This is a genomic window from Shinella kummerowiae, assembly GCF_009827055.1.
Taxonomy (GTDB): Bacteria; Pseudomonadota; Alphaproteobacteria; order Rhizobiales; family Rhizobiaceae; genus Shinella; species Shinella kummerowiae.
Map to the genome: position 1 here is coordinate 1 of NZ_WUMK01000006.1, position 447,499 is coordinate 447,499.

The window sequence follows — 447,499 nt, forward strand, 5'->3', positions numbered from 1 at the left end:
ACACCTCCGTTGCCCGATGCGGCATAGGCGTAGACTTGGGCCTTGCAGATTGCCCCGCGAGGCCGACTGGCCTATAGGCGTTCGAACAGACGCGGTGCGGACGAGCGCCGCATTCCCGCTTCGCAATTCGGAGGAACGGACGTGGCGCAGGACAAACAGCCGGTTAGCAAGGTGACGGTCGAGAAGCGGATCGACGGGAAGTATTTTTTCGCGCTCACCTTCCGCGGCGTCACCTATCCCGTGAAAGGGCCGTTCGCCAATCCGATGCAGGCAGCCGCCGCAGGACAGGCGACGCTCAAGGCGCTTGAAGCGCGGGCCGGCGGGCCCTCCAGGGCGTGAAGCCGGCGCCCTCGCCTTCCCCCCATTGGCACTGTCATATTTTTCAGATGCGCATGCCGTAAAGGCATGCGACAAAGGCCGGCTTGGACGTGCGGTGCGCCCGGGCTCGCTTGCGCAACTTCCGCAAACGCAACGGTTCCTGCGTTCGAAGCTGCGTCGAAACAAAGGGATGGGGTGTTTCCGCGCTTCGATGAAAAGCGGACGTCCCCCAAAAGATGCGGAACGGCAGCATGGCGCGTGACTCCACCTCCTTCTCTTTCGTCGCCTCGACGGCGCCTGAAGCGCAGGAAGCGCGCAACGAGCTGATCGCCATCTATGGCAATGCCGACCCCGAAGAGGCCGATGTCATCGTGGCGCTTGGCGGCGATGGCTTCATGTTGCAGACGCTGCACACGACGATGAACACCGGCAAGCGGGTTTACGGCATGAACCGCGGCTCCATCGGCTTTCTGATGAACCGCTATGATACGAAGGATTTGCCGGCGCGCATCGAGGGGGCGGTGGAAAATGCCTTCCGGCCACTGGAAATGGTGACGAGCGATGCCAGCGGCCTGGAGCGCCGCGCGCTGGCGATCAACGAGGTCTATCTGTTCCGCCAGTCCTACCAGGCGGCAAAGCTGCGGGTGAGCGTCGATGACCGGGTGCGGCTGGAGGAATTGATCTGCGACGGCCTGCTGCTCGCGACGCCGGCTGGCTCGACGGCCTATAATCTGTCCGCCCATGGCCCGATCCTGCCGCTGGAGGCGCCGTTGCTGGCCCTCACCCCCGTCAGCGCCTTCCGCCCCCGGCGCTGGCGCGGCGCGCTGCTGCCGAACAAGGTGACGGTGACGATCGAGGTGCTGGAAGCGGAAAAACGGCCGGTCAACGCGGTGGCCGACAATACCGAGGTCAAATCCGTCACCGCGGTGCGTATCGCCGAATCGGCCAGCCTTTCAGCGCTCATCCTGTCCGACCCCGATCATTCGTGGTCCGACCGGATTCTTGCCGAACAATTCGATTACTGAGACTGCTACCCCAACCCGGGACAGGAGTTTTGCCATGCACCGGCACACACTTGCCGCCGTCCTTGCCCTGTTTTTCATCCCTGCAGCGCCCGCCTGGGCCGAAGGCGAGCCGCCGGTGTCGGAGACCGTCACCTTTGTGGTGAGCACCGGCTTCTGGGAAGAACCGCTCGACGATGCGGCGGCAGAAGGCGCCGGGACTGCCAAGCCGGAGACCGCCGAAACGGCGCAGCCGGCCGCCATGCGGCGGGGATACTACAAGCTTGTCGCCGTGCGCCAGCCGGACGGCACAGCGCAGATCCACCTCCAGCAGATCGAGGCGACCGCCGCCGGCCCGAAAATCGCCTCCTCGACCGTGCTCGAAGAGTTTTCGGCGATGAAGCCCTATGTCACGGATATCCGACCGGAAAACTCATCGGGCATCACCGCGCAGCCGGGCCTCTTCGCGACGGTTTACCTGAAGACCGACCCGAAGGCCGCCGAGCCGGAAAGCTGGACGGTGCTGATCGATGATCTCGGCGAGATCAAGGTCGAGCGCGCCACCAATTGAAAACGGGCGCCGAAGCGCCCGTTCCGAAATTCAGGGATTTGCAGTCTTCAGTTCAGATCGTCCGTCACCGCATCGGCGCCGCCGTTGACGCGGTGGGCGAGTGCTGCTTCCATGAACTCGTTGAGTTCGCCGTCAAGAACATCGGACGGCGCCGTGCTTTCGACGCCGGTGCGCAGGTCCTTGACCAGCTGGTAGGGCTGCAGCACGTAGGAGCGGATCTGGTGGCCCCAACCGATATCCGACTTGGAGGCGGCTTCGGCATTGGCAGCCTCTTCGCGCTTCTTCAGTTCGGCTTCGTAGAGGCGGGCGCGCAGCATGTCCCACGCCTTGGCGCGGTTCTTGTGCTGCGAGCGCTCCTGCTGGCAGGCGACGACGATACCGGACGGGATGTGCGTGATGCGCACGGCCGAATCGGTCGTGTTGACGTGCTGGCCGCCGGCGCCCGACGAACGGTAGGTGTCGATGCGGCAATCGCTCTCGTTGATCTCGATGTTGATCGAGTCGTCGATGACCGGGTAGACCCAGATCGACGAGAACGAGGTGTGGCGGCGCGCATTGCTATCATAGGGCGAGATGCGGACGAGGCGGTGCACGCCCGATTCCGTCTTCAGCCAGCCATAGGCATTGTGGCCCTTGACGAGCAGGGTCGCGGACTTGATGCCCGCTTCTTCGCCGTCATGGATTTCCAGCAGCTCCACCTTGTAGCCCGAACGCTCGGCCCAGCGCGTGTACATGCGCAAAAGCATGTTCGCCCAGTCCTGGCTTTCCGTGCCGCCGGCACCGGAATGCACTTCGAGATAGGTGTCGTTGCCGTCGGCCTCGCCGGACAGCATGGCCTCGACCTGCTTGCGGGCAGCCTCCGTGCGAACGGCCTTCAGGGCGTCTTCGGCTTCCTTGACGATCGACGCATCGCCCTCTTCCTCACCGAGTTCGATGAGTTCGATATTGTCCTTGAGCTGCTGCTCGATGGCCTTCACGCCGTTGATGCCCTCATCCAGCTGCTGGCGCTCGCGCATCAGCTTCTGGGCTTCCTGGGCATCGTTCCAGAGGTTGGGATCCTCTGCCTTGTTGTTCAACCAGTCCAGTCGTCTTACCGCCTGATCCCAGTCAAAGATGCCTCCTCAGCAGGCTTATGGCCTGCTTGATTTCGTCGACAATATTCTCGATTTCCGCGCGCATATCCGCTTTCTTCGATGCTTTGGTTTCGGTGGCCCCGAAATAGAGAGGGCGGGCGCGGATGTAAAGCCCCGCGCCCGCCCTCGAACTGGATCATCCCTGGATCAGAACAGGCCGCCGCTGCCGCCGGTGACCGCCTGGTTCGCCTGTGGCGAGCTCTTCAGGATCTCTTCAGGGCTGGCGAATTCCTCGCCGCCGATGACGGAGAAGACGTCGGCCGGGCCGGTGCCGGGCTTGAAGGCTTCCATGATCGTGTCCGGATCGCCTTCATTCGCCTGCATGCCGGTCTTGCGGTTGACGGCGATGAACTGCATGCCCTCAGGCACGATGAACTTCGTCGGCCTGGTGCCGTCCAGCGCGGCCTGCATGAATTCGTTGAAGATCGGCGCGGAAAGCGAGCCACCGGTCGCGCCGCGGCCGAGCGGCGCCGGGCTGTCGAAGCCGATATAGAGACCGGCGACGAGATCCGGCGTGTAGCCGACGAACCAGGCGTCCTTCTCGTCGTTGGTCGTGCCGGTCTTGCCGGCCGTCGGGCGATCGAGCTTGATCTTGCCGGCGGCGGTGCCGCGCGTGACGACGCCTTCCATCATCGAGGTGATCTGGTAGGCGGTCATCGGGTCGAGCACCTGCTCGCGGTTGTCGACCAGCGTCGGCTCGTCCTGGTTTTCCCAGTCGTTGGCGTTGCAGTTCTCGCAGGTGCGCTCTTCATGACGGAAGATCGTCTTGCCGTAGCGGTCCTGGATGCGGTCGATCAGCGAAGGCTTGATCTGCTTGCCGCCATTGGCGAGCACGGCATAGGCGGAGACCATGCGCAGCACGGTCGTCTCGCCGGAACCGAGCGACATGGCGAGCACCGGCAGCATCTTGTCATAGATGCCGAAGCGTTCGGCATATTCGGCGACGAGGTTCATGCCCATGTCGTTGGCAAGGCGCACCGTCATCAGGTTGCGCGAGCGCTCGATGCCGAGACGCAGCGTCGACGGACCAGCGGAACCGCCGCCGTAGTTCTGCGGGCGCCAGACCTGGCCGCCGGCGACGATCTCGATCGGCGCGTCCATGATGACGGATGCCGGCGTATAGCCGTTGTCGAGGGCGGCTGCGTAGACGAAGGGCTTGAAGGACGAACCCGGCTGGCGCATCGCCTGCGTCGCGCGGTTGAATTCCGACTGACCATAGGAGAAGCCGCCGACCATGGCGAGCACGCGGCCGGTATGCGGGTCCATGGCGACGAGACCGCCCTGCACCTTCGGCGGCTGGCGCAGGCGGTAGGTGCCGCCTTCCATCGGTTCGACATAGACGACGTCGCCAGCGGTGAAGACGCCGGCCGGCGATTTCGCCGTCTTGCGGTCACCCTTGGCCGACCGATAGGCCCATTTCATGTTCTCGGCCTCGATACGACCGGTCACGCGTTCCTCGACGACCTTGCCGGAGGCTTCCTTGCTCGGCTGCAGGCCGATATCGGCGCCGCCGTCATCGGCGGAAAGCACCACGGCGAGCTTCCATTCCGGCACGTCGGAGAATGCGGCGATCTTGGCGAGTTCCACGCCCCAGTCGCCACCAGCCTCGATCGTCTTGATCGGGCCGTGGAAGCCGCGGCGCTCGTCATAGCTGAGCAGACCCTTCTGGAGCGTCTTGCGGGCGGCAACCTGGATGCGCGGGTCGAGAGAGGTACGGACCGACAGGCCGCCTTCATAGAGCGCGTTGTCGCCGTAGCGTTCGATGATCTGCCGGCGGACCTCTTCGGAGAAATATTCCGAGGCGAACAGATAGGAGCCGCGGTGGCGCGGCGTTACGCCGAGCGGCTGGGTTTTCGCTTCCGCACCGTCGCTCTGGGTGACGTAGCCGTTCTCGACCATGCGGTCGATGACCCAGTTGCGGCGCTCGATGGCGGCCTCGGTGCGGCGGAAAGGATGATAGTTCGAGGGGCCTTTCGGCAGCGCGGCAAGATAGGCGGTCTCGGCGACCGTCAGCTCGGTGACGGACTTGTCGAAATAGGTGAGCGCCGCGCCGGCGATGCCGTAGGAATTCAGGCCGAAGAAGATCTCGTTGAGATAGAGTTCGAGAATGCGGTCCTTCGAATAGGCCTGCTCGATGCGGAAGGAAAGGATCGCTTCCTTGACCTTGCGGTCGATCGTCTGGTCGGACGAAAGCAGGAAGTTCTTGGCGACCTGCTGGGTGATGGTCGATGCACCCACCGGACGGCGGCCGGAGCCCATGTTCTGCACGTTGACCACGATGGCGCGGAACAGGCCCGTCACGTCGACGCCGGGATGCTGATAAAAGTTCTTGTCTTCCGCCGAGAGGAAGGCGGCCTTCACGCGATCCGGGATCGCCTGGATCGGCAGGTAGAGGCGCCGCTCGCGGGCATATTCGGCCATCAGCGCGCCGTTGCCGGCATGCATGCGCGTCGTCACCGGCGGCGCGTAGCTGTTCAAGACCTCATAATCGGGAAGATCCTTGGTGACACTTCCGAGATAGAGCGCAACCGCGCCCGCCACGCCGAGAAAGAACACGGCGCCAATCCCGAAGAAATATCCAATCAGTCTGATCATGAGCCAGTTACCGATGCCTTATGTCTTATAATTTCATCAGGCAGACCCGCTGCCCGGCCTTGCGCCACCGCAACGCAATGCGCCACGGCACCTCTCCGATAGAAGACGAGTCGCCCCCATTTTCTCGCTTCCGTCTAGCGATCGGAATGTGAGGAAAATAGGGCTTACAGCATGCATACGGCCTTCACCACCACACAATGGCGGCGGCTGTCACTTTTCCGGCACAGCAAGACTAGCACGTTCGCGGGCTGCGCGCCGCTTCTATCGTCCGAGACGCTTAACCGCCATTCGCGACGACGGTCGAGCGATACTGTTCGACGGCCTTGGCGACGAGGCCGGCCACCTTCTTCTGCCAGGCCGGGTCGATCAGCAATTGCTCGTCGTCCTTGTTCGACATGAAGCCGAGCTCGAGCAGGATCGACGGCACGTCCGGCGCGGTCAGAACACGGAAGCCGGCGTGCCGATGGGGATTGTTGATCAGCATCACCTCATTCTTGAAGGTGCTGACGATGCTCTGGGCAAGATTGATCGAGAAGGCCTGCGTCTCGCGCCGCGTCAGGTCGAGCAGGATGTCAGCCACTTCGGCCGGCTCGTCGACGAAGGAAATGCCGGCGATCTGGTCGGAGAGGTTTTCACGTTCGGCAAGGCTCGCGGCGAGGCTGTCGGAGGCCTTGTCGGAAATGGTGTAGACCGTCGCCCCGCGCGTATCCTTCTGTTTCAAGGTATCGGCGTGAATGGAGATCAACAGGTTCGCGCCCTCGCTGCGGGCCAATTGCACGCGCTGCGACAGCGATAGGAACTCATCCTTTTGGCGCGTCAGGAAGGCGCGCGTGTCGGGCAATTTGTTCAAGGCATCGGCAAGCTGCTGGGCGAAGGCGAGCGTGACGTGCTTCTCCTCCGTCTTGGTCACGCCACCGCGCGCGCCATTGTCGATCCCGCCGTGACCGGCATCGACGGCAATGACGAAGGGGCCGTCCGCCCGGCTGCCGGGCAGCATGACAGGCGTCTGCCCGGTGCTGGCCGGAACGGACGCCTCTTGCCAGCTCTGCTTTTCCATCTGGCCCTGGAAGACCTGGTCGGTGACGATCGCCGCATCGATGACGAGCCGGTAGCTTGTAGCCCCCTGCTCTTCCTGCACCTCGGCAAGGACAACGCCGACGGGACGCGATGCGGTCAACACGATGCGCGAGCGGCCGGCGGCCATGGTGCCGTAGCGGATCTCGGAAAAGATGCCGCGCGCTTCCAGGTCTTCGGCCTTGATGCCGAAATCGGTTTCCGGCAGGTCGATCAGAACGCGATAGGGATTGGCGACGTAGTGGACCTTGAATTCGGGTTTGCGATCGAAATCGATGATCAGCCGGGTGCGGGCATCGTCACCGGCGATGCGGGCGGAGAAGGCGAGCAACGGTGCGGCCGACGCGGATACGGCTAAGGCCGGCGTGACGATCGCAATCGAGAGCACGGCGGCGATCGCGACGGTGACGGCGCGGAGAAAATATTCGGTCAGGAGGCGTAGCTCTACCACTGGCAGTCCGTTCAAACGCGTGGAACCCGCGCAATGCGGTGCAGAACAAGCCTCATAGATGCCCTCATAGGGTTAACCAAAGCTTGCAATCTCGTGCATCCGCCGCGAAGACGCAGGCATAGCGGCAAATCGATCAAGATTATGACGCTTTTGGCTTTTCCCTTGCCATTGTGACATATCCGCCATAAAAGCAAAATCAGGGATAAAGCTTAGACGGGATAGAATCGCTTTGAGCAGGCAGCCACCCTTCGGGACTTGGCGCCGAACCGGGCCTTCATCCTCCGTCATACCTCTTTTTCCCGTCCGAACAGATCGCGTAAACCGGCGGTGGCCGGAACAGTCAAGGTGGATTTCCACCAACCGCCCTTCCCCAAGGGCAATTTCATCGGACCTTAAAGGTCTATGGCACTGGCATTCTCGTTGGACGTTGATGTTGTCACAGCGGCTTTTTTCAGAGGGTAACAGGCACCGGGACGCTCGCGTACCGACCGCCCTCCGTCCGCTTACTCCTCACCGGGGCCTAACGGGAACTTACATATTCGGCGCATCCCTCTCCTCCCCCGGCACTTCCTTCACAGGAAACAGCTCGCCGCCAGGATTGTGTGTGCGCCGAGGAGCACAATCTACATGGCAGAGAAAATGCTTATCGACGCGTCTCACGCTGAGGAGACGCGCGTCGTTGTCGTACGCGGAAACCGCATAGAAGAATTCGACTTCGAATCCGAACACAAGAAGCAGATCCGCGGCAATATCTACCTTGCCAAGGTCACGCGCGTTGAACCGTCGCTTCAGGCGGCATTCGTTGATTATGGCGGCAACCGCCACGGCTTCCTGGCCTTCGCCGAAATCCACCCGGATTATTACCAGATTCCGCTTGCCGATCGTCAGGCGCTCCTGAGGGCCGAGGCCGAAGAGCACCGCCGCGACGACGAGATCGAGCAGATCGAGACCGGAACCGACCTCTCCGACGACAGCGAGCCGACGGTGGAAGCCGTTGCAACTGCCGTCGAAGAGGCGCCGGCAGTCGAAGCCGCACCGGAGGCTGAGGCCGAAGTCGTCGAGGCGGCCGCCGCTCTCGCCGAAGAAGCCCCCGCCGAAAAGCCCAAGAAGCCGCGCCGCACGCGCAAGGCGAAGGCAAAGACCGAGGATGCGCCGGCAGAAGAAGAGGCCGCCGCTCCCGCTGAGACCAGCGACGACGAAACGCCCGGTGGCGCGATGGCCATGGCCGTCGATACCGACGAAATCTCCGAGCCGAGCGAGCGCAAGCGCGGCCGCCGTCGCCGCGATGACGACGACGATGATGACGATCATCACGGCGAAGAAAAGGAAGTCATCGAATCCGTCGGCGCCGAAGACGCCATGGAAGAGGTGCCGGATCGCGTGAGCCGCAAGCCGCGCAAGCAGTACCGCATCCAGGAAGTCATCAAGCGCCGGCAGATCCTGCTCGTGCAGGTCGCCAAGGAAGAGCGCGGCAACAAGGGTGCAGCGCTCACCACCTATCTGTCGCTTGCCGGCCGCTACTCGGTTCTCATGCCGAACACGGCGCGTGGCGGCGGCATTTCCCGCAAGATCACCGCACTTCAGGACCGCAAGCGCCTGAAGGAAATCGCCCGCAGCCTCGAAGTTCCGCAGGGCATGGGCGTCATCCTGCGCACGGCCGGCGCCAACCGCACCAAGGTCGAGGTCAAGCGCGACTTCGAATACCTGATGCGCCTGTGGGAGAACGTCCGCACGCTGACGCTCGCCTCCACCGCGCCCTGCCTCGTCTACGAGGAAGGCTCGCTCATCAAGCGCTCGATCCGCGACCTTTATAACAAGGATATCAGCGAGATCGTCGTTGCCGGCGAGGAAGGCTATCGCGAAGCCAAGGGCTTCATGAAGATGCTGATGCCGAGCCACGCGAAGGTCGTCCAGCCTTACCGCGACGTGCATCCGATCTTCTCGCGCTCGGGCATCGAAGCCCAGCTCGACCGCATGCTGCAGCCGCAGGTGACGCTGAAGTCCGGTGGCTACATCATCATCAACCAGACCGAGGCGCTCGTCTCGATCGACGTCAACTCGGGCCGCTCGACGCGCGAACACTCCATCGAGGAGACCGCGCTCCAGACGAACCTGGAAGCCGCCGAAGAAGTGGCGCGCCAGCTTCGCCTGCGCGACCTTGCCGGCCTTGTCGTCATCGACTTCATCGACATGGAGGAGAAGCGCAACAACCGCTCCGTCGAGAAGCGCCTGAAGGATCACCTCAAGAACGACCGCGCACGCATCCAGGTCGGCCGCATCTCGCATTTCGGCCTGCTCGAAATGTCGCGCCAGCGCATCCGCGCATCCGTTCTCGAATCGACCATGCAGACCTGCCCGCACTGCAACGGCACGGGCCATGTTCGCTCGCAGTCGTCGGTGGCCCTGCATGTGCTGCGCGGCATCGAGGAATATCTCCTCAAGAACACGACGCACAACATCGCAGTCCGCACGACGCCGGATATCGCGCTCTACCTGCTCAACCACAAGCGTGGCACGATCATCGATTACGAGACCCGCTTCGGCGTCCAGATCATCATCGAGGCTGACGCGCATGTCGGCGCGCAGCACTTTGCGATCGACCGTGGCGAGGCCGTCGAAAACCCGGTGAAGATCGAGCAGATCCTGCATTTCGAGCCGGAACCCGAAGACGACGACATCGTCATCGAGGACGAGATCGACGAGGAAGAAGAAGAGGAAGCACGTCCGGCTGCCGCTACTGCACCGGCTGCCCAGTCCTCTTCGTCGGCCGCTGCCGACGAGAACAACCGCAAGCGCAAGCGCCGTCGTCGCCGTCGCGGTCGTCGTGACGGGGCCGAAGGCACCGATACCGCATCCTTCGGCGGCGAACAGGCCGGCGACGAGGATGACCTCGATGACGACGAGGCCGATGGCGAAGGCGAAGAGGCTGCGGATGCAGCGCAGGCCCCCGCCGAGGAAACCGCCGAGCAGCGTCGCAAGCGCCGCCGCCGTGGCAAGCGTGGCGGTCGTCGCAACCGTCCCGAGGACGGCGCGCTCGAAGCCGGTGCTGAAGGCACGGACGGCGATGATGCCGAAGGCGATACGGACGAAGCCGATGCGGGCGCGGTAGAGACCGTCGAAGTGGACGTCGCCGAGGTTGCTGTCGTTGCAGAGGAAGCGCCGGTTGAGGCCGTGGCCGAAGAGGCGCCGGCCAAGCCGAAGCGCGCTCGCCGCAGCCGTGCCAAGGCCGCGGAAGAAGCCGTCGTCGACGATGCTGCCCGCAGCGAAATCGAAGCGCAGCCGGCAGCGGCTACGGTCGAGGCCGCCATTGAGGAAGCAACGCCGGCAGAACCGGAAGTCGTGACGGCATCGGCCGATCTCGAAGAGCCGGCCAAGCCTGCCCGCGCCAACCGCGACCTGTCCAAGATCGCCTCCGAGCCCGTGGTGAAATCCTCCACGACGAAGGAAGCCGCACCGGAAGACGACGCGGACAAGCCCAAGAAGGGCGGCTGGTGGCAGCGCCGCGGCTTCTTCTAAGAAGCACAGATCCCTGAAACATCCGAAGGCCCGGCATCGTCCGGGCCTTTTTCTTGGTTGGCAGGAAACGGGTGGCTCACCGATTGCCCTTCTGCGACACCCGCGGTCGTCAGAAACCAGCAAGGGAGACACCCATGACCCGTCTTACCAACAAGGTCGCCATCATCACCGGCGCAAGCTCCGGCATCGGCCGCGCCGCTGCACTTCTCTTTGCCCGGCAGGGTGCCAAGATCGTGCTTTCGGCGCGCGGGGAGAAGCGGCTTGAGGCCGTCGCCGGTGAAATCCGCGCGGCCGGCGGCGCGGCTGTCGCCGTCGCGGGCGATGTCAGCGAAGAGGCACATCACCAGGCGCTGGTCGAGGCCGCGACGGCCGAATTCGGCGGCGTCGATATTGCCTTCAACAATGCCGGCACCACGGGACCTGTCGGCCCCTTGCCCGCGCTTTCGATAGCGGATTGGCAAAGCGTGCTCGACGTCAACCTGACCAGCGGCTTTCTCGCCGCCAAGTACCAGCTGCCGGCCCTCGAAGCCCGCGGCGGTGGCGCACTCGTCTTCACCTCCACCTTCGTCGGCTATACGGCGGGCTTTCCGGGGCTGGCTGCCTATGCCGCGTCGAAGTCCGGCCTGGTCGGCCTCGTGCAGGTGCTCGCCTCCGAATACGGTCCGAAGGGCATTCGGGTGAATGCGTTGCTGCCGGGTGCTACCGATACGCCGATGGGACGGGATGTCGCCAACACGCCGGAAGCGCGCCAGTTCGTTGCCAGGCTCAATGCCTTCAAGCGGATCGCCGAGCCGGAGGAGATTGCCGAAGCGGCGCTCTTTCTCTGCTCGGACGCCTCCAGCTTCACAACCGGCACGGCCATGCTCGTGGACGGCGGCGTCTCGATCAACCGCGTCTGAGAAACCGAGTCAGATGCCTGCGGGATTGATTCCGCTTCCGGCCGCAAGGCTTTGAAACGGAATCGCTTTCAGGATCAGGCGAGCCAGCGTGCGAGGCGGTCGACCGCCTCGCTCATCTCGTCGAAGGAACCGGCATAGGAGAAGCGCATCGTGTGGTGGCCGTCCTTCGGATCGAAGTCGATGCCCGGCGTGGCCGCGACATCGGTCTCGGCCAGCATGCGGCGGGCGAAGGCCATGCTGTCATTGGTGAAGCGGCTGACATCGACATACGCGTAGAAGGCGCCATCCATCGGCGAGGCGATGGAGAAGCCAAGCTCCGGCAGGCGCTTGACGAGGAAGTCGCGGTTCACGCGGTAGGCGTCGCGGTAGACGTTCAACTCCGCCTCCGCGCCAAGGGCGGCTTCGGCCGCGATCTGCGACAGTTCCGGCGCGGAAATGTAGAGGCTCTGGGCAATACACTCCACCGGCCGCACAAGCGCCTCCGGCAGCACCATCCAGCCGATGCGCCATCCGGTCATGCAATAATATTTCGAGAACGAATTGATGATGACGGCCTCGTTGCCGAACTCCAGCGCCGTCGCCTCTTCGCCGACGAAGGTGAGGCCGTGGTAGATCTCATCCGAGATGAAGGCGATGCCGTTGTCCCGGCAATAGGCCGAGAGCGCCGCGAGATTGGCACGGCCGGTCACGGTGCCGGTCGGGTTGGCGGGGCTTGCGAGCAGCACGCCATCGATGCGTCCGGCGGCCTGCAGTGCCTCCGGCGTCAGCGTGAAGCCGTTTTCGGCACTGACCTCGATTTCCACCGTCTCGATGCCAAGCGCCGCCAGGATGTTGCGGTAGGCCGGGTAACCCGGGCGGGCGATGGCGACGCGGTCGCCGGCATCGAACAGCGCGAGGAAGGCGAGGTTGAAGCCGGCCGAGGAGCCCGTCGTGATGGCGATACGGCCGGGATCGACGGACACGCCGTGATGGTTTCGGTAAAAATCCGCAATGGCGAGGCGAAGCGACAGCAGGCCGAGCGCATCCGTATAGCCGATGCGGCCGATCTCCAGCGCCTTGCGCGCGGCCTCGCGGGCAGCTTCCGGCGCCGGGTGTACCGGCTGGCCGACGGCCATGGAAATCACCGGCCGGCCGGCGGCGCGCTGCTTCGTCGCCTCGGCGAGCACGTCCATGGCGTGAAAGGGTTCGACGGCGCCGCGCCTGGAGAGTTTCATGAGCTTCCGTTCCGTTTCGAAGTCGTCGTCTGTGTGCCGCAAGATGCCGGTCTTCACAATCCTGCGAGGGCCGAAAATCCGCCGCTTTTACCCTATCGTTTGCGCGCGGGCGACCATAGAGTCGTTGAAAGCACCCGCGTCCGCATTGACGCGCGGGTGCCGCCAATGGCACTTCAGCGGCGCATCACGACGAGGACAGGACAGACATGACATTCAAGACGAAGCTTGCGGCCACCATCGCTCTCACACTCGCGGTCGCAGCGCCTCTCCCGGCCCTCGCCCTCGACGACGCGCAGAAGAAGGAAATCGGCGACTTCATTAAAGAGTATCTCGTCGAGAACCCGGAAATCCTGGTCGAAGTCCAGGAAGCCTTGCAGAAGAAGCAGGAAGCGCAGCAGCAGGCCAAGGCGCAAAGCGCGATCACCGACAACGAGAAGGCCATCTTCTCCTCGCCCTACGATATCGCGCTCGGCAATCCGAAGGGCGATGTGACGATCGTCGAGTTCTTCGATTACAATTGCGGCTACTGCAAGCGCGCGCTCTCCGACATGGACGACATCCTGAAGGAGGACAAGAACCTCCGCTTCGTGCTGAAGGAACTGCCGATCCTCGGCCCCGATTCGCTCGCCGCCCACAAGGTAAGTGCGGCCGTGCGTGATCTTTCGCCGGAGAAGTACGGCGAATTCCACCGCACGCTTTTAGGCGGGGAAGGCCGCGCGACGGAGGAAAGCGCCATTGCACTTGCCGCCAGCATGGGCCTTGCCGAAGCCGACATCCGCAAGACCATGGCCGACAAGCCGCACGACGACGCCGTGCGCGAAGCCTATTCGCTGGCCAACGACCTCGGCATCACCGGCACGCCCTCCTATGTCCTCGGCCAGGAGATGATCTTCGGCGCCGTCGGTGCAGACGATCTGCGCGAAAAAATCGCCAATGTGCGCGCCTGCGGCAAGGCGACCTGCTGAGAACGGCCACCGTCCTGCCATGCTGACCGTGTTCAGCCTGCGCTGCTTGTGGACATCGCCCCTTTCGACCGGGAAAGCCCCTGCCCTTGGGGCTTTCCCTGCGGGAACCGCCGGTCTATAGGTAATCCTCTATCCAGCATGCGGAATTACGAATGGCTTCACCCCTTTTTGTGCTCAACGGCCCCAACCTGAATGCACTCGGCAAGCGCGAGCCCGGTATCTATGGCGGCCAGACGCTCGCCGATATCGAGGCGCTCTGCAAGGCCGAGGGCGAAAAGCTGGGTTTCGCCGTCGATTTCCGCCAATCCAACCATGAAGGCGACCTGGTCGACTGGATCCACGAGGCTGGCGACACCGCCGTCGGCATCGCCATCAACGCCGGCGCCTACACCCACACCTCGATCGCCCTGCATGACGCCATTCGCGCCATCAAAATCCCGGTGGTCGAACTACACCTTTCCAACGTGCATGCCCGCGAGGAATTCCGCCACAAGTCGATGATCGCGCCCGCCGTAAAGGGCGTCATCTGCGGTTTTGGCGCGCAGAGTTATATCCTTGCGCTCCATGCGCTCTCGTCCATCACGACATAAGAAAAACCAGAGGCTCACTTCCATGGCTGACAAGAAACACGGCATCGATCAGGGTCTGATCCGCGATCTCGCCAACATTCTCAACGAGACCGACCTGACCGAGATCGAAGTGGAGCAGGACGACTTGCGCATCCGCGTCTCGCGCGCCGGCACGCCGCAATACGTCCAGGCCCCGATCGCAGCGCCGGCCTACGCCGCACCGGCAGCGGTTGCCGCCACCGCTGCGGTCGCTGCAGCGCCGGCCGATGCCCGCAACAACAAGAATGCCGTCACGGCCCCGATGGTCGGCACGGCCTACCTTTCGCCGGCTCCCGGTGCGCGCGCCTTCATCGAAGTCGGCGCGACGGTCAAGGAAGGCCAGACCATCCTCATCATCGAAGCCATGAAGACGATGAACCAGATCCCGGCGCCGCGCTCGGGCAAGGTCACCGAAATCCTCGTGCAGGATGCAAGCCCGGTCGAATATGGCGAACCGCTGATCGTCATCGAATAAGGCGGCCCCCATGATCTCCAAAGTCCTCATTGCCAACCGCGGCGAAATCGCCCTTCGGGTTCTTCGGGCCTGCAAGGAGCTGGGCATCGCCACGGTTGCCGTGCATTCGACGGCGGATGCCGACGCGATGCATGTCCGCCTTGCCGACGAAAGCGTGTGCATCGGCCCGCCGCCGTCGCGTGAAAGCTATCTGAACATCCACCAGATCGTCGCCGCCTGCGAGATCACCGGCGCCGACGCCGTGCATCCGGGCTACGGCTTCCTGTCGGAAAATGCCAAGTTCGCCGAAATCCTCGACGCGCACGGCATCACCTTCATCGGCCCGACGGCCGAGCACATCCGCATCATGGGTGACAAGATCACCGCCAAGCAGACGGCACAGGAACTCGGTATCCCCGTCGTTCCGGGTTCCGACGGCGAAGTGAAGCCGGAGAACGCGCTCGAAGTCGCCCGCCAGATCGGCTTCCCTGTGCTCATCAAGGCAACCGCCGGCGGCGGCGGCCGCGGCATGAAGGTCGCCAAGACCGAGGCCGACCTCGACGAGGCCGTCTCGACCGCCCGCGCCGAGGCACTTGCCGCCTTCGGCAACGACGCCGTCTACTTGGAAAAGTATCTCGGCAAGCCGCGCCACATCGAGATCCAGGTTGTCGGCGACGGCATGGGCAATGCGGTGCATCTGGGTGAACGCGACTGCTCGCTGCAGCGCCGTCACCAGAAGGTCTGGGAAGAGGCCAACTCGCCTGCCCTCAATGTCGAACAGCGCATGAAGATCGGCCAGATCTGCGCCGACGCCATGAAGAAGCTGAAATATCGCGGCGCCGGCACGGTCGAGTTCCTCTACGAGAACGGCGAGTTCTATTTCATCGAAATGAACACGCGTCTCCAGGTGGAGCACCCGATCACCGAAGCGATTACCGGCATCGACCTCGTGCACGAGCAGATCCGCGTCGCTTCCGGCGCTGGCCTCTCGGTCGAGCAGGACGACATCGTCTTTTCCGGCCATGCGATCGAGTGCCGCATCAATGCGGAGGACCCGCGCACCTTCGTCCCGTCGCCGGGCACGATCACGCATTTCCACGCACCGGGCGGACTTGGCGTGCGCGTCGATTCGGGCGTCTATCAGGGCTACAAGATCCCGCCCTATTACGACAGCCTGATCGGCAAGCTCATCGTGCACGGCCGCACCCGTGTCGAATGCATGATGCGCCTGCGCCGCGTGCTGGACGAGTTCGTCATCGACGGCATCAAGACGACGCTGCCGCTGTTCCAGGACCTGATCGGCAACCAGGACATCGCCAACGGCGATTATGACATCCATTGGCTGGAGAACTATCTGGCCGACAGCACCGACGCCTAGGGGGCGTCGGTCGATGGCAGGGCGTCGCAGCCGTCACCCGGAAATCACGCCGGAACTGTTGCTGCGCGCCTATTCCATCGGACTTTTCCCAATGGCCGATTCGGCAGACGACCCGGAGCTGTTCTGGGTCGAGCCGGACATGCGGGGCGTCATTCCGCTGGATGATTTTCACGTCTCGCGCAGCCTCGCGAAAACCATCCGCAAAAGCCCCTTCGATATCCGCTTCGACAGTGCCTTCGATGCCGTGCTGGCCGCCTGCGCGGAAGCAGCACCTGACCGCCCCTCCACCTGGATCAACGCAAAGATCAAATCGCTCTACGGCACCCTACACCGCATGGGCCATGCGCATTCGGTCGAGGCCTGGGAGGGCGACCAACTCGTCGGCGGGCTCTACGGGGTTTCGCTGGGAGCCGCGTTCTTCGGCGAAAGCATGTTTTCGCGACGCACGGACGCCTCGAAGATCTGTCTCGTACATCTGGTGGAACGGCTCAAGGACCGCGGCTTCCGCCTGCTCGACACACAGTTCACCACCGAGCACCTGAAAACGTTCGGTGCGATCGACGTGCCGAAGATCGAATACGAGGACATGCTGACCAACGCACTGGCGTCACCGCATTTGCCGTTTTGAAAAGCCCCTCATCCGCCTGCCGGCACCTTCTCCCCGCAAGCGGGGCGAAGGGACGGATGCTGGCTTTTCCCGCAATGGCAACGGCAGAGAAATGGAAAACGCTGCCGCACATCTCCTTCTCCCCGCGTGCGGGGAGAAGGTGGCCGGCAGGCCGGATGAGGGGCAATGCGGCTGGAAAGGCTTACTTGTCTTCCGGCGGCGGGACTTCGGACTTCGCCTTGCACTCGACGAGCCAGACGTCATAGACAGGGTGCTCGACGGCGTTGAGGCCGGGGCTGTCGGCGAACATCCAGCCGGTGAAGATACGGCGGATCTTGCGGTCGAGCGTGATCTCGTCGACCTCGACGAAGGTCGTAACCTTCTGCGTCTCGGTGTCATCGCGGCTGTAACAGACTTTCGGCGTCACCTGCAGCGCGCCAAATTGTACCGTCTCACCGATATAGACGTCGAAATTGGTAATGCGGCCGGTGATCTTGTCGATGCCGGAGAACACCGCAACCGGGTTTTCGATGCGTGCCGCCTTCGCCACCGGCGCCAGTGCGACACTTGCGGCCGCTGCTGCAAGCGCAACGGCGACGAACCGCCGACCGGCGTTTGCCCGTGAAAACCAGACTGTCATTGATTGCCGTCTCCTGCGATCCGTTCCGGCGTTCGCCGGTCGCTTGGAGCTACCGGCGAATTGTGGCCAAATCGGTATCAGTTGCCCGGCGTCCAGGCGTCATAGTCGCCGGTCACGCGCGGACGCTCGCCAGCAACGGCGATCGAGCCCGGCGGGCGGTAAGCCTGCGCGGTGCCGGTGCCGTTCGGACGGTGTGCCACCTGCCATTCGCGCGGCGTGTATTCTTCGTCAGCCGGCGAAACATCCGTGCGATGGTGCATCCAGCCGTGCCAGCCCGGCGGGATGGCGGAAGCTTCGGCATAGCCGTTATAGATCACCCAGCGGCGCGTGCGGCCTTCCGAATCCTTGGCAGTGCCCTGATAATAGACATTGCCCAACTCGTCCTGGCCGACCTTTTTGCCAAAGCGCCAGGTGTGAAAGCGGGTGCCGATCGTCTGACCGTTCCACCAGGTGAAAATCTGCTTGAGAAGGTTCATGGGCTGGCGTCCTTGGCAGGGCCATGCCGGAAGCGCGGCCCGAGACTGATAGTTCTACCCCGCTCATGGCGGGTGGTATTCTTCCGCTTATGGCGCGGTGAGGCCTGAATGTCCAGCGATTCCCGCGCGTTCGCACATGGCTTTTCGCCGCATTCAGCCGCCGAGCGGCTTCTCGTAGACATGCAGCGGCACGCCGGAAACATCATCCGCCGTGTGCTTTGCCTCGCCGACCTTGACGAAGCCATGTGCCGCATAAAAAGCCACCGCCGCGTCATTGCGCGGATCGACTTCGAGGATCATCGCATTGGCATCGGGAAAGCAGGTTTCCAGCTCGGCGAACATGTCGCGGCCGATGCCCTGACGCTGGTAACGCGGCAGCACATAGAGCTGGTGGAGCAGCACGGTCTTCGGCCGCTCCTTCGACATGGCCGCATAGCCCATGCCGGCCAGTTCCTTGCCGTTATCGGCGACGACGAATTCGGCCTCCTTGCGCTCCAGGCGGGCCTTCAACGCCGGCACGGCATGCCAGCGGGCGGTGATCTCGCTCACCTTGTCGGCACCGTAGAGCACGTCATAGGTGGCGTGCCACGTCTCGGCCAGAAGTGCGCTGACCTTCGCCAGATCCTGCGCGGAAGCCGTGCGGACGAAAAACATGGACGCTCCCCTCTGCCTTGAAGCAATTCCGGACGGAAAAACCGCTTCACAGTTTTCCTGGAATTGCTTCAGTCCTCGATGCCGAGCTTGGCCTTGACGAGGGCCTGTACGGCCTGCGGATTGGCCTTGCCGCCCGTAGCCTTCATCACCTGGCCGACGAACCAGCCGGCAAGTGTCGGCTTGGCCAGCACCTTGGCGACCTGGTCGGGGTTGGCGGCGATGATTTCGTCGACGGCCTTTTCGATGGCGCCGGTGTCCGTCACCTGCTTCATGCCGCGCGATTCGACGAGTTCTGCGGGGTTACCGCCTTCGTTCCAGACGATCTCGAACAGGTCCTTGGCGATCTTGCCGGAGATGGTGCCGTCCTTGATGAGATCGATGATGCCGCCGAGCTGATCGGGCGAAACCGGAGTCTCTTCAATGGCTTTGCCGTCCTTGTTCAAGGCACCCAAGAGGTCGTTGATGACCCAGTTGGCGGCAATCTTGCCGTCGCGGCCGGCGGCCACGGCCTCGTAATAATCGGCAATCGCCTTTTCGGAGACGAGCACCGAGGCGTCGTAGACCGACAGGCCGAGATCCTTGACGAAGCGGATCTTCTTGTCGTCGGGCAGTTCCGGCAGGTCGGCCAGCAGCTTGCCGACGAACTCGTTGTCGAATTCCAGCGGCAGCAGGTCCGGATCGGGGAAATAACGATAGTCGTGCGCGTCTTCCTTCGAGCGCATGGAGCGCGTCTCGCCCTTGCCGGGGTCGAACAGACGGGTTTCCTGATCGATCGAGCCGCCATCCTCCAGAATGCCGATCTGGCGGCGGGCTTCGTATTCGATCGCCTGGCCCATAAAGCGGATGGAGTTGACGTTCTTGATCTCGCAACGCGTGCCGAAACCTTCGCCCGGACGGCGCACGGAGACGTTGACGTCGGCGCGCATGGAGCCTTCGTCCATGTTGCCGTCGCAGGTGCCAAGATAACGCACGATGGAGCGCAGCTTCGTCATATAGGCCTTGGCCTCGTCCGACGAGCGCATATCCGGCTTGGAGACGATCTCCATCAGCGCGACGCCCGAACGGTTGAGGTCGACATAGGACATGGTCGGATGCTGGTCGTGCATCGACTTGCCGGCGTCCTGCTCGAGGTGAAGGCGCTCGATGCCGATCTCGATATCTTCAAAATTGCCCTGGCGATCCGGGCCGAGCGAGATGACGATCTTGCCTTCGCCGACGATCGGATCCTTGAACTGCGAAATCTGGTAGCCCTGCGGCAGGTCCGGATAGAAGTAGTTCTTGCGGTCGAAGATCGAGCGATGGTTGATCTGCGCCTTCAGACCCAGACCGGTGCGCACCGCCTGCTTGACGCACTCCTCGTTGATCACGGGCAGCATGCCTGGCATGGCGGCATCGACGAGCGAAACGTTGGCATTCGGCGCCTTGCCGAATTCCGTGGAGGCACCGGAGAACAGTTTCGAATTGGAAAGGACCTGCGCGTGCACCTCCAGGCCGATGATGACTTCCCAATCGCCGGTGGCGCCGGGGATGAAGCGTTTCGGATCGGGGGTACGGACGTCGACGAGGGTCATTTTCGGCTCTTGCTGTGCTGTCTTCGGTTGCTGTCTCGGTAGAACATATGGGCAGGCGGCGCAAGGTTTTCAGCGGGTGCGTCGCCCGGTCATTAGCCAAGTCGCAAGGATGACCGGCTAAAATCGGGCGATGAACACGACGACAACGCTTCTGATCATTTTCCTCCTCTTCAACGCCGTGACGTTCTGCCTCTTCTGGTGGGACAAGGACGCGGCGCGGGATGGCGGCTGGCGCGTTTCCGAAGCGCGATTGCTGCAATTCGCTTTTCTTGGCGGCAGCCTCGGTGCCGTCGCCGCGCAACGTCTGCTGCGGCACAAAACTCGCAAGGAACCGTTTCGCACGCACCTGATGGCGATCCTGATTCTGCACGTGGTTCTGGCCCCCGCGGCACTGATCTTCGGCCCTCCCCTATACCGCTTGCTGCACGCCGGCTGACGGTCATCCGGCCAGCCCGTGTTGACACACGGCATGATTCGTAACTATTATTGTTACATGAAAAGAAACAGCCGACTCTCCGCCGTACTTCACGCACTCATGCATATGGCCGAGCGCGAGGCGCCGATGACCTCGGACGATCTCGCGCTCTGCCTCGACACCAACGCCGTCGTCGTGCGGCGCACCATGGCCGGGCTTCGCGATGCCGGCATCGTGCAATCCGGCCGCGGCCATGGCGGCGGCTGGCATTTCGCGAAGCCGCTTGCCGATATTTCGCTGCTCGACATCTACAACGCGCTCGGTGAACCAATCGTCTTCCAGATCGGCCCAGCGACCGAAATGCCGGGCTGTGTGGTCGAACAATCCGTCAACCGGGTGATCGGCGATGCGCTGAAGGATGCGGAGGCAATCCTGATGGCGCGCTTTGCCGGCACGACATTGGCCGATCTCGCCGCCGATTTTCGGGTGGCGGCGAAACACTGCCGGGCCGATACCGGCTAACGGCCGCCAATTCCCAAGACCAGCATCGAACGACCGGCAGCCGCCGGGCGAACGATGCCGCACGTTCCAGAGAAAGGATCCACCATGACCGAAGATGCCATCATCATCGGTGGGGGCTTTGCCGGCCTCTCCGCCGCCCTGCAGCTCGCCCGCGCCCGCCGCCGCATCACCATTCTGGACACCGGCCTGCCGCGCAACCGCTTCGCCGCCCACTCGCACGGTTTCCTCGCGCAGGACGGCCGGCCGGGCGGCGATATCCTCGCCGACGCGCGCCGGCAACTTGCCGCCTACGAGACCGTCACGTTCCGGGATCTGCCGGCTGAGCGGCTGGAGGGCGAGCGGGATGCGTTTTCCGTTGTCACCGGCGATGGCGGGCGCATCGATGCGCGGCGTATCCTCCTCGCCACCGGCTTCGAGGATCAGTTGCCGGCCATTCCGGGCCTTGCGGAACGCTGGGGCAAGACGGTGCTGCATTGCCCCTATTGCCACGGCTACGAGGTTGGCGGCGGGCCGATCGGCGTGCTGGCGCGCACCGCCGAGGCCGCGCGCTTTGCGGCCGTCGTGGCGGACTGGGGCAATGTCACGCTCTTCACCAATGCGGTGCCGGAACCGGACGAGACAGACCTCGCGGTGCTTGAGGCACGCAATGTCAAACTCCGCCCCGGCCGCGTCACCGCCATCACGGACGGCCCCGGCGGCTTGCTTTCGGTCGAAACCGGTCCCGGCATCCCGACACTGGTCAAGGCGCTCTTTGTTGCTCCCGAGGCGCGGGTGCGCAGCAGCATCCCCGATGACCTCGACCTGACGCGGAAGGAAACGCCCATCGGCAACATCCTCCACACCGACGACACCGGCCAGACCTCCCTGCCCGGCCTCTATGCCGCCGGTGACATCGCGCTTGGCGCGGCAAACATATCGCTCGCCTCCGCCAATGGCGTGAAGACCGCCGTCTTCCTGCACCACTCGCTGATCTGGCCAACACATTGACCTTTGCGGACGTCCTCGGATAAGAGGAGGGCGTCCGCATATGGAGTTTTGATGTCCAACTCGTCTGAGACCTGCTGAGGACCCTGCCCGCTCAACAATGCGCGCAGGGTCGGAAAAACGATGCACCCTGCCACCCCATGGGTGGCGGAACGTTTTTTCGCGTTCATTCGAACGCCGGACGGATCTTTCAAGACAATGGACATTTCCCGCGCCGAACAGCGCATTCTCCACCTGCTCGCCCAGGGCGGCAGGATCGACATTGAAAAAGACGACGACCGCAAGATCATCACCGTCGCCTGCATCACGCGGGACGGCTGGCGGGCTGGCGGCCTCGATCTCGCGCTTTTCCGAAAACTGAAGCGCCGACGCTGCATCGCATCGTCCGGCGGCAGGCCCTATCGCATCACGCAACGGGGGCTGGTGCTGGTGCGATCGCAGCAGGACAACCAGTGAAGAACGGGAGGCGTGGCGAGAGCCGCGCCTCCCTTTCATGCCGCTTCCTTAAAACCCGCCCGGCCCATAACCGATCGGCGCATCGGCAACCAGTTGCCGGCGCAGGCCGACTGATTCCACATCGCGGTCGAGACGCTCCGAATAGTCGATCGAAAGCCAGTTCACCGAATAGCCGTGTTTCTGGAAGAATCCGACGGCGGCCGTGTTGCGCGCGTGGGTCTGGAGACGTGCCGCCTCGAAGCCGGCCTTGACGATCTCCTCTTCCATGGCGGCAAGCAAGGCGGCGCCAAGGCCCCTCTTCTGCTGGGGAGGATCGACCCAGAGATCGCTGATCTCGTCATCCAGCGCCTCACGCGACGCCCAACCGGCCAGGACACCCTCGGCCTCGACGACACTCACCCGCAACCACTTTTCCGTCAGAAACTGCTGGAAGGCGTTGCGGGCATGCTCGCTTCGAACCTGAAGATCGGCGACGCCGACGACAGCCTGTCCCCAGGCCCTGACGCCGATCGCAATCAGCTCAGGCACATCGTCCTCGCGGGCATTGCGAACAGTGATCATACGGGCGCCCCTTCCTGCGCCATGAAAGCACTGCGCACGCGACTTGGCGAGGGAGACGAAAGGCTATCCACGGAGATGATGGGGGCGACTTGCCACCCTTGAGGCGCCATGGCTCTCCACCGTCTTCCTCGGGTCGGGCCGGAGGGTGACGGAGGGAATGGAGCGGGCCTTTCCAAAACGAAACCGCCCGGCCTTGTGGGCCGGGCGATCCCTTACTTGTCGCGGAGCTGGACGAGGTCGTTCATCAGACCCGCCGTCCCGTTGTGGATGGTCAGGCGCTCCACCTTGCCGGCGATGGCTTCGAGAGCCTCTAGCTCCTTCAGCCGCAGCATCACCGGGTTCTCCGCCATCACCTTTGCCGTGTTGAGCAGCGAACGCGTGGCGTTCGTTTCCTCGCGGCGGCGGATGACGTTGGCTTCGGCCTGCTTTTCCGCGGCGACGACCTGGTTGAGGATATCGCGCATCTCGCCCGGCAGGATCACGTCCTTGAGCTCGATGGCCGAAACCTCGACACCGATCGCCGCCATGTCGGCGCGCACCTTCTCGGCGGCCTCCGCGTTGACCGTCACCTTGCGTTCAAGGATCTGGTCGAGCGTCAGCGTGCCGAGCGTCTGGCGGAAGGCGAACTGCAATGCCCGGTACAGGGCATCGGAGAAATCCTTCACGTCGGACACCGCCTTCAGCGGGTCGACCACGCGGTATTCGGCCGCGATGTTCACCCGGATCGTCACCTTGTCACGGGTGAGCAACTCCTGGCCCGTCACGTCGAGCGACTGGCGCTTCAGGTCGACCACACGCACCTGGATCGTCTTGCCGACGTTCCAGAAGGCATGCATGCCCGGCTCCAGCATGCGCTGGTGCGTGCCGTCGACGAAGAGCAGACCGACCTGACCATCGTTGACGAGGAAGGCCGTCGTCAGCTCCGTGCGGCGGGCCCGCGTCAACCGACGCATCAGCTCCGGGTCGATGTCGAGCCGGTTCGTGAGGTCGACGCGCGTCTCGGTCCACGGGCCGGCCGCGTTCCAGACGACGAGCTTCTGGTTCGGCGCGAGCACCGCATGCAACTCGCCGTCGCGCTCGACCACCGCCACCTCGCGGCTGCCGGTCCGGAAGACCGTCAGTTCGCGCGCCGCCACCTCCGGGAGCCTGTCGAACAACGGCTTCTCGTAGGCCGAGGCAAAGGCCGGCCGGTTCACGTCGTGGCGCTCCACCTCGAGCATGCCGCGGCGATTCGGCAGGGTGTGTTCACCCGGTCCGAAAATGCCGAGCACCTCTCCCCTGTAGAGGGCGAGCACCCGTTCGTTTGCCTTCACGAGGACGCGCTGGCGCCCCAAAATCATATCGAGAAACATCGTCATTGGTCTTGCTCCTTCGGGTCATACGCTACGTCACGAACCGATCTTCCTTTCGTTTCTGGTTTCGACTGCCACCGGCGAAGGATTTCCCCTGCCAGTTCCCTTGAAACCCCTGATCGCCCGGGGAACCTGCGGGCGGGGCATGCAAATAGTGATCCGAGAACCGGATGACGGCCATCGGCGGCGGGTTTTCGGGAGAGGACCTTGCGGCCTTTCGGCGGGCTCGGGAACACTGGGCTCCCTTGCTGGCCTGAAGGCAGCTTGGCCGTCACCGGCAACCGGACCGCAAACGTCCGGCGTCGGGCTTTCCGGGTTTCCCCGGTCCGCCGTCCGCAGTCCGGTCCCCGGACCGGATATCGAGACAGCTTGGAAGGCTGTTTGGAGAAGGATTCGAACCTTCCACAGTCAGATTAACAGTCTGATGCTCTACCACTGAGCTATCCAATGGAGCAGACAACGGGAATCGAACCCGCGACCTCCGGAGAAAATGTCCGGTGCTCTACCGCTGAGCTAGGTCCGCAAACCGGTCTTTCTGGTGCGGCATCCGTACACGACGACGGCAGGGCCGCCTCGCGCGGGAGGAGCGGAAAACTCCATCCGTTGACATCCGCACTGGCTGAACGACCGGGAGGGCGCGTTTATTCTCAACTTATGCGGGGATCAAGCGGAAAAGGTGCGGACACGCCTCACGTAGCGGCATGTGTTGCCGTGACGACACGATCTCCGTGCTGGCTTGATAGCGGAGCCACCCCCTCATCCGACCCTTCGGGCCACCTTCTCCCCGGTGGGGAGAAGGAGAAACGAGATGTTTGCGATCCTCCCCTTCTCCCCAGCGGGGAGAAGGTGCCGGCAGGCGGATGAGGGGGATGCTTGCCAGAATCGATCGACGTTACCTGCCCCTTACCACCACTTGTTCGGCGTGAAGCGGCCAGCGGCCTTTTCGATGACATGCGCGGTCTTGAAGAGGATTTCCTCCTCGAAGGGCTTGCCGATGAGCTGGAGGCTGAGCGGCAGGCCCTTGTGGTCGAGGCCGGCGGGAACGGACAGGCCCGGCAGGCCCGCCATGTTCACGGTGACGGTAAAGATGTCCTGGAGATACATCTTGACCGGATCGGACGCGAGATCCTCGTCGGCAATGCCGAAGGCGGACGATGGCGTGGCGGGTGTCAGGATCGCATCGACGCCGGCATTGAAGGCGAGTTCAAAGTCGCGCTTGATCAGCGTGCGAACCTTCTGCGCCTGGAGGTAATAGGCGTCGTAATAGCCGGCCGACAGCACGTAGGTGCCGATCATGATGCGGCGCTTGACTTCCGTACCGAAGCCCGCGGCGCGGGTCTTCTCGTACATGTCAACGATGTCCTTGCCATCGACACGCAGGCCGTAGCGCACGCCATCGTAGCGGGCGAGGTTCGACGAGGCTTCGGCCGGCGCGACGATGTAGTAGGCCGGCAGCGCGTATTTCGTGTGCGGCAGCGAGATATCGACGATCTCGGCACCGGCGTCCTTCAGCCAGGCAATGCCCTGCTGCCAGAGCGCTTCGATCTCTTCCGGCATGCCGTCCACGCGGTACTCGCGCGGGATGCCGATGCGCATGCCCTTCAGCGACTGGCCGAGCGAGGCTTCGTAATCCGGCACCGGCAGATCGACGGACGTCGTGTCCTTGGAGTCGACGCTGGCCATCGACTTCAGAAGAATTGCGGCGTCGCGCACGTCACGGGCGATCGGGCCGGCCTGGTCGAGCGACGACGCGAAGGCGGCGATGCCCCAGCGCGAGCAACGGCCGTAAGTGGGCTTGATGCCGACGGTGCCGGTGAAGGCGGCGGGCTGGCGGATCGAGCCACCGGTATCCGTCGCAGTGGCGCCGGCGCACAGGAACGCGGCAACGGCCGCGGCCGAACCGCCGGAGGAGCCGCCCGGCACGAGGTCGAGGTTGGAGCCCGTGGCGCGCCACGGGTTCTTGACCGGGCCGTAATAGGAACTCTCGTTGGAGGAGCCCATGGCGAACTCGTCCATGTTGAGCTTGCCGAGCATGACCGCGCCGGCGTCCCACAGGTTCTGCGTGACGGTCGATTCGTATTTCGGCTTGAAGCCATCGAGGATGTGGCTGCAGGCCTGCGTGTGTATGCCTTCGGTGGCAAACAGGTCCTTGATGCCGAGCGGAATGCCCTCAAGAGCACCGGCCTTGCGGGCGGCGATGCGGCCATCCGAGGCCTTCGCCATGTCGCGCGCCTTTTCCGGCGTCACGGCGACATAGGCGTTGAGCGCCCCGTTCGCCGCATCGATCGCGCCGAGATAGGCATCCGTCAGTTCGACGGCGGTGATCTCCTTGGCGCCCAGCTTTTCGCGGGCTTCGGCAATGGTCAGGCGGGTCAGATCGGTCATGGTGCGGTCACTTCGGGTCAGGCAGCGAGAAGCTGCTTTTGGTAAAAGACGGAAAACGGTGAATCCGGGTAGTCGAGCACGGGTCCGCAGCGGGAAAAGCCCGCCTTCTCGTAGATCGCCCAGGCCGCCGGGTGCTGGTCGCCGGTTTCGAGCACGAGCGTTTCCAGCCCCTCCCGTTCGGCAACGCCCTGGATCTCGCCGAGAATGCGCCGGCCGATGCCCTGCCCCTGCCAGGCCGGCCGGGTGAACATGCGCTTCACCTCGCCCACCGTCTCGGAATGGCGTTTCAGCGCGCCGCAGCCGACCACGGTGTCGCCGTCGCGGGCAATCCACACAGTGACGGTCGGCTCGGCCATCTGCTCGACGGTGAGGTGATAACAGGCCTCCGGCGGCGAGAGCGCGAGCAGGACCGTGTTCAGCTCCGCAATCAGCGTGCGAACCTCATCCTGCAACGGGCTTTCGACGGCGATAGTGACGGCCAAGGATTACTCCACAACCTTCGGAACCTGGAAGAAATTGCGGTCGGACGCCGGCGCATTGGCGACGATGTCCTCGGCCTTGCTGCCGTCATTGACGAGGTCATCGCGCTTGCGCATCACCATCGGCGTGACGGACGTCATCGGCTCGACGCCGTCGACATTCACTTCGGAAAGCTGCTCGACGAAGCCGAGGATGCCGTTCAGTTCGCCGGTCATGCGGCTTGCCTCTTCCTCGCTGACGGCGATGCGGGCAAGGCGCGCGACGCGCTTCACGGTGGCTAGATCTACGGACATGGGTGGTCTCCGATAGGAAATTTCCTACTCGCTATACTGACCAAGCCCAAGGGGCGCAACGGGGGAATGGCCCCTTCCACGCCCCTCGCCCCGTTTTCCGGCACTCAGCGCGACACGGCGTTGCCGACGCCCGGCACCTCGATCTTCGACGGCGCACCATCCATCGCCTGCACGAAAAGATCCGCCGTCTGGTCGATGATGCCGAATGAACCGTAATGGCAGGGGATGACGGTATCGAACTTGAAGAAGCGTTGGCAGGCAAGGGCAGCGACGGCACCGCCCATGGTGAAACGATCACCGATCGGCACGAGGCCGATTTCCGGCTGGTGCAGTTCGTGGATCAGCGCCATGTCGGAGAAGATATCCGTGTCGCCCATATGGTAGAGCGTCGGGTCCTCCTCGAAATGCAGGACGAGACCATTGGCACTGCCGAGTGAATGGGAGACACCGTCTTCGGTGATCTGCGCGGAGGAGTGCAGCGCGTTGACGAAGGTCGTCGAAAAGCCGTCGAAATGCACGGTGCCGCCCGTGTTGCCCATATCGACCTTTTCCACGCCCTTGGCGCCGAGCCAGGCAGCGAGGTCGGCATTGGCCAGCACGGTTGCGCCGGTTTCGCTGGCGATCTTGATCGTATCGCCGACATGGTCGCCGTGGCCGTGGGTGAGGAGAATGTGCGTGAGGCCGGCGACGGCATCCTTGCGGGTCGATTCGTCGAAGGCCGGATTGCCAGTGAAGAACGGATCGATGAGGATTCGAGCCTTGGCGGTTTCGATCCGGAAGGCCGAATGGCCGAGCCAGGTGATCTTCATGACGTTTCTCCTGTTATGAGTCGCTTCGCAATATAGAAGCGGTGAATGACGTTTCCATCCATCTCGAGATCGTTATAAGCGTGGCGACAGAGATGGAGCAACGCCCGGCAACCCGCCGATGACGCGTCATCCACGCAAGGAGCCGCCATGAGCGACGACGATTACATCTATGACGAAGCCACCGGCGAATGGCGCCCGGCCTCCGAGATCGCAGCCGCGAAAGCCGCGCAGAACGTGGTGCGCGATGCCAGCGGCACCGTGCTTTCCGATGGCGATTCGGTCGTGCTCATCAAGGACCTGAAGGTGAAGGGTGCCGGCCAGACGCTGAAGCAGGGCACGGTGATCAAGACGATCCGCCTCACCGACAACCCGGAAGAGATCGACTGCCGGCACGATGCCATCAAGGGCCTGGTGCTGCGCACGGAATTCGTCCGCAAACGCTGAGAAGGGTTTTCCATGGCAACGCTGACACTGGAAGAACTGTCGGAAATCCTCGCCCCCGGCCAGCCGGTTGCCGGCCTCGACCTCGGCACGAAGACCATCGGCCTGTCGGTTTCCGATCTCGGCCGGCGGCTGGCCACACCCCGGCCGGTGCTGAAGCGCGTGAAGTTCACGCAGGATGCGGAACTGCTGCTGGCCTTCGCGGCGAAGGAAAAGGTCGTCGCCTTCGTCATTGGCCTGCCGGTGAACATGGATGGCAGCGCCGGTCCGCGCGTCCAGGCGACACGCGCTTTCGTGCGCTCGATGAGCGAGAAGACCGACATTCCTTTCGTCTTCTGGGACGAACGGCTGTCGACGGTGGCGGCGGAACGCACGCTGATCGAGATGGATGTGTCGCGCAAGAAGCGGGCCGAGCGCATCGACTCGGCGGCCGCCTCTTTCATTCTTCAGGGCGCGCTGGACAGGCTTTCGTCTCTCGCCAGAACGGCCGGCGACGACTGACGGCGGGCCTGCCACCAGGCAAGGATCTGCTTGCGGCGGCGGAATGCGATGATGCCGAGCACCAGGAAACTGTCGACGATGATGGCGCGCAGCACGAGCGGCGGCAGGTCTTCCGGCGGAATGCCGAGGATGTGGCCATAGATCTGGAACACCAGATCATGCGCATCGCGCGTCAGCATGAAGAAGCCGAAGCTCATGTCGTAATAGGAAAGCCCGTACCAGCTGCCGAGCAGCGCGATCGGGCCGGCCCAGAGAATCAGGAACCACTTCATGCGGTCCTCCTCTTCATTGCGAGCAGGTCACCGGCCGCGAAGATCATCTCGCTCACCGCCACGCTGCCGACAAGCACGAGCAACGGCACGGCGATATCCACCGCCACAAAGCAAAATAGGGTCGTCATGACCGAAATCCGGGCCGTTCTGGCCATATCCAGCACTCGCTCGCATGGTTAACACCAAGTGAATGGCACCTTCCCCCGTTAACCCTCTTTGCGCAACGTAAACCCTTCATTAAGGTTAATTTCCACATGGCCGCCGGTGGAGCCTGCCCTTGCCATGCCTGCCAATGCGTGGAATGAGCAGCGATCCTTTCCAGCCGATCCGGTATCATGCTCACCATCTTCGAAAGCATCCTCCCCGTGTTCCTGCTCGTCGTGCTGGGAACGCTGCTCAAGCGCTGGCGGCTGATCGATCGCGACATGTGGAACGGGCTCGAACAGCTTGGTTTCTTCGTTCTGTTTCCCTGCCTTCTGTTCACGACGCTTGCCAAGGCGGAGTTTTCCGGCATTGCCGCAGGCGATATCGCGATCGGCTCCATCGGCTCTGTTACCTTCATCGCGCTGCTATTGGCGTTGGCCTGGCCCCTCTTTCGGCTCGCCGGCGTTTCGGGTGCGTCGTTTACGTCCGTCTTCCAGACCTCGACGCGCTGGAATGCCTTCATCGCGCTGGCGATCGGCGAAAAGCTCTATGGCGCGCATAGCCTCGCGCTCGTCGCGCTCGTGGCGACGCTGATCATCATCCCCCTCAATTTCTACAATATTGCCGTCCTTGTCTGGTTCGGCGGCGGCACGCGGAGCCTCAAGACCTTTGCGTATAAAATCGTCACCAACCCCATGATCATCGGCTCGGTTCTCGGCGTCGCGGTTAACCTCATGGGTATCCGGATCTATGATCCGCTGATGCAGGCGACCGAGCTTGTCGCGGACGCCTCGCTCAGCCTCGGCCTCATCATGGTCGGCGCCGGGTTGAAGCTTGCCGATGCCTTGCGGCCCCGGCCGCTTGCGGTGCTGCCCGTGGTCATGAAACTTGTCTTCATGCCGCTGGTAATGACGGGGGCCGCCTATGCGCTCGGCATGCGCGGCGAACCGCTGTTGACCATCGCCATGGGCGCCAGCGTGCCGACGGCGATGAACGGCTATGTGCTGGCCAAGCAGATGGGGGGCGATGCGCCGCTTTACGCCGCCGTGGCGACGCTCCAGACCATCGCGTCGTTCTTCACCATCCCGATGGTGCTGGCGGCAACGGCCTATCTCGCAGGCGGATAAAGCAGGTCGACGATATAGGCCGAATCGAAGCGCGAATCGAGCATGCCGTAGGTCGAGCGCCAGCCGGAGGCGAGGCGCGTTTCCAGGAAGGCATCCGCCACGCGGCCGGCACCGGCGCGGTAGAGTTCGGCAGCCGCAGCGGCCAGCGCCAATTGCTCGACGAGCATGCGGGCGGCGCCCTCGTCCCGCTCGCAGAGCGACAGGGCGGCACGCAGCACGTCCACCGTCTTCTTCCCGGCCGGACCGAGATCGCGGGCAAGGCCGGCGAAGAGCATTTCGAACAGGTCCCTGCCCCGGCTGATCACGCGCATGAGATCGAGCGCCATGACATTGCCCGAGCCCTCCCAGATCGCGTTGACCGGTGCCTCGCGGTAATGCCGGGCGATCGGACGCTCCTCGACATAGCCGCTGCCGCCGATGCACTCCATCGCCTCATAGATCAGCGCCGGCGCGATCTTGCAGCACCAGTATTTGGTGACCGGCGTCATGATACGGGCATAAGCGGCGTCTTCGGCACTGTCGCGCGCCCTGTCGAAGGCCTCCGCCAGGCGGAAGGAAAGTGCCGTGGCACCCGCGACGTCGAGCGCCATGTCGGCGAGCACGCGCGTCATGATCGGCTGGGCGACGAGCGGTTTGCCGAAGACGCTGCGACCGCGCGTATGGTGCACCGCCTCGGCCAGCGAAGCGCGCATCATGCCCGACGAGGCCAGCGCGCAATCCAGCCGCGTCAGCGTCACCATGTCGAGGATGGTGCGCACACCCGCATCCGGTTTGCCGAGCAGGAAACCGAACGTATCGGAGAACTCGACTTCCGACGACGCATTCGAGCGGTTGCCGATCTTGTCCTTGAGGCGCTGGAAACGCAGGCCGTTGGAGACGCCGTCCTCCAGCAGGCGCGGCACGAGGAAGCAGCCGATGCCCTCGCGGGTCTGCGCCAGCATGACGAAACCGTCGCTCATCGGCGCGGACATGAACCATTTGTGGCCCGTCAGCCGGTAGATGCCCTCGCCGACGCGCTCGGCCGACGACGTGTTGGCGCGCACATCCGTGCCACCCTGCTTTTCCGTCATGCCCATGCCGATGGTGACGGCGCTCTTCTGCATGGCGGGCTTGTTGGTCGAATCATATTTGCGCGACAGGATTTTCAGGCCCCATTCGCGCTGCACCTGCGGCGAGGCGGAAAGCGCCGCAACCGAGGCGCTCGTCATCGTCAGCGGGCAGAGATGGCCGCATTCGAGCTGCGCGGTGAGATAGAAGCGCACGGCGCGCGCCTTGTGCGCCCTGCCCTGCTCGTCGGCCACGTTCTCCCACAGCGAGGAGTGCAGGCCGGTCGCCATGGAGCGGCGCATCAGCGCGTGCCAGGCCGGATGGAAATCGACGACGTCGAGCCGCTCGCCACGCGGACCGTGGGTGCGCAACTGCGGTACGCCGACATTCGCCATGCGGGCGAGTTCCTGCGCCTCCGGCGAGGTCACGTAGCGGCCAATCGCATCGAACTCGTCGCGCAGGCCCTTCGGCATCGCGTCGGTGGCGTCGACCAGCAACGGGTCGGAGCGATAGGCATTGATGCCCGACCAGAGCGGCGGCTGGTTGAGATCGGCAAATTTCTGTTCGGTGTCGCGAGTCATGAGCGGGTTCTAGCTTAAGTCGCGGGCGGGCGAAACGGGGCGTTCGGCCCTGCGGCACCGTTGCAAGCACAAAAGCGTGGGAATGCTCGAATGCCCGGCCGCTTCGCCTTGCGGCAGTGGAACCGACGCTCTATAGACCCCGCGTATCCAACGACAGTTGAGGCGGAGTTTTATGGACTTCTTTCCGCATCGCCACCTTCTCGGCATCAAGGGTCTGACCGAGCAGGACATCACGCTTCTGCTCGACCGCGCCGACGAGGCGGTGAAAATCTCCCGCCAGCGGGAAAAGAAAACGTCGACGCTGCGCGGCCTGACGCAGATCAATCTGTTCTTCGAAGCTTCGACCCGCACGCAATCCTCCTTCGAGCTTGCCGGCAAGCGGCTGGGCGCCGACGTGATGAATATGTCGGTCAGCAATTCATCCGTGAAAAAAGGCGAAACGCTGATCGACACGGCGATGACGCTGAACGCCATGCATCCGGATGTGCTGGTGGTGCGCCACTCCTCCGCCGGTGCGGCGGCCCTTCTGGCGCAAAAGGTCTCCTGTTCGGTGGTCAATGCCGGTGATGGCCAGCACGAGCACCCGACGCAGGCGCTTCTCGACGCGCTGACCATCCGCCGCGCCAAGGGCAAGCTTTCACGCATCATCGTGGCGATCTGCGGCGACGTGCTGCATTCGCGCGTCGCGCGATCGAACATCCTGCTGCTCAACGCCATGGGTGCGCGCGTGCGCGTCGTCGCTCCGGCAACGCTTTTGCCCTCGGGCATCGCCGACATGGGCTGCGAAGTCTATCATTCCATGGCGGAAGGCCTGAAGGATGCGGATGTCGTGATGATGCTGCGCCTGCAGCGCGAGCGTATGTCTGGCGCCTTCGTGCCGTCGGTGCGCGAATACTTCCACTATTACGGCCTCGATGCTGAAAAGCTGAAGGCCGCTAAGGAGGATGCACTTGTCATGCATCCGGGTCCGATGAACCGCGGCGTCGAGATCGCCTCGGACATCGCCGACGGGCCGCAGAGCGTCATCGAGCAGCAGGTCGAGATGGGCGTCGCCGTCCGCATGGCCGTGATGGAAACGCTTCTCCTTTCGCAGAACCAGGGACCCCGCGCATGACCCGCACGACCGTCCTCAAGAACCTTCGCATCCTCGACCCGTCGCGCAACATCGACGAAAACGGCTCGATCGTCATCGAGAACGGCCGGATCGCCGCCATCGGCAGTGGTGCGCAGAACCAGGGCGCGCCGGAAGGTGCTGCCGTCGTCGACGGTCGCGGCCTGATCGCCGCTCCCGGCCTCGTCGATGCGCGTGTCTTCGTCGGCGAACCCGGCGGCGAACACCGCGAGACGATCGAATCCGCCTCCCGCGCCGCCGCCGCCGGTGGTGTCACGACCTTCATCACCATGCCGGACACCGATCCCGTCATCGACGATATCGCGCTGGTCGAATTCGTGCTGAAGAACGCCCGCGACAAGGCAATCGTCAACATCCACCCGGCCGCGGCGCTCACCAAGGGGCTGCACGGCGAGGAGATGACCGAGTTCGGCCTGCTCCAGGCCGCCGGCGCCGTCGCCTTCACCAATGGCCGCAACCCGATGCACAATGCGCAGGTGCTGCGCCGGGCGCTCACCTATGCGCGCGAATTCGGCAGCGTCATCGCGCTCGAGACCCGCGACAAACATCTCGGTGCCGGCGGCGTGATGAACGAGGGCCTGCTGGCCAGCTGGCTCGGACTGTCCGGCAGCCCGCGCGAGGCCGAACTGATCCCGCTCGAACGGGATCTGCGCATTGCCGGCCTGACGCGCGGAAAATACCATGCGGCGCAGATTTCGGTGCCGGAATCGGCCGAGGCCGTGAAGAGCGCCCGCGAGCGCGGCGCGAACGTCACCTCCGGCATCTCGATCAACCACCTGACGCTGAACGAGAACGACATCGGCGAGTATCGCACCTTCTTCAAGCTTTCCCCGCCGCTGCGCGGCGAGGACGACCGCAAGGCGATGGTCGATGCGCTTGCCAAGGGCGATATCGATATCATCGTCTCCTCGCATGACCCGCAGGATGTCGACACCAAGCGCCTGCCTTTTGCTGATGCGGCGGATGGCGCGATCGGGCTTGAGACCATGCTGGCCGCGGCCCTCCGGCTGCATCACAGCGGTGAAGTGCCGCTGATGCGGCTGATCGATGCCATGTCGACACGTCCGGCAAAGATTTTCGGACTCGACGCCGGCACGCTGGCACCGGGTGCGCGCGCCGATATCGTCATCATCGATCCCGACGAGCCCTGGCTTGCCACCAAGGATCACTTCGTTTCACGCTCGAAGAACACGCCCTTCGAAGATGCCCGCTTTACGGGACGCGCGGTTAGCACCTATGTTGCCGGCGAACGGGTGCATTCGCTGGCCTGATACATTCCGGGGCGGAAGGGACGCCGCCCCGCATCGGTCCTGCCGGCATCCGCTGCCATGAAATCTCGGGGGAGAACCACGTGTCCGATATCTTTACCTGGCAGCTCGGCACGGTGCCGACGCTTGCCGCCCTCGCCTTCGGCTATCTTCTCGGCTCCATCCCCTTCGGCCTGATCCTTACCTGTATGGCGGGGCTCGGCGACGTGCGCCAGATCGGCTCCGGTAACATTGGCGCGACCAACGTGTTGCGTACCGGCAACAAGAAGCTTGCCGCGGCAACCCTGCTGCTCGATGCCTTGAAGGGTACCGCCGCCGCCGCCATCGCCTCGCGCTGGGGCCTCGATGCGGGCATCGCCGCCGGCTTTGCGGCCTTCATGGGCCACCTCTTCCCGGTCTGGCTCGGCTTCAAGGGTGGCAAGGGTGTTGCGACCTATGTCGGCCTGCTGCTCGGGCTCGCGCCCGTCATGCTCGCCGTGTTTGCGGCAGTGTGGATCGGCCTCGCCTATCTGACCCGCTATTCCTCGCTTTCGGCCCTGGTTGCAACTGCGGTATCGCCGGTTGTATTGTGGTTTCTCGGTCACGAGAAGGTGGCGCTGCTGTTCCTCGTCCTGACCGTCATCACCTGGTGGAAACACCGCGCCAATATCAGCCGGCTGATGAACGGCACCGAGAGCAAGATCGGCAGCAAGGGATAGCCATGGACGACCGCAGCGCAGGGGCACGGGGAATTGCGCTGACGGAAAGACAGAGGATCGCCTGGCTGCGGCTGATCCGCAGCGACAATGTCGGGCCGGTCACCTTCCGCGACCTTATCAATCATTTCGGCAGCGCCGAGACGGCGCTGGAGATGCTGCCGGAACTCTCGCGCCGCGGCGGCGCGTCGCGCGCCATCCGCGTGGCCAGCAAAGCCGAGGTCGAACGCGAGCTGGAGATTGCCGATCGGCACGGGGCAACCTTCGTCGGGATCGGTGAGCCGGATTACCCGCCGCTGCTGCGCCAGATTGCCGGTGCGCCGCCGCTACTTGCGGTCAAAGGCAACCGTAAGGTCGCGACGGCACCGGCCGTTGGCATTGTCGGCGCGCGCAACGCCTCGATCTCCGGCATGAAATTCGCCGGCATGCTGGCGCGGGAGATCGGCCGTGTGGGCTATACGATCGTCTCGGGCCTTGCCCGCGGCATCGATACCGCCGCCCACCGCGCAAGCCTCGACACCGGCACCGTCGCTGCCATGGCCGGCGGCCTCGACAAACCCTATCCGCCGGAAAACATCGGACTGCTCGACGAACTCACGGCCGGCGCCGGTCTTGCGGTGAGTGAAATGCCGTTTGGCTGGGAGCCCCGCGCGCGAGACTTTCCCCGCCGCAACCGGCTGATTGCCGGCATGTCGCTCGGTCTCGTCGTGGTGGAGGCGGCGGTGCGCTCCGGCTCGCTGATCACGGCGCGCAATGCGGCCGACTTCGGCCGGCTGGTGTTTGCGGTGCCCGGCTCGCCGCTCGATCCGCGCTGCGAGGGCACGAACGGCCTGCTCAAGGACGGCGCGACGATCATCACCACGCCGGAGGATGTGCTGGAAGGTCTGCGGCCGCTCTCGGAACCGGATCTCTTCACGCAGCAGCCGGGCGCCGGTGAGCCTGTGGATGATGGATCGCCTAGCTTGAGGCTTCCGCCGAGCGATGGCGAGCGGGAGCGCATTGCGGAGGCCTTGAGCCAGGTGCCGGCCGAGATCGACGAAATCATCCGGCATACCGGCGTCGGGGCATCGACCGTCTACCTTGTCCTTCTAGAACTTGATCTTGCCGGCCGCCTTGAGCGGCATGCCGATGGCCGGGTCTCGATGGCCGCGAATTGACATCGGCCGCAAGCCGGCGAGGATGTCTCCGGCTTCGACATAGGCCATCTCGATCATGTAGCGCAGCATGTCGGCGCCTTCGTTGTTGGCGACGGTGCGCAGTTCGCCCAGCATCTGGCGAATGTAGGCGATGTTTTCTTCTGCCGTATGCGGCGGAAGGGGGGCTCGGGCTGGTTTCTGGTTCATGGCTTGTCCGTTGCGTCCATGAGGAGAATCACCATTAGGTTGCAATTCCTACACCTAGAAGACGATACAACGAATATTTAGAATTGCAACAACCGAATGAGCTACTATTGGTTGCATTGCGTTGTATCCTACTAATTTCCGTCCCACCTCTTGACCCGAACGCTTTCACTGTTCATGTCGAAGCACGACTTTTTGGCGCAATGCGCCCGTTTCGCCGCACTTCCAAGCGTGCGGTGCCCGATACCAGAGAAATGAAGATGACAGTTGTAGTTGTGGAATCGCCTGCGAAGGCCAAGACGATCAACAAGTATCTTGGCCCTGGCTATACCGTGCTCGCCTCCTTCGGCCATGTGCGCGACCTGCCCGCCAAGGACGGCTCCGTGCGCCCGGACGAGGACTTCGAAATGTCCTGGGAAGTGGACAGTGCCTCGGCCAAGCGCATGAAGGACATTGCCGACGCGGTGAAAGCCTCCGACGGCCTCATCCTCGCGACCGACCCGGATCGTGAAGGGGAAGCGATCTCCTGGCATGTGCTCGACGTACTCAAGAAGAAGAAGGTGCTGGGCGACAAGCCGGTCAAGCGCGTCGTCTTCAACGCCATCACCAAGGCCGCCGTGCTCGACGCGATGCGCAACCCGCGCGACATCGACACGCCGCTGGTCGACGCCTATCTCGCCCGCCGCGCGCTCGACTATCTGGTCGGCTTCAATCTGTCGCCGGTGCTCTGGCGCAAGCTGCCGGGCGCACGCTCGGCCGGCCGCGTGCAATCGGTGGCGCTTCGCCTGGTCTGTGACCGGGAATCCGAGATCGAGCGTTTCGTATCGGAAGAGTACTGGAACCTCTCCGCCCTGCTGAAGACACCGCGCGGCGACGAGTTCGAGGCCCGCCTCGTGTCCGCCGAAGGCAAGCGCCTGCAGGCGCGGTCGATCGGCAACGGCGAAGAGGCGAATACTCTCAAGGCGCTGCTGGACGGGGCCGCCTATCGCGTCGAAAGCGTCGAAGCCAAGCCGACCCGGCGCAATCCGGGCCCGCCGTTCACGACCTCCACCCTGCAGCAGGCTGCATCGTCCAAGCTCGGCTTCTCGGCGTCGCGCACCATGCAGGTCGCGCAGAAGCTCTATGAAGGCATCGACATCGGCGGCGAGACGGTCGGTCTCATCACCTATATGCGTACCGACGGCGTCCAGATGGCGCCGGAAGCCATCGATGCTGCCCGGCGCGCCGTCGCCAGCCAGTTCGGCGAGCGCTATGTGCCGGAAAAGGCCCGCTTCTATTCCACCAAGGCGAAGAACGCCCAGGAAGCGCACGAGGCGATCCGCCCGACCTCCTTCGATCGCACGCCCGACCAGGTGAAGCGTTTCCTCGACCCCGACCAGTTGCGGCTCTATGACCTCATCTGGAAGCGCGGCATCGCCAGCCAGATGGCGTCCGCCGAAATCGAGCGCACGACGGTCGAGATCGAGGCCGACAATGGCGGCCGCAAGGCCGGGCTGCGCGCCACCGGCTCGGTCATCCGTTTCGACGGCTTCATCGCCGCCTATACCGACCAGAAGGAAGACGGCGAGCAGTCGGACGACGGTGACGAGGACGGCCGCTTGCCGGAGATCAACGCCCAGGAGACGGTCGCCAAGCAGAAGGTGAACGCCACCCAGCACTTCACCGAACCGCCGCCGCGCTACTCCGAAGCGACGCTGATCAAGAAGATGGAAGAGCTCGGCATCGGCCGGCCGTCGACCTATGCCGCGACGCTCGCCACGCTGCGCGACCGCGAATATATCCTCATCGACAAGCGCAAGCTGATCCCGGAAACCAAGGGCCGCCTGGTCACCGCCTTCCTGGAAAGCTTCTTCACCCGTTATGTCGAATATGACTTCACGGCCGATCTCGAGGAAAAGCTCGACAAGATCTCAGCCGGCGAACTCGACTGGAAGCAGGTTCTCCGCGACTTCTGGAAGGACTTCTTCGCCCAGATCGAGGACACCAAGGAACTGCGCGTCACCAACGTGCTCGACGCGCTCAACGAGGAACTGGCCCCGCTCGTCTTCCCGAAGCGCGAGGACGGCAGCGATCCGCGCATCTGCCAGGTCTGCGGCACGGGAAAACTCTCGCTGAAACTCGGCAAGTTCGGCGCATTCGTCGGCTGCTCGAACTATCCGGACTGCAACTTCACCCGCCAGCTGTCCGCCGATAACGGTTCGGATGCGGAGGCGAGCGCCTCCAACGAACCGCAGAGTCTCGGCAAGGACCCGCATACCGGCGAAGAGATCACGCTGCGCTCCGGCCGTTTCGGGCCTTACGTGCAGCGTGGCGATGGCAAGGAAGCCAAGCGTTCGAGCCTGCCCAAGGGGTGGACGCCGGCGAGCATAGACCACGAGAAGGCGCTCGCCCTGCTCTCGCTGCCGCGCGATATCGGCCAGCATCCGGAGAGCGGCAAGATGATTTCCGCCGGCCTCGGCCGCTATGGCCCGTTCCTGCTGCACGACGGTGGTTATGCCAACCTGGAGACCGTCGAGGACGTGTTCTCGATCGGCCTCAACCGCGCCGTGACCGTCATCGCCGACAAGGCGTCGAAGGGTCCGGGCGGGCGTTCGCGCGGCACACCGGCGGCGCTGAAGACGCTGGGCGATCATCCGGATGGCGGCCCCATCACCGTGCGGGACGGCAAGTACGGTCCCTATGTGAACTGGGGCAAGGTCAATGCCACCCTGCCGAAGGGCAAGGCGGCCGACAGTGTCACGATGGAAGAGGCGCTCGTGCTGATCGCCGACAAGGCCGGCAAGACGCCAGCCAAGGGCAAGGCCAAGGCCGCCAAGACCACGAAGGCGAAGTCCGACGGTGCCAAGGCCGCCAAGCCGAAGGCAAAGGCGGCGGCGAAGCCCAAGACCGCATCCAAGGCAAAGAAGGCCTGACGACATGACCAGGGACCCACGCAGCCGGGCAGGACAATCCAAGCGGCCTGGCCGCGCGGGCCGTGACGTGCCGCCGACAGACACGATCCCGATCATCCACGGCGCCATCCCGCCGCGTGACGTGCTGCTGCGCTTCATCGCGGATCATCCGGAACAGGCGTCGAAGCGCGAGATCGCCAAGGCCTTCGGGCTGAAGGGCGAGGCGCGGGTGGAGCTAAAGGCACTGCTCAAATCCTTCGAGGAAGACGGGCTGCTGGAAAAGCGCCGCAAATCGCTCGTGCGGCCCGGCGCCCTGCCCCCCGTCGTCGTGCTCGACATCACCACGCGCGATGTGGACGGCGAGTTGATCGGTCGCCCGGCGGAATGGCTGGACGATGCGGGTGTCGCACCCGCCGTGCTGATCCGCCAGTCGGGCGGTGCGCGCAAGAACAAGGCGCCGGTTGGCGGCCTCGGCGATCGTGTACTCGCCAAGATCTTTCCGGCGAAGGAGCGTGGCGGTCCGGCCTATACGGCGCGGATCATCAAGGTTCTCGACAAGAAGAAGAATTCCGGCATGGGCGTGTTCCGCGTCCTGGCGGGCGGCGGCGGGCGCATCATGCCGATCGACCGTCGCGGCGAGGAAATGGACGTCGATACCGAGTTCACGGCCGGCGCCAAGGACGGCGACCTGGTGGAGATCGACGTCGTGCGCATGGGCCGTTTCGGCCTGCCGCGCGCGCAGATCAAGAGCGTGATCGGCTCGGTCGCCTCGGAAAAGGCGATCTCGATGATCGCCATCCACGCCCACGGCATCCCGCACATCTTCCCCGATGCCGTCATCCGCGAGGCGGAGACGGCCGGTCCTGCGACCATGTCGCACCGCGAGGACTGGCGCAGCCTGCCCCTCATAACCATCGACCCGGCCGACGCCAAGGACCATGACGACGCGGTCCATGCCGAGCCGGACCCGTCGCCGGACAATCCGGGCGGCGTCATCGTCACCGTCGCCATTGCCGACGTCAGCTATTATGTGCGCCCGAAATCGGCGCTCGACCGCGAGGCGCTGAAGCGCGGCAATTCAGTCTATTTCCCCGACCGCGTCGTGCCCATGCTGCCGGAGCGCATCTCCAACGACCTCTGCTCGCTGAAGGAAGGCGTCGACCGCCCGGCCCTTGCCGTGCGCATGGTCTTCTCCCACGAGGGCCGCAAGGCGACCCACACCTTCCACCGCATCATGATGAAGAGTGCGGCCAAGCTTTCCTACCAGCAGGCGCAGGCGGCGATCGACGGCGCGCCGGACGACAAGACCGGACCGATCCTCGAAACGATCCTGAAGCCGCTGTGGGAGGCCTATCGCATCATGACGGTCGGCCGGAACCGCCGGCAACCGCTCGAACTCGACATGCCCGAGCGCAAGATCCTGCTGAAAGACGACGGCACCGTCGATCGGGTCTTCGTGCCGCCGCGGCTCGATGCGCACAAGCTCATCGAAGAGATGATGATCCAGGCGAACGTCGCTGCCGCCGAGACGCTGGAGAAGAAGAAGCAGGTCCTGATCTACCGCGTGCACGATGCGCCGTCGCTCGCCAAGCAGGAGACGTTGCGCGAGTTCCTTCAGACGCTCGACATTTCGCTCGTCAAGGGCGGCAGCATGCGCTCCAACCATTTCAACGGCGTGCTTGCCAAAGCGGTCGACAAGCCGTTCCAGCAGATGGTCAACGAGATGGTGCTGCGCTCGCAGAGCCAGGCGATCTACAGCCCGGAAAATATCGGCCATTTCGGCCTGAACCTGATGAAGTATGCCCATTTCACCTCGCCGATCCGCCGCTATGCGGACCTGATCGTGCATCGGGCGCTGGTGGGCTCGCTCGGGTTCGGCGAAGGCGGCATCACGCCGGACGAGGAAGCGGTGCTCGACGACATCGCCGCCGAAATCTCGACCTTCGAGCGCCGCGCCATGGCGGCCGAGCGCGACACGGTCGATCGACTGATCGCCCATCACCTCGCCGGCCGCGTCGGCGAAGAATTCGACGGCCGGGTTTCCGGCGTCACCAAGGCGGGACTATTTGTCACCCTGCCGGAGTATGGCGCCGACGGGTTCGTGCCTATATCTATGCTGGGACGCGATTACTTTATCTATGACGAGGCCCATCAGGCGCTGTCGGGTGAAAAAACCGGACTGGGCTACCGCCTCGGGGATACGGTGCGCGTGAGGCTCGCGGAAGCGGTGCCGCTCGCCGGTTCGCTCCGGTTCGACATGTTGAGCGAGGGACGCAAGATGCCGACGGCCGTGCGCTCCTTCCACAAGTCGGGCCGGCGCAAGGGCAGCGAACCACGGCGCCAGCCGGGGACCCGCCCTCCCCGCGGGAGACGTTGAGCAGTTCCGGCAAAAGTGCGCAGCGGTTATGCGTTCGGAATTGCGTCGATACAGATGGCCGGCAGAGACCGCCGGCAGGAAGGACTTGATCATGCAGGCGAACGAGACCAGCGGCAGTACGCTGCATTTTGGTGACACGGCAACGGCCACGCCCGCTGAACGCCCGCTCGGCCGCGCCATCAAGCGCGGCATGCTGAACAGCTGCCCGGCCTGCGGCACCGGCCGCCTCTTCCGCGCGTTCCTCAAGCCGGTCGAAAGCTGTGCCGCCTGCGGCCAGGACTATACGCACCAGCGCGCCGACGACCTGCCGCCCTATCTCGTCATCACCATCGTCGGCCACATCGTGGTCGGTGGCTACATGGCGACGGACCTCGTGTGGTCGCTCACCACCTGGCAGCACCTCGCAATCTGGACGCCCATCGCACTCATCATGTCGATCCTGATGATGCAGCCGGTGAAAGGCGGCGTCATCGGCCTGCAATGGGCGATGAAAATGCACGGCTTCAACGACAAGCCCGTCGATGCGGATGCGGACGTCGTGCCCGCCTACGGCGACCGAACCGCATGACGGCTGTCCGGCCCGTCGACGCAGCCTCCATCCTGCTTCTCGACCGGTCGGGCGGGCATGTTCGCGTGCTCGTCGGCCGGCGCAGCAGCAAACATGCCTTCATGCCGGACGTCTATGTCTTCCCCGGCGGCCGTCGCGATGCGGGCGACCGCCTCGTTGCCGTTTCGAACCCGCTGAACCCGCTTGCCAATGAGCGGCTCGCCCTGCGCGTCGGCACGCGATGTTCGAATTCACGGCTACGCGCACTTGGTGTTGCAGCACTGCGCGAACTCTACGAAGAAGCCGGCATCGCGGTCGGCGCGCAGCTTGGTGAACGGCCCGAGGGCGCGCTGCCGTTCCGGCCGGACCTCTCGAACCTGCGGTTCCTTGCCCGCGCCATCACGCCGACGGGCATGGTGCGGCGGTTCGATACGCGATTCTTCACGCTCTTCACCGACGAGGCCGATGTCGACCCGGCCGGCGCCACGGCGAGCCACGAACTCGAAGACCTGCGCTGGGTCGATATTTTTGATCATAAGGGCATCGAGATGCCCGACATAACCGTATTGATCCTTGAAGAGCTTCAAAAAAGCATTCAGGAAGACAAGTCTCTACCCTTCGGAAGAGCCGCGCCGTTGTATCGCAACCAGCGTGGACGCTTCCTGCGGGACCTTCTTTGAGGATCGATCGCATATGACGCAGCCGCAATCCGGCACCTCCGGCCCGGTGGAGCACATTCACTGGCGATCCCTTATTGCTGCTATCGCCGCCATCTCCGCAGTCGGCATCGCCATCGGCCTCGGACTTCCGCTGCTCTCCATCATCATGGAAAAGCGCGGCATTTCCTCGACGCTCATCGGCATCAACTCCGCCATGGCCGGCATTGCCGCCATGGCCGCGGCGCCCTTCACCACCCGGCTTGCGCACGCCTGGGGCACGTCGACGACGATGCTGCTGGCGATCCTGCTCTCCGCCATCAGTGGCCTCGGCTTCTACTACATCGAAAACTTCTGGCTGTGGTTCCCGCTGCGCCTGGTCTTCCACGGCGCGATCACCACGCTGTTCATCCTGTCCGAATTCTGGATCAATGCCGCCGCCCCGCCGCGGCGGCGCGGGCTAGTGCTCGGCATCTACGCGACCGTGCTGTCGCTCGGTTTCGCCATGGGGCCCCTGCTCTTCTCGCTTCTCGGCAGCGACGGCGTGTTGCCCTTTGCCGCCGGCGCCGGCATCATCCTGCTTGCCGCGATCCCGATCTACATCGCCCGTGGGGAAAGCCCGGTCATCGACGAGAAGCCGGAACTGCATTTCATGCGCTACGTGCTTCTCGTGCCGACGGCGACCGCGGCCGTGTTCATCTTCGGCGCGGTGGAAGTGGGCGGGCTCTCGCTCTTTCCGATCTACGGCATTCGCGCGGGCTTCACGGAGCCGCAGGCGGCGTTGCTGCTCACCATCATGGGGATCGGCAATATGGCGTTCCAAATCCCGCTGGGCATGCTTTCCGATCGCATGAAGGATCGCCGCAGCCTGCTGACGATCATGGCGGTTATCGGCCTTGTCGGCGCACTGTCGCTGCCGCTTGTCTCACAGAACTGGCTGTTGATGGCCATGGTGCTCCTGGTATGGGGCGGCTGCGTCGCCGGCCTCTACACCGTGGGGCTCAGCCATCTCGGCTCGCGACTCGTCGGCGCGGACCTTGCCGCCGCAAACGCCGCCTTCATCTTCTGTTACGCGGTTGGCACGGTCGTCGGCCCGCAGGCGATCGGCGCGGCGATGGACGTCTCCGGCAATGACGGTTTTGCCTGGGTTATTGCCGCCTTCTTCGGCTTTTACCTCGCTCTTTCGCTGGGTCGGATCGTTTTCCGACCGAAACGGGGTTGACTTTTCGGGCGCGATTTGTAGTTTCCGCCCAGATTTAAGCCGCAGAGCAGACTGGCTGTCCGCGGCTTCGTTTTTTTGTAAAGGCAGGACGACCATGGCCAAGGCTACCACCATCAAGATCAAGCTGCTGTCGACGGCCGACACTGGTTTCTTCTACGTTACCACGAAGAACAGCCGTACGATGACCGACAAGATGACCAAGACGAAGTACGACCCGGTCGTCCGCAAGCACGTCGAGTTCAAGGAAACCAAGATCAAGTAATCTTGGGGACCGATCAGGTTCGCAAAGGCGCTGGACGGAAACGTCCGGCGCCTTTTCTTTTGCGCAAAACGGCGCAAACTTTAAGGGACCACCGAATCAAAAACGCCGCCCCCTGAACGGGAGCGGCGTTGAATTGGGGGTCGGTCAGACACGACGACGGCACGAGGATTCCGTATTTGTCGTAGCTGACCGACCGACCCCACGACCCAGGAGATGCGGCGGACCTAGCATCATGGGGTAACCGGTTGTGCGGCCTTGTTTGCCGCCTATGAGTTGAGCATCGCGCGAAAGCGAAAAAAAATCAACGAATTCTTAACGCTCCGGCGACGCGGTGTTGTCTCATAGTTAACCGCGATGGTTGTGATTGTCCCGTCAAGCATCACTTACGTCATGGATCACGACAATGATGGTCGACGTTACGTCAACCTTGAAGCGAATGCCTTGCAACCCAGGCAAACACCATGGCGTCAGACGAGTAAATTTCGCGAAGCACAACCCATTGATAAGGCTCGCCAAAAGAAAATAGTGCTATTTATGGGCAAATTTCGCGCCATGTTCCGGTATCCGCAACAGGCAGAGCGCCCGCTTCGATCTTGAGAGCATTTTCCGGCAACCGTCCGAATTTAAAGGCAAACACCCAGGATGCGAACGTGCCTGTGGACAAGTCTTAGGCAGAGCCGGGGAAACGGGCGATTCAGGCCGCGGCGGCCACGACGCGGTTCCGCCCGGAACGCTTCGCCTCGTACATGGCCGCATCGGCCCGCTTGAGCAAGGCCTCCGGCGTATCGCCCGCCGGCAGTGCCGAGGCGAGGCCGAGCGAGGCCGTTACGGGCAGGAAGACGTCCGTGCCAGGAATGCGGAACGGCTCCCGCTCGACGATCGTACGGAGCCGCTCGGCGACACCTGCCGCCATCTCGGCAGACGTATCCGGCATCACCAGAACGAATTCCTCCCCGCCGTAGCGGCAGGCAAGGTCGGCGCCGCGCACGGCGGAACGGACGCGGTTGGCGAATTCGCGCAGCACGGCGTCACCGGCATCGTGCCCGTAGGTATCGTTGACCAGTTTGAAGCGGTCGATATCGGTGATGCACACCGACAGCGGACGGCCGCGCGCCGTGGCGCGGTCGATCAGGAGCTTCATATGCGTATCGAGGTAGCGGCGGTTGTGCAGGCCGGTCAGGCCGTCCGTCACGGCAAGTTCGATGGTCTGGCGCACGCTGGCGCGCAGACGGTCGTTGCAGCGCTTGCGGCGGATCTGCGTGAGGCTGCGGGCAATCAGTTCATTCGGGTCGATCGGCCGCATCAGATAGTCCGTCACGCCGAGATCGAGCGCGCGCACCACCAGTTCGTCATCGCCCTGCTCGGCGACCAGCAGGATCGGCAGGAAGCGCGTGCGCTCCAGCGAGCGGAGCTGTGAGCACAGGCGCAACGGATCGTACGAATCGAAATTGGCGTTGACGATCACCAGCTCGAAATTGCTTTCAGCCGCCTGGAAGAGTGCGGCCTGCGGATCCGAAATGGAGGTCACGTCGGCAATGGGCTTCAGGGCACGGGCAATGCGCTCCTGCGAACTGGCGCGCCCGTCGACGAGGAGAACGTCGCCCGGCTCGTCGCCCAGCGAATCGTCCAGCCCCTCTTCCATGGAAATGGCGCGCGCAGTGGCCGCACGCATGCGCAGCTCGTCCGTCAGCGTCTTCAGACGCACGAGACTTTTCACCCGTGACATGAGCTGGAGGTCGTTGACCGGCTTGGTCAGAAAATCGTCGGCGCCGGCTTTCAGGCCGCGGACGCGGTCGGACGGCTGGTCGAGCGCCGTCACCATGACGACGGGAATATGGGCGGTGCGCGGGTTGGCCTTCAGGCGCTCGCAGACCTGGAAACCGTCGATACCCGGCATCATGATGTCGAGCAGGATGAGATCGACCTGCGTGCGTTCGCACATCGCCAGCGCGTCGTAGCCGTTATCGGCCGTCAGCACGTCGAAATATTCCGCAAGCAACCGCGCTTCGAGCAGCTTCACGTTTGCGGGGATATCATCAACGACGAGAATGCGTGCTGTCATTGGCCGGCCTCACGCGTCGCCGAGATAGGTTTTGATGGTTTCGATGAATTTCGGCACCGAAATCGGCTTGGACACATAGGCCTCGCAGCCGCCCTGGCGGATACGCTCCTCGTCGCCCTTCATGGCGAAGGCCGTGACGGCAATCACCGGAATGACGTGCAGCTCGTCGTCTTCCTTCAGCCACTTGGTGACCTCAAGGCCGGAAACCTCCGGAAGCTGAATGTCCATCAGGATCAGGTCAGGCCGGTATTTGCGCGCGAGATCAAGGGCTTCCATACCATTCCTGGTCTGGATCGTGGTATATCCGGATGCCTCGATGAGGTCCCGGAAGAGCTTCATGTTCAGCTCGTTGTCCTCGACAATCATCACCTGTTTGGGCATCGTGCGTCCCTGTTCCTCTCGTCGGCCTTGCAACCTTTTGGGAGATCGATAAGTTGCGGCAAAGCCGAAATCGCCCAGCCCGACTGCGAGCACGTTAGCGTCACTTGGTTGATTAAAAGGTAAATTTCCCGAGGAAGAACGATGAAAAGCCAAAAAGATACAGCCGCGACGGAAGACGCGGAGGCTACCGCCGTCACTATCCTCGGCTGGCTTGCTGGGGAGCCCGAATTGCTCTCGCGTTTCCTGGCCCTGACCGGCGTCGCTCCTGCCGAAGTTCGCAACGCGGTGAACGATCCAGCCTTTCTCGCCGGCATCGTCGATTTCCTGATGGAGCACGAGCCGACATTGTTGGCATTCAGCGCAGCGACGGGTGTGCAACCGGAAGCGGTCGTGCGGGCCCATGCGATCCTTTCGGGCCCGTATGGCAGCAACGATTTCTGACCACCCGGCCTGAAAAGGCCGGCATGCGTATGCTTGTGCGTTGTCATGCATTCAGCCTCGGCGACTGTTGAGACTCGTAGATTTAAGCAGTAATGTCGCGATGTTCAATATTTGTTCCCGACCATGAGCACCGCGACCATGCATTTTCCGGGCTTCTGCCGCGACTGCCTTGCCGGGCAGCCCGCTGGCCTGCGCCGATGCCGGGCCTGCGGCAGTCCGCGTCTCGTCTACCATGACGAGCTCTACGACCTGACGCTCGCCCATATCGATTGCGACGCCTTCTATGCGTCGATCGAGAAACGCGACAATGCGGAGCTTGCAGACAAGCCCGTCATCATCGGCGGCGGCAAACGGGGCGTCGTCTCGACGGCCTGTTATATCGCGCGCATCCATGGGGTTCGCTCCGCCATGCCGATGTTCAAGGCGCTGGAAGCCTGCCCCCAAGCCGTCGTCGTCCGGCCGGACATGGAAAAATACGTGCGCGTCGGTCGCGAGATCCGCACGATGATGCAGGAACTGACACCGCTCGTGCAGCCGCTTTCCATCGACGAGGCGTTCCTGGAACTGAGAGGCACCGAGCGTCTGCACCACGATCCCCCTGCCCGCGTGCTCGCGAGATTCGCCCAGCGCGTCGAGAAGGAGGTCGGCATCACCATTTCGATCGGCCTTTCCTACTGCAAATTTCTCGCCAAGGTCGCCTCCGACCTCAACAAGCCGCGCGGCTTTTCCGTCATCGGCGAGGCCGAGGCCTTGGACTTCCTGCGTGACAAACCGGTGCGCCTGATCTGGGGCGTCGGAAAGGCCTTTGCGGAGACGCTGGAGCGCGATGGCATCCGTACCGTCGGCCAACTCCAGACCATGGAGGAAACCGACCTGATGCGCCGCTACGGCGTGATGGGCAAGCGCCTCTTCAACCTCTCCCGCGGCCAGGACGACCGCGAGGTCCATATCAACGACCCGGCGAAAAGCGTTTCGGCGGAAACCACCTTCTTCGACGACATTTCGGGGTATGACGCGTTGGTGACGCATCTGCGCCACCTCAGCGAGAAGGTCGCCGCGCGGCTGCGCAAATCCGGCATTGCCGGCCATACCGTCGTGCTCAAGCTGAAAACCGCCGATTTCAAGAGCCGGACACGCAACCGCAAGCTTGAAGACCCGACCATGCTCGCCGACAAGATCTTCCGCACCGGCATGGAGCTCCTGCGCAAGGAAACCGACGGCACGAAATACCGCCTGATCGGCATCGGCGTCAGCGACCTCGCCGATCCCGGCCGCGCCGACCCGCCCGATCTCGTCGACCCCGCCGCCACGCGCCGCGCGGCGGCAGAAGCCGCGATGAACACGCTGCGCGACAAATTCGGCAAGGCGAGCGTGGAGACCGGCTATACGTTCGGCAAATCGCGGGCAGAACGTTTTCACGAAAAGTTGACCCTCAAATCCGCCGGAAACCCCGACACCCCCACCGAATAAATCCCCGGTATCCGGCGTTACTGCCTGCACTGGGATGGCACAGATCGGGGGATCAGGGCGGTGCATCAAGCCTTCCTTAAACCGGATGCCCTACGCTTCCCGACGGTTTGTATTGCGTACGGATGGGTCACATGAAGTTTCGTATCGCCGCTGGCATGAGTATTCTGGGTCTGATGCTGAGCTGCGGCACCGCGCTTGGCGGCACGCTCGAAGGCCCGCTCCAGATCATCGTGTCGAAGGACCTGCAGGAGCTGAAGATCTATGATGGCGGCGTGGTGATCGCCACCTCGCGCGTTTCCACCGGCAAGGCCGGCCATTCGACGCCGACCGGCATCTTCTCCATCATCGAGAAGAAACGCTCGCATTTCTCCAATCTCTATGACAGCGCGCCGATGCCTTTCATGCAGCGGCTGACATGGTCCGGCATTGCGCTGCACGCGTCCAACAGCGTGCCCTCCTACCCGGCCTCGCATGGCTGCGTGCGCCTGCCGAACGCCTTCGCCAAGACGCTCTTCAGCACCACGCGGCGCGGTGGCCATGTTCTGATCACCGACCGCGAGATCGTGCCGCAGCGCATCGTGCACGCCGCCCTGTTCAAGCCTGTCGTCGTCCTGCCGGATACGCCGCTGCTGTCGCAGGCGGACCTGCGCCCCGCCTTGATCGAAGCCGGCGACAAGAGCGTCGAGGTCGCCATGACCGATCCGAAACCGGAGGTTCTGACCCCGGTCATCGAGCGGACGGAACGGGACCCGGTCCGCATTCTCATCACCCGCCGCGGCGATCGCGACATGATGCGGGATCTGCAGGGCTTGTTGACATCGCTCGGCTATGATGCCGGCGTGCCGGACGGACTGCACGGCAAACAGACGGTGGCCGCCATCCGTGCCTTCCAGCTTACGGAAGGCCTCACGGACGGCGGCACCGTCACGCCGGAGCTCATCGCCGCCATCTATGCCAAGGCCGGCAAGGGCACGCCGCCGAACGGCCAGATCCTTGTGCGCCAGAAATTCAAGCCCCTGCTGGAGGCGCCCATCACCATCCGCAATCCCGAGATCGCGCTCGGCACGCATTTCCTCATCGCCCGCGCGGTCGATGCCGACAAGGGCACGGCGGAGTGGTACGGCGTGAGCATGGATAACCAGCTCCCGAAGGCAACCCTGAAGCGCCTCGGCATCGCGACGGAAGCGGACGCGTCCGCACCGGATGCGCTGACCAGGACACTCGACCGCCTCGATATCCCGGACGACACACGCATGCGCATCTCGGACCTGATGGGCGAAGGCGTCTCCCTGTCCATCTCCGACACCGATCTTGGCGGAGAGACAGGCGACGGCACCGACTTCATCACCGTGACGCGGAAGGTTCAGAAGGCGGAGGCCTCGGCCGTTCAGGGCGGCAAGAAGACGAAGAAAAAGAAGTCCTCGTCCATCACGCGCGTGAACTGACGGGTGGAGACCTCCGGCTTCCCGCGCGACCATCGGTCTGTAAGAACACGGGACGGCGCGCACCATCGCCGCTGAGACAGGCGGGGGCTGGGTTTTGTGCGCGACGCCTCTTACGCGGGACGCGCCAGGAGGCCCGTCACCAGCGCCTGGAACGCCTCGACGGCCTTCGGCAGAACCTCTTTTGGATGCTCACTGGCGGCGATCCACAGTGCGGCATTGAGGGCAGCACTGCTCAAAAGCCGGGCGGCTGCTTCCGCATCGACCGGTTTGAGGATGCGTTGAGCGATGAGCCGCTCTACGGTTGCCTGCGTTGCCTGCAAACAGTTGCTCTGGCTTGGCCATCGTGCGGGATCGCCCAGAACCGCCGGTCCATCGAGCAGGACGATGCGCTGGACTTCGGGATCGAGCGCCATCTCGATATAGGCGGTGCCTTCCGCCAATAGGCCCTGCCAGTCGTCCTGCGCGCCGGCGCCAACGGCTTTCGCGCGCATCGCCATTTCGGAATCGATCTGATTGACAACAGCGGCCAGCAATCCGCGCTTGTCACCGAAATTATGGTAGAGAGCGCCGCGGGTGAGGCCGACCGCAGCGGTCAGGTCGTCCATGGAAGCGGCGGAATAGCCCCTTTCGGCAAAAGCCTTTCGGGCAGCCGCGATCAGCTTGACCCGATTTTCCTCCATCATTTCAATGCGTCGGTTCGCCATCTCATCCCCAATTTCATATACGGCGCGTATATCAACTTGACATACGGCGCGCATACACCCAATTTCATATACGCACCGTATATGAAAAGCCACTGCTTGTTAAGCGACGGCTGGCGCATCGGGCGCCGTTCAACACTGACGAAGAGAGATCAAGATGACAAAGCGCGACGCCGTTTTCCCGGCAAACAGGCACGCCCTCTACGAAGCGCACGGATATTCGCCCGCCATTCGCTCCGGCGACCTTCTGTTCGTGTCCGGACAGGTCGGCAGCCGTCCCGATGGAACGCCTGAACCGGATTTCGAAAAGCAGGTCCGACTGGCCTTCGAGAACCTCGAGGCCACGCTTGCGGCGGCGGGCGGCACCTTCGACGATATCGTCGATGTGACGTCGTTTCATACCGATCCGGCGAACCAGTTCGGCACCATCATGACCGTCAAGCAGGAGGTTTTCAGCGAGAAACCCTATCCGAACTGGACCGCTGTTGGCGTAACCTGGCTCTCCGGGTTTGATTTCGAGATCAAGGTCATCGCGCGCATCCCTGCCGAACGATAGGACGTGAAACAAAAAACCGGCCGCTCGACGAGAGCGGCCGGTTTCGTGTGGTGGCTGCTTCTGCCGCCGCGCCTTTTAGACCAATTCCACGTCGAGCACGCCGGGCGTCGAGCGCATGGCGGCGGCGATTTCGGCGGAGATGCGGAAGCGGTCGTTCAACTCCACCTCGATTTCGCGCTGGCCGTTTTCCTTGATGACGATGAAGGAAACGAGGCCGTCACCCTTGGTGTTGAGGTGCGCGGCGATGGAGCGCAGCGGACCGGAATCGCGAACGTAGACACGCAGCGCCTTCTGCGTCTGGAGCGATTCTTCCTCCAGCGAACGCAGCGTCTGGATGCGCAGGCCGATGCCTTCCGGGCGCTCTTCCGCCTGCACCGTCATGACCAGCGATTTGCCAGCCTCCAGCAGGTCGCGGTACTGGTTCAGCATTTCCGAAAACAGCACCGCCTCGAACTGGCCGGACGAATCCGAAAAGGCGACGATGCCCATCTTGTTGCCGGTGCGCGTCTTGCGCTCCTGCTTCGACGTCACCGTGCCGGCCAGACGGCCGGCGGTGGCGCCGCGCTTCACCGCCACGGCGAAATCGGCAAACGTCTGCACGCGCATCTTCGAGAGGATGGGTGCATAGGTATCGAGCGGGTGGGCGGACAGGAAGAAACCGAGCACCTGGAATTCGCGGTGCAGCTTTTCAGAGGCGAGCCAGGGCGTATAGGACGGCAGCGTGATGACCTCCGGCCCGGTTGCCGCCCCCATGCCGAAAATATCGCCCTGTCCGCTCGTCTTGTTCTCCTGCGCGCGCTGGGCGGCCCCCAGCAGTCGGTCGAGGCCGGCGATCATGGCGGCACGGTCATGGCCGAAACAATCGAAGGCGCCGGCGATGATCAGGCTTTCGAAGACGCGGCGATTGACGAATTTCGGATCGATGCGCGTGCAGAAATCCTCGAGGCTCTTGAACGGCGCATCGCCGCGGACCTGGACGATATGCTGCACCGCCGCTTCGCCCACACCCTTGATAGCGGCGAGCGCGTAGTAGATGCGGTTCTCGCCGGTTTCGAAATGCGCGAACGAGGTCTGAACGGAGGGCGGGATGACCGCAATGCCGAGGCGGCCGGCATCCTGCCGGAAATCGTTCAGCTTGTCCGTGTTGGACATATCGTAGGTCATCGACGCGGCGAGGAACTCGACCGGGTAATGCGCCTTCAGATAGGCCGTCTGGTAGGAGACGATGGCATAGGCGGCGGCGTGCGACTTGTTGAAGCCATAGTTGGCGAACTTGGCAAGCAGATCGAAGATCAGGTCGGACTGCGGCTTCGACACGCCGTTCTTGACGGCGCCGTCGACGAAGCGGGCGCGCTGCTTGTCCATCTCCTCCTTGATCTTCTTGCCCATGGCGCGACGCAGCAGGTCGGCTTCGCCGAGCGAATAGCCCGACAGGACCTGGGCGATCTGCATCACCTGTTCCTGGTAGACGATAACGCCCTGCGTTTCCTTCAGCAGGTGGTCGATCGACGGATGGATCGACTCGATCTCCTCCTCGCCGTGTTTACGGGCATTGTAGACCGGGATGTTCTCCATCGGGCCCGGGCGGTAGAGCGCCACCAGCGCGATGATGTCCTCGATGCAGTCCGGCCGCATGCCGATTAGCGCCTTGCGCATGCCGGCACTTTCCACCTGGAACACGCCGACCGTCTCGCCGCGCGACAGCATCTCGTAGGTCAGTTGATCATCGAGCGGCAGGCTTTCGAGCTTCACCTCGATGCCGCGCTTGCGAATGAAATCGACCGCGGTCTTCAGAACCGTCAGCGTCTTGAGGCCGAGGAAGTCGAATTTTACGAGCCCCGCCTGCTCCACCCATTTCATGTTGAACTGGGTGACCGGCATGTCGGAGCGCGGGTCGCGGTACATCGGCACCAGCTTCGAGAGCGGCCGGTCACCGATCACAATGCCGGCAGCGTGGGTCGAGGCGTGGCGGTAAAGGCCTTCGATCTTCTGGGCGATATCGAGCAGGCGTCCGACGACCGGCTCTTTTTCCGCCTCCTCCTGAAGCTTCGGCTCCTCCTCGATCGCCTTGGAGAGCGGCGTCGGATTGGCGGGGTTGTTCGGCACGAGCTTGCAGATCTTGTCGACCTGGCCATAGGGCATTTCCAGCACGCGGCCGACGTCGCGCAAGGCGGCGCGCGCCTGCAACGAACCGAAGGTGATGATCTGCGCCACCTGCTCGCGGCCGTATTTCTGCTGCACGTAACGGATCACCTCTTCGCGGCGATCCTGGCAGAAGTCGATGTCGAAGTCGGGCATCGAGACGCGTTCCGGGTTGAGGAAACGTTCGAAAAGCAGAGAGAAGCGCAGCGGGTCCACATCGGTGATGGTCAGCGCATAGGCAACGAGCGAGCCTGCACCCGAGCCACGGCCGGGGCCGACGGGAATGTTCTGTTGCTTGGCCCATTTGATGAAGTCGGCAACTATCAGGAAGTAGCCGGGAAACTTCATGCGCTCGATGACGCTGAGTTCGAAATCCAGCCGTTCCCGATAGTCCTGCTCGGTATAACCGGGCGTCAGGCCGAGCAGCGCCATGCGGCTCTCGAGGCCTTCCACGGACTGGCGGCGAAGTTCTGCCGATTCGGCACGCTCCGCTTCCTCCGGATCATCCGTCGCCCCGGTGAAGCGCGGCAGGATGGGGTTGCGTGTCTTCAGCACGAAAGAGCAGCGTTTCGCGATCTCGACCGTGTTCTCCAGGGCCTCGGGCAGATCGGCAAAGAGCTTGGCCATGTCCTTGCGGCTCTTGAGGTAGTGGTCGGGCGACAGGCGGAAGCGGTTGTCGTCCGACACCATCGCATTGTGCGCCACCGCCATCAGCGCATCGTGGGCGTCATAATCGTCCGGTGCGGGAAAGAACGGTTCGTTGGTCGCGACCAGCGGCACATCCTGCGCATAGGCCAGCTCGACCATGCGCCGTTCATGCTGCTTGTCATAACGCCCGTGGCGCTGCAATTCGATATAAAGACGGTCGCCGAACACCCGTTTCAGCGCGTCCAGTCGCGCACGCGCCACGGTGGGCTGCCCGGCCAGGAAAGCCGTGTCGATCGGCCCGCCGCGCGCGCCGGTGAGCGCAATCAACCCCTCGGCGCCTTCCTCCTCCAGCCAGCTATAGGCGATGCGGACCGACTGGTTGCCTTCGCCGCCGAGATAGGCACGGCTGACAAGATCGACAAGACGAACATAACCGGCATCGGTCGCGGCCAGGAGAACGATTGACGGCAGCTTCTGAAGTTGCGCCTGCCCGCCGCGGCGTTCGCCTTCACCCTCGTCTTCCATGTCGATCGACAGCTGACAGCCGATCAACGGCTGGATGCCGTCGCCGACCGCCTTCTGCGAAAATTCCAGCGCGGCGAACAGGTTGTTCGTGTCGGTGATGGCGATAGCCGGCTGCTGGTCCGACGTCGCCTTGCCGATGATCTTCTTGATCGGCAAGGCGCCTTCCAGCAGCGAAAAGGCGGAATGGACGCGCAGATGCACGAATTGCGGTGTCTGCGCGGTTGCTCCGCTCTCCGTCTTTGGGGCTTCACTCGCCATCGGCTTCTTCCTTCAAATCAAGGAAAGAAGCTTAAACGGATTCGCACCCGTCCCGTCCAGACGGTTCTTTGTGTTGCACCCGGTTTCCTTAACGATGGACCGGTGTTCACGCGACAAACGGCGAAATGTCAGATTCCAAAGAGGATGACGGAGAAGCTGGCGACGAACATGGCCATGGAGGCGAATGCAGCAAGGTCACGAAAGAAATCGGTCATTGTGGCTCCCTTTCCTTTTATGTTTCTAGTTTGTTCTATTCTTGTTCTCATGTCAACAGCTTTCCACAGCCCCACTGGACCGGCGTTCGCCAGCGCAATAAGGTCGCCTCAACCAATGGAGGAACTGAAATGAAGTCGTTGATTGCCGCGCTCATGCTGTCGGCTGCCCTGCCCGCCTTTTCATCCGCCGCGGATTTTCCGGCAGACCGCATCATCGCCATGGCAAGCGGCGACTGGAACAAGGACGGCACGCCGGATCTTGCCCTGGTGGCAACGCCGGGAGACGATAGCGGGGATGACAACGGGCTCTATGTCTACGTTGCCAAACCGGAGGAGAACCGGCTGACGCTTGCTTTGTCCCTACCCAACACGATCTGGGGCAACATGACCATGTACGGCCAGGAGCCGGAGCTGACGCCTCTCGCCAACGGCTCCTTCACGCTGACGACGAAAAACGATTCAATCGGCCGTGATCGCTGGCGGCAGTCGCTGACCATCGCCTATCGCAATTTCGATTTCATCGTCGCGGGCTACACCTACTCGTCCTACGACACGCTCAATCCGGATGGCGGAAGCGAATGCGACCTCAACGTGCTGACCGGCAAGGGCAAGGCCGGCCACGGCGCCGTCGCCGGCCAGGCACAATTCGTGCTGCTGAAGGACTGGAAGGACGAGATCGCCCGCAACATCTGCGGGCTCGACAACTAAGGTCTGCGCCTCTCGTGCGCGCGCTTGTCAGGCAAGCTCGCGCACGAGCCCATCCTCGATCGTCACGCGACGGTCCATCAGGCCGGCAAGCTCGTGATTGTGGGTGGCGATGAGCGCCGCGAGACCCGACTGGCGCGCGAGTGCCTCGAGCGCCTCGAAGACGTAGCCGGCGGTTTCCGGATCAAGGTTCCCGGTCGGCTCGTCGGCGAGCAACAGCAGCGGCGCATTGGCGACGGCACGGGCAATCGCCACGCGCTGCTGTTCGCCGCCGGACAGTTCCGACGGGCGATGGTCGGCCCGGTGGCCGATGCGCATGTAGTCGAGCAACTGGGCGGCGCGTTCGCGCGCCTCCGCCCGGGAGAGGCCGCCGATCAGCTGCGGCATCATGATATTTTCCAGCGCGGTGAATTCCGGCAGCAGGTGATGGAACTGGTAGACGAAGCCGATCTCGTTGCGGCGGATCGTCGTGCGCTGGTCGTCGGACAGCGTCGCGCAGGAATGGCCGTTGACGAGGACCTCGCCGGCATCCGGCTTTTCGAGCAGGCCCGCAATGTGCAGGAGGGTCGACTTGCCGGTCCCTGACGGCGCGACAAGGGCCACCGTCTCGCCGCTCTTCAGCGCGAAATCCGCGCCCTTGAGGATCGTCAGCAGGGTTTCGCCCTGGCCGTAGTGCCGTTCGATGCCCTTGAGTTCCAAAGCGAGGCGCGCATTCATGGCGTTCTTGTTCCTATTCGTACCGCAGGGCCTGGACCGGATCGAGCTTGGAGGCACGCCAGGCGGGGAAGATCGTCGCAAGGAACGAGAGTACCAGCGCCATGAGGATGACCGAAACCGTCTCGCCGACATTCATGTCGGCCGGAAGCTGGCTCAGGAAATAGAGTTCCGGGTTGAACAGCGTCGTGCCGGAAATCCACGAGAAGAACTGGCGGATTGACTCGACGTTCAAGCACACGATGACACCGAGCAACACGCCGGCGAAGGTGCCGACCGTGCCGATCGCAGCCCCCGTCATGAAGAAGATGCGCATCACCGCGCCGGACGTGGCGCCCATGGTGCGCAGGATCGCGATGTCGCTGCCCTTGTCCTTCACCAGCATGATGAGGCCGGAAATGATGTTGAGCGCCGCGACGAGCACGATCAGCGTCAGGATCATGAACATGACATTGCGCTCGACCTGCAAGGCCGAGAAGAAGGTCTGGTTGCGCTGGCGCCAGTCGGTGATGAATATCTGCCGTTCGGCGGCCGCCTCGATCGGCTGGCGCAGAGCGTCGACGGCGTCCGGATTGGACACGAACAGCTCGATCGACTGCACGACGCCTTCGGAGTTGAAGTAAAGCTGCGCCTCGTCCAGCGGCATGTAGATGATCGACGAGTCATATTCCGACATGCCGATCTCGAAGACGGCGGAGACCGTGTAGGTTTTCACGCGCGGATTGACGCCGAGCGGCGTCACGTCGCCTTCGGGCGCAACCAGCGTGATCTGCCCACCGGCGCTGAGGCCAAGCTGCTCGGCCATGCGCGAACCGATCGCCACGCCGCCGCCGGCCGCGAAACCGACGAGGTCACCTTCCTTGAAGTGATCCGAAACCGCCTTCATCTTCGCAAGATCGTCGGCGCGGATGCCGCGCACCAGCGCGCCCGTGCCGCCGCCGGCCGTGCCCTGGGCCAGCGTCTGGCCCTCGACAAGCGGGATCGCCATGGTGACGCCCGGAATGGCGGAAAGCCGCTCGGAGAGCTTGGCAAAGTCGTTCAGCGGCGTATCGATCGGCTGGACGATCATGTGGCCGTTGATGCCGAGGATGCGCGAGATCAGTTCCGTGCGAAAGCCGTTCATGACAGCCATGACGATGATCAGCGTGGCAACCCCCAGCATGATGCCGATGAAGGAGAAGCCGGCGATGACCGAGATGAAAGCTTCCTTGCGCCGGGAGCGCAGGTAGCGCCAGGCGACCATCCGCTCGAACGCGGAGAACGGGCGGTTCTTCTTGTAGGCCTGCACTTCGGTTGCAGATGCACCGCTCACTGCGTCAGCCATGGTCCCCTCCCGTTGCCCCGGCGCGCCGCATCAGTTGCCGGACGTCAGGCGGTTGATGGCCGCCTCGATGGTCAGCGTCTCGCGTTCACCGGTCTTGCGATCCTTGATCTCGACTTCGCCGGCGGCAACGCCGCGTGGGCCGGCGATGATCTGCACCGGCGCACCGATGAGATCGGCCGTCGCGAACTTGGCGCCGGCACGCTCGTCCTTGTCGTCGTACAGCACGTCGATGCCGGCTTTCGAGAGCGCAGCGTAGATCGTTTCGCAGGCGGCGTCGCAGGCCGCATCACCCGACTTCATGTTGATGACGATCGCCTCGAAGGGGGCGACGGCCTTCGGCCAGATGATGCCGTTCTCGTCATGCGAGGCTTCGATGATCGCCGGCACGAGGCGCGTCGGGCCGATGCCGTAGGAGCCCATATGCACCGTGTGCTCCTTGCCATCCGGGCCCTGAACCTTGGCGCCCATGGCTTCGGAGTATTTCGTGCCGAAATAGAAGATATGGCCGACCTCGATGCCGCGGGCCGACAGGCGTTCGCTTTCCGGGATCGCCTCGAAGGCGGGCGCGTCGTGCATTTCCGAGGTCGCGGCATAGCGCGAGGTCCATTTGTCGAAAATGCCCTTCAGGCCTGCGGCGTCGTCGAAGTTGGTGTCCAGGCCGGGAATGTCAAAGTTCAAAAAGTCCTTGTGGCAGAAGACTTCTGACTCGCCCGTATCGGCCAGGATGATGAACTCGTGGCTGAGATCGCCACCGATCGGGCCGGTATCGGCGCGCATCGGAATAGCGCGCAGGCCCATGCGCGTGAAGGTGCGCAGGTAGGCGGCGAACATACGGTTATAGGCATGCACGGCGCCTTCGCGGTTCAGGTCGAAGGAATAGGCGTCCTTCATCAGGAACTCGCGCGAGCGCATGGTGCCGAAGCGCGGACGGATCTCGTCGCGGAATTTCAGCTGGATATGGTAGAGGTTGAGCGGCAGGTCCTTGTAGGACTTCACGTAGGACCGGAAGACGTCCGTGATCATTTCCTCGTTGGTGGGACCATAGAGCATCGGACGCTCCTGGCGGTCCTTGATGCGCAGCATCTCCTTGCCATAGGCGTCGTAACGACCGCTCTCCTGCCAGAGTTCGGCGGACTGCAAGGTCGGCATCAAGAGCTCGATGGCGCCGGCGCGGTTCTGCTCCTCGCGGATGATCGCATTCACCTTGTCCAGGACGCGTTTGCCGAGCGGCAACCAGGTGTAGATACCCTGGGACTGCTGCTTGACCATGCCGGCACGCAGCATCAGCCGGTGCGAGACGATCTCGGCCTCTTTGGGGTTTTCCTTGAGGATGGGCAGGAAGAAGCGTGAAAGGCGCATATCGGTTTCCAGCGGGACTGATCCGCCCTATTCGGGGAATCGGGCAAAATGACGTTGATTTTCACGCGTTCATAAACGCTTCGCCGCAGGAAGGAAACCCGGCACGCCGAGTGGGGATGCCGGGCCGAAGCAGTGCCGGCCGGCGCAGACCACTCCGAGAAATGTGGCGGAAAAATGGGGGCGTCAATAACAGAAATTGCGTGCGGCTTGTCAACGGAAAAATTTTATTCCACTGTAGCAAAAATGCAAAAAAAGCGGATGACAACGCCTAAGCTTTGGGCTAGTTTCAGGTCACAAAACAGGCAGGAAGTACAAATTCCTGCCATTTCGCGGTCAAGTCTTGGGAGGATCAGATCTTAGGCGCGCGTAGACGCTGCCACCGCACAACGGATAGAGATCACGCGATACCTGTAAAACAAGGCTTTCAGCCTTGTTTTTTTTTGCCTTTTCCCCAGTCGACTTTCGCTTTATCAATTTCTCGCCGCGCGTCCATGCGTCAAAGACGCACAGCGACATCCGCTGCGACACTCCGCCTCAGGCAAGGTGAACAAACCCGCGCCAGTTTGCATGACTCAAGGGCAATCAAGGGCCGCTGGCGGGCTTTTTCCGACACAATATGACAGCCGAGAAACGGAAGACTATTCCGCACGACGTCAAAGACAGGGAATGGCTTGCTTTCGCGAGGTGAACGGACGTTAACCTATGTGGCGGCCGCCTATTTGAAATTCGGCATGAATTGCGGGATGGAGTCGATGCCGTAGCCGAGGCGCACCGACACGACGTACCAACAGCCGTAGATGATGGCGGAGACGAGCGTGGTTATGAGCATCACCCGGCCACCACGGAATCGCACCGGCGCGCTTTCCACCGTACCGGGCACAACCTCATGTGCCTCGCCTTGGGTCTTCATCCCGAAGGGCAGTACGGCAAAAAGCGTCAACCACCAGACGATGAAATAGACGGCGAAAAAGGAAAACCACTGCATGGACGAGCCCTCGTGCGACAGGCGGTCTTTTACGCCGGTCGCGGGTGAAGTTCAAATGGCCGAAGGGCGGCGTGCTGTCACACCTCTTCGAGTTCGACCAAAGTGCCTAGAAAATCCTTGGGGTGGAGAAAGAGCACCGGCTTGCCATGCGCGCCCGTCTTCGGATTGCCATCGCCAAGCACGCGCGCGCCGCTTGCCACCAGCCGGTCGCGGACGGCGAGAATGTCGTCCACCTCGTAGCAGATATGATGCATGCCGCCGGCGGGCGATTTTTCGAGAAAGGCGGCGATGGGGGAAGCCGCGCCCAGCGGCTCAAGCAATTCCACCTTGGTGTTCGGCAGTTCGACGAAGACGACCGTCACGCCATGCTCCGGCAAGGCCTGCGGTGCGGACACCGTAGCGCCCAGCGTGTCGCGATAGGTCGCGGTGGCGGTGGCAAGATCCGGCACGGCGATGGCGATGTGATTGACCTTACCGAGCATGGCTGTCTCCTCTTGTGGGCCATCGTTGGGACAAGCCCCTCGCCCGCCTGCCGGCCCCTTCTCCCCGCAAGCGGGGCGAAGGGGATGTCGTACCGTCGTCCCGGAAAGCCCGTACGAGGCAAGAGGTCGCCTCAATCCCCTCTCCCCGTTTACGGGGAGAAGGTCGCGGCAGCGGGATGAGGGGCTGGCGCTTGCCCGGGTCAGACTTTCGTCAGGAAGACCGTGACCACTGGCTTCTTGCCCCAGATCTCGTTTGCCGTCGAGCGCACGGCGCGGCGCACGGATTCTCGCACCATCTCCAGATCCTTGCGACGGGCGCGCGGGATGCTTTCGACGGCGCCGAGCACGGCGTCATAGAGCGTGTCGCCCATATCCTCGCCCTCGTCATCGAACTGCGGCAGGCCGAAGGGCTCGACCTCAGGATCGCCCATGAAGTCGAAACGGCTGTCGAGCAGGATGCTGACGGCGACATGGCCGACGAAGGCGAGCTTGCGGCGATCGCCGATGCCCATTTCCTCATAGTCGCCGATCAGGTTGCCGTCCTTGAAGATACGGCCGAAGGGGGCGTGGTCCACGACCTCGGGCTCGCCCGGCGCGAGCTTGAGGACATCGCCATTGCGCACGCGCGGCACGTTGGCGACACCGGACTGTTCGGCAAGCTCGGCATGCGCCGTCAGGTGCACCGCCTCGCCATGCACCGGCACGACCATCGCGGGGCGCGTCCAGCTATACATCTGCTGCAGTTCCGTCCGGCGCGGATGGCCGGAAACGTGCACCAGCGCCTCGCTATCGGTAATGACGTTGATGCCCTGTTCGACCAGGCCGTTCTTGATGTCGTTGATCGCCTTCTCGTTGCCCGGAATGGCACGCGAGGAGAAGATGATCGTATCGCCATCCGTGAAGGCGACATTGCGCATCTCATCGCGGGCGATCTTGGCGAGCGCCGCGCGCGGCTCACCCTGACTGCCCGTCAGGATGACGACGACCTTGTCGCGCGGGATGTAACCGAACTCGTCTTCCGCAATGAACGGCTTCAGGCCTTCCATCAGGCCGATATCTCGGGCGACCTCGGTCACGCGCTTCATGGAACTGCCGAGCAGCAGCACCTCGCGCCCGGCGGCTTCCGCAGCCTGGGCGATCGAACGGATACGACCGACATTCGAGGAGAAGGTGGTGATGCCCACCCTGCCCTCGGCGGCTTCGATGATTTTGGTGAGGCTTTCGGAGACTTCGCGCTCCGAGGGCGAGACGCCGTCGCGCAACGCGTTCGTGCTGTCGCAGATCAGCGCTAGCACGCCCTCGTCGCCGAGTTTGCGGAAGCGCGCTTCGTCGGTCAGCGGCCCGAGCGACGGATCGAGGTCGATCTTCCAGTCGCCGGTATGGATGACGGTGCCGAGCGGCGTCTTGATCGCCAGCGACATCGGCTCGGGGATGGAGTGGTTGACGCCGACCGCCTCGATTTCGAAAGGGCCGACATTGATGCGGTCGCCCTGCTTGAAGATCGTCACCGGGATTTCGGTGCGGCTGCGCTCGTAGTTGCGCTTGGCTTCCAGCATGCCCGCCGTGAAGGGCGAGGCATAGACCGGGACGTTGAGGCCCGGCCAGAGATCGTTCAGCGCGCCATAATGGTCTTCGTGGGCATGAGTGATGATGATGCCCTTGAGCTTTTCACGCTCCTTGGCGAGAAAACGGATATCGGGCAGCACCAGGTCGACGCCCGGCAGGTCCGGCCCCGGAAAGGTGACGCCGCAATCGACCATGATCCACTGGCGGTTCTCCTTCGGGCCGTAGCCGTAGAGCGCGAGGTTCATGCCGATTTCGCCGACGCCGCCAAGCGGCAGGAATACCAGTTCGTCTTGTTTTGCCATCGGCTTCAAAAAGTCCTATCCAAAAAATACGTCGCCGGCCGCGATCAGTCGCGTGCCGCCGTCATCCGTCTCCAGTTTCAGGAGACCTGTATCATCAATTCCGGAAAAGCGCCCGGAAATAGAACGGTCGGGAAGGTTGACCGTTATGTTTTCGCCAATGCCGCCAGCCACCTGTTTCCAGCGTTCCATGATGGCGGAAATACCGTGGCCGCCGTCCCACAGCGCAAGGGTTTCGGCCATGGACTGGAAGAGATAGGCGAAAAGTTCGTCAGGGGAAGCGAAGGCGCCGAATTCACGCAACGTCGCGACGGGATAGAGCGGCGCATCCGGCGCCACCGACACGTTGATGCCGATACCGATCACCAGGCCATGCCGACCGTCGGGCAGCGTCTCGCCTTCGATCAGGATGCCGCAGACCTTGCGGCGATCCACCAGGATGTCGTTCGGCCATTTGATCACGACCTCGGCGGCATCGAGCGGCATGATGCGGCTCACCGCGTCCTGCACGGCGACTGCGACGGCGAGCGGCAGGGAGCCAAGCCGATCCATCGGTGCCGGATCGGTCAGGAGCAGCGAGGCGTAGAGATTGCCGGGCTCGGAGAACCAGGCGCGACCGCGCCGCCCACGCCCGCCCGTCTGCCGTTCCGCGGTGATCCAGAGACCGGAAAGCGCGCCCTTTCGGGCGCGCTCCAGGCATTCCGTATTGGTCGAGCCCACATCGCTGAGCGCCTCGTGCCGGAAGTCATCGAGCGACATCCGGCGCGGGTGACTGGGCCCGCTCAAAAGAAGGTCCGTGCCGCAGCTTCGGCCGCGTTGCCGATCGGGCCACCGATCAGCACGTAACCGAGGACGAACAGGCCGGACAGGCCGAAGACCAGCTTCAGTTCGCCGGCGGTGCGGGCAAATTCGCCCGTCGCCTCATCGAACCACATCACCTTGATGATGCGCAGATAGTAGTAGGCGCCGACGACAGAGGCGAGCACACCGATGATGGCGAGCGCGTAGAGGTGCGCCTCGATCGCCGCCATGAAGACGAAATACTTGGCGAAGAAACCCGCCATCGGCGGAATGCCGGCAAGCGAGAACATCAGGATCGTCAGCACGGTGGCCATGAAGGGGTTGGTCGAGGAGAGGCCCGACAGATCATCGATGTTCTCGACATTGCCGCCTTCCTTGCGACGCATGGCGAGGATGCAGGCAAAGGTGCCGAGCGTCATCACCATGTAGATCAGCATATAGAGTGCCACGCCACGCACGCCGGCCATGGAGCCGGAAGCGAGGCCGACAAGCGCGTAGCCCATGTGACCGATCGAGGAATAGGCCATCAGGCGCTTGATGTTGCGCTGGCCGATCGCGGCGAACGAGCCAAGCAGCATGGAGGCGATCGAGATGAACACGACAACCTGCTGCCAGTCGGCGACGACCGGCTGGAAGGCTTCGATGACGATGCGCACCAGCATGGCCATGGCAGCGACCTTCGGCGCGGCCGCGAAGAAGGCCGTGACGGGGGTCGGCGCACCTTCATAAACGTCCGGCGTCCACATGTGGAAGGGCACGGCCGAGATCTTGAAGGCGAGACCGGCGAGGATGAACACCAGGCCGAAGACGAGGCCGAGCGAACGGCCTTCCGCCGTCAAGGCGGCGGCGATTTCCTGGAAACCGATCTGGCCGGTGAAACCGTAGACCAGCGACATGCCGTAGAGCAGCATGCCCGAGGAAAGTGCGCCGAGCACGAAGTATTTCAGGCCAGCTTCCGTGGAGCGCAGGCTGTCGCGGTTGATCGCGGCGACGACGTAAAGCGCCAGCGACTGCAGTTCCAGCGCGAGATAGAGCGACAGCAGGCTGTTGGCCGAGATCATCAACAGCATGCCGAGCGTCGAAAGCACGATGAGGACGGGGAACTCGAAGCGGTCGAGCTGTTCCGAGCGGGCGTGGCCGACGGTCATCACCATGGCGGTGATGGAACCGATCAGCGCCAGCACCTTCATGAACTTGGCGAAGGCATCGGAAACGAAGGCGCCGCCATAGGCCTGGCCCTCGCCGGTGGCAAGCACCAGCCAGAGGCCGGAGATGATGAGCAGCGCGACGGCAAGGCCGGTCACAGTCGTACCCGAGCGCTCGCCGGAAAACACACCGACCATCAACAGGGCGAGCGCACCGACGGCAAGAATGATCTCCGGGATCGAGAGCTGAAGGCTGGCGAGGATTGTATCAGCAGTCATGTCTTGGGTCCCGTCGTCAGTTCGCCGTCAGCGCAACGGATTGCGCCGCCTGCAGAGCCGCGGAGTAGTTATTGAGCAGCGCGTCGACCGAAGCCGCCGTCGCATCGAACACCGGCGCCGGATAGACGCCGTAGAAGATCGTGAGGATCACGAGCGGATAGAGCAGCAGCTTCTCGCGCATATCCAGATCGAGCAGCGACTTCAGGCTTTCCTTCTCGAGCGCACCGAAGATCACCCGGCGGTAGAGCCAGAGCGCGTAGGAGGCCGAGAGGATGACGCCGGTGGTGGCAAAGAGTGCCACCCAGGTGTTGGCGCGGAAGATGCCGATCAGCGTCATGAACTCGCCGACGAAACCCGACGTGCCGGGAAGGCCGACGTTTGCCATGGTGAAGATCATGAAGGCGACGGCATATTTCGGCATGTTGTTGACGAGGCCGCCATAGGCCGCGATCTCGCGGGTATGCAGCCGGTCATAGACGACGCCGACGCAGAGGAAGAGCGCGCCGGAGACGATGCCGTGCGAAAGCATCTGGAAGATAGCGCCCTGGAGACCCTGCGCGTTCGCCGCGAAGATACCCATGGTCACATAGCCCATGTGGGCGACCGACGAGTAGGCGATCAGCTTCTTGATGTCGTCCTGCATCAGCGCCACCAGCGAGGTGTAGATGATGGCGATGACCGACAGCGCGAAGACGAAGGGCGCGAAATAGTCGGAAGCGAGCGGGAACATGGCGAGCGAGAAACGGATGAAGCCGTAGCCGCCGAGCTTCAGGAGCACGCCTGCCAGGATGACCGAACCCGCCGTCGGCGCCTGCACGTGTGCATCCGGAAGCCAGGTGTGGACCGGCCACATCGGCATCTTCACCGCGAAGGAAGCGAAGAAGGCGAGCCACAGCCAGGTCTGCATATGCGGCGGGAAGCTGTAGGCGAGCAGTTCGGTGATGTCGGTCGTGCCGGCCTGCCAATACATCGCCATGATGGCGAGCAGCATCAGCACCGAGCCGAGCAGCGTGTAGAGGAAGAACTTGTAGGAGGCGTAGACGCGATCCTTGCCGCCCCAGACACCGATGATGATGAACATCGGAATAAGGCCGGCTTCGAAGAACACGTAGAACAGCACGATATCGAGCGACACGAAGACGCCGACCATGAACACTTCCAGCAACAGGAAGGCGATCATGTATTCGCGCAGGCGCTTCTCGACCGAATGCCAGCTTGCGAGCACGCAGAACGGCATCAGGAAGGTCGAGAGAATGACGAACAGCATGGAGATGCCGTCGACGCCGAGATGGTACGAAATACCGGTGCCGAGCCACTCGGCCTTCTCGACCATCTGGAAGCCGGGATTGGCGTTGTCGAAACCGATCCAGATGAAGAGCGAGAGAACGAAGGTGAAGACCGTCGTCAGCAGCGACACGTTCAGGATGTTGCGCCGGCCATACGGGCTGTCTTCCCGCGTCAGCAGCAGAAGCGCCACGCCGACGAGCGGGAGGAAGGTGACCGCTGAAAGAATGGGCCAATCGGTCATCAGAGGGAGCTCCCGAGCATCATCCAGGTAACGAGTGCTGCAATACCCAGCAGCATCGCGAATGCGTAGTGATAAAGGTAACCGGTCTGGAGGCGCACGACGCGATCCGTGACGTCCAGCACGCGGGCGGCGATGCCGTTCGGGCCGAGACCGTCGATGACGGAACCGTCACCCTTCTTCCAGAGGAACTTGCCGATCCGCATGGCGGGGCGGACGAAGAGGAAGTCGTACAGCTCGTCGAAGTACCACTTGTTGAGCAGGAACTGGTAGAGACCGCGGTGCTGCTCGGCGAGGTACTTCGGCGTTTCCGGCGAGCGGATGTACATGTACCAGGCGGTGACGAAGCCCAGTGCCATGGCCGCGAACGGGCTCCACTTCACCCACTTCGGAACGTGATGGTATTCGTTCACGAGGTCATTGCCCGGCAGCGTGAAGAGTGCGCCCTGCCAGAATTCGGCGTAGTGGTGGCCGTAGAAATACTCGACGAAGATCACGCCTGCGACGACCGCGCCTGCGGCGAGCAGGTAGAGCGGGATCAGCATGACGGCCGGCGATTCATGCACGTGGTGCATGACATCGGCGGACGCGCGCGGCTTGCCGAAGAACGTCATGAAGGCCAGACGCCAGGAATAGAAGCTGGTGAAGAGCGCAGCGATGACCAAGAGCACGAAGGCGAAACCGGCGACCGGGCTGTGCGAGGCGAAGGCGGATTCGATAATCGCGTCCTTCGAGAAGAAGCCGGCGAAACCGATGACCGTGCCCGGGATGCCGACGCCTGTCAGCGCCAGCGTGCCGATCGTCATCATCCAGAAGGTGATCGGGATGTGCTTGCGCAGGCCACCCATGTAACGCATGTCCTGCTCGCCATCGACGGCGTGGATGACCGAACCGGCGCCAAGGAACAAGAGCGCCTTGAAGAAGGCGTGCGTGAAGAGGTGGAAGATCGCCGCGCCATAGGCGCCGATGCCGAGTGCCACGAACATGTAGCCGAGCTGCGAGCAGGTCGAGTAGGCGATGACGCGCTTGATGTCGTTCTGCACGAGGCCGACCGTCGCCGCGAAGAAGGCGGTGATGGCGCCGACGAGCGTCACGACCATCAGAGCGGTGTGCGACAGTTCGAACAGCGGCGACATGCGGGCGACGAGGAAGACGCCGGCGGTGACCATGGTCGCCGCGTGGATGAGGGCCGAAACCGGGGTCGGGCCTTCCATCGCGTCCGGCAGCCAGGTGTGCAGCAGGAACTGCGCCGACTTGCCCATCGCGCCCATGAAGAGCAGCAGGCAGGTGGCGGTCAGCGCATGCGACTTGTCGAGCGTCATGCCGAAGAGGTTGATGACGGGTTCGGCAGCGTCCGCAGCGCCTTCAGCCGGCAGGTAGGTCGCGGCGGTGGCGAAGATCGTCTCGAGGTTGATCGAGCCGAACAGCACGAACACGGCGGAAATGCCCAGAATAAAACCGAAGTCACCGACGCGGTTGACGATGAAGGCCTTCATGGCGGCGGCACAGGCCGACGGCTTCTTGTACCAGAAGCCGATCAGCAGGTAGGACGCCAGGCCCACGCCTTCCCAGCCGAAGAACATCTGCAGCAGATTGTCCGACGTCACCAGCATGAGCATGGCGAAGGTGAAGAGCGACAGGTAGGCGAAGAAGCGCGGCCGATGCGGATCGTGGTGCATGTAGCCGATCGAATAGACGTGCACGAGCGTCGAGACCGAGTTCACCACGACGAGCATCACGGCTGTCAGCGTATCGACGCGGAACGCCCATTCGACATCGAGGCCGCCGGACTGGATCCAGCGCAGCACACTGACCTTGACCATCTCCGTCTCGCCCATGGCGACATCGAAGAAGACGACCCACGACAGGGCTGCCGCCAGGATCATGAAGCCGGAGGTAACATATTCGGACGCCTTGGCGCCGATGGCATTGCCGCCGATGCCGGCGATCAGGAAGCCGGTCAAAGGAAGGAAGACGATTGCCTTGATGATGGTATCCATGACCCGATCAGCCCTTCATCATATTGACGTCTTCGACGGCGATCGAACCGCGGTTGCGGTAGAAGACGACGAGAATTGCAAGACCGATGGCCGCTTCCGCAGCCGCGACGGTCAGAATGAACAGCGCGAAGACCTGGCCGACGATATCGTTCAGGAAGGCCGAGAACGCGACCATGTTGATGTTGACCGCAAGCAGGATGAGCTCGATCGACATCAGGATGACGATGACGTTCTTCCGGTTCAGGAAGATGCCGAAGACGCCGAGGGTGAACAGGATGGCGCTGACGGTGAGATAGTGGGAAATACCGATTTCCATGATGCTTTTCCTTGGGTCCCGCTGCCTCAGATGCCCTGACCGGGCTTCACCTTGACGACCTCGACGGCGGTTTCCGGCGTGCGGGCAACCTGCTGCGAGATATTCTGGCGCTTGATATGTGGCTTGTGGCGCAGCGTCAGCACGATCGCACCGATCATTGCGACGAGCAGCACGAGGCCGGCGATCTGGAAGAAGTAGACGTAGTGCGTGTAGAGCACGTCGCCGAGGGCCGCGGTGTTTTCGCGCTGGGCGACCGGCGGGATCGGCATCGAGATGTTGCTGGCGATCTCCGGCGAGAACGTCGAGCCACCAACGACGATGACCAACTCGGCCGCAAGGATGAGGCCGATCAGCGCGCCGACCGGGGCATATTCAAGCGCGCCGGAGCGCAGCTCCGCAAAATCGATGTCGAGCATCATGACGACGAAGAGGAAGAGAACCGCAACCGCGCCGACATAGACGACCAGCAGGATCATCGCCAGGAACTCGGCGCCCGTCAGCAGGAACAGGCCCGCCGAATTGAAGAAGGTGAGGATCAGGAACAGCACGGAGTAAACCGGATTCCTGGACGCGATCACCATGAAGGCGGACGCCACCGCCACGAAGGCGAACAGATAGAAGAATAGAGCCTGCAGACCCATTTTGGTGCCTTTTCGTCTTCCCCGGAGAAGATCCCCTCCCCCGTCGAAGCCTGACGAACCGTCTCGTCAGGCACTTACATTCATTATGCCTTTCCGCCCGATATCAGCGGTAAGGCGAGTCCATCGCGATGTTGCGGGCGATTTCCCGCTCCCAGCGATCGCCGTTTTCGAGCAGCTTCTGCTTGTCGTAGTAGAGCTCCTCGCGCGTCTCGGTCGCGAACTCGAAGTTCGGGCCTTCGACGATGGCGTCGACCGGGCAGGCTTCCTGGCAGAAACCGCAATAGATGCACTTCACCATGTCGATATCGTAACGCACCGTGCGGCGCGTGCCGTCGTTGCGGCGCGGACCCGCCTCGATGGTGATGGCCTGAGCGGGACAGATCGCCTCGCACAGCTTGCAGGCGATGCAGCGCTCTTCACCGTTCGGATAACGGCGCAGCGCATGCTCGCCGCGGAAGCGCGGGGAGACCGGGCCCTTTTCGAAGGGATAGTTCACCGTCGCCTTGGGACGGAAGAAGTAACGCATCGACAGGAAGAACGCGCCGACGAATTCCTTGAGGAACAGCGAATTGACGGCTTGGGAGAGACTAGCCATTTCAAGCTCCAATGCTGCTGAGGTGGGGCGCGGTCCTCATGCGGACCAGCCCGTCAGCTTCAGCACGAATGCAACGATAACGACCATGGCGAGCGAGATCGGAAGGAAGACCTTCCAGCCGAGACGCATGAGCTGGTCGTAGCGGTAGCGCGGCACGAAGGCCTTCACCATCGCGAACATGAAGAAGACGAAACATGCCTTCAGGACGAACCAGACGATGCCGGGAACCCAGTTCAGGAACCAGACGTCGACCGGAGGCAGCCAGCCGCCGAGGAAGAGGATGGTCGTCAGCGCGCACATCAGGCAGATGGCCGCATATTCGCCGAGCATGAACATCATGTACGGGGTGGAGCCGTACTCGACCATGAAGCCGGCGACGAGTTCGGATTCCGCTTCCGGCAGGTCGAAGGGCGGGCGGTTCGTTTCGGCGAGCGCCGAGATGAAGAACACCACGAACATCGGGAACAGCGCCAGCCAGTGCCAGTCGAGGAACGAACCCGGCAGGCCGATCATCGTGCCGACGCCGTCGCGCTGCGAGTTGACGATATCCGTCAGGTTCAGCGAACCGACGCAGAGGAGAACGGTGACGATGACGAAGCCGATCGACACTTCGTAGGACACCATCTGTGCCGCGGAACGCAGCGCGCCGAGGAACGGGTACTTCGAGTTCGAAGCCCAACCGCCCATGATGATGCCGTACACTTCAAGCGAGGAGATCGCGAAGATGTAGAGGATGCCGACATTGATGTTGGCGATGACCCAGCCATCGTTGAGCGGCACGACCGCCCAGGTGGCGAGTGCCAGCGTCACCGAGACGAGCGGCGCCAGAAGGAAGATCACCTTGTTGGCGGTCGCCGGGATCACCGGCTCCTTGAAGACGAACTTCAGGAGGTCGGCGAAGGACTGGAACAGGCCCCAGGGACCGACGACGTTCGGGCCACGGCGCAACTGCACAGCCGCCCAGATCTTGCGGTCGGCGAGAAGCACGTAGGCGATGAAGACCAGCAGCGCGACCAAGAGCAGCAGCGACTGCGCCACCATGATCAGGCCGGGCCAAACGTAGGTCGAAATGAAAGCGTCCATACCGTCTTATTCCTTCGCGCTCATTCCGCCGCGGCTTTGAAATTGTTGCGGGCAAGCGCCGAGCACTCGGCCATGACCGCGGAGGCGCGCGCTATCGGGTTCGTCAAATAGAAGTCTTTGATCGGAGACGCAAACCCGGAATTCGCCATCGTCCCGCCTTTTTTCGCAAGTGCGGAAAGATCGGCGATTTCGCCAGCCGCAATCTCGTCGATCTGGGCGAAATGCGGGTGCGCCGCATAGAGCTTCGCGCGCAGCTGCACGAGCGAATCGAACGGCAGCTTCTTGCCCAGCACATCGGAGAGAGCACGCAGGATCGCCCAGTCTTCGCGGGCATCGCCCGGTGCGAAGCCGGCGCGGCTGCCCATCTGGACGCGGCCTTCGGTGTTGACCCAGGTGCCCGACTTTTCGGTATAGGCGGCACCCGGCAGGATGACGTCGGCGACATGCGCCGCATTGTCGCCGTGCGAGCCGATATAGACCGTGAAGGCGCTCTTCTTCGAGAAATCCATCTCGTCGGCGCCGAGCAGGAAGAGCACGTCGGTGCCATCAAGCATGTCGGCTGCCGCCTTGCCGCCCTCGCCCGGCACGAAGCCGAGGTCGAGGCCGCCGACGCGCGAGGCTGCGGTGTGCAGAACGGCAAGACCGTTCCAGTCCGCCTTCACCGCACCGACTTTTTCCGCCAGCGCGGTGACGGCCGAGAGAACCGCCAGACCATCGGCACGCGACAGCGCGCCCTGGCCGATGATGATCATCGGACGCGCGGCCTTCTTCAGCTTGGCGGCGAACTTGACCGAACCGTCGATCAGGCCGGAGAGCGTATCCGTGCCGGCGCCGAGATATTCGTAGCCGTAGCGCAGTTCGCCCTGTTCGCCGATCACGCCGATCGGGAAGTTGTCCATGCGCCAGCGCTTGCGGATGCGGGCGTTCAGCACCGCAGCTTCGAGGCGTGGGTTGGAGCCGACGATCAACAGGGCGTCGGCCTGCTCGATGCCTTCGATGGTCGGGTTGAACAGGTAGCTGGCGCGGCCGAGCGACGGATCGAGCGCCGAACCGTCCTGACGGCAATCAATGCTCTTGGAACCGAGCGATGCCATCAGTTCGCGCAGCGCGAACATTTCCTCGACGGAGGCGAGATCGCCGGCGATCGCGCCGATGCGGTCACCGGAGGTAGCGGCGACGGCGGCCTTGATGGCGCCGAAGGCGTCCGCCCAGGTGGCCGGCTGGAGACGTCCATCCTTGCGGACATACGGACGGTCGAGGCGCTGGGTCTTCAGGCCATCCCAGATGAAGCGGGTCTTGTCGGAGATCCACTCTTCGTTGATCTCTTCATTGACGCGCGGAAGGATGCGCATGACTTCGCGGCCACGCGTATCGACGCGGATCGCCGAGCCGAGGGCATCCATGACGTCGATCGATTCGGTCTTGTTCAGTTCCCACGGACGGGCCGTGAAGGCGAAGGGCTTGGAGGTGAGCGCGCCGACCGGGCAGAGGTCGACCACGTTGCCCTGAAGCTCGGAGGTCATCGCCTGTTCGAGATAGGTGGTGATCTCGGCATCCTCGCCGCGGCCGATCAGGCCAAGCTCGGTGATGCCGGCCACTTCCGTCGTGAAGCGAACGCAACGCGTGCAGTGAATGCAGCGGTTCATGATCGTCTTGACGAGCGGGCCGATATACTTGTCCTCGACCGCGCGCTTGTTTTCGGCGTAGCGCGACGAGTCGATGCCGAAGGCCATCGCCTGGTCCTGCAGGTCGCATTCGCCGCCCTGGTCGCAGATCGGGCAATCCAGCGGATGGTTGATGAGCAGGAACTCCATCACGCCTTCGCGCGCCTTCTTGACCATCGGCGTGGTCGTGAAGACTTCCGGCGCTTCGCCGTTCGGGCCGGGACGGAGGTCGCGCACGCCCATGGCGCAGGAGGCCGCCGGCTTCGGCGGGCCGCCCTTCACCTCGACGAGACACATGCGGCAGTTGCCGGCAACCGACAGCCGCTCGTGGAAACAGAAGCGCGGAACCTCGGCGCCCGCCTCCTCACACGCCTGAAGCAGCGTGAAGTGATCCGGGACTTCGATTTCTTTTCCGTCGACTTTCAGCTTTGCCATATCTGCTTTCCCGCTTTTGACGTGGAACCCCGCGTCTCGCCAGCGCCATTCTCTCCGGCCTTCGTTCCGGGCCCTTGCCCGGCCCTTCGGCCTTTGTTCTCAACTCACCGGTCCCGGTGGAGCCTCAGCCCCTGCCCTTCGCCAGCGCCTTTGCCTGCTCCACCCAGCCGTCGCGGACGATACGCCGCCCACCAAAACCGAGTTCGGCTTCAATCCGCGCCACATCCTCAGCCTTCAAGGCCGCGATGTCGGCATAACGCCGGATGCCCATGCCGTTCAGCACCTGCTCCAGCTTCGGCCCGATGCCCGAAATCGCCTTCAGGTCATCGGCCTTGGCGGTTCTCGCGGCCGGTGCCTTGCGCACCGGCTTTGCTTCCACCACCTTCGGCGTCGCGCGTCTCTCGCGCGCCACCTTTATCGTCTCTTCAGCGGCCGGCACTTGTGCCTTCACCACCGGTTCCGGCGAAACCACCGCCAGCACCGGCTTGGCCTCGACGGGCGCCGCCTTGGCGGTAACCTCGGCCGCCTCGTCAAGCGCCACCTTGGCCCGCGCCGTCGCGTCCTGCATCAGGCCCAGCATCATCCCGGCCATCTGGCCCGCAATGCCGAAACCGATCGCCGTGGTTGCCGCCATCGCCGCGACGGGATCAGCCATCAGCGGCATGCCCGGCATCGGCTTCAGCCACGGCGCCAGACCGAACGGGTCGTCGCCGGCGGCTGTTGCCGGCGGGACTTGGGTGGAATTTGCATCCTGTCCTGCCGGCTTCATCATCGCCTTACTCCGCTGCTTCCAGCACCGCGCCATGGTCCATGGCGTTGGCCGTGTATTGGTCGATCCGCGCCTCGATTTCAGGGCGGAAGTTGCGAATGAGGCCCTGGATTGGCCAGGCAGCCGCATCACCGAGCGCGCAGATCGTGTGACCTTCGATCTGCTTGGTGACGTCGAACAGCATGTCGATTTCACGCTTCTGGGCGTTGCCGGTCACCATGCGCTGCATGACGCGCATCATCCAGCCGGTGCCTTCGCGGCACGGCGTGCACTGGCCGCAGCTCTCGTGCTTGAAGAAGGCCGAGATGCGCCAGATCGCCTTGATGATGTCCGTCGAGCGATCCATGATGATCATGCCGCCGGTGCCGAAGGAGGACTTCACGTCGCGCAGACCGTCGAAGTCCAGCGTGACGTTCATCATGTCCTCGGCCTTGACGACCGGGCAGGACGCGCCGCCGGGGATGACGGCGAGAAGATTGTCCCAGCCGCCGCGAATGCCGCCGCCGTGCTTTTCGACCATCTCCTTGAAGGAGATGCCCATGGCCTCTTCGACGGTGCAGGGCTTGTTGACGTGGCCGGACATCATGAAGAGCTTGGTGCCGACATTGTTCGGGCGGCCGAACGAGGAGAACCAGGCGGCGCCACGGCGCAGGATCGTCGGCGTGACGGCGATCGATTCGACGTTGTTGACCGTCGTCGGGCAGCCGTAGAGGCCCATGTTTGCCGGGAATGGCGGCTTCAGGCGCGGCTGCCCCTTCTTGCCTTCGAGGCTTTCGAGCAGCGCGGTTTCTTCGCCGCAGATGTAAGCGCCGGCGCCGTGATGGACATAGATGTCGATATCGTAGCCGAGCTTGTTGTTCTTGCCGAGGAGACCGGCATCATAACACTCGTCGATCGCCGCCTGCAGCGCCTCGCGCTCGCGGATGAACTCGCCGCGCACGTAGATATAGGCCGCATTGGCGCCCATGGCGAAGGACGCGATCACGCAGCCTTCGATCAGCGTGTGCGGATCGTGGCGCAGGATATCGCGGTCCTTGCAGGTGCCGGGCTCGGATTCGTCGGCGTTGACGACGAGATAGTGCGGACGGCCGTCGGATTCCTTCGGCATGAAGGACCACTTGAGACCCGTCGGGAAGCCGGCGCCGCCGCGGCCGCGCAGGCCCGACGCCTTGACCTCGTTGACGATCCAGTCGCGACCCTTTTCGAGCAGCTGCTTCGTGCCGTCCCAATGACCCCGGGCCATGGCGCCTTTCAGCGACTTGTCCTTGGTGCCGTAGATATTGGTAAAGATACGATCCTGGTCCTTAAGCATGGTTCTTACCCGCCATTTTCCGTGGCATTGGCAGCGCCGAAAACGCGCCGCGCAATGAATTGAAATGCTACGCCGCCGGCCACCGCGCTGCCCGCCGCCTTCAGCAGCAGCAGCGCTACGGCGCCCATGTCGGCCGCCTGTAGACCGTCCTTGAACGCCGTCTGCTCGCCGACTTCCACGCCCAGAACCTCGGAAGGCGCCAGGAATGTTGAATAGACAAAGTAGCCGAACCCGACAAGCGCGCCCGCCAGATAGGCCGGCGACTTGAAGGGATTGGTGCGGACGGCATGAAGGTCGTCCAGCGATTTGCGAAACTTGTTGGCCACCCAATAGAAGAACAGGCCGGCCAGCAGGGAGGTCAGCACGACGCGCACGGGATCCGTCCGGCCGCTCATCACCACGTTGAAGTAGGCCGCAAACAGTGCCATGCCGACGCCGACGGCCTTCGGCCAGTGCTTTTCGATGAAGACGACCGTCGGGCTGGCCTCGCGCGGCTCATCGCCGCGCACCATGACCCGGCTGCGCTCACCTGATACCTGATGAGGGCTGGCGGCCTGCGGCAGACGTGCGGACGCCATCGGGGTTTTTGCCCTAACAGTGCTCTCCACGCCTTTTTTGCCGAACGCTGCCATCCGTTGCTTCCTGCTTTACCGCGGCTTCTTGCCGAACACGCGGATGTATTCCGCTTCGCCGCCCTTGGCGAGCGCCTTGGCCTGCTTGACCCAGTCGTCGCGCTCGATGCGGCCCTTGAAATTCAGATAGCTGTCGACCCATTCGCGCTCCGCCTTCTTCCACCCGGCGACTTGCGCGAAGGTGAAAATGCCGAGTTCGTGCAGGATGCCGGCGATCTTCGGGCCGACGCCGGAGATAAGCTCCAGGTCGTCCGGGGTCGCGGGACGGGCGATGCCGGCCGGACGGTTCTTGTCTTCCAGCGACGGCTTTGCGACCAGAGCGGCCGGCTGCTTTGCTGCCGTATCGCCGCCTTCGGCGCGCGTATCGCCCTTCGCCTTGGCATTGGCGGCCGCTTCAGCCTTGGCCGTGACCGGCGTCTTAAGCTTCGGATCGGTTTCGTCTGCGTCGGTTTTTGCCCGCGCGGCGTTCGACGGAGGGACGCTGACGCTGTCCTCGTCGGCCTTCTTGGCGCGGGTCGGTGCCTTCTTGGCAACCGGCTCCGGCTCGTTGAGGCTGGTAAGGCCACCAATCGGAGCGGAGAAGATGCGGTCGACCTGCGGGCCGGGCTCGACGGTCGAGCCCTTGCCGGCGTCGAAACGGTCGATGATGTGCTCGAGCTGCGTCGGCGTCAGATCCTCGAAGCTGTCCTTGAAGATCATGACCATCGGCGCGTTGACGCAGGCGCCCTGACACTCGACCTCTTCCCAGGACAGCGTACCGCTCTCGTTGAGGTGGAAGGGCTGCGCATGGATGCGCTTCTTGCAGACGTTGATCAGGTCTTCCGCGCCGCGCAGCATGCAGGGCGTGGTGCCGCAGACCTGGACATGGGCGCGCGTGCCGACAGGCAGCAGCTGGAATTGCGTGTAGAAGGTCGCGACCTCGAGCACGCGGATATAGGCCATGTCGAGCATGTCGGCGACGGATTCAATCGCCGCCTTGGTGACCCAGCCGTCCTGCTCCTGTGCGCGCATAAGAAGCGGGATGACCGCCGACTGCTGGCGACCCTTCGGGTACTTGTTGATGGTTGCCTTGGCCCAGGTCGCATTCTCCTTGGAGAAGGCGAAGCTTGCGGGCTGGACATTGTCTTCGGCTAGTCGACGAACGGACATTCTGTAACGCCTTGTGTCAGTTAATCAGTCGGCACTGCGTGTCCGTCGTGTTGACGAACTCGCAGGCATAGGCCGACTTGTCATTCTGCATGAAGATGACGTAGCGGCTGCCGTTCGGCGCCGCCGCCTTGATCTGGTAGCCCTGGCTCGCCAGTTCGCCCATGGTGGACGACACGATCGGCGGCTCCTCCGCCTGCTGCGCGTGGGCGGCAGCGGCGGTCACAAGCACGGCGGCGATGGCAAGGGCCAGTTTCGGCATCAACGGTCAACCTCTCCGAACACGATGTCGAGGGAGCCGAGGATTGCCGAGACGTCGGCGAGCTGGTGGCCGCGACAGATGAAATCCATCGCCTGGAGATGGGCATAACCCGGGGCGCGGATCTTGCAGCGGTAGGGCTTGTTGGTGCCGTCGGCGACGACATAGACGCCGAACTCGCCCTTCGGCGCTTCCACGGCCGCATACACTTCACCGGCAGGCACATGGTAGCCTTCGGTGTAGAGCTTGAAGTGGTGGATCAGCCCTTCCATCGAGCGCTTCATCTGCCCGCGCTTCGGCGGAACCATCTTGCCGTCGATCGAGGAGACCGGACCGACCTTGGCGTCGCCGAGCAGACGGTCGACGCACTGGCGCATGATTTTCGCCGATTCGCGCATTTCGATCATGCGGATGACGTAACGGTCGTAGCAGTCGCCGTTCTTGCCGATCGGAATGTCGAAGTCGAGATCCGAATAGCACTCATAAGGCTGCGAGCGGCGCAGGTCCCAGGCAGCGCCCGAACCGCGCACCATGACGCCCGAGAAGCCCCAGGCCCAGCAATCTTCCAGCTTCACCACGCCGATATCGACGTTGCGCTGCTTGAAGATGCGGTTGCCGGTCAAGAGTTCGTCGATATCGTCGACGGTCTTCAGGAACGGGTCGATCCACTTGCCGATGTCTTCCACCAGCTCGTGCGGCAGATCCTGGTGCACGCCACCCGGGCGGATATAGGCGGAGTGCATGCGCGCGCCACAGGCCCGCTCATAGAACACCATCAGCTTTTCGCGCTCTTCAAAACCCCAGAGCGGCGGCGTCAGCGCGCCGACGTCCATGGCCTGGGTCGTGACGTTGAGCAAGTGCGACAGGATGCGGCCGATTTCCGAATAGAGCACGCGGATCAGCTGTCCGCGGATCGGTACTTCCGTCGCCGTCAGCTTTTCGACGGCGAGCGCGAAGGCGTGTTCCTGGTTCATCGGCGCCACGTAGTCGAGGCGGTCGAAATAGGGCACGGCCTGGAGATAGGTCTTCGTCTCGATCAGCTTCTCGGTGCCGCGATGCAGCAGGCCGATATGTGGATCGACGCGCTCGACGATTTCGCCGTCCAGTTCCAGAACCAGACGAAGAACCCCGTGCGCCGCAGGATGCTGCGGGCCGAAGTTGATGTTGAAATTGCGAACGTTGTGCTCGTTCATGCCGCTTGCTCCAGAGGCCGGCGCCCTAGCGGGTCGCCCGACCCAAAATCAGTTCTGCTTCGCCTTCTCGTCGCCCGGCAGCACGTAGTCCGTGCCTTCCCAGGGAGAGAGGAAGTCGAAGTTGCGGAATTCCTGCTTCAGTTCGACAGGCTCATACACGACGCGCTTGACCTCGTCGTCATAACGCACTTCCACGAAGCCGGTCGTCGGGAAGTCCTTGCGCAGCGGATGCCCCTCGAAACCGTAGTCGGTGAGGATGCGGCGCAGGTCCGGGTGACCCGTGAAAAGGATGCCGTACATGTCGTAGGCTTCGCGCTCGAACCAGTCGGCACCCGGATAGACCGGAAACGCCGACGGGACAGGTGCGTCTTCGCCGGTCGCGACCTTGATGCGGATGCGCTGGTTCTGGCGCGGCGACAGCAGGTGATAGACCACGTCGAAGCGCTCGGCGCGCGCCGGCCAGTCGACACCGCAGATATCGATGAGATTGACAAAACCGCACTGCACGTCGTCGCGCAGGAAGGTCAGAAGATCGAGGATGCGCGCACCGTCCGTCTTCAGGGTGAGTTCGCCATAGGCGATATCGGCGGATGCGACGAGTCTGCCAGCCGCTTCGCCAATGTAGGAGGAGAGCTCCTGGAGGGCTTCGCTCATATGTAAAGTCCCCTGCCCTTAACGCTCGATCGTACCGGTCCGGCGGATCTTCTTCTGCAGCAGGAGCACACCGTAAAGGAGCGCTTCCGCCGTGGGAGGACAGCCTGGTACATAGATGTCGACCGGCACCACGCGGTCACAGCCGCGCACTACCGAATAGGAATAGTGATAGTAGCCGCCGCCATTGGCGCAGGAGCCCATCGATATGACGTAACGCGGTTCCGGCATCTGGTCGTAGACCTTGCGGAGCGCGGGCGCCATCTTGTTGGTCAGCGTGCCGGCGACGATCATGACGTCGGACTGGCGCGGAGAGGCGCGCGGCGCGAAGCCGAAGCGCTCGACGTCGTAACGCGGCATGGAAAGCTGCATCATCTCGACCGCGCAGCAGGCGAGACCGAAGGTCATCCACATCAGCGAGCCGGTACGGGCCCAGGTGATCAGCTCATCGGTCGAGGTGACGAGGAAACCCTTGTCGGCGAGTTCGTTGTTGATCTCGCCGAAATAGGCATCATTGCTGCCGATGGGCTTGCCGGTCGAGGGATCGATGATCCCCTTCGGCTGCTGGGCAACAAGCGTGTTGCTGGTATGGGCTACTCCCATTCGAGTGCTCCCTTCTTCCATTCGTAGATAAAGCCGATGGTCAGGACACCGAGGAAGACCATCATCGACCAGAAGCCGAACCAGCCCATGTCGCCGAAGGAAACGGCCCAGGGAAAGAGGAAGGCCACTTCAAGATCGAAGATGATGAAGAGGATCGACACCAGATAGAAGCGGATGTCGAATTTCATGCGCGCATCATCGAATGCGTTGAAGCCGCATTCGTACGCGGAGAGCTTTTCCGAATCCGGCGCCTTGTATGCGACGGCAAACGGCGCGACCAGCAGTGCAATGCCGATCACGAGCGCGATACCGATGAAGATGGCGATCGGAATATAGGAACCGAGAAGTTCAGTCATTGGCGTCCATCCTGCCTGCTAACGGCGCCGGAGAGACGCCTGTTGGTCCAAGACCTGCAAGCCGAAAAAGTATGTTGCAACGCCAAAGTGGTTAGCGCAGTGAGCGTCCCTGCGCAAGGCTTTGTCCGGCTTTCGCCGCAATCATTGTGTTCTTTTCGCGGTCATGCGGAAAGGCCGGCAGCAAAGCCATTTAAATCGTTACGATTTCAGGACGAGCCGAATGCAGGACGTTTCGCCGCAGCGGAAAAGTGCGGCGCCGACAAGCGCTCACGCGCCCTCGCCCGCAAGCCTTGCGATCGACTGACGGACGGGCAAAACCGCCACACATCACCGCCTCGCCGCGCAAGGCTGCCTTGACTGCACGGCGATAGAATCAATCAAGTCGACGACGGAAAATCCGGAACCGAAAGCAGGCTTCGCAACGCAAAAAACAAGAAGCACACCGTGCGCGCCTTGAAGCACCACACGAATAAACATCGATAACGATCTGGAGAGAAAGAAATGGCGCGAGTGACGGGGCTCGAACCCGCGACCTCCGGCGTGACAGGCCGGCACTCTAACCGACTGAGCTACACCCGCGCATATTTCATGACCTTGCGGCCCCGAATGATCGTCCGGCCTTTCGAGTGGCGCGAGTGACGGGGCTCGAACCCGCGACCTCCGGCGTGACAGGCCGGCACTCTAACCGACTGAGCTACACCCGCATCCTCGAAAGCAACCGGATGACGAAGCATCCGTCCCGAGCGGCCTGCGCCGTTCGATGAGCGGCTAACTAAGGGGTTCGCCTGTGGGTGTCAAGCAGCTTTCAAGACAAAAGAATGACGCATGGCGAAATGTTTCCACAGCCTGCCGCATCTCCATGGGGTCATTCAAAAAAATGCAAAAACTTTGCGATAGCCTCTTGCGGATTGATCCGGTTCCGCATAGATCACGGCCACCAACGCGGCGGGCGATTAGCTCAGTTGGTAGAGCGCCTCGTTTACACCGAGGATGTCGGCGGTTCGAGTCCGTCATCGCCCACCATTCATTTCCGTACAAAGCCCTGTCTACGCAGGGCTTTTTGCTTTTCTGGCGTCATTTGCCCTCCATCCACGGCCTTTTCGCACCGCCAGAACTCCGTGGCCGGGCATCCATGATGCATGGCGCAGCCGAAATCCCGCCGGAAAAGAGCGCGCGGCGCACTATCGGCCGAAAGCCATACCGATTTCTTGGTCTGATCCCGCAATGCCGACCCAGAATTTGGGGAACTCAAGCCTCCAGCGCCCCTGTTTGACGCGGGCAGCCTGCCGTACCGGATCGGGGCGGGTCGTGAGACCCGCCAATGTTTACGATGGAATCGCCGTGTCTTCTGGCTACATCGCCGCCGAGCTCTCCGCGCGATCGGCGATCCGCTCATAGAGCCGCCGAGCGGGCTTGCATGTCGGGGCAAATCGCGGGACTGCCAGACGGATCAAGGCCTTCAGATGTTCGCGTCCGCCATAACTGACGGTTGGTGCGAAAGGAATCATCGCAGGCTGCGGATCGTCCGGATAGAGGCGGGCATAGTCTGCGAAATTCGCGAATATTTCGTGATTGCCATCCTTGAGCAGCAACGACTCGGCTGCGACCCCTTCAGCGAATATGCCCTCGTGCGCCTCGAAGGCGATATGAAAGTAGTCGAGCGTTTCGACACCGTCCGGCACCGCTTGCGTGATGGAGGTTCCGTTGACGAGATCGGCCGCCTGGATCAGCACGCCGTCGATATACAGTGCATGGCCCCGCGAGACATAGAGATCCTGGTGCGGCGATTTTTCGTCTAGGGCATGACGCGCGATGCGAATGGGCATCGCGTTCTTGCTCCAGTGACGGCCAGTCCGCCTGAAGCTGTGATATCCGATCCATTTGACGGGTTTCGCCTCGCCATCCACCGTTTCGACCAGATCGCCGATGCGAAGGTTTTCGACGCGGATTGCCCCGGTTACCGTCTTGATCGAGGTCCCGGCCAGGAAGCACAAACCGCCGCCTTCGCCTCCACCGCCACCGCCCTTTTTCCACCATTTGGTTCCCAATGCCTGGGCGGCCGAGGGAAGCAGGGTTGCAGCCAGGGAGCCTATCGCGACAAGACGGGCGCTCGTGGCAACCGACAAGCCCAGGAAGTGACGCCTCGCTCGATTAATCCGCATATCAGGCTTCCGATCTACCGACATGGCTTCCTCCTGCTGCCGTTGGCTGCCGTATGTGAAGGATTAAATAGAGCGTAGTTTGCTCAAATTGGCGATTGAGACGAATTGTGAGTAGCGCTGTAGCCCCATGCAAAAACCGGTGCAGATGGTCGCCTGAAAGGGGGAGACCATTGGCAGAGCCTAGGGCAGATGGCGTAAAGTGACGCTGCTCCTAATCCCTGAGACGTAGACCTTCATCACCGGTCGCATCACCATAAACCCTTATGCGTTCGTGAACGGCTTCTTATATAGGTTTGCAGGATGCTCTTGTCCCGACTTGAGCGACATGATGCGGCTCGAGGCACGCCGGCTTGACTTTTTCGGGCGGATGCCGAGTGCTGGCGCCATGAAAAACCCTTGTCCACGCACCGGCGCGACGCCCGTTTTCGAAACGCCGCTTTCACTGGAAAGCGGAGCATGACGACTGGTTTTTGCCACCCGTGCCACTGGTCGCGCCGCAGCCGTCGCCTTGCCCTTCTGACACTTGCGGTGATCGGATTGGTAACGGCCCTAGCCCAGTTCCCCGCTTGGTCGCTCGCGGATCTGCGCGCCTTCGATTATCTCTCCACCATCGACGATCCCCGCCCGCCGGCCGATAGCCCGATCGTCGTGGCGATCGACGAGCCGTCGCTCGCCGATATCAATGCGCAGTGGCCCTGGCCGCGCGACCTGCACGCCCGGCTCGTCGAAAGCCTGCGCAGGGCCGGAGCCAGGGCGATTGGCCTCGACATCATCTTCGCGGAGCCCTCCAACCCGGCTTCCGACGACGCGCTTGCCAAGGCGCTCGGGCCGGACGTCGTGCTTGCGGGCGACGAAAGCCTGATCGTCACGCCGCAGGCCGACCAGCTTTTGCGCACCACGCCGCTGCCGGCCTTCACCGAAGCGGGAGCGGTGACGGGCATTGCGTCCATTGCGCTCGGCGGCGATGGGGTTTTCCGTGATTTGCCGAGCTATGACGATGGCTTCGCGATGGCGCTCGCCCGCATTGTCGGGAAAGCAACGGTGCCGCCTTCCGGAAAGCTGCTGCAATCCTTCGGTCCCTCGCGCAGCTATCCAACGGTGTCCTACTATCAGGCGCTCGATCCAGAAAACATGCTGCCGAAGGACACGTTCAAGGGGCGCGTGGTCATCGTCGGCCTGAGCCTGCAGAACGCGCCGGCGCTCAATTCCGGCGGGGCAGACGCCTTTGCCACATCCTACACCGTTCATACCGGCCAACTGGTGCCGGGCGCGGAAATCCAGGCAACGATTTTCGACAATCTGACGTCGGATGTCGCCATAACGCGCGCCGGCGTGCCGGTCGCCATCGGTGCCGTTGCCCTTGCAGCCCTACTTGCCGCCGCCATCGTGCGCACCGCGACCCGCTGGCAGACCATCGCGCTTGGTCTTTTTGCGGTGGTGGCGATCGGCCTTGCCAGCTTTGCGCTCGTTCGCGTGGCGAATGTCTTCGTTTCGCCGATCGGCCCGACGATCGCCCTTCTGCTCGTCGCCGCCGGCCAGACTGCGCTCGACTATGCGGAAGAACGGAGGCGGCGGCGCGAAATCGTGCGCGCCTTCTCGCAATACCTCTCCCCCGCCCTTGTCGAGCGTCTGGCGCGCGATCCATCACAGTTGAAACTCGGCGGCGAGCGGCGCACGCTTTCGATCCTGTTCTGCGACGTGCGCGGCTTTACCACCATCGCCGAGGCCTTGAAGGACGACCCGGAGCAGTTGACGGCCCTGATCAACCGGCTGCTGACGCCGCTCTCCGACATCGTGCTGAAACATGGCGGCACGATCGACAAATATATCGGCGACTGCCTGATGGCCTTCTGGAACGCGCCGCTCGACGACCCGCGACACGCCCACCATGCCGTCGCCGCCGCGCTCGACATGCTGGACGCCATGGCGGCGCTGAATGCCGAACTGCACTCGGAGGCGCGCAGAAACGGCACCGTCTACCATCCGCTGCGAATCGGCATCGGCATCAACACGGGGGATTGCGTGGTTGGCAATATGGGCTCGCTGCAACGGTTCGACTATTCCGTGCTGGGCGACGCGGTGAACCTTGCCTCCCGCCTCGAGGGTGCGTCGAAACTGTATGGCGTGCCGCTCTTGATCGGCGAGCAGACGGCGACGTTTGCCGAGGCGGACTTCGCGGTGCTGGAACTGGACCGCATCACGGTGAAAGGCCGCACGACGGCCGCGCCCGTCTACACCGTCGTGCGCAGCCTGCCGGAAGAGGTGAAGGCGCTGCACGCCCGGCTCGTCGCAGACAAATATGCCGGTGATCTCACGGCAGATGACATGCGCTTCGACAGGTTGGCGGAGGCCGCTCCGGCGCTGGTGCCCTATTATCAGACCGTGCGGTCCGGCCACGCCACCGCCGGCGCTTGAATTTCACTTCGGATGAGTCGGCGCGAATTCGGCGACGAGTTCGTGTTTTTCGCCGGGATAGGTCAGCCGGACGTGGGTGATGTAGACGCCGCCGCTCCAGGTGCGGCGTTCGACGACGAGACAGGGCGTGCCCGGGGCGATCGCCAGGAAACCGGCGGTGCGGCTATCGGCACCGACCGCGCGGATGCGGTGCTCGGCGGCGCTCCAGGGAACGCGGCTCATCAGCCAGGCACCGGGGGCGATAGCGTCGAACGATTCGTCCCTCACCTCGGGCACCGCGGCGAGGTTGATCAGACGATCCTCCAGGCAGAATGGCTGGGCGCCCGCAAAATGCAGCGCGGAAATCTCCGCCAGCCGCGCCGATTCGCCAAGCTCCATGAGACGCCGGTCGGCCGCCTTGGCGGGGCGATCGAGACGCGTGCGGCGCTCGTAGCGATAGGGCAGACCGAGCGATTCGACCTCCAGGCGGATGTCGTGGATTTCCAGCACCGCGGACTGGGCATGCGGGTGGGTGACGTAGCTACCGGATTTGCGGCGGCGCTCGATCAGGCCGCGCTTGACGAGGTCCGTGATCGCCTTGTTCACCGTCATACGCGAGCACTGGTACTGCTCGGTAAGCTCGTACTCGAAGGGAATGCGGTGGCCGGGCGGCCATTCGCCCGACAGAATCTTGCCCTCCACCTCTTCGAGGATGCGGCGATGCAGCGAGGGCTCCCTCGTGTCGGGGCGCGTCTTGTCCTCTTCGGTGGAAATGGTCGCCTCCGCTGCTGCCGGGCGCAGAATCGCCCGGGCGTCAAAATGTCATAGGAAAGGCCGGAAGGCCTTTCAATACGTCCTCAGGCTTCGGCGAGCGCGCGCATGGCCCTGGTGAAGCGTTGGCCGATCGCCTCACGCGCCACATGGCGTCCGCCCTCGACCTGCTTGTGTCCGTTCACCCAGACACAATCGACCTCGGCGCCGTTGGCAAAGATCCAGCCGTCGAGCAGCATGTCGCCGGCAAGGTCGAGGCCATGGCGGGCCTTGACGCTGACGAAGTCCGCAGCGCGCCCCTTCACAAGCCCGGCTTCGACGCCGAGCGCCGCGGCACCGCCGGCAACCGCGCCGTCGAACAGGGCCCGGCCCGTCGAACCACCGGGGGCGGCCAGCACGTTGCGGGCGCGGTGGGCGAGACGCTCGGAATATTCGAGCTGGCGCAGCTCGTCCGGCAGGCCGATCAGCACGTTGGAATCCGAACCGACGCCGAATCGACCGCCGGCGCCAAAGAACTCCGCCGGGAACGTGCCGTCGCCGAGATTGGCTTCGGTAATCGGGCACAGGCCGGCAATGGCGCCGGCTTCGGCCATGCCCCGCGTCTCGGCATCCGTCATGTGCGTTGCATGAATGAAGCACCAGCGGCCATCGACCGCCTGATTGTCGAGCAGCCATTCCACCGGGCGGCGGCCAGACCAGGCGATGCTATCCTCCACTTCCTTCACCTGCTCGGCGATGTGGATGTGGATCGGCTTGTCGCCGGCCATGGCGACGACGGATATCAGTTCATCCGGCGTCACGGCACGCAGGCTGTGCGGGGCGACGCCGGTGATGCCGTCCGGCAGGGTGTCCGTCAGCGCGCGGCAGCGCTCCAGCAGGGCCGCGTAGGAGTCCCGATCGTTGATGAAGCGGCGCTGGCCCTCGCCCGGCGCGGTGCCGCCGAAGCCGGCATGCGCGTAGAACACCGGCAGCAATGTCAGGGCAATGCCGGTCTCGGAGGCGGCCGACGCAATGCGGACGGCCATCTCGGCGATGTCGGCATAGTGCCCGCCGTCCTTGTCGTGGTGCAGATAGTGGAACTCCCCGACGCGGGTGAAGCCGGCTTCTAGCATTTCGACATAAAGCTGGGCGGCGACGGCCTCGACATCGTCCGGCGTCATGGAGAGCGCGAAACGGTACATGACGTTGCGCCAGCTCCAGAAGCTGTCGCTGCCGGGGCCGCGCGTTTCGGCAAGCCCCGCCATGCCGCGCTGAAAGGCGTGGCTGTGCAGGTTCGGCATGCCGGCGACGATTGTATCGTGGCGTTCATCACCCGCTGCGGCGGCAACCCCCGCGTCCAGCCTGACAATGCGGCCGGCTTCCACGCCGATGCGCACGTCTTTCGCCCAACCGCCCGCGAGCAGCGCCTGCCTTGCATGAATAGTGGCCATCGCCTGTCTTCCTCTCCCGTTTGACGCCCGAACGAAAATTGGCTCTTGCGTCCTTCGTTATTATGTATATACATTAACTCCATCACAGGGAAGAGGCAATTACGATGACGGCAACGGAAAAGGACACGGCCCGCGTCTGGCGCAATGCCCGGCTTGCGACGCTTCAGGAGAGCCTTCCCGGTCTCGGCATCATCGAAGATGGCGCCCTTGCCGTGCACGACGGCCGCATCGTTTTTGTCGGTCCGCAGGTCGATCTGCCGGCCGAGTTCTCCAATGCGGAAACCATCGATTGCGAAGGCCGCTGGATCACGCCGGGCCTCATCGACTGTCACACCCATCTCGTCCATGCCGGCGACCGCGCTCATGAATTCGAGCTTCGCCTTGCCGGCGCCTCCTATGAGGAGATCGCGCGGGCCGGCGGCGGCATCGTCTCGTCCGTCAAGGCGCTGCGCGCCGCCAGCGAAGACGATCTCGTGCGCCAGACCCTGCCCCGCCTCGATGCGCTGATCGCCGAGGGCGTGACGACCGTGGAGCTGAAATCCGGCTACGGTCTCGACGCGGAAAACGAACTGAAGTCGCTGCGTGCCGCCCGCCGCGTCGGCGAAGAGCGCGACGTCACCGTGCGCACCACCTTCCTCGGCGCCCATGCGCTGCCGCCGGAAATGAACGGCAACAAGACCGCCTATGTCGACAAGGTCGTGAACGAGATGCTTCCGGCCATCGCGGCCGAGGGGCTTGCCGATGCCGTCGACGGCTTCTGCGAGGGCATTGCCTTCTCGACCGACGAGATGACAAGGGTCTTCGACGCTGCCAAGGCGCATGGCCTGCCGGTAAAACTGCATGCCGACCAGCTTTCCAATCTGCATGGCGCAGCCCTCGCCGCCTCTTATGGCGCGTTGTCGGCCGATCACCTCGAATATACCGACGATGCCGGCGCGGCCGCCATGGCCAAGGCCGGCACCGTCGCCGTCATCCTGCCCGGCGCCTTCTACTTCATTCGTGAGACGAAGAAGCCGCCGGTCGATCTCTTCCGCAAGCACGGCGTGAAAATGGCCGTTGCCACCGATAGCAATCCCGGCACCTCGCCGCTCACCTCTCTGCTCCTGACCATGAACATGGCGGCAACCCTCTTCGGCATGACCGTCGAGGAATGCATTGCCGGCACGACGCGCGAAGCTGCGCGCGCGCTGGGCCTGGTCGATGAAGTGGGGACGCTCGAAGCCGGAAAATGGGCCGATTTTGTCCTCTGGGACATCGGCCGGCCGGCGGAACTGGTCTATCGCATGGGCTTCAACCCCATGTTTGCCCGGATCCGTAGCGGACATTAGTCGCTCTTTGCGCAGCGCCAGGCTGCATCGGGAAATGAACCATGACGATCACGCTCCACCCGGGCTCCGTGCCCCTGAAAACCCTTGAAACCATCTACTGGAGCGGAGAGGCTGCGAAGCTCGACGCGTCCTTCGACGCCGGCATCCAGAAAGCCGCCGCCCGCATCGCGGAAATCGCCGCCGGCGACGAGCCGGTCTACGGTATCAACACCGGTTTCGGCAAACTCGCCTCGATCAAGATCGCCGCCGCCGACGTGGCCACGCTCCAGCGCAACCTCATCCTCTCGCATTGCTGCGGCGTCGGCAAACCGCTCGCCGAAAACATCGTGCGCCTGATCATGGCGCTGAAGCTGATCTCGCTCGGCCGCGGTGCCTCCGGCGTGCGCATCGAGATCGTGCGCCTCCTCGAGGCCATGCAGGCGAAGGGCGTCATCCCGGTCATCCCGGAACAGGGTTCTGTTGGCGCTTCCGGCGACCTCGCACCGCTCGCCCATATGACGGCCGTGATGCTCGGTGAAGGCGAGGCCTTCTATGCCGGTGAACGGCTGCGCGGCGGTGACGCGCTCGCCAAGGCTGGCCTTGCGCCCGTCGTGCTCGCCGCCAAGGAGGGCCTTGCGCTCATCAACGGCACGCAGGTTTCGACCGCCCTCGCACTTGCCGGTCTCTTCCGCGCCCATCGTGCCGCACAGGCAGCCCTTGCCACCGGCGCGCTGTCCACCGATGCCGCCATGGGGTCTTCCGCGCCCTTCCATCCGGATATCCACACGCTGCGCGGCCACAAGGGCCAGATCGATGCAGCCGCATCGCTGCGCGCCCTGCTTGCCGGTTCCGTCATTCGCGAGAGCCACATCACCGGCGACGAGCGTGTGCAGGATCCCTATTGCATCCGCTGCCAGCCGCAGGTGGACGGCGCCTGCCTCGATCTGCTGCGCTCGGCCGCCCGCACGCTGGAAATCGAAGCCAATGCCGTGACCGACAACCCGCTCGTCCTGTCGGACAACAGTGTCGTGTCCGGCGGCAACTTCCATGCCGAGCCCGTCGCCTTCGCTGCCGACCAGATCGCCATTGCGGTCTGCGAAATCGGTGCGATCTCCCAGCGCCGCATCGCGCTGCTCGTCGATCCCGCCCTGTCCTTCGGCCTGCCGGCCTTCCTCGCCAAGAAGCCGGGCCTCAACTCCGGCCTGATGATCGCGGAAGTCACCTCGGCGGCGCTGATGAGCGAGAACAAGCAGATGGCGCACCCGGCCTCGGTCGATTCGACGCCGACCTCCGCCAACCAGGAAGACCATGTTTCCATGGCCTGCCACGGTGCGCGCCGCCTGCTGCGCATGACGGAAAACCTCTCCGCCATCATCGGCATCGAGGCGCTGACGGCCGCCCAGGGCATCGAGTTCCGCGCGCCGCTGACCACCAGCCCGGAGCTGCAGAAGGTCGTGGCAGCGCTGCGCACCGTGGTGGCGACGCTCGAAGAAGACCGCTACATGGCGCCGGATCTTGCCGCCGCCAGCACCTTCGTCTCCTCGGGCGCGCTCGCCGCTTCCGTGACGAAGGGCATCTTGCCGGTGCTGGAGGTCTAAGATGGCGCTGTTCGAACTCCACCAGGGCACCTCGCCCGTCATCCTCGCTTTCCCGCATACCGGCACGGATGTCCCCGCCGATATCTGGGAGCGCCTCAACGACAACGGCCGCATCCTCGCGGACACCGACTGGCACATCGAGCGTCTCTATGACGGTCTGCTGCCGAACGTGACGACGGTGCGTGCCACGTTCCACCGCTACGTCATCGATGCCAACCGTGATCCGGCCGGCGTCAGCCTCTATCCCGGGCAGAACACCACCGGCCTCGTGCCGGAAACGGATTTCGACGGCAAGCCGATCTGGAAGGATGGTGCGGCACCGACCGAGGCGGACATCGCCTATCGGCTGGCCAATTTCCACGCGCCCTATCACGCGGCCCTTGCCGCCGAGATCGAGCGGGTGAAGGCGATCCACGGCGTGGCGATCCTCTACGATTGCCACTCGATCCGCTCGCTGATCCCCTTCCTGTTCGAAGGCCGGCTGCCGGATTTCAACGTCGGCACCGACATGGGCCGCACTTGCGACAAGGCGATCGAAACGGCGACGTTCGAGGCCTGCGCCGCAGCAGAAGGCAATACCAGCATTCTCAACGGCCGCTTCAAGGGCGGCTGGACGACCCGCCACTACGGCAAGCCGGAAACCGGCGTGCACGCCATCCAGATGGAACTCGCGCAGGTGAGCCATCTTGCGACGGAGGTCCCGCCCTTCGCCCTCGACGAGGAGAAGGCCGCGCGGCTGCGCATTCCTTTGAAAGACATCCTGAACCGTCTCGAGGCGCTCGCCTCCACCCTTCCACGCTGATCCGGGAGAACCAGCCAATGACCGACAATCCCCGCCACAACATCCGCGAAATCCGCGCCGCCACAGGCACCGAGCTCACCGCCAAGAGCTGGATGACCGAAGCGCCGCTGCGCATGCTGATGAACAATCTCGATCCTGACGTTGCGGAAAACCCGCATGAACTGGTCGTCTATGGCGGCATCGGCCGCGCCGCCCGCACCTGGGCCGATTTCGACAAGATCGTCGCCTCGCTGCGCGATCTCGAAGAAAACGAGACGCTGATCGTGCAGTCCGGCAAGCCCGTCGGCATCTTCCGTACGCACAAGGATGCGCCGCGCGTCCTGATCGCCAACTCCAACCTGGTGCCGCATTGGGCGACCTGGGACCACTTCAACGAGCTGGATAAGAAGGGCCTTGCCATGTACGGCCAGATGACGGCCGGCTCGTGGATCTATATCGGCAGCCAGGGCATCGTTCAGGGCACCTACGAGACCTTCGTCGAAGCCGGCCGCCAGCATTATAACGGCGACCTCAAGGGCAAGTGGGTTCTGACCGGCGGTCTCGGTGGCATGGGCGGCGCCCAGCCGCTCGCCGCCGTCATGGCCGGCGCCTCCTGCCTTGCCGTCGAATGCAACCCCGACTCGATCGATTTCCGCCTGCGCACCCGTTACATCGACGAAAAGGCCGAAACGCTCGACGAGGCGCTCGCCATGATCGACCGCTGGACCAAGGCCGGTGAAGCCAAGTCCGTCGGCCTGCTCGGCAACGCCGCCGAGATCCTGCCGGAAATGGTCCGCCGCGGTATCCGCCCCGACATGGTGACCGACCAGACGTCGGCGCACGACCCGATCAACGGCTACCTGCCGAAGGGTTGGACGATGGCGCAGTGGAAGGAAAAACGCGAAAGCGACCCGAAGGCCGTCGAAAAGGCCGCCCGCGCCTCGATGCGCGAGCATGTCGAAGCGATGATCGCCTTCCAGGACATGGGCATCCCGACCTTCGACTACGGCAACAACATCCGCCAGGTCGCCAAGGAAGAGGGCCTCGAAAACGCCTTCGCCTTCCCCGGCTTCGTGCCGGCCTATATCCGCCCGCTGTTCTGCCGCGGCATCGGTCCGTTCCGCTGGGCGGCCCTCTCCGGCGATCCGGAAGACATCCGCAAGACCGACGCCAAGGTCAAGGAACTGCTGCCCGACAACAAGCACCTGCACAACTGGCTCGACATGGCTGCCGAGCGCATCGCCTTCCAGGGCCTGCCGGCGCGCATCTGCTGGGTCGGCCTCGGTGATCGTCACCGCCTCGGCCTCGCCTTCAACGAGATGGTCAAGAACGGCGAACTGAGCGCGCCGATCGTCATCGGCCGCGACCATCTCGACTCGGGCTCCGTCGCCTCGCCGAACCGCGAGACGGAATCGATGCAGGACGGTTCGGACGCCGTGTCCGACTGGCCGCTGCTCAACGCGCTGCTCAACACCGCCTCGGGCGCGACCTGGGTGTCGCTCCACCACGGCGGCGGCGTCGGCATGGGCTTCTCGCAGCATTCGGGCGTCGTCATCTGCGCCGACGGCACGGATGCGGCAGCCGAGCGCCTCGGCCGCGTGCTGTGGAACGACCCGGCAACGGGCGTCATGCGCCACGCCGATGCCGGCTACGACATCGCGCTCGATTGCGCCAAGGACAAGGGCCTGCGCCTGCCGGGCATTCTCGGCAACTGATCAAACCACAAGGGGCGGCACGATGTGTCGCCCCTTTCTATTCGTGCATTCGGGAGGAGGTTCCCATGACAGACATCACCAGCCAGCAGGGTGGCTCGCGCGCCGGCGCGGGCCTCAAGCTCGTTCTTTTCAGCGTCATCGGCATTTTTCTGTTCTTCGTGCCGGTCACGATCGCCGAAAAATCGACGATCCTGCTCGACCACGCCGCAACGGCGCTCGCCACGCAACTGCGGCCGATCGCCGTCACCTTCATCATGTTGCTGATCGCCTATGGCGCGCTTTCGCCGTTCATCCGCGGCACGTGGAAGAAAAACGTCACCGAGACGATCTTCTCGCTGCTGCGTGTGCTCGGTCTCGTGCTTTCCGGCATGTATCTCGCCGGCATCGGCCCGGAAAGCTTCTTTGCGCCGGACATGCTGCCCTTCCTGTTCGACAAGCTCGTGCTTTCCGTCGGCCTGATCGTGCCGATCGGTGCCCTGGCGCTTGCCTTCCTCATCGGCTACGGCCTGCTGGAATTCACCGGCGTGCTGGTGCAGCCGGTCATGCGGCCGATCTGGCGCACGCCCGGCTGGTCAGCAATCGATGCTGTCGCCTCCTTTGTCGGCAGCTATTCGCTGGCGCTTCTGATCACCGACCGCGTCTTCAAGGAAGGCAAGTACACGGTGCGCGAGGCGGTCATCATCGCGACCGGCTTCTCGACCGTTTCCGCCACCTTCATGATCATCGTCGCCAAGACGCTCGGCCTGATGGGCAACTGGAACCTCTATTTCTGGACGACCTTCGTCGTCACCTTCGTGGTGTCGGCGATCACCGCGCGCCTCTGGCCGATTGCCGGCAAGGACCATCCCGCCGACCGCGATCAGCCGCTACCGGCTGGAAAATCGCGCATCCAGACGGCGATCGATGTGGGCCTCGACCAGGCACAGGCCGCGCCGGCGCTCCTTTCCCTGCTGCGCGACACGTTCCTTGACGGCCTGCGCATGGCGTCGCTGATCCTGCCCAGCATCATGGCCGTCGGCCTGCTCGGCCTGCTTGCCGCCAAGTACACGCCGCTTTTCGACATTCTCGGCCTGACGCTCTATCCGTTCACCTGGATTGCGCAGTTCGCCGATCCGATGCTTGCCGCAAAGTCGCTGGCCTCGGGCCTTGCCGAAATGTTCCTGCCTGCCATCCTGCTGAAGGATGCCGACATCGTGCTGAAATTCGTCGCCGCCGTCGTCTCGGTCAGCCAGGTCCTGTTCCTGTCGGCCTCTATCCCCTGCGTGCTGGCAACCTCAATCCCGCTGTCCTTCCGTGACCTGATCGTCATCTGGTACATCCGCACGGCGCTCAGCATCCTCGTTACGGCACCGATCGCCTGGCTCGCTGTTTCGATGGGCTGGCTTGCCTGATGGCGCGGCTCTACCGCAACAGCGACCATCGCCGCATGCCGTGGAAGAACGGCGGCGGCGAGACGGTCGAGGTGGTCGTTCATCCGGAAGGCGCCGGTCTTGCGGATTTCGGCTGGCGCGTCAGCATGGCGACGGTGGCGAGCGATGGCCCGTTCTCCGTCTTCCCCGGCATCGACCGCACGCTGGCGGTGCTGTCGGGGGACGGCATGGCGCTGTCCATCGAAGCGCTTGGCGAGCAGCTGCTGAAACCGGAGACCACACCCCTCGCCTTCCCGGCCGACGCACCCACCACGGCGCGCCTGACGGGTGGGCCGATCACCGACCTCAACGTGATGACGCGGCGGGGTGTCTTTCAGCACACGCTCGTCCATCATGTCGCGACTGGCTCCGAGGCCCTGCCGGCATCGCCCGGCGAGCGTCTGCTGCTGGCGCTGGCACCGCTCGGCGTCTCTACCGCCGAGGGTCTCGTCGGTCTCCAGCCGCTCGATGCCCTCGTGCTCGATGGCGGAGAGACGGCGGAGGTTCTGCCTGTCGGGGAGCAGGCCGCCTTCTATCTGGTAGAAATCTCGCCAGCCTGAGCCCTGGGCAGAAGCGATTTCCTTGTCCGCGCTTCAGCGGAGTGCTACCTCCCGGCACATCAATTTGCCGGGAGACATTTTCATGAGACATCGCACATTCGGCCGCACGGGTTTCACCACCACGGATATCGGCTTCGGCGCCTGGCAGATCGGCGGCGCCTGGGGTGACGTCACCGAGGCTGATGGCCGTGCCGCCCTCAATGCCGCGCTCGACGCCGGCATGACCTTCATCGACACCGCTGACGTCTATGGCGACGGTCGCTCGGAAAAGATCATCGCCGACGTTCTCAAGGACCGTGGCGGCCAGCGCCCGATGGTGGCGACCAAGGCCGGCCGCAGGCTTTCGCCGCATGTGGCCGACGGCTACAGCAAACAAAACCTGGAAGGCTTCATCGATCGCAGCCTGACGAATCTCGGCGTCGAATGCCTCGACCTCGTGCAGCTTCACTGCCCGCCGGTGGAGGTCTACTACCGGCCGGAGGTCTTCCATGCACTGGAAGAGATCAAGGCTGCCGGCAAGATCGCCAACTATGGCGTCAGCGTCGAGAAGGTCGAGGAAGCGCTGAAGGCGATCGAATATCCAGGCGTCGTCAGCGTGCAGATCATCTACAACATCTTCCGCCAGCGCCCGGCGCAGCTGTTCTTCCAGGAGGCGGCCCGTCGGAATGTCGCGGTCATCGCCCGCGTGCCGCTGGCCAGTGGTCTGCTTTCCGGCAAGATCACCCAAAACACCGCCTTCGCGGCCGACGACCACCGCAACTTCAACCGCCACGGCGAATCCTTCGACGTCGGCGAGACCTTTGCCGGCGTGCCCTTCGAAACGGGGCTTCAGGCCGTGGAGGAGATCCGCGCGCTGGTGCCGACCGGCGCCACCATGGCGGCCTTCGCGCTGCGCTGGATCCTGATGGCGGACGCCGTCAGCGTCGTCATTCCGGGCGCCCGCAATGCCGAGCAGGCGAAAGCCAATGCCGCCGCCGCCAGCCTTCCGGCTATTCCCCAGGACGTGATGGAAGCGACGCGCGAGGTCTATTCCCGCCTCGTCGCGCCGCATGTGCACGACCGCTGGTAAGACACGCCGATCACGCTGCGTGCATAAATTGAAATGATAGCGAACATCATGGCTATCTATTTCGTTTATGCACGCGCACGCGCTACCGTTCCCCTCGGTCACAATCAGAACAGGGGAACGACCATGAAAAGAATGTTTGCCGCACTGGTTCTCGCAGGCTCTACCCTACTTTCCACCGCGACCTTTGCCGAAACGCTGAAGATCGGCACGGAGGGCGCCTATCCGCCCTTCAACTTCCAGGATTCCGCCGGCAAGCTCGGCGGCTTCGACGTAGAGATCGGCCTGGCGCTCTGCGAAAAGATGAAGGCCGACTGCGAAGTGGTCGCGCAGGATTGGGACGGCATCATTCCCGGCCTGATCGCCAAGAAGTACGACATGATCATCGCGTCGATGTTCATCACCGAAGAGCGTAAGAAGCAGGTCAACTTCACCGACCCCTACTATCTCGCCGCCATGACGCATGCCGCACCGAAGGGGGCCGGCATTACCGACTTCACAAAGGAAGGCATGAAAGGCAAGACGATCGGCGCCCAGTCCGGCACGACGCAGGCTGACTATGCCGCAGCCATCTACACGGAGTCCGAGATCAAGCTCTACCCGACACAGGACGAAGTGAACCTCGACATGGTGAACGGCCGGCTCGACCTGCAGGTGGGTGACATGATCCCGCTGCTCGATTGGGTCACCAAGAACGACGATGGCAAGGCCTGCTGCGAACTGATCGGCGAGCCCATCACCGACCCGAAATTCGTCGGCGAAGGCGTCGGCATCGCGGTGCGCCAGGAAGACAACGACCTGCGTGAAAAGCTGAATGCCGCGCTGAAGGCCATCCGCGAGGACGGCACCTACAAGAAGATCAACGACAAGTACTTCTCCATCGATATCTATACGATGAAGTAGGATCCGCGGGGCGGCTTCGGCCGCCCCTTTTTTCGTTTGAGGCATCAAGGACCGCGCTGCGTATCCCCAACAGGTTTTGGTCCGTGATAAGCGGTCGAAGGGGCCAGTTCACTCGGATCGTTTTCGATCGGGCTGACGAGAAACGGAAATGGGTCGAATGCCCGCCGGGGCCGGAACTCCATGCGGGCTTCGACGCCCGCTGCCAAAAGCTCATCGACATAGGCCCCCGCGAGTCCGCTGGTGCTAAACCGTTCCCACATATGGTATTTCCCCTTCTTTCAGGGTGCCCAATGCGCTGGAAACGAAATTGGTTCCGCCAAAAAAACCACCGGCCGATCACATTTTTCGCAGTCTCGGACCGCCTCCCCTTGCCTCTCATTGAGCTGCCATTCTAACTACACGCATGCCGATAAATCGCCTCGAACGCTTTGCGCACAACCTCGACTGGAACCTGCTGCGCACCTTCGTGGTCGTGGTCGAGGAAGGCTCGATCACGCGGGCGGCGAACCGGCTGCTGCTGCAACAGCCCGCCGTCAGCATGGCGCTGAAGCGGCTGGAGCAATCGGTCGGTCACCGGCTGATCGACCGCAGCCCCGGCCGCTTCGAACTGACGGAGGCCGGTGAGCGGCTGCACGCCCTCTGCCATGACATTTTCTCGGCCATCGTGCGGCTGCCCGAGGCGATGGAGCCCTCCGGCGAGGACATTGCCGGGCACATCACGCTGCATGCCGTCAGCCATGCCCTCAACCCTGCCTGGGACCGGGCGATCGCGGATTTCTTCCGGCTGCATCCGCGCGTCACCGTCGGCGTCACGATTGAGACGACGACAGACGTCATCCGCGCGGTGGAGCGGGGTGTCGCGACACTCGGCCTTTCCGATGGCATCATTCCGGAGGGGCTGGACAAGGTGCCGTTCTGCTACGAGCGCTACGCGCTCTATTGCGGCCGGGGGCACCGACTGTTCGGCGTGCTGGATGCCCGGCTGGAGGACCTGCGTGGCGAACCCTATGTCAGCTTTCTCGCCGACGTGCTCGGCGGGCCGCATATGGGGCCGGTGACGGCGGTGCGCGCCGTCGGCTCCTTCGGCCAGCAGGTGCGGGCACTTGCCTTCAACGTAGAGGAGGTGTTGCGGCTGGTCGTTGCCAATGCCGGCATCGGCATGCTGCCGGCGCATCTCACAGGGGCGGCCCTGACGGCCGGTGAATTGTGGCAGCTGCCACCCTACGAGGACCTGCCGATCACCGAAACGTTCCGCATCACCAATCCCGGCTCGGCGCTCAATCCCGCCGAGCGCGCGTTCCTGGCGCACATGGCCGATGTGCCGCCGTGGCGCTGGGGCGAGCCACATCAATCCGGCTGATATCGGCCTTCATCTCTATAAATTTGAAGAATGCTGAAAGCTTTCGTACGCCTTTGCTAACCCTATGGAGGCGGCCATGCAGACGTTCGACATCGCAATCATCGGCGGCGGCATCGCCGGCATTTCGCTCGCCTATTTCCTCAGCCCGCACCGCTCCGTCGTCGTGCTGGAGCGGGAACCGGCGCTCGGCTATCACAGCACGGGTCGCTCTGCCGCCGAATTCACGCTGCGTGACAACGCGCCCCTCGTGAACGCGCTCGCCCGCGCCAGCCATGCCTTCCTGGCCACGCCGCCCGAAGGCTTCGCAACCGTACCGCTTCTCATCCCACGCGGCAGCATCCTCCTCGGCACCCATGGCAAGGAGGCGCTGGTGCACGAGCGTTTCGAGCAGGCCAAGGCGCTCGGCGTTGCCGTGGAATGGCTCGACGAGGCCGCATTGCTTGCCCGCGCGCCCATTCTGAACCCCGCCTACGCCGCCGCGGCCTATTTCGATCCCGATTACTGGGACATCGAGGTCGATGCCCTGCTGCAGGCCTATGCCCGCCATGCCCGGCGTCACGGCGCGCTCATCCTGGAAAACCGCCAGCTTGCCGCCGCCCGGCGCGTCGGCGAGAAATGGCTGATCGAGACCAACGAGGAGACGATTGCCGCCGGCGTGCTGGTCAATGCGGCAGGCGGCTGGGCGGACATGGTGGCAAGCCTCGCCGGCGTCGCCCCCGTGGGCATCGTGCCACACCGGCGCACCGCCATCACCGTCGACCTGCCAGAGGGCGTGGATGCCGGCCACCTGCCGGAAATCAACGAGATCGAGGAAATCTTCTACTTCAAGCCGGAAGGCGGCCGCCTGCTCGCCTCGCCGGCCGATGCGACGCCCTGCGAGCCGGCGGACGTGCAGCCGGAAGAACTCGATATCGCCTATGCCGCCCACTATGTGGAAGAAGCGACGACGCTCAGCGTACGCCGCGTGTTCAAGAGCTGGGCCGGCATGCGCAGTTTTTCCGCCGATCGCCTGCCCGTCATCGGCCCGGCACGGGACGAGCCGAGCTTCTTCTGGCTCGCCGGCCAGGGCGGCTATGGCATCCTGACATCGCCAGCACTTGGCAGCCTCGCCTCGGCCCTTCTCGCCGGCAGCCCCGTGCCGGAGCCGCTCGTCTGCGAGGGCATCGGGGCCGACACCTTCAGCCCCGCACGCTTCTCCTGAAACGAAACGGGCGCCTCAAGGGCGCCCGTTCTGTTTTCAAGCTTCCGTCGCCGGTGTCCCCGGCGTTGCGGTGGCCACGGCGCGATCCTTCCAATAACGGTTGAGGAAGAGCAGGATCGGACCGCCGATATAGATCGACGAGGTCGTCGCGACGATGACGCCGAACAGCATCGGCCAGGCGAACGGCTTTACTGTATCGCCACCCCAGATCGCCATCGGCAGCAGCGAGATCGCCACGGCAACGGAGGTGAAGATGCATCGCATGACCACCTGGTTGATCGACAGGTCGATGAGGTCGGAGAACGGCATCGACTTGTATTTGCGCATGTTCTCTCGCATGCGGTCGTACACCACCACCTTGTCGTTGACCGAATAGCCGATCAGCGTCAGCACGGCGGCGATGGCCGTCAGGTTGAAGTCGATCTGCATCAGCGAGAAGAAACCGATCATCTTGGTGATGTCCAGGATCAGCGTCGCAATGGCGCCCACGGCGAAGTGCCATTCGAAGCGCCACCAGATGTAGATCAGGATGGCCAGCATGCCGAGGCCGACGGCCAGGAAGCCGGAACGCGCCAGTTCCGTGCTGACCGTCGGGCCGACCACTTCCGTGCGCTCGATGCTCGCGTCCGGGATGACTTCGGCAACGGTGTCGCGAACCTTCTGAAGGGCTGCGGTCTGCACCTCTTCCCCACCCGGCTGGCGCTGGACGCGCACGAGCACGGACGTGCCCTGGCCGAATTCCTGTAGCGCCACTTCGCCGAGGTTCAGGCCTTCCAGCTTTTCGCGCAGCGGCGCCAGGTTGATCGCCGTCTTGGACGCCGCCTCCACCTGGATACCACCGACGAAGTCGATGCCGTAGTTGAGGCCCGGCGTGAAGAACAGGATGACCGAGCTTGTCGAGATGAAGGCCGACATGGCGATGGCGATATAGCGGCCGCGCATGAAGGAGAAAGTCGGAATGCTCCAGACTTGGCCGAAGATCGAATGGATGTCGATCTTCTTCATCTTGCGACGCAGGACCACCTCGCGCATCAGGAAGCGCACGAAGGTGATCGAGGTGAACATCGAGATCGCAAGGCCGATGATCATGGTGATGGCGAAGCCGCGAACCGGGCCCGAGCCGAACATGAAGAGCAGGATCATGCCGACCATGGTCGTCATGTTGCCGTCGACGATGGTCGCATAGGCCTTGTTGAAGCCGACATCGAGCGCCTTGATGGCGCTGGCCCCCGCCGCCGTCTCTTCACGGATACGGGCGTTGATGAGGATGTTGGCGTCCACCGCCATGCCGATGCCGAGGATGATACCGGCGATACCGGGCAAGGTGAGCGTGGAGCCGAGGATGCCGAGCAGGCCGATCGTCAGGATCGTGTGCAGCACGAGGCCGAGATTGGCGATGAGGCCCCAGGAACCGTAGAGCACCTGCATCATCACCACGACGGCGAGCAGGCCGGCGAAGCCCGTATAGAGACCCATGCGGATCGAGTCCGAACCGAGGTTCGGGCCGACGGTGCGTTCTTCGATGATGGTGAGCGGTGCCGGCAGCGCGCCGGAACGCAGCAGCGCCGAAAGCACGGTCGCTTCCTGCGGGTTGAAGTTGCCGGAAATCTGGCCCTGGCCGCCGATGATCGGCTCACGGATGACGGGAGCCGTCAGCACCTTGCCGTCGAGAACGATAGCGAAGGGTTTTCCGACATTGGCCTGGGTGATTTCCGCAAACTGCCGCGCGCCGGTCGAATCGAAGCTGAACGAGACGATCGGTTCGTTCGTGCGCTGGTCGAAGCCGGCCTTGGCATCGGAAAGACGGTCGCCCGAGATGGCGACACGCTCTTCGACGGCGTATTTGCCGGGGTCGTTGGCGCCGGGCAGGATCATCACGCCGCGCGGGGCGACGCTGTTCGGATCCACCGACTGGTCGACCATGTGGAAGCTCATCTGCGCGGTCGAACCGAGCAACTGGCGCAGGCGCGTCGGATCCTGGAGACCCGGCAGCTGCACGAGGATGCGGTCGCCGCCCACACGCTGGATCAGCGGTTCGGCCACGCCGACCTGGTCGACGCGGCGGCGGATGATTTCAAGGCTCTGCTCGACGGCAGCCGACATGCGTTCGTTGATGCCGGCCTCCGTCAGCGTGACGTTGATCACGAGGTCGCTGGTCGCGACGTCGATATCGGAGGAGCCGCCGCCGAAGCCGAGCGTGGAGGTCGGCGTCGCGAGCTTGCGCACTTCCGGCAGCACCTTGTCGAGTGCCGCCTGATCGGGGAGCGTCACCGTCAGCGTCGTGCCGGCAAGGCGCGCCGCCGAGGCGCGTTCGCCGGCCGTGCGCAGGATGGCGCGCGTGTCGTTGAGCAGCGAATCCATGCGCGCCTTGCGCAGCGCTGCGGAATCAACCTCGAGCACGAGGTGCGAACCGCCCTTCAGGTCGAGACCGAGGGTGACAGGGTTGGCGGGCAGATAACGCCCGTATTTCGCCTGCTGCTCAGGCGTCAGCACGTTGGGCACCGCCGCGAGCATCCCGAAGAGGATGATGACGGCGGAGATAAACAATGCCCATTTGGAGGTTTTCATGGGTTGTTCCACTTAACTGCCGGACAGGCGCGACAGGTTTGCCGGCGCCGTCCGTGGGATCGGAATTTCTGTTCGATGGCGCGGCGCCGAAGCGCCACAAGGCCTCAGGCGGCAAGAGCCGGAGGCGCACGGCTGCGGAAGGATGCCGGACCGGAGCGCCCCGGAGCAGCATCGTCAACGGCAGAAAAAGCCTCGTCCAAGGCGATTTCAAAGGGGTAAAGCAGCGTGCCGGCACCCGCGACAAGCGCCTTGCCGCCAGCATCGCCTTCCGGCAGGCCGGCCTTTGCCTTGGCGATTCGCCGCTCGGCATGGCCGCTTGCCGGGAACCACAGGTCGTCGGCGGCAGACAGCGGTGACGGCGCAACGCCGCCCTCGGCGGCCGTACGGTCGGGGTGGTCGGCTGTGCGCGTCGTATCCGGCAGGGAGAATTGCGACAGGAACAGGGTAACGAGCAGCACGAGGAAGCCGACGGGTGCAAAACCCCGCTCCCACATGCTCGCCTCTTTCCCGGTCCTCATCATCATGCCTGTCCGTTTTGCGAAGGCGGAACACCACGCGAAGCAGGCTTCGCGGCGGTGCAGATGGTGCGCCAAGAACCACTTACCGCCCGGCGAGTCAAGTTCCGGGCGTCAACGCCTGCCTGAGAAACCAAACGTTTCAGCCCTCACAATTCATGCAGCGTGACGTCCGGGCAGGCTTCCAGCGCCAGATCGCGCAAATGCTGGTGGTGTGTCAGGTAGATCACCTGGCCACCCTTCGCCATATCGCCCATCACGCGCAGCGCATTGAGGGCACGGCGATCGTCGAAGGTCTCCATGATGTCATCGGCGATGAAGGGCGCGATCTCCCGGCTGGCAGCGATCTCGTGATAGCCGGCCACGCGCAGTGCCAGATAGAGCTGGAAGCGCGTGCCCTTGGAAAGGTCCTTGGCGAGTTTCGAGCCGCCGGAGGCGGCATTGACGACGAGAAACTCGCCGTCCTTCTCCAGCACCGTCGAAAGGCCGGCATATTCGCCGCCGGTGATGTCACGGAACGTTTTCGAGGCCCGCTCCATCATGGCGCTGCGGTGGCGCTCGCGGTAGAGCCGCAACGCCTGCTCCGCCGCCAGGATGCCGGCGCGCGTCGCCAGATACCGCCGCGACTTTTCCGCAAGCTCGATCAGCGCCGTGCGCCGTCGCTCCTCCAGCGCCGCCGCCTCGTCGCTGCCGGCGACCCGCGACAGAGCTTCCTGTGCCCGTGCCCGTGCCAGATGCTGCTCCTCCACCGCGCGGTCGAGGCCTTCCAGCCGCGTCGAGAGGTCCGCCCTCTCCCCCGCCAGCTGATCGTCGTCAACCGCCGAAAGCAGCGCTTCGGCCTCCTCGACCGTTTCGGTGCGCATCTGCTGCACCAGATCGCGCGCCGCATCCTCGATGCGACCGAGAACATCGTCCCGCTTGCGATAGGCCTCGAGCAGGAGATCGGCCTCGGCAAGGCTGTCGCAGCCGAGGAAGGCGAAGATTTCCGCAAGCCGCGACGTCAGGACGGCGCGGCGCTCGTCCAGCGCCCTCTCCTCTTCTTCAAGCCTTGCCAATACCTTGTCGATCGCCTCGCCGCGCTCGTGGACGGTTTTGGCGGCGGCAAGCCGTTGGCCAAGGCCCGCAACGGTAGACAGCGGGTCTTCCGCCTGGAACGGCTCGGAAAGCCGTTCGGCAAGCCGACGGGCATGGTTGCCGTAGTCCTGCTGGTCACGGCGCATTCCGGCGATGCGATGGTCGAACTCACGCCGCCGCTCAACATTCTGGGCAAGCGTTTGCAAGGTCGGAAGAAGCGCCGCCAGACGCTCCGGCTCGGCAGGCGCCGTCTCTGTTGCAAGCCAGGTGCCGGCGATCGCGTTGTCCCAGGCCTCCTGCCACGCCGCGAGTGCCGAAGCAGCCTCCTCCGCCGCCTTCCGGCGCGTTTCCAGATCGGCTTTTGCGCGCGCCAGATGCTCAACCGCGGCAAGGCGCTGTGCACGCGCGGCCTTCAAAGCCTCCAAACGGTCTTCAGCAAGGAACAGGACTTCGTCGACGGCTACGTCTTGCTGAGGGGCGCTACCAAGGAGAGTATGGAACCGGGCACGCAAGGCGCGCGCCTCCGTCTCGACCAGATCAACCTGGATCTCCTGCTGCGCGAGGCTGCCGTGTTTTTCCAGCGTCACCGACCGTTGCTCGAGCCAGGCGCTCATCTGCGCGAGCGGCGTTTCGCCAGGCAGGCCCATAGAGCTGGCGAGCGAAGACACCTCGGCGTCGATTTCCGCGCTCACCTGCTCCAGCCGCGTGGCTTCGGCGCCAAACGTCCGCAGCCGGGCCGCACCCTCTGCTGCGGTGCGTTCGAGAACGCGCAGCTCCGAAAGGCGATCGGCATTGCGCAGGCGCGCATCCCTGGCGCGGTCATCCTCACGCATGGCGTGCTCGAAGGTCGCCGCAGAATCGCTGTCAAGGACGGCGAGATGCCTTTGCCAAACGGTCTCTCGTATCGCCCGAAGCTGGTCCGCACGCTCCTCTCCCGTCGCACCGGTCGTTTGCTGCAGGGCCTCGAGCGTCGCCGTGGCGGACTTTATGTCCAGTTCCAGCGCCGTGACCTGCTCCTGTTGGCGATGCAAGGCCTCGGCGGCCGCATTGGACCTCTTGCGCAATGTTTCCAGCTCCGCCGCCCCGGGGACGGCAAGCCCCTCCAGCGCCGCTGCCGTGCCGGACCAGGGTGCGAGGCGTGCCATCGCGCTGTCCGCCTCCTGCCGCGCAAGAGCGACAAGACGGCGGACTTCGCGCAGGCGTGCCGGGAGATCGCCGGAACGGGCGGCGCGCAGGGCCGCGCCGAGCGTGGACAGAAGCGCGTCGTCGCGGCCCGCATCCTCGTCCGAAACGGCGCCCGCCTTGCTGCCGGTCGCAGTCAATGACTTTTCCGCTTCGGCGCGCTCCCGAAGGGCCGCTTCGGAGCGTTCGACTAGCGCCGTTCGCCGCGACAGGAGGGTTGCGAGCTTTTCGCCCAGGCCGGGTGGCAGCAGGGTTTCCGCAGGATCGGCATCCGGCGAAAGGCCGAGCGCGGCAATGCCCGCGCCGATCGTCGCAACGACGCGGTCGCGCTCCGCCTCGCGGGAGGACAGGTCCATCGCCGCGGTCCGGAAGCGGGCTTCGAGAGCAGAGCCGGCAAGCGCCGCAATGTCCGCCTCCGCCGCAAGCGCGGCATCGTCCTCGGAAAGTGCTGCACGCTCCTCGACATGGCGCTCACGCTCGGCTTCGACCCGCGCGGCCCGCGCCGCGATCTCGGCCTCCTCGCGCGCCAGTTCACCCGAAAGCGCGCGCCAGGCCATTGGCGGGGAATCGCCGAGATCGAAGGCCCCGAGTTCCGTCCGCAGGGCGCGCAGGCGCCGGAGATAGGGCAGCGCGGAAAGGCTGCGCTCCACCAGCGCCAAGGCGGCGCGCATGCGGGAGCGGGCGGCGGTCACCTCCTCGTGCCGCTGGGCGGCGGCGTCGCGGTCGCGCACCAGAATGCCGTAGTCGCGGGCGGCCACGTCGAGCGTCTTGCGTTCCGCGGCCAGCGCCTCGATCTCCGCCTTCAGCGCCGAGAGGCCGTGTTTACGCCCGGACGGGCGATAGAATTCGTCGGCTTCCAGCTTCAGCGCGGCAAGTCCCGAGGCCATGTCGGATAGGCCGGAGCTCGCCGAAAACAGCATCGAGCCGAGTTCACCCTCGCTCTTCAGGATGTCTTCACCGCCCTTTTCGATGCTCTCGTCGTCCAGCGAGAACATCGTGCGGTAGGCGTTGCGGTCCATGCCGCCGAGCACGGAGGCGAAAAGCGTGTCCGGCAACGGCCGGTCATCGACGGAAACGAGCGAGGCCTGATTGCGTTTCAGGCGATAGGCGTCGTGGTGTTCGCCGCCGATGGAAAGCCGGCCGCCGACGCGCATCAGTGAATAGGGGTGTAGAAAGCCGTAGGCACTCGATTTCTCGATACCGAAGAGCAGGTCGAGATAGGCGGAGAACAGGGTGGATTTGCCGGCCTCGTTGGGGCCGTGCACGAGGTGGAAATCCGGTTTTCCCGGCCGCACCGGGCCGAAATCGAGACTGCGATCGGTGAATTTTCCATAGCGGACGAGGTCGAGGCGATCGAGGCGCATGGCGTCTACGTCCTCTCGCCGTCGCCGCCGAGGCGGGCAAGCACGGCATCGGAACCCTGAAGGGCGAGGTCGGAGAGCAACGCCTCCTCCGCCGTTTCATCCGCCGCCAACAGGCTGCGCGCCTCCTTCGGCAGTTGGCGCAGGAGGTCGCTCACGGTCTCGCGCAGTTCCTCGCGAAAGGCATGGCTCTGCACCACATCCTCATGCATCAGCCGCGAAAGCTCGGTGACCGGCCCGGCATCGGCACTGCTGGCCGCCAGCGGCAGGGAAACGGCCAGTTCCACCGCCTCGATCCAGCAGTCGCCAAGCGAGGCGGCGAGGTTCTGCAATTCGCCGAGCAACAGATCCTCGTCGCGGCGCAGGCGCCAGGCAAGCGGCGTGGCGCCGGTCAGGATGAGCCGCGCAACGAGATGCGCGCCGGCGGCGGCCTCCCTCGCCCGCGCCAGAACGGTTTCGGCACGGTCAAGCATGCCGCGCCAGTCGTCGATGCCGGCAAGATCGAGCGTCAACCGCTCGAACATTGCGACGGCAACGCCATGCTCCTCGCAGGTGATCGTGCCATCCTCCGCGACGGTCGCGAGCGTCACGCCTTTCGCGCCGCCCTCGTTGATGTCGCGCCCTTGCGGATTGCCGGGCATGACGATCCACGGCTTTTCCAGATGCACCCGTCGCTGGTGGATATGGCCGAGCGCCCAGTAGTCGAAACCATGCGCGGCGAGGTCCGTAATGCTCGTGGGCGCATAGGGATCATGGCTGCTCGCACCGGCGAGGCTCGTGTGCATGAGGCCGATATTGACGGCGTCCGCCACCGGTCCGCGATAGGTCGGCAGCAGCGAGGTGGGCGCGTGCGGCTGGGCGAAGCTGACGCCGTGCATGTGAATTTCCCGACCGTTGCCGAGCGCACCCGCTTTCACCGGTTTGCCGCGTCCGTCGAAGACATGCACGTTCGCTGGGAAGGTCAGTTCGCGGGTGATCTGCGACTGCGCATCGTGGTTGCCGCGAATGAGAAAGACGCGGATGCCGGCCGTCTCCAGCCGGCGCATCTGCCCCATCAGGAAGAGCGCCGTCGCCATCGAGGTCTGCGAACCGTCATAGAGGTCGCCGGCGACGATGACGGCATCCACCGCTTGCGCAATGGCGAGGTCGACGATGCGTTCCAGCGCCTTGCGCGTCGCGCCGCGCACGAGATCGCCGAGCTCGGCATTGCGCAGGGCGAGCGAGGTGAGTGGCGAATCGAGATGCAGGTCTGCGGTGTGAATGAAGCGGAAAGGCATGGCCGGACAATCGCCTCAGCCCTCCCGCCGGTCAATGCTTGCAGCAACGTCGGCCGGGTTATGCAGGAAAGAAATCAATCCGCCCTGAAAAGGCCGGAGAAGGCATAGGAAAAACGCCCTTTGCCTGACCGTTCGCATTTACACGCATCGTTCAATATCTATGATCAAATTATCCGGAAAACTTCACAATCATTTGACATGGTCCCTCATAATACCTATATTTCCCCTCATGAGTAGCACGATAGAAATCTCCCAGGGCATGTTCAAACTCTACCATCAGGTCAGCCGCCTGGTGAATGAGTGCATGATGGACGAAGGTGTATCGCTCGCCCGCAGCAAGTTCCTGCTTCTTCTGGAATGTCAGGGCCCGCAGCGGTCGACGGATATTGCCTGTGCGCTTGGTTTCGCCCCTCGCACGGTGACGGAAGCGATCGATGGTCTCGAGCGTGACAAGCTGGTCAAGCGCGAGCCGGACCCGAAGGACCGTCGCGCCAAGATCGTCTCGATTACGGATACCGGCCGGACGGTGATCTCCGCCGCCCAGCAGCCGCAGCACAAAATGATCGAGGCCATCTTCAACGCCCTCACCGAGGAACAGAAGCAGCAGCTGAAGGACATCATCGGCTGTCTCAGCGAGAAGACCGACGCGCTGCAGCGGGAAAGAGACAAGGCGGAGGGCGGAGCCGAAGCGGCACCCGCTCGTTCCTTGCAAGCCGTCGGCTAAGCCCGCCGACCTCACGAATGACAAAAGGCCGGGATCTCGCGATCCCGGCCTTTTCATTTTGGCATTCCGCCAGGCACCGCGCCTCCCCCCAAGAGGAAGAGGCGCCGCGCTTTGGTATTACATCGCGTTCATCGGGCCGATGCCGAAGAACAGCGTCTCGCCGGACGAGTCGTCGACGCCGTCATTGTCGGTCACGATGAAGCCGTTGCCAGCAGCATCGACGGTGAAGCCTTCGACCTTGTCGACGACGAAGCCGTTGGTGGCACCCTTCAGCTCGGGAATGAGGTCACGGACCTCTTCCTTCTTGACGACCGGCAGGTCGCCGCCCAGCTTGGCCGGCTTCAGGTCGGCAAGCGCCACGCGGTAGAGCTTCTTCAGCTTGGCGGCCTGGCCGATCAGGTTGTCACGCTCGATGATGTAGGCGTAGTCGCCGCTCGCGGTGATTTCGGAAAGGCCGACCCAGCCGCTTTCGGTCTTTTCGAGCGGATAGCGCACAGCGCCCCATTCTTCCGACGACGGCTTGTAGGAGACGAGCTTCACAAAGCCCTTCTCGTCATCGCCCCATTCGCGCTGCACGGCCATCCAGAGAACCTGGTCATCGCCTTCGCCGACGCTGGTGATGCCTTCGAAGCCAAAGCGCTTCTCGCCGGCACGCAACTCGGCGGGAATGGCGATTTCCTTCTCGATCTCACCCTTCTTGTTCACGTGGATGATGGCGTGGCTGTAGAGCTTGTCGGCGTCGCCTTCATTGGCAAGCCAGAAGCCGCCCTCGCCGTCCGGCGTCAGGCCTTCGCTGTCGAGCTTCTGCGCGGCCGCACCGTTGCGCGTGATGCGCAGGGCATCGACGATCTTCGCCGGCTTCGCGGTAGCGTCGATCGTGAAGATCGTCGGCTGCGAGGCGTAGAAGGAATCGTTGACGGCATAGAGCATGCCCGGCTTGTCCTTGACCGGAGCAAGGCCCGAAAGCGCGCCGAAGCCGATCAGCTCGCCGTCCTTCTCGGTGGAGACGATCTGCGGATAGGCGGCTTCGCCTTCCGCGCGCTCGTAGATCATGACGTGCGAACGGGCGCCGCCATCTTTGACAAGATCGGTTTCGTTGGCGGTCACGAAGAGGTTGCGGCTCGGAATGGCGACGGCGCCTTCCGGACCGACGCCCGACGGCAGGAGCTGGAGAAGCTCAGGCTCGGCACCGGTATCCTTGTAGACGCCGACGATGGATGCACGCTCGGCAAGCACGAAGAACAGGTTGTCGTCGCCGAACTTGGCGGCTTCCAGGCCTTCCGGCTCGACGCCCTTCTTGTTGCGCTTGTCCGGGTAGTGGCCGATCTTGGCGATCTCGCGCTCGAAGCCGGCGCCGTTCTCGTACAGGACCTTGCCGGTCTTGTCGAAGATCGTGAAGCCGCGCGCGCCGCCCTTCCAGTCGCCTTCATTGGCCACGACGAAACGGTTGTCGTCCAGCCACTTCACGGCGTCCGGCTCGCGGGCGACGTCCTTCATCTCGCCGGTGAACTTCAGCGCACCGTCCTTCTTGGTGTCGATGCCTTCGAGGCTGACGCTGCCGGCCGAGAAGTGGCTCTTCACGTCGCCGGTCTTGCCGTTAATGATGACGATGTAATTGTTTTCCTGGAGCGTTAGCGCGATCTCGTCCTGGCCGTTGAAGGCGACGAATTCCGGCTCCGGATCGTCACCTGCGACGTCGGCAAGGCCGGTCAGCGTGACATGCTTGATCGAACCGCAATCGACGACGCCATCCTTGACGGACAGCAGAACCAGGTCACCGGCCGGCATCTGCGGGATGTCGCCGTCATTGACCTCTTCGTCGCGCTCGTTCTCGATGGCGATCGCGGCAATCGTCTTGTCCTTGTTGAGGGCAATCGAGTCCGGCTGGCCGCCGAGGTCGCAAGTCGTGTCGGTGGCCTTCGACGCCACGTCGACCTGGGCAAGGATGCCCGACGGCTTGACGAAGCTTTCGCGGGTGTTGATGGCGACGAGCGCCTTGCCACCGGCGAACGTTACCGATGTCGGCTCACCTTCGAAGGCGACGGTGCCGGCGGCCTTCGGGGCCTTCGCATCGGTGATGTCGATGAAGCCGATCGCCTTGTTCGGGCTGTCGGAATAGACCAGCGTGTTGCCATCCTCGGACGCAGCAATGATTTCCGACGAGGTGGGCGTTGCCTTGTCCTTGCCTTCCGGCAGGTTGTCGGCAACGGCGAAGGATGCAATGCGATTGAATACAGGTTCGGCGCTGGCGGCAGGAGCAACCGATGCGGCGAGAACCGCGGCCAGGGCAGCGGTGAGGGAACGGGTTTTCATGAAAGCCTCCGGGATCCGGTAAAAAGGAACCCGGCGGTTCTGAGGCTTTCGTGTTACAGGCCGATGACAATTCGGCGACACGCACAGGCCCTTGCCCGCAAATAAAAGGGGGCCCGGACGAACCGGACCCCGACCCTGAAATTCAGGATTGGCGGCGGAGTGGGTAACCGCCCTCCCCCACAGCATCACAGATGACACTGCAGGCTTTGAAAGCTGCACGCATCCTCAAGCCGAACGGGCCGAAGGACGGATGGCAGCAATAACGGATCAGCCGTTGACGGCGTCCTTCAGACCCTTGCCGGCCGAGAACTTCGGCACGTTGCGGGCCGGGATCTCGATCTCGGCGCCAGTCGAAAGGTTGCGGCCCTTCGAAGCTTCACGGCGCGATACGGAGAAATTGCCGAAACCGACGAGACGAACGTCGCCGCCGCTCTTGAGTTCGCCCTGGATCGTCTCGAAAATGGCGTCGACAGCAGATGCTGCGTCCGTCTTCGACAGGCCCGACTTCTCAGCGACCGAGGATACGAGTTCATTCTTGTTCATGTTTCCACCCCTTTCTTACGGTTTGAAACGACTCATACAAGTCGGGGGCAGAATACGCATCGGCTTTCGCCCCGCAAGAAAATTTCGTCGCAATCCCCTGAGAATCCGGGGTTTACACACGTTTTTCAACGAAAAAGACCGGCACGACGGCCGGTCTTTTCCAGTTTCACTCCAAAACGCCGAGTTGTTTAGCCGGCATTAAGGCTCAATGCGCGATCGCGCCGTTGGCATCTTCGGTCGATTCGACCGCCGGAACCTTGGCCGCTTCGGCGGTTCCGTCCCACTCGATCGGCTCGGGCCTGCGCACGAGCGCGTGCTTGATGACCTCGCCCATGCGCGAGACGGGGACGATCTCCATGCTGTTCTTCACGTTGTCCGGAATGTCCGCCAGGTCCTTGGCGTTTTCTTCCGGGATCAGCACCTTCTTGATGCCGCCGCGAAGCGCTGCAAGCAGCTTTTCCTTCAGGCCGCCGATCGGCAGCACCCGGCCGCGCAGCGTCACTTCACCGGTCATCGCCACATCCTTCGAGACCGGGATGCCGGTCATGATGGAGACGATGGCGGTCGCCATGGCGATACCAGCCGACGGGCCGTCCTTCGGCGTCGCACCTTCGGGAAGGTGGACGTGGATGTCCGTCTTGTCGAAGCGCGGCGGTTCGATGCCGAAATCGACGGCGCGCGAGCGGACATAGGAGGCCGCCGCGGAAATCGATTCCTTCATCACGTCCTTCAGGTTGCCGGTCACCGTCATGCGGCCCTTGCCACCCGGCAGGCTGACGCCTTCGATCGTCAGCAGCACGCCGCCGACTTCCGTCCAGGCAAGACCGGTGACGACACCGACCTGATCCTCGCCCTCGGCTTCGCCGTGGCGGTAGCGCGGAACGCCGAGGAAGTCGTGGATGTTCTCCGCCGTGACCTCGACCTTCTTCGACTTGCCCTTGATGATCTCGGTGACCGCCTTGCGGGCGACCTTCATCAATTCACGCTCGAGGTTACGCACGCCCGCCTCGCGGGTGTACTGCTGGACGACCGCCATCAGCGCGCCATCGGTGACCGAAAACTCCTTCGGCTGCAGCGCGTGGTCGCGGATCGCCTTCGGCAGCAGGTGCCGCTTGGCGATTTCCAGTTTTTCCTCTTCCGTGTAGCCGGCAATGCGGATCAATTCCATGCGGTCCATCAGGGGCGCCGGAATGTTCAGCGTGTTTGCCGTCGTCACGAACATGACGTTGGACAGGTCGTATTCGACTTCCAGGTAGTGATCCATGAAGGTCGAGTTCTGTTCCGGATCGAGCACCTCGAGCAGGGCCGACGACGGATCGCCGCGGAAATCCATGCCCATCTTGTCGATTTCGTCGAGCAGGAAGAGCGGGTTGGACTTCTTCGCCTTCTTCATCGACTGGATGACCTTGCCGGGCATCGAGCCGATATAGGTGCGGCGGTGACCGCGGATCTCGGCCTCATCGCGCACGCCGCCGAGCGCCATGCGGATATATTCGCGGCCGGTCGCCTTGGCGATCGACTTGGCGAGCGAGGTCTTGCCGACGCCCGGAGGACCGACGAGGCACAGGATCGGCCCCTTGATCTTGGTCGAGCGCGCCTGCACGGCGAGATATTCGACGATGCGCTCCTTGACCTTGTCGAGGCCGAAATGGTCCTCGTCGAGAATCTTTTCCGCAGCGTTGAGGTCGGTCTTGATCTTCGACTTCTTGCCCCACGGAATGCCGGTCAGCCAGTCGAGATAGTTGCGCACGACGGTGGCTTCCGCCGACATCGGGCTCATCTGGCGCAGCTTCTTCATCTCGGCATCCGCCTTCTCGCGGGCCTCCTTGGAGAGCTTGGCCTTGGCAATCTTCTCTTCCAGTTCGGCCATCTCGTCGCGGCCGTCCTCGCCGTCGCCGAGTTCCTTCTGGATCGCCTTCATCTGTTCGTTCAGGTAGTATTCGCGCTGGGTCTTTTCCATCTGGCGCTTGACGCGCGAGCGGATGCGCTTCTCGACCTGCAGAACCGAGATTTCGCCTTCCATGAAGCCGAGCGCCTTTTCAAGCCGCAGCTTGACGCTCGTCGTCTCGAGCATTTCCTGCTTCTCGACGATCTTGATGGACAGGTGCGAGGCGACGGTATCGGCGAGCTTCGAGTAGTCCTCGATCTGGCTTGCGGCACCGACGACTTCCGGCGAAATCTTCTTGTTGAGCTTCACATAGTTCTCGAACTCGGAGACGACGGAGCGCGACAGCGCCTCGATCTCGACCGGGTCCTCTTCAGGCTCGACCAGCACATGTGCCAGCGCCTCGTAGAACTCCTCGCGTTCGGTGTAGCCGTCGATCTCGGCACGCGCGCGGCCTTCGACCAGCACCTTGACGGTGCCGTCGGGCAGCTTCAGCAGCTGGAGAACATTGGCGACGGTGCCGATACGATAGATGGCGTCGGTTTCCGGGTCGTCGTCGGAAGCGTTGATCTGGGTTGCAAGCATGATCTGCTTGTCGGTGCCCATGACTTCCTCGAGCGCGCGGATCGACTTCTCGCGGCCAACGAACAGCGGAACGATCATGTGCGGGAACACCACGATGTCGCGCAGGGGCAGGACCGGGAAGGCCGTGGAATCGTGCGGCGCAGACGTCTTTTTGGTCATGTCATTTCCTTTCAAACGTCCCGTTTCCGGGAACCGGTCCTGTCGGCGCTAAAAGCGTAACGGGCCGGCGATCTTTTCCATCCACAAGTGGCGTGCGGTTAACACTTTTTCAAGCCCGGCAACGGAGTGCCCCACCCCGTGTCGGGCCAGACGAACCAACGGAAGGAAGTGTAGTCTTCCGCGCTGTTGCGGAACTTGCGGCCTTCCCCCGGCATGCCGCCGGAGCATACGCAAAACAGAATCGAAGTCTTCCATCTTCGCCCGTCACGCGTCGTTTCGCAACGTCTTACATACATGGCAGGATCGGCATCATGCCCTGCCCGCCCGCCAGCGGCCAGTCACGAAAGGTCGTGAGTTGACTGCAAACGAAAAGACCCGCCGGGGCGGGTCCTTCCTGAAGCGATAGGTGCGGCACGATCAGGCCGAGACGTTGGCCTTCTCGCCGGAACGCTCCGAATAGATGTAAAGCGGACGGGCAGAGCCCTTGACCACTTCATCCGAAATGACGACTTCGCGAACGCCTTCGAGCGTCGGAAGCTCGAACATCGTGTCGAGCAGGATTTTCTCCATGATCGAGCGCAGGCCGCGCGCGCCGGTCTTGCGGATGATGGCACGCTTGGCGATTTCGCGCAGCGCGTCCTCGTGGAAGGTCAGTTCCACGTCTTCCATCTCGAACAGGCGCTGGTACTGCTTGATCAGCGCGTTCTTCGGCTCGGACAGGATCTGGATCAGCGCGTCCTCGTCGAGGTCCTCGAGCGTCGCCAGAACCGGCAGACGGCCGATGAATTCCGGGATGAGGCCGAACTTCACCAGATCTTCCGGCTCCAGTTCGCGCAGCACTTCGCCGACGCGGCGATCTTCCGGCGAACGAACCTGTGCGCCGAAGCCGATCGAGGTCTTTTCGCCGCGCGCCGAGATGATCTTGTCGAGGCCGGCGAAGGCGCCGCCGCAGATGAACAGGATGTTCGTCGTGTCGACCTGCAGGAATTCCTGCTGCGGATGCTTGCGGCCACCCTGCGGCGGAACCGAGGCAACCGTGCCTTCCATGATCTTCAGCAGCGCCTGCTGCACGCCCTCGCCCGATACGTCACGGGTGATGGACGGGTTGTCGGACTTGCGCGAGATCTTGTCGACTTCGTCGATATAGACGATGCCGCGCTGCGCACGCTCGACATTGTAGTCGGCCGCCTGCAGCAGCTTCAGGATGATGTTTTCGACATCTTCGCCGACGTAACCGGCTTCGGTCAGCGTCGTGGCGTCGGCCATGGTGAAGGGCACGTCGATGATGCGGGCGAGGGTCTGGGCAAGATAGGTCTTGCCGCAGCCGGTCGGGCCGACCAACATGATGTTCGACTTTGCCAGTTCCACATCCGAACCCTTGGCGGAATGCGCCAGGCGCTTGTAGTGGTTGTGCACCGCGACCGACAGGATGCGCTTCGCCTGCTGCTGGCCGATGACATATTCGTCGAGGACTTTGATGATGTCCTGGGGCGTGGGAACGCCGTCGCGGGACTTGACCATCGAGGTCTTGTTCTCTTCGCGGATGATGTCCATGCACAATTCGACGCATTCATCGCAGATGAACACGGTCGGTCCGGCGATGAGTTTGCGGACTTCGTGCTGGCTCTTTCCGCAGAAAGAGCAATACAGGGTATTCTTGGAGTCGCCGCCGTTGCTGCCGCTGACCTTGCTCATATCACTTTCCTTCCAGCACGCCGCTCATCTCCCGGAAGATGGCCGGACCACTCAAACCGCCCTTACAGGTGGCGCTTGCGCGCCCTTCAAAGGCTCCAGGGGCACTGACCGGACCGGGATCAGGCCCGTCAACCGGTCGCAACGCATTCCCCGCTTAAACACCAAATGCTAGGCTGTCACAAATCAACATAGCATTAACGGCCAATATTACCGGCTTTATGGCGCTGATAAAGCCCCGCGATCATTACAAATCACACGATTGCGTTCATTCGCGCTTTAAGCCAAGATCAGCGCGCGCCTTGCGCGTCAACTTGGCCGCAACCAAACCGTGACTTTCTCTTAAATAGTCACACAAGGCCGCGTCGTCCACTGATTCGCCCGTTTGCCGCTGAATCCACTTCATGCCACGCGAGGCGAGATAGGGTGCCGGGCGGCATCCCGGCTGCTCGCGCAGAATATCGAACGCCAGCTCGGACACCTTGAAGGTGACCCCGAGCAGCTCGCCCTCGTTCCATCCGGCGACGGCGAAAACCTTGTCGCCGACCTTCCAGACATGCGCCCCGCCCCATTGCACGACATGCGACGTGGCAGGGAGCGAAGCGCAGAAGGCGTTGTATTCGTCGAGCGTCATGGCATCCCGTGGCGTGAACCGTTGCGTAGCATCGAACCGCGATGCTTACGCCCCTTCCACGCCCTCGATCGCCTCGCGACTCGTGATGACGCGGTCCACCAGACCCCAGTCCTTCGCCTCGTCCGCGCTCATGAAGTGGTCACGGTCGAGCGTCTGCTCGACTTCCTCATAGGTGCGGCCGCAATGCTTGACGTAAACCTCGTTCAGCTTGCGCTTCATTTTGAGGATGTCGCGGGCATGGCGCTCGATGTCCGATGCCTGACCCTGGAAACCGCCGGAGGGCTGGTGCACCATGATGCGGGCGTTCGGCGTGGCGAAGCGCATGTCCTTGTGGCCCGCGGCGAGCAGCAGAGAGCCCATCGATGCGGCCTGGCCGATGCACAGCGTCGACACGGCCGGCTTGATGAACTGCATCGTGTCGTAGATCGCCATGCCCGACGTCACGACGCCGCCCGGCGAGTTGATGTAAAGCGCGATTTCCTTCTTCGGGTTTTCGGCCTCGAGGAAAAGAAGCTGCGCGCAGACGAGTGTCGCGATGTGATCTTCGACGGGACCCGTCAGGAAGATGATACGTTCCTTGAGGAGACGCGAATAAATGTCGTAGGAACGCTCGCCGCGGTTGGTCTGCTCGACGACCATCGGCACCAGAGCCATGGCGGTATCTACGGGATTTCTCATATCAATCCTTCATCGGTGTGGCCCTGAACCCCTTCGCCAAGCGTTGGGAATCAGCAAGTTTCATCTTCCCTACATAGAGTGTCAGGGTAGCGGACTTCAAGACGGGGGCGCGTTTTGCAGCGCTCTATGCCAGAATGCGGTTAACCGGCGCGACGGGGAGCGATGATTTCCACAACCGAGCCGTCGGCAGGGTAAAGAAAGCGTGAATTCCACCCTCCCCCCTATCTGCCGTTTTCGAATGCTCACACTATATCTCCCCCATCGGAGGCAGCCATGACGAAACGAACTCTCGCAGCCCTCGGGCTTGTTTTCCTGACCGCGACGGGCGCTTCGGCCCAACAGGCCTCGGACACCGTCGCACCCGAGCGCGCCACCGGCCTCGCCGTCGCCAAGGTGGTGACGGCGAAGACGCATATGGTGGCGGCCGCCCATCCGCTCGCGGCGGCGGCCGGCGAAAAGATCCTTGCCGACGGCGGCAGCGCGATCGACGCCATGATTGCCGTCCAGACCGTGCTCGGCCTCGTCGAGCCGCAATCCTCCGGCCTCGGCGGCGGTGCGTTCCTCGTCTACTACGACGCCGGCACGAAACGCATCACCACGCTGGACGGCCGCGAGACCGCTCCGATGGAGGCGACACCGAAACTCTTCCTGGATGAGACGGGCCAGCCCCTCAAATTCTTCGACGCCGTCGTCGGCGGGCGCTCGGTCGGCACGCCCGGCACCGTCATGCTGATGCAGGAGGCGCACAACCGCTGGGGCCGCAAGGACTGGAAAAGTCTCTTCGCACCGGCGGAAACCCTCGCCCGCGACGGCTTTGCCGTCTCGCCGCGCCTTGCCACGCTGATCGCCACGGAAGGCGACAAGCTGAAGGCCTTCGAGGCGACGAGCACCTATTTCTTCGGCGCCGACGGCGCGCCGTTGAAAGCCGGCACCCTTCTCAAGAACCCCGCTTATGCCGAGACGCTGTCGACAATCGCGGCGGGCGGCGCGCCGGCGTTCTATACCGGACCGATTGCCGATGCGATCGTCGATACGGTGCGCATGTCCGGCAAGAATGCCGGCGTGCTCTCGCTCGCCGACCTCGCCAATTACCGCGTCGAGGAGCGGCGCCCGGTCTGCATCGATTATCGCGCACTCGAGGTCTGCGGCATGGGGCCGCCCTCCTCCGGTGCGGTCGCCATCGGCCAGATGCTCGGCATGCTGGAGAATTTCGACCTGAAGGCGCTCGGCAAGGACAATCCGGAAAGCTGGCGACTGATCGGCGACGCCCAGCGCCTGGCCTTCGCCGACCGTGAACGCTACCTTGCCGACACGGATTTCGTGCCCATCCCGGTCAAGGGGCTCCTCGATAAGACCTATCTCGGCGAGCGGGCCAAACTGCTCGACGGCGACAAGGCACTCGGCAACGACGCGGTGACATCAGGCAAACCGGAATGGGACCACGCCTTCAACTTCGGCCGCGGCGCGGCGATCGAACTGCCCTCCACCAGCCATTTCGTCATTGTCGATAAAGACGGCAATGTCGTCTCGATGACCACGACGATCGAAAACGGTTTTGGCTCACGGCTGATGACCGGCGGCTTCCTGCTCAACAACGAACTGACCGACTTCTCCTTCAAGACCCACGACGACGGCATGCCCGTCGCCAACCGCGTCGAGCCGGGAAAGCGCCCGCGCTCCTCCATGTCGCCGACGATCGTGATGAAGGATGGCAAGCCGCTGCTCGCCATTGGCTCACCCGGCGGCAGCCAGATCATCGGCTATGTCGCGCAAGCGCTGATCGCCCATATCGACTGGGGCATGGATGTCGGCGAGATCGTCGCCATGCCACACCTCATCAACCGTTTCGGACCCTACGATCTCGAAGCCGGTACCGGCGCCGAAAAGCTCGCAGAGCCGCTGAAGGCCCTCGGCTACGAGGTGAAGATGGGCGAGATGAATTCGGGCCTGCATGCCATCGCGCTTTCCGCGGACGGCCTGAAGGGCGCTGCCGATCCGCGGCGAGAGGGTGTCGCCGTCGGGAAATGACACGGCTGTTGAGCATGAGACCGCCGCGCTTTCATGGCGCGGCGAAATCCGCTAGGTCATCTCCATGACGACGACAGATTTCCCCTTCCTTTCCATCGATGCCGCCAGCCGCCGCGTCTCTCTCGACGGCCGCAATCCCGATTTCTACCGCGACCCGAACCCGGTCTATGCGGCGCTGCACGCGCACTGTCCCACCTTCTGGTGGGAAGAGCAGAAGATGTGGTATTTCACGGGGTATGACCATGTGAACGGCCTGCTGCGCGACCGCCGCTTCGGCCGGCAGATTCTGCATGTTGCGACGCGCGAGGAACTCGGCATGCCCGAGCCGCAGGCGCATCTTGCGCATTTCGACGCGGCGGAGGCGTGGTCGCTGCTGGAGCTGGAGCCGCCGGAGCACACGCGGCTGCGCACCCTCGTCAATCGCGCCTTCGTCTCGCGCATGATCGACCGGCTGACGCCGGAAATCACCGAGCTCTGCCACCAGGCGATCGACCGGTTCGAGAAGGACGGTCAGGTGGAGCTGCTGTCCGCCTTCGCCGATATCCTGCCGGTGACGATGATCGCCCGTATGATCGGCATTCCGGACGAGATGGGGCCGCAACTGCTAAAATGGTCGCATGCCTATGTACGCATGTACATGTTCGGCCGCACGAAAGAGGACGAACTGAACGCCGACAAGGCGGCGCAGGAATTTTCCGATTATGTGCGCAGCGTGATCGCCAAACGCCGGGCAGAACCGCGCGACGACCTGCTCTCGCACATGGTGCACACCGAGCACCGCGGCCAGCTCCTCACCGAGGATGAACTGATCTCGACGACCATCGTGCTGCTCAATGCCGGACACGAGGCGACGGTGCACCAGATCGGCAACGCCGTTCGCACCATCCTCGAAAACAAGGCCGATCCGGCTTTGCTCTTTGCCGACGAAAAAGCGACAGAACGCACCGTGGAGGAATGCCTGCGCATTTCCGCGCCGGTGCATATCTTCGATCGTTTTGCGCTGGAGGACGTCGAACTCGATGGCATCCAGTTCCGGCGCGGCGACAAGGTGGCGATGATCCTCGCCGCCGCCAATCTCGATCCGAAGAAGTTTTCCGATCCTCTCGCTTTCAAGCCGGATCGTAACGAAGGCGCCAACCTCTCCTTCGGTGCCGGCATCCATTTCTGCATCGGCGCGCCGCTCGCCCGGCTGGAGCTCAACATCGCCCTGCCGATCCTCTTCCAGCGCCTGCCGGGGCTGAAGATCGCGAAAAAGCCCGTGGTAAAGGATGTCTACCATTTCCACGGGCTCGAGGCGCTCGACCTGACCTGGTGAGGCTCAGGCGGCTGTGTAGCGCACGGCCGGCTTGTTGCGGGAAATGTTGGGGCCAAGAGAAAACCGCGTGGCTTCCAGCTTTTCCCAGTCGGCTTTTTCTGGCAGCGAAGGAATGGTGACGAGTTCCCCCTGATCGAGCCCCGCCAAGGCAGCATCGACGAGATCGTTGACATCCATGACATGGTTCTGGTCGAGGTTGTCGATCGAGCCCCCTGCCCGGTCAAAGATTTCGGTGCGCGTCAGGCCCGGCAACACGGCCTGGAGGCGTACGCCGGTGCCGTCCAGTTCACGGGCAAGGGACTGGGTAAAGGCGAGCACGAAGGCTTTCGTACCGCTATAGGCTCCGTTGAACAGCTCCGGGACGATGGCGACCGCCGAGGCGATGTTGACGATCGTGCCCTTGCCACGCGCAGCAAAGGCCTGCGCAGCCGCCACGGCAAGACGGTTTGCCGCCGTCACGTTGAGTGCGATCATCGTGTCGAGATAGTCGATGTCGTCGGCCAGCAGCGCCCCTTTCGGGCCGATACCCGCATTGTTGACGAGCAGGGTGATCGCAGCGTCCTCGCGGATGCGCTTTTCAACGATGCGGACATCGGCGGATGCCGAGAGATCGGCGCGCATGACGGCGACGGCGATGCCGTATTGCTCCTGCAGTTTACCCGCGAGTGCCGAAAGTCGTGCTTCGTCGCGGGCGACGAGCACGAGATCATAGCCGCGGCGGGCAAGCCGATCGGCATAGGTGGCGCCGATGCCGGCCGATGCGCCGGTGACGAGGGCGGTTCCAAGGTTTGCAGTGCGGGTCATGTCAGGTCTCCGATTTGAATTTAGTGGTATATGCCACTATATGGGCAAGACCCTTTTCGTCTTGCAAGTGGCGCGCATGATTTTTATCGAAGACTGAAAGCGAGGTGAGAGATGAGCGAAACCGACGGCGTCTGGCAACACTGCGCGAACAGCGCGATCCGCCGCGCCGCGCGGCAGCTTGGCCAACTTTATGACGATGTCATCGCGCCAAGCGGCCTCAAGGGCACGCAGTTTTCCCTGCTGTCGCAGATCGCCTTTTACGGCACGAACGGTACACCTTTGAAACCATTGGCAGAAGCGCTGGTAATGGACCTGTCGGCGCTCGGCCACACGCTGAAGCCGCTGACCCGCGACGGGTTGGTCGAACTCATTCCGGACGACACCGACAGACGTGTCCGGCGGGCACGGCTGACGGCGCTCGGCGTCAGGAAGCAGGAAGAGGCGCTGGCGCTCTGGCGCGAGGCGCAGGGCCGGTTCGATACGGTATTCGGTGCCGAACGCTCGGCCGAAATGCGCAGCCTGCTCGGATTCATTTCATCGCCCGATTTTGCAAAAGCCTTTCGGGCGACGAAACCGAAACCCGGGGCTTAAAGACGAATAACGTAATCCTTGCGAGTCGTTTCAACGACTTCCCAGCTTCCCTTGAAGCCGGGTCTCAGGATCAGGCGGTCGCCGGCCTTGAGGACAAAGACCTCGCCCTCGTCGGAAGTGACGATCGAGTGGCCTTCGAGGATGTGGAAATACTCCCACTCGTCGTACTGGATGCGCCATTTGCCGGGCGTCGATTGCCAGATGCCGGAATAGATGCCGCCCTCGGCCTCCTCGATGTTCCAGCTGGTAAAGACCGGATCACCGGAAATCAGCCGGTCTGCGGCCGGCTTGCCCACTTCGGGTTCGATGCCGGCGACGTCGAAAGGTTGCGCCTTGCTCATGCTGCGTCTGCTCCATCAAAAGGAAAAACGGGCGGCCGCGATAGGCCGCCCCGAAAGGATCAGGCCTTGGCCAGCGCCTGTTCGATATCGGCGATGATATCGGCGACGTCTTCGATGCCGATCGACAGCCGCACGACATCCGGGCCGGCACCGGCCGCCACCTGCTGCGCTTCGGTGAGCTGGCGATGGGTTGTGGAGGCCGGATGGATGACCAGCGAGCGCGTGTCGCCGATATTCGCCAGGTGCGACAGCATTTCCAGGCCTTCGACGAAGCGCTTGCCCGTTTCGTACCCGCCCTTCAGACCAAAGGTGAAGACGGCGCCCGCCCCCTTCGGCGAATAGCGCTGCTGCTGGGCATGGTTCGGGTCGTCTTCGAGGCCGGCATAGGTGACCCAGGAGATCTTGTCATGCGCCTTGAGCCACTTGGCGACGGCGAGCGCATTGTCGCAATGGCGCTGCATCCTGAGCGGCAGCGTCTCGATACCGGTCAAGATCTGGAAGGCATTGAAGGGCGAGATGGCAGGGCCGAAATCGCGCAGGCCAAGGACGCGGCAGGCGATGGCGAAGGCGAAATTGCCGAAGGTCGCATGCAGCACCATGCCGGCATATTCCGGCCGAGGCTCGGACAGTGCCGGGTATTTGCCGGACGCCGTCCAATCGAATGTGCCGCCATCGACGATGACGCCGCCCATGGAGTTGCCATGACCGCCCATGAACTTCGTCAGCGAATGCACGACGATATCGGCACCGTGCTCCAGCGGACGCACGAGATAGGGCGTCGCCATCGTGTTGTCGACGATGAGCGGCAGGCCATGGCGGTGCGCGACGTCAGCAATGCCGGCGATATCGACGAAGGTGCCGCCAGGATTGGCCAGGCTCTCGATGAAGATCGCCTTGGTCTTGTCGTCGATCTGGCTTTCGAAGGACGAAAGATCGCCGGTATCGGCCCAGCGCACCTGCCAGTCGAAGCTCTTGAAGGCATTACCGAACTGGTTGATCGAGCCGCCATAGAGCTGGCGGGCCGAGATGAAATTGTCGCCCGGGCGCATGATCGTGTGGAAGACGAGAAGCTGCGCGGCATGGCCGGAGGCGACGGCAAGTGCTGCCGTGCCGCCTTCCAGCGCCGCGACCCGCTCTTCGAGCACGGCCTGCGTCGGGTTCATGATGCGCGTATAGATATTGCCGAAGGCCTGCAGGCCGAACAGCGAGGCGGCATGATCCGTATCGTTGAAAACGAAGCTGGTGGTCTGATAGATCGGCGTGGCGCGCGCGCCGGTCGTCGGGTCCGGCTGCGCGCCGGCATGGATGGCGAGCGTGGAAAATCCGGGTTTGTTCTTCGTCATGAAATGGCCTCCCTGGCTAAAGTCGAGGCACTATTTCAGAGCGGTAAGAGCCGGTCAAAGAAAGATTTTCTGGAAAACCAAGGCAGCGACAATCCGCCTTGCGCACCGGAAAAATCTCACGCGACGAGGCGCGGATACTCGATGGCCGGGCAGCGATCCATCACCACCTTGACGCCGGCCGCTTCCGCCGTTGCGGCGGCCGCATCGTGGCGCACCGAGAGCTGTCCCCATATCGCCTTTGGCAGCGGGTTGAGCGCCAGCGCCTCCTCGACGACCGACGGCAGGGCGTCGGCCGCACGGAAAACGTCGATCATGTCGATCGGCTCGACGATATCGGCAAGGCGGGCGACGACGGGCTGGCCGAGGATTTCCTTGCCGGCCTGGCCGGGATTGACCGGAATGACGCGGTAACCCTTGCGCAGCAGGAAAGCCATGACGCGATGGCTGGGCCGCTCCGGGTTCGGCGATGCGCCGACGAGAGCGATGACCTTCGTAGAACGCAGGATGTCGGCGATATAGTAGTCCGGATAGGAATCGTGGTTCATGGTGCTTTCCCGTTTCTCCGGGGAGAATTGGGGCAACGCAACTTGAAGTCAATGTTTGACGGCCGTCAGGATGCCTTGAGCATCAAGACCGGATATTCCGTCACCGGGCAGCGATCCATGACGACCTGAAGGCCGGCGGCTTCCGCGCGGGCGGCAGCGGCATCGTCACGCACGGTGAACTGGCCCCAGAGCACGGACGGCAGGGGGCGAAGGGCGAGAACCTCGTCGACCACCGCATCCAGCTGGTTCGCAGCCCGGAAAACATCGACCATGTCGATCGGTTCGGGGATATCGGCGAGATGGGCATAGACGGTCTGGCCGAGGATGGTTTTGCCGGCATGGCCCGGATTGACCGGAATGACGTGGTAGCCCTTGCCGAGCAGGAACCCCATCACGCCGTGGCTCGGTCGCCCGTCGTTCGGCGATGCGCCGAGCATGGCGATCGTGTGAACCGATTTCAGGATGTGGCGGATGTAGCTGTCGGCATAGTGATCGTGGTTCATCGCTGCCTCCTCCGGCGTTCGCGACCGTCTCTCACTCGTCTGCAAGTCGCATTCTAGCGCAAAATCTTAAAGAAGACGACCGTGTTTGAACGTGCTGCCCCGGAGAACCTGTTCCGTTTCGGATCAGTCATCACGGAATTTGCCGCGCACATCACGAAATTTGCTGGAAATCCCGATTGCAAAACCCAGCCTTTGGGCAGATGAAGGGCGCTTCCTCCGCCCGTGCCTTCCCCCTCGAGGTTCCAGATTGCCGCTAGACGTTCTCTTTCTCGTGCTGTTCGGCGCGGCCTTGCATGCGACCTGGAATGCGCTCGTCAAATCCGGCACAGACAAGTCGCTCGATGCCGCGATGGTCTCGCTTGGCGGCGGCATGGTGGGCCTCGCCTTCCTTGCCTTCGTGCCCCTGCCCCATCCGGATTCCTGGCCGTTCATCCTGACGTCGGCCGTCCTCCAGTTCGCCTATTTCCAGCTCGTCGCCGCGGCCTATCGGGCCGGCGACATCGGTCTCGTCTATCCGCTGATGCGCGGTGCCGCACCGTTGCTGGTCGCCACCACGAGCGGTTTCATTCTTGGTGAACATCTCACGCCCACCGCGATGGCCGGCGTCCTGGTCATCTCCGCCGGCGTGCTGACGCTGGCCTTCGAATCCCGGCACGGCAGCCGGCGCGCCATCGTCTACGCGCTGGCGAACGCCGCCGTCATCGCCACCTATACCTTCGTGGACGGCGCGGGCGCGCGCGTCTCCGGCAACGCCGTGTCCTATACGCTGTGGATGTCACTGCTGCCGCCCGTCCTGCTTTTCGGCTGGGCAATCCTTCGGCGCGGCAGCCGCCCGGTCTGGAACCATGTCCGTCACAACTGGGCACGTGGCCTGTTCGGCGGCGCCGGTTCCATCGCCTCCTATGGCCTCGCGCTCTGGGCGATGACAAAGGCGCCCGTCGCGACCGTCGCGGCGCTGCGCGAAACCGCCATCCTCTTCGCCCTCCTCATCTCGGTCTTCATTCTCAAGGAGAAGGCCAGCATCTGGCGCTACATCGCCGGTGCGGTGATTGCGGCGGGCGTGCTGGTGCTGAAGCTGGCGTGAGCGTCACGCCGCGGTCTGCGCAGGCAGGACCTCACGTATGATCTTTTCACCGCTTTCGCGCTGGGCAACCGCTAGATCGTAAGCACCCTGCAATCCAAGCCAGAATTGCGGATCGTTTCCGAAGTAGCGCCCCAAACGAAGTGCGGTGTCCGCTGAAATTCCACGTTTTCCATTCAGGACTTCCGACACTCGCCCGGAATTGATCCGCAGCGCAAGCGCAAGCGCATTGCCACTCATTTGCCGCGCCTCCAGTTCTTCCTTCAAGATCGAACCGGGATGAACTTCAAACATCCGTCTTCTCCTTCAATGATAGTCGACGATCTCGACGTCGTAGGCATCGCCGTTCTCGAACAGAAAACAGAGGCGCCACGGGCCGTTGATCGTCATTGCCCATTGGCCTTTGCGGTTGCCGCTCAATTTGTGAAGGCCGATCGAACGCAGCGGCGAAATGTCATCCAGACTTCGTGCCGCATTGAGAACATTCAGACGCGCCATCGCCTTGGCGGCGTCAAGTCCGGAAAATCTGGATTTTCCCGTTTCCAAGAACTGTCGCGTTGCCGTATCCGCAATGGACTTGATCATCGGGTGAGCATACTCCGCTTCCCGGAGTACATCCAGCGGAAAACCTCACGGCTTTTTCCACTCCGGCATGCGCTTGTCGAGAAAGGCGCCGATGCCCTCCTGCGCGTCGTCGGCGAACATGTTGTCCACCATGGTGGCGACGGCGACGTCGTAGGCATCCGCCAGCGGCAGACCGGCCTGGGCGCGCATCGCGGCCTTGCCGATGCGCAACGCCTGCGGCGACTTCGAGGCGATGACGGCGGCGTATTTGTCGACGACCTGGCGGAGATATTGCTGCGGCACGATACGATTGACGAGGCCGAAATCCTTCGCGGTCGAGGCGTCGATGGTCTCGCCGGTGAGCAGCATCTCCATCGCCTGCTTGGGATGGGCGGCGCGGGTGACGGCAACCATCGGCGTCGAGCAGAACAGGCCGATATTGACGCCCGGCGTGCAAAAGGTCGAGGTATCGGTGCAGATGGCGAGGTCGCAGCTGGCGACGAGCTGGCAGCCGGCCGCGGTCGCAAGGCCGTCGATCTCCGCCACGACGGGCTGCGGCAGTGCGGCGATTTTCAGCATGAGGTCCGCCGCCATGCGCATGGTTTTCTCGAAGAAGGCGCGGCCGCCATCCGCGTCGCTGCGGCGTGCGGTCATCTCCTTGAGGTCGTGGCCGGCGGAAAAGACCTTTCCCGTCGAGGCAAGCACGACGATGCGAATGGCCTCGTCGGCGGCCACGGCGTCCAGCGCATCAGCCAGCGCCTCCATGACGGCAATGGAGAGGGCGTTGGCGGGCGGGTTGTTGAGCGTTATCCGCAGGATCGGCTCGTAGCGTTCGACCCGCAACAGCCCCGCCGGCTCCTCTTTCCTGAACGACACCACATCCGCCATGACCGGCCTCCTTCATTGCTTTCGTCCCACGGTCCTACGCTTGGCCACAGGCGGTTTCAAGCCAGGCAGCATAGACTTTGAGGGGGCTTGCCGCCGCCGCCAAATCGGTCTGTAAACGCTGGCGACAGGAGATGAGATATTATGGACCTGAAACCGATCATGGACGCGCAAGCGCTCAATCGCTTCCTTGAAACCGATTTTCCGCAAACTCACACCGACGGCAAGGTCTTCGACGTCACGATGGTCAGCCCCGGCATGGTCGTCATGCAGCTTGTTCCAAACGAGCGCCACCTGCGTCCCGGCGGCACGGTTTCCGGCCCCACGCTGTTCGCGCTTGCCGATGTGGCGGCCTATTGCGTGGTACTCGCCCATATCGGCCCGGTGGCGCTGGCCGTCACCACCAATCTCAATATCAATTTCCTGCGCAAGCCGAAGCCTGGCCCCCTCTCCTGCACGTGCCGGCTTCTGAAGCTCGGCAAGCGGCTGGCGGTGATAGACGCGTCTATTTTCGATGAAGACGGCGGCAATCTGGTGGCCCACGCCACCGCGACCTATTCAATTCCGCCGCGATAATATGTGGTATTAAAATACCACTTTCGTAACGCATTGTTTTTGCTAATCTATCTTTAGCACCAACCAAGCGGCATCCCTTGACGCCCAATCGGCTCTCGCTTATAAGCCGCTCCAGATCGCGGTCCTCAGGGGCCGCGTTCGATTTTTGGTATCCGCAAGGGGCCAAACCAAGCAACAAGAAGCGCCCAGGGCCGCAAGGCTTCGGGACCCTAAAGAAAGAGTTACTCCCATGGCAACCTTCGTACAGAAGCCCGCCGAGGTAGAGAAGCAGTGGATCCTCATCGACGCCGAAGGCCTCGTTGTCGGTCGCCTCGCTACCCTCATTGCAAACCGCCTGCGCGGCAAGCACAAGGCAACCTTCACGCCCCACGTCGACGACGGTGACAACATCATCGTTATCAACGCCGACAAGGTCGTCTTCACCGGCAAGAAGTACTCCGACAAGACGTACTACTGGCACACCGGTTACCCGGGTGGCATCAAGGAGCGTACGGCTCGCCAGATCATCGAAGGCCGCTTCCCGGAGCGCGTTCTCGAGAAGGCTGTTGAGCGCATGGTTCCGCGCGGCCCGCTCGGCCGTCGCCAGATGAAGAACCTGCGCGTCTACGCCGGCGCCAACCACCCGCATGAAGCCCAGCAGCCCGTCACCCTCGACGTCGCCAAGCTGAACAGCAAGAACACAAGGAGCGCCTGATAATGGCCGACCTCTCCTCGCTCAAGGACCTCGGCGTCGCTGCCGCAGCTCCCGCTGCCTCCGCCCCGGTTCACGTCAAGAAGGTTGACGCCCAGGGCCGTTCCTACGCCACCGGCAAGCGCAAGGACGCCGTTGCCCGCGTGTGGGTCAAGCCGGGTTCCGGCAAGATCACCGTCAACGGCAAGTCGTTCGAAGCTTACTTCGCCCGTCCGGTTCTGCAGATGATCCTGCAGCAGCCGATCATCGCGGCTGCCCGTGATGGCCAGTTCGACATCGACGCCACCGTCGCTGGCGGCGGTCTGTCCGGCCAGGCCGGTGCCGTTCGTCACGGCATCTCCAAGGCACTGACCTACTTCGAGCCGGGCCTGCGCTCGGTCCTCAAGAAGGGCGGCTTCCTGACCCGCGATTCGCGCGTCGTCGAACGCAAGAAGTACGGCCGTGCAAAGGCACGCCGTTCGTTCCAGTTCTCCAAGCGTTAATCGCTCGGAAGACTTGTTCTTCAGGAAAGGCCGGGGTTCGCCCCGGCCTTTTCGTTTTCAGGCTCGGCTTTTTCGGCTTGTGGCGTGCTGAAGAGGGCAACAGCTGCCGCCACGCCGACGAGTTGCAGAACCGCTCCGATCCATTCGGCCGCCTGCGGCCACCGCGCTTCGAACAGAAAGCCGTAGGCAAGGCCGAATACGGTTTCCGCCACGATGAGCTGCGCGGCGAGTGCAAGCGGCAATCGGCCGGATGCGACCACCCAGCAGAACGTCGCGATCCATGAGCCCGCGACACCCATGACCAGCGCCCAGCCTAGAAAATTGGCCATTTCAGCCCCGGCGACAGCCTGTGCCGAAAAGGAGGTCAGCGGCAGGAGCGCCATGCTGCCGATCGCCGCCCCGATGCCCTGCACCCCCGTCCAGTGCACGCCGTCCGGCGCATCCGGCGCGTGCATCACCGCAGCATTGGCAAGACCGTAGACGATCCAGATCGCAAGCCCGGCCGTTGCAGCCAGGACGCCGAGCAGCAAGGATCCCCGCCCTTCCGGACCGGCTGCCTCGATGACCGAGAGGTTGACGATCGCCACGCCGGCGGTGATCAGCACGAGCGGCGGGGCGAGCGTGCGCCACGGGACGGACCGGTCCCGCCAGTTGGCGATCAACGCCAGCAGCACCGGCATGGTACCGATGACGAGCGGCGGAACAGCGGCGCCCGCCAGCCTGACCGCGAAGGCAACCGCGACAAAATATCCGACATAACCGGCGCCACCGAGAAGCAGCCCGATCAGCCAAAGGCGGACGCTAAGACCGCGGGGGCGAAAGCGCGGATGCAGCATGAGCAGCACGGACACCAGACCGAATATCCCGTATCGCGCGACGGTCAGGTCCCAAGTGGAAAACGGATCGACGATGCGCGGGGCAATGAATGTCAGCCCCCACAACGCGCATGTTGCAAGGCCGGCTAGAATACCAATCAGCATGGGTCCCTCCTGGAATGCACGATCATGAGGGGTGAGATGGCTGATTTCCATGGATAAGCAGAGGTGGAACGGCTATATTGCCACCATGTCTGGCCCCAAACGCCCCCATCACCTTCAAAATGAAAACTCGACAATCGACGCCGTCGATTCCCGCATATTGGCGGTGCTCGATGCGGATTCGCGTCTGTCGATGAGTGAACTCGCGCGTCTCGTCGGCATGTCTGCGCCAGCCGTATCGGAGCGTGTGCGGCGGCTGGAAGCTGGCGGCGTCATCCGCGCCTTCACGCTCGACGTGGATGCGCGCGCCCTCGGTTATCAGATACGGGCTTTGGTGCGCATCCGGCCGTTACCGGGCAAGTTGCATGTGGTGGAGCGGCTGATCCAGGACACCCCGCAATTCATCGAATGCGACAAGATCACCGGGGACGACCCCTTTCTCGCCCGCCTCGTCGTGCATTCGATCGAGGAAATGGACGATGTCCTCGAGGCGCTTTCCGACCATGCCGTCACCAGCACCGCCGTCATCAAGGGAACATCGGTCGCAAGGCGCCTGCCGCCCCTCTAGGAAGAGGCGTCCTTAACACCGGCGCCCTCTTTCTTTTCAGCAGCGGGGCTTGCCGTCGCGCCGGCATTTTGCTGAAACAGAGCAACCTTTCCAGAGGGATGTCAGAAACCGGGAGCCTCATCGTGGCCAACAAGACGATCGATCATGCCATCACCGCCAAGACGCTGAAGAGCGCCGCCTCGGACCCCACCCATGCGGGCATTCTGTCCTTCATGCGCCGGCGCTACACGAAGATCTTGAAGGATGTCGACGCGGTCGTCTGGGGCATTCCCTTCGATGCCGCGACCTCAAACCGCCCCGGCACGCGATTCGGACCGCAGGCGATCCGTCGTGCCTCGGCGATCATGGACAACGACCCGCAGTACCCCTTCGAGCGCGACCTTTTCGAAGACATGGCCGTGATCGATTACGGCGATTGCCTGCTCGACTACGGCAATCACCAGAAGACGCCGGCGACGATCGAGCGCGAGGCGAAGAAGATCCTGAAATCCGGCGCCTATATGCTGACGCTCGGCGGCGACCATTTCATCACGCTGCCGCTGTTGCGCGCGCATGCGGAAAAATACGGCCCCCTCTCGCTCGTCCAGTTCGATGCCCACCAGGACACCTGGGCGGACGAAAAAGGCCGCATCGACCACGGCTCCTTCGTCGGCACCGCCGTGCGCGAGGGCCTGATCGATGCCGAGACGTCGATCCAGATCGGCATCCGCACCCACGCGCCGGAAGATTGCGGCATCCGCATCCTCTATGGCTACGACGTCGAAGAGATGAGCGCCGCCGACATTGCCGACGCGATCGTCCACCATGTCGGCGACAGGGCGACCTATCTCACCTTCGATATCGACTGCCTCGACCCTGCCTTTGCACCCGGCACCGGCACGCCGGTCTCCGGCGGCCCCTCGAGCGCCCGCATCCTTTCGGTCCTGCGCAAGCTCGGCGCGCTCAACATCGTCGGCTCCGACGTCGTCGAGGTGGCCCCCGCTTACGACCACGCCGACATCACCGCCATCGCCGCCTCCAACATCGCCATGTACATGCTGGGCCTTCACGCCGAGACACTGGCGGAGCGGCGCTGACGACGCGGCATTGAATGCGACGGTTCAAGCGTCTATATCGGGCCGCGAAATCTCTTTTTCGCACGTCCAGACGCAAAACCGTCGCACAGTTTTGCTGGAATGCTTGAAGCTCTGACAGGATTGGATTGCAGATGAAACCGAAGATCTTCATCGATGGCGAACACGGCACAACGGGTCTGCAGATCCGCACGCGCATGGCCGGCCGCAGCGATGTCGAGCTGCTCTCCATCCCGGAAGCCGAGCGTCGCAACGCGACGATGCGCGAAGACATGCTCAACAGCGCCGACGTCGCCATCCTCTGCCTGCCGGACGATGCGGCGAAGGAAGCCGTGGCCATGGTTTCCGGCAACAATTCCGTTCGCATCATCGACACCTCGACGGCGCACCGCGTCGACCCGAACTGGGCCTATGGCTTCGCCGAGATGGATCGCGACCAGCCGAAGAAGATCGCGGATGCGCGTTGCGTCGCCAATCCGGGCTGCTACCCGACCGGCGCGATCGGTCTCCTGCGCCCGCTGCGGCTTGCCGGGATCCTGCCGGAAGACTATCCAGTCACGGTGAACGCCGTTTCCGGCTATACCGGCGGCGGCAAGCAGATGATCGCGCAGATGGAAGATGCCGGGCATCCGGAACACATCGCCTCGCCGCATTTCCTCTACGGCCTGCCGCTCAAGCATAAGCATGTGCCGGAAATGCAGGTGCATGGCATGCTGTCGCGCGCGCCGCTCTTCTCACCCTCCGTCGGCAAGTTCGCCCAGGGCATGATCGTGCAGGTCCCGCTCTATCTGGCGGACCTCAACGACCACGCCTCGCTCGGCTCCATCCATGAGGCGCTCGCCGACCATTATGCCGGCCAGGACATCGTCGAGGTGGTGGACCTGAAGGAAAGCGCTGCCCTTCCCCGCGTCAACGCCGTGGAACTCGCCGATACCGATCGCATGAAGCTCTACGTCTTCGGCACCGCGGGTGCGCCGCACGTCAACCTCGTCGCCCTGCTCGACAATCTCGGCAAGGGTGCGTCGGGTGCGGCCGTGCAGAACATGGACCTGATGCTGAAGGGATGACGAACGGATTCCCGGCCTTCCCCGCCGCGTGGCGCATCGAAAGTGCCGGCCTTATCGCCGACACCCCTGCCGGCATAGTCTATGACGCGACGCTCGCCGACGGCGCGCGCGCGATCGTCAAACATCTGAAACCGAAGGTCCTGGAAGACAGCTTACGCGGTGCAGACTTCCTGGATTGGCGCGATGGTACCGGCTGCGTCAGGCTCCTTGCCCGCACCGACGACATGCTATTGATGGAACATGCCGGCACGACGACGCTGCGGGACCATATGCTTTCGCACGGCGACACGGACGCGACGCGCATCGCCGCCGAAGTGCTGCTGGACTATCATCGCCCTTCCGACACCCCGCCGCCGGCAAGCCTGCTGTCGCTGCCGCGCTATTTCGCCAGCCTGTTCGACAAGGCCGAGCGGGATCGCCGCGCGGGCGTCGACGGTCCGTATTCTGAGGCGGCGGCCATCGCCGATGCGCTGATCGCCGACCAGCGGGACATCAAGCCCCTGCACGGCGACCTGCACCACGAGAACATCGTGTCCGGCCCGCGCGGCTGGCTCATCATCGACCCGGCGGGACTGATCGGCGACCCAGCGCTCGACGTCGCCAACATGTTCTCCAACCCACTCGACCGTTTCGACCTCACCCGTAACGAGGAGAGGATCGCATCGATGGCGGATATCTTCGCCGAAACGCTCGGCCGTGATGTTCGCACCATACTGCGCTACGGCTTCGCCTATGGCTGCCTGTCAGCCGCCTGGCATGACGAAGACGCAAACGAAGGAGATCGCGACGACGAACTTGCCGTTGCCGCTGCGGTCCGCAACGTCCTCATGCAGGCCTGATCGCGATCAGTCGTCCGCCATGTCGCGCGGATATTCTCCATAAAACCCGCGCCAATGCGCCATGGCAAAACCGAGCACGATCAGCGCTCCGCCCTGGTGGGCGAGCGCCCAGCCGAGCGGCACCTGCCAGATCAGCGTCAGGATGCCGATCGTCGCCTGAAGACAGACGAGACCGAAGAGCACGAGGGCGCGGCGGGCATGGGGCGTTTCGGGGGCAGCGCGCAGCGATGAGATCATGTGGATGACGACCAGCGCGAAGAGCACGTAGGCGCCGATGCGGTGAACGAACTGCACGGTCTTCGGGTTTTCGAAGAGATTGATCCACCAGGGCTGCTGCACGAAGAGCCCGCCCGGCACCACGGCGCCGTCCATGAGCGGCCAGGTGTTGTAGGTGAGACCTGCGTCGAGGCCGGCGACGAGCGCGCCGAGATAGATCTGGAAGATCGCCATGCAGGCGATGATGCCGGCCATGCGCTGCGACGTCGCCGTCGGAGCCGCATCGTCACTGTGCGGCGAGAGCGCGCGCATCAGCCACACCGTCCAGGCAAAGATCAGACAGGCGATGGTGAGGTGGGTGGCAAGCCGGTACTGGCTGACGGAAACCCGATCCGCGAGACCGGAAGAGACCATCCACCAGCCGATGAAGCCCTGGAAACCGCCGAGCGCCAGAAGGCCGACCAGCGGCCAGCGCAATCTCTTCTCGATGCGGCCGGTCAGCCAGAAGAAGGCGAGCGGCACGGCGAAGACGAAGCCGATGGAGCGCGCGATCAGCCGGTGTGCCCATTCCCACCAGAAGATCGTCTTGAACTCCTCGACGGTCATGTCCTTGTTGATCTGCTCGTATTGCGGAATGCGCTTGTAGAGGTCGAACTCCTCCTGCCATTCCGCGGCGCTGAGCGGGGGGATGGCGCCATGGATCGGCTTCCATTCGGTGATGGAAAGGCCGGATTCGGTGAGCCGCGTCGCGCCGCCGACGAGCACCAGCACGAACAGCGTGAACAGCACGAAGCCCAGCCACCGGCGCACCTGCCGGCGATTGCGGTCGGTCATGTCCGTTTCGTTGTGGCTGCGATATGCGGTCGCGGTGGTGGCGCTCATGATGGCTGCTCCTGTTCTTGGCGTTGATTTGCCTGACCAGCCCGTGCAAAACAAGGCCCGAAGCTTTGCGGCATGCCGTCGCGCCCTTGCTCGCATGATCGAATTGAAAGACCGCCAATGCCCCCTCGCCTGCGAAAACTGATCGGCACCGTGCTGATCATCATCCTCGTCCTCCTCTACGCGCTGGTCGCAACCACCGTCGCCGTCGCCACGCTGGGACAATCGCCCTGGTACATCCACCTTCTCTATTTCACGGTCACCGGCGTGCTGTGGATTCTGCCGGCTATGTTCATCATCAAGTGGATGGAAAAGCCCGGCAAGCCGCGCGACGAATAAGCGCCGTTACAGCGGGGCAAGATGCGCCGCGAGGCCGGATGGATACAGCTCCACCCCTTCCGGCAAGGCCTGCGGCATGAACCAGCGCGCCGTCCAGACCGAGCGGTCGTGTTCGACAAGCGTGATTTCCGAGCGCCGGTAGAGGCTTTCGTCGAGCAGGCGGATGTTGGCTGCGAAGATGAATTCGTGACCCCGCGCGCCCTCGTGCCAGAACAGGTTTTCGAAGGTCCTCCAGGATCCCTCGATTGCGATGCCGCAGCCGAATTCCTCCTGGAATTCCCGCGCCAGCGCCTCTTCCCGCGTCTCACCGAATTCGATGGTGCCGCCGGGCGGGCGAATCCCCTTCACGGTGCCGTCGTCGCGCGTCACTTCCGCCGCCAGCAGGCGGTCCTGGTGCCAGGCAAGGCCTAATACCTTCGCGTGGATTTTCTGCGGTGGCCGCCATGTCTGCATGTCTGTCTCCCATCCCCTCGGCTTTTGTCGGATTTCGTTATGAAATCGCTAACCGATCCGGTTGATTTCCCCGGAGCGGTCCGGCGGGACCGGTGGATTTAAACTCTTTTCGCAAGCCTAGTCCCTATGATGTTCTTGCGGCGATGCGGCCGCTGGCCAGAGGCATAAGGGTCGAGCCATGGGAGCGATGCAACTCAATTTCCAGATCATGCCGTCCGAGCGCGAGCTTGCGGCACGGTATCTGGGATCGATTGAGGGCGACGAACGGGCTCCCAACGTCGTGCCGCTGTCCATCCGCCTGCATGACCGCATGGAACCGCTGGAGGCCCGCTGGCGGGCCCTTGAATCCGAAAACAATCTCTCGCTTCACCAGAGCTACGACTGGTGCCGTGCCTGGGCGGACACCCATGCCTGCAAGCTGCTGATCGTCGAGGGTGTTTCCGGCGGAAAGACGCATCTCATCCTGCCACTGGAAATCGTGCGCCATGGGCCCGTGCGCACCGCGCGTTTCCTCGCAACGCCCTTCAGCAATATCAATACGGGCCTCTATAGCGAAGAATTCCGTTTTCTGGCGGCTCCGCCGCGGCTGCGTCAGGCCTTCGAGCATGCGCGCACCCAGTTTGCCCGTTATTTCGACCTCTTCCTCCTGGAAAAGGTGCCGCTCGACTGGCGCGGCGAGACGAACTCCTTTGCCGACCTGCCATCGGTCTTGAACCAGAATGCCGCCTTCCAGCTCGAACTGTTCGACAGTTTCGAGCGCACGCTGGCGCAGGTGAACGCCAAGCGCCGCCGCAAGAAATTCCGCAACTCCGAACGCCGCCTCGAGGCGCATGGCGGTTACGAGCACGTCGTCGCCCACACGCCCGAAGAGGGGCACCGCCTGCTGGAAACCTTCTTCCAGCAGAAGGCGGCCCGTTTCGATGCGATGGGCCTGCCGGATGTCTTTCGCGACGAGGAAACGCGCAACTTCTTCCGCAAGCTGATCGCGGTCGAGAGCGGCCCGGAAACCTATCCGCTCCAGCTTCACGCGGTGCGCCTCAAAGGCACGCATGAGGGGCATGTCGTGGCGATCGCCGGCCTCTCGCGCAAGGGCGATCACGTGATCTGCCAGTTCGGCTCGATCGACGAGAGCATCGCCGCCGATGCCAGCCCCGGCGAATTCCTGTTCTATCTGGCGATCCGCAAGCTGTGCGGCGAAGGCGTCCGCCTCTTCGATTTCGGCATCGGCGACCAAGCGTACAAGCGCTCCTGGTGCACGATCGAGACGCCGCAGCACGACCTGCTCTGGCCGACGACGGTGGCCGGCAGCATTGTTGCCGCCCTGCACCGGGCAAAGTCCGGGGCAAAACGCCTCATCAAGCAGAACCCGCAGGCCTACGCCTTCCTGCAGCGTATCCGTTCCTGCAAGACGGAGTTCGTCCGCACCGCCGAGGACGCGGACTGAACCGTCAGGCCGCGCGGCGGCGGGGACGGCGGGGCGGTTCGGCTCCCTCGCCCGTCATCAGCACGATCTCGCTGTAGCCGGCTTCGCCAAAGGCGCTGATCAGGTCGACGATCTCGTCTTCATCTGCACCCGGAATGGAGAGGATGATGTCGGTCTCCTCCCCCCGTGTCAGGCGACGCACGCCTTCTACTTCGGCCGGGCCGCACTCGACAATCACCGTGTCATAGGCGTCGGCAAGCGAATCGATCACCATGGCCAGCCGGTCGATGCCGCGCATCGCACGTTTGATGTTGGCATTGCCGCGCGGAATGACATGCGCGCTGGAGAGCCGATCGCCATGGATGATGTCACCGAAGGCGGCATCGCCGACGAGAAGGTCCGTGATACCAGGCACATGGGTCGATTGCGCCATCAGACGTGTCGGGCAGGCCGAACCGGTCAGGTCGATCAGAAGCGTCTTGCGATGGTCTTCGGCAATCCGGCGGGCCAGCATGACCGTCGCCGTCGAGCCGCGGTCGCCGGACGGCGAGACGGAAATCGCAACGGAAACATTGTTCTCGATCATGTGCCGGGCAACCGCCGCGACCGAAAAATCGCCTTCGTCTTCGAAGGCGGGCATATCAATCAGGGAAGGACGCATGCTCTGCTCCTCTTCTTCCGCATCGTCGTCCTCTTCCGGACCGATGTCCGACAGGAGGGATTTTGCCGGGGCGTGGATGTCTTTGATGGCGCCGAGGTCCTGCTGTGCCAGCGGCGCCCGCTTGACGACGGGTTCGACGACGAGGGGCTCGGCTTCATCTTCGTCGATCTCCTCCTCCTCGCGCCGACGCGCGCCAACGGCCGGCGCACCGACCGGCTTCAGGGCGCGGCCGCTGAACAGTTCGGCAAGCAGGACCGCGATGGCACTGAGGGAAAAGCCCACGACACCGCCGACAATGGTGATCGGCACGACCTTCGGGAAGGCGGCTTCCGTCGGGATCGCGGCAGCGGAGATGATGCGGGCATCGGCCGGCGTCGAGCCGCTGTCGGTGCGCGACGTCGCCTCGCGGTAGCGGGCGAGGTAGGTTTCGAGGAGCTGGCGTTGCGCCGTTGCCTCGCGCTCCAGCGCCTTGAGGCCGACTTCGTCCTCGCCGGCGCGCGCGCTGTCCGCCTTCAGCGTGTTGAGCTGCTGGACAAGCTGGGCTTCGCGCAGCCGCGCCGTGTTGGCCTCGTTTTCAAGGCTGGCCAGGATTTTCTGGGTTTCCGCCTTTATCTGCGTGCGAATACCGGTGAGCTGCGAACGCAGCCCCTTGAGGCGCGGATGTCCATCGAGCAGCGACGTCGAAAGATCGGAAATCTGGCCCTGGATCTGCGCTTCGCTTTCCTTGAGCCGCTGGATCATCTGCGAGCCGACGACATCGGCCAGCGTGTCCGGTGCGCCGCCGCTCTTCAGCACGGCGCGCACGCTTTCGGCCCGCGCCTCCGCATTGGCACGCTCGCCGCGCACGCGGGCGACTTCGGTCGAGATGTCCGTCAATTGCCGCACGGCAAACGTGCTGTTCTCCCCTGTCGGCAGAAGATCGGATTGCGAGCGGTACTCGGCGACCTTCTGTTCGGCTTCGCGCACCTTTTCGCGCAGGTTGGCGATTTCCGGCTCCAGCCAGCGTGTCGCCTCGGAATTGGTGTCCAGCTTGGCGCCGCTCTGCAGCGACAGGAAGACCTTCGCCATCTCGTTCGGGATCGCCGCCGCAAGGCGCGGATCCTTCGAGCTGAACTCGATCGCCACCACGCGCGAGCGTTCCACCTGATAGACGGTCAGCTTTTCGGAAAACTCCTTCAGCACGCGGTCTTCCGGCGCGAGATCGAGCGGGTTGCTCTTGAGGCCGAAGAGCACGAGCAGGTCGGAGACAGCCGATGGCTGCGCGGTCGGATCGAATTCCTCCAGCTCGGACAGCTTCAGGTTCCGAGCGACCTGCTTGATGAGATCGGCGGATTTCAGGATCTGTACCTGGCTGGCAATGCCAAGTTCGTCGAAGGGCGGTTGTTCCCGGGCCTGCGTGCGGTCCGTACCGGTCGTGAAGGCGGGTTCGCGCGTTTCGATGAGGAGCCGTGCTTCGCTCTTGAATTTGGGCGCAATCAGGCTCGCACCGGCGAAGGCCAGCCCCGCACAGGCCACGGTCGCCAAGAGCACGCGCATGCGGTTACGCCAGATCGCGCCGAAAAGACCGCCAAGGTCGATATCGACATCCTGCTGGCTTCCCTGAACGCCTGACATATCCCTACTCCAAACACGACGATTTGCCCGCACCGTAAACAAACATGGTAACCTAAGCGTTAACTACCATTGATTGCACGCAGATCGATTAACGCGCGTCGCACGAAAAAATCTGCGATTCCGCGCCTACCCGCCCGTATCCTTTACCAGCCATTAACCCTAACGGATCGATAACGAAGGCCAGACTTCTGATTTCCGGGATTGGGAAAGCGAATGGCGTTCGCAACGATCAACAAGGGCATGCTGCTCGCGCTGGCACTCATCGTGCCGGCCGTTTCGAGCTGCAGCGGTTACCGCCCTGCCCCCAAGGCCTTCCACGAGGCAACCATCCAGCCCTATCGCCTCGACAGCGGCGACCGCTTGCGCGTCACCGTGTTCGAGCAGACGGGCCTTAGCAACACCTATACGATCGATCAGGCCGGCTACGTCGCCTTCCCGCTTATCGGTGCGGTGCCGGCGCGCGGCCAGACGATCCAGGAGCTGGAAAGCATCATCGCGGCGAAACTCCGCCAGGGCTATCTGCGCGATCCCGACGTCTCCATCGAGGTCGACCGCTACCGCTCCATCTACATGATGGGCGAAGTCGGCCAGGCCGGGCAGTACAGCTATGTCGCGGGCATGACGATCCAGAACGCCATCGCGGTTGCCGGCGGCTTCTCGCCACGCGCCAACCAGCGCGATGTCGATGTCACGCGCAAAATTAACGGAAAGATCATCACGGGCCGTGTATCGATTTCCGATCCGGTCCTGGCCGGCGATACGATTTATGTCCGCGAACGGCTGTTCTGAGAAACATGACGGACGATCGTCCACTGCGCATCATTCATTGTTTCCGGTCGCCGATTGGCGGGATCTTCCGCCATGTGCGCGATCTGGCCGAGTTTCATGCGAAGGCCGGCCATGACGTGGGCATCGTCTGCGACAGCCTCACCGGAGGCTCGTTCGAGGATTCGCTGTTCGATGAAATCCGCCCCTATCTGTCGCTCGGCCTCGTTCGCGTGCCGATCAGCCGCGCCGTCAGTCCGCGCGATATCGGCGCTTTCTGGAAATCCTATCGTGAAATAAAAAGTTTGCAGCCGGATGTCCTGCACGGGCACGGCGCCAAGGGTGGCGCCATTGCCCGTCTCATCGGCTCAGCCCTGCGGGTGAACAGGTATTGCGTAGCCCGCCTCTATTCGCCGCACGGCGGCAGCCTGCACTATGATCGAAAGACCACGACCGGTTTCTCGATCCTCGCCGCGGAACGCATGCTCGAAAGGTTGGGCGATGCGCTCGTCTTCGTCTGCGATTTCGAGCGTGATGCCTATCTTACCCGCGTGGGCAAGCCACGCATTCGCGCCGAACGCATCTATAACGGCATCCACGACCGGGACTTCGAGACCGTCTATTCCCGGGAGGACGCGGTCGACTTCCTCTATATCGGCATGCTGCGCGACCTGAAGGGGCCGGACGTCTTCGTCGACGCCTTCGCCCGCACCGAGCGCCTCGTCGGCCGCCCGCTCTCCGCTCTGATGATCGGTGACGGGCCGGACAAGGAAAAATACCAGAAGATGATGCTGCGCTGGGGGCTTGGCCGCCGGATCGGCCTGCTGCCCGCCATGAAGGCGCATGATGCCTTCGCACTGACCCGCAACGTCGTGGTGCCGTCGCGCGCCGAGGCGATGCCCTATATCGTTCTGGAGGCGCTTGCCGCCCGCAAGCCCGTTATCGCCAGCCGCGTCGGCGGCATTCCGGAAGTGCTTGGACCAAACAGCATCGCCCTTGCCGAGCCCGGCGATGCGGACGCGCTTGCCAGGGTCATGGTCAACGCCGTCAGCGATCCCGGATGGTTCGCCAAGGTGATGCCGGAGTCCACCGCCTTCAAGCAGACGTTTTCCGCTTCGGTTATGTCGACGTCCCTGCTGCGCCTCTATCGCGATATTCTCGCCACGCAGAGTGGCGGAAATCGGCACGCTTCCTGATCCGACAACTTCCGCTGCGTAAACGTTTCTTAGGGGCTTCGTGCTATCTCCGGTGCAAAGCCTCTGCAGGTGCGTGCCATGAACCATGTCGACAAGCCCGACTCCTTCGACCCCGAAGCTCTGAGACGAAAAGTCTCCGAAATCCGCACGATCACGCCCAGCGCGCCATCGGAGGACTACGACGGCGGCAAAACGGTCGATCTCAACCCGCTCGCCCAGAAAATCGCGCAGCAGTTTCGTGCCGACACCTATTCGCCGAGCATGATCATCGGTTTGCTGCGCCTCTTCGAATTCCTGACGCTGCTGGCGATCGGCTACGGCATCCACCTCCTCTATGTCAGCACCCCCGGCATGGGCGTGACCATTTTCTACCTTTCCGTGCTCGTTGGCGGCGCGGCCATCGGCGTCCTGCTGCTCCAGCTCGCCGATGCGTATCAGGTGCCGGCCCTGCGCTCGCCCTGGCGCATGACGCCAAGGATCCTCGCAGCCTGGGCGATCGCCTTCGGCGCCATGGCAATCGTCGTGTTCTTCTTCAAATCCGGCGAGGAATATTCCCGCGTCTGGTTCGCGTCGTGGTTTGCCACCGGCGCGGTCTACCTCGTCATCGAGCGGCAGGTGATCGCCTATTCGATCCGCCGCTGGGCCCGCAACGGCACGATGGAGCGGCGCGCCGTCATCGTCGGCGGCGGCGAGCCCGCCAAGGAACTCATCCGCACGCTCGAACAGCAGCCGGAAAACGATATCCGCATCTGCGGCATCTTCGATGATCGTGACGAACGCCGTTCCCCCTCCATCGTCGCCGGCTATCCGAAGCTCGGCACCGTCGCCGAACTCGTCGAGTTCGCCCGGCTTGCCCGCATCGACATGCTCATCATCTCGCTGCCGCTTTCGGCGGAGGCGCGCATCCTGGCGCTGCTCAAGAAACTCTGGGTGCTGCCGGTCGATATTCGCCTTGCCGCGCACGCCAAGGGCCTGCGCTTCCGGCCGCGCAGCTATTCGCAGGTCGGCAGCCTGCCGATGCTCGATATCTTCGACAAGCCGATCGCCGACTGGGACAATGTCGCCAAGCGCATCTTCGATGTCTTCTTCAGCGTGGTCGCACTCCTGCTGCTCTGGCCGGTGCTGATCGGCGCGGCACTTGCGGTGAAGTTCACCTCGCCCGGCCCGATCATCTTCAAGCAGAAGCGCCACGGCTTCAACAACGAGATCATCGAGGTCTACAAGTTCCGCTCGATGTTCACCAACATGTCCGACCCGACCGCCAAGGCCGCGGTGACGAAGGGCGATCCGCGCGTGACCCCCGTCGGCCGCTTCCTGCGCAAATCCTCGATTGACGAACTGCCGCAGCTCTTCAACGTGCTGAAGGGCGAGCTTTCCCTCGTCGGTCCCCGCCCGCACGCCATCCAGGCCCAGTCGCACGACCGCAAATATGTCGACGTCGTCGAGGGCTATTTCGCCCGCCATCGCGTCAAGCCCGGCGTCACTGGCTGGGCGCAGATCAACGGCTGGCGCGGCGAGATCGACCATGACGACAAGATCCGCTTCCGCACCGAATTCGACCTGTACTACATCGAGAACTGGTCACTCTGGCTGGATCTGAAAATCCTGTTCCTGACGCCCTTCCGCCTGCTCAATACGGAAAACGCGTATTGAGCGACACGGCGCTCCCCTATGCCCCGCCGTTCCGGCCGCATCTTGCGGCCGTCGGCATTATCGGCTCGTTGCTGGTGGCCGCCGGCGTCTTCCTGTCGGGCTTCGTCATCAGCGAACCGGCACCTTACGAAGTCTTCATGGCCGGCCTCATCGGCCTCTGGGCGATCATCGGCCTGCGCATCTCGCGGGGCATTGCGCCGCTTTTGGTGCTCATCGTGCTTTTCAATGTCGGCGGCATGCTGTCGCTCACCGTGCTGGACGATTTCTCCGTCGGGCCGATGTACATTGCCGTCTCGCTGTTCCTCGCCTTGTCCAGCGTGTTCTTCGCCGCCATCATCGAGGCCAAGCCGGCGCGGCTCGAGCTCATTTTCCGCGCCTGGGTGGCGAGCGCGCTCATCACCTCTCTTCTCGGCATTCTCGGTTATTTCCACGCCTTTCCCGGTGCGGAAGCCTTCACGCTCTACGACCGTGCCAAGGGCGCCTTCCAGGATCCGAACGTCTTCGGCCCGTTTCTCGTCGCCCCCTCGCTCTACCTGATGCACGGGCTGCTTGCCGGCCGTATTCTCGGCGCGCCGCTGAAGGTCATCGGCGTGCTCATCCTCGCACTCGGCCTGTTCCTGTCCTTCTCGCGCGCCGCCTGGGCACTCTACCTGTTTTCGGTGGTGGCCCTCGTCTTCGTCATGCTGCTCAAGGAGCGCACCGGCGCGTTCCGGCTGAAGATCCTCGTGCTCAGCCTGTCGGCTGCCGCCATCCTGATCCTCGCGCTGATCGTCGCGCTGCAATTCGACAAGGTGGCCGACCTGTTCTCCAGCCGAACACAGTTGGTGCAGGAGTATGACGGCGGGCATCTCGGCCGCTTCGAGCGTCACCGCATCGGCTTCCTGATGGCCATGGAAAAACCCTTCGGCATCGGCCCCATGGTGTTCAGCACGATCTTCCCGGAAGACGAACACAATATCTGGCTGAAATCGCTGACGAGCTACGGCTGGCTCGGCTTTGCCTGCTATCTCACCCTCATCATCTGGACGCTGCTCGCCGGTTTCAAGGCGCTGCTGCGCGACCGGCCCTGGCAGCCCTTCCTGATGATCTCCCTCATCACCCTTGTCGGCCATACCGCGATCGGCTTCGTCATCGACACGGATCACTGGCGCCACTTCTATCTCTTGCTGGGCATCGTCTGGGGCTGCATCGCACTCGAACGGCGCCACAACCGGCAGACCGCATCGGGCCGCACCCCATCATGACCCCCTCCCCGGACAAGACCCCACGGCATATGCGTCTGCTTCAGGTGCTGGAACCGAGCGGTGGCGGCTCGGGCCGGCATTTCATCGATCTGTGCCGGGGCATGAAGGCGCGCGGCCACGACGTGCATGCCGTCTATTCGCCGGTGCGCGCGGAAAGCCGTTTCGTCGAAGAGCTGTCCTCTCTCGATCTGAAGGGTGTGCACGTAGTCGCCATGGCCCGTTCCCCCGGCCCCTCGGACCTGCCCGCCTGGCGGGCGCTGCGCGCGGTCATCCGCAAGGAGGGCCCCTTCGATGTCATTCACGGGCATAGCTCCAAGGCGGGCGCCCTTTCGCGCCTGCGCCTTCCCGGCCACCATGTGCCCCGCGTGTACACCCCACACGCCTTCCGCACGATGGATCCCGGTCTCGGCACATTCGGCCAGAAGATCTATGGCGCGATCGAAAAGCTGCTCGCCCGCGGCTTCACCGAACGGCTGATCTGCGTTTCCGCCGATGAATATGCGCATGCGCGCGCCCTCGGCATGCCGCGTAACAAACTGTCGATCGTCGTCAATGGCGTCGAAACACCGCCGGCGGATTCGCGCGCAACGGTGCGCGAAGCACTCGCCATTCCCCCGGATGCCCTGCTGTACGGTTTTGTCGGCCGGCTCTGTCACCAGAAGGCGCCGGAACGCTTGCTTGCGGCCTTCCAGCGCGTCGCGGAACGCCTCCCCAACGCCCATCTCGTAATGATCGGCACCGGCGAGATGCAGGACGCCGTCAACCGCCAGATCGAGGCCGGCGGCCATGCAGGCCGCATCCATCTCACCACTCACTTCACCGGCCCGCAGGCCATGGCGGCGATCGACGTGCTTGTCATGCCAAGCCGTTACGAGGCGATGTCCTATGTCATGCTGGAAGCTGCGGCGGCGGGAAAACCGATGGTGCTCACCGATGTCGGCGGCGCCTCCATGGTGCTGAAGGATGGCGTCAACGGCGTGCTTGTCGAAAACGACGACGATCCGAAGCGCCTCGCCGACGCCATGATCCGCCTGAGCGACCCCTCGCGCCTCGCCCGTCACACCGCCGCCGCCTGTGCCCGCAGTGGTGACTACAGCCTGGAACGCATGATCGGCGAGACGGAAGCGATCTATCGCGCCCTGGTCGCCTGACGCCAAAGGTCGCCCCTCCTCCCGGAGAGACGGCCTTGAAGAATAACAGCCGTTTTAGCGCCTGATCGCTCGTGCCAGGGCAATCAGGATGCAGGCACCGATAAAGCCCGCGACGAGATAACCGAGCCAGCCGCCGAGCGAAACACCGATCAGCCCGAGCAGAAGATTGGCCACGGCCGCGCCGACAATGCCGAGAACAATATTCATCAGCACGCCCATATTGCTCTTCATGAACATTTCGGCGAGCCAGCCGGCAATACCGCCGACAATGATGGCTGCGATCCAGCCGATACCTGCGTCTTCCATGCGCGTCTCCTCAAGCTCCTGACAGACCGGCAAAGGCCGGCGGCAGGTAAACGTGAAAACACGCGCAAAGTTCCAATTGAACTTGCGAATATACTTTGGAACAGGGAGGAGAATTGGTCGGAATGGCGGGATTCGAACCCACGACCCCTTGACCCCCAGTCAAGTGCGCTACCGGGCTGCGCTACATTCCGGACCGCCGAAACCCCTATAGTCTCAAGGTTTTCGATGCAAGCCCAAAAATCGAGGGAAGGATCAAAAGTGGAGAATTGTCAGTCGGCGGAACCTTTACGCACAGGAACTCACACGGAAAATACCACGGACAGTTCCAATGGATTTCGCTCTGAGCCTGCGTTCGGCGCAGGCGCGAACGAGCGTATCACCTTGCATCGTCACGAATAGCGACGTCGCCTTGCGCCAATGACGAGCGTTCAACCTGTCGCGGGCAACCCTCCTCGCAATCAGGGTTCGTATGTCCGTCGCGTGTCACTTTCTTTTCACATCCGTACCGGAATCGCCGAATCAGACCTTCCCGCGCATTAGACGAAAGTCGTAGGATTGCCCGGCTCGTTTGTCATTTGCGAGCACTCCCCCGCGTCACGGAGAGCCAAGCGTGACGCCTGTTTGCCCCGCCATCGTGCGGGGCTTTTTCTTCTTTTGCGACGGCTAGGTGCGTTGACTCTTCGCAAAAACAGAACATAATAAGAACAAATACGGCCGAATTTCCTTGTTCCTCGAGCTCAAAGACGACTGTGTCCCCACAGGAGAATGCTGACGTGCGACCGCTTCCCGAGTATGAAGCGCCGGCAGAGCCGGTCGAAAATGAGGGGGATGCCGTACGCGCCGCCCTTGCCTGGCATGACGGAGATGCACAGGCGACGATCGCGACGCTGCTTGCCGATTGCGCCCACCTTCGGCGCCAGCTCGATCTGACCCGGGCGGCGATGGGCCATGGCTTCGTGCGGGGCTGGGAGCCAACGCCGCTGCGCGACTGATGGAGGACCGTGCGCGAAGAGAGGGCTTCCGTTCGGCAAGGAGGCAAAAGCCGACGCGCTTTCCATATTCGCAGATGGCACCGGACGCGGGCTAGTGGGCGATGACTGCAGGGGAGTTCCCAGCCGGCGGCCTATAGCCACCCCGCCGACAGGCTCAACGCACCTGGTCGAGCAGGCGCTTGCACTCCAGAAGGTCGTAGAGCGCCTCCTGGAGCAGTGCGCGATCTTCCTTGCCGACGCTGGTCTTGCCGATCGAGATTTCCGGCGGATCGTCCGTGCCGCCAACGAAGGAGAAGAAGCGGCGGCTGGCCGGGGCCTTGGCGCGGCCGACGATCTGGTCTTCGTCGCTGCCCGCCTTGGGCGGCGCCGGATCCTCATGATTTGCCGCGGCCAGCGCCTCGACGGTGGCGAGGTCGCCGCTGGCGATCGCCGCCACGAACTTGTTGCCGTTGACCTTCAGCAGCTTCTGCACGCCCTTGATCGTATAGCCATGGTCATAGAGCAGGTGGCGGATGCCCTTCAGGAGATCCACGTCTTCCGGGCGGTAATAGCGACGCCCGCCGCCACGCTTCATCGGCTTGATCTGGACGAAGCGCGTCTCCCAGAAGCGCAGCACATGCTGCGGCAGGTCGAGATCGTCGGCGACTTCGCTGATGGTACGGAAAGCGTCCGGACTCTTGTCCATTCTATCCTCGATGAAAGTTCAAGGCGGCAGCATACGATAACCGCCACCGATTCGTATTCATTTCAGCGAGTTGTCGGACGATATTCAAGTTTCAAATTGCTGATGGAGCAGCAATGGCGCAAAAATCGCTCAGGAAGCGGGCGAAGCCGGCTTCTGTTTCGCCTTCCGCGAGAGGTGTGACTTCAGCACCCGCTGCTTCAGCACGTTCGATGCCTTGAAGGTCATCACGCGGCGCGGCGAGATCGGCACTTCCTCGCCGGTCTTCGGATTGCGGCCGATGCGTTCGTTCTTGTCGCGCACCTGGAAGGTGGCGAAGGAGGAAAGCTTGACGCTCTCGCCCCGGACGATGGCGTTGCAGATCTCGTCAATGACGGTTTCAACAAGCTCTGCGGATTCGGTCCTGGAAAGGCCGACCTTCCGGAAAACCGATTCGGCCAAATCTGCGCGTGTCACCGTCTTGCCGCTCATCGTCCCTCACCAATTTCTTATTGAAAGCGCATGGTTAAGTGGTGGGAGACTATTGCCCTTCCCCCGCGCGGTCAAGCGGCCCTGAGAGCCAACCCAGACCGTTCCGCCCCCCATCCCGCCGTAATTATCCCACAAGCGCGCAAGACGGCGGCGGGGCCAGGCCGCCCTCTCGTCAGGAGCGTTCAGACGCGGGAGATTCTACCAGCGCAGAAGGACCGCGCCCCAGGTGAAGCCGCCACCCATGGCTTCCAGCAGAACGATATCGCCTTCCTTGATTCGCCCGTCACGCGCCGCAGTGGCCAGCGCAAGCGGGATGGAGGCGGCGGAGGTGTTGCCATGCAGATCGACGGTGACGACGACCTTTTCGAGCGGAATGCCAAGCTTCTTGGCCGAACCGTCGATAATGCGCTTGTTGGCCTGATGCGGCACCAGCCAATCGATGTCCTCGGCGGTGAAGCCGGTCGCATCGAAGGCGGAGACGACCACATCGGTGATCATGCCGACGGCGTGTTTGAAGACCTCTCGGCCCTCCATGCGCAGATGGCCGACCGTGCCCGTCGTGGATGGACCGCCATCGACATAGAGTTTTTCGCGATGCGCGCCGTCCGAACGAAGCTGCGTCGTCAGCACGCCACGGTCCGCAACGGTGCCCTTGCCCTCCTGGGCTTCCAGCACGATGGCGCCCGCGCCGTCGCCGAACAGCACGCAGGTCGTGCGGTCCGTCCAGTCGAGGATGCGCGAGAAGGTCTCGGCACCGATGACGAGCACACGCTTGGCAAGGCCACCGCGAATATAGGCATCCGCCGTCGTCACGGCATAAACGAAGCCGGAGCAGACGGCCTGCACGTCGAAGGCAAAGCCGTGGTGCATGCCGAGACGGTTCTGGATGTTAACGGCGGTCGCCGGGAACGTGTTGTCCGGTGTCGAGGTCGCAACGATGATCAGGTCGATGTCTGCGGCCGTCAGGCCGGCCTTGTCGAGCGCGTCGCGTGCCGCCGCCTCACCGAGCGAGGCGGTCGTTTCGCCCTCGCCGGCAATGTAGCGCTGGCGAATGCCGGTCCGTTGCACGATCCATTCGTCGGACGTGTCGACCATGCTTTCCAGTTCGGCATTGGTGAGTACCCGCTTCGGAAGCGCCGTTCCGAAACCGCGGACCACTGATCGGATCATTCTATACCTCGTCCGTCATGCCCTGAGCGGCGCCCTCGACGGGGCGGCCGGCATGATACTTCTGCAAATCGTTTTCGATCTTTTCCTTGAGGCCGTTGCGGACCATGTCGTAACCGACATCCACCGCCGCCGCGAACCCTTCGGCATCCGTGCCGCCATGGCTCTTGATGACGATGCCGTTGAGGCCGAGGAAGACGCCGCCGTTCACCTTGCGCGGATCCATCTTCTCGCGCACGCGGTCGAACGCGCTCTTGGCCAGGATATAGCCCAGCTTGGCAAGCCAGGTGCGTGTCATGGCCGCCCGCAGATATTCCGCGATCTGCCGCGCCGTGCCTTCGGCCGCCTTGAGCGCAATATTGCCGGCAAAACCTTCCGTGACCACCACGTCCACCGTGCCGCGACCGATATCGTCGCCTTCGACAAAGCCATAATAGTCAATCGTGTCGAAATTGGCCTCGCGGATGAGCTGGCCGGCGGCCTTGACCTCTTCCTGGCCCTTGATTTCCTCTACACCGACATTCAGCAGGCCGAGCGTCGGCTTGTCGATCTCGAACAGCGCGCGCGCCATCGCGCCGCCCATCAGCGCGAAGTCGAAGAGCTGATTGGCGTCGGCGCCGATCGTCGCGCCGATGTCGAGCACGATGCTCTCCCCTTTCAGGGTCGGCCAGATGCCGGCGATCGCCGGGCGTTCGATATTGGCCATCATGCGCAGGCAGAATTTCGACATCGCCATCAGCGCGCCGGTATTGCCGGCGGAAACGGCCACGTCGGCGCTGTTCTTCGCCACCGCGTCGATCGCCTGCCACATGGAGGACTTGCCGCGGCCGCGGCGCAGCGCCTGGCTTGGCTTTTCGTCCATGGCGACGGCGACGTCGCAATGATGGAAGGTGCTTGCAGCCTTCAGCTTCGGGTGCTGCGCCAGAAGCGGTTCGCATTCGGCAGCATTGCCGAAAAGCAGAAAGCGGATGTCGGGATGGCGCTCGAGAGCCTTGGCTGCGCCAGAGATCGCGACTTTCGGACCGAAATCGCCTCCCATGACATCGATGGAAATTCTGACCACGCGTGTCTTGCCTTAATTCTTGTTTTCCAGCGGCGGAAAAGCCACCGTGGCCGAATTCGGCCAAAATACCGCTTTTCGCGGGGTGCACAACTGAATTATCGGACGCTTACGAACCGGTTCAGTCTTTTTTCCAGTCCTTCAGAACGGCAAAAGGCGACGGTTTTTTGTCGTCCTCGTCCGTGCTTTCGATATGGCCCGAAAAGGCGACATCGGCCCGGCGCGGATAGGGATCGAGCGCGAGCGCCACATGTTCGGCGGCGACCACGCCCGCATCGATCGTATCGCCGGTGAAGATTTCCGGCGCATCGGGACCTTCGGGATCAAGCAGCATTTCGCCGCTCTCCGTCGAAATCGCAGGCCGGGCGAGTTTGGAGCCCTCCGGCACGAAGACGATCTCGACCGCCTCGTCGATATGGGCCGGGACCGGGTCGAGCGTGACGACGCAAGCCTGCACGACATCCGCCGTGACTTGGCCCTTGAGGCGCACACCATCGCGCTTCCAGCGCTGCAACGTAAACGTCGCGGAGAGCGCCTTCACCTCCAGCACCGACCAGAGTTTTGCCAGCCCAGCCCTTTCCTCCGCGTCGGCGCTGATCGTCACCTCGACCGGATTGGCCGAAATGCGCCCCACCTTGACCGCATAGGAGAACGGAATGTCGTCATCGTTTTTCATCGTCCTGCCTTCCCTGCCCTTAGGCAGTGCGTCCGTCGCGACCGGGTTCCGCTATTGTGAGCGCGCCGATCCCGATATTGTCTTCGCCGACGGCAGTCATCGCCGCCTCGGCCGCAAAGAGATAGCCGGCAAGCCCGTCCATGGTGGGGGCAGCCTCGCCCCCTTCCGGATAGATATTGCGTCGAAGTGCTGCCGCCAAGGCTTCGCGATCATTGGAATCGAGCGCCACGGCATAGGATTCGAGCCGGCCGTAGAACATGCCGGCAAATTTCTTCATGCGCTTCGGCACGCCGACGTCACCCACGCCAAGCTCGCGAATCGAATGATCGACATCCTCGAAGAAGGCATCGACGATCTCTTGTGCAATCTCCTGGCCCGACGTGCCGCTTTTGCGGGTGCGCCGGAAGTACAGGATCAAGATCGCCGAGAGCATCTCGAAGCGACCCATCACCGTGTCCGGAACATCAAGCACTTCATAGAGATAGGGATGCCGCGCCGCTTTCGTCAGCGTCGCATACTGCTTTTCGACGATACGCCGGTTGCCGTTTTTTTTGCCGAACAGGCCGAAAATCATCATAAAGCCTAGTTTTGCCCGATTCAAACCATGGTGCCGTCGCAAGTCATGTTGCATGACGGTCGAAGCTGGTTTACCGAAGCAGGCATGAATTGCAATGGCTTCGCGGCCATCACAGTCCTGGGGATGTCGTTGAAGAGAGATGCTCTGAACATGAAACTGTTGCGTAGCGCCGCCATTGCCGTCACCCTCTCCGCGACCGTTCTGACCGCCTGCCAAGGACCGAGCGAGGTTCTGCATCAGGGTTATGTCGTCGACCAGGAAACGCTGGCGCTGGCTCCGGTCGGTTCGTCGCGCGAGCAGGTTCTGCTTTCCCTCGGCTCGCCGTCTGCGACCGCGACCTTCGACAACGAAGTCTTCTATTACGTTTCGCAGACGCGCAAGCGCGCTGCAGCCTTCCTGAAGCCGAAGATTATCGACCAGAGCGTGCTGGCCGTCTATTTCGACAAGGAAGGTGTGGTCGAGCGTCTCGCGCACTACACGCTGAAGGACGGCCGGGTCTTCGACATGATCAGCCGTGTCACGCCGACCGGTGGCCGGGAACTCACCTTCCTCGGGCAGCTGCTGCGCGGCGGTGGCGCCAACCCCGCATCGGCGCTGCAGAACGTTTTTGGCAACACACCACAGTAGGCCGCATCAATATTGCTGCATAAAAAACCGCGGGGATCGCTCCCCGCGGTTTCTTTTTGGCCAGCCTTCCGATCAGGCAAGGATGGCGAGCAACAAGAGTGCCACGATGTTGGTGATCTTGATGGCCGGGTTCACCGCCGGGCCTGCCGTGTCCTTGTAGGGATCGCCGACGGTATCGCCGGTGACGGATGCCTTGTGGGCGTCCGATCCCTTCATGTGACGCTGGCCGTCCTTGTCGACGAAGCCGTCTTCAAAGCTCTTCTTGGCATTGTCCCACGCACCGCCGCCGGAAGTCATGGAAATCGCCACGAAGAGGCCGTTGACGATGACGCCGAGCAGCGATGCGCCGAGCGCCGCGAAGGCCGAGGCCTTCGAACCGGAAATCAGCAGCACGCCGAAATAGACGACGAGCGGTGCCAGGACCGGCAGCAGCGACGGAACGATCATTTCGCGGATCGCCGCCTTGGTGAGGAGGTCAACCGCACGGCCGTAATCCGGCCGCTCCGTGCCCGCCATGATACCGGGCTTGTCGCGGAACTGCCTGCGCACCTCTTCCACGATGGCCCCTGCCGCGCGGCCGACGGCCGTCATGGCGATGCCGCCGAACAGATACGGGATGAGGCCGCCGAAGATGAGACCGGCGACGACATAGGGATTGGACAGGTCGAAGGAGACCGGCCCCATATCCGCGAAATAGGGATATTTGTCCCCGTTTGCCGCGAAGTAGGCGAGGTCGTTCGAATAGGCAGCAAACAGCACCAGCGCGCCGAGGCCGGCCGAACCGATCGCATAGCCCTTGGTGACCGCCTTGGTCGTGTTGCCGACGGCATCGAGCGCGTCGGTCGATTTGCGCACTTCCGGCGGCAGGTGCGACATTTCGGCGATGCCGCCGGCATTGTCGGTAACCGGACCGAAGGCGTCGAGCGCGACGATCATGCCGGCAATGCCGAGCATGCCGGTGACGGCGATGCCGGTGCCGAACAGGCCGGCAAGCTGGTAGGTCGCGATGATGCCACCGACGATGACGATGGCCGGCAGCGCGGTCGATTCCAGCGAAACGGCAAGGCCCTGGATGACGTTGGTGCCGTGGCCGGTGACGGAGGCTTGGGCGATCGAGTTCACCGGGCGCTTGTTGGTGCCGGTGTAATACTCGGTGATCACCACGATGAGCGCGGTGACGACGAGGCCGAGCAGGCCGCAGATGAACAGGTTCGTGCCCGTGATCTCCTTGCCTGCCACGGTGCCGACGACACCCCAGCCGATGGTGAGCGACGTCGCGGCCCCGAGGCCGACGATCGACAATGCGCCCGTGACAATGAGGCCGCGGTAGAGGGCGCCCATGATCGAGGCGTTCGAGCCGAGCTTCACGAAGAAGGTACCGATGATCGAGGTGATGATGCAGGCACCGCAGATGGCCAGCGGATAGATCATCGCGCTTGCAAGAACCGGCGTGCCGGCAAAGAAGATCGCCGCAAGGACCATGGTGGCGACGACGGTCACCGCATAGGTCTCGAACAGGTCGGCGGCCATGCCGGCGCAGTCGCCGACATTGTCGCCGACATTGTCGGCGATGGTTGCGGGGTTGCGCGGGTCGTCTTCCGGAATGCCGGCTTCGACCTTGCCGACGAGGTCCCCGCCGACATCCGCACCCTTGGTAAAGATACCGCCGCCGAGACGGGCGAAGATGGAAATCAGTGAAGCGCCGAAGCCGAGCGCGACGAGCGAATCAATGACCTCACGCGCGGCCGGATCCAGACCGAGAACGCCGGTGAGATACCAGTAGTAAATCGAAACACCCAACAGAGCGAGACCGGCCACCAGCATGCCGGTGATCGCGCCCGACTTGAAGGCGATGTCGAGGCCGGAGGACAGGCTGACGGACGAGGCCTGCGCGGTGCGCACATTGGCGCGGACGGAGACGTGCATGCCGATGAAGCCGGCGGCACCCGAAAGCACGGCGCCGATCAGGAAACCGACGGCAGCCGTTGCGGAAAGCAGAAGCCAGGTGCCGATGAAGACGACGCCCCCGACAATGGCAATGGTCTTGTATTGCCGGGTGAGATAGGCCTGCGCCCCTTCCCGGATATAACCTGCAATTTCCTGCATGCGGGCATTCCCCTGATCGGCGGCAAGCACCGACCTCGTCGCCCAGATGGCATAAACCACCGAGAGCAACCCGCATGCGATAACGCCAAGCAATATGGTCATTTCGCTCTGTCCTCCTTGAAGACCACAGGGTCCTCTCCCCGCAGCCGAATACGCGCCCGCTCCCGTTTGCCTCCTCACAAGGCGGGGGCCGGCGCGGGGCCAGAGTGCGTTTGCGAATCGGCTGCGTCAAGCCGCCGCACTGCGGCAAGCTGTGCTGAGCGCTGGATTTTTCGGCGTCGACCGGTGGCGGCTCAGGCCGTGGCGCGGCGGGCGCGCAAAATAAGAAGAAGAACGAGGATGAGGCTCACCCCGGTGATCGGCCAGAACATCAGGTTGATCGCCTGCCAGCCATAGGCGTTGAACACCTTGCCGGAGGAGAAGGAGGCGAGCGCCACCGCGCCGAAGAGCACGATATCGTGAAAACCCTGCACCTTGTCGGCCTCGTGCGGCCGGTAGCTGGAGGCGACGATCGCGGTGGCTCCGATGAAGCCGAGGTTCCATCCAAGGCCGAGCAGGATCAGCGCACCCCAGAAGTTCCACAACTCGATGCCGGCATGGGCAACGCCCGCGCAGGCCATGAGAATGACGAGGCCCGCAGCCACCACCTTTTCCGTACCGAAACGCTGGATCAGGATGCCGGTGAAGAAGCTCGGCGCGAACATGGCAAGCACATGCCACTGAATGCCGAGGGTGGCGAGTTCCGGCGAGAAGCCGCAGCCGATGACCATGGCGAGCGGTGCGCCCGTCATCATGAAGGTCATCAGCGCGTAGGAGGAAATGCCGCAGAACATGCCCGTCAGGAAACGCTGGGTCAGCACGATTTCCTTCAGCGGCCGCGCAACCTGGCCGCTTGCGGTGGCGGCGGCCTTGTGGTCGGGCAGGCGCAGGAACAGGAAGAGCGGAATGGCGGCAAGGCAAAGCGGCAGCAGCGCCACGAAGGCGCCGGCAAACAGCACCGGCTCGAACAGGTCCTTGGTGAAGATGACGACCTGTGGGCCGAGTACCGCCGAAATCACACCGCCGGCCAGAATCCAGGAAATGGCGCGCGGCTTGTAGAACGACGGCGACGCATCGGCGGCGGCAAAGCGGATTTTTTGCGCAAAACCGCCCGAAATGCCGATGAACACAAAGCCGAACGCAAAGAGCCAAAAATCGCCGCGGAAAAGCGCGATGGCGGCGATGAGCCCACCGGAGGCCCCCAGCAGCGCGCCGACGATGAAGCCATGGGTCCGGCCGAGCAGACGCGCAGCGATAGCGACGAGGACAGCCCCGAGCGCGACACCGATATTGAAGCCGGTCAGCGGGGCGGTGGCGAGGGATTTGTCCTCGCCGAGCAGATTGTAGCCGGCAAGGCCGCCGATCGAAAAGGCAATGGGGCCGGCCGAGGCGAGCAATGCCTGTGCAAATGTCAGCAGGAACACGTTGCGGCGCGCGGCCGAAAGTTCCCGTTCAAGACCTTCGACCGTACCCGTGCTCATGCCATTCCACCAATCTACTTGCGGACATCCGTCCGGACCTGCTTGGCGATGCGGTCGAGTACCGCGTTCACCAGCTTCGGTTCCTCGTCTTCGAAGAACGCCTTGGCGATCTCGACATATTCCGTGACGATCACGGCGATCGGCACGTCCTTGCGTTCTTTCAGTTCGAACGTGCCGGCTCGCAGGATGGCGCGCACGGTGGAGTCGACCCGCGACAGCGCCCAGTCGTCCTGAAGCGCCGCGCCGATCATCGGGTCGAGCAGGCGCTGATCGCGCACGACACCCGAGACGATCGAGCGGAACCACGAGGCGTCCGCCTTGAGATAGGTGTCCCCGTCGAGTTCCTGGCCGAGGCGGTGCGCCTCGTATTCCGCCACGACCTCGAGCACACCAGCGCCGCCGACATCCATCTGATAGAGCGCCTGCACGGCGGCAAGGCGCGCCGCGCCGCGCTGGTTGGCCGGCTTGACCGGTTGCTGGTCTTTGTCCGTCGTCACTGTTCGCCGCCCAGTTTCTTCTTCAGGTCGATCATGGTGAGTGCCGCGCGGGCGGCAAAACCGCCCTTGTCACCCTCCGAACGGCGCGCACGCGCCCAGGCCTGCGCGTCGTTCTCGACGGTCAGGATGCCGTTGCCGATCGGCAGGCTCTCGCTGACGGCGAGGTCCATCAGCGCGCGGCTGGATTCGTTGGCGACGATGTCGAAATGATAGGTCTCGCCACGGATGACCATGCCGAGTGCGACGAAGCCGTCATACCAGGTGCCGCCGTTTTCCGCACCATCGAGCGCCATGGCGACGGCTGCGGGGATTTCTAGCGCGCCCATGACGGTCACGATATCGTAGGTGGCGCCGGCGGCGTCGAGCGCATGTTTGGCGCCGTCGAGCATCGCATCGGCCATGTCATCGTAGAAGCGGGCTTCGACGATGAGGAGATGGGGATTATCGGTGTCGGCCATAAATCACCTGAAAAATTGGAAGCAAGCCACGCATCTGCGGGCAGAGGCGGCGGTCAAACCACGCCCGACGGTGCTTGGCAAGCATTTTCCGCCCCGCATTGCGATTTCAGCCCCCGGCAGAGGCCCGCCGCATGAAACGGGATTGACATATCGGAACAAAATGAGAACGATATGTCAACCCCGGCACGAGGAAATTGCAATGAGCGAACAGCAATCCCCAATCGTCAACATTGCCCGACTGAAACTCGAACACTGGAGCCAGGGCACGCTCTATGAATCCCGCGACACATCCTTCGGCGCCCTTCTCGGCCTCAAGGACCTCGGCATCGGTTATGGCGAGGTGCCGCCGGGCAAATCGGGCTGCCCTTTCCACAACCACCACGTCGAAGACGAGCTTTTCATCATCCTCGAGGGTCACGGGACCTATCGCTTCGGCACGGAGCGGCATCTCGTCGGCCCCGGCGACGTCCTTGGTGCACCCGCCGGCGGCACGGAAACCGCGCATCAGATCATCAACACCGGCACGGTCCCGCTCAAATATCTCTCGATCTCCTCGATGGCGGCCACTGAGATTTGCGGATATCCCGATTCCGGCAAATTCCTTGCCAAGACGAGGATCGCGACGGGGGGCAGGACGGCGTTCAGCACCATGGGCCGCATGGGTGAGGACATCGACTACTGGGAGGGCGAACCCGGCGCGTAGAGCCGGTCACGCCGCCAGCGAAACGCGGTTCCGGCCGTTGCGCTTGGAAATATAGAGCGCCTTGTCGGCATTGCTCAGCAGGGAATCGAAGCTCGCGCAATCCTCACCACCCATGGCGATGCCGGCGCTGACGGTGCAGGTGATCGAGCGGCCGCCGATGGGAATGAGCTTTGCTGCGAAATCCATGCGGACGCGTTCGGCGATGCGCTGGGCGCGTTCCGGCATGGTGCGGTCGAGCACGACGATGAACTCCTCGCCACCGAGACGGGCGGCGCAGGCGGCCGTGCCACAGACGTCCCGCAGAACCTCGGCGAAAACCTTCAGCACCGCGTCGCCCGCCGCATGCCCGTGGCGGTCGTTGACCGACTTGAAACTGTCGAGGTCGAAGGCGATGGCCGCGGTGTGTGGCTTGACCGGTTCATCGCCATAGGTGTCGAAGAGGGCGCGGCGGTTCAGCAGGCCCGTCAGCGCATCGGTCATGGCGGCGCGCTGGTGGTTGCCGGCCACGCGCCACTGGTTGAGGGCGAGCGACATAGCGCCGATGCCGGTAATGCCCATGATCGCGGCAATCAGGTTGAGATTTTCCGCCCAGTTCTCCGGCGCGTGTCCCATCACCCACTGCCCGTCATGGATCAGCACGCCTGCGCAAAGCAGGAATGAAACAGCCGTCAGCAGGTAGAGCATGACGATGCCGGTCAGCGGCAGCGGCGCCTCCGCGCGGCCCTGCCAATATTCGCGCGCCGTCGCAACGAGGCATCCCGCCAACAGCAGATTGAGCGCGATAAAACCGACACCGTCGTAACCTGAAGCCAGCGGCGGCAATGCAATGGCAGAGCATGCCAGAAACACCGCGGCAATACGCTGGCGCCCGCTCTTGCCGGAGCGGAACCGGTAGGCGGCACCGTAGATGAAGGCGAATCCAAGGAACTGCAGGACGAAAGCGAGGCACGCAACGGCGACGATCGGATGCTCGACATAGACGCTGTAGACGATGACGGCCGGCACGATGAAGCCGATTCCGATCGACCAGGACAGAAGAAAACGCTCGACGCGCGCCGACATCCACGACGCAAAGAGCGTCGCCGACAGGCAGAAGCCTGCAAGGCCGATCGCCAACAAAAGAGTGTGGTAGTGAGGCGCCATGCGGCAACGGTCTCCAGCGATCCGATGCGCGCACCCTAGGGAGGCAGAGGTATCGATATCGTTACCGCAACCGTTGGGTTTTTATCGACGACCGTCCCTCTTCATGACAACGCCCGTATCTGTCACGCCGACGTCACGCCTTGGCTGTGGGAAACTCGGCAAGCCGGGCTGCATAGCGCGCCATCGTGTCGACCTCGAAGTTGACGAAGTCGCCGGCCTTGCGCTCGCCCCAGGTGGTCACTTCCAGGGTGTGACGGATCAAAAGCACGTCGAAGACGGCGCCGTCGACCGCATTGACGGTGAGCGAGGTGCCGTCCAGCGCGACCGAGCCCTTTGGCGCCACGAAGCGCTCCAGACCTTCCGGCGCGCGGATGCGGTAACGGGTCGCATCGCCCTCTGCCTCGACGGAGAGGATTTCCGCCTTGCCGTCGACATGACCGGAGACGATGTGGCCGCCCAGTTCGTCACCGATCTTGAGCGAACGCTCCAGATTGATCTTCGTGCCGGCCTTCCAGCCGGCGATCGTCGTCAGCCGCAGCGCCTCTTCCCAGGCTTCCACCTCGAACCAGCGGGCATTCGCCCCCTCTTCCGGCAAGGCGGTGACGGTGAGGCAGGTGCCGGAATGGGCAATCGACGCGCCCATGTCGATGGTGGCCGGGTCATAGTTGGTGCGCACGCGAAGGCGGACGCCTTCGTTCATGGGCTCGACCTTTTCGACCGTTCCGATATCCGTGACAATGCCGGTAAACATCACTCGTCTCTTTCGTAATCGTGCAAAACATCCGCACCATAGCGGGCCGTGTGGCGGAGCGAAAACCCGTCCGGCATCCGCCCGGACACACATGGGGATGCAACCCCGTCTTTGCCAATGGTGCCAGCGCCGCTAGACAGCAGGATGCGGTCGACGAGACCGGCATCGAGAAAGGATCGCGCCGCCCGCGCGCCGCCTTCGACGAGCAGCGAGGAAATGCCGCGCGTCGCAAGCGCCGGCAGCAGCGCATCGAGCCGGCGCGGATCGCAGATCAGCACCTCGACGCCGAGCGCCTCCAGCGCTGCATGACGGCCATCAAGCGCCGGATCGTCCAGGCTCTCCTTCGACGTCACGACAATGACCGGCACGACGCGGGCGGTGCTGGCAAGCTTCGAGGCGGGCGGCAGTTCCAGGCGCGGATCGAGCACGATACGGACGGGCGAGCGCGCTTCCAGCCCGGGCAGACGGCAGGTCAGTTCCGGGTCGTCGGCAAGCGCCGTGCCGATGCCGATCAGGATGGCATCCGTCTCGGCGCGCAGGATATGGACTTGTCCGCGCGATACCGGCCCGGTGATGGCCACCTGCCCTGCCCCCAGCCGTCCGAGCATGCCATCGGCCGAAACGGCAAGTTTCAGAGTCACATAGGGCTGCTTCCTCGTCTGGCGATTCAAGTAGGCGGCAAGTGCCGCACGGCCTTCGGCCTCCAGCACGCCGGTCTCGACAGAAATACCGGCATCGCGCAGCATCGAAAGCCCCCTGCCCGCCACCCGCTCATCCGGGTCGGTGACCGAGACGACGACGCGCGCGACGCCCGAAGCGATCAGCGCATCGGCGCAGGGCGGCGTCTTGCCGTGATGGGAGCAGGGTTCGAGCGTGACATAGGCTGTTGCACCGCGCGCAGCCTCACCGGCTTCGGCAAGCGCCTGCGTTTCCGCATGCGGTCGGCCGCCCGGTGCTGTCACGGCGGAGCCGAGGATCACGCCGTCCTTGACGATGAGGCAGGCGACGGAGGGATTGGTGGAGGTCAGCCCGAGATTGCGGCGGCAGAGGCGGATTGCCGCTGCCATGAAGCGTTCATCTTCGGCCAGGCCGGACATCTAGCCGTCCGCGCCCGGATCGCGGGCAATCTTGGCGGCGACTTCCGAGAGGATCTTCTCGAAATCGTCGACATGGGAGAAGTCGCGATAAACCGAGGCGTAGCGCACGAAGCCCACGTCATCGAGCGCTTTCAGGGCTTCCAGCACCTGGAGGCCGATTTCCTCGGACGAGATTTCGGTCTCGCCGGAGCTTTCCAGGCGCCGGACGATGCCCGAGACCGCGCGTTCGATGCGGTCCCGGTCGACGGGCCGCTTGCGAAGCGCGATCTCGAAGGATTTCACGAGCTTGTTGCGGTCGAAGGGGGCCTTGCGGCCCGTCTTCTTGGCAACCATCAGCTCGCGCAGCTGCACCCGTTCGAAGGTCGTGAACCGACCGCCGCAATCCGGGCAGATGCGCCGGCGGCGAATGGCGGCCCCGTCCTCTGCGGGACGGGAATCCTTCACCTGCGTATCTTCCGAGCCGCAATAGGGGCAGCGCATGAACTCTCCTTGTTTCTACGCAGTTCCGGACGGAAAACCGCGCGACACTTTTCTTGGAACTGCTGCCTTACATGTAGGAGTACATCGGAAAGCGGTTCGTCAGAGCGACGACCTTTTCCCGAACGGCAGCTTCAACGCCCGCATTGCCCTCGTCGGAATTGGCGACCTTCAGGCCGTCGAGAACTTCGACGATCAGGTTGCCGATTTCCTTGAACTCGGCTTCCTTGAAGCCGCGGGTCGTGCCGGCCGGCGTGCCGAGGCGGACACCGGAGGTGACGAACGGCTTTTCAGGGTCGAACGGGATGCCGTTCTTGTTGCAGGTGACATAGGCGCGACCAAGCGCTGCTTCCGCCCGCTTGCCGGTGGCGTTCTTCTTGCGAAGGTCGACCAGCATCAGGTGGTTGTCGGTGCCGCCGGAAACGATGTCGAGACCGCCGGCCTTCAGCGTTTCGGCCAGCGTCTTGGCGTTCTTGACGATCTGCGCGGCGTATTCCTTGAATTCCGGCTGCAGCGCCTCGCCGAAGGCCACGGCCTTGGCGGCGATGATGTGCATCAGCGGACCGCCCTGCAGGCCCGGGAAGACGGCCGAGTTGATCTTCTTGGCGATATCCTCGTCGTTCGTCAGAACGACGCCACCACGCGGGCCGCGCAGCGACTTGTGCGTCGTGGTCGTCGCAACATGGCAGTGCGGGAACGGCGACGGATGCTGGCCACCGGCGACGAGGCCGGCGATGTGGGCCATGTCGACCATCAGGTAGGCGCCGACTTCATCGGCGATCTCGCGGAAACGCTTCCAGTCCCAGATACGGGAATAGGCGGTGCCGCCGGCGATGATGAGCTTGGGCTTGTTCTTGCGCGCCTTTTCGGCAACGTCGTCCATGTCGAGAAGGTGGTCGCCTTCACGCACGCCGTAGGACACGACGTTGAACCATTTGCCGGACATGTTGACCGGCGAACCGTGCGTCAGGTGGCCACCCGAATTGAGGTCGAGGCCCATGAAGGTGTCGCCCGGCTGCAGCAGCGCGAGGAAGACGGCCTGGTTCATCTGCGAACCGGAGTTCGGCTGGACGTTGGCGAAGTCGACGCCGAACAGCTTTTTCGCACGCTCGATGGCAAGCTCTTCGGCAATGTCGACGAACTGGCAGCCGCCATAATAGCGCTTGCCCGGATAACCTTCGGCATACTTGTTCGTCATGATCGAGCCCTGGGCTTCGAGCACGGCGCGCGAAACGATGTTTTCCGAGGCGATCAGTTCGATCTCGTGGCGCTGGCGACCGAGTTCCTTCTGGATCGAGCCGAAAATGTCCGGGTCGGTATCGGCAAGGGAACGCGTGAAGAAAACGTCGGTGGCGGAAGACTGGCTCATCCTCGAGGCTCCTTAAGGGTGGGTGGCACGGTGTTTATCGTCCTCGCATGGCAAGGGCAATATCCGCTCCACGGTTTGCGCCATTTCCACGCGCCTTATGCGATAAAAACGACAAGCGGCAAAAAGCCGAAACGACAAAGGCCCCGCATTCCCGTGGAACGCGAGGCCTTTGAAAAAATCAGACGATTTGCCTTATTGCGGCAGAAGGTCGCTGTCGACGGCCTGGCCGCCTTCCTGGTTGTAGCCGGTCTGGAGGGCAAGCTCGGTTGCGCCGTCCTTCTGGTAGATATCGTCGCGGAACTGCACGACGCGGTCCTTGGCCGACCAGGCGGTGACGTAGGTGAAGAAGACCGGCACTTCCTCGGCAAGCTTGATCGGCGTGTTGACGCCGCCCTTGATCGTCGCTTCCATCTGCGAACGCGACCAGCCCGGGGTTTCCTTGAGCAGCCAGACCGAGAGGTCGCGCACGTTCTGCACGCGCACGCAGCCCGACGATTCGAAACGCATCAGCTTGTTGAACAGGCCCTGCTGCGGCGTGTCGTGCATGTAGACCTGATGCTCGTTGTGGAAGTTGATCTTCGTCGATGACATCGCGTTGATCTTGCCCGGATCCTGGCGGAACATCAGGTTCGGTGCCTTTTCGGCATTCCAGTCGACCGTTTCCGGCGACACTTCGCCGCCCGAACCGTCGAACAGGCGGATGGAGTTGCGCGAAAGATAGGTCGGATCCTTGCGCATCAGCGGCATGATGTCCTTCTGGATGATCGAGCGCGGCGCGGTCCAGTAAGGGTTCAGGATCACTTCGTAGATCTTGGAGTTCAGCACCGGCGACTGGCGGTCGATCTTGCCGACGATGGCGGTGTGGCGCGAGGCGACGCGGCCGTTCTCGACAGCCTCGATATAGGCGGCCGGGATATTGACCACGACATAGCGGCGGCCAAGGTCGCCGGACATGGCCTGAAGGCGCACGAGATTCGTCTGGAGCTGGCCGAGGCGAACGACGGCGGTCACGTTGAGGGCCTTCTGCGTATATTCGCCGACGGCACCGTCGGCCGGCAGGCCGTGACGCGCCTGGAAGCGCTTGACGGCGCCATCCACGTAGGAATCGAAGGCGCCATTGGTGCCGGCGGAGCGCGGCAGGTCGCCGGAAATGATCAGGCGCTGGCGCAGCTGCTGGACGGCAGGGTCGGCGACGCCCATTTCAAGCTTCTGCTGCGTATTGACCATCGGCCAGCCGCCGTTGGAGACGATGTTCTGGTAGTCGGCGATCGCCTGCTGGAGATAACCGGAGCTGCCGGAACCGAAAATCGGGTTGTTGGAGACGACGGCAGTGGCGGTACGCGAGGCCTCGGCGTCGAACTGGTCGTCCCAGTTGCCGCGGCGCGGCGCATTGAGGATTTCGTCGAGCGCTGTCTGGGCGAGCGCGGGGCCGGCCACGGCGGCGGCACCGAAGGTTGCGGCGGAGCGCAGGAAGGCGCGGCGCGAGAACACATCAAATCCGGTTTTGCGAGACATTTATCCTACCATCTCCTGAGCGCCGCAAAGGGCGACGAGGTGCACGCGGCACATCGACCAAAGGTCCATACCCGATGCAGCTATCACGAACAGGGTTAACAAACGCAAACCGGACCTGCCTGCCGCGCATACCTTAAGCCCCATGCTCGGGTGTCACAGCAATATGGCCAATTCGTGTCTCGGGGCTTTTCGCACAGTCCACGCGGAGCGGCGGGAGACGAATCGAAAAGCCGGACGCGCAGGGAACGCGGCCGGCTTTTAAGGGCGGAGGTCGAGAAACGGGCCTGGAATTACAGGCGGTAAAGGATCGAGTCGTTCCAGAAGCGATCGAGGCGCTGGAGCAGCTTGTTCATCTGGTTGAACTCGCCCTCGCCGATGCCGCCGACCTTCTGGATCGAGCCGGTATGGCGCTCATAGAGCTTGGCGACGGTTTCCGCGATTTCCTGGCCGCTTTCCGTCAGGCTGATGCGGACCGAACGACGGTCGATGCGCGAGCGCTGGTGGTTGATGAAACCGAGGTCGACCAGCTTCTTGACGTTGTAGGAGACGTTCGAGCCGAGATAGTAGCCGCGCGAGCGAAGTTCGCCGGCGGTGAGTTCGGAATTGCCGATGTTGAAAAGGAGCAGCGCCTGGACGGCGTTGACGTCGGAGCGACCGGCGCGGTCGAACTCGTCCTTGATGACGTCGAGCAGACGACGGTGCAGACGCTCGACGAGGTGGAGGGATTCCAGATAGAGGTTGCGGATCGCGTCTTCCTGCGGGTCGACGACGGGGGCCTGCTGCGGCTTCATCTTGGTGTTCATGGTTACTGCCTCACTGTTTTGTTTGGCGGTGTGGTTTGTTTTCCCGCCTTGAGTGAGAACCTAACGAATGCATCTAAAATTCTACTTAAACCGCAGGCTTAACAGCGCCTTACCGGAAGGCGAACCTGTCTCAGGGTGAATCAGGTCTTACCGTGCGGGCCTGCCGGCGCCGCTGAAGGAAGAGCGCCGCCTGGAAAAGAACGAAGACGATGGCCACCGCGCCATGTGCAAAAACAAGCAGCCGGTCGATGCCGAAAATCGACGGATAGACCTCATGCATGGCGACCTCGGTCGCTGCCGCCAGCAGCCAGATCACCGGCCCCCAGGAGACGAGAAGCCAGAGGCCGACGGCGGCCACGGGGAAAAGCACGGCAAGCGCCGTATAGGCTGCCTTCCACGCCGGCGGCAACAGATCGAACCGCCCCTGCCCGTTGAAAGAGAAGCCCGTCAGCATCGCCCAGTATTGCAGCGCGAACCACAGCGAGCCCACCGCCACCAGGCGCAGGAACAGCATGAACAGCGTTTCGGTCAGGCTCGGTCTGGGGCCCTTGGCAGAATCAGCAACCATGGCCCGGACACTAAGGGCAAGGCCGACCGGCATAAAGCCCGCCCGTGCATTTAGCTGCCGAACGGGAACATATGCTTTTGCACATATGCCGCAGGCCTCGCCTCCCCTGGCGATTTGATTGCCGGACCCGGCATGATAAGGAGGCGTCAATCGGATCGTGCAGAGGAAAAGGCAACATGACCGGCAGAACCATTGTCGACGACATCACCGGCAGCCGCCGCATGCGGCGCAACCGGAAGGCCGACTGGACGCGTCGCCTCGTGCAGGAAAACCGCCTGACGGCCGACGATCTCATCTGGCCGGTCTTCGTCGTGCCGGGCACGAACGTGGTCGATCCGGTCGCTGCCATGCCGGGCGTCAACCGCATGAGCGTGGACAAGCTGGTCGAAGCGGCGAAAGAGGCCGCCGACCTCGGCATTCCCGCACTTGCCACCTTCCCGAATATCGAGATGTCGCTGCGCGACGAGACCGGCTCCCACTGTCTTGCCGCCGACAACCTCATCAATGAAGCCACGCGCGCCATCAAGAAGGCCGTGCCGAACATAGGCGTGATCACCGATGTCGCGCTCGATCCCTTCACCAGCCACGGCCATGACGGCGTGCTGCGCGGCGATGTCATCGTCAATGACGAGACGGTCGAACTGGTCGCCAGGGCGGCCGTCATCCAGGCCGATGCCGGCTCCGACATCATCTCGCCCTCGGAAATGATGGACGGCCGCGTCGGTGCGATCCGTCGCGCCCTCGACGAGGCCGGGCACCAGAATGTCGGCATCATGTCCTATGCGACGAAGTTCGCCTCCGCCTTCTACGGCCCCTATCGCGATGCGATCGGCACCGGCGGCCTGCTGAAGGGCGACAAGAAGACCTATTACATCGATCCCGCCAACGGCACCGAGGCGATGCGTGACGCCGCACTCGACGTCGAGGAAGGCGCGGACATGCTGATGGTCAAGCCCGGCCTGCCCTATCTCGACATCTGCTGGCGCATGAAAGAGGCCTTCAGCCTGCCGGTCTTCGCCTATCAGGTCTCGGGCGAATACAGCCAGATCAAGGCCGCCGCGATGAACGGCTGGATCGATGGCGAGCGCGTCATGCTCGAAACCCTGCTCGCCTTCAAACGGGCGGGCTGTGATGGGGTTCTGACGTATTTTGCGATGGATGTCGCACGGCATCTGGCGAAAAAGGCCTGAACGGACAGTATCGGCCGCAACGCCGCAGCCGTTGTTTTCCACCGAAGCATCCCCATATCAGAGGCATGTTCCATTCGGGAGACAACGAGATGAGTGCCGATTTCAACGAAACGCGGGTTCCGACGACGGACTGGCAGGCCTATCGTGGCGTGCTGTCGCGCCGTATCTTCGCGTTTCTGATCGACTATGCGATCGTCGCACTGCTCTGGATTCCGGCCGCTGTCGTGGTCTTCTTCCTCGGCATCCTGACGCTCGGCCTCGGTTTCTTCTTGTATCCCGCGCTTTTCGCCATCGTCGCCATGCTCTATTTCGGCCTGACCATGGGTGGCCCCAGCCAGGCGAGCGCCGGCATGAACGTCATGGGTCTTGCGCTGGCCCGCGTCGATGGTCGCCCCGTGGATTTCCTGACGGCGATCGTGCACCTCGTGCTCTTCTGGATCGGCAATGCGCTGCTGACGCCGTTCGTCGTGCTCGTCGGCCTGTTCACCGATCGTGGCCGCCTGTTGCACGACCTGCTGCTCGGCACCGTGGTGGTTCGCCGCGACCGTTATTGACAACAGCCAAAACGGACGGGCGAAATCCTCCAGTTGACCTTTTTTTGATCTAGGCCATGGTATTGGCATGGAAGTGTCACAGACGGAGTCGCCTCACGGCCCATGAATACGCAGGCAACATCCTCTCCGCAGTTCTATCTCACCGCGCCGGCGGCTTGCCCCTATCTGCCGCAGGAGATGGAAAGGAAGGTGTTTACCCATCTGGTGGGCGAGCGCGCGCCGGAGCTGAACGATCTTCTCACCCAGGGCGGTTTTCGCCGCTCGCAGAACATCGCCTACCGCCCGGCCTGCGAGACGTGCCGCGCCTGCATCTCCGTGCGCATCCTCGTCAACGAGTTCAAACCGCGCCGTTCCATGCGCCGGGTGCTCGCGACAAATGCCGATCTCATCGCCTACGAATATCCGGCCGAGCCGTCGAGCGAGCAGTATTCCCTCTTCCGCCACTATCTCGATGCCCGTCACCAGAAGGGCGGCATGTCGGACATGTCGGTGCTCGACTACGCGATGATGGTGGAAGACACCCACGTCAACACGAAGATCATCGAATACCGCCTGCGCGAGGAAGGCTCCGGCCTGCACGAACGACCGCAGGGTGAGCTGCTGGCCGTGGCGCTCACCGACCGCATGGGCGACGGGCTGTCGATGGTCTATTCCTTCTACAATCCGGAGCGCACCGACCGCTCGTTCGGCACCTTCATGATCCTCGACCATATTCGTCGCGCCAAGGCGTTGGGCCTGCCGCACGTCTATCTCGGCTATTGGGTCAAGGGTTCGCGCAAAATGGACTACAAAACAAAGTTTTTGCCGCAGGAACACCTGATGCCGCGCGGTTGGGAGCGCTATGATGGGGAAGAAAGCGAAACCCAGCCGTAGAATCGACCCCCGCCTTGTCCCAGACGAATGATCCCGCCCTTCACCGCAAGGGCCTTCTCATCACCGCCATCGGCGGCCTCGCCCTCTCCTTCGACATCCCGCTGATCCGCTCCGCCCATGGCGAGGTCTGGTCGGTGCTCGCCACCCGCAGCATAGCCACCTTCGTGACGGCGCTCGCCGCCTGGGCCGTCATCCGTTTTGCGCTCGGCAAGCGCGTGACGCTGATCCCCGGCCCTGTCGGTGTGCTGGCCGGGATTCTCTACGGCGTCGTGTCGCTGACCTACATGCTGGCGGTGTTCAACACGACGACCGCGAACGTCGTGTTCATCCTCGCCTTCACCTCGATGTTCGCGGCGATCCTCTCCTGGATCTTCCTCGGCGAGCGGCCGTCGAACGCCACCTTCGCCACCATGGCGGCGATGGTCGCAGGTGTCGCGCTGATCGTGCAGGACGGGCTTGCCAGCGGCAACATCTTCGGCGACGCCATGGCGGCCTGCACGGCTTTTCTGCTTGCATCCGCCATCACGCTCAGCCGAAAGAGCGGCCGGGACATGGGCTTCGTGCCGCTCATCACGGCGATCTTCCCGGGCATTGCCGCGCTGATCCTGCTGCCCAACACCGGTTTCCAGGTCGCCTCCCCCGGCTTCATCCTGTTCAACGGGCTCATCATGATCCCGCTCGCCTTCTGGTGCCTGGCGACGGGTCCGCGCTACCTGTCGGCGCCGGAAGTCGGCATGTTCTACCTGCTCGAAACGGTGCTCGCCCCCATCTGGGTCTGGATCGCCTTTGCCGAGACACCCACCACGCAAACACTCATTGGCGGCTCCATCCTCATCCTCGCGCTGCTTGCCCATTCCTTCTGGCAAATGCGCTCGAAAGCCCGCGCCGCCAGGGAAAGCAACGCGGCGGCCGAGTTTCCGTTTACGGGGTGAAATGATAGAATCTCTCAAGCAGCCAGAGCGCGCACGGAGCTTCGAACCATTATGACGCAAAAAGACGAAAAGCGAGATGAACCGCCGCCTTGCGACGAAGATATGGCGAGACAGTTGCAAGCGGCCCGTTTGGGGGCGCAGAAGTACAAAGAGGCACTTCGGGAACTCGCAAAAGGCTGACGACGCGCTTCCTGCGCGACGTCAGCATCCCCTATTCCGGCTGATCAGCCGCCGAATTTGCCGCTCCGCGGAAAGCCCTTCGGCACGGTGCGGCCGGCCGTCGCGCGGTCGGCGAGCCATTCGGCGAGCTCGTCCTTGGTGCGCACGAAGTTGCGGCCGGCGCTGTCGTCCCAGGTGAGGCCGTCGGCGAGCGCGAAGCAGCGCAGGTCGGATATGCCGCCGTCCTTGTAGCGCTGCAGGCGCACGCCCTTGCCGCGCGACATTTCCGGCAGTTGCGCGAGCGGGAAGACGAGCATCTTGCGGTTCTCGCCAACGACCGCGACGTGATCGCCGCGCACCGGCACCACGAGCTTCGCCTCGTCGGGCATGCCGACATTCATCACCTGCTTGCCCTTGCGGGTATTGGCGACCATGTCGGTTTCCGAAACGATGAATCCGTTGCCGGCCTGCGAGGCGATGACGACCTTGCGCGACGCGTCGTGCACGAAAGCGGTCAGCACGGCCTGGTCGTTTTCCATGTCGACCATGATGCGCAGCGGCTCGCCATGGCCGCGGCCACCCGGCAGCTTGTCCGCGCCGAGGGTGAAGACCTTGCCGCCCGTCGTGACGATCAGCACCTTGTCCGTCGTCTGCGCCGGGAAGGCCACCTTGAGCGCATCGCCTTCCTTGAACTGGAGGCCGGACGTATCGGTCATATGGCCCTTCAGCGCGCGGATCCAGCCCTTCTCCGAGATGACGACCGTCACCGGCTCCTTCTCGATCATGGCCTGCTGGATCGCCTCGACATCGGCTTCCGGCGCGCTTGCGAACTGCGTGCGGCGGCGGCCGAGCTCGGTCGCCTTGGCGAACTTCTTGCGGACCTCGCCGATTTCCCAGGCGACGGTCTGCCACTGTTTCTCGTCGGAAGCGAGCAGCGCCTCGATCTCCGCTTTCTCCTTCGACAGGGTGTCGAATTCGGTGCGGATCTCGAATTCCTCCAGCTTGCGCAAGGAGCGCAGGCGCATGTTGAGGATGGCTTCAGCCTGAACATCCGTCAGCGAGAAGGTCTCCATCAGGGAGACCTTCGGCTCATCTTCCTCGCGGATGATGCGGATCACCTCGTCGAGGTTGAGATAGGCGACGAGATAGCCGCCGAGGATTTCGAGCCGGCGGTCGATCGCAGCGAGCCGGTGGCGCGAGCGGCGCTGGAGCACCTCGCGCCGGTGGGCGAGCCACTCGACCAGCACGTCCCTCAGACCCATGACACGCGGCACGCGGCCCATGGACAGCACGTTCATGTTGAGGGGAATACGGTTTTCCAGCTCCGAAAGCTTGAACAGCGATTCCATCAGGATCGTCGGATCGACGGTGCGGCTCTTCGGCACCAGCACGATGCGCACATCTTCGGCCGATTCGTCCCTGATATCCTCGAGCAGCGGCAGCTTGCGGGCAATCAGCAGCTCGGCGATCTTCTCGATCAGCCGCGACTTCTGCACCTGATAGGGAATTTCGGTGACGACGATCTGATAGCCGCCGCGCCCGAGATCCTCGGTCTGCCATTTGGCGCGCACGCGGAAACCGCCGCGCCCTGTCCGGTAGGCCTCAAGGATGCTCTCGCGGCTGTCGATGATGATGCCGCCGGTCGGCAGGTCCGGGCCCTGCACGAATTCGACGAGCTTTTCCACCGGCGCGTCAGGTTGACGGATCAGATGCAGCGCCGCGTCGCAGAGTTCATGCGCATTGTGCGAGGGAATGGACGTCGCCATGCCGACGGCGATGCCGGACGACCCGTTCGCCAGCAGATTCGGGAAGGCGCCCGGCAGGACGACCGGCTCTTCGTCCTCTTCGTTGTAGGTCGGACGGAAATCGACGGCGTCCTGGTCAATGCCTTCGAGCAGCAGCGTCGCGACATCCGTCATGCGCGCTTCGGTGTATCGGTAGGCGGCCGCATTATCGCCATCGATGTTGCCGAAATTGCCCTGGCCGTCGACGATCGGGTAGCGCTGCGAAAAATCCTGAGCGAGGCGCACCAGCGCATCGTAGACCGACTGGTCGCCGTGCGGGTGGAACTTACCGATGACGTCGCCGACGATACGGGCGCACTTCTTGAAGGAGGAATTGGACCGCAGGCCCATTTCACTCATCGCGTGGATGATGCGCCGATGCACCGGCTTCAGACCGTCGCGGACATCCGGCAGCGCGCGTTGGGTGATGGTCGACAGCGCATAGGCAAGGTAGCGCTCTTCCAGCGCCGCCTTGAGGTCGACCGGCAGGATGTTGTCGTCTCCGCCATCCGGCGGCAAAGTGTTTTGTCCCATGCCACTTGACTAACGGCCCAACCGATTCGCGGCAAGGAATCCGGGCGATCCAGCTGTGGATAGCAGTTTGTAAAGCCTGCCGCGAAAATACCGTCCGGGATCGAGAATTCCATGGAAAGTTACTCCGACCCGAATATAGTCGCCGCACCGCACGTCTATGAGCGGTAAACGGCAAGGCAGCCGTCCAAAAATCCAGAAAGAGAGCCAATTCATGATGCGCACCTCCCATTTCCGCACTCTCCTCGCCGGCGCCGCGCTCGCCACCCTGGCAAGCCCTGCATTCGCCCTCGATGGCGCGGATCTGCTGGCCAAGCTGAATGCCACCTATGCCACGAGCGGCGTCACCGTCAGCTCGTCGAACGTCGCCGTCGACGGCTCGACCGTCACCCTCGAAGGCACCGAGATGAAGGCGACCGGTGCCGAAGCGCCGATCAAGCTCGGCACCGTCACCATGGACGGCGTCGAGGAAGATGGCAAAGGCGGCTACACGATCGAAACCATCGCCTTCCAGGACATCAACACAACGGAAGGCGACACATCGGTCTCCGCCAAGGATATCGCGCTGAATGGCGTCGCCATTCCCGGCACGGTCGTTTCCGGCACGCTCGACTCGCTGGTGATGTACGAATCGGCCACCGCCGGCCCGGTCAGCGTCACCGCCAAGGGCAAGGAAGTCTTCTCCATGTCCGGCATGGAGGCGAACATCACGCGCATGGACGCCGATGCCGGCCTCGAATTCGACGCGACCGTGTCCGACCTCAAGGCCGACCTGACTGCCGTCGAGGACCCGAAGACCAAGGACGCGCTGACCAAGCTCAACATGCAGACGCTGGAAGGCAAGGTTTCCATGTCCGGCAGCTGGGAACTGGCGAGCGGCAAGATGGCCGTCGATGAATATGCCTTCGACTTCAAGGATGTCGGCCGGCTCAACATCGGGCTGGAAATCTCCGGCTACACGCTCGACTTCGTGAAGGGCATCCAGGAAGCCATGAAGGCCGCCGAAGCCAACCCGAACAAGGAAGAAGCCAACGCTGCTATGGGCATGTCCATGATGGGCCTCGTCCAGCAGTTGACCTTCAATAGCGCCACGATTTCCTACGAGGACGCCTCGATCACCAAGAAGCTGCTCGACTATGCCGGTGGCGAACAGGGTGTCACGGGCGACCAGATGGCCCAGTCGCTGAAGGGTCTGGTTCCGATCATGATCGCCCAGCTCAACATGCCTGACCTGCAGAACCAGATCTCGGCCGCCGTCAACACCTATCTCGACGACCCGAAGAGCCTGACGATCAGCGCCGAGCCGAAGGAACCCGTTCCGTTCCCGATGATCATGGGCGCCGCCATGGGCGCACCGCAGACCATCCCGCAGGTGCTGGGCGTCACCGTCACGGCAAACGACGAGATGTAAGCCGTTCGGCAATTTGCCTGAAAAGAAAGCCCGGAGCGTCGCTCCGGGCTTTCTGCTTTTGAGGTGACGCTCGTCAGCGGGCGTCTGCCGCCTCCGGTACCGGCGCCGACCACTCGACGCGGCGCGTCGCATACATGGTGGCCGCGATGGTGACGAAGGAAATCAGCGCGCCAGCGAGCAGTGCATATTCGTCCTCCCGGAGCACGAGATACATCACGCCATAGGCGGACAGCAGCACGGCACCGAGCGACAGCCCGTTCTTGCGGCTCCCCGTCGCGCTGCCGAGATAAGCTGCGATCAACAGCGTCGTAGCAAGGGCGGCGACGATGTAGGCAATGGTGAAGCCGGTATGTTCCGCCAGTGCCAGCAGCAGCACGTAGAAGACGATCAGCGCCAGGCCCGTCAGCACATACTGGATCCAGTGCACCATGCGGCCGCCCTTCAGCTCGACGACGAAGACGGCGAGGAAGACGAGCGAGATGAAGCCGATCGAGTATTTCAGCGTGCGGGAGATGACCTGGTAGAACTGGACTGGCTCGACGAGGTTGATCGACATCATGCTTCCCGACAGCGGCAGCGTCGAACCGGCCGCGACCCGGTCGATGCCGCGGGCGAGATAGGGGATCGTCCACTTGGCGGAGAAATCCGTGGCCGTGATCGTCTTGTGCTCCGGCAGGAAGAGACCTTCGAAGCCCGGATGTGGCCAATTGGCCTTCGCCGCGAAACTCGTCGTCTGGCCGGCCGGTGCCACGGCAAAGCTGCGCGAGCCGTTGAGCGACAGGGCGATCTCGAAGGCAAAGCCGCGTTCGACGAGCGGCCGTTCGATCGGCCGGTGCACGCCGGCGCTGGACCGCGGTGTGGCATAGCCATCGGTACCGGCAACGGTCATGGCGGAAATCTGCCGCATGCCCGGATCGAACGGCCGCACGGCACCATTGTCGATCTTCACGCCGGCATCGGAGCGGATGCCGGTAATGTCGTTGATGTTGAGCACGAGGATGGCGCGGTCGAGCTGCGGCGTGCCGGCGAATTGTGCGAGATCCTCAAGGATGTTGCTGCCGAAGCGGCCCTTCAGCGCCAGCGCACCATTGTAGACCGGCAGCGCATAGATCGACAGCCGGCGCTCCTCTGCCTTCAGATCCGCGGTGACGTCCAGCGTTTCCGGCATGACGAGCGCCCATTCGGTCGTCTGCTCGACGATCGTGCGTCCATCCACTTCGCGGCTGCGCTGCACCTCGAAGGGTACGGCAAGATAAGGCCCATTGATCGCCTGTTCGCCGCCCCAGCCGTTGGCGATGCGGCGCGACACATCCGTTGCCCTTTGCGCGCGCTCCTCCGTCAGGCCCCAGACGAGCAGCAGCGGAACGAGCAGCGCCACCGAGATGATGCCGATCATGATGAACTTGACACCGGGCGAGCGCAGGAAGGCGGCGACGTTGCCACGCGTCTCCTGGCCGCGGGTCTCTGGATAGTGGAAATGCCGGGATGAGGTGGCGGCGATGGGATCGCCCGATTCCGTCTCTGTCATTGAAAGTCCCTCCAGTCTTTGAAACGCCATTGTAAGGCAGCTTCACGCTAGGGGTGCATTTCGACTGATTGCGCGCGGAATTGGGATCGACTGGCGGCGAATTCACGGCTTTGTGGCGTCTTTTCGCAAAAGCCGACGCTTGCGGCTGAACCCGACGCGACGCGCCGGGTTCTCGCCATGTCTGTGCGGACTATTCCAGAACCTGGACGACCGTGCGGGTCTGCGGGTTCACGATGACCCGGCGTTCGTTGACGACGGTGTAGGCATAGTCATTGTAACCATCAACCGGGTGAACTTCCACGGTGTCGGGGATGACCTTGCCGATCAGCACATCACCCTCATAGGCGACGGACGGAACCTGCTGCTCCAGCACATAGGTGCGGACTTCACCCGGCACGACCACGGTCGATTCGGTCATGACCGGATCGGTTTCCTCGACGATGACCGTGCTCTGGGCATAGGCGGCGGTGGACAGCGTCATGAGGGCTGCCGTGGCAAGGATGATTTTGTTTCGCATGTTCATTCTCCTCTGCTTGACGGGAAGAGAACGGCCGGACCGGGCAAGTGTTCCGACGGGCGGAAACCAAGTGGCTTCCGCCCGGTCGGGCGATCAGTCCTTTTTCTGCGTCGGCACGACGCGCAACGCCAGTTCGCGCAGCTGCGCCGGCGTCGCCGGGCTCGGCGCATTCATCAGCAGATCCTGCGCCTGCTGGTTCATCGGGAAGATCGAAATCTCGCGCAGGTTCTTTGCGCCGACGAGCAGCATGACGACACGGTCGATACCGAAAGCGCAACCGCCGTGCGGCGGCGCACCGTACTGGAACGCGCGGTAGAGGCCGCCAAAACGCTCTTCCACGTCCGCCTGGCTGAGGCCGACCTTCTCGAACGCCTTGACCATCAGGTCCGGCGACTGGTTACGGATCGAGCCCGAGGCGATTTCGAAGCCGTTGCAGACCGCGTCGTACTGGTAGGCCTTGAGGTCCAGCGGGTCCTTGCTGTCGAACGCCTCGATGCCGCCCTGCGGCATGGAGAAGGGGTTGTGCGCGAAGTCGATCTTCTTTTCGTCTTCGTTGTATTCGTAGAACGGGAAGTCGACGATCCAGCAGAAGTCGTAACGATCGCGATCGACGAGGTTCAGCTCCTCGCCGGCGCGGGTGCGGGCTTCGCCGGCGAACTTGTAGAACTTTGCCGGATCGCCGGCGACGAAGAAGCAGGCATCGCCGTCATCGAGGCCGAGCTGCGTGCGGATGGCTTCCGTGCGCTCCTCGCCGATGTTTTTCGCCAGCGGGCCGGCGCCCTCGATCTTGTCGGCTTCCTTGCGCCAGAAGATATAGCCGAGGCCCGGCTGGCCCTGGCTCTGCGCCCAGGCGTTCATGCGGTCGCAGAAGGCGCGCGAGCCGCCGGTCCGGGCAGGGATCGCCCAGACCTGCACCTTCGGGTTCGATGCGATCATGTTGGCGAAGACCTTGAAGCCGGAGCCGGCAAAATGGTCCGTCACCGCTTCCATGACGATCGGGTTGCGCAGGTCCGGCTTGTCGGAGCCGTATTTGCGGATCGCCTCGTCATAGGGAATGCGCGGCCAGTTCTTCGTCACCGGCTTGCCTTCGGCAAACTCCTCGAAGACGGCCGTCATCATCGGCTCCATCGTGTCCCAGACGTCTTCCTGGGTAACGAAGCTCATCTCGACGTCGAGCTGGTAGAATTCGCCCGGCAGGCGGTCGGCGCGCGGGTCCTCGTCGCGGAAGCACGGCGCGATCTGGAAGTAACGGTCGAAACCCGCAACCATCAGCAGCTGCTTGTACTGCTGCGGTGCCTGCGGCAGCGCGAAGAACTTGCCTTCATGGATGCGCGACGGCACGAGGAAGTCGCGCGCACCCTCCGGCGAGGAGGCGGTCAAGATCGGCGTCGTGTATTCGGCAAAACCCGCCTCGCCCATGCCCTTGCGCATGGAGGAGATGATCTGCGTACGCTTGACGATGTTCTTGTGCAGCGTCTCGCGGCGCAGGTCGAGGAAGCGGTACTTGAGGCGCACGTCTTCCGGGTAATCCGGCTCGCCGAACACCGGCAGCGGCAATTCCTTGGCGGCCGAAAGCACTTCGATTTCCAGCGCGTAAAGCTCGATCTCGCCGGTCGGCATGGTCTTGTTGACGGTCTCCTCGGTGCGCGCCTTGACGCGACCGTCGATGCGGATCACCCATTCGCCACGCACCGTCTCGGCCATCTTGAAGGCCGGGCTGTCCGGATCGGCGACGACCTGGGTGATGCCGTAGTGGTCACGCAGGTCGATGAAGAGCACGCCGCCATGATCTCGAACGCGGTGAACCCAGCCGGAAAGGCGGACAGTGCCGCCGACATCGGACTTGCGGAGAGCGGCGCAGGTGTGGCTGCGGTAAGGGTGCATCGTGGTATCCTGAAATGCTGAAAGGCCGCGCGAGAAGAACCCGGCGCAGCGACCAAGAAAAATCGGGCGGAAAAGCGCATGGTAGGGCCGATTTGTCAAGGCTTGGCGGCTTTGGGCAGGTAGCCCTCTGCCGTGTCTTTCGGATCATCCGGCAAGACACGGCAGAGGTGCCGCGAAATCTACAGCCGAATGTTCACGGCCTAGAAAGTAGCCTGTGGCAAACCACGTCGACATTCACGCCATACTCGCCGCTAGGTAAAAGCATCATCTCATGAGACATTTGGACGCCAACGCGCTTCGCCAATCCAACGGCTATGTTGGAGAAAAAAGAACGGCCGGCATTGTGGCACGCCATTTCCTCGTACTCAAAAAAAGCGTCGACAGTGATGGCGCCGATTTCGTCCTTGGCCTCCCCATACAGTCGGTCGAACACGAGAGGGAAAGGGCGAAGGGCATTCCGACCTTCGCGGTCGTTCAGGCGAAATTCTTCGAACGCGGCACGACTGTCTACGTCAACCCATCGTACGCAATCGATGATGGTGGAGCGCGGTCGAATTTCTTTCTGTTCCTCCACACGGACGACGAGCACGGCGAACACATCAAATATTTTCTGACGGCGGAGGAGGTCATCAGCCTTCCGACCGGTGAGAACGGACTAAAACGGTTCTCACTCACCGCCGAGAACGATAGGAGCGAGTTTCGAGAGCGAACCATTGAACAGATCATCACGCTCATGCACAGCGGCATGGAAGCGTACCATGACCGTTGCACGACCGAGTACTTCGAAAAGGTCACCCTGCCGCTGCGTATGAGGTCAAGTTCCAACGCACGGGAGCTCCGTACCGAGTACCTTCTCATGCGGATTTCCCTGCCATGCACACCTATTCGCCCGGAAGACGACGACGAACGTGTGGTCTTTGCGCGTTCAGCCAACAACTCCGTCACCCGCCCGCTAGATGCGCGCTGGGATCTCTTTCAAACCACGGGCACGTGGAATTGGGGTGGCAAGGGAGAAGGCTCGAAATTGCTGGCGATGAGCATTCTTGCTCACTATCTTGGTTGGGACGCTGCGCCCACCCACGAGCAGCAGATGGCCTTCCTTTTGAAGGTCGTTGCAAAGCTCGACAAAGATCGCGACCACGTCGTCATCGGCGAACAAATTGAGGCCGCTCTTTCAGGCCTGATCTGACGCTCACGGAGAGGAGGCCTGCTGGCATACCTACCTTTTCCATTTGCCCCCTCCCATTCCAAAAATCCTCCGCCATAGTGCCGGCATGTCCACGATTCGCCCCCTGATTCCCCTTCTCGTCACCGCCGGCATTCTTATCGGGGGCAATGGCCTTCAGGGCACGTTCATTGCGCTGCGCGCCTCGCAGGAGGGGTTTTCGACCTCCGTCATCGGCTTTGTCGGGGCGGGCTACAGCATCGGCTTTGCGATCGGCTGCATCTATGTGACGCGGGTGCTGCGGGCGATCGGGCATATCAGGACGTTTTCGGCCATGGCGGCGATCGCCTCGGCATCGGCCATTGCCATGGTGCTGGTGATCGATCCGATCTTCTGGCTCGTGATGCGGCTTGTCGCCGGCATCTGTTTTGCGAGCCTGTTTGCCACCGTCGAGAGCTGGCTGAACGCCTCCGTCACCAATGCCAACCGGGCGCGCACGCTCTCCGTCTACCGTCTCGTCGACCTCGGCTCGGTGACGGCGGCGCAATATCTCATTCCGGGCATCGGCATCGGCGGCTTCGAGCTGTTTGCCATCGTCGCCATGGCGCTGTCGCTCTCGCTCGTGCCGATTTCGCTGGCCGACCGCTCCAGCCCGACCGTGCCGGAGGCGATCCGCTTCGACGTCAAGAAACTCTGGAACATCTCGCCGCTCGCGACCGTCGGCTGCATCGTCGTCGGGCTCACCAATGCCTCCTTCCGCAATCTCGGGCCGATCTATGCCCATGATATCGGGCTTTCCGTCACGGCGATCGCGAGTTTCATGAGTGCCGGCATCGTCGGCGGCGTCGTGCTGCAATATCCGCTCGGCATCTATTCCGACCGACTGGACCGGCGGCTGATCATCCTGCTTGCGACCCTCGGCTCGGCCTTCGCAGCACTCTACCTGGCGTTTTTCGCCGGCGGCGACGAGGTGAAGAACCTGATCGGCATCTTCGTCTTCGGCGCCTTCGCCATGCCGCTCTATTCGCTCTGCTCGGCGCATGCCAACGATCATGCGGGCGAAGGCGAACATGCGCTGGTTTCCGCCGGCATGCTGTTCTTCTGGTCGTGCGGGGCGATCATCGGCCCGCTCTTCGCCTCGGTGCTGCTGCAGTTCTTCGGGCCGCAGGCGCTTTTCCTCTATACGGCCGTCATCCTCGTCGCCTTCATGGGCTATACGGCGCTGCGCATGAGCGCGCGGCCGGCGGTGCCCACCGGGGCGCGGCACAGCCGTTTCCGCAATCTGCTGCGCACCTCCTTCTTCTTCAACAAGCTTGCCGCATCGGAAAAGGACCGCAACGGCAAGCCCTGAACTGCGGCAATCTGGTCAAGGGCCGGTTATTGCTGAGCCTTGCCGTCAGGTTTAGAAGCGGATGATGCACCGGAGGGACGCCATGCTGAATCGCCGCACGCTGATGAAGGGCGCACTCGTCGCCGGAGCCTATGCCGGAGGCATCGGCCTTGCAGGCCGCATCAACGGGCCGGCAAAGGCGCAGGCGGCAACGACGCTCGTCGCCCGAAGCAGTGAGGCGATGATCACCGACAAGGGGCCGACGAAGGGAATCATGACCTATGGCGAGGGCGAGATGCCGCCGGTGCTGCGCATGCGGCGCGGCGCGGCCTTTTCGCTGCGCCTCGACAACAGGCTCGACGAACCGACGACCGTGCACTGGCATGGCCTGCGCATCGACAACAGGATGGACGGCGTGCCCTTCCTGACGCAGCCCTATGTCTATGGCGGCGACAGCTTCGATTATGCCTTCACGCCGCCCGATGCCGGCACCTTCTGGTATCACCCCCATTGCAACACGCTGGAACAGATCGGCCGCGGCCTGACCGGCGTGATCGTCGTGGAAGATCCTGATGATCCCGTCTTCGATGCCGAAATCGTGCTCAACCTGCGCGACTGGCGGCTCGGCGGCGACGGACAGTTCATCGCCCAGTTCAAGCCGCGCGATGCCGCCCGCGCCGGCACGTTCGGCACCGTGCGCACCGCCAACTGGCGGCAATCGCCGCAATATGACGCGCCGGCCGGCGGGTTGATGCGCCTGCGGCTTGCGGCGACGGACGTCACGCGCATCCTCGCGCTTTCGGTCGAAGGCGCCGAGGCACAGGTCATCGCGCTCGACGGCAATCCGGTGGCGGACCGGTTTGTGCTCGATCACCTGATGATCGGCCCCGGCCAGCGCCTCGACCTCGCCTTGCGCATGCCCGACACGGAGGGCGCCATCGCGACGTTGAAGGACCTGCGCGGCACCAAGCCCGCCACACTCGCAACGTTCCGCGCGGTCGGCGCCTCATTGAAGCGCAACATCGGCGACCTGCCGGCACTTGCCGCCAATCCCCTGCCCGAGCCGGACCTGGCGGCGGCGACCGAAATCCCCTTCATCCTCAGCGCCTCGGCGGAGGAACGGCCGAAGGACGGCATCTGCGGCTCGCTCGGCTATAATTTCTGGGCCATCAACAAGGTGCCGTGGGCGGACGATACGGGCGACCCGACCGCGCCGCTCGCCGAGATGAAGACCGGCCGGACCTATATCTTCAATGTCGAGAACCCGACGCCGCAGGTGCATCCCCTCCACCTGCATGGCCTGGCCTTCCGCCCGCTCACCTCGAACAAGCAGCCGATCCGCCCACATTTTTCCGATACCTATCTCATCCTGCCGGACGAAAAGGTGCAACTTGCGCTCGTTGCCGACAATCCGGGCGACTGGGTGTTCCACTGCCACATCATCGAACACCAGAAGACCGGCATGACGAGCTATGTGCGCGTAACCTGACGTTTTACCGGGCAAGTTTTCGATTGTGGCAAAACCGTGGAACGTCTAAAGCTGCCCGATCCAAAATTCGAGAAAAGTCCGCCCGAGCCCATGCAGATCATCGAGACCACCGCAGCCCTCGCCGAAGCCTGTGAGACACTCGCCCGTTCCGAGTATCTGACGATCGATACGGAATTCCTGCGGGAGACGACCTTCTGGCCGGAACTCTGCCTGGTTCAGCTTGCCGGCCCGGAACTCGAGGTCATCGTCGATCCGCTCGCCAAGGGCCTCGACCTGGCACCGTTCTTCGAACTGATGGCCAACACGGCAGTGCTGAAGGTCTTCCACGCCGCCCGGCAGGACATCGAAATCATCTTCAACCGCGGCAATCTCATTCCGCACCCGATCTTCGACACCCAGGTCGCCGCCATGGTGTGCGGCTTCGGCGACAGCGTCTCCTATGACCAGCTCGTGCAGAAGATCAAGGGCGTGCATATCGACAAGTCCTCGCGCTTCACCGACTGGAGCCGCCGGCCGCTGACCGACAAGCAGCTCGAATATGCGCTGGCCGACGTGACGCACCTGCGCGATGTCTATCTGACCCTCAAGCAAAAACTGGAACAGGCCGGCCGCTCGCTGTGGCTGACCGAGGAAATGGCGGTTCTCGAATCGCGCGAGACCTACGACCTGCATCCGGACGACGCCTGGAGGCGGCTCAAGATGCGCGTCAAGAAGCCGATCGAGCTTGCCGTGCTGCAGAAGGTCGCCGCCTGGCGTGAACGCGAGGCGCGCGCCCGCAACGTGCCGCGCTCGCGCATCCTGAAGGACGATACGATCTACGAAATCGCCCAGCAGCAGCCCGTCGATGCCGAGGCGCTCGGCCGCCTACGCACCATCCCGAAGGGGTGGGAACGCTCGCAATCGGGCGGTGCGCTTCTGGAGGCGATCGGCGAGGCGCTGGCCATCCCCAAGGCCGACCTGCCGCGCCTGCCCCGCCAGAACCATGTGCCGGAGGGTGCCGCCGCCGCCAGCGAAATGCTGAAAGTGCTGCTGAAGATCGTTTCCGAGCGGGAGGGCGTCGCCGCCAAGATCATCGCCAACACCGACGATCTCGAAAAGATCGCCGTCGAGGGCGAATCCGCCGATGTCGCGGCCCTGCATGGCTGGCGCCGGGAGCTTTTCGGCGACACCGCCCTCAACCTGATCGGTGGCAAGGTGGCGCTCCGCTTCGTCGACAAGAAGATCGAAGCGGTGGAGCTGTAAGAGGGCCGAGGCTCTCGGCCCTCTCGGGAAACCTTTTCTCAGAGGATGAAATCACCCACCTTGAGAGCGACGCTGGCGTCGAGGATGATGGAGAAATCCCTGACGCCATCGCCGTTGATATCGCCCTGGATGATGGTGTCACCCGAGGAAAGCTGGTAGCGCAGCTGGCCTGCCTTGTCGCTGAAGGCCGCGGTGCCGATGAAGGTGAAGGCCTGCTCGCCGCTCACGAGCGAGTTGGCATCCATGCCCGAGACGTCGATCCTGTCCTTCTCCGTCTGGCTGAAGTCGAGAATCTTGTCGCCATGAGCGGCCGTCTTAGTATCGAAAACGAAGGTATCGGCGGCGGTGCCGCCCTTGAAGATATTGGCCACATCATTGGCGATGAATGTGTCCTTGCCCTTGCCGCCCGTTGCATTCTCGAAATTGGAGATAACAAACTCGCCGTGTGTGCCCTCGACGGTGCGCCGGCCGTTCAGATCGATGGTCACCCCTATGGTGAACGCCGAGAAGTCGACGGTGTCGGAATCCTTGGCACCCGGCAGATCGTCGGATATGCCATTGCCACCATGCAGGACCGCGCCCTGCGAGTTGGCGCTGATTTTGATGATATCCGCATCCTGCCCCATGTGGATGAAGTGAGCGCCACCCGCCCCAAGCGAAACGACGTCATTGCCGCGCCCGGTATAGGCAGATCCGACCCAGGCATTTTCGGTGGTCGTCAGTCGGTCGTTGCCCCGGCCGAGGTCCATGCTGCCGACTTCACCGTTGCCGACCACGGTCACCGTGTCGTCACCCCGGTTCAGACCAATATAGCTCGCCCAGTAGCCGATGGTCACCTTCTGGGAGGCGCCGCTGCCAACCAGCGTCTCCACTTCGGCATTCTTCAGGACGATTGTGCTCGTCGCGCTGGTGCCGAGCGCAATATGGCTGATGTAGACGCGGTCGCTATCGCCAACGCCGGTTGTTGCATCGGTGATGTTCACGCTGGCGTTCCCGGCGAAGCGCAGCACGTCCGCACCCCATGACTTGCTGCTGAGCGTCAGATTTACCGTGCGCAGCGGCGCGTCGGTGGGCGCCCATATCGACAACATGTCCAGCCATCGGCCAGACCACGTATAAGTGTCACTTCCGACCGTAAATGCCGTCGATCCGTTCAGCGTCCTGCTGATGTTCGAAGTAATGGTGCTCACGTTCAAGTCCCCCTTGTCCCGATGGTTCAAGACCGCACCGGAGGCCCTCTGCCCCGGGTCTGGTTCTGAAAGTCTGATCAGGGCACCGGAGCAATTCGCGGCTGCGTGCATGAGCAGAACAGTCAGCCTGTCCCGCTGCCCGTCCACTCGTGTTCACGAACAATAAGTCGCGTTGGCTCCCCCGGCGCCCCTATATTCCATCGTCGATTGAACAAGCTTTTTCTAAAAAATCAAGTTCATTCCATCGCCTCGCCAAACTCAAGCGTGCAATTTTGCCCCCTTGGTGATGCGATCGACGGTCTTCTTGTCGGCGTGCAGTGCGATGCCGACGATCTTGGCGTCGCTTGGGCCGCAGGCGGCGAAGACGGCACGGTTGGCGGCGTCATGGCCGGTGGAAAACATCTCTTCGATGTAGACGGCGGCCGGGACCTCGCGCTCCAGGGCACGTGCGTGGATTTTCGACAGGGTCGCACCGTCGGACGCGAGCACGATGATCGGCTGGACGCTCAAGGCATTATAGACATTGCCCGCAGCATCGCGGTAGGCTTCGCCGATCAGCTCCGGCTTCTGGCCAATGATGCCGCTCGACAGGAAAGCGGTGACATTCAACTTCTGCCAGACCTCCAGATCCTCACGCAGGATGACGGCGAACTTGGTATCGAACATGCAGGTATACTCCCGAAAAAAGGCTGCGGACCACTCCGCGGCCAATGCCGTAGCAGGCGCGCTCGATGCGCCGCTTGAACGTTCGTGCGTGGAGAAGGACCGCATCGTCATCGCGCCGGAGCTTGCCGGCATCGAGCGCATCGAGGCGCGGTTCCACGGCAAGGGCTTCGAACCGCACCGGCACGATACCTATGCACTCGGCGTCACCATGGCCGGCATCCAGACCTTTCGTTATCGCGGCGAAGCGCGCTTCAGCCTCCCCGGCAACGTGATCGTCCTGCACCCGGACGAGATGCATGACGGCGGCGCCGGCACCGATGACGGGCTGACCTACCGCATGATGTACATCCCGCCCGAGCGCTTTTTGCCGGTGACGGCCAAACGCGGCCGCACATTGCCCTTTGTCGCCGCGCCGGTCGTCGCAGATCCACGACTGGCCCGGCTGCTGCTGGAAGCGATCGGCAGCATGGATGCGGCGATCGAGCCGCTCAAGCTGGACGAGATGGTCGAAGAGATCGCCGCCGCGTTGCTCGATCATGCGGGTGTGCCGCAAGCCCGCCGGGGACGGCTCGCGCGGGCGGAGGTGCTGAAGGCCTGCGATTTCCTGCGGGAGAACCTGTCGCAGCAGGTGAGTTCGACGGAGCTGGAGGCGGTGACGGGGCTCGACCGTTTCACCCTCGCCCGGCAGTTCCGCCAGGTGCTCGGCACCAGCCCGCACCGCTACCTCGTCATGCGTCGGCTGGAACAGGCAAAGGGTCTGATCGCCGCCGGCGAAAGCCTTGCCGAAGCCGCCTTTGCCAGCGGCTTTGCCGACCAGGCGCACCTCAACCGCCATTTCAAGAAGGCGCTCGGCATGACGCCGGGACGCTTTGCGGCGCTCGCCGGCGGGCGCGCACGCTAACCCTCTCTCCGTCACGAAAGCGACAAGGAACTGTCAAGCGGCAGTCATGCGCGGCGCCTATCAACGGGCATCATTTGCCGAACCATGGGACCTGTTATGACCAAACATCTTTTCACCACCGCTGCCCTTTCGCTGCTGATGACGAGCGCAGCGTTGGCTGCCGACAAGGAATTTCCGGCAACGCTGAAGGCCCACGCGATCCTTCCGGCCAACACGATCATCGCCGCCCCCGCCGACGCCGCCGATTACCTGAAGACCTCCGGCAAGTTTTCCACCGCCGACCGCAAGCGCGTCGATGCGCTGGGCACCGTCATGGGCAAGGATGGCGTGCGCGAAACGGGTCTTTCGTTGCCGTTCGACGGCCAGCCGATGCAGGGTTTTTCGGGCATCAAGACCATGGAAGACGGCACGTTCTGGACGCTCTCCGACAACGGCTTCGGCAACAAGCTGAACTCGACCGACGCCATGCTGATGATCCACAATGTGCGCTTCGACTGGGACAAGGGCACGATGGAGCCGGTCAAGACCGTGTTCCTGTCCGACCCGGACAAGAAGGCACCCTTCCCCATCGTCATGGAAGGTGCCGCCCAGCGTTACCTGACGGGCGGCGACTTCGACGTTGAGTCCATCCAGCCGGTTGCCGATGGTTTCTGGATCGGCGAGGAATTTGGCCCCTACATCCTGAAGTTCGACCTCGACGGCAAGCTGACCGACGTGATCGGAACGCAAGTCGACGGCAAGCCGGTCACCTCGCCGGACAACCCGACACTCGCCGTGCAGGCCGACCCGTCCAAGAAGATGCCTGTCTTCAACGTAAAGCGCTCCGGCGGTTATGAGGGACTTGCCCTGTCGAAGGACGGCACGAAGCTTTACGGCCTGCTGGAAGGCCCGCTCTGGGTCGATAACGAATCCGTCGAGCAGGCAGACGGCCGCCCGGCGCTGCGCATCATCGAGCTCGATGTTGCCTCCAAGGCCTGGACGGGCCGCAGCTGGCTCTATCCGCTGGTCGAAGGCGGCGAGGCGATCGGCGACTTCAACATGCTGGACGCCACCACCGCCCTGGTGATCGAGCGCGACAACGGCGCCGGCACGGCCGACAAGGCCTGCGCCGATCCGAAGGATCCCAAGCCGGATTGCTTCGCCACCGCATCCAAGGTCAAGCGCATCTACAAGATCGCCATGACCGACGACAATGTCGGCAAGGCCGTCCGCAAGATCGGCTATATCGACCTCTTGAAGATCGCCGATCCGGACAACAAGAAGCGCCAGGGCGGCGGTGACGGTTTCTACGACATGCCGTTCGTGACGATCGAGAATGTCGACCGCGTGGACGAGACGCACATCATCGTCGGCAACGACAACAACCTGCCCTTCTCGGCCGGCCGCGCGCTCGACAAGGCCGACGACAACGAATTCGTGCTGCTGGACGTCAGCGAATTCCTGAAGGCCGAGTGATCCGGCTAATATAAAAGGAAAGGGGCGGCCAGTGCCGCCCCTTTTTTGCATCTCACGGATAGACCTCAGAGAATGAAGTCAGTCGCCTTGAAGTCGATGCTGCCATCAACCAGGATGGAGAAATCCGCATTGCCGTCACCGTTCATGTCGGCGTGGATGAGGGTGTCGCCACCCACCTTTTCATAGCGCAGTTCGCCAGCGACCTTGTGGAACTTTTCCGCGCCTATAAAGGCGAAAGCCTGATCGCCGGCGATCTTGGTGTTAGCGTCGATTACCGACAGGCTGACGCGATCCTTCTCCGACTGGCTGAAATCGGAGATCGTGTCACGACCGGATGCACCCACGGTCGATTCTGCAATCGACCTGAAGACGAATGTGTCGGCACCAGCACCCCCGACAAGCTTGTCCGCACCAATGCCGCCACGAAGCTGATCGTTACCGATATTGCCTTCGAGCACATCGTTACCAGCTCCGCCAAAAATGGCGTCGTTGCCGGCACCGCCGAAGAGATAGTCAGCATATTGAGTGCCAGTGATCGTATCATTGCCGGAGAACAGATAGTCCCACGCCCCCTTCGTGTCGGCGGCCATGAAGTAGTCGAAGAACACCTTGGCAGAAAGGTTGAGGCCGCTGAAGGCAATCTGGTTGACGCCGCCCTGGCCGATATCGAGCTTCGTGACGGTACCGTTCAGGACGTCCTCGATCGTATTGCCGTTCGTCCTGAACGAGAAATTCGTGCCGCTGAAGAGCGCATAGTTGCTACCGCTTGCATCGTGCAATTTGATGCTCGATGGCGTCAGCTGCCAGTGATCGTAACCGGCGAGAACGCGAATATCGAGAAGTGAAAAATTCACGCCCTGGTTTCCCACGGGCTGCGTCTTCACGGTTGCCATGCCTGATCTCTCCTGTTTTTCCAACGGGTCAATCCGTCGTTTGGGAAGATTGGATAGCGGAAGAACGGCAGAAAGCAATGAAAGCGGTGTGTTTACGTTTCATAAACCACACGGCGTGATTAACTTGCCCCAAAGCGGAACATATCGGCAATTTCAAACACTTGGGTCTCTGTCCGAATACGGCTCATGTTTCAAAATCGTGCGGGTGGTTGGACCACGGCAAACACGGCGGACGGATTTACGCGGATGAGGGCGGGATTCGCCCTCACCGTCCTGACAACGGATCCTTCAGAGAAGAAAATCGCCGGACTTCAGGGTAACGCTTGGGTCGAGAACGATCGAGAAATCAGCCTTGCCGTCGCCGTTGGTGTCGCCGTGGATGAAGGTGTCACCGGACTTCTTCTCATAGCGCAATTCGCCGGCCTTGTTGTGGAACACGTCCGTTCCAATGAACTTGAAAGCCTGGTCACCCGCGACCTTGGTATTGGCGTCGATGGATTTCAGATCGATCCGGTCCTTTTCCGACTGGCTGAAGTCGAAGATCTTGTCGCGGCCGGAGGAAGCGACCGTGGATTCGCTCGCGGCTTTGAAGATGAAGGTGTCCGCGCCCACGCCGCCATAAAGCTTGTCAGCGCCCTTGCCGCCGTACAGCTTGTCGATGCCGGACTCACCACGCAGCACGTCATTGCCGGCATCGCCATTCAGGGTGTCGTTTCCGGTGTTGCCATAGAGGGTATCATTGCCACTTCCGCCCGAAACGACATCATTTCCGCCACCGCTCGAAATCACGTCGGCAAAACCCGTGCCGGTGATCGTATCATTGCCTGCAAAGACATAGTTGCGCGCACCGGTAGGATTTCCGGCAATGTAGAAATCGAAGAGTTTGGCCGCCGACAGATTGGCATCCGAGAAGGCGAAGACCTTGACGCCGCTGATAACCAGGTCAAACTTCGTGACCGTTCCGGCCGTGATATCCTGGATGAACGGGCCGCTCTTGAGATATTTGAAACCTGTGCCCGTGAAGAGCGCGTAGTTGCTGCCGTTGTCGAAAAACTTGGCGCTCGTCGTGGACGTCGTCGCGAAATCGTAATCGCCCAGCAGACGTATATCGAGATCCACCGTATTTACTCCGCGTCCGCCCAAAGCCTGCAGCTTCAAAATGGCCATGTCATTCCCCCCAACCCTGAACGCGCCGTCAGCGCCTATTTCCGCTACCACGGATTGAACAAGCAAGTACGAAAAAACACAAGCGCGTTTCTTTGCCGTCGCGACCTGGACGGTGAATTATCTCGGGTCGACCAGTTGCAGGACGAGCTGGTGTACATTGCCGCCGTCGTTCAGTTCGACCTGGTCGAAATCGCGGCTGCGGGCGCGCTGGGCCTGGGAGAGTTCGCCGAGGCGGGCCTGGAGCTGGGGGCGGATTTTCCGGCAGTTCGGATCGCTCTCGACCGTCATGCCGACGCTCATCGCCTCGATCTCCTTCACCATGTCCTTGATGAAGTCACCATGCACCTTTTCGTGCGCCGTCACGCCGGAAATGAAGGTCCCCCAACGATCCTTCAGCGGCCCCGAAAGCTTCGATTTCAGCCTGGGCAGCGTGTAGGTGATGATGAGCTTCGGCTTGTTGACCGTAATCACGCAGGCATCGCCCTGGCGCTCATATTTGCGCGTCCAGGTGAGCTTGAAGCCGGTATGGGCGATGACGCGGGCGACACCGAGTTTCGGGCCGCGCGCGCCGATCGACTGGTAGATTTCCAGGCCCGTCGTGCCTTGCACCGAATAGGGCTCGACCCGCTCCACCGCCTGCCAATCCTGCGCGGCGGCACCTGTCGCAAGGAAGACGGCGGCGAGGAAGGAGACGATCCGCATGCCGGGCCTCACTGGAAGCGGAAAGCGAGCTTCTTGCCGGTCAGTCTGGCAAGCTGCTGGAGGCGGCCGTCGAGGCGTTCGCCGGCAAGTTCGGAATAGTCCGACGGCACGATCAGTTCCAGATCCGCGTCCGATCCCGCCGCCTTGCGGAAAACGAGATGCGGCACGACGCCGGGCATCGAGGCGGAGAACAGATAGACGATGCGCAGCAGACCACCGACGAGCTTTGCCAGTTCACGCAGGCGCGGTGTCGCGATGCCCGCCAGCGAACTGCTGACGGCATCGTCGTTGAGGCCTTCGAAGCGATAGTAGTTGGTGAGCGCAATGAAGGCGCGGCCAGGATGGGTGATGCCGATGAACGTACCATGCGCGATGAGGTTCAGTGCCTGGAGACCGCGATAATCCGGATGCGCGCGCCAGCTGATGTCGGCCAGCAGGCAGGCGGCCTCGCGGTAACGGCGCTCCTCATCCGTCTCGGTGACGCCGAACAGCGGCATCATGCGGCCGGTCCATTCGGCAAGCTCACGGGCATGCTCCGGCGAGCGGGCGCGCAGGATGGCGAGTTCGCTCGCCGCAGCGAGCAGCGGGTCGCGCGCCTTTTCCCGGTCGGGCAGCAGCGAATAGAGGTAGCCTTCGCGCACGCCCTGCGCGGAGAAGAACACCCGCGACGGCTTCATGATGGCGATCGTCTCCTGCATGGCGACGGCGCCGAAGGGCAGCAGGTTGCGGCGGCCCTTGGAGATCGCCGCATAGGCAGGATCCTTCGGGTCCTTGGCGGTGACGATATCCGTTAGGAAATCCATGGCGTCGGCGAAGCCGAGTTCGTAGCCCTGCATCATGTGCAGCGGATAGTTCTGCACCTCCATGTGCAGCTTGCCGATGGAGCGCCAGGTGCCGCCGACGGCGTAGAAGGCACGGCCGGTACCGTTCTTCAGCAGGTTGGCGGTGCGCAGATATTTGCGGGCAACGATGCGGGCCTGTGCGGCGGAACCGCCGGAGGCTTCCGACAGGCGGATACCGCCGAGCGGCAGGGTGATGCCCTTGCCGATCATACCGCCGGCCACGTCGATCAGTTCCAGCGAGCCGCCACCGAGGTCGCCGACGATGCCATCCGGATCATGGAAGCCGCTGATGATGCCAAGCGCGGAGAAATAGGCCTCTTCCTCCCCCGTAAGCACGCGGACCTTCTGGCCGAGGATCATTTCCGCCTGGTGGATGAAATCGGGGCCGTTTTCCGCCTCGCGCGCAGCCGCCGTCGCGAGCGCGAACATGGTGGAGGCGCGGGCCTGTTTCGAGAGGGCCTTGAAACGGTGCAATGAGGCGAGCGCACGATCGACGCTTGCCTGGTCCATGCGGCCGGTCTTTGCGAGACCCTTGCCTAGCCCGCACATGACCTTCTCGTTGAACAGCATGGCCGGCGAGCGGCTCATTCCCTCGTAGATGACGAGGCGAATCGAGTTCGAACCGATATCCACGACTGACACCGGGGCAATTCCAGGCAAACGCCCCTGGGCTTCAGATTCAACCATGCATATCCAGTTTTACTTCTTCCGGCGGCCTTGCCAGCCGGCGATCGCCTTCGGTGCGCTGGACTTCAGGGCTTCACCCCGGCCGGACAGGCTGGGGTTGGTCATGAAGTAGTGCTGAGCGTTGAACGGCTCGGCACCGGGCTGCACTTCCATGCGCCGGGACGTTCCGTCCGCAAGAATCTCGTAGCTCTGCTGGTTATCGATGAGATTGCCCAACATGATCTGCGAGAGAACCTGCTCATGCACAGTCCGGTTGATCAGAGGCACAAGTGTCTCGACCCGCCGGTCCAGGTTTCGCGGCATCAAATCCGCGGAGCCTATATAGACCAGCGCCTTGTCGGATGGAAGCCCGTGGCCATTGCCGAAACAGAAGATGCGGGAGTGCTCAAGGAAGCGGCCGACGATCGATTTGACATGGATATTGTCCGACAGGCCCGGCACCTGCGGGCGCAGGCAGCAGATGCCGCGCACCACGAGATCGATTTCCACGCCGGCCTGGCTGGCGCGGTAAAGCGCGTCGATGATGTCGGGATCGACGAGCGAATTCATCTTCATCCAGATCGCCGCCGGCATGCCGTTCCTGGCATGGGCGATTTCCTCCTCGATGTGGCGGATGATTCGCGGGCGCATCGTGTAGGGCGAGAAGGCGAGCTTCATGCCGGCTTCCGGTTCGCCGTAGCCGGTGATGAAGTTGAAGATGTTCGCCATGTCGCTGGCGATCGTCGGGTTGCAGGTGAAGAAGGACAAGTCCGTGTAGATCTTCGCGGTGATCGGGTGATAGTTGCCGGTGCCGAGGTGGCAATAGGTGCGAAGCTTGCCCTCCTCGCGGCGCACCACCATCGACATTTTGGCGTGGGTCTTCAGTTCGATGAAGCCGAAGACGACCTGCACGCCGGCACGCTCCAGGTCGCGGGCCCAGCGGATGTTGGCCTCTTCATCGAAGCGGGCCTTCAGTTCGACCAGCGCCGTCACCGACTTGCCGGCTTCGGCCGCGTCGATCAGAGCACGCACGATCGGGCTGTCGTTTGAGGTGCGGTAAAGCGTCTGCTTTATCGCCAGAACGTCAGGATCGCGCGCAGCCTGGAGAAGAAACTGGACCACCACGTCGAAGCTTTCGTACGGATGGTGGACGACCATGTCCTTTTCGCGGATGGCGGCGAAGCAGTCGCCGGCGTGCTCGCGGACGCGTTCGGGAAATCGCGCATTGTACGGCTCGAACCGCAGATCATCGCGGGGCGCCTTGGCAATTTCAGACAGCATGTTGAGCGCGAGCAGGCCCGGCAGGATGGCGACGCGGTTGTCCGGCACGCCCAGCTCGCCGACGACAAAGCGGCGCAGCGATTCCGGCATTTCCGAGTCGGTCTCGATGCGGATCACCGAACCGCGACGGCGGCGCTTCAGCGCGGTCTCGAAGAAGCGGACCAGATCTTCGGCCTCTTCCTCCACTTCGATATCGCTGTCTCTGATAATGCGGAACGTGCCGGAGCCGCGCACGATGTAACCCGGGAAAAGTTTGCCGATGAACAGGCCGACGGCATCTTCCAACGTGATGTAGCGGATCGCGCCGTCGGCATCCGGCAGGCGGATGAAGCGGTCGAGCGCCACCGGCAGGCGGAGCAGCGCCGTCATCGGCTCCTTGCCCATCGTGCTGTCGAGCTGGAGGCCGATCGAGAAGCCGAGGTTCGGGATGAACGGGAACGGGTGCGCCGGGTCGATGGAAAGCGGCGTCAGCACCGGGAAGATCGACTGGGTGAATTCCTGCTGCAGCCAGACCTTGTCATTGCTCGACAGGGCCGTGGGGCGGACGATGAGGATGTCTTCCTTGGCGAGATACTGCTGGAGCACGGCGAGCGAGGCCTGCTGCTCCATCTGGAGATTGTCGATCTCTTTCAGAATGTCGTTGAGTTGTTCGGCGGAGGTCTTGCCGTCGGGGCTGCGGATACCGACGCCCTGGCGCACCTGACCTTCGAGGCCGGCGACACGCACCATGAAGAACTCATCGAGGTTTGCCGCCGAAATCGACAGGAAGCGCACGCGCTCCAGCAGCGGGTGGGCGGTGTTCAGCGTCTCTTCCAGCACGCGGCGATTGAACTGCAGCCAGGAAAATTCGCGATTGATGAAACGCTCGGGGCTCGCCATCAGCGCTTCGACATTGACCGTCGCCCCTTCGGGCTGCGCGGTCTCGACGGGTTTTTCCTGAGAAAGGTCCGAAGTCGCTGTATCCATTGGATAGTCCGCCTCACTTTGCCGTCAGCCCGGCCGCCCGTTTGATGCGGCTCCGAACGGAAATCCGATTTTCACTTTTACTCGAAGCGCTTAGCCTAGTTTGACGACAGAACTGTGACAGTCAATCCTTGTGGCAAAACTAGCTGGCGGATTCGTCTCCGCCGACCATTTCGCCCAGCACTTCCTGCGCCAGCGCCCGCGTGATGCGGCTGCCACGGGCGAGCGCCAGACGGTCGAGACGCTCGACAAGCGTCTGTGCCGCTTCCAGCGAACGCTCCATGCGCGCGACGATATAGGCGACCAGCCGATCATCCACGAAAAGCTGGCGATCGGCGAAGAGCTTAACGATGACCTGTGACAGCAGTTCGTCGTCCGGTTCGCCAATCTCGACCACCGTCGCCGCCTTGAGGCGCGAGCGCAGGTCCGGCAGGTCGACCGGCCAGGACATCGGCCAGAGCCGGCTGGTGATCAGCAGCGTGTGGCCGTTCTGGCGGACATTGTTGATGATGTGGAAGAGCGTGCGGTCGTCGAAACCATTGCGGTCTGCATCCTCGATGAGCACGGGACCATGCTCGGCGGCCTCTTCCGCGCCCGCGCCCGCCCTCGCCTCGATGGTTTCGGCAGCGGCCTTCTCACGCCAGATGGCCGCGAGGTGTGACTTTCCCGAGCCGACCGGCCCGGCGATGATGACCACCGGCGACGGCCAGTGCGGCCAGGCGTCGATCATCGCGACGGCGGCATTGACCGGTTCGGCGATCAGCAGGTCGTCGCGTCCCGTTGCGGGATCATGCCCGAAGGCCAGCGGCAACTGTTCGGCGGTCTTGCGCGATGTCATGTGTTTACTCTGATACTCTGGATACAGCCGTCTTACTCGTCGTTCGGCAAGCTCTCTTCGAGCAGGACGGGCTTGCTCGCGCCGTAATACAGGTCGCTGTCAAGGTACCGCTTGATGCCGAAACGGGCAAGGACGCCGACCGCGGCGGCCGCCGGCACGGCGATCATCAGCCCGACGAAGCCGAACAGCGCGCCGAAGGCGACGAGCGCAAACATCAGCCAGACCGGATGCAACCCGACCCGCGAGCCGACGAGCTTCGGTTGCAGGATGTTGCCCTCGACGAACTGGCCGGCAAAGAAGATGACGGCGACCAGCACGACCATCCAGTATTCCGGCCAGAACTGCACGATGGCGACGCCGACGGCGAGCACGAGGCCGACCAGCGAGCCGACATAGGGAATGAAGCTGATGAGGCCGGCGAAGAGGCCGATCAGCAGGCCGAAATTCAGGCCGGCGAAGGACAGGCCAATGCCGTAGAACAGACCGAGGATGATGCAGATCGAGCCCTGCCCGCGCACGAAGCCGGCGATCGCCGCATCCATCTCGGTGGCGATCTGGCGGACATTGGCGACGTGGTCGCGCGGCACCCAGCTGTCCACCTTGGCGATCATGCGGTCCCAGTCGAGTAGCAGGTAGAAGGCAACGACCGGCGTGATGACGAACAGCGAGACGATGTTGACCAGCGCCATGCCGGAGTTCCAGACCTGCTTGAACACCGTGCCGAGGAAGCCCGCCCCCTCGGCAAGAATGGTCGAGAAGCTCTGCTTGATCGTGCCCATCTGGCTGCTGATCCAGGTGGGCAGCAGGTTGGGATTGAAGTTCGCCACCAGCTCCTGAAGCTGCGTGACGTAGCCCGGCAGCTTTTGCAGGAACTCCGCGGCCTGGGTGGCAAGCAGCGGGATGATGATCATCAGCGACAGCGCAAACAGGATGACGAAGGCGACGAGGATCACCACGGTCGCCATCATGCGGCTCAGGCCCCAGCGCTCCAGCCGGTCGGCCACCGGATCGAGGAAATAGGCGAGCGCCATGCCGGCGATGAAGGGCAGCAGGATATCGCTGAACACCATGAGGAAGAGCACGAAGAAGGCGAGCGCGATGAGCCAGAAGACCACCTGCCGCTTCAATCCCGCGCCGCTGATATGGGCTGCCATCGTGCTCTTGCCTCGTGTTTCGACCCGAACAAGGGCCACCGCCGTTGAGAGACGAGATAGGATGCCCGCCCGAGACAGGTCAAGGCTCGGCGGCCTGATGAGCAGGAAACGCGGGTAAATCGGTGAAAAAACCCCGGCTTTCCCGGCATTCTTCTTGCACTTGCCGTCCCGGCATGCCAATCGGGCGCGATCAGCGTGGAGCACATGAGCTCGCATTCGTTCGCTCATCTGCTCTGCCTATTTGTTTTGCCGCATTTGTGCGACGGCAGGGAACCCACCTGCCTGCAAAATGCTCTAACGCCGGAGACGAGAGCATGAGCCAGTCGGAAAAGAACGGCCTGACCTACAGCGATGCGGGCGTCGATATCGACGCGGGCAACCTGATGGTCGAGAAGATCAAGCCGGCCGTGCGCTCGACGCGCCGCCCGGGCGCGGATGGCGAGATCGGCGGCTTCGGCGGCCTGTTCGACCTCAAGGCTGCCGGCTTCACCGATCCGGTGCTGGTCGCCGCAAACGACGGTGTCGGCACCAAGCTGAAGATAGCCATCGACGCCAACCGCCATGACACGGTCGGCATCGACCTCGTTGCCATGTGCGTCAACGACCTCGTGGTGCAGGGCGCCGAGCCGCTGTTCTTCCTTGACTATTTCGCCACCGGCAAGCTCGACCCGGACCAGGGTGCGGCCATCGTCGAAGGCATTGCCGAAGGCTGCCGCCAGGCCGGCTGCGCGCTGATCGGCGGCGAGACCGCCGAAATGCCCGGCATGTATTCGCACGGCGATTATGACCTCGCGGGCTTTGCCGTCGGTGCCGCCGAGCGCGGAAAGCTGCTGCCGGCCGGCGACCTTGCGGAAGGCGACGTCATCCTCGGCCTCGCCTCCTCCGGCGTGCATTCCAACGGCTATTCGCTGGTGCGCAAGATCGTCTCGCTCTCCGGCCTCGCCTGGGATGCGCAAGCACCGTTCGATGCCGCGAAGAGCCTTGGCGAAGCGCTGCTGACGCCGACGAAGATTTACGTGAAGCCGCTGCTCAAGGCGATCCGCGAGACGGGTTCGATCAAGGCGCTGGCGCACATCACCGGCGGCGGTTTTCCGGAAAACATTCCGCGCGTGCTGCCAAAACACCTTGCCGCCGAAATCGACCTCGACGCCGTCAAGGCACCGGCCGTGTTCTCCTGGCTCGCCCGCACCGGCGGCGTGGACGCCAAGGAAATGCTGCGCACCTTCAACTGCGGCGTCGGCATGATCGCCGTCGTGCCGGCCGACAAGGCCGATGAGGTTGTTGCGGTGCTGGCGCGCGAAGGCGAGACCGCCTTCCGCCTCGGCCGCATGGTCGCCCGCGAAGACGGCGCTGCCGGCACGATCTACAAGGGCACGCTCGCCCTATGAGCGGAACGGGACGCAAGCGCGTCGTCGCCTTCATCTCCGGCGGCGGCTCCAACATGCTGGCCTTGGCGAAGGCCTGCGCGACACCGGATTTCCCGGCGCAGATCGTCGCCGTCTTCTCCGACAAGGCGGATGCCGGCGGGCTTGCCAAGGCCGAAGCGCTCGGCATCCCGACCCGCTTCTTCCTGCGCAAGGATTTTGCCAGCAAGGAGGCCCACGAGGCGGCAATCCTCGCGGCGCTCGATGCGCTCGCCCCCGACCTCCTCTGCCTCGCCGGCTATATGCGCCTGCTCTCAGGCACCTTCATCAACCGCTATGAAGGCCGCATCCTCAACATCCACCCCTCCCTGCTGCCGCTCTTCCCGGGCCTCAACACGCATCAACGCGCCATCGACGCCGGCATGCGCATCGCCGGCTGCACGGTGCATTTCGTGACCGAGGGCATGGATGAGGGACCGGTGGTGGTACAGGCCGCCGTGCCCGTCGTGCCGGGCGACACCAGCGACACGCTGGCGGCACGCGTGCTGACGGTGGAGCACCGGAGCTATCCGCTGGCGCTCAGGCTTGTTGCCGAGGGCAAGGTGCGGATGGAGGGTGGCAAGGCGGTTGCGAGTGGCACTCTGCCACAAGCCGACGGCGCGTTTTTGATCTCGCCCGCGGCAGAATAGCGCGTTGTTTCCTGCGCGGGGAATGCGATTGTAGCGTGCGCCTTCACGCATCGCTCTACGGAACGCCCCATGCTGCTGAAAATTGCGACCTACCTCATCCGCCGGGCGGAGCGCCGCCTCGGCGTGTCCTTCGACTACATTCATAAGATCGCCCGGACGGATCTGGGGCTTTTGTTTCGGTACAACCGGCTTTTCGGTTTCCTTGACCCAAACAGGAAAACGCCGCCTCTCGCCTATCATACCGCGCGTCTGCGGGGCGCGCTTGCCGCCGACTGCGGCACCTGCGTGGAGGCGGAAATCAACCTTGCCAAAAGCAAGGGCATCCAAGGGCAGGTCATCGATCGGATCCTGTCTTCGGATTATGAGACTCTTCCAACGGACATTGTCGCCGTGGCGCGACTATCCGATGCGGTCGCCGGCCGCCGTGAGGATGATCCGGAAGCGCGCGAAATCATAAGACAAAACTACGGCGAGGCAGGGTTGATCGAGCTCGGCTTTGCCATGAACGGCGCTGCGCTGCTGCCAGGTATCAAGCGCGCGATGGGCTACGCCACGGCGTGCAACGTGGATATTCTGCGCAAGCGTCTCGGTGCCTGAAAGCGCAGTTTTGTTGGCCATTTCGGACGGCGGCCGTCAAGGCGAGACGCGTGTGAATACGTCCCGGTTCAGCATCAGCCATTGCAGCAGCAGGATCGTCTTGGCGTCAACGATGCCGCCGGTAGCAATGAGGCCATAGGCTTCATCGATCGGCATTTCGACGATCTCGATGTCCTCGCCCTCGCCTTCCACGCCGCCGCCCTGGCCGTCGCGTTGCGCGGCGTCGATGCGGGCGGCAAAGCAACTGACGCGCTCGGTGAGCGTGCCGGGGCTGGAATACATGTCGAAGAGATGGCGGACATCGCGGACGGTGTAGCCGGTCTCCTCCATCGCCTCGCGGCTAATGGCCTCTTCCGGGCTGTCGTCATCGAGCAGGCCGGCGGGAACTTCGAGCAAAAAACCATCCGGGTGGCCGCCGAGGAAGGCGCCGGGGCGGAACTGGCGGACCAGGATGGTGGACTGGCGGACGGGATCGACGAGCAGAACGGTCGCGGCGGCCCCGTGATCGTGCACCTCGCGGTCGAGCCGCTCGACACGGCCATCGGCGCGGATCTGCTCGATGACGAGCGTGCGCAAATGGATGAACCGCTTCCACACGGTCGTCTGGTCAACGATGCGGACGGGCGAGGTGTTTGCGAGCATGGAAAATCCTTCGGGTCAGGCCTTGCGCAGCCAGACGCGGTTGTCGTGGAAGGCGGCGCCGCCATAGGGGGCGACGGGGTCGGCCCCCGTCAGGACATTGATGCCCTCGCCGTCGAGATGGGCGGAATTCGGCCAGATGCCTTCGGCGATCAGCACGCCCGGCTTCACGCTGTCGGTGATTTTTGCGTGCAGGCGGATGTCGCCGCGCACATTGCCGAGGCGAACGACATCGCCCTCCTCGAGACCGTTCGCCGTTGCATCCTGCGGATGGATCATCACTTCCGGCCGGCCCTCGCGATCGCGTGAGCCCTTCGTCTCGGTGAAGGTCGAGTTGAGGAACATGCGGGCCGGTGACGTGGCGAGCCGGAACGGATGCTCTTCATCCGCCGTCTCGATGATGTCGACGTGGTCCGGGAAAGCCGGCAGCGCCTCGTGCGGGCCAAACGCGCCGAGCACTTTCGGCGGCTTGTTGGGCGCGGGCGTGGTGGTCCAGTTCGGGCTGAAGCGGAACTTTCCATCCGGGAAGCCAAAACCCTTGGAAAAGTGCGCCGTCTCGAAATCCGGCTGGCAATCGATCCACTTGTCGTCCTTCAAGCCGTCGAAGTCCGTGTCGTAATAGGGCAGCATGCGGGTGATGTGCTCCTGCTCCGACAGGCCGAAGCCCGGCAGGTCGGCGACGCCGAGACGTTTTGCCAGCTCCTCGATGACGAAGAGGTTGGTTCGCACCATAGCAGGCGGTTCGACGAGTTTCGGGCCGAGCATGATGTGCTGATGGCCACCGCCGCGATAGATATCGTCATGCTCGACGAACATGGTGGCCGGCAGCACGATATCGGCGAATTTCGCCGTGTCGGTCATGAACTGCTCGTGCACGGCGACGAAGAGATCATCGCGCAGAAAACCCTGCTTCACGAGGCGCTGCTCGGGCGCGACATTCACCGGATTGGTGTTCTGGATAAGCATGGCGGTGACGGGGCCGCGATTACGCAAGGCCACGGCATCGCCGGTGAGGATCCGGCCGATCTGCGACTGGTCGAGCATGCGGATATCCGGGTCGACGAGCTTCATGCCCATCAACTCGCTCTTGCGCAGGTGGAAGATGCCGGAATTGCTGTGGAAGGCGCCGCCGCCTTCATATTGCCAGGAGCCGAGCACGGTGGCGATGGAAAGGGCAGCATGCATGGACACCGCGCCATTGCGGCTGCGGGTAAAACCATAACCGAGACGGAAATAGCTCTTCTTCGTGCGCCCGACGAGAGCCGCGAAGGCTTCGATCTGCTCGACGGTGAGGCCGGTGATCTCTGCTGCCCAGTGCGGATTGCGGGTTGCCAGATGCGCTTCCAGGCCGGCCGGGTCGTCGGCGAATTCCGCCATATAGGCACGGTCGGCGTAACCGTCGCGGAAAGCGACATGCATGACGGCGCAGGCGAGCGCCGCGTCAGTGCCGGGCCTCAGCTTCAGTGCCAGGTCGGCCTGCTTCATCGTCGGGTTGTCGTAGATGTCGATGACAACAATCTTGGCGCCGCGTTCCTTGCGGGCCTTGACCGCATGGGTCATCACGTTGACCTGCGTGGCGACCGCATTGGTGCCCCAGATGACCACGCAGTCGGATTTCGCCATCTCGCGCGGATCAGGGCCGCGCAAGGTGCCGGCACCCATGGTGAAGCCGGTCCAGGCGGGATTGGTGCAGATGGAATCGAAGAAGCCGGAATAGCGCTTGGCATGGCGCAGACGCTCGATGGAATCGCGCTGCACGAGGCCCATCGTGCCGGCATAATAGTAGGGCCAGACGGCTTCGACGCCGTGCGCCTGTTCGGCCTTGACAAAGTTTTCCGCGATGGCGTCGAGCGCGGCATCCCAGGAGATGTCGGCCCATTCGCCGCCGCCCTTTTCGCCCTTGCGCACCAAAGGCTTCATCAGCCGGTCGGGATGGTAGAGGCGCTCGGCGTAGCGCGCCACCTTGGCGCAGATGACGCCGGCCGTGTAGCTGTTGTCGGCGCTGCCCTTGAGGCGGCCGATGCGGCCATCGGCGCCGATCTCGACATCGAGCGCGCAGGTCGAGGGACAGTCGTGCGGACAGGCCGAATGGCCGATGCGCGGTTTTCCAAGATGGGGGGTCGCAACGTTCATGGCTTTTCTATATTGCAGAGCTTGGATGGCCTAAAGGCAAATCATTCTATCATCGCAACAATTCATCGTCGCATCAGGGCGTTTGATCGCCGCGGGGACCCGCATGAACTATCGCCACATCTACCATGCCGGCAATTTCGCGGACGTGCTGAAACACGCCGTGCTGGCCCGCCTCGTCACCTATATGCAGGCGAAGGACAAGGCGTTTCGCGTGCTCGACACCCATGCCGGCATCGGGCTCTACGATCTGTCCAGCGACGAGGCGCAGAAGACCGGCGAATGGCTGGACGGCATCGGCCGGCTGCTCGACGCCGACATGCCGGCGCCGATCGCCGAAATCCTCGCGCCCTACTTGAAGGCCGTTCACGAACTGAATCCGCATGGCGGGCTAACCTATTATCCCGGCTCGCCAAAACTGGCGCGCATGCTCTTCCGCCCGCAGGACCGGTTGTCGGCGATGGAACTGCACCCGGACGACTACGAGACGCTGCATCGCCTGTTCGACGGCGATTTCCAAAGCCGCATCACCCATCTCGACGGCTGGCTGTCACTCGGCGCACACCTGCCGCCCAAGGAGAAGCGCGGCATCGTGCTGGTCGATCCGCCCTTCGAGATCGAGGGTGAATATGAGCGGCTGGTGGACGGGCTGGAAAAGGCCGTGCGGCGTTTTGCCGGCGGGGTCTATTGCCTGTGGTATCCGCTGAAGAAGAACGCGCCCATCGCGGCCTTCCACAAGGCGCTGAAGGAGACGGGCATCGCCAAGATGCTCTGCGCGGAACTTACGGTCAGGAGCGACCGCGACACGACGGGCCTGACCGGCTCCGGCCTCATCGTCGTCAATCCGCCCTTCACGCTGAAGCAGGAACTCGACGTACTCTTGCCCTTCCTGAAGGAGCGGCTGGCACAGGACCGGTTTGCGTCCGCACGCGCCTTCTGGCTCACCGGCGAAACGAAGGCCTCTTGACCTTTGCCTGCCGACGACAACAATCTCGCCGGGAATCGGGAGACCATGATGAAGCCTCTTCTTGCAGTCGCGCTCGGGCTGGCGTTTTCGGCGCTTTTGGCCGGCAATGCCGCGGCAAGCCCGCATGATGCCTGCCGGCGCCCCTCGACGCTGAACCACATTACCAAGAATTTCCGGGACAAGACCGCGCCCTTCCTGCAAACCGGGACGGAAATCGCTCGGATCCACAGCACGCGCATGAGCCGGTATCAGCCGCGCACCAAGGACATTTCCTCCGTCGAGCGGGAATATTGCCACGCCAAGGTCGCGCTGACCGACGGCCAGCAGCGCGATCTCTGGTATGTCGTGCAATGGGGCCTGGGTTTTGCCGGCAGCGGCTACAAGATCGACTTCTGCGTTTCCGGCCTCGACCCCTGGCATGTCTATGGTGCCGATTGCCGCTCGTTGCGTTGAGCGATGATGCCAACCGCAACGTCCTCGCCCAAACGCACAACCGCCCTTCTCTTCGCGGCAATTGCGGCGCTGGTTGTCGCGGGCTGCAGCGACGACAAACCGGCCGAAAAAAGCAAGGCGGAAACCACCCACAAGGTGCCGGAAACGGCAACGCGCGTTCCCCTCGGCAAGGGGTTTGATTTCTACGTGCTCTCCCTGTCCTGGTCACCGACCTGGTGCGCCGGCAACGATGCCGGAGGCCGCACGCAGCAATGTCGCCGGGGCGAAAACAACGGGTTCATCGTGCATGGGCTCTGGCCGCAGAACGACCGGGGTTATCCGGAGTTCTGCCCGACCCGCGAGCCTGACCGCGTGCCCGAAGGTCTCGGCCGCACCGTTCTGGACATCATTCCGTCGATGGGCCTTGTCGGTCACCAGTGGCGCAAACACGGCAGTTGTTCCGGCCTCAGCCAGAAGGACTATTTTTCCGTTGTTCGCGCGGCGCGGCAACGCATCACGGTTCCGGCCGAACTGGAGGTCCGCCGCGACGCTAGCCGCCTTGCCCCCGATGCGGTGGAACAGGCCTTCATCGCCGCCAATCCGGGCCTCGAGCGCAAAGGCATTGCCGTCACCTGCGAGGGTGGGCAGCTCGAGGAGGTGCGGATCTGCCTGAACCGGGACCTGTCACCCCGCCCCTGCCCCGAAGTCGACCGTGCAGCCTGCCGCGCGAAGTCCATCGAACAGCCGCCTATCCGCTAGCATGCCCCAAAGGATCATGCGTCAATCCGAAAAACACAGGACCATGCCATGAAGATTTTCTATTCCACCACCTCACCCTATTCCACCAAGGTGCGCATGGCGGCGCACTTTGCCGGCCTGCCTGCGGAATCGGTCGCCGTCGACACCAATGCCGACCCGGCGGACCTGCTGGCCGCCAACCCGCTGGGAAAGATTCCGGCCCTCATGACGGATGACGGGCTTGCTGTCTACGACAGCCGGGCGATCATGAACTATATCGACCGCCAGACCCGCGGTTCGCTGTACCCGCGCAATGCCGCCAAGCGCACCGAGGTGGACGTGCTGGAGGCGACGGCCGACGGGATCTGCGACTGTCTGCTCGCCATCGTCTACGAACGACGCTCCCGGCCGGAGGACAAGGTTCACCAGCCGTGGATCGACCGGCAGTGGCAGAAGGCGGAGCGCGGGCTCGACCATCTGGAAGCCAACATGCCGCGGCTCGGCAAGAAGCCGAATGCCGGCCATTTCGCGCTTGCCGCCCTGCTGCGCTACATCGAGCTGCGTTTTGCCGGCAAGTGGCAGCGCGGCCGGCCGAAGCTGAAGCGTTATCTCGCACGTTTCGAAGCGGTGTTCCCGGACTACGCGCAATTCAAGGACTGAGCACAAAAAAGGCCGGGCTTTCGCCCGGCCTTTTCCATTCGGAGCCGTGTGGCTTAGAACTTGACGCCGAGACCGACGCGAACGCTGTGGTCTTCGAAGCCGGACTTCACCTTGGTGCCACCGAGGTCGAAGCTCTTCTTCTGGTAGTCGCTGTAGCGGTATTCGACGCGCGCCGTGATGTTGTTCGTCACGAAGGCTTCCGCACCAACGCCAGCCGTCCAGCCGACCATGTTGCGGTCGTCCTTGCCGGCAGCATTCTTCATTTCGGCATTCGTGCCAGCAACACCGGCGGTGCCGTAGACGAGGACCGGGTTCAGGTCGATACCGACGCGACCGCGGATCGAGCCGTTGATGCCCTGCTTGGCCTTCAAGCCGCCATGCTTGGAATCGACGCCCGAGTAGTTCAGGTCGGCTTCACCACCGTAGACGAGCTGGCCGTCCTGCATGTTGTAGCCGCCGTAAACGCCGCCGCCCATGCCGTTGGCCTTGGCCTTGCCCTGCTTGCTGAAGTCACCGCGCTGCCAGCTGGCCGTACCACCGGCATAGGCGCCAGCCCAGTTGCCGGTTGCAACCGGCTCGGAATATTCAGCGGCCGGAGCCTGAGGAACTTCGTCGATGGCGTCAGCGGCCTGAGCGGCCTGGAAAGCGACCATCGAAACGGTGGAAGCGATGAGGGTGGCGATAAGTGTACGCATGATATTCTCCTTTACTAAACGACGCCCTCTGTTGGGAGGCGTTCGGGCATCGTCATTTCCAATTCAGTCCCGCCCGGTTGAGGTGAAATTGAATAAAGATTGAGGAATTGAAAGAGCCAAAATGTGAAATCATTGTGGCAGACGCGCGGCACAATTTTGATGTGACTTTTGAACAACATGGCATTCATTAACCATGATTTGAACAAGCGCGAAATCCGGTAAAATCTACTTCAAATTACTTTGAAGTTGCCTTTGCGGTTAATTTTTCCGCAACCAATTGTCCGAGGGAGTTTAAGCCTGCGCAAGGATGGCTATATCTTTGACCGGTTAATCAAATGAATCGGCAGGATGGATTTTTGTTGAAGAAGCCCTTGAAGACGGCCCTGGTGACGGGCGGCGCCAAACGCATCGGCAAAGCCATCGTCGACGACCTGGCAGCGAACGGCTTTACCGTCGCCATCCATGCCAACGAATCCACCGCGGACGCCGAGGCGCTTGCCCGCAACCTCAGCGCGCAGGGCGTGACGGCCGCCGTGGTGCAATGCGACCTTTCGGACGGCGTGGCGACGGGCAGGCTGATTGCTGCCGCCGCCGCAGCCATCGGCCCGCTCGACCTTCTCGTCAACAATGCCTCCCTCTTCAAGCCCGACACGGTCACCGCCTTCGACGACGCGCTGTGGGACCGGCATTTCGCCGTGCATGTGAAGGCGCCGTCCATCCTCGCCCGCGACTTCGTGCGCCAGCTTCCGGACGGGGTGGCCGGCTCGATCGTCAACATCATCGACCAGCGGGTCTGGAACCCGACGCCGCGCTACTATTCCTATACGCTCTCCAAATCGGCCCTGTGGATGGCGACCCGCACCATGGCGCAGAGCTTTGCGCCGCGCGTGCGCGTCAACGCCATCGGCCCCGGCCCGTCGCTGCCGAACGAGCGGCAGGACGATGCCGCTTTCCAGGCCCAGGTGGAGGGCCTGATCCTGCGCAAGGGGCCTGCACTCGACGAATTTGGCCGCACAGTTCGCTTTTTGTTCGACACGCCATCGATAACGGGGCAAATGATAGCCCTCGACGGCGGGCAGCATCTCGCCTGGGAAACCCCCGACGTCGCGGAGATCGCGGAATGACTGGCCGGAAGGTGGAGGATGGCGGCATCCTCTATGACGAGACCGAAACGGACGACGAGGACGAGCTTCTAGAAAGCCCGGCGACGGGCACCGCTGCGCCCGCCGTCGCCACACCCGGCATCGACTGGAACGAAGGCGGCGATGTGCCGGAAGGCGTGACCGGCGCCGCGCTGATCGAGTTCTTCGTCAAGCGCCTGCCGAACAGCCCCGGCGTCTACCGCATGTTCAATGCCGATGGCGACGTGCTCTATGTCGGCAAGGCGCGCAGCCTGAAGAAGCGCGTGACGAATTATGCGCAGGGCCGCGTGCACTCCAACCGCATCGCCCAGATGGTGCGCCAGACGGCGAACATGGAGTTCGTCACCACGCGCACCGAGACCGAGGCGCTGCTGCTCGAAGCCAACCTCATCAAGCGCCTGCGCCCGCGCTTCAACGTGCTTCTGCGCGACGACAAGTCGTTTCCCTATATTCTGCTGACCGGCGACAGCCGGGCGCCGGCGATCTTCAAGCATCGCGGCGCGCGCAGCCGCAAGGGCGACTATTTCGGTCCCTTCGCCTCCGCCGGCGCCGTAGGCCGCACCATCAACTCGCTGCAGCGCGCCTTCCTGTTGCGCACCTGCACCGACAGCGTGTTTGAAAGCCGCACGCGCCCCTGCTTGCTCTATCAGATCAAGCGCTGTTCCGGCCCCTGCACGAACGAGATCCGCGATGCGGACTATGGCGAGCTGGTGCAGGAGGCGAAGGACTTCCTTTCCGGCAAGAGCCAGAAGGTGAAAGCGCATATGGCGGACGCCATGAACGCCGCCGCCGAGGACCTGGATTTCGAACGCGCCGCCGTCTATCGCGACCGGCTGGCCGCCCTCAGCCACGTCCAGAGCCACCAAGGCATCAATCCCGCCGGCGTGGAAGAGGCCGACATCTTCGCCATCCATCATGAAGGCGGCGTGTCCTGCATCCAGGTGTTCTTCTTCCGCACCGGGCAGAACTGGGGCAATCGCGCCTATTTCCCCAAGGCCGACCCACAGTTGACGGGTGCCGAGGTATTGAACGCCTTCCTCGCCCAGTTCTACGACGACAAGCCCTGTCCCCGGCAAATCCTGCTGTCGGAGACGGTCGAGGAGATGGACCTGCTGGCGCAGGCGCTGTCCGAGCGCTCGAACTACAAGGTGACGATCTCCGTGCCGCAGCGCGGCGAGAAGAAGGATCTCGTCGACCATGTCGTGGCCAATGCCCGCGAGGCGCATGGCCGCAAGCTGGCGGAGACCGCCTCGCAGTCGCGCCTGCTGGAAGGGTTCGCCGCGACCTTCAAGCTGCCCTATGTGCCGCGCCGCATCGAGATCTACGACAACTCGCACATCATGGGCACCAACGCCGTCGGCGGCATGGTGGTGGCGGGGCCGGAAGGTTTCGTGAAGGGCCAGTACCGCAAGTTCAACATCAAATCGACCGACATCACGCCCGGTGACGATTTCGGCATGATGAAGGAAGTGATGACCCGGCGCTTCGCCCGCCTGATCAAGGAAGAGGGCCTGCCGGACCGCAGCGCCACCGATGCCGGCGCGGAAGCCGCCGACCTGCCCTTCCCCGCCTGGCCGGACGTCATCCTCATCGATGGCGGCCAGGGCCAGATGACCGCGGTGCGCGCCATCCTGGAAGAGCTCGGCATCACCGACCAGGTGGTCGCCATCGGCGTCGCCAAGGGGGCCGACCGCGAGGCCGGGCGCGAGCGCTTCTTCATGCGCGGCACACCGGATTTCTCGCTGCCGCCGCGCGACCCCGTGCTCTATTTCGTGCAGCGCCTGCGCGACGAGGCCCACCGCTTCGCCATCGGCTCGCACCGCGCCCGGCGCAAGAAGGAAATGGTGAAGAACCCGCTCGACGAGATCGCCGGCATCGGCCCCACGCGCAAGCGCGCCCTGCTCCAGCATTTCGGCACCGCCAAGGCCGTCTCCCGCGCCGCGATGACCGACATGATGGCGGTCGAAGGCATTTCCGAAAGCGTCGCCCGCCTCGTCTACAACCACTTCCACGACTATGCGGCGGGATAGCGCATCGGCTCACCGTAAATTCGCCAAGAATTGCCGGAAACAAGGTTGACGGCGCTGTCACAAAGACCTCATCTAGCCGGCAACACTGTCGAGACTGAAGAATCCATGGCCTCCCGCGCATATAACATACCGAATCTCCTCACCTACGCCCGTATCCTGGCCGTTCCGCTGATCGTGCTGTGCTTTTTCATCGAAGGACGGCTGCAATCGTCGGATTTCGCGCGCTGGACGGCGCTTGGCCTGTTTGCCGTGGCGTCGATCACGGATTACCTGGACGGCTATCTCGCCCGGATCTGGAACCAAACGTCGAATATCGGCCGCATGCTCGACCCGATCGCCGACAAGCTGCTCGTCGCCTCGGTGCTGCTTCTGGTCGCGGCCGACGGCACGATTGCCGGCTGGACGATCTGGGCCGCGATCATCATTCTCTGCCGCGAGATCCTCGTTTCGGGCCTCCGTGAGTACCTCGCCGACCTGAAGGTCAGCGTGCCGGTGACGCGCATAGCCAAGTGGAAGACGACGATCCAGATGCTGGCAATCGGCTTCCTGCTTGCCGGCCCCGCTGGCGACAAGGTGCTGCCCTACACGACGGAGATCGGCATCGGCCTGCTGTGGATCGCCGCCCTCATCACCATGTATACCGGCTACGACTATTTCCGCGCCGGCTTGAAGCACATCGTGGACGACTGAGATGACCAAGCTCGTCTATTTCGCCTGGGTGCGGGAACGGATCGGCAAAGGCGAGGAAGACATCGACCTGCCCGCCTCCGTGAAGACCGGCAGCGACCTTCTCCGGCACCTGAAGACGCTCGGTGACGACTATGCCCATGCGCTGGAGCATGAGAACGTCATCCGCATCGCCATCAACCAGGAACATGTCGAACACGACGAGCCGATTGCCGGTGCCCGCGAGATCGCCCTCTTCCCGCCGATGACGGGAGGCTGATCCGTGGCCGCCGCGGCACCGGTCACCGTCCGCGTCCAGCACGACGATTTCGACGTGGCGGCGGAAACCGCGCGTCTTACCGCCGGGCGGGCCGATGCCGGCGCCATAGTGACGTTCACCGGGCTTTGCCGCGACGAAGGCGGCCGGCTTGCGGCGCTGGAACTCGAACACTATCCGGGCATGGCGGAGGCCGAGATCGGCCAGATCTGCGAGCAGGCCGTCACGCGTTTTTCGCTTCTTGGCCTCACCGCCATCCACCGGGTAGGCAAGATCGCGCCGGGTGAAAACATCGTGCTCGTCATCGCACTCGCCCCCCACCGCCACGCCGCCTTCGACGGCGCATCCTTCGTCATGGATTACCTGAAGACCTCCGCGCCGTTCTGGAAGAAAGAGCATTTTGCCGACGGCCGCACCGGCGGCTGGGTCGACGCCAAGGACAGCGACGACCAGGCGCGGGCGAAGTGGTCGTAGGCCCCTACGGCACCGGCCTTTCGCGCCGAAAGATCACCAGCAGCAGCACGAGCGCGGAAAAGATCACCAGATCCCGCCAGAGAAAATTGCCATAGGCGCCCCACAGCGTTTCCGCGAGCCCCATCGCCGCGCCGCCGAGCGCTGACAAGAGCGGCGCCCCTGCCCCGCCGATCGCGGCGATGAACAGCACCTTCACGCCGAAGACCAGGCCAGCGCCGAAATCCATGTTGCCGTAGTAGGAGACGGCGAGAATGCCGGTGAGGCTCGCGATCAGCGCCGCCCCCGCATAGGCGGAGAGGTAGACGCTGGCCGCATCGACGCCGCACAGCTCTGCCGCCAGCCGGTCTTCCGAGACAGCCCGCCAGCGGCGGCCCCAGGCGGAGCGCGCGAGAAACGTGTGGCCGATGGCGACGATGGCCACCATGGCCAGCGTGTTTGCCAGTTGCAACACCGTCAACACGACGGGAAAAGCGGCATCGTTCCAGAACACCACCGGTGTTGCGAGCAACGGGGGCAGCCAGAGGCTGCGTGTATCCGAGGCAAGCCGCGCCGTCTCCATCAGCACCAGCACGACGCCGAGGGCCGCCACCACGACCGTGTTGTCGGAGGAAAAGGCCAATGGCCGCATGACGTGGCGCCCGATGACCAGGCCGGCGCCGACAGCGTAAGCCAAGGCAATAAAGGCGCCGAACGCCAGCGCGGCGGGCAGAACGAGCCAGAGTCGGGTCCAGCCGAAACCGGCAAACAGCACGAACATCTGCGCGGCAAAGGCGAAGAGCGCGCCATAGCCGATATCCGCCCGGCGCGTCACGGCAAAGGCGATCGAATAACCGAAGGCGAGCGTCGCGTAGAGGGCGGCGACCGGCACGGCATTGGCGATCTGCTGGAGGAAGTAAGCCATCGGATCCGGGTGCCTTCCGCACGTCTCTGCTCGATGAAATATAACTGACAAAATACGTTTTACCAGTTAGAATACACCATGACCTTTTCCTGGACCCCGCATCGTTTTGCCGGTGGCGCGCTTGCGCTGGATGTTGCGAACTCCGTCGTGCTGCGGGCCGATCCCGAGCGGCGGATCGACCGCTTCGCCGATCCGGCCGTGATGGACGGTTTTGCCGCCGGGACGAACCGGCACGGGGCGGAGCGTGACCTGTTCGGCGCGCTCGAGCCGGTCGGCCCGCACGCCCGCGCCGGGCTGATCGACCTGCGCGAGGCGATCGACCGGCATTTTCGCGCCGAGACCCTGGGCATCGCGACACCTCCATTGCTTGCCGACCTGCTGGACGCCATTTCGGCGACGCTGCGACGATCCGGCACGCGCCCGCAGGCGCTCGATACCGCGACCGCCCGCTCCGCCCTCCTGCTGGTCGCGCGGCCGGAGCCGGAGCGGCTGAAAATCTGCCCGAACTGCCATTGGCTCTTTCTCGACCGCAGCCGCAACCGCTCGCGCGCCTGGTGCGACATGGCGGTCTGCGGCAACCGGGCGAAGGCCAGCCGCCACTATCAACGCACCCGCGAGGAGCCACGGTCATGAGGACATCTTTGCTGATCGCACTGCCGCTTGCCCTCCTTCTCGCTGCCTGCCAGCGCGAGACGGGGCCGGATCCGCTAAAACTCACCGGGAAGATGTTCGTCTTCAACTATCGCCTCGCCTATGCCACCTACCTCGTCACGCTGGAGCAGACCGAACCGCTGCCGGAAGGCTCCGTCGTGAAGGCCGAGTTCGAGAACCCGGCCGGCGGCACGCCGCTGACGCTGGAGCGCAAGATTTTTCCCAACCTGCCGCGCGTGGTGCTGGAAAGCCCGGACATCACCTGCGTGAAAAAGAACCAGCCCTACACGGTGACGATTGCCGTCATCGGCCCTGACGGCGACAGGCTGCAATCGCTGGAGACGCAGGTTACCTCCAGCGCCGACCAGAGCATCCTGCCGGCCAAGGCGCTTGTCGTCGGTCCCGGCTACGAGAAAAACCCGGAGGTCTTCAAGGACGGCAAGGCGCCGGAGCATTTCGAAACGGCGACCTGCCCGACCTGACGAATATTCGGCAACGCTGAAGCGTTCCGCCTGAGACGGTTTCGATTGGGAGGATGCGCGCATGCGGTTGCTACCTGCCCTGGTGATTGGCCTCTCCCTGCTGACGGCGGGAGCCCAGGCCGAAGACCTGCCCGCCTGTCCGGCAAAGGCTGCGATCCTCACGCTTGCGGAGACGGTGCTTGCCGACCGGCAGAAACTGCCGCGGCTGAAAGCCCGCGGCGTGGGGGCCGAGGCCGCTTACCTCAAGATCCGCTACGGCGGCCTGGCCATGGATGAGGCGGCCGTTCTCGCCCGTGGCCTCAGCGACGCCGGCGTGCGCGAGGCGGTCGATCTTGCGGGCGCAATCGATGCGACGCGGGGCGGCTTCGATGCCGTTCCGAAGGATGCTGGCGACCCCGCCCAACTCGGGGCACAGATCTCCACCCTGCGCGCGATCCTTCAGCATGGCGACGGGAAGAAACTGCTGGCCATGATCGCCGCCCTGCCGCCCGAACGGCAAGCCCGGATCAGCCAGCCGATCGTGCCGGCGATCCTCGACTGGCCGGATGAGCAGAAGGCCGCACTTGCGGCATCGGCGGGCCGGCATGGCCTGTTCTTCCTCCAGGCCGGGCTCGTTGCGATGCAACGCGACCGGAACGCCTGGTCCACCTTCGTGGCCGGCTTCGCGCAACCGGAAAAACTGCGGGATATGACGCAGGTATGGAGCTGGGCACCCGCCTTGGTGGGCAATCCGGCGCTGCCGCGTGTCCCGGTGCTGAATGCCGCATCCGAGGCCATGCGGCGGGACATCCATATCGTATCGATTGTCGCGGCGCGGGAGCCGGAACGCGACTTCCTCATGACCTATCTGAACCAGTCCGGCGATATCGCCGCCACGGTGAAAGCTTCGCAGGCCCTTTTGGCGAAAATCGATACCGGACGCATCAAGCCGGAGGGCACGCTCGATGCGGCCTGGCTGGTAGCCTACCGCGCATTGCGGGCGACCTCGGAAAACGCCGACGCCGTGGATCAGCAGCTCGCGAGCATTCCCTTTTATGGCGTGCGCGCCCAGCGTCCGGCCGGGGATGTTTCGGTGCGGGACATGATCGACCGGCTGATTGCGATCGAAGCCCTCACGCCGTTCGTGAAGGGTGACGCCGCCGCCGTGCCGGACATGCCGTCGGACCTGAGCGCGAAATTCCAAGCGGAATGGCCGCTCTGGCTGGAACTGGCCGGCGCCTTGAAAACCGCGCCGCCGGCAACGTTCGGAAAGGACGCAAGCAAGGCGCCCGTCATCGCCGAGCTTCTCCTTGCAGCCGGCGAGCCCGCGCGGCTTGCCGATTTCGTTCTCGCTACGGAGCCGGTGGAGATCAGGCTGGCGCTGGCGACGGATCTGGCAATGCGGCTCGACCGCACCTGCGCCAGCGTCCTGCATCATCCGGCGGAGGCGATGTTGCTGGCCGGCCAGCCGATCTTCAAGTTCGATCCTGCCCAATGAGAAACCGGAGCCTTGCGGCCCCGGTTCCAGAATCATTTCAAAGTGTTCCGGCCGAAGCCGGACAATCCGATTCAGCCGACGATTTCGGTGTCGGAGAACCAGTACTTGATTTCTTGGGCAGCGGTTTCCGGAGCGTCCGAACCGTGAACCGAGTTTTCGCCGATCGAGAGCGCGTGCGTCTTGCGGATCGTGCCTTCGTCAGCGTTGGCCGGGTTGGTGGCGCCCATGACTTCGCGGTTCTTGAGGATCGCGTTCTCGCCTTCGAGAACCTGAACGATCGTCGGGCCCGAGGTCATGCCTTCAACGAGTTCGCCGAAGAACGGGCGTTCCTTGTGAACGGCGTAGAAGCCTTCGGCTTCGCGCTTGCTCATCCAGACGCGCTTGGAAGCAACGACGCGGAGGCCTGCATCTTCGAGCATCTTGGTGATGGCGCCGGTCAGGTTGCGCTTCGTTGCGTCCGGCTTGATCATCGAAAAGGTGCGTTCAATCGCCATTTTCACATTTCCCTTGGTTTTTCCGGTGAAAGTGGCGGTTCCATAGCCGCCAACGCCCCGCAAAACAAGGGGGGCGCCGTGAATGGCAGCGTCAGTGCCAAAGTTTCATGCGGCCGTCACACGGTGGCCCACGCCGCCGTGCAGGTCGAGGCAGCGGCGGAACCAGTCGTCCACCGGGTCATCGCCCTCCAGCACGGTCGTGCCAGCCGTGGTGCGCAGCCACTGTAGCGCGCCGAAGACAATGTAATCCGGGAAAAGCGGGCTTTCGCCGCCGATGAAGGGCTGGATCTTCAGCATGTTGCGCAGCGGCTGGAGCTTCTTTGCGAACCCCTCGATCTCCGCCTTGCCGGCGGCGGCGATGTCCTCCAGCGACGCGCCGAGGCGCTCCTCCCGGCTGCGGCGGAAGTAGGCCTGATCCGTCGGGCCGAGCAGGTTGTGGATGTCGAGGATGGCGATGCGGGTGATGGCCATGTGCAGGGTCGATTGCGACCAGTTTTCGATGAAGCGGGCCATTGCCTTACCGCCCTCGCCGCCGAACAGCGATGGCCGGTCGGGATAGGCCTCGTCGAGATAGAGCGCGATTGCGAAGCTGTCGTGCACGAGGCGGTCGCCGTCGCGCAGCAGCGGCACCGTCGCCGTACCGCCGCCTTCGATGGCCGGGATCTCGGTAAAGCCGACCGGCACGGTCTCGTAGTCGAGCCCCTTGTGCGCCAACGCCATCACCGTCTTCCAGACATGGGGTGAAAACTGGCGGGTCTTGTCGGCGCCGGAAAGCGCATAGAGCAGTCGGGTCATCGGAACCTCTTCATTTACTTTCGTCTATTGAAAAGCAGCGCGGCCGACTGTGCAAATCAGATAATTTCATGGGTGGCATTCACGCCGCCGATGCGGGCTTCCGCTATAGTCCGGCCATCAGGGAGACCCAAATGCGCGACCACTACCGCATGCTTGCCGCCTACAATGCCTGGGCCAACCGCATCCTCTACGAGGAAGTCGGCAAGCTCGACGATGCCGCCTACCGCCAGAATCTCGGCGCTTTCTTCGGCTCGCTGCACCGCACGCTGAACCATCTGCTGACCGCCGACCGCATCTGGATGAAGCGCTTCACCGGGGCGGGCGATGCGCCCACCAGCCTCGATACGATCCTGCACGAGGATTTTACGGGCCTGCGGGCGGCGCGGCAGGCGGAAGATGCGCGGCTGTCGGCCTTCGCCGATTCCCTGACGGTAGAGAGGATCGCGGCCGATTTCACCTATAGTCCGCTCACCAACCCGACGATCGTCACCCACCCGCTAGGCCCGGCGCTGGCGCATCTCTTCAACCACCAGACCCACCATCGCGGCCAGTGCCACGGCATGCTGACGGCGGTTGGCGGGCCGAGCATCACGTTGGACCTGATTTATTTTGCGCGCACAGAAGGCGCGGCGTTCCTGAAATAGGGACGGCCCAACGGGATCGCGTGCGGCCGTGCCGGACGACTAGCGTCTCGGCAGCAGCGCACGACCGGCATTGCGGATGGACAAGGCCGAGTCCGCCATCTGCGCGATGAGACCGGCTTCCATGGCAGCAGCCAGGGCGTCCTTGTATTCTTCGCCGGCGAGGCCGTGCTTCTTGGAATGGCTTTCGACGGCACCGCGCGTGGCTGTCGGGGAAATTCCGTAGCGCGGATTGTGGAAAGCGTTGACGATGATCAGGTTCTTCTCGTCGGGGGTCATGGGTCGCTCTCCTGTGATGTTTCCGTGGTGCTACTCCAATGTGGACCAGGTAGATAGGGCAAAACCCTCAATCTCTTTCCCGGGCCACGAACAAAGACGGAACCTGAACGTCCAGGGGGTTAAAAACCGACGAGCGTAGCCGCGCCGGCGTCGTACAGCCTTGATTTTTCGAGACGCCGGGGGCAAAACTCCCCTTAAATTTTAGGGCGAGTGGTCTCTTCGGTTCCTGCAACAGTAGTGATACAGTCGCGTGATATGGAAGCGCTCGGCATCGATCCTGGGGCTGCTCCACCCTGTTACCAAAGTGACAGGCACGGGCGATCGGTGATGAGATAGTCGCTGCCATTGGGGCTGACGCCGACCGGCGCAGGCCCCATCCTGAGAGAGGAGAAACAATGGCAAGAACGACCGAAGAGTGGGCAGCCCTGCTCGGCAGTACGCTTTGCAAGATGGCACGGGTCTACGGCACCGACGCCCCGAACGCCTATCTGCCGGAAGAATGCTATCCGGTAATCGAGAAGACGTTCGAGGTGGCGCTGAAGGAGGCGCGCGCCGAGGGCTATGCGGCCGCCATGCGCGAGTTGCAGCAGAACCGCGCGCCACGCGCCAAGGAGCCCGCGGGCGCAACGATGATCGGGCAGATGATGCGGGTCATTCCGCTCGCCCGCCGGACGGCCTGACCGGATCTGGCGGCGGCAGCGATGCGCGCCGCCGCATGCCGGAGCGACAGGCGCTCTTTTGATTGCCAATTCCGGCTTAATCTTCTTTCAGCACACGCAAAATTAACCGCGCAATCCGATAGTTACGCCGATCGACACAACCAGTGCGCACGCGCCCGCCGCTGCGCGCCCCATGTAACGGCGTCTCATGAGCAGCAAGCCTACCACCGTCCCGAAAGATTCTCAGGCGACCGTTCCGCCGATCACGGCGCGCATTGCGCATGTGATGGCCAACCTCGGCATTGCCGGGCTGCCGCGAAACTATGAGCTGCTGTTCGAGGCGCTGAGCGGCAATGCCGGCGTCGCGCGCGAGATCGCCGCTCTCGGCAAGGCGCCGGAGCAGGCGGCACTCGATTCGATTGCGCTGCGCCATTCGCTGCCGAGCCACAATGTGCTCGCCGCCGGCCAGGCTGCGGGCGAGGCCGTGCGTGTGCTCTCCGAAGTCGCCGAAACCACCGAGACGAGCCGCCGGCAGCGGGCCGCTGCCATGCAGGAACTGGAAGAGATCGCCGCGCGCATGGGCAGGGACCCCATTCTTGGCATCTCGGATTTCGCGACCGATACCGTCCGCCTGCTGTCCATCCTGCGCGATATCCTCGGCACCGACCGGTCCACCACGACGCGGATCGAAGATCTGCGCGCCCATCTCGACGGCCTGCGCTCCGGCCTCTCCGTCAGCCGCGAAGCATTGACGCATGACCCCGTGACCGGGCTTGCCAACCACGCCGCGCTGCTCGGGCGGCTGAAGGTTTTCTTCCAGGCGCAAGCCGCCGAAGGCACCTCCGCCCTTCTCCTGTTCCGTGTCGAACAGCTCAAGGAATTTGCCGAGACCCACCCGGCGGGGGCCGCCGAAAAGACATTGAAGCGGCTTGCCGCCATCTTCCGCCGCTCGGTCAAGAAGGACGATTTCGTCGCCCGCACCGGACCGGATCGGTTCTGCCTGCTGCTTTCTGATGTCAGCCGCGAGATCGCCGTCACCATCGCACGGCGCATCGCCGGCCGTGTGGCGGAAAAGCCCTTCCCGTTCATGGACCGCGAACTGCCTGCCGGCTTCCTGACACTGTCGGCCGGCATCGCGATGAGCGATTCGGCCAAGTCACCGACAATGTTCTATGAACAGGCCGACCAGGCGCTCGCCTATGCCGCGGAGACGGACATCGCGCTCCGCATCTATTCGGCCGAAGTCGCGGACCGGGTCGGGCGTGGTTACCGTGGTTCCGCCGCCTGAAGGTGTGCGTTCAGGCACCATGCCGCGAACTTGGTTATTTTGGCGCAAGTGTGAACGCAAAACCGCTTCGCACTTTGGCTGAAGTTGCTCTATAGACCCGGCATGATCACGATTTCCGGCCTCACGGCCCGCATTGCCGGGCGTCTCCTCATCGATAACGCGTCCCTTTCGCTGCCGAGCGGCGTGAAGGTGGGGCTCGTCGGGCGCAACGGCACCGGCAAGTCCACGCTGTTTCGCATCATCACCGGCCAGTTCGCCTCGGAGGCCGGCAGCATCTCGCTGCCGAAGAACGCGCGCATCGGCCAGGTGGCGCAGGAAGCACCGGGCACGGACGATCCGCTGATCGAGATCGTGCTGGCCGCCGACAAGGAACGCGCTGCCCTGCTGAAGGAAGCGGAAACCGCGACCGACCCGCACCGCATCGCCGAAATCCAGACACGTCTTTCCGATATCGGCGCCCATTCGGCCGAATCGCGGGCGGCGAGCATCCTTGCCGGCCTCGGTTTCGATCACGAGGCGCAGCGGCGGCCGGCCAAGAGCTTTTCCGGCGGCTGGCGCATGCGCGTGGCCCTTGCCGCCGTGCTGTTTTCCGAGCCGGACCTGCTGTTGCTCGACGAGCCGACCAATTATCTCGACCTCGAAGGCACGCTGTGGCTGGAAGACTACGTGCGGCGCTATCCGCACACCGTCATCATCATCAGCCACGACCGCGACCTGCTCAACACCGCCGTCAACGCCATCGTGCATCTCGACCAGCAGAAGCTCACCTTCTACCGCGGCTCCTACGACCAGTTCGAACGGCAGAAGGCCGAGAACGACGAGCTGCAGATGAAGGCGAAGGCGAAGAACGAGGCCGCGCGCAAACATCTGCAAAGCTTCATCGACCGTTTCAAGGCCAAGGCCACCAAGGCCAAGCAGGCGCAGAGCCGCGTCAAGGCGCTGGAGCGCATGGGCACGGTCGCCGCTGTCATCGAGACGCATGTGCAGCCGATCACCTTTCCGGAACCGGAAAAGCAGCCCGCCTCGCCGATCGTCGCGATCGAGGGCGGTGCGGTCGGCTACACGCCGGGCCAGCCGATCCTCAAGCAGATCAATCTCCGGATCGACAATGACGACCGCATCGCGCTGCTCGGCTCGAACGGCAACGGCAAATCGACCTTCGCAAAATTCATCTCCGGCCGGCTGGAGGCGGAATCCGGCACCGTCAAGCGTGCGCCGAGCCTCAAGATCGGCTTCTTCGCGCAGCACCAGCTCGACGACCTCGTGCCCGAGCAATCGGCTGTCGAACATGTGCGCCGGCTGATGCCGGAGGCGCCGGAGGCCAAGGTGCGCGCCCGCGTGGCGCAGATGGGCCTGGCCACGGAAAAGATGTCCACGCCGGCCAAGGACCTGTCCGGCGGCGAGAAGGCTCGCCTGCTGATGGGTCTCGCCGCCTTCGACGCGCCGAACCTGCTGATCCTCGACGAGCCGACCAACCATCTCGACATCGACAGCCGCCGCGCGCTGATCGAGGCGCTGAACGACTATGAAGGCGCCGTCATCCTGATCTCGCATGACCGCCACCTCATCGAGGCGACCGTCGATCGGCTATGGCTGGTCAACAACGGCACGGTGAAGACCTTCGACGGCGACATGGAGGAGTATCGCAGCATCATCGTCCAGTCGGCCAAGAAGGATGACAAGGACAAGGCGGCCTCCAACGGCGGCGATATGGCCAACAAGGCCGACCAGCGCAAGGCCAATGCCGACCGGCGCGCCCAGTTTGCGCCGCTGAAGAAAAAGATCAACGAAATCGAATCTCTGACGGCAAAACTGCACAAGCAGATTCAGCTTCTTGATGCAGAGCTTGCGGACCCGGCGCTTTACGAGAAGAGCCCGGCGAAGGCCGCGGAGAAAGCGAAACTCCGCGCCATGGCTGTCGACAAGCTGAACGATGCCGAAGAACGGTGGCTGGAGCTTTCGGCCGAATACGAAGAGGCGATGGCCGGCTAGTCCGGCCGCGCCGAACCGGGCGGGACCCCAATCGAGAAACGCTCAAAAAACAGGCAGATAGCGGCGAATGCCGTCTAAGACGAAAGTCGCATAAGCCCCGTTTGCCGTTCTTGCCTCCCTTGGCTTGAAACACCAATCCCGACATGATTAGCTCCCGCGTGATGACACGAGAGCGGGCAAAGACCCGTTCGCCATTGGGAGGAAACTATGGATCGTCGTTCATTCATCAAGAAAGCCGGTGTCGCCGGCATCGGTGGCGCCGCCGCCACCGTGCTTGCCGCGCCGGCAATCGCGCAGACCACGCCGAAGATCAACTGGCGCCTCGCCTCGTCATTCCCGAAATCGCTCGACACGATCTATGGCGGCGCAGAAGTGCTGTCGAAATACGTGTCGGAAGCGACGGACGGCAATTTCCAGATCCAGGTTTTCGCCGCCGGTGAAATCGTTCCCGGCCTGCAGGCCGCCGACGCCGCATCCGCCGGCACGGTCGAGGCCGCGCACACTGTTTCCTATTACTACTGGGGCAAGGACCCGGTCTGGGCGTTAGGCGCAGCCGTGCCCTTCGCGCTCAATGCGCGCGGCATGAACGCCTGGCAGTACCATGGCGGCGGCATCGACATGTTCAACGAGTTCCTGGCGACCCAGGGTCTCGTCGGTTTCCCGGGCGGCAATACCGGCGTGCAGATGGGCGGCTGGTTCCGCAAGGAAATCAAGACCGTGGCCGACATGTCGGGCCTGAAGATGCGCATCGGCGGTTTTGCCGGCAAGGTCGTCGAGAAGCTCGGCGTGGTGCCGCAGCAGATCGCCGGCGGCGACATCTATCCCTCGCTCGAAAAGGGCACGATCGACGCCGCCGAATGGGTCGGCCCCTATGACGACGAGAAGCTCGGCTTCTACAAGGTCGCGCCCTACTACTACTATCCCGGCTGGTGGGAAGGCGGTCCGACCGTTCACGCCCTCTTCAACAAGGCGGCTTTCGATGGCCTGCCCAAGGCCTACCAGTCGCTGCTGCGCACCGCCTGCCAGGCGACCGACGCGAACATGCTGCAGAAATACGATTACCTGAACCCGACGGCCATCAAGCGCCTCGTCGCCGCCGGCGCGAAGCTCAGCCCGTTCAGCCAGGAAATCCTGTCGGCCTGCTTCGACGCCGCCAACCAGGTCTATGCCGAGATGGAAGCCTCCAACCCGACCTTCAAGAAGATCTGGGAATCGATCAAGGCGTTCCGCGGCGAGTACTACCTCAATGCGCAGATCGCCGAATACAACTACGACACCTTCATGATGATCCAGCAGCGCAGCAACAAGCTGTAAGCGCCGGCAGACGATGGAAACCAGAACCCCGGAGCAAGCTCCGGGGTTTTGCTTTGCGGTCAGGCACCTGGCCCGCCGATTATCTTTTCGAAATAGACGCGGCTGAAACCATGCTCGGTGCGCCGCGCCACCTCGGCATAACCGAGCCGGGGATAAAGCGTCAGGTTCTCGACCATCTTCTCGTTCGTGTAGAGGCGGACGGCGGTAAAGCCGCCGCGACGTGCTTGCTCCTCGCAAAAGCCGATCAAGGACCGGCCGATGCCGCGCCCGGCCGCTGACGGCAGCACGGCGACGTTTTCGAGAAGCATATGATCGCCCTTCGGAAAGAACACGATGAAGCCCTGAAAGGTATCGCCGTCGACCGCGACGTGGACGTGCCCGGCCTTGATCTGTGCTGCGAAATCCACGACCATCGGCGCCGGCTTGCGGCCGATGATCGGGACGTAGCGACGATAGGCCTGCTCGGCACAGTCCCGGATGGTCGCTTCGTCGGCCGGATTGGCTCGCCGGATCATACTGTGTCTCCCTTGCGCTGCGGTTCACCAACCTCCACCGCATGCCCGTCCGGGTCATAGAAGCGGAAGACACGCTGGCCCCAGGCCTGCTCTTCGACCGGATGGATCAGCGTCACATGTGGCGCAATGGCCGAGAAGGCCGCATCGACATCCTCATGCTCGAAATAGAGCAGCAGGTTTGCGCGCCCATAGGGCTCCTGCGTTGCGGATGCCTGGCGCCAGACGGTGCGTTCGAGCGCCGGCCCCTCGTGAATGGCAAAACCGGTCTCGAACAGCACGAAGCTGCCGAAATCCTCGACAATCCGAAGACCCATCCGCGTCTCGTAAAAGGCCTTCGAGCGGGCGATGTCTCGCACAAAAGGCATGGGATTGACGAAACGCATCGGAATTCCTCTCGCATGACGGCCAAGCAAAACCGCCCGTAACGAGGTTACAGGCGGTTTTGCAGTTTCAGCAATGACGAAGGTGGGCGCGGTCGCGACGTCAGTTGAAGGACGGTGGGCTGGACAGGTCGCCCGCAGGCTTCTGCTTCGTGCCCTGCTGGCCATTCTGGTCGGCCGGCTTCTGCTCGGTGCCGCCTTCCAGCGGATTGCCACCGGGCAGTTGCAGGCCACCGGGAAGACCGAGGCCGCCGCCATTGTCGGGCAGCGTCAGCCCGGGCAGGCCGCCGTCGCTGCCACCGAAGCCCGGCACCTCGATCTTGATCGTCGCCGGGTCCACGCCGCTTCCGGCACCCTTGTAGTGCATGACCATCTGCGGGAACATGATGGTGAGCGCCACCATGATGATCTGGATGCCGACGAAGGGCACCGCGCCCCAGTAGATCTGCGCCGTCGTCACCGGCTCCATCTTCTTGCCCGTCACCTTGTCGAGATACGGCACTTTGGCCGCGACCGAGCGCAGGTAGAACAGGGCGAAGCCAAAAGGCGGGTGCATGAAGCTCGTCTGCATGTTGATGCCGAGCAGCACGCCGAACCAGATGAGGTCGATGCCGAGCTTGTCGGCGGCAGGTGCGAGCAGCGGCACGATGATGAAGGCGAGCTCGAAGAAATCGAGGAAGAACGCCAGGAAGAAGACGAGTATGTTCACCGCGATCAGGAAGCCCGTCTCGCCGCCCGGCATGGAGACCAGCAGGTGCTCCACCCAGAGGTGTCCGTTCACACCGTAGAAGGTGAGCGAGAAGACTCGAGCGCCGATCAGGATGAACAGCACGAAGGCCGAGAGGCGCGTCGTCGCGGCGAGTGCCGAGCGGATCACCTCCATCGTCAGCCGCCCCTTGGCAGCGGCCATGACAAGCGCGCCGACGGCGCCCATCGCGCCACCTTCGGTCGGCGTCGCAATGCCGAGGAAGATGGTGCCGAGCACGAGGAAGATCAGCGCCAGCGGCGGGATCAGCACGATGATGACCTGCTGAGCGAGCCGCGACATCATGTTGATGTTCATCGTCTTGTCGACGAGCGCCACGACATAGATGAAGATGACGCCGACGGTGGCGCCGAGGATGTCGGCATTCTCGCCATGCGTGGGAGAGAGATAGACATGCGCGGCATAGGCGATGCCGGCTGCGACGGCGAGCGCGATTGCCAGCGACGTCACGCCCGATCCGAGCGAGCGCGCCTCCAGCGGCAGCGCCGGCATCGAATCCCGCCGCACGAAGGTCATCAGCAGAATGTAGCCCATGTACAGGCCAGTCAGGATGAGGCCCGGGATGAGCGCGCCGGCATACATGTCGCCGACCGAGCGGCCGAGCTGGTCGGCCAGCACGATCAGCACCAGCGACGGCGGGATGATCTGCGCGAGCGTGCCGGATGCCGCGATGACGCCGGAGGCGACGCGCCGATCATAACCATAGCGCAGCATGATCGGCAGCGAGATGAGGCCCATGGCGATGACCGAGGCGGCCACGACGCCGGTGGTGGCTGCCAGCAGCGCGCCGACGAAGATGACCGCATAGGCAAGACCGCCGCGGATCGGCCCGAAGAGCTGGCCGATCGTGTCGAGCAAGTCTTCGGCCATGCCGGATCGTTCGAGCACGATGCCCATGAATGTGAAGAAGGGGATGGCGAGCAACGTGTCGTTCGACATCACCCCCCACAGCCGTTCCGGCATCGCATTCAGCAGCGGCCAGGAAAGATTGATCGAATCGGACAGCGGCGCGAGTTCCACGCCGATGACGAAGAACAGCAGGCCATTTGCCGCGAGCGAGAAAGCCACCGGATAGCCGAGCAGCAGGAACACGATCAGCGACATGAACATGATCGGCGCGAGGTTTTCAGCGATGAATTCGATCATGCGCCCTTCTCCTCGGCAATTGCGGTGTCGAGCGGCGCATGGGTCGGTACATAGGGCGTCGGGTCCTCCATGTCGCCGCGCATGATGGCGATCTTCTTGATGATCTCCGACACGCCCTGGGCGGCGAGCAGCACGAAACCGGCAAGCAGGATGGCCTTGGCCGGCCAGACGATCAGGCCGCCGGCGCTGGAGGAGCCCTCGCCCGACCGGTAGGACATCAGCACGTAGGGCACGAGGAAATAGACCATCAGCAGCACGAAGGGCATCAGGAACAGGCAATGGCCGAGCAGGTCGATCCAGTGCTGCACGCGCCGCGAAAACTTGCCGTAGACCACGTCGATGCGGATGTGCTCGTTCTGCGACAGCGTATAGGCGGCGGCGAGCATGAAGGCCCCGCCGAACAGATACCATTGCGCCTCGAGCCAGGCGTTGGACGACATGTTGAACATCTTGCGGATGACCGCATTTCCGGCACTGACAAGCACGGCGATCAGGATCAGCCAGCCAACGGCCTTTCCGATATTTTCCGTAATCGAGTCGATGAGCCGGCTGAAAACCAGCAGCGTTTTCATGAGAACTCCTCCCCACCTGGCGTGTTATTGGTTTGGTGCCAAGCACAGCCAGAGTGCCGATTTCAAGGCTCGTTTCAAGTCCGCAGCCCGGTTTTCCCGAACTGAGAGCCGGCATTAGACCAAAGGCGAATACCGTCTCCGCCGCATTGCACAAACGATAGGCAGACACGGGCGCCGAGGCACTCTTGCCCCGGGCGCGGGTTCTGCTAAAACAGCGGCGAAATCATCATACAAATGAGGGTGGAGCCATGTCCCCGATCAATCTCGCAATCGTCGGCGTCGGCAAGATCGTGCGCGACCAGCATCTTCCGGCCGTCGCCAAAAACAGCGACTACAGGCTGATCGCCGCCGCAAGCCGCCACGGCACGGTCGACGGCATCGACAATTTCAAGTCGATCGACGAGATGCTTGCGGCGGTGCCGGCGATCGACGCCGTGTCGCTCTGCATGCCGCCACAGTATCGCTATGAAGCGGCCGAGAAGGCGCTTTCGGCCGGCAAACACGTCTTCCTCGAAAAGCCGCCAGGTGCCACCCTTTCCGAAGTCGCCGATCTTGAAGCGCTCGCGGCGTCCAAGGGCCTCTCGCTCTTCGCAAGCTGGCATTCGCGCTATGCGCCGGCAGCCGAAGCCGCCAAAACCTTCCTCGCCGGCACGACGATCCGCGCCATGCAGGTGATCTGGAAGGAAGACGTGCGCCACTGGCACCCGAACCAGGAGTGGATCTGGCAGGCCGGCGGGCTCGGCGTGTTCGATCCGGGCATCAACGCGCTGTCGATCGTCACCCACATCCTGCCGCGCCCGGCCTTCATCACCGCCGCCACGCTGGAATTCCCGGAAAACCGCGATGCGCCGATCGCCGCATCGATCACCTTCTCCGACGCCAAAGGGCTCGATCTGAAAGCGGATTTCGACTGGCGCCAGACCGGCAAGCAAAGCTGGGACATCGTCGCCCAGACCGAAGCGGGCGAGATGGTGCTGTCCGAGGGCGGCGCCAAGCTCTCCATCGACGGCAAGCTCGTGCACGAGGAGCCGGAGCAGGAATATCCGATGCTCTACAAGCGCTTCGCCGAAATCGTGAAGGCCGGCACATCCGACGTCGACCTCGCACCGCTTCGCCACGTCGCCGACGCCTTCATGCTGGGGCGGCGCAAGTTCGTCGAGGCATTCCACGATTGAGATCGGGGGCGTGGTTCAATCATCCGTATCCGGATCGAAGAATTTGCGCCATTCCCCACCGACCACGGTTCGCTCGGCGGAATAATCGACCTCGAGGGCAGGAATCATGTCCTTGAGGGAAGGGTCGCGATCCACGAGATGCCGCCAGTGCAGGATGCGTAGAGTCTCGTCGTCTTCATCGTGGCTGTGGTCCGTGTGGCCACACAGCAAGACCCAATCGCCGCCGCTGCGCGATACGACCATCACGCTGTCGCCGCCGTCAACGACATGCGTGCAGGAAATGCACAGGGTGCTTCGGTCAGGTGCAGCGTCTTCCCGCTCCTCCTGCTGCCCAGGGTGTGACGCCGCTTCATATGCCTGCAACGCATCCAGAATTTGGTGGTATCGGACACTGCTCATGCCCGTGCGCTGCTCGATTGCGAGCGTGCTCCGGTCTCGCTCCGAAAGACTGAAGAGCGGACGCTGCGTCGCATCGAGAAACCGGATGTCGATCGGCGCCGGCAACGACGAGACATAACCCGGCAGGCTGTTGGCCATCATTCCGGAATAGAGCGGTTCGGAGGAACCGTCGGCATCGTAAAATTCGACATAGCGCTGGAACACCGCGGCATCGACCTCGGCCCAGACACCCCAGCCGAAATCACTCCCCATGTCCGGCAACGGCACCAGCAACAGCCCACGAATGAAATACCTGTCGCCATACTGGCACAAGTCGTCCGTGAAGCGGGCCACCTCTTCGCGCCGGGGCGCCGGTATCGCCCAGACATCGTCAGGAAGCTTGTACCCCCAGTCCGTTGGAAGTCCGTCATGAGACTGTCCGCAGGTGGCGCAAACAAAATGGCCGCTCATCGCATCACTCCCGCAAAGACAGGGTTACAGGTCGGCATCATGGCTCTTCGCGCCACATATCGTCATCATCGGCGAAGGACAGCAGCATCCCGCCGCGCAACGAGAGAAGCGGGGCAAGATCGGCTTGAGGGAGCGCGTTGGATACAGCCAGGGTAAAGCCCGGCCGCTTGAGGCTCTCCACCGCCCAGAGCGCGGCATGCGGATAGACGTCCCACGCCGGCCATTCGCCGACCTCGCCGTGCGCGAGACGCTGGCGCCCCAGATAGTCGACCACACCTTGTCGCTGGTGATCGCACCAAAGCTCGAACTTCTGCTCGTCCTCGTCCATCACGGCGCCTCCCGAAATTCCGGCAGTTGATGAAACGCATCGACCGGGCTGCCATCGCGGACAAGTGTCGCGACAATTTTCAGGCTGCCGCCCGACCGCAGCGAAACGAGCTGGCCAAGATAGGTTCCGTTGCCGATCGGTAATGTCACCCCGCCGCCGAGGTTTTCCGCCGCGCCAAGGAGGACGCGCCCCGTGGCGACCGTCAACCGGAAAGGCGGCAGCGTCTCCATGACCCTTTTATATTCCTGCGGGACCAGGAACGGTTCATCGCAATCCAGGTGCCGCAGGAGCACCGAACAAGGCCCGTCGGCACCGGTTCCCGCGACGAGATAGCGGCCCGCATTGGCGGCATCGAGGGCGGCCTGCGTGTCCCACCAGCCGTCAGGCAACACAGCATCCGCAAGGGCGAGCGACGCGGTCTCGGTTCTCACACGTTTCGCCTTCGTCTCCGCAATGACGGGAAGCCGGGAAAAGCCCAGCCGATCCATGCGAATCGCCGCAAGCCGCGTCATGAGGGTATTGGTGTCGCAAAAACCATTGCTGGCGCGCCGGGCAAGGCGAAGCAGCGATTGCAGGGCCTGCATGTCCGCATCCGCGAGGCGCCCAGCGTCGAGAATCGCCTGCCTTCCCAGCCCAAGCGCCTGCCGGCACTGGCGCATGCGCCGTCTGGCGTCGCTTTCGGCGCCTATAGTCAGGCTCAGTTGTTCGCACGCATCCGCGATCCGGTATTCCACCATGGCGATCGCCTCATCACGCCCCAAGGCACCGTCTTAGCGAACACGCGTTAATTTTGCGGATAATGCCTTCCCGGCTCGCCGGAAAAATCGGACGGAAGGCCAATCGCCTTGCGCGGAAGGCCGCAACGCCTCAGGCCTTCTTGACCCAGCGACCGTCGCTGTTCTGCTGCCAATAGGTGAGCTGGTGCCCCTCGCCTTTCAGGTGCTTCCAATGCTCGCGCGCCCTCTCCACTTCAGCCTGGTCGTAGCCGTCGAACATGAAGATGACGCGCTCATAGGCATCGAGCGGCGGTGGTTCGGCGCCGGCGATCAGGAAGCGCACATTGGCCGCATTGGCGTTGTCCGGCGTGATCGTCAGCAGCACCGGCTGGTCGGCCGGAAACGCCTGCTCGTCCGTACCGTGCGGTAGAAAGCTGTCCTCGCGAAATGTCCACAGATGCGTGTCGAGCGCATCGCGCCGCTCCGCGTCGCCCGCCTGAACGACGACGCGCCAGCCACGCTCGAGGCTCTTGTCGAGCAGCGGCGGCAGCGCATCCTCGAGCTTCGATTCGGTCAGGTGGTAGAAGAGGACTTCGCTCATAACGGTGTTCTATAGGAGATTTCGTGAAGCGGGTCATCGCCCAATCCTCGCAGAAACCACTTCCCTTTCCAGCAGAGTTGCAGGATGATCCGCACTCGACCAAGGGGTGCGCCATGATCGACGCCGTGCTGAAACGATTACCATCCTGCATGCGCCTGAGTTTGTCCGACGCAGCTCGTCCCGGACCAATCGTCCTTTGCCTCATCACTGCAGCCCTCCTTTTGACCGCGGCAATACCAGCGCGGTCTGCGAGTGATGAGATCATCTGCGAGCTGACGGCCGACGGGGTGGTCAAATGCCGGAAACCGCGCCGCATTGGCGGAGACCCGACACCACTGAACAAGGACGACCTGCCCGAATGGCTGACGGGCAAGGCAGGCCTGGATGCGGCAACGAAAGTGCAGGCGAAATAGATGGGCGCCGTGACCAGTATCATCGAAATGGCCATGGGCTTCGGGCATCACCTGATGTCCAGCCTGTTCTTCGGCCTGCTGCCGATCGTCGTGATCGGACTGTCCATCGGATGGCTCGCCATCCGGCTTGCGGCTGGCAATGCCGGCATCGTCGACCGCCGGGCGATCACCGCCTTTGCCGTCGTCGGCGCGACGGCGGGCCTGATGATCGGATCTTCCCGCTCACCGATCATCCACGTCGCCCTTCCAGCCCTGCTGACACTCGTCACGACCTTTCTTGCGTATCTTTACGCGAAAGAAAAGCCGAGCAAGGAGGCACAGGACAAAGGAGAAGAGCTGCTCCGCTCCTTCAAGGACAAGGATGGCCCCGATGTCACGAAAGCCAAGCAGGAGGCACTGAACGATATTCTCGGCCGGGTGCAATTCATTCCCGCCGGCATATTGGCCTTGACGCTGGCCAGCGGTGGCGGAGCGTTTTTCGGTTCCTCGATGCGCGCCGTCGCCGAAGAAAACGACCGCAACTATCAGGAATGGCTGCTTGCCTACGAGAAGGTAGAACTACCGCTCAACGCCGACCTTCTGCGAAAGAAAGCGGGGCTTCCGCTCAAGGGAGCGGAAGCCGATGGCAAACCCGAAACCGACACGGCTGAGAAAGCGCAGTAGCGCTGCCATCATCCTTCGTAGTTCGCGCGCACCAGCTCATCGAGCAGGCGCACGCCGAAGCCGGAGCCCCAGGACTGGTTGATCTCGTCGGTCGGCGAGCCCATGGCGGTGCCGGCGATGTCGAGATGGGCCCAGGGCGTGTCCTTGACGAAGCGGTGCAGGAACTGCGCGGCGGTGATCGAGCCGGCCAGGCGGCCGCCGGTGTTCTTCATGTCGGCGAACTTGCTGTCGATCATCTTGTCGTATTCGCGGCCGAGCGGCATGCGCCACAGGCGCTCCTGTGTGGCAAGGCCGGCGGCGGTGAGGCGCGCGGAAAGCGTGTCGTCGTTGGAAAACAGGCCGGCGTGATGGCTGCCGAGCGCCACGGTGATCGCGCCGGTCAGGGTGGCGAGGTTGACCATGAATTGCGGCTTGAAGGTCTCGTTGCAGTACCAGAGCGCATCGCACAGCACGAGGCGGCCTTCGGCATCCGTGTTGATGACCTCGATGGTCTGGCCGGACATGGATTTGACGATGTCGCCGGGGCGCTGGGCGTTGCCGTCCGGCATGTTTTCCACAAGGCCGAGGATGCCGACGACATTCGCCTTCGCCTTACGGGCGGCGAGCGTGTGCATCAGGCCGATGACCGCGGCGGCCCCGCCCATGTCACCCTTCATGTCCTCCATGCCGGCGGCCGGCTTGATGGAAATGCCGCCGGTATCGAAGACGACGCCCTTGCCGATGAAGGCGATCGGGCGATCCTTCTCCTTGCCGCCCTTCCAGTGCATGACCGCAAGCCGCGGCGGGCGCACCGAGCCCTGCGCAACACCGAGCAGTGCCGCCATGCCGAGCTTCTTCATCTCGCGCTCGGTGAGGATATCCACCTCGACGCCAAGCTTCTCCAGCGCCTTCGCCTTGTCGGCGAACTCGACGGGGCCAAGCACGTTGGCAGGTTCGTTGACGAGATTGCGGGCGAGAATCACGCCGGCCGCGACCGCCTCGGAAATGTCGTTTGCCTTCTTTGCCGCCGTCGCGCTGCCGGTGACGATCGTCACCTTGCTCGTCTTGCCGGCCTTCGCGTCGTCGTCCTCGCCCTTTTTCGTCTTGTAAAGATCGAAGCTGTAGGCGCCGAGTTGCATGCCGAGCGCGAAGTCGGCAGCATTTTTCGCCGTCACGGTGATGCCGGGCGCATCGATGTAGATCGTCACCTTGTCCGCACCGCTGATCTTGCCGGCGGCCGCCCCGCCGACCTTCAGCCAGTCATGCGCAACGAGCTTGTCGGCCTCGCCAAGGCCGAGGACGCGGATCCGATCGACCGGCGCGCCGTGCGGCGCCAGCACGTCGAGGCTCTTCAGCGCTTTTCCGGTGAACTTCGCGACCGCCGCGGCGCGCGCGACAACACCTTCCGGATCGACCTCGCCCACACCGGCCGCCTCGCCGCCGGTAATCTGCAGAAGGATCGCAAGGCCGCCCGAAGCCCGTGCCGTCTTTGCGAAACCGATGTCGAATCTGGAAACCATGACTTACTCCGAATGTCAGCCGGCGGGCCTGTCATCCCGCCTGGGAGCCCGCAAATCGCATCAATTCCTTGTCGCTTTTGCGGCGCTTGGCAAGATGCGTCACCTTGTTTACAGAAGGTTAAGCATGCTTGTTCGCCATAAATTTTCCTTGCCGGAGCAGACTCCCGGCTATGGCATCAGCCTGAAGAAAGCTTATATGCCCTTGGCTGTTCCGCCGGGTGCCCCTGCACGAGACCGGAGCCGCTTGTCGGAAACGCGGACGAAACGATGAAATTGATCGAGCGCTATATCCTGCGGCGGGCGTCGCTCATGTTCGTCGCGACGCTCGTGCCGTTGCTCGGCATCGTCTGGGTCACGCAGGCGCTGGCCAGCGTCAACCTCGTCACGGACAGCGGCCAGTCGATTTTCGCCTTCCTGAAGCTCGCGACGCTGATCATCCCGTCGGTCATCCCGATCATCCTGCCCTTCGCGCTCGTCATCGGCGTGTCGCAGACGCTGACCGTCATGAACGCCGATTCGGAACTGACGGTGCTGAATTCGGCCGGCGCCTCGCGCATCACCATCATTCGCCCGGTGATGATCCTCGCCATCGCGATGAGCTTCGTGTCCTTCGCCGTCGACAATTTCGCCGAACCCTATTCGCGCATGGCCGTGCGCAAGATGATCGCCACGGCGCATGCCGACATGCTCTCCGCCGTCGTTCAGGAAAACACCTTCCGCAAGGTTGCCGACGGCCTCTATGTGCAGGTGGCGGAGCGCCGCAACGGCGGCGTGCTGCGCGGCCTCTTCGTCGCCGATACGCGCGATCCGCGCTTCGAGCTCGTCTACTATGCCCGCGAAGGCGCGGTGGATGAAAACAGTTCGGCGCTCGTGATGAAGGACGGCGAGGTGCACCGCAAGCTGCCGGACGGCGATGTCTCGATCATCAAGTTCGATTCCTACGCCTTCGACCTCACCGACCTCACGCAGAGCGCCGGCAAGTCGAACATCCGCGCCAAGGATCGCGACCTGTTCTATCTGCTCGATCCGGATCCCGCGGACCCGCAATACAAGAAGAATCCCGGCGCCTTTACCGCGGAGCTGCACCGCCGCTTCACGGAATGGCTGCTGCCCGCCGTCTTCGGCCTGCTCGCGCTCGTCGTCAGTGCCGATGCCCGCTCGCATCGCGAGGCGCGGGTCCATCCGATGCTCACGGCCCTGTTGACGGCGCTTTTCGTGCGCTGGGCGAGTTTCTACGCGTCCAATAACGCCGAGGAATCCGCCTATTTCATACCCATCATGTACCTCATTCCCATCGTCACCGCGGCCTTGGCGGTCCGCTTCCTCGGCCGCAACAAGAGCCTCGACATCCCGGTGACGTTGGGCGACCAGGTCACGGACCTGCGCGACCGGTTTTTGGCGCGCTTCACGCGGGCGGGCTCGACACCCACCGGAGGCGGTCAGCCATGATCCCGACCCTCGGCTTCTATTTCTTTCGCCGCTACATCATCACTACCATCTGGTTCCTGCTCGGCATCTTTTCGCTGATCTTCATTATCGATTTCAGCGAGTTGTCGAATCGCATCGGCGCCCTGCCCGGCTACACGCTGACGAGCGGCCTGCTCGTCACGGCGCTGCGCATTCCGATGATCCTGATGCAGACCGTGCCCTTCGTCGCGCTGTTTGCCGGCATGGCGGCATTGATCTCGCTGAACCGGCGCTACGAGCTGGTCGTGACACGTGCTGCCGGCATCTCCGTGTGGCAGTTCCTGCGTCCCTTCGTCGTCGGCGCCTTCCTGTTCGGGGTGCTGGCCGTGCTGATCATCAGCCCGATCGCCGCCTGGGGCAGCAAGAAGGCACAGGAAGTCGAAGCGAGCTGGGGCGCCACCGTCTCACGCACGGAAAACGCCGTGCCGTGGATCCGCCAGATCTATGGTGACGACCAGGCGATCATCGGCGCCAAGGCGCTGCTTGATGACGGTACGCGGCTTTTGAACGTCACGGTGATCCACTTCGATCCCGACGGTCGCATCACGCTGCGCCAGGATGCCGAATCGGCAACCTTGGAAGATGGTTACTGGCTGCTTAACAACGTCAACGAAACGCGGATCGGAGAATTGCCGGTCCGTCTCAAGGAGGTGCAGATTCGCACCAACCTGAAACGCGAATTCGTTCAGGAGAGTCTTGAAAAGCCTGAATCCATTCCGTTTTTGAGCCTCGGGCGGAAGATCGAGGCGGCAAAGTCGTTCGGTTTCCCCACGGATGCCATGGAAACGCAGTTCCACGCCATGCTGTCTCTGCCGCTGCTCCTGGTTGCCATGACGCTGATCGCAGCCTGTGTATCATTGAAATTTAGCCGGTTTAATCAATCGCGTGCGGTGATTCTGGGTGGAATCCTGTCTGGCTTCATGCTTTATGTCGTCACCGTGCTTGTGAAGGCATTCGGAAGCAGCGGTGTTGTTCCTCCGTTCGTTGCGGCCTGGCTCCCAGTGGTCGTCGCAATGTCGTTGGGTGCGACGATTCTTCTGCATCAGGAGGACGGCTAGTGGCGGCAGGCGCCCGCAAAACGAATTGGTGGTTGAAAGCCGCCCTGCTTGCAGGTGCGGCCATGGGCGCCATCGTGTCCGCCGCAACCCTGCCCGCATGGGCCCAGGCGCCCGATATCCGGACGATGGAGCCGAACATTCCGGATGACGCCAAGCTCATCCTGGCGGCCAATGAACTTGTCTATAATAAAGACACGGAAAAGGTGATCGCCCGCGGCGCGGTGCAGATCAACTATGGCGGCTACAAGCTCGTCGCCCGTCAGGTCGAATACAATCAGAAAACCGGCCGTTTGACGGCGCATGGCAATATCGAACTCATCGAACCGACCGGCAACCGGATCTATGGCGATGAGATGGACCTGTCGGACGATTTCGCCAACGGCTTCGTCAATGCGCTGCGCATCGAGACGACGGACCTCACCAAACTTGCGGCGACCAGCGGCGAGCGCGTCAACGGCGAGGAAATGATCCTCAACAACGCCGTCTATACCGCCTGCACGCCCTGCGCCACGAACCCGACGCACCGTTCGCTCTGGCAGATCAAGGCCGAGCGTGTGGTGCAGAACGGCCGGACCAAGACGATTCGGCTCGAGCGTGCGCGCTTCGAGATGTTCGGCCGGCCGATCGCCTATATTCCGGCGCTCGAAGTGCCCGACCATACGGTGAAGCGCAAGAGCGGCTTCCTGTTCCCGCAGTTCGGTTACGAGCAGAAGCTCGGCTTCGGCATTACGACACCTTACTATTTCGCCATCGCCCCGGACATGGACGCGACGGTCTCCCCCACCGTGCTGACCCGCCAGGGTTTTCTGCTCGAAGGCGAATTCCGCAAGCGTTTCCACAACGGCCAGGTGACCTTGCGCGCCGCCGGCATCAACCAGATGAACCCCGACGTCTTCACCGGCAACACGAGCGACCGGTACGAGGACTTCCGCGGCATGGTCGCCTCGGAGGGTCGCTTCAAGATCAATCCCCGCTGGGCGTTCGGCTGGGATGTGATGGTGCAGACCGACAACAACTTCTCGCGCACCTATGACCTGGATGGCCTGGACGATCGCATCCATGCCAACCAAGTCTACCTGTCCGGCCTCGGCCGCCGCAACAGCTTCGACCTGCGCGCGTTCTATTTCGACGTGCAGGACGCCGACCCGGTGGACAAGCTGGAGCGCAAGCAGGCAATCGCCCAGACGCTGGACCACGAATATATCGTGCCGCAGCCGGTGCTGGGTGGTGAACTCAGCATTACGACGAATATCACCAACGTTCAGCGCGACCTCGACGATTTCTACAGCGTCGGCGGCAGCGATCGGTTCCGCGGGCTCGCTGGCGGCACGACGCGACTGACCAGCGAAGTGGAATGGAAGCGCCAATTCATCGTGCCCGGTGGTCTTGTGCTGACGCCGCTTCTGGCGGCACGCGGCGATATTCATCGCCTCGACATGACGGCACCCATTGGTTACGCCGGTGATTATGAAAACGACAACAGTGCGACCCGGGCGATGCTGACCGCCGGCCTCGAAGCACGCTATCCCATCCTGGCGACAACCGATTACAGCACGCATCTGTTCGAGCCGATCGCCCAGATCTATGTCCGGCCGGACGAAGACCTTGCCGGGGCGCTGCCGAACGAGGATTCGCAGAGCTTCGTCTTCGACGCCACCAACCTGTTCGAGCGCGACAAGTTCTCCGGCTTCGACCGTATCGAGGGTGGATCGCGCGCCAATCTCGGCCTGCGTTACACCGGCACGTTCGACAATGGCGTGCGCCTGCGCAGCATCATCGGCCAGTCCTTCCACTTGGGCGGCGTGAACTCGTTTGCGACCGACGACCTGGTCAATGCCGGCGCCAATTCCGGCCTTGAGACAGATTCGTCCGACTATGTCGGCATGACCGGTATCGACCTGCCGAACGGTCTTTCGGTCGCCTCCAGCGCCCGGCTTGACAAGAGCGATCTGTCGGTCCGCCGCTCCGATACGTCGCTGCGTTTCGACGGCGCCCGCTTCGAGACCGAGCTCACCTATACGCGAATCGCTGCACAGCCGAAGTACGGCCTGGCGGATAACGCCAGCGAGCTTCAAAGCGCGGCGGCCTTCAAGTTCAAGGATTACTGGTCGGTCTTCGGCTCGCTCACCTACGATCTCAACCGCAAGAGCCTGTCGCGCAATGGAATCGGCTTTTCCTATGACGACCGGGACACCGTCTTCTCGATCGTCTACGAGCAGACACGCGACAAATCCAGCAGCACGGCAAACGACTGGTCGATCGGCGCGCGCCTGATGTTCCGCACGCTGGGCGACATCCATGTCGGCGATACGACGCTGGCCGGCTTCGAGTAAGGGCATCGCTCCACTCTTGTCATCGTTTGGCCGCATGTATTATGCACATCCGGGAGAGACACTGCCGGAAGCGTGCCTGTACGCTGACGGCTGTGGAAATGGGTTTGGGAAAGGGACTGGCATGATGGGCAGACAATCTCTGGTACGTTCCATGATGATGGGCGTGGCCTTGGCCGCTGCCGTAACGCTGACGCTTCCTGCCGGCACCGCCCAGGCGGCAAGCTCAGTCGTCGCCGTCGTCAACAACACGCCGATCACCTCCGGCGACGTCGATAGCCGCGCCAACTTTCTGAAATTGCAGCGCACCAAGGGCAATGTGCGGGCGATAGCCCGCGAGCAGATGATCGAGGATGCCCTGAAGCGCGGTGAGATCCTGCGCGCGAAGGCGTCGGTCAGCACCAGCGACGTGGACACCGCCTTCGCCCGTTTTGCGGCCTCCAACAAGATGTCGCCGGACCAATTGTCGAAGATCCTCAACCAGGCTGGCGTCGGCGTCGACCATTTCAAGCAGTATATCGCCGTGCAGATGAGCTGGCCACGCCTGGTCAATGCCCGCTACGGTTCCGGTGCCGACAGCAAGACGCTGATGCAGCGCATGCAGGAAAATGGCGGTAAAAAGCCCGTTACCACCGAATACTTCCTCAAGCAGGTGATTTTCGTGGTGCCGGAGAAGAAGCGCAATGCCATTATGGGCAAGCGCAAACAGGAGGCGGAAGCCTCCCGTCCTAAATTCCCCGGCTGCGATCAGGCCAAGGTTTTCGCTGCGACCATGCGGGATGTCTCCATCCGCGACCTCGGTCGCGTGCTCGCCCCTGAACTTCCCGACGACTGGAAGCCACTGATCGAGAAGACCGATGGCGTGACAACAGGAACCCGCGTCACCGAACGCGGCGTTGAATATCTTGCGATCTGCAAGAAGCGGGAAGTCAACGACGACGTGGCCGCTGAAATGGTCTTCCGCGCCGAAGACATCGGCAAGGCGAAGAGCGGCGAAGAAGACGCCAACAGCAAGAAATACCTCGCCGAGCTGCGCAAGAAGGCGACCATCACCGAACGTTGATCCCGACGTGACGGGCGGCCGCTCGCCGCCCCTCCCAACCGCTTGACGGCTAGGTCTCATGACAATGACGAACATGCCTCCGCTGGCGCTCACCATGGGCGATCCGGCGGGGATCGGACCGGATATCACGCTCGCCCTCTGGTCGAACCGTCATGCCCTCGCGCTGCCGCCCTTTCTCTACATCGGTGATGCGCAGGTGCTGCGGGAACGCGCCACGCGGCTCGGTCTTGACATCGCCGTTACAAGGGCTGCGCCGGAAGAGGCCGCTCGGTTGTTCCCGGACGCGCTGCCCGTCCTTTCCTGTGACTGCCCCGCGCCCGTCACGCCGGGCACGCCGGATTCCCGCAATGCGGCGGCCATTACCGGCGCCATCGAAACGGCAGTCACCCTCACGCTCGCCGGCCGCACGGCCGCAATCGTAACCAACCCGATCGCCAAGGCCGTGCTCTATGATGCCGGCTTCAGCTTCCCGGGCCATACGGAGTTCCTGGCGGATCTTGCGCTGAAGGCGACAGGCAAGGAAGCGCTTCCCGTCATGCTGCTTGCCGGGCCGAAGCTGCGCAGCGTGCCCGTTACCATTCACATCCCCCTGAAGGATGTGCCCACGGCTCTGACGCAAGAGCTGATCGTCGAAACCGCTGTCATCACCGAGCAGGACCTGCGCCAGCGTTTCGGCATTGCCCGCCCGCGGCTCGCCATTGCCGGCCTCAACCCGCATGCCGGCGAAACCGGGACCATCGGGCTGGAAGATGAGGCGATCGTGCGCCCTGCCGTCGAGCGGCTGAAAGCCGCCGGCATCGACGCGGTCGGCCCCCTGCCCGCCGACACGATGTTCCACGATGCCGCCCGCGCGACCTATGACGTGGCGCTCTGCATGTATCACGATCAGGCGCTGATCCCGGCCAAGGCGCTCGGCTTCGATGATTCCGTCAATGCGACGCTGGGCCTGCCCTTCATTCGCACCTCGCCGGACCACGGTACCGCTTTCGCGATCGCCGGCAAGGGCATCGCCAAGCCCGACAGCCTTCTGGCCGCCATTCGCCTCGCGCACGCGCTTGGCATCCATGAGCGGGCAACAGGGGAACGCGTATAATGGCCGCAATCGACGGGCTGCCGCCCCTGCGCGACGTCATCCAGCGCCATGGGCTCGACGCGAAGAAGGCGCTCGGGCAGAACTTCCTGCTCGATCTCAACCTCACGCAGAAGATCGCCCGCACGGCCGGTCCCATCGAAAATCACACCGTCATCGAGGTCGGTCCAGGCCCCGGCGGCCTGACGCGCGCCATCCTGGCGCTCGGCGCCAAACGGGTGATCGCCATCGAGCGCGACGCGCGCTGCCTGCCGGCGCTTGCGGAAATCTCGGACCATTATCCCGACCGCCTGACGGTCATCGAAGGCGATGCGCTGAAGACGGATTTCGAGGCGCTGGCGCCCGGCGAACCGGTCCGCATCATTGCCAACCTGCCCTACAATGTCGGCACGCAGTTGCTGGTCAACTGGCTGCTGCCGAAGACCTGGCCGCCCTTCTGGGACTCGCTGACGCTGATGTTCCAGCGCGAGGTGGGGCTACGCATCGTCGCAGAAGACAATGACGACCACTATGGCCGCCTCGGCGTGCTCTGTGGCTGGCGGACAGACGCCCGCATGGCCTTCGACGTGCCGCCGCAGGCCTTCACGCCGCCGCCGAAGGTGACCTCCTCCGTCGTGCATCTGGAGCCCATCGCCAATCCGCTGGCCTGCGATGTCAGCGCGTTGGAACGCGTCACCCACGCCGCGTTCGGCCAGCGCCGCAAGATGCTGCGCCAGAGCGTGAAGTCGCTCGGCGGCGAGGCGCTGCTGGCGCGCGCCGAAATCGACCCGCAGCGGCGGGCCGAGACGTTGAGCGTGGAAGAATTCGTGCGGCTGGCGAACGCGCTCTGAAACCGGCGTCCGCCACTCCTCACTTACAGAACCGGCTTTTCCGTCACCAGCTTGGTCACGAATTCGAACAGGCCGTGACGGCGGTCGCGGCGCAGGCGCTCGGCCTTGACGATGCTCTGCACGGCGTCGAAGGCGACCGAGAGGTCGTCGTTGAGGATGACATAGTCATACTCCCGCCAGTGCTCGATTTCGGCGCATGAATTGGCAAGCCGCGTCTGGATGACCTCTTCGGTATCCTCGGCGCGGCGGTGCAGGCGCGATTGCAGTTCGGTCATCGAGGGCGGCAGGATGAAGATGGAGACGACGTCCGCCGGCATCTTTTCCTGCAGCTGCTGGGCGCCCTGCCAGTCGATGTCGAAGAGCATGTCTCGGCCGGCGGACATGGCCTCCTCGACCGGCTCGCGCGGCGTGCCGTAGAAATTGCCGTGCACCTCCGCCCATTCCAGCAGCGCCTCGGAATCGCGCAGGCGCTCGAATTCGCGCTGGTTGATGAAGTGGTAGTGGCGGCCGGCGATCTCGCTGGCGCGGCGCTGGCGCGTCGTCACGCTCACCGAGAGGCTGAGGCCAGGATCAGCCTCCAGCAGGTTGCGGGCGATGGTCGACTTGCCGGCCCCGGACGGCGACGAAATGACGAGCATGAGCCCGCGACGTTCGATTTGGATATGTTTCGACGGCTCGGCCATGCCCTACTCCAGATTCTGGACCTGTTCCCTGAACTGGTCGATGACGACCTTCAGCTCGATACCTGCAGCCGTTACAGCAGCGGCGTTCGACTTGGAACAGATCGTATTCGATTCCCGGTTAAATTCCTGTGCGAGAAAATCGAGCTTGCGGCCGATCGGCCCGCCCTCGGCAATAAGGTCACGCGCGGCGGCGACATGCGCCTTCAGCCGGTCGACCTCCTCGCGCAGGTCGGCCTTGGTGGCAAGCAGCGCCGCCTCCTGATGCAGCCGGTCGCGATCGAGCGCCGTCGTGCCCTGCATGAGCACTGCCACCTGCGCGGAAAGCCGCTCGGCGATCATGGCCACGCTGCGCGAAGGATCGGCCTCCACGGTCTGGGTCAGCGCCTCGATGCGCGCAACCTGGCCCAGCAGGACCTCGGCGAGTGCGGCACCCTCCTTGCGGCGCATGTCGGCCAGACAGCGGATCGCCTCGGCAAGACCCGCCTTGATGGCATTGTCGCGCGCCGTGCGCTCCGCTTCGCTTTCCTCCGCCTCGCGGAAATCAACGATGCCGCGGACGGCAAGCAGCGTATCGAGCTTCAGCGGCGCCGGATCCACAATACCGCTGAGCTGATCGCGCAGCGCTAGCACGGCGGCAAGCGCACCCTGGTTCACCACGGCCTCGACCTGCGCCTCGCTGATGCTCGTCGCGAGCCCGATCTGCAGGTTGCCGCGTGAAAAGGCCTCGCCGGCAAGCCGGCGCACATCGGCCTCCAGCGCTTCAAGGCCGGGCGGGAGGCGAAGCCGGAGATCGAGGCCCTTGCCGTTGACTGAACGCAGTTCCCACGCCCAGCGGCTGCGCCCGCTCGTTCCCTCGACCCGCGCGAAGCCGGTCATCGATTGCAATGTCATGTCATCCTCCAGTCGGCGCCCCGCCACGGCATCAAGCAAATCGGGAGCGGGTCAGCCGGAACGCGCGATGCGCGAAGCCATCCACGCAAAGTGAAACACTTTCGCGGGGTTGGAAACGGCAAGAACCGAAGGAACGGCAGCGATCCACATCAAAGCGACAGGACCCGCCATCCCGGCCTCAATTCCGGGCGCGCGAAATGAGATCGGTGATGTCGGCGATCGTGTCGAGGGCGGAAACGTCGAAGTCCGCGCTGGCGAGATCCAACGCGAAATCCTGCTCCAGCAGCATGATCATTTCAGTGGCTGCCAGCGAATCCAGCCGCCCGGTGATGAACAGGGATTCGTCATCGCGCACAGGATCGCGGTCACCGCGGGCTGCGAGCAGGCCGGTGACGGCGGTGCGAAGTCGTTCCACGGTGGAAAGGCTCATGTCAGGCTCCGAACAGGCTGAAAAGGAAGGCGAAGCGTTCGCCGATGGTGAAGGCGTCGATGGGTTCGTTGAAGATGGTGAGCAGGCAGAAGAACAGGCCGACGTGCAGGCGCGGCAGCACATCGTAGCGCAGGAAACCATCTTCCGGTTTCGGTCGGCGCTTGCGCAACTGCGACAGGATGAGCCCCGCGGCCAGCACGACACAATAAAACAGATAGCTTTCAAAGGCGCGCAGGCCCGGCAGGACCCCGTTCACAGCGAGGATGTCGATGCGGCCCATGAAATGAAAAAGCCAGTTGCCGACGCAGGCCGCGCAGAAGGTGGCGAACGCGACTCGCAGGCGCGGGTATTTCTTGAACCAGCGCAGGAAGGCCGGGTAGAAGAAGAAATCGACCAGCAGTTCCTTGAAATAGAAATAATAGCGGTTCCAGAATTCCGCCAGGCTGCGCGCGGCAAGCGGGCGCACCGTGTTGCGGGGAATGCCGTAGCCGGCAACGCGGATGAGCGCCACGACGACATGCCCCCAGGCGGCAAGGTGCAGGATATCGAGAAGATAATGCACGACCAGCGAGGCCCAGGACAGGGCAGCCGGCAGCGGCGTGCCCCTTGCCGCTGCCGCCATCGCATCGGTGAGGACCGGCAGGCCGGCCTCGGTGTGAAGAAGGCTGCGGGCCGCGGCATCGAGGCCTGCCAGCAGCGCCCCCCAGACGATCAGCTTCAGTCCCTTGAGGCGGGTGACGGCGAGTGCCGTGTCGTCTTTCGCCTCGAATTTCGCGAGGAACCCGGCGCCCTTGCCGATCGGCAGCGTCGGTCCCTCCCAGAACGGCCGGAAGAAGGCGGCGCGGGGAAGCGGATCGGTTGTCTGCTTCACCTTCTGGTCGGCCAGCGCGTAGGCAATGCACCAGAAACCGGAGGCAAGGGCCGCAAGGAACAACCAGACCTCGGCCGCGAACTCCACAGGCAGAAGGCCGGAGAGCGCTACCGACAGGATGGCGAAGAAGACCAGCATCATCGTCAGGACGGGATGGCGGCCCGGCGCCGTCTCGCGAAAAGTCGATTGAAGACGGAGCGCCGCCATGCCGAAGGCTAGAAAAGCGATCCCCGCGCCGGCAATGAGAATGCGCTGGTCGATGGAGCCGACCAGATCGAGTTCCCGGCGCAGGAAGTCGCTGAGGTCCTCCGAGCGGGTTGGCCGCAGCATGATGAAAAGCAGCGTCGTGAGGCCGATGACCAGCGTGCGCCGGGCGGGCATGGCAGCACAGCCGGCAAGGCCGAGCGCGACGATCAACATGCTGCCAGGGCCGGGTCGCGTGGCACAGAAGACGAGGAAGACCGCGACGTACAGCAGCACGATGCCCTTCACGCTCGCCGCGAAGGCAATGGCGGCAGGTGCCCTGTCCATGCCAAGCCAGGCGGCGCGCAACGCGAGAGCCTGCCCGAGCAGGCCGGGATGGGCGCGATCCGGCGGCGATACGGTCTCGCTCATGCCGCGTCCTCCCGCCCAATGAAGCGGCCGGCATCGAGGTCGGCGAAGAGCGCCTTGCGGTCGACCTTGCCATTGCTGTTCAGCGGCAGTGTCTCGATGAGATGGATGGCAGAGGGCACCATGTAGGCGGGGAGTTTTGCCCGTAGCGCATCGCGGATCGCAGGCGCGTCCAGCGCCGCGCCGACGGCGAAGCCGACGATGCCGCTGGCCGAACCGGCACTCGCGGGCCAGGCGACGGCGGCGACGTGATCGGATCCGGAGGCGGTGCGCAGATGCATTTCCACCTCCTCCAGTTCGACGCGGTTGCCCATGACCTTGACCTGATTGTCGATGCGGCCGAGATGGTGGAACGTGCCGTCCTCCGCTTCCATACCGAGGTCACCGGTCAGATACCAGCGTTCGCCATCGATGCGCGGGAAACGCGCCGCGGTCAGCTCCTCCTGCCCGAAATACCCGATGGCAAGCTGCTTGCCCGAAAGCGCGATTTCACCGGCAGTGCCCGCCGCGACCGGCTTCAGCTCCGCGTCGAGGATCGCCGCGCGCATGCCGGGATAGGCGTAGCCGATCGCCACGATTTCGCGTGCAGGCGTGACGACGACGGGCTCGACGACCGGCTGGCGCAGGCAGGCGATGGTCGCTTCGGTGGGGCCATAGATGTTTTCGACGATGCTGTTGGGTGCGGCCTCCGCCCAGGCCCGTGCAGCCCCCACCGGCAAGGGTTCGCCGCAGAACATCGAGATGCGCAGGCTCGTCAGCGAGACCGGCTGGAGCGTCCGGTTCTGCCGCATCATGGCGATGACCGACGGCACGGAAAGCCAGGTCGTGATGGCCCGGTCGCGGATGAAGCGCGCCGGCGCCACCATCTGCAGCGGCGTCATCACATGCAGCGAGGCGCCTGCCTGCCAGGCGAGGAACATGTTGTGCACCGACAGGTCGAAGGTGATGTCGCAGGTTTCCGCGGCCCGGTCTTCGGGCGTGAAGCCGAACCAGGCCTGCATGACGTCAAGATAGTGGCCGACGGCGCTCGATGGCACCATGACACCCTTCGGAACGCCCGTCGTGCCGGAGGTGAATTCGATATAGGCGAGATGGTCGTCGGGAATGTCTGCCGGTTCGGTCGGTCCGCCGTCCGGCAGGGCATCGAGGCGGAAGACGGTCCGGCCGTCCAGGGCAACCGGCGGCCGGGCCTCCGCCGCAAGCAGGACCGTTGCCGGAAGCTGCGCCTCGACAGCCGGCGTCAGCATCGCCGCGCCGCGCGCATCTACGACGAGCGCATCGAGGTCGAGCGTCGCGAGAAGCTGGACGAGCCGTTCTTCCGGGAGTTTCAGATTGAGCGGGACATAGGTGCCGCCGAACCAGGCGGTGCCGAGAATGCCGGCACAGGCCGCAAGGCTGCGCGAGGCCAGGATGCCGACGCGGCCGGTGCGTCGGGCGGTCGCAAGGCAGCCGGCGATGCGGCGGGACACGTCCGCAAGTGCCGCATAGGAAAGATCCGCCCCGGCCACGGAAAGGGCGAGCGCATCCGGACGTGCACGGCCGTTCCGGTAGACGTGGCTGGCAATGTTCAGCGCAACAGGCATCGGGTTTGTCGAACCCCGTCGATTGATCACATCTGCCGGTTGTAGACCTTATTTCTTTACATTCGCCTGCCAAAACACCTGAAATCCAGCCCTGTACGGCGCCCGCGTCGCATCAGGCTTTCCAACTCTTTAACGCTGCCGAAAACGAAACGGCCCCGGCGGATTTCGCCGGGGCCGTCTGGAGCATTCCTGGAATGGCGGTCAGCCGTGGCTGCTACTGCGAACCGGCGGCACCCGCCTCCTTCGCAGCCTCGGCAGCCTTCTCCGCTTCCAGCTTGCGCCAGCGGCGGACGTTCTGGTTGTGCTCGTCGAGCGTCTCGGCGAAGACGTGGCCACCGGTGCCGTCCGCGACGAAGTAGAGATCGGTCGTGCGCGACGGATTTGCGACGGCTTCGAGTGCTGCGCGGCCTGGATTGGCGATCGGCGTGGGCGGCAGGCCCTTGATGACATAGGTGTTGAAGGGCGTCTGCTTTTCGAGGTCCGACTGGTAGATCGGCCGGTCGGCCGGTTTGCCGTCGCCACCGAAGATGCCGTAGATGATCGTCGGGTCGGACTGCAGGCGCATGCCCTTGTCGAGGCGGTTCAGGAAGACCGAAGCGACACGCGAGCGCTCGTCGGCCCTGCCCGTCTCCTTCTCGACGATCGAGGCGAGCGTCACGAATTCCTCGCGGGTGGCGATCGGCAGGTCATCGTCGCGCCGCTCCCAGATCTGGTCGATCAGCGCCTTTTGCGCATCCTGCATCTGATGCAGGATATCGGTACGCTTGGTGCCGCGCGAGAACTTGTAGGTATCGGGCATCAAGGTGCCCTCCACCGGCAGGTCGCCCGGCAGGTCGCCTTCAAGAACCGGATCGTCCTTGAGGCGCTTGAAGATCTGCTTGACGGTCAGGCCTTCGGGCACGGAGACGCTGTAGAGGATCGACTTGCCGGACTTCAGCAGCTCCACGATGTCGCGCATCGTCGCGCCGGCCTTGATCTCGTATTCGCCGGCCTTCAGCGTCTGGCCGTCGAGATAGACGCGCGACAGCACGCGGAAGACGCGGCTGTCGGTAATGATGTTGTTGCGCTCCAGATTGGCCGCGATCTCGTTGGTGCCGGCACCGGCGCGCACGATGAAGTTCGTATTGGCCGTCAATGGCCCCTGCTCTTCGTAGCTCTTGACGCCGTAATAGAAGATGCCGATGCCGATAATCGTCGCAAAGACCACCACGGTCATGACGAAGTTCAGGAAGATGACGAGCTGGCTGCGCGCCTTGCGCGAGCGGCGGCGGCTCGGCGGCTGCGGCACCTGTTCCGGCCGGAGGGCCTCGTTGGCGGACTTGGGGATGATGCGCGGCTGGCCGGTTGTCTCACCGCGGCCAAACTGCGTCTCGCCGGAATCGTTCGTGTCGCTCACGGACTGTCCTCATCATGTTCGGGCATCGCCCCTGCATAACGCGTTAAATCGACACCGGTTTAACGAATTGCGCAGAAATTTAAAATGTGACAGCGGACCTTGCGCGTCCCGAATAACGCGGCGCTGTCGTCGTCTCTCAGCAGAGCAATGCGGCAAAAGCAGGATGAACCCGCTCTTCTCGTTCGGGTGTGCGGCGCGCCGGGGCCGAAGCCCCGGACCGGGTCAGGCGTAGCGCTTCAGAACCAGCGATGCGTTCGTTCCGCCGAAGCCGAACGAATTGGACAACACCACGTTGATGTCGCGCTTGCGGGCCTTGTGGGGCACCAGGTCGATCGCCGTTTCGACATCGGGATTGTCGAGGTTCAGCGTCGGCGGAGCGATATTGTCACGGATCGCCAAGGTCGCGAAGATCGCCTCGACCGCGCCGGCGGCACCAAGCAGGTGGCCGATCGCCGATTTGGTGGACGACATGGAAATGCGCGAAGCCGCATCGCCGACCAGGCGTTCCACCGCACCCAGCTCGATCGTATCGGCCATGGTGGAGGTGCCGTGCGCATTGATGTAATCGAGCTCGCTGGCCGGAATGCCGGCGCGCTTCAGCGCCATCTGCATGCAGCGATAGGCGCCATCGCCATCCTCGGACGGTGCCGTGATGTGGTACGCGTCGCCGGAAAGGCCGTAGCCGACAACTTCGGCGTAAATCTTTGCGCCGCGCGCCTTGGCGTGCTCCAGTTCTTCCAGGATCACGATGCCGGCGCCCTCGCCCATGACGAAACCGTCGCGGTCGCGGTCATAGGGACGCGAGGCGGCGGTGGGGTCGTCATTGCGGTCGGTCGACAGCGCCTTGCAGGCGGAAAAACCAGCGAGCGCGATGCGGCAGATCGGCGATTCGGCGCCGCCGGCCACCATGACGTCGGCATCACCCAGCGCGATCAGGCGGCTGGCATCGCCAATGGCGTGCGCGCCCGTCGAGCAGGCCGTGACGACCGAATGGTTGGGTCCGCGCAGCTTGTGCTTGATCGACACATGGCCGGAGGCCAGGTTGATCAGGCGGCCGGGAATAAAAAAGGGCGAAACGCGGCGGGGGCCCTTGTCGCGCAGCGTATAGCCGGCTTCGACGATGCCATCGAGACCGCCGATGCCGGAGCCGATAAGCACGCCGGTCGCGATCTGGTCTTCGTCGGTCTTGGGATGCCAGCCGGCATCGGCGAGCGCCATGTCGGCAGCGGCCACCGCATAAACGATGAACGGATCGACCTTGCGCTGTTCCTTGGGCTCCATCCACTGGTCGGGATTGTAGGTGCCGTCGGAACCGTCGCCGAGCGGAATGGAGCAGGCAATCTTTGCGGGGAGATCTTCGACCTCGAAGGTGGTGACCCTGGCGGCGCCGCTGCGGCCTTCGAGAAGCCGGCTCCAGGTCACTTCGGTGCCACAGCCAAGCGGTGATACCATGCCGGTACCAGTGATAACGACACGCCTCATCGTTCGTAATCCACCCTATAGAATTCTATGTCGTTTCTCCACGAGGAGATGGCCTCCTGGAGGGAGGCTGGAACGGGCCGCTCAACAGCAGCCCGTCCCGGCATCAATGATCAGGCCTGGGCCTTTTCGATGAACTTGACGGCGTCGCCGACCGTCAGGATCGAGTCAGCGGCATCGTCCGGGATCTCGACGCCGAACTCTTCTTCGAACGCCATGACCAGTTCGACCGTGTCGAGCGAGTCCGCGCCAAGATCATCGATGAAGCTTGCGCCTTCGCTGACCTTTTCGGCGTCAACTCCCAGATGATCAATGACAATTTTCTTTACGCGTTCTGCTACGTCGCTCATGTCGGATTCCTCGACCTTTGTTTTTGATCGGCGCCTGTCACGGCGCCGGACACTCAACGCGCCCGATGTGCCTCAAGAACACATCCGGCAAACCCTTCAACCGGCAATGCGGCAACGGCGATACGCTTTCTGTACCGCCTGATCGCTCAGGCCTTTGCCGGCCGACTGCTGACAGTCATGGCCCGATTAACACGGTTTAAGTCTGTCGCAAAGTGTGAAAATGGCCGGTGCTCCAGCGGTCAACATGCAATTCATGCCGTTCTGCCGGGCACTTGGTCCATCCTCAGATCATCGCCATGCCGCCATTCACATGCAGCGTCTGGCCCGTCATATAGGCGGCTTCCGACGAAGCGAGGTATGCGACGGCCGATGCAACTTCCGCGCCGGTGCCCATGCGCTTCATGGGAATGGCACCCATGATGGCGTCCTTCTGCTTGTCGTTCAGCTTGCCGGTCATCGCGCTTTCGATGAAACCCGGGGCCACGCAGTTGACGGTCACGTTGCGGGTGGCGATTTCCTGCGCCAGCGACTTGGTGAAGCCGATCATGCCGGCCTTGGAGGCGCAGTAGTTCGCCTGGCCCGGATTGCCGGTGACGCCGACGATGGAGGTGATGTTGATGATGCGGCCGTAGCGGCGGCGCATCATCGGATGCGTGAGCTCGCGCGTCAGGCGGAAAACGGCCGTCAGGTTCACTTCCAGAACCGCATCCCAGTCGTCGTCGCTCATGCGCACGAACAGGCCGTCCTTGGTGATCCCGGCATTGTTGACGAGGATGTCGACGCCACCGAGGTCGGCTTCGGCCTTCTCACCCAGCGCCTTCACCTCGGCGCGGTCGGAGAGGTTCGCCGGGAAGATATGCACACGTTCGCCAAGCTCGTTGGCAAGCGTTTCCAGCTTTTCGACGCGCGTGCCGTGCAGGCCGACAATGGCGCCCTGGGCGTGGAGGATGCGGGCGATCTCTTCGCCAATGCCGCCGGATGCACCGGTAACGAGAGCCTTGCGGCCGGAAAGATCAAACATGGTTCCGTTCCTTTAATGAAAGAAATCAGCCGATAAGCGCAGCAAGCGCGCTGTCGATATCGGCGGGCGTGTTGATGGAGATGCCGGTGACGGACTTGTCGATGCGGCGCGCAAGGCCGGTCAGCACCTTGCCGGAGCCGACTTCATACAGCGTGGTGACATCGTTCCTGGCGAACCATTCCACCGTCTCGCGCCAGCGGACCTGGCCGGTGACCTGCTCGACGAGCAGGCGCACGATTTCCTGCGGGTCGCTGACCGGTGCTGCACGGACATTGGCAATGAGCGGAACGACCGGCGCCTTCGCCGCGACACCGGCCAGCGCCTCGCGCATGGCGTCGGCGGCCGGGCCCATCAGGGCGGAATGGAAGGGCGCGGAGACGGAAAGCATCAGGGCACGCTTGGCACCCTTTTCCGTCGCGAGCCGCGCGGCCACTTCGACGGCCGGCTTGGAGCCGGAGATGACGAGCTGGCCGCCACCATTGTCGTTGGCGATCTGGCACGAGCCGCCGGTGGAGGCTTCCTTGCAGATGGCTTCGACATCGGCCTGCTCCAGGCCGATGATCGCCGCCATGGCGCCTTCGCCGACCGGCACGGCCGACTGCATGGCATTGCCGCGGATGCGCAGCAGGCGCGCGGTGTCGGACAGCGAGAAGGTGCCTGCGGCGCAGAGCGCCGAATATTCGCCGAGCGAATGGCCGGCGACGTAGGAGACCTGATCCGTCAGCGACAGGCCGCGCGCTTCCAGCACGCGCATCACGGCGATCGACACCGCCATCAGCGCCGGCTGGGCGTTCGCCGTCAGCGTCAGCGCCTCTTCCGGTCCTTCGAACATGATGTCGGACAGTTTCTGGCCGAGGGCCTCGTCGACTTCCGCGAAAACGGCGCGCGCTTCCGGGAAGGCTTCCGCGAGATCCTTGCCCATGCCGACGGCCTGGCTGCCCTGGCCGGGGAAGGTGAATGCTACGCTCATAGGGGGTCTCCCATCATATGTTTTCTTTTCCATTCACATTCCGGTCGGCCGAGTCAAGGCACTGAACCGGAGCCAGCGCTGCCGGAACAGCCATTTCCAAGGCCTTCGCACAGGGAATCGCCCTATTCCGTCTTGCACTTCACCGCGGCCAGCCTACATTCGCGCCGTTCCCACAACAGGATTTTTCCTCCCATGAAATATCATCCGCTCGGCAGGACCGGCATCAGCGTGTCGGAAATCTGCCTCGGCACCATGACCTGGGGCTCGCAGAACAGCGAGCAGGAAGCCCATGACCAGCTCGACTACGCCTTCTCCCAGGGCGTCAATTTTATCGATACGGCCGAACTTTATCCAACCACCCCCCTCTCCCCGGAAACCTACGGCGACACCGAACGCTTCATCGGCAGCTGGATGAAGGCACGCGGCAACCGCGACAAGGTCGTGCTCGCCTCCAAGGTCGCCGGTTCCGGCCGTCCTTATATACGCGGCGGCGCCCCGATCAGCCGCGCCGGCATTCTGGAGGCGATCGACAACAGCCTGTCGCGCCTCAAGACCGACTATCTCGATCTCTACCAGTTGCACTGGCCAAACCGCGGGCACTACCATTTCCGCAACGCCTGGAGCTATGAGCCGTCGAAGCAGGATCGCGAGAAGGTCGCCGCCGATCTTGCTGAAATCCTCGACACCATCGGCGATATCGTCAAGGCCGGCAAGGTGCGCGCGCTCGGCCTTTCCAACGACACAGCCTGGGGCACGATGCGGATGCTGCAACTCGCCGAAGAAAACGGCCTGCCGCGCGTCGCCTCGATCCAGAACGAGTACAACCTGCTCTACCGGGCCTATGATCTCGACCTTGCGGAACTGTCGCATCACGAGGATATCGGCCTGCTCGCCTATTCACCGCTCGCCGCCGGGCTTCTCACCGGAAAATATCTCGACGGCGCCAGGCCGGAAGGTTCGCGCCTGACGAAGAACGGCGATCTCGGCGGCCGCTACCAGCCGCTTCAGGAACCGGCGGTGCGCGCCTATGTGGATCTTGCGAAGGAACACGGGATCGACCCTGCGCAAATGGCCGTCGCCTTCTGCCTGACGCGGCCCTTCATGGCGTCCGTCATCATTGGCGCAACGTCGATGGACCAGTTGAAGACGGATGTCGGGGCCGCGGATCTGACGCTCTCGGCGGACGTGATGAACGGCATTCGCCGCATTCACCGGCTCTATCCGGCGCCGATGTAAGATAAAGCCGGGCGGCCGGAAGACCTGGCCGCCCGGAATGCCCGTCAGTGGACGGGCTTCGGTTCGTGCGTTTCCGGCAGCAGCCAGTTGAGCAGCACCGCGCAAAGACCGCCGGTCGCCACGCCCGATTCCAGCACATCCTTCAGGAAGCGCGGCATGTGCGACACGAATTCCGGCACCTGCGAGACGCCGAGACCGAGTGCCAGCGAAATGGCGATGATCAGCAGCGCCCGCCGGTCGAGCTGAATGCCGGCCAGGATGTTGATGCCGGACGCGGCAACGGCGCCAAACATCACGATCACCGCACCACCGAGAACCGGCTCCGGCACGGCCTGGATGATACCGGCCGTGGTCGGGAAGAGACCGAGCAGCACCAGCACGCCGGCGATATAGACGCCGACATGGCGGCTTGCGACGCCGGTCAACTGGATGATGCCGTTGTTCTGCGCGAAGACCGAGCTGGGGAAGGTGTTGAAGATACCGGCGAGGAACGAGTTTGCCCCGTTGACCAGCACGCCGCCCTTGACCCGCTCCATCCAGACCGGGCCTTCGACCGGCTGGCGCGAGATCTTGCTGGTGGCGGTTATGTCGCCGATCGCCTCGAGCGACGTCACCAGATAGATCACCACCATCGGCGCGAACAGCGACCAGGAGAAATCGAGCCCGAAATGCAGTGGCGTCGGCACCTGGAACCAGGCGGCCTCGTGAACGCCGGCGAAATCGAGACGGCCGAGCGCGGCAGCGAGCGCATAACCGACGCCGAGCGCGATGATGATCGCCGCACTTCTCACCCAGACGATCTGCACCCGGTTGAGGCCGATGATCAGCGCCAGAACGGTTCCGGACAGCAGGAGATTTTCGCCATTGGCAAAGGTGCCCGTCTTCATCGCGCCAAAACCGCCGCCCATGCTGATGAGCCCGACCTTGATCAGCGTAAGGCCGATCATCAGAACGACGATCCCGGTCACCAGGGGTGTGATCAGCTTCCTGACGAAGGGCAGGACACGGGAAAGCCCCATCTCGATGAACGAGCCGGCGATCACCACGCCGAAGATGCAGGCCATGACCGCCTCGACGGGTGTGCCCTGCTGCACCATGAGCGCGCCGCCCGCAATCAGCGGACCGACGAAGTTGAAGCTGGTGCCCTGGACGATCAGCAGGCCGGCGCCGAGCGGGCCGAACCGGCGGCACTGCACGAAGGTCGCGATGCCCGAGATGACCAGGGACATGGAGACGATCATGTTCGTATCACGCGCCGAAACCCCGAGCGCCTGACAGATCAGAAGCCCCGGCGTGACGATCGGGACGATGATGGCGAGCAGATGCTGGATCGCGGCCAACAGGGCGATCGGCGGTTTCGGCTTATCCTCCAGCGCGAAAACCAGGTCGTTAGCGGTTGATGTCGGCAGATCCGGATGGGTGTGAGCGTTCATGCGCGCTCCTCGATCCGGTTTTCGATCTCGAGCGCAGCCGCGCTCCGCCGTGCCTGCGCACGAACGTCATGGTTTGCCATTGGCTTCTCCTCCCGGCGTGATGGTGCCGCTTGAACGCGACGATCCGAAGCCTCCACTTCGGGCAGGAGACGTTAGCCGAGTTCTCCACCGGGGTTTTTTCAAAAAATCCCGAAAGAGTTTCGCGCGATCGCGTGGCTCCGGCACTCGGCGTGGCGCAAAAAAAGCCCGCCAAGATGGCGGGTTTCGCTCAGCTCGAGACAAAAAAGAAACCCGCCAAAATGGCGGGTTTCTCAGGGCCCCATGCTGGGTGACGATGGTTACGGGGTGGTCGTGGTTGCACCACCGCCTTCGGTCTGGCCGCCATTCGGCTGGGCTTCCAGCGGCTGCGTGCCACCGGTTGCGCCACCCGTCTGGCCTTCGGTGGCAGCGCCACCGGCCGGAGCCGTATCGGTCGTACCGATCGCCGATGTATTGGCGTTCGGGTCGACGCCGTCACCCGGCGTTCCGCTGCCGACGAAATAGAAAATGCCCACGGCGACAAGCACGGCGAGGATCACGGCCACGGCCCAGCCGCCGGTGCCGCTCCCGCCGCTCGTCTGATTGACGACAGTCGGGCCGCGGTCATCCACCGGACGCGTCATACGATCTTCCGGCGGACGATTGACAAGGTTCGGGTCTTGCATGTCTGTCACTCCATCTGGTTGGATCGACGGGAAAACGCGGCATTTGCCATTTGGTTCCAACGCTGTTGCAATATGAGGCAGGCGCATTTCCCGCCCGGCCCTTGCGTTCCAACGAAAAATCCGTATAAGCGCGCTGTTCAACACACCCGGTCAATCGGCTGGTGGCTGAACGGAGGGCCGGCATTCCCTAGGGAGTGCCGTTTGGAGCCAAGGGCTCCGGCCTCCCGTGTCTCCGCTCTCGACCGTCTGGATTAACGCTTTTCTTGCTTCGGGCCATGCGCCTTTGAGAACTGTCGTTGAGGCTTGGCGCCGGTTTCGGGTGTAAACGCAAGAAAGGCAAAGCCACATGGCTCTCTACGAACATGTATTCCTGGCCCGCCAGGACGTGTCCGCCCAGCAGGTCGACGCTCTCGTCGAACAGTACAAGGGTGTGATCGAATCGCTCGGCGGCAAGGTCGGCCGTATCGAAAACTGGGGCCTCAAGTCCCTGACCTACCGCATCAAGAAGAACCGCAAGGCGCACTACGCCCTGATGGACATCGATGCCCCGGCTGCCGCCATCCACGAGATGGAACGCCAGATGCGCATCAACGAAGACGTTCTTCGTTACATGACCATCGCTGTCGAAGCCCATGAAGAAGGCCCGTCGGCCATGATGCAGAAGCGCGACCGCGACGACCGTCCGCGTCGTGACGGCGACGACCGCGGCCCGCGCCGCGATTTCGGCGATCGTGGCCCGCGCCGCGACTTCGGCGATCGTCCGCCGCGCCGTGACGGCGACCGCCCGGCCCGCGAAGACCGCGCGTAATCGAAGCAGAAGGAGACTAAGACAATGGCTGATACTTCCTCCGCTCCGGCACGCCGTCCGTTCCACCGCCGTCGCAAGACCTGCCCCTTCTCGGGCGCAAACGCTCCGAAGATCGACTACAAGGATGTCCGTCTTCTGTCGCGTTACATCTCCGAGCGCGGCAAGATCGTTCCGTCCCGCATCACGGCCGTTTCCCAGAAGAAGCAGCGCGAACTCGCCCAGGCGATCAAGCGCGCCCGCTTCCTCGGCCTGCTGCCCTACGTCGTAGCGTAAGCTCGTGACTCTACGGCCTGACTCAACGTCGGGCCGAGATACCTGACTCCGGGGAAGACGGTTCGCCGCCTTCCCCTTTTCCCTTCCGCGATGGGCGCGGATCGGAGCCGCCGGCTCTTTGGAGCCAAAACCCCATGTTGGGGAGACCGTCCTGAACAAATTCGTCAGGAACCTCCTCTAACTGTCTGACCGGACAGGACAGCGAACCGTGAAGACCCTGACGCCGACATCGATTGCGACCGGCCTGATTGCCGGTGTGACCGCCGCTCTGCTTTCGCTGAGCGCGAACGCACAGTCGTCGCTTGCGATCGTGCTTTACGCCGCGTCCGCGCTTCCCATTCTCATTGCAGGCCTTGGCTGGGGCAATGCCAGCGCGCTGATCGCCGTCCTTGCCGGTGGCGTGGTCGCGTCCGCGCTGGTCTCGTCCTATTTCGCGCTGATGATCGTCATCATCACGCTCATCCCTGCGGGCTGGCTCAGCAATCTGGCCAATCTCGCGCGCCCCGCCTCCGAACTCGGCGGCCCGGAAGACGCGCTTGCCTGGTACCCGCTGTCCAACATCCTCGTCCACCTCGCCATCATGGTGACGCTTGGCATGATCGCGGTCGGCGCGATCGTCGGCTACGACAGCGCCATGGCGAGCCAGCTTGTCGACATCGTCATCCAGACGCTGAAGGCGCAGGAGCCACTCTACAATCCGGATGCGGCGGCGGTCGCGCAGATGAAGACCATTTTTGCGCTGGCGCTGCCGTTGGTGCAGGGCGCGCTCTGGGTGTTCCTGCTGTTTGCCGCCTATTACATCGCAAGCTTCGTCGTGCGGGTCTCGGGCAAGGGCCTTCGCCCGCGCGAGGACATGCCATCGACACTGCGCATGCACCGCAACGCGATCTTCTTCTTTCTCGGCGGCCTCGTCTGTACCTTCCTGGGTGGCGTGCCGGCGATCATCGGCGCGCTCGTCTGCGGCACCTTCGGGGCCGGTTTCGTGCTCGCCGGCTTCGCGAGCCTGCATTTCAGGACGCGCGGCAAGCCGTGGCGGCTTTTTGCCCTGTGGTTCGCCTATCTCTCGGTATTGCTTCTCACGATACCGGTCTTCGCCATCCTCATTCTGGGTCTGTTGGACACGCGGCGCACCATCGCGCTGACGCCCACAGGCCCGGCTGACAACAAAAACCAGAATATCTGACATTCAAGAAAGGAACTCGAAAATGGACGTCATTCTTCTCGAACGCATCGCCAAGCTCGGCCAGATGGGCGAAACCGTCAAGGTTCGCGACGGCTTTGCCCGTAACTACCTGCTGCCGCTCGGCAAGGCGCTGCGCGCCAACGAATCCAACAAGAAGCGTTTCGAATCCGAGCGTGCAACGCTCGAAGCCCGCAACCTCGAGCGCAAGTCGGAAGCCCAGACGGTTGCCGAAAAGCTCGACGGCAAGGCCTTCGTCATCGTGCGCTCCGCCGGCGAAACCGGCCAGCTCTACGGTTCGGTCGCTGCCCGCGATATCGTCGAGACGCTGTCTTCGGAAGGCTTCAACGTCGGCCGTAACCAGGTCGAGCTCAACACGCCGATCAAGGCCATCGGCCTGCACAACGTCGTGCTGCACCTGCACGCCGAAGTCGAGATCACCATCGTCGTCAACGTTGCCCGCTCCGCCGATGAAGCCGAGCGCCAGACGAAGGGCGAAAGCCTGACCTCGGCCGACGCCATCTACGGCGTTGACGAAGATGCTCTGAAGCCGGAAGACTTCTTCGATCCGGAAGCTGACGGCCAGGACGAAGACGACGCCTGATATCCGCTTCTGCGTGAATGCATATACGACGGGCCGGCTCTGCCGGCCCGTTGCCGTTTCAAGGGCTAAAAAGCGCATCTTGAAATCCGGCTTTTCGCATCAATATTTATACGTCGTTAGACTGGATTGGCGGTCGGGCCGCTTCCCAGGCCGGTTTCCGACCACGACCCGTTCCGCCGCTTTTTAAGCGCGACGGAGTTTAGCGAATGAAATTCCTTGTACAGGCTCTCGTTTCCCGCCTCGTCGAGACCGGAAATCTGACGATCACCTATCCGGACGGGTCCATCCAGGCTTTCGGCGATGGCACCGGCAATCCCGTCCACATGCGCCTCAACACCCGAAAAGCCGTCTGGGGCATTGCGATCGACCCCGCCTACTATCTCGGCCATCATTACGGCACCGGTGATATCGATATCGTCGAGGGCGACATCTACGGCCTGCTGAAGACGGTTTTCACCGGCAATCCCGACTTCAAATATTACGATTCCCGCTGGAACCACCTTCTGGAACGGGTGCGCTATCTCTTCCGCTGGGCGCGAGAAAAGAACAGCGTCATGCGTTCGCGCAAGAACGTGCAGCACCACTACGATCTGACCGGCGCGCTTTACGATCTCTTTCTCGATCAGGACCGGCAATATTCCTGCGCCTATTTCGAGCATCCGGAGCAGACGCTGGACGAGGCGCAGCTTGCCAAGAAGCGTCACATCGCCGCCAAGCTCAACATCAACCGGCCGGGCCAGACCGTGCTCGACATCGGCAGCGGCTGGGGCGGCATGGCGCTCTATCTGGCTCGCCAGCTCGGCGCCAAGATCACCGGCGTGACGCTCTCCGACGAACAGCATGCCCTTTCCGTGAAGCGGGCGGACGAGGCCGGGCTTTCCGATGCGGTGAAATTCCTGCTGCAGGATTATCGCAATACGCAAGGCCAGTTCGACCGTATCGTCTCTGTCGGCATGTTCGAACATGTCGGCCGGCCGAACTACCTGACCTTCTTCAAAAAGAGCGCGTCGCTCCTCAAACGCGACGGCGTGATGCTGCTGCACACGATCGGCCGCACGGACCAGCCGTCCGCCAACAATCCGTTCATCGAGAAGTACATCTTTCCCGGTGGCTATATCCCTGCCCTCTCCGAGGTGATGCAGGCGGTGGAAAAGAGCGGGCTTGCCGTGACCGACGTGGAAATCCTGCGTCTGCACTATGCCGAGACGCTGCGGCACTGGCGGGAGCGCTTCATGGCGCGGCGCGAGGAGGCCAAGGCGCTCTATGACGAAAAATTCTGCAGGATCTGGGAGTTCTATCTCGCGGCCTCCGAAAGTGCCTTCCGCTGGCAGAACCTCGTCGTCTTCCAGCTCCAGCTCGTGCACGATCAGGAGGCCGTGCCGCTGACACGCGGTTACATCGGGCGCGGCGAGGATTGCCTCAAGGGGCACGAGGGCAACCCGAAGGGCAATCGGCGCGGCGCACGCCAGTTCCCGCAGGAGGCGTCGCTGTGAGATTCGGCGCGCGAGTCAACTGAAAGAGCGCAGGCCTGGCGGAATCCGGGCTTGCCGTGTCCCCGCCACCTGTGGAAAAGTCTAAGACCGGGCCTAAAGCATGGGAAGGGCCGGAAGCGCTTGACCCATGCGGCCAAAGCGCGGAAACCAGCGACCTTCTAAAACAGGGACGGGAGATTCGGGACGATGAACGACGCCGTGCGCAAGCTCAACCAGACCGGTCGCGAGAATGCGGAGCTGCACCACCGCGAGGCACCGAACAACGTCGAGGCCGAACAGGCCCTGCTCGGCGCCATCCTCGTCAACAACGACGCCTATTACCGTGTCTCGGACTTCTTGAAGCCCATCCACTTCAACGAGCCACTGCACCGCAAGATCTACGAACTTGCCGGCGACACGATTCGTATGGGCAAGATCGCCACGACGATCACCCTGAAGACGCACCTGCCCACCGACAGCAAGGTCGGCGACCTGACGATCCCGCAATATCTTGCACGCCTTGCCGCCGAAGCAGTGACGATCATCAACGCGGAAGATTATGGCCGGGCGATCTACGACCTGGCGCTCCGCCGCTCGCTGATCAATATCGGCGAGGACATGGTCAACATCGCCTATGATGCGCCGCTCGACATGCCGCCGCAGACCCAGATCGAGGATGCGGAGCGCCGCCTGTTCGAACTGGCCGAGACCGGCCGCTATGACGGTGGTTTCCAGTCGTTCAACGATGCGGTGGCGCTGGCGATCGACATGGCCGGCCAGGCCTTCGAGCGCGACGGCTCGCTCTCCGGCATCTCCACCGGCATCCATTCGCTCGACGGCCGCATGGGCGGCCTCCAGCGCTCCGACTTGATCGTGCTCGCCGGACGCCCCGGCATGGGCAAGACGTCGCTTGCCACCAACATCGCCTATAACATTGCCGCCGCCTACGAGCCGGAAATCCAGGCCGACGGATCCTACAAGGCGAAGAACGGCGGCGTCGTCGGCTTCTACTCGCTCGAAATGTCCTCCGAACAGCTCGCCACCCGTATTATCTCCGAGCAGACGGAAGTCTCCTCGTCGAAGATCCGCCGTGGCGACATCTCCGAGGCCGATTTCGAGAAGCTCGTCGCCTGCAGCCAGATGATGCAGAAGGTGCCGCTCTATATCGACCAGACCGGTGGTATCTCGATTGCCCAGTTGTCCGCCCGCGCCCGCCGTCTCAAGCGCCAGCGCGGCCTCGATTGCCTGGTGGTGGACTATATCCAGCTGATGACCGGCTCGGGAAAATCCAGCGACAACCGCGTGCAGGAAATCACCCAGATCACCACCGGCCTGAAGGCGCTCGGCAAGGAACTGAACGTGCCGATCATCGCGCTTTCCCAGCTCTCGCGTCAGGTGGAAAGCCGCGAGGACAAGCGCCCGCAGCTCTCCGACCTTCGCGAATCCGGCTCGATCGAGCAGGACGCCGACGTCGTGCTCTTCGTGTTCCGCGAGGAATATTACGTGAAGAACCTGGAGCCGCGCGACGAGTTCGACCCGAAATACGAAGAGTGGAAGATGAAGTTCGAGGCCGTGAAGGGCACGGCGGACGTCATCATCGCCAAGCAGCGTCACGGGCCGACCGGCACGGTGAAGCTCGCCTTCCAGTCGGAATTCACCCGCTTCACCGACCTCGCCGACCCGTCGTTCACGCAGTACGAGCACTGAGTCCGGCGTCACCGGCTCAAGCGTACAAGGCTGCCCCCCTCATCCGCCTGCCGACGCCTTCTCCCCGCTGGAGAGAAGGGAAGGATCGTGACGTCTCGTTTTCCCCCTTCTCCCCCCCGGGGGAGAAGGTGGCGGCAGCCGGATGAGGGGGATGCGTAACGTTTCGGTTTTTTGACAACCAAGCCTTTGCCGGTCTTATTTCTTCGCAAATGCCGGAGCCTTGCAGAAGTTTGCCACGATGGCGAGCGCGCGCGTGGCGCGTGCCTTCTGCTCCTCGTCCATCATCGGCAGGTCGAGCCTGTCGGCACACATTTCCTCCGACGCGTTGTTCTGGCCGGACAGTGACATGCGGCTGGTACAGTAAAGGCCCTCGCCCGTCAGGACGATCTGCTCGACCTCCGGTGAATCGATGGGAACCGGGTTCGCCTCGGCAATCATGTCATCGGCCGACGCATAGGCGGTGACGGCGGCGACCCGGCTCAAATCGACGAGGCCGAGCGTCAGCGTCGCCCATTGCTCCGGGAATTGCAGCGCGGAGGTTGTGCGGGCGCGGCAGGGCGCACCGGAGACCTCGAGCCGTGTCACCAGCCGCGGCGCATTGGGGTTGTCGACGATCGAGTAGTAAACGTCGCCGCCCTTGTCGCGCTCCGGCGCGGCGCCATCCTGGACAAGGCCGAGCAGAACGGCGTGCGCCGCGCGCATGTCGGCATCCGTCGGCGAATCCTGGGCAACCGTTGAGGCCTTGCCGGCCAGGACGAACACCATCGCCCCAATGGTCGCTGTCACCGCGCGCCGCATCGTCTTTCCTTTTTTTGCACACCATAGAGACACCCCCTTCCGACGGCAATGCGACGGACGAGCGTATTGCCGCCATAGTCCACAGGCTGTATCTCAGAACCATGAGCACGCACCCTACGCCCGCCCGTCCCACCCTGCCCGTCGCCGGCGAGGATCACGCCCGCCTGACGATCGACCTTTCGGCGCTTGCCGACAATTGGCGCGCCATGGCCCGCCGCTCGGGTGCGGCCCGAACCGCAGCGGTGCTGAAGGCGGACGCCTACGGCGTCGGGCTCGAGCCCGCGGCAAGGACCTTCCACCAGGCGGGTGCGCGCGACTTCTTCGTCGCCACGCCTGCCGAGGGGGCAACGCTGCGCGGTGTTTTGCCGGATGTCCGCATCTATGTGCTGTCCGGCATGTGGGCAGGCTCCGAGCGGCTGTTCTTCGAATTCGACCTGGTGCCGGTCATCGTCTCGGAAGAGCAGCTCGTCGTCTTCATGTCGGCCATCGCCGATGGCGGTGACCTGCCCTGCGTTTTGCATGTCGACACCGGCATGAGCCGGCTCGGCCTGCGCGTCGAGGATGCGCTGGCGCTGGCTAGCGATACCGCGCGGCCGGCAAGCTTCTCGCCGATCATGCTGCTCAGCCATCTCGCCTGTGCGGACGACCCCAGCCATCCGCTGAACCGCCAGCAGCTCCAGCGCTTCCGCAGCGTCGTCGAGGCCTTTGACGACATCGACGCGACGCTCGCCAACTCGGCCGGCATCTTCCTCGGCGAGGACTATCATTTCACCCTCACCCGCCCCGGTATCGCGCTCTACGGCGGTGCGGCCGTCAACGACGTGCCGAACCCGATGAAGCCGGTCGTCACCGCCGAGGCGCGCATTCTCCAGGTGCGCGAGGCGAAGACCGGCGAAAGCGTCAGCTATGGCGCGTCGACCGTGTTTACCCGCGACACGCGCATCGCGGTCGCCGCTATCGGCTATGCGGACGGGTACATGCGCAGCCTTTCCGGCTCCGGCGTGCCGCTGCGCAAGGCGAGTATCCCGGGCGCCAGCGGCGTGCTGCATGGCCGTTCCGTGCCCCTGATCGGCCGCGTCACCATGGACCTTACCCATTTCGACGTCACCGACCTTCCGGCCGGCAGCGTGCGGGCCGGTGATTTCATCGAACTGTTCGGGCGCCACATGCCGATCGAGGATGTCGCTCGCGCTGGCGGCACCATCGACTATGAGCTTTTGACCAGTCTGGGCGGGCGTTACGAACGACGCTACGAATTGGCAAAAAAATAGGACATGTTCTTGTTTTGTGCTATCGGCTTTCGGAATGAGTCCTTGAACCCTCCGGAAAGCAAGACCTGATGGCGAAAGCCCGCACCCAATTCGTCTGCCAGAACTGTGGCACCGCGCATTCCCGCTGGGTCGGGAAATGCGAGGGCTGCGGCGAGTGGAACACCGTCGTCGAGGAAGACCCGATGGGCGGCATCGGTTCCGGGCCCGGCAAGGTGCCCAAGAAAGGCCGGCCGGTTGCGCTGACGGCGCTGTCGGGCGAAATCGAGGAAGCACCACGCATCCACACCGGCATCGGTGAACTCGACCGGGCGACCGGCGGCGGCTTCGTGCGCGGTTCGGCCGTGCTGATCGGCGGCGATCCCGGCATCGGTAAATCGACGCTGCTGATGCAGGCCGCCGCCGCCCTCTCCCGCCGCGGCCACCGCGTCATCTATGTCTCGGGCGAAGAGGCCGTCGCGCAGGTGCGGTTACGCGCGCAACGCTTGCAGGCGGCCGAGACCGACGTGCTGCTCGCCGCCGAGACCAATGTCGAGGACATTCTCGCCACCATCGGCGAAGGCAAGCGGCCGGACCTCGTCATCATCGATTCGATCCAGACGCTGTGGAGCGACACGGCCGAGGCAGCGCCCGGCACGGTGACGCAGGTGCGAACCGGTGTGCAGGCGATGATCCGCTTTGCCAAGCAGACGGGTGCGGCCATGGTGCTCGTCGGCCATGTCACCAAGGACGGGCAAATCGCCGGCCCGCGCGTCGTCGAGCACATGGTCGATGCCGTGCTCTATTTCGAGGGCGACCGCGGCCACCACTACCGAATCCTGCGCACCGTCAAGAACCGTTTCGGACCGACGGACGAGATCGGCGTGTTCGAAATGTCCGACAAGGGGCTGCGCGAAGTCTCCAATCCATCGGAACTCTTTCTTGGCGAACGCAATGCGAAGTCGCCGGGTGCGGCCGTCTTTGCCGGGATGGAGGGCACGCGTCCCGTTCTCGTCGAAGTGCAGGCGCTCGTCGCCCCCACCTCGCTCGGCACGCCGCGCCGGGCCATCGTCGGCTGGGATTCGGCAAGGCTGTCGATGATCCTCGCGGTGCTGGAAGCGCATTGCGGCGTACGGCTCGGGCAACACGATGTTTACCTCAACGTGGCGGGCGGTTATCGCATTTCCGAGCCGGCGGCGGACCTTGCCGTTGCCTCCGCGCTCGTTTCGTCACTTGCCGGACTTGCCCTTCCCGCCGATTGCGTCTATTTCGGCGAAGTCAGCCTGTCGGGCGCCATTCGCCCGGTGGCGCACACCGCCCAGCGCCTCAAGGAGGCGGAAAAACTGGGTTTTTCGCAGGCCGTGCTCCCCGCCGGTTCCGCCGATCTGCCGAAAGGCGCGGGCGGACGCTGGAACGAGATCGAAAGCCTGCCGGATCTGGTGGCGCGCATTGCCGGATCGAAGAGTGCCCTGAAGCGGGAAGACGAGGACGTCTGACGCCCTCCGGCGCGCGGCAATGCCCTGTGGGAAACGCGTGCCGAACTGAGACGGCGAAGGCGCCTTGCGTTACTGGGTAATTCCTTAGATCGGAATCGATTTAAGGACAAAATTATGCAGCAGCTTTTTGTTGCTACAGCGTCCTTTGCGCGTCATGAATGGCGCGCGGCGCAGTAGAGTGCGCCCCGCATGGGATGTGGGGCCCGGCGACATTTCGGGTTTGGAGTAGGACGAACATGCCCATCACAATTCTCGACGGTATCGTCATCGGCGTTGCGCTGTTCTCGGCAGTGCTGGCGATGGTGCGTGGTTTCTCGCGCGAAGTGCTTTCCGTCGCAAGCTGGGTGGGTGCCGCGGCAGCCGCCTACTTCCTCTATCCGGTGCTGCTTCCCTACGCGAAGGACTATACGACGAGCGACACGGTCGCGATGGTCGGCTCCGCCGCCGCCGTCTTCCTGGTCGCGCTCATCGTGATCTCCTTCATCACCATGCGCATCGCCGACTTCATCATCGACAGCCGCATCGGCGCGCTCGACCGCACGCTCGGCTTCCTGTTCGGCGCCGCCCGCGGCATCCTGCTCGTCGTCGTCGCCATGCTGTTCTTCAACTGGCTGGTCGCACCGCAGCAGCAGCCGGGCTGGGTCACCACCGCAAAATCCAAGCCGCTGCTCGACAATCTCGGCTCGCGCCTCGTGGCGCTCCTGCCGGAAGATGCCGATGCGACGATCATCGATCGCCTGCGCGGCAAACCGGCCGAAGGCGCACCGGCAGAGGGCGGCGCGGAAGACCCGGATGCGGCCACCGGCGGCACGGGCCAAGGCACTGGCCAGACGCCCGCCGAAGAGACCCCGGCAACGAACGGATAAGTAATCAGGGGAGCCGCGCTCGCGAAAATTGACGAGAGCAGGCTCCCCGGTTTTTTGGTAGGATGAGATATCAGCCACTGACGCTTCCGGGCCTCGGTGGCAAATGCTTTAGGCCATACCCATATGGGCATGGCCGGCACCCAACGAAGACCCCGTGCAACCTCCTATGGTCCCGAGCAAAGGCTTGCAGCAATGAGCGATTTCCTGTTTCCCGGCCGCCACGACGACGATCTCGACGGCGATACGCTTCACGAAGAGTGCGGCGTCTTCGGCATCCTCGGCCACCCGGAAGCCGCAACCTTGACGGCGCTCGGCCTGCACGCGCTCCAGCATCGCGGCCAGGAGGCGGCGGGTATCGTCTGCTTCGACGGCACGCAGTTCCACACCGAAAAGCATATGGGGCTCGTCGGCGACCACTATACGAACCCGGCGACGCTCGCCAAGCTGCCGGGCAACATGGCGATCGGCCATACCCGCTACTCCACCACCGGCGAGGTGGCGCTGCGCAACGTGCAGCCGCTCTTCGCGGAACTGGAAGTCGGCGGCATCGCCGTCGCCCATAACGGCAACTTCACCAACGGCCTGACGCTGCGGCGCCAGCTGATTGCCGGCGGCGCGATCTGTCAGTCGACCTCCGACACCGAAGTCGTGCTCCACCTCATCGCCCGCTCGCGCTACACCTCCACGACGGACCGCTTCATCGATGCGATCCGTCAGATGGAAGGCGGCTATTCGATGCTCGGCATCACCCGCACCAAGCTGATCGCCGCGCGCGACCCCACGGGCATCCGTCCGCTGGTCATGGGCGAACTCGACGGCAAGCCGATCTTCGCTTCGGAAACCTGCGCGCTCGACATTATCGGCGCAAAATACATCCGCGACGTGGAGAACGGCGAGATCATCGTCTGCGAAATCCAGCCGGACGGCTCGATCACCATCGAGGCGAAGAAGTCGGGCAATTCGCAGCCGGAACGCCTGTGCCTGTTCGAATATGTCTATTTCGCCCGTCCCGATTCGGTCGTCGGCGGCCGCAGCGTCTATGTCGCGCGCAAGAACATGGGCATCAACCTTGCCAAGGAGCATCCGGTCGAGGGCGACGTCGTCGTTCCGGTGCCGGATGGCGGCACGCCGGCCGCGCTCGGTTATGCCCAGCAGAGCGGCATCCCGTTCGAATACGGCATCATCCGTAACCATTATGTCGGCCGCACCTTCATCGAGCCGACGCAGCAGATCCGCGCCTTCGGCGTGAAGCTGAAGCATTCGGCCAACCGTGCAATGATCGACGGCAAGCGCGTGATCCTCGTTGACGATTCCATCGTACGCGGCACGACGTCGCTGAAGATCGTGCAGATGATCCGCGATGCCGGCGCCAAGGAAGTGCATATCCGCGTCGCCAGCCCGATGATCTTCTACCCGGACTTCTACGGCATCGATACGCCGGACCGCGACAAGCTGCTGGCCAACCAGTACAACGACGTGAAGGCCATGGCCAAGCACATCGGCGCGGATTCGCTGGAGTTCATCTCCATCGATGGCCTCTACCGCGCCGTCGGCGGCGAAGACCGCAACAACAGCCGCCCGCAATTTACCGACCACTACTTCACCGGCGACTATCCGACGCGCCTGCTTGACAAGGAAGGCGAGACGATGGGACGGAAGATTTCGGTAATGGCAAGCAACGGATAATTGACAGCAGCATGAGCATTGACCTTACAGACCGCATCGCGCTGGTCACCGGCGCGTCGCGCGGGATCGGCTATTTCACCGCCCTGGAACTCGCCAAGGCCGGCGCCCATGTCATCGCCTGCGCCCGCACCGTGGGTGGGCTCGAAGAGCTGGACGATGCGATCCAGGCCGCCGGCGGCTCGGCGACGCTCGTGCCGTTCGACCTCGCCGACATGGCGGCCATCGACAAGCTCGGCGGCTCGATCTTCGAGCGCTGGGGCAAGCTCGACATCCTGGTCGCCAATGCCGGCGTGCTCGGCACGATCTCGCCGATCGGTCATGTCGAGGCGAAGGTTTTCGACAAGGTGATGACCATCAACGTGACCGCGACGTGGCGGCTGATCCGCTCGGTCGAGCCGCTGCTGATGAAATCCGATGCCGGTCGCGCCGTCATCCTGTCGTCGAGCGCCGCGCACAAATGCAAGCCTTTCTGGGGGCCCTACTCCGCCTCCAAGGCGGCCGTCGAGGCTCTGGCGCGCACGTGGGCTGGCGAGACACAGCGTACGGCGCTGCGCATCACCTCGGTCGATCCTGGCGCCACCCGCACCGCCATGCGCGCGCAGGCCGTGCCCGGCGAAGACCCGACGACGGTGCAGCACCCTTCGGACGTGGCCAAGGCCATCCTGCCGCTGGTTGCTCCGGATTTTACGGAGACGGGAAAACTCTTCGACATGCGCCAGGGCCGCCTGCTGGACTATCGCCTGCCGGAGTGACGGACAGGCTCGCACGTCGAAACCCGCAATGACAAAAAGGCCAGGCTTGGAGATCCCAAGCCTGGCCTTTTTCGTTGAAGCGATTTACCGGCCCGCCGTCACGACGGACGAACGGCAATAGTCTGACCTTACCAGGAGCCGCAGCTCTTGAGTTGGCGCGAATACATGGCCGCCATGTTCGCCGCCCGCTTCCCGCCCGTCTTCGCCGTGCCGCTCCAGTTGCCGCGCTTGTAGCCGGCATGGCCATGGTAATAGGCGATGTAGAGGCGGTAAGTATCGTTAAGCGCGATGCCGTTCGTGCGGTTGCTCTCGCTGTGATACCAGCCGATGAAGCGGATCGCATCGCCGAAATCGGTGCGCTTGGCCATCCAGCGGCCCGTCTCGCTCTTGTAGCGCGCCCAGGTGCCGTCCAGCGCCTGGGAGAAGCCGAGCGCCGACGACTGGCGTTTCCACGGAATGAAGCCGAAGAGCTTTGTGCGCGGCGGGCGCGCATTATGGCGGAAGCCGGATTCCGTATAAATCGTCGCCATGAGCACGGGCACCGGCACGCCGTACTCGCGCTCGACGCTGTAGGCGGCGCGCCGCCAATTATCAAACAGGCCGTCGCGCTGCTCGAAGATAGCACAGGCATCCCGCGTCTGGCGCGGCACGGAGGCGCATCCGGCAAGCAGCAGGAGGACGACGATCAATACGCAACGCATCGCAGTTCCTCAAAATCTGCGAAAATTTATAAATCGTAAATCTTAACAATCCGTTTTGATTCAAATGCCGTATAGCGCTTCCCATTCACGGCGGTGATCCGCCCATCAAATATGCAAATGCATTATTTTGTTGCGCTTTTTGGCCTTACGGCCTAATCAATCTGCAGCACGCCGGACCTTCGCGCATGATTGTTCCGGGCTGTGAAAGAACCCGCTCCGCATCGGAATCCGGCAGCGCCGTCCGGGCGCGTGAGCATTTGCGACCGGGCCTTCTCCAAGGCCCAAGCTGAGGAGAAAGACCATGAAGAAGCCAATTTTCGCCGGAGCCCTGCTCGCGGCTTCCGTCGCCTTCGCACCGCTTGCCCATGCCGATATCGTCATCGGCCTCATCGCGCCCCTCACCGGCCCGGTTGCCGCCTATGGCGACCAGGTCAAGAACGGCGCGGAAGCAGCCGTTGCCGAAATCAACAAGAACGGCGGCATCCTCGGCGAACAGGTCGTGCTGAAGCTGGCGGATGATGGCGGCGAGCCCAAGCAGGGCGTTTCGGCCGCCAACCAGATCGTCGGCGAAGGCATCCGCATCGTCGTCGGACCGGTGACCTCCGGCGTTGCCATCCCGGCCTCCGACGTGCTGGCGGAAAACGGCATCCTGATGGTCACCCCGACGGCGACCGCACCGGACCTGACGGCCCGCGGCCTGACCAACGTTCTGCGCACCTGCGGCCGCGACGACCAACAGGCGGACGTCGCCGCTGCCTATGTTCTTGCCAAGTTCAAGGACAAGAAGGTCGCCGTGATCCATGACAAGGGCGCTTACGGCAAGGGCCTTGCGGACGCTTTCAAGGCGGCGATCAACAAGGGCGGCATCACCGAGGCGCTCTATGATTCGGTCACCCCGGGCGAGAAGGATTTCAGCGCGCTGCTGACCCGTCTCAAGGCTGACGGCGTCGAGGTCATCTATTTCGGCGGCTACCATCCGGAAGGCGGCCTGCTCGCCCGTCAGTTGAAGGATCTCTCGGTCAACGCGACGATCATCGGCGGTGAAGGCCTGTCGAACAGCGAATATTGGGCAATTGGCAACGAAGCTGCTGCCGGCACGCTGTTCACCAACGCTTCCGACGCGCTGAAGAGCCCCGACTCGCAGGCCGCCGTTGCCGTACTGAAGGAAAAGGGCATTCCGCCGGAAGCCTTCACGCTGAACGCCTATGCCGCCGTCGAAGTGCTGAAGGCCGGCATCGAGAAGGCTGGCAGCGCGGAAGACGCCACGGCCGTCGCCACCGCGCTGAAGTCCGGCGAAGCGATCCCGACCGCCATCGGCAAGCTCACCTACGGCGAAACCGGCGACCTGACCTCGCAGAGCTTCTCGCTGTTCAAGTGGGAAGACGGCAAGATCGTCGCCGCCGAATAAGGTTTGGCGATGGAAATGCGAACGCCGGGGTTTTGCCCCGGCGTTTTCGTTTGCGCTTTGAAGTACGCAATTCCGAACTGGTCCCGCTCTATCGGTCCACCACCGTCCGCACCACGACCGACAGGCCGGGTGCGAGGTGCTTTGCCAGGTCCTGGCCTTCGTCTATGGCGATGCGCACGGGCACGCGCTGCGCGATCTTGGTGAAGTTGCCGGTGGCGTTGTCCGGCTTGATGACGCTGAACTCGGAGCCCGCGGCGGGCGAGAAGCGCTCGACACGGCCCGTCAGCGTCGCGTGCTTCAATGCATCGACACTGACCTCGACCTTCTGGCCGGGCTCGATATAGGCGAGCTGGGTTTCCTTGAAATTGGCGATGACCCAGGTGTCATGCGGCACGACGGCCATAAGCTGCGTGCCGGCGGTGACATATTGGCCGAGTTTCACGCCCACCTCGCCAACGGCCCCGTCCCGCGGCGCCGTGATCACCGTGTTGGAGAGATCGATCTTCGCGAGTTCAACGGAAGCCTCGGCACCGGCCACGGCCGCCCGCAGCGAATCGCGGCCGACGATGATCGTCTGAAGATCCTGCTTCGAGACTTCGAGGTTCGCCTCGGCCTGTGATACGGCGGCCTGCGCCTGATCGAACGTGGTGCGGCTCTGTTCGCGGTCGCTTTGGGTGGCGATGCCCTTGTTGGAAAGCTCCTCGATACGGTTCCAGTTTTCCTCCGCCCGGCGCCTCGCATATCTGGCGCTGTCGAGGGCGGCGTTACTTGCACCGATGCGGGCGTTGGCGGCATTTTCCTGCTGCTCGGAATTGGCAAGTGCGGCCTTCTGGCTGGCGAGCGTGGCGTTGGCCTGCTCGACCTTCTGGCGGTAGATCCGGTCGTCGAGGCGCGCCAGCACCGCGCCGGCCTTGACGGTCTCGTAATCCTTCACCGCGACATCCGTGACATAGCCGCTGAGCTGCGGGCTGATCAGCGTTACATAGCCGCGCACATAGGCATTGTCCGTCGTCTGGACCTCGCTGGAAAAGGGCGGCAGGTGCCAGGCGTAGAGCACCGCGATGAGACCGGCGAGGCCGAGAAGAACGGCGAGCGTGGTGGCGGTGTGACGAATATAAGTCTTCATGGCAGTCAACCTTCAACGGCCGCTTCACCGCCGACGCGGGTGCTGGCCTCTCTGATACGAACAGCAATCCTGTGGATTGCAAGGGCGATGGCGGCTCCCACCGCCAGGAGTGCGATGACGAAGAACGCGTCATTGTGGGCGAGCACGTTGGCCTCCCGCGTCACCTGCTGGCTGAGCAGCGCCACGCCCTCCGCCTTCAGCACGGCGGGGTCGATGATCGTGTGGCCATAGGCGGCGGAGAGCTGCGACACGCGGGCAGCGACCAGCGGATCGGCGAGCGTCATCGTCTGGGCGAGAATATTGGAATGGAATTTTTCGCGCAGCGTGATGAAGGAGCCGAAGATCGCGGAACCGGCAAGGCCACCGAGGCTCTGGGTGACCAGGAAGACGACGATGAAGCTCAGGATGTATTGCGGCCCCTTGCGCAGCGCCAGCGTGAAGCCGGAGGCGATGGCCGGTGGCAGGAACAGGCTGCCGCCGGCAGCGATCATCGCCTGGCTGAGATACATCTGTTCAGGCCGCGTCAGGTTCGTCGCATGGCTGTCGAGAAAGGCGCCGCAGCCGATCAGAAGCAGCGCGACCATGTGCAGCCCGGGCTCACGGCCGGGCTTGAGGACGGCCGCACAGACGAGGCCGCCGGCGGCGGTGGCCAGCGCGACAAAACCGTAGAGGCCGGTCAGCTGGTCGTTCAGCAGGCCGTTGATCTGGAAGAAGTTGCCGGCGACGGCGGTCTGTTCCGCAAGCATCAGCCGGAACAGGATCAGGACAGCGGTGAAATGCAGCATTTCACGGCTGAAGAGCCAGCGCAGGTCGATGAGCGGTGACTTGCGATTGAGCTCGATCACGGCGGCGATGGTGAGGGCTGCGACCATGACCACCAGGAGTTCGCCGATCCACTGCGCTTCCAGCCACCAGTAGGTCCGACCGGTCACCAGTATGACGGCGCCGGCGCCAAAGCCCACGGCGATGAAGAGGTAGCTGAGGAAATCGAGCCGCTCGATGACCTTGACCCGCGGCGGCGGCGTCAAGGGCAGAAGGTAGATCGCGGAAAAGGAGAGCATCGCGAGAGCGATCTCGAAGTGGAGGAGCGCCCTCACCCCGCCGAGTTCGATGAGCGTCGGGGAAATCACGCGCGTGAGCGGGGCGGCAAGGCCGATATTGGTCAGCGCCAGCGAAATGCCGACCGTCAGCTTTCGCGCCGGCGAAAAGGCCTCCAGCATGTAGAGAAAACCGAGCGAGGACAGCGGTGCGGCGGCGATGCCGGCGAAGAAGCGCAGCACGATGGCGGACTGGAGATCCGTGATGAAGATATGCAGCACCGACACGACGAGGAAGACCGCAATGCCGAGCTCGGCAAAGGGGCGCAGACCATATTGGTTGCGGATCTTGATGAGCATCAGCGACAGCGAGGCGTTGGGCGCCATATAGGCCGCCATCAGCCAGACCGCCTCCGTGCTCGTCGCGCCGAACGGCCCCTGGAGCTGTGGAATGTTGGCGGCGACCAGGTTCAGGCCGAAACCCTGCGTCATGGCGAGCAGCGTCGAGGCTGCCATGTAGGCAGCGGCGCGGGAGGGTGCCATCGGAGCTGGAGCCGGCGGCGGGGCTGCCGGCTTGTCATCCTCGGCAGGTTTGCCGTCGATCGGCTCCGTTGGCTCGTCCTCCGTCCCGCTCGGATCGTTGGCGGGAACGGTGCTCATGCCTCGACGCTCTCCCGACAGCTCTTGGCGATGTTTTCCGACATGACGGCAAACACCTTGACGGTCGTCGACATGTCGCCGGTCGGGATGCTTTTCAGCACGTCGGCGCGCAGCGACCGGGCAAGATCCAGCACCTCCTCGGCAACCTTGGCGCCACGCGGCGTCATGGCGATCTGTTTGGCGCGGCGGTCACCCTCGACCGATCGGCGCTCGATGAACCCCTGCTTCTCCATGCCGTCCAGCAGGCGCACCAGCGTCGGCGTCTCGATATCGAGCTCCTCGGCCAGTTCGCGCTGGTTCAACTCGGCGCCACGCCCCAGAATCAGCAGCGCGCGGGCGCGCGGAAGCGTCAGCCCCCTCTCCTTCACCCGCGCATCGAACAGGGCGCGCATCTTGCGCTGGACGCGGGACAGGTCGTCGAGGAGACGCTCGCGCGGATCGGTAGTGTTCATCTTGCTAGTCCAAATATTATTAGCTTGCTATCTATTTGCTTACTAGTTAGTCGACATGCAATAAAAAATCAAGCCCTGCCCACGGTTTGTGGACAGGGCTTTTGTCAGGTCACGCGGATGTGATTGCGCGCGTATCGAGTGTTTAACGCAAAACCGCTTTACGAGCCGTCCGGCTCCTCCGGGAACTCGCTTGCCCCGTGGGTGGTCGGCGCGCTCCAGCCGCCATATTTGCGCTGCCAGGAGCGGGCGCCGAAAGGCAGGGTGGCGAGATAGGCGACGACCGTGATCACCATGGTTTCCCAGGTGAAGCTCATCAGCGTGGCGACATAGAGAACGACGAGCAGGATGATCGGCAGCACGAGATCGCGGCGGACGCGGCTGCCCTCCGACTTGCCAGACCAGACCGGCAGACGGCTGACCAAAAGGAAGCCGATCAGCACCGTGTAACCCGACGCCAGGAAGCCGAAGAGCGGGCTCGGCGCGATGCCGAGGAAACCAAGATAGACCGGCAACAGCACCAGCATGGCGCCCGCCGGCGCCGGCACGCCGACGAAATACTCCGACTGCCACTTCGCCTTGGTCTCGCGCTCGGCCATGACATTGAAGCGGGCGAGACGCAGGCCCGCCGCGATGGCGTAGATCAGTGCTGCGATCCAGCCGAAGGAGCGGGCCTGGTCGAGAATGAAAACGTAGAGCACCAGCGCCGGCGCCACGCCGAAATTGACGATGTCGGCCAGCGAATCCATCTGGCCGCCGAATTTCGACGTCGCCTTCAGGAGACGCGCGATACGGCCGTCGATGCCATCGAGGAAGGCCGCGAGCAGCACCATGCCGACGGCCAGCTCGTAGCGGTTCTCGAAGGCCAGCCGGATGCCGGTGAGGCCTGCGCAGATGGCAAGAACCGTGATGAGGTTTGGGATGATGATGCGAAACGGGATTTCGCGCAGGCGCGGGCCACGCGCCTCGTCGTTCGGGCCATTCGGCTCATAGGGCGGAAAAGGCGTGTCCATGTCTTTTCGCTTCGTTCTTTCTCGTCTGCGGGCAGCGCTCACATGCTAGATAAGTCGCTGTTGCGAATGATCAACCGCACAGCCTCAGCCGCGGCGGCTGATGACCGGTCCCTTGTCCGAACCGAATTCCGCCAGAACCGTCTCACCGGCAACCGCCATCTGGCCGACGCTGACGCGCGGCTGGACGCCCGCCGGCAGGAACACGTCGAGACGTGAGCCGAAGCGGATGAGGCCGAAGCGTTCGCCCGCCTCCAGGCTGTCGTTCATCGACGTCCAGCACAGGATGCGGCGCGCGACGAGGCCGGCGATCTGCACGACGCCGATCGCGCCGTGCGCGCTTTCGATGACGAGGCCGTTGCGCTCGTTTTCCTGGCTCGCCTTGTCGAGATCGGCATTGAGGAACTTGCCGGCGCGATAGGCGACGCGCGAGACGCGGCCACGCATCGGCGCGCGGTTCACGTGGCAGTTGAAGACGTTCATGAAGACGGAGATGCGCATCATCGGCTGATCGCCGAGTTCCAGCTCCGCCGGCGGCGTCACCATCGCAACTGCCGAGACGCGGCCATCGGCCGGGCTGATGACGAGATCGTCATCCTGCGGGGTCATGCGTTCGGGATCGCGGAAGAAATAGGCGCACCAGGCGGTGAGGATGAAGCCGATCCACATCAGCGGCTCCCAGGCCGCCCCCAGCAACAGCGACACGACGAAGAAGCCGGCCACGAACTTCCAGCCCTCCCGATGGATCGGCACCAGGGTGCTGCGTATCGTATCGACCAAACTCATCTTCCGACATCTCCTGACAATTTCACGCCATGGACCTAGCGTGAAAAGCGGGCGGGAGCAATGCAGCGCGGCGATTAGCCCCCAGCGAGAGTCCCGCTTCTGTCCTCTCAATCCTGCGTTGGCTTCAATGGTTCCTTGGATGTGAACGCCGCCTCGATGCGATCCCGTAGCCGTTCGGCAGCGGCGCGCGTGCGCAGTTCCCTTGTCTCGAAACGCCGGCCGTCCGCGGCAATCAGAACCACGGACCAGGTCGAATCCCCTTCCATGGCCTCCATCTCGACCACCTCCAGGCGCATGCCGTCATCGTCACCGAAAACGTCCTGCCGTATTTTCAGGAACGGACGCTTGCGCTCGATCGTGATACGGCCAGGCCCGACGATCCAGAGCCCGGACGCACCATTCAGGCCTGCCCAGGCGACCGGCCCGCCAACAGACCAGGCGCCGAGAATGAGGAAGAGGAAGAAGGGGCTCGCGAAATTAAACGGCCAGACGCCGCGATAAAGCTCCCAGGTCGCGACGAAGATGACGAAGAGGCCGGCAGCGACAAGAAAGATGCGCAGGGCCAGAGGCACCGGAACGCGGTGCCGAAACAGGCCATCCTCGCCGATTCTGTCCATCATCGACCTCCAGATCTTTCATGTGCCACATCCCTCTAACGCGCTGTTGACAAGATTTGATCAACAGAGGCAGAATTCACCCGTTGCTGTAGGGCGCATCGGCGAGGCCGAAGGGGCAATGCCCACCTACGACCGAACCGTAGCTGCGCCCATGCCGAACCTCGAAAACCTCAAGAAGCAAGCCAAGCAATATCTGCGCTGGCATCGCGAACGGCACCATCCGGTGGCTGCGGTCCTCCGCGCCACCCTGCCCCGCTTCCGGCATCTCACCGACCGTGAGGTGCTGGATGCGCCGTTCTCGCTTGCCGATGCGCAGACGCTTGTCGCCCTCCAGAACGGTTTTGTGGATTGGCCGGCGCTCAAGGCAGGAGCCCTCAGCATGAATAACCCTACCGCAACACCACAGGAACGTCCCACGCTTAGCGGCGCCGAACCGGTCCTCTATGTGAGCGATTTCACCGCCGCCCTCGTCTTCTTCACGCAGACACTCGGCTTTGCCGTCGATTTTGCCTATGGCGAGCCGCCCTTCTACGGCGTCGTCGAACGCGACCGCGCGCGGTTATGTTTGCGGCAGGTGAAGGAGCCGGTCTTCATCGGCGACATCCGCGCCCGCGAGGAGCTGCTGTCGGCAGCGATCACCCTCGACAGCGCAGCCGCCATCAAGCAGCTTTTCCTCGACTGTCAGGCGGCGGGTGTCACCTTCCACGCGGCCTTGAAGACCGAGCCCTGGGGCGCGCGAACCTTCATCGTGCGTGATCCGGACGGCAACCTGATCCTGTTTGCCGCCCCCTGCGACTGATCACTCGGCCGCCGGCGCACCGCGCACGATGATGCCGAGGTCGTCGCTCTCGCGCACCTGCTTCAGCCGCTCTTCGGCCTGGACCGCCTCGCGCTGGCGGTTCCACATGGAAGCATAAAGGCCGTCGTCGCGCTGCATCAGCTCGCCATGCGTGCCGCGCTCGGCGATCACGCCGTCCTTCAGCACGATGATCTCGTCGGCGGAGATGACGGTGGAGAGACGATGCGCGATGACGAGCGTTGTGCGGTTCTGCGAGACCACGTCGAGCGCGGCCTGGATTTCCTGCTCGGTGCGGGTGTCGAGCGCCGATGTCGCCTCGTCGAGGATGAGGATCGGCGGGCTTTTCAGGATGGTGCGGGCAATGGCGACACGCTGCTTCTCACCACCGGAGAGTTTCAGCCCCCGCTCGCCCACCATCGCGTTGAAACCTTCCGGCAGGTGGCGGATGAAGGGGCCGATCTGGGCTGCCTCGGCGGCGGCCGTGACGTCCGCGTCACTGGCGCCTGGCCGGCCGTAGCGGATGTTGTAGGCGATCGTGTCGTTGAACAGCACAGTATCCTGCGGCACCATGCCGATCACCGAGCGCAGGCTCTTTTGCGTGACGTCGCGCACGTCCTGCCCGTCGATGGTGACCGCGCCCTCCTGCACGTCGTAGAACCGGTAGAGCAGCCGCGAGAGCGTCGACTTGCCGGCACCGGAGGGGCCGACGACGGCCACGGTCTTGCCGGCCGGCACGTCGAAGGAAATGCCCTTGAGGATCGGCCGCGCCGGATCATAGGCGAAATGCACGTCCTTGAAGGAGATCGCCCCGTCGGAGACGGCGAGTTCGGTGGCGCCCGGCTTGTCCTGCACCTCCTGCTCTACCTCGAGCAGGTCGAACATCTGCTCGATATCCGTCAGGCCCTGGCGGATTTCGCGATAGACGAAGCCGATGAAATTGAGCGGGATGGCGAGCTGGATCAGCATGGCATTGATGAAGACGAAGTCGCCGAGCGACTGCTCGCCGCGCTGCACGGCCAGCGCCGACATGCCCATCATGATCGCCATGCCGACACCGAAGATCAGCGCCTGGCCGAAGTTCAGCCAGCCGAGCGAGGTCCAGACCTGGGTCGCCGACTTTTCGTAGCGCTCCATCGACTGGTCGAACCGGCGAGCCTCCATGTCCTCGTTGCCGAAATACTTGACCGTCTCGAAGTTCAAGAGCGAGTCGATCGCCTTGGTGTTGGCCTCCGTGTCGCTGTCGTTCATCGAACGGCGAATGGAGATGCGCCAGTCGCTCGCCCGGACGGTGAACCAGATGTAGAGCCAGACGGTGACGGCGGTGACGAGCAGGTATTGCAGCCCGTAGCCCCACCAGAAAATGGCGGCGGTCAACAGGAATTCGATGAAGGTCGGCACGCTGTTGAGGATCGTGAAACGAACGATCGTCTCGATGCCCTTGGTGCCGCGCTCGATGACCCGCGACAGGCCGCCGGTGCGCCGCTCCAGGTGGAAGCGCAAGGACAGGCGGTGCAGGTGCACGAAGGTGCGGTAGGCGAGCTGGCGAACGGCATATTGCCCGACGCTGGCAAACAGCGCGTCGCGCAACTGGTTGAGGCCGGCCTGCAGGATGCGCGCGCCGTTATAGGCGAGCACCAGCATCACAGCGCCGAGCAGGAAGCTGGGCAACAGGGCGACCGCATCCGCCTTGCCGTTCAGCGCGTCGGTTGCCCATTTGAAGAAATAGGGCACCAGCAGCAGCACGACCTTCGACAGGAGCAGGAAGACCGAGGCCCAGACGACGCGCATCTTCAGGTCCGGCCGGTCGGAGGGCCACATATAGGGCCAGAGGTTCACCAGCGTGTGGAAGGGATTGCTGCTGTCGGCCGAAACCGTCTTTTTCGTCGTCGCCACGCTGGCCTCCGCGGGACGGCTGCCCGGCCCCTTAGAGTCCCGGCACCGATTGTTTCAGGCGCGCCGGGACTGCTCGAATGAAAATGCGGCGCCCGCTGGGGCGCCGCATGCATGAGATAGGTCCTTGCCGGCCGCTTCGCAACAGCCGGCAGGACATTGCCGTGGATCAATTGCCGCGCACGTGCTTGCGGTGCATTTTCTCGGCTTCCGCGTCGGTTTCCATCGTCTTGTCCGGCACGCCGAAAACCTGGCCAGGGATGATGCGGTCGGGATCGGTGATCTGGGCCTCGTTGGCAAGGTAGATCGTCGTGTAGCGCACGCCCTTGCCGTAGATGCGGCGGGAGATCTGCCACAGCGTATCGCCGCGCCGGATGATGACCGATGTCTTGCTTGCCTGCAGCGGCGCCTGCTCGACGGTTTCGGGCTCTTCGGCAACCGCCTCCCCGCTGCCCGCCGCCGTGCCAGTGCCGGTAGCAGTCGTCCCGCCTTCGGTTGCGGTCGACGCGGCGGTCTCGCCAGCCGTCGTCGTGCCTTCCGCCGGGGTCGTGGTGCCGGCAACGGGCGTGTCGCCCGACCCTTCGGTAGCGGTCGCCACGGCATTTGCCGTTGCGGCAGTGAGCGCGGGCATGCCCTCGAGGGCGGCGAGTGCCTGCTGGTAAGCTTCCTTGCCGGCGCCGGCCGGTACGGCCGCGAGACGGTCGAGCGCTGTCGAGGCCCAGCCCTTCAGCTTCTCGATAGCCGCGCTCACATCGGCTCCCGTGCCAGCCGGCAGCGTGAAACCGGTGATGTTCTTCAACGCGGCTTCGAGCGCCGTGCGGGCGGTCTGGATCTCCGCCGGTGCCGCATTGCGGCCTTCGGAGAAGAGTGCCACGAACTGCTGCTGCAGCGCGGTCGCCTGCGCGGCCATGCCCTCGATGGAGGTGTCGGCAGCCGCCGATGCCGCCTTGGCAACGGTTTCAGCCTTCTCGATGGCGGGCGCCAGCGCATCGGCGACCGCCGTCTCGATCGAGCCCAGCGCGGCGCCAACCGCAGTGGCATCGCTCGGCAGGGCCTGCAGGCGGGCAAGCGCCGTGGTCGCCGCGGCAGACGCCTTGGCGGCCATCTCGCGCGCCGCTTCGCCTTCTTCGGCACCGGGCTTGAACTCGGACAGCGATTTCAGCGCGATTTCCGTGGCCGAGCGGGCGGCAGCCAGCTCTTCGACGGTCGGCATCTTGCCGTTCGCGTAAAGGCCCTTCAGCAGCGCAATCGCCTTGTCGGCTTCGCTGCGCAGCTTGTCGAACATGCCGCCGCCGATGAGGCCGAGCGCGGGGCTGGTGTCACCCGTCGCATTGTCCTGCGCCACCACGGCGACCTGTTCGCCCTCCGGCCGGTCGAACGGAACGGAGGCGCGGAAATCCACCTTGCTGCCGTCCGGGCTCATCACGTCGGCGCGAACCGTGTGGCGGCCGACCGAAAGACTGATCGCCCCGTCGGCGACGTAGCGGCCGGCGTCGTCGGCCTTCGCCTCGCCGACGAGCTTGTCGTCGGCATAGATGCGCACGAGCGCGCCAGGCTTGGCCGTGCCGGCGATGAACATGCGCTCGCCTTCCAGCTCGACCGCCGAAACGCGGGCCTGCGCCTTGGCCGTTGCATCGGTGGCAGCATCCTGGCTCGTCGCGACCTCGCCGGACGGCTGGTTGCCTTCGCCCGTTGCCAGGGCGGTTTGCGTGTCGGTAGCCTGTCCGTCGGTCGCGGTAGCGGCCTTCTCTTCAGAGTTCGTCGCGACGTCGCCAGTGGCCGATGCGGTTTCGCCGGCAGGCTGTTCGACCGACTTGCCAGCGGCCTCGGCAGCCTTCTCGGTCGTTTCCGGCACGGTGATCAGGCGGCTTGCCTCACCCGGCTTGGAAACCATGGCCAGCAGCTCGCCGCCGCTGTTTGTCGGCACGGAAACGGTCGCCACCTCTTCGGAGGTCTTGGCGACGCCCTTGTCGTCCTTGGTGTTGAGGGTCAGCTGGTAGTCCCCGGCCGCGAGCGGCTGATCGAAGACGGCGGCAAAATCACCGGACGGGCCGATATCGGCCGTCGCGACGACGGTCTCGCCATTCTTGATTTCCAGCTTGGTGTTCGGCTGGCCGTGGCCGGCGATCACCGTGGAGCCATCCGGCTCGACACGCAGCAGATCGAAGGCAGGCGTGACCCAGCCGGTGGCGGGGTCGGCCGGCGTCGTCTCGGCCTTGGCCGTTTCCTGAGTTGCGGTTTCCTGGGTCCCGGTAGCCGTGTCGGTGGCCGGCTTGTCCTCGCCTGTCGCGGTCTCAGCCGTCGCGGTTTCGGCGGTCGCCGGGCGGGACTGCTTGCCATCGGCCGTCGTGGTCTCGCCACCGCCCTCAGCCGGCTTGTCGAGCAGGGTTGCGACGGTCGGTTCCGCCGGTTTTTCCTTGTTCATGTTGGGCAGCACGAAGAAAACCATGAGCAGCGTTGCCGCCGCCAGCACGATCAACACCACCAGACCGGTCTTGTTCTTCATCATCAACTCTCTTTCTGTCCCGGTTTCCCGGGGTCCCCTCCTGAAATTGCTATCGATTCGCCGTGTTTTACACAAGGTTCAGGGGGCATTCCGGGGCGTCGCCCCCGTGCTTTTTCGTCATTATCCTTGACGGGCTCCCGGCGGGGTGGCTGAATCCCGTCATGAGCGAACAAACCCTGCCGATTCGATCCGTCTGCGTTTACTGCGGCTCCCAGCCTGGCCGTGATTCGTCCTATATCGCCGCCGGGCGGCGTTTGGGCCAGGCGATGGCCGAAAACCATCTGCGTCTCGTCTATGGCGGCGGAACCAAAGGCATCATGGGAGCGGTCGCCAGCGGCGTGCTCTCGCATGGCGGCCGCGTCACGGGCATTATACCGCAATTCCTCGTGGATATGGAGGCCACCCGTCATTCGCTGGGCCAGCTCAGCGAATTGATCATCACGCCCGACATGCACGAGCGCAAACACAAGATGTTTGACCGCGCCGACGCCTTCGTGGCGCTACCGGGCGGCATCGGCACGCTGGAAGAGATCGTAGAAGTGATGACCTGGGCGCAACTCGGCCGCCACCGCAAGCCGATGGTCTTTGCCAATATCGGCGGCTTCTGGGATCCAATGCTGAAGCTGATCCGCCACATGGCGGACGAGGGCTTCATCCACACCGCCCATCTCGTCCAGCCGCTCGTCATCGACGATCCGGCGGAGATCGTCGCAGCCCTCGTCGAGCATTGGGCCGGCCAGGTGGACCGCGATGGCGAAGCGGAGATTATCGCCCGCCTGTAAGAGGCCGCCCTCTCCTCCGTCATGGTCGGGCTTGACCCGACCATCCAGCGCGCGGTGCCGTCTGGATCCTCGGGTCAAACCCGAGGATGACATCGTGGACGGGTTGCATGTCCGTCCAGGGCCGATACCTGAGCCCGGCCTTTTTCAGACCACTCACTCGGCCGGCTTCAATTCCGTCGCTGCAGCCCGCCTTGCCCGCGCCGAGCGCAGCATCGAGCCGGAATAGATGAACAGGGCCACCCAGATCAGCACGAAGGCGATCAGCTTGGTGGTGCCGAAGGGTTCGCCGAAGACGAAGACGGCGATGATGAAGATCATCGTCGGCGCGATGTACTGCATGATGCCGATGGTGGAGAGGCGCAGCAGCTTGGCGCCGTTGGCGTAGATCATCAGCGGGATGGCCGTGACGACACCGCACGCGAGCAGCCAGAGCACGTCCGTCATGCCGGTATCGCCGAAATGGCCCTGCCCGGTCGATTCCAGCCAGATGATATAACCGAGCGCCGGCACGCTGAGCAGCAGCACTTCGAGGAAGAAGCCCTGGTTGGGACCGACTGGCAATGTCTTGCGGAAGAAGGCGTAAAAGCCCCAGGAGAGGCACAGCCCGAGCGACACCCATGGCAGGCCGCCCGCATCGAAGGCGAGGATCGCCACTGCGCAGGCGGCAAGCCCGATCGCCACCATCTGCGCCGGGTCGGGCTTTTCCTTCAACAGCACCGCGCCGAGGAAGATCGAGAACAGCGGGTTGATGTAATAGCCGAGCGCTGTCTCGATGGCGCGGCCGGCGCCGATCGCCCAGACATAGATGCCCCAGTTGATGGTGATCAGCACGGCCGTCAGCGTCGCCATGGCAAGCATGCGCGGCGAGCGCAAGGCCGACTTGATATCCGCCGTCCGGCCGAGCCAGATGAGAACGAGACCCGCCAGCGGCACCGACCAGACGATGCGGTGCGCCACCACTTCCGAAGCCGGAATATGGGCGACGGCCTTCATGAAGAAGGGCAGGAAGCCCCACAGCACATAGGCTGTCAGTGCAAAGGCAAAACCGCGCGGCGAATCGCCGGTTTGGGGGCCGCTGGAGGAATTCGCGTCGGCCATGGTGTCATTTCCCGTCGATTTATGGAGTTTTCGACGGAATACTCCAACATGCGTAAATGCACCAATTCATTCCGGTGAAGGGATGTGTGAGCGGCGCTGAACCTGATCCCCTACTCCGCGGCCACCCGCCCGGCATCACCGCGGTTCTTCAGGAGCTTGTAGACGATGGAGTCCATCAGCGCCTGGAAGGAGGCATCGATGATGTTGTCGGAGACGCCGACCGTCCACCAGCGCGCGCCCGACGCATCGGTGGATTCGATCAGCACGCGGGTGATCGCCTCGGTGCCGCCATTGAGGATACGCACCTTGTAGTCCGCCAGTTCCAGGTCGGCGATCTCGGCCTGGTATTTGCCGAGGTCCTTTCGCAGCGCCAGATCGAGCGCGTTGACCGGACCGTGGCCCTCGGCGACCGACATCATCGTCTCGCCATCGACAATGACCCGCACGACGGCTTCCGACACCGTCTTGAGCTGGCCGTTGGCGTCGTAGCGGCGCTCGACCATCACGCGGAAACTCTCGACATGGAAGAAATCCGGCACCGTGCCGAGCGTGCGGTAGGCAAGCAGCGCGAAGCTCGCATCCGCGCCCTCATAGGCATAGCCCGTCGCCTCGCGATCCTTGACGATCTGGATGAGGCGGTCGAGCTTCGGATCGTCCTTGCCGACCGTGATGCCGCGCAGCTTCAGGGCATTGATGAAGTTCGCCTTACCGCCCTGGTCGGACACCATGACCTTGCGCAGGTTGCCGACGCTCTCCGGCGTGATGTGCTCGTAGGTGCGCGGGTCCTTGAGCAGGGCCGAGGCGTGGATGCCGGCTTTCGTGGCGAAGGCGGAAGCGCCGACATAGGGCGCCTGATGGTCCGGCGAGCGGTTGAGCAATTCGTCGAAGGTGTGGGCGAGCTTGGTGAGGCCGGTGAGCTTTTCCGTATCGATGCCGATCTCGAAACGCGCGTTATAGGCTTCCTTCAGCGCCAGCGTCGGGATGAGCGTCACGAGGTTGGCATTGCCGCAGCGTTCGCCGATGCCGTTCAGCGTGCCCTGGATCTGGCGCACGCCAGCCTCGACGGCGGCCAGCGAATTGGCGACGGCCTGTCCGGTATCGTTATGCGCATGAATGCCGAGGTTCTCGCCCGGCACGCCGGCGGCGATGACGGTTTTCACGATCGCCTGCACTTCCGACGGCTGCGTGCCGCCATTGGTGTCACAGAGCACGACCCAGCGGGCGCCGGCGGCGAACGCCGTGGTGGCGCAGGCGAGCGCATAGTCCGGGTTCGCCTTGTAGCCGTCGAAGAAGTGTTCGCAGTCGACCATGGCCTCGCGCCCGGAGGCAACGACGGCCTTCACCGATTCACCGATGCTTTCGAGGTTCTCGTCGTTGGAACAGCCGAGCGCGACCCGCACATGATAGTCCCAGCTTTTCGCCACGAGACAGATCGCGTCGCTCTTTGAATCGAGCAGCGCAGCAAGCCCGGGATCGTTGGAGGCGGAAATGCCGGCGCGCTTCGTCATGCCGAAGGCGACGAACTTGGCGCGACCGGTGCGTTTCTTGGCGAAGAAAGCCGTATCCGTCGGGTTGGCGCCCGGATAGCCGCCTTCGACATAGTCCAGGCCGAACTCATCCAGCATGCCGGCAATCGCAATCTTGTCCTCAACGGAAAAATCGATGCCGGGTGTCTGCTGGCCGTCACGCAGCGTGGTGTCGAAAAGATGGATACGGTCTTTTTTCATGTCTTACTTCTTGCCCGCGAATTTGTCGGTCGCGTAGATAAGGCGGTCGAGGATGCCGGGTTCGGAATAGGCATGGCCTGCCCCTTCCACGATGGTGAATTCCGCCTCCGGCCAGGCCTTATGCAACTGCCAGGCATATTTTGCCGGGCATGGCATGTCGTAGCGGCCATGCACGATGAGGCCGGGAATGCCCTTCAGCTTGTGCGCATCGCGCAGCAGTTGCCCCTCCTCCAGCCAGCCGGCATTGACGAAGAAATGGTTTTCGATGCGTGCGAAGGCGTGGGCGTATTCCTCGTCGGCAAAGGGATCGCTGGTCGAAGGCTCCGGCAGAAGCGTGATCGTCTCGCCTTCCCACAGGCTCCAGGCGCGGGCGGCCGCGATGCGCGTCGCCTTGTCGTCGCTCGTCAGGCGGCGGTGGTAGGCGTGCATCATCTCATGGCGTTCCTCCGGCGGGATGGGGGCGATGAAGCGCTCCCACTTGTCCGGGAACATTTCCGAGACGCCGAACTGGTAGTACCAGTCGAGTTCACCCTTGGTCAGCGTGTAGATGCCACGGACGACGAGTTCGGAGACGCGCTCCGGGTGCTTTTCCGCATAGGCGAGCGCCAGCGTCGAGCCCCAAGAACCGCCGAAGACCAGCCATTTTTCAGCACCGGCCATTTCGCGCAGCCGCTCGATATCGGCGACGAGGTGCCAGGTCGTGTTGGCCTCCAGCTCCGCATGCGGCGTGGACTTGCCGCAGCCGCGCTGGTCGAACAGCGTCACGTCATAGAGCGCGGGATCGAACAGGCGGCGATGGTTGGGCGAGATCGTGCCGCCCGGGCCGCCGTGCAGGAAGACCGCGGGCTTGGCGCCCGGCGTGCCGACACGCTCCCAATAGATGACATGCCCATCGCCGACGTCGAGATGACCGGAGGCGTAGGGTTCGATTTCGGGATACAGGGTCCGCAAGGCTTCACTCATAATTTCAATCCGTGGGCAGGCCAGTTTTCGGTTTCGTGATCGGGATGCTGGAAGGAGATGATCTGCTCCTGCTGGCTGTAATAGTTCGGGTCGTCATGCACGGGTGCGGCAAAAATCGCCTCGACCCAGGGAAGCCGCGAGGCGTAATTGACCTGGATCTGCGGTGCGAGATCGCTGCGATCGTCGAACGCGCCGATGGCGATTTCCAGCCCGCCGGGATGTTTGTAGGTCAGCGGCGTGCCGCAATGTTTACAGAAGCCGCGGGCGATATTGATGGAGGACTGGAAATAGGTCGGCTCCTCGCGCGTCCATTCCGTCTCGCCCTTGGCGGTGACGAGCGGCCCGAAGAAGCCGCCGAACTGCTTCTGGCACATCCGGCAATGGCAGATCGACGGGCGGCCAAGCTCTCCCTTGATACGGAAACGGATGGCGCCGCACTGGCAGCCTCCGGTACGAACGGTCTCGGTCATGTCTATTCCTCCGGCGGCCAATGATCGGTGTCGTAGTCGGGATGCTGGCGGTTCGAATCGCGGATCGTGAGATGGCGCTCCTCCCCGCCCTCGCCTTCGTTGCTTTCGCTTTCGGCGAGCTTCGGCAGTTGCGAGAACCAGACGACACGCGATTCGACGCCGGATTGCGCGATCGGGCGCACGTCATCGGGATCGTCGAGCGAGCCGAGCGTCACGTTGACATGGGCCGCGGCAAGGCCGTCGTAGAACAGCGGCGTACCGCAATCCCGGCAGAAGCCGCGGCGCACGATCTCCGACGACTGGAACCAGCCGGGCTCGCCGCGTGTCACCGAAAACCGCTCGCGCGACGCATTGGCGAGCGGCAGGAAATAGTTGCCGGCCGCCTTCTGGCACATGCGGCAATGGCAAAGATGCGGATCGCCGAGCGTGCCCTCGACGCGGTAGCGCACCGCGCCGCACTGGCAGCCGCCGGTATAGATGCGCGAAATGCTCATGGCTTGCGCTCCGGCGGCCAGTCGTCGGTGTCGTGGTCCGGGTGCTGGTAGGAGACGAGATCGGCGAGGAAGGAGGCCGAATCCTGGTCCGCCATCGTGTCCTCGCCCGGCAGGTCGTGCACCGTATCCACATAGGGCAGCTTCGCCTCGATACCCCACTGGATGCGCGGGGCGATCTCGGCCGGATCGTCGAACGCCGCGATGGTCAGCGCCACCCCGTCCGGCGCCTCATAGGTCAGCGGCGTGCCGCAATCGGCGCAGAAACCGCGATAGCCATGGTTCGACGACTGGAAGCGCTTGGGCTCGCCGCGCGTCCAGCTGAGTTTTGCCTGCCGCACGGAAACGAGCGGCAGGTAAAAATTGCCGCTCGCCTTCTGGCACATGCGGCAATGACAGACCGACGCATCACCGAGCGCGCCTTCGACATGAAAGCGCACGGCACCGCACTGGCATCCGCCGGTGTAGAAGGGTGTGTTCACCTCTTCATCTCCCACGTTGTCACGCGCTCGCCGGTCTCCGGGTCCTTGCCGTCCTTGAGCTGGACGCCCTTGGCGGCGAGGTCGTCGCGGATCTTGTCGGCCTCGGCGAAGTTTTTCGTCTTCAGCATTTCGAGACGAAGCTGGATGATCGAATCGATGCTTTCCTCCAACGCCTTGGACACCTCCACCTTCTTCGGCTCGATGCCGAGAAGGGCGGCGCTGGCGGCGAAGACGGGCAGCATCAGCGGGTCGGTGTTGGCGCATTGGGCGAGCGCATGCAGCGCCTGAACGGCTGCCACCGTGTTGAGGTCGTCGTGAAGCGGCGCCAGCACGCTTTCGTCCACGCGGCCTTCGGCAGGGTTTCCACCGGCCGGCCACTTGGCGAGGAGGCGCTCGGCCTCTTCCAGGCGCTTCACGCTGAAATCGATCGGCTCGCGGTAATGCGTCATCAGCATGGCAAGACGCAGCACCTCGCCCGACCATTTGCGGCCGCCGAACTTCTCCTCGTGCAGCAGTTCATAGATCGTGACGAAATTGCCTTCGGACTTCGACATCTTGCGGCCTTCGACCTGGACGAAGCCGTTGTGCATCCAGACATTCGCCATCACTTTCGTATCGTGGGCGCAACGCGACTGGGCGATCTCGTTTTCGTGGTGCGGGAAGATCAGGTCGAGCCCGCCGCCATGGATATCGAAAACCTCGCCGAGATAGGCGGCCGCCATGGCCGAGCATTCGATATGCCAACCCGGACGGCCACGGCCCCACGGGCTTTCCCAGCCGGGCTCTTCCGCAGACGAAAGCTTCCAGAGCACGAAGTCGCCGGGGCTCTTCTTGTGGGCATCCACTGCGACGCGTGCGCCGGCCTGCTGTTCGTCGAGATTGCGTTTCGAGAGTTCGCCGTAATCCGCCGTCGAGCCGGTGTCGAACAGCACCTCCCCACTGGCCTCATAGGCATGGCCACGCTCGATCAGCCGCTCGATCAGCGTGATCATGTCGGATTTTCCGTCGTCGCGCGGCTGCACGAATTCCGTGGCGCGGGGCTCGTGCGTCGGCTCAAGGCAGCCGAGGATCGCGACGTCGGCGTGGAACTGGTTCGCCGTCTTCTCCGTCACGCGACGGATCGCCTCGTTCAGCGACAGGGTGCCGTCTTTGATCTCCGTTCCGAAATCGCGCAGCGCCCGGGCGTTGATCTTGTCGTCCAGGTCGGTGATGTTGCGGGCATAGGTGACGTGGCTTTCGCCATAGAGATGGCGCAGCAGCCTGAACAGCACGTCGAAGACGATGACCGGCCGGGCATTGCCGATATGGGCAAAGTCGTAGACCGTCGGGCCGCAGACATACATGCGCACGTTTTCAGGATCGATGGGCGCAAAGGGCTCCTTCGACCGCGTGAGCGTGTTGTACAGCGTCAGGACCGGTTTTTCGGCCATAAGAGTCTCCCAAAATGCGTAAACCCGGCTGGCCGGGTCGTTGTCATCCGGGGATTTTGGGGGACGAAAACGGCCGGGCCAGCGCGTGCGCTAGCGAATAATGCTCCGGCGAATGCAGAGTACCGTTTTCATGGCCTGCTTTATCGCGCCATGCGCGCGTGCGGTCAAGCGGGCGAATGGCATTCCCGACGAAAATCCTTTGCGCTTCCGCCTGTTACCGAGGTGACACGGCGCCCCCTGCCCCCGTGAGAGAAAGGAACCGTCGAACCGGCCCGCAATCGCCGGAAAACCAGGGGGACGCCATGAGGAACACGAAATGCGAGGATGCCAAGCCATGTGAAAATTCCGATCGCTGCGAGGAGCGGCCGCTGCCCGGAGAAAAGCAGGAGAACCCGTTCAGCCTACGCGCCATCATCGCCGCCTTCCTTCAGGGACGCGTGCGCCAGACACCGCGCAAATGAATGTTAGCAGCAGTCACAATTCTTGATCGCAAAAACCCGCCCATTTCGACCATTCGCCGCAGAGCGATCAAGATTTGAGCAGAATTTGGCCGAACAGGTCACGTAAATGCATAGGTCATTGGGGCAGCAACCAGGGGAAATTCGAATGGGCCGCCCGATGAAAGACACTTCAGGAGAGTGACAATGTCGACCGCACGCACTGAAACGGTGCAGAATACCGAAGCCAAAGAGAACCTTCAGAAGCGCTACAAGCCGCTCGGCCTGCGCGCCGTCGTGGCTGCCACGCAGTGCAAGCCCGAACAAAAGCGCAAGGACAAGCGCCGCGAGCACGACATTCCGGCCGTGCTGCAGCCGCTCTACGACTGAGCCGGTTTGCGGCACAGGGATCGAGGCTAGAAAAGCGAAAGCTGATCTGACGGTGGGGGCGCGTGTGCGCCCTTTTTCGTTTCCGGCAGCGCCTCCTCCACGACCGCCTCCAGGATTTCCGGCCCCATATTGGCGACCTTGTTGACCCGATCGGACACCGGGATCGCCTCGAAGAAGCCGTCGTCGATCGGCGTCATGAGATCCACCACATCCCGTGGCTCCTGCGTCTTGCAATCCAGCCAGCGGGAAAAATCTTCCGGACGGATGACGACCGGCATGCGGTCGTGAATACGGGCGACATCGTTGTTCGCCGCCGTCGTCAGGATGGCGCCGGTATCGACCTCCGATCCATCCGCCGAGGACCAGGTTTCCATGAGGCCGGCAAAGGCGACGACCTCGCCCTTCTTCGGGCGGATGAAATAGGCCTGCGACTTCGCGCCCTTCTCCGCTGGCCTTCGCCATTCGAAGAAGCCGGAGGCCGGCACGAGAATGCGCCTATGGCGCATGGCGGCCTTGAAGGACGCCTTGCCGATCGCCGTTTCGGCACGCGCATTGATGAGTAGCGGAAAGTCGCGCGGATCCTTGACCCAGCCGGGCATGAAGCCCCAGCGCACCAGCATGGCCTTGCGCTCCGGCAGGTTGCTGCCGGGCTCCTGCTTTTCACTGGCGACGACAATCAGCACCGGCTGCGTCGGCGCGATATTGTAGCGCGCCGGCGGGTCCTCCATGTTCACGACATTGAGAAACTCGCGCATGAGATCGGCCTTGGCCAGCAATGCAAATCGTCCACACATGGCGTCGTCATCGCACTTTGCCTATAAGGGGTCAATCAAGCGCAAGCGAACCGGACAGCGATGAAGAAATCGAAGAAGCCCCAGCCCGCCTCCTCTGCCATCATCGAGCGCGACGGGCGTTATCTGCTCGTGCTGCGCAGCAAGCCGCCCTCGGATGCGATGTACGCCTTTCCCGGCGGACGCGGCGAGGACGGCGAGACGCCGGCCGAAACGGCGCTGCGCGAACTGCACGAGGAAACCGGCATTCGCGCCGAAAAGCCCATGCTTTTCGCGACCTATGACCTGCCCGGCCGCGAAGAAGGCCCCGGCAGCCCATCCTTCTTTCTCTCCGTCTTCAAGGTGAAGGCCGACCCAATGGCCACGGCGGTCGCCTCCGATGATGCGGCGAGCGTCGGCTGGTATTCGGCGGACGAGATCGCCCATATGCCCGCGCCCGACAGCGTGCGCGAATGTATCGCGCGGCTGGAAGCCGAGCGGGCGAAGCGGAGCGCATGACGGTGATTCGCCTTCTCCTCCTCTTCAGCCTTCTCCTCGCGGCGCCGGCTTTCGCCCAGCAGGCGGCCGGCGACAAAGCCAAGGAAACGCCGAGCGCGGCGCCCGCAGAGGAAAAGCCCACACCCTATGACGAGCGGCTGGAGCGGCTTTCCGAGATCATCGGCGCGGTCCACTACCTGCGCAATCTGTGCATGGACAAGGCGGAGGACAACTGGCGCGCTTCCGTGCAGCGCCTGATCGACATGGAAGCGGCAAATGAACCGAAACGGCAGGAAAAGCTGACCGCCGCGTTCAATCGTGGATACCGTTCCTTCGCCGCCATCTATACTGCTTGCACCGACTCGGCGGTTGTCGCAGAAGAGAGATACCGTAACGAAGGTGCAACACTTGCCACAGAAATTACCGCCCGTTTCGGAAATTAGCGGTTAATTAACCTCTTTCTTCGGCAGCCAGTGCCGTTTTGGGAAAAGGCTGCTAAGGTCGTTAACAGTCGAGTAAGAACTGAATGCCGCGCATGGACCGATCAATGGAACCTACTCTCAACGATATCGACGAGATGATCGTACACGAGAAGATGCAGGCCGCTCTGGAATACCAGAACGAGGCCTGGGCTGACGGAATGGCGGACGGTATCGAACCGGAAATCATCGCCGACGCGGCCATTGCGCTCGCCTTGCGCGAGACGATCCGCACGCAGGGCGAACGCGGTGCGGAAGCCATGCTTGATTCGCTGCGCGAGCGTTTGCTGGCTGGAGAATTCTCCCCCGAGCGCATCCTGCAATAGAGCAATTCCTGCAGAAATGCGTAGCGGAATTGCGTTGAAAATGCTCCAGGCTGGAAAGACAGGTCATGCAGATGTCGGCTGACGGCAACAAGCTGTTCCACAGCAGCCTCATCGTATTGTCGGTGCTTTTTGGAACGACGGCGCTTACCGCGCCCGTGCGTCCGGCCTTTGCCCTCAGCGAACTGAAGAACGAACAGGGCCAGGTGCAGCAGAAGCCGGCCGAAGGCAAAGAAACGCCGCCGGCCGAAGAAGAACAGAAGGACGAAACCGGCCCCATCGAACTGCCGATGCCCGACCCGCTGATTCGCAGGAACGAAGCGGTGACCGAGCCGGCGGACGAGACGCCCTCGAGCGACGACGCCACCGTCGAAGAGCCTCAAACGCCGGCCGAGATCATCCATGACATCGCCAAGGCGCCGGAAGCCGTACGCCGCATGCGTGAACTGATCGTCGAAGCCGCCGCCTCCGGCGATATCGAACGGCTTCGTCCCCTACTCGGCAAAGGCATGACCGAGACCCAGGTCTCCCTCGTCGAGACCGAGGAAGGCCCGGTCGAAACGCTGAAGGGCCAATCCGGCGACAATGACGGCATCGAGGTGCTGGCAATCCTGCTCGACATATTGGCGACCGGCTTTGCCCATGTCGGCGCTGGCACGCCGGATGAAATGTATGTCTGGCCCTACTTCGCCGAAAAGCCCCTTGCCGGCCTGACGCCACCGGAGAAAGTGGAGCTCCTGCGCATCGTGACGGCCGGCGACTTCGCCGAGATGCAGGAGTTCGGCAGCTACAATTTCTATCGCCTCGGCATCACGCCGGACGGTCAGTGGAAATTCTTCGTCACCGGCGAATGACCCTATAACGCGCCAATCCAGGCGTGATCCGGGTGGGCCTTTGCGATTGCGGCTTTCAGCCAGTGCCGTTGCGCCGCGTCGAGCTTGGGCAACGCCATCGCAAAATCCGCCTCGTCCTTCTCCCGCCTGTATTTTGCCTTGAAAAGCAGAATGGCCTCCGGCGCGAGGTAGGGAATGCCCTCGCCGTTTGTCCGCACCATCGCGCCGCGCGCATGCCGGATCGAGGGATCGCGCTTGTAGATCCAGATATCCGGGGTGCCGTCCTCCAGCATCATGTCGACGCGCCAGCAGCGCGCGGCGACGTCCTCGCACCAGACCTGAGCGATGTCCGCGGGTGGCACCGCCCCCGCGGCAAGCGGTTCGACATGGCCATCGCCGACCGCATGCAAACGCAGCCCCGACAGGGCCGTGCGAAACCGTGGGAAGTCGGCGCGTAGGATGGTGAATTCCAGATCCTCATGCGGCCGCGTCTCTACGCCGTGCCACAGATCGAGCGCCCAGCCGCCGACGACGCACCATGGGCGTGCAACACCGGCAAGCCGGCAGGCGAGTTCCGCCGGATGCCAGGCGGACCAGGCATCGTCGGGCAGCGGCGCTGGTGTCATGATGTCTCGGCCTCGCTCTGATGGGGCCTCCTTCATACCCATCCCCAGCCTACCGACAAGGGGCGAGGACAATGACCAGCAAGGGCACCGGCCGTCGCGGCACGAGCGCCGTGACCTTGCGAAAGCCGCCCGGCCATTCTACTTCTGTCTCAACGGGTGCATTGGTGCACCGCCTGCCGCCGGCTGGTGCCGGTGCGCGAAAATCTGGATCGAATCATGCCTTCCGTCACGCTTTCCGGCCGCGCCTTTCTCCGCCTTTCCGGCAAGGATGCCGAAACCTTCCTGCAAGCGCTCATCACCACCAACCTGCCCGACCTGCCCGAAGGCGAGATCCGCCCCGGCGCACTGTTGACGCCGCAGGGAAAGATCCTCTTCGACTTCCTGATCCGCCGCGACGGCACGGACGCCTTGCTGATCGAAACGACGGAAGACCAGCGGGATACGCTGCTGAAGCGGCTGACCATGTACAAGCTGCGCGCCGCGGTCGATCTTGCCGTCGTCGAGGAGAGCGACGTGACCATCGCTTGGGACGACGTTGAAGCCGATGCGCCGCGCGACGCCCGGTTCGCCAGGGCGGGCCGCGATGTCTCGCGCCGCCCGGGTGGTGGTGGCAGCGACGATCCGGCGCTTTACGACACGCTGCGCATCGGCGCCGGCATCCCGGAATCCGGCCGCGATTATGCGCTGTCCGATGCCTTCCCGCACGACATCATCCTGGATCTCGCCGGCGGCCTCTCCTTCCGCAAGGGCTGCTATGTGGGACAAGAGGTCGTCTCCCGCATGCAGCATCGCGGCACCGCCCGCCGCCGGCCCGTCATCGTCAGCAGTGAGGCCGCCCTTCCCCCGACCGGTACCGAGCTATTGGCTGGCGGCAAGCCGATCGGCACGCTCGGCAGCGTCTCCGGCACGCTCGGCCTCGCCATCGTGCGCATCGACCGCGCGGCGGACGCCATGCAGAGCGATACGCCCATCACCGCCAATGGCGTGCCCGTGACCCTCGAGCTTCCCGCCTGGACCGGCCTCACCTTCCCGCAAGAGGCTTCGGAGGTGCCGGCGCAATGAGCGGGGCGACGCGCGCCAAGACGGAACCGCGCGCCTGGCAGCGCATGTTGTCCGGCCGCCGCCTCGACCTGCTCAATCCCTCGCCGCTCGACATAGAGCTGTCCGATATCGCGCATGGCCTTGCCCGCGTCGCGCGCTGGAACGGCCAGACCAACGGCGATCATGCCTTTTCCGTCGCGCAGCATTCGCTCGTCGTCGAGGCGATCTTCCGCCAGCAGAACCGCTGCGATGCCGGCGAATGCCTGATCGCGCTGCTGCACGATGCGCCGGAATATGTGATCGGCGACATGATCTCGCCGTTCAAGGCGGTCGTCGGCGGCGGCTACAAGACGGTGGAAAAACGACTGGAGGCGGCCGTGCATCTGCGCTTCGGCCTGCCATCGACAACACCCGCCGCGCTGAAGGCGAAGATCAAGAAGGCCGACCAGGTTGCTGCCTTCTTCGAGGCGACGGAACTGGCCGGCTTTTCCCATGCCGAAGCCGTCAAGTTCTTCGGCGCGCCGCGCGGCATTACGCTCGACATGCTCGACGTTGCGCCCCTTCCCGCCATCGAGGCACAGCGGCGGTTTGTCGAACGTTTCGAGACCCTGGACCGCGGGCGCGGCCCTCTCGCAGCGACGGTGTGACGATGGACACGATCGTCGTCGCACCGCTTGGAAAAATCGCGGAACTTGCGGTGCGCCACCGCTGTCGCGAAATGCTGAGCCTCGTCGCGCCGAAGCAGGGTTTTCACCGGCCGGCCGTCATCGCCGCCGAGCGTCACATGATCCTCGGCGTCAACGACATCGCCTTTGCCGGCACGGGAAATCTCGTCGCGCCGGGCGAGGAGCATGTCACCGCGATCGTCGGCTTCGCCCGCGGCTGGGACCGGCAGGCGCCGCTGCTCGTGCATTGCATGATGGGGGTCTCCCGCTCGCCGGCCGCAGCCCTGCTCGCCGCGCTGGCGGTGGAGCCGGATCAGGACGAGCACGACCTGGCGCAGCGCCTGCGCCGCGCCTCCGTGCAGGCGACGCCGAATGCGCGGCTGATCGAGATCGGCGACCATGTGCTGTCCCGCGGCGGCCGGCTGATTGCCGCCGTCAGGGCGATCGGCCGGGGCGCGGACTATGTCGGCGACAGCCCGTTTTCCTTTTCCGCCGTGCCGGAGTCCGTTGAGCGATGACGGAGACCACCGCCCGCCCGCCGGTCGAAATCGGCCTCAATGCGGCGGTCGTCGCGATTTCCGGCCGCAGCCCCTGCATTCTCGCAATCGGCGGCGATGGCACGAACGGCCGTGACGCCCTGCCCTTCGGGCCGTTCGATCCGCAGCAGCACCGGACCTTCGAGACGAGCCTGCGCGCCAGCGTCGAGGCGCAGACGGCGCTGAAGCTCGGCTATATCGAGCAACTCTATACATTCGGCGACCGCGGCCGCCAGAAACTGCCGGACGAAGCCGGCACGCACATGGTCTCGGTCGGTTATCTCGCACTGACCCGCACCGACGCCGAGGCGAACGAACGCCTGGCCGAAGCCGGTGCCGCATGGCGCGACTGGTATTCCTACCTGCCCTGGGAAGACTGGCGGCAGGGCCGACCGGTCGTCATCGACCAGGTGATCCTGCCGGCCTTGAAAAACTGGGCTTCCGAACTCATCCATACGCAACGCGTTCCCGCCCTACCGTCGCCCCGCAACCGGATGCGCCTCGCCTTCGGCCTAGAGGATTTCCCCTGGGATGAGGAACTCGTCCTCGAACGCTATGAATTGCTCTACGAAGCCGGCCTTGCCGAAGAGGCCGTGACGGATGGCCGTGCCCGATCCTGCGGCACCGCCCCCGGCATCGCCATGCGCCACGACCACCGCCGCATTCTCGCGACCGCCATGGCGCGCCTGCGCGGCAAGATCAAATACCGCCCGGTGATCTTCGAACTGATGGCGCCGGAATTCACGCTGACCGAGTTGCAGGCGACCGTGGAGGCGATTTCCGGCCGGCATCTGCACAAGCAGAATTTCCGCCGCCTGGTGGAGGGCGCCGAACTCGTCGAGCCCACCGGCGGCTCCACCTCCGCCACGGGCGGCCGTCCTGCCGCCCTCTTCCGGTTCCGCCGCCGCATTTATGAGGAACGCCCCGCGCCCGGCCTCAAGGTCGGCATGCGCTGAACCAAACGATTGAATTTTCTGCGGAACTTATCTGGGAGCCGTGGCGTTCCCCCCTTTCGACGTCAATTAGGGGAAAGGGCCTATGGAACAACAGGCAAACGAACTCATCGTCGCGACACGCGCGGCGCTTACACAGGCGAGCGCGCTCGCCGTGCAGTATTCCTTCTCTATTCTCGGCGCCATCGTGCTTTTCGTGCTCGGCTGGTTCCTCTCACGGCTGCTGCATCGCTGGGCGCTGCGCGGCCTCTCGCATGTGCGCGGCATCGACATGACGCTCGCTCATTTCTTCGCGAACATCCTGCGCTACGGCATGCTCGTCCTCGTCTTCGTGACGGTGCTCGGCCAGTTCGGCGTGCAGACCGCCTCCATCATCGCCGCGCTCGGCGCCGCCGGCCTTGCCATCGGCCTCGCCTTGCAGGGCACGCTGCAGAACATCGCGGCCGGCATCATGCTGCTGGTGCTGCGACCATTCCGCGTCGGCGAATATATCGAGACACCGGAGGTGTCCGGCACCATCGTCGAGATCGGCCTGTTCGCCACCGAAATGCGCAGCCTCGACGGCCTTTACCGGCTGGCACCGAATTCCACGCTGTGGAACACACCGGTCACCAACTACAGCCGCGAGCGCACGCGTCGCCACGACCTTCAGGTCGGCATCGGCTATGACGACGACCTCGACCTTGCCGTGCGCACCATGGAGGAACTGGCGGTGGCCGAGCCGCGCATCCTTGCGGAACCGAAACCCAGCGTCTTCATCGACAGCCTCGGCGACAGCGCCGTCGTCGTCACGCTACGCTATTGGGTCGACACGCCGGACTGGTGGGCGACGACCCGAGAGATGATCAAGCGGGTCAAGCTCACCTTCGATGCCCGCGGCATCTCCATCCCGTTCCCGCAGGTCACCTACCACAACGCGCAGCAACCCGCTGATCTTGCGGCACAATAGACCGGTTTACTCGATCACGGCGCAGGCGAGACGATCGCCCGCGCCGCCTGCCGGGTTGGTGCGATAATCGTCCGAACCCGCATGCACGATCAACGCGCGACCGCGGATGCCACGCTCCGCATCGTCGAGGCGCACCATGCCCGTGTAGATCTGCGCGCGCATCACGCCATCCTCGGAAACATACTGGTTTGGCAGGTCACCGGCATGCGGGCCGGTCGCGGATGCGAAGCCGTGATCCTTCTTGTCCGGATTGAAATGGCCGCCGGCGGACTTGTGACCATCGGCATGATCGCACGAACCGGTCTCGTGGACGTGCAGCGCCACCCATTTGCGCGGTGTCAGACCGGAAACCTCCACCTCGAACAGGACGCCGTCACTTCCGGCGGTCAGGTGCGCGCGGCCGGTTTCCTTGCCGGACTGGTCGACGAAATTGGCCTGCGCCGTGTTCTTCGCCTGCTGGGCGAACGCGGGTGCGCCCAGTGCGGCAAAGGTGCCCGTCGCGGCGACGATCGCAACGATCTTCAACATGATGCGTCCTTCCGATTGATTTCCTATGGAGTCGGAACGCATCGCAACCGAGCGGGTTCCGCCCGATCAACTCACAACGACGTCAAGGCCGATGTCGAGCGTCGGCGCGGCCATGGTGATCTTGGAGGTCGAAATATAGTCGACGCCCGTTTCGGCAATGGCGCGGATCGTCTTCAGGTTCACGTTGCCCGAGGCTTCGAGCTTCACGCGGCGCGGGTCGGCGGCATAGCTCGTATCGGTCAGGCCGGCGCAATCGCGGTTGATCTCGACGGCGCGGCGCAGCAGTTCCGGCCCCATATTGTCGAGCAGGATGACGTCCGGCTGCGCCTCCAGCGCCTCCTCCAGTTCCTCCAGCGTCGTCACCTCCACCTCGACCTTGACGAGGTGGCCGGCAAAGGCGCGGGCGGCGTGGATGGCGCCGGCGACACCCTGGGAAACCGCGATATGGTTGTCCTTGATCAGGATCGCGTCATCGAGGCCGTAGCGATGCGACGAACCGCCGCCCATGCGAACAGCGTATTTTTCGAGTGCGCGAAGGCCGGGAATGGTCTTGCGCGTGCAGCAGACCTTCGCCGCTGTATGCGCGATCTCGTCGGCAAACCGCGCGGTATGCGTGGCCACACCGCAGAGATGCATGAGGAAATTGAGCGCCACGCGCTCGGCCGAAAGCACCGCGCGAGCCGGCCCGGAAACACGCGCGATCACCGTGCCAGGATGAAGCCTGTCGCCGTCCTTCACAAAGGCCTCGAAATGGATCGCAGGATCCATCAGCCGGAACGCCGCGCGGGCCAGATCGAGACCGGCAACGACGCCGTCCTCACGCGCGTTCAGTTCCGCCCGCGCCACGACACCCGGCGCAATCGTCGCCTGGCTGGTAATATCACCCGCCCGGCCCAGATCCTCCGACAAAGCGGCACGCACCTGATCCTCCACCATCAGCGGCGAGAGGACGGGAAGATAGGGGGTGGTCATGGGCTTATCCTGCTTCGTTGTTTGATCGCGATGGCGCCGTTACGCCGCTGCCGTTTCCGAAAGGTCCGCCACCACCGTTTCGGCCTCTGCAAGCGTGAGGAAGGTGCGGTGCTTCCAGGTGGCTTTCTGCTCGGGGAAATCCGAGCGGAAGTGGCCGCCGCGGCTTTCTTCGCGCAGATATGCGCCGGTCGCGATGAGTTTTGCCGTGGTGACGATGTTGTGGAAGCGCATGCGGCTGTTTTCGCGCTCCAGCGTGGCGATCTCGCGGATCGCGGCCCTCAGACCATCGCGGGTGCGGATAACGCCGACATGGTCGCTCATGATGCGGCGCAGGCGCGTCAGCGCCGGGCTGTCCTCGATGGTCACGAGGTCGTCGCTCTCGCCGGCATTCTTGCCCCAGTCGTTGATCTTCGGCTCCGGCAGCATGCCCTTGATGTTTTCCGCAATCCGCGCGGCGAAGACGACGGCTTCGAGCAGGGAGTTCGAGGCCAGCCGGTTTGCGCCGTGCACGCCGGTGGAGGTGACCTCGCCGGCCGCCCACAGCCCGTCGATCGAGGTGCGGCCTTCCGCGTCCGTCAGCACGCCGCCCATGTGGTAGTGCACGGCGGGGACGACCGGGATCGGTTGCGTCACCGGGTCGATGCCGGCGGCCTTGCAGGAGGCGTAGACCGTCGGGAACATGTCGGGGAAGTGGCTGCCCACCGCCTTGGTGCAATCGAGGAAGGCGCCGCGGCCGGCCTGGACCTCGGCGAAGACACCGCGCGAAACGATGTCGCGCGGAGCCAGTTCGGCATCCTCGTGGATATCCAGCATGAAGCGGTGGCCGGCGGAATTGATGAGATGGGCGCCATCGCCCCGCAGCGCCTCGGTGGCGAGCGGTGCGGGGTCGCGGCCGATATTGATCGCCGTCGGGTGGAACTGCACGAATTCCGGATCGGCGATGATGGCGCCGGCGCGCGCCGCCATGCCGACACCCTGGCCGCAGGCCTCCCACGGATTGGTGGTGACGGCAAAGAGATGGCCGACGCCGCCCGAGCACAGCACCACGGCGCGCGCCGGGAAATGCACGCGGTTTTTCGACTGGCCCGCATCCGGCCGCGCCACGACACCCGAGATGAAGCGGCCTTCGCGCACGAGTTCCTCGACGACGTAGCCTTCCAGCACGCGGATCGACGGCGTGTTGCGCACGGCGGCGATCAACGCCTCCATGATCGCCTTGCCGGCCATGTCGCCCTTGACGCGCACGATGCGGCGCTCGGAATGGGCGGCCTCGCGGGAAAGCATGAGCTTGCCTTCGAGATCGCGGTCGAAGGGCACGCCGTATTCCAGAAGGTCATGAATACGCGCCGGGCCTTCGGAGACCATGAAGCGCGCCATCTTCTCGTCGACGATACCGGCGCCGGCTTCCAGCGTGTCTGCGACGTGTTTGTCGAACGTGTCGCCGGGGCTCATCGCGGCGGCAATGCCGCCCTGCGCCCAGGCAGACGATGCGCCCTGCCCGATCGGTGCTGCGGCGAGAATGGTAACGGGACGCGGCGCAAGTTTGAGCGCGCAGAAGAGGCCAGCAAGGCCGCCACCGACGATGACGATATCATCGATGCCGTTCCAGGATTGTGGGCGAAAACTTTCAATAGGCATGTCTTACTCCTCCGACGCACCGCCCGGTCTCCCTTCCGAGAGACCAGCCGTGGGGCATTGAGACCCCTCCTCCAGATGGAGGGCGGCCTACTGCTTCAGGTTCACCATCCGCTCGACGGCGAGGCGGGCGCGGTCGGCGATTGCCGGGTCGACCAGAACCTCCTCCGTCATGGTCACCAGGCTGTCGAGGATTTTCGGCAGCGTGATGCGCTTCATGTGCGGACAGAGATTGCACGGTTTGACGAAATCGACGCCCGGCAGTTCGGCCTGGATATTGGAAGCCATCGAGCACTCAGTGACCAGCAGCACGCGCGACGGGCGATTGTCCTTCACGTAGTTGATCATGCCCGAAGTGGAGCCGGCGAAATCGCAGACGGCGATGACGTCCGGATGGCATTCCGGGTGGCCGATGATCTCGATGCCGGGATGGGCTTCCTTGTAGGACAGCAGTTCGGCCGCCGTGAAGCGCTCGTGCACCTCGCAATGGCCCTTCCAGGTCAGGATCTTCTTGTTGGTCTGCTTGGCGACGTTCATCGCCAGATATTCGTCGGGAATGCAGAGCACGGTATCGCTCTCCAGGCTCTCGATGACGGCAAGCACGTTGGACGAGGTGCAGCAGATGTCCGTCTCCGCCTTCACGTCGGCCGACGTGTTGACATAGGTGACGACAGGCACGCCCGGATACCGCTGCTTCAAGAGGCGCACGTCCTCGCCGGTAATCGATTCCGACAGCGAGCAGCCGGCGCGCGAATCCGGGATGAGCACGGTCTTTTCCGGGTTCAGCAGCTTCGAGGTCTCGGCCATAAAGTGCACGCCGCACTGGATGATGATCTCGGCATCGACCTTGGTGGCGTCGCGGGCAAGCTGCAGTGAATCGCCGACGATATCGGCGACGCAGTGGAAGATTTCCGGCGTCTGGTAATTGTGGGCGAGAATGACGGCGCCGCGCTCGCGCTTCAGCCGGTTGATCGCGGCGACATAGGGCGCGTAGACCGGCCATTCGAAGGCGGGAATGAACTGCTTCACCTTCTCGTAAAGGTGCTCGGTCTCGCGGGCGATTTCCGGCGTAAAGGTGAGGTCGGGCTTTTCCAGCACGCCGAAGCGCTCCGCGGCGGTCAGCGGACGCGCGACGGCGGCTCCTGCCGCATTCCGGGCCAGAGTGGTCATGAAACCCTCCCTTTCCGCCGCCTTCCCGCGGCCTCGCTATTTTGCTCAATATGAGCATAACAGCCGTAAAACAAAACCGGCATGGGCCGGTGCTTCAGATTTAGAAACTTTTATGACGGTTTGCAAGAAGCGCCGCCCGAATTCCTTTCGGGCGGCGGCATCATTTTTTCAGGCCGCGGCCGGGCGCAAAACGCCCTTTTCCTGGATAGGCCAGTGCACGATCGCCGCGAAAATACCGAGCGCCACGCCGAGCCACCACACCGGATCATAGGTGCCGAAATGGTCGTAGAGGTAGCCGCCCATCCACACACCGAGGAACGAGCCAACCTGGTGCGACAAGAAGACGATGCCGCCGAGCAGACCGAGATGCTTGGTGCCGAACATGATGGCGACCAACGCATTGGTCGGCGGCACCGTGGAGAGCCAGAGCAGGCCCATGACGATCGCGAAGATGATGACCGAGGCCGGCGACTTCGGCAGCAGGATGAAGGCCGACACCGCCACCGAGCGGGCGATGTAGATATAGGCCAGGAAATAGGGCTTCGAATAACGCTGGCCGATGACGCCGGCGGCAAGCGAGCCGATGATGTTGAAGAAGCCGATCAGCGCCAGCGCGATCACGGCGTAACGGGCATCGATGCCGAGATCACCGAGATAGGCCGGGAAATGCGCAGTGATAAAGGCGACCTGGTAACCGCAGACGAAGAAGCCGGCGACGAGCAGCAGGTAGCTGCGATGGCCGAGCGCTTCCTTCAGCGCCTCGCCAATCGTCTGCTTGTATTCCGTGGCGGAGGTGATGCCGGAGGACGAATTGCCGCGCAGCGGAATGGCGATCAGCGGTACGAGAAGCATGAGGATGGCGAGATAGACGAGGCTATCCGACCAGCCATAGGCGCTGATGAGCCCCTGCGACAGCGGCGCGGACAGGAACATGCCGGCAGAGCCCGCCGCGGTGCAGATGCCGAAGGCCATGGAGCGCTGTTCCGGCGTGACATTGCGCGCAAAGGCCGACAGCAGGATGCCGAAGGAACCGGAACCGACGCCAAGGCCCACCAGAACGCCGCCACCGATATGCAGCCACAACGGCGATGTGCCGAGCGACATCAGGAACAGGCCGAGCGCATAGAGCAGACCGGAGGCCAGCAGCACGCGCCAGGTGCCGAACTTGTCGGCGATGGCGCCGAAGAACGGCTGGCTGACGCCCCAGGCGAGATTCTGGAAGGCCATGGCAAGGCCGAACGTGGTGCGGTCCCAGCCGGTATCCTGCAACATGGGCAATTGGAAGAAGCCCATCGCCGAGCGCGGACCGAAGGTCAGCACGGCGATCAGCGAGCCGGCGATGATGATGGGCCAGGGCATGGGCCGGCTTGCAGCGGGGGCCGCGACGATGGATGGGGCAGACATGGGCATCTCCGAAATCTGGAGCCGGAATCTACGGCCTGCCATCAATTAACAAAAGCGAATTTAATTGACCAAGCAATCAGCCGGATTGATGCAACAATCCGATTCCGCCGATGGCCCGATGTGCTTGACGCGACAGCATTTTGGGCGCATGTGCACCGCAGGCGTCACAGGACGCCAATGGAACCCGGATAAGATCAATGGACCCCGACAGTCGACTATCGAGAGCGATCGAGCGACCTATCCGGTAACGGGCTGACTGCCCTGCTCCGGATGGCGAGAATGCCTCAGAGGAGCGAACATGCTGCAAATCTATGCCCGCAAGGCTGACCGCTTTTGCCTGCGCGAAATTTCCAACCCCGCCATCGAGCAGGCGATCGCCCCTGCCCTGTGGTATGACCTGCTCAGCCCGACGAATGAAGAAGTGAAGGACGTCGAGGCTGCCCTGCGCGTCTCGATGCCGACACGCGAGGAGATGGAAGATATCGAACTGTCCGCCCGTCTCTACCAGGAGGATGGCGCTGCCTTCATGACGATGACGGCATTGACCAATCTCGACGGCGACGAGCCGACCAAGATGCCGGTGACCTTCATCCTGCGCGGCCCGACGCTGGTCACGGTGCGGCATGCCGAGGCAAAACCCTTTGTCACCTTCTGCAACCGGGCCCTGCGCGGCAACGGCCACAGCTACGAGACCGGCGAGGACGTCATGCTCGGTGTCATCGAGGCGGTGATCGACCGCATGGCGGATGTGCTGGAGCGGCTCGGCAACGAGATCGACGGCATTTCACGCGAGGTTTTCCGCAGCAAGAAGGGCCCGTCCCGCAAGAAGACGCGCGACCTCGAAGCGCTGATCGAACAGCTCGGCCGCAAAGGCGATTTCCTGAGTGGCGTGCGCGAAAGCCTCGTCAGCATCTCGCGCCTCGTCGCCTATCACGCCGCGCTGGAAACCCCGACGCGCCGGCCTTCGAAAGAGGTCCGTCAGGTCGTCAAACTCGTGCAGCGCGATGCCGTCTCGCTCGGCGACCACGCCGCGTTCCTGTCCGGCAAGATCAACTTCCTGCTCGACGCCACACTCGGCCTGATCAATCTCGAGCAGAACCAGATCATCAAGATCTTCACGGTCGCCTCGGTGATCTTCCTGCCGCCAACGCTGGTCGCGTCGGCCTATGGCATGAACTTCGAGCTGATGCCGGAGCTGCAATGGCACTTCGGCTATCCCTACGCGGTCGGCCTGATGATCGTCTCCGCGCTGATCCCGTTCCTCTATTTCAAGCGGCGCGGCTGGGTCTAGGCATGCCATGCGTGGCGGGGTCGACTACAGCCAGTTCTCGACCCTGACACCCGGCATGCGAACGAACTCCCGCAGATTGTTGGTGACGACGATCAATCCCTCGCTCCGAGCATGGCCACCGATCTGCATATCGTGGGGACCGCATGGCGTGCCGGCCCGCTCCAGCTCGGCGCGGACCTGGCCGTAGTGTGCCGCGGCCTTGTCGGCAAAAGGCAGAACCTCCAGCCGCGCCACGAAGTGTTCGATCGCCATCAGGTTTTCAGCGCGGCGGGCCGATTTCTCTGCCCCATAGTGCAGTTCCCCAAGCGTAATGCTCGATATGCACAGCTGCTCCGCCAGCGCGTTGAATTTTTCGCGCACGGCAGGCGGATAGGTTTTCATCACGTAGATGCAGATGTTGGTATCGAGCATGTAGGTCAGCATCAGAAGGCTTCGCGCTCTTCCGCTGCCGGCTGCTCCCGTTCGCTCATGAAATCGTCGCTGACGCGCGGCCCGTTCAGGAAGAGGTCGTCCCACCTCTGGCCCTGCGGAACGATGACGCGGCTGCGGCCGATCTTGAGGACGTCAACGAGATGCACATCCTCCGGAAAGGCGACGGCCTTGGGAAGACGCACGGCCTGGCTTCGGTTGCTGGTAAAAACGGTTGAATTGGCCATGCGCCGCCCCCTGTGATATCCCATTGGGATATACGTAAGCTTAGGGAGCAGAAAATGCAAGGATGCGACGCCGCCGCCCGTACCTAAGCCCTGATCTTCATCGGCCAGCGCTCGGTGCGCGTCTTCGTCACGCGTACCGTATCACCGAGGCGGATTTCGCCCTCGCCGCGCGGCACGGCGTTCCAGCCGAACAGCACGCCGGGCACGCGGCGGTCGGCGGACATGCGCTTTTCGGCGAGGCCCTGGATGGGGTTGCCGCCGATGCGCTCGCCGGTCATCTGGTCCTGCGTGGTCATGATGCAGCGGGCGCAGGGTTTGACGAAATCGAAGGTGATGCCGTTGATCTCGATGCCTTCCCACAGATCTTCCGCCCAGGGCTCGTCGCAGGTGACGAGGATATTGGTGCGGAAACGGTCCATGCCGACCGGCTCCTGGCCCTTGGCGGCGAGCGTCCGGTTGAGGTCGGCAAGCGAGCCGGTCGTGGTGACGAGAACGGGAAAGCCATCGGCAAAACCGACCGGCGCCGGACTGCCTGCCCAATCCTCGCCCTCGGCGCGCAGGGCCAGCGCATCCATGTGCACCAGTTTGACGGGACGCGCGAACCAGTCGGAAAGCGTCTCGTTGACCGCCTCGTCGGCGACGGCAGCACTCACCGGGCTATCCCAGATGGTCACGTCGAGGCGGTCGTCCGGTTCGAAGCTGGCGAAGATCTGGCGGCCTTCCATTTCGAGATGCAGGCTTTCCCCCACCGCCGTCGCCTCAACGCGGGCAAGCGCCTGGAGTTCGCGCTGGGTGATGAAGCGGCCGTCGGGCTCGACGATCATGTAGCGCCGGTCGCCGGCAAGACCGTCGATGCGGATGGTCGCGCTTTCGACCGGGATGGCGCGGCCGCTCTTCAGCGGATGGATGTTGAGGCCTTCGACCTTCATTGCAACGACCTTTCCTGAAATTTCGATTCAACGCGCTGCCGAACCGATTCAATCCGGCGGAACAAAAGCATGTTTTTCTTCAGATTTCATCCAGCAGCATGTCGCGGATCACCCGCAGGCGCTGCGTGCGCTCCCCGGCCATGCGCGCGCCGGTCGCCGTCTGGAAGCCATCCGCCAGCTTGAAGAGCTTGACTTCGAAATGGTCGATGGCGAAGGCCTTGTCATCGAGCGGGCGCTTTTCGGCAAGTGGGTCCATCGGATCGTAGAGGCCGCTGCCCATGCGTCCGGCAATGTAGAAACAGCGTGCAGCGCCCACCATGCCGATGGCGTCAAGCCGGTCGGCATCCTGCACGATCTTCGCCTCCAAGGTTTCCGGCGCGATGTTTGCGGAAAAACTGTGCGTCAGGATGGCGTGGGCGACGGTCGCCACGTCCGCATCGCTCCAGCCTTCGGCGGTCAGCAGGCCGGACGCCTTTTCAGCCGCGAGGCGCGAAGCCTCGGCCCGCAGCGGCGAATTCTTCTCCACCGCCACGCAATCATGCAGCAGCACGGCGGCGGCAAGCAGGCGCAGATCACCACCCTCCTCGGCCTGGATGCGGCGGGCGTTCTTCCACACGCGGATGAGGTGCGCGGCATCGTGCGAGCCGTCGTCAGCCGCGAAGGCCTGGGGCAGCAGGCGTTCGGCGAGGGATCCAAGGGGCGAGAAGGCGGCAGCGAGGCAGGTGAAGGACATGGGCAATCCAGATGTGGTTGCCCATGACCTACCCCGTCACGCCTCTGCGTTCAATTCTGCCTTTTCGCCCGTCCCGGACTTTCCGGAGAGGATCTTTTGGTAGAACAGGCCGATGCCGATCAGCACCGCGCCGAGGCCGATGAACGACAGGGCCCGCAGGATGCCTTCGAGGTTCGCCATGTCGATGAGGAAGACCTTGATCACGGCGATCAGCACGAGGCCGGCCGAAGCCAGGCGGATGCTCTTGGAATCGACCTTCGAGCCGACCACCAGCAGCAACACGCCGAGCAGCAGCCAGACCACCGAATAGGTATAGGTCTCCGGCTGGAGGAACCCCTTCCAGTCGGCAATGCCCTCGCCGTGCCAATACCGGCGGACGCAGAGCGTGACCCAGGCGAAGACCAGCGCGACGCCGGTCAGCGCAAGCATGATGACATAGGGCAGCGGACGACGGTTGCGCGCATACCAGGCAAGGCCGCCATAGGCCACGCCGGGCAGCAGGTAGCCGATCAGCAGGAGATCGAAGACCGGCCATTTACCGAGCAGTTCGCCGGTGAAATACGGGTTGAGACCGATGAAATGGGCACTCAGCACGGACAGGACCGAAAGCCCGCCGACCACCATCGACCCATAGCGGAAGACGGGGCTCGGCGACTTCAGGTCGAGCGACATCATGATCGCCGAGGCGCCGATGACCAGTAACGTGTAGGTCGCCTGTTCGCCGAGCGTCGGCACGGAACTGTCGAGCACGCCGCCATTCATGCCGTGACGCACGAGGATAGCCGCCGTCAACAGCACGAAGAGGCTGGCGAGCGCCTGCAAGAGGTTGCGGATACGCTCGCCCGGCCAGCGGCGCAGTTCGAAAGCGGAGAGCGCCAGCAAGACGGCGGGAATGCCGTAACCGGCGAGAAGCTGGTTGAAGACCGGGGTCTTCGACAGGCTCGCCGCGCCGACGATGGTCGGCTCCCAGCCGATACGGCCGGCGACGACGGCGGCGGCACCCGCCATCAGCCAGGGCAGCACCGGCCAGGCGCGCAGGCGGGTTGCGAAGACGGCGGCAGTGCCGAGCACCATGAGGCCGAGCGTCGTAACAAGGCCATCCGTCAGGGCATGCAGCGCCAGGACGAGGAAGGCGAACCCGCCGGCGGCCAGGGCCCATTGCGGAATGAACAGGCCACCCTCTTGCGTGCGTTCGCGCGAAAAGGCTTCCGCTGCGGCAAAGAAGACCAGGCCGAGCAGCACGGCCAGCAGACCATGTTTCAGGTCGAAGGAGAGATTGCCGAAATTGAAGAAGCTGACGGCGAGGATCGCGAAGGGCACGGCCGGTGCCAGCAGGCTCCAGAGCGCCGCGAAAGCGCTCGACCCCACCATCCGCAGCCGCACGCCCGCCAGAGCGACGGCGGCATAGGCGACCGCGAGCACCAGCAGCAGATTGACCGGCACCGGACCGAGGACCGGCACAGGCAGGGTACCATCCGCGATCGGCGGCGCGGGGATGACACCGTCCAGCGCCGGCAGCGCGAGATTGCCGAAACCGTCGATCAGCACGCCGTCCGGCACGCCCGCGATGGCCACCACGCCGGCCACGGCGCCGACTGCGGACAAGACCGCCGGATAGATCGCCCAGAAGCGCAAGGCGCCAAGCACGGCCAGCGCCATCACGACGATCGCGAAACCATAATCCGCGCGCGAAAGGGCCGGCACGGCGTTTGCGAGCATCAGCGCCGGGAAGAGCAGCGCCAGCGCGCCGGTCAACGATACGGCGACGGCGGGCGGGGTGAACAGGCGGTCCAGTGAATTCGAGGGCGCGTCACCGGCTGGCGCGGCCACCTCGTCCGCCGCGATATGGCCCGGCCAGATCAGGCCATGGCCGATGGCCAGCACCAACAGCGCGACCAGCACCGGCAGGACCTCCACCTTGTCCGCCGCGGACAGATAGAGCACGGCCCAGAGCGCCATGCCGGCATTGGCGAGCGCCGGCACGACCTGCCAATGGCGGATGCGCGAGGCGGCAAAGGTGGCGAGCCAGGCGACACTCAGGAAGCCGAACAGGCTCCAGGCGCTCGGCTCCTCGGTGGAGACCAGCGCAGGCGTCAGCATGGAGGCAAGCAGGCCGAGGCCGGCGAGCGCCTGCCCGTGCAGCAGCGAAAGGCCGATGGTCAGGAAGGAGACGGCGGCCAGCAGCACGAAGGCGGTGGCGGGGCCAACATAGCCATAGAACTCATAGGACACATAGGTGACGGCAAAGAGCGTAATCGCCCCCGCGGCGGTCAGCACGCCGGGGATCATGGCGTTCTGGAAGGCATTGGCGATGAGCGGCTGGGTGCGGCGGCGGACGAATTCGCCGATCGCCATCAGCACGAGGCCGAAGATTGCCGCAAGCGACAGCCGGACGGCAGGGCTGAGCAGGCCGGCCTCGATGGAGTACTTGACCATGAAGATGCCGCCGAGCGCCAGCGCGATGCCGCCCACCCAGACGGCCCAGCGCGCGCCGATGCGGCTTTCGAAGCTCTCCCTCGGCTTCATCGCGGTGGCGACGGGCGCGACGGCCACCGTGTCTTCGTCCACGGCACGCGCAGCGAGCGCTTCTTCCGGTTCCGAGGAGGTTGCACCGCCGAAGATCGACCGGCCCTTTTCGGCCTCGCCCTGCCCGCCGACCCACGGCCCCTTGAATTCGGGTTGTACCGGCTCGCTCGCCACTTCCGGCGTCTCGTCCGGCGCGACCTCGTCTACCGCCGCCACCCCGGCCGCGGCCGTCTCGGCCGGAACCACGACACCACCCGCCTTCAGCGCCTCGACCTCGCGTTTCAGGCGCATCACCTCGTCGCCGATCTTCTGCGCGCTGTTGCGCGAGGCATTGAGGGTGTAGAGGGCCAGGCCGATGGCGACCAGGGAGAGGATTTCGAGCATTGCGACTCCAGCACGGCAGTATCCGGGCGGCGAGACTACCCGTTTTTTTCCAAACGCCAAACGAGGTTACGTTTCAGGCGGCCGTTCTCTTCGCTTGTCAGCGCGTGAGATTTTCGATCGGGAAGATGGCGCAGGTTTCCGTGCCATGGGCGAGCAGCTTGCCATTGCCGTCGCGCAGCCACGCTTCGGAGGTTGCGATGGTACGGCCGCGGTGGACGATTTTGCCCTCGCAGAACACTTCGCCCATGCCAGGCAGAACGGGGCGCACCAGGTTCAACTTGAATTCGATGGTCGTGTAGGCCTCACCCGGCTTGACGACGGAAAAGACGGCGCAGCCAAGGGCGGAATCCATCACCGTGGCCGTCCAGCCGCCATGCACGGTGCCGAGCGGGTTGAGGTGATCGGCAGACGGCATGCCGGCAAAAACGACGCGGCCATCCTCCACCTCGGTCAGGCTGAAAGCGAGCGTCCTGGCCATCGGCGGCGCGGGCAGTTCGCCGGCCAGCATCGCCTGCAGCACCTTGAGCCCGCCGTCACGCTTCACCACGTCGAGCGGCAGCGTGCCGATGCCGCCGACCGTCAGGCCCGGATAGATTTCGACCGTCATGCACTCGCCTCTTTCGGTTGATCGTGTCTTGGCATGCTGAGCGCCTTCATTGCCGCCTGCACAAAACCCTCGCGGGCGCTGGCAAGCTCCAGTCCGCGCGGTTCGCAGACATGCCGGTTGAGGAAAAAGGCCGTTAGGCGGAAGCCTTCGGCAAGAGCGGCGGCGTCGGCGGCGTGCCGGCTCTCGTCACCGAGAAAGGCGGGCAGCGCCAGCATCTTGTCCGCCCAGGGCGCGCCGGCCTCCCGCGAGACCGCGCGGCCGGATTTCGGCGAGACGTAACAGAGGTTTTCGCGCGTGCCGGTGGCCGCGCATTCGAAAAGACCAAGGCCGAAGCCGAGATCGTTCAGGACGGCTAGCTCGAAACGCACGAAGAGTTCACCAGCATCCGCCGGCTCGTGCAGGTGATCGAGGATGACGGCCAGCGCCTCGTAGAGATGGGGATGCGGATCACGCTCCGGCAGGAAGCGCAGCAAGGCGGCCATGGCCTGCACGCCGTAGACGGCCGTTGCCGTTTCCATCAGCCGCCCGGCACGCAGCTCCAGGGGTTCGATACGGAATTCGCCGAGATGTTCGTCGAGCCGCGCCCGCCAGGTGACGTCGACGGAGTTGCCGGGCTGGAGCACCGGCTGCATGGTTCGCGAGCGGCCACCGCGCACCATGCCGAGATGGCGCCCGCGGTCGCGCGTCATCACCTCGACGATCACCGACGTCTCACCATGGCGCCGAACGCCCAGAACGATGGCTTCATCACTCCATTGCATGGCCAAGCCTTACGCCCTCGGCTGGTTGGCTGCAAGCAGCAAGGTCTCAGGCACGCAGCCCCTCATCCGCCCCTTCGGACCACCTTCCCCCCGGCAGGGAGAAGGAGAAACGAAACGCCGGTGATTTCCCCTTCTCCTCAGCGGGGAGAAGGGCCCGGCAGGCGGATGAGGGAGCTCCCAAACCAATCAACGAGGCATGCGGCGGAACGACGCGTGGCTCGATCGCCACACCTAAACCCTTGCCACAGTTTCGCTTTCTTCTCGCCCTGCCCTCGCCCGTTTTGCCTTCGAAGAACCGGCCAAAGGCTGCAAAGGCCGAAACTGCAATCGAAATGACAGGTGCCCAACTCATGTGTGTGTCCCGCATCCGCGCTCGCGCGGTTCTCCGCTCCCTCGCCCTCCTCGCCCTTGCCGCCACGCTGGCAAGCTGCGTCACCACCGCCAAGCCGGTGAAGAAGAAGGGACCGGACCCGATGCATGTCGCCATGTACGGACCGCATCCGGAAGAGCGCTTCCCGTTGCCGGCGATGGATATCAGCCGGGTCAATCCGAAATACTTCCGCCAGCTCGTCGCCTACCAGACGGCGGAACCAGCCGGCACCATCGTCATCGACACGCAGGACCGCTTCCTCTACCTCGTGCAGGGCGAAGGCATGGCCATGCGTTACGGCATCGGCGTCGGCAAGGCGGGGCTGGAATTCGAGGGTGGCGCGCGCATCGGCCGCAAGGCGGAATGGCCGCGCTGGACACCGACGCAGAACATGATCGCGCGCGAGCCGGAACGGAACCAGAAATGGGCGGGCGGCATGGAGCCGGGATTGACCAATCCGCTCGGGCCGCGTGCACTCTATCTGCACAAGGACGGCAAGGACACGCTCTTCCGCATCCATGGCACATCCGAGCCGTGGTCGATCGGCAAGGCAGTATCGAGCGGCTGCATCCGGCTGTTCAATCAGGATATCATCGACCTCTACGGCCGCGTGCCGACCGGCAGCCGGGTCGTGGTGCTGCAGCACCAGACGCCGGCCCATGAGGCGGTGCCGATGGCGGCCGCCGACGGACTGGTGCCGCCGGCCGCCATCTAGTCATTCGGCGCACGTCACCAAGCGTCGGGCTCGCGCACCATGTGCACGATGTTGGCCGGGTTCATGATCCAGCCACCACGAAACCCCTCGCCGAGGTCCTCAACGGCGTCGCAGCGCACGGCGCCGTTCTGTTCGAGATGGCCGAGCGCCACCCGGTGGTCCGGCGAGAAGAGTTCGAGCCAGACTTCCGCCTGGCTGTAGTTCGGCGCCTCGTCGATCCACAGCCGGTTCGGGCCAAGCAGGAAGCCCGTGGCGGGCGCCTTGTCGTCGAACGGCTCTAGGCCGACGACGTCGCGGTAGAAGGCGATCGTCGCCTCATACTGGTGTGACGGCACCTTCATGGCAATGTTGATGCCGCCCTTGATGTTGACAGTCATGTATTCCTCCTGGGGCAATTCCAGCAAAAAGTGCACAGCGGTCTTGCGTCCGAAATTACGTAAAAACAAAGAGATAGAGCGTTTTCGCGGTTCGAAGAAAAGCGGAAATGCCCTAGGTAAAATCCTCCTGTTCGGCGGCGACGACGCCCTTGAGCTCGCTCGGGTAATAGCCGTCGCGCAGATTGATGCCGTATTCGACATAGGCCTTCATGCAGGCAAGCATCTGCGACCAGCCCTCGCAGTTCATGTATGACGACTTCTGGCCACGCTCGTTCTCGCGCCAGCCGGTTTCCCCGATCGTCACCATCGTGCCGCCATCGTCGAGCGGCTTGAAGCGCATCTCGACGCGTGTCTTGTAGGGCTCCTCGCCCTCCTCGATCATGGCGTCCCAGCGAAAGGCGATGAGCGCGTTCTCCTCGACCTTGTCGACGATGACCGGCGCCATGTTCCACCAGGTGACGGTCGTGCCCTCGACGAGCGGGCCGCTCGCGCCGCCGATCGTCGTGAAATAGCCGCTCAGCTTCTTCGGATTGACCACCGCGTCGAAAACGTCGGCGACCGGCTTGCCGATCCGCCCGTTCACACGAAATTCCAGCGTCATGCCGTCCTCCTTCGGGGCGATTGCGCCCGCTTCTGTCTTGCACCAAGACAAGATATGTTATAAAAACATAACATGTCAAGCGAATCGAAAGAGGACGCCATCTTCAAGGCGCTCGCCAATGGAAAGCGGCGGCAAATGCTGGACGCGATCAAGCACGCGCCGCTGACGACGGGCGCGCTGTGCGAGAAATTTCCGGAGATGGACCGGTGCACGGTCATGCAGCACCTGAAGGTGCTGGAAGAGGCGGACTTGATCATTCCCCGCCGCGAGGGTCGAGAACGCTGGAACCACCTCAATGCCCTGCCGATCCAGGCGATCCATGACCGCTGGATCAGCCAATATGCCGGCCATGCGATGAATGTGCTGTCGGCGCTGAAGGGCGACCTGGAGGCATGAGGCGCCGCTCTGTCGGCAGCGCCTCGCCAAAATCAGACTTCGGCTGCGATACGGCCCACCTCGGCGATGACGGCATTGCGCTCGTCGCCGGAAATGCCCGGCATTTCCACGAAGGCGCTGACGATGATCGCGCCACGGTTCGGCGACCAGGCGATGGCGACGTCATTGGCATTGCCGGCCTTGTCACCGTTGGTGCCGGTCTTGTCGCCGGTCATCCAGTCGGCGGGGAAACCGGCGCGCAACCGTGTGTCACCCGTCTTGTTCATGACGAGCCAGGCGGCGAGCTGCGCCTTCGAGCGCGGCGACAGCACGTCGCCGAAGATCAGCTTGCGCAGCGTCTCGATCATCGCGACCGGGGTGGTCGTGTCGCGTTCGTCATCCGGCGTGTCGTGATAGTTGAGCGTCGGCTCCGTACGGTCGAGCCGCGTGATGTCGTCTCCGAAACCGCGCAGGAACTCGGTGACGGCCTTCGGGCCGCCGGAAGAGGCCAGCAGAAGATTGGCGGCGGCATTGTCGCTAAGCGTGATGGTTGCCTCGCAGAGCTCGGCAATCGAAATGCCATCACCGCCGATACGCTTTTCCACGACCGGCGCCCAATCGACGAGGTCTGATTTCTTGACGACGATGCGACGGTCGAGCGCCTCTTCCTCGCGGTCGACGCGGGCGAGGATGTGCCCGGCAAGCAGCGCCTTGAAGGTGCTGCACATCAAAAAGCGTTCGTCCGTGCGGTGACCGAGCCGCGCGCCCGTCGCGAAATTAAGTATGGCAACACCAAGGCGGCCTTCATGGCGGGCCTCAAGCTCCGCCAGCCGCTTTTCCAACGTGCCGCCCGCCGCAGCGGCGGCGCCGCCGGTCAATGCGGAGACCGCCGGAACGGCAAGCAGTGCGCCGGCAATGGCCTGCCGGCGTGAAATCGTCATCGTCATGTCCATTTTCCTGTCTGTCGGCGCCGGAAGCGCATCGCACCTTGCCGGCCCGTTCGAGCCCGCCCTTACCGCACTATGCAAAAGCGGATGGCTCAAAACAAACGACGATTTCTGCCGGCAGCCATTAGGAAAATTTGGGCTTACTTGCGTTTCATCGCCTCGGCGAGCGCCGCGCCGAATGCCCCCTGCGACGGTGCCTGCTGCTTGGGCGCCGCCTGGCTGAATTTCGGCTTCATCTGCGCATTCTTGTCGTTGCGGGGGGCGTTGTCGCGGGCGGCGGGTGCACCACCCTCCTTGCGCATGCTGAGCGCGATGCGCTTGCGCGGCACATCGACCTCGGTGACGCGCACCTTCACCACGTCGCCGGCCTTCACCACCTCGTGTGGATCTTTGATGAAACGGTCGGCGAGTTGCGAGACGTGCACAAGGCCATCCTGGTGCACGCCGATATCGACGAAGGCACCGAAGGCGGCGACGTTCGTCACCGTGCCTTCGAGCAGCATGCCGGGTTTCAGGTCCTTGATGTCATCGATGCCGTCGGCGAAGGTTGCGGTCCTGAATTCCGGGCGCGGGTCCCGGCCGGGCTTTTCCAGTTCGGCAAGAATGTCCTTGACCGTCGGCAGGCCGAAACGCTCGTCGACGAATACCTTCGGATCCAGTTGCTTGAGGGCGGCACTGTCGCCCATCAGCGCACGCACATCACGGCCGCAGGCGGCGACGATCTTCTTGGCGACGCCATAGGCTTCCGGATGCACAGAGGACGCGTCGAGCGGCTCCTTGCCATTCGGAATGCGCAGGAAGCCGGCGCACTGTTCAAAGGTGCGGGCACCCAAGCGGGCAACCTTCATCAGGTCCTTGCGGCTGCCAAACGGGCCATTGGCGTCGCGATGCGACACAATCGCCTCCGCCGAGGATTTTCCAAGCCCGGAAACACGGGCGAGCAGCGGCGCAGACGCCGTGTTGAGATCGACGCCGACTGCGTTCACCGCGTCTTCCACCACGGCATCGAGCGAGCGGGAGAGTTTACCCTGATCGACATCGTGCTGATACTGGCCGACGCCGATCGATTTCGGCTCGATCTTGACGAGTTCGGCGAGCGGATCCTGAAGGCGGCGGGCAATGGAGACGGCGCCGCGCAACGAGACGTCGAGATTGGGGAATTCGGCCGCGGCCGCCTCCGAGGCGGAGTAGACCGAGGCGCCGGCTTCCGAAACGATGACCTTCGTGGGTTTTGGCGCGGGGAGTTGCGCCAGCATGTCGGCGACCAGCTTTTCCGTTTCGCGGCTGCCGGTGCCGTTACCGATCGAGATCAGCTCTACCTTGTGCTTGCGGATGAGGCTTGCAAGCTCCGCCTGCGTGCCACGCACATCGTTCTTCGGCGGGAACGGATAGACCGTCGTCGTCTCGATCACCTTGCCCGTATTGTCGACCACCGCGACCTTGACGCCGGTGCGGATGCCCGGATCGAGGCCCATCGTGGCGCGGGTGCCGGCGGGTGCGGCAAGCAGCAGGTCCTTGAGATTACGCGCGAAGACGCGGATCGCCTCTTCCTCGGAGCGCTCGCGCATCTCGCGCATCAGGTCGAGCGAGAGCGACATGGAGAGTTTCACGCGCCAGGTCCAGCCGATCACCTCGGAAAGCCACTTGTCGCCCGGCTTCGTGCCGATGGCATAGAAGGACGCGATGATGCGCTCGACGGGCTTGACCGGCTCGACGTTATCCTGATCGACGACGATATCGACCGACAGGAACTCCTCGTTCCAGCCGCGCAGCATGGCAAGCGCGCGATGGCCCGGCACCGTCGCCCAGCGCTCGGTCTGGTCGAAATAATCGGAAAACTTGGCGCCGGCCTCCTGCTTGCCTTCCACCACGCGGGAACGGAGATAGGCATTGTCCTTCATATACTCGCGCAGGCGCTTCAGCAGGTCGGCGTTTTCTGTCAGTTGCTCGGCGACGATGTCGCGTGCGCCTTCCAGCGCTGTCTTCACGTCCGGCACCTCGGCAGAAAGGAACTGCCCCGCCAGTTCCGCCGGGACCAGCGCGCGGTCGGCCAGGATTTGCTCGGCGAGCGGGCCGAGGCCGCGTTCACGGGCGATCTCCGCCTTGGTGCGGCGCTTCGGCTTGTAGGGCAGGTAGATGTCTTCCAGCTCCGCCTTCGTCGTGACGGCGGCAATCTTGCCGGCGAGTTCGTCCGTCAGCTTGCCCTGCCCCGAAATCGACTCGAGGATCGAGGCGCGGCGGGCCTCCAGCTCGCGCAGATAGGTCAGCCGTTCTGCAAGGTTGCGCAGCTGCGTGTCGTCAAGCCCGCCCGTCACTTCCTTGCGGTAACGCGCGATGAACGGCACGGTCGCGCCCTCGTCGATGAGGCCCACGGCGGCGGTCACCTGCGCGGCGGTCGCCTTGATCTCGGCGGCGATCAGGTTCGCGATCTTGAGTGGGGTCGGGGCCATGGGGAACTCCTCTGGGGTGACGCGCGGTCGGCGGGGGGCGACCATAGTGCCGGGCTTCCGACAGGCCAACCGAAAGGCGGCTCACGGGCGGGCACGTCCACAATATATCACGTCCGATGCCCCTCGCCAGAACCATGCCATGGTTGAACATGGGCCACGAGCGGCTCGTGGGTTGTAACCCTTCATAAAGCCTTGCCGACTATCCTGCGCGACGTAGCGGCAACGGGGCCTTCGACATGCGCGGAATCTATTTTGCAGCAGTCTCAATGACGGCCCTTGCGGCAGCCGGCCCCGCCAGTGCGGCAACGCTTAACCTGTTGATTTGGGAAGCCTATATCGACGAGACGATCCTCGCCGATTTTACCGCCGAGACCGGCGTCGAGGTCCGCCAGACCTTCTACGACAGCGGCGATGTGCGTGATGAAATCCTCGCCGATCCGAACAGCAATGTCGACGTCGTCGTGACCAACGAGAACGGCGCGAAGCTTTACGGCAACCGCGGCGTGATCGCGACGCTGAACACCCAGAATGTTCCATCGCTCAAGGACTATGCCGACGACTGGGCAAAACGCTGCGGCGGTTACGGCGTGCCCTACCTCTGGGGCACGATGGGCATCCTCTACCGGACCGACAGGATCACCACGCCGCCGACCTCCTGGGCGGACATGATGACGCCGGACGAAAGCCTGCGCGGCCACATCGCCATGTATGACGACCATGCCGAGGCCTTTGTTGCACCGCTCGTGCTGCTCGGAAAGTCGGTGAACGCCAACGACAACGAGACCCTGAAAGCCGCCTACGAGCTGATGAAGGCACAGGCACCCTATGTGCTGACTTATGACTATGTCGTCACCTCGGTGCAGAGTGCCGACAAGGGGCCGAACATCCATATGGCGCTCGGCTATAGCGGCGACCAGTATACGCTGAACGAAAAGGTCAACACACCCGGCCTCTGGCGGTACGTCGTGCCCAAGGAAGGCACGCTTTCCTGGCTCGACTGCATTTCCGTCAGCGAGCGCTCGAAGAACAAGGACATGGCGCTCAAGCTGGTCGACTACATCAGCAACGCCAAAAACGGCGCACGCAACGCCATCAAGCTCAACATGCCGACCGCAAGTACGACGGCCCTCGCTCTGCTGCCGGAAGACATGCGATCCAATCCCGAAATCTATGCCGCACCGGAAATCCTGGCAAAGAGCCAGTTTCAGGAGGAACTGACCGTTCAATCGGTCCAGGCCCGCCGCCGCATTCTCAGCAGTCTGGCTCAATTCAGTGACGCTCGGTAAACGCGCCCTCTCCCTCATTTTTCCGGTCGTCCTGGCGGGTTACGTGCTCGCGGCCTCGCTTATCTACTACTTCCAGAGCTCCGCGATCCTGGGGCTGGAGCGGGCTCGCCTCTGGCAGCAGATGGGCTTGCTCACCGCCGTCTTCCAGAACGACGTGACGCAGAATCGCAGCTTCATCTACTCGCTCGTTGAGGGCGGCGCGGTGCGTCTCTTCGTCAACGAGCCGGATGCCGCCTATCGCAACACCGCGCTCGGCGTGCGGCTGCAGCAAAGCATCACCTCGCTCTCCGACGACCGCAAGCGCTTCATTTCCGTGGCGATCATCCGCCCGCCGCTGACGGTCGACTACTATTTCGAGGACAGCGACGATCCGTTCGCCGAGATCACCCAGCAGCAACTCGACCATGCCCGCCAGATGGTCGACAGCCCGCGGCTCTCGTCCTGGGCGTTCCTCGACGCGCCGGGGATCGAGCCGCTGATCGTGCATTCGGAATTCATCGATCCGCTAACCTTCAACCGGCCTGTGGCAAGCGCCAAGCGCGGCGCGATCCTCGTGCAGACCGCCGTGCGGCCAAAAGCCTTTCTCGATATGAAACGGGCACTTGAAAAGGAATATGGCGCGACGATCGAGATCGGGCAGCATCAGTTCCTGGCACAGGGCGCGCTTTCGGCGACGGCGTCGTTGAGCCCCTCCCTCTTCGCCCGCCTGACGCCGGACGCAGCCTTTCTGGAAAACCGGCTTTCGACGCTGAAGTCCTTGCTTGCGCTTGGCGCCGTGGCACTCAGCCTCTGCACCATCGCCCTCGTGCTCGGGCTGGTGCGCCGCTACATCACCAATCCGATCGCAAGGCTCGACCGCCAGCTGACCGACGTCATGACCGGTAGCCGCAGCGCGCTGCCGGAGATGAACGAAATCGGCGAGATCGGCCGCCTCTCGGCAAACGTCAAGCGGCTGCACGACAGTTCCATCCAGTCCTTCGACCTCGTGCAGAACGCCTCCTGGACGGACACGCTGACCGGCATTTCCAACCGCGAATATTTCAACATCCGCTCCACGCAGATCCTCGAGGAGGCGGAAGCCGAGGATATCGGCTGCACGCTGCTGTTCATCGACGTGGACAACTTCAAGTTCGTCAACGACAAACACGGCCACAAAATCGGTGACGAGCTGCTGAAGACCTTGGCCGACCGCATCTCGACCATCGTCGACCGCATCGTTTCCGAACGCGGCCTGTCGAACGGCCTGTTCGCCCGGCTATCTGGCGACGAATTTGCCATCATGCTGCGCTGCCAGCCGGGCGGCGGCACGATCACGGAAATCTCGACCGCCATTCTTGCGCTCTTCGCCGAGGGTTTCGAGGTGCTGGACAAGGCCTATCCGGTCACTGCCAGCATCGGCATCGCCGTCTATCCGGAAGATGCCGCGACGCTGCCCGAACTCGTCGCCCATGCGGATGCCGCCATGTATCAGGCCAAATCCCAGGGAAAGAACGGCTCGGCGCGCTATTCGCGCTCGCTGCACGAGAAACGCAACCGCCAGACCCGCATCGAGGAAGAACTGCGCCTGCTCGAGCCGGACAACGAATTCCACCTCGTCTACATGCCGATCGTCGATGGCCATGGCAAGGTGATGGGCTGCGAGGCGTTGCTGCGCTGGAATTCACCGGTGCTCGGCCGCGTGACGCCGGACGAATTCATCCCGATTGCCGAAACCACCGGCCTGTTCAGCAAGATCGACTGGTGGGTGATCGACCAGGCGATGAGCCAGCATGCCCAGCTCAAGAAGCTCTTCGGCCCGGAGACGATTCTCTGCATCAATATCTCGTCGGCAGAACTCTATACCAAGTCGATCAGCACGCATTTCTGCGACTGCGCCGACCGACACGGCGTCGATACCCGCCTGATCGAGATCGAGTTGACGGAAACCTTTGCCGTCAAGCTCGGCGAACAGTCGCGTCGCAATATCGAGATCCTGCGGGCGCGCGGCTTCCGCATCTCTATCGATGATTTCGGCGCGGGCTACACCTCGGTGCAACAGATCATCGAATATCCGGCGGAGACCATCAAGCTCGACCGGGAACTCGTCGAAAGCCTCTCCCGCTCCGCCGCCCTGCCGACGCTGCGTGCGCTCATCGCACTCTGCCACGCGCAGGACATGTCGGTGATCGCCGAAGGCGTCGATACGACGGAGAAGATGGCCCTGCTTGCCGCCGCCGGCTGCGACCTCTATCAAGGCTACCTGATCAGCCGCCCTCTGCCGCTCGAGGAGATTGGCATATGGGCCATGCAGCGGCTCGTGGAGAAGGCCCGCGAAACCGCCCACACACCGGAACGACGCGCCCACGCCTGACCATTTTCCACGACTTGCCGACCGTCCCGCGAGCCCCTATCCATTTGCCGGGGCCGCAGGAGGACGACATGAGAAACACACCGATCTTCGTGATGGGCCTCGCCCTGCTCGTCTGGTCCTTCAACAGTTCCCTGATCGCCAGCGCGCCAGACGGTGACACCAAATTGCTGGCCCATCGCGGCGCCCATCAGACGTTCGGGCAGGCGCATGTCGAAAACGATACCTGCACCGCAACGCTGATCGATGCACCGTCCCACGACTATCTGGAAAACACCATCGCCGGCATGCAGGCCGCCTTTGCGGCGGGGGCGGACGTGGTCGAGATCGATGTGCACCTGACCCCGGACAAAAAATTCGCTGTGTTCCACGACTGGACGCTCGATTGCCGCACGGATGGCAAGGGCGTGACCGAGGAGACGGACAGCGCCACGCTGAAAACGCTAGACATCGGCTACGGCTATACGGCGGATGGCGGTAAGACCTACCCGTTCCGCGGCAAGGGTGTCGGCCAGATGCCGATGCTGGAAGAGGTTTTCGCCGCCAATCCGGCAGGCAAGCTGCTGATCAACTTCAAGAGCCGGCGGGCGGAGGAAGGCGAAGCGCTCGCCGCGCTGCTGGAGGCCAATCCGGCCTGGTGGGACAAGGTTTTCGGCGTCTATGGCGGCGGTGAACCGACGGACGCGACCCTTGCCGCCGTTCCGGGCCTCAAAGGCTATACGGGCAAATCCGCCAAGGCCTGCCTGCTGAATTATCTTGGCACCGGCTGGATCGGCTACGTGCCGGAAGCCTGCCGCAACACGCTGGTGCCGGTGCCGAGCAACTATGCCTGGCTGCTCTGGGGCTGGCCGAACCGTTTCATGACGCGCATGAAGGACGCCGGCAGCGACGTCATCCTTGTCGGACCATACGGTTCAGGCGACGGAACGGTCGGCATCGACACGGCAGAGCAGGTCGAGAACCTGCCGGAGCCGTTCCCCGGCTATATCTGGACGAACCGCATCCTGGACATCGCGCCGGCCATCGCGGCACGGCGCTAATCCGTCAGGACTTGGGGAATTCGAGGCCCATCTCGCGGAAGCGAGCCGGATCGTCACCCCAGTTCTCGCGCACCTTCACGAAAAGGAAGAGGTGCACGGTCTGTTCGAGGATTTCCGACAGTTCCTTGCGCGAGGCCGTGGAGATCGCCTTGATGGCGTCGCCATTCTTGCCAAGCGCGATCTTCTTCTGGCTGTCGCGCTCGACATAGATCACCTGCTCGATGCGTACCGAGCCGTCCTTGCGCTCTTCCCACTTCTCCGTCTCGACATGCGAGGAATAGGGAAGCTCCTGATGCAGGCGCAGAAACAGCTTTTCGCGGGTGATCTCGGCGGCGAGCTGGCGCATCGGCAGGTCGGAAATCTGGTCTTCCGGATAGTACCACGGCCCTTCCGGCAGTTCGGTGGCGAGGTAGTCCATCACGTCCTCGCAGCCCGATCCGGTGGTCGCCGAGATCATGAAGGTGCGCTCGAACTTGACGCCCTCGTTCGCGGCGGCCGCAAGCTTCAGCAGGTCCTCCGGGTTCACCCGGTCGACCTTGTTCAGGACGAGGATTTTGGGCTGGTGGACCTCCTTGAGGCCCTCGAGGATCGTCGCGGCGTCGCCCTTGAGGCCCCGTTCGCTGTCGATCAGGAACATGATGAAGTCCGCATCCTTGGCGCCGCCCCAGGCGGTCGTCACCATGGCGCGGTCGAGACGGCGGCGCGGCTTGAAGATGCCGGGCGTGTCCATGAAGACGATCTGCGCGTTGTTGTGGATGGCGATGCCGCGCACGATGGCGCGCGTCGTCTGCACCTTGTGGCTGACGATCGATACCTTGGCGCCGACGAGGCGGTTGACCAGGGTCGACTTGCCGGCATTCGTCGCGCCGATCAGCGCCACGAAGCCCGAATGGGTCGGGCCCTCGCCGTTGGTGCTGCTTTCGGCGGGGTTTGTAATTTCTTCGCTCATGATATCCGTCAATCCGGGTTTTGGCTTTTCGGCCAGACGCCTTCGCGTTCCAAAATCTTCGTCGCGGCCGCCTGTTCGGCGGCCCGTTTCGAGCGGTCGATGCCGGTTTCCGGTGCGACGCCCTTGATTTCCACCGTCACGGTGAAGCGGGGGTCGTGATCCGGTCCGGCACGCTCGTCCACCCGGTAGTTCGGCGTCAGGCCGAAGCGGGCATGCGCCCATTCCTGCAATTCCGTCTTGGCATCGCGCCGCGCGCCTTCCGCACGCGCCGCCCTGCCCTGCCAGTTGCGCAGGATGAACCCCCGCGCCGCTTCCAGCCCGCCGTCGAGATAGATCGCGGCGATCAGCGACTCTACCACATCGGCCCGCACATTCAGCATGGCTTTTCCGGTGAGTTTCTTGACGTCCGCGCCGGTGCGAATGAAGCGATGCAGCTCAAGGTCGTCGGCGACGGCCGCGCAGCTTTCGGCGCTGACGAGCTGGTTCAGACGAACCGAAAGCTCGCCCTCCTTCGCATCGCGAAACGTCCGAAACAGCATCTCGGCGATGCAGAGCCCGAGCACGCGGTCGCCCAGGAACTCCAGTCGTTCATAGTTGCTGCCCTTGCCCGGACGCGCGCTTGCATGCGTGATCGCACGGTCAAGCCGGTCCTTGTCGGTGAAGGCGTAACCAATCAGGTCCTCGAGGGCGTTGCGGTTGCTTGCGTTCAGCGGGATAGCGCCTTTCATTCAACAGCCTTGAAGAGACGGTCCCACCGCAGGTTCGTCGGCCATTTCCAGATTTCGCTGAAGGACGTGTCGTTACCGAGCGAGAAGAAGATCAGGCTGGCGCGACCGATCAGGTTTTCCGCCGGAACGAAACCGACGTCGAAGCGGCTGTCGGCCGAGTTGTCGCGGTTGTCGCCCATCATGAAGTAATGGCCTTCCGGCACGATGAATTCGCGCGTGTTGTCGCCAACGGTGCCCGGGCGGGTGTCGAGCGTGTCATAGGTCACGCCGTTATCCATGGTTTCGCGGAACACCGGCACGTCTTCCCCGGTGTCGTACTGGTCGTCGGCGCGGAAGAAGCCGTTGTGCTCGCGCTTTACCGGCACGCCATTCACGAAAAGCTCGCTGTCGCGCACCTGGATGCGGTCGCCGGGCAGGCCGACGAGACGCTTGATGTAATCGATGTCCGGGTTCGGCGGGAAGCGGAAGACGACGATGTCACCGCGCGTCGGCTCGCTCGCGAAGATGCGGCCGGAAAACAGGTTCGGCGAGAACGGCAGCGAATATTTGGAATAGCCGTACGAGAACTTGTTGACGAAGAGATAGTCGCCGACCAGCAGCGTCGGCATCATCGAGCCCGACGGAATGGTGAAGGGCTGGAAAAGCACGGTGCGGATCACCACGGCGAGCAGGAGCGCCTGAATGATGACCTTGACGTTTTCCCACAGGCCGCTGTGGGCCTTTTCAGTCTTCTCTACCACGCCGGATCTGTCCTTATCTGCAAACATGAGGCCCTCTATAGAGGAAAGGTTGTCGGTTGGAAATCGTATCGGCCAAAAAGACGCGGAAGCCGGTTATCCGGGCGTTGCGGCCGGCAGTGCCTCGATGATCACGAAAGCTTGTGCCAGCGGAAAATCATCGGTGATGGTGATGTGGATGCGCGCCTCGTGGCCCGCGGGAAGCATTTGTGAGAGCCGCTCCATCGCGCCACCGGTCAATCGCATGGTCGGCTTGCCGCCGGGCAGGTTGACGACGCCCATGTCCTTCCAGAACACGCCCTGCGCCAGCCCCGTGCCAAGCGCCTTTGAACAGGCCTCCTTGGCGGCGAAGCGCTTGGCATAGGAGGCCGCGCGGTTCTTGCGCCCGTCGGACTTCGCCCTTTCGATCTCGGTGAAGCAGCGCTCCGTGAAGCGCGCGCCGAAACGCTCCAGCGACTTCTCCACCCGGCGGATGTCGATGAGGTCGCTGCCGATACCGATGATCATAGGGAAGTGTCTCCACGGGAAAGGGCTGGTGTGGCGGCCGCGATGCCGGCGCGCTCCAGAAGGCGGGCATGGCGCCGCGCCTTGAAGGAACGCACGGCAAAGCGCGTTGCGCCATAGGCCAGGAAAGCGGCAAAAAGGCCGAGGATGCCGGCGCCGGCGAGCATCGGCTTCAACACCGGCTGCCACAGTTCGGACAGTTGCAGATGTTCTAGCCGGTGGAAGAGTTCCGCCGCCGTGACCGCCTCGGCCGATTGGATGCCGAGCATCGCCTCGCCCAACCGGAAGGTCGCGAGCGCGATGAGCGGAATGGTCAGCGGATTGGCGATGGTCGTGGCAAGTGCCGCAGCCAGCAGATTACCGGCCATCAAATAGGCAAGCGCCAGCGCGAGAATGACATGAAAGCCGAGAAGCGGCGTGAAAGCCGAGAATGTGCCAGCCGCCACACCCGCCGCCACCGCATGCGGCGAGGCGGAAAGACGCAGGATTCGCTTGGCGAGGTAGCGCGCAGGACGCGTCAACCCCTTGCGCGGCCAGAAGAATTCGCGCAACCGGTCGGCCCATGCGGCCTTTTTTCGGCGTCTGAACAACATGATGCAGACATAGCCGATCCGTTAGTGGCATTTCAATGGCGCCCTCATGGCGCCACAAGCGGCGGTCGCCGTGGCGCATTTGCGGTGCGCCACACGGAGCCGTTCGTCTTAGTAGGACTTGCGGAAGAGGCCGCGGTCGATCTGACGCTGGCGGTATTCCAGGTCGATGCGGTCGATGGCGCCATTGAGATAGGCCATTTCGCGGTCGTCTGCATTCGGAACGCGCAGGGCGCGGGCAAAGTTCTTGATCTGCTTCAACATTGGTGAACCTCTTACGGTTGACCTCCCGAGACAGAAGATAGGATCAACACCCCAAAGGCACCAGCGACACTATGCCAACACAGCCATGCAAAAGGCGCATAACGTCTGGTCAAATCTTGGGCAAACCTGCCTTATTCGAGGCAGGTTGCCACAAATTTGCATAGAAACTGTCATGTAAAGACGCGGCTGATCGTTGAAACGCACTGAAGCTCCTTGAGCTGCCCCATCAACTGGTTCAGCTGGCGGAGGTCCCAGACCTCGAGGTCGATATGCACTTCGGTGAAGTCTGTCGCGACCCGCGTCATCGACATGGAGCGGATGTTGACATCGCTGGTGGCGATCGTCTGCGTCACCTCGGCGAGCGTGCCCGGCTCGTTCAGCGCATTGATCATGATGCGCGCCATGAAGCGGGTGTTGTTCGCCTCGTCGAGATCCCAGCGTATATCGATCCAGCGCTCCGGCTCGTCGTCGAACTTTTGCAGGGCCGGCGACTGGATCGGGTAGATGGTGATACCCTTGTCCTTCTCCATGATGCCGACGATGCGGTCACCCGGCACGGCCCCGCCTGCGGAGAAATGCACCTCAGCATTGCCGGAAAGGCCGCGGATCGGCAGCGCCTCGGGACCGGTTTCCGACGCGGCCCCATCGAGGGCCGCCTTCGTCTTGCCGGGCAGCTTGAACACCATGCCGGCGGCGCTGCGCATGTTGAACCAGCCGTCGTCGGAGCTGGGCTTCACCGTGACGCGTTCGTCCTGATAATCCGGGAATACGGCGCGCAGCACATCGAGCGAGGAGAGCTCGCCGCGGCCGACCGAAGCGATCGCATCCTCGACCTCTTTCTGGCCGAGACGATGCAGCACGGGCTTCAGGCCATCGCGGGAGAACGATTTTCCCGCCCGCTCGAAGGTGCGCTCGAGAATGCGGTAGCCGAGGCCGGCATATTGCTTGCGCACGGCGGCGCGCGTGGCGCGGCGGATGGCGGCACGCGCCTTGCCGGTGACGACGATCTCTTCCCAGGCCGGCGGCGGCACCTGGATGCCGGAGCGGATGATCTCCACCTCGTCGCCGTTGCTGAGGCGGGTGACGAGCGGCATGATGCGGCCGTTGATCTTGGCGCCGACACAGGTGTCGCCGACATTGGTATGCACCGCATAGGCAAAGTCGATTGGTGTCGCGCCGCGCGGCAGGGTGATGAGCTGGCCCTTTGGCGTGAAGGTGAAGACCTGGTCCTGGAACAGTTCGAGCTTCGTGTGCTCGAGGAACTCTTCCGGATTGTCGCCTTCGGCGAGCGCTTCGATCGTCCGGCGCAACATGGCATAGGCGTTGGAGCGCGGCGAGCGGGCGACTTCGCCGTTCGCCACTTCCTTGTCCTTGTAGAGCGAGTGGGCGGCGATACCGTATTCGGCGATCTCGTGCATACGCTTGGTGCGGATCTGCAGCTCGATGCGCTGGCGCGACGGGCCGACGATCGTCGTGTGGATCGACTGGTAGTCGTTCTGCTTGGGCGTCGAGATGTAATCCTTGAACCGGCCCGGCACGACGCGCCAGCGCGTGTGCACGATGCCGAGTGCAGCGTAGCAGCCGGGAATGTCGTCGACGAGGATGCGGAAGGCATAGACGTCCGACAGCTGTTCGAAGGAGAGCGACTTCGACTGCATCTTGCGGAAGACCGAATAGGCCGTCTTCTGACGCCCCCTGACCAGCGCGTCCTCCAGTCCGTTGGTGACGAGAAGCTCGCGCAGTTCGTCCTCGATCTTGCGGATCAGGCCTTCATTGCGCTGGGAGAGTTCCTGCAGCTTGCGCGTGACGGTCTCGAAGGCTTCCGGATTGATATGGCGGAAGGAAAGGTTTTCCAGCTCCTCGCGCATATCCTGCATGCCCATGCGGCCGGCGAGAGGCGCATAGATGTCCATCGTCTCTTCCGAGATGCGGGCGCGCTTTTCCGGCGTCATGTGGTCCAGCGTACGCATGTTGTGCAGCCGGTCGGCGAGCTTGACCAGCAGCACCCGCACGTCGTCGGAAATCGCAAGCAGCAGCTTGCGCAGGTTTTCCGCCTGCTTGGCCTTCTTGGAAACCAGATCGAGCTTCTTGATCTTGGTCAGGCCTTCGACGAGCGCGCCGATATCCTCGCCAAACAGCTCATCGATCTCGGCGCGGGTCGCACTGGTGTCCTCGATCGTATCGTGCAGCAGCGCCACCGCGATGGTCGATTCGTCGAGGCGCATGTCGGTGAGAATGGCGGCGACTTCGAGAGGATGCGAAATATAGGGGTCGCCGCTCGCCCGCTTCTGCTGCCCATGTTTCTGCATCGCATAGACATAGGCCTTGTTCAGCAAGGCCTCGTTGGCGTCCGGCTTGTATTTCTGAACCCGTTCGACGAGTTCATATTGACGCATCATTCTCGGTCGGCTCCCTTCCCCGCACCCGCGGGGGCAAACAAAAAGTGCGCCCAACCTTAAGAGGGGCGCACCGACATTCGCAATATCAAAGGCTTCGGTAAAGAGACCGAAATCAGTAATCGTCGCTCTTTTCCGGCGGCACGAGGCCTTCGATACCGGCCAGCAGTTCTTCTTCCGACATGCGGTCGAAGGTGATGGTTTCCGGCAGGTCCTCGTCTTCGTCGGCAGCGGCCGTCGTCGATGCGGCGTCGGCAACCAGGCTTGCCGGATCGGGCTCGGGCTCGTCCACTTCGACATGCTTCTGCAGCGAATGAATCAGGTCTTCCTTGAGGTCGTCGGGCGAAAGGGTTTCGTCAGCGATCTCGCGCAGCGCCACGACGGGGTTCTTGTCGTTGTCGCGATCGATGGTGATGGCGGCACCCTGCGAGATGAGGCGGGCGCGATGGCTTGCAAGAAGAACCAGCTCGAAGCGGTTGTCTACCTTGTCAATGCAATCTTCAACGGTGACACGGGCCATTGCCTGTCCTTTGTGATCAAGAATTTCAGGAGTTTGCATGCCCGATACAGGCATCGGGCGCAAAATTCAAGTTTTTCCTTGCCTACACCCCGAGCAACGGGTGTCATAAGGCTGCCCATGTAATTTCCGGTTGAACCCTGACGTTACGGGAGGCCGAAAACGGAAATATCCGACAAATACGTTAAGACGCGGGAACTATTCCTGATTTTGGTACATACCAATTTAGCTGAAACGATACCGGTGGGAAAAATCGCGAGCGCAACTTAAGTTTGCTTGGAAAGCACGCCGCACTGCCCTAAATGAAGATTATATGAAAAAGAGTTAATTCAACTGGATATTGCATCCGGAGCGGATAACACTTTGTCGAAGGCCGCCTATTTACCGCAACATCCATTTAAAGGATTTCCTGACATGTTCGATCCCCGCGAGAAAATCGCCCTCTTCATCGACGGCGCAAATCTCTATGCGGCATCCAGAACACTCGGTTTCGACATTGATTACAGGAAACTTCTGAAGGCCTTCCAGAAACGCGGCTATCTCCTGCGCGCCTACTACTACACCGCGCTCATCGAGGACCAGGAATATTCATCGATCCGCCCGCTGATCGACTGGCTGGACTACAATGGCTACAAGGTCGTCACTAAGCCCGCCAAGGAATTCACCGACTCGCTCGGCCGTCGCAAGATCAAGGGCAATATGGATATCGAGCTTGCCATCGATGCGATGGAGCAGTCCGAAACGGTCGATCACTTCGTCATCTTCTCCGGCGACGGTGATTTCACCTCGCTCGTCGAAGCATTGCAGCGCAGGGGTCGCAAGGTCTCCGTCGTCTCGACCATGCAGACCCAGCCGCCGATGATCGCCGACGACCTTCGCCGCCAGGCCGACTATTTCATCGACCTCGGCACGCTCAAGGCGGAAATCGGCCGTGACCCGTCCGAACGCCCGCAACGGGTTGTCGATCCCGTCGAGACCGCCACCGACTGAGGCAGACGCCGCGGAACAGAACAAATAACCCCGGCTGGAAGCAGCCGGGGTTTTCTTTTTCATCGCGAAGGCCTGAAAACCAGCCGTTTCAAGGCTTCGTTAAACATCGAATCAATTGCCACCGTGCCGCATTAAGGTTCCTCAAGACTCCCCTGATATTCCCGATACCGGACAGTCATTTCGCATTGGAACATCAGAAACATGGTGGACGCAGTATCCTTCTCGGCAAACAGCTACTGGGCCGTATCGAGTGCGATCGAAACCCGACCGGCCGTCGCAGCCCTTGCCGCGCTTGCCCTGCCGCAACCGATCACCCAGGTTTCGACGTCTTCGGAACCGGCGGAAGATATCGGCGATCTGAACTTCCTCTATGCCCCGAATGGCCTGCCCGGAATTTCCGCCCTGCCCGCCTACGCAGTCCCGCCCTCACAGGCGACGACCGATGCGCGTGTGACGGCCGAGCGCAACCCGACCGCACGCCTCGCCATCGAGAGCACCGACCTCAACAGCCTGATGTCGTCGTTCCTCACAGCGCGGACGCCGAGCGCCAACCCCGCTCCGTCACCGGACGTGCCTGCCGAAACCAATGGTGCACAGGCGGCGCGCGCCGCCCAGCAGTCGGTCATCGCACAGCTTTACAGCCAGTTCTAAAAGAAAAAGCCGGAGAAGGGGTTAGCCCCGGTCGCGCAGCAACCGCCCCTTCTGGCGGTTCCAGTCGCGTTCCTTTTCCGTCTCGCGCTTGTCGTGCAGCTTCTTGCCCTTGGCGAGCGCGATTTCGATCTTGGCCCGCCCGACATCGTTGAAGTAGACCTTCAGCGGCACAAGCGTCATGCCTTCCCGGTTGATGGCGATGCGCAGGCGCTGGATCTCGCGCTTGGAGAGCAGAAGCTTGCGCCGCCGACGGGTCTCGTGGTTGAAGCGATTCGCCTGCAGGTATTCCGGCAGATAGGAATTGATCAGCCAGATCTCGCCGCCCTCGTCCGACGCGTAGGATTCCGCGATATTCGCCTTGCCTTCGCGCAACGACTTGACCTCCGTGCCGGTCAGAACCAGACCGGCCTCGTAGGTATCGATGATCTCGTAGTTGAAGCGGGCCTTGCGGTTTTCCGCCACAACTTTCTTGACCGTCGCCGGGCGTGCCTTCGTTGCCATATCAGTTCAGCAGGCCGGCGTGGCGAAGCGCCGCGTCGATGGCTGCCTCCGTGCCCGGTTCCAATGTCGGCAGCAGCGGCGACCGCACGAAGCGGTTCATGCCGCGGGTGCGGTTCAGCGCGTATTTTGCGCCGCAAAGCCCCGGCTCGAGGAAGATCGCCTTGTGCAGCGGCATCAGCTTGTCCTGGTATTCCAGCGCCGCGGCATAGTCGCCAGCAAGCGTGGCTTCCTGGAACTCCGCGCAGAGGCGCGGCGCGACATTGGCCGTCACCGAAATACAGCCGGTACCGCCATGGGCATTGAAGCCGAGCGCGGTCGCGTCCTCGCCGGAGAGCTGGACGAAATCCTTGCCGCAGGCAATGCGCTGTTCCGAGACGCGCTCGATCTTGCCCGTCGCGTCCTTGACGCCGAGGATCGACGGATGCGCCTTGTGCAGCGCGCCCATCGTCTCCGGCGTCATGTCGACGACGGAGCGGCCGGGAATGTTGTAGATGATGATCGGCAGCTTCACGCTGCCGGCAATCGCCGCATAATGGGCGAAAAGCCCCTTCTGCGTCGGCTTGTTGTAATAGGGTGTCACGACGAGGATGGCGTCCGCACCGGCCTTTTCGGCATGCTGGGCGAGATCGATCGCTTCCTTCGTGTTGTTCGAGCCGGCACCGGCGATCACCGGAACGCGACCGGCAGAGACCTTGATGCAGAGTTCCACCACCCGTTTGTGCTCGTCATGCGACAGCGTCGGCGATTCGCCGGTGGTGCCGACCGGAACGAGGCCGTGGCTGCCTTCGCCGATCTGCCATTCGACATGCGCAGCGAACGCGTCCTCATCGACGGCGCCGGCATCGGTGAACGGGGTGACGAGAGCGGGAATGGATCCCTTGAACATCGAGAACTCCTGAGGCCAAAGCCGCCCGGAGGCTTACATGCTTTGGCCGTATTCCATGGTTAAAAACGCTGGCACAATAGTCGTGCGATTGTCATGCGGCAAGCGGCGGTGCGGGCGTTTTTCATGCACAATCAAGGCGGAAATGACGTTGGGCACGCGAATATTCGCTTTGCGTGATCCGTCGACGGGAATGCGCTTGCCTTCACGGCTTAGTGAGGGCGGCCATTAAGGTTTCGTTAAGGCAACAAAGGGTTAATGATTGTCAAAGATCAGGTGGAAAGTGACGGTCAGACGCGCCGCCTGCCAGGCATCCGGGACATGACATGATCTCGACAAACAGTTTCGCCCTTTGCGCCCTGCTGCTTGCCGGAATTGCCGGCCTCGCATTGCGCTCCTCGCCCGTAGAGGCTGAGAACACCGGAATCCCCGCAATAAAGCCGCTCGGCTTTGCCGCCGACATGCCGTCGAAGGACGTCATCACCAATGCCATTCCGCGGCTGGACAATCCCGAACCGGTCAGCGCCGCGTTGCGCGACGGCCTCGATGCCCTTTCCAACCGGGATGCGGCGACGGCCATTTCGGCGCGGGACCGCCTCCCCTCCGACAGCCTCGACCGGCATATCCTGACCTGGGCCATCGCCGTCTCCGGCCAGCGCGGCGTGCCCTCGTGGGAAATCGCCGCCGCCCAGCGCGAGCTGAAAGGCTGGCCCGGGCTGAAGGCGCTGCGCGCCAACTCCGAACGGGCACTTGCGCGCGAAAACCCACCGAACGCCAATGTTCTTGCCGCCTTCGGCACGACGCGCCCGGAAACGGCGGAAGGCGCTCTCGTGTTGTGCCGCGCGCTGGTCGCGACCGGCAATTCGGCGCGCGCCGGCGAAGTCCTGCGATCCTTCTGGCAGAAGGAGACCCTCTCCAAGGATATCGAAAACAGGGTTCTCGATGAGTTCGGGACCCTGCTCACCGCCGCCGACCACAAGACCCGCATGGAGATGCTGCTTTATCGCGACCGCGCCGACCAGGCGCAGCGTTTCGGCGATCTCGGCAAGGCGCAGTCGCTCTATCGTGCCTGGGCGGCGGTCCTGCGCAAGAACAAGACCGCCAGCGACCTAATCAAGGCCGTCGATGCGAGCTGGCAGAAGGATCCGGCCTACACGTTCCTGCGCATCCGCTACCTTCGCAACAAGGAAGAATACCGCGCGGCTGGCAAGCTCTTTGCCGCAATGCCGGAGGATCCGGCGCGCCTCGTCAATCCGGGCGCCTGGTGGAACGAACAGCGCATCGTCAGTCGCGGCCTTGCCGATCTCGGCGACTATCGCGACGCTTACCGCGTGGCCGCCCGCCACGGCGCGGATGACCCGACGGATATCGTCGAGGCGGAATTCCACGCCGGCTGGTACGCGCTGCGCGATCTCGGCGATGCAAAGGTCGCGGCGAGCCATTTCCAGCGTATCCTGCAGACCTCCGACCGTCCGCTTTCCGTGTCCCGCGCCTGGTATTGGCTCGGCCGTGCGGCGGAAAAGGGCGGACCGGGCGATGCGAAAGAGTATTTTACCAAGGCCGCCAACTATCCGGGTACGTTCTACGGACAACTCGCCGGCGCGCGGCTCGGTCACAAGGCGCTCAACGTTTCCTATCCCACCCCGTCGGCCGAAGAGCGCGAGCGCTTTCGCCAGCGCGAAGCAGTCAAGGCGATCGCCCGCCTGCAGGCCGCCGGCCATGGCTGGCGTGCCGACAGCCTCTACCGCGCACTGGCCGGCGAGTTGATGAACCCCGGCGAGCTTGCCCTTCTTGCCGCGCAGGCGGAAAAAGGCGCCAACCACCAGCTTTCGCTGCAGATCGGAAAGATCGCCTTCGGACGCGGCATCGACGTCGCGGCCCTCGCCTTCCCTATCGGCGTCATTCCCGATGGCGCCAATATTGCCGGTTCCGGCAAGGCGCTCGCCTATGCCATCGCGCGCCAGGAAAGCGCGTTCAACCCGGCCGCAGTCTCGCCTGCCAACGCGCAGGGGTTGCTGCAACTGATGCCGGGCACGGCGCAGGGCGTGGCGAAACGCTACGGCCTTGCCTATTCCAAGGAACGCCTGACCACCGACGCCGCCTACAACGCGACGCTCGGCGCGCATTATCTCGGCGAGCAGATCAGCGATTTCGGCGGATCCTACGTGCTGACCTTCATCGCCTACAATGCCGGCCCGCGCCGTGTGCCGCAATGGATCGCCCGCTACGGCGACCCGCGCGGCAAGTCGATCGACGAGGTTGTCGACTGGATCGAACGTATCCCCTTCTCCGAGACCCGAGGCTATGTGCAGCGCGTGATGGAGAACTATCAGGTCTATAAGACCCGGCTCGGCCAGACGGCCGACATCGTGCACGATCTCAGCGTCGGGCGCTGAGATCGGCTGGAGCCCGCTCGTCCTTTGCGCCGCGAAACCCTTCATGCCTTGTCCTGACGTTGCCGCCTGTCTACGCTGCCTGCCACCGCATAGACAGCGCACGACAGGGACAAACCATGGATGTTTTTGAAAGCCGTTTCTTTACAGCGGAAGACGGACTGAGACTTCACGCCCGTCTCTACCCTGCCGGCAACCCGCCATGCGCAGCCCAGGAGCGCCTTCCCGTCATCTGCCTGCCCGGCCTCAGCCGCAACGTGCGGGATTTCCACCCATTCGCACGGCTCGTCGCGCAGGATCCCAGTGCGCCACGCCGCGTGATCGCGCTCGACTATCGCGGCCGCGGGCTCTCTGATTACGATCCGAACCCGGAAAACTACAATATCGGCATCGAATGCCGCGACGTCATCACCGTCTGCGCAGCGCTCGGCATCGCCCGCGCCATCTTCGTGGGGACCTCGCGGGGTGGGCTCATCCTGCATGTCATGGCCGCATTGAAGCCGGACCTGATTGCCGGCGCCGTCCTCAACGATATCGGCCCGGAAATCGAGGCCGATGGCTTGCGGGATATCCGGGATTATCTCTCTCAGCGATCGTCACCAGCCACTCTCGACGACGCGGCCGACGGGCTGGCGCACATCCATGGCGCTGCCTTCCCCGCCCTCTCCCGTACGGACTGGCTCGACATGGCTGACGCGCTTTACACTGAAAAGGCGGGACGGCTTGTCACGGACTACGACCCGAAACTGACGGATCAGTTGCAGGCGATCGATTTCTCGAAACCGCTAGCAACCCTCTGGCCGCAATTCGAATTGCTGGCAAAGGTGCCATTGCTCGTCGTGCGCGGCGACCATTCACGCCTGCTCTCGCAGGAAACCCTCGCCCGCATGGCCACACACTCTTCAGCCGTCAAAACCGTGACCGCCCCGGGACAGGGCCACGCGCCGCTCCTGCATCATCCGGACATCTTTTCATCTGTCCGGGACTTTCTAGCAGCATTCCCTGGCTGAAGACGGGCGCAACCCGACGCTCACACCGCGCAGTTTGCCATTCTTCTCGACGAAACGAAAAAGACCCGGCTCGAAAGCCGGGTCTCCCATCACTGACCGAAGTCAGATCAGATTAGAACGAGCGCTGAAGACGGACGAAGCCGTTCCAGTTGCCATCGTCTTCGCCGTCAACGTCGTCGTACTGAACGCTAACCTTGGTGGTGAGGTCCTTGACGATTTCGTAGTCGAGCGTCACGCCAGCGCGCCAAGCGTCGTCGCTGCCGAAGTCCGAACCCTTCCAGTCCGGGCCATCAACGTTGAGGCCGGTGCCACCGAGGTTACCGAAGTACTGGAAGCCGGGGGTGATCGAGAGCTTTTCGTTGATCTGTGCCTTGTAGGAGACAGCAGCCGACCACTCGGAGATCGCCCAGTAACGGTTCGTGTCGGAAGCCCAGACACCGAATGCCTGCAGCTGGCCCGGGCCGATGTCAGCCGAGATCAAACCACGGAGAGCAACTGCTTCAGCGTCGAAGTCGTAGGAAGCGAGCAGGTCAGCGGAAACGGCACCGAAGGCACCCGAGACCTGAGCCGAAACACCCCAGTCGTCAGACCACTTGGAGAACGCCTGCCCAGGGACGTCCTTATCCGAGAAGTCGTTGAAGTTGTCGATCGCAGCCGAAGCCGAGAAAGCGCCAGCTTCATAGGTGTAGGATACGGAATTGTAGATCGCCGCGAAACCGGAGTCGTTGATGTCGGTTTCGCCGTTGATGCCCTTATCCCAGAAGCCGTAGAAGTAACCGGCCTTGAAGCCGCCGAGCTGGATCCAGGCGCCGTCGAGCTTCGTCTGACCATCGTTGGAGTCAGCCTGAAGGTCGATATGACCGGTCAGCGTGCCGAGCTCGGTGTCGCTCTTGGCGTCGAGCGAGATGTAACCACGGCTGTTGTAGTTGTAGCCGTCTTCGTCGCCGTCAACGCCAGCGACGTCCTGAGCGAAGTTCATCTGGAAACGAACGTAGCCGCTGATCTGCAGGCAGGTTTCGGTACCCGGAATGTAGAAGTAACCCGTGCCGAATGCGTCGCAAACGCGAACGTATTCCATGGGCTCCGGCTCAGCAGCGACGATAGCGTCAGCAGCCTGGGCGCCGGATACTGCTGCGAGAGCTGCAGCGGAGCCGATAAGAAGGCTCTTGATGTTCATTTCTGACCTCCAGTCAAAAAGTTTCAAACGGGTCTGGGTTTTTTGCTGAAGGACAGCGTTCCCTGCCCCATACCCAAGTTCAGGAAGCGGACGATCAACCGCCCCTTCTTCCGAGGTTGAAAATACTCGACGCGGTTCCGTAAGCAATCTCCAAACTGAAACGAGGCGGGATTTGTGTCAGCCTTCGCCCAACGCTGTTGCGGAAAGGACACAAAATGGCAGGCTGGATCGCTAAAAGTTTATGGATTCTTAACAAAATGCCTTATGAAGCGGGCACTTAGCGATCCTACCCTGCCTGAAGGAAATGCCATAACCGGGGCAAGAAGGGGGCAAACACCGCGCCAGAAGGTGGCGACCAGACGGTTTTGACGCGCTCGCCCGTGACTATCGTTGTCCGAAAGTCGGTGGAAACCGAGAATCGGAAGACGCGACTCGGCAAGACGATTCGCACCGAGTCGCGGAACTGTCACGACGAACCAAGCGAGCCGCTCCGAAGGATATGGACCCATGGGCCTTATGGCAGCGGTCACGATCCTGTTCCCGGCGCCGCGTCCGAAAATGACAAAGGCCCCGCACGAAGCGGGACCTGCTGAATGAAGGGGCGCAATTGGGCGCCGCTGCACTATAAAATGAAATCAGTGCTTTTGAGATCGATCGCCCTGTCGAGACGGATAGAAAAGTCGATGCCTGCGTCACCCTTCAGATCGCCATAGAGAAAGGTGTCGCCGCCCTTCTTGAAATAGCGAAGCTCTCCAGCTTGCTCGCTGAATTCCTTTGTCCCGATAAAAGTGAGGGCCTGATTGCCAGAAATCGTCGACCGCGCATCGATTCCGGAGAGATCGATCTTGTCTTTGATGAAAAGTGCCGCCGTGTCGCCCGGCGGATTTCCTTGACCACACGTTCGGCGGAGCGTTTGACGCCTGTCGACTTCATATTCATGTTCGTTCCTTCGTCTTCGACGAGAACCCGAACACGCCTTAAATCAACCCCTCATTTCTGTGCCATAGGCGCTGACGGGGAACACAGCGGCTCCTCTTCTGTTCCGAGGCAGCAGCCTGCAAACCCTTAACAATCAGAGTGTTCAACATTTCTAGCATAGATAAAGAAAACTGGCGGAGAAGAAGGGATTCGAACCCTCGATACCGTTCCCGGTATACTCCCTTAGCAGGGGAGCGCCTTCGACCACTCGGCCACCTCTCCGCTCGCCGCCCTGATACGGGCAAAGACCTCGGTGATCAAGAGCTTTTTGGCGAAAAGGCTGAAATGCCTTGCCAATATATACAGCTATGTATGGCGGGAAGGTGCAGAGGCACCACAGGGCGATCCACACAGTGTCAATTGTAGGCGGATGACGCGCTTCACGGCCGCAGCACCCCGCTGCCCGCAAAATTCCCCCGTTCTGCCTCGAAATCGCCGCTCGCAGCGACTTTGTTCAACACCGGTTCAGCTTGTCGGCGATAGATATCGTGCAACAAGTTGTTGATGCGGAAAGGAAACGAAAATGGTTGTGGTTGTTAAAGGTACGAACGGTGACGATCTTATCGTGCAGAATTCCCGGGGCCCGATGGATGTCTACGCCTATGGCGGTGACGACGAAATCGTGTTGAACCGTATCGATAGCCGCGGTGGGAACAATTATGTCGAGGCCGGCAGCGGCAACGATATTGTTCGCAACAGCTTCGAGGGAAACAACGATATCTACCTCGGCTCGGGCAACGACATCTACGTCCATAGCGGCGCGGCAAAGGCCTCCGGCGAGTATGATGTCGTCAGCGGCGGCGATGGCAACGACGTATTCAACGTGAAGACCTATCAGAGCGTCTATAACGGCGACGCCGGAAACGATACCTTCTATTCCGTCGGTTTCAAGAACACCTTCAACGGCGGTTCCGGCACGGATACGATCAGCTATTCGCTGCAGGATTCGAGCAGCGAGAAGGGTCGTGGCATCTATGTCGATCTCGATGAAGGCTATGCCAAGGCCGTTACGGGTCGTCTGGAGAAGCTGACGAGCATCGAGAACGTCGTCGGCACCGCCTATGCCGACACACTGATCGGTACCGCGGGCAATAATCTGCTCAAGGGCGGCAGCGGCAATGACCAACTCGAGGGGCTTGCCGGCAACGACCGACTTTATGGCGGCAACGGCGTGGATATCCTCTACGGCGACGACGGCGATGACGACCTCTACGGCGAGGCCGGCAATGACCGCCTGTATGGCGGCAACGGTAACGACGATCTCGTCGGTGGTTCGGGCAACGACCTCCTCGTCGGCGGTGCTGGCAACGACTTCCTGGTCGGCGGCACCGGCGCCGATACATTCCGCTTCACGAAAACCTCCGACAGCCGCGTGGGTTCGCTGCGCGACGTCATCGATGACTTCAATCCGGACAGCCAGGGCGATGTCATCGACCTGCGCGACATTGACGCCAATACAGGTCGTAGCGGCAACCAGGCCTTCGAGTTCATCGGTAAGGCATCGTTCTCCGGCACGGCAGGTGAACTGCGCTACTCCGGCACGGTCATCTCCGGTGACATCAATGGCGACGGCCGCGCGGATTTCGAGATCAATGCCGGCCTGACGAAGTACTATTCGGACGACTTCCTGCTCTGATCCGGAACAGGCACTCAGACATGGAAACGCCGGGGCCTCGTGCCCCGGCGTTTTGCTTTTTTGCTCACCCGCGAATCAGGCGGGCGAGCTGACCGGCCAGTTGATCGGCGTCCGCGTCGGCCAGTTTTTCGCCGAGATGGCGCTCTATGGATGCGCCATAGACCGTCCAGATACGCTGCTGCATCGCACGGCCGGCCTCGGTGACGAGAACCCAGCGGCCGCGGCCGTCCTGCGGAAAAACCTCGCGGCGAACGAGGCCTGCCTCCTCCATCCGGTCGAGAAGCCGGGAGAGGTTGTGCTGCGCAAGCAATGTATGCGCCTCGATTTCGAAGGGCCGCAGCCTCCCCTTTTCCGCGCGCACCAATTCCCAGAGAACGTCGTACCAGCCGAGCGGTGGCAGGTCCGCGGCTTTCAGATCCTGTTCGATGGCGGCCAGCAGGATGCGCTGGGTGCGCATGAGTGCGATCCAGAGCCGTGTCGTGGCAGCGGAGGGCGTGCGGGTCTGATCGGGCGATGAGTCGAGCATAGATGCAATTACATGCATCTTGACGGTGATGGCAAGCATACATATATGCAATTGCATCCATTTTGAACCGGAGACACGCCATGCCTCACCCCACGCTCCCGACTGGCGCCACGCTCACCCTGGTCAGCCACCACCTCTGCCCCTATGTCCAGCGCGCTGCCATAGCGCTTGCCGAAAAGGGCGTGGCGTTTGAACGCCGCACGATCGACCTTGCGGCGAAACCCGACTGGTTTCTTGCCATGTCGCCCCTCGGCAAGGTGCCGCTCCTACTCATCCAACGCGAGGATGGCAGCGAAGCCGTGCTGTTCGAAAGCGCGGTCATCTGCGAGTATCTGGAAGATACGCAGACGGACACGCCGCTTCATCCGGCCGACCCGCTCGTGCGGGCGCAGCACCGTGGCTGGATGGAGTTCGGCTCTTCCATCCTGTCGGATCTCTGGGGGTTCGAGACCGCGAAGGACGCCGAAACCTACGCCGCGAAACGCCAGGCCCTCAGCGAAAAATTCACACGGGTCGAAGCCGCACTCGGCGCCGGCCCCTTCTTTGCCGGCGGCAACTTCAGTCTCGTCGATGCCGTTTTCGCCCCGATCTTCCGTTACTTCGACGTCTTCGACACGGTGGCGCCCACCGGCGTTTTGGATGGGTTTGAAAAGGTCGCTGCCTGGCGCGCTGCCCTGATGCGGCGCGCGAGTGTACGCACGGCGGTGGCGGAGGACTATCCGGAACGGTTGAAGGTCTTCCTGAAGGAGCACGACGCCTGGCTGCTCAAGCTCGCAGCCTGACCGAGGACCAAAGAAAAGCCGCTGGAAACGATCGGTTTCCAGCGGCTTTTTTGTTTCAGGACCGACGGGAGCGTCAGGTGCGGGCGGCGAGGCGATCGATCGCGTTCTGCGTCGAGGCGCCGAAATCACCGTCGATCGGGCCGTTGTAATAGCCACGATCCCTGAGGATCTGCTGGAACTCCTTGCGGAACTGCGGCGTGAAGTTCGCCGGTGAGCCCTTGAGTTCCTGCAGCTTGCCCTGGTCGCCACCTTCGACGCTGGCAGCGGCCCAGCGGGCAGCCTCCTTGGCGTTGGCGCGCGTGCCGAGGCCCTGGTCAAACAGGCGGGACAGGTTGCCCATGGCGTAGGTGTTGCCACCATTCGCGGCTTTTTCGTACCAGTTGCGGGCCTCGTTAAAGTCCTGCTTCACGCCGTTGCCCACGTCGTAGAGCCAACCGATGGAGGCCATCGAGTAGTAGTCGTTCTGGGCGGCTGCCTTTTCGTACCAGTTGCGCGCTTCGACATAGTCGACAGCAACGCCGAGGCCCGACTGATAGGCGTAGCCCACGGAGGACATGGCGTTGATGTCGCCGCCTTCCGCGCCCTTCTTGTACCAGTCGAGCGAGGCTGCGTAGTCGCGCGTCGTGCCGAGGCCTTCGCGGTAGAACCAGCCCATCGTGGCCTGTGCATTGGCATAGCCCTGCTCGGCCGCTTTGCGGTACCACTTGATCGCCTCGTCATAGTCCTTGCGCGTGCCGTTGTAGCCTTCGCGATAGAGCCAGCCGAGGGAGGCCTGGGCATAGGGGTTGCCGGCATTCGAGGCCTGCTCGAACATGCGGGTGCCCTTGGCCATGTCGACCGGCCCATCGGTGCCATAGATCGAGTACCAGGCAAGGTTGGTCAGCGCGTAGAGGTTCCCCTCGTCGGCTGCCTTCTGGTAGTGCTCGCGCGCCTTCGCAAAATTCTTCGCGGCGTCGTGGGCACGGCCGACCATGTTGCGGATCGAGTTGTCCGACGGATTGGCATTGAGCGCCGCTTCGCAGACGGAGATCGCGCGGCCATAGTCGATCTGCGCAAAGAGCTTTCCGAGGAAGCCCGGGCGCAGGTTCGGTTCACCGGCAAGTTCATAGCACTGGTCGGTATCCGAACCACTCAGCGTCAGCGTCGACTGGCTGGTCGTGGTGGTGGTCGTCGTCGTGCTCGACAGCGAGCTGCTGTCGTTGCGGCCGGTCGCGAGCTTGTCGATTGCCGCAAGCGTCGCGGCACCGAATTCGCCATCGGCCGTGCCGCTGTAATAGCCGCGTTCCTTGAGGAGGTTCTGCATCTCCTTGCGGAAGGCGACCGTGAAGTTGGCCGGTGTTTCCTTGAGTTCCTTCAGCTTGGCGGGATCGCCGCTTTCGACGCTGGCGGCTGCCCAGCGGACAGCCTCCTTGGCATCCGCCGGCGTGCCGAGGCCCTGATCGTAGAGACGCGACAGGTTGCCCATGGCGTATGCGCTGCCGGAATTGGCGGCCTTCTCATACCAGTAGCGGGCTTCGACATAGTCCTGCTTCACGCCGTTGCCGACGTCATAGAGCCAGGCAAGCGAGGCCATGGAGTAGGAATCGCCGATATTGGCGGCTTTCTCGTACCAGACCTTGGCTTCCGCATAATCCTGCGCCGTGCCGAGGCCGTTCTGGTAGGCCCAGCCGAGCGAGGACATGGCATTGGCGTCGCCGGCATCCGCAGCCTTGCGGTACCAGGTCAGCGACTGGACATAATCCTGCGACACGCCGAGGCCTTCGCGGTAGAACCAGCCCATCGTCGCCATGGCATTGGCGTAGCCCTGATTGGCCGACTGCTGGTACCACTTCACCGCTTCATTATAGTCCTGGCGTGTGCCGCCGTAACCTTCGCGGTAGAGCCAGCCGAGCGAGGCCTGGGCGTAGGAATTGCCGGCAATCGAGGCCTTCTCGAACATCGAGAGACCCTTCGGCACGTCGACCGCGCCGTCCGTGCCGTAGACCGAGAACCAGGCAAGGTTGGTGAGCGCGTACATGTTGCCGAGCTCGATCGCCTTTTCGTAGTTGCGACGTGCTTCGACATAGTTGCGGTCGGCGTCATGCGAACGGCCGAGAAGGTTCACCAGCATGCCGTCGGACGGGTTTTCGTTGACGGCCTGCGCGCAGGCGGAAAGCGCCCGCTTGGCATCGATCTTCAGGAAGTTGACGCCCATGAAGCCGGGCAGCGATTGCGGTTCGCCGGCAAGCAGGAAACAATCCCGCGAAGCGGCCGTTTCCTTCGAGGCGAGATCGACGCTGAGGCCCTTCTTCGGCTCGAGCGCGGCGATCAACTGCTCGGCGCTGCTGCGGTGCGAGCTGTCCGGATAACGCTCGATGAAGCGCTGCAAGGCGGCCGCATCGGTCGATTCCTTCAGCGCCTCCCAGGCGATCGTAGCCGCGTCCTGGCCCTCGTTCTGGGTGGCCTCCTGAAGGCTGGCGAGCTTCTTCTCCGCCAGCATCTTGTAGACCGGGTCCTTACCGTGTTTGGCGATGAAGGCGTTGATCAGGTCTTCGTCGGCGAGGTCGCGGATGTTCTGCCAGTCGGCCGCCGCTTCGGACTGGCCGTTCGGCGAGACCTCCTGCGTGTTGCCGCTGTTGGTGACGTTGATGTTCACTTCCTTGATGTTCAGGAAGATCTGCGCGCCACCGAGCGAACCGTAGACGAAGGGCTCCTGCTCGCGGTTGGTGGCTTCCACCACCTCGTCGCGCACCTTGCCGAGCGCGATGCGCACGTCGAGGCCGGGTTCGGTCAGGTATTTGGAAAGGGCCGTGGCAAACGGGCTGTTCTTGCCTTCGCCGTCGAGCGCCACCGTGCCGGCCTTCGACGCGAAGGCGATCAGCGTGTCGGCCGATTCGGGTTCGACGCGGGCGAGACCACGCGTCACGGCACGGGTGCCGATCGACCGGGTCATCGACTGCGAGAACGGATTGTTGCGGCAGGCGTCGAGAATGAAGAGCTTCAGCTTCTTGGCACCTTCCAGCGAGCGCTGGACGCGGTCGATGGCGACACTCTCGTCCTCGACATCGCGGTCGCTCTTCAGCGCCGCATCGACGGGGATGAGGTAGTTGACCCCGTTCATCTCCATCGCGTGGCCGGAATAATAAACCACCGCCATATCCGCATCGACCGAATCGTCCTCGAATTCGCGCAGCGCCTTCACCATGGCGGCGCGGTCGAGATCCAGCACGGTCTTGACGGAATCAAAGCCAGCACTTTCGAACGAGGCGCGCATCAGCTCCACATCGTTCGCAGGGTTGTTGAGCTGGGCCGTCTCTTCGTATTTCTGATTGCCTATCAGCAGTGCAACGCGTTTCGCCTCTGCGGCGTTCGTGTTGAACACGATGACAGCAATCGAGACGAAGAGGACCGGCGCCCAGCGTCTCTGTATTTGCTTGAACATGCCCATCCCTCCGGCATTATTGCCGAGAGTATTACGTATGGCCCTTGCTGTTTCAATGAGGAGGCGACCGGATTTTTTTGGCACGGTCGCCGGAAACTCATTCAGCGGCGATTTCTATCCAGCGACCCTGCCGGAAAGACTCCGCCATGGCGTGCACGGACTTCTCGATGCGCAGGCCATGGTTGAAATCGATGGAATGCGAGGCCATGCCGGCGATCGCGGCAATCAGTTCGCGGCATTCGATGACCTTGAGATCGTTGAAGCCGAGGCCGTGACCGGGCGCCGGAATGAACCGGTCATAGGGCTTGTGGTGCGGCGCCGTCAGGATTGTGGAAAAGCCCTGTTCGGTGGCGCGGCCATCCGTCGTGTAGAGCTGGAACTCGTTCATGCGCTCCTGATCGTAGAGGATCGAGCCCTTCGAACCATAGATCTGCAACGCGATGCGGCCCTTGCGGCCCCAGGCCGAACGGTTGGCCATCAGCACGCCGGAAATGCCGCCGGGAAGGCGCATCAGCACGCTGGCAATATCGTGGTTCTCGACGTCGCGACGGCCGCCATCCTTCAGCGGACGATCGGCATAGGGCTTTGCGAGCGACGCGATGACCGCCTCGACATGGCCGAACAGGCTCCACAGCAGCGACAGCGGATGCACGGCGAAATCGTCGAGCGCACCATAACCGGAGGACGCCTCGCTCTTCCAGTAGAACAGCGCTTCCGGATCGGCCATGAAATCCTCGTCCATCTCGATGCGGGCGTGGTTGACCGTGCCGATGGCGCCCTCGTCAAGCAGCGAGCGGATGTGCCGCATGACGGGGTTCTGGATGTAATTGTACCCCATGACGGCGACCTTGCCGGAGGAGCGCTGGGCACTGAGCATGCGCTCTGCATCGGCAAAGGCCGGCGCCATCGGCTTTTCGCACCAGACATGTTTGCCGGCATCAAGGGCGGCGATGGCCATGTCGGCATGGAACTGGTTGGGCGTGGTGACGGAAATGACGTCGACGTCCGGGTCTGACAGCAGGTCGCGCCAGTTGGCCGTCGATTTGGCGAAGCCGAATTCACGGGCGCGGCTCGCCGCGAGGTCCGCATTGGCTTCTGCGAGATGCACGAGGCGCGGGCGGTCGACGTCACCGAAGACCGTGCTGACATTGTTCCAGGCGAGCGCATGGCACTTGCCCATATAGCCCGTGCCGATCAGTCCGATTCCCAAGGCCTTCATGACGTCTCCTCCGGTTTGCCTCACGCGCAGTTCCCGATGCAAAACCGCTACGCAGTTTTGCTGGACTTGCTATATCTCGCCACACGGGCGCTCTGGACGCCATGCATAGCGGGAAAGATTTGGAACGAAAACTATCTTTTCTGGCAATATGGAATATTTATTTCATTCGTAGCAGAATGGCCGCACGAGGAGGACTGAATCCATGAACGACACAGAAGCGGCCTTGGCGCGTGTACCGCGCGATTTCGACAGCCTGCGCAGCGTCATCATCGAGCGCAAGACGACCATGCCGAAGCGACTAGCGCAAGTCGCTGCCTATGCGCTTTCCAATCCGGACGAGATGGCCTTCGGCACGGCGGCGAGCATCGCGACGGCGGCGGACGTGCAGCCCTCGACGCTGGTGCGCCTCGCCCACCACCTTGGTTATGAAGGCTTTTCTGACCTCCAGAACGTTTTTCGCGCCCGGTTGCGCGACCGCACATTGTCCTACGAAGAGCGCCTTCTCACCTTGGAAGCGGGACCGGCGGTCAACAGCGACACCGAGCTGCTCTCCGGCTTCCTGACGGCAGCGAGCCAGTCGGTTGCGCGGCTTGCCAGCACCATCGACGGCGAGACCTTCTCGAAATCCGTCGATCTGCTGGCGCGGGCGGAAACCATCTATCTCGTCGCCAAGCGCCGGTCCTATCCGCTGACCGCCCATATCGCCTATGCCTTCGGCAAACTCGCCATCCGCCACCAGATCATCGCCTCGCCGAACGGCATCGACCCCGAGATGACGCAGTTCGCGACCAACAAGGATGCGGTCATCGCGGCGAGCTTTGCACCCTACGCCGCCGAGAGCCTGACACAGGCGCAGGAACTGGCGGCACGCGGCGTGCCGATCGTCGCGATCACCGACTCGGTTTTCTCGCCGCTCGCCGCCTCCGCGACCTACTGGTTCGAAGTCTCGGAAGCCGATTATGCCGGTTTCCGCTCGCTCTCCGCCTCCATGGCGCTCGCCATGGCCCTGCCCGTCGCGATTGCCGAAAAGCGGCGCAGCCTGCGGCGCTCCGGCAAACGAAATACTGCGGAATAGAAACGGAATGAATATTCCGAATTGACATAATAATGGAATTCATGTTTCATTTTCTCGCAATGCCGCCGCGTCCCATGACGGCGCCGCAAGACCGGGAGGAAGACATGCCGCACACCGAACACGACAGGACGCTCGACGTCATCACGATCGGCCGCTCGTCCGTCGACCTCTATGGCCAACAGCTCGGCACGCGGCTCGAAGACACCGCCTCCTTCGCCAAGTCCGTCGGCGGCTGCCCGGCCAATATCGCGATCGGCACCGCCCGTCTCGGCCTCAAATCGGCGCTCATCACCCGCGTTGGCGACGAGCAGATGGGTCGCTTCATCCGCGAGCAATCCGCCCGCGAAGGCGTCAATGTCGAGGGTATCAGGACCGACAAGGACCGCCTTACCGCGCTGGTGCTGCTCGCCATCGAATCCGAAGGCGTCTCGCCGATGATTTTCGTGCGCACCGACTGTGCCGACATGGCGCTCGACGAGGGCGACGTGGACGAGGCCTTCGTGCGCTCCTCGCGCGCCGTGCTGGTCTCCGGCACGCATTTTTCCCGGCCCAACACCGAAGCCGCGCAGCGCAAGGCGATCCGCATCGCCAAGGAGAACGGCGGCAAGGTCATCTTCGACATCGACTACCGCCCCAACCTCTGGGGCCTCGCCGGCCATGCGGAAGGTTTCGAGCGCTACGTGAAGTCCGACCGCGTGTCTGGCATCATGAAATCCGTCCTGCCGGATTGCGACCTGATCGTCGGCACGGAAGAGGAGATCATGATCGCGTCGGGCGCCGATGATGTGCTCTCGTCGCTCAAGGCCATTCGCGCTGTTTCCCCCGCGACCATCGTGCTGAAACGCGGCGCCATGGGCTGCATCGTCTATGACGGCCCGATCTCCGATGACCTGGAAGACGGCGTCGTCGGCGACGGCTTTCCGATCGAGGTCTATAATGTGCTCGGCGCGGGCGATGCCTTCATGTCCGGCTTCCTGCGCGGCTGGCTGCGCGGCGAAGATCACAAGACGTCGGCGACCTGGGCCAATGCCTGCGGCGCCTTCGCCGTCTCCCGCCTGCTTTGCTCACCGGAATATCCGAGCTGGGACGAACTCTCCTTCTTCCTGAAGAATGGCAGCAAGCACCGGGCACTGCGCAAGGACGAGGCGATCAACCACATCCACTGGGCGACCAACCGCAAGCAGGACGACATTCCGCTTCTGATGGCGCTCGCCTGCGATCACCGCATGCAGCTCGTCGACGTTGCCGACGAACTCAAGGTGCCGCACGAGAAGATTTCCGAGTTCAAGCGCCTGACCGTCAAGGCCGCCGCCCGTGTCGCCGATGGCCGGCCGGGTTACGGCATGCTGATCGACGAACGTTTCGGCCGCGACGCCTTCTTCGATGCCGCCACGCAGAACTTTTCCTGGATCGGCCGGCCTGTCGAATTGCCGGGCTCCAAGCCGCTGCGCTTCGAGTTCAGCCAGGACATCGGCTCGCAACTGGTGGAATGGCCGCTCGACCATTGCATCAAGTGCCTGTGCTTCTACCATCCGGACGATCCGGCCGCCCTCAAGAAGGAGCAGCAGGAGAAGCTGCGCACCCTGTTCGAGGCGGCACGCCGCGTCGGTCGCGAACTGTTGATCGAGATCATCGCCGGCAAGAACGGGCCGCTCAAGGATGATACGGTGTCGACCGCGCTGCAGGAACTCTACGATCTCGGCATCAAGCCGGACTGGTGGAAGCTGGAGCCGCAGGCATCGAGCGGTGCGTGGAAGAACATCGAGGCGGTCATCGCCAAAAATGATGCCTATTGCCGTGGTATCGTGCTGCTTGGTCTCGAAGCGCCGACGGAGGAGCTGGTGAAAGCCTTTGAAGCGACGACGGTTGCGCCGGCCGTGAAGGGTTTTGCCGTTGGCCGCACGATCTTCGTCGATGCCGCCCGCGCCTGGATGGCCGGCAAGATGGATGACGAGGCAGCGGTCGCCGACATGGCCGGCCGCTTCCGCGAACTGACCGATGCGTGGCTTCGCACACGCGGTCTGTAGAGCAGTCCCAGGAAACGTGTGGGCGGTTTCCCGTCCGGGATTGCGATAGACGAGAAAGAGAATTGGGAGGATTATGATGGGCAAGACGATCCGGCTGACGATGGCACAGGCCGTCGCGCATTTCCTGAAGGCACAGATGACCGTCGTGGACGGCAAGACGGTGCCGATCTTCGCCGGTGTCTGGGGCATTTTCGGCCACGGCAACGTCGCGGGCATGGGCGAAGCGCTCTATCAGGTGCGCGAAGACCTGCCGACCCTGCGCGCGCATAACGAACAGGGCATGGCGCATGCCGCCGTCGCCTTCGCCAAGGCGAGTTTCCGTCAGCGCTTCATGGCCTGCACGACATCGATCGGCCCCGGCGCACTGAACATGATCACCGCCGCCGGCGTGGCGCATGTCAATCGCCTGCCCGTGCTGTTCCTGCCCGGCGACGTCTTCGCCAACCGTATTCCCGATCCGGTCCTCCAGCAGATCGAAAATTTCGGTGACGGCACGGTTTCGGTGAACGACGCCTTCCGCTGCGTCTCGCGCTACTTCGACCGCATCACCCGCCCCGAACAGATCATCCCGGCCCTGAAGCGCACCATGCAGGTGCTGACCGACCCGGTCGATTGCGGCCCGGTGACGCTGTCGCTCTGCCAGGACGTGCAGGCCGAAGCCTATGACTATCCGGCAAGCCTGTTCGAAGAGAAGGTGTGGACGCAGCGCCGCCCGCGCCCGGACACGGACGAGCTTGCGGCCGCCATCGCCACCCTGCGCAAGGCGGAAAAGCCGCTGATCATCGCCGGCGGCGGCGTGCTCTATTCGCAGGCGACCGCCGAGCTGAAGGCCTTCGCCGGCATGCATGGCATTCCGGTCGCCGTCACCCAGGCCGGCAAGTCGGCGTTGCCGGACGACCATCCGCTTTGCATGGGTTCGGTCGGCGTTACCGGCACGTCCGCCGCCAATGCCTTTGCCGAAGAGGCAGACGTCATCCTCGCCGTCGGCACGCGCATGCAGGATTTCACCACCGGCTCCTGGGCGCTGTTCAAGAATGACGGCGTGAAAATGATCGGCCTGAACACGGTCGCCTTCGACGCGGCCAAGCGTGACAGCCAGCCGCTCGTCGCCGATGCACGCGAGGGCTTGAAACTGCTCTCCGAAGCACTCGGCGGCTGGAAGGCGCCCGCGTCGTTTACGCAATCCGCCAAGCCCCGCAAGGAAACATGGATGGCCGCCGCAGACCGCGCGACGGCGCCGACCAATGCGGACCTGCCCTCCGACGCGCAGGTCATCGGCGCGGTGCAGCGCACGATCGGCGGCGAAAATTCGGTGATGGTCTGCGCGGCGGGCGGCCTGCCGGGTGAGCTGCACAAGCTGTGGCAGGCCCAGAAGCCTGGCGGCTACCATATGGAATACGGCTTTTCCTGCATGGGCTACGAAATCGCCGGCGGGCTTGGCGTCAAGCTGGCGCGGCCCGAGGCGGACGTCGTCGTCATGGTCGGTGACGGTTCCTACATGATGATGAACTCCGAGCTGTCGACCTCGATCATGCTCGGCCAGAAGCTGACGATCGTCGTGCTCGACAACCGCGGCTACGGCTGCATCAACCGTCTGCAGATGGGCACCGGTGGCGCCAACTTCAACAATCTCTTGAAGGACTCGATGATCGAGATGATGCCGGACATCGACTTCCGGGCGCATGCCGAAAGCATGGGCGCGGTCGCCGTGAAGGTCTCGTCGATTGCCGATCTCGAAACCGCCATCCAGCAGAGCAAGGGCAACGACCGCACCTCGGTGATCGTCATCGACACCGACCCGCTGATCACCACCAAGGAAGGTGGCCATTGGTGGGATGTGGCAGTGCCAGAAGTGAGCCCGCGCAAAGAGGTCAACGCGGCGCGCGAGGCCTATGTGAAGGCGCGCGCCGCGCAGACCATCGGATAAGACCACCCTCCCCGTCATCCTCGGGCTTGACCCGAGGATCCACCAACACGGCACGCCGGAGAAGGTGGCATAGATCCTCGGGTCAAGCCCGAGGATGACGGAAGAGAGGGAGCGAGAAACAATGACAAGGGAGGCCGTTGCTTCCCGCCAAGGAGACTGAAATGAAAGCCAAACTCGGCATGTCGCCCATCGCCTGGTGGAACGACGACCTTCCGGAACTCAGCGACGACGTATCGCTCGAAGAGTGCCTGCGCCAGTCGCGCAGCGCGGGCTTCACCGGCATGGAACAGGGTCGCCGCTTCCCGAGCAACCCGCAAGAAATGCTGCCGATCCTGCGCGCCGCTGACGTGACGCTATGCGGCGGCTGGTTCTCCGGCACGCTGGTCGATGAGGAGCTTGCGGCCAACAAGGACCGCATCCTGCCGATGATCGAGCTGTTCAAGGCGGTCAACGCGCCCTGCATCGTCTATGGCGAAGTCGGCCGCTCCATCCAGGGCGACCGCTCCAAGCCACTCGCCACCAAGCCGCGCCTGTCGGACGATGAGATGAAGGCCTATGGCCGAAAGCTGACGCAGTTCGGCGAATGGTGCGCCGAGCAGGGCATGCCGCTCTCCTACCACCACCACATGGCAGCCGTCGTCGAGACCGAACCGGAACTTGACGCCTTCATGAAGAATTCCGGCGAAGGCATTCCGCTGCTGCTCGACGCCGGACATCTCGCCTTTGCCGGCGGTGACGTGCTGCGCGCCATCGACAATCACCACGCCCGCATCAACCACGTCCACGTCAAGGATATCCGCCAGGCGGTGGTCGACGGGCTCGATCGCAGCAAACAGTCGTTCCTCGATGCGGTGGCGCTCGGCGCCTTCACCGTGCCGGGCGACGGCTCGCTCGATTTCGGCGCCATCGTCAAGCGCTTCGCGGATTATGGTTATGAAGGCTGGTTCGTCGTCGAGGCCGAACAGGACCCGCGCAAGGCCCCGCCGCAGAAGATGGCCGAGGTGGGCTATGCGGAACTGATGCGCGTCATGACCGCCGCGGGTTATACCGTGGAGACGGAAGGCTTTCCGAAAGGATAAGCCTCAACCGCACGCCGAAGGAAAGGACCAAGCCCATGCCGAACCTGCTCGTCAAACCCGAAGGAACCCACGGCCGCGTCAGCCACGTCACGCCGGAAAGCGCCGGCTGGACCTATGTGGGGTTCGACATGCACCGCATGAAGCCGGGCGAAATTCTCGCGGCCGAAACGGGAAGCCGCGAGGTCTGCCTCGTCTGGATTTCCGGCAAGGGCAAGGCGACGGCGGCGGGCCAGGATTTCGGCGTGCTCGGCGAACGCATGAGCCCGTTCGAGGGCGCGCCGCATGCACTTTATATACCGGCCGATTCCAACTGGTCGGTGACGGCGGAGACCGATCTGGAAATCGCCGTCTGCTCGGCACCGGGCGGCGGTGACTACCAAGCCAAGGCCATTCCGCCGGGCACGCATCCCAAGCTTTCGCGCGGCAAGGGCTCGAACGTTCGCCATGTGCACAATATCATGCCGGAAAACGATAATTCGGCCCATTCGCTACTCGTCGTGGAGGTCATCACGCCGAGCGGCAACACCTCGTCCTACCCCTCGCACAAACACGACCAGGACGATCTGCCGAACGAAAGTTTTCTCGAGGAAACCTACTATCACCGCCTCAACCCTCCACAGGGGTTCGCCTTCCAGCGGGTCTATACCGACGACCGCTCGCTCGACGAGGCGATGGCCGTGGAGAATGGCGACGTGACGCTGGTGCCGAAGGGGTATCACCCTTGCGCCACCATTCATGGCTATGACCTGTATTACTTGAACGTCATGGCCGGGCCGAAGCGGGTGTGGAAATTCCACAATGCCAAGGAACATGAGTGGCTTTTGGTGTGAGCGTGTATGCCATTCGGCAAGCCATCGGTTTGATCGGAGACAGGCACAACGTCCTCCATCGTTATGCTCGGGTTTGACCCGACCATGACGGAGGAGAGGTTTGCGACCCACCTCTCGCGCTCACGTGCTCTATTGAATGCATGCGATAGGGAGCTACACGCCCACGGGCGTTTTACGAAGCATCGCGGAAGACGGGCCTACCGCTTCCACTTCCTTGTCAGCCCCCATTCCTTGGCGATTTCCAGCGTCGAGGAGAAACCGGCCTCCAGCATGAATGGCTCGGCGGAGGTGGCATAACCGCCGCCTTCGCCGCGCAGAACCGGCGTGCCATGGCCCATGCCGTCGACCGCGTGCAGGGTGACGCGTGCCTCACCCTCCTTGTCCGGCCAGATGCGCGTGCGCCGGCCCTTCATGCGTTTGTCCACGAAGGCCTCTTTCGGCAATCGATAGAGGTCCCGCCACTGCTCGGCGAGGGCCGTACCATTGGAGAGCGAAACGGTTTCATCCGCCGTGCCGTGCCAGATCGAGATCGCCGGTTTGCGCGCGATGCGTGGGGACACGGCGCGCACGAGGTCGCTCCATTCCCGGGCGGTGCGCTCCGGCGCCGCGGCCATGGCATCGAAGGCGCGGCTGGCGTCGCGTGCGGCACCGAACGGCAGGCCGGCGATGATGGCGCCGCCGGCGAAAAGCTCAAGGTAGTTGGCGAGCATCGCAGCCGTCATCGCCCCGCCGGCAGAAAGGCCGGTGATGAAGATACGCTGCGGATCGCTCGCAGCCCTTTCGGCGGCATGCGCCACCATCTGGCGGATCGACATCAGTTCGCCGCGGTCGCGCGTCACCTCGCTCGGCCGAAACCAGGTGAAACAGAGGCGCGGATTGTTCGCCTCGCGTTGCTGGGCATAGACGACGGCGAAGCCGCGCTCTTCGGCAAGCGAGGCCCAGCCGGCGGCGCGGTCGTAGCTTTCTGCACTCTGCTGGCAGCCGTGCAGCACCAGAACCAGCGGGCGCCCGGCGGGCAAGCCTTCGGGCGTATGCTCGAACATGCGCAAGCCGCCCGGATTGCTGCCGAAGCCGACGACTTCGTGCAGCGGTGAACCACCCGGGAGCCGTCGCCGCACGGCGGGCGCCTTGCGCTCGGGATCACGGGAAAACGGCCAGAAGAGGTCGCCCAGGGGCGCATCGGTCGGCAGAAGCCGCTCGACCGATCGCTTGAAACGGTCGCGCATGCTTGGCCTCCGTGTGGGGAAATTGCTCATTGTCAGGTTACTTGCTCAAACGGAGCGGCAGGATCAAGGCAGAAACGAGGAAATCGGCCAAAAGCTCATTCTCCAGGCTCATGAGGGCATTCATAAATAGCCAAAGTGTCGACCCGCCCTTTTCGTTCCCGCTCTTTCGAAGACGGAGCGGCTGATGTAGCACTTCTGCAACGACAAAACGCGACAGGAGGGAATCCATGAGCGAGCACCACAGCGCCACCCCGGAACAGGCCCGCGCCAAGATGGCGCCTTTCGACTGGGCCGACCCCTTCCTCTTGGAAGACCAGTTGACCGACGAAGAGCGCATGATCCGCGATACGGCCCGCGCCTATTGCCAGGACAAGCTCGCCTCGCGCGTCACCGAAGCGAACCGCCACGAGATCTTCCACCGCGAGATCATGAGCGAGATGGGCGAACTCGGCCTGCTCGGCCCGACCGTGCCGGAAGAATATGGTGGCGTCGGCGCTAACTACGTGTCCTACGGCCTCGTTGCCCGCGAAGTCGAGCGCGTCGATTCCGGCTACCGCTCGGCGATGTCCGTGCAGTCCTCGCTCGTCATGCACCCGATCTTCGCCTACGGCACGGAAGAGACGCGCAAGAAGTATCTGCCCAAGCTCGCTTCCGGCGAGTGGGTCGGCTGCTTCGGCCTGACCGAGCCGGATCATGGCTCGGACCCCTCCTCCATGATCACCCGCGCCAAGAAGGTCGACGGCGGTTACCTGATCTCCGGCGCCAAGAACTGGATCACCAATTCGCCGATCGCCGATGTCGCCGTCGTCTGGGCGAAATCCGACGCGCATGACAACAAGATCAAGGGTTTTGTGCTCGAACGCGGCATGAAGGGTTTCGAGACGCCGAAGATCGAGGGCAAGTTCTCGCTGCGCGCCTCCGTCACCGGCATGATCATGATGCAGGACGTCTTCGTCGCCGATGAAAACCTGCTGCCGGAAGTGGCTGGCCTTGCCGGCCCGTTCGGCTGCCTCAACCGCGCCCGCTACGGCATCGCCTGGGGCGCCATGGGGGCTGCCGAATTCTGCTGGCACGCCGCCCGCCAGTACACGCTCGACCGCAAGCAGTTCGGCAGGCCGCTCGCCGCTACCCAGCTCATCCAGAAGAAACTCGCCGACATGGAGACCGAGATTTCGCTCGGCCTGCAGGGCGCGCTGCGCCTCGGCCGCCTGTTCGACGAACACCGCGCGCCGGCCGAACTGATCTCGCTGATGAAACGCAACAATTGCGGCAAGGCGCTCGACATTGCCCGCGTCTCCCGTGACATGCACGGCGGCAACGGCGTTTCCGACGAATACGGCGTCATCCGCCACGTCATGAACCTCGAAGCGGTCAACACCTACGAGGGCACGCATGACATCCATGCGCTGATCCTCGGCCGCGCGCAGACCGGCCTCCAGGCCTTCCAGTAAGCCAAAGTTGCCATTGCGCAATGCCCGCGGCCGCTCGCTCAAATGCGAGCGGCCGTTTTCATGTTTTATCCATCCCGTTTCGATACAGTCCAAACCCGGCAACAGAAGCGGGAGGGCACCATGCCCCTCGACCAGATCCACGAACAGCTTCACCTGCGCCACCCCAAGCGCAGCTTCGTCCAATATCGCCTCGACAAGCCCGGTTTCATCACACCGATCGGCCACCATCTCAGCACGGCGATGCGCTATACCTGCCTGATCCGCAGCATTTCCTGCGCCGGCGCGATGCTATCGATCAACAAGACGCTGACACTGCCGGAAAATTTCTACCTGGAGATCCACGGCATCCGCGACGAGATCCCCTGCACGGAGTTCAAGCGCGACGGCGATGAACTGGCAGTGCGCTTCAACATGTTCCTCGACACGGATTTTCTCAACCATGTGCTCGGCCGCGAAACCGAAACGCACGGTGCCTGAGCGGCCAGCCTGCCGAAAAACACGGCAATTAAATTTTTAAGTATTTGTTTCAATGAAACAAAATACTCACCTGCAACACTCCCCCTATCTCTACTGGACATGACGTCCCCATCGGGAGAATGGGCAATGGCTATTGGTGCAGATCCGCGTTCCAGCGGCGGACTTTACGAACGCAAGTGGGAGCGCTTTGCCGTCAACCGGCAAGGCATGCTGATGAGCGTCGGCTTCGACCTGGCGGCACCCAAGATGCGCAGCTGCAAGCTGGTCGACATCTCGGTCGGCGGCGCAAGCTTCACGGTCACCACGACGATCGGCCTCCCGTTCCACTATTACCTTTCCATCGTCGGGGTCACCTCGCGCATCGGCTGTGCGGAAGTCTACCGCAACGACAACCGCATCGGCGTGCAGTTCATCAAGGAAATCGACGAGGAACTGCTGCACACGATCGTGCGCTCCGAATACTTTACCGGCGGCGTCGCCGCCAAGCCGAAGAAGGAAGAGCGGCGCTACATGGTCGGCGTGGAAAAAGGCGGCCGCAACTTCGCCACCACCTGAGCATTTCGCCTTTGCGCTTTCTTGGCTTAGGGTGCCCGCGGAAGACTGATTCCGGCGGGCGCCTTGTGCGTTCGACGGTCGGCTTCCTGGCTGTTTCATCGATCTTCAGGCGCTTTCATGTCCGCATTCTCCCGCTTCACCGCCCTCGCCCAGACCCTGCCCGCCACCGTTCCCTTCGTCGGGCCGGAAGCCATAGAGCGTAACCGCGGGCTTGCCGTAAAGGCCCGCATCGGCGCAAACGAGAGCGGCTTCGGCCCTGCTCCGTCCGTCCTGGAGGCGATGCGTGAGGCAGCCGCGACGACCTGGATGTACAGTGATCCGGAGAATTTCGAACTGCGCGAAGCGCTCGCCCTGCATCATGGCGTCTCACGCGACAATATCGCGATCGGCGGCGGGATCGACGGGCTGCTTGGCGAGATCGCACGTTTGATCATCGAGCCCGGCACGCCGGTCGTGACCTCGCTCGGCGGTTACCCCACCTTCAATTATCATGTGAATGGTTTTGACGGACGGCTCGTTCCCGTGCCCTATGCCGGCGACAGGGAACATCTGGACGGGCTGCTCGACGCCGTGCGCCGGGAAAATGCGCCACTCGTCTATTTCGCCAACCCGGACAATCCGATGGGGAGCTGGTGGGACGCCGAGAGCGTCGTGGCCTTCGCGCGAGCGCTACCGGAATCGACGCTGCTCATTCTCGACGAAGCCTATGGGGAAACCGCACCCGCCGGCACGATCCCGTCGATCGATGCGCTGATCGGCCAGCCGAACATCCTGCGCATGCGCACCTTCTCGAAAGCCTACGGCCTTGCCGGCGCGCGGATCGGCTATGCGATCGGCACGCTCGGCAATGCGCAGGCCTTCGACAAGATCCGAAATCATTTCGGCATGGCCCGGGTTTCGGTTCAGGCAGCACTCGCCGCGCTGAAGGATCAGGCCTATCTTTCGGACGTCATCGCCCGCATCGGCGCATCGCGGGAGCGCATCTCCCGGCTCGCGCATGCCAACGGCCTCAATCCCCTCGCCTCCGCCACCAATTTCGTCACCATCGATTGCGGCCGGGACGGCACCCACGCCAAGGCCATTGTCGACGGATTGATGGAACATGGCGTCTTCATCCGCATGCCGGGTATCGCCCCCCTCAACCGATGCGTCCGCATCAGCGTCGGGCCGGATAACGATATGGCGTTGCTCGAGGAAGCGTTGCCGCAGGTCTTGAAGGCAGTAGGCGGTAGGCAGTAGGCTTTACAACGGCGGCTTGGTTTTCAGGTTTTTATTTGCCGCCACCGCCCTACTGCCTATTGCCCAATTCCTACTGGCTTACCTCAATGAACCGTCATCCACTCGCGGGCGGCGCGCAGCGCCAAGGCGAGGTCGGTCTTGGTCATCGTCGCCGCAAGGTCGGCGCGCAGTTCTGCGGCGCGATCACAACCCTTGATGGCAGCGATGTTGAGCCATTTGTGGGCCTGTACCACGTCGATGTCGCAGCCTCTGCCCGTGGCATACATCAAGCCCATGTCGCAGAAGGTTTCAGCGCGGTTCTCGCCGCCCGTCATGGCGGCTGTTTCGGTATTCTGAAAATCAAAGCGTGCCATTGCGTTTAGTCCCTGTCTGACTTGGTTTACTGCGTTAGTGTCCTGTTTTACCTGCCCTTTCGGGCCTCTCTCGGCGCCTGCCGTCTTCTGCGGCATGGTCTTCCGTGAGAGTTTTGCCGGCCGGTTTTTCCGTGCTCGTCTTATGGCTCCACTATGCCGCGGGCCTTTCAAAATGCGCTTAAAATGCATGCTTAATTGGAGGCAAACAAAATCCAAACGCTTGGTAAAATTGGATTTTCGTTAAACATCGGACCCGCTGGAAACGAGCGGATTTGCTTCAAAATTTACGAATTATTCAACCGGCGATTTCAACCTTTCGGTAACCACGCAAAACGGTCGGTTCTTTTGACCGGGCGGTTTTGCAGGCCGGCGGGCCGCAAAAAATGCCTGCGAACCGCGCCTGCAACCATATTTACCTTTACGTCCGCGTAAGATATTCTGCGTCTCTCATTCTGGAGGAGGAAGAGAATGAAACTGAGGACATGGATTGCCGCCGCCCTTTTCGTCGTGCCGGGCGTTGCGCTTGCGGCCGAGCCGATCGAAGGCAACTGGAAGACCGCCAGCGGCGCCACCGCCGTGATCGCCAAATGCGGCGGCAGCTTCTGCATCACGCTGAAGACGGGCAAACATGCCGGCAAGAGCATCGGCAAGCTGAGCGGCTCGGGTTCGGACTATTCGGGCTCGATCACCGATCCGGAGACCGACAAGACTTATAGCGGCTCGGGCTCGGTCAGCGGAAAATCGCTGAAGATGAAGGGCTGCGTGCTCGCGGTGCTCTGCAAATCGCAGACCTGGTCGCGGCTCTGAGCGCAGACGCGCCCGAAGGCTTCACCGTTTGTCACATTCCAAGCCGGCGCCGTGCGCCGGCTTTTTCGTTTCAAGCTGAGGGCAAAAAACCGAATCACACCATTCCTGAACGGGAGATGAACTGCCCTCTCAGGGAGCGTTCAGTCCCGCGATGCGACAAGGGGGACATTGAAACGTTTGAATGAGGGACAACACCATGGACATCCTCGCACGCCGCCTCACGATCATCACCCTGCTGATGGCCATTTTCGCGATCATGCTGGCTGCCGCCGTCGAGACGGACTACCGCCGCAGCACGCACAACACCAACGGCAAGCTGGTGGCCTGCTCGACCCCCGACATGTGCCGCGCCTCGCTCTGACATCGCCCTCACGACACCTGGAAAAACCACGATGACCGCCGCCCTCCTCCACACCTCTGCCACAGCGCTGCGCATCCTCGCCCTCTCGGCTATGATGATCGCTCCGGTCGGGGCGCTTGCCTGGAGCAATGCGGGCGGTCTCGGCATCGGCAAGCAGGGGGCCGGCCTCGTGCTCTTCGTCACCCTCCAGCGCCAGTCGATGAGCTAGTCCAGGCTTTCCTCGCCAAGAATCCGTGCTACATCGGGCAGGCTTTCGCCAATGCCCGGAGCACCGGATGAAATCCCTTCTTGTCTTTTCCGCCGCAGCACTCGCCGAAATCGCCGGCTGCTTTGCCTTCTGGGCCTGGTGGCGGCTCGATAAATCCATCCTCTGGCTTTTTCCCGGCATGGCCGCGCTCGCCTTGTTCGGCTGGCTGCTCACCCAGGTGGACAGCGCCTTTGCCGGCCGCGCCTATGCCGCCTATGGCGGGGTCTATATTGCTGCGTCCCTGCTCTGGTTATGGTTGGCCGAAGGCATGCGGCCGGACCGGTTCGACATGGTCGGCGCGGGCTTTGCGCTTGTCGGCGCCGGCATCATTCTCGCGGCCCCGCGATAGGCCTTGTGGACGCGCCGAGGTTGTCGTTTGCTTGTAAAAAACAACACACTATAATCAATCATGAGCAAACGAATCTTCTCTCACAAGCCGCTTTCCTTCGCCACGCCGGCCCCCTACGAGCCGCAATCCTTCGATGATCCGGTGGCGGCGGTCGATGCGCTGCAAGCGCTTTATGAGCGCAACACGACCTTCCTGACCGACGCTTTCGTGGCGCTCGGCAAGGCCGGTTCACCCGACAAGCGGTTCCGCGCCTGCTACCCGCAGGTCTCGATCGAGACGACCAGCTTCGGCCATGTCGATTCCCGCCTGTCCTATGGTTATGTCGCCTCGCCCGGCGTCTATACGACGACGATCACCCGGCCAAAACTTTTCCGGCATTATCTCAAGGAACAGCTCGGCCTTCTGATGCGCAACCACGGCATCCGCGTCGTCGTGTCGGAATCGACGACGCCGATCCCGCTGCACTTCGCCTTTGGGGAAGGCGCCTATGTCGAGGCGGAGATAGCCGAGGGCATCGAACTGCCATTGCGCGATCTTTTCGATGCACCGGACCTGACGACCACCGACGACGAAATCGCCAATGGCGCCTACGAGCCCGGCCCCGGCGAGCCCTCGCCGCTCGGCCCGTTCACCGCGCAGCGCATCGATTATTCGCTCGCCCGCCTCAGCCACTACACCGCGACGAGCGCCAATCATTTCCAGAATTTCGTGCTCTTCACGAACTACCAGTTCTATGTCGACGAATTCTGCGCCTGGGCACGCCAGCAGATGGCCGAGGGCGGCAACGGCTACACGGCCTTCGTCGAGCCCGGCAACATCGTGACGCCCGCCGGCGCCGACAAGCCGGAAACCGACCTGACGCTCGCCCGTCTGCCGCAGATGCCGGCCTATCACATCAAGAAGAAGGGTCATGGCGGCATCACGCTGGTCAATATCGGCGTCGGCCCCTCCAATGCCAAGACGATCACCGACCATATCGCCGTGCTGCGCCCACATGCCTGGCTGATGCTCGGCCATTGTGCCGGCCTGCGCAACAGCCAGACTCTCGGCGACTATGTGCTGGCGCATGCCTATGTGCGCGAGGACCACGTGCTCGACGACGACCTGCCCGTCTGGGTCCCAATCCCCGCGTTGGCCGAAGTGCAGGTGGCGCTGGAAAGCGCCGTGGAAGAGGTTACCGGTCTCGAAGGCTACGACCTCAAGCGCATCATGCGCACCGGCACCGTCGCCACCATCGACAACCGCAACTGGGAACTGCGCGACCAGCGCGGTCCGGTCAAGCGTCTCTCCCAGTCCCGCGCCATCGCGCTCGACATGGAATCCGCCACCATCGCCGCCAACGGCTTCCGCTTCCGCGTGCCCTACGGCACGCTGCTCTGCGTCTCCGACAAGCCGCTGCATGGCGAGTTGAAGCTGCCCGGCATGGCAACCGCCTTCTACCGCACACAGGTCAACCAGCACCTGCGCATCGGCATCCGAGCGCTGGAAAAGCTCGCCGGCATGCCGACGGAGAAGCTGCATTCGCGCAAGCTGAGAAGCTTTTTCGAGACGGCGTTTCAATAGCGCTGATGACGGCGAAGGGGTAGGAGCGCCCGTGCGATTGAAATTTCGCACGGCATCGACTACATTTGACTACCAGAATTTGGTGATAGCGATGACCACCACAACCCATCCCACGTCCGTAAGACTGTCGAAGGAAACGCTCGCGCTGCTGGATCGACGCGCGCGGGAGACAAAGCGTTCCCGGTCCTTTCTCGTCGAGCAAGCCGTGCGAAGGCATCTTGCGGCTGTAGCGGATCCTGCCGATAGCGCTGAAACGGCGAGAAGGATCGAGCATCTCCGCACGTTCAAGGGCGCCGGGACGAAAACACACGGGCCACTTTCCCCGGATCAGATAAGCGAACTTCATCGCGACTTCTCCGGCGACGATGAATAACAGCCGGCTCGACGAGACGACCCGGCTCTATCTCGATTCCAATATCATCATTTATTACGTCCAGGGCGACGCCGACCGGCAGAGGCAGGTCGACGCTTTGTTGACGGAAGCCCTCTCCCGCGACATCGAGCTCATCGCCAACGAGATCGTTGTTTGCGAATGCCTCTACGGTGCATATCGTCTTGGTCAACCGACTGTGGAAGCCGCCTACAGGTCTCTGTTCTTCGACTCCGGGCTGATAACGGTTGTTCCAGCAGACTTTCGCCTGCTGGATGCCGCGGCGCGCATTGGCGCCGCAAAGGGCCTCAAGCTGCTCGATGCCAGCCACTATTGTTCGGCTATCGATTTTGGTTGCGAGTGCCTCGTGACAAACGACATGAAGTTCGTTTCCGACGAGGCCCTGCGCATCATTCAGCTCAGCGACTGGTAACAGCTCAGGCCGTCATCACCTTCCACGCATGTTCCAGCCCCTTGCGCGTGATGTCGATCATCTGGTCGACTTCGGCGTGGGTGATGACGAGCGGCGGGGAGAAGAGCATGCGGTCGCCGGTGGCGCGCAGCACCAGGCCGTTTTCCAGGCAATGGTTGCGCACGGTGACGCCGACCTTTTCCTTGTCCTCGAAGCGCTTGCGCGTGGCCTTGTCCTCGGCGAGCTGGACCGCGGCCATCAGGCCGACCTGCTGGACCTGGCCGACGATCGGCAGGTCTTCCAGCGACTTGAGACCGGCGGCGAGATAGGGACCGATATCGTCGTGCACGCGCTCGACAAGCTTTTCGTCCTCGATGATGCGCAGGTTTTCCAGCGCTGCGGCGGCGCAGACCGGGTGGCCGGAATAGGTGAAGCCGTGGTTGAAATCACCGACTTCCTCGACCAGTACATTGCCGACGCGGTCGGAGACCATGACGCCGCCGATCGGCAGGTAGCCGGAGGACAGGCCCTTGGCGATCGGCGCCAGATCGGGTTCCACGCCAAAATGCTGGTGGCCGAACCAGTGGCCGGTGCGGCCGAAACCGCAGATCACTTCGTCGGCGACGAGCAGGATGTTGCGCGCCTTGCAGATGCGGGCGATTTCCGGCCAGTAGGTGGCCGGCGGCACGATGACGCCGCCCGCCCCCTGGATCGGCTCGGCGATGAAGGCGGCGACATTGTCCTCGCCGAGTTCATCGATCTTCTCTTCGAGCTGGCGGGCCATCTTCAGGCCGAACTCGTCCGACGTCAGGTCGCCGCCTTCGGCATACCAGAAGGGCTGGTCGATATGGTGAATGCCGGCGATCGGCAGGTCGCCCTGCTCGTGCATCCACTTCATGCCGCCGAGCGAGGCGCCGGCGACGGTGGAGCCGTGATAGCCGTTCTTACGGGCGATGATCGCCTTCTTGGTGGGCTTGCCTATGGCGCCCCAATAGACGCGAGCCATGCGGAACCAGGTGTCGTTTGCCTCCGAGCCGGAGCCGGTGAAGAACACGCGGTTGATGTTCGGGCCGGCATGGGAGGTGATCTTCTGGGCGAGCAGCACGGCCGGCGGCGTCGTCGTGCCGAAGAACGTGTTGTAGTAGGGCAGCTCGTTCATCTGGCGCACGACGGCGTCGGTGATCTCCTTGCGGCCATAGCCGACATTGACGCACCACAGGCCGGCAAAGCCGTCGAGATAACGCTTGCCGTGGTTGTCGAAGATGTAGCAGCCCTCGCCGCGTTCGATGATCCGGGTGCCGGTCGCGTTCAGCTTCTTCATGTCCGAAAACGGGTGAAGATGGTGGGCGGCATCGAGGGCACCAAGGTTCGAAACGGCTGCTGCATTTGTCTTCGACATTTGAATACATCCTTAGGGGTAGGTCCCGCCTTATTGAACGCCGGGACAGAATGGGTTAGGAAAATGCCCATACAACAGGCATTTGGCAAGAGATCGAGTGAAACCAAATTTCTTGTCCATGCCTCCCGCCAAACCAAAAGCAGGCACCATGACAAATGACAAGAAGGCTGCCGGTTCGCCGCCCGCCAATGCGCCTACCGATGCCCCGGCCCGTATCGAAATCCTTCTCGTCGGCATGAACGGCGACCTGCGCGGCAAGCAGGTTCCACCCGAAGGCGAGAAGAAAATCTGGGACGGATCGGTGCGCCTGCCTTCCTCCACCCAGTCGCTCGACATCTGGGGCGACGACAATGACGACATTACCGGCCTCTCCCTTTCCGTCGGCGATCCCGACGGTGTGTGCATTCCCGACCGCCGTTCGCTGACGGCCATGCCGTGGGCACCCGAAGGGTCCCGGCAGGTGCTCGCCACCATGCACGAGTTCGATGGCAGCGCGTCCTTCATGGATCCGCGCGCCATTCTCGCCCGTATGCTGAAGCGGTTTGAAGACCGTGGTTTGACACCGGTCGTGGCGACCGAACTCGAATTCTACGTGGTGCAGGACGACTGGCACGTGACCGGCAAACCGCGCCCGCCGGCAGCCCTGATGTATCGCGGTGAGCCGAACGGCTTCCAGCTCTACGACATGCGTGCGACCGATGCGCTGGACGGCTACCTCCAGACGGTGCGCACCTGGGCCAAGGCCATGGACCTGCCGGCAGACGCCACGACGGCGGAATTCGGCCCCGGCCAGTTCGAGATCAACCTGCTGCACCGGCCGGACGCGCTCGCCGCCGCCGATGACTGCATCTATCTCAAGCGCATCGCCGAGCAGGCCGCCCCCCGGTTCGGGCTCAAGTCCACCTGCATGGCAAAGCCCTATGCGGATCATGCGGGCTCGGGCCTGCACGTGCATTGCAGCGTCATCGACAAGGACGGCAAGAACATCCTCGACGCCAAGGGCGGCGATCCGAAGAAGCTGAAATCGATCTGCGCCGGCATGTTGCAGACGATGCGCGACGCGCAGCTCGTCTTCGCACCCTTCGCCAATTCCTACCGCCGCTTCCAGCCGGGCTCGTTTGCGCCGGTCGACCTCACCTGGGGTTTTGGCCATCGCGGCACGGCGATCCGCATCCCGGACAAGGACGGCCCGGCGGCGCGCGTCGAACACCGCGTGGCGGGCGCTGACGTGAACCCCTACCTCTTGCTGACGGCGATCCTCGGCGGCATCCTGCTCGGCCTCGATGAAGAGCTTGATCCGGGTCCGGTCACGGAACCCGGCAAGGACGCGCCGGACGCCAAGCGGCTGACGCACGACTTCCTGACGGCCGTGGAAGAATTTTCCGCATCGCCCTTCATCGCCGATGCCTTCGGCGCGGAATACCAGAAGCTCTACGGCGATACGAAGCGCAAGGAAGCAATCATGTTCCTGCGCACGGTCTCGGATTTCGACTACCAGACCTACCTGCCGCGGATTTGAGGCCGCGGCGGCGGGGATTTACCCCCCTCTGCCCTGCCGGGCATCTCCCCCACAAGGAGGGAGATCGGCAGGACGTGAGGACATTGCTCACGCCGCAACGTTTGTGATGGACGAGGCCGTTGCCCCATTCAATCTCCCCCCCTTGTAGGGGAGATGCCCGGCGGGGCAGAGGGGGGGTGCGATGCTACTCCCGACTTACGCCGCAGCCGGCTCGGTGGTCGCCATGTTCGCCGCCTGCACCTTCGGCACCATCACTTTCAATTCGCCCGGATGCAGCCGGATCGACACATCGCGGTCCATCGGCAGCAGTTCACCGTCGATCACGCAGTTGATCGCCCGATCGACCTTCGGGAAATGCAGGTCGACGGCCGTGCCGGTCATTTCGGTGACATCGGCGTTTTCCCGGAGCTTGCCGCGCAGGATATCGAAGGCCAGCTTGGCGACGCCGGCCGGTTTCAGCGGCTTCGTCGTGTAGAAGCCAAGATGACCGCCGGTGAGATCGTCGGCATAGAGAAGTCCGTTTGCACCGAAGCGGTTGTTCGACACGTTGATGGCGGACACCTTGCGATGTTCCTCCACGCCATCGACATTGAACTCCACCTCAAATTCCGGCGGATCGAGGATGACGCCGAAGGCGGCGCGGGTGTTGGCCGCGATCTTGCCCATGCGCGAACGGTACGTCATGGCGTTGCGCAGACGCACCATGCGGGCGTGCAGGCCGGCGGAAAACTGGTGCACGAAGGCGCGGTCATCCGCCGTGCCGATATCGGCGGCGGCGATGTCGCCATCCGCCAGCGCGTCGATCGCCTGCCAGATATCGAGTGGAATGTTCAGCGAGCGGGCAAACAGGTTCATCGTGCCGGCCGGGACGATGCCGAGCGGCATCTTGTTCTGCCAGGCAAGGCCGGCCGCGGCCGAAACCGTACCGTCGCCGCCGCCCGCCAGCATGGCATCGAGATCCGTGCGGTCCGAACAGCGCTTCAGCGCCATCTCGATATCGGCCCCTTCGACGATATCGCAATCAAGGTGATGCCCGGCCGCGGCGAAAGCGTCTTCGGCATGCCGGGCGAAGGCCTCCATGTCGGTGGTGCGGAACGTCCCCCCGTCCCTGTTGAATATCGCCTGAATTCTCATTCGCATACTCCGCGTCTCAGCCGAGAACGCCTGAAGGGTGACAGTCGATCCATTAGATAGTCGAGAAAACGGCGATTAACAGGCGATCGCGAAATACAGTGCAATAAATCGTGAGCAGCGGACCACCCGATCAAATCCACGAGAGGTCAAAAATCAGAGTAGGCAGGGCGCACGTCTCTGATATATTGCCGCCCGGTCGCCTGCGTCGGGAGTGCGCTTGCCGGCCGGACTGTTTTCTTCCCTACCGTGGCCCTTTCGGCCAGACCATACCGCATCAGCAGCCAGGAGGAGTGGCCGCCCGTGTGAGGGTCTGTCGCTGGATTCGCCGCGCATGGGCCACCCTTGCGGAGCCACCCCGTGTCCGAACATCCCATGCCGACTGTCGCCCTCTCCTCGGGGCCACTGCCCGTTTCGTCGCTCACCGTCACGCTGATCATTCTTGCACTCGCCGTCGGCAGCTTCGGCATCGGCACCGGCGAGTTCGCCATCATGGGCCTGCTGCCCGATGTCGCCAGCACCTTCGGCGTGACCAACGCCCAGGCCGGCTATGTCATCAGCGCCTATGCCTTCGGCGTCGTGGTCGGCGCTCCGATCATCGCCGTCATGGGCGCCCGCTTCCGCCGGCGTGATCTTCTTCTCGTGCTGATGGGCGTGTTTGCCGCCGGCAACCTTGCCAGCGCCGTTGCGCCGACATTCGAAAGCTTCATGCTGCTGCGCTTCCTCTCCGGCCTGCCGCACGGCGCCTATTTTGGCGTGGCGGCGCTGGTCGCCGCTTCGATGGTGCCGGTCAACAAGCGCACGCAGGCCGTCGGCAAGGTCATGCTCGGCCTCACCCTTGCCACCCTGATCGGCACGCCGCTCGCCGCTTTCTTCGGTCAGTTGCTCGACTGGCAATACATGTTCGTCGCTGTCGGCATCACCGGCCTGCTGACGGTCGCGCTCATCGCCATCTTCCTGCCGCGCGACAAGGCGCCGAAGGGTATCAATGCGCTGACCGAGCTTGGTGCGCTGAAGCGCAAACAGGTCTGGCTGACGCTCGGCGTCGCCGCCACCGGCTTCTGCGGCATGTTCGCAGTGTTTACCTATATCTCGCCGATCGTTACCGAGGTCGCCGGCCTCAATGTCAGCATGGTGCCGGTCATCATGGCGATCTTCGGCTGCGGCATGATCGTCGGCAATATTTTTGGCGCCAAGCTCGCCGATCTGTCGCTGATGCGCACCATCGGCTGGTCGCTGGTGCTCTACTTTTTCGTGCTCATCGCCCTGTCGCTGACCGCACACAACCCCATCCTGCTCGGCGTCTGCTGCTTCCTGATCGGCTGCAGCTTCGTGGTCGGCCCGGCGCTCCAGACGCGCCTGATGGATGTCGCGGGTGATGCGCAGACGCTGGCTGCCGCCCTCAACCACTCCGCCTTCAACGTCGCCAATGCCCTTGGCGCCCTCTTCGGCGGTTTGGCGATCAGTGGCGGTTATGGCTACGAATCGATGGGCTTCGTCGGCGCGGCAACCGCCGTCGTCGGCTTCGGCGTCTTCCTCGTCTCGCTGACGCTGGAAAAGATCGATCGCGCGGCAACGCCGGTCTGCCCTGCCGAATAAACGCCTGCTGCAAGACACTCCAAACGGCGCTCCTATCGGGCGCCGTTTTCATTTGTGCGAGGGCCTGCCAGCCCTGTTACCAGGGTGACAAGTCAGCGCCCGGACTCTGATAGACATAGGCCATCGCAGCCCGCCAAACACGGCAGGCCGCAATCGGGGAACGGTCGAGAGCCGCCTCGCAAGTCCATGAATTCTATTGGAGATCCTGAATGCCCGCGCTTATCGACAGCATAACCGGCAGCCGTGTATTCGGCTTTGTTGCCCGCACTGTCCTCACCTCGATGTTCTGGCTTTCCGGCATCGCAAAAATCGCCGATTTCAATACCGGCGTTGCCGAGATGGCGCATTTCGGCCTGGAGCCCGCCATGCTCTTCAACATCGCGACCGCCGCTACACAACTCGTCGGCTCGGCCCTCATCATCGCCAATCGCTGGACCTGGCTCGGCGCCGGCATGCTTGCCGTCTTCACCGCCCTTACCATTCCGATCGCCCATAACTTCTGGGCCATGCAGGAACCGATCCGCACGATCGAATTCTACGTGGTGATGGAGCACATCACCGTCATCGGCGCGCTGATGGTTGTCGCCTGGAAATCCGCGAAAGTGCCTGTCGCCCCTGCGCATTGACGACAGGCCGGGCGCCGCCTTTCTCTCCGGAAGCGGCGCCATGGAGGGACGGTCTTGCCTCTCCGGCCGTCCCCGCCGCCCCGACGCTGCCCGTCGGGGCGGTTTTCGGTGTCAGAGTGTCGGCAGTTTCAGCGGGCCGCCAGTCTTGATGCTGCGGATCGCGAAATTGGAGCGGATGTCGGTCACGCCGGGCATGGTCAGCAGGGTTTCGGTCAGCAGCCTTTCATAGGCCGAGAGGTCCTCCACAACCACTTCCGCCAGAAAGTCGGCATTGCCGGAAATCAGGAAACAGGACACGACCTCGGGGACGGCGAGCAGCGCCTCCTGCTGCGCCATGGCGTTTTCCCGGCTGTGGCGCCCGACCTTGATTTCGACGAAGACGGTGAGACCGAGCCCCACCTCCTTGCGGTCGATATCGGCGCGGTAGCCGCGCAGCACGCCGGATTTTTCGAGATTGCGGATTCGCCTGAGGCAAGGAGATGGCGACAGGTTCACCCGCTCGGCGATCTCCACATTCGTGGCCCGCGCGTCCTCCTGCAGCACCTTGAGGATGGCGATATCGAATTTATCGAGATTTGGCATATTCGCGAATAATCCTCGGCATTTTTGGCATGATCGTGCGCATTGTACTTTATTGGAGGCATAACTCGCAAGGACATGCCCCGGCTTGCGGCGCTAATGTCTGGCCATGAACTGAGCCAAGACAAGGACAACCGCCATGGCCATGCTGTCTTTTTCCTCCGACGCGAAAACCAATCCGCAGGTTGCCGGTTATGCCGGCGCGGTCGTCACGGTGCTGATCTGGGCGACCTGGGTGCTGGCGACGCGGCACACGACCGCCACCCCGCTCGGCACGATCGATATCGGCCTCATCCGCTATGGCGTGCCGGCCATCCTGCTGGCGCCGGTCTGGCTGAGAACCGGGCTTTTGCCGAAGGACGTGCCGCTGAGGCTCGTCATTGTCATGGTGGCGGGGGCCGGCGCGCTGTTCTTCCAGGTCACGGCGGCCGCGCTGCATGTGACGCCCGCAGCTCCCGGCGGCATCCTGCTTGGCGGCTCCATGCCGCTCGCCACCGCGCTGATCGGCATCGCCCTCTTCGGCGAGCGGCCCGACCGCATGCGCCTTCTCGGACTTGCCGCGATCGTCGCAGGCGTGGTGATCCTGCTTGCTGCCAGCATGCAGAAGAGCGGCATGACGATGACCGGCTTTCTCCTGCTGCCCATCGGCGCCACGCTCTGGGCGGGCTTCACCCACGCCTTCCGCCGCTCGGGCCTCAGCGCATTGCAAGGTGCGGCCCTCATTGCCGTCTGGTCGTTCCTGATCCATCTCGGGCTCGCCGCACTCTACGGCACGCACCTCATGGACGCCTCCCTGCCCGACCTCGCCCTCCAGGTCACCAGCCAGGGTATTCTCTCCGGCCTCATCGCCACCTTCGCCTTCGGCACCGCGATCCGGGCGCTCGGCAGCAGTCAGGCCGCCGCCTTCACCGCCATCACGCCGGTTCTGGCAACGCTTGGCGGCGCGGTCTTCTTGGGGGAACGTTTTGGGGTCGCCGAAATCACCGCCGCCCTCGTCGTCGGTGCGGGTGTCGCGCTTTCGACGGGCGTCTTCTCGCCGAAGCACTGATAACACAAAGAAAAGGGGCGCCCGCGGCTCTCGCCGGGGCGCCCTTTTCTGTCCGCGTATTTGATCAGCCGTGGATGATCTCGCGGTGTTTTTGCAGCCGCTTGCCATAGGCTTGGCTGACGCGGTCGAAAATGATGGCGATGCCGACGATGGCTAGGCCATTGAAGATGCCGAGCGTGAAATACTGGTTGGAGATCGCCTTCAGCACCGGTTGGCCAAGGCCCTGCACGCCGATCATCGAGGCGATGACCACCATGGCGAGCGCCATCATGATCGTCTGGTTGATGCCGGCCATGATGGTGGGCAATGCCAGCGGCATCTGCACGTTCCTGAGCTTCTGCCAGCTCGACGAACCGAAGGCATCGGCGGCCTCCAGCACGTCCTTGTCGACCAGGCGGATGCCGAGATTGGTGAGGCGGATCATCGGCGGGATGGCGTAGATGACCACCGCGATGAGGCCCGGCACCTTGCCGATGCCGAGCAGCATGACGACAGGGATCAGGTAGACGAAACTCGGCATGGTCTGCATGACGTCGAGGATCGGATTGATCACGTTCTGCAAACGATCCGACCGCGACATGAGGATGCCGATCGGAATGCCGATGACGATGGAAAGCACGGTACAGACGAAGATCATCGAGACCGTCTTCATCGTGTCGTCCCACATGTCGAAGTAGCCGATGACGAGCAGCGTGCCGACGGCGCCGGCAACGATCTTCCAGTTGCGGCTGGCAAACCAGGCGACGGCAGCGATCAGCAGGATGATGATCGGCCAGGGCGTGCGCGTCATGAAACGCTCGGACCAGATGAGAAAGTGCTGCAAGGGCACAAATATGGTTTCGATGCTGTCGCCGTAGGCGCGGGTGAAGGCGCGAAAGCCTTCATCGATCACCTTCTTGAGGTCGCGCAGCGAGCCCGAGTCCATTGTCGGAAATTTCGTGAACCATTCCATATCGATCCCCTTCCGGCTCCGGCCGGTCTTGCGCCGGTTTCATGAGCCAACCCTGAAGCATGCCGAGGGAGCGCGCGCGGCGATTTGCGCCAAAGGCATGCGCTAAAACGAAGGCAAGGGGCGGCGCGCCGATGACGCGCCGCCCCGGTTTCATCGCTCAGGCGATCAGAGAGCGGCCTTGATCTTTTCGGCGGCCTCCGGCGAGACCCAGTCCTTCCAGAGGGCTTCATTCTCTTCCAGGAAGTGCTTGGCGCCATCGTCGCCGCTTGCCTGGTTGTCGGTCATCCAGGCCATCAGCTTGTTGACCGTGTCGTTCGACCAGGCGCGCTTGTTGAGATAGCCCATGACGTCTTCACCGGCGCGCTCGGAGAACGCCTTGGTCACCAGCGTCTGGACCTTGTCCTTCGGCCAGTCGTTCTTCTTCGGGTCCGCGCAATCGGCAACGGTGTTGCAGCGCTTCCACTCGGCGGCGTCATAGGGCACGCCATGCTCGAGCTTCACCATCTCGTACTTGCCGAGAAGCGCCGTCGGGGCCCAATAGTAACCGACCCAGCCTTCCTTGCGCTCGTAGGCCTTCGCAATCGAGCCATCGAGGCCGGCCGCCGAGCCGGTGTCCACCAAGGTGAACTTCGCCGCTTCGCCGCCATAGGCCTTGTAAAGCTGCGAGGTCACGACCGTGCCGCCCCAGCCCTGCGGGCCGTTGTGAACGGCGCCCTTGCTGCTGTCTTCCGGATCCGGGAACAGTTCCGGGTGCTTCAGCGCGTCGTCGATCGTCTTGATGTCCGGGTTCGCGTCGGCAATGTATTTCGGAATCCACCAGCCCTGCACCGCAGCGTCGGAGAGCGCCACGGCCGCACCGATCAGCTTGCCTTCCTCGATGCCGCGGTTGACGACGTCCGGCAGCAGGTCGACCCAGCCTTCCGGCGCCAGGTCCGGCTCACCCTTTTCGATCATCGAGGTGATGGTCGGAACCGTGTCGCCGACGATGACCTCGGCGTTGCAGCCATACCCCTCGGTCAGGATGAACTTGTCGAGGGCCGCGAGAACCTCGGCGCTCTGCCAGTTCATGCTGGCGATGGTCACGTCGCCGCATTCGGCGCGCGCCGCACCCGTCATGGCCAGCAGGCCGGCGACGAGGCAGGTGGAAGCAAGAAGATGTTTCATATCCGTTCCCTCATTTCGGCGGTGTCATTGTGCCGACAAGGGCCCGCTGCACCGCCGCCGGGCCCGTGATCCTCAAGCGGACCGTTCTCGGACAGGGCCATTCGAAGGCCATGCATGTTCCGCGATTCCGCATCTCGACTGTTGCAGCTACGAAGCCGAATGCCGGTACGAATGCGTCTGCCATTGACCCCAATGCGTCATGACGCGGTCAATTTTTCGAGACCCGCCCGACATTGTCCAAGCGTGGGATCACGACGGCAATGGTATGATACAATTCATTTTTTTCAAACCGCAAAACGAAAAGACCGGCATAAGCCGGCCTGGTCTCGTTGCGACATGGCGGGAGAGCAGCGAGGGAGTCAGGCCTCGCGGCGCCCCTGGACAACATGCACGCGGCCGCCGGTTTTGACCCGCTCGTAGAGGTCGATCACGTCGTGATTGAGCATGCGCACGCAGCCGCTCGACATGGCCTGGCCGATCGACCACGGCTGGTTGGTGCCGTGGATGCGGAACATCGTGTCGTTGCCGCCCTGATAGAGATAGATGGCGCGGGCGCCGAGCGGATTGTTGAGGCCGCCGGGCACGCCGCCGGCATATTTCAGGTTCTTCTTCGGATCGCGGCGGATCATGTTCGGCGTCGGCGTCCAGGTCGGCCATTCTGCCTTGCGGCCGATATAGGCGCTGCCGGCCAGCGAATAGCCCTGCCGGCCGACGCCAATGCCGTAACGCATCGCCCTGCCATTGCCGAGCACGTAGTAGAGCCGCCGTTCCGGCGTATCGACGACGACCGTTCCTACCGCATGTGGGGTGACATAGGCGACTTCCTGTCGGCGAAGCTCGGGCTTGATCTTGTCGAGCGGCATCGCCTTCAGCGGAAACTTTTCCTCCATGCGATCACTGTAATTGGCGTGGTCGCTGGTGCCGTTGGTCGCGCAGCCTGCGAGCAATGCAGACGCGCCGAGTAGGAATCCGCGGCGGGAAATCGACATGGTTAAAGCCCCTTTAATATCAGTCCTCGGGGCCGAGAATTATGCGGTTATGGTTAATGCCGGGTTAAGTGACGCGCTGCGGTTGCAGGACATGTTAAGGTGGATGGCCGGAAGAAGGCTGTCGCGACATGGGCGCATGCGACGAGGCGCGGAAGGCACCCACACTGGCGGGCACAACGTTCCCTCCGTCATCCTCGGGCTTGACCCGAGGATCCATGCCACAAACACGAGATATGCCGTGAAGCGTGGATCCTCGGGTCAAGCCCGAGGATGACGGAGGAGAGGAAATACCCCTTCAAAAAGAACGACGAGACGTTGCGTGACCACCGACCTGATGTGGCCGGTAGATCTCGCATTACATATTCGGATAAACCGGCCCCTCGCCGCCCTGCGGCGGCACCCAGTTGATGTTCTGGTTGGGGTCCTTGATGTCACAGGTCTTGCAGTGCACGCAGTTCTGCGCGTTGATGACAAAGACGTCCTTGCCGTCCTTCTCCACCCATTCGTAGACGCCGGCGGGACAGTAGCGGGTCGATGGGCCGGCATAGACGTCGAGTTCCGACGTCTTCTGCAGTTCCGGGTTCTTCACCTGCAGATGGATCGGCTGGTCTTCCTCGTGGTTGGTGTTCGACAGGAACACAGAGGAGAGCCGGTCGAAGGTCAAGACGCCATCCGGCTTCGGATAGTCGATCCGCTTGTGTTTGGCAGCAGGCTCAAGCGACTGCGCATCGGTCTTGCCGTGCTTCAGCGTGCCGAAGATCGAGCCGCCGAACAGCGTGTTCGTCCACATGTCGAAGCCACCGAGTGCCACGCCCAGCGCCGTGCCGAGCTTCGACCACAGCGGCTTGACGTTCCGGACCTTGCGCAGGTCCGAGCCGATGGCGCTGTCGCGCCAGCCCTGCTCGATCTCGATCGGCTCATCATTGGCGCGGCCATGGGCAATCGCATCCGCCAGCTTTTCAGCCGCGAGGATGCCCGACAGCACCGCATTGTGGCTGCCCTTGATGCGCGGCACGTTGACGAAGCCGGCCGAGCAGCCGATCAGCGCGCCGCCGGGGAACGACAGTTTCGGCACCGACTGATAGCCGCCCTCGGTGATGGCGCGTGCGCCATAGGAGAGCCGCTTGCCGCCTTCGAAGGTGCCCTTGATCGCCGGATGCGTCTTGAAGCGCTGGAATTCCTCGAAGGGGAAGAGATAGGGGTTCTTATAGTTGAGGTGCACCACGAAGCCGACGGCAACAAGGTTGTCTTCCAGGTGATAGAGGAAGGAACCGCCGCCGGTCTTCATGCCGAGCGGCCAGCCGAAGGAGTGCTGCACGAGACCGGGCTTGTGGTTTTCCGGCTTGACCTGCCAGAGTTCCTTGAGGCCGATGCCGAATTTCTGGGGCTCGCGGCCGTCGTCCAGCTTGAATTTCGAAATAAGCTGCTTGGCGAGCGAGCCGCGCACGCCTTCCGAGATCAGCGTATATTTGCCGAGCAGCGCCATGCCGCGCGTATAATTCGGGCCGGGCTCGCCATTGCGCTCGATGCCCATGTCGCCGGTGGCCACACCGATGACGGCGCCCGCGTCATTGTAGAGCACTTCGGTGGCGGCAAAGCCCGGATAGATCTCGACGCCGAGTTCTTCCGCCTTCGTCGCCAGCCAACGACAGACATTGCCGAGCGAGACGATGTAGTTGCCGTGGTTGTTCATCAAGGGCGGCATGGCGAAGTTCGGCAGGCGCACCGAGCCGGCAGGACCGAGCAGCAGGAAATGGTCGTCCGTCACTTCGGTCTTGAAGGGATGGGTTTCATCCGCGCGCCAGTCGGGCAACAGGCGGTCGATGCCGATCGGATCGACGACCGCGCCGGAGAGGATATGCGCGCCGACTTCCGAGCCCTTTTCCAGCACGACGACGGTGAGGTCAGGATTGACCTGCTTCAGTCGGATCGCCGCCGAAAGCCCCGCAGGCCCCGCGCCGACGATCACGACGTCGAATTCCATGCTTTCGCGCTCGGGGAGTTCCATTGCTTCGCTCATTCGTCTCTCCACTCCGCAGCCCCTCTAAAGCCGCGAAAATCCCTCATGTTGGCCTGTCATGACAAATGCGGCAGGCCTTGTCGAGCCGTTCTGCGACAGACTTTCCTCGCTTTTGCGCATGACCTCATGCCAGCACCGAAAGTTTATTGACTTTAACGTAAACGTCAACCGTCAGCCGGAACAGGTAACAATCTGCTCGCTTGATTCCGTTCGCGTGCAGGATTAGGCATTTGAGCCATCCAGCCGCCGAGGATCACCAGCCATGTCCGAGATTATCCGATCGCTCCAGCGTGATTTGAACGATTTCGGCGATGACCTTCACCTTATCGGAAGCGAGCGGCTGGGCAACCGGCATCCCGGGGAGCATCGCGGCAATTTTGGCGCCGGCGCCGCCGCCGAGCCCGCAACACCGGAAGCAGCGGCGGCCGTCGTGCGCTGGTGCCTTGAGCATCGCGTGCCCATTGTGCCGCAGGGTGGCCGCACCGGTCTCGTCGGCGGCGGCATCAGCCGGCCGGGTGAGTTGATTCTCTCCACCGCGCGGCTGAACCGGATCGAGGCGATCGATCCCCTCGCCCGCACCGTCACCGTTGGTGCCGGCGTGACGCTGCAAGCGCTTCAGGAGGCGACGGCCGAGGTCGGCCTTGTCCCCGGTATCGACCTTGCCGCACGCGGAAGCGCGACGATCGGCGGCATGATCGCCACCAATGCCGGCGGCATCCTCGCCTTTCGCAATGGCGTGATGCGCCATCAGGTGCTGGGTATCGAAGCCGTGATGCCGGACGGCACGCTGTTCAGCGATCTCACGCGGGTCCTGAAAGTGAGCGCGGGCCCGGACATCAAGCAATTGCTCATCGGCTCGGAAGGTGCTTACGGCTTCGTCACCCGCGCCGTGCTGAAGCTCGAGAGTTTCAACCCGATGCGCGCCACAGCCCTTGTCGGCGTCCGGGATGCCACCTCCGCGCTTGCCCTCATCGCCCATTTCCGGGCGCAGCCGGCCTTGCAGCTCGAAGGCGCGGAGCTGATGTGGCAGCGCTATCTGCGCGACAGCGCGGCCGACAAGGGCTTTGATGTCGATTGGCTGGAGGGCGATGCGCCCGCGATCCTGCTGATGGAGGTGTCCGCCGGCAGCGAGGCGGAGGCGCGCGACGCCCTGGAAGAAGGACTTGCCGCGCTCTGGGAAGAACAGGGCCTATCAAGCGGCATCGTCGCCGCTTCGCTCGAGCAGGCGCGCCGTTTCTGGGCGCTGCGCGAGGACAGCGACTTCATGTACCGGCATTTTCCGGCAGCCCCCTCCTTCGACATCTCCGTGCCGCCCGGCGCGCTCGACGGCTATGTGGCGGATCTCCGGTCGCGGCTGAAGACGGTAGACGCGAGCTTCGACGCCTATGTCTATGGCCATATCGCCGACGGCAATCTGCATATTTCCGTCATCGGCGATGGTGTGGCGGGTGCCGCGTTCAAGGAACCGATCGAAGACGCCGTCTATTCAGGCGTTGCTGACCTCGGCGGCAGCTTTTCGGCCGAGCACGGGGTGGGCACGGAAAAGCGTCGGGCCTATCTCGCCTATGGCAACCCTGCGCGCCGCGCCGTGTCACAAGCCATCAAGGCCGCGCTCGACCCCAACAACCTGTTCAATCCGGGCAAGGTGCCCTACGGCGCCGATTGAGCCCAACACAAGGACGACATCAATGGATCTCGGCATTGCCGGCAAACGCGCCCTCGTTCTCGCCTCCTCCCGCGGCCTCGGTAAAGGTATCGCGGTTGCCCTCGCGCGCGAGGGCGCGCAGGTGCTGCTCTGCGGCCGCAGCGCCGAAACGCTGAAGGCCAATTGCGACGCGATCAATGCAGAAGGATTCGGTCGCGCGGACTGGGTTCAGGCGGACCTCGGCGACGACGGTTTCGTCGAGACCCTCGTCAACGCGGTCCAGGAAAAGCTTGGCGGCATCGATATTCTCGTCAACAATTCCGGCGGGCCGACGCCGGGCTCCACCGAGGACATGAGCGAGGAAAAGCTCGCGACCTACTTCCATTCCATGGTGCTCAGGATCATCACGTTGAGCAACCGTCTGCTTCCCGGCATGAAGGCACAGGGCTGGGGCCGCATCCTGACCGTTGCCTCCTCCGGCGTGATCGAGCCGATCCCAGGCCTCGCACTTTCCAACACGCTGCGCCCGGCGCTGGCCGGCTGGTCGAAGACGCTGGCAACGGAGGTCGCGCAATACGGCGTCACCAGCAACATGCTGCTGCCCGGCAGCATCATGACCGATCGGCTGATAAGCCTCGACACCGCTGCGGCGGAGCGGAGTGGCAAAAGCGTCGACGACGTTCGCGCCGCCTCGGAAAAGGCCATCCCGGCCCGGCGCTACGGCACCGTCGAGGAGTTCGCGGCGACGGCCGCCTTCCTGTGCAGCGCGCCGGCGAGTTATGTCACCGGCAGCCTGGTGCGTTGCGATGGCGGGGCGGCGCGGTCGGTCTAAAGGCCGCCCTTCCCCTTGCCATTCTCCATGCCCTGTGCCATCTGGCGCGCTCTCAAATTTTCGGGGGCGCGATAGCGCGTCCTTTCGCGCGGAGCCTCTCGCTCCGGTTCAACACATTTTGACGATCACAAGGGGCACGGCGATGGCACGCGCACTCGGGCTCGATTTCGGCACGACGAACACGGTTATGGCACTTGCGGCCGGCGGCAGCGAAACGCAGTCGATGCACTTCACCAGCAGCGTCGGCGAGACTGACACGATGCGCACGGCGCTGTCCTTCATGAAGGACCCGCTCGTCGGGGCACAGGCGCTGAAGGTCGAGGCGGGACAGGCGGCAATCCGCCAGTTCATCGACAATCCGGGCGACTGCCGTTTCCTGCAATCGATTAAGACCTTTGCGGCAAGCGCGCTGTTCCAGGGCACGCTGATCTACGCCCGTCGGCACGCATTCGACGACCTGATGGAAATCTTCCTGCGCCGGCTGAAGGCCTATGCGGGGGATGGATGGCCGGCCGACGTCTCGCGGGTGATCACCGGGCGGCCGGTGCAGTTTGCCGGCGCAAGCCCCGATCCGGCGCTGGCGCTTGAGCGCTACAACGCGGCGCTGACACGGCTGGGCTTTCCGGAAATCCACTATGTCTACGAACCCGTTGCGGCCGCCTACTATTTCGCCCAGACGCTGAAGAGCGATGCCACGGTGCTCGTCGCCGATTTCGGCGGCGGCACGACGGACTATTCGCTGATCCGCTTCGAACGGCAGGCGGGCCGGCTGACGGCAACGCCGATCGGCCATTCGGGCGTCGGCATTGCCGGCGACCATTTCGATTCCCGCATGATCGAACATCTCGTCGCGCCGGAAATCGGCAAGGGCTCCCATTTCAAGAGCTTCGACAAGGTACTGGAAGTGCCGTCCGGCTACTACAGCAACTTCGCCCGCTGGAACCAGCTGTCGATCTTCAAGACGACGCGCGAATTCACCGATCTCAAATCGCTGGTGCGCTCCGCGCTGGAGCCGGAAAAGCTGGAACTCTTCATCGACCTCGTCGAACATGACGAGGGTTACCCGCTGTACCAGGCGATCTCGGCCGCCAAGATGGCGCTGTCGGCCGCCGACGAGGCAGAGTTCCACTTTCCGCCGCTCGGGGCCGCAGGCCGCAAGATGGTCAAGCGCAGCGATTTCGAACGCTGGATCGCGCCGGACCTTGCGCGCATCGAGGGTGCGCTCGACGAGGTGCTGGAACAGACCAACACGGCGCCGGAGGCAATCGACAAGGTGTTCTTGACCGGTGGCACGTCCTTCGTGCCGGCCGTGCGCGGCATCTTTTCCCGCCGCTTCGACGCGAGCAAGATCGAGAGCGGCGGGGAACTTCTCTCCATCGCGCACGGCCTCGCGCTTATCGGCGAAAGCGACGATGTCGCGACATGGGCGGCGTGAGCATAGCGCTTCCCTCCCGGAGCCGGCTTCGATAGTGTGCAGGACATGAACGCCGCCAGAGACCTCCACCCCGAGCACCTTCGTTCGCTTCTGCATTTCTATGCGGATGCGGGCGTGGAATGGCTGCTGGAGGAGGAACCAGTCGATCGCTTTGCCGAATTCCAGGCGATGCGCGCCGCCCGAGGCGTACCGGCACAGCCGGAGGCGGTGTCCGCGCCGCAGCAGCCGGCGCGGCAGGCCTCCGTGCGGCAGGAGCAGCCGCGCGCCGCGGCCCCTGCTCCCTTGCCGAATGTCGCCATACCGGACGGACAGGCCGTCGCCGAGGCCGAATTTGCCGCGAGCAGCGCGCGCTCGCTGGACGAGTTGCGCACGGCCATGGAGGCCTTCAACGGCTGCAATCTCAAGACCAGCGCCCGCTGCCTCGTGTTTGCCGAGGGCAATCCCAGACCGTCCATCATGGTCATCGGCGCCATGCCGAATGCCGAGGACGATCGCGATGGCCAGCCCTTCTCCGGCCGGCAGGGCGCGATGCTCGACCGCATGCTTGGCGGTATCGGGCTTGCCCGCAGCGACCTCTTGATCACCAATGTCGTTCCATGGCGGCCGCCGGGCAACCGCCCACCATCACAACGCGAGGCCGATATCTGCCGGCCGTTCATCGAGCGACAGATTGCGCTCGCCGAGCCGAATCATCTGCTGGTTCTCGGCAATTTTGCCGCGCGATTCCTGCTCCGATCGAACGATACGATCCACCAATTGCGCGGCGAATGGCGGGAAATCGATGTTTGCGGGCGCACCATTCCGGCATTTGCGACGCTGCACCCGCAAGATCTGGTGACAGCGGCGATCAGCAAGCGCCTTGCCTGGCAGGATTTGCTTGCTTTTCGTGCAGGGCTCGAAAGTTAGGCAGCAAGTCCATAGTCAACGTTTTCAATGGCTTGACTGCCGCGCCATGGCAACCCGTTTGGATTCGCCGCAACTTTGCTTCAGGCATGAACAAATTGTTTCAGCAGCCATGCGAATTGGACATATCTGCCGGGCAGAATGTCGCATTGCAAAATCGATGTTGCGGCGCAATATATCGAGACGGGAGGGATAGGATTTAAGGAATCGACCCATGACCGCCCGCTTTCGGCCCATTCATTCGAGCTTCGAGACGCTCCGCCATTCCGGTCTTCGCACCGGGCACGGCTTCGGCAGCATCGCTGCCCGGGCCAACGAGCAGCTCACGGCCACGGGCTTTGCCCGCATAAACCGCCCCGTCCAGCTCTTCTCCGAGTTCATCACGCGCTGAGTGAAATCCTTCGCCCGCGCCACCGTTTCAAGGAGCAAGCCATGACCAAGATTCGTAAACTGATCGCCGACATTGCCGACATCCGCGTCGCCGTGAATGCTGCCCGGGAATATTCCGTGCTGGCCTCGCTGCCGCGCGATGCCGCCCAGCGCCGCGATCCGCTCAAGGCCTTCCTGCCGAACTGAGGTCCGGCCGCGGCTTTGAAACCGGCTGCCGCCGTGGTACCATCATCATCGTGAGGAGGTGAGACGCCTTTCTCCGGTGGAGACCGGGCCGAAGCCCGATCTCCGTTTTCTTAGCTGATTGTCAGGGTGAACCGCCAAGTCCTGAACCTGATCGTCAGCGTAAGCCGGATTTTCAAACGTCTCACCTCCTTTCGTCTTGCCGAGATTTCCCGGCGGATTGTTGTAACACAACCCTTCCGCGAATTCGCTGAATTCCGGTCCTTCGCAAATCTTCTTGCTTACGTCAGTCACTGTCGCAGTGGACAGCGCGCCGTCGCCGCAATAGAGCGACACTCCGAAACAGAATGCGCAACCTGCGCCCTCTCCCGGAGCCCCCATGCTGGCGAGCCTTGTCTCCATCCTGAGCCTGATGTTGTCCACGCTGCTGATGATGGTGGCGTTCGGCCTGCAGAGTTATGTCGTGCCGGTGCGGGCGGTTGCAGAAGGCTGGTCAACGCAGACGATCGCAATGATCGCGACGGGCTATACGGTCGGGTTCACGCTCTCCTGCGTCGTCACGCCGAAATTCGTGCTGCTTGTTGGCCATGTGCGGGTCTTCGTGGCGCTGATCACGCTGCTCGCCATTGCGATCCTGCTGTGTGCGCTCGTCGTCGACTGGCGGGCGTGGATGCTGTTTCGCGCCATTTCCGGTTTCGCCATCTCCGGCAGCTATCTTATCATCGAAAGCTGGCTGAACGAACGCGTGACCAACGAGAATCGCGGCTCCGTCTTCTCGATCTACCTGATCACCACGATGGTCGGCACGATCGGCGGGCAATATCTCGTGCCGCTCGGCGATCCGTCCAACACCTCGCTGTTCATCCTGTGCGGCATCATCTTCTCGGTAGCACTTTTGCCGACCGCCCTCACCTCCTCGCCGCTTCCCGCCCCGCCGACGCAGGCTCGCTTCGACCTACCCAAACTCTACCGGCGCTCGCCCGTCGCCGTCGTCGGCGCGTTTCTTGCCGGCGCGCTTTCCGGCGCCTGGCTCAACCTCGGCGGCGTGTTCACACAGCGCACCGGCCTGTCGACCGCGGAAGGCGCGACATTGCTTGCCTGCGTGCTGCTCGGCAGCGCGCTTGCGCAAATTCCGATCGGCCGCGCCTCGGACCGCATGGACCGTCGCCTTGTCATGGTCGTCTGCGGCATTGTCGGCACGATTTCCTGCCTGGTGATGTCAATGGTAGCCGGTGGGCCGGCAATGGTGCTTTATGCGGTCGCAGCCTTCGTCGGCTCGGTCATCTTCCCGATCTATGCGCTGAACGTGGCGCATGCCAACGACCGCGCCCAGCCAAACGAATATGTCGAGGTCTCCTCGGGCATGATGATCGTCTATGGCTTCGGCACGATTTCCGGGCCGCTGATGGTCGGCCCCATCATGGACCGCTTCGGCCCCGGTTCGTTGTTTGCGGTGCTCGCCGTCTATTTCGCGCTCTACGGCGCCTATGCCGCCTGGCGCATCAGCCGGCGCGAAGCCAATGAAGGCCTCGTTAGCAAGACGGACTATCAGGCGATGTCGGCGCAGCCGCTTGGCGCCGATGCCGCCGCTGCAGCCCTCCAGCCGGATGCCGTGACGGACGAGCGGGTCGAGGACACGACGACTCCGGAATGGCGTTGATCCCGCGCGAAAACTGGACCTGCTTTTACCCCTGCGGCAGCTTATGGCGAAGCTCCGCCCGGCGCTTCAGGTTGAGTTGGTGTTCGCGGAAGATCACGAAGATGCCGGCGCTGACGACAACGGCGGTACCGATCAGCATGGGACCGGTGGGCACGTCGCCAAACAGGAAATAGCCGATGATGAGGCCGAGCACGATCGACGTGTATTCGAACGGCGCGATGGTCGACACGTCGGCATAGCGGTAGCTCGACGTCAGCAGGATCTGGGCGATGCCGCCGCAAAAGCCGGCAAGCGCCATCAGGCCGAGCGACTGCCAGCTCAGCGCGATCCACCCGAACGGTAGCGTGCCGAGCGAAAAGATCGAGGCGAACAGCGAGAAATACAGCACGATCGTCGGCGTGCGCTCGGTCTGCACCAGCTTGCGCACCAGCACCATCGCGAAGGAGCCGAGCACGGCAAAAGCCAACATGGCGAGCACGCCCATGGCTTCCGACGAGCCGATGCCTCCCATGCGGAAGAGCGTGAGGCGCGGCCAGCTGATGATGGCAACACCCAGCAGGCCGATTAGTACGGCCGACCAGCGATAGATGCCGACCTTTTCCTTGAGGAAGACCGCCGCGACGACCACGGTGACGAGCGGCAGAGCGTAACCGAGCGCGATCGATTCCGGCAAGGGCAGGTGAATGAGGCCATAGAAGCCGAAGCCCATGGAGAGAATACCGATGAAGCCGCGTTTCAAATGCCCGAAGATGTCGTTGGTGCGGAAGGCATCGCGCAACTGGCCGTGCATGGCGAGGAACACAAGGATCGGCACCATGGCGAAGGCAGAGCGCAGGAAGGTGATCTGCCCTGCCGCGAGGTCCTTGCCGGCCGCCTTGATGAGCGCGGACATGCAGAGAAAGATCACAACGGAGGCGACCTTGAGGAAAATCCCCTTCATGGGATCGGAAGACTGCGTGTCCATGCGCGACTCATCATGGCCGACAGGCCATGGCAACAGATTTCAGGGAGACCGGAGAACCGATTCAGAGAGCAGCAACTCTAGCGCGGTTGGCGGGCGGATAGGATGAATTCTGGTGATGCATCGCGGATAATTTTGATCGGAGATGCGGGAGAGGCAACCGTGCCGCCATGGCACAAATTTATGATTTCCCGTTCTTCGCGGAAATGAGATGTTAAACGAATACGCATATCTATTCGTGGAACTTGGGGGCAGACCGTCCCGGCGATCCACCGTACCATGCACAAGGGGAACGGGCGCCGGACGGCAAAGAGCAGGACACATCCATGCGGACTGAGAACGGCCAGATCATCCACCTGGCGGACTATCGCCAGACTGACTTCGTTCTCGAGCGCGTCGATCTGACCTTCGAACTGGACCCGACGGAGACCAAGGTGGAGGCTCGGCTGATCTTCCATCGCCGCGACGGCGTCGATCCCGCCGCCCCGCTCGTTCTCGACGGCGACGAGCTCACCATGACGAGCCTGCTCTTCGACCAGATGGAGCTGGATGCGGCCCGCTACGACGCCACGCCCGACAGCCTGACGATCCGTGATCTTCCGGCAAGCGAGCCATTCGAGATCACCATCACCACAATGATCAATCCCGAGGCCAACACCCAGCTGATGGGCCTCTATCGCACGAACGGCGTGTACTGCACCCAATGCGAGGCGGAAGGGTTCCGGCGCATCACCTATTTCCCGGACCGGCCGGACGTGCTCGCCGTCTATACGGTCAACATCATCGCCGACAAGGCGAACTGCCCGTTGCTGCTGTCGAACGGCAATTTTCTTGGTGGCGCCGGTTATGGTGAAGGCAAACACTTCGCCGCCTGGTTCGATCCGCACCCGAAACCGTCCTACCTCTTCGCGCTCGTTGCCGGTGACCTCGGCGTGGTGGAAGACACGTTCACGACGATGTCGGGCCGTGAGGTAACGCTGAAGATCTATGTCGAACACGGCAAGGAGCCGCGCGCGGCCTATGCCATGGATGCGCTGAAGCGTTCCATGAAATGGGACGAAGAGGTCTTCGGCCGCGAATACGATCTCGACATCTTCATGATCGTCGCCGTGTCCGACTTCAACATGGGCGCCATGGAGAACAAGGGGCTCAACGTCTTCAACGACAAATATGTGCTGGCCGACCCGGAAATCGCGACCGACCAGGATTACGCGAATATCGAGGCGATCATCGCGCATGAATATTTCCACAACTGGACCGGCAACCGCGTTACCTGCCGCGACTGGTTCCAGCTGTGCCTCAAGGAAGGCCTTACGGTCTATCGTGACCACGAATTCTCCGCCGACCAGCGCTCGCGCGCCGTCAAGCGCATCGCCGAGGTGCGGCACCTGAAGTCGGAGCAGTTCCCGGAGGATGCCGGCCCGCTCGCCCATCCGGTGCGCCCGACAAAATATCGTGAAATCAACAACTTCTACACGACGACCGTCTACGAAAAAGGCTCCGAGGTGACGCGCATGATCGCCACCATCGTTGGCCGCGACGGTTTCAAGAAGGGCATGGACCTCTATTTCGAGCGTCATGACGGTGATGCCGCAACGATCGAGGATTTCGTGAAATGCTTCGAAGAGGCGAACGGTGTCGACCTCGGCCAGTTCTCGCTCTGGTACCATCAGGCCGGCACGCCGCTCGTCAGCGTCTCGTCGAGCTATGACCAGGCGAAGGGTGAATTCACGCTGTCGCTCGAACAGATGATCCCGCCGACGCCGGGCCAGAGCGCGAAGGAGCCGATGCATATTCCGCTGCGCTTCGGCCTGATCTCCGCCGATGGCTCCGAAGCCACGCCAGGCGCCGTCAGCGGCGCGGACGTCACAGACGACGTGCTGCATCTCAAGGAGCGCCGCCAGACGGTGACCTTCTCCGGCATCGCTTCGCGCCCGGTCGTTTCGCTCAACCGCAGTTTTTCGGCGCCGATCAACCTGCATTTCGAGCAGGCGCCGGCCGACCTCGCCCATATCGCACGCTACGACGCCGACCTCTTCTCGCGCTGGCAGGCGCTGAACGATCTGGCGTTGCCGAACCTCGTGGAGGCGGCGCGCAAGACGCGGGCCGGCGAGCCGGTCGAGACGAATGCGGTTCTCGCCGATACGCTGATCGCGATCGCCGGCGATGAGGCCCTGGAGCCCGCCTTCCGGGCGCAGGCGCTCGCCCTGCCCTCCGAATCCGACATTGCCCGCGAACTCGGCAGCAACAACGATCCCGACGCCATCCGCACCGGACGCGAAGCCGTGCTCGCCTTCGTGGCGAACCGCGATCCGGCCGTCTTCGCCTCGCTTTTCGAGCGCCATCAGCTTCAGGGCGCCTTCACGCCGGATGCAGCCGGTGCCGGCCATCGCGCGCTGCGCAATGCGGCACTCGCCTACCTCGCCGTCGCCGATGGCACGCCGGCCCGCGCCGCGCAGGCCTTTGCGGCCGCCGACAACATGACGGACCTGAGCGCGGCACTGACCGTGCTGGCGCACCGCTTCCCGGACGTCGCCGAGACCGCGCATGCGCTGGAAACCTTCCGCGCCCGCTTTGCCGACAACGCGCTGGTCATCGACAAGTGGTTCTCCATCCAGTCGACCATTCCGGGCGACGGCGCGCTGGCGCGCGTCAAGGCGCTGATGACGAGCCCGCACTTCAACAAGTCGAACCCGAACCGCGTGCGCGCCCTCGTCGGCACCTACGCCTTCTCGAACCCGACCGGCTTCAACCGGGCGGACGGTGAAGGCTACCGCTTCCTCGCGGATCAGATTCTCGAGATCGACCCGAAGAACCCGCAGCTTGCCGCCCGCATTCTCACATCGATGCGGTCGTGGCGCGCGCTGGAGGACGTGCGCTCCGACCACGCCCGCAACGCGCTGCGGGCGATCGCTGCGGGCGAAAAGCTCTCCTCCGACGTTTCCGACATCGTGGAGCGCATGCTGAAGGGCTGAGCCCTCACTTGTCCGGCGGGCAGACGCGGACCCGGTGACCATCCGGGTCCAGCGCGACGAAGGTGCGGCCGAAGACAGCGGTGAACGGCGGCTGCTCGATGGCGATGCCGTCCGCTTTCCAGTTGTCATGCAGCGCGTCGATCGCCGCATCGCCATCCACGACGATGGCGATTTCCGAGCGGTTGCCGGTACCGCCGGAGACGAACTCCGTCGACGTGGTCGACCAGAGGCCGAGACCGAGGCCGTTTCCGAAATCGAAACCGACATAACCGGGTGTCTCGAACACGGGCGGCCGGTCGAGAATTGTTTCGTAGAAGCGGCTGCTGCGCGCAGGATCTTCGACATAGAGGATCAGGAGACCGGGAGAGATCATGGGATGTGTCCTTTCATTGCTTTGACGGACGGAACCTAGGCGACACCACTGCCAGAAAATGGCAGTATGCATTCATGGTTCGCTCAGAAAGACTGCTCGCCCTCCTCCAGGTTCTCCGGCGCCATCGCTACCCGGTAAGCGGCGCGATGCTTGCGCAGGAAACCGGTGTCAGCATACGCACGCTCTACCGGGACATCGCCTCCTTGCAGGCGCAGGGTGCGGACATAGAAGGCGAACCGGGCGTCGGATACGTGCTGCGGCCCGGCTTCATGCTGCCGCCGCTGATGTTCTCGCATGTCGAGCTGGAGGCCCTTATCCTCGGTTTCCGCTGGGTGCAGAAATTCGCCGACACGCCGGTGACGAAGGCGGCATCCGACGCGCTTGCCAAGATATCGGCCGTTCTGCCGGCGGACCTGCAGGACGAACTGGAAAACAGTGCCCTGCTCGTCGGCCCGCGCAGGATCGTCGATACCGAGGTGGTCGATCTTGTCCTTCTCCGCGCGGCAATCCGCCGGGAACGCAAGCTCCGGCTGGCCTATGCAGACGGTGCGGGCAGGTTTTCCGAGCGCGTCATCTGGCCCATTGCGCTTGGCTATTTCGAGGACACGCGCATGCTGGTGGCGTGGTGCGAACAGCGCTGGGACTTCCGGCATTTCCGCACCGATCGCATGCGTGAAATCGCCCTTGTCGAGACACGGTATCCCCGCCGGCGCGCGCAGCTCCTCAAGGAATGGCGGGATATGGAGAACGGTCCACGGCGGCGCGAGGGGGCGCCAACATGCGCGGACCCACCCGCGTAAACTGCAAAATTCCACCTCTGAGAAATGGTTAATAAAGTTCTACTTTTTCCTCTGGACAAGCCGAATCACAATTGATTCATTAGGGTAGATTCGGGCGAGCGACGCGCCGAATCACAAGAGGCTTACAAGGTTTGAAGATTATGGCGGACGCGCAACGAGGACGCGCAGCCGGCGGGTGGACTCGTCTCAAATTTCCGGGAATGGCGGCCTGGGGACAAGAGGCGACGGGGCAGGCGAAGATTTTCGCCGGACCTGCCGCGCGGCATTTGACACGGGCCGAGCCCGTACTCAAGCGATCGATACCGATCCTGATCGTCGCCTTCCTGTTCGTGGTGGCCATCTCGCGGATGGTCGGCATCATGGTCGAGCACGACCGGATGGACACGAGCGTCAAGGACACGACCTCGCTGACGGCCATGGCCGTGGGCGCCGTTTTCTCTGGCACCATGGCGGAAAGCCTTGCCAAGTCCGATCGCATGGCGGTCGAGGCGGCGCTGTCGCTCAATCTGCCACAGGACCGCATGCAGCCGGGTGGGCTGGTGCTGTTCGTGGAGGAGAAGGGCCACGTCTTCGGCGCCTCGCTGGCGGCGGCGCGGTATGTCGGCCAGTCGCTGGCGCGCTTCTCGCCGGAACTAGCGGCCACACAATATTTCGGTGAACCGGCAAGCGTCTTCCGCACCCGCATCGGCGGGCAGGACTATTATGCCTCGCTTGTCCAGATGCCGAAAAAGGGTGGCTTCGTCATCGTCGCCAACCCGCTCAGCCAGCTTGCCGTGTTCTGGCGCGACGAGGTGGCGTTGAACGTCACGCTGTTTGCCGGCATCTCGGCAATCCTGCTCGTCATTCTCTACGCCTACTACATTCAGGCCAAACGGGCGCGCGATGCGGATGCGATCTTCGCGGAATCGAACCTGCGCGTGGAAACGGCGCTGGCCCGCGGTCGCTGCGGCCTCTGGGATTTCGATCTGTCGAGCCGCCGGCTGTTCTGGTCGCGCTCGATGTATGAAATGCTCGGCATGCCGCCGCGCGACAGCGTGCTGTCCTTTGGCGATGCGGCGCGCCTGATGCACCCCGACGACGACGGCATCTATCAGGTTGCCAGAGCGGTGGCCCGCGGCGAAGCCAAGCAGGTGGAGCAGGTCTTCCGCATGCGCCATGCCGATGGCCACTATGTCTGGCTGCGCGCCCGCGCGCAGGTCATCCGCATGGCTTCCGGGCGCATGCACATCATCGGCATCGCGATGGACGTGACGGAACAGCACCGGCTGGCCCAGCGCTACCAGGAGGCCGACCAGCGCCTTGCGGACGCCATCGAGTGCACCTCCGAAGCCTTCGTGCTGTGGGACAAGAACGACCGTCTCGTCATGTGCAATGCACATTACCAGCAGGCCTATGGTCTTCCCGATGACGTGCTCGTGCCCGGCACCGATCGCGCGACGGTGCATGCCGCCGCAGCCCGCCCGGTCATCGAGCGGCGCATCGCGGATGCGGATGGCGCCGGCATGTCGCAGACCAGCGAGGTCCAGCTTGCCGACGAGCGCTGGCTGCAGATCAACGAGCGGCGCACCCGCGACGGCGGCCTCGTCTCGGTCGGCACCGATATCACGATGATGAAGCGCCACCAGGTGCGCCTGCGCGAATCCGAACGCCGGCTGATGGCGACCATCGGTGACCTTTCGGCCTCACGCGCCAAGCTGGAGCGGCAGAAGGCGGAGCTTTCCGTCGCCATCGCCAACTATCAGGCCGAAAAGGATCGGGCCGAGGCGGCGAACCGCGCCAAATCGGAATTCCTCGCCAACATGTCGCACGAGCTGCGCACGCCGCTCAATGCCATCCTCGGCTTCTCCGAAATCCTGCAGAACCAGATGTTTGGCCCGATCGGCTCGGACAAATACCGCGAATATTCCTGCGACATTCACGAGAGCGGCAAACACCTGCTCAACGTCATCAGCGATATTCTCGACATGTCAAAGATCGAGGCGGGCCATATGCGCATCAGCTGCGAGACGGTCGATCTTGCGCCGCTGATCGAGGAGACGATGCGCCTCACCATGCTGCAGGCGGAAAAGAAGCACATCCGGGTGCAGCAACTCTGCCCGCAGCATCTGCTGACCGTCGCGGACCGCCGTGCCATGAAGCAGATTCTGCTGAACCTTCTGTCGAACGCCATGAAGTTCACCAATGCCGGCGGCAAGGTGGAGGTGCGGGCGCGCAAGGTGGACGGCGCCGTCACGCTGACGATCGCCGATACCGGTATCGGCATTCCGAAATCGGCACTCCAGAAGATCGGCCAGCCCTTCGAGCAGGTGCAGAGCCAATATGCCAAGAGCAAGGGCGGCTCCGGTCTCGGGCTCGCCATCTCCCGCTCGCTGGCCCATCTGCATGGCGGCGCGATGCGCATTCGCTCCGTCGAAGGCAAGGGCACGATCATCTCCGTGCGCATCCCCGACCGGGAAAGGCTTGCCGCGCTGCATCTGGCGGCCTGACCGATGTCACATCATGAAAGCCAGGGCATCCGTCCCGGCTTTTGCGTTAGCGGCGTATCCACTGAAGGAAATGGGCTATTGCCAGGGCCGAGAGGTCAGCCAGATCTCTCCTGTGTTCCCCGTCATGATGAGGCCTGCCAAATGATCGAGGCCCGGCTGTTTCGGCACACCCGACAGATCCGCGATCATCGCGTCGACGGCGCCTTCCTCGAGAAGATGCGCGACGTCGGCCTGCTCGGCCGCCTTGTCGTGCAGCACCAGGACGGTTCTCGTCACCGCCTTGGGATCGCTGGTGTCGCAGAGGAAGGGGATGATGGATTCGTGATGGCGCATCGGCAGGGTGAAGATATGCGCGCCCTGTATGCGAAGCACTTCGACGCAGTCGAAACGGTTGCCTGATCCGAGGACGCAGAAAACTGCAAGGTTGCGCGGCGGCTCTGACGTTACGACCCCGGTGGCGACGCGCAGGTCGGCCGCCAGTTGCTCGGAGGCCTGCGCCTCTTCCATCAATCGTTGATAGGACGTGTAGGGTAGTTCATTCCTGTTGTCGTGCAGGACGACCACCGGGCTGAATGCCAGCACGCGAACGGGCTTTTCTATCGCGCGGGCGAGCAGCATCGCATGATAGACCGCGCCATGCCCTCCCTTGCTGCCACCGATCGCGATGACCTGATCATAACCAGATACCAGATTTAATAGATGCGCAGATAAAATCTCGGCATCTCGTGTAAAGTATGTATCCGCAGTGTCCGCAATACTCAGCACATCTGCCGAGAATTTTATCGATTTGAAATGATGATTGGGCGAGTGAGAAAACAGAATGATCAGTACATTTTTATGATTTCGCCGAAATTCTATATCATAGCAGCTCAGAACGTGTCTTTCCGCGCCGTCTCGGGTCATTAGAATCATTAAAAACTAACCTCTAAACGAACTGTCTTGCTGCCTTCGTATAAAGCCTGTTCTTGAAGTGCAAGAGGCCCAATGCAAGGGAATTTGACGTCTTCAGGCAGCACGACGACCTCAGGGCGCACGACACCACGCCGATCACGGCTTTGCGACGAGGGCCTGGAATATCTTGCGCACCGCCTTGGACCGCTGCTTGATATCTGCCTCCAGCGTACGGAGATCGGGGCTGTCACCCGCCCGGCAGACGAGGTCGATGAGACCGGCCGGCGCCTCCTTCGGATCGAAGCTGCCATCGACGCAGAGGCGCACGATCTGCGAAATCTCCGTATAGAGCACCAGCGCGCGCTGCACGGTGTCGAGGTCGTTCGGGTCCATCATCGCCGCGCCGAGCACGGCGAGCGCCTCCCCTGTCGGCATCGCCCGCTCCGGCTGCGGCACGCCGCGTGCCGGGGCCATCAGCGCAAGGAACTGCGCGATGAACTCGATATCGATCAACCCGCCCGCAATGAGCTTCAGGTCCCAGATATCCTTCGGCGGCTTTTCCTGGTCGATCAGGTGCCGCATCTCCGCGACATCCTTGGCGATCTTTGCCGCCTCCCGCTTTCGGCCCAGCACCGCGCGGAAAATATCGCCGGCCTCCTGCACGAGGCTCTCGTCGCCGCACAGAACGCGGGCGCGCGTCAAGGCCATGTGCTCCCAGGTCCAGGCCTCTTCCGTCTGGTACTTGGCAAACGACGTGATGCGCGTCGCAACCGGCCCCTTGTTGCCGGAGGGGCGCAGGCGCATGTCCACCTCATAGAGCACGCCCTCCGCCGTCGGCGCCGAGAGTGCGGCGATCAGGCGCTGGGTGATGCGGGTAAAGTATTTCATGTTGTCGAGCGGCTTGGGACCGTCCGATTCAAAGGCGTCGCTGTCGTGGTCGTAGAGCAGAATCAGGTCGATGTCCGAGCCGGCGGTCAGCTCGAAGCTGCCGAGCTTGCCCATGCCGACCAGCACCACGCGCCCGCCCGGGAATTTTCCGTGCGCGGCCTCGATTTCCTCCAGCACGGCCTTGAGTGCTGCCGCGACGATCAGGTCGGCGACATGCGTCAAGGCGCGCGCCGCCTGCTTGCCGGTGATCGCACCGGTCAACAGGCGAATGCCAATCAAAAAGCGCTGTTCGGCTGCGATGATGCGCAGGCGATCGAGGATTTCCTCGTAATGCCGGGCGCCGGAGACGAACCCCTCGATGCGTTCGGAGAGGTAGGCCCGCGTCGGCAATTCTGCGAGCAGACCGGGATCCAGCATGCCATCGAAGACATGGGGTTTGGCCGCAATCACCTCGGCAAGGCGCGGCGCCGACGACATGATGTTGACGATGAGAGACAGCAGCGCCGGATTGTTGCCGAGCAACGAGAAGAGCTGGATGCCCGCCGGCAGGCCGGAAATGAAGCTGTCGAAGCGCAGCAGCGCCTCGTCCGCCCGTTTGCTCTCGCCGAAGACCCGCAGCAATTGCGGCGTCAGTTCCGTCAGCCGCTCGCGCGCTTCGACGGATTGTGTCGCGCGGTAGCGGCCGTAGTGCCAGGTGCGGATGGTGCGGGAAATGTCGGCGGGCCGCTCGAAGCCGAGACGCTTCAACGTATCCAGCGTGTCCGGGTCGTCCTTTTGGCCGGTGAAGACGAGGTTGCCGGTCTCGGAAGAGAGCTTCGCCTCCTGCTCGAACAGGGCTGCGTAGCGGCGCTCGACGGTCTTCAGCACGGAGACGAGTTTCGCGGAGAAAGCCGCCGTATCCTCGAAGCCCAGCATGAAGGCGATGCGCTTCAACTCGGCTTCGGTTTCCGGCAGCAGGTGGGTCTGTTCGTCGCGCACCATCTGGATGCGGTGCTCGACGTCCCGCAGGAACCAGTAGGCCTCGGTCAGTTCCTTGGCCGTGCCCTTGTCGATCCAGTTCGCCTTTGCAAGTTCATGCAGCATCGGCTCGGTGGCGCGCAGGCGCAGCGCCGGTACACGGCCACCGGCAATAAGCTGCTGCGTCTGGACGAAGAACTCGATCTCGCGGATGCCGCCGCGACCGAGCTTGACGTTGTGTCCCTTGACGGCGATCTCGCCGTGTCCCTTGTGCACATGGATCTGGCGCTTGATCGAATGGATGTCGGCAATCGCCGCATAGTCGAGATATTTGCGGAAGACGAAGGGTGTCAGGCCCTTGAGGAACGCCGCGCCGGCCGCGAGATCACCGGCGATCGGCTTGGCCTTGATGAAGGCGGCGCGCTCCCAGTTCTGCCCGCGGCTCTCATAGTAGAGCATGGCCGAATCGAACGAGATGGCGAGCGGCGTGGCGCCCGGATCGGGCCGCAGGCGCAGGTCCGTGCGGAAAACGTAGCCGTCCGCCGTGCGCTCCTGCATGATGCGGATCAGCCGGCGCACGAGGCGGGAAAACGTCTCGACCGCCTCCATCGGATCGACCGCGATATCCGCCATCGGATCGAAGAAGACGACGAGGTCGATGTCAGAGGAATAGTTGAGTTCGGCCGCACCGAGCTTGCCCATGCCGAGCACGATCAGGCCAGACTTTTCGCTGGGATGCGCAGGATCCGGCAGATTCAGCTTGCCGCTCTCATGCGCCGACAGGAGCAGGTAGTCGAAAGCCGCCGAGGTCGCCGCCTCGGCAAGATCGGTGAGAAGTGCGGTGGTTTTCCGTGCGTCAAAAATACGCGCAAGGTCGGCGAGCGCGGTGAGGAAGGCGACCTCGCGCTTGGCGATGCGCAGACGGGTCATCAGCACCGCCTCCGTCACCTCGCCGCCGTCCGCCCTCCAGGCGCTTCGGGCGCGGGCGATCGCATCCTCGATCATCGGCAGGATCGGCGCGTCCAGCGCGCGGGCGAGCAGGCCGGGATCGATGCGCGCGGTATCGCGCAGATAGGGCGAGAGCGAAAACGCCGCGACGATGAAATCCTTCAGGGGGTCGCTTCCGCCGAGCAATCTGGCAATGGCGGGGTGCTCCTTGCCCCAGTCCTTGAGGTCGGACATGACCGATTTGACTTCCGTCTGGCTCAGCGGCCGGATCGGAGAGGTCGAAAGATCGGAAAACCGCGTCGTTTCCGTCACGCTCATGATGCCTCCTCGCCTTTTGACGACGAGGTGTATCAGTCCGGACGGACGGGGAAAACCATTCTGACGGTCAGCCCCCGATTGTTTTCCCGCTCGGGATGCGTCGTATCCAGTTCCAGCCGGCCGTGATGCATTTCCATGACGGCGCCGACGAGCGACAGGCCAAGCCCGGTGCCGGGCTTGGAGCGGCTGGCATCGAGGCGCACGAAGCGTTTGACGACCTCGTCGCGCTTGTCGTCCGGCACGCCGGCCCCGCTATCGGCGACCGACAGGACGACATCGCCCTCCCGCCGCACGAGCGACACGCGGATCTCCGGATCATCGCTGCCCTCGGCATATTTGATCGCATTGTCGATGAGATTGCCAAGTGCCTGACCGACCAGTTCGCGGTTGCCCTTGATTTCGACCCCATCCGCGATCTCGGTCACGAGCTTGAGGCCGCAATCCTCTGCAACCGGTTCGTAGAGTTCGGCGCTGTCATGGGCGATGCCGCTGATATCGATCGCGCTCATCTCCGCCGGCGCCTGCCCTGCCTCGACGCGCGAGATCATCAGGAGGGCATTGAAGGTGCGGATAAGCTGATCGGATTCGCCGATCATCTCCTCCAGCGCGATGCGGTGGTCGGCCTTTTCATTGCCGGCAAGGGCTGCCTCCGCCTTGTTGCGCAGGCGCGTCAGCGGCGTCTTCAGGTCATGCGCGATGTTGTCGGAGACCTGCTTCAGGCCCTCGTTCAGCTTCTCGATGCGACCGAGCATCGTGTTCAGCGATTCGGAAAGCCGGTCGAACTCGTCACCCGAACCGCTCGTCGGCAGGCGTTGCGACAAATCGCCGGCCATGATGCGCTGGCTCGCGTCGGACATACGATCCATGCGCTTCAGGGCGTTGCGGCCGATCAGATACCAGATGGCGAGCGCACCGACGCCCATGACGCCGAGCGCCACCATCAGCGCCTGACGCACCAGCTTGCGAAAATTCTCCGGCTCGCCGAGGTCGCGGCCGACCAGCACGCGAAGGCCATTGGACAGGAACGTCACCTGCGCATAGGCCATCGGGCGGTTGCTGCCGCGCGCCTCCTCCTGGTAACGCTGATAGCGGAACGGTGTCTCCGTCCAGCCCTCGTTGTCCAGCACACCGGGCTGAATCGCCGCGACGTTGCCTGCCAGCACTTCACCGGTCGGGCTTGCGATGATGTAGAGATTGGCGCCCGGCTGGCGGGCACGCCGCTCGAGCGTGCGCAACAGGCCGTTCATGCCGTTATTGTCGAAGACGCGCTCGATCTGCTCGGTTTCCTGCGCCACGGCCTCGCGCATCTGCTGCTGCAGCAGGCCCTCCGACATGGAGGAAACGTAGAAGACGAGAAAGGCCGCGCAGACGGCGAAGAGCAGGAGATAGATCGCGGAGAGGCGCACCGCGGTGGTGCGGTAGAGGGCAGTCAGCCGGCCGAGCAGTCGCTGCATGGGATCAGCCCGCCGCCTCTTCCTTCATCATGTATCCGGCGCCGCGCACGGTGCGCAGCAGCGGCTGGTCGAAATCCTTCTCGATCTTCGAGCGCAGCCGCGAGACATGGACGTCGATGACGTTGGTCTGCGGGTCGAAATGATAGTCCCAGACGTTTTCCAGCAGCATGGTGCGCGTCACCACCTGGCCGGCATTCTTCATCAGATATTCGAGCAGGCGGAATTCCCGCGGCTGGAGCAGGATTTCCCGGCCGGCGCGCTTGACGGTGTGGGACAGCCGGTCGAGTTCGAGGTCGCCGACGCGGTAGACCATGTCCTGCTCCGGCGTGCCCTTGCGGCGGCCGAGCACTTCGACACGGGCCAAGAGCTCGCTGAAGGCATAGGGTTTCGGCAGGTAATCATCGCCGCCGGCACGCAGGCCCGTCACGCGGTCATCGACCTGGCCGAGGGCGGAGAGAATGAGCACGGGCGTATGGATGTTGCGGCGGCGCAATTCCGAAATCAGCGACAGCCCGTCGCGGCGCGGCAGCATGCGGTCGATGACCAGCACGTCGTAGCTGTTTTCCGTCGCGAGGAAGAGGCCGCTTTCGCCGTCGCTCGCATGGTCGAGCACGATGCCCGCCTCGCGAAAGGCCTTCGAGAGATAGGCGGCCGCCTCCAGATCGTCTTCCACAATCAATATCTTCATCGTACGGACCTTACAGCATGTTCGGCGGGCATTGGCTAGCAGCGCCGCCGGATATGGCAGCGCCGCGAAACCTTGCGATCTCGCGGCGCCGTGGGCAGGGAATGCCGGAGCCGATCAGCCCTGGTCGATCGGCAGCGCCAGGAAGCGGCTGCCGTCATTGGTCTCGATCTGGAACAGCGCCTTGGAGCGGCCGTCCTTACGGGCGTTGTTGATGACCTTCACCACGTCGTCGGCAGACTTCACAGCCTGGTTGTTGACCGATGTGATGCGATCGCCTTCCTTGAGACCACGGTCGCTGGCGTCGGAGTCCGGGTCGACCGAGGAGACCGTCAAGCCTTCGTCGCCGGGCGTGACCGAGATGCCGAGATCGGCGAGCGCCTGCTCGCTGGCCGGGGCTTCCGGTTCGGCTTCATCGGCACCCGTCGCAGCCTGGATCTGCTCGCCGGCAAGCGTACCGATTTCGACCGGGACGGTCTGAGACTTGCCATCACGCCAGACCGACAGGTCGACCTTCTTGCCGGGCGCGATGTCGGCAACGCGGCGGGCGAGGTCACGCGGGTCCTTGATCGGCTCGCCGTCAAGCGCCGTGATCACGTCACCCTTCTTGATACCGGCCTTGGCGCCGGGCGAGTCGGCTTGCGGCTCAACAACGAGGGCACCGGCGGCGTCCGCAAGGCCAAGCGAGTCGGCGATGTCGCGGCTTACCGGCTGAATCTGCACGCCAAGCCAGCCGCGATCGACCTTGCCGTCCTTCATCAGGTCGGCGACGACGCCCTTGGCGACGGAGGCCGGGATTGCAAACGCGATACCGACATTGCCGCCCGACGGCGAGAAGATCGCGGTGTTGATGCCGACGACCTGGCCATTGAGGTTGAAGGTCGGGCCGCCGGAATTGCCGCGGTTCACGGCAGCATCCACCTGGAGATAGTCGTCATAGGGACCGGAGCCGATGTCGCGGCCGCGGGCCGAGATGATGCCGGCCGTCACCGTGCCGCCAAGACCGAACGGGTTGCCGACAGCGACCACCCAGTCACCGACGCGGATCTGGCTGTCATCGGCGAAGTTCACATAGGTGAACTTGCGCTTGTCCTTTTCCTCGACCTTCAGCACCGCGAGGTCCGTGCGGCTGTCCTTGCCGACGAGCGTGGCGTTGAGTTCGGTGCCGTCATTCATGACGACCGTGAAGGCCGAGCCATCGTTGACGACGTGATTGTTGGTGACGATATAGCCGTCTTCCGAGATGAAGAAGCCGGAGCCCTGCGAGGTCGGGCGCAGATGCGGCTTGCGGTCGGGGCCACGACGGTCGCCAAACTGACGGCCGCGATCGCGGTCGCCACGGAACTGATCGGGACCGCCGAATTCACGGAAGAAACGCTTCAGCGGATGATCATCGGGAAGCTCATCAAGACTACGGCCGCCGAAGTTGAAGGAGAAATTGCTCTCGTCACTGGCCGGCTTGATATCGGACTGGACACGGACGGAAACGACGGCCGGGGAAACGGCCGAGACAACGTCGGCGAAGCTCGCAACCTGCGGCGCCTGGACGGAGACGGCTTCGGCAAAACTTTCGCTGACGCGGGCGGGAATGCCGGTCGCCAGCATAACGGCCGCAAGTCCGGCGACGGTCGTCGTCTTCAGTACGGTCTTGAGGCCCGGACGGAATGCGGAAATCTTGGACATTCTTTGCACCTTTTCTCTCATTCATGGCTGCGCTCGGCAGCCGATGGAAGAAGAGATAGGCCTGCACACATTACGGCGCACTATCCGCCGCATGAATTTTTCGTAATGTTGGAAAATTTCGGGGGAAGCGGGTCTATTCGCGCGTCAGCACGCGCTCCAATTCGGCCTTTTCAGCCTCGGAGAGTGGCGTTCCCGTCGGTTTTCCACCACGCCTGCGCACGAAGAGCACCATGGCCGTGGCACCGGCCAGGAACAGCACGATCGGCGCACCCCACAACAGCAGCGTTTCACCACGCAGGCGCGGATTGAGCAGCACGAATTCCCCGTAACGCGAGACGACATAGGCGATCACCGCCTCGTCGCTGTCGCCATTCTTCAAGCGCTCACGCACGAGAAGACGCAGGTCACGCGCCAGTTCGGCATTCGAATCGTCGATCGACTGGTTCTGGCAGACCATGCAGCGAAGCTGGGAAGAGAGTGTCCGCGCGCGCGCCTCCAGCGCGGGATCGGCCAACACCTCATCCGGATTGACGGCCAGCGCAGGAAAGGCCGTCAGCACAAAGGCAAAAGCCAGAATGAGGCGGCGCATCATTCGGCCGCCTCCAGCACAGGCTTCACCTTGCGCGCCTTCTGCGGCGCCCCGACGCGCAGGCGCCGGTCGAAGAGAGAAACCACGCCGCCCGCCATCATGATCAACGCGCCGATCCAGATACAGAGGATCATCGGCTTCCACCAGACGCGCACGACGATGCCGCCGTCGGCCATCGCGTCACCGAGCGAGACATAGAGCTGGCTGAAACCGAAGGTGCGAATGCCGGCCTCGGTCGTCGGCATGCGGCGCGCGGTATACATCCGCTTGGACGACCAGATGTCCGTCACCGTCACCCCGCCACGCGCCACCGTGAAGTGGCCCGACTCCTCCGAATAGTTCGGCCCCTGCCCGCGGCGCATGCCATCGAAGGTGAGCGTATACCCGCCCGCCTCCACCTGCATGCCGGGCTTCATTTCCACCACATGCTCGGTCTCGAAGGCCGTCACCGCAATGACGCCGATGACGGTCACGCCGACGCCGATATGCGCCAGCGCCGTGCCGAAAGCCGAGCCCGGCAGGCCGATGAAACGGCGGAAGGCGACATTGCCCGCCACTTTGCCGATGCCCGCGCGTAGCGACAGGTCGGTGATCGATCCGGCGATCATGTAAAAGCCGATGGCGATACCGAAATAGGCGAGCACCGGCCCGCCGCTCTGCGCATAGATGACCGCCGCCGCCGCGACGAGAGCAACGCCGACCGCCGCAAACAGCCGCTGTCCGGCGGCGAACACGTCGCCGCGCTTCCAGGCAAGCAGCGGCCCGAACGGCACCGCAAGCAGCAGCGGCAGCATCAGAAGACCGAAGGTCAGGTTGAAGAAGGGAGGACCGACGGAAATCTTCTCGCCGGTCAGCGCTTCCAGCACCAGCGGATAGAGCGTGCCGGTCAGCACCGTCGCGGCCGCCGTGGTGAGGATCAGATTGTTGAGAACGAGCGCACCTTCACGCGAGATCGGCGCGAACAGGCCGCCGGCCTTCAGCGTCGCCGCCCGGAAGGCGAAGAGCGACAGCGCGCCGCCGATGAAGATGACGAGAATGGCGAGGATGAAAACACCGCGCGTCGGATCGGTGGCGAAGGCATGCACCGAAGTGAGCACGCCGGAGCGCACGAGGAACGTGCCGAGCAGCGACATGGAAAAGGTGAGGATCGCCAGCAGCACCGTCCAGATCTTCAGCGCCTCGCGCTTTTCCATGACGAGCGCGGAATGCAGGAGCGCCGTACCGGCAAGCCAGGGAATGAAGGAGGCGTTCTCCACCGGATCCCAGAACCACCAGCCGCCCCAACCGAGTTCGTAATAGGCCCAGTAGGACCCCATGGCGATGCCGGCGGTCAGGAAGCTCCAGGCAGCAAGCGCCCACGGCCGCACCCAGCGCGCCCAGGCCGCATCGATCCGCCCATCGATGAGGGCAGCGATGGCAAAGGAGAAACAGACGGAGAAGCCGACATAACCGAGATAAAGCAGCGGCGGATGTATCGCGAGGCCGATATCCTGCAGCACCGGGTTGAGATCCTTGCCCTCGGCGGGTGCGGGCGAAAGGCGCAGGAACGGGTTCGAGGTCAGCAGGATGAAAAGCCCGAAGGCCGTCGAGATGAGCCCCTGCACCGCCAGCACATTGGCGCGCAGCCGCTCCGGCAGATTGGCGCCGAAGGTCGCGACGAGTGCACTGAAGAACACCAGGATAAGGAGCCAGAGCAGCATCGAGCCCTCATGGTTCCCCCACACGCCGGAGATCTTGTAGATCATCGGCTTCAGCGAATGCGAATTCTCCCAGACATTGGCGACGGAAAAGTCGGAGACCACATAGGCGAAGGTCAGCACCGAGAAGGAAAAAAGCACCAGCAGGAAACCGGCAAGGGCGGCCGCGGGCGCCACCGCCATCAGCGAGCGGTCGTTGCGGATCGTGCCGACCAGCGGCAGGATCGATTGCACAATCACCGTCGCAAGCGCGAGAACCAGAGCATAGTGTCCAAGCTCGATGATCATTTGATCGTTTCCTTGCCGGAGAGTTCGACGCCCTGCGCCTTCAGGCGGTCTGCCACGTCCTTGGGCATGTAGGTCTCGTCGTGCTTGGCAAGCACCGTATCGGCAACGAACAGCCCGCCTGTGCCGAAAGCCCCTTCCGCCACGACGCCCTGCCCTTCGCGGAAAAGGTCCGGAAGAATGCCGGTATAGGTCACTGGCACCGTCGCGAGCGTATCCGTCACCGTAAAGGTGATCGTCGACCCTTCGCCGCGCTTGAGCGTGCCGTTTTCGACAAGGCCGCCGAGGCGGATGCGCGTGCCCGGCGGCACATTGGCTTTGGCGATATCGCCCGGCACATAGAAATAGGCGATCGACTGGCTGAAGGCGAACATGACCAGCAGCACCGCTGCCACGAGGAAAGCGACGCCGCCGCCGATCACTGCCAGACGTTTTTGTTTGCGTGTCATTGTCCGCTGCCCTCAGCCGAAATCGATAGGTCCCGGGCCAGTGCCAGAAGCTCTTTGCCGTTCTCGCTGTCCGCCGGGAAGGTCTTCAGCGCCGTCTGTAGCGCGGCCTCGGCCTTCGGCCTTTGATCCAGCACAACATAGGAACGGATGATACGCATCCATCCTTCGAAATTGTTCGGGTCGTCCTGCAGTTTCGCCGACAGGCTTTCCACCATGCCGGCGATCATCTGCTGGCGATCCCCCGTCGACATATCCTGGGCCGCCACCACATCGTCCGCCGTCGGGTTGCCGAGCTGGCCTGCGGTCTCGCTGCCCTGCCCTTCGGCGAGCGTCGCAATGTGCCGGTTGACGAGCGGCAGCCAGGGCGCACCGGCCGGCGCTTCCCTGGCGATCACCTCGAAGGCGGCGCGTGCTTCCGCCCGCTTGCCGTCCTGCTCCAGCGCCAGCGCCAGGTAATATTTCGCGCGCGGATTGTCGGCCTTGAGCGTCAGCGACTGTTCGAGCTGCTTGCGCGCCTCGGCCGTGACAATGCCGCTCGACAGCGCAATCAGCGTTTCCGCATGGCCATCCAGGCGCTCCGTGCTCGGCCCCAGCAGGCGGATCGCTTGTGAAAAGGCGTTCGCCGAATCCTCCATCCGGCCACTGCGGTAATAGATAGGCGCCAGGAGATCCCAACCCGCCCCGTCGTCCGGGTTGCGCGCGAGATGGTTTTCCGCCCGGGCGATCAGGATGCTGATGTCGTTGCCGGGATTCGCAAGGCGCTCTGCGAGCGGCTGGGCCGGAAGATCCGGCCGGCCGGTCGCCAAGTAAAGACAGAGGCCGACAGCCGGCATGAGGAGGATGACGAAAGCCTGCGCCAAGCGGTTGCGACGCTCCGCCGGGTCCGCCTTGCCCTTTGTCTCGTCCTTCTTTGCGGCGATCAGCCGGCGCGCGACTTCGGCGCGGGCAAGCTCCGCTTCGCTGGCGCCGATCAGGCCCGTCGCCTCGTCCCGCTTCAATTCCTCGAGCTGGTCGCGATAGACCTCGACATCATGGCTGGCATCGCCCGCCGCCGCCACGGGACGTCGCAGGAGAGGAAGAAGCAGGACGGCGGCAACGGCGGCCGTCAGGATGGCGACAAGAATCCAGAAAAGCATGACAATCAATTACTGGAACGTCGGGACGTTTCCAATTCCCAACGGAACAATGACGCAAAATTGAGGCGTTTCGCCGCAACGGCCAAACGATCATGCACCAGGAAGCGATCGGCTCTAGGACAGCGGCGCCCAGGCCCCGTCCGCGTTGCGGCAGGCAGCACCCCGCGTCGCCGTCTCGCGACCGTCCACGGTCAGCGTATGACTGTATTGCCGGCAGTTCTGCGAACCGACCTGATAGGGTGCCGCCGCAACGACCGAGCCGCTGATGCCGCTACCCTGCCAGACGACCGGCTGGCCGCCCGGTGCGGCTTCGAGCGCACGATATTCGGCCTCCAGTGCCCGCTGCATATCGGCTCTAGAGAGCTGGCCTGCCGTGTTGCGGCTGACAAGCCCGCCCTGCAATGCGGTGATATAGACGCCCGCGCCAGCCGGTACGGTGCCACCACCAACCGGCTCCTTGCCGCCTGATGTGGTCGTGCATCCCGATACCGTCGCTGTTGCCAGAAGGAGGGGAAAAAAGGCGCCGCGCAAACCCGTCTTCATCCGGTGGAACCGTCTCTCTTCACGCATGGGGCGGCGAACCGCCCGGCAAATCGTCCATCCCGCGATCCTCATATTCGCGAGCCCCTCCCTTGTTGCATTGTCCGCCGCCTCAGGCAACATCCTTTGTGACCGCCGGCAAAACCAGCCGCGCCAGCAGGCCGCCGCCTGAACCCCGGGAAAGCCCGAAGGTTCCCTGGTATTCCGAGGCGATCTCGCTGACGATGGACAAGCCGAGCCCGGTGCCCGGCTTGCTTTCGTCGAGCCGCTTGCCGCGCTTCATCGCCTCGCGGATCTGGTCCGGTTCAAGGCCCGGACCGTCATCCTCGACCTCGATGACGATCCAGCTTTTGCGCGCGTCATCGCTGCCGCGAATCTCGACCGGCGCGACGAAGGCGCGAATGACGACCTTGGTGCGGGCGTACCGCGCGGCATTTTCCAAAAGGTTGCCGACGGTCTCCTCGACATCCTGCTGCTCCATCGCCAGCACCAGGCCGGGCGGATCGACGGAAAGCGGAAAGTGCGTGTCGGCGTTGAGGCGGCGCATCACGCGGACCAGCCGCTCCAGCACCTGTTGCGCCTCGGTGCGGGCGAGGACGGATTCACGCTGCGCGGCGATGCGGGCGCGGTTGAGGTAGGATTGCACCTGGCTCTGCATCGCTTCCGCCTGCGTGCGCACCAGGTCGCCATGCGGGGCTTCCAGCACCCGCGATTCGTTGAGCAGCACCGCGATCGGCGTCTTCAGCGAATGCGCGAGATTGCCGACCTGCATTCGCGCCCGCTCGACGATGCGCCGGTTGCTGTCGATCAGCGCATTCACCTCGCTTGCCAAGGGCAGGATTTCCCTTGGAAAATCGCCATCGAGCTGCTCGCTCTCCCCGGCCCTGATCTTTTCCAGCGCCTTGCGCGCCCGGTCGAGCGGCCGAAGACCGATCAGGATCGCCGCCGCGTTGAGTAGCAGGCTGCCGAAACCGAAACCGGCAAGCGCGAGATAGAGGCTGCCGGAAAAATCATCGATATCCGCTTCCAGCACGTCGCGGTTGCCCACGACCCGGAAGCGCGCCGTGCGCCCCTCGTCGTCGAGCACCACTTCCGTCTCGCCGACCTCCACCTCGTTGCCGAAGGAATCGATGGTCGTGTAGAATCGTTCGTAGCGCGTGTCGAAGGGAATGGTATCCGTGTCGGCAATCGGTATGCTGCCCGTCCCGAGCGATGACGAGGTCAGCGTCTCGCTCGCTAGCGCCCCGCCGATCGGCTCGACGATCCAGTACCAGCCGGATTGCGGCTGGAAGAAGCGGAGGTCGCCAAGCTGCGGCGCGCCGGAAAGCCGCGTATCCTCGCCTGTCGAAACCGAATTGATGACGTTGTAGAGCTGGGCGCGCAAAAGGTCGCGAAAACTTTTCTCCGCGCTCTGGCGATAGAGCGTCGAAATGACCACGGCGATCACGATAAGAGCGACCGCCGCCCAAAGCGAGGCGAGAAGAAGAACGCGAAAGGTAAGCGAGCGGGAACGTCTGGCGTTATTTGCCATTGGCCGGGGCTTGCATCCGGTAGCCGAGGCCACGCACGGTCTCGATCAGGTCGACGCCGATCTTTTTGCGCAGACGCCCGACGAACACCTCGATCGTGTTGGAATCGCGATCGAAATCCTGATCGTACATGTGTTCGACCAGCTCGGTGCGCGATACCACCTCGCCCATATGGTGCATCAGGTAGGACAGCAGCCGGTATTCGTGCGAGGTGAGCTTCAGCGTCTCGCCGTTGACGGTCGCCTTCGATCCCTTGGTATCGAGCCGCACCGGCCCGCACACGATATCGGGGCTCGCATGGCCGGCGGCGCGGCGGATCAGCGCCCGGATGCGGGCGAGCACTTCCTCGACATGAAAAGGTTTTGCCACATAGTCGTCGGCGCCGGCATCGATGCCCGCCACCTTGTCGCTCCAGCGGTCGCGAGCGGTGAGAATGAGGACCGGCATCGTCTTGCCGTCGGCGCGCCATTTTTCGAGCGCGGTGATGCCGTCCATCTCCGGCAGGCCGATGTCCAGGATGATGGCGTCATAGGGCTCGGTATCGCCGAGATAGTGGCCTTCCTCGCCATCGAAGGCCTGGTCCACCACATAGCCCGCTTCCTTCAAGGCCTCGCTGAGCTGCCGGCTCAGATTGACGTCGTCCTCGACCACCAGGATGCGCATTCGCCCTCTTTCTGCTTCTTTCTTCCCACCGCAAACGACCCGGCAGTGCTACATCGGCACGCGTACCGTCACCTTGCGCGGCCGGGCATTGCCCTTGCCGGGCACCAGCACGGTCACCACGCAGGTATCGCCTTTCGGCTGCGCCGAAAGCAGTTCGCCACCGGTATCGGCCACCACCTGCGCCGCCGCGCTGCTGCAGTCGCCTGCAACCTGCACGACATTCCTGCTGGTGCCCGTCTCGACGGGACCCGGCAGGATCAGGCTGGCCGCAAGTGCGGTTATGAGAAGTGGCGAGGCCATGAACATACTTTCAGGTGCGGATCATTCTGATGCAAGCAATAAACGATCCACGCTGAATGGCAAATGAATGGCCGTCCATGTTTACCCCACCCTCTGGCGTGCCAAAATCCGCCCGTAGAGCGCCAGCATACCGCCGATCGTGCCGATGGCCGCGACGATCAGATCGGCAAGCTCCCCCTCGTCGCCCGCCGCCACATCGACACCAGCCGCATTGGCAAGCGAGGCGAGAATCGCGATCAGCGCGCCCCAGACGGTGCGCGACTGGTACCAGGCCTTCAGGTCGTCGTTCATCGATTTTCCTCTCATTCAAAGGGTGATCGTCGCGCGCGCGGGCAGACCGAACGGCACCGCCCGGCCAAGCTGGCGCACACGAATGGAGATCGTCGTCTGCGGCGCGCCGAAATCGGCAAGCTCCGATGTCGTGGAATAGGTGAAGGCGGACGCGGTCGTATTCACGCTCCGCAGCACCGTCTCGCCCACCAGGATGTCAAGGCGATAGGCCTCCGACGGTTCATCGAGCGGGATATCGGCCGCCGCCCAATTGTCCGAATCGAATCGGCCGCGCCGAACCCAGGAAAACCGCACCGCGCCATCCGTCCCGCGTTTCCCGCGAAGATGCACCGGCGAAAACGGCGTCAGTGCCCGCTCGCCGCCGGCAAAGGCAAACGGCCCCTCTTTTCCTTGCCCCGCCCCGACAGGCTCGACGATCCAGTTGGAAAGCCGGCCCATCTCCTCCACATCCAGACCGAGCGGCCGGACGGCATCGTCGAGCAAAACCACCTGCGCCCCGGCCGCATGACCGGCCATCATGGCGTCGTCCGTACCGTTCAGCGCCCGCAACAGGCCGGTCAGCCGCCAGCGCTCCGGCGCAATCTCGCTCGCCCCGGTAAAGCCGACGATCTCCCACGCCCCGTTCCCGCCCTTGATAGCAAGACGGTTGGTGCCGTTCAGCACCGCAAGCGTCGATATCGAGGCGAGCCCGCCGGACATCATGTCGAGCAAGACCGTCCTGCCCGGATCGAATCGGCCGATAATGCCGGGGGCAAGCGGCTCGACCAGCCAGCCGATGCGTGCCGGCCGCTCGAGCCGTACGCGGGCGCGAAACCCTTCGCTCGTCAGCGAATTCGAGGCGATCATGGCGCGCCACGGCCGCGCGTAGGCGGCGATACGGGCAAAATCCACTGCATCGCCAGCCCCATAGATCGGCAGGTCGAGCAACGCGATTTCCGGCGAGAAGGCATCGGCCGCGCCGGCACCGCGTGCCAGATTGCGCCGGCCGTCCGGCAGCACCGGTGCGGGATTTTCCCCCGCCGCAATCGCCCGCGCCTCCACCTCGCGCACCAGCCCGTCGGTGATGCCGGTGATCAGGAACCGCCCCTCGGGACCACCGGCCAGCCGCACGACGTCACCCGGTGTCACCCCAAGCGCCGTCGGCGGCAGGCGGAACGTCAATCGCTGCCGCCCCGCACGCTGGTCGCGCAGGGCCGTTTCGACGCTAGTTGCAGCAGCCCCCGGATGCAGCACCGCCGGAAGTGCCAGCCGCAACGCCCGGTCATTGCCGCCGCCCATACGGCGCGAGCGGGCCGCGACACGCACATAGCCGCCCGCATCGTCGAAATGGTCGAGAATCGCCTCGCCGGCAAAGTCGCTGGCATGTCCGCGGCTCTCCTCGAACAGGGCCTCGTCCGGGCGCTCCGCAAGCACGTCGATCTCGACCGGCGGCAATGCCGATCTCTGCCGTGAACGGAAGACGAGCTTGCCATCCGCCTCCAGCGCATCGATCTGAAAGGCCTCCATCAGCGGCTCGATCAGGGTGCGCGCCGAGGTCTGCTCCGCCTGCACGAAACCCGGCAGATCGCCGGCGACGCCCGAAACGTCGAAATCCGAAAATCCGTGATCCTTCAGGATGGCGGAAATGACATCCGCGGTCGTTCCGGCTCCGAGCCGCGCATTGAGCCAGTGCCCGCGCTGCCAGTTGAGACCGTCCGACCAGAGTGCGGTGTCCTCCGGAAAGGCCGGATAGGGCCGCGCATCCCAGGTCCACAGGAAGATATGGTCGGCATCGACCATGCCCTCTTCCGGCCCGCTTCCCTGCCACCAGCCGTGATGTGCATCGAGAAAACGCCGCTGCACCGCGTCGTTGCGCGCGCCGCCAGAATGGTAGGGCAGCGCGTTCTCCGAACTTTTGGGATCGACGAAGACATTCGGCTGGTTCGGCCCCTTGTCGATGGCCGGGCAGCCGAGTTCGGTGAACCAGATCGGCTTGGAACGCGGCACCCACGCGGTATGCGTCGGAAGTTCCGCACCGCCGACACCGCGCTCGTAATGATGGTTGCCCCACCAGCTTTCCAGGTCCTTGTAGCGGAAGACCCAGGGTTTCCCCGCCATGCCGTCGGTGATCGGCGCGCGGATCCGCGTACGACGCGCCGCCATGTCGGCATAATACCAGTCAAAACCCTCGCCTCGCGCAATCGTGCCGCGCATCGCCGCGGCATCCTCCGAATGCCGGAAGCCATCCGGATTGCCGCTGAGTGTATCTCCGTCCTGCCAGTCGGAAAGCGGCATGTAATTGTCGATGCCGATCGCGTCGATCGCCGGGGAGGCCCAGAGCGGATCGAGATGAAAGCGCACCTCGCTGCTGCCCGCCGGCTGATAGCCGAAATACTCCGTCCAGTCCGCCGCATAGGTGAGCTTCGTCGTCGGCCCGAGGATCGCCCGGACATCCGCCGCCAGCGTCGTCAGCGCCTCGACGAAGGGAAACTGTCCCGCTCCGTCGCGCAGCCAGGTCAGACCGCGCAGCTCCGATCCGACGATAAAGCCGTCGACGCCGCCGGCCGCCTGCGCCAGCAGCGCATAGTGCAGGATCAGCCGGCGAAACCCTTCGTCCCCCGCCGGCCCGTTGACCGTCTCGCCGGAAATGGAAAAATCCCCCGCATCCGCGCTCCCGACAAAGGCCTCGACCTGCGTGCGCGCCGCGCTGGTGCCGTTTGTCGATGGCGGGTGGCAGGTGATGCGCCCGCGCCAGGGATAGTGCGCCTGCCGGGTTCCGCCATAGGGATCCGGAAGCGCATTGTCCGCCGGCACATCCATCATCAGGAACGGATAGAGATAGACCTTGAGGCCGCGCGCCTTCAGGTCCTTGATCGCCGCGACGACGCTCGCATCGGACGGCGTGCCACCATAGGCCGGCCCGCCACCGCTCCGGCTGACCAGCGTGGCGCTGCCGCGAGTCAGACCGGAAACGCGCCACGGCCGGCTTTCGGCCTCGCGCGCCGCGATCTCGACGCCCGGCACGATCCGGCAGTGACCGGCGCGAAGGTCCGTACCGAACCAGGAGACCACCAGCCCCACCCGCTCCAGGTTCGGGCACAGCGCCTGCAATTCGTCGATCGAGGCCTCCCAGTCGGTCGCCGCGGTCAGCGTGTTGCGGTTGATGTTGCGCCCCTTGCCGGCGCCGAGCTTTTCCGTGACCAGTCGCGGGTCGTAGCCATGCTCGCTCGAGCCGGGAATGAGCGTGACCGCACGCACCTTGCCCTCCAGCGAGCCGACCGGCTTCAACACCTCGAACTGCATAACGGGCACGCGATTGCCGAACGTATCGAGCGGCAGGCGTTCGAAGACCGCGTAGGCAAGCCCGCGATAGGCCGGCACATTGCCCGCCCCCTGCTTCGCCTCGATCAGCGGATCGGGCAGTTGCGTGGCGGTCCCGCGATGCAGACGCATCTCGATCGACGTGAGGTCAAGTTCCCGGCCGTCCGCCCAGACCCGACGAATGCCGGCGATCGGCCCCTCGCAAATGCCCACCGCGAAGTTCGCGAAATACCGAAACGTCTCCACCCGCGGCCCGCTCGCCTTGCCGCCGGCCCGCTCGACCGTCACCTCCTCCTCGAAGCGTGTCGCCCAGATCAGCGTGCCGCCGACGCGCGCCGTGCCGTAGACGCGGCTCACCGCCGTGCCCTCCTCCGCGCCCGGCACGCGCCCGTCGTTCAGCCGCGCGCCGGAAATCGTGGTGCCGCCGTTGATCAGCGCGCGGTCGACCATCGAGCCGGCCAGCGCGCCCGCCGCCCGCCCGAGAATGGCGCCGAACGGGCCGAAGACGCTGCCGAGCGCGGCGCCAGCCGCCTGGAAAAGAAGGGTCGCCATGGCTCAGAAAGGCTCCGGAAAACGGAAAACGCCGGCGATACGCCGGCGCCAGGAGGGCACGAGCGGCGATTCGATGACCGCCGCCTGCTCATATGCATGGATGAAGCGTTCCTCGGGTGCGGCGATGCCGGCATGTTTGGCCGCCACGCCCGCCCGCCAGCGGAAAATCAGGAGATCGCCCGGCCGCAGCTGGGACGGCGGCAGCATCGCCCCGCAATGGCGCGTCGCGGCATCGAGCAGCCGCTCCTCGCCTGCCCGCTCCGCCCAGTCCATCGCATAGGGCGTCGGCACTTCGGGCTCGACGCCGTAAAGCTCCCACCACACGCCACGGATCAGCCCGAGACAATCGCAGCCGACGCCCTTCAACGAGCCCTGATGGCGATAAGGCGTGCCCACGAAGCCACGCGCGACGGCAACCACGCGATCGGCAAAGACTTCACTCATAGAGCGGCCTCCCGTCATGCGCGGTCTCGCCATCGGCATAGCCATAGGTGAAGTCGCTGCCGGGCATATGCGGAAAGCCCTTGAAACTCAGCCCGTTGGCGAATTTCGTCCGGCAGGTCGAGAACCGCTTGTCGCACCCCGCCGTCACCAGCATCGTGTCGCCAACCGCAACACCGGCCGGCACCGGCAGCCAGAAGGTCAGCTCGTCCGCGCCGCCCGCCTTGCGCTGGTCCTCGATATCCACAGTCAGCCCATTTGCCGCGCCGCTCATGAAGAGCAGTACGCCATAACGAAAAAACCGCTCGGCAAAGGCAGAAAGCCCGCTGACGCGGATATGCATGTCGTCCAGCACCGCGCTCACCATGGCCGTCGCGCGAAAATCCGGCGAGGCGATGTTCACGCCGCACCTGCTGTCACCCAGCACCGCATCACAGCGATGCCCGTAGATGCGCCCGCGCACCTGGTCGAGCGCATGCGTCAAACGCCGCAGTTCCGCGCGAAAAAGCCCGCCCTCGCGCCGTACCTCGCCAAGTTCGGCGGTGCGCAGCAGCAGCCACTGCGATGGATCCTGCCAGTTGACCGTATAGGCCTCGACCTTCGCCCCGTCGTAACGCCCGGCCGAAAGGTCCTCCATGCGGATCGCCTCGGCGGAAAAACCACCGGACACATCGCCGCCCTCGGCGGAAAGCCCGCCCTTGTCCTCGACCTCGCTTCCCTCGAAACCGCTCGCCGCCAGATAGTCCATCCCGCCAAAGGAGAGATTGCGGTCGTGATCGGTAAAACCCATCACCGCGCCATCGCGCCGCGTCACCTTCCAGGCGTGGCAGAGCGTCGTCACCCCGCCATCGAGATGGGCCTGCAAGCCGGCCGGTATGGTCCTCATGGCTTGATCTCCACCAGCGGAATGGAGGGGATGCGGCCGGCGTTGAATTGCGCCAGGTCGATATCGATCCGGTCCGTGTCGAAACGCACCGGCACGTCAAATTCGAAGCCGGCGCGGATGATGCCCGAGGCGGGTATCTTGCCCGGCTTGAAGGTCACGGTTCCAAGCACCGGATCCACCGTGAAATCCGCTGGCGGCACCGCGCTCCCCGCCACGGAAACGACCACCGTCGCCGCCAAAGGCTTTTCGATCACCCGCACGGTTTCGCCGCCCGCATCCGCATAGCGTTTTACCAGCTGGAACACCGCCGTCACCCCGTTTCCGGTACCGATGATCTGATCGCCGACACCAATGGCGGCACCCGGCGCACAGGATTTGTGATCCACCGGATCGCGAAAGCGGAACCCGTAAAACTGCCCCGCCCGCGCCTCGAAAAAGGCGAGCACGGCATAAAGGTCCTCGACCGAGCGCACGCCGGAACCGGCGTCATAGCGCCGCCGCGCATCCTGCCAGCGCCGGTTGCGGTTTTCCCGTCCGTTGGAAAGGCTGACGATATCCGTCCGCCGCACCGGGCCGCCGCTGGTGCCGAGCGCCACGCGCAGCGGAAACCGCACCTCGTGAAATCCTGCCGCCATGTCCGGTCCTCACAAGCTGCGCTGGCCACGCCCGACAGCGCGGGTCAGCATGGCTGCAATCTGGCCCTCGGACTTGCGGAAACTCGCGGCGTCCTGTGCCGTCACGTTGAAGACGATGCGCGGCCCGCTGCCACCATCGGCCGCCGCCACGCCGAGCGCGTCGTCCGGCCCGCGCTGCAAGGGCTGGATCGCCTCCGCCCCCGCCTCGCCCATCAATCCGACGCCACCGCCGCTGCCGAAATAGGTCGGTGCTGCGACCACGCCACCCTTGGCGAAGGGCGTGACGCCACTTCCGGCAAACAGGGAAAGACCACCCATGCCGACAGACAGACCGCCACCAGCAGAGGCACCAGCGGCACCGCCGGAGAACATGGATGTGGCACCGCCGAGCAAGCCGGAAATGCCGGAGGTCAAAAGCCCCTGAAGCGGCTTCAGCCCGACCGAAAGCGCAATATCGCTCATGCGCAGCGCAAGACCGCGCAGCACACTATCCAGTCCCTTGCCATCCACCACCGCGCCCTTGAGCGCACTCGTCAGCGCGGCACCAAAGGAGCGCGACCGCAGGTCCAGATCGTCGAGGATCGTCGAAAGCTGTTCGGCATCCTGCAGCGTGCCGGAAAAAGGTTTGTCCCCTGCATCCGCCATGGTTCACTCCTTGTCATCGGAAAACGTGTCATCGGGAAAGGCGCGCATCAGCGCGTCGAAGGCTTGGCGACCCGGCGCCACCGGAGACGGCCGGATGAGACCCAGCGCATAGCCGAGCTCGCGCGGCGTCAGCGCCCAGAAATCCTTTGCAGGAAGCCGCATGCGGCAGAGGCCGGCATGAAGCGCCGCTTCCCAGGGGAAGGCCGGCGCTTCGCCGCTCACGCCGGATGCGGCGGCGGAGGGTTTTGCGCATCCGCCTCGCCGCCCGCGCCGAACGTCGCCTCAAGCAAAGCGGCGGCGATCCGCGCAAAACCCGCCAGCCCGTCGGCCACCGCCATGCCGGCGACGTCCTCGTCGGTCAGCAGGTTGCCGCCGCCGCGCAGCCCCGCGCCGATGATGCGGATCAGGTCGTCAGCCTTCAACCGGCCGATGGAAAACCGCTCGGCAAGCCCCGCCAGGCTGTCGACGGCGAACGCCGTCTCCAGTTCGGCCAGCGCGCCGAGCGTCAGGCACAGCACGCGGCGCTCGCCGTCGAAGATGCCCTCGATCTCGCCGCGGTGCCGGTTCGCCCGCGCGCCCATCACAGCGCCTCGAAGACAAGCTGCCCGGCCGATTCCAGCGCGATCTCGAACACGACCTCGCCATCATGGGCGCCGGAATATTCGAGGGCCGCAATCTGGAACGGCCCGGACACCGTGCCGAAATTCGGAATGACGAGCTGCCAGTCGACGATCGTTCCGGCGAAGAACAGCGAGCGCACCAGTGTATCCGAGGTCTGGTCCTTGAAAATCCCGGTGCCGCTCACCGCCGCGCGCTGCACGCCGGCGCCGCCCAGCAATTCCCGCCAGCGCCCCGCCGAATCGCCGTCCGTCACATCGACGAGCTGGGCATTGAACGACAGCCGCTTCGATCGCAGCCCCGCAACCGTCGTAAAACTCGCTCCATTGTCGACCTTGAGCAGCAGGTCACGCCCCTTCTGTGCCACCATGGCGAAATCCTTTCCGTGAGATTGAGGTTAGCTGTCCGGCTCCGTCACCGCCCGGAACCGCATGTCCGCCCGGTGGAAACGGGACTTCCCGTCGCGCCGGAGCTGGGTATCGCTATGAAAGAGCAGCACGAGGTGATGGCCGGAAAGCGTGAGCGCCGCATCGTGCAGCGCCATCCGCACCGCCGCGGCGATCGCCTGCACCTGCCTGTGTCCCGCCGCCTCGGACCAGGCCTCCAACGTGACGGTGTGTTCCTCGCCCGGCTCGCTCGCCGTCGAATGATCCAGACTGTCGATGCCGGCGATCACCACCAGCGGCGCGGCCGCTTCGGAGAGCCGGCGGTCCGTGATGCCGTTCACGCCGACAAGCGCCGTCAACGCTGCGTCCCCCGAAAGCCGGGCAAAGATCGCCTTCTGCAGGGCGGAAGCCGCGCTCATGACTTGATCTCCTCGCAGTCGCAGAGCACATAGCGCCCCGCCTCGTCCGGATCGCGGAACGCACGGATTGCAAAAAGTCGCGCCCCCTTGCGCAGCCGCATGCCGCCAACGAGATCATCTCGCCAGCGCAGCCAGATGCGGTGCGTCACCGTCACCGGCACAGCGCCCGCCGCCTCGTCCGCCTTGGCAACGACCGGCTCGATGCGCGCCCACAGCGACGCCAGCGCAGAAAAACTCCGCGTCACGCCGCCCTGCCCGTCCGGCACGTCGACCGGCCGCTCCAGCACAAGCCGCACCGAAAGCCGGCCGGGATCGATGATCCGCGCCATCAGAGCCTCCGCATGCAATGGGGGGCGATCAGCCGGTCGTAGCCCTGCGGCACCGCGCCCGGCTGCTCGTCGAGAGAAAGCACGCCCCGCAGTTCGAACATCGCCGCGACATGCAGCAGCAGCGCGCGCTTCAGCGTGTCCGGCACATCCGCGCCGCTCTCGCCGAAGCCGGCCGTGAAATCGATCTCGATGCCGTTGAGCGCCCGCATCGTCGCCGGCCGCTCGGGCAGGATCAGCCGGGCCGGCCGCGCCGCGCCATCCAGCAGGTATCCAGCCACATCCGCCGCGACGGGATCGCCCAGCGCATCGTAAACCGTCACCGTTTCAATGGTTTGCACCGGCCCCCTGGCAATCTGAGTCACCTTGTTCTCGGGCCAGTCGTCGAGATAGAGCCGCAACGGACGAACGATCAGGCAAAGCCCCGTCTGCCCTTCCAGATGGTCGCGCGCCGTGCGGATCAGCGCCGACAGCAGCGCATCTTCGTCGCCCGTCTCGAGGCGCAAATGGGCCTTCGCCTCGGCAAGCGTGATCGGCTCCGCCAGCGGCGGCAACAGTTCGGCGATGGTCATGATCGTCCTGTCCGATGGAGAAAGGGATGCGGGCGCGGCCGGGAGGAAAACCGCGCCCGCGGCACCAGCGGCAGGGAGCGGCCGCCGGTGCGAGGGGAAATGTGAAAACGCAAAAAAGAGCCTCGACCTTGCAGTCGAGCACCTACCTCCCCCTTGAGGGGGGAGGTCGCCGCGGAGCGGCGGGTGGGGGTGATCCCATCCGCACCATCGTCACTTATCGAGAGGCTGCGTCACCCCACCCCGGAGCTTCGCTCCGACCCTCCCCCTCAAGGGGAGGGTAACGTGCTGCGTACGATCCAACCCCTGAAGTGAGGAAACCTCAGCTCGCCGCGAACTTCACCAGCTTGATCGCCTCGAAGTTCTGCACCCCGCCGCCGACGCGCTTGGTCGTGTAGAACAGCACGTAGGGTTTTGCGGAATACGGGTCGCGCAGCACGCGCACGCCGGTGCGGTCGACGACGAGATAGCCGGAGCGGAAATCACCGAAGGCGATCGAAAAGCTGTCGGCGGCGACGTCCGGCATGTCCTCGGCTTCGGCGATGGCAAAGCCGAGCAGCGACGCCGGCTGGCCGGCTGAAGCCGGCGGGCGCCACAGGTAGTTGCCGTCGGCATCCTTGAACTTGCGGATCGCCCCTTGCGTCTTGCGGTTCATCACGAAGGTGCCGTTCTGCCGGTGCCCGGCCTTCAGCGCATAGATCGTGTCGAACAGCGTGTCGGACGGGTTGCTCGCCTTGAAGGCGCCGGCGGCACCGGTGGCGATGTAGCCGATATTGCCCCAGCTCCAGCTCGCCTCGGCGACGTTGGTATAGCTGAGAAAACCCTTCGGCTTGTTGATGCCGTCGCCGGAGACGAACGCGGTGCCCTCCTGCTCGCCGAAGACGATGTCGATCTCCGAGGCGATCCAGCTTTCCACATCCACCGCCGCATCGTCGAGCAGAGCCGGGGTCGCGGCCGGCATGGCGTAGAGTTCCATGGTCGGGAAGGAGAGTTCGGCAAGCTGCGCATTGCCGGTCTGCGGGCGTGCCGCGGTTTCCGCCACCCAGCCCGCCGCCATGCCGGTCGTCGCAAACGGCTTCTTCAGCACCGTGCCGGACACCTGGCGCACGGTCGCAAGCGCGCGGATCGGCGAGGCGGCGGACAGTCGGCGGCCAATTTCCGTGTCGGTTTCCGGCGGCACGAGGTAACCGCCGTCGGCCGCAGAGCCCACCGACATGGCCTTGCCCTCCAGCGCCCGCAGGGCCCCGTCGTCGCCGCGGCGCATATAGGCGGAGAAGGCCGCCTTGTGTTCGGCAACCTCGAGACTGCCGTCGCCACTGCCGCCGAGTGCCGGGCGCGCCTTCTTCAGCGCCAGCTGGTCGAGCACCCGCTTCTGTTCGTCCATCGCGCGGTTGATGCGGTCCACCTTGTCGCGCGTCACCACGTCGGCGGTCATCTTCTGCTCGATTTCGCCGAGCCGGCGCTCGTTCGTCTCCTTGAAGGCCTCGAAGGCCTCCATGAAGTCGTCGAAGGCAGCGGTCATGGTTTCCGGCACGGCCTTGATTTCCGGCGCGGTCTTCTGGATCTCCGTCATGCTTGTCGTCTCCGTTAGCGTTTCATCATCCGGGCTGCCCGGCGCATGGTGCGCACGAGCTCCGTTTCCCGGTCGCGGAACCACCGCGCATTCTTCACGTTCGACACCCGCGCCGAGGGCAGCATGGGGAAGGTGACGATCGAGATTTCCCACAGGTCCGCCTCCAGGATGCGGCGCACGCCGCTTGCCCGGTCGGTCTTCGAACGCACCGTCTGGAAGCCGATGGAAAGCCCGTCGAGCGCGCCTGACTTCATGAGGTTGAGCACTTCGCGGGCCCTCGTCACGCCGGGCGACAGCACGCCCTCGACATAGAGGCCGCGCGCATCCTCGCGGATCGCCCGCCAGCGACCGATCGGCTCGGCCGGATCGTGCTGGAACAGCATGCGCACGCCAGCGGCGCCCCGCTTTTGCAGCGAGCGGACAAAGGCGCCGGGCGCGATTGCGTCCTTGCCGAGGTCCACCTCGCCGAACAGGCTGGCATAGCCGGAAAACACCCCGTCGCCCGAAACGCCCGACAGCGTCAGATCGGCATATTTCTTCGTCCGCCAGACCGGCAGGTCTTCGGTAATCATTGGTCTCTCCGATGATGTGAAAGGGGAGGATAGGCAGTCGCCAATGAGCCGTAGGCAGTAGGGTGTGGCGAGTGGCGGCGAGCGGAAGCCATCCCCGCCCCTACTGCCTACTGGCTACTGGCTACTGCCTATTGCCTCATCCGCTCCGCCACCCGCGCCAGAACGCCGAGCCCCCACCAGGCCGAAAGGCTTGCCGCCGCCGAGCCGGTCAGCAGCACCTCGGCCGACCCGAGATAGCCGGCGATGCCGAGCCGCACCGCAATCCACAGCCCCACCGGGCCACCGAAGACGAGGCCGCAGGCAAGGCCGGTAAAGAACCGGCTGGCCGCCTCGCGGCGGCTTTTCGGCAGCAGATAGATGAGGGAGACGGCGGCCCCTGCCGACGCTCCGAGCACACGGGCCGTCCACAGCCCGCCATCGTTTCCGAAGTCAGCCATTGTTAAGCCTTTCAGATTATTATGGAAATTCAGAATGCCCAGCCACAGGCATGCAAAACCGCCGCCTCGTGCAGAGCCGGGCGGCGGCAATCCGCGAGTCTTTAGAGTCGCTTGCGCCCTTTTGCTCAAAAACAGAATCGGCCTCTTCACAACCGATTCCGAAGATCGGCAAGATGATTCAGCGAGGCCTCATAGAGCGCTGTTCTTTCGATCTTTTTTAACCCATCCCGCCTGAAGTCGCGGCCGTTTCAGACGATCTCGCAGCCCGGCGCTTGACGCATCCCCAGTGGTAAAAATAGGTGATGCAACCGTCATGATGACGGCCAGCAGTCCGCGGCCATCTGGCTCGGGCTGCGCCCATCAGTAACCGACGGCCTGCCGCTTCTCGTCGTCGCTGAGAAACGCCGCAGCCCCCACCCGCGCCCACAGTTCGGATCGTTCCGTCGAGAGCCCGCTCACCTGGTCGAGATCGGGCACCAGGCGCAGCGCCGTTTGCCCCTCTTCCGAAAACCAGGTCGCGAAGGACGCCGCCGTGCGGGTCACCAGCGGCAGCACGGTCAGCCGCCAGAAGGCCCGGTTGGCCTCCTGATAATTGGCATAGGTCGCATCGCCCGGAATGCCGATCAGCATGGGCGGCACACCGAAGGCGAGCGCGATGTCGCGCGCGGCACCATTCTTCGCCTCGACGAAATCCATTTCGCGGGGCGACAGCCCCATCGCCTTCCAGTCGAGCCCGCCTTCCAGCAGCATCGGCCGCCCGGCGCGCACCGCGCCGGAATAGCCCTCCTCCAGTTCCGCCTTCAGCCGGTCATACTGGTCGGGCGTCAGGTTGCCGCCCTCCTTCGGCTGGTAGACCAGCGCGCCGGAAGGCCGCGCCGAATTGTCGAGCAGCGCCTTGTTCCAGATCGCCGCCGCATTGGAGAGGTCGAGCGCCATCGAAGCGGCCTCGAGCGGCGCAAAGCCCAGCCGGTCGTCAAGCGGATGGAACAGCCGCAGATGCAGGATCGCCTGCCCTTCGCCTACCCCGTCGCCGACACCATGCCGGCGCACATGGTTGCCGGTGCGGTATTCATAGGCCTCCGGCCAGCCATCCCGCCCCTCGATGATCCGCACCCGGTCGGGCCGCAGCAGATGCAGCTCCCGCAACTCCTCCCCCACCCGCACGCCTTCGACGAAAGCGTTGCCGGACAGCAGGAGATGCCCGTACAGCGTCTCGAAAAAATCCATGCCCGCCATGCGCCCGTTCGGCCGGGCGAGAAGGGCCAGCCGAAAATCCTCCGGCCGCTCGGTCTCGCCCTCATAGGCGAGCCAGGGCACCGAACCGGCGGCTTCCGCAATCATGCGCACCGCCCGATGTGCCACCGGGTTCCGCATGAACCCTTCGCGGGCAAGCGATGCATAGGCGCGGCTCGACCAGTGCGCCCGGCCCTCCGCCGTCAGGGTGAGCACACCCGAGGCCTTGGTTTCGGGCACGGCGGAAACCCCGGCGCGCCGCCAGGGCAGGAAAGATGAAAATCGCATGAGTGCATCCTGTTTCAGCCCACCGTCGCGTCAGGCGCCGGTGAGCGGGGAAAGATCAGGCCGTGACTATTTGTGAAGCGCCGAAAACAGGTCTTCGCGCGTTATCCGCCTTCGGCCTCGCAGGTCCCGGCCATCGAGCCGAGCCCATCCGCGTGGAAGACTCCGCCGTGCAGGACCCCGGACACGGGCTCATTGCCAGCGTCCTTGAACTGCAGCTTGAAGATCCGGTACGGCGCGTCGTCCCATTGTCCCTTGGCTTCGCTCATGACGAGCGATCCCTCGACACAGCCCGAGCCCCGGCAGAAGGTTCCCTGCTTGGTCGCGAAATCCAGCCGCAAATCCGCCGGCATGGTGTTCTGCTCGCAGTCGCGCGTGCAGTCATAGATGACCTGTGCACGGCAATTGAAGACCGCCGGCCCATCGGCAGCGGAGACGGCACCTGCTGCCAGCCCGGCGAGAGCAAGAAGATAAGCACGCATCGTCAATCCCCCGTCGTATAGCTGATGGCGCCGTAATAGCTTTTGGCATAGCTGGCGACGAGATCCGCCCTCTCAAGCCCGTTTATGATGCGCCGCGCATTCCTCCACTCTTCCTTCGTAGCCGAAAAGTGACTGCTCAGTTTCTTGCCGGTGAAACTGCCGTTGATCATGCCCGTGAACATGATCGCAACGGCGGTCTGGAGATCCATTGCCAGCGTCGGATTAGCAACAAGATCGATGCCAAGTGCCGTCGACATCTTCTCGTAGTTCGACTTGTGGGTCAGTTGCACCAATCCGCGCCCGAGCCAGCTCCTGCCCTTGCTGTCCTTGTGCCAATAGGGTGTGGATACCCATGGCAGCTTGCCCGCATTGAAGGCCTTGTCCAGAATGGCGATGGCCTTGTCGTCGGTGCTGGCGAAGGTTTCGCGCACGGCCTGCATGGTGCGGCCGGTTTCGTGATGCGCGGTGCCCAGCATATAGGCGAGCCAGCGGTCATCCGCGTCCGGCATTTCGCCTTCCCACTTGTCGAGGATCGCGGTCAGCCCGTCGACCTGGGATTGCTTCAGGCTTCCATCAAAAAGAACCGAACGCACCTGATTGAAGAAAAACGTCCTGTTGATACCCATTCCACCCTCCCTGGCCTGTTTTCGGCCACGACACAGCCATCGGCGAGGCCTGATGGCGCGCCGGTTGGAGACTTTTTGAACTGCCTGCAGATGCCTGGAACGGCTGAAGCGGGTACCGCACTTCAGCATTCACGCAATCAACCACAGAATGCGCCAGAATGCATCCAGAAAATGCAAGCGGGTGTCGAATCCAACCCTCGGCTCGCCTCAAATCCCCCGCACCCGCGGTTCGCCCTGTCGGTCGAGCACCAGCGCCGTCAGCGCCCAGACGAGCGCGTCGAGCCGGTCCGGCGAGCGGCCGGCGGAAAGCCCATCCGGCCCGAAGTCGCACATCTGGTCTTCCAGTTCGGGAAAAGCGCCCGCATGCCCCACCCGCCCCTGCTCGTAGAGGGCCGCCACCGGCTCGGCGCGCAGGTATTTGCCGCGCGTTGCCCGTACCGTCGAAACCGGCAGGTTGGCATCGATGCTTTTCAGCATCGCCGTCACCATGTCGCCGCCCTGGTTCACCTCGGCGACCACACGGTCGGCATCGAACCGCTTGAAGGCGCGCACCACAGCACTCGCCCAGCCCGCCGGGCTGGCGCCCGTCACCGAACAGTCGGCCAGAACCACGCCGCGCCCGCTTTCGTCCATGCCCGCCACGACGATGCCGCAGACCGAAGCCGCGGATGCCGTCGCCGGCGGGTCGACCGCCACGACGATGCGCGACAGCGGCCCCAGGCTTTTCAGCCGGATCGCCTCCAGCCGCGCCCGGTTCCAGAGTGCGTCCTCGCGATCGGCAATCAGTTCGCCATCCAGTTCCTGCCGGCCGAGCCGCGTGCCGCCGTAGCGGTCGGCCATGGCGGTCAGGAAGCCGGGCGACAGGTTTTTCGCATTGTCCGCCGTGCTGATGCGCCGCACTTGCGTGCGCGGATCGTCCGCCAGCGCCCGCAGCAGCGGCACCGGTCGCGGCGTCGTCGTCACCAGCACACGCGGATCGTCGCCCAGGCGCAGGCCGAACTGCAGCATGTCCCAGGTCTCCTGCGCATGTTTCCATTTGCCGACCTCGTCGCACCAGGCGAGATGGAATTGTGGTCCGCGCAGGCTTTCCGGGTCTTCGGATGAAAATATCTGTCCGATCGATCCGTTCGGCCAGACCAGCCTCCGGCGCGATGCCTCGAAGTCCGGCCGCGACCGCCCGGCAATCCGGCAGATGCCCGAAACGCCGTCGATCATCACCTCACGCGCATCGCCAAGCGTTTCCGCCACCAGCGCGATGCGGCTATCCGGCCGCGCCAGAGCCAGCGCATGCACCCATTCCGCGCCGGCCCGCGTCTTGCCGGAACCGCGCCCACCCATCAGCAGCCACACCCGCCAGTCGCCGGGCGGCGGCATCTGCGCCAGCCGGCTTTGGAAGTGCCAGCGGTTCAGGCCGGAGCGGGTCGTCGGCAACACCCGCGCCACCGTTTCCCGCCGCTCGCCAGCCTCGTCGCCGCCAGCAATTGCCGATGCGCAGGCCCGAAACCCCTCTCCATCGATCGACGCTGAAGGTGTCTCAGGCGTTTCCACGCCCCCCTTCTCCCCGCCTGCGGGGAGAAGGTCCCGGCAGGGGGATGAGGGGCCATCGCCGCCAGCAGGGTCAACACCCCGGCTGCCAAGCCCGGCTTCCAGCGCATCGGCTTTCTCTTGCAAGTCCGTCCAGCCCCGCCGTTCATCGATCCCTGCGAATTCCACAGCCGCTGTCGCAACAATCGCCTTGATCTTCTGCTCAAGCTGCTCGGCGGCCCGTCGCTGGTTACGGCCCGCTTTCCGCACGGGCGGCAACTTCGCCGCCAGGCCCGTTTTCCCGCATCCAGTCTTGTTTGGCGGCATGCAACCGTTCCTTCACCCGTGCCTCGACCAGCCGCTCGAACTCGTCCGCTAGCGCCGCCGCATCCTCCGGCTCGCCGCGCGCGGCTTCCGCCTCGGCCCATTCGTTGATCAGCGTGCGCTGCAGGCTGTCGATCTTTTCCAGCGTGCGCACGATCAGCGACACCGCCTCGATCGCCGCCTTGGCGTCGGTCTGCGCCACCTTGCGCGATGCATCGTCCTCGGCCGCGTCCGCATCCCGCTCGGCCAGCGCCTTCTGGCTCTGGAAGCGCTGGAACCGCTCGCGCAGCTCCTTCGTCATCTCCAGCAGCATCGCCTGCATGTCGAGGAACGGGTCGAGCGGCGCCTGCGCCTTGGTATCAAGCACCAGCGCGGCCCCGCCCGAAAACACGGCCCGCCGCCCCGCCAGCCCGTCATAAACCGCCGGCTCCGGCGAGACGCCGAAAAGCCCGATATCGATCGTCACCGCATCCATGGCAAAACCCGCAAAAGAAAAGGCGCCCGGACCGAAGAGCCGAGCACCTGTCAATAAATTCCTATCATTCAGCCGTCGGGCACGCCCACGAATGGCCCAACCTCAGGAAAATCCAGCAACGCTGTTGGCCGCACCTTTCCGACTATGCCATAACCCTATCAAACCACCGCGACGCCGTCAAGGACTATTTTCCTATTTTTGTGCACCCGTCCCAAAGCACTGAATCTTTATCATCGCGGCTTACAAGGAAATCATCGATCCGTCGCCGAGCGAAGACCAGACATGAGCCCCACCCCAACGCCCGCGGAAATCCTTCGTGCCGCCATGAAGGAGATTTCACCCACCACGCTAAGGCCGACGGATTCGAGACCGCAGTGTTCCGATTGGGCAGTGCCGGGTAGGAGGGCGCGCCTTTTTCTTCACGACACGTGGTCGAGGTCTCCTGCGCCTTGGGACCTGCCGAAAAATGATCTGCCCTGGCATAATGACATGGCTCCGCGGCTCGATATGGGCGTGCTCACACTCCACGGAATCCACCTCAACTTCTGCATCTGGCGATGGATGAACGTGGTTCCCGCGCAAAGGTCCCGGATCGTCAGGACGTTTGCTTTTCCTTTGGATTTGCAGATGAACCTGGCCATCGAACAGATCAACTTCAGCGACATTCATCACCCCGCCGTCATGGACCTGACGGAAGACGACGTCGAAGGCCTTGCGGACTTCATTCGTTTCACCATGCAGACATATCTGAAGGCCTGGACTGCAGGTAAGGTGGAACGGGCCGCACGATACAATTGTCGCGCCGTCGGAAAGTTGCACGAAAACTGGCGAGACCCCCGCCCTAGTCTGGTGGCTTTGAACGAACAATTGTCATCCTACGCCCGGAGTTTCACACCAGCGCGCGTGCAACACCCCTTGCTGGGTCGGTATAAAATCGAAGGAGAAGGCTGGTATTGCAGCGCGACCCTGAAAGAAGAGCCGGACATCTTCGTCATGATACCGGGAACAGACCGCGAAGACCCGCTATGTCATCACGGTAGAGTCCGAATTGGCTCTCAGGAAGTCCCGATCGACATCATTGAATTCTACGACGTCAAGCCGGTGGAAACCACGCTTGGCGAAAACGGAGACCCTATCGAAAGCTTTCGCCTCTACGCGATGATACATCCATTCAGCCAATCCGTTGAACCCATTCGAAGCCCGCCCGCCGGGATCGACATGTCCGGCGCCACGCGGGCCGTCCAGCACATGAAATGGGCATGGATTCAGCACCATCAGGCGCGAGCCCGGACAAACACCGTCATAGACGTCGTGATATTGTGATCCGAGGCGGCCGACCCGGGCAGCGCCTATGCACCTCCGCACCACCTCTGCTTTCTGTTTTGCCGCCATTGTGCTACCCTCCACCCCATGAAATCAAACGATCTCATCGCGATTGCGCTCGGCATGCCGGAAGCGCGGGAGAGCGCGCATTTTGGCAAGCGCGACTTCCGGGTGGGCGAGAAGATTTTCATGTCGTTGCCGCAGCCGGGCCGTGCGGTCCTGAAGTTGACGCCCGGCCAGCAGGCCATGGTGGTCGAAACCGATCCCGGTCTGTGTGCGCCGGTGCCGGGCGGCTGGGGCCTCAAGGGCTGGACGTCGGTCTATTTCGACGGCGCGGACGACGAGCGCGTGCGCGACCTGATCGGCACCGCCTGGCGCAACGTGGCGCCCAAGAAGCTGGCCGCCAGCCGCCTGAACTGACGCCGCCCTATTTCCCCTCGCCCACTTCCAGCGGCCAGGTCACGAGATAGTCCTCGTAGTCGTCCGTATCGATACCCTCTTCGCTGATCGTGCGCCCGCGCGCCGAAATGCCGGCCTGGTGCACGGTTTCCGGGTCACCGGAAACCAGCGGGTGCCACCAGTAGAGGTCGTGGCCATCGCGCACCAGCCGGTAGCCGCAGGTCGGCGGCAGCCAGCTGATCTTCTCGACGCTCTCCACCGTCAGCCGGATACAGTCGGGCACGGTCGCCTGCCGGTTTTCGTAGTCCGAGCATCGACAGCTCTCGCCGTCGAGCAGCACGCAGCGGATCGAGGTCCAGGCGATTTCGCCCGTGTCCCAGTCTTCCAGCTTGTTGAGACAACAGAGCCCGCAGCCGTCGCACAGGCTCTCCCACTCCGCGTCGTTCATTTCGGCAAGCGTCTTCGTCTTCCAGAACGGCAGATCGCCGGGCTTTTCCGCATTGTTGCTCATCATGCCCGACCCCTGAACCCCTCGGGGCCAAAGGTCAAGGGCCATGGCCGCTAACCCTTTCCCGCAAATTCCGTTCTATCGCCGTCAAAAGACTGATATCGTCCCCGAATAAAGCGGTGGTGACAGGACGTTAACCGAATGCGGGCAGGTTGTGGCCCCCGCCAAGAGGTCCGCGATCGTGGAAGACGACGACCAAAAATCGACGAAGCCCCGCCGCCGCAAGCGGCATTTTCTTCTGCGCATCGATTCCTGGATCGACTCCACGGTCTGGAACGCCGGCTTCCGCCTGGCCGAAATCTGGGAGGAGATCACCATCTTCTCCCGCCGCTTCCACGCAAAAGGCTGGAAAAAGGCCGTCTTCGAGGTCGCCGGCGAAGGCATGAACCTCGGCACCGCCGGTTTCGTGCTGCTCTTGGCGCTGGCGCTGCCAGCCTTCGAGGAAACCAAGGGCAACTGGCGCGCACAGAGCGATTTCGCCGTCACCTTCCTCGACCGCTACGGCAACGAGATCGGCCATCGCGGCATCATCCACGAGGATTCCGCGCCGATCGACGAACTGCCCGATCACCTCATCAAGGCGGTGCTCGCCACGGAAGACCGCCGCTTCTTCAGCCATTTCGGCATCGATTTCCTCGGCCTTGCCCGCGCCATGAACGAGAATGCGCGCGCCGGCGGCGTGGTGCAGGGCGGCTCGACGCTCACCCAGCAGCTCGCGAAAAACCTGTTCCTGTCGAACGAGCGCACCCTCGAGCGCAAGATCAAGGAGGCCTTCCTCGCCCTCTGGCTGGAAGCGAACCTCTCCAAGAAGGAGATCCTGCGCCTCTATCTCGACCGCGCCTATATGGGCGGCGGCACGTTCGGCGCGGCGGCGGCGGCGCAGTTCTATTTCGGCAAGAACGTCACGGATGTGAACCTTGCCGAATCCGCCATGCTCGCCGGCCTGTTCAAGGCGCCGGCGCGCTATGCGCCCCACGTCAACCTGCCGGCCGCCCGCGCCCGCGCCAACGAGGTGCTGACCAATCTCGTGCAGGGCGGGCTGATGACCGAGGGCCAGGTGATCGCCGCCCGGCGCAACCCCGCCACCATCATCGACCGCAACGAGAAGACCGCGCCCGACTTCTTCCTCGACTGGGCCTTCGAGGAGGTGCAGCGCATCGCAAAACCCTTCGCCCAGCATTCGCTGATCGTCCGCACGACCATCGACATGGGCCTGCAGGCCGCCGCAGAAGAGGCCGTGGAAAGCGGCCTGCGCCAGTACGGCGAGAGCTACCGCGTCAAGCAGGGTGCGCTGGCGATGATCGAGAACGGCGGCGCCGTGCGCGCCATGGTCGGCGGGCGTGATTATGGCGAGAGCCAGTTCAACCGCGCGACACGGGCGCTGCGCCAGCCGGGCTCGTCCTTCAAGGCCTATACCTATGCCGCCGCCATGGAATCCGGCATGACGCCCGAGACGACCATCGTCGATGCGCCGATCAGCTGGGGCGGCTGGTCGCCGCAGAACTATGGCCGCAGTTTCGCGGGCCGCGTGACGCTGATGACGGCGATGGCGAAGTCCATCAACACCGTGCCGGTGCGCCTTGCCAAGGACAAGCTCGGCACCAAGCGCATCGCGGAAATCGCCAAGGAAATGGGCGTCGAAACGCCGCTGCGCACCGACAAGACCATGCCGCTCGGCACCTCGGAAGTCACCGTGCTCGACCAGGCGACGGCCTATGCCGTCTTCCCCGCCGGCGGTCTGCAGTCGCGCCGCCACGGCATCAGCCAGATGCTCAATTACGACGGCGACATCCTCTACGATTTCGGCCGCGACGAACCGCCGGCCAAACGCATCCTGTCCGAGCAGGCGGATTCGTCGATGAACCGCATTTTCGTCACCATTCCGGTGAGCGGTACGGCGCGGCGCGGCGCGCTCGACCGCGGCATCGTCTCCGGCGGCAAGACGGGCACCACCCAGGCCTATCGCGACGCCTGGTATGTCGGCTTCACCGGCAACTACACCGCCGCCGTCTGGTTCGGCAACGACGACTACACCTCGACCAACAACATGACCGGCGGCTCGCTGCCTGCCATGACCTTCAAGCGCCTGATGGATTATGCCCACCAGGGCATCGAGCTGAAACCCATTCCCGGTATCGAGAACCCGCTGCCGGACGGCACGAAGGCGACCGAGGTCGCCGCGACAACGGGCGACGAAAACCCGTTGCCGGCGCTGGTGCGTCCCCGCTCGCTCTCGGCCGATGTCACCAAGCTCTTGAAGGACATCACCCGCCAGTTCAATGAGGCCAAGCCACTGAAGGCGGACGGCCGCGTGGCCGCGCTTGACGGGGCTCGACCGAACCGGACAGAGTAACCAGAAGCTGATTCCAACGGTCGATTGCCCTTGTTCCGTACACCCCTCGTCATCGCCACAGCGCTCGCCGTCGCCTTCGGGCTCGGTATCCTGAGTTCGATCTATGCGCTGCGGGCGACGGTCGGCTTCGGCGCCATCGCGCTCGGCCCCTGGACCGCCTTCCCAACCGCGCAGACGATCGACGCCGACCCCTACGCGAAGGCCCACCGCGCACGCGACGGCAAGCTGCTGCTCGGCGGCGCCGAAGGCCTCACCTTCACCGCAGCGACGGACAGCGAGAACCGCTCGCTTGTCGAAAACTGCCGCTATGAGATCAAGGGCATCACGCCGCCCGCCCGCCTCTGGACGCTGCATGCGGCCGACCGCAACGGCAACCCGCTGCCGGGCACCCTGCCCGGCCTGCCGACTGGCATCAACGCCTGGTCGGTGCTGCGCAGCGCCGACAGCAGTTTTTCGATCCGCATCGCCGCAGCGGCCACGCCCGGCAACTGGCTTGCCGTGCCGGAAGGCAGGGCGCCGTTCCTGCTGGTCATGACCCTGCTCGACACGCCGACCGCCGGCAGCTCCGGCGTCATCGACCTCGCCATGCCCGGCATCACCCGGCTGGACTGTGCCGATGCGTAACCTCCTCTATGCCATCGCCGTCGGCCTCGTCGGTGCGGCCCTTCTGCACATCGTCATCATTCTCTCCCTGCCGAGCTTTACCGGCCGCGACGCCTATACGCGCGTGCAGAGTTTCGGCGAGACGAACCGCTTCTTCCCGCTCGCCAATACCAGCGACACGCTGGCGCCGATCAACGACGATCCGGCCATGAAGACCGCCGTCTGCACCTTCTCGGTGGAAAATGGCCCGATCCGTCTTTTCGCGGCGGGCGACGTGCCCTTCTGGTCGCTCGTCGTCTATGACGGAGCCTCCAACGAGGTGTTCAGCATGAACGACCGCACCTCGGTCAGCGGCGCGCTCGACACGCTGGTCGCAACGCCCATCCAGCTCATCGGCATCCGCAAGGCGGTGCCGCAGGAGCTGGAACAGTCGATCCTGGTCGAAATGCGCGGCGAGGAAGGCTATGCGGTGCTGCGCACCTTCGTGCCCACGCGTAGCCGCCAGGAAGCGGCAACCGCCTTTCTCGCGGATGCCAGTTGCGAAGCCTTTACCGCCGATTAGGCTAAAAACGGCGTGTCATCCCATGCAACCGGCCGCGTAGGAGCCTTCCGGCCGGATGTCGCCGGCAAGCGCCTTCGCAAGCATCGTGGAATTAGAGAGATTGCGCACCGGTGACCGTTGTTGTGCGCTCGAAAATACGACGACAACCGATCACGCGGCAGCAGGGCAAACACCTGCCACGCCCGATCGATGACGATCAGGGCCGGCGGGCTGTATCCTGCGTGTTTTTCTTCACCGTCTTGCTGCGTGCGGCCAGCATGGCCGGTGTCAGGCGCTCATAGCGCACGCCGGTGAACAGAAGCACCTGGGCCGGGGCCTCGCGGCGAATGGTGTCGCGTCTCGTCGTTCGCGCGAGCCATTCCTTCAATCGTACTACGTCTGCCATTCTCGCCTCCAAAAGAAGAATCGAGACGGATGAAGTACTCCTACAATCTCACCCTGCCCGTTTCCGGGCCGGTGCATCCGGTTCCGTCGTCACCCGGCTGCGACATGAGCTGATGTCATCCCAGTCGCATACAGGGGGAAAACGGCGATACGAGTCCAAAAGTTTCCCATTCACGAGAAATTGTCCTGGACCGCCCGGTATCCGGACCATCGCACCTTTCCCATCGACCCGGCGGCGCCCTCTGGCGGACCGCCGTTCCAATACCCGAATCATACCACGTCTATCGAATTAGACGAGCCGATCCATGTCCCTAAAACTAACGACTATCGAGTTAACATGCTGTTAACACTAGCCTGAAGACCGCACGCGCGCAGTTCCCTACGGCACAGGTGCCCGCGACAGCGGCGTCCCGATGCGGCACGCAACGGCGCATGCACATTCTGCAACTCCCGCGGCAGCGCTTTGTAAACATTGCGGTTTCCGCGCGAGCAAGGTTAACGGCTCGCTAACGCTTTTCCTCTATTTTTCATGAACGACAATGGGGATCGGCAAGGGGCTGCCGGTCCGGGGATGACGGGTGTTTTGTGGCGGACAGGTTTCGCGAATTGGAGAGACCGCAGGCGGGGCGGCCGAAGGACATCGTCTTGATGGCCACGGTTTCCAGCTTCGAGAGCCTGCGTCTTCCGTCAAGGTCGGATCTTCATCAGTTCGGCGAACTGTTTGAGCCTCTCTATGACGCGTCGAGCGAGGAAGCGCGCCGGCAGGCCGTCGCCGCCCTGTCGCGCTGCCCGCAGATCCCCGATGACACCGCCCTCTTCATCGCCCGCCAGCCGATCGGCATCGCCGCGATTTTCCTCATGGGCGCGAAGGCCATTCCCGATGCGACACTGATGCGCATCCTGCGGGCGGCCGGTCCCGAGCACGCCCGCGCCATCGGCAAGCGCGACGATCTTTCGCCCGCCATCGTCGAGGCGCTGGTCGGCACCCACCAGGACCATGCAAGCCGCCGCACCGGGGACGACCGCGAGGCGGCGCTCAGGGAAGCGGCAAGGCTGGAGCGGGAAGAGGAGATTCGCGACGAGCTGCGCGCCCTCGTTCGCGCCGCAACGCCGGCCACCGAAGCGCCCGCCGGGCTCGAACCGGCAACCGAGATGCATCAGGCGCTGTTCGTGCGCTTTGCGCGCGGCGGGGAAATCGGCATGCTGGCGGTGACGCTCGCCGATGCGCTCGCCTCCAGCCAATGGCTTTCGGAGCGCATCCTGCTCGATGTGTCCGGACGACAGCTTGCCGAAACGCTGGTGGCGCTCGACGTGCCCGAAGCCGATGGCGTTTTCGTTCTGGGAAAGATTTATCCGCATCTTGCCGCGGGCGGCGCGGCAGAGTTGTTGTCGACGCTAGACCCCGCCGAGGCTGTCCTCCGGGTCGAAAGCTGGCAGCGGGCGGACAGCTACACGAACGGCGATGGCCTGCCGAAGGCGGCCAATGGCGACGACGCGCAGGCGAATGGGCAGGATCACCATGACAGGTCCTCCGTGACGAAACGGCAACGCGCCGCCGGTTGAAATCCGGTTCCGTTAGAAAATCCGGCGCTTGGCCGGCAGGCGAACCGTCGCGCCTTCGTTGCGCTCGGCGGAGAGCGCGGCCAGCATGGTCACGACGAACATTCCCGAAATCAGCAGTGCAAGGGCAGGCAGCACGATAAACATGGGTGTTTCTCCAAGGGTTCACAGGCCGTTGCCTGTGCCTCCCTTTTCCCATGTCGGCCGCCCGCCGGCTGTTCCCGCAGGAACAGGACGGTCAGAACAGGAAGTCGCCCTTCGACAGATCGGAGAGATCGACATGCTTCAGCGTCAGCACATCGTTGCCGGCGCGGATCAGCACGTCGTCGCCGCTCTGCACCGCATGGTTCTTCACGAGGTCGGCAAAGCTGGTGATGTCCGCAAGGCCGGAGAAATCGACGCGGTCCGTGCCCGGCGCAAAATCCGTCACGCTGTCCTTGCCCGAGCCCTTGGAGAAGAGGAAGACATCCGCCCCGCTGCCGCCGATGAGCGTGTCGTTGCCCTTGCGGCCATCGAGGATGTCGTTGCCGGCCCCACCGGAGAGGATGTTGCCGCCGCTGTTGCCGATGATCACATTGTCCAGCTCATTGCCGGTGCCGCGCATGTCGGCGGTGCCGAGCAGGATGAGCTTTTCGAGATTGGCGCCGAGCTTGTAACTCACCGACGACTGGACCGTGTCGGTCCCCTCGCCAGCCTTTTCCACGAGCTTCAGGGCCGCGTCGGCGACGAGATAGGTGTCGTTGCCCTTGCCGCCCGCCACCCAGCCGATCACCTTGCCGCCGCGTGTGTCAAAAATGTCGTTGCCGGCGCCGAGAGAGACATGGCCACGGATCGTGCCATTGTTGGTGATGGCCTCGATGCCGTTGCCGCCCTTCAGCGCCAGGCTTTCGGCCGTCAGCGACCCGTTGTTGGAAAAGACGTTCTTGCCGCTGCCGAGCAGGGAAACCGCGACACCCGAGGTCGCTGTGACGGAGCCGTTGTTGGTCAGAGTGGCATTCGCGCCGTCGATATAGATGCCGGACGCGCCCTTCAGGGTACCGTTGTTGGTGATCTGCGCGGCCGCACCGCCGACGTCGATGCCATCCCCGGACGTCGAGGTGATCGTCTTGTGGTTGGCAAAGTTGGCGTTTGCACCATCCAGCCGCACGGCATCCCGGGCGGCCGTGATCGTGCCGTTGTTCGACATGACGAGGTTGGCGCCCGTCACGACAATGCCCTCGTCGCCGCGCGAAAGGATCTTGCCGTTGTTGGTGATGATGGCGTTCGCGCCGGTCACCGTGATCGCGTCGAGCTTGGCATCGATCGTGCCGCTGTTGGTCACGATGGCCTTCAGGCCGACGCTGCGAATGCCGTCATCCGCCGTCGAGCGGATGAGCCCGTAATTGGTGACGATCGTCTTCACGCCCGAGGCGATCACCGCATCGCCGACGCTTTTCACCGTGCCATGGTTGGTGACGAGCGCATCGTCACCCTTCGCCTTGACACCGGCGCCGCTCGACAGCACGGAGCCGCGGTTGGTGAAATTCAGGCCTTCGCCGGTAAAGACACCGGCATAGGTGCCGCCGGACAGCGTGCCGAGATTGGTAAGGATCAGGTCCGCGCCACTCGCCATCAGGCCGATCAGCTTGGCGGAAACGACGCCGTTCGCCTTGATGGTGACATCGCCGGCATTCGCCTGGGTTGCGGAGGCGCCCAGAACCACGCCGTTTCCGGCGGAGGAGCTGACCCTGCCGTCGAACACCAGCGAGCGACCCGCATAGAGGCCGGAGGCATCGACGGCCGTGCCCTTGGTGGCGATCGAAACGCCGGGCGCGAGGATCCACTGGCTGTTTGCCTGTTTGGCAAGGAGCGTCGACGTCATGTCGACCTTGATGTCATATTTGGTCATTCTTGTCGGGCGTCCATCATTGACGTCATCACGTCTTAAAATCCTATCGGCAAACAATCCGTTTCAATTGCGGCCGTCATCGTCCAATCCGTGCAGAGGGTTAACGGCGGAAGAAGCCGTCATCCTTCGGTTCGGCCGTGCCGAAATCCATCAGGTCGCCAAGATCGTCGGTCTCGACGGTCAGCACCCAGAGGTCGCTGTCGAAGCGCCGCTCCCGGTCGATCGCCGCGCCGACGGCGCTTGCCTCCACGCGGTCCAGCCGCGTCTCGAACAGCCGCCGGTCGCTCTCCTCCGCCTCGAAGAAACTCTGCGGCGCCGGGGCATGCAGGCTCTCCGAACCGTCGCGAAAAACCTGCCGCACGAACACCGCACCCGCCTCCTCCGCGCCCTTCGCCTCGACAGCCGCGAAATCGCCACGGGCAAAGACGCGGCGCATCAGGGCGGAGACGAAGATATCGGTGCGAAGGCGCATGGTCGCGGCATACACCGCACCGCGCGCCGGGGCAATCGCTAGACCTATAGGCGGATCGCCAACCGCAGCCCGCCCCAGTGCCGGCCATTGACGGTAATGGGGGCGGAGATGTCCTTCATCAGCACGAACTGCCCGCCGCCCATGTCGCGGCGATAGGTCTGGAGGAGAAACGGCTCTTTATTGCGGCCGGCGGCCAGCCCCACCCGGTCGTCGAAGATGCGGCGGTTGCGGCAGTTCGCGGTGTTCCACGCCGGATCGCCCGGCCGCTGCGGCTCGGAGAATTTGCGGTTGTGCGTCGGCAGGTAGCCGTTCTCGTCCACCGCCGCGCAGAAGGCGATGCGCTCGTCGCGCGTGGCGGCCGGCTCCTGGATTGCCGGCAGCACGCGGTCGGTGAAGTCGGTGAAGCGCGTCATCATCTGCACCGGGTCGGTGCCGGGGATCGGCCGATACTGCCGGTCGAACAGCGCCTCCATGCCGATCTCGCCGCTCAGCACGGCCGCGGTGAAGCGGGCAGAGACCGCGTCACCCAAGTCCTGGACCAGGCGGATATAGGGGCTGTCCGGCGTCTCGATGCCCGCACTCGCCGTCGCCTGGATGATGCGCTCGGAAATAGTCACCACCTCGCCGACCTTGCCGGAGGCCTTCTGCAGCACCGCGTTGGAACGGATGATCTCCGTCGAGGCAGCACCGATCGACCGGGCGAATTCGCTGCATTGCTTGTCGACGGCACCCGTCGTGGCGGCGAGCGAGGAGGCGCTGTCGAGGATTTTCGACATGACCGTCTCCACGCCGGCAAACGAGCCCTGCACGTCCGACGCCGTTGCCTTCACGCCCTCGGCCGAAACGCGCGCGCCCTCGCCCGCCGCCTCCAGCCGGTCGATGCGTGCGCGCAGTTCCTGCAAGGTCTTCTGGATCGAGGCGGTCGTGCTGGAGGTTTCCAGCGACAGCGCGCGCACCTCCGTCGCAACCACGGCAAATCCCTTGCCCGCCTCGCCCGCACGCGCCGCCTCGATTGCGGCATTCAGTGCCAGAAGGTTGGTCTGCCGCGCGATGGTGCCGATCGCATCGGCGAGCCGGCCGACATCTGCCAGCGCCCTGGAAAAGGCGGCAATCTCGGTGCCGATCTCGTTGGAGGCCGTCACCATATGGTCGATCGCGGCAATCGAGCCGTCGAGCTGCACCGCCTGTTCGCCGAGCACCTTGCGGGCGCTCGCGGCCAGTTGGTCGGTCTCTCCGAGCGCACGGGCAATGTCGCCATTGGTGCTGGCAATGGCCGTCGCCGACTGGGTCAGGCGGGTAAAGAGGCCGGCATGCTCACGCGATTGCGCGGCCGTGTCCTGAATGGAGCCGGCAATATCGACCAGATGCAGGCCGAGATCCGAAGCCTCGGCCGCCAACCCGCCGACGACCCGGCGCAGCGCCTCCGCATCGGCCGGTGCTTCGTCTTCAAATGTATTAGCAAACTCACGCAAGGCAGCATTGGACATGGCTCGACAATCCTCCCGGCAATCGGAGGATTATCCGGCAGGCATGGTTAATGCTTCCTTTAAAAACAACCGGTAGATGCGCGCGCCGCAGTCGTACGACTTTGGTCGCATGCGCACCTTACAGCGCGCCGATATCCTTCAGCTTGGCGAGCACCTGCGTGTTCGGCTCGCCGGTCACCGGAAGACGGTAATGCTTCTCAAAATGGCGGATCGCCAGGCGGGTCTTTTCACCGATGAGGCCGTCCACCGCGATATCCGTATAGGCGATGTTGCTCAGCCCCTTCTGGATCTTCATCACCAGGTCGCTCGGCGCCGGTTTTGCCACCGCGGAGGTGACGGCCGGATCGGCCTCGGCTTCCATGATCGCCGCGGCGACCGGGTCGGCCTCGTCCTGTTTCGCCTCGCTTGCCGTCGCCGGCTGCTTCTCGATGACCTTGGCCACCTCGTCGAAGGGCCGCTCGCCGGGCATTACGTCGGTGACCTCAGGCAGTTCCTCGCCCTCTTCCAGCCGCTCGATGACGAAGGTCGTCTGGTCATGCGGCTCGGGTTTCGTCGCGGTGAAGCCCAGCGAATTGTCGGCCGCGCGCATCTTGAGGAACGGGGCTGGATGGCCGCCCGGCTGATACCACAGCGCATTGGCCGCCACGAAGGAGAACACGACGAGGAAGGCGCAGGTGCCGCCGACGGTGGCCGGATGGCGCGCGGCAAGCCCTCCGAGCGCGACAAGCCCGGTGATGACGACGTTCGGCCGGCGCGGCGGCGGTGCTGCGGCACGCTTGCCGGAACCGCCCTTGCGGGCCTGGCCTTGCGGCCGCCGCTCAGGCTGTTTTCTGACGTGCGCGTTCATGGGTCGTGTCCTTGCCATCGAGCGACGGCTCGTAAACGGTCTCGCTGCCTGCCGCAAGGCGCGGCGGGAAATCGACGGTGGATGCCGTGGTCAGCCGGTGCTCGTCCTCGTGCAGGACGCCCGACCCGTCCGCCGGCACGCGGATGGTGATGACCGTGCCCTCGCCCGGCCGGCTCTGGATGACGAAGCTGCCGCCATGCAGCGCCACGAGACCCTTGACGAGCGACAGGCCAAGCCCTGTGCCTTCGTATTTGCGGGTATATTCGTTCTGCACCTGCATGAAGGGCTGGCCGATGAGCGCGAGCTTGTCGGCCGGAATGCCGATGCCCGTATCGCTGACCGTCAGCAACAGGTCCTTGCCTTCCCGCGCCGCATCGATGGTGACGATGCCGCCGCGGTCGGTGAACTTGATCGCATTGCCGACGAGGTTGATCAGGATCTGCTGGATCGCCCGCTGGTCGGCCACCGCCTCGCCGATGGCGCGCGGGACGCGGCTGGTCAGCTTGATGCCCTTGTCGCGCGCCTGGAGGCCGAGCATCTGCTCGCAGGCCCGCACGCTGTCGGCGACGATGAAGGGCTCGGTCAAGAGTTCGTAGCGGCCGGCCTCGATCTTCGAGACGTCCAGCATGGTGTTGACCACCGACAGCAGGTGTGATCCCGACTGGTGGATCAGGGCGACATATTCGCGCTGGCGGTCGTTCTCGAGCTTGCCGAAATACTCGCCGGTCAGGATATCGGAGAAGCCGAGGATGGCATTCAGCGGCGTGCGCAGCTCATGGCTGACGGCGGCCAGGAAACGCGTCTTGGCGTCGTTGGCCGATTCGGCCTCCGCCGTCTTGCGCGCACCTTCGCTTCTCAGCCGTGCCTCTTCGGACATGTCGCGCGACTGGGCGACGACGGCCGCAAGCGCGCCGTCCGCACCGTGCAGCGCCGTCATTTCCACGCGCATATGCATGAACTGCTCGGCATCCGCCTCCAGGCGTGGGCGATCGATGCGGATGTCCACCGTCTCGCGCACCCCACCCTGGCGCAGGCGATCGATCGCGGCGAGGAAACCGAGCCGGTCGGAGATGTGGATCTGGTCGAGGTAGCCGCGCGCCATCGGGTCGCGCATCCAGGCGAGCATGTCGGCGCGGTCGCGGCCGTGCACGGCGGTGACGAAACCGCGCGCATCATGCAGCGTCACGAGGCCGGCAAAGAGATCATAAGGCGAGGACGTCTGGACCGGCGCGGTGGCGGCGAGCTCCTCGGCAAAGGTCTTCGGCTTCATCGGCCTGGGCTGGCGCGTCGCGGTCGCGGCGGCGGCCAGCAGCGCGCCGGCGCCGACGACGGCCACGCCGGCGGGCAGCGCGGCAGAAGCGGGCATGATGGCGGAAAGCGCGAGCGGCAGGCCGGGAACGGCGGCAAGAAGCGCCAGCGTCGTGGCACGCAACGACGCGGACGGGCGCTCGTCCGTCGCGCCCACGCCCGCAACGCCCGCAACGGCGCCCAGGCGGGCTGCCATTCTGTCAGCGATGGTGGTCAATTGGCGCAACGCAAAACCCTGCCGTTTATGTTCTTTTGTGTGAGCCCAAAATCGCATCGGCGACTTAAGGAAACAATAAACGACGGGGCCCGAAACCGGCCCAAAAAGCCCCAAAAGTCCCATTTCGGGCCAATCCACGGGCCATTCGTCCGGCGTGGTTAACGGGGTGTAAGCGCCTCATTTTGCGGCATTTTTCTGTTCGTATTAACCTCTGGGGCAGATCGCTGCGAATCGATCTCCCGGCGTTCCGGCGCCTTGGGTCCAGGGCGGATGCCATCATCCTTAACGGCAATCGCTAAAATCTGCCTCAAATGCCGGTAAAGTCGAAGATAGGTCGCATTTTACTTAAATCTGGGCAAAACCTGAGTGATTCTTGAAAAGGGGAATTTCCTTCCGCCCCCTATTCTCGCATCAACGGTTCGCCAAGGACCAGCAAGCCGAAGGCCGCAAAGAGCCGAGGCCCGATAACAAGGATGGCAAGCGATGTGGTTTCTGATCAAGGGAACGTTCTGGTTCTCCATGGTTCTCGTCCTGCTCCCGTTCCTCGACGCGGAATCCTCCGCGAAACTGGAGAAGGGGCCGAATGTCGAACTCGGCGACACCTTCTCCGCCGCCAGCGAGGCGATCGGCTACATGACGGCGATGTGCCTGGAAAAGCCTGACGTCTGCCAGAAGGGCGCGGAAACCTTCGTCGCTCTCGGCCACCGGGCCCGCGAAGGTGCACGCATCGCCTACCAGTTCCTCGATACCCAGTTTGCCGAAGACGGTGCTGCCGTCGCCAAGGCCGATCCCGCCAAGGACGAAGCGCTCGACCAGCCGCTTCCGGATGTCGCGGCGATCGATGCCGACGACGAGGTCATCACCGGCACCGTCGCCATCCCGACCCGCCGCCCCGACCACAAGGGCTGAGAGTTTCCGAAATACTGCCTGCCTGACTCGTTGCCCTGCAACCGCCGTATGGACACGTTCCCTACGGCGTTTCTTTTTGTGGCTGCGGATTCCAGTTCAAATCCCCGGCGCCCTCGCCTATATGAAGACCGTAATCCCCTCAGGATGACGCAACGCCGGACATGAAGCCGCTTGGCACGTTCACCGGACTTGCTCAGGACGGAATGCCATGGCCACGCTGCAGCAGATCATCGACGACTTCGCCTTCCTCGAAGAATGGGAAGACCGCTACCGCTATGTCATCGAGCTCGGCAAGGCGCTGCCGGATCTGCCCGAAGACAAACGCACGGCCGCCAACAAGGTGCAGGGCTGCGCCAGCCAGGTCTGGCTCGTCAGCCACACCGATGGCGGCGCCGATCCGGTGATGACCTTCGACGGCGATTCCGACGCCCATATCGTGCGCGGGCTCGTCGCCATCGTGCTCGCCATCTATTCCGGCAAACGCGCCTCCGAGATCGCCGCCCTCGATGCCATCGATACCTTCAACGCGATCGGCCTCGTCGAGCACCTCTCCTCCCAGCGCGCCAACGGCCTGCGTTCGATGGTCAAACGCATCCGCGAAGAGGCCGCCCTGCGCGTGGCGGCCTGACCGCCTGCAGCGCGGGTTCAGCGCAAAAGGTCCGGCCGGTACCCGTCCGCACCCCAGACGTGGCTCCGCCGCGTGGTCTTTGCCGGCGGGGCGTAGTGGCGGGCAAGTGCCAGCAAGGCGGCGCGCAGCATGAGCTTTGCCGAGCGGGCGGGCCATTGACGCTCGCGCTCCACCGTCTCCAACCCCTTCATGAAACAGCAGACATCGAGCGCGACGCCGGAAAGCTCCGGCCCGATCGCCTCGATGGCGCGGGCGACACGCAGCCTTGCGGCAAGCGCCGTGTCGGTCAGTTCGCGCCCCGCGCCTGCCTCGCCCTTCTGTCGGCTGGCGATACGCGGCTCCCACGACATGGTCATCTTCGGCTGCAGGCCGCCGCGGGTGAAGTCGGCATGCAGCCGCTCGCCGGCCGCGAAGGCGCCGTCCGGCAGATAGGCCTCGCCCGACTTCTCCTTCAGCCGCCCGAGGCTCGCCAGCGGTGATTCCAACCGGTTGGCGACGGCGCGCTCCCGCGCACCGTCACACAGCACGGTCACCTCGGTGATGTCGCGATGCTGGCCGGCAAAGGGGGTCTGCGCATCGCAAAGCCGGCGTTTCAGATGGGCGCGCGCCTCCGGCAACGGGCTCAGCCGTGCCCCGTCGCGACGCAGGAGACCGAGGCTGAGCGCCCGCGCCAGCACCGCCGGCGCCAACGGCTGCCTGCGGCCATCGGCGGCTCTCAGGCCCTCGCCGTCGACAAGCTTCGCCTCGCCGGCGGTCAGCACGAAGCGCAAGAGCCTCGCAAGCGCATCGTCTTTCCCGTCCCCCTCACTCATGGCTGCCGATCCCCGCCGGACCGAAAACCGACAGCACGACGCGCTCGACTGCCGAAACGAAGGCATCGAAGGCGACGTCGTCGCGCCGGTCCTCCACCCGGTTGCAGGCATGGCCGACCGTCGTGCGGTCGCGGCCGAAGGCAACGCCGATATCGGCCTGCGAGAGGCGCAGCACGACATGGCAGACATACATGGCGATCTGCCGGACATGGCAGGTGGAGCGGCGGCTGTCGCGGCGCCAGAGCGGCCGGTCGCTCGCCATCGCCGTCATTTCCAGCACGAGCTGGCGCACGATCCGGCAGGCGACTGCCGGAAGCACGATCGGCGCCGCCTGGCCATCCATCCTGCGCCGCAGGCGCGGCCCGTCGTCTTCCGGCTCCAGGCCCTTGGTTTCCGGCGCCATGCCGGCGGGAGGCGCTGTTTTCGTGGGCGACGGTCGGTGAGAAACGATGAACTGATGCATGACTGGCCACTCCGTTTATAGGAATTTATTCATACACCCTAGAGCACAAGTGAGGATGAAGGAAGCATTTCCTTGCAACCGAGCCTTGAATATCTTGATAAATTTACGACAATAATCCCCTATCTAGGCATTATTTCCTCTTCCTGACTGCGAAAAAGCCGGCCGGCGACGCCATGACCGGTTACGATTCGTCGGCGAATCCGCGCCCGGAACGAAAAAAGCCGGCCCCTCGCGAGGCCGGCTTTTCATGCGCTGGATCAAATCCGCTGGTTACTTCGCCTTGCGGCGCTGGCCGAGGCCCATTTCCTTGGCAAGGCGCGAACGGGCTTCGGCATAGGCCGGAGCGACCATCGGGTAATCGGCCGGCAGGTCCCACTTTTCGCGGTACTCTTCCGGGGTCATGCCGTAATGGGTCATCAGGTGGCGCTTCAGCGACTTGAACTTCTGGCCGTCTTCCAGGCAGATGATGTAGTCGTTCTGCACGGACTTGCGCACCGGTACCGGCGGCTTCGGCTTCTCGGCAACGACCGGCGCCTCGACAATGGCAGCGGGCGCCGTCGTGTTGTTGAGCGCGGCATGCACATCACCGATCAGGCCCGGCAGGTCGGCCACCGGCACGACATGGTTGCCGACATAGGCGGCGACGATTTCGGCTGTGAGTTCCACGAGCAGACTGCCGCCGGCGCCAAGGGTAGTTTCGGTCATTTCTTTCTCCTGTCAAACAACACAAAGGTCGATGGCCCTATCCACCGTCCCGGTCCTTGAATTGCGGATAAAGCGCCCTCGCCGTATAATTGTGCGGCGCACTATTGTGCACCAGGACCACATATATCGAAACACAGGCATTTCGCGTCAAGATAACTCTTCACCACAGCGGTCACCGATTTCCGCTGAATTCGCGGCCGCGATATATACCGCGCTGGCGCGACTACGACTCAAATTCAACTTAAACAGGAAATCCGCAGACAAGCTAAATCAACCCGAATGCTTTACTTCGTTTGAAATATCATTCCTCAATTCAATGTCCAGTATTATTTTGGAACTTACCGGAGATAGCTGTGGGCTTCCAGCATTTCCCACTAAAATTCGAAGGATACTGCGAATTTTGAGGGTCGGCTTTCTAACCAAATGTCAACGCTTCTTGACGTTGCGGTTGTGTGCGTCGCGCAGTTCGTTGATCGTCGTCAGCCGGGTCAGGCGATAACCGGCGTCGTGCGCCGCCTTGGCGACGAGATGGGCCGCCACCGGTGCGGTCAGCACGAAGAAGACGAAACCGGCAAGCGCCCGCGTGAAGATCGCCACATCCAGCGAATGGAGGCCGGCGGCCAGCAGCATCAGCCCCGAGCCGACCGTGCCGGCCTTCGAGGCGGCGTGCATGCGGGTATAGACATCCGGCAGGCGCACGATGCCAAGCGCGGCGAGGAAGGTGAAAATGCCACCGGCGACCAGCATGATGCTGACGACAAGCGCGAGGCCGAGTTCCAGCATCAGCGTGCCCTCCCCTTGTTGCGTTGTTTGCCGTGCCGTGTGCCCTTGCGGGGCGGGTCGGCCACCGGCGCGGCGTCTTCCCCCGCCTGCATGCTGCCCTTGGTCAGGACGAACCGCGCGAAGGCGACGGTGGCGAGAAAGCCGACCAGGCCAAGGGCGATGGCGATGTCGATATAGAGGTTGAAGCCTGTCTTGACGGCGACCACGGCGATGAAGCCGATGGCAATGCCCGTCAGCATGTCGAGCGCGACGATGCGATCCGGCAGGGTCGGCCCCTTGATGACGCGGTAGGCCGTCAGGAAGAAGGCGGCGCACATCAGGAGAAGTGCGACATTCGCGGCGGCGGAGACGATCGTTTCAGCACCCATCAGCGGAAAGCCTCCAGGATCTTCTTCTCAAAGCCGTTGGCGATGTCGCGCCGGGCGCCGACGGGATCGGAACAATCGATGGCATGCACGTAGAGCACTTTGCGATCCTCGGAAACATCGACGGAGAGCGTGCCCGGCGTCAGGGTGATGAGATTGGCGAGCAGCGTGATTTCGAAATCGCGATCGACCGTCAGCGGAAAGGCGAAGATGCCCGGTTTCAGCACCATTCTAGGGCTTGCCACCAGCATCGCGACCTTCCAGGCCGACAGCGCCAGTTCCTTGAAGAAGAGCATCAGCAGCGACAGCACTTTCAGGGGCCGGATGCGCCGTCCGTCGGGCTGGATATGCCCGCGGATGAGCGCCAGCGACAGCGCGCCGGCAACCGCGCCGAGCAGCAGGTTCGGGATGGTGAAGCTGCCGGACACGGCCAGCCAGACGACGGTGAAGACGGCGATGATGACGGCCGGGCGCATGATCAGGTCCTCCCCGGAAAGACGGAGCCGATATAGGCCTGGGGATCGGCAAGGCCCTGTGCTGCATGTTGCACCAGCGACAACAACGGATCCGGAAAGAGCCCGAAGACCACCGTCAGCGCCGTCAGCGCGGCAAGCGGCACGAGCGCGCTCGGCGGAATGGTTTCATCGGGCAGCGCGTCGGCCGCCGGCCGCCAGTAGGCGAGCGCAAAGACGCGGCCGAAGGCGATGGTCGTGAGGAAACCGGTGAGGAGCACCACCACCACCAGCCACCAGGCGCCGATATCCATCGCGGCCTTGGCCACCATGACCTTGGGCCAGAAACCGGAGAATGGCGGCAGGCCGGACACGGCGAAGAACAGCACCAGCGACAGGGCGGAAAACAGCGCCGAGCGTGTGTAAAGTCCGCCGAGCAGGTTGAGATCGAAGCTGCCGGCCAGTCGTCCCGCCAGCCCCGCGGCCATGTAGAGCGCGGTCATGACGATCATGGAATGCAGCGCGTAGAAAATCGCCCCGCCAATACCGCCCGGACTGCCGAGCGACAGGCCGGCCAGCATGACGCCGATGCCGGAGATGACGGCATAACCGAGCAGGCGGCGGATATCGCTCTGGCCGATTGCGCCGAGCGCGCCAAGGATCATGGTGGCCGCGCCGGCAAGCGCGATGACGAAGCTCAGTTCCTCGCGCTCGAGCGGGAACAGCATGATCAGCGTGCGCAGCAGCGCATAGATGCCGACCTTGGTGAGCAGCCCGGCAAAGAGCGCGGAGACCACGACGCGCGGCGTGTGATAGGAGGCCGGCAACCAGAAATTCACCGGAAAGGCCGCCGCCTTCATGCCGAAGGCCAGCAGATAGAGCGTGGCAAGCGTCATCAGCGGCAGCTCGGCACGCGCGGCGGCTGCCTTGACGGCGATGTCGGCCATGTTGAGCGTGCCGAAGATGCCGTAGAGATAGCCGGTGGTGACGAGGAACAGCGTCGTCGCGATGAGGTTGAGGAAGGCGTATTTGATCGCGCCGTCGATCTGGCGCGGCTCCGAGCCGAGCGTGATGAGGCCGAAGGACGAGATCAGCAGCACCTCGAACCAGACATAGAGGTTGAAGATGTCGCCGGTCAGGAAGGCACCGGAGACGCCGGCCATCAAGAGCAGCAGGAACGGATAGAAGCCGTAGCGCCGGCCGCGGCCGTCGATATCGGTCAAGGCATGCACCGCGCCGGCAAGCGCCACGACCGCACCGGCCAGCGCGAAGAGCACGCCCGTCAGGTCCGCGGTGAAGGCGATGCCGAAGGGCGGCAGCCAGCGGCCCATCACCATGGTGGCCGGGCCGTTTGTCGCTACATGTGCGAGAAGCGCCGCATCGATCAGCACCAGCACGGCAAGGGCCGGCACGGCAAGCCATGCCTGCAGGTGCAGCGACTTGCGCAGCATGAGCAGCAGCGCGCCCGTCAGCAGGCACCAGGCGGGCGGCAGCACGACGAGCCAGTCGGCGGGTGCGACCGGCGTCATGACGAGGGCGGCGGAAAGGTCTGTGGGCGTTACGGCCATTGGCGGGGCGGTTCCTGTCAGTAGCCGGTCGGCGGGAGCGGATCGTTCTCCGGCTCCGCCACCCGCATCTCGTTGCCATTGTCGGTGCCAAGGTCCTGATAGGCACGGTAGACGAGCACGAGAAGGAAGGCGAAGAAGGAGAAGGAGATAACGATGGCCGTCAGGATGAGCGCCTGCGGCAGCGGATTGGCGGTCAATGTCACCGGCACGTCGTGGCCGGCCGGGATGATCGGCGGGACCTCGCGCAGGACGCGGCCATTGGCGAACAGCAGGAGGTTCACGCCATTGCCGAGCAGCACCACGCCGAGCAGCACGCGCACGAGGAACTTCGACAACATCAGATAGACGGCGGCAGCGAAGAACACGCCGATGAGAAGGACGAGCGGCAGTTCCATCACAGATCGTCTCCCGCTTCGAGCGCCAGTGCAATGGAGGTGATCGCCCCCACCACGACGAGATAGACGCCGGCATCGAACAGCATCACGGTGGAGAGCGGAATTTCCACGCCGAGGATCACCGGATAGACCCACAGCCCCGTCATGAACGGGACGGCAAAGACCATCGACAGCAGGCCGGCAAGGCAGGCGATGAACAGGCCGAAGGCCGAGATCGCCATCGGATGGAACCAAAGGGCCTTGCGCACGGCGGCAATGCCGTTGGCAATGCCGAAGATCGCCAGCGCCGACACGGCGATCAGCCCACCGATGAAGCCGCCGCCCGGCTCATTGTGGCCGCGCAGCAGCACGAAGAGCGAGAACAGCACCATGAGCGCGGTGAGGAACGGTGCGACGGTGCGGAAGATCAGCGTGTTCATGGGTGGGGGGCCTCCAGCGAAGTGGCATACCGGATTACCCCCCTCTGGCCTGCCGGCCATCTCCCCCACACGGGGGGAGATTGGCAAGCGGCAGCGTCATCGCTCCAGCCGCGATGGTCATGGGGGACGAGACGGTGCTCCATCGATCTCCCCCCTTGTGGGGGAGATGGCCGGCAGGCCAGAGGGGGGTGTTCGCAGGCACCAACCATCACGCCTCTCCCCCGGCCTTGCCGCCCTTGCGGATGCGGATGATCGAGAGGATGGCCAGCCCCGTCACCATGACGACGGCGATCTCGCCCAGCGTGTCCGTGCCGCGGAAATCGACGATGATGACGTTCACCACATTGGCGCCATGGGCGATCGTCTTGGAATAGAGGTTGAAGAAGTCGGTGAGCGCCGTGTCGAAGCGGCCCTGCGTGACGCGCAGCAGATAGAGCGCAAAGCCGAGGCCGCAGGCGATCGCGATCACCGCATCGGGGATTTTTTCACGCAGCGACCGGTGGTCGCGCGGCGTGAGCTTCAGCCGGGTCATGGCGAGCGCCAGGATGACGACTGACAACGTCTCGATCATGAACTGGGTGAAGGCAAGATCCGGCGCGCCGAACAGCAGGAAGAGCAAGGCGACGCAAAAACCCTGGATGCCGAGCGCGACGATGGCGGTCAGGCGATTGTTCGCCGCCAGCACCGCGCCGATGCCGAGCACAGCCAGCAGCATCACCGCCAGTTCATGGAACGGAATGTTGGCCGGCCAGACCGGTGCGCGCGGCCATTCGCCATAGACGGCCGGCGGCACGAGGAGCGCCAGCGCCACCACCGCGAAGGTCGCGGTCATGTAGACTTCCATGCGCCCCGGTTGCGTCAGGCGATTGACGGACACGGCGGCACGCACGAGCCCGCGCATGACCTGGTCGAACCCCCTGTCCGGCCCCCAGCCGATGTCCTCGACCAGCCGGTTCGCCGCGGCGCGCGCCTTGTCGAGCACCAGGAAGATGACGATGCCGAAGGCCACGGTCAGGGCGGACAGCAACAGCGCCGCGCCCACATGCGGGATCGCCGAAATGGTGACGGTCTGCGGCTTGCCGGCGATGGCGGAGGCGAGCGGCGAGGTCAAAAGGGCATGCGCCACGGCGGAGAAAATGCCGATCACCAGCCCCTTGACGGCAAGCAGCATCGGCCCGATCCACAGCAAGGCCGGGCCTTCATGCGGATGTTTCGGCGTTTCGACGCGCTTACCGAGAAACGGCTTCAGCGCCACGGCGAAAGCCACCGCAAACATCAGGCCGTTGCCAATGACGGCGGCGGCGGTAAAGGCGATGGCGCGCAGGCTGCCGCCGGCGAGCGCCACATAGATCTCCTCCTTTGCCAGGAAACCGAAGAAGGGCGGCAGACCGGCCATCGACAGCGCGGCCAGCAGCGCAGCGAGGAACGTGACCGGCATGGCGCCGCGCAGGCCGCCGAGCTTCGTGATGTCGCGCGTGCCCGTCTCGTGGTCGATCAGGCCGGCCACCATGAAGAGCGCACCCTTGAACAGCGAATGCGCCACGAGATAAAGCGCCGCAGCCGCCACCGCATATTCGGAGCCGAAACCGGTCAACATCACCAGCAAGCCGAGCGAGGCGACCGTCGTATAGGCGAGCATCAGCTTCAGGTCCGTCTGGCGGATGGCGAGCACGGCGCCGACGAGCAGCGTCAGTCCGCCGAAGGCCGGCAGGATGGTTTCCCAGGCGGGTGTGCCGCCCATCACCGGATTGAGCCGCATCAGCAGATAGACGCCGGCCTTCACCATGGTCGCCGAATGCAGGTAGGCGGAAACCGGCGTCGGCGCCTCCATGGCGTTCGGCAGCCAGAAATGAAACGGGAACTGCGCCGACTTGGTGAAGGCGCCGCCAAGGATGAGGAAGAGCAGCGGCAGATAGAACGGGCTCGCCCGCACCTCCGCGCCGAAGGACATCAGAAGCGAGAGCTGCGTCACGTCGGTGACGTTCCAGAGCAGCAGCAGGCCGGCGAGCAGGAACAACCCGCCGCCGCCCGTCACGATCAGCGCCTGGAGTGCCGCCCGGCGCGAGGCCTCGCGCGCATGGTCGAAGCCGATCAGCAGGAAGGAGGTGATCGAGGTCAGCTCCCAGAAGACGAAGAGCATCAGGAAACTGTCGGAGGCGACAAGCCCGAGCATCGAGCCCATGAACATCAGGATGAACGAGAAGAACCGCCCCTGGTGCCTGTGCCCTTTCAGGTAACCGCCGGCATAGAGCACGATCAGCGTGCCGATACCGGAGATCAACAGCAGGAAGGCGAGCGACAGGCCGTCGATCAGCCAGGAGAAGCTGACATTGTAGGACGGCACCCAGGCATAGCCGCCGGTGACGATTTCGCCGCGCGCGACTTCCGCGTTGAACCCGAGGAAGTGGAGGAAGACGGCGAGCGGAATGAGCGCCAGCGGCCAGGCAGCATTGTGACCGAGGAGCCGCGTGAGCGCCGGCGCGACCAGCGCACCGAGAAACGGCAGACAGAAGGCAAGGAAGGTCAGGCCCATCGTGTCTGGTGTCATTCCGTCTCCATTTGCATGATTTGATCGTCAGAGCGCTGTTTCTACGTCGGTATGACCAAAATCGCCACCCTTGAAGAGCAAGGGCGCGGCGTTTTCACGCGCCAAGGCATAGGAAAAACAGTCGCCGTAGTTGAGATGCGCGGCGTGGCCGGTGCCGCGCCCATAGCGCCGAAAGGCATCGAAGGCGATTTCCGCCTGCGCTGCGGTGACGGATTCTATCCGTATGTCAGCCCTGAGTATAAAGGCATCGAGTGCGTTGACGCCGGCGCCGCCATAGCGCGAGAACAAAACCATCTTCGTCTCGAGAAGCGTCGCCGCACTCAGCAAACGCGTTGCCGCCTGGTCGATCGCTTCGTTAAAGGCCCTGCGTTCCGGCTCGTCGGTCAGGATGGCGACCAGTGCGGACGTATCCAGAACGATCATCTTGGCAAACCACTTTCGTCATAACCGATAATTTCATCGGCCGTTCGGGCATCGAGCACTGGAAGGCTGGCGCAATCAAGAGCGATGCGGTCGAGCTGGTCGGCAAGGCGCAGTCCTTTCACGTGCCGGACCCGCGTCAGCCGTTCTTCGATAGACACCTTGACGGCGCGTGTCAGGCTCTCGCCCGTCACCTCTGCGAGTTCGCGTGCGAGCGCATGCGCCTCGTCATCCTTGATGTTCAACGGCATGAAATCCTCCTTCTTTAAAAAATGGAGGATAGGAGGATTGCATGAATTTTTCAAGCGCGCCCGACGATTGTCTTGCCGCATTTGTCATCCTATTTAAGGAACAACAGGAGGGCCCCATGAGCGACACCACGACATTGAAGGTCAACAAGACGAAGGAAGAGTGGCGACAGATCCTGACGCCGGAGCAGTTCCGCATCACGCGCGAGCACGGCACGGAGCGCGCCTTTTCCAGCCCCGACTTCGACCTGGCGAAGAAGGGCACCTATCGCTGCATCTGCTGCAACAGGCCGCTGTACCGATCGGAGGCGAAGTTCAATTCCGGCACCGGCTGGCCGAGCTTCTACGAGCCGATCGAACCCGGCGCGGTGACGGACCACTCGGACCATTCCTATGGCATGACGCGCACGGAAATCCGCTGCTCGGATTGCGATGCCCATCTCGGCCACGTCTTCCCCGACGGCCCGCCGCCGACGGGCCTGCGCTTCTGCATGAACGGCGTGGCGCTCAGCTTCGAGCCGGACTGATCAGCGCTTCGGCACCCTGAGTTCCATGCAGGCGAGGTCGAGCCAGCGGCCGAACTTGATGCCGACCTCGCTGAACCGCCCGACCATGCGGAAGCCGAGCTTTTCATGCAGCTTGATCGAGGCGACGTTTTCCGCCTCGATGCCGGCGATCATGACATGCACGCCGTTGAAGCTGGCCCGGTCGATGAGCGCCTTCATCAGGCGTTTTCCCGCGCCTGTGCCGCGCACATCGCCGCGCACATAGACGGAATGCTCGACCGTATGGCGGTAGCCGTCGAAGGGCCGCCAGTCGCCATAGGAGGCGTAGCCGATCACCTGCTTGCCGCGCACGGCCACAAGTACGGGAAAATCGCGCTCGCGGCGGGCGGCGAACCAGGCCTTGCGGTTGGCGAGGTCGACGACGTCCTCGTTCCAGATCGCCGTGGTGTTGGCGACGGCATCGTTGTAGATGTCCATGATGCCGGGAAGATCGCCCTCCGCGGCGTCGCGTATCGTAATGTCCATGGTTCCCCCCGGTTTTGCCTCATGCCATACAGGAGGAGCGGGAAAGCTGTCCAGCCCGCTCATAGGGCCGGCGATGAAACGCCCGGCTTTGTCCGTCCTGTCGTTGACGCATCCGCGAGTGGCCACCCATGCAACGTTTGTTCCTTCTGCTTCTCCTCATCCTCCCCGCCCCGGCTTTCGCGGCCGAATGGGAGCCCTATGCCAATGCCCGCTTCGGCTTTGCGGTGGACATCCCGCCCGGCTTTACGCTGGTGCGCGAAGCCGACAATGGCGACGGGCGGACCTATGGCAATGGCGGCGCCACGCTTGCCGTCTGGGCACATTATCTGACGGCCGGCGACTTCGCCGAAGAGGTTGCCGACCGGCGCGTGACCTACGGGCAGGAAGGCTGGGACCTGAGTTATGACCGGGAGACGACCGGCTGGGCCAGTCTTTCGGGCACGCGCGGCGACCGCATCCTCTACCACCGCATCATCGCGCTGTGCGGCGATGCCGTCGCCTCCTTCGTGCTGGACTATCCGCAATCGATGAAGGCCGAGATTTCGCCGTTCGTCGGCAAGCTGGTGAAATCGCTGCATCCCGCCGAAGGCTGCACGAATGCGCAGGGCGCGGCGCCGGCCGCGCAATAGCGGGATTACTCAGATGCCGGAAACGACGCTGGTGACGACCGCCGAGTAGTGCACGGCGGCGGCCGCCACCACGAAGCCGTGCCAGATGGCGTTCTGGAAGCGCAGCTTCTCCCAGACATGGAAGATGACGCCGACCGAATAGAGCAGGCCGCCGACCACGATCAGCGTCAGCGTCGCGGTGGACAGATGCGTCATCAGCGGGCCGAAGGCGAGCACGCCGCTCCAGCCCATGCCGAGATAGATGAGGATCGCCAGCCGGTCATAGCGGCCGGGGAAGAGGAATTTCAGCGCCACGCCCGCCGCCGCCATCAACCAGAGAAAGACCAGCATGCCGGCAAGGAACGGGTCCTCGATGCCGCGTTGCAGGAAGGGCGTGTAGGTACCGGCGATCAGGATGAAAATCGCCGAATGGTCGAAGCGGCGCAGGTGCCATTTCACATTGGAGACCGGCCAGAGATTGTAGGCGAAGGATGTGGCGAGCACGAGCACCAGGCCGATGCCGTAGACCCAGGCGGCCGCCAGTTGGCCGCTCGACGCCCAGACCGTCGCATAGAAAATCAGCGCGGTGACGCCGATCAGCGCCAGGACCAGGCCGACGCCATGCACGATGCCGTCGGCGATAATCTCGTACCGGTCATAATTCCACTTGATGCCCTTGATTTCCACCGCGACCGGCCCTGCATTTCATCTGCCGTGCATGGTGGCGTGTTTGCCGTGTGCGGGCAAGGGGATAGGCGCACCGCTGGGATCACGAAAGTTTGCCGTGTGTCATCTCACTGCTGCGCGATGCATTCCTCGCACAGCGCCGCATGGGGAACGGCGGCAAGGCGCGCGGGCGAAATCGGCCCGCCGCATTTGGCGCAGATGCCGAAGGTGCCGGCGGCGATCCGGTCGAGCGCGGCGTCGATGGCTTCGATTTCCTTGAGGCCGGTCGTGCCGAACTCCTCCAGCACTTCGTCGTTCTCCCGCTCGGTCGCGCGGTCGGCGCTGTCGCCGCTTTTCAAGGTGTCGAGGTCCGTCTCGATCCTCTGCAAACGGCTGTGGAGCTCGCGCCTGCGGCTGAGAAGAATGTCCTTGTAGTGCGCCACGTCCGTCACGATACCAGTCTCCTTTGCTTGCGATCGGCACCGAAATTGCCACCGCCGCCGTTCAACGGCATTGATCGGGGTCAAGTTCCAGACCAGCCATCGTCAACGCCGCATTGACAGTAAATCGCCGAAACACCACCTTTCGTGAACGAAGCGGCTCCGCCATATTGCCCCCAACAGAACGGTTTCCAGGGGAAACCGAAACGGGATGATACCATGACCGACTTCGACAGACGGACATTTCTCGGCGCTGCCGCCGCTGGCATCGCTGTCGCCAAGGCCGGCCCCACGCACGCGGAGACTGCCACCATGACCGAGACCCACGCCGTCGACATGCCAGCCTTCGTCGATCACTCGCATCTGACGGTGATCGACCTGCCGATGCTGTCGGCCTTCTACCAGCAGGTGATGGGCCTGACGGTGCTCGAGACGTCTGCCTCCGGCGAGACGCTCGGCGTTGCCGGCCGCCCGCTGCTGACGCTGACGACCGGCAGCAATGCCGCCCGCGCGCCGCGCAATGCGCCGGGCCTGTTCCACACCGCCTTCCTGGTGCCGAACCGCAAGGAGCTCGGCCGCTGGCTGGCGCATGCCGCGCACAACAACGTGCCGCTCACCGGCGCCTCCGACCACCTCGTCAGCGAGGCGATCTATCTCGACGATCCGGAAGGCAACGGAATCGAGATCTATCGCGACCGCGACCGGTCCGAATGGACCTATGTGCCCGACGGCACGGTGAAGATGGCGACGCACCGGCTCGACCTGCAGGCGCTTTACGATGAGGCGCCGAAGGACGGCTGGACCGGCCAGGAGAACGGCACCGTCATCGGCCACATCCACCTCCAGGTCTCCGACATCCCGGAGGCGAACGCCTTCTTCCACGACGTGCTCGGCCTCGACATCATGACGAGCTATCCGGGTGCCAGCTTCTTCGCCACCGGCAAGTACCACCACCATGTGGCGGCCAATGTGTGGAATTCGCGCGGCCAGCCGAAGCGGCAGGACGGCATGACCGGCCTTGCCGACTACACCATCCGCTTCAACGACCCGGCCAAGCTGGAGACCGCCCTCAAGCAGCTCGACACGCTTGCGATTGCGACGACCCGCTCAGGCGACACGGTCTCGCTCGTCGATCCGTGGGGTATCGGGTTGAAGCTGTCCGCTTGAGCGGGTTCCAACGCCGGCCAGTTCTGCGGCAGCCCCCTCATCCGGCCCTTCGGGCCACCTTCTCCCCGCGGGGGAGAAGGGGAAGGAGACGTCGCGGCATACCCCTTCTCCCCCATGGGGAGAAGGTGCCGGCAGGCGGATGAGGGGGTCGTCAATGCCCGTTCTTAGTCATACAAATAATGCGCCGCCCAGTCCTCGCGCGGGACCATGTCGCCGATCTTGTACTTGAAGGCATTGACCTCCAGCCGGTCGGCGCTCGCCTCGCATTTGTACGAAAGACGGTACCACTCGCCACCGCTGCGGAACACCGCGCCGCGGGTCTTGAAGGTCGTGCCCTCCAGCTTGGGATCGCCGAAGGCATAGGCGATCACCTTGTCGGGACGGAAGCCGCCCTTGCCGCCGCTGATCTTGTCCATCGCCTCCATGTCGCAGCGCTGCTCCAGCCGCTCCTCCGGCGTCAGCTTCTGAAGCTGGTTGCGGATGCGGGCATCGAGCGCCATTGCGGGGGATGCGACGAGTGGCGCGAGCGCCAGGGTGCAAAGGGCGGCTGTGAGCCCGGTTGCCTGCCGTTTCAACTATCGGCCTCCTCTTCGTGGCGTCATTGTCGACGTCTTAATTCGGGGTTGACGCGCAATATGTCGATTTGACGACAGGTGGCAACCCACCCAGGGTTTCAAGCGGCAGAGACGGAACTTCCATCCCCATCGCGCGTTCCTGCGCCGAACTGGGGAAAGCGCCATGCATGACTTGTCGGGGCAACCGGCCGAACGGAGGCTGCTGCGAAGCGGCCTCGATCTCGAAAAAGACCTTATCGAAGGCACGACGCGCCGCTACGGCCTCGATATCGCGGCTGCATGGGCGGCGATCGGCATCTTCACCATCATGGCCATGGGCGTCGTCTATCTGATGGCGCCGATCCTCATCCCGTTGTCGCTGGCCGTGGTCACCGGCCTGATCTTCGGCGTTGCCGCGGAAAAGCTGCATGACCTGGGCATCCCGCCGCTGCCGACGGCGCTGCTGCTGGCCGGCCTGTTCGGCCTCGGTGTCTTCTTCATCGCCGGCATGCTGGTCGAGCCGATCAGCCGGCTCGCCGCGGATGCGCCCGATCTGGTGCGCGGGGCCTATGATCGCATCACGCCGCTGTTTTCCCGTCTCGGCTGGCTGAACATCAATCCGGAGGCCTTCCAGGGCACGCAAATGTCGATGGAAAAGGTGCTGGAAAACACCGGCAGCATTCTCGGCATCCTGTCGGCCAGCCTCACCCCCGCCCTGTTGCAGGCGATGATTTTCTTCGCCGCCCTCGTGCTCTTCCTGTCGGCCCGGCTGAAGCTTCGCCAGATGCTCATCATGGCCTTTCCGCGCCGCAGCCAGCGGCTGACGACGATCCGTATCATGAATGCCGTTGACACGGCGCTCGGCTACTATTTCGCCACCGCGACGCTCGTCTACGGCTCGCTCGGCATCGTCACCGCCCTCATCGCCTGGGGTGGCGGGCTTGCCATGCCGGCGCTCTGGGGCCTCTTCGCCTTCCTTTCCAGCTTCGTGCCGTTCCTCGGCGTGACGCTGATGACGATCGCGCTGGCCACCGCCGGCCTGCTGACACACGAGACGATGGTCATGGGCCTGCTGCCGGCGCTCGCCTTCTTCCTCGTGCATCTCGCCATGGAAAACCTCGTCATGCCGGCGGTGATGGGCAAGCGGCTGGAGGTCAACGCCTTCATCATCTTCACCGCCATCATCTTCTGGACCTGGATGTGGGGTGCCGCCGGCGCGATGCTGGCGCTGCCGCTGTCGATCATCGGCATGACGATCGCCGACGAGCTGCGCCCCGCCAAACGCAAAGCCCGCCGCAGCCTGCCGGGGTGATTAAACGGCATCAAGCGGCAAAGCCGCTTGATGCGGCGGGCCGGGCTCTCTATCTCTTTGATCCCGCCTAGCGATTTGCCGGAGTAACACCTTGTCCGTCTTCAAAAACCTGCCCGCCGCCCCCGTCGCCACCAAGAAGCCAGTCTCAGACATCCGCCACGGCATCACCCGGACGGACGATTACGCCTGGTTCCGCGACGAGAACTGGCAGGCCATGTTCAAGGACCCTTCGATCCTCCAGCCGGACATCCGCGCGCATCTGGAGGCGGAAAATACCTATATGACCGCCGCGATGGCCGACACCGAGGCGTTGCAGAAGACGCTGTTTGCCGAGATGCGCGGCCGCATCAAGGAAGACGACAGCTCCGTTCCGATGAAGGACGGCCCGTTTGCCTATGGCACCGCCTATGTCACCGGCGGCGAGCAGCCGCGCTACTTCCGCGAACCCCGCGACGGCGGCGCGCGCACCATCCTGCTCGATGGCGACAAGGAAGCCGCCGGCAAGGACTATTTCCGTCTCGCCGGCATCGACCATTCGACGGACCATTCGGTCGGTATCTGGGGTTATGACGACAAGGGCTCGGAATATTTCACGCTGAAGGTGCGTGACCTCGCGACCGGGGAAGACCGCAGCGATACGCTCGTCAACACCGGCGGCGACGGTGTGTGGGCGCCGGATGCAAAGAGCTTCTTCTACACCGCGCTCGACGAGAACCACCGCCCGTCGAAGATCTTCCACCACATCCTCGGCGACCGCCAGGAAAACGACCGGCTGGTCTATGAGGAGAAGGATGCGGGTTTCTTCATGTCGGTCGGCGGCTCGCTGCTCGACGATGTCATCTATATCGACATCCACGACCACGAGACGAGCGAATACCGCCTGCTCTCGACCAGGGACCTGCTCGCCAACCCGGTCATCGTCACGCCGCGCCAGACCGGCCTCGAATATGCGATGACGGAAGGCGGCGACGTCTTCTACATCCTGACCAATGCCGACGGCGCCAAGGATTTCAAGATCATGCAGGCGCCGGTGACGGCGCCCGGCCGCGAGAACTGGACCGAAGTCGTGCCGCACCGTCCGGGCACGCTCGTCCTCAACCACATGGCGTTCGCTCGCCACCTCGTCTGGCTGGAGCGCCATGAGGGCCTGCCGCGCATCATCGTGCGCGATCGCAAGACGGGCGAGGAACACGCCATCGCCTTCGACGAGGAGGCCTATTCGCTCGGCCTTTCGGGGGCCGCCGAATACGACACGGACGTCATCCGCTTCTCCTATTCCTCGATGACCACGCCCTCGCAGCTCTTCGACTACGACATGGCGACACGCGAGCGTAGGCTCCTGAAGACGCAGGAAGTGCCCTCCGGCCACAATCCGGAGGACTACGTCACCCGCCGCGTCTTCGCGCCCGCCTGGGACGGCGAACAGGTGCCCGTCACCCTGCTCTACCGGAAAGATACGCCGCTCGACGGCTCCGCGCCCTGCCTGCTCTATGGCTACGGCGCCTACGGCATCACCATCCCGGCCTCGTTCAACACCAATTGCCTGTCGCTGGTCGACCGCGGCTTCGTCTATGCCATCGCCCATATCCGCGGCGGCAAGGACAAGGGTTTTGCCTGGTATGAAAACGGCAAGATGGACAGGAAGACCAATACGTTCAAGGACTTCATCGCGGCGGCCGACTATCTGAATCAAGAGAAGTTCACGTCCTACGCGAACATCGTCGCGGAGGGCGGATCGGCCGGCGGCATGCTGATGGGGGCGATCGCCAACATGGCGCCGGAAAAATTCGGCGGCATCATCGCCGCCGTGCCCTTCGTCGACGTGCTCAACACCATGCTGGACGACACGCTGCCTCTCACCCCGCCGGAATGGCCGGAATGGGGCAACCCGATCGACAGCAAGGATTTTTACCAGCTGATGGCCGCCTATTCGCCCTATGACAATGTCGAGGCGAAGCCCTATCCGGCGATCCTCGCGCTCTCCGGCCTCACCGACCCGCGCGTCACCTACTGGGAGCCGACCAAATGGGTGGCAAAGCTGCGCGAAAAGACAACGGGCAGCGAACCCATCCTGCTCAAGACCAATATGGGCGCCGGCCACGGCGGCGCATCGGGGCGCTTCCAGCGGCTGGAAGAGATCGCGTTCGAGTATGCGTTTGCGATCAAGGTGGCGGGGAAGATGTAGGCACAACCATTGCGGGAAGAGACTCCCCTTCCCGCGGCCCCGGCCTATGCGGGGTCGATCATGCTCACCACGCGTGCGGCGATCTCGTCCGTGGTGTAACTATCCAGTGTTTCGATGAAGCGGGCGGTTTTGTTTTTCACCCGCTCAACGATATCAAGACCTCGCAGCTGATTGCAAAGTGCAACGCCCGTCGTTCTGTGGCCCGAAATGTTGACGGCCAATCCGGCCTTGCGGGCAAACGCGCCTCCCGTGGTAATCGGCACGACAAGGCACATGCCGATCGCGTTGATCTCGCGCGGCGTGATCACGACGCAGCGGTGTTCGTCCTTCATCTCGTTACCCACCACCGGGTTCAGATCGACGATGAACACGTCACCCCGCTTCGGAACGTTGCTGCGAACCATCAGAACGTTTCGTTGCCGACGCGGTCACCGCCCTGCCAGGCAGCGGCCTGCTTGTTCAGGTCGGCCATCTCGTCGGCCCCTTCCAGAAGCTGCGCCAGCGTATATCGCTTTCGTGGTTGAGCGGGCGTTGCGATCAGCGACCCGTTGTCGACGCTCAGGGTCAATTCCGTTCCCACTTCCGCACCCAGCATCTTCAGCATCGCAGGCGGAACACTGAAGACAGTAGCGCCACCCTGACGACGAATTTTCACTGTATTGCTCATACGGAAATCTCCAAATATGTGCTACGAAAATAGCACATATTTTCCGCGTCACAAGAGCGTCTGACAGCGCCTACCGAAACGCCCCCACGCATTCCTGCAGATCGTCCAGCATCGCGCTCGAGCCCTTGAGGCTGGTGCTGATATCGCCGATGCGGATGTGGTTGCCGCGTTTCAGGGCATCGATCACCGAGCGGTCGCGGCCAAGATCGTAGGCGATTTCCTGGCCGCCATAGGCCTTGCCGTGGATATCGTAGCCCTGGCCGTCGTCGATCCAGTATTTCGCGTCGCTCGCATAATCGTCGCCGTAGTCGTAACCCTTGTCCTGGAAGCCGAAGGTCACGTGGCCGTCGTCGTACCAGCGGAAGGCGGCATAGCGATCGCCATCGCCGCGGCGGGTGGCGCGGCAGTTGAGGAAGCGGTCGCCGGAGAAGTCCGCGACGATATCCCAACCGCCGACCGAACGCGACGAGCGGTAGGGATCGGCATCCGAACCGTAGCCGTCATCATGGCTCGACGAAGCGGTGTCGGCGTAACCATCCGTCTTCGTCTCGTGGCTCGCGCTGTCGTTCGAAGCGTGCTCGTCGCTCGGGAAATCGCGCAGGGCATCGCGGTATTTATCGTAGAAGCCGAGGCGGCGCACGTCGACGAATTCGAACTCGTAATCCTCCAGCGAACGCCCGCTGTTGTCGCGGAAGCGCACGAGACCGCGGAAGCGCAGGCAGCCGTCGCCGCATTTGACCTCGTCGACATATTCGCGCGCATTGTCGTCCGGCGTCTTCACCGCGATGCCGAGGCCGTGGCGGCGCTCCTCGTTGATGGCGCGGAACATCAGCGACTGGGCGTAGCCGCGGCGATCCTCGTCGAAATAGTCGTAGATCGCGCGCTCCTCGCTGGGGCTGAGGTCGTCCTGGCTCGCGACATAGATGCGGCGCTCGGGAATGCTTGCCGAGGTGATGATGTTGCGCAGGCGCTCATGCGAATATTCGGTGGTGAAATAGGAAAGGTAGTCGCAGCTTTCCGGCGGATACCAGAAGCTGAAATCGACGAGCACGAGCTGGCCGTCCTTGTAGAGATCGGACAGGCGGCGGTCG

At 63.5% G+C, this 447,499-nt stretch carries 439 protein-coding genes, 6 tRNA genes and 1 pseudogene (1 of these 446 cut by a window edge); 189 read left to right on the plus strand and 257 right to left on the minus strand.

Annotated elements, in window-relative coordinates:
* Positions 1–141 precede the first annotated feature (141 nt).
* The 3 genes from GR138_RS16105 (at position 142) to GR138_RS16115 (ending at position 1,890) form a co-directional block, all read left to right on the plus strand.
* Positions 142–339 (plus strand): hypothetical protein, encoded by a 198-nt coding sequence (locus GR138_RS16105; RefSeq protein ID WP_160860285.1) that lies wholly within the window; start codon positions 142–144, stop codon positions 337–339.
* A gap of 230 nt (positions 340–569) precedes the next feature.
* Positions 570–1,343, plus strand: coding sequence for an NAD kinase (locus GR138_RS16110; protein ID WP_160860286.1), 774 nt, complete (start codon positions 570–572; stop codon positions 1,341–1,343).
* A gap of 34 nt (positions 1,344–1,377) precedes the next feature.
* On the plus strand, positions 1,378–1,890 hold the full coding sequence (locus tag GR138_RS16115) for a hypothetical protein (RefSeq protein ID WP_160860287.1): 513 nt from the start codon (positions 1,378–1,380) through the stop codon (positions 1,888–1,890).
* A gap of 47 nt (positions 1,891–1,937) precedes the next feature.
* Here the strand turns inward: GR138_RS16115 and prfB are convergent.
* The 4 genes from prfB to GR138_RS16135 all read right to left on the minus strand — a co-directional run bounded on the left by prfB (position 1,938) and on the right by GR138_RS16135 (position 7,431).
* A protein-coding gene (gene prfB / locus GR138_RS16120) for a peptide chain release factor 2 (protein WP_160860288.1) occupies positions 1,938–3,069 on the minus strand; the annotation gives its coding sequence in 2 pieces (ribosomal slippage) (positions 1,938–2,999 and positions 3,001–3,069; 1,131 coding nt in all).
* A 101-nt stretch (positions 3,070–3,170) separates the two neighbouring features.
* Complete coding sequence (locus tag GR138_RS16125) at positions 3,171–5,618, minus strand: penicillin-binding protein 1A (RefSeq protein WP_160860289.1); 2,448 nt, start codon at positions 5,616–5,618, stop codon at positions 3,171–3,173.
* A 277-nt stretch (positions 5,619–5,895) separates the two neighbouring features.
* Positions 5,896–7,143: an N-acetylmuramoyl-L-alanine amidase gene (locus tag GR138_RS16130; protein ID WP_420853657.1), complete on the minus strand. Its 1,248-nt coding sequence runs from the start codon at positions 7,141–7,143 to the stop codon at positions 5,896–5,898.
* Positions 7,144–7,215: 72 nt separating this feature from the next.
* Positions 7,216–7,431 (minus strand): hypothetical protein, encoded by a 216-nt coding sequence (locus tag GR138_RS16135; RefSeq protein WP_160860290.1) that lies wholly within the window; start codon positions 7,429–7,431, stop codon positions 7,216–7,218.
* A 339-nt stretch (positions 7,432–7,770) separates the two neighbouring features.
* Here GR138_RS16135 and GR138_RS16140 point away from each other — a divergent pair, with 339 nt between their 5' ends.
* Positions 7,771–10,659: an Rne/Rng family ribonuclease gene (locus tag GR138_RS16140; protein WP_160860291.1), complete on the plus strand. Its 2,889-nt coding sequence runs from the start codon at positions 7,771–7,773 to the stop codon at positions 10,657–10,659.
* A 134-nt stretch (positions 10,660–10,793) separates the two neighbouring features.
* Complete coding sequence (locus tag GR138_RS16145; RefSeq protein ID WP_160860292.1) at positions 10,794–11,558, plus strand: SDR family oxidoreductase; 765 nt, start codon at positions 10,794–10,796, stop codon at positions 11,556–11,558.
* Positions 11,559–11,632: 74 nt separating this feature from the next.
* Here GR138_RS16145 and GR138_RS16150 read toward each other — a convergent pair whose 3' ends face one another.
* Positions 11,633–12,772 carry a pyridoxal phosphate-dependent aminotransferase gene (locus tag GR138_RS16150; protein ID WP_160860293.1) on the minus strand — a complete coding sequence of 380 codons (1,140 nt, stop codon included), beginning with the start codon at positions 12,770–12,772 and terminating at the stop codon, positions 11,633–11,635.
* A 206-nt stretch (positions 12,773–12,978) separates the two neighbouring features.
* Here GR138_RS16150 and GR138_RS16155 point away from each other — a divergent pair, with 206 nt between their 5' ends.
* The 5 genes from GR138_RS16155 to aat all read left to right on the plus strand — a co-directional run bounded on the left by GR138_RS16155 (position 12,979) and on the right by aat (position 16,805).
* On the plus strand, positions 12,979–13,737 hold the full coding sequence (locus tag GR138_RS16155) for a DsbA family protein (protein ID WP_160860294.1): 759 nt from the start codon (positions 12,979–12,981) through the stop codon (positions 13,735–13,737).
* Positions 13,738–13,889: 152 nt separating this feature from the next.
* Positions 13,890–14,327 (plus strand): type II 3-dehydroquinate dehydratase, encoded by a 438-nt coding sequence (gene aroQ / locus GR138_RS16160; RefSeq protein WP_160860295.1) that lies wholly within the window; start codon positions 13,890–13,892, stop codon positions 14,325–14,327.
* A 22-nt stretch (positions 14,328–14,349) separates the two neighbouring features.
* On the plus strand, positions 14,350–14,820 hold the full coding sequence (gene accB, locus GR138_RS16165) for an acetyl-CoA carboxylase biotin carboxyl carrier protein (protein WP_160860296.1): 471 nt from the start codon (positions 14,350–14,352) through the stop codon (positions 14,818–14,820).
* Positions 14,821–14,830: 10 nt separating this feature from the next.
* The gene (gene accC, locus GR138_RS16170) at positions 14,831–16,177 is read left to right on the plus strand and encodes an acetyl-CoA carboxylase biotin carboxylase subunit (protein WP_160860297.1); all 1,347 of its coding nucleotides are present in this window, start codon (positions 14,831–14,833) and stop codon (positions 16,175–16,177) included.
* Positions 16,178–16,190: 13 nt separating this feature from the next.
* On the plus strand, positions 16,191–16,805 hold the full coding sequence (gene aat / locus GR138_RS16175; protein ID WP_160860298.1) for a leucyl/phenylalanyl-tRNA--protein transferase: 615 nt from the start codon (positions 16,191–16,193) through the stop codon (positions 16,803–16,805).
* A 181-nt stretch (positions 16,806–16,986) separates the two neighbouring features.
* Here the strand turns inward: aat and GR138_RS16180 are convergent, their stop codons facing one another.
* The 4 genes from GR138_RS16180 to gatB form a co-directional block, all read right to left on the minus strand.
* Positions 16,987–17,424, minus strand: a complete 438-nt coding sequence (locus tag GR138_RS16180; RefSeq protein ID WP_160860299.1) for a DUF2155 domain-containing protein — start codon at positions 17,422–17,424, stop codon at positions 16,987–16,989.
* Positions 17,425–17,501: 77 nt separating this feature from the next.
* Complete coding sequence (locus tag GR138_RS16185; RefSeq protein ID WP_160860300.1) at positions 17,502–17,900, minus strand: NADH:ubiquinone oxidoreductase subunit NDUFA12; 399 nt, start codon at positions 17,898–17,900, stop codon at positions 17,502–17,504.
* A gap of 153 nt (positions 17,901–18,053) precedes the next feature.
* Positions 18,054–18,554, minus strand: coding sequence for a GNAT family N-acetyltransferase (locus GR138_RS16190; RefSeq protein ID WP_160860301.1), 501 nt, complete (start codon positions 18,552–18,554; stop codon positions 18,054–18,056).
* 68 nt (positions 18,555–18,622) lie between these two features.
* Positions 18,623–20,125: an Asp-tRNA(Asn)/Glu-tRNA(Gln) amidotransferase subunit GatB gene (gatB, locus tag GR138_RS16195; RefSeq protein ID WP_160860302.1), complete on the minus strand. Its 1,503-nt coding sequence runs from the start codon at positions 20,123–20,125 to the stop codon at positions 18,623–18,625.
* Positions 20,126–20,255: 130 nt separating this feature from the next.
* On the opposite strand from gatB, the gene GR138_RS16200 reads away from it, so the two are divergent.
* The 4 genes from GR138_RS16200 (at position 20,256) to GR138_RS16215 (ending at position 22,502) form a co-directional block, all read left to right on the plus strand.
* Positions 20,256–20,561 (plus strand): DUF1294 domain-containing protein, encoded by a 306-nt coding sequence (locus GR138_RS16200; RefSeq protein ID WP_160860303.1) that lies wholly within the window; start codon positions 20,256–20,258, stop codon positions 20,559–20,561.
* A gap of 57 nt (positions 20,562–20,618) precedes the next feature.
* Complete coding sequence (locus GR138_RS16205) at positions 20,619–21,062, plus strand: Rrf2 family transcriptional regulator (protein ID WP_160860700.1); 444 nt, start codon at positions 20,619–20,621, stop codon at positions 21,060–21,062.
* A gap of 84 nt (positions 21,063–21,146) precedes the next feature.
* Positions 21,147–22,049, plus strand: coding sequence for an NAD(P)/FAD-dependent oxidoreductase (locus GR138_RS16210; protein ID WP_160860304.1), 903 nt, complete (start codon positions 21,147–21,149; stop codon positions 22,047–22,049).
* Positions 22,050–22,244: 195 nt separating this feature from the next.
* Positions 22,245–22,502 carry a YjhX family toxin gene (locus GR138_RS16215; RefSeq protein ID WP_160860305.1) on the plus strand — a complete coding sequence of 86 codons (258 nt, stop codon included), beginning with the start codon at positions 22,245–22,247 and terminating at the stop codon, positions 22,500–22,502.
* 48 nt (positions 22,503–22,550) lie between these two features.
* Here GR138_RS16215 and GR138_RS16220 read toward each other — a convergent pair whose 3' ends face one another.
* The 7 genes from GR138_RS16220 to GR138_RS16250 form a co-directional block, all read right to left on the minus strand.
* The gene (locus GR138_RS16220) at positions 22,551–23,063 is read right to left on the minus strand and encodes a GNAT family N-acetyltransferase (protein ID WP_160860306.1); all 513 of its coding nucleotides are present in this window, start codon (positions 23,061–23,063) and stop codon (positions 22,551–22,553) included.
* A 212-nt stretch (positions 23,064–23,275) separates the two neighbouring features.
* Complete coding sequence (locus tag GR138_RS16225) at positions 23,276–24,421, minus strand: slipin family protein (protein ID WP_160860307.1); 1,146 nt, start codon at positions 24,419–24,421, stop codon at positions 23,276–23,278.
* A gap of 442 nt (positions 24,422–24,863) precedes the next feature.
* Positions 24,864–24,938, minus strand: a tRNA-Lys gene (locus GR138_RS16230).
* 380 nt (positions 24,939–25,318) lie between these two features.
* The gene (gene gatA, locus GR138_RS16235) at positions 25,319–26,800 is read right to left on the minus strand and encodes an Asp-tRNA(Asn)/Glu-tRNA(Gln) amidotransferase subunit GatA (RefSeq protein WP_160860308.1); all 1,482 of its coding nucleotides are present in this window, start codon (positions 26,798–26,800) and stop codon (positions 25,319–25,321) included.
* 17 nt (positions 26,801–26,817) lie between these two features.
* Positions 26,818–27,282, minus strand: a complete 465-nt coding sequence (locus GR138_RS16240) for a GNAT family N-acetyltransferase (RefSeq protein ID WP_160860309.1) — start codon at positions 27,280–27,282, stop codon at positions 26,818–26,820.
* Positions 27,283–27,285: 3 nt separating this feature from the next.
* Positions 27,286–27,573, minus strand: coding sequence for an Asp-tRNA(Asn)/Glu-tRNA(Gln) amidotransferase subunit GatC (gene gatC, locus GR138_RS16245; protein ID WP_160860310.1), 288 nt, complete (start codon positions 27,571–27,573; stop codon positions 27,286–27,288).
* Positions 27,574–27,677: 104 nt separating this feature from the next.
* Positions 27,678–28,382, minus strand: a complete 705-nt coding sequence (locus tag GR138_RS16250) for a metal-dependent hydrolase (protein WP_160860311.1) — start codon at positions 28,380–28,382, stop codon at positions 27,678–27,680.
* 147 nt (positions 28,383–28,529) lie between these two features.
* Here GR138_RS16250 and GR138_RS16255 point away from each other — a divergent pair, with 147 nt between their 5' ends.
* The gene (locus tag GR138_RS16255; protein WP_160860312.1) at positions 28,530–28,826 is read left to right on the plus strand and encodes an alkylphosphonate utilization protein; all 297 of its coding nucleotides are present in this window, start codon (positions 28,530–28,532) and stop codon (positions 28,824–28,826) included.
* 12 nt (positions 28,827–28,838) lie between these two features.
* Positions 28,839–29,324, plus strand: a complete 486-nt coding sequence (gene ruvX, locus GR138_RS16260; RefSeq protein WP_160860313.1) for a Holliday junction resolvase RuvX — start codon at positions 28,839–28,841, stop codon at positions 29,322–29,324.
* On the opposite strand, the gene GR138_RS16265 is transcribed toward ruvX, so the two are convergent.
* Positions 29,270–29,596, minus strand: a complete 327-nt coding sequence (locus tag GR138_RS16265; RefSeq protein WP_160860314.1) for a DUF6105 family protein — start codon at positions 29,594–29,596, stop codon at positions 29,270–29,272. The genes ruvX and GR138_RS16265 overlap by 55 nt on opposite strands.
* Positions 29,593–29,724: a hypothetical protein gene (locus GR138_RS30820; protein ID WP_276508796.1), complete on the minus strand. Its 132-nt coding sequence runs from the start codon at positions 29,722–29,724 to the stop codon at positions 29,593–29,595. Before GR138_RS30820 ends, GR138_RS16265 begins: the two co-directional genes overlap by 4 nt.
* A gap of 207 nt (positions 29,725–29,931) precedes the next feature.
* Here GR138_RS30820 and GR138_RS16270 point away from each other — a divergent pair, with 207 nt between their 5' ends.
* Positions 29,932–30,867, plus strand: coding sequence for an AEC family transporter (locus GR138_RS16270; protein WP_160860315.1), 936 nt, complete (start codon positions 29,932–29,934; stop codon positions 30,865–30,867).
* On the opposite strand, the gene GR138_RS16275 is transcribed toward GR138_RS16270, so the two are convergent.
* On the minus strand, positions 30,849–32,495 hold the full coding sequence (locus GR138_RS16275; protein WP_160860316.1) for an acyl-CoA dehydrogenase family protein: 1,647 nt from the start codon (positions 32,493–32,495) through the stop codon (positions 30,849–30,851). The genes GR138_RS16270 and GR138_RS16275 overlap by 19 nt on opposite strands.
* 172 nt (positions 32,496–32,667) lie before the next feature.
* Here GR138_RS16275 and GR138_RS16280 point away from each other — a divergent pair, with 172 nt between their 5' ends.
* The 4 genes from GR138_RS16280 (at position 32,668) to dprA (ending at position 36,747) form a co-directional block, all read left to right on the plus strand.
* The gene (locus tag GR138_RS16280; protein WP_160860317.1) at positions 32,668–33,609 is read left to right on the plus strand and encodes an aspartate carbamoyltransferase catalytic subunit; all 942 of its coding nucleotides are present in this window, start codon (positions 32,668–32,670) and stop codon (positions 33,607–33,609) included.
* Positions 33,606–34,898 (plus strand): dihydroorotase, encoded by a 1,293-nt coding sequence (locus GR138_RS16285; RefSeq protein ID WP_160860318.1) that lies wholly within the window; start codon positions 33,606–33,608, stop codon positions 34,896–34,898. The genes GR138_RS16280 and GR138_RS16285 overlap by 4 nt, the downstream gene beginning before the upstream one ends.
* 89 nt (positions 34,899–34,987) lie before the next feature.
* Positions 34,988–35,593, plus strand: coding sequence for a glycerol-3-phosphate 1-O-acyltransferase PlsY (gene plsY / locus GR138_RS16290; protein WP_338091114.1), 606 nt, complete (start codon positions 34,988–34,990; stop codon positions 35,591–35,593).
* Positions 35,594–35,595: 2 nt separating this feature from the next.
* Positions 35,596–36,747, plus strand: a complete 1,152-nt coding sequence (dprA, locus tag GR138_RS16295) for a DNA-processing protein DprA (RefSeq protein WP_160860320.1) — start codon at positions 35,596–35,598, stop codon at positions 36,745–36,747.
* On the opposite strand, the gene GR138_RS16300 is transcribed toward dprA, so the two are convergent.
* Positions 36,679–36,933, minus strand: a complete 255-nt coding sequence (locus tag GR138_RS16300; protein WP_160860321.1) for a hypothetical protein — start codon at positions 36,931–36,933, stop codon at positions 36,679–36,681. The genes dprA and GR138_RS16300 overlap by 69 nt on opposite strands.
* Positions 36,934–37,190: 257 nt before the next feature.
* Here GR138_RS16300 and topA point away from each other — a divergent pair, with 257 nt between their 5' ends.
* The 6 genes from topA (at position 37,191) to rpmG (ending at position 44,885) form a co-directional block, all read left to right on the plus strand.
* Positions 37,191–39,842 (plus strand): type I DNA topoisomerase, encoded by a 2,652-nt coding sequence (gene topA / locus GR138_RS16305; protein ID WP_160860322.1) that lies wholly within the window; start codon positions 37,191–37,193, stop codon positions 39,840–39,842.
* Positions 39,843–39,846: 4 nt separating this feature from the next.
* Positions 39,847–42,198, plus strand: coding sequence for a ribonuclease R (gene rnr / locus GR138_RS16310; RefSeq protein ID WP_160860323.1), 2,352 nt, complete (start codon positions 39,847–39,849; stop codon positions 42,196–42,198).
* Between the two features lie 91 nt (positions 42,199–42,289).
* Entirely contained in the window at positions 42,290–42,766 is a 477-nt protein-coding gene (locus GR138_RS16315) for a DUF983 domain-containing protein (protein WP_160860324.1), read from the plus strand.
* Positions 42,763–43,425, plus strand: coding sequence for an NUDIX hydrolase (locus GR138_RS16320; RefSeq protein ID WP_160860325.1), 663 nt, complete (start codon positions 42,763–42,765; stop codon positions 43,423–43,425). The genes GR138_RS16315 and GR138_RS16320 overlap by 4 nt, the downstream gene beginning before the upstream one ends.
* Positions 43,426–43,438: 13 nt before the next feature.
* Complete coding sequence (locus tag GR138_RS16325; protein WP_160860326.1) at positions 43,439–44,623, plus strand: MFS transporter; 1,185 nt, start codon at positions 43,439–43,441, stop codon at positions 44,621–44,623.
* Positions 44,624–44,717: 94 nt separating this feature from the next.
* Positions 44,718–44,885 carry a 50S ribosomal protein L33 gene (gene rpmG / locus GR138_RS16330; RefSeq protein ID WP_069059092.1) on the plus strand — a complete coding sequence of 56 codons (168 nt, stop codon included), beginning with the start codon at positions 44,718–44,720 and terminating at the stop codon, positions 44,883–44,885.
* 694 nt (positions 44,886–45,579) lie between these two features.
* Here rpmG and GR138_RS16335 read toward each other — a convergent pair.
* Together GR138_RS16335 and GR138_RS16340 are read right to left on the minus strand one after the other, a co-directional pair.
* On the minus strand, positions 45,580–46,947 hold the full coding sequence (locus tag GR138_RS16335; protein WP_160860327.1) for a PleD family two-component system response regulator: 1,368 nt from the start codon (positions 46,945–46,947) through the stop codon (positions 45,580–45,582).
* 9 nt (positions 46,948–46,956) lie between these two features.
* Positions 46,957–47,328, minus strand: coding sequence for a response regulator (locus tag GR138_RS16340; protein ID WP_010065708.1), 372 nt, complete (start codon positions 47,326–47,328; stop codon positions 46,957–46,959).
* 141 nt (positions 47,329–47,469) lie between these two features.
* On the opposite strand from GR138_RS16340, the gene GR138_RS16345 reads away from it, so the two are divergent.
* The 3 genes from GR138_RS16345 to GR138_RS16355 all read left to right on the plus strand — a co-directional run bounded on the left by GR138_RS16345 (position 47,470) and on the right by GR138_RS16355 (position 50,684).
* Positions 47,470–47,769, plus strand: a complete 300-nt coding sequence (locus tag GR138_RS16345) for a DUF3572 domain-containing protein (RefSeq protein ID WP_160860328.1) — start codon at positions 47,470–47,472, stop codon at positions 47,767–47,769.
* Between the two features lie 123 nt (positions 47,770–47,892).
* On the plus strand, positions 47,893–49,239 hold the full coding sequence (locus tag GR138_RS16350; RefSeq protein ID WP_160860329.1) for a DNA polymerase IV: 1,347 nt from the start codon (positions 47,893–47,895) through the stop codon (positions 49,237–49,239).
* A gap of 131 nt (positions 49,240–49,370) precedes the next feature.
* Positions 49,371–50,684, plus strand: coding sequence for a L,D-transpeptidase family protein (locus GR138_RS16355; RefSeq protein WP_160860330.1), 1,314 nt, complete (start codon positions 49,371–49,373; stop codon positions 50,682–50,684).
* 110 nt (positions 50,685–50,794) lie between these two features.
* On the opposite strand, the gene GR138_RS16360 is transcribed toward GR138_RS16355, so the two are convergent.
* Entirely contained in the window at positions 50,795–51,388 is a 594-nt protein-coding gene (locus tag GR138_RS16360) for a TetR/AcrR family transcriptional regulator (protein ID WP_160860701.1), read from the minus strand.
* Positions 51,389–51,542: 154 nt separating this feature from the next.
* Between GR138_RS16360 and GR138_RS16365 the strand changes: the two genes are divergently transcribed.
* Positions 51,543–51,941, plus strand: a complete 399-nt coding sequence (locus GR138_RS16365) for a RidA family protein (RefSeq protein ID WP_160860331.1) — start codon at positions 51,543–51,545, stop codon at positions 51,939–51,941.
* 75 nt (positions 51,942–52,016) lie between these two features.
* Here the strand turns inward: GR138_RS16365 and dnaE are convergent, their stop codons facing one another.
* On the minus strand, positions 52,017–55,514 hold the full coding sequence (gene dnaE, locus GR138_RS16370) for a DNA polymerase III subunit alpha (RefSeq protein ID WP_160860332.1): 3,498 nt from the start codon (positions 55,512–55,514) through the stop codon (positions 52,017–52,019).
* Positions 55,515–55,858: 344 nt separating this feature from the next.
* On the opposite strand from dnaE, the gene GR138_RS16375 reads away from it, so the two are divergent.
* The gene (locus GR138_RS16375; protein WP_160860333.1) at positions 55,859–56,437 is read left to right on the plus strand and encodes a hypothetical protein; all 579 of its coding nucleotides are present in this window, start codon (positions 55,859–55,861) and stop codon (positions 56,435–56,437) included.
* Between the two features lie 27 nt (positions 56,438–56,464).
* Here the strand turns inward: GR138_RS16375 and GR138_RS16380 are convergent, their stop codons facing one another.
* The 26 genes from GR138_RS16380 to GR138_RS16505 form a co-directional block, all read right to left on the minus strand.
* Positions 56,465–57,151: an ABC transporter ATP-binding protein gene (locus tag GR138_RS16380; RefSeq protein WP_160860334.1), complete on the minus strand. Its 687-nt coding sequence runs from the start codon at positions 57,149–57,151 to the stop codon at positions 56,465–56,467.
* Positions 57,152–57,164: 13 nt separating this feature from the next.
* Entirely contained in the window at positions 57,165–58,472 is a 1,308-nt protein-coding gene (locus tag GR138_RS16385; RefSeq protein ID WP_160860335.1) for a lipoprotein-releasing ABC transporter permease subunit, read from the minus strand.
* 30 nt (positions 58,473–58,502) lie between these two features.
* Positions 58,503–59,831 (minus strand): proline--tRNA ligase, encoded by a 1,329-nt coding sequence (gene proS, locus GR138_RS16390; RefSeq protein WP_160860336.1) that lies wholly within the window; start codon positions 59,829–59,831, stop codon positions 58,503–58,505.
* Positions 59,832–60,546: 715 nt separating this feature from the next.
* A complete protein-coding gene (locus GR138_RS16395; RefSeq protein ID WP_160860337.1) occupies positions 60,547–60,816 on the minus strand; it encodes a DUF1467 family protein in 270 nt (89 codons plus the stop codon).
* Between the two features lie 77 nt (positions 60,817–60,893).
* Complete coding sequence (gene mce / locus GR138_RS16400; RefSeq protein WP_160860338.1) at positions 60,894–61,298, minus strand: methylmalonyl-CoA epimerase; 405 nt, start codon at positions 61,296–61,298, stop codon at positions 60,894–60,896.
* A 200-nt stretch (positions 61,299–61,498) separates the two neighbouring features.
* Positions 61,499–63,166, minus strand: coding sequence for a ribonuclease J (locus GR138_RS16405; protein ID WP_160860339.1), 1,668 nt, complete (start codon positions 63,164–63,166; stop codon positions 61,499–61,501).
* Between the two features lie 15 nt (positions 63,167–63,181).
* Positions 63,182–63,922 carry a biotin--[acetyl-CoA-carboxylase] ligase gene (locus GR138_RS16410; protein ID WP_160860702.1) on the minus strand — a complete coding sequence of 247 codons (741 nt, stop codon included), beginning with the start codon at positions 63,920–63,922 and terminating at the stop codon, positions 63,182–63,184.
* A 23-nt stretch (positions 63,923–63,945) separates the two neighbouring features.
* Entirely contained in the window at positions 63,946–65,388 is a 1,443-nt protein-coding gene (gene nuoN, locus GR138_RS16415) for an NADH-quinone oxidoreductase subunit NuoN (RefSeq protein ID WP_160860340.1), read from the minus strand.
* Between the two features lie 16 nt (positions 65,389–65,404).
* On the minus strand, positions 65,405–66,916 hold the full coding sequence (locus tag GR138_RS16420) for an NADH-quinone oxidoreductase subunit M (RefSeq protein WP_160860341.1): 1,512 nt from the start codon (positions 66,914–66,916) through the stop codon (positions 65,405–65,407).
* A complete protein-coding gene (gene nuoL / locus GR138_RS16425; protein ID WP_160860342.1) occupies positions 66,916–68,913 on the minus strand; it encodes an NADH-quinone oxidoreductase subunit L in 1,998 nt (665 codons plus the stop codon). The genes GR138_RS16420 and nuoL overlap by 1 nt, the downstream gene beginning before the upstream one ends.
* A 7-nt stretch (positions 68,914–68,920) precedes the next feature.
* On the minus strand, positions 68,921–69,229 hold the full coding sequence (gene nuoK / locus GR138_RS16430; RefSeq protein ID WP_160860343.1) for an NADH-quinone oxidoreductase subunit NuoK: 309 nt from the start codon (positions 69,227–69,229) through the stop codon (positions 68,921–68,923).
* Between the two features lie 26 nt (positions 69,230–69,255).
* The gene (locus GR138_RS16435; RefSeq protein WP_160860344.1) at positions 69,256–69,870 is read right to left on the minus strand and encodes an NADH-quinone oxidoreductase subunit J; all 615 of its coding nucleotides are present in this window, start codon (positions 69,868–69,870) and stop codon (positions 69,256–69,258) included.
* Between the two features lie 103 nt (positions 69,871–69,973).
* Positions 69,974–70,465 carry an NADH-quinone oxidoreductase subunit NuoI gene (gene nuoI, locus GR138_RS16440; RefSeq protein ID WP_160860345.1) on the minus strand — a complete coding sequence of 164 codons (492 nt, stop codon included), beginning with the start codon at positions 70,463–70,465 and terminating at the stop codon, positions 69,974–69,976.
* A 36-nt stretch (positions 70,466–70,501) separates the two neighbouring features.
* A complete protein-coding gene (gene nuoH, locus GR138_RS16445; RefSeq protein ID WP_160860346.1) occupies positions 70,502–71,548 on the minus strand; it encodes an NADH-quinone oxidoreductase subunit NuoH in 1,047 nt (348 codons plus the stop codon).
* Between the two features lie 20 nt (positions 71,549–71,568).
* Positions 71,569–73,647: an NADH-quinone oxidoreductase subunit NuoG gene (nuoG, locus tag GR138_RS16450; protein WP_160860347.1), complete on the minus strand. Its 2,079-nt coding sequence runs from the start codon at positions 73,645–73,647 to the stop codon at positions 71,569–71,571.
* A 124-nt stretch (positions 73,648–73,771) separates the two neighbouring features.
* Positions 73,772–74,419, minus strand: a complete 648-nt coding sequence (locus tag GR138_RS16455) for an NADH:ubiquinone oxidoreductase (RefSeq protein WP_202402694.1) — start codon at positions 74,417–74,419, stop codon at positions 73,772–73,774.
* A gap of 4 nt (positions 74,420–74,423) precedes the next feature.
* Positions 74,424–75,728 carry an NADH-quinone oxidoreductase subunit NuoF gene (gene nuoF / locus GR138_RS16460; protein WP_160860348.1) on the minus strand — a complete coding sequence of 435 codons (1,305 nt, stop codon included), beginning with the start codon at positions 75,726–75,728 and terminating at the stop codon, positions 74,424–74,426.
* 5 nt (positions 75,729–75,733) lie between these two features.
* Positions 75,734–76,360 carry a hypothetical protein gene (locus tag GR138_RS16465; protein ID WP_160860349.1) on the minus strand — a complete coding sequence of 209 codons (627 nt, stop codon included), beginning with the start codon at positions 76,358–76,360 and terminating at the stop codon, positions 75,734–75,736.
* Positions 76,361–76,375: 15 nt separating this feature from the next.
* Entirely contained in the window at positions 76,376–77,509 is a 1,134-nt protein-coding gene (locus GR138_RS16470; RefSeq protein ID WP_160860350.1) for an NADH-quinone oxidoreductase subunit E, read from the minus strand.
* Between the two features lie 16 nt (positions 77,510–77,525).
* Entirely contained in the window at positions 77,526–77,768 is a 243-nt protein-coding gene (locus tag GR138_RS16475; RefSeq protein ID WP_160860351.1) for a hypothetical protein, read from the minus strand.
* A complete protein-coding gene (locus GR138_RS16480) occupies positions 77,768–78,958 on the minus strand; it encodes an NADH-quinone oxidoreductase subunit D (protein ID WP_160860352.1) in 1,191 nt (396 codons plus the stop codon). Before GR138_RS16480 ends, GR138_RS16475 begins: the two co-directional genes overlap by 1 nt.
* Before the next feature lie 48 nt (positions 78,959–79,006).
* Positions 79,007–79,612 (minus strand): NADH-quinone oxidoreductase subunit C, encoded by a 606-nt coding sequence (locus GR138_RS16485; RefSeq protein WP_160860353.1) that lies wholly within the window; start codon positions 79,610–79,612, stop codon positions 79,007–79,009.
* Positions 79,613–79,630: 18 nt separating this feature from the next.
* Complete coding sequence (locus GR138_RS16490) at positions 79,631–80,212, minus strand: NuoB/complex I 20 kDa subunit family protein (RefSeq protein ID WP_160860354.1); 582 nt, start codon at positions 80,210–80,212, stop codon at positions 79,631–79,633.
* On the minus strand, positions 80,203–80,568 hold the full coding sequence (locus GR138_RS16495) for an NADH-quinone oxidoreductase subunit A (protein ID WP_119258712.1): 366 nt from the start codon (positions 80,566–80,568) through the stop codon (positions 80,203–80,205). Before GR138_RS16495 ends, GR138_RS16490 begins: the two co-directional genes overlap by 10 nt.
* A gap of 502 nt (positions 80,569–81,070) precedes the next feature.
* Positions 81,071–81,147 (minus strand) — tRNA-Asp (locus tag GR138_RS16500).
* A 48-nt stretch (positions 81,148–81,195) separates the two neighbouring features.
* A tRNA-Asp gene (locus GR138_RS16505) sits at positions 81,196–81,272 on the minus strand.
* A gap of 243 nt (positions 81,273–81,515) precedes the next feature.
* On the opposite strand from GR138_RS16505, the gene GR138_RS16510 reads away from it, so the two are divergent.
* Positions 81,516–81,591 (plus strand) — tRNA-Val (locus GR138_RS16510).
* A gap of 329 nt (positions 81,592–81,920) precedes the next feature.
* On the opposite strand, the gene GR138_RS16515 is transcribed toward GR138_RS16510, so the two are convergent.
* Positions 81,921–82,754 (minus strand): Hint domain-containing protein, encoded by an 834-nt coding sequence (locus GR138_RS16515; RefSeq protein WP_246200533.1) that lies wholly within the window; start codon positions 82,752–82,754, stop codon positions 81,921–81,923.
* A 432-nt stretch (positions 82,755–83,186) separates the two neighbouring features.
* Between GR138_RS16515 and GR138_RS16520 the strand changes: the two genes are divergently transcribed.
* Positions 83,187–85,145, plus strand: coding sequence for a CHASE2 domain-containing protein (locus GR138_RS16520; RefSeq protein ID WP_160860355.1), 1,959 nt, complete (start codon positions 83,187–83,189; stop codon positions 85,143–85,145).
* 3 nt (positions 85,146–85,148) lie between these two features.
* On the opposite strand, the gene hutC is transcribed toward GR138_RS16520, so the two are convergent.
* Together hutC and GR138_RS16530 are read right to left on the minus strand one after the other, a co-directional pair.
* Positions 85,149–85,826 carry a histidine utilization repressor gene (gene hutC, locus GR138_RS16525; protein ID WP_420853658.1) on the minus strand — a complete coding sequence of 226 codons (678 nt, stop codon included), beginning with the start codon at positions 85,824–85,826 and terminating at the stop codon, positions 85,149–85,151.
* Between the two features lie 155 nt (positions 85,827–85,981).
* Positions 85,982–87,325: a formimidoylglutamate deiminase gene (locus GR138_RS16530; protein WP_160860356.1), complete on the minus strand. Its 1,344-nt coding sequence runs from the start codon at positions 87,323–87,325 to the stop codon at positions 85,982–85,984.
* A 104-nt stretch (positions 87,326–87,429) separates the two neighbouring features.
* Between GR138_RS16530 and hutI the strand changes: the two genes are divergently transcribed.
* From hutI to GR138_RS16580, 10 genes are all read left to right on the plus strand, one after another.
* The gene (hutI, locus tag GR138_RS16535; RefSeq protein WP_160860357.1) at positions 87,430–88,653 is read left to right on the plus strand and encodes an imidazolonepropionase; all 1,224 of its coding nucleotides are present in this window, start codon (positions 87,430–87,432) and stop codon (positions 88,651–88,653) included.
* 41 nt (positions 88,654–88,694) lie between these two features.
* A complete protein-coding gene (gene hutH, locus GR138_RS16540) occupies positions 88,695–90,230 on the plus strand; it encodes a histidine ammonia-lyase (RefSeq protein ID WP_160860358.1) in 1,536 nt (511 codons plus the stop codon).
* A gap of 1 nt (position 90,231) precedes the next feature.
* The gene (hutG, locus tag GR138_RS16545; protein WP_160860359.1) at positions 90,232–91,032 is read left to right on the plus strand and encodes an N-formylglutamate deformylase; all 801 of its coding nucleotides are present in this window, start codon (positions 90,232–90,234) and stop codon (positions 91,030–91,032) included.
* A 17-nt stretch (positions 91,033–91,049) separates the two neighbouring features.
* Positions 91,050–92,726 (plus strand): urocanate hydratase, encoded by a 1,677-nt coding sequence (hutU, locus tag GR138_RS16550; protein ID WP_160860360.1) that lies wholly within the window; start codon positions 91,050–91,052, stop codon positions 92,724–92,726.
* 65 nt (positions 92,727–92,791) lie between these two features.
* Positions 92,792–94,117 (plus strand): YjiH family protein, encoded by a 1,326-nt coding sequence (locus tag GR138_RS16555; RefSeq protein ID WP_160860361.1) that lies wholly within the window; start codon positions 92,792–92,794, stop codon positions 94,115–94,117.
* Positions 94,117–94,695, plus strand: coding sequence for a HutD/Ves family protein (locus tag GR138_RS16560; RefSeq protein WP_160860362.1), 579 nt, complete (start codon positions 94,117–94,119; stop codon positions 94,693–94,695). Before GR138_RS16555 ends, GR138_RS16560 begins: the two co-directional genes overlap by 1 nt.
* A gap of 82 nt (positions 94,696–94,777) precedes the next feature.
* Positions 94,778–95,764, plus strand: coding sequence for an aldo/keto reductase (locus GR138_RS16565; RefSeq protein WP_160860363.1), 987 nt, complete (start codon positions 94,778–94,780; stop codon positions 95,762–95,764).
* Between the two features lie 123 nt (positions 95,765–95,887).
* Positions 95,888–96,664, plus strand: coding sequence for an ABC transporter substrate-binding protein (locus tag GR138_RS16570; RefSeq protein WP_160860364.1), 777 nt, complete (start codon positions 95,888–95,890; stop codon positions 96,662–96,664).
* A gap of 403 nt (positions 96,665–97,067) precedes the next feature.
* On the plus strand, positions 97,068–98,024 hold the full coding sequence (locus GR138_RS16575) for a LysR family transcriptional regulator (protein WP_160860365.1): 957 nt from the start codon (positions 97,068–97,070) through the stop codon (positions 98,022–98,024).
* A gap of 76 nt (positions 98,025–98,100) precedes the next feature.
* Positions 98,101–99,225, plus strand: a complete 1,125-nt coding sequence (locus GR138_RS16580; protein WP_160860366.1) for an NAD(P)/FAD-dependent oxidoreductase — start codon at positions 98,101–98,103, stop codon at positions 99,223–99,225.
* 36 nt (positions 99,226–99,261) lie between these two features.
* Here GR138_RS16580 and secD read toward each other — a convergent pair whose 3' ends face one another.
* From secD to GR138_RS16600, 4 genes are all read right to left on the minus strand, one after another.
* Positions 99,262–101,793 carry a protein translocase subunit SecD gene (gene secD, locus GR138_RS16585; protein ID WP_160860367.1) on the minus strand — a complete coding sequence of 844 codons (2,532 nt, stop codon included), beginning with the start codon at positions 101,791–101,793 and terminating at the stop codon, positions 99,262–99,264.
* 104 nt (positions 101,794–101,897) lie between these two features.
* Entirely contained in the window at positions 101,898–102,317 is a 420-nt protein-coding gene (locus GR138_RS16590) for a hypothetical protein (protein ID WP_160860368.1), read from the minus strand.
* Between the two features lie 140 nt (positions 102,318–102,457).
* Complete coding sequence (locus tag GR138_RS16595; protein WP_160860369.1) at positions 102,458–105,928, minus strand: AAA family ATPase; 3,471 nt, start codon at positions 105,926–105,928, stop codon at positions 102,458–102,460.
* 5 nt (positions 105,929–105,933) lie between these two features.
* On the minus strand, positions 105,934–107,202 hold the full coding sequence (locus tag GR138_RS16600) for a metallophosphoesterase family protein (RefSeq protein ID WP_160860370.1): 1,269 nt from the start codon (positions 107,200–107,202) through the stop codon (positions 105,934–105,936).
* A gap of 229 nt (positions 107,203–107,431) precedes the next feature.
* On the opposite strand from GR138_RS16600, the gene GR138_RS16605 reads away from it, so the two are divergent.
* Positions 107,432–107,926 (plus strand): MarR family transcriptional regulator, encoded by a 495-nt coding sequence (locus GR138_RS16605; protein WP_160860371.1) that lies wholly within the window; start codon positions 107,432–107,434, stop codon positions 107,924–107,926.
* A 117-nt stretch (positions 107,927–108,043) separates the two neighbouring features.
* Here GR138_RS16605 and GR138_RS16610 read toward each other — a convergent pair whose 3' ends face one another.
* The 6 genes from GR138_RS16610 to clpP form a co-directional block, all read right to left on the minus strand.
* Entirely contained in the window at positions 108,044–110,239 is a 2,196-nt protein-coding gene (locus tag GR138_RS16610) for an esterase-like activity of phytase family protein (RefSeq protein ID WP_160860372.1), read from the minus strand.
* Between the two features lie 267 nt (positions 110,240–110,506).
* The gene (gene hupB, locus GR138_RS16615; protein WP_160860373.1) at positions 110,507–110,782 is read right to left on the minus strand and encodes a DNA-binding protein HupB; all 276 of its coding nucleotides are present in this window, start codon (positions 110,780–110,782) and stop codon (positions 110,507–110,509) included.
* A gap of 205 nt (positions 110,783–110,987) precedes the next feature.
* Positions 110,988–113,411, minus strand: a complete 2,424-nt coding sequence (gene lon, locus GR138_RS16620; protein WP_160860374.1) for an endopeptidase La — start codon at positions 113,409–113,411, stop codon at positions 110,988–110,990.
* A 417-nt stretch (positions 113,412–113,828) separates the two neighbouring features.
* Positions 113,829–115,106, minus strand: coding sequence for an ATP-dependent Clp protease ATP-binding subunit ClpX (gene clpX / locus GR138_RS16625; protein ID WP_160860375.1), 1,278 nt, complete (start codon positions 115,104–115,106; stop codon positions 113,829–113,831).
* A 265-nt stretch (positions 115,107–115,371) separates the two neighbouring features.
* The gene (locus GR138_RS16630) at positions 115,372–115,737 is read right to left on the minus strand and encodes an MmcQ/YjbR family DNA-binding protein (RefSeq protein ID WP_160860376.1); all 366 of its coding nucleotides are present in this window, start codon (positions 115,735–115,737) and stop codon (positions 115,372–115,374) included.
* 45 nt (positions 115,738–115,782) lie between these two features.
* Entirely contained in the window at positions 115,783–116,415 is a 633-nt protein-coding gene (gene clpP / locus GR138_RS16635) for an ATP-dependent Clp endopeptidase proteolytic subunit ClpP (protein ID WP_160860377.1), read from the minus strand.
* A gap of 273 nt (positions 116,416–116,688) precedes the next feature.
* On the opposite strand from clpP, the gene ggt reads away from it, so the two are divergent.
* Positions 116,689–118,443 carry a gamma-glutamyltransferase gene (gene ggt / locus GR138_RS16640; protein ID WP_160860378.1) on the plus strand — a complete coding sequence of 585 codons (1,755 nt, stop codon included), beginning with the start codon at positions 116,689–116,691 and terminating at the stop codon, positions 118,441–118,443.
* A 64-nt stretch (positions 118,444–118,507) separates the two neighbouring features.
* Positions 118,508–119,758, plus strand: a complete 1,251-nt coding sequence (locus tag GR138_RS16645; RefSeq protein ID WP_160860379.1) for a cytochrome P450 — start codon at positions 118,508–118,510, stop codon at positions 119,756–119,758.
* Between the two features lie 3 nt (positions 119,759–119,761).
* Here the strand turns inward: GR138_RS16645 and GR138_RS16650 are convergent, their stop codons facing one another.
* Complete coding sequence (locus tag GR138_RS16650) at positions 119,762–120,562, minus strand: SDR family NAD(P)-dependent oxidoreductase (RefSeq protein WP_160860380.1); 801 nt, start codon at positions 120,560–120,562, stop codon at positions 119,762–119,764.
* 111 nt (positions 120,563–120,673) lie between these two features.
* On the opposite strand from GR138_RS16650, the gene GR138_RS16655 reads away from it, so the two are divergent.
* The gene (locus GR138_RS16655) at positions 120,674–121,153 is read left to right on the plus strand and encodes a MarR family winged helix-turn-helix transcriptional regulator (protein WP_160860381.1); all 480 of its coding nucleotides are present in this window, start codon (positions 120,674–120,676) and stop codon (positions 121,151–121,153) included.
* Here GR138_RS16655 and GR138_RS16660 read toward each other — a convergent pair.
* The 4 genes from GR138_RS16660 to GR138_RS16675 all read right to left on the minus strand — a co-directional run bounded on the left by GR138_RS16660 (position 121,150) and on the right by GR138_RS16675 (position 123,885).
* Positions 121,150–121,494: a cupin domain-containing protein gene (locus tag GR138_RS16660; protein WP_160860382.1), complete on the minus strand. Its 345-nt coding sequence runs from the start codon at positions 121,492–121,494 to the stop codon at positions 121,150–121,152. The two genes, GR138_RS16655 and GR138_RS16660, sit on opposite strands and share 4 nt — an antisense overlap.
* Before the next feature lie 59 nt (positions 121,495–121,553).
* Entirely contained in the window at positions 121,554–122,837 is a 1,284-nt protein-coding gene (locus tag GR138_RS16665) for an O-acetylhomoserine aminocarboxypropyltransferase (RefSeq protein WP_160860383.1), read from the minus strand.
* 116 nt (positions 122,838–122,953) lie between these two features.
* Positions 122,954–123,382: a CoA-binding protein gene (locus tag GR138_RS16670; protein WP_160860384.1), complete on the minus strand. Its 429-nt coding sequence runs from the start codon at positions 123,380–123,382 to the stop codon at positions 122,954–122,956.
* 65 nt (positions 123,383–123,447) lie between these two features.
* A complete protein-coding gene (locus GR138_RS16675; RefSeq protein ID WP_160860385.1) occupies positions 123,448–123,885 on the minus strand; it encodes a CoA-binding protein in 438 nt (145 codons plus the stop codon).
* 247 nt (positions 123,886–124,132) lie between these two features.
* Between GR138_RS16675 and GR138_RS16680 the strand changes: the two genes are divergently transcribed.
* Positions 124,133–124,969 carry an EamA family transporter gene (locus GR138_RS16680; protein WP_160860386.1) on the plus strand — a complete coding sequence of 279 codons (837 nt, stop codon included), beginning with the start codon at positions 124,133–124,135 and terminating at the stop codon, positions 124,967–124,969.
* 3 nt (positions 124,970–124,972) lie between these two features.
* On the opposite strand, the gene GR138_RS16685 is transcribed toward GR138_RS16680, so the two are convergent.
* Genes GR138_RS16685 through GR138_RS16695 form a run of 3 tightly spaced genes read right to left on the minus strand, consistent with a single transcriptional unit; the run spans position 124,973 to position 126,418 of the window.
* On the minus strand, positions 124,973–125,260 hold the full coding sequence (locus GR138_RS16685) for a HigA family addiction module antitoxin (RefSeq protein ID WP_160860387.1): 288 nt from the start codon (positions 125,258–125,260) through the stop codon (positions 124,973–124,975).
* A 12-nt stretch (positions 125,261–125,272) separates the two neighbouring features.
* The gene (locus tag GR138_RS16690) at positions 125,273–125,551 is read right to left on the minus strand and encodes a type II toxin-antitoxin system RelE/ParE family toxin (RefSeq protein ID WP_160860388.1); all 279 of its coding nucleotides are present in this window, start codon (positions 125,549–125,551) and stop codon (positions 125,273–125,275) included.
* Positions 125,552–125,596: 45 nt separating this feature from the next.
* Positions 125,597–126,418: an enoyl-CoA hydratase gene (locus tag GR138_RS16695; protein WP_160860389.1), complete on the minus strand. Its 822-nt coding sequence runs from the start codon at positions 126,416–126,418 to the stop codon at positions 125,597–125,599.
* A gap of 141 nt (positions 126,419–126,559) precedes the next feature.
* On the opposite strand from GR138_RS16695, the gene GR138_RS16700 reads away from it, so the two are divergent.
* From GR138_RS16700 to rpsI, 3 genes are all read left to right on the plus strand, one after another.
* Positions 126,560–126,991 (plus strand): PaaI family thioesterase, encoded by a 432-nt coding sequence (locus tag GR138_RS16700; RefSeq protein WP_160860390.1) that lies wholly within the window; start codon positions 126,560–126,562, stop codon positions 126,989–126,991.
* A gap of 229 nt (positions 126,992–127,220) precedes the next feature.
* Positions 127,221–127,685, plus strand: coding sequence for a 50S ribosomal protein L13 (gene rplM / locus GR138_RS16705; protein WP_160860391.1), 465 nt, complete (start codon positions 127,221–127,223; stop codon positions 127,683–127,685).
* Between the two features lie 2 nt (positions 127,686–127,687).
* Complete coding sequence (gene rpsI, locus GR138_RS16710) at positions 127,688–128,164, plus strand: 30S ribosomal protein S9 (RefSeq protein WP_160860392.1); 477 nt, start codon at positions 127,688–127,690, stop codon at positions 128,162–128,164.
* Between the two features lie 20 nt (positions 128,165–128,184).
* Here the strand turns inward: rpsI and GR138_RS16715 are convergent, their stop codons facing one another.
* The gene (locus tag GR138_RS16715) at positions 128,185–129,144 is read right to left on the minus strand and encodes a DMT family transporter (protein ID WP_160860393.1); all 960 of its coding nucleotides are present in this window, start codon (positions 129,142–129,144) and stop codon (positions 128,185–128,187) included.
* A gap of 85 nt (positions 129,145–129,229) precedes the next feature.
* On the opposite strand from GR138_RS16715, the gene GR138_RS16720 reads away from it, so the two are divergent.
* The 4 genes from GR138_RS16720 (at position 129,230) to GR138_RS16735 (ending at position 132,688) form a co-directional block, all read left to right on the plus strand.
* Positions 129,230–129,709, plus strand: a complete 480-nt coding sequence (locus GR138_RS16720; protein WP_160860705.1) for an Lrp/AsnC family transcriptional regulator — start codon at positions 129,230–129,232, stop codon at positions 129,707–129,709.
* Positions 129,710–129,831: 122 nt separating this feature from the next.
* The gene (speB, locus tag GR138_RS16725) at positions 129,832–130,785 is read left to right on the plus strand and encodes an agmatinase (protein ID WP_160860394.1); all 954 of its coding nucleotides are present in this window, start codon (positions 129,832–129,834) and stop codon (positions 130,783–130,785) included.
* Positions 130,786–130,916: 131 nt separating this feature from the next.
* Positions 130,917–131,849, plus strand: coding sequence for an N-acetyl-gamma-glutamyl-phosphate reductase (argC, locus tag GR138_RS16730; RefSeq protein WP_160860395.1), 933 nt, complete (start codon positions 130,917–130,919; stop codon positions 131,847–131,849).
* On the plus strand, positions 131,846–132,688 hold the full coding sequence (locus GR138_RS16735; protein WP_160860396.1) for an aminoglycoside phosphotransferase family protein: 843 nt from the start codon (positions 131,846–131,848) through the stop codon (positions 132,686–132,688). The genes argC and GR138_RS16735 overlap by 4 nt, the downstream gene beginning before the upstream one ends.
* A gap of 6 nt (positions 132,689–132,694) precedes the next feature.
* Here GR138_RS16735 and GR138_RS16740 read toward each other — a convergent pair whose 3' ends face one another.
* The gene (locus tag GR138_RS16740) at positions 132,695–133,786 is read right to left on the minus strand and encodes a COX15/CtaA family protein (RefSeq protein ID WP_160860397.1); all 1,092 of its coding nucleotides are present in this window, start codon (positions 133,784–133,786) and stop codon (positions 132,695–132,697) included.
* Between the two features lie 117 nt (positions 133,787–133,903).
* Here GR138_RS16740 and GR138_RS16745 point away from each other — a divergent pair, with 117 nt between their 5' ends.
* On the plus strand, positions 133,904–134,122 hold the full coding sequence (locus GR138_RS16745) for a DUF2842 domain-containing protein (RefSeq protein ID WP_160860398.1): 219 nt from the start codon (positions 133,904–133,906) through the stop codon (positions 134,120–134,122).
* Between the two features lie 6 nt (positions 134,123–134,128).
* Here GR138_RS16745 and GR138_RS16750 read toward each other — a convergent pair whose 3' ends face one another.
* Positions 134,129–134,575, minus strand: coding sequence for an NUDIX hydrolase (locus GR138_RS16750; RefSeq protein ID WP_160860399.1), 447 nt, complete (start codon positions 134,573–134,575; stop codon positions 134,129–134,131).
* Positions 134,576–134,753: 178 nt separating this feature from the next.
* Between GR138_RS16750 and GR138_RS16755 the strand changes: the two genes are divergently transcribed.
* Positions 134,754–136,019: a GNAT family N-acetyltransferase gene (locus GR138_RS16755; protein WP_246200538.1), complete on the plus strand. Its 1,266-nt coding sequence runs from the start codon at positions 134,754–134,756 to the stop codon at positions 136,017–136,019.
* A 4-nt stretch (positions 136,020–136,023) separates the two neighbouring features.
* Here GR138_RS16755 and GR138_RS16760 read toward each other — a convergent pair whose 3' ends face one another.
* Positions 136,024–138,273: an exopolysaccharide transport family protein gene (locus GR138_RS16760; protein WP_160860400.1), complete on the minus strand. Its 2,250-nt coding sequence runs from the start codon at positions 138,271–138,273 to the stop codon at positions 136,024–136,026.
* A gap of 240 nt (positions 138,274–138,513) precedes the next feature.
* Between GR138_RS16760 and GR138_RS16765 the strand changes: the two genes are divergently transcribed.
* From GR138_RS16765 to GR138_RS16785, 5 genes are all read left to right on the plus strand, one after another.
* On the plus strand, positions 138,514–139,062 hold the full coding sequence (locus GR138_RS16765; protein WP_420853667.1) for a polysaccharide biosynthesis/export family protein: 549 nt from the start codon (positions 138,514–138,516) through the stop codon (positions 139,060–139,062).
* Positions 139,063–139,067: 5 nt separating this feature from the next.
* Positions 139,068–140,234 (plus strand): glycosyltransferase family 4 protein, encoded by a 1,167-nt coding sequence (locus tag GR138_RS16770; RefSeq protein ID WP_160860402.1) that lies wholly within the window; start codon positions 139,068–139,070, stop codon positions 140,232–140,234.
* A 78-nt stretch (positions 140,235–140,312) separates the two neighbouring features.
* Positions 140,313–141,887 (plus strand): undecaprenyl-phosphate glucose phosphotransferase, encoded by a 1,575-nt coding sequence (locus tag GR138_RS16775; RefSeq protein WP_160860403.1) that lies wholly within the window; start codon positions 140,313–140,315, stop codon positions 141,885–141,887.
* Positions 141,884–143,131 carry an O-antigen ligase family protein gene (locus GR138_RS16780; protein ID WP_160860404.1) on the plus strand — a complete coding sequence of 416 codons (1,248 nt, stop codon included), beginning with the start codon at positions 141,884–141,886 and terminating at the stop codon, positions 143,129–143,131. The genes GR138_RS16775 and GR138_RS16780 overlap by 4 nt, the downstream gene beginning before the upstream one ends.
* Positions 143,128–144,282 carry a glycosyltransferase gene (locus GR138_RS16785; protein ID WP_246200540.1) on the plus strand — a complete coding sequence of 385 codons (1,155 nt, stop codon included), beginning with the start codon at positions 143,128–143,130 and terminating at the stop codon, positions 144,280–144,282. The genes GR138_RS16780 and GR138_RS16785 overlap by 4 nt, the downstream gene beginning before the upstream one ends.
* A 54-nt stretch (positions 144,283–144,336) precedes the next feature.
* Here GR138_RS16785 and GR138_RS16790 read toward each other — a convergent pair whose 3' ends face one another.
* Both GR138_RS16790 and GR138_RS16795 read right to left on the minus strand, forming a co-directional pair.
* A complete protein-coding gene (locus tag GR138_RS16790) occupies positions 144,337–144,588 on the minus strand; it encodes a GlsB/YeaQ/YmgE family stress response membrane protein (RefSeq protein WP_160860405.1) in 252 nt (83 codons plus the stop codon).
* A 114-nt stretch (positions 144,589–144,702) separates the two neighbouring features.
* Positions 144,703–144,779: transfer RNA gene (locus GR138_RS16795), tRNA-Pro, on the minus strand.
* A gap of 582 nt (positions 144,780–145,361) precedes the next feature.
* Here GR138_RS16795 and GR138_RS16800 point away from each other — a divergent pair.
* Positions 145,362–145,580 carry a dehydrogenase gene (locus tag GR138_RS16800; protein ID WP_160860406.1) on the plus strand — a complete coding sequence of 73 codons (219 nt, stop codon included), beginning with the start codon at positions 145,362–145,364 and terminating at the stop codon, positions 145,578–145,580.
* A gap of 154 nt (positions 145,581–145,734) precedes the next feature.
* Here the strand turns inward: GR138_RS16800 and GR138_RS16805 are convergent, their stop codons facing one another.
* The 6 genes from GR138_RS16805 to GR138_RS16830 form a co-directional block, all read right to left on the minus strand.
* Positions 145,735–146,265: a MerR family transcriptional regulator gene (locus GR138_RS16805; protein ID WP_160860407.1), complete on the minus strand. Its 531-nt coding sequence runs from the start codon at positions 146,263–146,265 to the stop codon at positions 145,735–145,737.
* Between the two features lie 129 nt (positions 146,266–146,394).
* Positions 146,395–146,733 carry an integration host factor subunit alpha gene (locus GR138_RS16810; protein ID WP_023513396.1) on the minus strand — a complete coding sequence of 113 codons (339 nt, stop codon included), beginning with the start codon at positions 146,731–146,733 and terminating at the stop codon, positions 146,395–146,397.
* A gap of 198 nt (positions 146,734–146,931) precedes the next feature.
* Positions 146,932–147,903: a beta-ketoacyl-ACP synthase III gene (locus GR138_RS16815; RefSeq protein WP_160860408.1), complete on the minus strand. Its 972-nt coding sequence runs from the start codon at positions 147,901–147,903 to the stop codon at positions 146,932–146,934.
* Position 147,904: 1 nt separating this feature from the next.
* Positions 147,905–148,963, minus strand: coding sequence for a phosphate acyltransferase PlsX (gene plsX / locus GR138_RS16820; RefSeq protein WP_160860409.1), 1,059 nt, complete (start codon positions 148,961–148,963; stop codon positions 147,905–147,907).
* A gap of 118 nt (positions 148,964–149,081) precedes the next feature.
* The gene (locus GR138_RS16825; protein WP_160860410.1) at positions 149,082–149,636 is read right to left on the minus strand and encodes a YceD family protein; all 555 of its coding nucleotides are present in this window, start codon (positions 149,634–149,636) and stop codon (positions 149,082–149,084) included.
* 19 nt (positions 149,637–149,655) lie between these two features.
* Entirely contained in the window at positions 149,656–150,210 is a 555-nt protein-coding gene (locus GR138_RS16830; protein ID WP_160860708.1) for a ubiquinol-cytochrome C chaperone family protein, read from the minus strand.
* Positions 150,211–150,336: 126 nt separating this feature from the next.
* Between GR138_RS16830 and GR138_RS16835 the strand changes: the two genes are divergently transcribed.
* The gene (locus tag GR138_RS16835; protein WP_160860411.1) at positions 150,337–150,840 is read left to right on the plus strand and encodes an outer membrane protein assembly factor BamE; all 504 of its coding nucleotides are present in this window, start codon (positions 150,337–150,339) and stop codon (positions 150,838–150,840) included.
* Positions 150,841–150,912: 72 nt separating this feature from the next.
* Here the strand turns inward: GR138_RS16835 and GR138_RS16840 are convergent, their stop codons facing one another.
* The 4 genes from GR138_RS16840 to ribH all read right to left on the minus strand — a co-directional run bounded on the left by GR138_RS16840 (position 150,913) and on the right by ribH (position 155,421).
* Positions 150,913–153,048 (minus strand): sodium-translocating pyrophosphatase, encoded by a 2,136-nt coding sequence (locus tag GR138_RS16840; RefSeq protein ID WP_160860412.1) that lies wholly within the window; start codon positions 153,046–153,048, stop codon positions 150,913–150,915.
* A gap of 191 nt (positions 153,049–153,239) precedes the next feature.
* The gene (locus GR138_RS16845) at positions 153,240–154,466 is read right to left on the minus strand and encodes an MFS transporter (RefSeq protein WP_160860413.1); all 1,227 of its coding nucleotides are present in this window, start codon (positions 154,464–154,466) and stop codon (positions 153,240–153,242) included.
* Between the two features lie 14 nt (positions 154,467–154,480).
* Positions 154,481–154,963 (minus strand): transcription antitermination factor NusB, encoded by a 483-nt coding sequence (gene nusB, locus GR138_RS16850; protein ID WP_160860414.1) that lies wholly within the window; start codon positions 154,961–154,963, stop codon positions 154,481–154,483.
* Complete coding sequence (ribH, locus tag GR138_RS16855; protein WP_160860415.1) at positions 154,960–155,421, minus strand: 6,7-dimethyl-8-ribityllumazine synthase; 462 nt, start codon at positions 155,419–155,421, stop codon at positions 154,960–154,962. The genes nusB and ribH overlap by 4 nt, the downstream gene beginning before the upstream one ends.
* A gap of 199 nt (positions 155,422–155,620) precedes the next feature.
* On the opposite strand from ribH, the gene GR138_RS16860 reads away from it, so the two are divergent.
* A complete protein-coding gene (locus GR138_RS16860) occupies positions 155,621–156,124 on the plus strand; it encodes a cupin domain-containing protein (protein ID WP_160860416.1) in 504 nt (167 codons plus the stop codon).
* A gap of 6 nt (positions 156,125–156,130) precedes the next feature.
* Here GR138_RS16860 and GR138_RS16865 read toward each other — a convergent pair whose 3' ends face one another.
* From GR138_RS16865 to GR138_RS16900, 8 genes are all read right to left on the minus strand, one after another.
* Positions 156,131–157,267 carry a GGDEF domain-containing protein gene (locus GR138_RS16865; RefSeq protein ID WP_160860417.1) on the minus strand — a complete coding sequence of 379 codons (1,137 nt, stop codon included), beginning with the start codon at positions 157,265–157,267 and terminating at the stop codon, positions 156,131–156,133.
* 133 nt (positions 157,268–157,400) lie between these two features.
* The gene (locus tag GR138_RS16870; protein WP_160860418.1) at positions 157,401–158,018 is read right to left on the minus strand and encodes a riboflavin synthase; all 618 of its coding nucleotides are present in this window, start codon (positions 158,016–158,018) and stop codon (positions 157,401–157,403) included.
* Positions 158,018–159,115, minus strand: coding sequence for a bifunctional diaminohydroxyphosphoribosylaminopyrimidine deaminase/5-amino-6-(5-phosphoribosylamino)uracil reductase RibD (ribD, locus tag GR138_RS16875; protein ID WP_160860419.1), 1,098 nt, complete (start codon positions 159,113–159,115; stop codon positions 158,018–158,020). Before ribD ends, GR138_RS16870 begins: the two co-directional genes overlap by 1 nt.
* Entirely contained in the window at positions 159,116–159,595 is a 480-nt protein-coding gene (gene nrdR / locus GR138_RS16880; protein WP_160860420.1) for a transcriptional regulator NrdR, read from the minus strand. It abuts the gene before it with no gap.
* 67 nt (positions 159,596–159,662) lie between these two features.
* On the minus strand, positions 159,663–160,961 hold the full coding sequence (glyA, locus tag GR138_RS16885; protein WP_160860421.1) for a serine hydroxymethyltransferase: 1,299 nt from the start codon (positions 160,959–160,961) through the stop codon (positions 159,663–159,665).
* Between the two features lie 192 nt (positions 160,962–161,153).
* Entirely contained in the window at positions 161,154–162,476 is a 1,323-nt protein-coding gene (locus GR138_RS16890; protein WP_160860422.1) for a L,D-transpeptidase family protein, read from the minus strand.
* A 290-nt stretch (positions 162,477–162,766) separates the two neighbouring features.
* On the minus strand, positions 162,767–163,279 hold the full coding sequence (ldtR, locus tag GR138_RS16895; RefSeq protein WP_069059192.1) for a transcriptional regulator LdtR: 513 nt from the start codon (positions 163,277–163,279) through the stop codon (positions 162,767–162,769).
* 130 nt (positions 163,280–163,409) lie between these two features.
* Complete coding sequence (locus GR138_RS16900; protein ID WP_160860423.1) at positions 163,410–163,847, minus strand: DUF6163 family protein; 438 nt, start codon at positions 163,845–163,847, stop codon at positions 163,410–163,412.
* Between the two features lie 176 nt (positions 163,848–164,023).
* Here GR138_RS16900 and hemB point away from each other — a divergent pair, with 176 nt between their 5' ends.
* The 4 genes from hemB to GR138_RS16920 all read left to right on the plus strand — a co-directional run bounded on the left by hemB (position 164,024) and on the right by GR138_RS16920 (position 167,396).
* Positions 164,024–165,037, plus strand: a complete 1,014-nt coding sequence (gene hemB, locus GR138_RS16905) for a porphobilinogen synthase (protein ID WP_160860424.1) — start codon at positions 164,024–164,026, stop codon at positions 165,035–165,037.
* Between the two features lie 89 nt (positions 165,038–165,126).
* Complete coding sequence (locus GR138_RS16910) at positions 165,127–165,591, plus strand: RDD family protein (RefSeq protein WP_069059194.1); 465 nt, start codon at positions 165,127–165,129, stop codon at positions 165,589–165,591.
* 102 nt (positions 165,592–165,693) lie between these two features.
* Complete coding sequence (locus GR138_RS16915; RefSeq protein WP_160860425.1) at positions 165,694–166,464, plus strand: arginyltransferase; 771 nt, start codon at positions 165,694–165,696, stop codon at positions 166,462–166,464.
* Positions 166,465–166,478: 14 nt separating this feature from the next.
* Positions 166,479–167,396: a DMT family transporter gene (locus tag GR138_RS16920; protein WP_160860426.1), complete on the plus strand. Its 918-nt coding sequence runs from the start codon at positions 166,479–166,481 to the stop codon at positions 167,394–167,396.
* A gap of 224 nt (positions 167,397–167,620) precedes the next feature.
* Here GR138_RS16920 and parC read toward each other — a convergent pair whose 3' ends face one another.
* Positions 167,621–169,873, minus strand: coding sequence for a DNA topoisomerase IV subunit A (gene parC / locus GR138_RS16925; protein ID WP_160860427.1), 2,253 nt, complete (start codon positions 169,871–169,873; stop codon positions 167,621–167,623).
* Positions 169,874–170,084: 211 nt separating this feature from the next.
* Between parC and GR138_RS16930 the strand changes: the two genes are divergently transcribed.
* Complete coding sequence (locus GR138_RS16930; protein WP_160860428.1) at positions 170,085–171,281, plus strand: hypothetical protein; 1,197 nt, start codon at positions 170,085–170,087, stop codon at positions 171,279–171,281.
* 73 nt (positions 171,282–171,354) lie between these two features.
* Here GR138_RS16930 and creD read toward each other — a convergent pair whose 3' ends face one another.
* The 3 genes from creD to aspS all read right to left on the minus strand — a co-directional run bounded on the left by creD (position 171,355) and on the right by aspS (position 175,210).
* The gene (gene creD / locus GR138_RS16935) at positions 171,355–172,809 is read right to left on the minus strand and encodes a cell envelope integrity protein CreD (RefSeq protein WP_160860429.1); all 1,455 of its coding nucleotides are present in this window, start codon (positions 172,807–172,809) and stop codon (positions 171,355–171,357) included.
* A gap of 190 nt (positions 172,810–172,999) precedes the next feature.
* Positions 173,000–173,326: a DUF1236 domain-containing protein gene (locus GR138_RS16940; RefSeq protein WP_160860430.1), complete on the minus strand. Its 327-nt coding sequence runs from the start codon at positions 173,324–173,326 to the stop codon at positions 173,000–173,002.
* 93 nt (positions 173,327–173,419) lie between these two features.
* Entirely contained in the window at positions 173,420–175,210 is a 1,791-nt protein-coding gene (gene aspS / locus GR138_RS16945; protein WP_160860431.1) for an aspartate--tRNA ligase, read from the minus strand.
* A 271-nt stretch (positions 175,211–175,481) separates the two neighbouring features.
* On the opposite strand from aspS, the gene GR138_RS16950 reads away from it, so the two are divergent.
* From GR138_RS16950 to rnd, 4 genes are all read left to right on the plus strand, one after another.
* Entirely contained in the window at positions 175,482–176,399 is a 918-nt protein-coding gene (locus GR138_RS16950) for a DUF6166 domain-containing protein (protein WP_160860432.1), read from the plus strand.
* An 85-nt stretch (positions 176,400–176,484) separates the two neighbouring features.
* A complete protein-coding gene (locus tag GR138_RS16955; protein WP_160860433.1) occupies positions 176,485–177,726 on the plus strand; it encodes an MFS transporter in 1,242 nt (413 codons plus the stop codon).
* A gap of 82 nt (positions 177,727–177,808) precedes the next feature.
* The gene (locus GR138_RS16960) at positions 177,809–179,194 is read left to right on the plus strand and encodes a multicopper oxidase family protein (RefSeq protein WP_160860434.1); all 1,386 of its coding nucleotides are present in this window, start codon (positions 177,809–177,811) and stop codon (positions 179,192–179,194) included.
* Between the two features lie 96 nt (positions 179,195–179,290).
* Positions 179,291–180,436 carry a ribonuclease D gene (rnd, locus tag GR138_RS16965; protein ID WP_160860709.1) on the plus strand — a complete coding sequence of 382 codons (1,146 nt, stop codon included), beginning with the start codon at positions 179,291–179,293 and terminating at the stop codon, positions 180,434–180,436.
* 38 nt (positions 180,437–180,474) lie between these two features.
* Here rnd and GR138_RS30890 read toward each other — a convergent pair whose 3' ends face one another.
* Both GR138_RS30890 and GR138_RS16975 read right to left on the minus strand, forming a co-directional pair.
* The gene (locus GR138_RS30890) at positions 180,475–181,626 is read right to left on the minus strand and encodes a calcium-binding protein (RefSeq protein WP_160860435.1); all 1,152 of its coding nucleotides are present in this window, start codon (positions 181,624–181,626) and stop codon (positions 180,475–180,477) included.
* Positions 181,627–181,884: 258 nt separating this feature from the next.
* Positions 181,885–182,292 (minus strand): DUF2000 family protein, encoded by a 408-nt coding sequence (locus GR138_RS16975; protein WP_160860436.1) that lies wholly within the window; start codon positions 182,290–182,292, stop codon positions 181,885–181,887.
* On the opposite strand from GR138_RS16975, the gene GR138_RS16980 reads away from it, so the two are divergent.
* Together GR138_RS16980 and GR138_RS16985 are read left to right on the plus strand one after the other, a co-directional pair.
* Positions 182,291–183,193, plus strand: a complete 903-nt coding sequence (locus GR138_RS16980; protein ID WP_246200542.1) for an AraC family transcriptional regulator — start codon at positions 182,291–182,293, stop codon at positions 183,191–183,193. The two genes, GR138_RS16975 and GR138_RS16980, sit on opposite strands and share 2 nt — an antisense overlap.
* Positions 183,194–183,289: 96 nt before the next feature.
* A complete protein-coding gene (locus GR138_RS16985) occupies positions 183,290–184,648 on the plus strand; it encodes an esterase-like activity of phytase family protein (RefSeq protein ID WP_160860438.1) in 1,359 nt (452 codons plus the stop codon).
* Positions 184,649–184,713: 65 nt separating this feature from the next.
* Here GR138_RS16985 and GR138_RS16990 read toward each other — a convergent pair whose 3' ends face one another.
* The 7 genes from GR138_RS16990 to GR138_RS17020 all read right to left on the minus strand — a co-directional run bounded on the left by GR138_RS16990 (position 184,714) and on the right by GR138_RS17020 (position 193,154).
* Positions 184,714–185,541, minus strand: a complete 828-nt coding sequence (locus tag GR138_RS16990; protein WP_160860439.1) for a calcium-binding protein — start codon at positions 185,539–185,541, stop codon at positions 184,714–184,716.
* Between the two features lie 288 nt (positions 185,542–185,829).
* On the minus strand, positions 185,830–186,708 hold the full coding sequence (locus tag GR138_RS30825) for a calcium-binding protein (protein ID WP_160860440.1): 879 nt from the start codon (positions 186,706–186,708) through the stop codon (positions 185,830–185,832).
* A 117-nt stretch (positions 186,709–186,825) separates the two neighbouring features.
* The gene (locus tag GR138_RS17000) at positions 186,826–187,410 is read right to left on the minus strand and encodes a DUF922 domain-containing Zn-dependent protease (RefSeq protein WP_160860441.1); all 585 of its coding nucleotides are present in this window, start codon (positions 187,408–187,410) and stop codon (positions 186,826–186,828) included.
* 8 nt (positions 187,411–187,418) lie between these two features.
* Positions 187,419–188,939 carry a Ppx/GppA family phosphatase gene (locus GR138_RS17005; RefSeq protein WP_160860442.1) on the minus strand — a complete coding sequence of 507 codons (1,521 nt, stop codon included), beginning with the start codon at positions 188,937–188,939 and terminating at the stop codon, positions 187,419–187,421.
* 12 nt (positions 188,940–188,951) lie between these two features.
* Positions 188,952–191,165 (minus strand): RNA degradosome polyphosphate kinase, encoded by a 2,214-nt coding sequence (locus tag GR138_RS17010; RefSeq protein ID WP_160860443.1) that lies wholly within the window; start codon positions 191,163–191,165, stop codon positions 188,952–188,954.
* A 139-nt stretch (positions 191,166–191,304) separates the two neighbouring features.
* Entirely contained in the window at positions 191,305–192,000 is a 696-nt protein-coding gene (gene hdaA / locus GR138_RS17015) for a DnaA regulatory inactivator HdaA (protein ID WP_160860444.1), read from the minus strand.
* Between the two features lie 32 nt (positions 192,001–192,032).
* Positions 192,033–193,154, minus strand: coding sequence for an AI-2E family transporter (locus GR138_RS17020; RefSeq protein ID WP_160860445.1), 1,122 nt, complete (start codon positions 193,152–193,154; stop codon positions 192,033–192,035).
* A 314-nt stretch (positions 193,155–193,468) separates the two neighbouring features.
* Between GR138_RS17020 and purM the strand changes: the two genes are divergently transcribed.
* The 3 genes from purM (at position 193,469) to GR138_RS17035 (ending at position 195,804) form a co-directional block, all read left to right on the plus strand.
* Positions 193,469–194,542: a phosphoribosylformylglycinamidine cyclo-ligase gene (purM, locus tag GR138_RS17025; protein WP_160860446.1), complete on the plus strand. Its 1,074-nt coding sequence runs from the start codon at positions 193,469–193,471 to the stop codon at positions 194,540–194,542.
* The gene (purN, locus tag GR138_RS17030; RefSeq protein ID WP_160860447.1) at positions 194,539–195,207 is read left to right on the plus strand and encodes a phosphoribosylglycinamide formyltransferase; all 669 of its coding nucleotides are present in this window, start codon (positions 194,539–194,541) and stop codon (positions 195,205–195,207) included. Before purM ends, purN begins: the two co-directional genes overlap by 4 nt.
* A 123-nt stretch (positions 195,208–195,330) precedes the next feature.
* Positions 195,331–195,804: a hypothetical protein gene (locus GR138_RS17035; RefSeq protein ID WP_202402697.1), complete on the plus strand. Its 474-nt coding sequence runs from the start codon at positions 195,331–195,333 to the stop codon at positions 195,802–195,804.
* A 36-nt stretch (positions 195,805–195,840) separates the two neighbouring features.
* Here GR138_RS17035 and GR138_RS17040 read toward each other — a convergent pair whose 3' ends face one another.
* Together GR138_RS17040 and GR138_RS17045 are read right to left on the minus strand one after the other, a co-directional pair.
* Positions 195,841–196,446: an NUDIX domain-containing protein gene (locus GR138_RS17040; protein WP_160860449.1), complete on the minus strand. Its 606-nt coding sequence runs from the start codon at positions 196,444–196,446 to the stop codon at positions 195,841–195,843.
* Positions 196,447–196,461: 15 nt separating this feature from the next.
* Positions 196,462–198,576, minus strand: a complete 2,115-nt coding sequence (locus GR138_RS17045; RefSeq protein WP_160860450.1) for a molybdopterin-containing oxidoreductase family protein — start codon at positions 198,574–198,576, stop codon at positions 196,462–196,464.
* Between the two features lie 103 nt (positions 198,577–198,679).
* On the opposite strand from GR138_RS17045, the gene GR138_RS17050 reads away from it, so the two are divergent.
* From GR138_RS17050 to GR138_RS17065, 4 genes are read left to right on the plus strand one after another with little or no spacing between them, the layout of a single operon-like run.
* Positions 198,680–199,540 carry a 23S rRNA (adenine(2030)-N(6))-methyltransferase RlmJ gene (locus GR138_RS17050; RefSeq protein ID WP_160860451.1) on the plus strand — a complete coding sequence of 287 codons (861 nt, stop codon included), beginning with the start codon at positions 198,680–198,682 and terminating at the stop codon, positions 199,538–199,540.
* Between the two features lie 48 nt (positions 199,541–199,588).
* Entirely contained in the window at positions 199,589–199,993 is a 405-nt protein-coding gene (locus GR138_RS17055) for a hypothetical protein (RefSeq protein ID WP_160860452.1), read from the plus strand.
* Between the two features lie 3 nt (positions 199,994–199,996).
* On the plus strand, positions 199,997–200,731 hold the full coding sequence (locus GR138_RS17060) for a ribonuclease T2 family protein (RefSeq protein WP_160860453.1): 735 nt from the start codon (positions 199,997–199,999) through the stop codon (positions 200,729–200,731).
* A gap of 48 nt (positions 200,732–200,779) precedes the next feature.
* A complete protein-coding gene (locus tag GR138_RS17065) occupies positions 200,780–201,370 on the plus strand; it encodes a glutathione S-transferase family protein (protein WP_160860454.1) in 591 nt (196 codons plus the stop codon).
* 53 nt (positions 201,371–201,423) lie between these two features.
* On the opposite strand, the gene GR138_RS17070 is transcribed toward GR138_RS17065, so the two are convergent.
* The gene (locus GR138_RS17070; protein ID WP_160860455.1) at positions 201,424–202,065 is read right to left on the minus strand and encodes an outer membrane protein; all 642 of its coding nucleotides are present in this window, start codon (positions 202,063–202,065) and stop codon (positions 201,424–201,426) included.
* A 359-nt stretch (positions 202,066–202,424) separates the two neighbouring features.
* Here GR138_RS17070 and GR138_RS17075 point away from each other — a divergent pair, with 359 nt between their 5' ends.
* The 5 genes from GR138_RS17075 (at position 202,425) to GR138_RS17095 (ending at position 206,654) form a co-directional block, all read left to right on the plus strand.
* The gene (locus tag GR138_RS17075) at positions 202,425–203,189 is read left to right on the plus strand and encodes an SDR family oxidoreductase (protein WP_202402698.1); all 765 of its coding nucleotides are present in this window, start codon (positions 202,425–202,427) and stop codon (positions 203,187–203,189) included.
* A complete protein-coding gene (uvrC, locus tag GR138_RS17080) occupies positions 203,186–205,237 on the plus strand; it encodes an excinuclease ABC subunit UvrC (RefSeq protein ID WP_160860457.1) in 2,052 nt (683 codons plus the stop codon). The genes GR138_RS17075 and uvrC overlap by 4 nt, the downstream gene beginning before the upstream one ends.
* Positions 205,238–205,342: 105 nt before the next feature.
* Positions 205,343–205,927, plus strand: coding sequence for a CDP-diacylglycerol--glycerol-3-phosphate 3-phosphatidyltransferase (gene pgsA / locus GR138_RS17085; RefSeq protein ID WP_160860458.1), 585 nt, complete (start codon positions 205,343–205,345; stop codon positions 205,925–205,927).
* 1 nt (position 205,928) lies between these two features.
* Positions 205,929–206,183 carry a molybdopterin converting factor subunit 1 gene (gene moaD, locus GR138_RS17090; protein WP_160860459.1) on the plus strand — a complete coding sequence of 85 codons (255 nt, stop codon included), beginning with the start codon at positions 205,929–205,931 and terminating at the stop codon, positions 206,181–206,183.
* Positions 206,184–206,186: 3 nt separating this feature from the next.
* Positions 206,187–206,654 (plus strand): molybdenum cofactor biosynthesis protein MoaE, encoded by a 468-nt coding sequence (locus GR138_RS17095; protein WP_160860460.1) that lies wholly within the window; start codon positions 206,187–206,189, stop codon positions 206,652–206,654.
* A 4-nt stretch (positions 206,655–206,658) separates the two neighbouring features.
* On the opposite strand, the gene GR138_RS17100 is transcribed toward GR138_RS17095, so the two are convergent.
* A complete protein-coding gene (locus GR138_RS17100; protein WP_160860461.1) occupies positions 206,659–207,555 on the minus strand; it encodes a branched-chain amino acid ABC transporter permease in 897 nt (298 codons plus the stop codon).
* Positions 207,556–207,633: 78 nt separating this feature from the next.
* Here GR138_RS17100 and GR138_RS17105 point away from each other — a divergent pair, with 78 nt between their 5' ends.
* The 3 genes from GR138_RS17105 (at position 207,634) to GR138_RS17115 (ending at position 210,165) form a co-directional block, all read left to right on the plus strand.
* The gene (locus tag GR138_RS17105; protein WP_160860462.1) at positions 207,634–208,188 is read left to right on the plus strand and encodes a CGNR zinc finger domain-containing protein; all 555 of its coding nucleotides are present in this window, start codon (positions 207,634–207,636) and stop codon (positions 208,186–208,188) included.
* On the plus strand, positions 208,185–208,688 hold the full coding sequence (locus GR138_RS17110; RefSeq protein ID WP_160860463.1) for a hypothetical protein: 504 nt from the start codon (positions 208,185–208,187) through the stop codon (positions 208,686–208,688). The genes GR138_RS17105 and GR138_RS17110 overlap by 4 nt, the downstream gene beginning before the upstream one ends.
* A 61-nt stretch (positions 208,689–208,749) precedes the next feature.
* Entirely contained in the window at positions 208,750–210,165 is a 1,416-nt protein-coding gene (locus tag GR138_RS17115; RefSeq protein ID WP_160860464.1) for a hypothetical protein, read from the plus strand.
* A gap of 71 nt (positions 210,166–210,236) precedes the next feature.
* On the opposite strand, the gene ndk is transcribed toward GR138_RS17115, so the two are convergent.
* Positions 210,237–210,659 carry a nucleoside-diphosphate kinase gene (ndk, locus tag GR138_RS17120; protein ID WP_050742909.1) on the minus strand — a complete coding sequence of 141 codons (423 nt, stop codon included), beginning with the start codon at positions 210,657–210,659 and terminating at the stop codon, positions 210,237–210,239.
* A 105-nt stretch (positions 210,660–210,764) separates the two neighbouring features.
* Positions 210,765–211,454 carry a glutathione S-transferase family protein gene (locus tag GR138_RS17125; protein WP_160860465.1) on the minus strand — a complete coding sequence of 230 codons (690 nt, stop codon included), beginning with the start codon at positions 211,452–211,454 and terminating at the stop codon, positions 210,765–210,767.
* Between the two features lie 131 nt (positions 211,455–211,585).
* Between GR138_RS17125 and GR138_RS17130 the strand changes: the two genes are divergently transcribed.
* On the plus strand, positions 211,586–212,098 hold the full coding sequence (locus GR138_RS17130; protein ID WP_160860466.1) for a DinB family protein: 513 nt from the start codon (positions 211,586–211,588) through the stop codon (positions 212,096–212,098).
* A 39-nt stretch (positions 212,099–212,137) separates the two neighbouring features.
* On the opposite strand, the gene GR138_RS17135 is transcribed toward GR138_RS17130, so the two are convergent.
* Positions 212,138–212,374 (minus strand): hypothetical protein, encoded by a 237-nt coding sequence (locus GR138_RS17135; protein ID WP_160860467.1) that lies wholly within the window; start codon positions 212,372–212,374, stop codon positions 212,138–212,140.
* Between the two features lie 395 nt (positions 212,375–212,769).
* Here GR138_RS17135 and GR138_RS17140 point away from each other — a divergent pair, with 395 nt between their 5' ends.
* The 4 genes from GR138_RS17140 (at position 212,770) to GR138_RS17155 (ending at position 217,627) form a co-directional block, all read left to right on the plus strand.
* Positions 212,770–213,054 (plus strand): hypothetical protein, encoded by a 285-nt coding sequence (locus GR138_RS17140; protein WP_160860468.1) that lies wholly within the window; start codon positions 212,770–212,772, stop codon positions 213,052–213,054.
* Between the two features lie 187 nt (positions 213,055–213,241).
* Positions 213,242–214,321: a GGDEF domain-containing protein gene (locus tag GR138_RS17145; RefSeq protein ID WP_160860469.1), complete on the plus strand. Its 1,080-nt coding sequence runs from the start codon at positions 213,242–213,244 to the stop codon at positions 214,319–214,321.
* A gap of 102 nt (positions 214,322–214,423) precedes the next feature.
* The gene (locus GR138_RS17150; RefSeq protein WP_160860470.1) at positions 214,424–216,313 is read left to right on the plus strand and encodes an ABC-F family ATP-binding cassette domain-containing protein; all 1,890 of its coding nucleotides are present in this window, start codon (positions 214,424–214,426) and stop codon (positions 216,311–216,313) included.
* A gap of 207 nt (positions 216,314–216,520) precedes the next feature.
* Entirely contained in the window at positions 216,521–217,627 is a 1,107-nt protein-coding gene (locus GR138_RS17155) for a TRAP transporter substrate-binding protein (RefSeq protein ID WP_160860471.1), read from the plus strand.
* Between the two features lie 59 nt (positions 217,628–217,686).
* Here the strand turns inward: GR138_RS17155 and GR138_RS17160 are convergent, their stop codons facing one another.
* The 4 genes from GR138_RS17160 to GR138_RS17175 all read right to left on the minus strand — a co-directional run bounded on the left by GR138_RS17160 (position 217,687) and on the right by GR138_RS17175 (position 221,006).
* Positions 217,687–218,142 carry a GNAT family N-acetyltransferase gene (locus GR138_RS17160; protein WP_160860472.1) on the minus strand — a complete coding sequence of 152 codons (456 nt, stop codon included), beginning with the start codon at positions 218,140–218,142 and terminating at the stop codon, positions 217,687–217,689.
* Positions 218,139–218,525 carry a VOC family protein gene (locus tag GR138_RS17165; protein WP_160860473.1) on the minus strand — a complete coding sequence of 129 codons (387 nt, stop codon included), beginning with the start codon at positions 218,523–218,525 and terminating at the stop codon, positions 218,139–218,141. The genes GR138_RS17160 and GR138_RS17165 overlap by 4 nt, the downstream gene beginning before the upstream one ends.
* Before the next feature lie 100 nt (positions 218,526–218,625).
* Positions 218,626–220,434, minus strand: a complete 1,809-nt coding sequence (locus tag GR138_RS17170) for a TRAP transporter large permease (RefSeq protein WP_160860474.1) — start codon at positions 220,432–220,434, stop codon at positions 218,626–218,628.
* Positions 220,431–221,006, minus strand: a complete 576-nt coding sequence (locus GR138_RS17175) for a TRAP transporter small permease subunit (protein WP_160860475.1) — start codon at positions 221,004–221,006, stop codon at positions 220,431–220,433. Before GR138_RS17175 ends, GR138_RS17170 begins: the two co-directional genes overlap by 4 nt.
* Before the next feature lie 248 nt (positions 221,007–221,254).
* Between GR138_RS17175 and GR138_RS17180 the strand changes: the two genes are divergently transcribed.
* A complete protein-coding gene (locus GR138_RS17180) occupies positions 221,255–222,181 on the plus strand; it encodes a Gfo/Idh/MocA family protein (RefSeq protein WP_160860476.1) in 927 nt (308 codons plus the stop codon).
* Positions 222,182–222,196: 15 nt separating this feature from the next.
* Here GR138_RS17180 and GR138_RS17185 read toward each other — a convergent pair whose 3' ends face one another.
* The 4 genes from GR138_RS17185 to GR138_RS17200 form a co-directional block, all read right to left on the minus strand.
* Entirely contained in the window at positions 222,197–223,030 is an 834-nt protein-coding gene (locus GR138_RS17185; protein WP_160860477.1) for a DUF2199 domain-containing protein, read from the minus strand.
* Between the two features lie 37 nt (positions 223,031–223,067).
* Complete coding sequence (locus GR138_RS17190) at positions 223,068–223,358, minus strand: DUF4826 family protein (RefSeq protein WP_160860478.1); 291 nt, start codon at positions 223,356–223,358, stop codon at positions 223,068–223,070.
* On the minus strand, positions 223,358–224,095 hold the full coding sequence (locus tag GR138_RS17195) for a hypothetical protein (protein ID WP_160860479.1): 738 nt from the start codon (positions 224,093–224,095) through the stop codon (positions 223,358–223,360). The genes GR138_RS17190 and GR138_RS17195 overlap by 1 nt, the downstream gene beginning before the upstream one ends.
* 130 nt (positions 224,096–224,225) lie before the next feature.
* Positions 224,226–224,675, minus strand: a complete 450-nt coding sequence (locus GR138_RS17200) for a DNA polymerase III subunit chi (protein WP_160860480.1) — start codon at positions 224,673–224,675, stop codon at positions 224,226–224,228.
* 23 nt (positions 224,676–224,698) lie between these two features.
* On the opposite strand from GR138_RS17200, the gene GR138_RS17205 reads away from it, so the two are divergent.
* A complete protein-coding gene (locus GR138_RS17205; protein ID WP_160860481.1) occupies positions 224,699–225,088 on the plus strand; it encodes a hypothetical protein in 390 nt (129 codons plus the stop codon).
* Positions 225,089–225,751: a hypothetical protein gene (locus GR138_RS17210; RefSeq protein ID WP_160860482.1), complete on the plus strand. Its 663-nt coding sequence runs from the start codon at positions 225,089–225,091 to the stop codon at positions 225,749–225,751. It abuts the gene before it with no gap.
* An 8-nt stretch (positions 225,752–225,759) separates the two neighbouring features.
* Here GR138_RS17210 and GR138_RS17215 read toward each other — a convergent pair whose 3' ends face one another.
* On the minus strand, positions 225,760–227,250 hold the full coding sequence (locus tag GR138_RS17215; RefSeq protein ID WP_160860483.1) for a leucyl aminopeptidase: 1,491 nt from the start codon (positions 227,248–227,250) through the stop codon (positions 225,760–225,762).
* A gap of 267 nt (positions 227,251–227,517) precedes the next feature.
* Here GR138_RS17215 and lptF point away from each other — a divergent pair, with 267 nt between their 5' ends.
* The 6 genes from lptF (at position 227,518) to rsmA (ending at position 235,088) form a co-directional block, all read left to right on the plus strand.
* Complete coding sequence (gene lptF / locus GR138_RS17220) at positions 227,518–228,699, plus strand: LPS export ABC transporter permease LptF (RefSeq protein ID WP_160860484.1); 1,182 nt, start codon at positions 227,518–227,520, stop codon at positions 228,697–228,699.
* A complete protein-coding gene (gene lptG, locus GR138_RS17225; protein WP_160860485.1) occupies positions 228,696–229,775 on the plus strand; it encodes an LPS export ABC transporter permease LptG in 1,080 nt (359 codons plus the stop codon). Before lptF ends, lptG begins: the two co-directional genes overlap by 4 nt.
* Positions 229,775–232,108, plus strand: a complete 2,334-nt coding sequence (locus GR138_RS17230) for an LPS-assembly protein LptD (protein WP_420853662.1) — start codon at positions 229,775–229,777, stop codon at positions 232,106–232,108. Before lptG ends, GR138_RS17230 begins: the two co-directional genes overlap by 1 nt.
* A gap of 121 nt (positions 232,109–232,229) precedes the next feature.
* Positions 232,230–233,168 carry a SurA N-terminal domain-containing protein gene (locus GR138_RS17235; protein WP_160860486.1) on the plus strand — a complete coding sequence of 313 codons (939 nt, stop codon included), beginning with the start codon at positions 232,230–232,232 and terminating at the stop codon, positions 233,166–233,168.
* A gap of 58 nt (positions 233,169–233,226) precedes the next feature.
* Positions 233,227–234,261 (plus strand): 4-hydroxythreonine-4-phosphate dehydrogenase PdxA, encoded by a 1,035-nt coding sequence (gene pdxA / locus GR138_RS17240; RefSeq protein ID WP_160860487.1) that lies wholly within the window; start codon positions 233,227–233,229, stop codon positions 234,259–234,261.
* Positions 234,261–235,088 carry a 16S rRNA (adenine(1518)-N(6)/adenine(1519)-N(6))-dimethyltransferase RsmA gene (gene rsmA, locus GR138_RS17245; protein ID WP_160860488.1) on the plus strand — a complete coding sequence of 276 codons (828 nt, stop codon included), beginning with the start codon at positions 234,261–234,263 and terminating at the stop codon, positions 235,086–235,088. The genes pdxA and rsmA overlap by 1 nt, the downstream gene beginning before the upstream one ends.
* Positions 235,089–235,111: 23 nt before the next feature.
* On the opposite strand, the gene gmk is transcribed toward rsmA, so the two are convergent.
* The 10 genes from gmk to fabD form a co-directional block, all read right to left on the minus strand.
* Positions 235,112–235,771, minus strand: a complete 660-nt coding sequence (gene gmk, locus GR138_RS17250) for a guanylate kinase (RefSeq protein ID WP_160860489.1) — start codon at positions 235,769–235,771, stop codon at positions 235,112–235,114.
* A gap of 3 nt (positions 235,772–235,774) precedes the next feature.
* Positions 235,775–236,662: a YicC/YloC family endoribonuclease gene (locus GR138_RS17255; protein WP_160860490.1), complete on the minus strand. Its 888-nt coding sequence runs from the start codon at positions 236,660–236,662 to the stop codon at positions 235,775–235,777.
* 178 nt (positions 236,663–236,840) lie between these two features.
* Positions 236,841–237,092, minus strand: a complete 252-nt coding sequence (locus GR138_RS17260) for an acyl carrier protein (protein ID WP_160860491.1) — start codon at positions 237,090–237,092, stop codon at positions 236,841–236,843.
* 1 nt (position 237,093) lies between these two features.
* Complete coding sequence (locus GR138_RS17265) at positions 237,094–238,578, minus strand: hypothetical protein (protein ID WP_160860492.1); 1,485 nt, start codon at positions 238,576–238,578, stop codon at positions 237,094–237,096.
* A complete protein-coding gene (locus tag GR138_RS17270) occupies positions 238,575–240,158 on the minus strand; it encodes an amino acid adenylation domain-containing protein (protein WP_160860493.1) in 1,584 nt (527 codons plus the stop codon). The genes GR138_RS17265 and GR138_RS17270 overlap by 4 nt, the downstream gene beginning before the upstream one ends.
* 214 nt (positions 240,159–240,372) lie before the next feature.
* On the minus strand, positions 240,373–241,554 hold the full coding sequence (mltG, locus tag GR138_RS17275; protein ID WP_160860494.1) for an endolytic transglycosylase MltG: 1,182 nt from the start codon (positions 241,552–241,554) through the stop codon (positions 240,373–240,375).
* A gap of 222 nt (positions 241,555–241,776) precedes the next feature.
* Positions 241,777–243,036 carry a beta-ketoacyl-ACP synthase II gene (gene fabF / locus GR138_RS17280; protein WP_160860495.1) on the minus strand — a complete coding sequence of 420 codons (1,260 nt, stop codon included), beginning with the start codon at positions 243,034–243,036 and terminating at the stop codon, positions 241,777–241,779.
* A 110-nt stretch (positions 243,037–243,146) separates the two neighbouring features.
* A complete protein-coding gene (locus GR138_RS17285) occupies positions 243,147–243,383 on the minus strand; it encodes an acyl carrier protein (protein WP_018327362.1) in 237 nt (78 codons plus the stop codon).
* Positions 243,384–243,666: 283 nt separating this feature from the next.
* Complete coding sequence (gene fabG / locus GR138_RS17290; RefSeq protein ID WP_160860496.1) at positions 243,667–244,404, minus strand: 3-oxoacyl-[acyl-carrier-protein] reductase; 738 nt, start codon at positions 244,402–244,404, stop codon at positions 243,667–243,669.
* Positions 244,405–244,429: 25 nt separating this feature from the next.
* The gene (gene fabD, locus GR138_RS17295) at positions 244,430–245,374 is read right to left on the minus strand and encodes an ACP S-malonyltransferase (RefSeq protein ID WP_160860497.1); all 945 of its coding nucleotides are present in this window, start codon (positions 245,372–245,374) and stop codon (positions 244,430–244,432) included.
* A gap of 192 nt (positions 245,375–245,566) precedes the next feature.
* Between fabD and GR138_RS17300 the strand changes: the two genes are divergently transcribed.
* Positions 245,567–246,610, plus strand: coding sequence for an aldo/keto reductase (locus tag GR138_RS17300; RefSeq protein WP_160860498.1), 1,044 nt, complete (start codon positions 245,567–245,569; stop codon positions 246,608–246,610).
* Positions 246,611–246,654: 44 nt separating this feature from the next.
* Here the strand turns inward: GR138_RS17300 and GR138_RS17305 are convergent, their stop codons facing one another.
* A complete protein-coding gene (locus GR138_RS17305) occupies positions 246,655–248,043 on the minus strand; it encodes a nucleobase:cation symporter-2 family protein (protein ID WP_160860499.1) in 1,389 nt (462 codons plus the stop codon).
* Between the two features lie 110 nt (positions 248,044–248,153).
* Between GR138_RS17305 and GR138_RS17310 the strand changes: the two genes are divergently transcribed.
* Complete coding sequence (locus tag GR138_RS17310; protein ID WP_160860500.1) at positions 248,154–248,375, plus strand: hypothetical protein; 222 nt, start codon at positions 248,154–248,156, stop codon at positions 248,373–248,375.
* 6 nt (positions 248,376–248,381) lie between these two features.
* On the opposite strand, the gene GR138_RS17315 is transcribed toward GR138_RS17310, so the two are convergent.
* The gene (locus GR138_RS17315; protein WP_160860501.1) at positions 248,382–248,747 is read right to left on the minus strand and encodes a hypothetical protein; all 366 of its coding nucleotides are present in this window, start codon (positions 248,745–248,747) and stop codon (positions 248,382–248,384) included.
* 346 nt (positions 248,748–249,093) lie between these two features.
* On the opposite strand from GR138_RS17315, the gene rpsF reads away from it, so the two are divergent.
* From rpsF to GR138_RS17345, 6 genes are all read left to right on the plus strand, one after another.
* Complete coding sequence (rpsF, locus tag GR138_RS17320) at positions 249,094–249,555, plus strand: 30S ribosomal protein S6 (RefSeq protein ID WP_069059268.1); 462 nt, start codon at positions 249,094–249,096, stop codon at positions 249,553–249,555.
* Between the two features lie 24 nt (positions 249,556–249,579).
* On the plus strand, positions 249,580–249,828 hold the full coding sequence (rpsR, locus tag GR138_RS17325) for a 30S ribosomal protein S18 (RefSeq protein ID WP_160860502.1): 249 nt from the start codon (positions 249,580–249,582) through the stop codon (positions 249,826–249,828).
* A gap of 208 nt (positions 249,829–250,036) precedes the next feature.
* The gene (locus GR138_RS17330; RefSeq protein ID WP_160860503.1) at positions 250,037–251,011 is read left to right on the plus strand and encodes a YybS family protein; all 975 of its coding nucleotides are present in this window, start codon (positions 250,037–250,039) and stop codon (positions 251,009–251,011) included.
* Between the two features lie 22 nt (positions 251,012–251,033).
* Positions 251,034–251,612 carry a 50S ribosomal protein L9 gene (gene rplI / locus GR138_RS17335; RefSeq protein ID WP_160860504.1) on the plus strand — a complete coding sequence of 193 codons (579 nt, stop codon included), beginning with the start codon at positions 251,034–251,036 and terminating at the stop codon, positions 251,610–251,612.
* 206 nt (positions 251,613–251,818) lie between these two features.
* The gene (locus tag GR138_RS17340; RefSeq protein ID WP_160860505.1) at positions 251,819–253,105 is read left to right on the plus strand and encodes an SAM-dependent methyltransferase; all 1,287 of its coding nucleotides are present in this window, start codon (positions 251,819–251,821) and stop codon (positions 253,103–253,105) included.
* Between the two features lie 186 nt (positions 253,106–253,291).
* Entirely contained in the window at positions 253,292–254,791 is a 1,500-nt protein-coding gene (locus GR138_RS17345) for a replicative DNA helicase (RefSeq protein ID WP_160860506.1), read from the plus strand.
* Between the two features lie 195 nt (positions 254,792–254,986).
* On the opposite strand, the gene GR138_RS17350 is transcribed toward GR138_RS17345, so the two are convergent.
* Positions 254,987–255,589 carry a hypothetical protein gene (locus GR138_RS17350; protein WP_160860507.1) on the minus strand — a complete coding sequence of 201 codons (603 nt, stop codon included), beginning with the start codon at positions 255,587–255,589 and terminating at the stop codon, positions 254,987–254,989.
* Between the two features lie 101 nt (positions 255,590–255,690).
* On the opposite strand from GR138_RS17350, the gene alr reads away from it, so the two are divergent.
* From alr to GR138_RS17375, 5 genes are all read left to right on the plus strand, one after another.
* Complete coding sequence (gene alr, locus GR138_RS17355) at positions 255,691–256,860, plus strand: alanine racemase (RefSeq protein WP_160860508.1); 1,170 nt, start codon at positions 255,691–255,693, stop codon at positions 256,858–256,860.
* A 68-nt stretch (positions 256,861–256,928) separates the two neighbouring features.
* Positions 256,929–258,332, plus strand: a complete 1,404-nt coding sequence (radA, locus tag GR138_RS17360) for a DNA repair protein RadA (protein WP_160860509.1) — start codon at positions 256,929–256,931, stop codon at positions 258,330–258,332.
* Positions 258,333–258,568: 236 nt separating this feature from the next.
* Positions 258,569–259,198 (plus strand): CvpA family protein, encoded by a 630-nt coding sequence (locus tag GR138_RS17365; protein ID WP_160860510.1) that lies wholly within the window; start codon positions 258,569–258,571, stop codon positions 259,196–259,198.
* A gap of 192 nt (positions 259,199–259,390) precedes the next feature.
* Positions 259,391–260,884, plus strand: a complete 1,494-nt coding sequence (purF, locus tag GR138_RS17370; RefSeq protein ID WP_160860511.1) for an amidophosphoribosyltransferase — start codon at positions 259,391–259,393, stop codon at positions 260,882–260,884.
* Between the two features lie 11 nt (positions 260,885–260,895).
* Complete coding sequence (locus GR138_RS17375) at positions 260,896–261,636, plus strand: SDR family NAD(P)-dependent oxidoreductase (protein ID WP_160860512.1); 741 nt, start codon at positions 260,896–260,898, stop codon at positions 261,634–261,636.
* A gap of 128 nt (positions 261,637–261,764) precedes the next feature.
* Here GR138_RS17375 and GR138_RS17380 read toward each other — a convergent pair whose 3' ends face one another.
* Positions 261,765–262,337: a transglycosylase SLT domain-containing protein gene (locus GR138_RS17380; RefSeq protein ID WP_160860513.1), complete on the minus strand. Its 573-nt coding sequence runs from the start codon at positions 262,335–262,337 to the stop codon at positions 261,765–261,767.
* 301 nt (positions 262,338–262,638) lie between these two features.
* On the opposite strand from GR138_RS17380, the gene GR138_RS17385 reads away from it, so the two are divergent.
* The gene (locus GR138_RS17385; RefSeq protein ID WP_160860514.1) at positions 262,639–263,745 is read left to right on the plus strand and encodes a branched-chain amino acid ABC transporter substrate-binding protein; all 1,107 of its coding nucleotides are present in this window, start codon (positions 262,639–262,641) and stop codon (positions 263,743–263,745) included.
* 88 nt (positions 263,746–263,833) lie between these two features.
* On the opposite strand, the gene GR138_RS17390 is transcribed toward GR138_RS17385, so the two are convergent.
* The 6 genes from GR138_RS17390 to GR138_RS17415 form a co-directional block, all read right to left on the minus strand.
* Complete coding sequence (locus tag GR138_RS17390) at positions 263,834–264,871, minus strand: HlyD family secretion protein (protein WP_160860515.1); 1,038 nt, start codon at positions 264,869–264,871, stop codon at positions 263,834–263,836.
* A gap of 5 nt (positions 264,872–264,876) precedes the next feature.
* Entirely contained in the window at positions 264,877–266,451 is a 1,575-nt protein-coding gene (locus tag GR138_RS17395) for an MFS transporter (RefSeq protein WP_338091115.1), read from the minus strand.
* Positions 266,452–266,564: 113 nt separating this feature from the next.
* Positions 266,565–267,020 (minus strand): MarR family winged helix-turn-helix transcriptional regulator, encoded by a 456-nt coding sequence (locus GR138_RS17400; RefSeq protein WP_160860517.1) that lies wholly within the window; start codon positions 267,018–267,020, stop codon positions 266,565–266,567.
* Positions 267,021–267,178: 158 nt separating this feature from the next.
* Positions 267,179–268,030, minus strand: a complete 852-nt coding sequence (gene pssA, locus GR138_RS17405) for a CDP-diacylglycerol--serine O-phosphatidyltransferase (protein WP_160860518.1) — start codon at positions 268,028–268,030, stop codon at positions 267,179–267,181.
* Positions 268,031–268,114: 84 nt separating this feature from the next.
* Entirely contained in the window at positions 268,115–268,813 is a 699-nt protein-coding gene (locus GR138_RS17410) for a phosphatidylserine decarboxylase (RefSeq protein ID WP_160860519.1), read from the minus strand.
* 107 nt (positions 268,814–268,920) lie between these two features.
* Entirely contained in the window at positions 268,921–269,433 is a 513-nt protein-coding gene (locus GR138_RS17415) for a hypothetical protein (RefSeq protein ID WP_160860520.1), read from the minus strand.
* Positions 269,434–269,581: 148 nt separating this feature from the next.
* Here GR138_RS17415 and GR138_RS17420 point away from each other — a divergent pair, with 148 nt between their 5' ends.
* The gene (locus GR138_RS17420) at positions 269,582–270,229 is read left to right on the plus strand and encodes a VOC family protein (protein ID WP_160860711.1); all 648 of its coding nucleotides are present in this window, start codon (positions 269,582–269,584) and stop codon (positions 270,227–270,229) included.
* On the opposite strand, the gene GR138_RS17425 is transcribed toward GR138_RS17420, so the two are convergent.
* Together GR138_RS17425 and GR138_RS17430 are read right to left on the minus strand one after the other, a co-directional pair.
* Positions 270,230–272,122, minus strand: coding sequence for an ATP-binding cassette domain-containing protein (locus tag GR138_RS17425; RefSeq protein ID WP_160860521.1), 1,893 nt, complete (start codon positions 272,120–272,122; stop codon positions 270,230–270,232).
* 166 nt (positions 272,123–272,288) lie between these two features.
* Entirely contained in the window at positions 272,289–274,625 is a 2,337-nt protein-coding gene (locus GR138_RS17430; RefSeq protein ID WP_160860522.1) for a LysM peptidoglycan-binding domain-containing protein, read from the minus strand.
* 161 nt (positions 274,626–274,786) lie between these two features.
* Here GR138_RS17430 and GR138_RS17435 point away from each other — a divergent pair, with 161 nt between their 5' ends.
* On the plus strand, positions 274,787–275,407 hold the full coding sequence (locus GR138_RS17435) for an LOG family protein (protein WP_160860523.1): 621 nt from the start codon (positions 274,787–274,789) through the stop codon (positions 275,405–275,407).
* Positions 275,408–275,560: 153 nt separating this feature from the next.
* Here the strand turns inward: GR138_RS17435 and rarD are convergent, their stop codons facing one another.
* The 7 genes from rarD to cysS all read right to left on the minus strand — a co-directional run bounded on the left by rarD (position 275,561) and on the right by cysS (position 282,068).
* Entirely contained in the window at positions 275,561–276,505 is a 945-nt protein-coding gene (rarD, locus tag GR138_RS17440; RefSeq protein ID WP_160860524.1) for an EamA family transporter RarD, read from the minus strand.
* Between the two features lie 110 nt (positions 276,506–276,615).
* Positions 276,616–278,232 (minus strand): citramalate synthase, encoded by a 1,617-nt coding sequence (gene cimA / locus GR138_RS17445; RefSeq protein WP_160860525.1) that lies wholly within the window; start codon positions 278,230–278,232, stop codon positions 276,616–276,618.
* Between the two features lie 3 nt (positions 278,233–278,235).
* Entirely contained in the window at positions 278,236–279,195 is a 960-nt protein-coding gene (pip, locus tag GR138_RS17450) for a prolyl aminopeptidase (protein WP_160860526.1), read from the minus strand.
* On the minus strand, positions 279,192–279,665 hold the full coding sequence (locus GR138_RS17455) for a GFA family protein (RefSeq protein ID WP_202402699.1): 474 nt from the start codon (positions 279,663–279,665) through the stop codon (positions 279,192–279,194). Before GR138_RS17455 ends, pip begins: the two co-directional genes overlap by 4 nt.
* A gap of 2 nt (positions 279,666–279,667) precedes the next feature.
* Positions 279,668–280,159: a GFA family protein gene (locus GR138_RS17460; protein WP_160860528.1), complete on the minus strand. Its 492-nt coding sequence runs from the start codon at positions 280,157–280,159 to the stop codon at positions 279,668–279,670.
* Positions 280,156–280,638 carry a GFA family protein gene (locus GR138_RS17465; protein WP_338091111.1) on the minus strand — a complete coding sequence of 161 codons (483 nt, stop codon included), beginning with the start codon at positions 280,636–280,638 and terminating at the stop codon, positions 280,156–280,158. The genes GR138_RS17460 and GR138_RS17465 overlap by 4 nt, the downstream gene beginning before the upstream one ends.
* Positions 280,635–282,068 carry a cysteine--tRNA ligase gene (cysS, locus tag GR138_RS17470; protein ID WP_160860530.1) on the minus strand — a complete coding sequence of 478 codons (1,434 nt, stop codon included), beginning with the start codon at positions 282,066–282,068 and terminating at the stop codon, positions 280,635–280,637. The genes GR138_RS17465 and cysS overlap by 4 nt, the downstream gene beginning before the upstream one ends.
* 302 nt (positions 282,069–282,370) lie before the next feature.
* Here cysS and GR138_RS17475 point away from each other — a divergent pair, with 302 nt between their 5' ends.
* On the plus strand, positions 282,371–282,529 hold the full coding sequence (locus tag GR138_RS17475; protein ID WP_160860531.1) for a hypothetical protein: 159 nt from the start codon (positions 282,371–282,373) through the stop codon (positions 282,527–282,529).
* Between the two features lie 183 nt (positions 282,530–282,712).
* Positions 282,713–282,895, plus strand: coding sequence for a hypothetical protein (locus GR138_RS17480; protein ID WP_160860532.1), 183 nt, complete (start codon positions 282,713–282,715; stop codon positions 282,893–282,895).
* Positions 282,896–282,921: 26 nt separating this feature from the next.
* On the opposite strand, the gene GR138_RS17485 is transcribed toward GR138_RS17480, so the two are convergent.
* Complete coding sequence (locus GR138_RS17485; protein WP_160860533.1) at positions 282,922–283,689, minus strand: SOS response-associated peptidase; 768 nt, start codon at positions 283,687–283,689, stop codon at positions 282,922–282,924.
* A gap of 60 nt (positions 283,690–283,749) precedes the next feature.
* Between GR138_RS17485 and GR138_RS17490 the strand changes: the two genes are divergently transcribed.
* From GR138_RS17490 to GR138_RS17505, 4 genes are all read left to right on the plus strand, one after another.
* A complete protein-coding gene (locus GR138_RS17490; protein ID WP_160860534.1) occupies positions 283,750–284,184 on the plus strand; it encodes an NUDIX hydrolase in 435 nt (144 codons plus the stop codon).
* The gene (locus GR138_RS17495; protein ID WP_160860535.1) at positions 284,181–284,606 is read left to right on the plus strand and encodes a TIGR02301 family protein; all 426 of its coding nucleotides are present in this window, start codon (positions 284,181–284,183) and stop codon (positions 284,604–284,606) included. The genes GR138_RS17490 and GR138_RS17495 overlap by 4 nt, the downstream gene beginning before the upstream one ends.
* 92 nt (positions 284,607–284,698) lie before the next feature.
* Entirely contained in the window at positions 284,699–284,968 is a 270-nt protein-coding gene (locus GR138_RS17500; RefSeq protein ID WP_202402700.1) for a hypothetical protein, read from the plus strand.
* Positions 284,969–285,033: 65 nt separating this feature from the next.
* The gene (locus GR138_RS17505) at positions 285,034–285,819 is read left to right on the plus strand and encodes a hypothetical protein (RefSeq protein WP_246200544.1); all 786 of its coding nucleotides are present in this window, start codon (positions 285,034–285,036) and stop codon (positions 285,817–285,819) included.
* A gap of 2 nt (positions 285,820–285,821) precedes the next feature.
* On the opposite strand, the gene GR138_RS17510 is transcribed toward GR138_RS17505, so the two are convergent.
* Positions 285,822–286,424: an amino acid transporter gene (locus tag GR138_RS17510; protein WP_160860537.1), complete on the minus strand. Its 603-nt coding sequence runs from the start codon at positions 286,422–286,424 to the stop codon at positions 285,822–285,824.
* A gap of 216 nt (positions 286,425–286,640) precedes the next feature.
* On the opposite strand from GR138_RS17510, the gene ygfZ reads away from it, so the two are divergent.
* The 5 genes from ygfZ (at position 286,641) to GR138_RS17535 (ending at position 290,568) form a co-directional block, all read left to right on the plus strand.
* Positions 286,641–287,486: a CAF17-like 4Fe-4S cluster assembly/insertion protein YgfZ gene (ygfZ, locus tag GR138_RS17515; RefSeq protein ID WP_160860538.1), complete on the plus strand. Its 846-nt coding sequence runs from the start codon at positions 286,641–286,643 to the stop codon at positions 287,484–287,486.
* On the plus strand, positions 287,483–288,112 hold the full coding sequence (locus GR138_RS17520) for a YfbR-like 5'-deoxynucleotidase (protein ID WP_160860539.1): 630 nt from the start codon (positions 287,483–287,485) through the stop codon (positions 288,110–288,112). The genes ygfZ and GR138_RS17520 overlap by 4 nt, the downstream gene beginning before the upstream one ends.
* Positions 288,113–288,114: 2 nt before the next feature.
* The gene (locus GR138_RS17525) at positions 288,115–288,648 is read left to right on the plus strand and encodes a tyrosine phosphatase family protein (protein WP_160860540.1); all 534 of its coding nucleotides are present in this window, start codon (positions 288,115–288,117) and stop codon (positions 288,646–288,648) included.
* On the plus strand, positions 288,645–289,622 hold the full coding sequence (locus tag GR138_RS17530) for an NUDIX hydrolase (RefSeq protein WP_160860541.1): 978 nt from the start codon (positions 288,645–288,647) through the stop codon (positions 289,620–289,622). Before GR138_RS17525 ends, GR138_RS17530 begins: the two co-directional genes overlap by 4 nt.
* An 82-nt stretch (positions 289,623–289,704) precedes the next feature.
* Entirely contained in the window at positions 289,705–290,568 is an 864-nt protein-coding gene (locus GR138_RS17535) for a mechanosensitive ion channel family protein (RefSeq protein ID WP_160860542.1), read from the plus strand.
* 6 nt (positions 290,569–290,574) lie between these two features.
* On the opposite strand, the gene GR138_RS17540 is transcribed toward GR138_RS17535, so the two are convergent.
* The 5 genes from GR138_RS17540 to GR138_RS17560 form a co-directional block, all read right to left on the minus strand.
* The gene (locus GR138_RS17540; protein WP_160860713.1) at positions 290,575–291,093 is read right to left on the minus strand and encodes a superoxide dismutase family protein; all 519 of its coding nucleotides are present in this window, start codon (positions 291,091–291,093) and stop codon (positions 290,575–290,577) included.
* Positions 291,094–291,162: 69 nt separating this feature from the next.
* Entirely contained in the window at positions 291,163–292,068 is a 906-nt protein-coding gene (gene nadC / locus GR138_RS17545) for a carboxylating nicotinate-nucleotide diphosphorylase (protein ID WP_160860543.1), read from the minus strand.
* Between the two features lie 39 nt (positions 292,069–292,107).
* Positions 292,108–293,706, minus strand: a complete 1,599-nt coding sequence (locus tag GR138_RS17550) for an L-aspartate oxidase (RefSeq protein WP_160860544.1) — start codon at positions 293,704–293,706, stop codon at positions 292,108–292,110.
* Positions 293,707–293,793: 87 nt separating this feature from the next.
* Positions 293,794–294,873 carry a quinolinate synthase NadA gene (nadA, locus tag GR138_RS17555; protein ID WP_160860545.1) on the minus strand — a complete coding sequence of 360 codons (1,080 nt, stop codon included), beginning with the start codon at positions 294,871–294,873 and terminating at the stop codon, positions 293,794–293,796.
* Between the two features lie 168 nt (positions 294,874–295,041).
* Positions 295,042–296,277 (minus strand): MFS transporter, encoded by a 1,236-nt coding sequence (locus tag GR138_RS17560; protein ID WP_160860546.1) that lies wholly within the window; start codon positions 296,275–296,277, stop codon positions 295,042–295,044.
* 298 nt (positions 296,278–296,575) lie between these two features.
* Here GR138_RS17560 and GR138_RS17565 point away from each other — a divergent pair, with 298 nt between their 5' ends.
* Entirely contained in the window at positions 296,576–297,568 is a 993-nt protein-coding gene (locus GR138_RS17565) for a magnesium transporter CorA family protein (protein ID WP_160860547.1), read from the plus strand.
* A gap of 24 nt (positions 297,569–297,592) precedes the next feature.
* Here the strand turns inward: GR138_RS17565 and vapC are convergent, their stop codons facing one another.
* The 7 genes from vapC to recO form a co-directional block, all read right to left on the minus strand.
* Positions 297,593–297,991 carry a type II toxin-antitoxin system toxin VapC gene (vapC, locus tag GR138_RS17570; RefSeq protein WP_160860548.1) on the minus strand — a complete coding sequence of 133 codons (399 nt, stop codon included), beginning with the start codon at positions 297,989–297,991 and terminating at the stop codon, positions 297,593–297,595.
* On the minus strand, positions 297,991–298,224 hold the full coding sequence (gene vapB / locus GR138_RS17575) for a type II toxin-antitoxin system VapB family antitoxin (protein WP_160860549.1): 234 nt from the start codon (positions 298,222–298,224) through the stop codon (positions 297,991–297,993). The genes vapC and vapB overlap by 1 nt, the downstream gene beginning before the upstream one ends.
* Before the next feature lie 83 nt (positions 298,225–298,307).
* On the minus strand, positions 298,308–299,153 hold the full coding sequence (locus GR138_RS17580; RefSeq protein WP_160860550.1) for an MOSC domain-containing protein: 846 nt from the start codon (positions 299,151–299,153) through the stop codon (positions 298,308–298,310).
* Positions 299,154–299,232: 79 nt separating this feature from the next.
* Positions 299,233–299,886 (minus strand): HD domain-containing protein, encoded by a 654-nt coding sequence (locus GR138_RS17585; protein ID WP_160860551.1) that lies wholly within the window; start codon positions 299,884–299,886, stop codon positions 299,233–299,235.
* 36 nt (positions 299,887–299,922) lie between these two features.
* The gene (locus GR138_RS17590; protein ID WP_160860552.1) at positions 299,923–302,796 is read right to left on the minus strand and encodes a DUF2339 domain-containing protein; all 2,874 of its coding nucleotides are present in this window, start codon (positions 302,794–302,796) and stop codon (positions 299,923–299,925) included.
* A gap of 97 nt (positions 302,797–302,893) precedes the next feature.
* The gene (locus GR138_RS17595) at positions 302,894–303,403 is read right to left on the minus strand and encodes a PaaI family thioesterase (RefSeq protein WP_160860553.1); all 510 of its coding nucleotides are present in this window, start codon (positions 303,401–303,403) and stop codon (positions 302,894–302,896) included.
* Entirely contained in the window at positions 303,400–304,164 is a 765-nt protein-coding gene (recO, locus tag GR138_RS17600; protein ID WP_160860554.1) for a DNA repair protein RecO, read from the minus strand. Before recO ends, GR138_RS17595 begins: the two co-directional genes overlap by 4 nt.
* Positions 304,165–304,514: 350 nt before the next feature.
* Here recO and GR138_RS17605 point away from each other — a divergent pair, with 350 nt between their 5' ends.
* Positions 304,515–305,249: a L,D-transpeptidase gene (locus GR138_RS17605; RefSeq protein WP_160860555.1), complete on the plus strand. Its 735-nt coding sequence runs from the start codon at positions 304,515–304,517 to the stop codon at positions 305,247–305,249.
* Positions 305,250–305,263: 14 nt separating this feature from the next.
* Here GR138_RS17605 and GR138_RS17610 read toward each other — a convergent pair whose 3' ends face one another.
* The gene (locus GR138_RS17610) at positions 305,264–305,626 is read right to left on the minus strand and encodes a hypothetical protein (protein WP_160860556.1); all 363 of its coding nucleotides are present in this window, start codon (positions 305,624–305,626) and stop codon (positions 305,264–305,266) included.
* Positions 305,627–305,738: 112 nt separating this feature from the next.
* Positions 305,739–306,227 (minus strand): SRPBCC domain-containing protein, encoded by a 489-nt coding sequence (locus tag GR138_RS17615; protein WP_160860557.1) that lies wholly within the window; start codon positions 306,225–306,227, stop codon positions 305,739–305,741.
* Positions 306,228–306,299: 72 nt separating this feature from the next.
* Between GR138_RS17615 and GR138_RS17620 the strand changes: the two genes are divergently transcribed.
* Entirely contained in the window at positions 306,300–306,623 is a 324-nt protein-coding gene (locus tag GR138_RS17620) for an ArsR/SmtB family transcription factor (RefSeq protein WP_160860558.1), read from the plus strand.
* 32 nt (positions 306,624–306,655) lie between these two features.
* Here the strand turns inward: GR138_RS17620 and bla are convergent, their stop codons facing one another.
* Complete coding sequence (gene bla / locus GR138_RS17625; protein WP_160860559.1) at positions 306,656–307,549, minus strand: BKC/GPC family carbapenem-hydrolyzing class A beta-lactamase; 894 nt, start codon at positions 307,547–307,549, stop codon at positions 306,656–306,658.
* A gap of 140 nt (positions 307,550–307,689) precedes the next feature.
* Complete coding sequence (locus GR138_RS17630; RefSeq protein WP_160860560.1) at positions 307,690–309,999, minus strand: Tex family protein; 2,310 nt, start codon at positions 309,997–309,999, stop codon at positions 307,690–307,692.
* 236 nt (positions 310,000–310,235) lie between these two features.
* Here GR138_RS17630 and GR138_RS17635 point away from each other — a divergent pair, with 236 nt between their 5' ends.
* The 3 genes from GR138_RS17635 (at position 310,236) to GR138_RS17645 (ending at position 314,672) form a co-directional block, all read left to right on the plus strand.
* Positions 310,236–311,285 carry a polyamine ABC transporter substrate-binding protein gene (locus GR138_RS17635; RefSeq protein WP_160860561.1) on the plus strand — a complete coding sequence of 350 codons (1,050 nt, stop codon included), beginning with the start codon at positions 310,236–310,238 and terminating at the stop codon, positions 311,283–311,285.
* The gene (locus GR138_RS17640; protein ID WP_160860562.1) at positions 311,272–313,635 is read left to right on the plus strand and encodes an EAL domain-containing protein; all 2,364 of its coding nucleotides are present in this window, start codon (positions 311,272–311,274) and stop codon (positions 313,633–313,635) included. Before GR138_RS17635 ends, GR138_RS17640 begins: the two co-directional genes overlap by 14 nt.
* A 68-nt stretch (positions 313,636–313,703) precedes the next feature.
* Entirely contained in the window at positions 313,704–314,672 is a 969-nt protein-coding gene (locus GR138_RS17645; protein WP_160860563.1) for a glycerophosphodiester phosphodiesterase family protein, read from the plus strand.
* A 4-nt stretch (positions 314,673–314,676) separates the two neighbouring features.
* Here the strand turns inward: GR138_RS17645 and era are convergent, their stop codons facing one another.
* The 8 genes from era to rpoZ form a co-directional block, all read right to left on the minus strand.
* A complete protein-coding gene (gene era, locus GR138_RS17650) occupies positions 314,677–315,621 on the minus strand; it encodes a GTPase Era (protein ID WP_160860564.1) in 945 nt (314 codons plus the stop codon).
* 8 nt (positions 315,622–315,629) lie between these two features.
* The gene (gene rnc / locus GR138_RS17655; RefSeq protein ID WP_160860565.1) at positions 315,630–316,349 is read right to left on the minus strand and encodes a ribonuclease III; all 720 of its coding nucleotides are present in this window, start codon (positions 316,347–316,349) and stop codon (positions 315,630–315,632) included.
* Positions 316,346–317,089: a signal peptidase I gene (lepB, locus tag GR138_RS17660; protein WP_261001684.1), complete on the minus strand. Its 744-nt coding sequence runs from the start codon at positions 317,087–317,089 to the stop codon at positions 316,346–316,348. Before lepB ends, rnc begins: the two co-directional genes overlap by 4 nt.
* Before the next feature lie 93 nt (positions 317,090–317,182).
* Positions 317,183–317,593 (minus strand): holo-ACP synthase, encoded by a 411-nt coding sequence (gene acpS / locus GR138_RS17665; protein WP_160860567.1) that lies wholly within the window; start codon positions 317,591–317,593, stop codon positions 317,183–317,185.
* Positions 317,590–318,183, minus strand: a complete 594-nt coding sequence (locus GR138_RS17670) for a DUF2062 domain-containing protein (protein ID WP_160860568.1) — start codon at positions 318,181–318,183, stop codon at positions 317,590–317,592. The genes acpS and GR138_RS17670 overlap by 4 nt, the downstream gene beginning before the upstream one ends.
* A 108-nt stretch (positions 318,184–318,291) precedes the next feature.
* The gene (locus GR138_RS17675; protein ID WP_069059331.1) at positions 318,292–318,444 is read right to left on the minus strand and encodes a DUF3563 family protein; all 153 of its coding nucleotides are present in this window, start codon (positions 318,442–318,444) and stop codon (positions 318,292–318,294) included.
* 170 nt (positions 318,445–318,614) lie between these two features.
* Entirely contained in the window at positions 318,615–320,843 is a 2,229-nt protein-coding gene (locus GR138_RS17680) for a RelA/SpoT family protein (RefSeq protein ID WP_160860569.1), read from the minus strand.
* Between the two features lie 112 nt (positions 320,844–320,955).
* A complete protein-coding gene (gene rpoZ / locus GR138_RS17685) occupies positions 320,956–321,360 on the minus strand; it encodes a DNA-directed RNA polymerase subunit omega (RefSeq protein ID WP_160860570.1) in 405 nt (134 codons plus the stop codon).
* A gap of 411 nt (positions 321,361–321,771) precedes the next feature.
* Here rpoZ and GR138_RS17690 point away from each other — a divergent pair, with 411 nt between their 5' ends.
* Both GR138_RS17690 and GR138_RS17695 read left to right on the plus strand, forming a co-directional pair.
* The gene (locus GR138_RS17690) at positions 321,772–322,347 is read left to right on the plus strand and encodes a LabA-like NYN domain-containing protein (RefSeq protein WP_160860571.1); all 576 of its coding nucleotides are present in this window, start codon (positions 321,772–321,774) and stop codon (positions 322,345–322,347) included.
* 201 nt (positions 322,348–322,548) lie between these two features.
* Entirely contained in the window at positions 322,549–322,998 is a 450-nt protein-coding gene (locus GR138_RS17695; protein WP_160860572.1) for a hypothetical protein, read from the plus strand.
* A gap of 21 nt (positions 322,999–323,019) precedes the next feature.
* Here GR138_RS17695 and smpB read toward each other — a convergent pair whose 3' ends face one another.
* Both smpB and dapA read right to left on the minus strand, forming a co-directional pair.
* Complete coding sequence (gene smpB / locus GR138_RS17700) at positions 323,020–323,499, minus strand: SsrA-binding protein SmpB (RefSeq protein WP_160860573.1); 480 nt, start codon at positions 323,497–323,499, stop codon at positions 323,020–323,022.
* Between the two features lies 1 nt (position 323,500).
* The gene (gene dapA, locus GR138_RS17705; protein ID WP_160860574.1) at positions 323,501–324,385 is read right to left on the minus strand and encodes a 4-hydroxy-tetrahydrodipicolinate synthase; all 885 of its coding nucleotides are present in this window, start codon (positions 324,383–324,385) and stop codon (positions 323,501–323,503) included.
* 323 nt (positions 324,386–324,708) lie between these two features.
* On the opposite strand from dapA, the gene GR138_RS17710 reads away from it, so the two are divergent.
* A complete protein-coding gene (locus GR138_RS17710; RefSeq protein ID WP_160860575.1) occupies positions 324,709–326,778 on the plus strand; it encodes a lytic transglycosylase domain-containing protein in 2,070 nt (689 codons plus the stop codon).
* Positions 326,779–326,894: 116 nt separating this feature from the next.
* Complete coding sequence (locus GR138_RS17715; protein ID WP_160860576.1) at positions 326,895–327,785, plus strand: alpha/beta fold hydrolase; 891 nt, start codon at positions 326,895–326,897, stop codon at positions 327,783–327,785.
* A gap of 112 nt (positions 327,786–327,897) precedes the next feature.
* On the opposite strand, the gene GR138_RS17720 is transcribed toward GR138_RS17715, so the two are convergent.
* Positions 327,898–328,962 carry a porin gene (locus tag GR138_RS17720; RefSeq protein ID WP_160860577.1) on the minus strand — a complete coding sequence of 355 codons (1,065 nt, stop codon included), beginning with the start codon at positions 328,960–328,962 and terminating at the stop codon, positions 327,898–327,900.
* 1,110 nt (positions 328,963–330,072) lie between these two features.
* Positions 330,073–330,162: transfer RNA gene (locus GR138_RS17725), tRNA-Ser, on the minus strand.
* A 301-nt stretch (positions 330,163–330,463) separates the two neighbouring features.
* Here GR138_RS17725 and GR138_RS17730 point away from each other — a divergent pair.
* Entirely contained in the window at positions 330,464–331,576 is a 1,113-nt protein-coding gene (locus GR138_RS17730; protein WP_160860578.1) for a calcium-binding protein, read from the plus strand.
* A gap of 64 nt (positions 331,577–331,640) precedes the next feature.
* Here the strand turns inward: GR138_RS17730 and GR138_RS17735 are convergent, their stop codons facing one another.
* Positions 331,641–332,159 (minus strand): MarR family winged helix-turn-helix transcriptional regulator, encoded by a 519-nt coding sequence (locus tag GR138_RS17735; RefSeq protein WP_160860579.1) that lies wholly within the window; start codon positions 332,157–332,159, stop codon positions 331,641–331,643.
* 23 nt (positions 332,160–332,182) lie between these two features.
* Here GR138_RS17735 and GR138_RS17740 point away from each other — a divergent pair, with 23 nt between their 5' ends.
* Entirely contained in the window at positions 332,183–332,884 is a 702-nt protein-coding gene (locus tag GR138_RS17740; RefSeq protein WP_160860580.1) for a glutathione S-transferase family protein, read from the plus strand.
* 73 nt (positions 332,885–332,957) lie between these two features.
* On the opposite strand, the gene GR138_RS17745 is transcribed toward GR138_RS17740, so the two are convergent.
* Together GR138_RS17745 and GR138_RS17750 are read right to left on the minus strand one after the other, a co-directional pair.
* Positions 332,958–336,305, minus strand: a complete 3,348-nt coding sequence (locus GR138_RS17745) for a caspase family protein (RefSeq protein ID WP_160860581.1) — start codon at positions 336,303–336,305, stop codon at positions 332,958–332,960.
* Between the two features lie 97 nt (positions 336,306–336,402).
* Entirely contained in the window at positions 336,403–337,524 is a 1,122-nt protein-coding gene (locus GR138_RS17750) for a Gfo/Idh/MocA family protein (protein ID WP_160860582.1), read from the minus strand.
* A gap of 202 nt (positions 337,525–337,726) precedes the next feature.
* Between GR138_RS17750 and GR138_RS17755 the strand changes: the two genes are divergently transcribed.
* The 5 genes from GR138_RS17755 to iolB all read left to right on the plus strand — a co-directional run bounded on the left by GR138_RS17755 (position 337,727) and on the right by iolB (position 344,462).
* Positions 337,727–338,599: a MurR/RpiR family transcriptional regulator gene (locus GR138_RS17755; RefSeq protein WP_160860583.1), complete on the plus strand. Its 873-nt coding sequence runs from the start codon at positions 337,727–337,729 to the stop codon at positions 338,597–338,599.
* Positions 338,600–338,703: 104 nt separating this feature from the next.
* Positions 338,704–340,626, plus strand: coding sequence for a bifunctional 5-dehydro-2-deoxygluconokinase/5-dehydro-2-deoxyphosphogluconate aldolase (locus GR138_RS17760; protein ID WP_160860584.1), 1,923 nt, complete (start codon positions 338,704–338,706; stop codon positions 340,624–340,626).
* Between the two features lie 76 nt (positions 340,627–340,702).
* Positions 340,703–342,553 (plus strand): 3D-(3,5/4)-trihydroxycyclohexane-1,2-dione acylhydrolase (decyclizing), encoded by a 1,851-nt coding sequence (gene iolD, locus GR138_RS17765; protein ID WP_160860585.1) that lies wholly within the window; start codon positions 340,703–340,705, stop codon positions 342,551–342,553.
* 161 nt (positions 342,554–342,714) lie between these two features.
* Positions 342,715–343,632, plus strand: a complete 918-nt coding sequence (gene iolE / locus GR138_RS17770) for a myo-inosose-2 dehydratase (RefSeq protein WP_160860586.1) — start codon at positions 342,715–342,717, stop codon at positions 343,630–343,632.
* Positions 343,633–343,667: 35 nt separating this feature from the next.
* Positions 343,668–344,462 (plus strand): 5-deoxy-glucuronate isomerase, encoded by a 795-nt coding sequence (iolB, locus tag GR138_RS17775; protein ID WP_160860587.1) that lies wholly within the window; start codon positions 343,668–343,670, stop codon positions 344,460–344,462.
* Between the two features lie 197 nt (positions 344,463–344,659).
* Here iolB and GR138_RS17780 read toward each other — a convergent pair whose 3' ends face one another.
* Positions 344,660–345,688 carry an extracellular catalytic domain type 1 short-chain-length polyhydroxyalkanoate depolymerase gene (locus tag GR138_RS17780; protein WP_160860588.1) on the minus strand — a complete coding sequence of 343 codons (1,029 nt, stop codon included), beginning with the start codon at positions 345,686–345,688 and terminating at the stop codon, positions 344,660–344,662.
* A 227-nt stretch (positions 345,689–345,915) separates the two neighbouring features.
* On the opposite strand from GR138_RS17780, the gene GR138_RS17785 reads away from it, so the two are divergent.
* The 4 genes from GR138_RS17785 to GR138_RS17800 all read left to right on the plus strand — a co-directional run bounded on the left by GR138_RS17785 (position 345,916) and on the right by GR138_RS17800 (position 349,410).
* Positions 345,916–347,139 (plus strand): acyl-CoA dehydrogenase, encoded by a 1,224-nt coding sequence (locus GR138_RS17785; protein WP_160860589.1) that lies wholly within the window; start codon positions 345,916–345,918, stop codon positions 347,137–347,139.
* Positions 347,140–347,259: 120 nt separating this feature from the next.
* Positions 347,260–347,616: a hypothetical protein gene (locus GR138_RS17790; protein ID WP_160860590.1), complete on the plus strand. Its 357-nt coding sequence runs from the start codon at positions 347,260–347,262 to the stop codon at positions 347,614–347,616.
* Positions 347,617–347,742: 126 nt separating this feature from the next.
* Positions 347,743–348,171 carry a PilZ domain-containing protein gene (locus tag GR138_RS17795; RefSeq protein WP_202402701.1) on the plus strand — a complete coding sequence of 143 codons (429 nt, stop codon included), beginning with the start codon at positions 347,743–347,745 and terminating at the stop codon, positions 348,169–348,171.
* Positions 348,172–348,288: 117 nt separating this feature from the next.
* Positions 348,289–349,410 carry a pyridoxal phosphate-dependent aminotransferase gene (locus GR138_RS17800; RefSeq protein ID WP_160860591.1) on the plus strand — a complete coding sequence of 374 codons (1,122 nt, stop codon included), beginning with the start codon at positions 348,289–348,291 and terminating at the stop codon, positions 349,408–349,410.
* Between the two features lie 83 nt (positions 349,411–349,493).
* Here the strand turns inward: GR138_RS17800 and GR138_RS17805 are convergent, their stop codons facing one another.
* Positions 349,494–349,763, minus strand: coding sequence for an SEL1-like repeat protein (locus GR138_RS17805; RefSeq protein ID WP_069059359.1), 270 nt, complete (start codon positions 349,761–349,763; stop codon positions 349,494–349,496).
* 468 nt (positions 349,764–350,231) lie between these two features.
* On the opposite strand from GR138_RS17805, the gene GR138_RS17810 reads away from it, so the two are divergent.
* The 7 genes from GR138_RS17810 to GR138_RS17830 all read left to right on the plus strand — a co-directional run bounded on the left by GR138_RS17810 (position 350,232) and on the right by GR138_RS17830 (position 353,893).
* Positions 350,232–350,570, plus strand: coding sequence for a DUF2147 domain-containing protein (locus GR138_RS17810; protein ID WP_160860592.1), 339 nt, complete (start codon positions 350,232–350,234; stop codon positions 350,568–350,570).
* Positions 350,571–350,766: 196 nt separating this feature from the next.
* The gene (locus GR138_RS30295) at positions 350,767–350,931 is read left to right on the plus strand and encodes a hypothetical protein (protein ID WP_202402718.1); all 165 of its coding nucleotides are present in this window, start codon (positions 350,767–350,769) and stop codon (positions 350,929–350,931) included.
* A gap of 31 nt (positions 350,932–350,962) precedes the next feature.
* On the plus strand, positions 350,963–351,139 hold the full coding sequence (locus GR138_RS30300; protein WP_202402702.1) for a hypothetical protein: 177 nt from the start codon (positions 350,963–350,965) through the stop codon (positions 351,137–351,139).
* A gap of 67 nt (positions 351,140–351,206) precedes the next feature.
* Positions 351,207–351,527: a YnfA family protein gene (locus GR138_RS17815; RefSeq protein WP_160860593.1), complete on the plus strand. Its 321-nt coding sequence runs from the start codon at positions 351,207–351,209 to the stop codon at positions 351,525–351,527.
* Between the two features lie 60 nt (positions 351,528–351,587).
* Positions 351,588–353,090: an AMP nucleosidase gene (locus GR138_RS17820; RefSeq protein WP_160860594.1), complete on the plus strand. Its 1,503-nt coding sequence runs from the start codon at positions 351,588–351,590 to the stop codon at positions 353,088–353,090.
* Positions 353,091–353,181: 91 nt separating this feature from the next.
* Positions 353,182–353,463: a ribbon-helix-helix protein, CopG family gene (locus GR138_RS17825; RefSeq protein ID WP_160860595.1), complete on the plus strand. Its 282-nt coding sequence runs from the start codon at positions 353,182–353,184 to the stop codon at positions 353,461–353,463.
* Positions 353,456–353,893, plus strand: a complete 438-nt coding sequence (locus tag GR138_RS17830) for a type II toxin-antitoxin system VapC family toxin (RefSeq protein ID WP_160860596.1) — start codon at positions 353,456–353,458, stop codon at positions 353,891–353,893. Before GR138_RS17825 ends, GR138_RS17830 begins: the two co-directional genes overlap by 8 nt.
* A 4-nt stretch (positions 353,894–353,897) precedes the next feature.
* Here the strand turns inward: GR138_RS17830 and GR138_RS17835 are convergent, their stop codons facing one another.
* Complete coding sequence (locus tag GR138_RS17835) at positions 353,898–355,271, minus strand: aspartate aminotransferase family protein (protein WP_160860597.1); 1,374 nt, start codon at positions 355,269–355,271, stop codon at positions 353,898–353,900.
* A gap of 148 nt (positions 355,272–355,419) precedes the next feature.
* Here GR138_RS17835 and GR138_RS17840 point away from each other — a divergent pair, with 148 nt between their 5' ends.
* Positions 355,420–356,790, plus strand: coding sequence for a glutamine synthetase family protein (locus tag GR138_RS17840; RefSeq protein ID WP_160860598.1), 1,371 nt, complete (start codon positions 355,420–355,422; stop codon positions 356,788–356,790).
* Positions 356,791–356,985: 195 nt separating this feature from the next.
* Here the strand turns inward: GR138_RS17840 and GR138_RS17845 are convergent, their stop codons facing one another.
* Positions 356,986–357,924, minus strand: a complete 939-nt coding sequence (locus GR138_RS17845; protein ID WP_160860599.1) for a diacylglycerol/lipid kinase family protein — start codon at positions 357,922–357,924, stop codon at positions 356,986–356,988.
* Positions 357,925–358,296: 372 nt separating this feature from the next.
* Here GR138_RS17845 and GR138_RS17850 point away from each other — a divergent pair, with 372 nt between their 5' ends.
* Both GR138_RS17850 and GR138_RS17855 read left to right on the plus strand, forming a co-directional pair.
* Positions 358,297–359,520 carry an MFS transporter gene (locus GR138_RS17850; protein WP_160860714.1) on the plus strand — a complete coding sequence of 408 codons (1,224 nt, stop codon included), beginning with the start codon at positions 358,297–358,299 and terminating at the stop codon, positions 359,518–359,520.
* 209 nt (positions 359,521–359,729) lie between these two features.
* The gene (locus tag GR138_RS17855; RefSeq protein ID WP_160860600.1) at positions 359,730–360,146 is read left to right on the plus strand and encodes a DoxX family protein; all 417 of its coding nucleotides are present in this window, start codon (positions 359,730–359,732) and stop codon (positions 360,144–360,146) included.
* A 111-nt stretch (positions 360,147–360,257) separates the two neighbouring features.
* Here GR138_RS17855 and GR138_RS17860 read toward each other — a convergent pair whose 3' ends face one another.
* Positions 360,258–360,728, minus strand: coding sequence for an Lrp/AsnC family transcriptional regulator (locus tag GR138_RS17860; protein ID WP_160860601.1), 471 nt, complete (start codon positions 360,726–360,728; stop codon positions 360,258–360,260).
* Between the two features lie 136 nt (positions 360,729–360,864).
* On the opposite strand from GR138_RS17860, the gene GR138_RS17865 reads away from it, so the two are divergent.
* Positions 360,865–361,773: a DMT family transporter gene (locus GR138_RS17865; protein WP_160860602.1), complete on the plus strand. Its 909-nt coding sequence runs from the start codon at positions 360,865–360,867 to the stop codon at positions 361,771–361,773.
* A gap of 64 nt (positions 361,774–361,837) precedes the next feature.
* Here the strand turns inward: GR138_RS17865 and GR138_RS17870 are convergent, their stop codons facing one another.
* The 4 genes from GR138_RS17870 to GR138_RS17885 form a co-directional block, all read right to left on the minus strand.
* Complete coding sequence (locus GR138_RS17870) at positions 361,838–362,725, minus strand: ABC transporter permease (RefSeq protein WP_160860603.1); 888 nt, start codon at positions 362,723–362,725, stop codon at positions 361,838–361,840.
* Positions 362,726–362,890: 165 nt separating this feature from the next.
* Entirely contained in the window at positions 362,891–363,889 is a 999-nt protein-coding gene (locus tag GR138_RS17875) for an ABC transporter substrate-binding protein (RefSeq protein ID WP_160860604.1), read from the minus strand.
* Between the two features lie 359 nt (positions 363,890–364,248).
* A complete protein-coding gene (locus GR138_RS17880; protein ID WP_160860605.1) occupies positions 364,249–364,878 on the minus strand; it encodes a L,D-transpeptidase in 630 nt (209 codons plus the stop codon).
* Positions 364,879–365,233: 355 nt separating this feature from the next.
* Entirely contained in the window at positions 365,234–366,898 is a 1,665-nt protein-coding gene (locus GR138_RS17885; RefSeq protein WP_160860606.1) for an electron transfer flavoprotein-ubiquinone oxidoreductase, read from the minus strand.
* Positions 366,899–367,160: 262 nt separating this feature from the next.
* Between GR138_RS17885 and GR138_RS17890 the strand changes: the two genes are divergently transcribed.
* The 7 genes from GR138_RS17890 to GR138_RS17915 all read left to right on the plus strand — a co-directional run bounded on the left by GR138_RS17890 (position 367,161) and on the right by GR138_RS17915 (position 373,946).
* Positions 367,161–368,564 carry an FAD-binding oxidoreductase gene (locus GR138_RS17890; protein WP_160860607.1) on the plus strand — a complete coding sequence of 468 codons (1,404 nt, stop codon included), beginning with the start codon at positions 367,161–367,163 and terminating at the stop codon, positions 368,562–368,564.
* 22 nt (positions 368,565–368,586) lie between these two features.
* Positions 368,587–369,375: an SDR family oxidoreductase gene (locus tag GR138_RS17895; protein ID WP_160860608.1), complete on the plus strand. Its 789-nt coding sequence runs from the start codon at positions 368,587–368,589 to the stop codon at positions 369,373–369,375.
* A gap of 142 nt (positions 369,376–369,517) precedes the next feature.
* Positions 369,518–370,810, plus strand: a complete 1,293-nt coding sequence (locus tag GR138_RS17900) for an Hsp70 family protein (protein ID WP_160860609.1) — start codon at positions 369,518–369,520, stop codon at positions 370,808–370,810.
* Between the two features lie 45 nt (positions 370,811–370,855).
* Positions 370,856–371,716, plus strand: coding sequence for a uracil-DNA glycosylase (locus GR138_RS17905; protein ID WP_160860610.1), 861 nt, complete (start codon positions 370,856–370,858; stop codon positions 371,714–371,716).
* Between the two features lie 211 nt (positions 371,717–371,927).
* Positions 371,928–372,104, plus strand: coding sequence for a hypothetical protein (locus tag GR138_RS30305; protein ID WP_171902399.1), 177 nt, complete (start codon positions 371,928–371,930; stop codon positions 372,102–372,104).
* A 41-nt stretch (positions 372,105–372,145) separates the two neighbouring features.
* Positions 372,146–372,289 carry a hypothetical protein gene (locus GR138_RS17910; protein WP_160860611.1) on the plus strand — a complete coding sequence of 48 codons (144 nt, stop codon included), beginning with the start codon at positions 372,146–372,148 and terminating at the stop codon, positions 372,287–372,289.
* 376 nt (positions 372,290–372,665) lie between these two features.
* Complete coding sequence (locus GR138_RS17915) at positions 372,666–373,946, plus strand: MFS transporter (RefSeq protein ID WP_160860612.1); 1,281 nt, start codon at positions 372,666–372,668, stop codon at positions 373,944–373,946.
* Positions 373,947–373,971: 25 nt separating this feature from the next.
* Here the strand turns inward: GR138_RS17915 and GR138_RS17920 are convergent, their stop codons facing one another.
* Positions 373,972–374,910 carry a DMT family transporter gene (locus GR138_RS17920; protein WP_160860613.1) on the minus strand — a complete coding sequence of 313 codons (939 nt, stop codon included), beginning with the start codon at positions 374,908–374,910 and terminating at the stop codon, positions 373,972–373,974.
* A gap of 323 nt (positions 374,911–375,233) precedes the next feature.
* Between GR138_RS17920 and pepN the strand changes: the two genes are divergently transcribed.
* Complete coding sequence (gene pepN, locus GR138_RS17925) at positions 375,234–377,882, plus strand: aminopeptidase N (RefSeq protein WP_160860614.1); 2,649 nt, start codon at positions 375,234–375,236, stop codon at positions 377,880–377,882.
* 4 nt (positions 377,883–377,886) lie between these two features.
* Here pepN and GR138_RS17930 read toward each other — a convergent pair whose 3' ends face one another.
* Positions 377,887–378,255: a VOC family protein gene (locus GR138_RS17930; RefSeq protein ID WP_160860615.1), complete on the minus strand. Its 369-nt coding sequence runs from the start codon at positions 378,253–378,255 to the stop codon at positions 377,887–377,889.
* A gap of 74 nt (positions 378,256–378,329) precedes the next feature.
* Here GR138_RS17930 and GR138_RS17935 point away from each other — a divergent pair, with 74 nt between their 5' ends.
* On the plus strand, positions 378,330–379,055 hold the full coding sequence (locus GR138_RS17935) for a helix-turn-helix transcriptional regulator (protein WP_160860616.1): 726 nt from the start codon (positions 378,330–378,332) through the stop codon (positions 379,053–379,055).
* Positions 379,056–379,195: 140 nt separating this feature from the next.
* Positions 379,196–381,541, plus strand: a complete 2,346-nt coding sequence (locus GR138_RS17940) for a PAS domain-containing sensor histidine kinase (RefSeq protein ID WP_261001725.1) — start codon at positions 379,196–379,198, stop codon at positions 381,539–381,541.
* A gap of 75 nt (positions 381,542–381,616) precedes the next feature.
* Here GR138_RS17940 and GR138_RS17945 read toward each other — a convergent pair whose 3' ends face one another.
* The 33 genes from GR138_RS17945 to GR138_RS18105 form a co-directional block, all read right to left on the minus strand.
* Positions 381,617–382,453 (minus strand): hypothetical protein, encoded by an 837-nt coding sequence (locus GR138_RS17945; RefSeq protein ID WP_246200547.1) that lies wholly within the window; start codon positions 382,451–382,453, stop codon positions 381,617–381,619.
* A 135-nt stretch (positions 382,454–382,588) separates the two neighbouring features.
* On the minus strand, positions 382,589–385,543 hold the full coding sequence (locus tag GR138_RS17950) for a bifunctional [glutamine synthetase] adenylyltransferase/[glutamine synthetase]-adenylyl-L-tyrosine phosphorylase (RefSeq protein WP_160860618.1): 2,955 nt from the start codon (positions 385,541–385,543) through the stop codon (positions 382,589–382,591).
* 32 nt (positions 385,544–385,575) lie between these two features.
* Positions 385,576–386,997 carry an ATP-binding protein gene (locus tag GR138_RS17955; protein WP_160860619.1) on the minus strand — a complete coding sequence of 474 codons (1,422 nt, stop codon included), beginning with the start codon at positions 386,995–386,997 and terminating at the stop codon, positions 385,576–385,578.
* Between the two features lie 4 nt (positions 386,998–387,001).
* Positions 387,002–387,685, minus strand: coding sequence for a response regulator transcription factor (locus GR138_RS17960; RefSeq protein WP_160860620.1), 684 nt, complete (start codon positions 387,683–387,685; stop codon positions 387,002–387,004).
* Between the two features lie 114 nt (positions 387,686–387,799).
* Positions 387,800–389,365 (minus strand): Do family serine endopeptidase, encoded by a 1,566-nt coding sequence (locus GR138_RS17965; RefSeq protein WP_160860621.1) that lies wholly within the window; start codon positions 389,363–389,365, stop codon positions 387,800–387,802.
* A 133-nt stretch (positions 389,366–389,498) separates the two neighbouring features.
* Entirely contained in the window at positions 389,499–389,957 is a 459-nt protein-coding gene (locus GR138_RS17970) for a cytochrome c-type biogenesis protein (protein ID WP_160860622.1), read from the minus strand.
* Positions 389,954–391,939 carry a heme lyase CcmF/NrfE family subunit gene (locus GR138_RS17975; protein WP_160860623.1) on the minus strand — a complete coding sequence of 662 codons (1,986 nt, stop codon included), beginning with the start codon at positions 391,937–391,939 and terminating at the stop codon, positions 389,954–389,956. The genes GR138_RS17970 and GR138_RS17975 overlap by 4 nt, the downstream gene beginning before the upstream one ends.
* Positions 391,936–392,385 carry a cytochrome c maturation protein CcmE gene (ccmE, locus tag GR138_RS17980; protein ID WP_160860624.1) on the minus strand — a complete coding sequence of 150 codons (450 nt, stop codon included), beginning with the start codon at positions 392,383–392,385 and terminating at the stop codon, positions 391,936–391,938. The genes GR138_RS17975 and ccmE overlap by 4 nt, the downstream gene beginning before the upstream one ends.
* Positions 392,382–393,521 (minus strand): c-type cytochrome biogenesis protein CcmI, encoded by a 1,140-nt coding sequence (gene ccmI, locus GR138_RS17985; protein ID WP_160860625.1) that lies wholly within the window; start codon positions 393,519–393,521, stop codon positions 392,382–392,384. The genes ccmE and ccmI overlap by 4 nt, the downstream gene beginning before the upstream one ends.
* A 114-nt stretch (positions 393,522–393,635) precedes the next feature.
* Complete coding sequence (locus tag GR138_RS17990; protein WP_160860626.1) at positions 393,636–394,064, minus strand: hypothetical protein; 429 nt, start codon at positions 394,062–394,064, stop codon at positions 393,636–393,638.
* A gap of 109 nt (positions 394,065–394,173) precedes the next feature.
* Positions 394,174–395,592, minus strand: coding sequence for an ATP-binding protein (locus GR138_RS17995; RefSeq protein WP_160860627.1), 1,419 nt, complete (start codon positions 395,590–395,592; stop codon positions 394,174–394,176).
* Positions 395,582–396,253: a response regulator transcription factor gene (locus tag GR138_RS18000; RefSeq protein WP_160860628.1), complete on the minus strand. Its 672-nt coding sequence runs from the start codon at positions 396,251–396,253 to the stop codon at positions 395,582–395,584. Before GR138_RS18000 ends, GR138_RS17995 begins: the two co-directional genes overlap by 11 nt.
* A gap of 48 nt (positions 396,254–396,301) precedes the next feature.
* Positions 396,302–396,553: a hypothetical protein gene (locus GR138_RS18005; RefSeq protein ID WP_160860629.1), complete on the minus strand. Its 252-nt coding sequence runs from the start codon at positions 396,551–396,553 to the stop codon at positions 396,302–396,304.
* An 81-nt stretch (positions 396,554–396,634) separates the two neighbouring features.
* On the minus strand, positions 396,635–396,844 hold the full coding sequence (locus GR138_RS18010) for a hypothetical protein (RefSeq protein ID WP_160860630.1): 210 nt from the start codon (positions 396,842–396,844) through the stop codon (positions 396,635–396,637).
* A 15-nt stretch (positions 396,845–396,859) separates the two neighbouring features.
* Positions 396,860–400,696 carry a baseplate multidomain protein megatron gene (locus tag GR138_RS18015; RefSeq protein ID WP_160860631.1) on the minus strand — a complete coding sequence of 1,279 codons (3,837 nt, stop codon included), beginning with the start codon at positions 400,694–400,696 and terminating at the stop codon, positions 396,860–396,862.
* A 3-nt stretch (positions 400,697–400,699) separates the two neighbouring features.
* On the minus strand, positions 400,700–401,140 hold the full coding sequence (locus GR138_RS18020) for an NlpC/P60 family protein (RefSeq protein WP_160860632.1): 441 nt from the start codon (positions 401,138–401,140) through the stop codon (positions 400,700–400,702).
* Positions 401,133–402,023, minus strand: a complete 891-nt coding sequence (locus tag GR138_RS18025) for a DUF2163 domain-containing protein (protein WP_160860633.1) — start codon at positions 402,021–402,023, stop codon at positions 401,133–401,135. The genes GR138_RS18020 and GR138_RS18025 overlap by 8 nt, the downstream gene beginning before the upstream one ends.
* Positions 402,020–402,658, minus strand: coding sequence for a DUF2460 domain-containing protein (locus GR138_RS18030; RefSeq protein ID WP_160860634.1), 639 nt, complete (start codon positions 402,656–402,658; stop codon positions 402,020–402,022). The genes GR138_RS18025 and GR138_RS18030 overlap by 4 nt, the downstream gene beginning before the upstream one ends.
* Before the next feature lie 9 nt (positions 402,659–402,667).
* Complete coding sequence (locus GR138_RS18035) at positions 402,668–403,303, minus strand: phage tail tape measure protein (RefSeq protein WP_160860635.1); 636 nt, start codon at positions 403,301–403,303, stop codon at positions 402,668–402,670.
* Positions 403,304–403,306: 3 nt separating this feature from the next.
* Positions 403,307–403,525, minus strand: a complete 219-nt coding sequence (locus GR138_RS18040; RefSeq protein ID WP_160860636.1) for a rcc01693 family protein — start codon at positions 403,523–403,525, stop codon at positions 403,307–403,309.
* A complete protein-coding gene (locus GR138_RS18045; RefSeq protein ID WP_160860637.1) occupies positions 403,522–403,884 on the minus strand; it encodes a gene transfer agent family protein in 363 nt (120 codons plus the stop codon). Before GR138_RS18045 ends, GR138_RS18040 begins: the two co-directional genes overlap by 4 nt.
* Positions 403,884–404,291, minus strand: a complete 408-nt coding sequence (locus GR138_RS18050; RefSeq protein WP_160860638.1) for a phage major tail protein, TP901-1 family — start codon at positions 404,289–404,291, stop codon at positions 403,884–403,886. Before GR138_RS18050 ends, GR138_RS18045 begins: the two co-directional genes overlap by 1 nt.
* Before the next feature lie 27 nt (positions 404,292–404,318).
* Entirely contained in the window at positions 404,319–404,726 is a 408-nt protein-coding gene (locus GR138_RS18055; protein WP_160860639.1) for a DUF3168 domain-containing protein, read from the minus strand.
* Positions 404,723–405,055 carry a phage head closure protein gene (locus GR138_RS18060; protein ID WP_160860640.1) on the minus strand — a complete coding sequence of 111 codons (333 nt, stop codon included), beginning with the start codon at positions 405,053–405,055 and terminating at the stop codon, positions 404,723–404,725. The genes GR138_RS18055 and GR138_RS18060 overlap by 4 nt, the downstream gene beginning before the upstream one ends.
* Positions 405,055–405,624 (minus strand): head-tail connector protein, encoded by a 570-nt coding sequence (locus tag GR138_RS18065; RefSeq protein WP_160860641.1) that lies wholly within the window; start codon positions 405,622–405,624, stop codon positions 405,055–405,057. The genes GR138_RS18060 and GR138_RS18065 overlap by 1 nt, the downstream gene beginning before the upstream one ends.
* 319 nt (positions 405,625–405,943) lie before the next feature.
* Positions 405,944–407,194, minus strand: a complete 1,251-nt coding sequence (locus GR138_RS18070) for a phage major capsid protein (RefSeq protein ID WP_160860642.1) — start codon at positions 407,192–407,194, stop codon at positions 405,944–405,946.
* 14 nt (positions 407,195–407,208) lie between these two features.
* Positions 407,209–407,766, minus strand: coding sequence for an HK97 family phage prohead protease (locus GR138_RS18075; protein WP_160860643.1), 558 nt, complete (start codon positions 407,764–407,766; stop codon positions 407,209–407,211).
* Between the two features lie 128 nt (positions 407,767–407,894).
* Entirely contained in the window at positions 407,895–408,203 is a 309-nt protein-coding gene (locus GR138_RS18080; RefSeq protein WP_160860644.1) for a DUF6107 family protein, read from the minus strand.
* A gap of 360 nt (positions 408,204–408,563) precedes the next feature.
* A complete protein-coding gene (locus GR138_RS18085; RefSeq protein ID WP_160860645.1) occupies positions 408,564–409,724 on the minus strand; it encodes a phage portal protein in 1,161 nt (386 codons plus the stop codon).
* A 101-nt stretch (positions 409,725–409,825) separates the two neighbouring features.
* A complete protein-coding gene (locus GR138_RS18090) occupies positions 409,826–410,203 on the minus strand; it encodes a hypothetical protein (protein WP_160860646.1) in 378 nt (125 codons plus the stop codon).
* Between the two features lie 2 nt (positions 410,204–410,205).
* Complete coding sequence (locus tag GR138_RS18095; RefSeq protein ID WP_160860647.1) at positions 410,206–410,829, minus strand: glycoside hydrolase family 19 protein; 624 nt, start codon at positions 410,827–410,829, stop codon at positions 410,206–410,208.
* A gap of 207 nt (positions 410,830–411,036) precedes the next feature.
* Entirely contained in the window at positions 411,037–412,263 is a 1,227-nt protein-coding gene (locus GR138_RS18100; protein WP_338091116.1) for a DNA-packaging protein, read from the minus strand.
* A 340-nt stretch (positions 412,264–412,603) separates the two neighbouring features.
* Entirely contained in the window at positions 412,604–413,152 is a 549-nt protein-coding gene (locus GR138_RS18105) for a hypothetical protein (RefSeq protein ID WP_160860649.1), read from the minus strand.
* A gap of 489 nt (positions 413,153–413,641) precedes the next feature.
* On the opposite strand from GR138_RS18105, the gene GR138_RS18110 reads away from it, so the two are divergent.
* Both GR138_RS18110 and GR138_RS18115 read left to right on the plus strand, forming a co-directional pair.
* Positions 413,642–414,475, plus strand: coding sequence for a hypothetical protein (locus tag GR138_RS18110; RefSeq protein ID WP_210253453.1), 834 nt, complete (start codon positions 413,642–413,644; stop codon positions 414,473–414,475).
* A gap of 87 nt (positions 414,476–414,562) precedes the next feature.
* On the plus strand, positions 414,563–414,895 hold the full coding sequence (locus GR138_RS18115) for an MmcQ/YjbR family DNA-binding protein (protein ID WP_160860651.1): 333 nt from the start codon (positions 414,563–414,565) through the stop codon (positions 414,893–414,895).
* 7 nt (positions 414,896–414,902) lie between these two features.
* Here GR138_RS18115 and GR138_RS18120 read toward each other — a convergent pair whose 3' ends face one another.
* Positions 414,903–415,385, minus strand: coding sequence for a YcgN family cysteine cluster protein (locus tag GR138_RS18120; protein WP_420853670.1), 483 nt, complete (start codon positions 415,383–415,385; stop codon positions 414,903–414,905).
* Positions 415,386–415,563: 178 nt separating this feature from the next.
* Between GR138_RS18120 and GR138_RS18125 the strand changes: the two genes are divergently transcribed.
* The 3 genes from GR138_RS18125 to GR138_RS18135 are packed head-to-tail and all read left to right on the plus strand — an operon-like array spanning position 415,564 to position 418,900.
* Positions 415,564–417,735 (plus strand): PBP1A family penicillin-binding protein, encoded by a 2,172-nt coding sequence (locus GR138_RS18125; RefSeq protein WP_160860653.1) that lies wholly within the window; start codon positions 415,564–415,566, stop codon positions 417,733–417,735.
* Between the two features lie 30 nt (positions 417,736–417,765).
* Complete coding sequence (locus tag GR138_RS18130; RefSeq protein WP_160860654.1) at positions 417,766–418,359, plus strand: DUF1214 domain-containing protein; 594 nt, start codon at positions 417,766–417,768, stop codon at positions 418,357–418,359.
* Positions 418,352–418,900: a DUF1254 domain-containing protein gene (locus GR138_RS18135; RefSeq protein ID WP_160860655.1), complete on the plus strand. Its 549-nt coding sequence runs from the start codon at positions 418,352–418,354 to the stop codon at positions 418,898–418,900. The genes GR138_RS18130 and GR138_RS18135 overlap by 8 nt, the downstream gene beginning before the upstream one ends.
* 196 nt (positions 418,901–419,096) lie before the next feature.
* Here the strand turns inward: GR138_RS18135 and GR138_RS30310 are convergent, their stop codons facing one another.
* Positions 419,097–419,285: a hypothetical protein gene (locus GR138_RS30310; protein WP_202402719.1), complete on the minus strand. Its 189-nt coding sequence runs from the start codon at positions 419,283–419,285 to the stop codon at positions 419,097–419,099.
* A 647-nt stretch (positions 419,286–419,932) separates the two neighbouring features.
* On the opposite strand from GR138_RS30310, the gene GR138_RS18140 reads away from it, so the two are divergent.
* Positions 419,933–420,847, plus strand: coding sequence for a hypothetical protein (locus GR138_RS18140; protein WP_160860656.1), 915 nt, complete (start codon positions 419,933–419,935; stop codon positions 420,845–420,847).
* A 12-nt stretch (positions 420,848–420,859) separates the two neighbouring features.
* Here GR138_RS18140 and GR138_RS30830 read toward each other — a convergent pair whose 3' ends face one another.
* The 6 genes from GR138_RS30830 to GR138_RS18165 all read right to left on the minus strand — a co-directional run bounded on the left by GR138_RS30830 (position 420,860) and on the right by GR138_RS18165 (position 427,042).
* Positions 420,860–420,991: a hypothetical protein gene (locus GR138_RS30830; RefSeq protein ID WP_276508797.1), complete on the minus strand. Its 132-nt coding sequence runs from the start codon at positions 420,989–420,991 to the stop codon at positions 420,860–420,862.
* Positions 420,992–421,082: 91 nt separating this feature from the next.
* Complete coding sequence (locus tag GR138_RS18145) at positions 421,083–422,732, minus strand: calcium-binding protein (RefSeq protein WP_160860657.1); 1,650 nt, start codon at positions 422,730–422,732, stop codon at positions 421,083–421,085.
* A 100-nt stretch (positions 422,733–422,832) separates the two neighbouring features.
* On the minus strand, positions 422,833–423,204 hold the full coding sequence (locus tag GR138_RS18150) for a DUF1491 family protein (RefSeq protein ID WP_160860658.1): 372 nt from the start codon (positions 423,202–423,204) through the stop codon (positions 422,833–422,835).
* Positions 423,205–423,248: 44 nt separating this feature from the next.
* Positions 423,249–424,691 carry a methyl-accepting chemotaxis protein gene (locus tag GR138_RS18155; RefSeq protein ID WP_160860659.1) on the minus strand — a complete coding sequence of 481 codons (1,443 nt, stop codon included), beginning with the start codon at positions 424,689–424,691 and terminating at the stop codon, positions 423,249–423,251.
* Positions 424,692–424,809: 118 nt separating this feature from the next.
* Positions 424,810–425,538, minus strand: coding sequence for a peptidoglycan-binding domain-containing protein (locus tag GR138_RS18160; protein ID WP_160860660.1), 729 nt, complete (start codon positions 425,536–425,538; stop codon positions 424,810–424,812).
* On the minus strand, positions 425,510–427,042 hold the full coding sequence (locus tag GR138_RS18165; RefSeq protein ID WP_160860661.1) for a sensor histidine kinase: 1,533 nt from the start codon (positions 427,040–427,042) through the stop codon (positions 425,510–425,512). Before GR138_RS18165 ends, GR138_RS18160 begins: the two co-directional genes overlap by 29 nt.
* Before the next feature lie 504 nt (positions 427,043–427,546).
* On the opposite strand from GR138_RS18165, the gene GR138_RS18170 reads away from it, so the two are divergent.
* Both GR138_RS18170 and GR138_RS18175 read left to right on the plus strand, forming a co-directional pair.
* On the plus strand, positions 427,547–427,972 hold the full coding sequence (locus tag GR138_RS18170) for a DUF5330 domain-containing protein (protein WP_160860662.1): 426 nt from the start codon (positions 427,547–427,549) through the stop codon (positions 427,970–427,972).
* A gap of 208 nt (positions 427,973–428,180) precedes the next feature.
* Entirely contained in the window at positions 428,181–428,600 is a 420-nt protein-coding gene (locus tag GR138_RS18175) for a SufE family protein (protein WP_160860663.1), read from the plus strand.
* A 17-nt stretch (positions 428,601–428,617) separates the two neighbouring features.
* On the opposite strand, the gene GR138_RS18180 is transcribed toward GR138_RS18175, so the two are convergent.
* The 12 genes from GR138_RS18180 to GR138_RS18235 form a co-directional block, all read right to left on the minus strand.
* Positions 428,618–429,412: a DUF6456 domain-containing protein gene (locus GR138_RS18180; protein WP_160860664.1), complete on the minus strand. Its 795-nt coding sequence runs from the start codon at positions 429,410–429,412 to the stop codon at positions 428,618–428,620.
* Positions 429,405–429,875 (minus strand): helix-turn-helix domain-containing protein, encoded by a 471-nt coding sequence (locus GR138_RS30620; RefSeq protein ID WP_246200549.1) that lies wholly within the window; start codon positions 429,873–429,875, stop codon positions 429,405–429,407. The genes GR138_RS18180 and GR138_RS30620 overlap by 8 nt, the downstream gene beginning before the upstream one ends.
* Positions 429,876–430,145: 270 nt before the next feature.
* Positions 430,146–430,580, minus strand: coding sequence for a Ros/MucR family transcriptional regulator (locus GR138_RS18190; RefSeq protein WP_160860665.1), 435 nt, complete (start codon positions 430,578–430,580; stop codon positions 430,146–430,148).
* A 426-nt stretch (positions 430,581–431,006) separates the two neighbouring features.
* Positions 431,007–431,363 (minus strand): monovalent cation/H(+) antiporter subunit G, encoded by a 357-nt coding sequence (mnhG, locus tag GR138_RS18195; protein ID WP_420853666.1) that lies wholly within the window; start codon positions 431,361–431,363, stop codon positions 431,007–431,009.
* Positions 431,363–431,731 carry a cation:proton antiporter gene (locus GR138_RS18200; RefSeq protein WP_160860666.1) on the minus strand — a complete coding sequence of 123 codons (369 nt, stop codon included), beginning with the start codon at positions 431,729–431,731 and terminating at the stop codon, positions 431,363–431,365. Before GR138_RS18200 ends, mnhG begins: the two co-directional genes overlap by 1 nt.
* Positions 431,731–432,204, minus strand: coding sequence for a Na+/H+ antiporter subunit E (locus GR138_RS18205; protein WP_160860667.1), 474 nt, complete (start codon positions 432,202–432,204; stop codon positions 431,731–431,733). Before GR138_RS18205 ends, GR138_RS18200 begins: the two co-directional genes overlap by 1 nt.
* 2 nt (positions 432,205–432,206) lie before the next feature.
* Positions 432,207–433,748: a Na+/H+ antiporter subunit D gene (locus GR138_RS18210; protein ID WP_160860668.1), complete on the minus strand. Its 1,542-nt coding sequence runs from the start codon at positions 433,746–433,748 to the stop codon at positions 432,207–432,209.
* Positions 433,749–433,765: 17 nt separating this feature from the next.
* A complete protein-coding gene (locus tag GR138_RS18215) occupies positions 433,766–434,143 on the minus strand; it encodes a Na+/H+ antiporter subunit C (protein WP_160860669.1) in 378 nt (125 codons plus the stop codon).
* Positions 434,143–434,562, minus strand: coding sequence for a Na(+)/H(+) antiporter subunit B (locus tag GR138_RS18220; protein ID WP_160860670.1), 420 nt, complete (start codon positions 434,560–434,562; stop codon positions 434,143–434,145). Before GR138_RS18220 ends, GR138_RS18215 begins: the two co-directional genes overlap by 1 nt.
* Before the next feature lie 208 nt (positions 434,563–434,770).
* On the minus strand, positions 434,771–437,110 hold the full coding sequence (locus GR138_RS18225) for a putative monovalent cation/H+ antiporter subunit A (RefSeq protein ID WP_160860671.1): 2,340 nt from the start codon (positions 437,108–437,110) through the stop codon (positions 434,771–434,773).
* A gap of 27 nt (positions 437,111–437,137) precedes the next feature.
* The gene (locus GR138_RS18230) at positions 437,138–437,533 is read right to left on the minus strand and encodes a type II toxin-antitoxin system VapC family toxin (protein WP_202402703.1); all 396 of its coding nucleotides are present in this window, start codon (positions 437,531–437,533) and stop codon (positions 437,138–437,140) included.
* Positions 437,530–437,862 carry a type II toxin-antitoxin system VapB family antitoxin gene (locus tag GR138_RS18235; RefSeq protein ID WP_246200551.1) on the minus strand — a complete coding sequence of 111 codons (333 nt, stop codon included), beginning with the start codon at positions 437,860–437,862 and terminating at the stop codon, positions 437,530–437,532. Before GR138_RS18235 ends, GR138_RS18230 begins: the two co-directional genes overlap by 4 nt.
* A gap of 35 nt (positions 437,863–437,897) precedes the next feature.
* On the opposite strand from GR138_RS18235, the gene msrB reads away from it, so the two are divergent.
* Complete coding sequence (msrB, locus tag GR138_RS18240) at positions 437,898–438,305, plus strand: peptide-methionine (R)-S-oxide reductase MsrB (protein ID WP_160860672.1); 408 nt, start codon at positions 437,898–437,900, stop codon at positions 438,303–438,305.
* Here the strand turns inward: msrB and GR138_RS18245 are convergent, their stop codons facing one another.
* The gene (locus GR138_RS18245; RefSeq protein WP_160860673.1) at positions 438,306–438,809 is read right to left on the minus strand and encodes a GNAT family N-acetyltransferase; all 504 of its coding nucleotides are present in this window, start codon (positions 438,807–438,809) and stop codon (positions 438,306–438,308) included.
* 128 nt (positions 438,810–438,937) lie between these two features.
* On the opposite strand from GR138_RS18245, the gene GR138_RS18250 reads away from it, so the two are divergent.
* Entirely contained in the window at positions 438,938–439,438 is a 501-nt protein-coding gene (locus GR138_RS18250) for a hypothetical protein (protein ID WP_160860674.1), read from the plus strand.
* 9 nt (positions 439,439–439,447) lie between these two features.
* On the opposite strand, the gene trhA is transcribed toward GR138_RS18250, so the two are convergent.
* On the minus strand, positions 439,448–440,104 hold the full coding sequence (gene trhA / locus GR138_RS18255; RefSeq protein WP_160860675.1) for a PAQR family membrane homeostasis protein TrhA: 657 nt from the start codon (positions 440,102–440,104) through the stop codon (positions 439,448–439,450).
* Between the two features lie 107 nt (positions 440,105–440,211).
* Positions 440,212–440,535 (minus strand): TraR/DksA C4-type zinc finger protein, encoded by a 324-nt coding sequence (locus GR138_RS18260; RefSeq protein WP_160860676.1) that lies wholly within the window; start codon positions 440,533–440,535, stop codon positions 440,212–440,214.
* Positions 440,536–440,835: 300 nt separating this feature from the next.
* Between GR138_RS18260 and GR138_RS18265 the strand changes: the two genes are divergently transcribed.
* Together GR138_RS18265 and GR138_RS31045 are read left to right on the plus strand one after the other, a co-directional pair.
* Positions 440,836–441,690: a VOC family protein gene (locus GR138_RS18265; protein ID WP_246200566.1), complete on the plus strand. Its 855-nt coding sequence runs from the start codon at positions 440,836–440,838 to the stop codon at positions 441,688–441,690.
* A gap of 31 nt (positions 441,691–441,721) precedes the next feature.
* A pseudogene (locus GR138_RS31045) lies at positions 441,722–441,849 on the plus strand (endonuclease domain-containing protein); the annotation flags it as partial.
* 5 nt (positions 441,850–441,854) lie between these two features.
* On the opposite strand, the gene GR138_RS18270 reads toward GR138_RS31045, so the two are convergent.
* Positions 441,855–442,190, minus strand: a complete 336-nt coding sequence (locus tag GR138_RS18270; RefSeq protein WP_160860720.1) for a DUF930 domain-containing protein — start codon at positions 442,188–442,190, stop codon at positions 441,855–441,857.
* A 238-nt stretch (positions 442,191–442,428) separates the two neighbouring features.
* Here GR138_RS18270 and GR138_RS18275 point away from each other — a divergent pair, with 238 nt between their 5' ends.
* Together GR138_RS18275 and GR138_RS18280 are read left to right on the plus strand one after the other, a co-directional pair.
* Positions 442,429–443,556: an AI-2E family transporter gene (locus GR138_RS18275; protein ID WP_160860678.1), complete on the plus strand. Its 1,128-nt coding sequence runs from the start codon at positions 442,429–442,431 to the stop codon at positions 443,554–443,556.
* A gap of 91 nt (positions 443,557–443,647) precedes the next feature.
* Positions 443,648–445,741 (plus strand): S9 family peptidase, encoded by a 2,094-nt coding sequence (locus GR138_RS18280; protein WP_160860679.1) that lies wholly within the window; start codon positions 443,648–443,650, stop codon positions 445,739–445,741.
* A gap of 44 nt (positions 445,742–445,785) precedes the next feature.
* On the opposite strand, the gene mazF is transcribed toward GR138_RS18280, so the two are convergent.
* From mazF to GR138_RS18295, 3 genes are all read right to left on the minus strand, one after another.
* Positions 445,786–446,145 carry a type II toxin-antitoxin system toxin MazF gene (mazF, locus tag GR138_RS18285; RefSeq protein ID WP_160860680.1) on the minus strand — a complete coding sequence of 120 codons (360 nt, stop codon included), beginning with the start codon at positions 446,143–446,145 and terminating at the stop codon, positions 445,786–445,788.
* Entirely contained in the window at positions 446,145–446,408 is a 264-nt protein-coding gene (mazE, locus tag GR138_RS18290; protein WP_160860681.1) for a type II toxin-antitoxin system antitoxin MazE, read from the minus strand. Before mazE ends, mazF begins: the two co-directional genes overlap by 1 nt.
* Before the next feature lie 70 nt (positions 446,409–446,478).
* Positions 446,479–447,499, minus strand: the 3' portion of a protein-coding gene (locus GR138_RS18295; protein WP_160860682.1) for a caspase family protein. Its footprint extends 1,007 nt past the window's final position; the window shows 1,021 of its 2,028 coding nt (coding positions 1,008–2,028); its start codon lies off the right edge, out of view — the gene reads right to left on this strand; it ends in the stop codon at positions 446,479–446,481.

What these genes read in the sequence shown, in the direction of transcription:
- GR138_RS18045 (WP_160860637.1), bottom strand. Translation starts at nt 403,884, where the DNA reads ATGGGCGCGCGGGCGAACCGGCACCGCGGCGAGATCGAGGGCATCTTC.
- GR138_RS17930 (WP_160860615.1), bottom strand. Translation starts at nt 378,255, where the DNA reads ATGATCTCTCCCGGTCTCCTGATCCTCTATGTCGAAGATCCTGCGCGC.
- accC (WP_160860297.1), top strand. Translation starts at nt 14,831, where the DNA reads ATGATCTCCAAAGTCCTCATTGCCAACCGCGGCGAAATCGCCCTTCGG.
- fabD (WP_160860497.1), bottom strand. Translation starts at nt 245,374, where the DNA reads ATGAGCGTAGCATTCACCTTCCCCGGCCAGGGCAGCCAGGCCGTCGGC.
- GR138_RS16790 (WP_160860405.1), bottom strand. Translation starts at nt 144,588, where the DNA reads ATGGAAGACGCAGGTATCGGCTGGATCGCAGCCATCATTGTCGGCGGT.
- GR138_RS16110 (WP_160860286.1), top strand. Translation starts at nt 570, where the DNA reads ATGGCGCGTGACTCCACCTCCTTCTCTTTCGTCGCCTCGACGGCGCCT.
- GR138_RS16270 (WP_160860315.1), top strand. Translation starts at nt 29,932, where the DNA reads ATGCTCACCATCTTCGAAAGCATCCTCCCCGTGTTCCTGCTCGTCGTG.
- GR138_RS16685 (WP_160860387.1), bottom strand. Translation starts at nt 125,260, where the DNA reads ATGTTTGAAGTTCATCCCGGTTCGATCTTGAAGGAAGAACTGGAGGCG.
- ruvX (WP_160860313.1), top strand. Translation starts at nt 28,839, where the DNA reads ATGGCAACGCTGACACTGGAAGAACTGTCGGAAATCCTCGCCCCCGGC.
- GR138_RS16650 (WP_160860380.1), bottom strand. Translation starts at nt 120,562, where the DNA reads ATGACCCGCACTGCAAACCTTGGAACCGCCCTCGTCACCGGCGCATCG.
- GR138_RS16470 (WP_160860350.1), bottom strand. Translation starts at nt 77,509, where the DNA reads ATGTCCGTTCGTCGACTAGCCGAAGACAATGTCCAGCCCGCAAGCTTC.
- GR138_RS17785 (WP_160860589.1), top strand. Translation starts at nt 345,916, where the DNA reads ATGAGCGAGCACCACAGCGCCACCCCGGAACAGGCCCGCGCCAAGATG.
- dprA (WP_160860320.1), top strand. Translation starts at nt 35,596, where the DNA reads ATGGACGACCGCAGCGCAGGGGCACGGGGAATTGCGCTGACGGAAAGA.
- GR138_RS17970 (WP_160860622.1), bottom strand. Translation starts at nt 389,957, where the DNA reads ATGATGCGCCGCCTCATTCTGGCTTTTGCCTTTGTGCTGACGGCCTTT.
- dnaE (WP_160860332.1), bottom strand. Translation starts at nt 55,514, where the DNA reads ATGGCGAGTGAAGCCCCAAAGACGGAGAGCGGAGCAACCGCGCAGACA.
- GR138_RS30310 (WP_202402719.1), bottom strand. Translation starts at nt 419,285, where the DNA reads ATGGCAGACGTAGTACGATTGAAGGAATGGCTCGCGCGAACGACGAGA.
- GR138_RS16715 (WP_160860393.1), bottom strand. Translation starts at nt 129,144, where the DNA reads ATGCTGATTGGTATTCTAGCCGGCCTTGCAACATGCGCGTTGTGGGGG.
- GR138_RS17215 (WP_160860483.1), bottom strand. Translation starts at nt 227,250, where the DNA reads ATGGTTTCCAGATTCGACATCGGTTTCGCAAAGACGGCACGGGCTTCG.
- GR138_RS17480 (WP_160860532.1), top strand. Translation starts at nt 282,713, where the DNA reads ATGTCGACCGCACGCACTGAAACGGTGCAGAATACCGAAGCCAAAGAG.
- ygfZ (WP_160860538.1), top strand. Translation starts at nt 286,641, where the DNA reads ATGCCTTCCGTCACGCTTTCCGGCCGCGCCTTTCTCCGCCTTTCCGGC.
- hutU (WP_160860360.1), top strand. Translation starts at nt 91,050, where the DNA reads ATGACCGACAATCCCCGCCACAACATCCGCGAAATCCGCGCCGCCACA.
- GR138_RS16900 (WP_160860423.1), bottom strand. Translation starts at nt 163,847, where the DNA reads ATGGTTGCTGATTCTGCCAAGGGCCCCAGACCGAGCCTGACCGAAACG.
- GR138_RS17020 (WP_160860445.1), bottom strand. Translation starts at nt 193,154, where the DNA reads ATGGCAGCCCATATCAGCGGCGCGGGATTGAAGCGGCAGGTGGTCTTC.
- smpB (WP_160860573.1), bottom strand. Translation starts at nt 323,499, where the DNA reads ATGGCAACGAAGGCACGCCCGGCGACGGTCAAGAAAGTTGTGGCGGAA.
- GR138_RS16155 (WP_160860294.1), top strand. Translation starts at nt 12,979, where the DNA reads ATGACATTCAAGACGAAGCTTGCGGCCACCATCGCTCTCACACTCGCG.
- GR138_RS17845 (WP_160860599.1), bottom strand. Translation starts at nt 357,924, where the DNA reads ATGAGAATTCAGGCGATATTCAACAGGGACGGGGGGACGTTCCGCACC.
- GR138_RS17560 (WP_160860546.1), bottom strand. Translation starts at nt 296,277, where the DNA reads ATGTCTGCCCCATCCATCGTCGCGGCCCCCGCTGCAAGCCGGCCCATG.
- GR138_RS17115 (WP_160860464.1), top strand. Translation starts at nt 208,750, where the DNA reads ATGCGGTTGCTACCTGCCCTGGTGATTGGCCTCTCCCTGCTGACGGCG.
- GR138_RS18150 (WP_160860658.1), bottom strand. Translation starts at nt 423,204, where the DNA reads ATGCGCCTTCGCACCGATATCTTCGTCTCCGCCCTGATGCGCCGCGTC.
- rarD (WP_160860524.1), bottom strand. Translation starts at nt 276,505, where the DNA reads ATGGCCGACGCGAATTCCTCCAGCGGCCCCCAAACCGGCGATTCGCCG.
- GR138_RS16405 (WP_160860339.1), bottom strand. Translation starts at nt 63,166, where the DNA reads ATGGCAAAACAAGACGAACTGGTATTCCTGCCGCTTGGCGGCGTCGGC.
- recO (WP_160860554.1), bottom strand. Translation starts at nt 304,164, where the DNA reads ATGCAATGGAGTGATGAAGCCATCGTTCTGGGCGTTCGGCGCCATGGT.
- GR138_RS16825 (WP_160860410.1), bottom strand. Translation starts at nt 149,636, where the DNA reads ATGAAAAACGATGACGACATTCCGTTCTCCTATGCGGTCAAGGTGGGG.
- acpS (WP_160860567.1), bottom strand. Translation starts at nt 317,593, where the DNA reads ATGATCATCGGTATCGGCAGCGACCTCATCGACATCCGCCGGGTGGAG.
- GR138_RS17050 (WP_160860451.1), top strand. Translation starts at nt 198,680, where the DNA reads ATGAACTATCGCCACATCTACCATGCCGGCAATTTCGCGGACGTGCTG.
- GR138_RS16520 (WP_160860355.1), top strand. Translation starts at nt 83,187, where the DNA reads ATGACGACTGGTTTTTGCCACCCGTGCCACTGGTCGCGCCGCAGCCGT.
- GR138_RS16315 (WP_160860324.1), top strand. Translation starts at nt 42,290, where the DNA reads ATGCAGGCGAACGAGACCAGCGGCAGTACGCTGCATTTTGGTGACACG.
- GR138_RS16845 (WP_160860413.1), bottom strand. Translation starts at nt 154,466, where the DNA reads ATGAGCACGGGTACGGTCGAAGGTCTTGAACGGGAACTTTCGGCCGCG.
- GR138_RS18265 (WP_246200566.1), top strand. Translation starts at nt 440,836, where the DNA reads ATGACCGAGACCCACGCCGTCGACATGCCAGCCTTCGTCGATCACTCG.
- GR138_RS16700 (WP_160860390.1), top strand. Translation starts at nt 126,560, where the DNA reads ATGGACCTGAAACCGATCATGGACGCGCAAGCGCTCAATCGCTTCCTT.
- GR138_RS17055 (WP_160860452.1), top strand. Translation starts at nt 199,589, where the DNA reads ATGAAGCCTCTTCTTGCAGTCGCGCTCGGGCTGGCGTTTTCGGCGCTT.
- GR138_RS16740 (WP_160860397.1), bottom strand. Translation starts at nt 133,786, where the DNA reads ATGAGCGCCACCACCGCGACCGCATATCGCAGCCACAACGAAACGGAC.
- GR138_RS30295 (WP_202402718.1), top strand. Translation starts at nt 350,767, where the DNA reads ATGGACATCCTCGCACGCCGCCTCACGATCATCACCCTGCTGATGGCC.
- GR138_RS16485 (WP_160860353.1), bottom strand. Translation starts at nt 79,612, where the DNA reads ATGAGCGAAGCCCTCCAGGAGCTCTCCTCCTACATTGGCGAAGCGGCT.
- hupB (WP_160860373.1), bottom strand. Translation starts at nt 110,782, where the DNA reads ATGAACAAGAATGAACTCGTATCCTCGGTCGCTGAGAAGTCGGGCCTG.
- GR138_RS18010 (WP_160860630.1), bottom strand. Translation starts at nt 396,844, where the DNA reads ATGAACGACGACCTGAAGGCCTGGTACCAGTCGCGCACCGTCTGGGGC.
- GR138_RS16865 (WP_160860417.1), bottom strand. Translation starts at nt 157,267, where the DNA reads ATGGCGCCTCACTACCACACTCTTTTGTTGGCGATCGGCCTTGCAGGC.
- GR138_RS18000 (WP_160860628.1), bottom strand. Translation starts at nt 396,253, where the DNA reads ATGCGCATCCTGGTGGTCGAGGACGACGTCAATCTGAGCCGGCAGCTC.
- GR138_RS18225 (WP_160860671.1), bottom strand. Translation starts at nt 437,110, where the DNA reads ATGACACCAGACACGATGGGCCTGACCTTCCTTGCCTTCTGTCTGCCG.
- GR138_RS18060 (WP_160860640.1), bottom strand. Translation starts at nt 405,055, where the DNA reads ATGGCGCGGATCATCGATCCCGGCCGGCTTTCGGTGCGGCTTGTGCTG.
- GR138_RS17265 (WP_160860492.1), bottom strand. Translation starts at nt 238,578, where the DNA reads ATGAGCGAGACCGTATCGCCGCCGGATCGCGCCCATCCCGGCCTGCTC.
- GR138_RS16345 (WP_160860328.1), top strand. Translation starts at nt 47,470, where the DNA reads ATGAAAAGCCAAAAAGATACAGCCGCGACGGAAGACGCGGAGGCTACC.
- nrdR (WP_160860420.1), bottom strand. Translation starts at nt 159,595, where the DNA reads ATGCGCTGCCCCTATTGCGGCTCGGAAGATACGCAGGTGAAGGATTCC.
- GR138_RS17420 (WP_160860711.1), top strand. Translation starts at nt 269,582, where the DNA reads ATGCCGAACCTCGAAAACCTCAAGAAGCAAGCCAAGCAATATCTGCGC.
- GR138_RS16480 (WP_160860352.1), bottom strand. Translation starts at nt 78,958, where the DNA reads ATGAACGAGCACAACGTTCGCAATTTCAACATCAACTTCGGCCCGCAG.
- GR138_RS16465 (WP_160860349.1), bottom strand. Translation starts at nt 76,360, where the DNA reads ATGGCAGCGTTCGGCAAAAAAGGCGTGGAGAGCACTGTTAGGGCAAAA.
- GR138_RS17690 (WP_160860571.1), top strand. Translation starts at nt 321,772, where the DNA reads ATGTTCGATCCCCGCGAGAAAATCGCCCTCTTCATCGACGGCGCAAAT.
- GR138_RS16410 (WP_160860702.1), bottom strand. Translation starts at nt 63,922, where the DNA reads ATGTCGCTCGATGACTTCCGGCACGAGGCGCTCAGCGATGTGGGCTCG.
- topA (WP_160860322.1), top strand. Translation starts at nt 37,191, where the DNA reads ATGACAGTTGTAGTTGTGGAATCGCCTGCGAAGGCCAAGACGATCAAC.
- GR138_RS18190 (WP_160860665.1), bottom strand. Translation starts at nt 430,580, where the DNA reads ATGACCGAAACTACCCTTGGCGCCGGCGGCAGTCTGCTCGTGGAACTC.
- glyA (WP_160860421.1), bottom strand. Translation starts at nt 160,961, where the DNA reads ATGAGCCAGTCTTCCGCCACCGACGTTTTCTTCACGCGTTCCCTTGCC.
- GR138_RS16815 (WP_160860408.1), bottom strand. Translation starts at nt 147,903, where the DNA reads ATGATCCGATCAGTGGTCCGCGGTTTCGGAACGGCGCTTCCGAAGCGG.
- GR138_RS17825 (WP_160860595.1), top strand. Translation starts at nt 353,182, where the DNA reads ATGACCACCACAACCCATCCCACGTCCGTAAGACTGTCGAAGGAAACG.
- GR138_RS18055 (WP_160860639.1), bottom strand. Translation starts at nt 404,726, where the DNA reads ATGAGCGCGGCTTCCGCCCTGCAGAAGGCGATCTTTGCCCGGCTTTCG.
- dapA (WP_160860574.1), bottom strand. Translation starts at nt 324,385, where the DNA reads ATGTTCAAGGGATCCATTCCCGCTCTCGTCACCCCGTTCACCGATGCC.
- aspS (WP_160860431.1), bottom strand. Translation starts at nt 175,210, where the DNA reads ATGCACCCTTACCGCAGCCACACCTGCGCCGCTCTCCGCAAGTCCGAT.
- clpX (WP_160860375.1), bottom strand. Translation starts at nt 115,106, where the DNA reads ATGAGCAAGGTCAGCGGCAGCAACGGCGGCGACTCCAAGAATACCCTG.
- GR138_RS16655 (WP_160860381.1), top strand. Translation starts at nt 120,674, where the DNA reads ATGAGCGAAACCGACGGCGTCTGGCAACACTGCGCGAACAGCGCGATC.
- GR138_RS17455 (WP_202402699.1), bottom strand. Translation starts at nt 279,665, where the DNA reads ATGACCGAGACCGTTCGTACCGGAGGCTGCCAGTGCGGCGCCATCCGT.
- rpsR (WP_160860502.1), top strand. Translation starts at nt 249,580, where the DNA reads ATGGCTGATACTTCCTCCGCTCCGGCACGCCGTCCGTTCCACCGCCGT.
- GR138_RS18205 (WP_160860667.1), bottom strand. Translation starts at nt 432,204, where the DNA reads ATGCGCCCGGCCGTCATCATCGCCGTCTTCACCGTCGTCTGGCTGGCC.
- GR138_RS16210 (WP_160860304.1), top strand. Translation starts at nt 21,147, where the DNA reads ATGACCGAAGATGCCATCATCATCGGTGGGGGCTTTGCCGGCCTCTCC.
- mazE (WP_160860681.1), bottom strand. Translation starts at nt 446,408, where the DNA reads ATGAGCAATACAGTGAAAATTCGTCGTCAGGGTGGCGCTACTGTCTTC.
- accB (WP_160860296.1), top strand. Translation starts at nt 14,350, where the DNA reads ATGGCTGACAAGAAACACGGCATCGATCAGGGTCTGATCCGCGATCTC.
- GR138_RS17315 (WP_160860501.1), bottom strand. Translation starts at nt 248,747, where the DNA reads ATGCAAGACCCGAACCTTGTCAATCGTCCGCCGGAAGATCGTATGACG.
- GR138_RS17755 (WP_160860583.1), top strand. Translation starts at nt 337,727, where the DNA reads ATGAACGACACAGAAGCGGCCTTGGCGCGTGTACCGCGCGATTTCGAC.
- GR138_RS17800 (WP_160860591.1), top strand. Translation starts at nt 348,289, where the DNA reads ATGTCCGCATTCTCCCGCTTCACCGCCCTCGCCCAGACCCTGCCCGCC.
- GR138_RS17865 (WP_160860602.1), top strand. Translation starts at nt 360,865, where the DNA reads ATGGCCATGCTGTCTTTTTCCTCCGACGCGAAAACCAATCCGCAGGTT.
- GR138_RS16870 (WP_160860418.1), bottom strand. Translation starts at nt 158,018, where the DNA reads ATGTTTACCGGCATTGTCACGGATATCGGAACGGTCGAAAAGGTCGAG.
- GR138_RS16145 (WP_160860292.1), top strand. Translation starts at nt 10,794, where the DNA reads ATGACCCGTCTTACCAACAAGGTCGCCATCATCACCGGCGCAAGCTCC.
- GR138_RS18135 (WP_160860655.1), top strand. Translation starts at nt 418,352, where the DNA reads ATGCGTAACCTCCTCTATGCCATCGCCGTCGGCCTCGTCGGTGCGGCC.
- ldtR (WP_069059192.1), bottom strand. Translation starts at nt 163,279, where the DNA reads ATGAACACCAAGATGAAGCCGCAGCAGGCCCCCGTCGTCGACCCGCAG.
- GR138_RS17530 (WP_160860541.1), top strand. Translation starts at nt 288,645, where the DNA reads ATGACGGAGACCACCGCCCGCCCGCCGGTCGAAATCGGCCTCAATGCG.
- GR138_RS17790 (WP_160860590.1), top strand. Translation starts at nt 347,260, where the DNA reads ATGCCCCTCGACCAGATCCACGAACAGCTTCACCTGCGCCACCCCAAG.
- GR138_RS17165 (WP_160860473.1), bottom strand. Translation starts at nt 218,525, where the DNA reads ATGCGTTTCGTCAATCCCATGCCTTTTGTGCGAGACATCGCCCGCTCG.
- GR138_RS17580 (WP_160860550.1), bottom strand. Translation starts at nt 299,153, where the DNA reads ATGAAGGTCGAAGGCCTCAACATCCATCCGCTGAAGAGCGGCCGCGCC.
- GR138_RS17675 (WP_069059331.1), bottom strand. Translation starts at nt 318,444, where the DNA reads ATGTTGAAGCAGATCAAGAACTTTGCCCGCGCCCTGCGCGTTCCGAAT.
- GR138_RS17130 (WP_160860466.1), top strand. Translation starts at nt 211,586, where the DNA reads ATGCGCGACCACTACCGCATGCTTGCCGCCTACAATGCCTGGGCCAAC.
- GR138_RS17495 (WP_160860535.1), top strand. Translation starts at nt 284,181, where the DNA reads ATGACGGTGATTCGCCTTCTCCTCCTCTTCAGCCTTCTCCTCGCGGCG.
- GR138_RS17910 (WP_160860611.1), top strand. Translation starts at nt 372,146, where the DNA reads ATGACCAAGATTCGTAAACTGATCGCCGACATTGCCGACATCCGCGTC.
- GR138_RS16775 (WP_160860403.1), top strand. Translation starts at nt 140,313, where the DNA reads ATGAACCATGTCGACAAGCCCGACTCCTTCGACCCCGAAGCTCTGAGA.
- hutI (WP_160860357.1), top strand. Translation starts at nt 87,430, where the DNA reads ATGACGGCAACGGAAAAGGACACGGCCCGCGTCTGGCGCAATGCCCGG.
- GR138_RS18035 (WP_160860635.1), bottom strand. Translation starts at nt 403,303, where the DNA reads ATGGCGGATGCAGGGGACAAACCTTTTTCCGGCACGCTGCAGGATGCC.
- GR138_RS18170 (WP_160860662.1), top strand. Translation starts at nt 427,547, where the DNA reads ATGTGGTTTCTGATCAAGGGAACGTTCTGGTTCTCCATGGTTCTCGTC.
- GR138_RS17235 (WP_160860486.1), top strand. Translation starts at nt 232,230, where the DNA reads ATGATGGGCAGACAATCTCTGGTACGTTCCATGATGATGGGCGTGGCC.
- GR138_RS16695 (WP_160860389.1), bottom strand. Translation starts at nt 126,418, where the DNA reads ATGGCGGATGTGGTGTCGTTCAGGAAAGAGGAGCCGGCGGGGCTGTTG.
- nuoL (WP_160860342.1), bottom strand. Translation starts at nt 68,913, where the DNA reads ATGGATACCATCATCAAGGCAATCGTCTTCCTTCCTTTGACCGGCTTC.
- GR138_RS16590 (WP_160860368.1), bottom strand. Translation starts at nt 102,317, where the DNA reads ATGATGATGAGGACCGGGAAAGAGGCGAGCATGTGGGAGCGGGGTTTT.
- GR138_RS17630 (WP_160860560.1), bottom strand. Translation starts at nt 309,999, where the DNA reads ATGGCCCCGACCCCACTCAAGATCGCGAACCTGATCGCCGCCGAGATC.
- ggt (WP_160860378.1), top strand. Translation starts at nt 116,689, where the DNA reads ATGACGAAACGAACTCTCGCAGCCCTCGGGCTTGTTTTCCTGACCGCG.
- GR138_RS16385 (WP_160860335.1), bottom strand. Translation starts at nt 58,472, where the DNA reads ATGGCTGACGCAGTGAGCGGTGCATCTGCAACCGAAGTGCAGGCCTAC.
- GR138_RS17595 (WP_160860553.1), bottom strand. Translation starts at nt 303,403, where the DNA reads ATGACGGTCGAAATCTATCCGGGCCTGACGGTCGGCGGCATCGGCACG.
- GR138_RS17185 (WP_160860477.1), bottom strand. Translation starts at nt 223,030, where the DNA reads ATGAGCGGCCATTTTGTTTGCGCCACCTGCGGACAGTCTCATGACGGA.
- GR138_RS17905 (WP_160860610.1), top strand. Translation starts at nt 370,856, where the DNA reads ATGAACGCCGCCAGAGACCTCCACCCCGAGCACCTTCGTTCGCTTCTG.
- GR138_RS17285 (WP_018327362.1), bottom strand. Translation starts at nt 243,383, where the DNA reads ATGAGCGACGTAGCAGAACGCGTAAAGAAAATTGTCATTGATCATCTG.
- GR138_RS18075 (WP_160860643.1), bottom strand. Translation starts at nt 407,766, where the DNA reads ATGATTACCGAAGACCTGCCGGTCTGGCGGACGAAGAAATATGCCGAT.
- GR138_RS16555 (WP_160860361.1), top strand. Translation starts at nt 92,792, where the DNA reads ATGACAGACATCACCAGCCAGCAGGGTGGCTCGCGCGCCGGCGCGGGC.
- hemB (WP_160860424.1), top strand. Translation starts at nt 164,024, where the DNA reads ATGACCGGCAGAACCATTGTCGACGACATCACCGGCAGCCGCCGCATG.
- ccmI (WP_160860625.1), bottom strand. Translation starts at nt 393,521, where the DNA reads ATGCTTTTCTGGATTCTTGTCGCCATCCTGACGGCCGCCGTTGCCGCC.
- pip (WP_160860526.1), bottom strand. Translation starts at nt 279,195, where the DNA reads ATGAGTGAAGCCTTGCGGACCCTGTATCCCGAAATCGAACCCTACGCC.
- GR138_RS17200 (WP_160860480.1), bottom strand. Translation starts at nt 224,675, where the DNA reads ATGAGCGAAGTCCTCTTCTACCACCTGACCGAATCGAAGCTCGAGGAT.
- GR138_RS16530 (WP_160860356.1), bottom strand. Translation starts at nt 87,325, where the DNA reads ATGGCCACTATTCATGCAAGGCAGGCGCTGCTCGCGGGCGGTTGGGCG.
- GR138_RS16365 (WP_160860331.1), top strand. Translation starts at nt 51,543, where the DNA reads ATGACAAAGCGCGACGCCGTTTTCCCGGCAAACAGGCACGCCCTCTAC.
- era (WP_160860564.1), bottom strand. Translation starts at nt 315,621, where the DNA reads ATGAGCGAAGAAATTACAAACCCCGCCGAAAGCAGCACCAACGGCGAG.
- lon (WP_160860374.1), bottom strand. Translation starts at nt 113,411, where the DNA reads ATGACCAAAAAGACGTCTGCGCCGCACGATTCCACGGCCTTCCCGGTC.
- GR138_RS17585 (WP_160860551.1), bottom strand. Translation starts at nt 299,886, where the DNA reads ATGTCCTTCACCTGCCTCGCTGCCGCCTTCTCGCCCCTTGGATCCCTC.
- GR138_RS16180 (WP_160860299.1), bottom strand. Translation starts at nt 17,424, where the DNA reads ATGACAGTCTGGTTTTCACGGGCAAACGCCGGTCGGCGGTTCGTCGCC.
- GR138_RS16570 (WP_160860364.1), top strand. Translation starts at nt 95,888, where the DNA reads ATGAAAAGAATGTTTGCCGCACTGGTTCTCGCAGGCTCTACCCTACTT.
- GR138_RS17365 (WP_160860510.1), top strand. Translation starts at nt 258,569, where the DNA reads ATGCCCATCACAATTCTCGACGGTATCGTCATCGGCGTTGCGCTGTTC.
- GR138_RS17855 (WP_160860600.1), top strand. Translation starts at nt 359,730, where the DNA reads ATGCCCGCGCTTATCGACAGCATAACCGGCAGCCGTGTATTCGGCTTT.
- GR138_RS18165 (WP_160860661.1), bottom strand. Translation starts at nt 427,042, where the DNA reads ATGGCAGCCCGCCTGGGCGCCGTTGCGGGCGTTGCGGGCGTGGGCGCG.
- GR138_RS16940 (WP_160860430.1), bottom strand. Translation starts at nt 173,326, where the DNA reads ATGCGAAACAAAATCATCCTTGCCACGGCAGCCCTCATGACGCTGTCC.
- GR138_RS17190 (WP_160860478.1), bottom strand. Translation starts at nt 223,358, where the DNA reads ATGGACGAGGACGAGCAGAAGTTCGAGCTTTGGTGCGATCACCAGCGA.
- GR138_RS18215 (WP_160860669.1), bottom strand. Translation starts at nt 434,143, where the DNA reads ATGGAACTGCCGCTCGTCCTTCTCATCGGCGTGTTCTTCGCTGCCGCC.
- GR138_RS17870 (WP_160860603.1), bottom strand. Translation starts at nt 362,725, where the DNA reads ATGGAATGGTTCACGAAATTTCCGACAATGGACTCGGGCTCGCTGCGC.
- GR138_RS17990 (WP_160860626.1), bottom strand. Translation starts at nt 394,064, where the DNA reads ATGAAGACGGGTTTGCGCGGCGCCTTTTTTCCCCTCCTTCTGGCAACA.
- iolE (WP_160860586.1), top strand. Translation starts at nt 342,715, where the DNA reads ATGAAAGCCAAACTCGGCATGTCGCCCATCGCCTGGTGGAACGACGAC.
- GR138_RS18085 (WP_160860645.1), bottom strand. Translation starts at nt 409,724, where the DNA reads ATGCGATTTTCATCTTTCCTGCCCTGGCGGCGCGCCGGGGTTTCCGCC.
- GR138_RS17670 (WP_160860568.1), bottom strand. Translation starts at nt 318,183, where the DNA reads ATGTTGTTCAGACGCCGAAAAAAGGCCGCATGGGCCGACCGGTTGCGC.
- GR138_RS18005 (WP_160860629.1), bottom strand. Translation starts at nt 396,553, where the DNA reads ATGGCCTCGCCACTTCTCATAACCGCACTTGCGGCCAGCCTGATCCTG.
- GR138_RS17520 (WP_160860539.1), top strand. Translation starts at nt 287,483, where the DNA reads ATGAGCGGGGCGACGCGCGCCAAGACGGAACCGCGCGCCTGGCAGCGC.
- rpsI (WP_160860392.1), top strand. Translation starts at nt 127,688, where the DNA reads ATGGCCGACCTCTCCTCGCTCAAGGACCTCGGCGTCGCTGCCGCAGCT.
- GR138_RS17715 (WP_160860576.1), top strand. Translation starts at nt 326,895, where the DNA reads ATGGATGTTTTTGAAAGCCGTTTCTTTACAGCGGAAGACGGACTGAGA.
- GR138_RS16495 (WP_119258712.1), bottom strand. Translation starts at nt 80,568, where the DNA reads ATGACTGAACTTCTCGGTTCCTATATTCCGATCGCCATCTTCATCGGT.
- GR138_RS16255 (WP_160860312.1), top strand. Translation starts at nt 28,530, where the DNA reads ATGAGCGACGACGATTACATCTATGACGAAGCCACCGGCGAATGGCGC.
- GR138_RS17040 (WP_160860449.1), bottom strand. Translation starts at nt 196,446, where the DNA reads ATGCTCGCAAACACCTCGCCCGTCCGCATCGTTGACCAGACGACCGTG.
- msrB (WP_160860672.1), top strand. Translation starts at nt 437,898, where the DNA reads ATGAGCGACACCACGACATTGAAGGTCAACAAGACGAAGGAAGAGTGG.
- GR138_RS17805 (WP_069059359.1), bottom strand. Translation starts at nt 349,763, where the DNA reads ATGGCACGCTTTGATTTTCAGAATACCGAAACAGCCGCCATGACGGGC.
- GR138_RS17160 (WP_160860472.1), bottom strand. Translation starts at nt 218,142, where the DNA reads ATGATCCGGCGAGCCAATCCGGCCGACGAAGCGACCATCCGGGACTGT.
- GR138_RS16645 (WP_160860379.1), top strand. Translation starts at nt 118,508, where the DNA reads ATGACGACGACAGATTTCCCCTTCCTTTCCATCGATGCCGCCAGCCGC.
- rpoZ (WP_160860570.1), bottom strand. Translation starts at nt 321,360, where the DNA reads ATGGCCCGTGTCACCGTTGAAGATTGCATTGACAAGGTAGACAACCGC.
- GR138_RS17045 (WP_160860450.1), bottom strand. Translation starts at nt 198,576, where the DNA reads ATGAACGTTGCGACCCCCCATCTTGGAAAACCGCGCATCGGCCATTCG.
- GR138_RS18110 (WP_210253453.1), top strand. Translation starts at nt 413,642, where the DNA reads ATGGCTCCGCGGCTCGATATGGGCGTGCTCACACTCCACGGAATCCAC.
- alr (WP_160860508.1), top strand. Translation starts at nt 255,691, where the DNA reads ATGAGCACGCACCCTACGCCCGCCCGTCCCACCCTGCCCGTCGCCGGC.
- GR138_RS16600 (WP_160860370.1), bottom strand. Translation starts at nt 107,202, where the DNA reads ATGCCTTTCCGCTTCATTCACACCGCAGACCTGCATCTCGATTCGCCA.
- GR138_RS16355 (WP_160860330.1), top strand. Translation starts at nt 49,371, where the DNA reads ATGAAGTTTCGTATCGCCGCTGGCATGAGTATTCTGGGTCTGATGCTG.
- GR138_RS17815 (WP_160860593.1), top strand. Translation starts at nt 351,207, where the DNA reads ATGAAATCCCTTCTTGTCTTTTCCGCCGCAGCACTCGCCGAAATCGCC.
- nuoN (WP_160860340.1), bottom strand. Translation starts at nt 65,388, where the DNA reads ATGACTGCTGATACAATCCTCGCCAGCCTTCAGCTCTCGATCCCGGAG.
- GR138_RS17695 (WP_160860572.1), top strand. Translation starts at nt 322,549, where the DNA reads ATGGTGGACGCAGTATCCTTCTCGGCAAACAGCTACTGGGCCGTATCG.
- GR138_RS16910 (WP_069059194.1), top strand. Translation starts at nt 165,127, where the DNA reads ATGAGTGCCGATTTCAACGAAACGCGGGTTCCGACGACGGACTGGCAG.
- GR138_RS18160 (WP_160860660.1), bottom strand. Translation starts at nt 425,538, where the DNA reads ATGAACGCGCACGTCAGAAAACAGCCTGAGCGGCGGCCGCAAGGCCAG.
- GR138_RS16515 (WP_246200533.1), bottom strand. Translation starts at nt 82,754, where the DNA reads ATGTCGGTAGATCGGAAGCCTGATATGCGGATTAATCGAGCGAGGCGT.
- GR138_RS16735 (WP_160860396.1), top strand. Translation starts at nt 131,846, where the DNA reads ATGACGAACGGATTCCCGGCCTTCCCCGCCGCGTGGCGCATCGAAAGT.
- GR138_RS16325 (WP_160860326.1), top strand. Translation starts at nt 43,439, where the DNA reads ATGACGCAGCCGCAATCCGGCACCTCCGGCCCGGTGGAGCACATTCAC.
- GR138_RS17995 (WP_160860627.1), bottom strand. Translation starts at nt 395,592, where the DNA reads ATGGCAAATAACGCCAGACGTTCCCGCTCGCTTACCTTTCGCGTTCTT.
- rnr (WP_160860323.1), top strand. Translation starts at nt 39,847, where the DNA reads ATGACCAGGGACCCACGCAGCCGGGCAGGACAATCCAAGCGGCCTGGC.
- GR138_RS18155 (WP_160860659.1), bottom strand. Translation starts at nt 424,691, where the DNA reads ATGTCCAATGCTGCCTTGCGTGAGTTTGCTAATACATTTGAAGACGAA.
- GR138_RS16435 (WP_160860344.1), bottom strand. Translation starts at nt 69,870, where the DNA reads ATGGGTCTGCAGGCTCTATTCTTCTATCTGTTCGCCTTCGTGGCGGTG.
- GR138_RS16660 (WP_160860382.1), bottom strand. Translation starts at nt 121,494, where the DNA reads ATGAGCAAGGCGCAACCTTTCGACGTCGCCGGCATCGAACCCGAAGTG.
- GR138_RS17340 (WP_160860505.1), top strand. Translation starts at nt 251,819, where the DNA reads ATGAAATTCCTTGTACAGGCTCTCGTTTCCCGCCTCGTCGAGACCGGA.
- vapB (WP_160860549.1), bottom strand. Translation starts at nt 298,224, where the DNA reads ATGGCCAATTCAACCGTTTTTACCAGCAACCGAAGCCAGGCCGTGCGT.
- GR138_RS16395 (WP_160860337.1), bottom strand. Translation starts at nt 60,816, where the DNA reads ATGCAGTGGTTTTCCTTTTTCGCCGTCTATTTCATCGTCTGGTGGTTG.
- GR138_RS17475 (WP_160860531.1), top strand. Translation starts at nt 282,371, where the DNA reads ATGAGGAACACGAAATGCGAGGATGCCAAGCCATGTGAAAATTCCGAT.
- GR138_RS16285 (WP_160860318.1), top strand. Translation starts at nt 33,606, where the DNA reads ATGACCCGCACGACCGTCCTCAAGAACCTTCGCATCCTCGACCCGTCG.
- GR138_RS16280 (WP_160860317.1), top strand. Translation starts at nt 32,668, where the DNA reads ATGGACTTCTTTCCGCATCGCCACCTTCTCGGCATCAAGGGTCTGACC.
- nuoG (WP_160860347.1), bottom strand. Translation starts at nt 73,647, where the DNA reads ATGGCAAAGCTGAAAGTCGACGGAAAAGAAATCGAAGTCCCGGATCAC.
- iolD (WP_160860585.1), top strand. Translation starts at nt 340,703, where the DNA reads ATGGGCAAGACGATCCGGCTGACGATGGCACAGGCCGTCGCGCATTTC.
- argC (WP_160860395.1), top strand. Translation starts at nt 130,917, where the DNA reads ATGAAACCGAAGATCTTCATCGATGGCGAACACGGCACAACGGGTCTG.
- GR138_RS30820 (WP_276508796.1), bottom strand. Translation starts at nt 29,724, where the DNA reads ATGACGACCCTATTTTGCTTTGTGGCGGTGGATATCGCCGTGCCGTTG.
- GR138_RS17850 (WP_160860714.1), top strand. Translation starts at nt 358,297, where the DNA reads ATGCCGACTGTCGCCCTCTCCTCGGGGCCACTGCCCGTTTCGTCGCTC.
- GR138_RS16890 (WP_160860422.1), bottom strand. Translation starts at nt 162,476, where the DNA reads ATGTCTCGCAAAACCGGATTTGATGTGTTCTCGCGCCGCGCCTTCCTG.
- GR138_RS17300 (WP_160860498.1), top strand. Translation starts at nt 245,567, where the DNA reads ATGAAATATCATCCGCTCGGCAGGACCGGCATCAGCGTGTCGGAAATC.
- GR138_RS17960 (WP_160860620.1), bottom strand. Translation starts at nt 387,685, where the DNA reads ATGAAGATATTGATTGTGGAAGACGATCTGGAGGCGGCCGCCTATCTC.
- GR138_RS16975 (WP_160860436.1), bottom strand. Translation starts at nt 182,292, where the DNA reads ATGTTCGATACCAAGTTCGCCGTCATCCTGCGTGAGGATCTGGAGGTC.
- GR138_RS16985 (WP_160860438.1), top strand. Translation starts at nt 183,290, where the DNA reads ATGACCAAACATCTTTTCACCACCGCTGCCCTTTCGCTGCTGATGACG.
- bla (WP_160860559.1), bottom strand. Translation starts at nt 307,549, where the DNA reads ATGACGATGACGATTTCACGCCGGCAGGCCATTGCCGGCGCACTGCTT.
- GR138_RS17460 (WP_160860528.1), bottom strand. Translation starts at nt 280,159, where the DNA reads ATGAGCATTTCGCGCATCTATACCGGCGGCTGCCAGTGCGGCGCGGTG.
- GR138_RS18080 (WP_160860644.1), bottom strand. Translation starts at nt 408,203, where the DNA reads ATGGCTGACTTCGGAAACGATGGCGGGCTGTGGACGGCCCGTGTGCTC.
- hutG (WP_160860359.1), top strand. Translation starts at nt 90,232, where the DNA reads ATGGCGCTGTTCGAACTCCACCAGGGCACCTCGCCCGTCATCCTCGCT.
- GR138_RS17810 (WP_160860592.1), top strand. Translation starts at nt 350,232, where the DNA reads ATGAAACTGAGGACATGGATTGCCGCCGCCCTTTTCGTCGTGCCGGGC.
- GR138_RS16420 (WP_160860341.1), bottom strand. Translation starts at nt 66,916, where the DNA reads ATGACCGATTGGCCCATTCTTTCAGCGGTCACCTTCCTCCCGCTCGTC.
- GR138_RS18140 (WP_160860656.1), top strand. Translation starts at nt 419,933, where the DNA reads ATGGCCACGGTTTCCAGCTTCGAGAGCCTGCGTCTTCCGTCAAGGTCG.
- GR138_RS16275 (WP_160860316.1), bottom strand. Translation starts at nt 32,495, where the DNA reads ATGACTCGCGACACCGAACAGAAATTTGCCGATCTCAACCAGCCGCCG.
- GR138_RS18120 (WP_420853670.1), bottom strand. Translation starts at nt 415,385, where the DNA reads ATGAGCAACAATGCGGAAAAGCCCGGCGATCTGCCGTTCTGGAAGACG.
- rnc (WP_160860565.1), bottom strand. Translation starts at nt 316,349, where the DNA reads ATGAAAGGCGCTATCCCGCTGAACGCAAGCAACCGCAACGCCCTCGAG.
- GR138_RS17415 (WP_160860520.1), bottom strand. Translation starts at nt 269,433, where the DNA reads ATGATGGACAGAATCGGCGAGGATGGCCTGTTTCGGCACCGCGTTCCG.
- GR138_RS17875 (WP_160860604.1), bottom strand. Translation starts at nt 363,889, where the DNA reads ATGAAACATCTTCTTGCTTCCACCTGCCTCGTCGCCGGCCTGCTGGCC.
- GR138_RS16250 (WP_160860311.1), bottom strand. Translation starts at nt 28,382, where the DNA reads ATGAAGATCACCTGGCTCGGCCATTCGGCCTTCCGGATCGAAACCGCC.
- GR138_RS16150 (WP_160860293.1), bottom strand. Translation starts at nt 12,772, where the DNA reads ATGAAACTCTCCAGGCGCGGCGCCGTCGAACCCTTTCACGCCATGGAC.
- GR138_RS17915 (WP_160860612.1), top strand. Translation starts at nt 372,666, where the DNA reads ATGCTGGCGAGCCTTGTCTCCATCCTGAGCCTGATGTTGTCCACGCTG.
- GR138_RS17385 (WP_160860514.1), top strand. Translation starts at nt 262,639, where the DNA reads ATGAAGAAGCCAATTTTCGCCGGAGCCCTGCTCGCGGCTTCCGTCGCC.
- GR138_RS17070 (WP_160860455.1), bottom strand. Translation starts at nt 202,065, where the DNA reads ATGCGTACACTTATCGCCACCCTCATCGCTTCCACCGTTTCGATGGTC.
- GR138_RS16690 (WP_160860388.1), bottom strand. Translation starts at nt 125,551, where the DNA reads ATGATCAAGTCCATTGCGGATACGGCAACGCGACAGTTCTTGGAAACG.
- GR138_RS16835 (WP_160860411.1), top strand. Translation starts at nt 150,337, where the DNA reads ATGTCGTTGAAGAGAGATGCTCTGAACATGAAACTGTTGCGTAGCGCC.
- GR138_RS18025 (WP_160860633.1), bottom strand. Translation starts at nt 402,023, where the DNA reads ATGAGGACCATACCGGCCGGCTTGCAGGCCCATCTCGATGGCGGGGTG.
- GR138_RS30620 (WP_246200549.1), bottom strand. Translation starts at nt 429,875, where the DNA reads ATGCATCAGTTCATCGTTTCTCACCGACCGTCGCCCACGAAAACAGCG.
- GR138_RS18200 (WP_160860666.1), bottom strand. Translation starts at nt 431,731, where the DNA reads ATGGGTGCTGAAACGATCGTCTCCGCCGCCGCGAATGTCGCACTTCTC.
- lptG (WP_160860485.1), top strand. Translation starts at nt 228,696, where the DNA reads ATGATCCCGACCCTCGGCTTCTATTTCTTTCGCCGCTACATCATCACT.
- GR138_RS16360 (WP_160860701.1), bottom strand. Translation starts at nt 51,388, where the DNA reads ATGGCGAACCGACGCATTGAAATGATGGAGGAAAATCGGGTCAAGCTG.
- GR138_RS17740 (WP_160860580.1), top strand. Translation starts at nt 332,183, where the DNA reads ATGCCTCACCCCACGCTCCCGACTGGCGCCACGCTCACCCTGGTCAGC.
- GR138_RS16205 (WP_160860700.1), top strand. Translation starts at nt 20,619, where the DNA reads ATGAAAAGAAACAGCCGACTCTCCGCCGTACTTCACGCACTCATGCAT.
- GR138_RS18030 (WP_160860634.1), bottom strand. Translation starts at nt 402,658, where the DNA reads ATGGCGGCAGGATTTCACGAGGTGCGGTTTCCGCTGCGCGTGGCGCTC.
- GR138_RS16915 (WP_160860425.1), top strand. Translation starts at nt 165,694, where the DNA reads ATGAATACGCAGGCAACATCCTCTCCGCAGTTCTATCTCACCGCGCCG.
- vapC (WP_160860548.1), bottom strand. Translation starts at nt 297,991, where the DNA reads ATGCTGACCTACATGCTCGATACCAACATCTGCATCTACGTGATGAAA.
- GR138_RS16605 (WP_160860371.1), top strand. Translation starts at nt 107,432, where the DNA reads ATGAGTAGCACGATAGAAATCTCCCAGGGCATGTTCAAACTCTACCAT.
- mce (WP_160860338.1), bottom strand. Translation starts at nt 61,298, where the DNA reads ATGCTCGGTAAGGTCAATCACATCGCCATCGCCGTGCCGGATCTTGCC.
- GR138_RS17345 (WP_160860506.1), top strand. Translation starts at nt 253,292, where the DNA reads ATGAACGACGCCGTGCGCAAGCTCAACCAGACCGGTCGCGAGAATGCG.
- ribD (WP_160860419.1), bottom strand. Translation starts at nt 159,115, where the DNA reads ATGTCCGGCCTGGCCGAAGATGAACGCTTCATGGCAGCGGCAATCCGC.
- gatC (WP_160860310.1), bottom strand. Translation starts at nt 27,573, where the DNA reads ATGTCCGTAGATCTAGCCACCGTGAAGCGCGTCGCGCGCCTTGCCCGC.
- GR138_RS17605 (WP_160860555.1), top strand. Translation starts at nt 304,515, where the DNA reads ATGTGTGTGTCCCGCATCCGCGCTCGCGCGGTTCTCCGCTCCCTCGCC.
- GR138_RS30830 (WP_276508797.1), bottom strand. Translation starts at nt 420,991, where the DNA reads ATGTTTATCGTGCTGCCTGCCCTTGCACTGCTGATTTCGGGAATGTTC.
- GR138_RS30305 (WP_171902399.1), top strand. Translation starts at nt 371,928, where the DNA reads ATGACCGCCCGCTTTCGGCCCATTCATTCGAGCTTCGAGACGCTCCGC.
- GR138_RS16125 (WP_160860289.1), bottom strand. Translation starts at nt 5,618, where the DNA reads ATGATCAGACTGATTGGATATTTCTTCGGGATTGGCGCCGTGTTCTTT.
- rpmG (WP_069059092.1), top strand. Translation starts at nt 44,718, where the DNA reads ATGGCCAAGGCTACCACCATCAAGATCAAGCTGCTGTCGACGGCCGAC.
- GR138_RS17885 (WP_160860606.1), bottom strand. Translation starts at nt 366,898, where the DNA reads ATGAGCGAAGCAATGGAACTCCCCGAGCGCGAAAGCATGGAATTCGAC.
- GR138_RS16665 (WP_160860383.1), bottom strand. Translation starts at nt 122,837, where the DNA reads ATGACGAAGAACAAACCCGGATTTTCCACGCTCGCCATCCATGCCGGC.
- GR138_RS16265 (WP_160860314.1), bottom strand. Translation starts at nt 29,596, where the DNA reads ATGAAGTGGTTCCTGATTCTCTGGGCCGGCCCGATCGCGCTGCTCGGC.
- GR138_RS17155 (WP_160860471.1), top strand. Translation starts at nt 216,521, where the DNA reads ATGGATCGTCGTTCATTCATCAAGAAAGCCGGTGTCGCCGGCATCGGT.
- GR138_RS17735 (WP_160860579.1), bottom strand. Translation starts at nt 332,159, where the DNA reads ATGCAATTGCATATATGTATGCTTGCCATCACCGTCAAGATGCATGTA.
- GR138_RS17000 (WP_160860441.1), bottom strand. Translation starts at nt 187,410, where the DNA reads ATGCGGATCGTCTCCTTCCTCGCCGCCGTCTTCCTTGCGACAGGTGCC.
- GR138_RS16765 (WP_420853667.1), top strand. Translation starts at nt 138,514, where the DNA reads ATGCTGCTCGCGCTGGCACTCATCGTGCCGGCCGTTTCGAGCTGCAGC.
- GR138_RS16200 (WP_160860303.1), top strand. Translation starts at nt 20,256, where the DNA reads ATGAACACGACGACAACGCTTCTGATCATTTTCCTCCTCTTCAACGCC.
- GR138_RS17840 (WP_160860598.1), top strand. Translation starts at nt 355,420, where the DNA reads ATGACAAATGACAAGAAGGCTGCCGGTTCGCCGCCCGCCAATGCGCCT.
- GR138_RS17380 (WP_160860513.1), bottom strand. Translation starts at nt 262,337, where the DNA reads ATGCGTTGCGTATTGATCGTCGTCCTCCTGCTGCTTGCCGGATGCGCC.
- GR138_RS18115 (WP_160860651.1), top strand. Translation starts at nt 414,563, where the DNA reads ATGAAATCAAACGATCTCATCGCGATTGCGCTCGGCATGCCGGAAGCG.
- iolB (WP_160860587.1), top strand. Translation starts at nt 343,668, where the DNA reads ATGCCGAACCTGCTCGTCAAACCCGAAGGAACCCACGGCCGCGTCAGC.
- GR138_RS17395 (WP_338091115.1), bottom strand. Translation starts at nt 266,451, where the DNA reads ATGGCACCCTCCCGCGCCGCTGCCTACATGGCAGCCTCGACGCTGCTC.
- GR138_RS16950 (WP_160860432.1), top strand. Translation starts at nt 175,482, where the DNA reads ATGAGACATTTGGACGCCAACGCGCTTCGCCAATCCAACGGCTATGTT.
- GR138_RS16375 (WP_160860333.1), top strand. Translation starts at nt 55,859, where the DNA reads ATGAAGTCGTTGATTGCCGCGCTCATGCTGTCGGCTGCCCTGCCCGCC.
- GR138_RS17880 (WP_160860605.1), bottom strand. Translation starts at nt 364,878, where the DNA reads ATGTCGATTTCCCGCCGCGGATTCCTACTCGGCGCGTCTGCATTGCTC.
- GR138_RS17680 (WP_160860569.1), bottom strand. Translation starts at nt 320,843, where the DNA reads ATGATGCGTCAATATGAACTCGTCGAACGGGTTCAGAAATACAAGCCG.
- nuoI (WP_160860345.1), bottom strand. Translation starts at nt 70,465, where the DNA reads ATGGCTAGTCTCTCCCAAGCCGTCAATTCGCTGTTCCTCAAGGAATTC.
- GR138_RS16225 (WP_160860307.1), bottom strand. Translation starts at nt 24,421, where the DNA reads ATGACGATGTTTCTCGATATGATTTTGGGGCGCCAGCGCGTCCTCGTG.
- GR138_RS16980 (WP_246200542.1), top strand. Translation starts at nt 182,291, where the DNA reads ATGCAGGTATACTCCCGAAAAAAGGCTGCGGACCACTCCGCGGCCAAT.
- GR138_RS16760 (WP_160860400.1), bottom strand. Translation starts at nt 138,273, where the DNA reads ATGTCAGGCGTTCAGGGAAGCCAGCAGGATGTCGATATCGACCTTGGC.
- cimA (WP_160860525.1), bottom strand. Translation starts at nt 278,232, where the DNA reads ATGAAAAAAGACCGTATCCATCTTTTCGACACCACGCTGCGTGACGGC.
- GR138_RS18145 (WP_160860657.1), bottom strand. Translation starts at nt 422,732, where the DNA reads ATGACCAAATATGACATCAAGGTCGACATGACGTCGACGCTCCTTGCC.
- GR138_RS17510 (WP_160860537.1), bottom strand. Translation starts at nt 286,424, where the DNA reads ATGACACCAGCGCCGCTGCCCGACGATGCCTGGTCCGCCTGGCATCCG.
- GR138_RS18235 (WP_246200551.1), bottom strand. Translation starts at nt 437,862, where the DNA reads ATGCGGCAAGACAATCGTCGGGCGCGCTTGAAAAATTCATGCAATCCT.
- ndk (WP_050742909.1), bottom strand. Translation starts at nt 210,659, where the DNA reads ATGGCGATTGAACGCACCTTTTCGATGATCAAGCCGGACGCAACGAAG.
- GR138_RS17890 (WP_160860607.1), top strand. Translation starts at nt 367,161, where the DNA reads ATGTCCGAGATTATCCGATCGCTCCAGCGTGATTTGAACGATTTCGGC.
- GR138_RS16930 (WP_160860428.1), top strand. Translation starts at nt 170,085, where the DNA reads ATGATGCGCACCTCCCATTTCCGCACTCTCCTCGCCGGCGCCGCGCTC.
- GR138_RS17565 (WP_160860547.1), top strand. Translation starts at nt 296,576, where the DNA reads ATGCTGCAAATCTATGCCCGCAAGGCTGACCGCTTTTGCCTGCGCGAA.
- GR138_RS17490 (WP_160860534.1), top strand. Translation starts at nt 283,750, where the DNA reads ATGAAGAAATCGAAGAAGCCCCAGCCCGCCTCCTCTGCCATCATCGAG.
- GR138_RS17005 (WP_160860442.1), bottom strand. Translation starts at nt 188,939, where the DNA reads ATGGTTGAATCTGAAGCCCAGGGGCGTTTGCCTGGAATTGCCCCGGTG.
- GR138_RS18175 (WP_160860663.1), top strand. Translation starts at nt 428,181, where the DNA reads ATGGCCACGCTGCAGCAGATCATCGACGACTTCGCCTTCCTCGAAGAA.
- mazF (WP_160860680.1), bottom strand. Translation starts at nt 446,145, where the DNA reads ATGGTTCGCAGCAACGTTCCGAAGCGGGGTGACGTGTTCATCGTCGAT.
- GR138_RS17125 (WP_160860465.1), bottom strand. Translation starts at nt 211,454, where the DNA reads ATGACCCGACTGCTCTATGCGCTTTCCGGCGCCGACAAGACCCGCCAG.
- cysS (WP_160860530.1), bottom strand. Translation starts at nt 282,068, where the DNA reads ATGGCCGAAAAACCGGTCCTGACGCTGTACAACACGCTCACGCGGTCG.
- GR138_RS17350 (WP_160860507.1), bottom strand. Translation starts at nt 255,589, where the DNA reads ATGCGGCGCGCGGTGACAGCGACCATTGGGGCGATGGTGTTCGTCCTG.
- GR138_RS17430 (WP_160860522.1), bottom strand. Translation starts at nt 274,625, where the DNA reads ATGAAGAACAAGACCGGTCTGGTGGTGTTGATCGTGCTGGCGGCGGCA.
- GR138_RS16560 (WP_160860362.1), top strand. Translation starts at nt 94,117, where the DNA reads ATGGCGCGGCTCTACCGCAACAGCGACCATCGCCGCATGCCGTGGAAG.
- pssA (WP_160860518.1), bottom strand. Translation starts at nt 268,030, where the DNA reads ATGGACACGCCTTTTCCGCCCTATGAGCCGAATGGCCCGAACGACGAG.
- clpP (WP_160860377.1), bottom strand. Translation starts at nt 116,415, where the DNA reads ATGAGAAATCCCGTAGATACCGCCATGGCTCTGGTGCCGATGGTCGTC.
- gatB (WP_160860302.1), bottom strand. Translation starts at nt 20,125, where the DNA reads ATGACCCTCGTCGACGTCCGTACCCCCGATCCGAAACGCTTCATCCCC.
- GR138_RS17635 (WP_160860561.1), top strand. Translation starts at nt 310,236, where the DNA reads ATGCGCGGAATCTATTTTGCAGCAGTCTCAATGACGGCCCTTGCGGCA.
- GR138_RS16860 (WP_160860416.1), top strand. Translation starts at nt 155,621, where the DNA reads ATGAGCGAACAGCAATCCCCAATCGTCAACATTGCCCGACTGAAACTC.
- GR138_RS17550 (WP_160860544.1), bottom strand. Translation starts at nt 293,706, where the DNA reads ATGCCTATTGAAAGTTTTCGCCCACAATCCTGGAACGGCATCGATGAT.
- GR138_RS18230 (WP_202402703.1), bottom strand. Translation starts at nt 437,533, where the DNA reads ATGATCGTTCTGGATACGTCCGCACTGGTCGCCATCCTGACCGACGAG.
- GR138_RS17940 (WP_261001725.1), top strand. Translation starts at nt 379,196, where the DNA reads ATGGCGGACGCGCAACGAGGACGCGCAGCCGGCGGGTGGACTCGTCTC.
- aroQ (WP_160860295.1), top strand. Translation starts at nt 13,890, where the DNA reads ATGGCTTCACCCCTTTTTGTGCTCAACGGCCCCAACCTGAATGCACTC.
- purM (WP_160860446.1), top strand. Translation starts at nt 193,469, where the DNA reads ATGAGCCAGTCGGAAAAGAACGGCCTGACCTACAGCGATGCGGGCGTC.
- GR138_RS17150 (WP_160860470.1), top strand. Translation starts at nt 214,424, where the DNA reads ATGATCACGATTTCCGGCCTCACGGCCCGCATTGCCGGGCGTCTCCTC.
- GR138_RS16320 (WP_160860325.1), top strand. Translation starts at nt 42,763, where the DNA reads ATGACGGCTGTCCGGCCCGTCGACGCAGCCTCCATCCTGCTTCTCGAC.
- GR138_RS17895 (WP_160860608.1), top strand. Translation starts at nt 368,587, where the DNA reads ATGGATCTCGGCATTGCCGGCAAACGCGCCCTCGTTCTCGCCTCCTCC.
- GR138_RS17590 (WP_160860552.1), bottom strand. Translation starts at nt 302,796, where the DNA reads ATGCTCGAAATCCTCTCCCTGGTCGCCATCGGCCTGGCCCTCTACACC.
- mnhG (WP_420853666.1), bottom strand. Translation starts at nt 431,363, where the DNA reads ATGCTGGAACTCGGCCTCGCGCTTGTCGTCAGCATCATGCTGGTCGCC.
- GR138_RS17645 (WP_160860563.1), top strand. Translation starts at nt 313,704, where the DNA reads ATGAGAAACACACCGATCTTCGTGATGGGCCTCGCCCTGCTCGTCTGG.
- GR138_RS16785 (WP_246200540.1), top strand. Translation starts at nt 143,128, where the DNA reads ATGACCCCCTCCCCGGACAAGACCCCACGGCATATGCGTCTGCTTCAG.
- GR138_RS17135 (WP_160860467.1), bottom strand. Translation starts at nt 212,374, where the DNA reads ATGACCCCCGACGAGAAGAACCTGATCATCGTCAACGCTTTCCACAAT.
- GR138_RS18015 (WP_160860631.1), bottom strand. Translation starts at nt 400,696, where the DNA reads ATGGCGACCCTTCTTTTCCAGGCGGCTGGCGCCGCGCTCGGCAGCGTC.
- GR138_RS17400 (WP_160860517.1), bottom strand. Translation starts at nt 267,020, where the DNA reads ATGAACACTACCGATCCGCGCGAGCGTCTCCTCGACGACCTGTCCCGC.
- rsmA (WP_160860488.1), top strand. Translation starts at nt 234,261, where the DNA reads ATGGCCGCAATCGACGGGCTGCCGCCCCTGCGCGACGTCATCCAGCGC.
- GR138_RS17375 (WP_160860512.1), top strand. Translation starts at nt 260,896, where the DNA reads ATGAGCATTGACCTTACAGACCGCATCGCGCTGGTCACCGGCGCGTCG.
- lptF (WP_160860484.1), top strand. Translation starts at nt 227,518, where the DNA reads ATGAAATTGATCGAGCGCTATATCCTGCGGCGGGCGTCGCTCATGTTC.
- GR138_RS18020 (WP_160860632.1), bottom strand. Translation starts at nt 401,140, where the DNA reads ATGAGTGAAGTCTTTGCCGATCGCGTGGTTGCCGTCGCGCGTGGCTTC.
- GR138_RS16830 (WP_160860708.1), bottom strand. Translation starts at nt 150,210, where the DNA reads ATGATTTTCGGCCTGTTCGGCAAAAAAAACGGCAACCGGCGTATCGTC.
- hutH (WP_160860358.1), top strand. Translation starts at nt 88,695, where the DNA reads ATGACGATCACGCTCCACCCGGGCTCCGTGCCCCTGAAAACCCTTGAA.
- GR138_RS30825 (WP_160860440.1), bottom strand. Translation starts at nt 186,708, where the DNA reads ATGGCCATTTTGAAGCTGCAGGCTTTGGGCGGACGCGGAGTAAATACG.
- GR138_RS18270 (WP_160860720.1), bottom strand. Translation starts at nt 442,190, where the DNA reads ATGGCGCTCGATGCCCGCATCCGCAACCAGCTTCAGAAGCTGACGCCG.
- GR138_RS17935 (WP_160860616.1), top strand. Translation starts at nt 378,330, where the DNA reads ATGGTTCGCTCAGAAAGACTGCTCGCCCTCCTCCAGGTTCTCCGGCGC.
- GR138_RS16220 (WP_160860306.1), bottom strand. Translation starts at nt 23,063, where the DNA reads ATGATCACTGTTCGCAATGCCCGCGAGGACGATGTGCCTGAGCTGATT.
- GR138_RS18090 (WP_160860646.1), bottom strand. Translation starts at nt 410,203, where the DNA reads ATGCGTGCTTATCTTCTTGCTCTCGCCGGGCTGGCAGCAGGTGCCGTC.
- GR138_RS16300 (WP_160860321.1), bottom strand. Translation starts at nt 36,933, where the DNA reads ATGAACCAGAAACCAGCCCGAGCCCCCCTTCCGCCGCATACGGCAGAA.
- GR138_RS17485 (WP_160860533.1), bottom strand. Translation starts at nt 283,689, where the DNA reads ATGTGTGGACGATTTGCATTGCTGGCCAAGGCCGATCTCATGCGCGAG.
- GR138_RS16115 (WP_160860287.1), top strand. Translation starts at nt 1,378, where the DNA reads ATGCACCGGCACACACTTGCCGCCGTCCTTGCCCTGTTTTTCATCCCT.
- GR138_RS17305 (WP_160860499.1), bottom strand. Translation starts at nt 248,043, where the DNA reads ATGAACGCTCACACCCATCCGGATCTGCCGACATCAACCGCTAACGAC.
- GR138_RS17950 (WP_160860618.1), bottom strand. Translation starts at nt 385,543, where the DNA reads ATGAGCGTGACGGAAACGACGCGGTTTTCCGATCTTTCGACCTCTCCG.
- GR138_RS18070 (WP_160860642.1), bottom strand. Translation starts at nt 407,194, where the DNA reads ATGACGGAGATCCAGAAGACCGCGCCGGAAATCAAGGCCGTGCCGGAA.
- moaD (WP_160860459.1), top strand. Translation starts at nt 205,929, where the DNA reads ATGACCAAGCTCGTCTATTTCGCCTGGGTGCGGGAACGGATCGGCAAA.
- pepN (WP_160860614.1), top strand. Translation starts at nt 375,234, where the DNA reads ATGCGGACTGAGAACGGCCAGATCATCCACCTGGCGGACTATCGCCAG.
- GR138_RS17900 (WP_160860609.1), top strand. Translation starts at nt 369,518, where the DNA reads ATGGCACGCGCACTCGGGCTCGATTTCGGCACGACGAACACGGTTATG.
- GR138_RS17145 (WP_160860469.1), top strand. Translation starts at nt 213,242, where the DNA reads ATGAGCAGCAAGCCTACCACCGTCCCGAAAGATTCTCAGGCGACCGTT.
- GR138_RS16675 (WP_160860385.1), bottom strand. Translation starts at nt 123,885, where the DNA reads ATGAACCACGATCACTATGCCGACAGCTACATCCGCCACATCCTGAAA.
- ccmE (WP_160860624.1), bottom strand. Translation starts at nt 392,385, where the DNA reads ATGACACGCAAACAAAAACGTCTGGCAGTGATCGGCGGCGGCGTCGCT.
- GR138_RS16490 (WP_160860354.1), bottom strand. Translation starts at nt 80,212, where the DNA reads ATGGGAGTAGCCCATACCAGCAACACGCTTGTTGCCCAGCAGCCGAAG.
- GR138_RS18180 (WP_160860664.1), bottom strand. Translation starts at nt 429,412, where the DNA reads ATGAGTGAGGGGGACGGGAAAGACGATGCGCTTGCGAGGCTCTTGCGC.
- GR138_RS17535 (WP_160860542.1), top strand. Translation starts at nt 289,705, where the DNA reads ATGGAACAACAGGCAAACGAACTCATCGTCGCGACACGCGCGGCGCTT.
- aat (WP_160860298.1), top strand. Translation starts at nt 16,191, where the DNA reads ATGGCAGGGCGTCGCAGCCGTCACCCGGAAATCACGCCGGAACTGTTG.
- purF (WP_160860511.1), top strand. Translation starts at nt 259,391, where the DNA reads ATGAGCGATTTCCTGTTTCCCGGCCGCCACGACGACGATCTCGACGGC.
- GR138_RS18220 (WP_160860670.1), bottom strand. Translation starts at nt 434,562, where the DNA reads ATGAACACGCTGATCTTCCGCACCGTCGCACCGTTCCTCACCGCGCTC.
- GR138_RS16990 (WP_160860439.1), bottom strand. Translation starts at nt 185,541, where the DNA reads ATGGCAACCGTGAAGACGCAGCCCGTGGGAAACCAGGGCGTGAATTTT.
- GR138_RS16840 (WP_160860412.1), bottom strand. Translation starts at nt 153,048, where the DNA reads ATGACCATATTGCTTGGCGTTATCGCATGCGGGTTGCTCTCGGTGGTT.
- GR138_RS17195 (WP_160860479.1), bottom strand. Translation starts at nt 224,095, where the DNA reads ATGGTGGAATACCGGATCGCGGATGCGTGCGAACAACTGAGCCTGACT.
- rplI (WP_160860504.1), top strand. Translation starts at nt 251,034, where the DNA reads ATGGACGTCATTCTTCTCGAACGCATCGCCAAGCTCGGCCAGATGGGC.
- purN (WP_160860447.1), top strand. Translation starts at nt 194,539, where the DNA reads ATGAGCGGAACGGGACGCAAGCGCGTCGTCGCCTTCATCTCCGGCGGC.
- nadA (WP_160860545.1), bottom strand. Translation starts at nt 294,873, where the DNA reads ATGACCACTCTGGCCCGGAATGCGGCAGGAGCCGCCGTCGCGCGTCCG.
- GR138_RS16745 (WP_160860398.1), top strand. Translation starts at nt 133,904, where the DNA reads ATGCCCCCTCGCCTGCGAAAACTGATCGGCACCGTGCTGATCATCATC.
- GR138_RS17390 (WP_160860515.1), bottom strand. Translation starts at nt 264,871, where the DNA reads ATGAAGACTTATATTCGTCACACCGCCACCACGCTCGCCGTTCTTCTC.
- GR138_RS16140 (WP_160860291.1), top strand. Translation starts at nt 7,771, where the DNA reads ATGGCAGAGAAAATGCTTATCGACGCGTCTCACGCTGAGGAGACGCGC.
- GR138_RS16565 (WP_160860363.1), top strand. Translation starts at nt 94,778, where the DNA reads ATGAGACATCGCACATTCGGCCGCACGGGTTTCACCACCACGGATATC.
- GR138_RS18050 (WP_160860638.1), bottom strand. Translation starts at nt 404,291, where the DNA reads ATGGTGGCACAGAAGGGGCGTGACCTGCTGCTCAAGGTCGACAATGGA.
- GR138_RS16750 (WP_160860399.1), bottom strand. Translation starts at nt 134,575, where the DNA reads ATGCAGACATGGCGGCCACCGCAGAAAATCCACGCGAAGGTATTAGGC.
- GR138_RS17210 (WP_160860482.1), top strand. Translation starts at nt 225,089, where the DNA reads ATGGGCGCCGTGACCAGTATCATCGAAATGGCCATGGGCTTCGGGCAT.
- GR138_RS30300 (WP_202402702.1), top strand. Translation starts at nt 350,963, where the DNA reads ATGACCGCCGCCCTCCTCCACACCTCTGCCACAGCGCTGCGCATCCTC.
- GR138_RS18065 (WP_160860641.1), bottom strand. Translation starts at nt 405,624, where the DNA reads ATGACCATCGCCGAACTGTTGCCGCCGCTGGCGGAGCCGATCACGCTT.
- GR138_RS16215 (WP_160860305.1), top strand. Translation starts at nt 22,245, where the DNA reads ATGGACATTTCCCGCGCCGAACAGCGCATTCTCCACCTGCTCGCCCAG.
- GR138_RS17835 (WP_160860597.1), bottom strand. Translation starts at nt 355,271, where the DNA reads ATGTCGAAGACAAATGCAGCAGCCGTTTCGAACCTTGGTGCCCTCGAT.
- GR138_RS18275 (WP_160860678.1), top strand. Translation starts at nt 442,429, where the DNA reads ATGCATGACTTGTCGGGGCAACCGGCCGAACGGAGGCTGCTGCGAAGC.
- GR138_RS17180 (WP_160860476.1), top strand. Translation starts at nt 221,255, where the DNA reads ATGTCCCCGATCAATCTCGCAATCGTCGGCGTCGGCAAGATCGTGCGC.
- GR138_RS17175 (WP_160860475.1), bottom strand. Translation starts at nt 221,006, where the DNA reads ATGAAAACGCTGCTGGTTTTCAGCCGGCTCATCGACTCGATTACGGAA.
- GR138_RS16335 (WP_160860327.1), bottom strand. Translation starts at nt 46,947, where the DNA reads ATGACAGCACGCATTCTCGTCGTTGATGATATCCCCGCAAACGTGAAG.
- GR138_RS17945 (WP_246200547.1), bottom strand. Translation starts at nt 382,453, where the DNA reads ATGATTCTAATGACCCGAGACGGCGCGGAAAGACACGTTCTGAGCTGC.
- pgsA (WP_160860458.1), top strand. Translation starts at nt 205,343, where the DNA reads ATGGCCTCCCGCGCATATAACATACCGAATCTCCTCACCTACGCCCGT.
- GR138_RS16610 (WP_160860372.1), bottom strand. Translation starts at nt 110,239, where the DNA reads ATGAAAACCCGTTCCCTCACCGCTGCCCTGGCCGCGGTTCTCGCCGCA.
- GR138_RS17710 (WP_160860575.1), top strand. Translation starts at nt 324,709, where the DNA reads ATGATCTCGACAAACAGTTTCGCCCTTTGCGCCCTGCTGCTTGCCGGA.
- GR138_RS16955 (WP_160860433.1), top strand. Translation starts at nt 176,485, where the DNA reads ATGTCCACGATTCGCCCCCTGATTCCCCTTCTCGTCACCGCCGGCATT.
- GR138_RS17435 (WP_160860523.1), top strand. Translation starts at nt 274,787, where the DNA reads ATGAGCGAACAAACCCTGCCGATTCGATCCGTCTGCGTTTACTGCGGC.
- GR138_RS16185 (WP_160860300.1), bottom strand. Translation starts at nt 17,900, where the DNA reads ATGAACCTTCTCAAGCAGATTTTCACCTGGTGGAACGGTCAGACGATC.
- nuoF (WP_160860348.1), bottom strand. Translation starts at nt 75,728, where the DNA reads ATGCTTAAGGACCAGGATCGTATCTTTACCAATATCTACGGCACCAAG.
- GR138_RS16770 (WP_160860402.1), top strand. Translation starts at nt 139,068, where the DNA reads ATGACGGACGATCGTCCACTGCGCATCATTCATTGTTTCCGGTCGCCG.
- proS (WP_160860336.1), bottom strand. Translation starts at nt 59,831, where the DNA reads ATGCGCCTTTCACGCTTCTTCCTGCCCATCCTCAAGGAAAACCCCAAA.
- GR138_RS17105 (WP_160860462.1), top strand. Translation starts at nt 207,634, where the DNA reads ATGACCTTTTCCTGGACCCCGCATCGTTTTGCCGGTGGCGCGCTTGCG.
- GR138_RS17615 (WP_160860557.1), bottom strand. Translation starts at nt 306,227, where the DNA reads ATGACGCTGGAATTTCGTGTGAACGGGCGGATCGGCAAGCCGGTCGCC.
- GR138_RS18105 (WP_160860649.1), bottom strand. Translation starts at nt 413,152, where the DNA reads ATGGATGCGGTGACGATCGATATCGGGCTTTTCGGCGTCTCGCCGGAG.
- GR138_RS16475 (WP_160860351.1), bottom strand. Translation starts at nt 77,768, where the DNA reads ATGCCGAAACTGGCCCTTGCCATCGCCGCCGTGCTTGTGACCGCCGCT.
- GR138_RS17830 (WP_160860596.1), top strand. Translation starts at nt 353,456, where the DNA reads ATGAATAACAGCCGGCTCGACGAGACGACCCGGCTCTATCTCGATTCC.
- rplM (WP_160860391.1), top strand. Translation starts at nt 127,221, where the DNA reads ATGGCAACCTTCGTACAGAAGCCCGCCGAGGTAGAGAAGCAGTGGATC.
- GR138_RS16455 (WP_202402694.1), bottom strand. Translation starts at nt 74,419, where the DNA reads ATGATGAAGCCGGCAGGACAGGATGCAAATTCCACCCAAGTCCCGCCG.
- GR138_RS16350 (WP_160860329.1), top strand. Translation starts at nt 47,893, where the DNA reads ATGAGCACCGCGACCATGCATTTTCCGGGCTTCTGCCGCGACTGCCTT.
- secD (WP_160860367.1), bottom strand. Translation starts at nt 101,793, where the DNA reads ATGAAAACCTCCAAATGGGCATTGTTTATCTCCGCCGTCATCATCCTC.
- GR138_RS17100 (WP_160860461.1), bottom strand. Translation starts at nt 207,555, where the DNA reads ATGGCTTACTTCCTCCAGCAGATCGCCAATGCCGTGCCGGTCGCCGCC.
- GR138_RS17060 (WP_160860453.1), top strand. Translation starts at nt 199,997, where the DNA reads ATGATGCCAACCGCAACGTCCTCGCCCAAACGCACAACCGCCCTTCTC.
- GR138_RS17975 (WP_160860623.1), bottom strand. Translation starts at nt 391,939, where the DNA reads ATGATCATCGAGCTTGGACACTATGCTCTGGTTCTCGCGCTTGCGACG.
- GR138_RS18250 (WP_160860674.1), top strand. Translation starts at nt 438,938, where the DNA reads ATGCAACGTTTGTTCCTTCTGCTTCTCCTCATCCTCCCCGCCCCGGCT.
- GR138_RS16580 (WP_160860366.1), top strand. Translation starts at nt 98,101, where the DNA reads ATGCAGACGTTCGACATCGCAATCATCGGCGGCGGCATCGCCGGCATT.
- gmk (WP_160860489.1), bottom strand. Translation starts at nt 235,771, where the DNA reads ATGGCCGAGCCGTCGAAACATATCCAAATCGAACGTCGCGGGCTCATG.
- ribH (WP_160860415.1), bottom strand. Translation starts at nt 155,421, where the DNA reads ATGGCCGACACCGATAATCCCCATCTCCTCATCGTCGAAGCCCGCTTC.
- GR138_RS17795 (WP_202402701.1), top strand. Translation starts at nt 347,743, where the DNA reads ATGGCTATTGGTGCAGATCCGCGTTCCAGCGGCGGACTTTACGAACGC.
- GR138_RS17140 (WP_160860468.1), top strand. Translation starts at nt 212,770, where the DNA reads ATGGCAAGAACGACCGAAGAGTGGGCAGCCCTGCTCGGCAGTACGCTT.
- GR138_RS17750 (WP_160860582.1), bottom strand. Translation starts at nt 337,524, where the DNA reads ATGAAGGCCTTGGGAATCGGACTGATCGGCACGGGCTATATGGGCAAG.
- nuoK (WP_160860343.1), bottom strand. Translation starts at nt 69,229, where the DNA reads ATGGAAATCGGTATTTCCCACTATCTCACCGTCAGCGCCATCCTGTTC.
- pdxA (WP_160860487.1), top strand. Translation starts at nt 233,227, where the DNA reads ATGACAATGACGAACATGCCTCCGCTGGCGCTCACCATGGGCGATCCG.
- GR138_RS17820 (WP_160860594.1), top strand. Translation starts at nt 351,588, where the DNA reads ATGAGCAAACGAATCTTCTCTCACAAGCCGCTTTCCTTCGCCACGCCG.
- fabG (WP_160860496.1), bottom strand. Translation starts at nt 244,404, where the DNA reads ATGTTTGATCTTTCCGGCCGCAAGGCTCTCGTTACCGGTGCATCCGGC.
- GR138_RS18245 (WP_160860673.1), bottom strand. Translation starts at nt 438,809, where the DNA reads ATGGACATTACGATACGCGACGCCGCGGAGGGCGATCTTCCCGGCATC.
- GR138_RS16810 (WP_023513396.1), bottom strand. Translation starts at nt 146,733, where the DNA reads ATGAGCGGCAAGACGGTGACACGCGCAGATTTGGCCGAATCGGTTTTC.
- GR138_RS17720 (WP_160860577.1), bottom strand. Translation starts at nt 328,962, where the DNA reads ATGAACATCAAGAGCCTTCTTATCGGCTCCGCTGCAGCTCTCGCAGCA.
- GR138_RS17410 (WP_160860519.1), bottom strand. Translation starts at nt 268,813, where the DNA reads ATGAGTTTGGTCGATACGATACGCAGCACCCTGGTGCCGATCCATCGG.
- parC (WP_160860427.1), bottom strand. Translation starts at nt 169,873, where the DNA reads ATGGGACAAAACACTTTGCCGCCGGATGGCGGAGACGACAACATCCTG.
- nuoH (WP_160860346.1), bottom strand. Translation starts at nt 71,548, where the DNA reads ATGGACGCTTTCATTTCGACCTACGTTTGGCCCGGCCTGATCATGGTG.
- GR138_RS17525 (WP_160860540.1), top strand. Translation starts at nt 288,115, where the DNA reads ATGGACACGATCGTCGTCGCACCGCTTGGAAAAATCGCGGAACTTGCG.
- GR138_RS17610 (WP_160860556.1), bottom strand. Translation starts at nt 305,626, where the DNA reads ATGACTGTCAACATCAAGGGCGGCATCAACATTGCCATGAAGGTGCCG.
- GR138_RS16805 (WP_160860407.1), bottom strand. Translation starts at nt 146,265, where the DNA reads ATGGACAAGAGTCCGGACGCTTTCCGTACCATCAGCGAAGTCGCCGAC.
- GR138_RS16720 (WP_160860705.1), top strand. Translation starts at nt 129,230, where the DNA reads ATGTCTGGCCCCAAACGCCCCCATCACCTTCAAAATGAAAACTCGACA.
- GR138_RS16960 (WP_160860434.1), top strand. Translation starts at nt 177,809, where the DNA reads ATGCTGAATCGCCGCACGCTGATGAAGGGCGCACTCGTCGCCGGAGCC.
- GR138_RS17270 (WP_160860493.1), bottom strand. Translation starts at nt 240,158, where the DNA reads ATGCCTGTTGCGCTGAACATTGCCAGCCACGTCTACCGGAACGGCCGT.
- GR138_RS16190 (WP_160860301.1), bottom strand. Translation starts at nt 18,554, where the DNA reads ATGTTTTTCGTCCGCACGGCTTCCGCGCAGGATCTGGCGAAGGTCAGC.
- GR138_RS17760 (WP_160860584.1), top strand. Translation starts at nt 338,704, where the DNA reads ATGCCGCACACCGAACACGACAGGACGCTCGACGTCATCACGATCGGC.
- GR138_RS17170 (WP_160860474.1), bottom strand. Translation starts at nt 220,434, where the DNA reads ATGATCGAATTCATCGCTGAAAACCTCGCGCCGATCATGTTCATGTCG.
- GR138_RS17010 (WP_160860443.1), bottom strand. Translation starts at nt 191,165, where the DNA reads ATGGATACAGCGACTTCGGACCTTTCTCAGGAAAAACCCGTCGAGACC.
- GR138_RS18095 (WP_160860647.1), bottom strand. Translation starts at nt 410,829, where the DNA reads ATGGGTATCAACAGGACGTTTTTCTTCAATCAGGTGCGTTCGGTTCTT.
- GR138_RS16380 (WP_160860334.1), bottom strand. Translation starts at nt 57,151, where the DNA reads ATGAATGCGCGCCTCGCTTTGGAACTCAAGGGCATCGAACGGCACTAC.
- GR138_RS17505 (WP_246200544.1), top strand. Translation starts at nt 285,034, where the DNA reads ATGCAGATGTCGGCTGACGGCAACAAGCTGTTCCACAGCAGCCTCATC.
- GR138_RS17780 (WP_160860588.1), bottom strand. Translation starts at nt 345,688, where the DNA reads ATGCGCGACCGTTTCAAGCGATCGGTCGAGCGGCTTCTGCCGACCGAT.
- GR138_RS17965 (WP_160860621.1), bottom strand. Translation starts at nt 389,365, where the DNA reads ATGTCCAAGATTTCCGCATTCCGTCCGGGCCTCAAGACCGTACTGAAG.
- hdaA (WP_160860444.1), bottom strand. Translation starts at nt 192,000, where the DNA reads ATGACATCGCGCAAGACCGCCGAACAGTTGCCGCTGGCCTTCGGGCAT.
- fabF (WP_160860495.1), bottom strand. Translation starts at nt 243,036, where the DNA reads ATGAGGCGTGTCGTTATCACTGGTACCGGCATGGTATCACCGCTTGGC.
- GR138_RS16670 (WP_160860384.1), bottom strand. Translation starts at nt 123,382, where the DNA reads ATGAACCACGATTCCTATCCGGACTACTATATCGCCGACATCCTGCGT.
- nadC (WP_160860543.1), bottom strand. Translation starts at nt 292,068, where the DNA reads ATGACCACCCCCTATCTTCCCGTCCTCTCGCCGCTGATGGTGGAGGAT.
- GR138_RS17745 (WP_160860581.1), bottom strand. Translation starts at nt 336,305, where the DNA reads ATGTTCAAGCAAATACAGAGACGCTGGGCGCCGGTCCTCTTCGTCTCG.
- uvrC (WP_160860457.1), top strand. Translation starts at nt 203,186, where the DNA reads ATGACTGGCCGGAAGGTGGAGGATGGCGGCATCCTCTATGACGAGACC.
- radA (WP_160860509.1), top strand. Translation starts at nt 256,929, where the DNA reads ATGGCGAAAGCCCGCACCCAATTCGTCTGCCAGAACTGTGGCACCGCG.
- GR138_RS17110 (WP_160860463.1), top strand. Translation starts at nt 208,185, where the DNA reads ATGAGGACATCTTTGCTGATCGCACTGCCGCTTGCCCTCCTTCTCGCT.
- gatA (WP_160860308.1), bottom strand. Translation starts at nt 26,800, where the DNA reads ATGACCGATCTGACCCGCCTGACCATTGCCGAAGCCCGCGAAAAGCTG.
- rpsF (WP_069059268.1), top strand. Translation starts at nt 249,094, where the DNA reads ATGGCTCTCTACGAACATGTATTCCTGGCCCGCCAGGACGTGTCCGCC.
- GR138_RS16135 (WP_160860290.1), bottom strand. Translation starts at nt 7,431, where the DNA reads ATGACGGAGGATGAAGGCCCGGTTCGGCGCCAAGTCCCGAAGGGTGGC.
- GR138_RS17260 (WP_160860491.1), bottom strand. Translation starts at nt 237,092, where the DNA reads ATGAGCCTTTCCACCGTGGAACGACTTCGCACCGCCGTCACCGGCCTG.
- GR138_RS16595 (WP_160860369.1), bottom strand. Translation starts at nt 105,928, where the DNA reads ATGCGCCTCGATCGCCTCGACCTCGTCCGCTATGGAAAATTCACCGAT.
- GR138_RS17620 (WP_160860558.1), top strand. Translation starts at nt 306,300, where the DNA reads ATGTCAAGCGAATCGAAAGAGGACGCCATCTTCAAGGCGCTCGCCAAT.
- creD (WP_160860429.1), bottom strand. Translation starts at nt 172,809, where the DNA reads ATGACAGAGACGGAATCGGGCGATCCCATCGCCGCCACCTCATCCCGG.
- GR138_RS17955 (WP_160860619.1), bottom strand. Translation starts at nt 386,997, where the DNA reads ATGCAGCGACTGCTCGGCCGGCTGACTGCCCTCTACCGCACCACCGCG.
- GR138_RS17730 (WP_160860578.1), top strand. Translation starts at nt 330,464, where the DNA reads ATGGTTGTGGTTGTTAAAGGTACGAACGGTGACGATCTTATCGTGCAG.
- GR138_RS16340 (WP_010065708.1), bottom strand. Translation starts at nt 47,328, where the DNA reads ATGCCCAAACAGGTGATGATTGTCGAGGACAACGAGCTGAACATGAAG.
- GR138_RS17920 (WP_160860613.1), bottom strand. Translation starts at nt 374,910, where the DNA reads ATGGACACGCAGTCTTCCGATCCCATGAAGGGGATTTTCCTCAAGGTC.
- GR138_RS16755 (WP_246200538.1), top strand. Translation starts at nt 134,754, where the DNA reads ATGGGAGCGATGCAACTCAATTTCCAGATCATGCCGTCCGAGCGCGAG.
- GR138_RS16630 (WP_160860376.1), bottom strand. Translation starts at nt 115,737, where the DNA reads ATGACGCTCGACGAATACAACGCCTTCTGCGCTTCGCTCCCTGCCACG.
- GR138_RS17065 (WP_160860454.1), top strand. Translation starts at nt 200,780, where the DNA reads ATGAAGATTTTCTATTCCACCACCTCACCCTATTCCACCAAGGTGCGC.
- GR138_RS16575 (WP_160860365.1), top strand. Translation starts at nt 97,068, where the DNA reads ATGCCGATAAATCGCCTCGAACGCTTTGCGCACAACCTCGACTGGAAC.
- GR138_RS17255 (WP_160860490.1), bottom strand. Translation starts at nt 236,662, where the DNA reads ATGACATTGCAATCGATGACCGGCTTCGCGCGGGTCGAGGGAACGAGC.
- GR138_RS18210 (WP_160860668.1), bottom strand. Translation starts at nt 433,748, where the DNA reads ATGGCCGTAACGCCCACAGACCTTTCCGCCGCCCTCGTCATGACGCCG.
- GR138_RS17860 (WP_160860601.1), bottom strand. Translation starts at nt 360,728, where the DNA reads ATGCCAAATCTCGATAAATTCGATATCGCCATCCTCAAGGTGCTGCAG.
- GR138_RS17500 (WP_202402700.1), top strand. Translation starts at nt 284,699, where the DNA reads ATGGACCGATCAATGGAACCTACTCTCAACGATATCGACGAGATGATC.